The sequence below is a fragment of the Pedococcus bigeumensis genome (assembly GCF_006438965.1).
Taxonomy (GTDB): Bacteria; Actinomycetota; Actinomycetes; order Actinomycetales; family Dermatophilaceae; genus Pedococcus; species Pedococcus bigeumensis_A.
Window position 1 is genome coordinate 115,179 of the sequence record NZ_RCZM01000002.1, and the last position, 450,994, is coordinate 566,172.

The 450,994-nt window shown below is 70.1% G+C and carries 444 protein-coding genes, 6 tRNA genes, 1 pseudogene and 2 riboswitches (2 of these 453 only partly in view); of the genes and pseudogenes, 222 read left to right on the forward strand and 229 right to left on the reverse strand.

Annotated elements, in window-relative coordinates:
• Positions 1-81: the 3' portion of an excinuclease ABC subunit UvrA gene (uvrA, locus tag EAH86_RS05425; RefSeq protein WP_140737638.1), read on the forward strand. Its footprint begins 3,027 nt before the window's first position; the window shows 81 of its 3,108 coding nt (coding positions 3,028-3,108); its start codon lies off the left edge, out of view; its stop codon occupies positions 79-81.
• Between the two features lie 84 nt (positions 82-165).
• Here uvrA and EAH86_RS05430 read toward each other — a convergent pair whose 3' ends face one another.
• The 5 genes from EAH86_RS05430 to EAH86_RS05450 all read right to left on the reverse strand — a co-directional run bounded on the left by EAH86_RS05430 (position 166) and on the right by EAH86_RS05450 (position 5,174).
• The gene (locus tag EAH86_RS05430; RefSeq protein ID WP_140738856.1) at positions 166-885 is read right to left on the reverse strand and encodes an ABC transporter ATP-binding protein; all 720 of its coding nucleotides are present in this window, start codon (positions 883-885) and stop codon (positions 166-168) included.
• Positions 875-1,822, reverse strand: coding sequence for an ABC transporter ATP-binding protein (locus tag EAH86_RS05435; protein ID WP_425325215.1), 948 nt, complete (start codon positions 1,820-1,822; stop codon positions 875-877). The genes EAH86_RS05430 and EAH86_RS05435 overlap by 11 nt, the downstream gene beginning before the upstream one ends.
• Positions 1,815-2,945: a branched-chain amino acid ABC transporter permease gene (locus tag EAH86_RS05440; protein WP_140737639.1), complete on the reverse strand. Its 1,131-nt coding sequence runs from the start codon at positions 2,943-2,945 to the stop codon at positions 1,815-1,817. Before EAH86_RS05440 ends, EAH86_RS05435 begins: the two co-directional genes overlap by 8 nt.
• Positions 2,942-3,934: a branched-chain amino acid ABC transporter permease gene (locus EAH86_RS05445; RefSeq protein WP_140737640.1), complete on the reverse strand. Its 993-nt coding sequence runs from the start codon at positions 3,932-3,934 to the stop codon at positions 2,942-2,944. The genes EAH86_RS05440 and EAH86_RS05445 overlap by 4 nt, the downstream gene beginning before the upstream one ends.
• Positions 3,935-4,046: 112 nt before the next feature.
• Positions 4,047-5,174, reverse strand: a complete 1,128-nt coding sequence (locus tag EAH86_RS05450; RefSeq protein WP_241668217.1) for a branched-chain amino acid ABC transporter substrate-binding protein — start codon at positions 5,172-5,174, stop codon at positions 4,047-4,049.
• A gap of 271 nt (positions 5,175-5,445) precedes the next feature.
• On the opposite strand from EAH86_RS05450, the gene EAH86_RS05455 reads away from it, so the two are divergent.
• The 11 genes from EAH86_RS05455 to EAH86_RS05505 all read left to right on the forward strand — a co-directional run bounded on the left by EAH86_RS05455 (position 5,446) and on the right by EAH86_RS05505 (position 16,307).
• Positions 5,446-5,898, forward strand: a complete 453-nt coding sequence (locus EAH86_RS05455) for a Rieske (2Fe-2S) protein (protein ID WP_140737642.1) — start codon at positions 5,446-5,448, stop codon at positions 5,896-5,898.
• Positions 5,899-6,020: 122 nt separating this feature from the next.
• Positions 6,021-7,991, forward strand: a complete 1,971-nt coding sequence (gene uvrC, locus EAH86_RS05460; protein ID WP_140737643.1) for an excinuclease ABC subunit UvrC — start codon at positions 6,021-6,023, stop codon at positions 7,989-7,991.
• Positions 7,992-8,019: 28 nt separating this feature from the next.
• Positions 8,020-8,964: an RNase adapter RapZ gene (gene rapZ, locus EAH86_RS05465; RefSeq protein WP_140737644.1), complete on the forward strand. Its 945-nt coding sequence runs from the start codon at positions 8,020-8,022 to the stop codon at positions 8,962-8,964.
• Between the two features lie 14 nt (positions 8,965-8,978).
• The gene (locus EAH86_RS05470; protein ID WP_140737645.1) at positions 8,979-9,914 is read left to right on the forward strand and encodes a gluconeogenesis factor YvcK family protein; all 936 of its coding nucleotides are present in this window, start codon (positions 8,979-8,981) and stop codon (positions 9,912-9,914) included.
• A 145-nt stretch (positions 9,915-10,059) separates the two neighbouring features.
• Positions 10,060-11,040: a DNA-binding protein WhiA gene (gene whiA / locus EAH86_RS05475; RefSeq protein WP_140737646.1), complete on the forward strand. Its 981-nt coding sequence runs from the start codon at positions 10,060-10,062 to the stop codon at positions 11,038-11,040.
• On the forward strand, positions 11,037-12,209 hold the full coding sequence (locus EAH86_RS05480) for a nucleotide sugar dehydrogenase (protein ID WP_140737647.1): 1,173 nt from the start codon (positions 11,037-11,039) through the stop codon (positions 12,207-12,209). Before whiA ends, EAH86_RS05480 begins: the two co-directional genes overlap by 4 nt.
• Before the next feature lie 211 nt (positions 12,210-12,420).
• Positions 12,421-13,425, forward strand: coding sequence for a type I glyceraldehyde-3-phosphate dehydrogenase (gene gap / locus EAH86_RS05485; RefSeq protein WP_140737648.1), 1,005 nt, complete (start codon positions 12,421-12,423; stop codon positions 13,423-13,425).
• 4 nt (positions 13,426-13,429) lie between these two features.
• Positions 13,430-14,638, forward strand: a complete 1,209-nt coding sequence (locus tag EAH86_RS05490; protein WP_140737649.1) for a phosphoglycerate kinase — start codon at positions 13,430-13,432, stop codon at positions 14,636-14,638.
• Between the two features lie 108 nt (positions 14,639-14,746).
• On the forward strand, positions 14,747-15,553 hold the full coding sequence (tpiA, locus tag EAH86_RS05495) for a triose-phosphate isomerase (RefSeq protein WP_140737650.1): 807 nt from the start codon (positions 14,747-14,749) through the stop codon (positions 15,551-15,553).
• A 73-nt stretch (positions 15,554-15,626) separates the two neighbouring features.
• On the forward strand, positions 15,627-15,872 hold the full coding sequence (gene secG / locus EAH86_RS05500; protein ID WP_140737651.1) for a preprotein translocase subunit SecG: 246 nt from the start codon (positions 15,627-15,629) through the stop codon (positions 15,870-15,872).
• 84 nt (positions 15,873-15,956) lie between these two features.
• Positions 15,957-16,307, forward strand: a complete 351-nt coding sequence (locus EAH86_RS05505) for an RNA polymerase-binding protein RbpA (RefSeq protein WP_140737652.1) — start codon at positions 15,957-15,959, stop codon at positions 16,305-16,307.
• A gap of 153 nt (positions 16,308-16,460) precedes the next feature.
• Here the strand turns inward: EAH86_RS05505 and pgl are convergent, their stop codons facing one another.
• From pgl to tkt, 6 genes are read right to left on the reverse strand one after another with little or no spacing between them, the layout of a single operon-like run.
• Positions 16,461-17,195, reverse strand: a complete 735-nt coding sequence (gene pgl, locus EAH86_RS05510; RefSeq protein WP_140737653.1) for a 6-phosphogluconolactonase — start codon at positions 17,193-17,195, stop codon at positions 16,461-16,463.
• The gene (gene opcA / locus EAH86_RS05515) at positions 17,192-18,343 is read right to left on the reverse strand and encodes a glucose-6-phosphate dehydrogenase assembly protein OpcA (RefSeq protein WP_140737654.1); all 1,152 of its coding nucleotides are present in this window, start codon (positions 18,341-18,343) and stop codon (positions 17,192-17,194) included. The genes pgl and opcA overlap by 4 nt, the downstream gene beginning before the upstream one ends.
• Before the next feature lie 55 nt (positions 18,344-18,398).
• Entirely contained in the window at positions 18,399-19,943 is a 1,545-nt protein-coding gene (gene zwf / locus EAH86_RS05520) for a glucose-6-phosphate dehydrogenase (RefSeq protein ID WP_140737655.1), read from the reverse strand.
• Positions 19,940-21,604, reverse strand: coding sequence for a glucose-6-phosphate isomerase (locus tag EAH86_RS05525; RefSeq protein ID WP_140737656.1), 1,665 nt, complete (start codon positions 21,602-21,604; stop codon positions 19,940-19,942). The genes zwf and EAH86_RS05525 overlap by 4 nt, the downstream gene beginning before the upstream one ends.
• On the reverse strand, positions 21,601-22,749 hold the full coding sequence (tal, locus tag EAH86_RS05530) for a transaldolase (RefSeq protein WP_140737657.1): 1,149 nt from the start codon (positions 22,747-22,749) through the stop codon (positions 21,601-21,603). The genes EAH86_RS05525 and tal overlap by 4 nt, the downstream gene beginning before the upstream one ends.
• A 5-nt stretch (positions 22,750-22,754) precedes the next feature.
• On the reverse strand, positions 22,755-25,055 hold the full coding sequence (gene tkt / locus EAH86_RS05535) for a transketolase (RefSeq protein WP_140737658.1): 2,301 nt from the start codon (positions 25,053-25,055) through the stop codon (positions 22,755-22,757).
• A gap of 162 nt (positions 25,056-25,217) precedes the next feature.
• On the opposite strand from tkt, the gene EAH86_RS05540 reads away from it, so the two are divergent.
• Positions 25,218-26,168: a heme o synthase gene (locus EAH86_RS05540; protein WP_140737659.1), complete on the forward strand. Its 951-nt coding sequence runs from the start codon at positions 25,218-25,220 to the stop codon at positions 26,166-26,168.
• Here EAH86_RS05540 and EAH86_RS05545 read toward each other — a convergent pair.
• From EAH86_RS05545 to EAH86_RS05565, 5 genes are all read right to left on the reverse strand, one after another.
• On the reverse strand, positions 26,158-27,525 hold the full coding sequence (locus EAH86_RS05545; protein WP_140737660.1) for an MFS transporter: 1,368 nt from the start codon (positions 27,523-27,525) through the stop codon (positions 26,158-26,160). The two genes, EAH86_RS05540 and EAH86_RS05545, sit on opposite strands and share 11 nt — an antisense overlap.
• Positions 27,522-28,103, reverse strand: a complete 582-nt coding sequence (locus tag EAH86_RS05550) for an ArsR/SmtB family transcription factor (protein ID WP_140737661.1) — start codon at positions 28,101-28,103, stop codon at positions 27,522-27,524. The genes EAH86_RS05545 and EAH86_RS05550 overlap by 4 nt, the downstream gene beginning before the upstream one ends.
• Before the next feature lie 65 nt (positions 28,104-28,168).
• Positions 28,169-29,104 (reverse strand): COX15/CtaA family protein, encoded by a 936-nt coding sequence (locus tag EAH86_RS05555; RefSeq protein ID WP_241668218.1) that lies wholly within the window; start codon positions 29,102-29,104, stop codon positions 28,169-28,171.
• A 236-nt stretch (positions 29,105-29,340) separates the two neighbouring features.
• The gene (locus EAH86_RS05560; protein WP_140737662.1) at positions 29,341-30,144 is read right to left on the reverse strand and encodes an ABC transporter permease; all 804 of its coding nucleotides are present in this window, start codon (positions 30,142-30,144) and stop codon (positions 29,341-29,343) included.
• Positions 30,141-30,851, reverse strand: coding sequence for an ABC transporter ATP-binding protein (locus EAH86_RS05565; RefSeq protein WP_140737663.1), 711 nt, complete (start codon positions 30,849-30,851; stop codon positions 30,141-30,143). The genes EAH86_RS05560 and EAH86_RS05565 overlap by 4 nt, the downstream gene beginning before the upstream one ends.
• A 169-nt stretch (positions 30,852-31,020) precedes the next feature.
• On the opposite strand from EAH86_RS05565, the gene EAH86_RS20170 reads away from it, so the two are divergent.
• The 13 genes from EAH86_RS20170 to EAH86_RS05625 all read left to right on the forward strand — a co-directional run bounded on the left by EAH86_RS20170 (position 31,021) and on the right by EAH86_RS05625 (position 42,333).
• On the forward strand, positions 31,021-31,194 hold the full coding sequence (locus EAH86_RS20170) for a hypothetical protein (protein ID WP_161988573.1): 174 nt from the start codon (positions 31,021-31,023) through the stop codon (positions 31,192-31,194).
• Positions 31,195-31,296: 102 nt separating this feature from the next.
• Positions 31,297-31,491, forward strand: coding sequence for a hypothetical protein (locus EAH86_RS05570; protein ID WP_140737664.1), 195 nt, complete (start codon positions 31,297-31,299; stop codon positions 31,489-31,491).
• A gap of 146 nt (positions 31,492-31,637) precedes the next feature.
• Entirely contained in the window at positions 31,638-34,565 is a 2,928-nt protein-coding gene (locus tag EAH86_RS05575) for a helix-turn-helix transcriptional regulator (protein ID WP_161988574.1), read from the forward strand.
• Between the two features lie 76 nt (positions 34,566-34,641).
• Positions 34,642-35,463 carry a helix-turn-helix transcriptional regulator gene (locus tag EAH86_RS05580; RefSeq protein WP_241668219.1) on the forward strand — a complete coding sequence of 274 codons (822 nt, stop codon included), beginning with the start codon at positions 34,642-34,644 and terminating at the stop codon, positions 35,461-35,463.
• On the forward strand, positions 35,460-36,881 hold the full coding sequence (sufB, locus tag EAH86_RS05585; protein ID WP_140737666.1) for a Fe-S cluster assembly protein SufB: 1,422 nt from the start codon (positions 35,460-35,462) through the stop codon (positions 36,879-36,881). The genes EAH86_RS05580 and sufB overlap by 4 nt, the downstream gene beginning before the upstream one ends.
• Positions 36,878-38,080, forward strand: a complete 1,203-nt coding sequence (gene sufD, locus EAH86_RS05590) for a Fe-S cluster assembly protein SufD (RefSeq protein ID WP_140737667.1) — start codon at positions 36,878-36,880, stop codon at positions 38,078-38,080. The genes sufB and sufD overlap by 4 nt, the downstream gene beginning before the upstream one ends.
• Positions 38,077-38,433, forward strand: coding sequence for a non-heme iron oxygenase ferredoxin subunit (locus EAH86_RS05595; protein ID WP_241668220.1), 357 nt, complete (start codon positions 38,077-38,079; stop codon positions 38,431-38,433). The genes sufD and EAH86_RS05595 overlap by 4 nt, the downstream gene beginning before the upstream one ends.
• A 62-nt stretch (positions 38,434-38,495) precedes the next feature.
• Positions 38,496-39,254 (forward strand): Fe-S cluster assembly ATPase SufC, encoded by a 759-nt coding sequence (sufC, locus tag EAH86_RS05600; protein ID WP_140737668.1) that lies wholly within the window; start codon positions 38,496-38,498, stop codon positions 39,252-39,254.
• Positions 39,255-39,283: 29 nt separating this feature from the next.
• Positions 39,284-40,582, forward strand: a complete 1,299-nt coding sequence (locus tag EAH86_RS05605; protein WP_140737669.1) for a SufS family cysteine desulfurase — start codon at positions 39,284-39,286, stop codon at positions 40,580-40,582.
• Positions 40,582-41,043 carry a Fe-S cluster assembly sulfur transfer protein SufU gene (sufU, locus tag EAH86_RS05610; protein WP_140737670.1) on the forward strand — a complete coding sequence of 154 codons (462 nt, stop codon included), beginning with the start codon at positions 40,582-40,584 and terminating at the stop codon, positions 41,041-41,043. Before EAH86_RS05605 ends, sufU begins: the two co-directional genes overlap by 1 nt.
• The gene (locus tag EAH86_RS05615) at positions 41,040-41,369 is read left to right on the forward strand and encodes a metal-sulfur cluster assembly factor (RefSeq protein ID WP_140737671.1); all 330 of its coding nucleotides are present in this window, start codon (positions 41,040-41,042) and stop codon (positions 41,367-41,369) included. Before sufU ends, EAH86_RS05615 begins: the two co-directional genes overlap by 4 nt.
• Before the next feature lie 179 nt (positions 41,370-41,548).
• Positions 41,549-41,947: an acVLRF1 family peptidyl-tRNA hydrolase gene (locus EAH86_RS05620; protein ID WP_277752320.1), complete on the forward strand. Its 399-nt coding sequence runs from the start codon at positions 41,549-41,551 to the stop codon at positions 41,945-41,947.
• 20 nt (positions 41,948-41,967) lie between these two features.
• Positions 41,968-42,333, forward strand: a complete 366-nt coding sequence (locus EAH86_RS05625; RefSeq protein WP_140737673.1) for a hypothetical protein — start codon at positions 41,968-41,970, stop codon at positions 42,331-42,333.
• A 5-nt stretch (positions 42,334-42,338) separates the two neighbouring features.
• On the opposite strand, the gene ypfJ is transcribed toward EAH86_RS05625, so the two are convergent.
• Positions 42,339-43,265: a KPN_02809 family neutral zinc metallopeptidase gene (gene ypfJ, locus EAH86_RS05630; protein WP_140737674.1), complete on the reverse strand. Its 927-nt coding sequence runs from the start codon at positions 43,263-43,265 to the stop codon at positions 42,339-42,341.
• Positions 43,266-43,419: 154 nt separating this feature from the next.
• On the opposite strand from ypfJ, the gene EAH86_RS05635 reads away from it, so the two are divergent.
• The 11 genes from EAH86_RS05635 (at position 43,420) to EAH86_RS05685 (ending at position 55,691) form a co-directional block, all read left to right on the forward strand.
• The gene (locus EAH86_RS05635; protein WP_140737675.1) at positions 43,420-45,021 is read left to right on the forward strand and encodes an ABC-F family ATP-binding cassette domain-containing protein; all 1,602 of its coding nucleotides are present in this window, start codon (positions 43,420-43,422) and stop codon (positions 45,019-45,021) included.
• A gap of 173 nt (positions 45,022-45,194) precedes the next feature.
• Positions 45,195-46,871, forward strand: a complete 1,677-nt coding sequence (locus EAH86_RS05640; protein ID WP_140737676.1) for a nitrite/sulfite reductase — start codon at positions 45,195-45,197, stop codon at positions 46,869-46,871.
• A complete protein-coding gene (locus tag EAH86_RS05645) occupies positions 46,868-47,074 on the forward strand; it encodes a hypothetical protein (RefSeq protein WP_140737677.1) in 207 nt (68 codons plus the stop codon). The genes EAH86_RS05640 and EAH86_RS05645 overlap by 4 nt, the downstream gene beginning before the upstream one ends.
• Entirely contained in the window at positions 47,071-47,838 is a 768-nt protein-coding gene (locus EAH86_RS05650; RefSeq protein ID WP_140737678.1) for a phosphoadenylyl-sulfate reductase, read from the forward strand. The genes EAH86_RS05645 and EAH86_RS05650 overlap by 4 nt, the downstream gene beginning before the upstream one ends.
• The gene (cysD, locus tag EAH86_RS05655) at positions 47,835-48,764 is read left to right on the forward strand and encodes a sulfate adenylyltransferase subunit CysD (RefSeq protein ID WP_140737679.1); all 930 of its coding nucleotides are present in this window, start codon (positions 47,835-47,837) and stop codon (positions 48,762-48,764) included. The genes EAH86_RS05650 and cysD overlap by 4 nt, the downstream gene beginning before the upstream one ends.
• A 19-nt stretch (positions 48,765-48,783) precedes the next feature.
• Positions 48,784-50,184, forward strand: a complete 1,401-nt coding sequence (locus EAH86_RS05660) for a sulfate adenylyltransferase subunit 1 (RefSeq protein WP_140737680.1) — start codon at positions 48,784-48,786, stop codon at positions 50,182-50,184.
• The gene (cobA, locus tag EAH86_RS05665; protein WP_140737681.1) at positions 50,184-51,527 is read left to right on the forward strand and encodes a uroporphyrinogen-III C-methyltransferase; all 1,344 of its coding nucleotides are present in this window, start codon (positions 50,184-50,186) and stop codon (positions 51,525-51,527) included. Before EAH86_RS05660 ends, cobA begins: the two co-directional genes overlap by 1 nt.
• Positions 51,524-52,228 (forward strand): sirohydrochlorin chelatase, encoded by a 705-nt coding sequence (locus tag EAH86_RS05670; RefSeq protein ID WP_161988575.1) that lies wholly within the window; start codon positions 51,524-51,526, stop codon positions 52,226-52,228. The genes cobA and EAH86_RS05670 overlap by 4 nt, the downstream gene beginning before the upstream one ends.
• Entirely contained in the window at positions 52,225-53,013 is a 789-nt protein-coding gene (locus tag EAH86_RS05675; protein WP_140737683.1) for an enoyl-CoA hydratase/isomerase family protein, read from the forward strand. The genes EAH86_RS05670 and EAH86_RS05675 overlap by 4 nt, the downstream gene beginning before the upstream one ends.
• 151 nt (positions 53,014-53,164) lie before the next feature.
• Positions 53,165-55,033 carry an ABC transporter ATP-binding protein gene (locus EAH86_RS05680; RefSeq protein WP_140738871.1) on the forward strand — a complete coding sequence of 623 codons (1,869 nt, stop codon included), beginning with the start codon at positions 53,165-53,167 and terminating at the stop codon, positions 55,031-55,033.
• A gap of 79 nt (positions 55,034-55,112) precedes the next feature.
• Positions 55,113-55,691, forward strand: coding sequence for a GNAT family N-acetyltransferase (locus EAH86_RS05685; RefSeq protein WP_140737684.1), 579 nt, complete (start codon positions 55,113-55,115; stop codon positions 55,689-55,691).
• Positions 55,692-55,727: 36 nt separating this feature from the next.
• On the opposite strand, the gene EAH86_RS05690 is transcribed toward EAH86_RS05685, so the two are convergent.
• On the reverse strand, positions 55,728-56,522 hold the full coding sequence (locus tag EAH86_RS05690) for an SURF1 family protein (RefSeq protein WP_140737685.1): 795 nt from the start codon (positions 56,520-56,522) through the stop codon (positions 55,728-55,730).
• Between the two features lie 32 nt (positions 56,523-56,554).
• Here EAH86_RS05690 and moaA point away from each other — a divergent pair, with 32 nt between their 5' ends.
• A complete protein-coding gene (gene moaA / locus EAH86_RS05695; protein ID WP_140737686.1) occupies positions 56,555-57,601 on the forward strand; it encodes a GTP 3',8-cyclase MoaA in 1,047 nt (348 codons plus the stop codon).
• A 136-nt stretch (positions 57,602-57,737) separates the two neighbouring features.
• Here the strand turns inward: moaA and EAH86_RS05700 are convergent, their stop codons facing one another.
• Together EAH86_RS05700 and EAH86_RS05705 are read right to left on the reverse strand one after the other, a co-directional pair.
• Positions 57,738-57,947, reverse strand: a complete 210-nt coding sequence (locus EAH86_RS05700) for a hypothetical protein (RefSeq protein WP_140737687.1) — start codon at positions 57,945-57,947, stop codon at positions 57,738-57,740.
• Positions 57,947-58,267, reverse strand: coding sequence for a DUF3099 domain-containing protein (locus EAH86_RS05705; RefSeq protein ID WP_140737688.1), 321 nt, complete (start codon positions 58,265-58,267; stop codon positions 57,947-57,949). The genes EAH86_RS05700 and EAH86_RS05705 overlap by 1 nt, the downstream gene beginning before the upstream one ends.
• Positions 58,268-58,387: 120 nt before the next feature.
• Here EAH86_RS05705 and fabG point away from each other — a divergent pair, with 120 nt between their 5' ends.
• The 3 genes from fabG to EAH86_RS05720 all read left to right on the forward strand — a co-directional run bounded on the left by fabG (position 58,388) and on the right by EAH86_RS05720 (position 62,188).
• The gene (gene fabG / locus EAH86_RS05710) at positions 58,388-59,098 is read left to right on the forward strand and encodes a 3-oxoacyl-[acyl-carrier-protein] reductase (RefSeq protein ID WP_140737689.1); all 711 of its coding nucleotides are present in this window, start codon (positions 58,388-58,390) and stop codon (positions 59,096-59,098) included.
• Between the two features lie 76 nt (positions 59,099-59,174).
• Positions 59,175-59,933 carry an enoyl-ACP reductase FabI gene (gene fabI / locus EAH86_RS05715; RefSeq protein WP_140737690.1) on the forward strand — a complete coding sequence of 253 codons (759 nt, stop codon included), beginning with the start codon at positions 59,175-59,177 and terminating at the stop codon, positions 59,931-59,933.
• 44 nt (positions 59,934-59,977) lie between these two features.
• The gene (locus EAH86_RS05720; RefSeq protein ID WP_140737691.1) at positions 59,978-62,188 is read left to right on the forward strand and encodes a tetratricopeptide repeat protein; all 2,211 of its coding nucleotides are present in this window, start codon (positions 59,978-59,980) and stop codon (positions 62,186-62,188) included.
• A gap of 29 nt (positions 62,189-62,217) precedes the next feature.
• Here the strand turns inward: EAH86_RS05720 and cphA are convergent, their stop codons facing one another.
• The 5 genes from cphA to glgC are packed head-to-tail and all read right to left on the reverse strand — an operon-like array spanning position 62,218 to position 69,312.
• Entirely contained in the window at positions 62,218-65,073 is a 2,856-nt protein-coding gene (gene cphA, locus EAH86_RS05725) for a cyanophycin synthetase (RefSeq protein WP_140737692.1), read from the reverse strand.
• 38 nt (positions 65,074-65,111) lie between these two features.
• A complete protein-coding gene (locus tag EAH86_RS05730; protein ID WP_140737693.1) occupies positions 65,112-65,981 on the reverse strand; it encodes a cyanophycinase in 870 nt (289 codons plus the stop codon).
• Between the two features lie 16 nt (positions 65,982-65,997).
• On the reverse strand, positions 65,998-67,221 hold the full coding sequence (serB, locus tag EAH86_RS05735) for a phosphoserine phosphatase SerB (RefSeq protein WP_140737694.1): 1,224 nt from the start codon (positions 67,219-67,221) through the stop codon (positions 65,998-66,000).
• A 22-nt stretch (positions 67,222-67,243) separates the two neighbouring features.
• Positions 67,244-68,062: an LLM class F420-dependent oxidoreductase gene (locus EAH86_RS05740; protein WP_140737695.1), complete on the reverse strand. Its 819-nt coding sequence runs from the start codon at positions 68,060-68,062 to the stop codon at positions 67,244-67,246.
• The gene (gene glgC, locus EAH86_RS05745; RefSeq protein ID WP_140737696.1) at positions 68,059-69,312 is read right to left on the reverse strand and encodes a glucose-1-phosphate adenylyltransferase; all 1,254 of its coding nucleotides are present in this window, start codon (positions 69,310-69,312) and stop codon (positions 68,059-68,061) included. The genes EAH86_RS05740 and glgC overlap by 4 nt, the downstream gene beginning before the upstream one ends.
• Before the next feature lie 76 nt (positions 69,313-69,388).
• Between glgC and glgA the strand changes: the two genes are divergently transcribed.
• Positions 69,389-70,597: a glycogen synthase gene (gene glgA, locus EAH86_RS05750; RefSeq protein WP_140737697.1), complete on the forward strand. Its 1,209-nt coding sequence runs from the start codon at positions 69,389-69,391 to the stop codon at positions 70,595-70,597.
• Positions 70,598-70,631: 34 nt separating this feature from the next.
• Here glgA and EAH86_RS05755 read toward each other — a convergent pair whose 3' ends face one another.
• Positions 70,632-72,341, reverse strand: a complete 1,710-nt coding sequence (locus tag EAH86_RS05755) for an FAD-dependent oxidoreductase (protein ID WP_140737698.1) — start codon at positions 72,339-72,341, stop codon at positions 70,632-70,634.
• Positions 72,342-72,382: 41 nt separating this feature from the next.
• Positions 72,383-73,150, reverse strand: a complete 768-nt coding sequence (locus tag EAH86_RS05760; RefSeq protein WP_140737699.1) for a hypothetical protein — start codon at positions 73,148-73,150, stop codon at positions 72,383-72,385.
• 65 nt (positions 73,151-73,215) lie between these two features.
• On the opposite strand from EAH86_RS05760, the gene EAH86_RS05765 reads away from it, so the two are divergent.
• The 6 genes from EAH86_RS05765 to EAH86_RS05790 all read left to right on the forward strand — a co-directional run bounded on the left by EAH86_RS05765 (position 73,216) and on the right by EAH86_RS05790 (position 78,166).
• Complete coding sequence (locus tag EAH86_RS05765) at positions 73,216-74,034, forward strand: ABC transporter ATP-binding protein (protein WP_140737700.1); 819 nt, start codon at positions 73,216-73,218, stop codon at positions 74,032-74,034.
• A gap of 31 nt (positions 74,035-74,065) precedes the next feature.
• Positions 74,066-74,533, forward strand: coding sequence for an NfeD family protein (locus EAH86_RS05770; protein ID WP_140737701.1), 468 nt, complete (start codon positions 74,066-74,068; stop codon positions 74,531-74,533).
• An 11-nt stretch (positions 74,534-74,544) separates the two neighbouring features.
• On the forward strand, positions 74,545-75,723 hold the full coding sequence (locus EAH86_RS05775) for an SPFH domain-containing protein (RefSeq protein WP_241668275.1): 1,179 nt from the start codon (positions 74,545-74,547) through the stop codon (positions 75,721-75,723).
• 92 nt (positions 75,724-75,815) lie between these two features.
• A complete protein-coding gene (locus EAH86_RS05780; protein ID WP_140737703.1) occupies positions 75,816-76,601 on the forward strand; it encodes a sulfite exporter TauE/SafE family protein in 786 nt (261 codons plus the stop codon).
• A gap of 13 nt (positions 76,602-76,614) precedes the next feature.
• Positions 76,615-77,334 carry a TSUP family transporter gene (locus EAH86_RS05785; protein ID WP_161988576.1) on the forward strand — a complete coding sequence of 240 codons (720 nt, stop codon included), beginning with the start codon at positions 76,615-76,617 and terminating at the stop codon, positions 77,332-77,334.
• A gap of 10 nt (positions 77,335-77,344) precedes the next feature.
• On the forward strand, positions 77,345-78,166 hold the full coding sequence (locus EAH86_RS05790; RefSeq protein ID WP_140737705.1) for a TrmH family RNA methyltransferase: 822 nt from the start codon (positions 77,345-77,347) through the stop codon (positions 78,164-78,166).
• A gap of 3 nt (positions 78,167-78,169) precedes the next feature.
• Here the strand turns inward: EAH86_RS05790 and EAH86_RS05795 are convergent, their stop codons facing one another.
• From EAH86_RS05795 to ald, 10 genes are all read right to left on the reverse strand, one after another.
• Entirely contained in the window at positions 78,170-79,582 is a 1,413-nt protein-coding gene (locus EAH86_RS05795; RefSeq protein ID WP_241668222.1) for an ABC transporter substrate-binding protein, read from the reverse strand.
• Between the two features lie 23 nt (positions 79,583-79,605).
• Positions 79,606-80,493, reverse strand: a complete 888-nt coding sequence (locus EAH86_RS05800) for a carbohydrate ABC transporter permease (RefSeq protein WP_241668223.1) — start codon at positions 80,491-80,493, stop codon at positions 79,606-79,608.
• On the reverse strand, positions 80,490-81,398 hold the full coding sequence (locus EAH86_RS05805) for a carbohydrate ABC transporter permease (protein WP_140737706.1): 909 nt from the start codon (positions 81,396-81,398) through the stop codon (positions 80,490-80,492). The genes EAH86_RS05800 and EAH86_RS05805 overlap by 4 nt, the downstream gene beginning before the upstream one ends.
• Before the next feature lie 125 nt (positions 81,399-81,523).
• Positions 81,524-81,904, reverse strand: a complete 381-nt coding sequence (locus EAH86_RS05810) for a DUF3037 domain-containing protein (RefSeq protein WP_140737707.1) — start codon at positions 81,902-81,904, stop codon at positions 81,524-81,526.
• Positions 81,901-82,668: a HipA family kinase gene (locus EAH86_RS05815; RefSeq protein WP_140737708.1), complete on the reverse strand. Its 768-nt coding sequence runs from the start codon at positions 82,666-82,668 to the stop codon at positions 81,901-81,903. Before EAH86_RS05815 ends, EAH86_RS05810 begins: the two co-directional genes overlap by 4 nt.
• Before the next feature lie 57 nt (positions 82,669-82,725).
• On the reverse strand, positions 82,726-83,940 hold the full coding sequence (locus tag EAH86_RS05820; protein WP_140737709.1) for an MFS transporter: 1,215 nt from the start codon (positions 83,938-83,940) through the stop codon (positions 82,726-82,728).
• A 54-nt stretch (positions 83,941-83,994) separates the two neighbouring features.
• A complete protein-coding gene (locus tag EAH86_RS05825; RefSeq protein WP_140737710.1) occupies positions 83,995-84,465 on the reverse strand; it encodes a MarR family winged helix-turn-helix transcriptional regulator in 471 nt (156 codons plus the stop codon).
• Between the two features lie 57 nt (positions 84,466-84,522).
• Entirely contained in the window at positions 84,523-84,711 is a 189-nt protein-coding gene (locus EAH86_RS20615; protein ID WP_140737711.1) for a hypothetical protein, read from the reverse strand.
• Positions 84,712-84,830: 119 nt separating this feature from the next.
• On the reverse strand, positions 84,831-86,363 hold the full coding sequence (locus tag EAH86_RS05835; protein ID WP_140737712.1) for an ATP-dependent DNA ligase: 1,533 nt from the start codon (positions 86,361-86,363) through the stop codon (positions 84,831-84,833).
• Positions 86,364-86,443: 80 nt separating this feature from the next.
• The gene (gene ald / locus EAH86_RS05840; RefSeq protein ID WP_140737713.1) at positions 86,444-87,565 is read right to left on the reverse strand and encodes an alanine dehydrogenase; all 1,122 of its coding nucleotides are present in this window, start codon (positions 87,563-87,565) and stop codon (positions 86,444-86,446) included.
• A 199-nt stretch (positions 87,566-87,764) separates the two neighbouring features.
• Here ald and EAH86_RS05845 point away from each other — a divergent pair, with 199 nt between their 5' ends.
• Positions 87,765-88,727, forward strand: a complete 963-nt coding sequence (locus EAH86_RS05845; RefSeq protein WP_140737714.1) for a sensor histidine kinase — start codon at positions 87,765-87,767, stop codon at positions 88,725-88,727.
• Between the two features lie 48 nt (positions 88,728-88,775).
• Here the strand turns inward: EAH86_RS05845 and EAH86_RS05850 are convergent, their stop codons facing one another.
• Positions 88,776-88,958 (reverse strand): hypothetical protein, encoded by a 183-nt coding sequence (locus EAH86_RS05850; RefSeq protein ID WP_140737715.1) that lies wholly within the window; start codon positions 88,956-88,958, stop codon positions 88,776-88,778.
• Between the two features lie 117 nt (positions 88,959-89,075).
• Positions 89,076-90,167, reverse strand: coding sequence for a hypothetical protein (locus EAH86_RS05855; RefSeq protein WP_140737716.1), 1,092 nt, complete (start codon positions 90,165-90,167; stop codon positions 89,076-89,078).
• Positions 90,168-90,531: 364 nt separating this feature from the next.
• Between EAH86_RS05855 and EAH86_RS05860 the strand changes: the two genes are divergently transcribed.
• Positions 90,532-90,933, forward strand: coding sequence for a hypothetical protein (locus EAH86_RS05860; RefSeq protein WP_140737717.1), 402 nt, complete (start codon positions 90,532-90,534; stop codon positions 90,931-90,933).
• A gap of 135 nt (positions 90,934-91,068) precedes the next feature.
• Here the strand turns inward: EAH86_RS05860 and EAH86_RS05865 are convergent, their stop codons facing one another.
• Together EAH86_RS05865 and EAH86_RS05870 are read right to left on the reverse strand one after the other, a co-directional pair.
• Entirely contained in the window at positions 91,069-91,866 is a 798-nt protein-coding gene (locus EAH86_RS05865; protein WP_140737718.1) for a universal stress protein, read from the reverse strand.
• Positions 91,863-92,486, reverse strand: a complete 624-nt coding sequence (locus tag EAH86_RS05870) for a CBS domain-containing protein (RefSeq protein WP_140737719.1) — start codon at positions 92,484-92,486, stop codon at positions 91,863-91,865. Before EAH86_RS05870 ends, EAH86_RS05865 begins: the two co-directional genes overlap by 4 nt.
• A gap of 196 nt (positions 92,487-92,682) precedes the next feature.
• Between EAH86_RS05870 and EAH86_RS05875 the strand changes: the two genes are divergently transcribed.
• From EAH86_RS05875 to cydC, 4 genes are read left to right on the forward strand one after another with little or no spacing between them, the layout of a single operon-like run.
• Positions 92,683-94,116 carry a cytochrome ubiquinol oxidase subunit I gene (locus EAH86_RS05875; RefSeq protein WP_140737720.1) on the forward strand — a complete coding sequence of 478 codons (1,434 nt, stop codon included), beginning with the start codon at positions 92,683-92,685 and terminating at the stop codon, positions 94,114-94,116.
• Positions 94,117-94,137: 21 nt separating this feature from the next.
• Positions 94,138-95,163, forward strand: a complete 1,026-nt coding sequence (gene cydB, locus EAH86_RS05880) for a cytochrome d ubiquinol oxidase subunit II (protein ID WP_140737721.1) — start codon at positions 94,138-94,140, stop codon at positions 95,161-95,163.
• Positions 95,163-96,758: a thiol reductant ABC exporter subunit CydD gene (cydD, locus tag EAH86_RS05885; protein WP_140737722.1), complete on the forward strand. Its 1,596-nt coding sequence runs from the start codon at positions 95,163-95,165 to the stop codon at positions 96,756-96,758. Before cydB ends, cydD begins: the two co-directional genes overlap by 1 nt.
• Positions 96,755-98,392 carry a thiol reductant ABC exporter subunit CydC gene (gene cydC / locus EAH86_RS05890; RefSeq protein ID WP_140737723.1) on the forward strand — a complete coding sequence of 546 codons (1,638 nt, stop codon included), beginning with the start codon at positions 96,755-96,757 and terminating at the stop codon, positions 98,390-98,392. The genes cydD and cydC overlap by 4 nt, the downstream gene beginning before the upstream one ends.
• A 6-nt stretch (positions 98,393-98,398) precedes the next feature.
• On the opposite strand, the gene EAH86_RS05895 is transcribed toward cydC, so the two are convergent.
• Positions 98,399-98,731 carry a hypothetical protein gene (locus EAH86_RS05895; protein WP_140737724.1) on the reverse strand — a complete coding sequence of 111 codons (333 nt, stop codon included), beginning with the start codon at positions 98,729-98,731 and terminating at the stop codon, positions 98,399-98,401.
• 331 nt (positions 98,732-99,062) lie between these two features.
• On the opposite strand from EAH86_RS05895, the gene EAH86_RS05900 reads away from it, so the two are divergent.
• Positions 99,063-99,770: a hypothetical protein gene (locus EAH86_RS05900; protein ID WP_206665749.1), complete on the forward strand. Its 708-nt coding sequence runs from the start codon at positions 99,063-99,065 to the stop codon at positions 99,768-99,770.
• Positions 99,771-99,853: 83 nt separating this feature from the next.
• Here EAH86_RS05900 and EAH86_RS05905 read toward each other — a convergent pair whose 3' ends face one another.
• Complete coding sequence (locus EAH86_RS05905; protein ID WP_140737725.1) at positions 99,854-100,369, reverse strand: FMN-binding protein; 516 nt, start codon at positions 100,367-100,369, stop codon at positions 99,854-99,856.
• 10 nt (positions 100,370-100,379) lie between these two features.
• Entirely contained in the window at positions 100,380-101,804 is a 1,425-nt protein-coding gene (locus tag EAH86_RS05910; RefSeq protein WP_241668224.1) for a ferredoxin reductase family protein, read from the reverse strand.
• A gap of 61 nt (positions 101,805-101,865) precedes the next feature.
• Here EAH86_RS05910 and EAH86_RS05915 point away from each other — a divergent pair, with 61 nt between their 5' ends.
• From EAH86_RS05915 to EAH86_RS05925, 3 genes are read left to right on the forward strand one after another with little or no spacing between them, the layout of a single operon-like run.
• Positions 101,866-102,543: a response regulator transcription factor gene (locus tag EAH86_RS05915; protein ID WP_140737726.1), complete on the forward strand. Its 678-nt coding sequence runs from the start codon at positions 101,866-101,868 to the stop codon at positions 102,541-102,543.
• Positions 102,540-103,754 (forward strand): sensor histidine kinase, encoded by a 1,215-nt coding sequence (locus EAH86_RS05920; RefSeq protein WP_241668225.1) that lies wholly within the window; start codon positions 102,540-102,542, stop codon positions 103,752-103,754. The genes EAH86_RS05915 and EAH86_RS05920 overlap by 4 nt, the downstream gene beginning before the upstream one ends.
• A 49-nt stretch (positions 103,755-103,803) precedes the next feature.
• Positions 103,804-104,484, forward strand: coding sequence for a hypothetical protein (locus EAH86_RS05925; RefSeq protein WP_140737727.1), 681 nt, complete (start codon positions 103,804-103,806; stop codon positions 104,482-104,484).
• A 75-nt stretch (positions 104,485-104,559) separates the two neighbouring features.
• On the opposite strand, the gene EAH86_RS05930 is transcribed toward EAH86_RS05925, so the two are convergent.
• A tRNA-Leu gene (locus tag EAH86_RS05930) sits at positions 104,560-104,643 on the reverse strand.
• 150 nt (positions 104,644-104,793) lie between these two features.
• On the opposite strand from EAH86_RS05930, the gene EAH86_RS05935 reads away from it, so the two are divergent.
• Together EAH86_RS05935 and EAH86_RS05940 are read left to right on the forward strand one after the other, a co-directional pair.
• The gene (locus tag EAH86_RS05935) at positions 104,794-106,134 is read left to right on the forward strand and encodes a M20/M25/M40 family metallo-hydrolase (protein ID WP_140737728.1); all 1,341 of its coding nucleotides are present in this window, start codon (positions 104,794-104,796) and stop codon (positions 106,132-106,134) included.
• 129 nt (positions 106,135-106,263) lie between these two features.
• Positions 106,264-107,007, forward strand: a complete 744-nt coding sequence (locus tag EAH86_RS05940) for a hypothetical protein (RefSeq protein ID WP_140737729.1) — start codon at positions 106,264-106,266, stop codon at positions 107,005-107,007.
• A gap of 60 nt (positions 107,008-107,067) precedes the next feature.
• Here EAH86_RS05940 and EAH86_RS05945 read toward each other — a convergent pair whose 3' ends face one another.
• Positions 107,068-107,253, reverse strand: a complete 186-nt coding sequence (locus EAH86_RS05945; protein WP_140737730.1) for a DUF5703 family protein — start codon at positions 107,251-107,253, stop codon at positions 107,068-107,070.
• 39 nt (positions 107,254-107,292) lie between these two features.
• Here EAH86_RS05945 and EAH86_RS20525 point away from each other — a divergent pair, with 39 nt between their 5' ends.
• Positions 107,293-107,646 carry a hypothetical protein gene (locus tag EAH86_RS20525; protein WP_161988577.1) on the forward strand — a complete coding sequence of 118 codons (354 nt, stop codon included), beginning with the start codon at positions 107,293-107,295 and terminating at the stop codon, positions 107,644-107,646.
• 48 nt (positions 107,647-107,694) lie between these two features.
• Here the strand turns inward: EAH86_RS20525 and EAH86_RS05955 are convergent, their stop codons facing one another.
• Positions 107,695-108,633 (reverse strand): aldo/keto reductase, encoded by a 939-nt coding sequence (locus EAH86_RS05955; RefSeq protein ID WP_140737731.1) that lies wholly within the window; start codon positions 108,631-108,633, stop codon positions 107,695-107,697.
• Positions 108,634-108,697: 64 nt separating this feature from the next.
• On the opposite strand from EAH86_RS05955, the gene EAH86_RS05960 reads away from it, so the two are divergent.
• Positions 108,698-109,756 carry an LLM class F420-dependent oxidoreductase gene (locus EAH86_RS05960; RefSeq protein ID WP_140737732.1) on the forward strand — a complete coding sequence of 353 codons (1,059 nt, stop codon included), beginning with the start codon at positions 108,698-108,700 and terminating at the stop codon, positions 109,754-109,756.
• A gap of 58 nt (positions 109,757-109,814) precedes the next feature.
• Positions 109,815-110,672, forward strand: coding sequence for an undecaprenyl-diphosphate phosphatase (locus tag EAH86_RS05965; RefSeq protein WP_241668226.1), 858 nt, complete (start codon positions 109,815-109,817; stop codon positions 110,670-110,672).
• Positions 110,673-110,683: 11 nt separating this feature from the next.
• Here the strand turns inward: EAH86_RS05965 and corA are convergent, their stop codons facing one another.
• Positions 110,684-111,664 (reverse strand): magnesium/cobalt transporter CorA, encoded by a 981-nt coding sequence (gene corA, locus EAH86_RS05970; protein ID WP_140737734.1) that lies wholly within the window; start codon positions 111,662-111,664, stop codon positions 110,684-110,686.
• 58 nt (positions 111,665-111,722) lie between these two features.
• Between corA and EAH86_RS05975 the strand changes: the two genes are divergently transcribed.
• Genes EAH86_RS05975 through mshC form a run of 4 tightly spaced genes read left to right on the forward strand, consistent with a single transcriptional unit; the run spans position 111,723 to position 115,049 of the window.
• Positions 111,723-112,421, forward strand: a complete 699-nt coding sequence (locus EAH86_RS05975; protein WP_140737735.1) for an MSMEG_4193 family putative phosphomutase — start codon at positions 111,723-111,725, stop codon at positions 112,419-112,421.
• Between the two features lie 9 nt (positions 112,422-112,430).
• Positions 112,431-112,970 (forward strand): DUF3090 domain-containing protein, encoded by a 540-nt coding sequence (locus tag EAH86_RS05980; protein WP_140737736.1) that lies wholly within the window; start codon positions 112,431-112,433, stop codon positions 112,968-112,970.
• A 38-nt stretch (positions 112,971-113,008) separates the two neighbouring features.
• Positions 113,009-113,779, forward strand: a complete 771-nt coding sequence (locus EAH86_RS05985) for an SCO1664 family protein (protein ID WP_338325236.1) — start codon at positions 113,009-113,011, stop codon at positions 113,777-113,779.
• 22 nt (positions 113,780-113,801) lie between these two features.
• Positions 113,802-115,049, forward strand: a complete 1,248-nt coding sequence (gene mshC / locus EAH86_RS05990; RefSeq protein ID WP_140737738.1) for a cysteine--1-D-myo-inosityl 2-amino-2-deoxy-alpha-D-glucopyranoside ligase — start codon at positions 113,802-113,804, stop codon at positions 115,047-115,049.
• Positions 115,050-115,110: 61 nt separating this feature from the next.
• Here the strand turns inward: mshC and EAH86_RS05995 are convergent, their stop codons facing one another.
• Together EAH86_RS05995 and EAH86_RS06000 are read right to left on the reverse strand one after the other, a co-directional pair.
• A complete protein-coding gene (locus EAH86_RS05995; protein WP_140737739.1) occupies positions 115,111-115,794 on the reverse strand; it encodes an alpha/beta fold hydrolase in 684 nt (227 codons plus the stop codon).
• A gap of 140 nt (positions 115,795-115,934) precedes the next feature.
• The gene (locus tag EAH86_RS06000) at positions 115,935-116,786 is read right to left on the reverse strand and encodes a PAC2 family protein (protein ID WP_140738889.1); all 852 of its coding nucleotides are present in this window, start codon (positions 116,784-116,786) and stop codon (positions 115,935-115,937) included.
• A 126-nt stretch (positions 116,787-116,912) separates the two neighbouring features.
• On the opposite strand from EAH86_RS06000, the gene EAH86_RS06005 reads away from it, so the two are divergent.
• A complete protein-coding gene (locus EAH86_RS06005; protein WP_140737740.1) occupies positions 116,913-117,623 on the forward strand; it encodes an HAD family hydrolase in 711 nt (236 codons plus the stop codon).
• 19 nt (positions 117,624-117,642) lie between these two features.
• On the opposite strand, the gene EAH86_RS06010 is transcribed toward EAH86_RS06005, so the two are convergent.
• Entirely contained in the window at positions 117,643-118,488 is an 846-nt protein-coding gene (locus EAH86_RS06010; protein WP_140737741.1) for a RecB family exonuclease, read from the reverse strand.
• A gap of 77 nt (positions 118,489-118,565) precedes the next feature.
• Positions 118,566-122,363, reverse strand: a complete 3,798-nt coding sequence (gene metH, locus EAH86_RS06015; RefSeq protein WP_140737742.1) for a methionine synthase — start codon at positions 122,361-122,363, stop codon at positions 118,566-118,568.
• A 58-nt stretch (positions 122,364-122,421) separates the two neighbouring features.
• On the opposite strand from metH, the gene EAH86_RS06020 reads away from it, so the two are divergent.
• The 4 genes from EAH86_RS06020 to EAH86_RS06035 all read left to right on the forward strand — a co-directional run bounded on the left by EAH86_RS06020 (position 122,422) and on the right by EAH86_RS06035 (position 127,473).
• Complete coding sequence (locus EAH86_RS06020; RefSeq protein ID WP_140737743.1) at positions 122,422-123,522, forward strand: site-2 protease family protein; 1,101 nt, start codon at positions 122,422-122,424, stop codon at positions 123,520-123,522.
• A gap of 43 nt (positions 123,523-123,565) precedes the next feature.
• Positions 123,566-124,639 carry a tRNA (adenine-N1)-methyltransferase gene (locus EAH86_RS06025; protein WP_140737744.1) on the forward strand — a complete coding sequence of 358 codons (1,074 nt, stop codon included), beginning with the start codon at positions 123,566-123,568 and terminating at the stop codon, positions 124,637-124,639.
• Positions 124,640-124,774: 135 nt separating this feature from the next.
• Entirely contained in the window at positions 124,775-126,514 is a 1,740-nt protein-coding gene (gene arc, locus EAH86_RS06030; protein WP_140737745.1) for a proteasome ATPase, read from the forward strand.
• A 98-nt stretch (positions 126,515-126,612) separates the two neighbouring features.
• Positions 126,613-127,473 carry a sterol desaturase family protein gene (locus tag EAH86_RS06035; RefSeq protein ID WP_194150745.1) on the forward strand — a complete coding sequence of 287 codons (861 nt, stop codon included), beginning with the start codon at positions 126,613-126,615 and terminating at the stop codon, positions 127,471-127,473.
• On the opposite strand, the gene EAH86_RS06040 is transcribed toward EAH86_RS06035, so the two are convergent.
• The 4 genes from EAH86_RS06040 to EAH86_RS06055 all read right to left on the reverse strand — a co-directional run bounded on the left by EAH86_RS06040 (position 127,400) and on the right by EAH86_RS06055 (position 132,617).
• On the reverse strand, positions 127,400-130,069 hold the full coding sequence (locus EAH86_RS06040; protein WP_206665750.1) for an AMP-binding protein: 2,670 nt from the start codon (positions 130,067-130,069) through the stop codon (positions 127,400-127,402). The two genes, EAH86_RS06035 and EAH86_RS06040, sit on opposite strands and share 74 nt — an antisense overlap.
• 65 nt (positions 130,070-130,134) lie before the next feature.
• Entirely contained in the window at positions 130,135-130,542 is a 408-nt protein-coding gene (locus tag EAH86_RS06045) for a DUF3054 domain-containing protein (RefSeq protein ID WP_140737746.1), read from the reverse strand.
• 7 nt (positions 130,543-130,549) lie between these two features.
• A complete protein-coding gene (locus EAH86_RS06050; RefSeq protein ID WP_140737747.1) occupies positions 130,550-131,539 on the reverse strand; it encodes a ribose-phosphate diphosphokinase in 990 nt (329 codons plus the stop codon).
• Between the two features lie 46 nt (positions 131,540-131,585).
• On the reverse strand, positions 131,586-132,617 hold the full coding sequence (locus EAH86_RS06055) for an alpha/beta hydrolase (protein ID WP_241668228.1): 1,032 nt from the start codon (positions 132,615-132,617) through the stop codon (positions 131,586-131,588).
• Between the two features lie 40 nt (positions 132,618-132,657).
• Between EAH86_RS06055 and dop the strand changes: the two genes are divergently transcribed.
• The 4 genes from dop to prcA are packed head-to-tail and all read left to right on the forward strand — an operon-like array spanning position 132,658 to position 136,080.
• Positions 132,658-134,175, forward strand: a complete 1,518-nt coding sequence (gene dop / locus EAH86_RS06060; protein WP_140737748.1) for a depupylase/deamidase Dop — start codon at positions 132,658-132,660, stop codon at positions 134,173-134,175.
• Positions 134,176-134,210: 35 nt separating this feature from the next.
• Positions 134,211-134,417, forward strand: a complete 207-nt coding sequence (locus tag EAH86_RS06065) for a ubiquitin-like protein Pup (RefSeq protein ID WP_056914404.1) — start codon at positions 134,211-134,213, stop codon at positions 134,415-134,417.
• The gene (gene prcB, locus EAH86_RS06070) at positions 134,414-135,241 is read left to right on the forward strand and encodes a proteasome subunit beta (RefSeq protein WP_140737749.1); all 828 of its coding nucleotides are present in this window, start codon (positions 134,414-134,416) and stop codon (positions 135,239-135,241) included. The genes EAH86_RS06065 and prcB overlap by 4 nt, the downstream gene beginning before the upstream one ends.
• Positions 135,238-136,080 carry a proteasome subunit alpha gene (gene prcA / locus EAH86_RS06075; RefSeq protein ID WP_140737750.1) on the forward strand — a complete coding sequence of 281 codons (843 nt, stop codon included), beginning with the start codon at positions 135,238-135,240 and terminating at the stop codon, positions 136,078-136,080. Before prcB ends, prcA begins: the two co-directional genes overlap by 4 nt.
• Before the next feature lie 6 nt (positions 136,081-136,086).
• On the opposite strand, the gene EAH86_RS06080 is transcribed toward prcA, so the two are convergent.
• The 6 genes from EAH86_RS06080 to EAH86_RS06100 all read right to left on the reverse strand — a co-directional run bounded on the left by EAH86_RS06080 (position 136,087) and on the right by EAH86_RS06100 (position 142,391).
• Positions 136,087-136,812: a dienelactone hydrolase family protein gene (locus EAH86_RS06080; RefSeq protein ID WP_140737751.1), complete on the reverse strand. Its 726-nt coding sequence runs from the start codon at positions 136,810-136,812 to the stop codon at positions 136,087-136,089.
• 69 nt (positions 136,813-136,881) lie between these two features.
• Complete coding sequence (locus EAH86_RS06085) at positions 136,882-137,517, reverse strand: peroxiredoxin (RefSeq protein ID WP_140737752.1); 636 nt, start codon at positions 137,515-137,517, stop codon at positions 136,882-136,884.
• A 49-nt stretch (positions 137,518-137,566) separates the two neighbouring features.
• On the reverse strand, positions 137,567-138,520 hold the full coding sequence (locus tag EAH86_RS06090; protein ID WP_140737753.1) for an alpha/beta hydrolase: 954 nt from the start codon (positions 138,518-138,520) through the stop codon (positions 137,567-137,569).
• Between the two features lie 107 nt (positions 138,521-138,627).
• Complete coding sequence (locus EAH86_RS06095; RefSeq protein ID WP_140737754.1) at positions 138,628-139,620, reverse strand: NAD-dependent epimerase/dehydratase family protein; 993 nt, start codon at positions 139,618-139,620, stop codon at positions 138,628-138,630.
• Between the two features lie 10 nt (positions 139,621-139,630).
• Entirely contained in the window at positions 139,631-140,839 is a 1,209-nt protein-coding gene (locus EAH86_RS20420) for a hypothetical protein (protein ID WP_170212773.1), read from the reverse strand.
• Complete coding sequence (locus EAH86_RS06100) at positions 140,832-142,391, reverse strand: hypothetical protein (RefSeq protein ID WP_140737755.1); 1,560 nt, start codon at positions 142,389-142,391, stop codon at positions 140,832-140,834. Before EAH86_RS06100 ends, EAH86_RS20420 begins: the two co-directional genes overlap by 8 nt.
• 64 nt (positions 142,392-142,455) lie before the next feature.
• Here EAH86_RS06100 and pafA point away from each other — a divergent pair, with 64 nt between their 5' ends.
• The 3 genes from pafA to EAH86_RS06115 all read left to right on the forward strand — a co-directional run bounded on the left by pafA (position 142,456) and on the right by EAH86_RS06115 (position 145,322).
• Positions 142,456-143,823, forward strand: a complete 1,368-nt coding sequence (gene pafA / locus EAH86_RS06105; RefSeq protein ID WP_140737756.1) for a Pup--protein ligase — start codon at positions 142,456-142,458, stop codon at positions 143,821-143,823.
• A gap of 105 nt (positions 143,824-143,928) precedes the next feature.
• The gene (locus EAH86_RS06110; RefSeq protein WP_161988578.1) at positions 143,929-144,879 is read left to right on the forward strand and encodes an FKBP-type peptidyl-prolyl cis-trans isomerase; all 951 of its coding nucleotides are present in this window, start codon (positions 143,929-143,931) and stop codon (positions 144,877-144,879) included.
• 56 nt (positions 144,880-144,935) lie between these two features.
• Entirely contained in the window at positions 144,936-145,322 is a 387-nt protein-coding gene (locus EAH86_RS06115) for an FKBP-type peptidyl-prolyl cis-trans isomerase (protein WP_140737758.1), read from the forward strand.
• Between the two features lie 25 nt (positions 145,323-145,347).
• Here EAH86_RS06115 and EAH86_RS06120 read toward each other — a convergent pair whose 3' ends face one another.
• Positions 145,348-146,460 carry a DUF3866 family protein gene (locus EAH86_RS06120; protein WP_140737759.1) on the reverse strand — a complete coding sequence of 371 codons (1,113 nt, stop codon included), beginning with the start codon at positions 146,458-146,460 and terminating at the stop codon, positions 145,348-145,350.
• A gap of 53 nt (positions 146,461-146,513) precedes the next feature.
• Here EAH86_RS06120 and EAH86_RS06125 point away from each other — a divergent pair, with 53 nt between their 5' ends.
• The 9 genes from EAH86_RS06125 (at position 146,514) to EAH86_RS06165 (ending at position 157,053) form a co-directional block, all read left to right on the forward strand.
• Positions 146,514-147,503 (forward strand): helix-turn-helix transcriptional regulator, encoded by a 990-nt coding sequence (locus EAH86_RS06125; RefSeq protein WP_140737760.1) that lies wholly within the window; start codon positions 146,514-146,516, stop codon positions 147,501-147,503.
• 26 nt (positions 147,504-147,529) lie between these two features.
• A complete protein-coding gene (locus tag EAH86_RS06130) occupies positions 147,530-148,513 on the forward strand; it encodes a helix-turn-helix transcriptional regulator (RefSeq protein ID WP_241668229.1) in 984 nt (327 codons plus the stop codon).
• Positions 148,514-148,523: 10 nt separating this feature from the next.
• Positions 148,524-148,838 (forward strand): hypothetical protein, encoded by a 315-nt coding sequence (locus EAH86_RS06135; protein WP_140737761.1) that lies wholly within the window; start codon positions 148,524-148,526, stop codon positions 148,836-148,838.
• Between the two features lie 71 nt (positions 148,839-148,909).
• Entirely contained in the window at positions 148,910-149,206 is a 297-nt protein-coding gene (gene tatA, locus EAH86_RS06140) for a Sec-independent protein translocase subunit TatA (protein ID WP_140737762.1), read from the forward strand.
• A gap of 65 nt (positions 149,207-149,271) precedes the next feature.
• Positions 149,272-150,042: a twin-arginine translocase subunit TatC gene (gene tatC / locus EAH86_RS06145; protein WP_140737763.1), complete on the forward strand. Its 771-nt coding sequence runs from the start codon at positions 149,272-149,274 to the stop codon at positions 150,040-150,042.
• Between the two features lie 9 nt (positions 150,043-150,051).
• Positions 150,052-150,972, forward strand: coding sequence for a diacylglycerol/lipid kinase family protein (locus EAH86_RS06150; RefSeq protein WP_140737764.1), 921 nt, complete (start codon positions 150,052-150,054; stop codon positions 150,970-150,972).
• Between the two features lie 10 nt (positions 150,973-150,982).
• Complete coding sequence (locus EAH86_RS06155) at positions 150,983-153,832, forward strand: DEAD/DEAH box helicase (protein ID WP_140737765.1); 2,850 nt, start codon at positions 150,983-150,985, stop codon at positions 153,830-153,832.
• 122 nt (positions 153,833-153,954) lie between these two features.
• Positions 153,955-155,571, forward strand: coding sequence for a glycosyl hydrolase family 28-related protein (locus EAH86_RS06160; protein WP_140737766.1), 1,617 nt, complete (start codon positions 153,955-153,957; stop codon positions 155,569-155,571).
• A gap of 120 nt (positions 155,572-155,691) precedes the next feature.
• Positions 155,692-157,053: an HNH endonuclease gene (locus EAH86_RS06165; RefSeq protein ID WP_140737767.1), complete on the forward strand. Its 1,362-nt coding sequence runs from the start codon at positions 155,692-155,694 to the stop codon at positions 157,051-157,053.
• A 46-nt stretch (positions 157,054-157,099) separates the two neighbouring features.
• Here the strand turns inward: EAH86_RS06165 and EAH86_RS06170 are convergent, their stop codons facing one another.
• Positions 157,100-158,095 (reverse strand): 5'-3' exonuclease, encoded by a 996-nt coding sequence (locus EAH86_RS06170; protein ID WP_140737768.1) that lies wholly within the window; start codon positions 158,093-158,095, stop codon positions 157,100-157,102.
• Positions 158,096-158,143: 48 nt separating this feature from the next.
• On the opposite strand from EAH86_RS06170, the gene EAH86_RS06175 reads away from it, so the two are divergent.
• Complete coding sequence (locus tag EAH86_RS06175; protein WP_140737769.1) at positions 158,144-158,566, forward strand: Lrp/AsnC family transcriptional regulator; 423 nt, start codon at positions 158,144-158,146, stop codon at positions 158,564-158,566.
• Between the two features lie 31 nt (positions 158,567-158,597).
• Here the strand turns inward: EAH86_RS06175 and EAH86_RS06180 are convergent, their stop codons facing one another.
• From EAH86_RS06180 to EAH86_RS06195, 4 genes are all read right to left on the reverse strand, one after another.
• Complete coding sequence (locus EAH86_RS06180; protein ID WP_140737770.1) at positions 158,598-159,815, reverse strand: glycoside hydrolase family 15; 1,218 nt, start codon at positions 159,813-159,815, stop codon at positions 158,598-158,600.
• An 89-nt stretch (positions 159,816-159,904) separates the two neighbouring features.
• Complete coding sequence (gene ybaK / locus EAH86_RS06185) at positions 159,905-160,396, reverse strand: Cys-tRNA(Pro) deacylase (RefSeq protein WP_140737771.1); 492 nt, start codon at positions 160,394-160,396, stop codon at positions 159,905-159,907.
• A 37-nt stretch (positions 160,397-160,433) separates the two neighbouring features.
• The gene (locus tag EAH86_RS06190) at positions 160,434-161,045 is read right to left on the reverse strand and encodes a biotin transporter BioY (RefSeq protein WP_140737772.1); all 612 of its coding nucleotides are present in this window, start codon (positions 161,043-161,045) and stop codon (positions 160,434-160,436) included.
• A gap of 123 nt (positions 161,046-161,168) precedes the next feature.
• Positions 161,169-162,614 (reverse strand): KamA family radical SAM protein, encoded by a 1,446-nt coding sequence (locus EAH86_RS06195; RefSeq protein WP_140737773.1) that lies wholly within the window; start codon positions 162,612-162,614, stop codon positions 161,169-161,171.
• 86 nt (positions 162,615-162,700) lie between these two features.
• Here EAH86_RS06195 and EAH86_RS06200 point away from each other — a divergent pair, with 86 nt between their 5' ends.
• The 12 genes from EAH86_RS06200 to EAH86_RS06255 all read left to right on the forward strand — a co-directional run bounded on the left by EAH86_RS06200 (position 162,701) and on the right by EAH86_RS06255 (position 178,415).
• Positions 162,701-163,753: an L-erythro-3,5-diaminohexanoate dehydrogenase gene (locus EAH86_RS06200; RefSeq protein ID WP_140737774.1), complete on the forward strand. Its 1,053-nt coding sequence runs from the start codon at positions 162,701-162,703 to the stop codon at positions 163,751-163,753.
• Positions 163,754-163,803: 50 nt separating this feature from the next.
• Positions 163,804-166,251, forward strand: coding sequence for a phosphoketolase family protein (locus tag EAH86_RS06205; RefSeq protein ID WP_140737775.1), 2,448 nt, complete (start codon positions 163,804-163,806; stop codon positions 166,249-166,251).
• A gap of 10 nt (positions 166,252-166,261) precedes the next feature.
• Positions 166,262-168,319: a phosphate acetyltransferase gene (gene pta / locus EAH86_RS06210; RefSeq protein WP_140737776.1), complete on the forward strand. Its 2,058-nt coding sequence runs from the start codon at positions 166,262-166,264 to the stop codon at positions 168,317-168,319.
• A complete protein-coding gene (locus EAH86_RS06215) occupies positions 168,319-169,524 on the forward strand; it encodes an acetate/propionate family kinase (RefSeq protein WP_140737777.1) in 1,206 nt (401 codons plus the stop codon). The genes pta and EAH86_RS06215 overlap by 1 nt, the downstream gene beginning before the upstream one ends.
• A gap of 10 nt (positions 169,525-169,534) precedes the next feature.
• Positions 169,535-171,178: an amidohydrolase gene (locus EAH86_RS06220; RefSeq protein ID WP_338325229.1), complete on the forward strand. Its 1,644-nt coding sequence runs from the start codon at positions 169,535-169,537 to the stop codon at positions 171,176-171,178.
• A complete protein-coding gene (locus EAH86_RS06225; RefSeq protein ID WP_161988579.1) occupies positions 171,168-172,097 on the forward strand; it encodes a Gfo/Idh/MocA family protein in 930 nt (309 codons plus the stop codon). The genes EAH86_RS06220 and EAH86_RS06225 overlap by 11 nt, the downstream gene beginning before the upstream one ends.
• 66 nt (positions 172,098-172,163) lie before the next feature.
• A complete protein-coding gene (locus tag EAH86_RS06230; RefSeq protein ID WP_241668230.1) occupies positions 172,164-173,753 on the forward strand; it encodes a lysine 5,6-aminomutase subunit alpha in 1,590 nt (529 codons plus the stop codon).
• Positions 173,750-174,658: an OAM dimerization domain-containing protein gene (locus EAH86_RS06235; RefSeq protein ID WP_241668231.1), complete on the forward strand. Its 909-nt coding sequence runs from the start codon at positions 173,750-173,752 to the stop codon at positions 174,656-174,658. The genes EAH86_RS06230 and EAH86_RS06235 overlap by 4 nt, the downstream gene beginning before the upstream one ends.
• The gene (locus tag EAH86_RS06240) at positions 174,655-175,065 is read left to right on the forward strand and encodes a hotdog domain-containing protein (protein WP_206665751.1); all 411 of its coding nucleotides are present in this window, start codon (positions 174,655-174,657) and stop codon (positions 175,063-175,065) included. The genes EAH86_RS06235 and EAH86_RS06240 overlap by 4 nt, the downstream gene beginning before the upstream one ends.
• A gap of 449 nt (positions 175,066-175,514) precedes the next feature.
• Positions 175,515-177,155 carry an apolipoprotein N-acyltransferase gene (gene lnt, locus EAH86_RS06245; protein ID WP_241668232.1) on the forward strand — a complete coding sequence of 547 codons (1,641 nt, stop codon included), beginning with the start codon at positions 175,515-175,517 and terminating at the stop codon, positions 177,153-177,155.
• Positions 177,148-177,915 (forward strand): polyprenol monophosphomannose synthase, encoded by a 768-nt coding sequence (locus tag EAH86_RS06250; RefSeq protein ID WP_170212774.1) that lies wholly within the window; start codon positions 177,148-177,150, stop codon positions 177,913-177,915. The genes lnt and EAH86_RS06250 overlap by 8 nt, the downstream gene beginning before the upstream one ends.
• On the forward strand, positions 177,900-178,415 hold the full coding sequence (locus EAH86_RS06255) for an FxsA family protein (protein ID WP_140737781.1): 516 nt from the start codon (positions 177,900-177,902) through the stop codon (positions 178,413-178,415). Before EAH86_RS06250 ends, EAH86_RS06255 begins: the two co-directional genes overlap by 16 nt.
• An 80-nt stretch (positions 178,416-178,495) precedes the next feature.
• Here EAH86_RS06255 and EAH86_RS06260 read toward each other — a convergent pair whose 3' ends face one another.
• The 4 genes from EAH86_RS06260 to EAH86_RS06275 form a co-directional block, all read right to left on the reverse strand.
• Positions 178,496-178,855, reverse strand: coding sequence for an RNA polymerase-binding protein RbpA (locus EAH86_RS06260; protein ID WP_140737783.1), 360 nt, complete (start codon positions 178,853-178,855; stop codon positions 178,496-178,498).
• Between the two features lie 141 nt (positions 178,856-178,996).
• Positions 178,997-180,559 (reverse strand): MFS transporter, encoded by a 1,563-nt coding sequence (locus EAH86_RS06265; protein WP_140737785.1) that lies wholly within the window; start codon positions 180,557-180,559, stop codon positions 178,997-178,999.
• Between the two features lie 90 nt (positions 180,560-180,649).
• Positions 180,650-181,843: a M15 family metallopeptidase gene (locus EAH86_RS06270; RefSeq protein WP_241668233.1), complete on the reverse strand. Its 1,194-nt coding sequence runs from the start codon at positions 181,841-181,843 to the stop codon at positions 180,650-180,652.
• Positions 181,844-182,119: 276 nt separating this feature from the next.
• Positions 182,120-182,638: a GNAT family N-acetyltransferase gene (locus EAH86_RS06275; RefSeq protein ID WP_140737787.1), complete on the reverse strand. Its 519-nt coding sequence runs from the start codon at positions 182,636-182,638 to the stop codon at positions 182,120-182,122.
• A 154-nt stretch (positions 182,639-182,792) separates the two neighbouring features.
• Between EAH86_RS06275 and EAH86_RS06280 the strand changes: the two genes are divergently transcribed.
• The 6 genes from EAH86_RS06280 to EAH86_RS06305 all read left to right on the forward strand — a co-directional run bounded on the left by EAH86_RS06280 (position 182,793) and on the right by EAH86_RS06305 (position 189,569).
• Positions 182,793-184,451, forward strand: a complete 1,659-nt coding sequence (locus tag EAH86_RS06280; RefSeq protein WP_140737789.1) for an HAD family acid phosphatase — start codon at positions 182,793-182,795, stop codon at positions 184,449-184,451.
• Between the two features lie 91 nt (positions 184,452-184,542).
• A complete protein-coding gene (cax, locus tag EAH86_RS06285; protein ID WP_140737791.1) occupies positions 184,543-185,670 on the forward strand; it encodes a calcium/proton exchanger in 1,128 nt (375 codons plus the stop codon).
• Between the two features lie 147 nt (positions 185,671-185,817).
• Positions 185,818-186,159, forward strand: a complete 342-nt coding sequence (locus EAH86_RS06290) for a single-stranded DNA-binding protein (protein ID WP_140737793.1) — start codon at positions 185,818-185,820, stop codon at positions 186,157-186,159.
• A gap of 96 nt (positions 186,160-186,255) precedes the next feature.
• Positions 186,256-186,705, forward strand: a complete 450-nt coding sequence (locus EAH86_RS06295; protein WP_140737795.1) for a helix-turn-helix transcriptional regulator — start codon at positions 186,256-186,258, stop codon at positions 186,703-186,705.
• A 5-nt stretch (positions 186,706-186,710) separates the two neighbouring features.
• A complete protein-coding gene (locus EAH86_RS06300) occupies positions 186,711-187,118 on the forward strand; it encodes a VOC family protein (protein WP_140737798.1) in 408 nt (135 codons plus the stop codon).
• A 63-nt stretch (positions 187,119-187,181) separates the two neighbouring features.
• Complete coding sequence (locus tag EAH86_RS06305) at positions 187,182-189,569, forward strand: ATP-binding cassette domain-containing protein (RefSeq protein ID WP_140737801.1); 2,388 nt, start codon at positions 187,182-187,184, stop codon at positions 189,567-189,569.
• Positions 189,570-189,580: 11 nt separating this feature from the next.
• Here the strand turns inward: EAH86_RS06305 and helR are convergent, their stop codons facing one another.
• The 3 genes from helR to EAH86_RS06320 form a co-directional block, all read right to left on the reverse strand.
• Positions 189,581-191,770 carry an RNA polymerase recycling motor ATPase HelR gene (gene helR / locus EAH86_RS06310; protein WP_140737804.1) on the reverse strand — a complete coding sequence of 730 codons (2,190 nt, stop codon included), beginning with the start codon at positions 191,768-191,770 and terminating at the stop codon, positions 189,581-189,583.
• A 245-nt stretch (positions 191,771-192,015) separates the two neighbouring features.
• On the reverse strand, positions 192,016-192,915 hold the full coding sequence (locus EAH86_RS06315; RefSeq protein WP_140737807.1) for a patatin-like phospholipase family protein: 900 nt from the start codon (positions 192,913-192,915) through the stop codon (positions 192,016-192,018).
• The gene (locus tag EAH86_RS06320) at positions 192,916-193,323 is read right to left on the reverse strand and encodes a DUF3224 domain-containing protein (protein WP_140737810.1); all 408 of its coding nucleotides are present in this window, start codon (positions 193,321-193,323) and stop codon (positions 192,916-192,918) included. It abuts the gene before it with no gap.
• 63 nt (positions 193,324-193,386) lie between these two features.
• On the opposite strand from EAH86_RS06320, the gene EAH86_RS06325 reads away from it, so the two are divergent.
• A complete protein-coding gene (locus EAH86_RS06325) occupies positions 193,387-194,244 on the forward strand; it encodes an aldo/keto reductase (RefSeq protein ID WP_140737813.1) in 858 nt (285 codons plus the stop codon).
• Positions 194,245-194,246: 2 nt separating this feature from the next.
• Here the strand turns inward: EAH86_RS06325 and EAH86_RS06330 are convergent, their stop codons facing one another.
• Positions 194,247-194,867: an L-threonylcarbamoyladenylate synthase gene (locus EAH86_RS06330; protein WP_140737816.1), complete on the reverse strand. Its 621-nt coding sequence runs from the start codon at positions 194,865-194,867 to the stop codon at positions 194,247-194,249.
• Between the two features lie 9 nt (positions 194,868-194,876).
• A complete protein-coding gene (locus EAH86_RS06335) occupies positions 194,877-196,505 on the reverse strand; it encodes a cyclic nucleotide-binding domain-containing protein (protein WP_161988580.1) in 1,629 nt (542 codons plus the stop codon).
• Between the two features lie 121 nt (positions 196,506-196,626).
• Between EAH86_RS06335 and tdh the strand changes: the two genes are divergently transcribed.
• From tdh to EAH86_RS06350, 3 genes are read left to right on the forward strand one after another with little or no spacing between them, the layout of a single operon-like run.
• Positions 196,627-197,664: an L-threonine 3-dehydrogenase gene (gene tdh / locus EAH86_RS06340; RefSeq protein ID WP_140737822.1), complete on the forward strand. Its 1,038-nt coding sequence runs from the start codon at positions 196,627-196,629 to the stop codon at positions 197,662-197,664.
• Between the two features lie 4 nt (positions 197,665-197,668).
• Positions 197,669-198,862, forward strand: a complete 1,194-nt coding sequence (locus EAH86_RS06345; protein ID WP_140737825.1) for a glycine C-acetyltransferase — start codon at positions 197,669-197,671, stop codon at positions 198,860-198,862.
• Positions 198,863-198,872: 10 nt separating this feature from the next.
• Positions 198,873-199,463, forward strand: coding sequence for a dihydrofolate reductase family protein (locus EAH86_RS06350; protein WP_140737828.1), 591 nt, complete (start codon positions 198,873-198,875; stop codon positions 199,461-199,463).
• Here the strand turns inward: EAH86_RS06350 and EAH86_RS06355 are convergent.
• Genes EAH86_RS06355 through EAH86_RS06365 form a run of 3 tightly spaced genes read right to left on the reverse strand, consistent with a single transcriptional unit; the run spans position 199,460 to position 201,290 of the window.
• On the reverse strand, positions 199,460-199,906 hold the full coding sequence (locus EAH86_RS06355; protein ID WP_140737831.1) for an OsmC family protein: 447 nt from the start codon (positions 199,904-199,906) through the stop codon (positions 199,460-199,462). The two genes, EAH86_RS06350 and EAH86_RS06355, sit on opposite strands and share 4 nt — an antisense overlap.
• Complete coding sequence (locus EAH86_RS06360) at positions 199,906-200,445, reverse strand: DUF1697 domain-containing protein (RefSeq protein WP_140737833.1); 540 nt, start codon at positions 200,443-200,445, stop codon at positions 199,906-199,908. Before EAH86_RS06360 ends, EAH86_RS06355 begins: the two co-directional genes overlap by 1 nt.
• On the reverse strand, positions 200,445-201,290 hold the full coding sequence (locus EAH86_RS06365) for a PhzF family phenazine biosynthesis protein (protein ID WP_140737836.1): 846 nt from the start codon (positions 201,288-201,290) through the stop codon (positions 200,445-200,447). The genes EAH86_RS06360 and EAH86_RS06365 overlap by 1 nt, the downstream gene beginning before the upstream one ends.
• A 25-nt stretch (positions 201,291-201,315) precedes the next feature.
• Between EAH86_RS06365 and EAH86_RS06370 the strand changes: the two genes are divergently transcribed.
• Positions 201,316-201,936 carry a histidine phosphatase family protein gene (locus EAH86_RS06370; RefSeq protein ID WP_338325230.1) on the forward strand — a complete coding sequence of 207 codons (621 nt, stop codon included), beginning with the start codon at positions 201,316-201,318 and terminating at the stop codon, positions 201,934-201,936.
• Positions 201,937-201,942: 6 nt separating this feature from the next.
• Here EAH86_RS06370 and EAH86_RS06375 read toward each other — a convergent pair whose 3' ends face one another.
• Both EAH86_RS06375 and EAH86_RS06380 read right to left on the reverse strand, forming a co-directional pair.
• Complete coding sequence (locus EAH86_RS06375; protein ID WP_140737843.1) at positions 201,943-202,578, reverse strand: RES family NAD+ phosphorylase; 636 nt, start codon at positions 202,576-202,578, stop codon at positions 201,943-201,945.
• Positions 202,575-203,120: a hypothetical protein gene (locus EAH86_RS06380; RefSeq protein ID WP_140737846.1), complete on the reverse strand. Its 546-nt coding sequence runs from the start codon at positions 203,118-203,120 to the stop codon at positions 202,575-202,577. The genes EAH86_RS06375 and EAH86_RS06380 overlap by 4 nt, the downstream gene beginning before the upstream one ends.
• A 95-nt stretch (positions 203,121-203,215) precedes the next feature.
• Between EAH86_RS06380 and EAH86_RS06385 the strand changes: the two genes are divergently transcribed.
• From EAH86_RS06385 to EAH86_RS06395, 3 genes are read left to right on the forward strand one after another with little or no spacing between them, the layout of a single operon-like run.
• Entirely contained in the window at positions 203,216-203,902 is a 687-nt protein-coding gene (locus EAH86_RS06385; protein ID WP_140737849.1) for a hypothetical protein, read from the forward strand.
• Entirely contained in the window at positions 203,899-204,480 is a 582-nt protein-coding gene (locus tag EAH86_RS06390) for a hypothetical protein (protein ID WP_140737852.1), read from the forward strand. The genes EAH86_RS06385 and EAH86_RS06390 overlap by 4 nt, the downstream gene beginning before the upstream one ends.
• Positions 204,477-205,106: a hypothetical protein gene (locus EAH86_RS06395; protein WP_140737855.1), complete on the forward strand. Its 630-nt coding sequence runs from the start codon at positions 204,477-204,479 to the stop codon at positions 205,104-205,106. Before EAH86_RS06390 ends, EAH86_RS06395 begins: the two co-directional genes overlap by 4 nt.
• Here EAH86_RS06395 and EAH86_RS06400 read toward each other — a convergent pair.
• Together EAH86_RS06400 and EAH86_RS06405 are read right to left on the reverse strand one after the other, a co-directional pair.
• The gene (locus EAH86_RS06400) at positions 205,093-206,382 is read right to left on the reverse strand and encodes a hypothetical protein (RefSeq protein WP_140737858.1); all 1,290 of its coding nucleotides are present in this window, start codon (positions 206,380-206,382) and stop codon (positions 205,093-205,095) included. The two genes, EAH86_RS06395 and EAH86_RS06400, sit on opposite strands and share 14 nt — an antisense overlap.
• Positions 206,383-206,463: 81 nt before the next feature.
• Entirely contained in the window at positions 206,464-207,945 is a 1,482-nt protein-coding gene (locus EAH86_RS06405) for a glutamate--cysteine ligase (protein WP_140737861.1), read from the reverse strand.
• 141 nt (positions 207,946-208,086) lie between these two features.
• Between EAH86_RS06405 and EAH86_RS06410 the strand changes: the two genes are divergently transcribed.
• Together EAH86_RS06410 and EAH86_RS06415 are read left to right on the forward strand one after the other, a co-directional pair.
• Positions 208,087-209,271 (forward strand): exonuclease SbcCD subunit D, encoded by a 1,185-nt coding sequence (locus EAH86_RS06410; protein WP_140737865.1) that lies wholly within the window; start codon positions 208,087-208,089, stop codon positions 209,269-209,271.
• A complete protein-coding gene (locus tag EAH86_RS06415) occupies positions 209,268-212,345 on the forward strand; it encodes an AAA family ATPase (RefSeq protein WP_140737868.1) in 3,078 nt (1,025 codons plus the stop codon). The genes EAH86_RS06410 and EAH86_RS06415 overlap by 4 nt, the downstream gene beginning before the upstream one ends.
• Positions 212,346-212,556: 211 nt before the next feature.
• On the opposite strand, the gene gcvP is transcribed toward EAH86_RS06415, so the two are convergent.
• The 10 genes from gcvP to EAH86_RS06465 form a co-directional block, all read right to left on the reverse strand.
• A complete protein-coding gene (gcvP, locus tag EAH86_RS06420; protein ID WP_140737871.1) occupies positions 212,557-215,439 on the reverse strand; it encodes an aminomethyl-transferring glycine dehydrogenase in 2,883 nt (960 codons plus the stop codon).
• Positions 215,440-215,510: 71 nt separating this feature from the next.
• Positions 215,511-215,618, reverse strand: a riboswitch (glycine riboswitch).
• Between the two features lie 84 nt (positions 215,619-215,702).
• Entirely contained in the window at positions 215,703-216,293 is a 591-nt protein-coding gene (locus EAH86_RS06425; protein WP_140737874.1) for a MerR family transcriptional regulator, read from the reverse strand.
• 212 nt (positions 216,294-216,505) lie between these two features.
• A complete protein-coding gene (locus EAH86_RS06430; RefSeq protein ID WP_140737877.1) occupies positions 216,506-217,003 on the reverse strand; it encodes a bifunctional nuclease family protein in 498 nt (165 codons plus the stop codon).
• A 19-nt stretch (positions 217,004-217,022) separates the two neighbouring features.
• The gene (locus tag EAH86_RS06435; RefSeq protein ID WP_140737880.1) at positions 217,023-217,724 is read right to left on the reverse strand and encodes a MerR family transcriptional regulator; all 702 of its coding nucleotides are present in this window, start codon (positions 217,722-217,724) and stop codon (positions 217,023-217,025) included.
• A 58-nt stretch (positions 217,725-217,782) separates the two neighbouring features.
• The gene (locus tag EAH86_RS06440) at positions 217,783-218,283 is read right to left on the reverse strand and encodes an FHA domain-containing protein (RefSeq protein ID WP_140737883.1); all 501 of its coding nucleotides are present in this window, start codon (positions 218,281-218,283) and stop codon (positions 217,783-217,785) included.
• A 108-nt stretch (positions 218,284-218,391) separates the two neighbouring features.
• Positions 218,392-218,781, reverse strand: coding sequence for a glycine cleavage system protein GcvH (gcvH, locus tag EAH86_RS06445; protein WP_140737886.1), 390 nt, complete (start codon positions 218,779-218,781; stop codon positions 218,392-218,394).
• Between the two features lie 73 nt (positions 218,782-218,854).
• Entirely contained in the window at positions 218,855-219,550 is a 696-nt protein-coding gene (locus EAH86_RS06450; RefSeq protein ID WP_241668234.1) for a DUF881 domain-containing protein, read from the reverse strand.
• A 50-nt stretch (positions 219,551-219,600) separates the two neighbouring features.
• Positions 219,601-219,933: a small basic family protein gene (locus EAH86_RS06455; RefSeq protein ID WP_056920954.1), complete on the reverse strand. Its 333-nt coding sequence runs from the start codon at positions 219,931-219,933 to the stop codon at positions 219,601-219,603.
• Positions 219,930-220,913: a DUF881 domain-containing protein gene (locus EAH86_RS06460; protein WP_140737892.1), complete on the reverse strand. Its 984-nt coding sequence runs from the start codon at positions 220,911-220,913 to the stop codon at positions 219,930-219,932. Before EAH86_RS06460 ends, EAH86_RS06455 begins: the two co-directional genes overlap by 4 nt.
• On the reverse strand, positions 220,910-221,524 hold the full coding sequence (locus tag EAH86_RS06465; protein WP_241668235.1) for a CDP-alcohol phosphatidyltransferase family protein: 615 nt from the start codon (positions 221,522-221,524) through the stop codon (positions 220,910-220,912). The genes EAH86_RS06460 and EAH86_RS06465 overlap by 4 nt, the downstream gene beginning before the upstream one ends.
• Before the next feature lie 41 nt (positions 221,525-221,565).
• Between EAH86_RS06465 and EAH86_RS06470 the strand changes: the two genes are divergently transcribed.
• Positions 221,566-222,723: a MalY/PatB family protein gene (locus tag EAH86_RS06470; protein WP_140737895.1), complete on the forward strand. Its 1,158-nt coding sequence runs from the start codon at positions 221,566-221,568 to the stop codon at positions 222,721-222,723.
• Here EAH86_RS06470 and EAH86_RS06475 read toward each other — a convergent pair.
• Positions 222,720-223,199: a YdeI/OmpD-associated family protein gene (locus EAH86_RS06475; protein WP_338325231.1), complete on the reverse strand. Its 480-nt coding sequence runs from the start codon at positions 223,197-223,199 to the stop codon at positions 222,720-222,722. The genes EAH86_RS06470 and EAH86_RS06475 overlap by 4 nt on opposite strands.
• Here EAH86_RS06475 and EAH86_RS06480 point away from each other — a divergent pair.
• From EAH86_RS06480 to EAH86_RS06490, 3 genes are read left to right on the forward strand one after another with little or no spacing between them, the layout of a single operon-like run.
• Positions 223,198-223,845, forward strand: coding sequence for a DUF2461 domain-containing protein (locus tag EAH86_RS06480; RefSeq protein WP_140737898.1), 648 nt, complete (start codon positions 223,198-223,200; stop codon positions 223,843-223,845). The two genes, EAH86_RS06475 and EAH86_RS06480, sit on opposite strands and share 2 nt — an antisense overlap.
• Positions 223,842-224,204 carry a hypothetical protein gene (locus EAH86_RS06485; protein ID WP_140737901.1) on the forward strand — a complete coding sequence of 121 codons (363 nt, stop codon included), beginning with the start codon at positions 223,842-223,844 and terminating at the stop codon, positions 224,202-224,204. The genes EAH86_RS06480 and EAH86_RS06485 overlap by 4 nt, the downstream gene beginning before the upstream one ends.
• Positions 224,205-224,245: 41 nt before the next feature.
• Positions 224,246-225,013, forward strand: a complete 768-nt coding sequence (locus tag EAH86_RS06490) for a class I SAM-dependent methyltransferase (RefSeq protein ID WP_140737904.1) — start codon at positions 224,246-224,248, stop codon at positions 225,011-225,013.
• Here the strand turns inward: EAH86_RS06490 and EAH86_RS20915 are convergent.
• The 13 genes from EAH86_RS20915 to xerD all read right to left on the reverse strand — a co-directional run bounded on the left by EAH86_RS20915 (position 224,975) and on the right by xerD (position 235,690).
• A complete protein-coding gene (locus tag EAH86_RS20915; RefSeq protein WP_277752321.1) occupies positions 224,975-225,169 on the reverse strand; it encodes a zinc-binding dehydrogenase in 195 nt (64 codons plus the stop codon). The two genes, EAH86_RS06490 and EAH86_RS20915, sit on opposite strands and share 39 nt — an antisense overlap.
• Positions 225,145-225,987 carry an NAD(P)-dependent alcohol dehydrogenase gene (locus EAH86_RS06495; protein WP_206665754.1) on the reverse strand — a complete coding sequence of 281 codons (843 nt, stop codon included), beginning with the start codon at positions 225,985-225,987 and terminating at the stop codon, positions 225,145-225,147. Before EAH86_RS06495 ends, EAH86_RS20915 begins: the two co-directional genes overlap by 25 nt.
• A gap of 193 nt (positions 225,988-226,180) precedes the next feature.
• Complete coding sequence (locus EAH86_RS20180; protein WP_161988581.1) at positions 226,181-226,462, reverse strand: YcxB family protein; 282 nt, start codon at positions 226,460-226,462, stop codon at positions 226,181-226,183.
• A 222-nt stretch (positions 226,463-226,684) separates the two neighbouring features.
• A tRNA-Pro gene (locus EAH86_RS06505) sits at positions 226,685-226,758 on the reverse strand.
• 102 nt (positions 226,759-226,860) lie between these two features.
• Positions 226,861-228,318, reverse strand: coding sequence for a ribosome biogenesis GTPase Der (gene der / locus EAH86_RS06510; protein ID WP_140737910.1), 1,458 nt, complete (start codon positions 228,316-228,318; stop codon positions 226,861-226,863).
• Between the two features lie 105 nt (positions 228,319-228,423).
• Positions 228,424-229,179 carry a lysophospholipid acyltransferase family protein gene (locus EAH86_RS06515; protein ID WP_241668236.1) on the reverse strand — a complete coding sequence of 252 codons (756 nt, stop codon included), beginning with the start codon at positions 229,177-229,179 and terminating at the stop codon, positions 228,424-228,426.
• Positions 229,176-229,880 carry a (d)CMP kinase gene (gene cmk, locus EAH86_RS06520; RefSeq protein WP_140737913.1) on the reverse strand — a complete coding sequence of 235 codons (705 nt, stop codon included), beginning with the start codon at positions 229,878-229,880 and terminating at the stop codon, positions 229,176-229,178. Before cmk ends, EAH86_RS06515 begins: the two co-directional genes overlap by 4 nt.
• 27 nt (positions 229,881-229,907) lie before the next feature.
• A complete protein-coding gene (locus EAH86_RS06525; protein WP_140737916.1) occupies positions 229,908-230,990 on the reverse strand; it encodes a prephenate dehydrogenase in 1,083 nt (360 codons plus the stop codon).
• Positions 230,991-231,026: 36 nt separating this feature from the next.
• The gene (locus EAH86_RS06530) at positions 231,027-232,010 is read right to left on the reverse strand and encodes a pseudouridine synthase (RefSeq protein WP_140737919.1); all 984 of its coding nucleotides are present in this window, start codon (positions 232,008-232,010) and stop codon (positions 231,027-231,029) included.
• On the reverse strand, positions 232,007-232,690 hold the full coding sequence (gene scpB / locus EAH86_RS06535) for an SMC-Scp complex subunit ScpB (protein ID WP_140737922.1): 684 nt from the start codon (positions 232,688-232,690) through the stop codon (positions 232,007-232,009). The genes EAH86_RS06530 and scpB overlap by 4 nt, the downstream gene beginning before the upstream one ends.
• Complete coding sequence (locus EAH86_RS06540) at positions 232,683-233,588, reverse strand: segregation and condensation protein A (protein WP_241668280.1); 906 nt, start codon at positions 233,586-233,588, stop codon at positions 232,683-232,685. Before EAH86_RS06540 ends, scpB begins: the two co-directional genes overlap by 8 nt.
• A 118-nt stretch (positions 233,589-233,706) precedes the next feature.
• On the reverse strand, positions 233,707-234,663 hold the full coding sequence (locus EAH86_RS06545) for a ParA family protein (RefSeq protein WP_425325216.1): 957 nt from the start codon (positions 234,661-234,663) through the stop codon (positions 233,707-233,709).
• Between the two features lie 76 nt (positions 234,664-234,739).
• Positions 234,740-235,690, reverse strand: a complete 951-nt coding sequence (gene xerD, locus EAH86_RS06550; RefSeq protein WP_140737925.1) for a site-specific tyrosine recombinase XerD — start codon at positions 235,688-235,690, stop codon at positions 234,740-234,742.
• Here xerD and EAH86_RS06555 point away from each other — a divergent pair.
• Positions 235,689-236,312 (forward strand): hypothetical protein, encoded by a 624-nt coding sequence (locus tag EAH86_RS06555; RefSeq protein WP_140737929.1) that lies wholly within the window; start codon positions 235,689-235,691, stop codon positions 236,310-236,312. The genes xerD and EAH86_RS06555 overlap by 2 nt on opposite strands.
• Here the strand turns inward: EAH86_RS06555 and EAH86_RS06560 are convergent.
• Genes EAH86_RS06560 through EAH86_RS06570 form a run of 3 tightly spaced genes read right to left on the reverse strand, consistent with a single transcriptional unit; the run spans position 236,292 to position 239,584 of the window.
• Positions 236,292-237,539, reverse strand: coding sequence for a 4-alpha-glucanotransferase (locus EAH86_RS06560; protein WP_206665755.1), 1,248 nt, complete (start codon positions 237,537-237,539; stop codon positions 236,292-236,294). The two genes, EAH86_RS06555 and EAH86_RS06560, sit on opposite strands and share 21 nt — an antisense overlap.
• 6 nt (positions 237,540-237,545) lie before the next feature.
• Positions 237,546-238,886 (reverse strand): histidine--tRNA ligase, encoded by a 1,341-nt coding sequence (gene hisS / locus EAH86_RS06565; protein ID WP_140737932.1) that lies wholly within the window; start codon positions 238,884-238,886, stop codon positions 237,546-237,548.
• Complete coding sequence (locus EAH86_RS06570) at positions 238,883-239,584, reverse strand: MBL fold metallo-hydrolase (protein WP_140737935.1); 702 nt, start codon at positions 239,582-239,584, stop codon at positions 238,883-238,885. Before EAH86_RS06570 ends, hisS begins: the two co-directional genes overlap by 4 nt.
• 44 nt (positions 239,585-239,628) lie before the next feature.
• On the opposite strand from EAH86_RS06570, the gene EAH86_RS06575 reads away from it, so the two are divergent.
• The gene (locus EAH86_RS06575) at positions 239,629-240,435 is read left to right on the forward strand and encodes a peptidylprolyl isomerase (RefSeq protein WP_140737938.1); all 807 of its coding nucleotides are present in this window, start codon (positions 239,629-239,631) and stop codon (positions 240,433-240,435) included.
• Positions 240,436-240,438: 3 nt separating this feature from the next.
• Entirely contained in the window at positions 240,439-242,172 is a 1,734-nt protein-coding gene (locus EAH86_RS06580; RefSeq protein WP_241668237.1) for a DUF349 domain-containing protein, read from the forward strand.
• A gap of 160 nt (positions 242,173-242,332) precedes the next feature.
• Here EAH86_RS06580 and EAH86_RS06585 read toward each other — a convergent pair whose 3' ends face one another.
• From EAH86_RS06585 to pdxT, 10 genes are all read right to left on the reverse strand, one after another.
• Complete coding sequence (locus EAH86_RS06585; protein ID WP_140737941.1) at positions 242,333-244,642, reverse strand: RelA/SpoT family protein; 2,310 nt, start codon at positions 244,640-244,642, stop codon at positions 242,333-242,335.
• Positions 244,643-244,651: 9 nt separating this feature from the next.
• The gene (locus EAH86_RS06590; RefSeq protein ID WP_140737944.1) at positions 244,652-245,182 is read right to left on the reverse strand and encodes an adenine phosphoribosyltransferase; all 531 of its coding nucleotides are present in this window, start codon (positions 245,180-245,182) and stop codon (positions 244,652-244,654) included.
• 28 nt (positions 245,183-245,210) lie between these two features.
• Positions 245,211-246,386 carry a protein translocase subunit SecF gene (secF, locus tag EAH86_RS06595; RefSeq protein WP_140737947.1) on the reverse strand — a complete coding sequence of 392 codons (1,176 nt, stop codon included), beginning with the start codon at positions 246,384-246,386 and terminating at the stop codon, positions 245,211-245,213.
• Positions 246,383-248,182, reverse strand: coding sequence for a protein translocase subunit SecD (gene secD / locus EAH86_RS06600; protein ID WP_140737950.1), 1,800 nt, complete (start codon positions 248,180-248,182; stop codon positions 246,383-246,385). The genes secF and secD overlap by 4 nt, the downstream gene beginning before the upstream one ends.
• A gap of 12 nt (positions 248,183-248,194) precedes the next feature.
• A complete protein-coding gene (gene yajC, locus EAH86_RS06605; RefSeq protein WP_241668238.1) occupies positions 248,195-248,533 on the reverse strand; it encodes a preprotein translocase subunit YajC in 339 nt (112 codons plus the stop codon).
• 202 nt (positions 248,534-248,735) lie between these two features.
• Complete coding sequence (gene ruvB / locus EAH86_RS06610; protein ID WP_140737953.1) at positions 248,736-249,839, reverse strand: Holliday junction branch migration DNA helicase RuvB; 1,104 nt, start codon at positions 249,837-249,839, stop codon at positions 248,736-248,738.
• Positions 249,840-249,842: 3 nt separating this feature from the next.
• Positions 249,843-250,445 (reverse strand): Holliday junction branch migration protein RuvA, encoded by a 603-nt coding sequence (ruvA, locus tag EAH86_RS06615; RefSeq protein ID WP_140737956.1) that lies wholly within the window; start codon positions 250,443-250,445, stop codon positions 249,843-249,845.
• On the reverse strand, positions 250,442-250,981 hold the full coding sequence (gene ruvC, locus EAH86_RS06620; protein WP_140737959.1) for a crossover junction endodeoxyribonuclease RuvC: 540 nt from the start codon (positions 250,979-250,981) through the stop codon (positions 250,442-250,444). Before ruvC ends, ruvA begins: the two co-directional genes overlap by 4 nt.
• Before the next feature lie 99 nt (positions 250,982-251,080).
• On the reverse strand, positions 251,081-251,842 hold the full coding sequence (locus tag EAH86_RS06625) for a YebC/PmpR family DNA-binding transcriptional regulator (RefSeq protein WP_140737962.1): 762 nt from the start codon (positions 251,840-251,842) through the stop codon (positions 251,081-251,083).
• Positions 251,839-252,447 carry a pyridoxal 5'-phosphate synthase glutaminase subunit PdxT gene (gene pdxT, locus EAH86_RS06630; protein ID WP_140737964.1) on the reverse strand — a complete coding sequence of 203 codons (609 nt, stop codon included), beginning with the start codon at positions 252,445-252,447 and terminating at the stop codon, positions 251,839-251,841. Before pdxT ends, EAH86_RS06625 begins: the two co-directional genes overlap by 4 nt.
• A gap of 67 nt (positions 252,448-252,514) precedes the next feature.
• Here pdxT and EAH86_RS06635 point away from each other — a divergent pair, with 67 nt between their 5' ends.
• Positions 252,515-253,030, forward strand: coding sequence for a GNAT family N-acetyltransferase (locus EAH86_RS06635; protein ID WP_140737967.1), 516 nt, complete (start codon positions 252,515-252,517; stop codon positions 253,028-253,030).
• Positions 253,031-253,089: 59 nt separating this feature from the next.
• Positions 253,090-254,325, forward strand: a complete 1,236-nt coding sequence (gene kynU, locus EAH86_RS06640) for a kynureninase (RefSeq protein ID WP_140737970.1) — start codon at positions 253,090-253,092, stop codon at positions 254,323-254,325.
• 75 nt (positions 254,326-254,400) lie between these two features.
• Here kynU and pdxS read toward each other — a convergent pair whose 3' ends face one another.
• The 6 genes from pdxS to EAH86_RS06670 form a co-directional block, all read right to left on the reverse strand.
• Positions 254,401-255,315: a pyridoxal 5'-phosphate synthase lyase subunit PdxS gene (gene pdxS / locus EAH86_RS06645; protein WP_140737973.1), complete on the reverse strand. Its 915-nt coding sequence runs from the start codon at positions 255,313-255,315 to the stop codon at positions 254,401-254,403.
• A 299-nt stretch (positions 255,316-255,614) separates the two neighbouring features.
• On the reverse strand, positions 255,615-256,202 hold the full coding sequence (locus tag EAH86_RS06650) for a hypothetical protein (protein ID WP_194150746.1): 588 nt from the start codon (positions 256,200-256,202) through the stop codon (positions 255,615-255,617).
• Positions 256,202-257,389: a glycosyltransferase family 4 protein gene (locus EAH86_RS06655; protein WP_140737978.1), complete on the reverse strand. Its 1,188-nt coding sequence runs from the start codon at positions 257,387-257,389 to the stop codon at positions 256,202-256,204. Before EAH86_RS06655 ends, EAH86_RS06650 begins: the two co-directional genes overlap by 1 nt.
• Positions 257,386-258,366 carry a phosphatidylinositol mannoside acyltransferase gene (locus tag EAH86_RS06660; RefSeq protein WP_140737981.1) on the reverse strand — a complete coding sequence of 327 codons (981 nt, stop codon included), beginning with the start codon at positions 258,364-258,366 and terminating at the stop codon, positions 257,386-257,388. Before EAH86_RS06660 ends, EAH86_RS06655 begins: the two co-directional genes overlap by 4 nt.
• 13 nt (positions 258,367-258,379) lie before the next feature.
• Positions 258,380-258,994 carry a phosphatidylinositol phosphate synthase gene (pgsA, locus tag EAH86_RS06665; protein WP_140737984.1) on the reverse strand — a complete coding sequence of 205 codons (615 nt, stop codon included), beginning with the start codon at positions 258,992-258,994 and terminating at the stop codon, positions 258,380-258,382.
• A gap of 8 nt (positions 258,995-259,002) precedes the next feature.
• The gene (locus tag EAH86_RS06670) at positions 259,003-259,443 is read right to left on the reverse strand and encodes a thiol-disulfide oxidoreductase DCC family protein (RefSeq protein ID WP_140737987.1); all 441 of its coding nucleotides are present in this window, start codon (positions 259,441-259,443) and stop codon (positions 259,003-259,005) included.
• A gap of 47 nt (positions 259,444-259,490) precedes the next feature.
• Here EAH86_RS06670 and EAH86_RS06675 point away from each other — a divergent pair, with 47 nt between their 5' ends.
• Positions 259,491-259,979 (forward strand): hypothetical protein, encoded by a 489-nt coding sequence (locus EAH86_RS06675; protein ID WP_140737990.1) that lies wholly within the window; start codon positions 259,491-259,493, stop codon positions 259,977-259,979.
• The gene (locus EAH86_RS06680; RefSeq protein ID WP_194150747.1) at positions 259,976-260,863 is read left to right on the forward strand and encodes a hypothetical protein; all 888 of its coding nucleotides are present in this window, start codon (positions 259,976-259,978) and stop codon (positions 260,861-260,863) included. Before EAH86_RS06675 ends, EAH86_RS06680 begins: the two co-directional genes overlap by 4 nt.
• Here EAH86_RS06680 and EAH86_RS06685 read toward each other — a convergent pair.
• Together EAH86_RS06685 and thrS are read right to left on the reverse strand one after the other, a co-directional pair.
• A complete protein-coding gene (locus tag EAH86_RS06685) occupies positions 260,760-261,329 on the reverse strand; it encodes an HIT family protein (RefSeq protein ID WP_140737993.1) in 570 nt (189 codons plus the stop codon). The two genes, EAH86_RS06680 and EAH86_RS06685, sit on opposite strands and share 104 nt — an antisense overlap.
• Before the next feature lie 6 nt (positions 261,330-261,335).
• Positions 261,336-263,312: a threonine--tRNA ligase gene (thrS, locus tag EAH86_RS06690; RefSeq protein ID WP_140737996.1), complete on the reverse strand. Its 1,977-nt coding sequence runs from the start codon at positions 263,310-263,312 to the stop codon at positions 261,336-261,338.
• Between the two features lie 170 nt (positions 263,313-263,482).
• On the opposite strand from thrS, the gene EAH86_RS06695 reads away from it, so the two are divergent.
• Positions 263,483-263,953, forward strand: a complete 471-nt coding sequence (locus EAH86_RS06695; protein WP_277752322.1) for a Fur family transcriptional regulator — start codon at positions 263,483-263,485, stop codon at positions 263,951-263,953.
• 86 nt (positions 263,954-264,039) lie between these two features.
• Entirely contained in the window at positions 264,040-266,295 is a 2,256-nt protein-coding gene (katG, locus tag EAH86_RS06700; RefSeq protein ID WP_206665756.1) for a catalase/peroxidase HPI, read from the forward strand.
• 88 nt (positions 266,296-266,383) lie between these two features.
• Here the strand turns inward: katG and EAH86_RS06705 are convergent, their stop codons facing one another.
• Positions 266,384-267,088, reverse strand: a complete 705-nt coding sequence (locus tag EAH86_RS06705; RefSeq protein WP_140737999.1) for a GOLPH3/VPS74 family protein — start codon at positions 267,086-267,088, stop codon at positions 266,384-266,386.
• 93 nt (positions 267,089-267,181) lie between these two features.
• Between EAH86_RS06705 and EAH86_RS06710 the strand changes: the two genes are divergently transcribed.
• Positions 267,182-267,937 (forward strand): N-acetyltransferase, encoded by a 756-nt coding sequence (locus EAH86_RS06710; protein WP_140738002.1) that lies wholly within the window; start codon positions 267,182-267,184, stop codon positions 267,935-267,937.
• Between the two features lie 26 nt (positions 267,938-267,963).
• Complete coding sequence (locus EAH86_RS06715) at positions 267,964-268,545, forward strand: GNAT family N-acetyltransferase (protein WP_140738005.1); 582 nt, start codon at positions 267,964-267,966, stop codon at positions 268,543-268,545.
• Here EAH86_RS06715 and EAH86_RS06720 read toward each other — a convergent pair.
• The 4 genes from EAH86_RS06720 to EAH86_RS06735 form a co-directional block, all read right to left on the reverse strand.
• Positions 268,484-269,707: an FUSC family protein gene (locus EAH86_RS06720; RefSeq protein WP_140738008.1), complete on the reverse strand. Its 1,224-nt coding sequence runs from the start codon at positions 269,705-269,707 to the stop codon at positions 268,484-268,486. The genes EAH86_RS06715 and EAH86_RS06720 overlap by 62 nt on opposite strands.
• Before the next feature lie 108 nt (positions 269,708-269,815).
• Positions 269,816-270,667 carry a MaoC/PaaZ C-terminal domain-containing protein gene (locus tag EAH86_RS06725; RefSeq protein WP_140738011.1) on the reverse strand — a complete coding sequence of 284 codons (852 nt, stop codon included), beginning with the start codon at positions 270,665-270,667 and terminating at the stop codon, positions 269,816-269,818.
• Position 270,668: 1 nt separating this feature from the next.
• The gene (locus EAH86_RS06730; RefSeq protein WP_140738014.1) at positions 270,669-272,012 is read right to left on the reverse strand and encodes a 3-oxoacyl-ACP reductase; all 1,344 of its coding nucleotides are present in this window, start codon (positions 272,010-272,012) and stop codon (positions 270,669-270,671) included.
• On the reverse strand, positions 272,012-273,325 hold the full coding sequence (locus EAH86_RS06735) for an acetyl-CoA C-acetyltransferase (RefSeq protein WP_140738017.1): 1,314 nt from the start codon (positions 273,323-273,325) through the stop codon (positions 272,012-272,014). Before EAH86_RS06735 ends, EAH86_RS06730 begins: the two co-directional genes overlap by 1 nt.
• An 88-nt stretch (positions 273,326-273,413) precedes the next feature.
• Between EAH86_RS06735 and EAH86_RS06740 the strand changes: the two genes are divergently transcribed.
• On the forward strand, positions 273,414-274,094 hold the full coding sequence (locus EAH86_RS06740) for a TetR family transcriptional regulator (RefSeq protein ID WP_241668239.1): 681 nt from the start codon (positions 273,414-273,416) through the stop codon (positions 274,092-274,094).
• A complete protein-coding gene (locus EAH86_RS06745) occupies positions 274,091-276,007 on the forward strand; it encodes an acyl-CoA dehydrogenase (RefSeq protein WP_140738023.1) in 1,917 nt (638 codons plus the stop codon). The genes EAH86_RS06740 and EAH86_RS06745 overlap by 4 nt, the downstream gene beginning before the upstream one ends.
• A gap of 48 nt (positions 276,008-276,055) precedes the next feature.
• Here the strand turns inward: EAH86_RS06745 and EAH86_RS06750 are convergent, their stop codons facing one another.
• The 10 genes from EAH86_RS06750 to EAH86_RS06795 form a co-directional block, all read right to left on the reverse strand.
• A complete protein-coding gene (locus EAH86_RS06750; protein WP_338325232.1) occupies positions 276,056-276,490 on the reverse strand; it encodes a VOC family protein in 435 nt (144 codons plus the stop codon).
• Entirely contained in the window at positions 276,475-277,794 is a 1,320-nt protein-coding gene (locus tag EAH86_RS06755; RefSeq protein WP_241668241.1) for a class I SAM-dependent methyltransferase, read from the reverse strand. Before EAH86_RS06755 ends, EAH86_RS06750 begins: the two co-directional genes overlap by 16 nt.
• Positions 277,791-279,209 (reverse strand): FAD-binding oxidoreductase, encoded by a 1,419-nt coding sequence (locus EAH86_RS06760; protein ID WP_241668242.1) that lies wholly within the window; start codon positions 279,207-279,209, stop codon positions 277,791-277,793. Before EAH86_RS06760 ends, EAH86_RS06755 begins: the two co-directional genes overlap by 4 nt.
• A gap of 70 nt (positions 279,210-279,279) precedes the next feature.
• Positions 279,280-279,630 carry an MOSC domain-containing protein gene (locus EAH86_RS06765; protein ID WP_140738026.1) on the reverse strand — a complete coding sequence of 117 codons (351 nt, stop codon included), beginning with the start codon at positions 279,628-279,630 and terminating at the stop codon, positions 279,280-279,282.
• A gap of 3 nt (positions 279,631-279,633) precedes the next feature.
• Complete coding sequence (locus EAH86_RS06770) at positions 279,634-279,894, reverse strand: DUF6295 family protein (RefSeq protein ID WP_140738029.1); 261 nt, start codon at positions 279,892-279,894, stop codon at positions 279,634-279,636.
• Position 279,895: 1 nt separating this feature from the next.
• Complete coding sequence (locus EAH86_RS06775) at positions 279,896-280,657, reverse strand: dienelactone hydrolase family protein (RefSeq protein WP_140738032.1); 762 nt, start codon at positions 280,655-280,657, stop codon at positions 279,896-279,898.
• Positions 280,658-280,786: 129 nt separating this feature from the next.
• Positions 280,787-280,863, reverse strand: a tRNA-Val gene (locus EAH86_RS06780).
• 157 nt (positions 280,864-281,020) lie between these two features.
• The gene (locus EAH86_RS06785) at positions 281,021-281,470 is read right to left on the reverse strand and encodes a TIGR02611 family protein (protein ID WP_206665757.1); all 450 of its coding nucleotides are present in this window, start codon (positions 281,468-281,470) and stop codon (positions 281,021-281,023) included.
• Positions 281,467-282,315 carry an aminotransferase class IV gene (locus EAH86_RS06790; protein ID WP_140738035.1) on the reverse strand — a complete coding sequence of 283 codons (849 nt, stop codon included), beginning with the start codon at positions 282,313-282,315 and terminating at the stop codon, positions 281,467-281,469. The genes EAH86_RS06785 and EAH86_RS06790 overlap by 4 nt, the downstream gene beginning before the upstream one ends.
• Positions 282,312-283,337 carry a chorismate-binding protein gene (locus EAH86_RS06795; RefSeq protein ID WP_140738037.1) on the reverse strand — a complete coding sequence of 342 codons (1,026 nt, stop codon included), beginning with the start codon at positions 283,335-283,337 and terminating at the stop codon, positions 282,312-282,314. Before EAH86_RS06795 ends, EAH86_RS06790 begins: the two co-directional genes overlap by 4 nt.
• Positions 283,338-283,372: 35 nt before the next feature.
• On the opposite strand from EAH86_RS06795, the gene EAH86_RS06800 reads away from it, so the two are divergent.
• The 10 genes from EAH86_RS06800 (at position 283,373) to EAH86_RS06845 (ending at position 293,164) form a co-directional block, all read left to right on the forward strand.
• Positions 283,373-284,515 (forward strand): CapA family protein, encoded by a 1,143-nt coding sequence (locus EAH86_RS06800; protein ID WP_140738040.1) that lies wholly within the window; start codon positions 283,373-283,375, stop codon positions 284,513-284,515.
• 87 nt (positions 284,516-284,602) lie between these two features.
• Entirely contained in the window at positions 284,603-285,724 is a 1,122-nt protein-coding gene (locus EAH86_RS06805; RefSeq protein ID WP_140738043.1) for an LLM class flavin-dependent oxidoreductase, read from the forward strand.
• A complete protein-coding gene (locus tag EAH86_RS06810) occupies positions 285,721-286,356 on the forward strand; it encodes an FMN reductase (protein WP_140738046.1) in 636 nt (211 codons plus the stop codon). The genes EAH86_RS06805 and EAH86_RS06810 overlap by 4 nt, the downstream gene beginning before the upstream one ends.
• 111 nt (positions 286,357-286,467) lie before the next feature.
• Complete coding sequence (locus tag EAH86_RS06815) at positions 286,468-287,424, forward strand: DUF222 domain-containing protein (protein WP_140738049.1); 957 nt, start codon at positions 286,468-286,470, stop codon at positions 287,422-287,424.
• A gap of 173 nt (positions 287,425-287,597) precedes the next feature.
• Positions 287,598-288,632, forward strand: a complete 1,035-nt coding sequence (locus tag EAH86_RS06820) for a trypsin-like serine peptidase (RefSeq protein ID WP_161988582.1) — start codon at positions 287,598-287,600, stop codon at positions 288,630-288,632.
• The gene (locus EAH86_RS06825; protein ID WP_140738055.1) at positions 288,629-289,639 is read left to right on the forward strand and encodes an alpha/beta fold hydrolase; all 1,011 of its coding nucleotides are present in this window, start codon (positions 288,629-288,631) and stop codon (positions 289,637-289,639) included. The genes EAH86_RS06820 and EAH86_RS06825 overlap by 4 nt, the downstream gene beginning before the upstream one ends.
• Positions 289,640-289,655: 16 nt before the next feature.
• A complete protein-coding gene (locus EAH86_RS06830; protein WP_140738058.1) occupies positions 289,656-290,546 on the forward strand; it encodes a peptidoglycan-binding protein in 891 nt (296 codons plus the stop codon).
• Positions 290,525-291,577 carry a hypothetical protein gene (locus EAH86_RS06835; RefSeq protein ID WP_140738061.1) on the forward strand — a complete coding sequence of 351 codons (1,053 nt, stop codon included), beginning with the start codon at positions 290,525-290,527 and terminating at the stop codon, positions 291,575-291,577. The genes EAH86_RS06830 and EAH86_RS06835 overlap by 22 nt, the downstream gene beginning before the upstream one ends.
• A 1-nt stretch (position 291,578) precedes the next feature.
• Entirely contained in the window at positions 291,579-292,220 is a 642-nt protein-coding gene (locus EAH86_RS06840) for a hypothetical protein (RefSeq protein ID WP_140738064.1), read from the forward strand.
• A gap of 2 nt (positions 292,221-292,222) precedes the next feature.
• Complete coding sequence (locus EAH86_RS06845; RefSeq protein WP_206665758.1) at positions 292,223-293,164, forward strand: hypothetical protein; 942 nt, start codon at positions 292,223-292,225, stop codon at positions 293,162-293,164.
• A gap of 41 nt (positions 293,165-293,205) precedes the next feature.
• Here EAH86_RS06845 and EAH86_RS06850 read toward each other — a convergent pair whose 3' ends face one another.
• The gene (locus EAH86_RS06850; protein WP_140738067.1) at positions 293,206-293,427 is read right to left on the reverse strand and encodes a hypothetical protein; all 222 of its coding nucleotides are present in this window, start codon (positions 293,425-293,427) and stop codon (positions 293,206-293,208) included.
• Positions 293,428-293,491: 64 nt separating this feature from the next.
• Here EAH86_RS06850 and EAH86_RS06855 point away from each other — a divergent pair, with 64 nt between their 5' ends.
• Entirely contained in the window at positions 293,492-294,259 is a 768-nt protein-coding gene (locus EAH86_RS06855; RefSeq protein WP_140738070.1) for an SDR family NAD(P)-dependent oxidoreductase, read from the forward strand.
• Between the two features lie 55 nt (positions 294,260-294,314).
• On the opposite strand, the gene EAH86_RS06860 is transcribed toward EAH86_RS06855, so the two are convergent.
• The gene (locus EAH86_RS06860) at positions 294,315-294,905 is read right to left on the reverse strand and encodes a hypothetical protein (protein WP_140738073.1); all 591 of its coding nucleotides are present in this window, start codon (positions 294,903-294,905) and stop codon (positions 294,315-294,317) included.
• 127 nt (positions 294,906-295,032) lie between these two features.
• The gene (locus EAH86_RS06865) at positions 295,033-295,476 is read right to left on the reverse strand and encodes a pyridoxamine 5'-phosphate oxidase family protein (protein WP_140738076.1); all 444 of its coding nucleotides are present in this window, start codon (positions 295,474-295,476) and stop codon (positions 295,033-295,035) included.
• A gap of 144 nt (positions 295,477-295,620) precedes the next feature.
• Between EAH86_RS06865 and EAH86_RS06870 the strand changes: the two genes are divergently transcribed.
• Both EAH86_RS06870 and EAH86_RS06875 read left to right on the forward strand, forming a co-directional pair.
• Positions 295,621-296,049, forward strand: a complete 429-nt coding sequence (locus EAH86_RS06870; protein WP_140738079.1) for an OsmC family protein — start codon at positions 295,621-295,623, stop codon at positions 296,047-296,049.
• 38 nt (positions 296,050-296,087) lie between these two features.
• Complete coding sequence (locus EAH86_RS06875) at positions 296,088-297,074, forward strand: CorA family divalent cation transporter (RefSeq protein WP_140738082.1); 987 nt, start codon at positions 296,088-296,090, stop codon at positions 297,072-297,074.
• Between the two features lie 52 nt (positions 297,075-297,126).
• Here the strand turns inward: EAH86_RS06875 and EAH86_RS06880 are convergent, their stop codons facing one another.
• Both EAH86_RS06880 and EAH86_RS06885 read right to left on the reverse strand, forming a co-directional pair.
• Entirely contained in the window at positions 297,127-298,170 is a 1,044-nt protein-coding gene (locus EAH86_RS06880; protein WP_194150748.1) for a ribonucleotide-diphosphate reductase subunit beta, read from the reverse strand.
• Complete coding sequence (locus EAH86_RS06885; protein WP_140738085.1) at positions 298,167-300,587, reverse strand: ribonucleoside-diphosphate reductase subunit alpha; 2,421 nt, start codon at positions 300,585-300,587, stop codon at positions 298,167-298,169. The genes EAH86_RS06880 and EAH86_RS06885 overlap by 4 nt, the downstream gene beginning before the upstream one ends.
• Before the next feature lie 136 nt (positions 300,588-300,723).
• A riboswitch (cobalamin riboswitch) is annotated at positions 300,724-300,964 on the reverse strand.
• Positions 300,965-301,031: 67 nt separating this feature from the next.
• Between EAH86_RS06885 and EAH86_RS06890 the strand changes: the two genes are divergently transcribed.
• The 3 genes from EAH86_RS06890 to EAH86_RS06900 all read left to right on the forward strand — a co-directional run bounded on the left by EAH86_RS06890 (position 301,032) and on the right by EAH86_RS06900 (position 303,746).
• Complete coding sequence (locus EAH86_RS06890; RefSeq protein WP_140738088.1) at positions 301,032-302,195, forward strand: DUF4185 domain-containing protein; 1,164 nt, start codon at positions 301,032-301,034, stop codon at positions 302,193-302,195.
• 131 nt (positions 302,196-302,326) lie between these two features.
• On the forward strand, positions 302,327-303,259 hold the full coding sequence (locus tag EAH86_RS06895; RefSeq protein ID WP_140738091.1) for a universal stress protein: 933 nt from the start codon (positions 302,327-302,329) through the stop codon (positions 303,257-303,259).
• Between the two features lie 79 nt (positions 303,260-303,338).
• Positions 303,339-303,746 carry an HNH endonuclease gene (locus EAH86_RS06900; protein ID WP_140738094.1) on the forward strand — a complete coding sequence of 136 codons (408 nt, stop codon included), beginning with the start codon at positions 303,339-303,341 and terminating at the stop codon, positions 303,744-303,746.
• Positions 303,747-303,768: 22 nt separating this feature from the next.
• Here the strand turns inward: EAH86_RS06900 and EAH86_RS06905 are convergent, their stop codons facing one another.
• The 3 genes from EAH86_RS06905 to EAH86_RS06915 are packed head-to-tail and all read right to left on the reverse strand — an operon-like array spanning position 303,769 to position 307,564.
• Positions 303,769-306,036 carry a xanthine dehydrogenase family protein molybdopterin-binding subunit gene (locus EAH86_RS06905; protein ID WP_140738097.1) on the reverse strand — a complete coding sequence of 756 codons (2,268 nt, stop codon included), beginning with the start codon at positions 306,034-306,036 and terminating at the stop codon, positions 303,769-303,771.
• Positions 306,033-307,028, reverse strand: coding sequence for an FAD binding domain-containing protein (locus EAH86_RS06910; protein WP_140738100.1), 996 nt, complete (start codon positions 307,026-307,028; stop codon positions 306,033-306,035). Before EAH86_RS06910 ends, EAH86_RS06905 begins: the two co-directional genes overlap by 4 nt.
• Positions 307,025-307,564, reverse strand: a complete 540-nt coding sequence (locus EAH86_RS06915) for a 2Fe-2S iron-sulfur cluster-binding protein (RefSeq protein WP_140738103.1) — start codon at positions 307,562-307,564, stop codon at positions 307,025-307,027. The genes EAH86_RS06910 and EAH86_RS06915 overlap by 4 nt, the downstream gene beginning before the upstream one ends.
• A gap of 215 nt (positions 307,565-307,779) precedes the next feature.
• On the opposite strand from EAH86_RS06915, the gene EAH86_RS06920 reads away from it, so the two are divergent.
• The 7 genes from EAH86_RS06920 (at position 307,780) to EAH86_RS06950 (ending at position 314,495) form a co-directional block, all read left to right on the forward strand.
• A complete protein-coding gene (locus EAH86_RS06920) occupies positions 307,780-309,873 on the forward strand; it encodes an ATP-binding protein (protein WP_161988583.1) in 2,094 nt (697 codons plus the stop codon).
• 71 nt (positions 309,874-309,944) lie between these two features.
• Entirely contained in the window at positions 309,945-310,160 is a 216-nt protein-coding gene (locus EAH86_RS06925; RefSeq protein ID WP_140738109.1) for a hypothetical protein, read from the forward strand.
• A gap of 9 nt (positions 310,161-310,169) precedes the next feature.
• Positions 310,170-310,586, forward strand: coding sequence for a DUF1801 domain-containing protein (locus tag EAH86_RS06930; protein WP_140738113.1), 417 nt, complete (start codon positions 310,170-310,172; stop codon positions 310,584-310,586).
• 136 nt (positions 310,587-310,722) lie between these two features.
• Positions 310,723-311,295, forward strand: a complete 573-nt coding sequence (locus EAH86_RS06935) for a DoxX family protein (RefSeq protein WP_140738116.1) — start codon at positions 310,723-310,725, stop codon at positions 311,293-311,295.
• A 129-nt stretch (positions 311,296-311,424) separates the two neighbouring features.
• A complete protein-coding gene (locus tag EAH86_RS06940) occupies positions 311,425-311,862 on the forward strand; it encodes a universal stress protein (protein ID WP_140738119.1) in 438 nt (145 codons plus the stop codon).
• A gap of 30 nt (positions 311,863-311,892) precedes the next feature.
• A complete protein-coding gene (locus tag EAH86_RS06945; protein WP_161988584.1) occupies positions 311,893-313,680 on the forward strand; it encodes a GAF domain-containing sensor histidine kinase in 1,788 nt (595 codons plus the stop codon).
• 131 nt (positions 313,681-313,811) lie between these two features.
• Positions 313,812-314,495: a response regulator gene (locus EAH86_RS06950; protein ID WP_140738125.1), complete on the forward strand. Its 684-nt coding sequence runs from the start codon at positions 313,812-313,814 to the stop codon at positions 314,493-314,495.
• 70 nt (positions 314,496-314,565) lie between these two features.
• On the opposite strand, the gene EAH86_RS06955 is transcribed toward EAH86_RS06950, so the two are convergent.
• Genes EAH86_RS06955 through EAH86_RS06980 form a run of 6 tightly spaced genes read right to left on the reverse strand, consistent with a single transcriptional unit; the run spans position 314,566 to position 318,503 of the window.
• Entirely contained in the window at positions 314,566-315,342 is a 777-nt protein-coding gene (locus EAH86_RS06955) for an isocitrate lyase/PEP mutase family protein (protein WP_140738128.1), read from the reverse strand.
• Positions 315,339-315,734, reverse strand: coding sequence for a DUF2237 family protein (locus EAH86_RS06960; protein WP_140738131.1), 396 nt, complete (start codon positions 315,732-315,734; stop codon positions 315,339-315,341). Before EAH86_RS06960 ends, EAH86_RS06955 begins: the two co-directional genes overlap by 4 nt.
• Before the next feature lie 11 nt (positions 315,735-315,745).
• Complete coding sequence (locus tag EAH86_RS06965; protein WP_140738134.1) at positions 315,746-316,351, reverse strand: TIGR03086 family metal-binding protein; 606 nt, start codon at positions 316,349-316,351, stop codon at positions 315,746-315,748.
• Between the two features lie 47 nt (positions 316,352-316,398).
• Complete coding sequence (locus tag EAH86_RS06970; RefSeq protein WP_140738137.1) at positions 316,399-317,145, reverse strand: GAF and ANTAR domain-containing protein; 747 nt, start codon at positions 317,143-317,145, stop codon at positions 316,399-316,401.
• Between the two features lie 54 nt (positions 317,146-317,199).
• A complete protein-coding gene (locus EAH86_RS06975) occupies positions 317,200-317,937 on the reverse strand; it encodes a GAF and ANTAR domain-containing protein (RefSeq protein WP_140738140.1) in 738 nt (245 codons plus the stop codon).
• Positions 317,934-318,503: a 1-acyl-sn-glycerol-3-phosphate acyltransferase gene (locus tag EAH86_RS06980; protein ID WP_140738143.1), complete on the reverse strand. Its 570-nt coding sequence runs from the start codon at positions 318,501-318,503 to the stop codon at positions 317,934-317,936. Before EAH86_RS06980 ends, EAH86_RS06975 begins: the two co-directional genes overlap by 4 nt.
• Before the next feature lie 155 nt (positions 318,504-318,658).
• Here EAH86_RS06980 and EAH86_RS06985 point away from each other — a divergent pair, with 155 nt between their 5' ends.
• From EAH86_RS06985 to EAH86_RS06995, 3 genes are all read left to right on the forward strand, one after another.
• Positions 318,659-319,306, forward strand: coding sequence for a hemerythrin domain-containing protein (locus EAH86_RS06985; protein WP_161988585.1), 648 nt, complete (start codon positions 318,659-318,661; stop codon positions 319,304-319,306).
• Between the two features lie 208 nt (positions 319,307-319,514).
• The gene (locus EAH86_RS06990) at positions 319,515-320,810 is read left to right on the forward strand and encodes an FAD-binding oxidoreductase (protein ID WP_241668244.1); all 1,296 of its coding nucleotides are present in this window, start codon (positions 319,515-319,517) and stop codon (positions 320,808-320,810) included.
• 109 nt (positions 320,811-320,919) lie between these two features.
• Positions 320,920-321,795 carry a class I SAM-dependent methyltransferase gene (locus EAH86_RS06995; protein WP_140738149.1) on the forward strand — a complete coding sequence of 292 codons (876 nt, stop codon included), beginning with the start codon at positions 320,920-320,922 and terminating at the stop codon, positions 321,793-321,795.
• A 54-nt stretch (positions 321,796-321,849) separates the two neighbouring features.
• Here EAH86_RS06995 and EAH86_RS07000 read toward each other — a convergent pair whose 3' ends face one another.
• Genes EAH86_RS07000 through EAH86_RS07010 form a run of 3 tightly spaced genes read right to left on the reverse strand, consistent with a single transcriptional unit; the run spans position 321,850 to position 324,056 of the window.
• Positions 321,850-322,206: a thioesterase family protein gene (locus EAH86_RS07000; RefSeq protein ID WP_140738152.1), complete on the reverse strand. Its 357-nt coding sequence runs from the start codon at positions 322,204-322,206 to the stop codon at positions 321,850-321,852.
• A 57-nt stretch (positions 322,207-322,263) separates the two neighbouring features.
• The gene (locus EAH86_RS07005) at positions 322,264-322,902 is read right to left on the reverse strand and encodes a response regulator (protein WP_140738155.1); all 639 of its coding nucleotides are present in this window, start codon (positions 322,900-322,902) and stop codon (positions 322,264-322,266) included.
• Positions 322,899-324,056 carry a sensor histidine kinase gene (locus EAH86_RS07010; RefSeq protein ID WP_140738158.1) on the reverse strand — a complete coding sequence of 386 codons (1,158 nt, stop codon included), beginning with the start codon at positions 324,054-324,056 and terminating at the stop codon, positions 322,899-322,901. Before EAH86_RS07010 ends, EAH86_RS07005 begins: the two co-directional genes overlap by 4 nt.
• 164 nt (positions 324,057-324,220) lie before the next feature.
• On the opposite strand from EAH86_RS07010, the gene EAH86_RS07015 reads away from it, so the two are divergent.
• Positions 324,221-325,306, forward strand: coding sequence for a hypothetical protein (locus EAH86_RS07015; protein ID WP_140738161.1), 1,086 nt, complete (start codon positions 324,221-324,223; stop codon positions 325,304-325,306).
• Positions 325,293-325,934 (forward strand): CDP-alcohol phosphatidyltransferase family protein, encoded by a 642-nt coding sequence (locus EAH86_RS07020; protein ID WP_206665759.1) that lies wholly within the window; start codon positions 325,293-325,295, stop codon positions 325,932-325,934. The genes EAH86_RS07015 and EAH86_RS07020 overlap by 14 nt, the downstream gene beginning before the upstream one ends.
• Before the next feature lie 6 nt (positions 325,935-325,940).
• Here the strand turns inward: EAH86_RS07020 and EAH86_RS07025 are convergent, their stop codons facing one another.
• From EAH86_RS07025 to EAH86_RS07060, 8 genes are all read right to left on the reverse strand, one after another.
• A complete protein-coding gene (locus EAH86_RS07025) occupies positions 325,941-326,714 on the reverse strand; it encodes a methyltransferase domain-containing protein (RefSeq protein WP_140738164.1) in 774 nt (257 codons plus the stop codon).
• Positions 326,715-326,750: 36 nt separating this feature from the next.
• Positions 326,751-327,224 (reverse strand): hypothetical protein, encoded by a 474-nt coding sequence (locus EAH86_RS07030; RefSeq protein ID WP_140738169.1) that lies wholly within the window; start codon positions 327,222-327,224, stop codon positions 326,751-326,753.
• Between the two features lie 94 nt (positions 327,225-327,318).
• Positions 327,319-327,561, reverse strand: coding sequence for a hypothetical protein (locus tag EAH86_RS07035; protein WP_140738172.1), 243 nt, complete (start codon positions 327,559-327,561; stop codon positions 327,319-327,321).
• Positions 327,558-328,235 carry a DUF2306 domain-containing protein gene (locus EAH86_RS07040; RefSeq protein WP_140738175.1) on the reverse strand — a complete coding sequence of 226 codons (678 nt, stop codon included), beginning with the start codon at positions 328,233-328,235 and terminating at the stop codon, positions 327,558-327,560. The genes EAH86_RS07035 and EAH86_RS07040 overlap by 4 nt, the downstream gene beginning before the upstream one ends.
• Entirely contained in the window at positions 328,232-328,936 is a 705-nt protein-coding gene (locus EAH86_RS07045; RefSeq protein WP_194150749.1) for a hypothetical protein, read from the reverse strand. The genes EAH86_RS07040 and EAH86_RS07045 overlap by 4 nt, the downstream gene beginning before the upstream one ends.
• 129 nt (positions 328,937-329,065) lie before the next feature.
• Entirely contained in the window at positions 329,066-331,753 is a 2,688-nt protein-coding gene (locus tag EAH86_RS07050) for a LuxR C-terminal-related transcriptional regulator (RefSeq protein WP_140738178.1), read from the reverse strand.
• A gap of 93 nt (positions 331,754-331,846) precedes the next feature.
• Positions 331,847-332,119 carry a hypothetical protein gene (locus EAH86_RS07055; protein WP_140738181.1) on the reverse strand — a complete coding sequence of 91 codons (273 nt, stop codon included), beginning with the start codon at positions 332,117-332,119 and terminating at the stop codon, positions 331,847-331,849.
• Between the two features lie 119 nt (positions 332,120-332,238).
• Positions 332,239-333,198: an NAD(P)/FAD-dependent oxidoreductase gene (locus tag EAH86_RS07060; protein ID WP_241668245.1), complete on the reverse strand. Its 960-nt coding sequence runs from the start codon at positions 333,196-333,198 to the stop codon at positions 332,239-332,241.
• Between the two features lie 55 nt (positions 333,199-333,253).
• Here EAH86_RS07060 and EAH86_RS07065 point away from each other — a divergent pair, with 55 nt between their 5' ends.
• Complete coding sequence (locus tag EAH86_RS07065; RefSeq protein ID WP_206665760.1) at positions 333,254-333,841, forward strand: helix-turn-helix domain-containing protein; 588 nt, start codon at positions 333,254-333,256, stop codon at positions 333,839-333,841.
• Between the two features lie 42 nt (positions 333,842-333,883).
• On the opposite strand, the gene EAH86_RS07070 is transcribed toward EAH86_RS07065, so the two are convergent.
• Together EAH86_RS07070 and EAH86_RS07075 are read right to left on the reverse strand one after the other, a co-directional pair.
• A complete protein-coding gene (locus EAH86_RS07070) occupies positions 333,884-334,225 on the reverse strand; it encodes a DUF2200 domain-containing protein (RefSeq protein ID WP_140738190.1) in 342 nt (113 codons plus the stop codon).
• A gap of 75 nt (positions 334,226-334,300) precedes the next feature.
• Positions 334,301-334,732 (reverse strand): Lrp/AsnC family transcriptional regulator, encoded by a 432-nt coding sequence (locus EAH86_RS07075; RefSeq protein ID WP_140738192.1) that lies wholly within the window; start codon positions 334,730-334,732, stop codon positions 334,301-334,303.
• Positions 334,733-334,858: 126 nt separating this feature from the next.
• Here EAH86_RS07075 and EAH86_RS07080 point away from each other — a divergent pair, with 126 nt between their 5' ends.
• The 3 genes from EAH86_RS07080 to EAH86_RS07090 all read left to right on the forward strand — a co-directional run bounded on the left by EAH86_RS07080 (position 334,859) and on the right by EAH86_RS07090 (position 337,603).
• On the forward strand, positions 334,859-335,911 hold the full coding sequence (locus EAH86_RS07080) for an ornithine cyclodeaminase (RefSeq protein WP_140738195.1): 1,053 nt from the start codon (positions 334,859-334,861) through the stop codon (positions 335,909-335,911).
• A 2-nt stretch (positions 335,912-335,913) separates the two neighbouring features.
• Positions 335,914-336,900: a citrulline utilization hydrolase CtlX gene (gene ctlX, locus EAH86_RS07085; protein ID WP_140738198.1), complete on the forward strand. Its 987-nt coding sequence runs from the start codon at positions 335,914-335,916 to the stop codon at positions 336,898-336,900.
• Between the two features lie 127 nt (positions 336,901-337,027).
• Complete coding sequence (locus tag EAH86_RS07090) at positions 337,028-337,603, forward strand: dihydrofolate reductase family protein (RefSeq protein WP_140738201.1); 576 nt, start codon at positions 337,028-337,030, stop codon at positions 337,601-337,603.
• A 37-nt stretch (positions 337,604-337,640) separates the two neighbouring features.
• Here EAH86_RS07090 and EAH86_RS07095 read toward each other — a convergent pair whose 3' ends face one another.
• Genes EAH86_RS07095 through EAH86_RS07105 form a run of 3 tightly spaced genes read right to left on the reverse strand, consistent with a single transcriptional unit; the run spans position 337,641 to position 339,882 of the window.
• Positions 337,641-338,039, reverse strand: a complete 399-nt coding sequence (locus EAH86_RS07095) for an MAPEG family protein (RefSeq protein WP_140738204.1) — start codon at positions 338,037-338,039, stop codon at positions 337,641-337,643.
• A complete protein-coding gene (gene gshB, locus EAH86_RS07100) occupies positions 338,036-339,007 on the reverse strand; it encodes a glutathione synthase (protein ID WP_140738207.1) in 972 nt (323 codons plus the stop codon). Before gshB ends, EAH86_RS07095 begins: the two co-directional genes overlap by 4 nt.
• Positions 339,004-339,882, reverse strand: coding sequence for a glutamate-cysteine ligase family protein (locus EAH86_RS07105; protein WP_140738210.1), 879 nt, complete (start codon positions 339,880-339,882; stop codon positions 339,004-339,006). The genes gshB and EAH86_RS07105 overlap by 4 nt, the downstream gene beginning before the upstream one ends.
• Positions 339,883-339,941: 59 nt before the next feature.
• Here EAH86_RS07105 and EAH86_RS07110 point away from each other — a divergent pair, with 59 nt between their 5' ends.
• Together EAH86_RS07110 and EAH86_RS07115 are read left to right on the forward strand one after the other, a co-directional pair.
• Positions 339,942-340,595: a TetR/AcrR family transcriptional regulator gene (locus tag EAH86_RS07110; RefSeq protein WP_161988586.1), complete on the forward strand. Its 654-nt coding sequence runs from the start codon at positions 339,942-339,944 to the stop codon at positions 340,593-340,595.
• A gap of 36 nt (positions 340,596-340,631) precedes the next feature.
• Positions 340,632-341,147 (forward strand): putative immunity protein, encoded by a 516-nt coding sequence (locus EAH86_RS07115; protein ID WP_140738217.1) that lies wholly within the window; start codon positions 340,632-340,634, stop codon positions 341,145-341,147.
• A 2-nt stretch (positions 341,148-341,149) separates the two neighbouring features.
• Here the strand turns inward: EAH86_RS07115 and EAH86_RS07120 are convergent, their stop codons facing one another.
• On the reverse strand, positions 341,150-342,640 hold the full coding sequence (locus EAH86_RS07120; protein ID WP_140738220.1) for a vWA domain-containing protein: 1,491 nt from the start codon (positions 342,638-342,640) through the stop codon (positions 341,150-341,152).
• A 261-nt stretch (positions 342,641-342,901) separates the two neighbouring features.
• Here EAH86_RS07120 and EAH86_RS07125 point away from each other — a divergent pair, with 261 nt between their 5' ends.
• Positions 342,902-343,411, forward strand: coding sequence for a phosphotransferase (locus EAH86_RS07125; protein ID WP_140738223.1), 510 nt, complete (start codon positions 342,902-342,904; stop codon positions 343,409-343,411).
• 273 nt (positions 343,412-343,684) lie between these two features.
• Here the strand turns inward: EAH86_RS07125 and EAH86_RS20185 are convergent, their stop codons facing one another.
• Both EAH86_RS20185 and EAH86_RS07130 read right to left on the reverse strand, forming a co-directional pair.
• Positions 343,685-343,846 carry a hypothetical protein gene (locus EAH86_RS20185; RefSeq protein WP_161988587.1) on the reverse strand — a complete coding sequence of 54 codons (162 nt, stop codon included), beginning with the start codon at positions 343,844-343,846 and terminating at the stop codon, positions 343,685-343,687.
• Between the two features lie 140 nt (positions 343,847-343,986).
• Positions 343,987-345,471 carry an MFS transporter gene (locus tag EAH86_RS07130; protein ID WP_140738226.1) on the reverse strand — a complete coding sequence of 495 codons (1,485 nt, stop codon included), beginning with the start codon at positions 345,469-345,471 and terminating at the stop codon, positions 343,987-343,989.
• 97 nt (positions 345,472-345,568) lie between these two features.
• On the opposite strand from EAH86_RS07130, the gene EAH86_RS07135 reads away from it, so the two are divergent.
• A complete protein-coding gene (locus tag EAH86_RS07135; protein ID WP_194150750.1) occupies positions 345,569-346,282 on the forward strand; it encodes a TetR/AcrR family transcriptional regulator in 714 nt (237 codons plus the stop codon).
• 43 nt (positions 346,283-346,325) lie between these two features.
• On the opposite strand, the gene EAH86_RS07140 is transcribed toward EAH86_RS07135, so the two are convergent.
• The 4 genes from EAH86_RS07140 to EAH86_RS07155 form a co-directional block, all read right to left on the reverse strand.
• Complete coding sequence (locus EAH86_RS07140; protein WP_140738229.1) at positions 346,326-346,508, reverse strand: hypothetical protein; 183 nt, start codon at positions 346,506-346,508, stop codon at positions 346,326-346,328.
• 171 nt (positions 346,509-346,679) lie between these two features.
• Entirely contained in the window at positions 346,680-347,102 is a 423-nt protein-coding gene (locus EAH86_RS07145; protein ID WP_140738232.1) for a hypothetical protein, read from the reverse strand.
• A gap of 24 nt (positions 347,103-347,126) precedes the next feature.
• Positions 347,127-347,951, reverse strand: coding sequence for a hypothetical protein (locus EAH86_RS07150; RefSeq protein ID WP_241668246.1), 825 nt, complete (start codon positions 347,949-347,951; stop codon positions 347,127-347,129).
• Positions 347,948-349,165: a hypothetical protein gene (locus EAH86_RS07155; RefSeq protein ID WP_140738235.1), complete on the reverse strand. Its 1,218-nt coding sequence runs from the start codon at positions 349,163-349,165 to the stop codon at positions 347,948-347,950. The genes EAH86_RS07150 and EAH86_RS07155 overlap by 4 nt, the downstream gene beginning before the upstream one ends.
• 81 nt (positions 349,166-349,246) lie before the next feature.
• Here EAH86_RS07155 and EAH86_RS07160 point away from each other — a divergent pair, with 81 nt between their 5' ends.
• From EAH86_RS07160 to EAH86_RS07180, 5 genes are all read left to right on the forward strand, one after another.
• A complete protein-coding gene (locus tag EAH86_RS07160) occupies positions 349,247-350,134 on the forward strand; it encodes a polysaccharide deacetylase family protein (protein ID WP_241668247.1) in 888 nt (295 codons plus the stop codon).
• A gap of 56 nt (positions 350,135-350,190) precedes the next feature.
• The gene (locus EAH86_RS07165; protein WP_206665761.1) at positions 350,191-351,456 is read left to right on the forward strand and encodes a YncE family protein; all 1,266 of its coding nucleotides are present in this window, start codon (positions 350,191-350,193) and stop codon (positions 351,454-351,456) included.
• Between the two features lie 124 nt (positions 351,457-351,580).
• The gene (locus tag EAH86_RS07170; protein WP_140738238.1) at positions 351,581-352,387 is read left to right on the forward strand and encodes a PIG-L deacetylase family protein; all 807 of its coding nucleotides are present in this window, start codon (positions 351,581-351,583) and stop codon (positions 352,385-352,387) included.
• Positions 352,388-352,713: 326 nt separating this feature from the next.
• The gene (locus EAH86_RS07175; RefSeq protein ID WP_140738241.1) at positions 352,714-353,277 is read left to right on the forward strand and encodes a dihydrofolate reductase family protein; all 564 of its coding nucleotides are present in this window, start codon (positions 352,714-352,716) and stop codon (positions 353,275-353,277) included.
• A gap of 242 nt (positions 353,278-353,519) precedes the next feature.
• Complete coding sequence (locus tag EAH86_RS07180) at positions 353,520-355,361, forward strand: hypothetical protein (protein ID WP_140738244.1); 1,842 nt, start codon at positions 353,520-353,522, stop codon at positions 355,359-355,361.
• A gap of 11 nt (positions 355,362-355,372) precedes the next feature.
• On the opposite strand, the gene EAH86_RS07185 is transcribed toward EAH86_RS07180, so the two are convergent.
• Genes EAH86_RS07185 through EAH86_RS07200 form a run of 4 tightly spaced genes read right to left on the reverse strand, consistent with a single transcriptional unit; the run spans position 355,373 to position 358,043 of the window.
• Entirely contained in the window at positions 355,373-355,798 is a 426-nt protein-coding gene (locus EAH86_RS07185) for a hypothetical protein (protein ID WP_140738247.1), read from the reverse strand.
• Between the two features lie 13 nt (positions 355,799-355,811).
• Positions 355,812-356,558 carry an SDR family NAD(P)-dependent oxidoreductase gene (locus EAH86_RS07190; protein ID WP_140738249.1) on the reverse strand — a complete coding sequence of 249 codons (747 nt, stop codon included), beginning with the start codon at positions 356,556-356,558 and terminating at the stop codon, positions 355,812-355,814.
• Entirely contained in the window at positions 356,551-357,795 is a 1,245-nt protein-coding gene (locus EAH86_RS07195) for an AMP-binding protein (protein WP_241668248.1), read from the reverse strand. Before EAH86_RS07195 ends, EAH86_RS07190 begins: the two co-directional genes overlap by 8 nt.
• Positions 357,792-358,043, reverse strand: coding sequence for an acyl carrier protein (locus EAH86_RS07200; protein WP_140738252.1), 252 nt, complete (start codon positions 358,041-358,043; stop codon positions 357,792-357,794). The genes EAH86_RS07195 and EAH86_RS07200 overlap by 4 nt, the downstream gene beginning before the upstream one ends.
• 92 nt (positions 358,044-358,135) lie before the next feature.
• Here EAH86_RS07200 and EAH86_RS07205 point away from each other — a divergent pair, with 92 nt between their 5' ends.
• Both EAH86_RS07205 and pseI read left to right on the forward strand, forming a co-directional pair.
• Positions 358,136-358,669, forward strand: a complete 534-nt coding sequence (locus tag EAH86_RS07205) for a GNAT family N-acetyltransferase (protein ID WP_140738255.1) — start codon at positions 358,136-358,138, stop codon at positions 358,667-358,669.
• A gap of 6 nt (positions 358,670-358,675) precedes the next feature.
• Complete coding sequence (pseI, locus tag EAH86_RS07210) at positions 358,676-359,737, forward strand: pseudaminic acid synthase (protein ID WP_140738258.1); 1,062 nt, start codon at positions 358,676-358,678, stop codon at positions 359,735-359,737.
• Between the two features lie 125 nt (positions 359,738-359,862).
• Here pseI and EAH86_RS07215 read toward each other — a convergent pair whose 3' ends face one another.
• The 3 genes from EAH86_RS07215 to pseB are packed head-to-tail and all read right to left on the reverse strand — an operon-like array spanning position 359,863 to position 362,986.
• On the reverse strand, positions 359,863-360,825 hold the full coding sequence (locus EAH86_RS07215; RefSeq protein ID WP_206665762.1) for a hypothetical protein: 963 nt from the start codon (positions 360,823-360,825) through the stop codon (positions 359,863-359,865).
• Between the two features lie 2 nt (positions 360,826-360,827).
• Positions 360,828-361,964, reverse strand: a complete 1,137-nt coding sequence (locus EAH86_RS07220) for a DegT/DnrJ/EryC1/StrS family aminotransferase (protein WP_140738261.1) — start codon at positions 361,962-361,964, stop codon at positions 360,828-360,830.
• Complete coding sequence (gene pseB / locus EAH86_RS07225; protein ID WP_140738264.1) at positions 361,961-362,986, reverse strand: UDP-N-acetylglucosamine 4,6-dehydratase (inverting); 1,026 nt, start codon at positions 362,984-362,986, stop codon at positions 361,961-361,963. Before pseB ends, EAH86_RS07220 begins: the two co-directional genes overlap by 4 nt.
• Positions 362,987-363,068: 82 nt before the next feature.
• On the opposite strand from pseB, the gene EAH86_RS07230 reads away from it, so the two are divergent.
• The 5 genes from EAH86_RS07230 to EAH86_RS21010 all read left to right on the forward strand — a co-directional run bounded on the left by EAH86_RS07230 (position 363,069) and on the right by EAH86_RS21010 (position 370,424).
• Complete coding sequence (locus EAH86_RS07230; protein WP_140738267.1) at positions 363,069-364,145, forward strand: PseG/SpsG family protein; 1,077 nt, start codon at positions 363,069-363,071, stop codon at positions 364,143-364,145.
• A complete protein-coding gene (locus EAH86_RS07235) occupies positions 364,142-366,610 on the forward strand; it encodes a hypothetical protein (protein ID WP_140738269.1) in 2,469 nt (822 codons plus the stop codon). Before EAH86_RS07230 ends, EAH86_RS07235 begins: the two co-directional genes overlap by 4 nt.
• Positions 366,607-368,001 (forward strand): cytidylyltransferase domain-containing protein, encoded by a 1,395-nt coding sequence (locus EAH86_RS07240; protein ID WP_140738272.1) that lies wholly within the window; start codon positions 366,607-366,609, stop codon positions 367,999-368,001. Before EAH86_RS07235 ends, EAH86_RS07240 begins: the two co-directional genes overlap by 4 nt.
• Positions 368,002-369,340: 1,339 nt before the next feature.
• A complete protein-coding gene (locus EAH86_RS07245) occupies positions 369,341-370,096 on the forward strand; it encodes a hypothetical protein (RefSeq protein WP_140738275.1) in 756 nt (251 codons plus the stop codon).
• A 76-nt stretch (positions 370,097-370,172) separates the two neighbouring features.
• Complete coding sequence (locus EAH86_RS21010) at positions 370,173-370,424, forward strand: three-helix bundle dimerization domain-containing protein (protein WP_425325217.1); 252 nt, start codon at positions 370,173-370,175, stop codon at positions 370,422-370,424.
• On the opposite strand, the gene EAH86_RS07250 is transcribed toward EAH86_RS21010, so the two are convergent.
• Both EAH86_RS07250 and EAH86_RS07255 read right to left on the reverse strand, forming a co-directional pair.
• Positions 370,416-371,735: a M1 family metallopeptidase gene (locus EAH86_RS07250; RefSeq protein ID WP_140738278.1), complete on the reverse strand. Its 1,320-nt coding sequence runs from the start codon at positions 371,733-371,735 to the stop codon at positions 370,416-370,418. The two genes, EAH86_RS21010 and EAH86_RS07250, sit on opposite strands and share 9 nt — an antisense overlap.
• The gene (locus EAH86_RS07255; protein WP_140738281.1) at positions 371,732-375,607 is read right to left on the reverse strand and encodes a Pls/PosA family non-ribosomal peptide synthetase; all 3,876 of its coding nucleotides are present in this window, start codon (positions 375,605-375,607) and stop codon (positions 371,732-371,734) included. The genes EAH86_RS07250 and EAH86_RS07255 overlap by 4 nt, the downstream gene beginning before the upstream one ends.
• 223 nt (positions 375,608-375,830) lie before the next feature.
• Here EAH86_RS07255 and EAH86_RS07260 point away from each other — a divergent pair, with 223 nt between their 5' ends.
• Entirely contained in the window at positions 375,831-376,901 is a 1,071-nt protein-coding gene (locus tag EAH86_RS07260) for a glycerophosphodiester phosphodiesterase family protein (protein WP_140738284.1), read from the forward strand.
• A gap of 185 nt (positions 376,902-377,086) precedes the next feature.
• Positions 377,087-377,257: a hypothetical protein gene (locus EAH86_RS20190; protein ID WP_161988589.1), complete on the forward strand. Its 171-nt coding sequence runs from the start codon at positions 377,087-377,089 to the stop codon at positions 377,255-377,257.
• Positions 377,258-377,537: 280 nt separating this feature from the next.
• On the opposite strand, the gene EAH86_RS07265 is transcribed toward EAH86_RS20190, so the two are convergent.
• Positions 377,538-377,888, reverse strand: a complete 351-nt coding sequence (locus tag EAH86_RS07265) for a VOC family protein (protein WP_140738287.1) — start codon at positions 377,886-377,888, stop codon at positions 377,538-377,540.
• Between the two features lie 287 nt (positions 377,889-378,175).
• Between EAH86_RS07265 and EAH86_RS07270 the strand changes: the two genes are divergently transcribed.
• The gene (locus EAH86_RS07270; RefSeq protein WP_140738290.1) at positions 378,176-378,649 is read left to right on the forward strand and encodes a carboxymuconolactone decarboxylase family protein; all 474 of its coding nucleotides are present in this window, start codon (positions 378,176-378,178) and stop codon (positions 378,647-378,649) included.
• 187 nt (positions 378,650-378,836) lie between these two features.
• On the opposite strand, the gene EAH86_RS07275 is transcribed toward EAH86_RS07270, so the two are convergent.
• The gene (locus tag EAH86_RS07275; RefSeq protein WP_140738293.1) at positions 378,837-379,931 is read right to left on the reverse strand and encodes a lactonase family protein; all 1,095 of its coding nucleotides are present in this window, start codon (positions 379,929-379,931) and stop codon (positions 378,837-378,839) included.
• Positions 379,932-380,121: 190 nt separating this feature from the next.
• On the opposite strand from EAH86_RS07275, the gene EAH86_RS07280 reads away from it, so the two are divergent.
• On the forward strand, positions 380,122-381,168 hold the full coding sequence (locus tag EAH86_RS07280; protein WP_140738295.1) for an NAD-dependent epimerase/dehydratase family protein: 1,047 nt from the start codon (positions 380,122-380,124) through the stop codon (positions 381,166-381,168).
• A 3-nt stretch (positions 381,169-381,171) separates the two neighbouring features.
• Here EAH86_RS07280 and EAH86_RS07285 read toward each other — a convergent pair whose 3' ends face one another.
• Positions 381,172-382,488 (reverse strand): hypothetical protein, encoded by a 1,317-nt coding sequence (locus EAH86_RS07285; protein WP_206665763.1) that lies wholly within the window; start codon positions 382,486-382,488, stop codon positions 381,172-381,174.
• 174 nt (positions 382,489-382,662) lie between these two features.
• On the opposite strand from EAH86_RS07285, the gene EAH86_RS07290 reads away from it, so the two are divergent.
• The 16 genes from EAH86_RS07290 (at position 382,663) to EAH86_RS20425 (ending at position 395,234) form a co-directional block, all read left to right on the forward strand.
• Positions 382,663-383,322 (forward strand): glycosyltransferase family 2 protein, encoded by a 660-nt coding sequence (locus EAH86_RS07290; protein WP_140738297.1) that lies wholly within the window; start codon positions 382,663-382,665, stop codon positions 383,320-383,322.
• Positions 383,319-384,014, forward strand: coding sequence for a TIGR04282 family arsenosugar biosynthesis glycosyltransferase (locus EAH86_RS07295; protein ID WP_140738299.1), 696 nt, complete (start codon positions 383,319-383,321; stop codon positions 384,012-384,014). Before EAH86_RS07290 ends, EAH86_RS07295 begins: the two co-directional genes overlap by 4 nt.
• Entirely contained in the window at positions 384,011-384,697 is a 687-nt protein-coding gene (locus tag EAH86_RS07300; protein WP_140738302.1) for a class I SAM-dependent methyltransferase, read from the forward strand. Before EAH86_RS07295 ends, EAH86_RS07300 begins: the two co-directional genes overlap by 4 nt.
• Positions 384,694-385,863, forward strand: a complete 1,170-nt coding sequence (locus EAH86_RS07305; RefSeq protein WP_140738305.1) for a molybdopterin-dependent oxidoreductase — start codon at positions 384,694-384,696, stop codon at positions 385,861-385,863. Before EAH86_RS07300 ends, EAH86_RS07305 begins: the two co-directional genes overlap by 4 nt.
• Positions 385,860-386,285, forward strand: a complete 426-nt coding sequence (locus EAH86_RS07310; RefSeq protein ID WP_140738308.1) for a hypothetical protein — start codon at positions 385,860-385,862, stop codon at positions 386,283-386,285. Before EAH86_RS07305 ends, EAH86_RS07310 begins: the two co-directional genes overlap by 4 nt.
• Complete coding sequence (locus EAH86_RS07315; RefSeq protein ID WP_140738311.1) at positions 386,278-386,955, forward strand: response regulator transcription factor; 678 nt, start codon at positions 386,278-386,280, stop codon at positions 386,953-386,955. The genes EAH86_RS07310 and EAH86_RS07315 overlap by 8 nt, the downstream gene beginning before the upstream one ends.
• Positions 386,952-388,061 (forward strand): HAMP domain-containing sensor histidine kinase, encoded by a 1,110-nt coding sequence (locus tag EAH86_RS07320; protein ID WP_140738314.1) that lies wholly within the window; start codon positions 386,952-386,954, stop codon positions 388,059-388,061. The genes EAH86_RS07315 and EAH86_RS07320 overlap by 4 nt, the downstream gene beginning before the upstream one ends.
• A 225-nt stretch (positions 388,062-388,286) precedes the next feature.
• Complete coding sequence (locus EAH86_RS07325) at positions 388,287-388,718, forward strand: cupredoxin domain-containing protein (RefSeq protein ID WP_140738317.1); 432 nt, start codon at positions 388,287-388,289, stop codon at positions 388,716-388,718.
• Positions 388,719-388,720: 2 nt separating this feature from the next.
• Positions 388,721-389,197, forward strand: coding sequence for a hypothetical protein (locus tag EAH86_RS07330; protein ID WP_140738320.1), 477 nt, complete (start codon positions 388,721-388,723; stop codon positions 389,195-389,197).
• Positions 389,198-389,299: 102 nt separating this feature from the next.
• Positions 389,300-390,064 (forward strand): CHRD domain-containing protein, encoded by a 765-nt coding sequence (locus EAH86_RS07335; protein ID WP_140738323.1) that lies wholly within the window; start codon positions 389,300-389,302, stop codon positions 390,062-390,064.
• Entirely contained in the window at positions 390,064-390,765 is a 702-nt protein-coding gene (locus EAH86_RS07340; RefSeq protein WP_170212775.1) for a class F sortase, read from the forward strand. The genes EAH86_RS07335 and EAH86_RS07340 overlap by 1 nt, the downstream gene beginning before the upstream one ends.
• A gap of 691 nt (positions 390,766-391,456) precedes the next feature.
• Positions 391,457-392,194 carry a GAF and ANTAR domain-containing protein gene (locus EAH86_RS07345; RefSeq protein WP_140738326.1) on the forward strand — a complete coding sequence of 246 codons (738 nt, stop codon included), beginning with the start codon at positions 391,457-391,459 and terminating at the stop codon, positions 392,192-392,194.
• Between the two features lie 54 nt (positions 392,195-392,248).
• A complete protein-coding gene (locus EAH86_RS07350) occupies positions 392,249-393,019 on the forward strand; it encodes a GAF and ANTAR domain-containing protein (RefSeq protein WP_206665764.1) in 771 nt (256 codons plus the stop codon).
• 950 nt (positions 393,020-393,969) lie between these two features.
• Entirely contained in the window at positions 393,970-394,173 is a 204-nt protein-coding gene (locus EAH86_RS07355; protein WP_140738329.1) for a hypothetical protein, read from the forward strand.
• 59 nt (positions 394,174-394,232) lie between these two features.
• Positions 394,233-394,511: a hypothetical protein gene (locus EAH86_RS07360; protein ID WP_140738332.1), complete on the forward strand. Its 279-nt coding sequence runs from the start codon at positions 394,233-394,235 to the stop codon at positions 394,509-394,511.
• A gap of 555 nt (positions 394,512-395,066) precedes the next feature.
• Positions 395,067-395,234: a hypothetical protein gene (locus EAH86_RS20425; protein ID WP_170212776.1), complete on the forward strand. Its 168-nt coding sequence runs from the start codon at positions 395,067-395,069 to the stop codon at positions 395,232-395,234.
• A 296-nt stretch (positions 395,235-395,530) separates the two neighbouring features.
• On the opposite strand, the gene EAH86_RS07365 is transcribed toward EAH86_RS20425, so the two are convergent.
• The 5 genes from EAH86_RS07365 to EAH86_RS07385 all read right to left on the reverse strand — a co-directional run bounded on the left by EAH86_RS07365 (position 395,531) and on the right by EAH86_RS07385 (position 397,936).
• Entirely contained in the window at positions 395,531-396,289 is a 759-nt protein-coding gene (locus EAH86_RS07365) for a class I SAM-dependent methyltransferase (RefSeq protein WP_140738336.1), read from the reverse strand.
• A gap of 168 nt (positions 396,290-396,457) precedes the next feature.
• Positions 396,458-396,529 (reverse strand) — tRNA-Val (locus EAH86_RS07370).
• Between the two features lie 48 nt (positions 396,530-396,577).
• Positions 396,578-396,648: transfer RNA gene (locus tag EAH86_RS07375), tRNA-Cys, on the reverse strand.
• Between the two features lie 22 nt (positions 396,649-396,670).
• A tRNA-Gly gene (locus EAH86_RS07380) sits at positions 396,671-396,743 on the reverse strand.
• 32 nt (positions 396,744-396,775) lie between these two features.
• A complete protein-coding gene (locus EAH86_RS07385; protein WP_241668249.1) occupies positions 396,776-397,936 on the reverse strand; it encodes a YihY/virulence factor BrkB family protein in 1,161 nt (386 codons plus the stop codon).
• Positions 397,937-397,968: 32 nt separating this feature from the next.
• On the opposite strand from EAH86_RS07385, the gene EAH86_RS07390 reads away from it, so the two are divergent.
• On the forward strand, positions 397,969-399,615 hold the full coding sequence (locus EAH86_RS07390) for an acyl-CoA dehydrogenase family protein (RefSeq protein WP_140738341.1): 1,647 nt from the start codon (positions 397,969-397,971) through the stop codon (positions 399,613-399,615).
• A 6-nt stretch (positions 399,616-399,621) separates the two neighbouring features.
• On the opposite strand, the gene EAH86_RS07395 is transcribed toward EAH86_RS07390, so the two are convergent.
• From EAH86_RS07395 to zapE, 3 genes are all read right to left on the reverse strand, one after another.
• Entirely contained in the window at positions 399,622-400,002 is a 381-nt protein-coding gene (locus EAH86_RS07395) for a VOC family protein (RefSeq protein ID WP_140738344.1), read from the reverse strand.
• Positions 400,003-400,098: 96 nt separating this feature from the next.
• Positions 400,099-401,049, reverse strand: coding sequence for a polyphosphate kinase 2 family protein (locus EAH86_RS07400; RefSeq protein ID WP_140738347.1), 951 nt, complete (start codon positions 401,047-401,049; stop codon positions 400,099-400,101).
• 12 nt (positions 401,050-401,061) lie between these two features.
• Positions 401,062-402,072: a cell division protein ZapE gene (zapE, locus tag EAH86_RS07405; protein WP_425325221.1), complete on the reverse strand. Its 1,011-nt coding sequence runs from the start codon at positions 402,070-402,072 to the stop codon at positions 401,062-401,064.
• A gap of 40 nt (positions 402,073-402,112) precedes the next feature.
• Between zapE and EAH86_RS07410 the strand changes: the two genes are divergently transcribed.
• The gene (locus EAH86_RS07410; RefSeq protein WP_140738353.1) at positions 402,113-402,829 is read left to right on the forward strand and encodes a dihydrofolate reductase family protein; all 717 of its coding nucleotides are present in this window, start codon (positions 402,113-402,115) and stop codon (positions 402,827-402,829) included.
• Positions 402,830-402,838: 9 nt separating this feature from the next.
• Here the strand turns inward: EAH86_RS07410 and EAH86_RS07415 are convergent, their stop codons facing one another.
• Positions 402,839-404,014 carry an alpha/beta hydrolase family protein gene (locus tag EAH86_RS07415; protein ID WP_241668251.1) on the reverse strand — a complete coding sequence of 392 codons (1,176 nt, stop codon included), beginning with the start codon at positions 404,012-404,014 and terminating at the stop codon, positions 402,839-402,841.
• Positions 404,014-406,164, reverse strand: a complete 2,151-nt coding sequence (locus tag EAH86_RS07420) for an ATP-dependent DNA ligase (protein ID WP_140738356.1) — start codon at positions 406,162-406,164, stop codon at positions 404,014-404,016. Before EAH86_RS07420 ends, EAH86_RS07415 begins: the two co-directional genes overlap by 1 nt.
• Before the next feature lie 151 nt (positions 406,165-406,315).
• Here EAH86_RS07420 and msrB point away from each other — a divergent pair, with 151 nt between their 5' ends.
• Complete coding sequence (gene msrB, locus EAH86_RS07425) at positions 406,316-406,741, forward strand: peptide-methionine (R)-S-oxide reductase MsrB (RefSeq protein ID WP_140738999.1); 426 nt, start codon at positions 406,316-406,318, stop codon at positions 406,739-406,741.
• A gap of 14 nt (positions 406,742-406,755) precedes the next feature.
• Here the strand turns inward: msrB and EAH86_RS07430 are convergent, their stop codons facing one another.
• The 6 genes and pseudogenes from EAH86_RS07430 to hemG all read right to left on the reverse strand — a co-directional run bounded on the left by EAH86_RS07430 (position 406,756) and on the right by hemG (position 411,824).
• Positions 406,756-407,688 carry a cytochrome c oxidase assembly protein gene (locus EAH86_RS07430; RefSeq protein WP_161988590.1) on the reverse strand — a complete coding sequence of 311 codons (933 nt, stop codon included), beginning with the start codon at positions 407,686-407,688 and terminating at the stop codon, positions 406,756-406,758.
• Between the two features lie 68 nt (positions 407,689-407,756).
• On the reverse strand, positions 407,757-408,074 hold the full coding sequence (locus EAH86_RS07435; RefSeq protein WP_140738363.1) for an ArsR/SmtB family transcription factor: 318 nt from the start codon (positions 408,072-408,074) through the stop codon (positions 407,757-407,759).
• Positions 408,071-408,553 (reverse strand): SRPBCC family protein, encoded by a 483-nt coding sequence (locus EAH86_RS07440; RefSeq protein WP_140738366.1) that lies wholly within the window; start codon positions 408,551-408,553, stop codon positions 408,071-408,073. The genes EAH86_RS07435 and EAH86_RS07440 overlap by 4 nt, the downstream gene beginning before the upstream one ends.
• A pseudogene (locus EAH86_RS21015) lies at positions 408,550-409,544 on the reverse strand (MFS transporter). The gene EAH86_RS07440 and the pseudogene EAH86_RS21015 overlap by 4 nt, the downstream one beginning before the upstream one ends.
• A 104-nt stretch (positions 409,545-409,648) precedes the next feature.
• Positions 409,649-410,362, reverse strand: coding sequence for a hydrogen peroxide-dependent heme synthase (gene hemQ / locus EAH86_RS07450; RefSeq protein ID WP_140738369.1), 714 nt, complete (start codon positions 410,360-410,362; stop codon positions 409,649-409,651).
• Between the two features lie 4 nt (positions 410,363-410,366).
• Positions 410,367-411,824 (reverse strand): protoporphyrinogen oxidase, encoded by a 1,458-nt coding sequence (gene hemG / locus EAH86_RS07455; protein ID WP_194150751.1) that lies wholly within the window; start codon positions 411,822-411,824, stop codon positions 410,367-410,369.
• Between the two features lie 177 nt (positions 411,825-412,001).
• Here hemG and EAH86_RS07460 point away from each other — a divergent pair, with 177 nt between their 5' ends.
• Positions 412,002-412,988: a DUF4349 domain-containing protein gene (locus EAH86_RS07460; protein WP_140738372.1), complete on the forward strand. Its 987-nt coding sequence runs from the start codon at positions 412,002-412,004 to the stop codon at positions 412,986-412,988.
• A 22-nt stretch (positions 412,989-413,010) separates the two neighbouring features.
• On the opposite strand, the gene hemE is transcribed toward EAH86_RS07460, so the two are convergent.
• Positions 413,011-414,045, reverse strand: coding sequence for a uroporphyrinogen decarboxylase (hemE, locus tag EAH86_RS07465; RefSeq protein ID WP_140738376.1), 1,035 nt, complete (start codon positions 414,043-414,045; stop codon positions 413,011-413,013).
• Between the two features lie 41 nt (positions 414,046-414,086).
• Complete coding sequence (locus tag EAH86_RS07470) at positions 414,087-414,911, reverse strand: DMT family transporter (protein WP_140738379.1); 825 nt, start codon at positions 414,909-414,911, stop codon at positions 414,087-414,089.
• 79 nt (positions 414,912-414,990) lie between these two features.
• Between EAH86_RS07470 and EAH86_RS07475 the strand changes: the two genes are divergently transcribed.
• The 4 genes from EAH86_RS07475 to EAH86_RS07490 all read left to right on the forward strand — a co-directional run bounded on the left by EAH86_RS07475 (position 414,991) and on the right by EAH86_RS07490 (position 420,402).
• A complete protein-coding gene (locus EAH86_RS07475) occupies positions 414,991-415,578 on the forward strand; it encodes a DUF3000 domain-containing protein (protein WP_170212777.1) in 588 nt (195 codons plus the stop codon).
• 59 nt (positions 415,579-415,637) lie between these two features.
• On the forward strand, positions 415,638-416,903 hold the full coding sequence (locus tag EAH86_RS07480; RefSeq protein ID WP_425325218.1) for an HRDC domain-containing protein: 1,266 nt from the start codon (positions 415,638-415,640) through the stop codon (positions 416,901-416,903).
• Positions 416,904-417,037: 134 nt separating this feature from the next.
• Positions 417,038-418,255, forward strand: coding sequence for a thiolase family protein (locus tag EAH86_RS07485; protein ID WP_140738382.1), 1,218 nt, complete (start codon positions 417,038-417,040; stop codon positions 418,253-418,255).
• Complete coding sequence (locus EAH86_RS07490; protein ID WP_140738385.1) at positions 418,252-420,402, forward strand: 3-hydroxyacyl-CoA dehydrogenase NAD-binding domain-containing protein; 2,151 nt, start codon at positions 418,252-418,254, stop codon at positions 420,400-420,402. Before EAH86_RS07485 ends, EAH86_RS07490 begins: the two co-directional genes overlap by 4 nt.
• Before the next feature lie 48 nt (positions 420,403-420,450).
• Here the strand turns inward: EAH86_RS07490 and EAH86_RS07495 are convergent, their stop codons facing one another.
• Together EAH86_RS07495 and EAH86_RS07500 are read right to left on the reverse strand one after the other, a co-directional pair.
• Positions 420,451-421,203: an SDR family NAD(P)-dependent oxidoreductase gene (locus EAH86_RS07495; RefSeq protein ID WP_140738388.1), complete on the reverse strand. Its 753-nt coding sequence runs from the start codon at positions 421,201-421,203 to the stop codon at positions 420,451-420,453.
• Between the two features lie 60 nt (positions 421,204-421,263).
• Complete coding sequence (locus EAH86_RS07500; RefSeq protein WP_161988591.1) at positions 421,264-421,905, reverse strand: TetR family transcriptional regulator; 642 nt, start codon at positions 421,903-421,905, stop codon at positions 421,264-421,266.
• A 57-nt stretch (positions 421,906-421,962) separates the two neighbouring features.
• Between EAH86_RS07500 and EAH86_RS07505 the strand changes: the two genes are divergently transcribed.
• The 4 genes from EAH86_RS07505 (at position 421,963) to EAH86_RS07520 (ending at position 425,996) form a co-directional block, all read left to right on the forward strand.
• Entirely contained in the window at positions 421,963-422,388 is a 426-nt protein-coding gene (locus tag EAH86_RS07505) for a nuclear transport factor 2 family protein (RefSeq protein WP_140738394.1), read from the forward strand.
• A complete protein-coding gene (locus EAH86_RS07510; protein ID WP_140738397.1) occupies positions 422,388-423,242 on the forward strand; it encodes an SDR family oxidoreductase in 855 nt (284 codons plus the stop codon). Before EAH86_RS07505 ends, EAH86_RS07510 begins: the two co-directional genes overlap by 1 nt.
• Positions 423,243-423,321: 79 nt before the next feature.
• Positions 423,322-424,086 (forward strand): 3-hydroxybutyrate dehydrogenase, encoded by a 765-nt coding sequence (locus EAH86_RS07515; protein ID WP_140738400.1) that lies wholly within the window; start codon positions 423,322-423,324, stop codon positions 424,084-424,086.
• A 29-nt stretch (positions 424,087-424,115) separates the two neighbouring features.
• Positions 424,116-425,996, forward strand: coding sequence for a helix-turn-helix domain-containing protein (locus tag EAH86_RS07520; protein ID WP_140738403.1), 1,881 nt, complete (start codon positions 424,116-424,118; stop codon positions 425,994-425,996).
• Here EAH86_RS07520 and dxs read toward each other — a convergent pair.
• Both dxs and EAH86_RS07530 read right to left on the reverse strand, forming a co-directional pair.
• The gene (dxs, locus tag EAH86_RS07525) at positions 425,968-427,836 is read right to left on the reverse strand and encodes a 1-deoxy-D-xylulose-5-phosphate synthase (RefSeq protein WP_140738406.1); all 1,869 of its coding nucleotides are present in this window, start codon (positions 427,834-427,836) and stop codon (positions 425,968-425,970) included. The genes EAH86_RS07520 and dxs overlap by 29 nt on opposite strands.
• Positions 427,837-427,900: 64 nt before the next feature.
• Positions 427,901-430,042, reverse strand: a complete 2,142-nt coding sequence (locus EAH86_RS07530; RefSeq protein ID WP_161988592.1) for a glycogen debranching N-terminal domain-containing protein — start codon at positions 430,040-430,042, stop codon at positions 427,901-427,903.
• Positions 430,043-430,208: 166 nt separating this feature from the next.
• Here EAH86_RS07530 and EAH86_RS07535 point away from each other — a divergent pair, with 166 nt between their 5' ends.
• The 4 genes from EAH86_RS07535 to EAH86_RS07550 all read left to right on the forward strand — a co-directional run bounded on the left by EAH86_RS07535 (position 430,209) and on the right by EAH86_RS07550 (position 434,680).
• Positions 430,209-431,342: a LacI family DNA-binding transcriptional regulator gene (locus EAH86_RS07535; protein WP_140738412.1), complete on the forward strand. Its 1,134-nt coding sequence runs from the start codon at positions 430,209-430,211 to the stop codon at positions 431,340-431,342.
• Entirely contained in the window at positions 431,339-432,580 is a 1,242-nt protein-coding gene (locus EAH86_RS07540; RefSeq protein WP_140738415.1) for a sugar ABC transporter substrate-binding protein, read from the forward strand. The genes EAH86_RS07535 and EAH86_RS07540 overlap by 4 nt, the downstream gene beginning before the upstream one ends.
• Before the next feature lie 109 nt (positions 432,581-432,689).
• Positions 432,690-433,829 carry a carbohydrate ABC transporter permease gene (locus EAH86_RS07545; RefSeq protein ID WP_241668254.1) on the forward strand — a complete coding sequence of 380 codons (1,140 nt, stop codon included), beginning with the start codon at positions 432,690-432,692 and terminating at the stop codon, positions 433,827-433,829.
• Positions 433,826-434,680 (forward strand): carbohydrate ABC transporter permease, encoded by an 855-nt coding sequence (locus EAH86_RS07550; RefSeq protein ID WP_140738418.1) that lies wholly within the window; start codon positions 433,826-433,828, stop codon positions 434,678-434,680. The genes EAH86_RS07545 and EAH86_RS07550 overlap by 4 nt, the downstream gene beginning before the upstream one ends.
• 98 nt (positions 434,681-434,778) lie before the next feature.
• On the opposite strand, the gene EAH86_RS07555 is transcribed toward EAH86_RS07550, so the two are convergent.
• From EAH86_RS07555 to EAH86_RS07570, 4 genes are all read right to left on the reverse strand, one after another.
• The gene (locus EAH86_RS07555; RefSeq protein WP_241668255.1) at positions 434,779-435,150 is read right to left on the reverse strand and encodes a hypothetical protein; all 372 of its coding nucleotides are present in this window, start codon (positions 435,148-435,150) and stop codon (positions 434,779-434,781) included.
• Positions 435,151-435,351: 201 nt separating this feature from the next.
• On the reverse strand, positions 435,352-435,642 hold the full coding sequence (locus EAH86_RS07560) for a TfoX/Sxy family protein (protein WP_140738421.1): 291 nt from the start codon (positions 435,640-435,642) through the stop codon (positions 435,352-435,354).
• A 76-nt stretch (positions 435,643-435,718) separates the two neighbouring features.
• Positions 435,719-437,122 carry a hypothetical protein gene (locus EAH86_RS07565; RefSeq protein ID WP_140738424.1) on the reverse strand — a complete coding sequence of 468 codons (1,404 nt, stop codon included), beginning with the start codon at positions 437,120-437,122 and terminating at the stop codon, positions 435,719-435,721.
• 112 nt (positions 437,123-437,234) lie between these two features.
• Positions 437,235-438,161: a hypothetical protein gene (locus tag EAH86_RS07570; RefSeq protein ID WP_140738427.1), complete on the reverse strand. Its 927-nt coding sequence runs from the start codon at positions 438,159-438,161 to the stop codon at positions 437,235-437,237.
• A gap of 223 nt (positions 438,162-438,384) precedes the next feature.
• On the opposite strand from EAH86_RS07570, the gene EAH86_RS07575 reads away from it, so the two are divergent.
• Positions 438,385-438,975: a DinB family protein gene (locus EAH86_RS07575; protein ID WP_140738430.1), complete on the forward strand. Its 591-nt coding sequence runs from the start codon at positions 438,385-438,387 to the stop codon at positions 438,973-438,975.
• Between the two features lie 217 nt (positions 438,976-439,192).
• Here EAH86_RS07575 and EAH86_RS07580 read toward each other — a convergent pair whose 3' ends face one another.
• The 4 genes from EAH86_RS07580 to EAH86_RS07595 form a co-directional block, all read right to left on the reverse strand.
• Entirely contained in the window at positions 439,193-442,000 is a 2,808-nt protein-coding gene (locus tag EAH86_RS07580; protein WP_140738433.1) for an aconitate hydratase, read from the reverse strand.
• Positions 442,001-442,099: 99 nt separating this feature from the next.
• The gene (locus EAH86_RS07585) at positions 442,100-442,531 is read right to left on the reverse strand and encodes an acyl-CoA thioesterase (protein ID WP_241668283.1); all 432 of its coding nucleotides are present in this window, start codon (positions 442,529-442,531) and stop codon (positions 442,100-442,102) included.
• A complete protein-coding gene (locus EAH86_RS07590) occupies positions 442,531-443,829 on the reverse strand; it encodes a class I SAM-dependent RNA methyltransferase (protein WP_140738439.1) in 1,299 nt (432 codons plus the stop codon). Before EAH86_RS07590 ends, EAH86_RS07585 begins: the two co-directional genes overlap by 1 nt.
• Positions 443,826-445,856 carry an APC family permease gene (locus tag EAH86_RS07595; protein ID WP_140739017.1) on the reverse strand — a complete coding sequence of 677 codons (2,031 nt, stop codon included), beginning with the start codon at positions 445,854-445,856 and terminating at the stop codon, positions 443,826-443,828. The genes EAH86_RS07590 and EAH86_RS07595 overlap by 4 nt, the downstream gene beginning before the upstream one ends.
• A 55-nt stretch (positions 445,857-445,911) precedes the next feature.
• Between EAH86_RS07595 and EAH86_RS07600 the strand changes: the two genes are divergently transcribed.
• Together EAH86_RS07600 and EAH86_RS07605 are read left to right on the forward strand one after the other, a co-directional pair.
• Complete coding sequence (locus EAH86_RS07600; RefSeq protein WP_140738442.1) at positions 445,912-446,580, forward strand: potassium channel family protein; 669 nt, start codon at positions 445,912-445,914, stop codon at positions 446,578-446,580.
• 46 nt (positions 446,581-446,626) lie between these two features.
• Positions 446,627-447,310, forward strand: coding sequence for a potassium channel family protein (locus tag EAH86_RS07605; protein WP_140738445.1), 684 nt, complete (start codon positions 446,627-446,629; stop codon positions 447,308-447,310).
• A gap of 27 nt (positions 447,311-447,337) precedes the next feature.
• On the opposite strand, the gene EAH86_RS07610 is transcribed toward EAH86_RS07605, so the two are convergent.
• From EAH86_RS07610 to EAH86_RS07630, 5 genes are all read right to left on the reverse strand, one after another.
• Complete coding sequence (locus EAH86_RS07610) at positions 447,338-448,069, reverse strand: DUF3159 domain-containing protein (protein ID WP_140738448.1); 732 nt, start codon at positions 448,067-448,069, stop codon at positions 447,338-447,340.
• Positions 448,059-448,478, reverse strand: a complete 420-nt coding sequence (locus EAH86_RS07615) for an OB-fold nucleic acid binding domain-containing protein (protein ID WP_241668256.1) — start codon at positions 448,476-448,478, stop codon at positions 448,059-448,061. The genes EAH86_RS07610 and EAH86_RS07615 overlap by 11 nt, the downstream gene beginning before the upstream one ends.
• A gap of 9 nt (positions 448,479-448,487) precedes the next feature.
• Positions 448,488-449,345 (reverse strand): DUF3710 domain-containing protein, encoded by an 858-nt coding sequence (locus tag EAH86_RS07620; RefSeq protein ID WP_241668257.1) that lies wholly within the window; start codon positions 449,343-449,345, stop codon positions 448,488-448,490.
• 7 nt (positions 449,346-449,352) lie between these two features.
• Positions 449,353-449,847: a dUTP diphosphatase gene (gene dut / locus EAH86_RS07625; RefSeq protein WP_241668258.1), complete on the reverse strand. Its 495-nt coding sequence runs from the start codon at positions 449,845-449,847 to the stop codon at positions 449,353-449,355.
• A gap of 96 nt (positions 449,848-449,943) precedes the next feature.
• On the reverse strand, positions 449,944-450,243 hold the full coding sequence (locus EAH86_RS07630; protein ID WP_140738453.1) for a DUF4193 domain-containing protein: 300 nt from the start codon (positions 450,241-450,243) through the stop codon (positions 449,944-449,946).
• A 340-nt stretch (positions 450,244-450,583) separates the two neighbouring features.
• On the opposite strand from EAH86_RS07630, the gene EAH86_RS07635 reads away from it, so the two are divergent.
• The gene (locus EAH86_RS07635) at positions 450,584-450,769 is read left to right on the forward strand and encodes a hypothetical protein (RefSeq protein ID WP_140738456.1); all 186 of its coding nucleotides are present in this window, start codon (positions 450,584-450,586) and stop codon (positions 450,767-450,769) included.
• Between the two features lie 27 nt (positions 450,770-450,796).
• Here the strand turns inward: EAH86_RS07635 and EAH86_RS07640 are convergent, their stop codons facing one another.
• Positions 450,797-450,994 carry the 3' portion of an inositol monophosphatase family protein gene (locus EAH86_RS07640; RefSeq protein ID WP_140738459.1) on the reverse strand. It continues 672 nt past the right edge of the window, so only the last 198 of its 870 coding nucleotides appear in the window; its start codon lies beyond the right edge, outside the window; its stop codon occupies positions 450,797-450,799.

The window sequence follows — 450,994 nt, forward strand, 5'->3', positions numbered from 1 at the left end:
ACCGCGACGAAGGCCACCGCGAAACGGGCCTCCGCGAAGAAGGCGGCGCCCAAGGCGAAGCGGGCGACCCCCAGGAAGTAGCCACCCGAATGTGCGAACGGCCCCTCGGTGAGACCGAGGGGCCGTTCGCGGTATGCCGGCCGGCCGGCATACGGGGTAGCTGGGCTAGACGTCGCCGCCGAGGTAGGACGCCTTGACCGCGGGGTCGTTGGCCAGCTCCTGGCCGGTGCCCTCGCGCACGATCTCGCCGGTCTCGAGGATGTACGCCCGGTGGGCCCGCTTGAGCGCCTGCGCGGCGTTCTGCTCCACGAGCAGCACGGTCGTGCCCTGCTTGTTGATCTCGGTGATGATGTCGAAGATCTGCTGGATCAGCTTGGGCGCCAACCCCATCGACGGCTCGTCGAGCAGCAGCAGCTTGGGGCTGGCCATCAGCGCCCGCCCGATGGCGAGCATCTGCTGCTCGCCGCCCGACATGGTGCCGGCGACCTGGCTGCGCCGCTCCGCAAGTCGCGGAAACAGCCCGAAGACCCGGTCGCGGTCCTCCTTGATCTTCGGCGTCTTGCGGTCCTTGCGGGCGTAGGCACCCATGTCGAGGTTCTCGAGCACGGTCATGCCGATGAAGCATCCGCGCCCCTCCGGGGACTGCGCGATGCCGAGCACCGGGCGCTCATGGGCCGGCATCGCCGTGATGTCCTCGCCATTGAACCTGATGGCCCCTGCGCGAACGGGGCGCAGTCCGGAGACCGTCTTCATCGTGGTGGTCTTGCCCGCGCCGTTCGCTCCGATCAGCGTGACCACCTCGCCCTCGTCGACCTTGAACGAGATGTTGCGGATCGCCTCGATGCGCCCGTAGTTGACACAGAGGTCGTCGACCTCAAGAAGCATCTTCATCAACTCCCAGGTAAGCGGCGATGACCGCGGGGTTGTCCTGGATCTCGGCGGGCAGTCCCTCGGCGATCTTCTTGCCGAACTCGAGCACCACGATCCGGTCGGTGACACCCATGACCAGCTTCATGTCGTGCTCGATGAGCAGCACGGTGTAGCCCTGGTCGCGGATGGTCTGGATGAGCTCCATCAGCCGGGCCTTTTCCGCCGGGTTGAACCCGGCGGCCGGCTCGTCGAGGCACAGGAGCTTGGGGTTGGTTGCCAGGGCCCGGGCGATCTCGAGACGACGCTGGTCGCCATAGGGGAGGTTGCGCGCCAGCTCGTTGGCCCGCTTGTCCAGGCCCATGAACTTGAGCAGCTCGTAGGCGCGGTCCTCGCCTTCCGACTCCTCCGCGTGGTGCTTGGGCAGGCGGAGCAGCGCCGAGCCCATCCCGGTGGAGTGGTGCGCGTCGGCCCCGACCAGGACGTTCTCCAACGCGGTCATGTTGTGGAACAACCGGATGTTCTGGAAGGTCCGGGCGATACCGAGCTTCGTGATCTGGAACTTCTTGCGCTTGCCCAGCGGCTCGCCCATGAATTTCACACCACCGGAGGTGGGCTGGTAGACGCCCGTCATCACGTTGAAGCAGGTCGTCTTGCCGGCACCGTTCGGTCCGATGAGACCGAGGATCTCGCCGGTGTTGATGTGGAACGAGACACCGTCGAGCGCCGTGACACCGCCGAACCGCAGCGTCACGTCGTCGACCTCGAGCAGCTTGCCCTTCGGCAGGGCGGCGACCTCCGGGACGCTGATGTCCACCGAGGTGTCGGGCGTGGTGTCGACAGCCTCGGCGCGCTCGGTGGCCTCGTCGTCGACCCGTGGCCCGGCCGTGGGTGTGGAGTCCTCGACCTTCCCCTTAGCCGGTTCGGGCGTCTTGTCTGGCGTCGTGTCAGGCACGAGCCACTCCTTCCTCGAGGACCTCTGTCTCGGCATCGGCCTTCGAGGCACGCACCGACCTTCGAGGTGGTAGCAGTCCCTGCGGCCGGAAGATGGCCAGGGCCATCAGCGCCAGGCCGAAGAGCAGGAACCGGGCGTCGGACAGGAACCGGAACTTCTCCGGCGCCCAGGTGAGCAGGGCGGCCGCGAGGATGACTCCCCAGCGGTTGCCCTGACCGCCGACAACGACCATGGCGACGAACAGCACCGAGTAGAGGATGGTGAAGTTGTCCGGGTTGATGAACTGCTGCTTGGTGGCGAAGAGGGCACCGGACAGGCCACCGATGGCCGCGCCGGTGGCGAAGGCCAGCAGCTTGAACCGGAACGTTGGGACACCCATCAGCTCGGCGGCGTCCTCGTCCTCACGGGTGGCCTCCCAGGCCCGGCCGACGCGCGAGTTCTGCATCCGCCAGTCGAGGAACAGCACGACACCGACAAGCGTGAGGGCGAGCCAGTAGTACGGCACCGAGTCAGTGACGCCGAACTTGAGGAAGGTCGTCGTGTTGTCGAGGTCGACGAACGCCGTGAGGCCTTCCCATCGGATCTTGGGGATCTCGAACAGGTCGACGCCCGGGGGAGTCGGGATGTTCGAGATACCCCTGTTGCCGTTCGTCAGCCCACCCGCGTTGATGAGGATCAGCCGGACGATCTCACCGAAGCCGAGGGTGACGATGGCGAGGTAGTCGCCGCGGACGCGAAGCGTCGGAGCGCCGAGGATCACGCCCGAGATGAGCGTGACCACCATCGCCGCCGGGATGCACAGCAGGAGCGGCAGCTTGGCGTGCTGGGAGCCGAGCACACCGACGGTGTAGGCGCCAATCGCGAAGAAGCCGATGTAGCCGAGGTCGAGGAGCCCGGCATACCCGATGACGATGTTGAGCCCGATAGCCACGAGGGCGTACATGGCGCAGGTGAACAGCACCGCGCCGAAGTCCGAGTCGGTCGTCGTGATCAGCGGCGGGTTGAGGATCGGCAGGAAGTAGACGAACACCACCGCAGCGACCATCAACACGATCCTGGCCCAGCGCGGCAGCCCGCGGAAGCGATCGCCTATGCCATGGAAGAAGCTCGAGACGGCGTTCATGCGCGTGCCTTTCCGAGGGACTCGCCGAGCAGCCCAGTGGGCCGGAACAGCAGGATGACGACGAGGAGGGTGAAGGCGACCACGTCCTTCCACTGGCCTCCGAAGATGGCCTGACCGTAGTTCTCGGCCACGCCGAGGATGAAGCCACCGAGCAGCGCGCCACGCAGGTTGCCGATGCCGCCGAGGACAGCGGCGGTGAAGGCCTTCACGCCGAGCAGGAAGCCCGAGTTGTAGCGGATCTGCTCCACCTTCAGCAGGTACATCACCGCTGCTGCGCCGGCCATGGCACCGCCGATGACGAAGGTGAGTCGGATGACCCGGTCCCTGTTCACGCCCATCATGGCCGCGGACTCGGGGTCCTGGGCCACCGCACGAATGCCCCGCCCCAGCCGGGACCGCTGCATGAACTGGTCCAGCAGGATCATCATGACGATGGCCGAGCCCAGGACGATGAGGTCCTTGTTGGAGACCTGGTAGTCGAAGACGTGGAACAGCCGCTTGGTCTCGATGTTCAGCCCGAATGGCGAGGCCTCGCGGGGACGCCCGACGTAGTCGACCATCTTGTTGTCGATCCCGAGGAGCTTGAACGGCTTGTCGCGCAGGCCCATCGTCTCGGAGAGGGTGTACGACGCTCCGATCGCCGAGATCAGCGCGATCAGGGGTGGGGAGTTGCGCTTGCGCAGCGGGCGGTAGGCGACGAACTCCAGACCGAGGGCCACCAGCGCTGACGCTGCCATGGCGGTGGCGAAGGCCACGACCAGGAGGCCCACGATCCCGAGGCCGCTGGCCTGGCTGGCGCCGAACGCAAGAAGCACCCAAACCGCCGCGAAGCCTCCCCACATGAAGACTTCGGAGTGGGCGAAGTTGATCAGGCGCAGCACGCCGTAGACCAGCGTGTACCCGAGAGCGATCAGCGCGTAGATGGCCCCGAAGGCCAACCCAGTGATCGTGAACTCCCAGAAATGGTTGAACAGAAGGCTAAAGTCCATCAGACCTCCGTGGTGGGGGACCGTTCCTCAGGGAGGGGTGGCCGCGACCGGACGGGAACACGGTAGCGGCCAGGACCTCCTGAGTGGAGAGTCCTGGCCGCAGCCGGTCGAACTACTTGATTTCCTGATCCGCGACGATCTTGCCGCCGGTGACCTTGTAGGCCCACACGGAGACCTCTGCGGGCTCGCCCTTGGCGTCGAACTTGACGTTCTTGGTGACGCCCTTGGCGCTATAGGAGGTGATGAAGGCCGTCATGTCCGCTGAGGACGTCTTGCCGGCCTTGATTGCGGCCAGGAAGACGTTCGCGGCGTCATACGCCTCGGCCGAGTAGGTGGCCGGGTCCGAGTTGTAGGCCTTCTTGTACGCGGCACCGAACTCGGGAGCCTTGTCCGGGGGGAGGCACGGGCAGGTGACGATGGCGCCCTCTGCAGCCGCGCCGGCGCCCTTGATGAACCCGTCGTCCTTGACACCGTCAGCAGCCACGAAGGTGCCCGTGAAGCCACCGTCCTTCAGCTGCTTGACCAGCTTGCTGGCGTTCGAGTAGTAGCCACCGTAGAAGAACGCGGTGGCACCCGAGGCCTTGGCCTTGGTCACGGTGGCGGAGAAGTCGTCCTGCTTGCCGTCGGCCGCAGTCTCGTCGTTTCCGACCACGGCGGAGCCGAGGTCCTTCTTGACGAAGTCCGACAGGCCCTTGCCGTACTCGGAGGTGTCGTCGGAGACGAACACCTTGGTGGCCTTGAGGACGTCCTTGATGTACTTCGCCGCCGCAGGCCCCTGGGTGGCGTCGTTGCCGAGGATGCGGTGGAAGGTCTTCCAGCCGTTCTCGGACAGCAACGAGTTGGTGGCCGAGGCGGTGATGGTGTTGAGGCCGGCCTTCTCGAAGATGGGGTCGGCAGCCTTGGACTCACCGGAGAACGCCGGGCCGACGATGCCGACCAGCTTCTTGTCGGTGACGGCCTTCTGGGCCAGCCCGGGAGCGATGGACGGGTCACCCTGGCTGTCGAACGAGGTGAGCGTCACCTTGCAGCTCGGGTTCTTCTCGTTGTACTGCGTGACGGCGAGCTCGGCACCGTTCTTGATGTTGATGCCGAGGTTTGCGGCGTCACCAGTGAGGGCGCCGAAGAAGCCGATCTTGAGGTCACACGCCTTGGAACCGGCGTCGGTGCTGTTGCCGGTGGTTCCACCACAGGCAGCCAGCGCGAGGGCAGCGGCCACAAGTGGCGCGCCAATCTTGAACACGGAACGCAAGACTCCTCCTGAAGTCATTGGGTGCTCGCGGGCCGTACTGCGCCCGCGGGTCACCCCGGTTGGGGTGTGTGCAGACTATGCCGCCGTTCCCCCCGTGTGTGGGCACATCCGACCCATGCGTGACCGTGTCGTTACCACCCCGGTGGACAGATGCACATGAACCCCATGGCAGCGTCACACGTAGTACCCATGTCGGGCCCGCATGCTCGGCCACCCTTGGTCAGACCCCTCGGCAGGGGCACCTCCACCGAAAGGCGCGCGCATGACCAGCCCTGAAGACCACTCCACCACCGGTCCCTCTCGCCGCACCGTGCTGACGTCCGTCGGTCTCGCCGGTGTCGGCGTCACGGCCCTCGCCGGGTGCGGCTCCGCCGAGGACGCGGCGGGCACCGCCGCCAGCTCGGCCAAGGACGCCGCGACGGACGCCGTGAAGGACGCGATCTCCAAGGCCACCATCCCGGTGGGCGGGGGCAAGATCTTCGCCGACCAGAAGGTCGTGGTCACCCAGCCCACCTCCGGTGACTTCAAGGCGTTCAGCGCGATCTGCACCCACCAGGCGTGCGTCGTGAGCGACATCGCCAACGGGACCATCAACTGCGCCTGCCACGGCAGCGAGTACGACATCACCACCGGCGCGGTGAAGAAGGGACCGGCCACCAAGGCGCTCCCCGAGAAGTCGGTCACGGTCAGCGGCGACGGGATCACGGTCACCTGACCGTCCCCGCCACAGCGCAGGGGGAGGTATGCCGCGTGGTCACGACGCGGCATACCTCGACTCCCGCGGGAAGCGGGCCTCCCGCGCAGCGCACCGTCGGTGACCCTCCATAGAGTGGAGCCGTGGCTAACCCGTCGACCTACCGTCCGGCGCCGGGGGAGATCCCCGTCGACCCGGGTGTCTACCGGTTCCGGGACTCGGCCAGGCGGGTCATCTACGTCGGCAAGGCCAAGTCGCTGCGGCCGCGGCTGTCGTCCTACTTCCAGGACATCGCCGCCCTGCACCCCCGGACGGCCACGATGGTCACGACGGCCGCGAGCGTCGAGTGGACCGTGGTCTCGACCGAGGTCGAGGCGCTCCAGCTCGAGTACTCCTGGATCAAGGAGTACGACCCGCGGTTCAACGTCAAGTACCGCGACGACAAGTCCTACCCATACCTCGCGGTGACCCTCGGTGAGGAGTTCCCGAGAGCCCAGGTGATGCGGGGGGCCAAGCGCAAGGGCACCCGCTACTTCGGGCCGTACGCCCACGCCTGGGCGATCCGCGAGACCCTCGACCTGCTGTTGCGCGTGTTCCCCGTCCGCACCTGCTCCTCCGGCGTGTTCAAGCGAGCCGGACAGGTGGGGCGCCCCTGCCTGCTGGGCTACATCGACAAGTGCTCGGCGCCGTGCGTCGGCCGGGTCACGCCCGAGGAGCACCGCGCCATCGCCGAGGACTTCTGCGACTTCATGGCCGGGAACACCGCCCGGTTCGTCAAGCGGCTCGAGCGCGACATGGCCGCCGCGTCGAAGTCGCTGGAGTTCGAGCAGGCCGCCCGGATGCGCGACGACCTGGTGGCGCTCGGCAAGGCGCTGGAGAAGTCCGCGATCGTCCTCGGGGACGGCACCGACGCCGACGTGTTCGCCCTCGAGGACGACGGGCTCGAGATCGCCGTCCAGGTGTTCCACGTCCGAGGCGGGCGGGTGCGCGGGCAACGCGGCTGGGTCGCCGAGATGGATGACGAGAGCGTGCCCGAGATCGTCGGTCACCTCCTCCAGCAGGTCTACGGCGGGGAGTCCGGTGACAGCGTGCCGCGCGAGGTGCTGGTGCCCGTGCTGCCGGAGGACCCTGACGCCGTGTCCATCTGGCTGGGGTCACTGCGCGGCTCCGGCGTCGACCTGCGGGTGCCTCAGCGGGGCGACAAGAGGACCCTGCTCGAGACGGTGCACCGCAACGCCAAGCAGTCCCTCGCCCGGCACAAGCTCGCCCGGGCCGGCGACCTGACCGCCCGCAGCCAGGCCTTGCAGGAGCTGCAGACCAGCCTCGACCTGGCCGACGCGCCACTGCGGGTCGAGTGCTACGACATCAGCCACATCCAGGGCTCGCAGGTCGTCGGGTCGATGGTGGTGTTCGAGGACGGCCTGGCCCGCAAGTCCGAGTACCGCCGGTTCGTCATCCGTGGCGAGCAGGTCGACGACACCGCGGCGATGGACGAGGTGCTGACGCGACGGTTCCAGCGCTACCTCGAGGAACGTGACCAGGCCACCGATGTCGAGCTCGGTCCCGACCCCGAGGCCGGACCCGAGCGGATCGACCCCGACACCGGGCGGCCCAAGAAGTTCGCCTACCCGCCCAACCTCGTCGTCGTCGACGGTGGACTGCCCCAGGTCAACGCCGCACAGGCCGCCCTGACGGCCCTGGGCATCGACGACGTGGCGGTCGTCGGGCTGGCCAAGCGGCTCGAGGAGGTCTGGGTGCCGGGCCAGGACTACCCCGTCATCCTGCCGCGCACGAGCGAGGGCCTCTACCTCCTGCAACGGGTCCGCGACGAGGCGCACCGCTTCGCGATCACATTCCACCGGCAACGCCGGTCCAAGGCGATGACGACCAGCGCCCTGGACGGCATACCCGGTCTGGGGGAGACCCGGCGCAAGGCACTGCTGCGCCATTTCGGCTCGGTGAAGAAGGTTCGTGCCGCCACGGTCGAGGAGCTGCAGGAGGTTTCCGGCCTCGGACCTGCGCTGGCGGCCACGATTGCGGCAGAGTTGGCCACCGCAGACACTGCCGCTCCCGCCGTCAACCTGATGACCGGAGAGATCCTCGACGGTGACTGAGCGCGATGATCGAGGAGACGGAGCAAGGATGACCGACGAGGACGGCCCCGCCCCCGGGGATGGTGCTCCGGACGCGGCCGACTCCGCCGACCTTGCCGGCGGACGGGACCCGGCCGAGCTCGTGATCGTGACGGGCATGAGCGGCGCCGGGCGGTCGACGACGGCCAACGTGCTCGAGGACTCCGGGTGGTACGTCATCGACAACCTGCCTCCGCAGCTGCTGGTCTCGCTGGCGGACCTCGCGACCGAGGCTCCCAGGCGGCCCAGCCTGCCGCGGCTGGCTGCTGTCGTGGACGTCCGTGCCCGCGGCTTCTTCGACCACCTGCAGACAGCCCTCGACGAGCTGCGCGAGCGCGGCTGGCGGCCGAACCTCGTCTTCCTCGACGCCACCGACGAGGCGATCGTGCGGCGGTTCGAGTCGGTCCGGCGACCGCACCCGCTCCAGGGCGACGGCCGTCTGCTGGACGGGATCACCCGCGAGCGCGTCATGCTGGCCGACCTGAGGGCCAGGGCCGACGTCGTCATCGACACCTCCGGCCTGAACGTCCACCAGCTGGCCAAGAAGGTCCACCCCGTTTTCTCCGGCGACATCGGCCACAAGGTGCGGATCGCCGTCATGTCCTTCGGCTTCAAGTACGGCGTGCCGCTGGACGCCGACTTCGTCTTCGACATGCGGTTCCTGCCCAACCCGTTCTGGATCCCAGAGCTGCGCAACTTCACCGGGCAGGACGCGCCGGTGGCCGAGTTCGTCATGGCCCAGGAGGGAGCGCCGGAGTTCGTCGACCGGGTCGTCGCCCTGATGGACCCGGTGACGGCCGGCTACATCCGCGAGGGACGCCGCTATGTCACCGTCGCGGTGGGCTGCACCGGGGGGAAGCACCGCTCGGTCGCCGTCGCCGAGGCACTGCGCAGCAGGCTCAGCAGCGAGGACATCGCGACCTTCGTCGTGCACCGTGACCTGGGGCAGGAGTGAGGAGTGAGCGGGCTGTGACCGGCCCCGCAGTGGTCGCCCTCGGTGGCGGGCACGGTCTGGCAGCGTCGCTCGAGGCCCTCAAGCTGGTCTGCGACGACATCACAGCGGTCGTCACCGTCGCCGACAACGGCGGGTCCTCGGGGCGGCTCCGCGACGAGTTCGACGTGCTGCCGCCTGGTGACCTCCGGATGGCGCTGACCGCCCTCTGCGACGACACCGAGTGGGGCCACACCTGGCGGGACGTGCTGCAGCACCGGTTCCGCGGCGACGGCCAGCTCGGCGGCCACGCCCTCGGCAACCTGCTCATCACCGCCCTCTGGGACCTGCACCAAGACCCGGTCATCGGGCTCGACCTGGTCGGCCGACTGCTCAACGCCCGCGGCCGGGTGCTGCCGATGGCCGCGGTGCCGCTGGAGATCACGGCAAGGGTGCAGGGCCTGGACCCCGACGACCCACAGGCCCTGTCGACCCTGCGCGGCCAGGTGGCGGTCGCCACCACCAAGGGGACCGTCGTCAGCATCACCCTCGAACCGTCGGACCCGCCGTCGGCCCCAGATACCGTCGCCGCCGTGCGCGAGGCCGACTGGGTGATCCTCGGGCCCGGGTCCTGGTTCACCTCGGTGATGCCGCACCTCATGGTGCCGGCCCTGCGCGACGCCCTGCACGACACCTCGGCGAAGCGGCTGCTGACCCTCAACCTCGAACACTCGGGCGAGACGGCCGGCTTCACCGCGGCCCGCCAGGTGGAGGCGCTGGTCGACCACGCGCCCCGGATGAGGCTCGACGCGGTGCTGGCCGACCCCAGCGCCGTGGATGATGAGGCAGGATTGCGAGCGGCCGCTGCGCGGCTGGGTGCAGAGCTCGTCCTTGCCCCGGTGGCGCAACGCGGCGCACCGGGGCACCATGACTCGCTGCGGCTGGCCGCGGCATACCGTGACCTGTTCGGCTGACGTCGCGGCGGGCGACATGCTTGACGGACGTGGTTGAGTCGGACGAGCAGGTGCCAGTGCCCTCCGGGCGCGGCGGACGGGGAGACGGCAGAGCAGTGCGACGACAGCGGACCGGTGTGGGACAGCGAGATGGCAGGATGAACCAATGGCTATGACGGCGCGGGTCAAGGACGAGCTCAGCAGACTCGACGTCACGAAGCCGTGCTGCCGCAAGTCGGAGGTGGCGGCCACGCTGCGGTTCGCGGGTGGCCTGCACATCGTCGGCGGGCGGATCGTCGTCGAGGCCGAGCTCGACACGGCCAATGCAGCCCGACGGCTCCGCAAGAGCATCAGCGACCTCTACGGCCACCCCTCGGAGGTCCTCGTCCTCGCGGCCGGTGGCTTGCGCAAGGGCAGCCGCTACGTCGTCCGGGTGGTCCAGGACGGCGAGGCCCTCGCCCGCCAGACCGGGCTCATCGACGCTCGCGGTCGCCCGGTGCGGGGTCTGCCGCCCAAGGTGGTCAGCGCCTCGGCCTGCGACGCCGAGGCCGCGTGGCGCGGTGCCTTCATCGCCCACGGTTCACTGACCGAACCCGGCCGGTCCTCGGCGCTCGAGGTCACCTGCCCGGGGCCCGAGGCCGCACTGGCCCTCGTGGGAGCCGCCCGCCGGCTCGGCATCCAGGCCAAGGCCCGCGAGGTCCGTGGCGTCGACCGGGTCGTCATCCGCGACGGCGACGCCATCGGCGCGATGCTCACCCGGCTCGGGGCGCACGACGCGGTGATGGCGTGGGAGGAGCGGCGGATGCGCCGTGAGGTCCGCGCCACGGCCAACCGGCTGGCCAACTTCGACGACGCCAACCTGCGCCGGTCCGCGCGCGCCGCGGTCGCCGCGGGTGCCCGGGTGCACCGTGCCATGGAGATCCTCGGCGACGAGATCCCCGACCACCTCAAGGAGGCCGGGGCGCTTCGGCTGGAGCACAAGCAGGCGTCGCTCGAGGAGCTCGGCCAGCTCGCCCAGCCGCCGATGACCAAGGACGCCGTCGCCGGCCGGATCCGCCGCCTGCTGGCGATGGCCGACAAGCGTGCCCAGGACCTCGGGATCCCTGGCACCGAGGCAAACCTGACGCCCGACATGCTCGACGCATGACGAGGATCGCCGTCGTCGGCACCGGTTATGTCGGGTTGTCCATGGCGGTGCTGCTCGCCCAGCACCACGAGGTCGTGGCGCTCGACATCGACGCTGCCCGGGTGGACCTGCTCACCTCCGGCCGCAGCCCGATCGCGGACCCCGAGATCGAGACCTTCCTCGCCCACCACGAGCTCAACCTGACCTTCACCACCGACCCGGCGACCGCCTACGACGGCGCCGAGTTCGTCATCATCGCTACCCCCACCGACTACAACCCGGTGACCAACTACTTCGACACCTCCACGGTCGAGAAGGTTGCCGCCGACGTGGTGGCTGCCAACCCGACGGCCGTGATGGTCGTGAAGTCGACCGTCCCGGTGGGCTTCACCCAGGCGCTGGCCGAGCGGCTGGGCACCGACAACCTGCTGTTCAGCCCCGAGTTCCTGCGCGAGGGCAAGGCCCTCTGGGACAGCCTGCACCCGTCGCGGATCGTCGTAGGGGAGCGCAGCGACCGGGGCCGCGCCTTCGCCGACCTGCTGCGGGAGGGGTCGGAGCAGCCCGACGTGTCAGTGCTGCTGACCGACAGCACCGAGGCAGAGGCCGTCAAGCTCTTCGCCAACACCTACCTCGCGATGCGCGTGGCCTTCTTCAACGAGCTCGACACGTTCGCCGTGACCCACGGGCTCGACACGCGCCAGATCATCGAGGGAGTGGGCCTCGACCCGCGGATCGGCCCGGGCTACAACAACCCGTCGTTCGGCTACGGCGGCTACTGCCTGCCCAAGGACACCAAGCAGCTGCTCGCCAACTACCAGAACGTCCCGCAGTCGCTCATCGAGGCGATCGTCAGCGCCAACACCACCCGCAAGGACTTCGTGGCGACCGACATCCTGCGTCGCTCCCCGCGCATCGTCGGCATCCACCGGCTGATCATGAAGTCGGGTTCCGACAACTTCCGGTCCAGCAGCGTGCAGGGGATCATGAAGCGGATCAAGGCCAAGGGCGTCGAGGTCGTCGTCTACGAGCCCGCTCTGGCTGACGACCACTTCTTCGGGTCCCGGGTGGTCCGCGACCTCGACGAGTTCACCGAGATCTCCGACGTGATCGTCGCCAACCGGATGGTCGCCGAGCTCGAACCGGTGGCCGACAAGGTCTACACGCGCGACCTCTTCGGCGGCGACTCCTGACCCTGGTCCGCCGGGTCTGCTGACCGCTGGGTCAGCGCAGGCGTGTGCGGGGATCGGGGTATGCGGCCGTGCCCGACCGGGCGCGCGACGTTACCCGCCCGTACGCCGGACCGCCGTGACTCAACACCGGCCCGCTCGATAGGCTCGGTCACGAGCAATTCCGCGCCGCCCCACGCGGCATACCGTCCCCATCTGAGAAGGACTTGGCATCGTGACTGTTCGCGTAGGTATCAACGGCTTCGGCCGCATCGGCCGCAACTTCTTCCGCGCCATCGAGGCGTCGGGAGCCGACATCGAGGTCGTGGCCACCAACGACCTGATGGACAACAAGACGCTGGCCCACCTGCTCAAGTACGACTCGATCCTCGGCCGTTTCCCCGGGGAGGTGACCTACGACGACACCTCGATCACCGCTGGTGGCAAGACCTTCAAGGTCTTCGAGGAGCGCGACCCGGCCAAGATCGACTGGGCCTCCGTCGGCGCCGACATCGTCGTGGAGTCGACCGGCTTCTTCACCGACGCGACCAAGGCCAAGGCCCACATCGACGGTGGCGCCAAGAAGGTCATCATCTCCGCGCCAGCCTCCAACGAGGACATCACGATCGTGATGGGCGTCAACGACGAACAGTACGACGCGGCGAAGCACACGATCATCTCCAACGCGTCCTGCACGACGAACTGCCTCGGCCCGATGGCCAAGGTCCTCAACGACGAGTTCGGCATCGTCAAGGGCCTGATGACGACCATCCACGCCTACACCCAGGACCAGAACCTCCAGGACGCGCCGCACAAGGACCTGCGCCGCGCCCGCGCCGCCGCCCTCAACATCGTGCCGACCTCGACCGGTGCCGCCAAGGCCATCGGCCTGGTGCTGCCGGAGCTCAAGGGCAAGCTCGACGGGTTCGCCCTGCGCGTCCCGATCGCCACCGGCTCGGCCACCGACCTGACCTTCGAGGCCGGTCGCGACACCACGGCCGAAGAGGTCAATGCCGCGATCAAGAAGGCCGCCGAGGGCCCGCTCAAGGGCGTCCTCGTCTACACCGAGGACCCGATCGTCTCCAAGGACATCGAGACCGACCCGGCCTCCTGCATCTTCGACGCCGGCCTCACCAAGGTGATCGGCAACCAGGTCAAGGTCATCGGCTGGTACGACAACGAGTGGGGCTACTCCAACCGCCTCGTCGACCTGGTCGCTCTCGTCGGCTCGTCCCTCTGAGCGCGTGAGGTCCATCGCCGAGCTGGGCGACCTGCGCGGCAAGCGCGCCCTCGTCCGGTCTGACCTCAACGTGCCCCTCGACGGGCAGACCATCACCGACGACGGCCGGATCCGTGCGTCCGCGCCGACGATCAAGGCACTGTCCGAGGCGGGCGCGCGCGTCATCGTGTGCGCCCACCTCGGGCGGCCCAAGGGCGCCCCCGAGGACAAGTACTCTCTCGCGCCCGTCGCGGCTCGCCTCGGCGAGCTGCTCGAGCAGGAGGTCACCTTCGCCACGGACACGGTGGGGGACAGCGCCCGCGCCGCGGTCGACACGGCGCAGGACGGTGATGTCGTGGTGCTCGAGAACCTGCGCTTCAACGCGGGGGAGACGGCCAAGACCGACGAGGAGCGGGCCGAGTTCGCTGGCCAGCTCGCCGCGTTGGCAGACGTGTTCGTCTCCGACGGGTTCGGTGTCGTCCACCGCAAGCAGGCGTCCGTCTACGACGTGGCGCGGCTGCTGCCGTCCGCGGTGGGTGGGCTCGTCGAGACCGAGGTCGGCGTCCTCAAGCGCCTGACCGAGGACCCGGAGCGTCCCTATGCCGTGGTGCTCGGTGGCGCGAAGGTCTCCGACAAGCTCGGGGTCATCGACAACCTCCTGCAGACCGCCGACCGCCTCCTCATCGGTGGCGGCATGGTCTTCACGTTCCTCGCTGCGCAGGACTACGAGGTGGGCAAGTCCCTCCTCGAGGCGGACCAGCTCGACGTCGTCCGCGGCTACATCGAGCAGGCCAAGGAGCGCGGTGTAGAGATCGTGCTGCCCGTCGACATCGTCGCGGCCACCGCGTTCTCGGCCGACGCCGACTTCGAGGTGGTGCCGGCCGGTGCGATCCCGGCCGACCGGATGGGCCTGGACATCGGCCCCGAGTCCGGCGTGCTGTTCGCCGAGAAGCTCAAGGACTGCAAGACGGTCTTCTGGAACGGCCCGATGGGCGCGTTCGAGATGGCGCCCTATGCCGACGGCACGGCTGCAGTCGCAGCCGCCCTCGTCGAGGTGACCGAGAAGGGTGCGCTCACCGTCGTCGGTGGGGGCGACTCCGCGGCGGCCGTGCGCCAGCTCGGCTTCGAGGACTCCCAGTTCGGCCACATCTCCACCGGTGGCGGTGCCAGCCTGGAGTACCTCGAGGGCAAGCAGCTCCCGGGCCTGACGGTGCTCGACGAGCCCAGCGCCTGACGCGGCGCCGACCAACGTCGACCAGACCAACGCGGACCAGACCAACTACCGTTCGGTGGGCCGGGCGCACCGCCCGGCCCACCGGCATACCCCCAAGGACGACACCTGATGGCAGCCAAGACCTCCGGTCGCACGCCCCTCATGGCGGGCAACTGGAAGATGAACCTCGACCACCTGCAGGCCACCCACCTCGTGCAGAAGCTCGACTGGACTCTGCGCGACGGCCGGCACGACTTCGGTGCGGTCGAGGTGGCGGTGCTGCCACCGTTCACCGACCTGCGCTCGGTGCAGACCTTGATCGACGGTGACCGGCTCCAACTCAAGTTCGGCGCGCAGGACCTGTCCACGCACGACAGCGGCGCGTACACCGGTGAGATTTCGGGCGCCTTCCTGGCCAAGCTGGGATGTGACTACGTCGTGGTCGGGCACAGCGAGCGACGCGAGTTCCACGGTGAGCGTGACAGCGAGGTCAACGCCAAGCTCCAGGCGGCGGGACGGCACGGCCTGATCCCGATCCTGTGTGTCGGGGAGCCCTTGCACATCCGGGAGCCGCGCCAGCACGTCGAATACGTCCTGGCCCAGGTCGAAGCCTGCCTCGAGGGCATCCCCGCGGAGCAGGCCAGAACCATCGTGGTCGCCTACGAACCGGTGTGGGCCATCGGGACCGGTGAAGTGGCCACACCGCAGGACGCGCAGGAGGTGTGCGCCGCGATCCGCACCAAGCTGGCCGAGCTGTACTCCGGCGACCTGGCCGACGGCGTGCGCGTCCTCTACGGCGGATCGGTCAAGGCCAACAACGTCGCGGCGATCATGGCGCAGGAGGATGTCGACGGTGCGCTCGTCGGCGGGGCGTCGATCGACCCGGCCGAGTTCGCCTCGATCTGCCGTTACCGCGACCACCTGGCGACCGCCTGAGCGGCGAACAGGTATCCTGACCCCTGCTGCGTTTTCAGCAGCAACAACTGACGTCGAACGAGATGGGTGTTCCGTGGAAGCCGTACGCATTGGCCTGCAGGTTCTGCTGGTCATCGGTGGTCTGTTCCTGACGCTGCTGGTCCTGCTCCACAAGGGCAAGGGCGGCGGACTGTCCGACATGTTCGGTGGCGGCATGTCCACCTCACTGGGGTCCTCCTCGGTGGCCGAGCGCAACCTCGACCGGTTCACCGTGGCCGTGGGCGTCGTCTGGTTCGCGTGCATCGTGGGGATCGGCCTGATCGACCGGTTCACCGCCTGAGCTCCTGCACGACCCTGGGTCCCGACCCAGCACTGACCGCACGTCCACGACCTACCCTCCCTGACCAGATAGGACCCTCCGCACATGGCAGGTGGCAACGCAATCCGAGGCAGCCGAGTCGGCGCCGGCCCGATGGGCGAGGCCGAACGCGGTGACGCCGCCCCCCGCGTCTTCGTGACCTACTGGTGCGCCAACGGCCACCAGACCCGGCCGAGCTTCGCGGAGGAGCCCGGCCTGGCCGTCCCCGAGACCTGGGACTGCCCGCGCTGCGGGTTCCCGGCCGGACAGGACGAGGCCAACCCGCCCGCACCGCCGAAGGTCGAGCCCTACAAGACGCACCTCGCCTACGTGAAGGAGCGTCGCTCTGACGCAGACGGCAAGGCCATCCTCGACGAGGCCCTGGCCACGCTGCGGGAGCGCAAGCTCATCCAGTAGCAGCCGTCGCACAGACACCAGAAGCGCCGCCCCGGTCACCGGGGCGGCGTTTTGTGTGTGCGACCGGGACTGGTTGCTCGCAGGTCGTCACGGCGTCCGGATCTCGCGGCCCGGTGACGCTCTCCCGGCAACAAGTCAGGAGGGGTTGGGCGGTCAGTCGGGGAGATCGGACGCGGAGTCCGCGTCAACGAGCCAGAGCGTCTCGCGTATGCCGTGCACCTGGGCTGCGGACGACAGCTCAGGACCAGCGCCGGCGACTCCGTTGCGGACGGCCTCAGCCTTGTCGGCGCCGGCGACGAGGAACCAGACGCGGTCCGAGCGGCTGAGGCACTCGAACGTCAGGGAGACCCGGTCCGGCGGCGGCTTGGGGGAGTCGTGCACCGCGACGGCGATGGCGTCCGTCGTGAGCTGGGCGGGGTGACCGGGGAACAACGATGCGACGTGGCCGTCCGGGCCGACGCCGAGGATCATCACGTCGAACTCGCCACCGCCGCTGCCGCGCACCGTCGAGGAGTACCTGGCCGCGCTCTCTTCTGCAGACTCGCTGGCGTCGGGTCCCGGGACGCGGTGCACGTTGGCCTGGTCGAGGCCGAGCCGGTCCAGACCCGCGGCGTCGTTCTGGGTGTCGTTGCGGTCGGGGTCGCCGGCAGGCAGGTAGCGCTCATCACCCCACCAGATCGACACGGTCGACCAGTCGACAGCCGTGTGGGCGGGCAGCTCGAGCAGGGAGGCGATGATCGCCGACCCGAGCGAACCGCCGGTCAGCGACACGTGCGGCGCGCGCCCCTGCGCTTGGGCATCGAGGAGCGCGGTCACGAGTCGGGCTGCCCCCGCGTCGGCGACGGCCTGCTTGTCGGGATGGACCACGACGAGGGCGGGGGCAGTCATGCCTTGGCCGCCTTGGCCGCCTTCGCGGGGGTCGTCGTGGTCTTGGCGAGCTTGCGCGCCGCAGCCTTCTTGACCTTCGACGTGTGCGGGGCGGAGGGCGGCTCGGGAGCCTGCGCCATCGCGGCGCTGCTGGCCTTGGCGTGCTCGCGGGTGATCTTGCGCGCCTCCCGCTCGGCGTCCTTGACCGACGGTGCCTCGCCCTCTCGGACGGCCTCACTGGCGGTCATCGACTTGGTACCGACTCTGGCCAGTCCCTTGCGGATGGTCTCCTCGTAGATCTCGTCGGGGTCCAGCCGGCGGAGCTCATCGGCCAGGCACTCGGCGGTGGCCCTGCGGGCCAATGAGATCCGCCGGACCGGCTGACCCGGTTGGCTGAGCGTGGCGATCGAACCGTCAGGGCGGACCAGGTCGATGGCGCCGCTGCGACGCTCCAGGCGGACGCTGACCATCCCGGTACCGGTGCGCGAGCGGGCCCGGCGGACCGGGCAGCGCAGGGTCTGGGCCAGCCACGCGGCCAGCAGGTCGGTCGAGGGGGAGTCCGAGCCGCCCGTCACTGTTGCCTCGGTCACCGTCTCGAACGGCGGCTGGTCGAGGGCAGCAGCGAGCAGCCCGCGCCAGAGGGTGACCCGCGTCCAGGCGAGGTCGGTGTCGCCCCGCGTGTAGGTGCCGGCCCGAGCCTTCAGCGCGGCGCGGGGACTCTTGGCCTCGGCCGCGTCGGTGATGCGACGCTGCGCCATCGAACCGATCGGGTCGTCGGCCAGGTGGGCCGGGGCATCGGTGGGCCACCACGCGACGACGGGGGAGTCGGGCAGCAGCAACGGGATGACGACGCTGCGGCCGTGTTCGGTCAGGGCACCGTAGAGCCGGAGCACCACGACCTCGCTCGCCCCAGCGTCACCGCCCACCCGGATCTGGGCGTCGATGCGTGACTGACCCCGCTTGTTGCCGATGACGACGGCGATGATCCGGCACGGGTGCTGACGGCTGGCGTCGTTGGCGGCCTCGATGGCCCCTTCGGCGTCCTTCTCGTCGACGACGATGAGCAGGGTGAGGACGCGTCCCAAGGCCATCGCCCCGGTGTCCTGGCGCAGCGCAACGAGCTTCTTGCTGATCGCCACGGTGCTCGTGCTGGGCAGGTCGACGATCACCGGGGTCCCCGATCAGTATCGGAGCGACGAAGGAGCGCAGAACTGAGTGGGGTGGTCAAGGCATCCTCCAGACGCGGCCGTCGCGGCGCATCATCTCGTCGGCATCGGCGGGACCCCAGCCACCCGCCACGTAGGGCTCGACCTTGGCCCGCTGCTTGGCCCAGTAGGCCTCCACCGGGTCGAGGATCTGCCAGGAGAGCTCGACCTCCTCGTGCCGGGGGAACAACGGCGGGTCCCCGAGCAGGACGTCGAGGATGAGGCGTTCGTAGGCCTCGGGGCTGGACTCGGTGAAGGCGCGGCCGTAGCCGAAGTCCATGGTCACGTCGCGCACCTCCATCTGGGCGCCGGGCACCTTGGCGCCGAAGCGCATCGTGATGCCCTCGTCGGGCTGCACCCGGATGACGATGGCGTTCTGGCCGAGCTCCTCGGTCGCGGTGTCGTTGAAGGGCAGGTGCGGCGCCTTCTTGAAGACGACGGCGATCTCGGTGACCCGCTTGCCGAGCCGCTTGCCGGTGCGTAGGTAGAACGGGACCCCCGCCCAGCGGCGCGAGTCGATCTCGACCTTCATCGCGGCATACGTCTCGGTGCGCGAGTCGGTGGCGACGCCGTCCTCGTCGAGGTAGCCGATGACCTGCTCACCGCCCTGCCACCCGGCGGCGTACTGCCCGCGGGCGGTGGACTTGCCGAGGTCCTTGGGGTGGTGCACGGCGGAGAGGACCTTCTCCTTCTCAGCGCGAAGGTGTTCTGCGGCGAAGGAAACCGGCTCCTCCATGGCGGTCAGCGCGAGGAGCTGGAGGAGGTGGTTCTGGATGACGTCGCGAGCCGCGCCGATGCCGTCGTAGTAGCCGGCCCGACCACCGATGCCGATGTCCTCAGCCATGGTGATCTGCACGTGGTCGACGTAGTTGGCGTTCCAGACCGGCTCGAACATCTGGTTCGCGAAGCGCAGCGCCAGCAGGTTCTGGACGGTCTCCTTGCCGAGGTAGTGGTCGATCCGGAAGACCGCGTCAGGTGGGAACACGCCCTCGACGATGTCGTTGAGCTCACGAGCGCTCTTGAGGTCGTGGCCGAACGGCTTCTCGATCACGACGCGTCGCCAGGCGTCGGCGTCCGGCTTGCTCAGCCCGGACCGCTCGAGCTGCTCGCACACGACGGAGAACGACGACGGCGGGATCGACAGGTAGAAGGCGATGTTGCCGCCGGTGCCCCGCTCGTGCTCGAGGTTCTTGACCGTCTCTGACAGCAGGTCGAAGGACGTGGGATCGTCGAATGTGCCTGGCACGAAACGGAATCCCTCGGCCAGGTTGCGCCAGACGCTCTCCCGGAACGGCGTGCGCGCATACTGCTTGACCGCGTCGTAGACGATCTTGCCGAAGTCCTGGTCCGCCCAGTCGCGCCGCGCGAACCCGACCAGCGAGAAGCCCGGTGGCAGCAGCCCGCGGTTGGCCAGGTCGTAGATCGCCGGCATGAGCTTCTTGCGAGCGAGATCCCCGGTGACACCGAAGAGCACCAGACCGCACGGGCCGGCGATCCGGGGGAGCCGCTTGTCGCGAGGATCGCGAAGGGGGTTGCTGTCCTGCGTCACCCTCGTGGGGCTCATACGGTGCCTTCTGTGGAGGACAACCCGGACAGTGCCTCGCTGACCTGGCGCAGGCCCGCGTCGTGGTCGGTGAGGTGCAGCTGCAGCACCGGCCGACCGTGCTCGGCGAGGACCTGGGCATCACCAGCGGCCTGCGAGGTGATGAAGTCACCGAAGGAGAACTCGCGTCCGGGGATCGCGAGGTCCTCGTGGGGTGCCGTGGTGATCTGCAGGTACACCCCGGTGGCCGGTCCGCCCTTGTGGAACTGGCCGGTGGAGTGCAGGAACCGGGGTCCCCAGCCGAACGTGGTGGGACGTTCGGTATGCCGTGCGAGCACCGGCCGCACGTCGGCGAGGGCCGCGTCGGTGATCCGGTCGAGGTAGGCCATCACCGCGACGTAGCCGCGCTCGGCGTCGAGCTGGTCGAACAGCGCGGTGAGGGCGGCGGTGACCGTGCTGGCGTCGCCCAGCCACTCCCCGCCCAGGGAGCGGATCTCGACCGCGCCATCAGTGGCCGCGGGTGCCTCGGCCGCACCGATTCCCTTGTCCAGCAACGCGCGCGCTGCCTTCTTGGCGCTCTCGACGTCGGGCTGGTCGAACGGGTTGATGCCGAGCAACCGTCCGGCTGCCGCGGTCGCGACCTCCCACAGCAGGAGCTGGGCGCCGAGCGGACCGCTCACGGCGACCTCGCAGCGGCTGGCGTCGACCTCGTGGTCGGCAGCCTCGGCGTCGAAGCCATCATCCGAGTCGCTGACCAGCCGGGCCACGGTGACGTCGGGGGCGGGCCAGGCGACCTCGGGGTCGGAGTCGCCACCGACGACCACCGGCAGCACGCCGGTGCCCTGCTTGCCGGTGCTCTCGGCGATCAGCTGCTCGGCCCAGTCGGCGAACCCGACGATGCCGGACCCGTTGTCCACGATGACGAACTTGTCGCGCAGGGGGTCGGTGCCTGCCATCGCCGCAGCGAGGCGCAGACCCGGGTTGGCGTCGTCGTCGGCGCTGAGCACGTCGGCCACGGCCTCGGCGTCGTCGAGGAGCGCCTCGATGTCGGCCCCGGCGAGTCCGGAGGGGACCAGCCCGAAGGCTGTCAGCGCCGAGTAGCGGCCACCGACGTTGGGGTCGGCGTTGATGACCCGGTAGCCACCGGCGCGCGACTCCTCGTCGAGCGGGCTGCCCGGGTCGGTGACGATGACGATGCGACCGGTGGGGTCGATCCCCAGCTCCGCGAACGCCGCCTGGAACGCTCGGCGCTGCGAGTCGGTCTCGACCGTCGACCCCGACTTGCTGGAGACCACCACGACGGTGCGCTCCAGGTCGGTGATCGCGGATCGGACCATGTCGGGCTGGGAGGAGTCGAGCACGACGAGGTCCACCCCGGCGGTCGCGCAGATGACCTCAGGGGCCAGCGACGAACCGCCCATCCCGCACAGGACGACCCGGTCGACGCCTTCGCCGCGCAGCTGCTCGCGCAGGGCGGCAACCTCACCCACCAGCGGTCGCGAGGAGCGGGGCAGGTTGACCCAGGAGAGCCGGATGGCCGACTCGGCCTCGGCGTCCGGTCCCCACAGCGTGGCGTCCTGGGCGAAGAGCTTGCTCGCGAACCGCGCCTCGACGAGGCCTGCGACCTTGGTGACGATGGCATCGGCCGCCGCGCCGGACGCCACCACGCCGAGTGAGCTCACTTGTCGTCCTGCTTGCCCGACTGCTCCACGTCCGCACGCGCGAGGTCGAGGTCGGACTGCGCCTCGTCGAGCAGCTCGCCCCAGGCCGCCTCGAACTTCTCGACACCCTCGGTCTCGAGCTGGTCGGTGACCTGGGCGTAGGAGATGCCGAGGCCCTCGAGGGCGTCGAGCACCCCGCCCGCGTCCTCGTAGGTGCCTTCGATGGTGTTGCCGGTGACTGCACCGTGGTCGGCGACGGCGTCGAGCGTCTTCTCCGGCATCGTGTTGACGGTGTTGGGGGCGACCAGCTCGGTGACGTAGAGCGTGTCGGAGTAGGCCGGGTCCTTCACGCCGGTGGAGGCCCACAGCGGGCGCTGGGCGTTCGCACCGTCATCGGCGAGGTTCTTCCACCGCGGGGTGGCAAAGACCTCCTCGAAGGCCTGGTAGGCCAGCCGCGCATTGGCGACGGCGGCCTTGCCCTTGAGCGCTTTGGCTTCGTCGGTGCCGATGGCGTCGAGGCGCTTGTCGATCTCGGTGTCCACGCGAGACACGAAGAACGAGGCGACCGAGTGGATCTTCGACAGGTCCTTGCCGCGCTCACGCGCCTGCTCCAGGCCGGTGAGGAAGGCGTTCATCACCCCGCGGTAGCGGTCGAGGGAGAAGATCAGCGTGACGTTGACGCTGATGCCCTCGGCCAGCACCTGCGAGATGGCGGGGAGGCCTTCGACGGTGGCAGGGATCTTGATGAGGACGTTGTCTCGGGCGACCGCGGCCGCGAGCTCCTTGGCCTGGTCGACCGTCTTCGCGGTCTCGTGGGCGAGGCGGGGGTCAACCTCGATCGAGACCCGGCCGTCGACGCCGTTCGTGCTGTCGTAGACCGGCTTGAGGATGTCGCACGCGTTGCGGACGTCCTGGGTCGTCAGGCCGAACACGGTCTCGTCCACCGTCTTGCCGTCGGCCGCGAACTGACGCAGGTCGGCGTCGTACCGGTCACCCTTGGCCAGGGCGGCCTGGAAGATCGACGGGTTGGTGGTCACACCGACCACGCCCAAGGTGTCGATCAGGTCCTGCAGGTTGTTGGTCTCGATGCGCTCACGCGACAGGTCGTCGAGCCAGACGGAGACGCCGGCGTCGGCGAGGGACTTGATGTTGGAGTTCTGGGCCACGAGGGTCACTTCCTCTTCGCATTGGCCGCGGCCTTGGTCGCGGCACTCTTCTTGGTCGTGGTGTCGGTTGCCTTGCTGGGGGATGCCTGGGCACGGGGACGCGTCTGCGTCACTGCGGCCGCCACGGGCTTGCGAGCCGTGGCGCGGACCTCCTTGAGCGAGTCCTTGGCGGCCTTGACGACCGCCTCCGGCGTGAGGCCGAACTCGCGGTACAACGTCTTGTAGTCAGCCGACGCACCGAAGTGCTCGATGCTGATGCTGCGGCCGGCGTCGCCGACCAGGTCGTGCCAGCCGAGCGAGACCGCTGCCTCGACACTGACCCGAGCCCGGACCTCGGGTGGCAGCACCCGGTTCTGGTAGGCCTTGCCCTGCTGCTCGAACCACTCGCGACACGGCATGGACACCACGCGGGTGGGCACGCCCTGGCTCTCCAGGGCGTCACGGGCATCGAGGGCGATCGAGACCTCGGAGCCGGTGGCGATGAGGATGACCTCGGGTGCCGCCTTGCCGGTCTTGCCGCCGTCGATGAGGACGTAGGCGCCCTTGGCGACGTTGCTCGCCTTGGCGTGGGTCTTCCGGTCGATGACCGGAAGGTTCTGCCGGGTCAGCGCGAGGGCGGCCGGGCGCTTGTTGCGCAGGATGGCCTCCCAGGCAGCCGACGTCTCGTTCGCGTCACCGGGACGCACGACGTCCAGGCCGGGGATCGCGCGCAGGGCCGCGAGGTGCTCGATCGGCTGGTGCGTCGGTCCGTCCTCGCCCAAGCCGATCGAGTCGTGGGTCCACACGTAGGTGACGGGCAGCTGCTGGATCGCGGCCAGCCGGACCGCAGGCCGCATGTAGTCGGAGAACACGAGGAAGGTGCCGCCGTACGGACGGTTCAGTCCTTCGAGGGCCATCCCGTTGAGGATCATGCCCATGCCGTTCTCGCGGATGCCGAAGTGCAGCGTGCGGCCGTAGGGGCCGCCCTTCCAGTCGCGGGTCTGCTTGCTGCGCGGGATGAAGGACGGCTCGCCCTCCATGGTCGTGTTGTTGGACTCCGCGAGGTCGGCCGAGCCACCCCACAGCTCGGGCATGACGCCGGCGAGGGCCGTCAGCACCTTGCCCGAGGCGGCGCGGGTCGCCATGCCCTTCTCGGTGTCGGTGGCGAACTCGGGAAGGGCGTCGGAGAGGCCGTCCGGCAGGTCGCCGGCGACGAGGCGGTCGAGCAGCGCGGCGCGGTCGCCGTGCGCCTTGCGCCACGCGGCATACCCCTTGTCCCACTGCTTGTGCGCGGCCTTGCCGCGGGTTTTCACCTTGCGCGCGTGGGCGAGGACGGCACGGTCGACCTCGAAGGACTTCTTCGGGTCGAAGCCGAGAAGCTCCTTGGTCGCTGCGATCTCGGCGTCCCCGAGCGCGGAGCCGTGCGCCTTGCCGGTGTCCTGCTTGGTCGGAGCGGGCCAGGCGATGATGGTGTGCAGGACCACGAGGGTCGGCTTGGTGGCCTTCTTGGACTTCTCCAGGGCCGCGTGCAGCGCGTCGACGTCCTCGACGTAGGCCGCGCCGTCGCCGTCGCCACGCCAGTCCACGTCCACGACGTTCCAGCCGTAGGCGCGGTAGCGGGCGCCGACGTCCTCGGAGAACGAGATGTTGGTCTGGTCCTCGATCGAGATCTGGTTGGCGTCGTAGACGATCGTGAGGTTGCCGAGCTCCTGGTGCCCTGCCAGCGAGCAGGCCTCGGACGACACGCCTTCCATCAGGTCGCCGTCGGAGGCGATGACCCACACGTGGTGGTCGAACGGGCTGGTGCCGGGCTTGGCCTCCGGGTCGAACATGCCGCGCTGACGCCGCTGGGCCATGGCCATGCCCACCGCGGACGCGAGTCCGGAACCCAGGGGACCGGTCGTGATCTCGACGCCGGTCGTGTGGTGCACCTCGGGGTGGCCCGGAGTCAGCGAACCCCATGTGCGCAGGGCTTTGAGGTCGGTCAGCTCGAGGCCGTAGCCGCTCAGGTAGAGCTGGACATACTGGGTGAGGCTGGAGTGCCCGGCCGACAGGACGAACCGGTCGCGGCCCAGCCAGGCGGGGTCGTTCGGGTCGTGGTTCATGACGTTCTGGAAGAGGACGTAGGCGGCGGGGGCGAGGCTCATCGCCGTGCCCGGGTGGCCGTTGCCGACCTTCTGCACCGCGTCCGCGGCGAGCAGTCGCGCGGTGTCGACAGCGCGGACGTCGAGGTCGGTCCAGCCGGCCTTGCGGGCCACGGGGCTGCGCAACGCGGTGCTGCGCTTCCGGGTGGCGGTGGCCTTGGTGGAACGAGTGGTGGTGGGCACGAAAAGTTCTCCTCACACTGAGCTGCGCAGGCGGCGCACGACAACGATCCGAGACTAGTCCCGGAGGGGAGCCCCGTCGCATCCAGTCCCGCCCGTGGACCCTCCGGCTCCGGGGATAGACTGACCCGGCCCGCCAACCCTGCACCACCCGCGAAGGATGCCGTGACCGCACTCGATCCGTCAGCCCGGATCTCCGCGTCCCCGGCGCCGGGGCGTCGAAGCAAGGCGGCGGCATACCTCGCCCTCACCAAGCCCCGCATCATCGAGCTGCTGCTCGTGACGACGGTGCCGGTGATGTTCTTGGCGCACAAGGGAATCCCGTCGCTGTGGCTCATCGTCGCCACACTCGTCGGCGGCTCGCTCAGCGCCGGTGCGGCCAACACGTTCAACTGCGTCTACGACCGCGACATCGACGCGGAGATGCACCGCACGAGCAACCGCCCGATGGTCACCGGCGAGATCACCCCTCGCCAAGGTCTCGTCTTCGGCGTGGCCCTCACCATCGCCTCGACGGTGTGGTTCGCCCTGGTCGTCAACTGGCTCTCCGCGGCACTCTCGCTCGGGGCAATCGTCATGTATGCCGTGGGCTACACGATGATCCTCAAGCGCCGCACCGCGCAGAACATCGTCTGGGGTGGGGCAGCCGGCTGCATGCCCGTCCTCATCGGCTGGTCGGCCGTCGCGAACTCGGTCTCGTGGTCGGCCGTGATGCTGTTCCTCGTCATCTTCTTCTGGACGCCGCCGCACTACTGGCCGCTGTCGATGAAGTTCAAGGACGACTACGCCGCTGCCCGCGTGCCGATGCTCCCCGTCGTCGAGAAGTTCGTCGTCGTCGCCCGGCAGATCGTGGCCTACTCGTGGGCGATGGTCGCGGTGTCCCTGGCGCTCGTGTGGGTCAACCCGATGGGCTGGATCTACCTCGGCACCGCCGTCGTCACCGGTGCGCTCTTCCTCCTCGAGGCGCACCGACTGCTGCGCGTTGCCAAGACCGGAGCGGGCCCGCAGGTGCTCAAGCCGATGCGGCTGTTCCACTTCTCGATCACCTACGTCGGCATCCTCTTCCTGGGTGTGGCGATCGACCCGCTGGTCTACCTGCCGATCTTCACGCGCTGAGGTTCGCCTCGGTCGCCCCGGTCACCGGGTTGGATTCGTCCGTGGCAGGACCGGGCATCTCACGCAACCCGCGCAGCGGGCTCCAGAACATCGACACGCACGCGAGCACGTGGATGGCCGCCATCACCGCGATCGTGGGGCGCAGGCCGAGCTGGGTCCCCATCACCCCGGCCACGACACCCGCCAGCGGCATCGTCCCGAAGTTGACCACCTGGGCCGTGGTGACCTGTCGGGCGACCATGTGCTCTGGGACGTACCGGTTGCGCCAGGCACCGCGCACGATGTTGCCCGCGACCACGCCGATGCCGACCAGCAGCATCCCGGCGACCATCGCCACCAGGCCTGGCCCCGGCGCACCCAGCGGCACGAGCAGAGCGGGCGGGCCGGCCAGCAGCTGCAGGGCAAGGAGTGCTCGTGCGGAACCGAGGCGACGCGACACCCAGGTGGCGATGCTGGCACCGACGACACCTCCGACCGAGCCGACCGCCAGGGCGAGTCCGACCCCGCCCGAGGACAGGTGGACCTCGCGGACGAGGAACAGGACGAGCAGCGCGCTGTAACCCGTGAGCCCGAAGTTGCTGACACCGCCCATGAGCGTGAAGAACCGCAAGAGCCGGTCGTGGCGGATGTAGTCGATGCCCTCACGGATTCGCTGGTGCAGCGGTGCCACCGTCGCGACGGTCCCCACCTCCACGTCCGGGTCCGGCATTGCCGACGCCGGCGGCGCTGCCGACGCCGGCAGCGCTGCCGACGCCGGCAGCCTGAGCCGCCACAGGCAGAGGGCCGAGACGAGGAAGGTGACGGCATCCACGAGCAGGCCCCCGGCGGCCGAGGCGAGCTGCGCCATCAGGCCACCGACACCGGGCCCGGCCACTTGCATCGCCGACTCGGTGCCGAACAGCCGGGCGAACGCTGACTCCTGCTGCTCACGCGGCGCGACCTGGCGGACCAGCCCGGGATAGGCGGCCCGGAAGAAGACGGTGCACACGCCGTTGCAGAACGCAGCCACAGCCAGGTGCGGCAGCGTCAGGAGGTCGAGGGCCCAGGCGACGGGGACGCTCGCGAGCGTGACGGCAGCGGCCAGGTCGCTGAGGATCATGACCCGTCTCGCGGGGAGGCGGTCGACCCATGCCCCGGCGGGGAGGCCGATCAGGAGCCACGGCACCCACGCCGCCGCCGTGAGTGCACCCATCCACCCCGGGCCGGCGTCGAAGCCGACGACCGCCAGGAGGGGGAGCAGGACCGAGGTGGTGGCGTTGCCGAGGACGCTGACGCCTTCGCCGAACCAGAGCAGGCTGAAGTTCCGGTTGCGGGCCAGTGGGGGAGGCGGGGCAACCGGTGTGGTGGGGGTCGTCATGGCTGGGCCGGGAACCCTCGGGCGAAGACGAACACGGGCTCGCGCTCGACGCCGTCATCGGGCACCTCGCGCCGGGACCACCGCATCAGGACATCGACCATCTCGTCGGCGACCTGCTGGAGCTCGTCGGGGGAGAGGTGCATCCAGTTCTGCGTGGCGAACGACACGGCGTCCCACTCGGGGGCCGAGGCCGCGTTCGCGTTCCAGTCGCGGGTCCGCTCGAACTGTCGCTGCACGGTCAGCGCCTCTGCGGCATAGGCCGCAGTGACGGCGGCGGTGTCGTCGGCGAAGTCGGCACGTGACCATCGGGTGCCGGGGTCGACCAGGCGCCACCAGCGTTCGCGGCGGTCCTTGGCCAGCTCGGGAGCCTCTTCGACCAGACCGGCCTCGTGCAGGACCTTGAGGTGGTGGCTGGCGCTGCCGACGGCCTGCCCCGTTCGGGTGGCGAGGGCGGAGGCGGTGGACGGACCGTCGACCTTGAGGGCGTCCATCATCCGCGAGCGGAACGGGTTGGCCATCGCGGAGAGGGCCTTCGCGTCGGTGACGGTGCGGACGCCGGGGCGTGGTGTGGCGGGCATGTGCACAAGACTAATTGCACAATGAGCATTGCACAAGAGCGCTTGTGCAATGCCGCAAACGCCCGTCAGTGGTCGTCAGTGCCGGCGCGGAGCCGGACCATGGCCCGGGTGAGCGCGACGACGAGCAGCGTTGCCAGGAACATGTGGACCAGCACGACTGCCCACGGCAGTCCGGTGAAGTACTGCGTGTAGCCCACCAGCCCCTGGGCGATCGTGACCGCGAAAACCGCTGCCCAGGCCCGGCCCGCAGCAGGAGAGCTACCGGTCAGCCGGCTCGCGATCCAGACGGCGACGACCAGCCCCACGAAGAGCATCACCGCGTCGGCGTGCAGCCAGGAGATGGTCCGGGGGTCGAAGCCGAACCTCGCCGGCTCGTCCGCGTCGCCCGAGTGCGGACCGGATCCGGTCACGACGGTGCCGAGCGCGAGCACCACGGCGGCGGCGGCGCAGGTGACCCACCCGAGCCGCTCGACGAGCGGGTGGACCGTCAGGTCGCGCGCGCCCTCGCCCTCCTGGGCGCGGAACACGAGGTATGCCGCGGCGGTCACCAGGCACATCGACACCAGGAAGTGGGCCGAGACGGTGTAGGGGTTCAGACCCGTCCGGACCGTGATCCCACCCAGGACGGCCTGCACCGCGACGCCGCCGAGGACGACCAGGGCGGGGACCAGCAGGTCGCGCCGTCGGGCTGCCCAGCGCCACACGGCATACACGGTGGCGATCGCGGCGATGCTCACCACGCTGGTGAGGGTGCGGTTGCCGAACTCGATGTAGCGGTGCCACCCCTCGGCCTGGTGGGGCACCGGGGTGTAGGAGCCGGGGACGCACTGCGGCCAGGTCGGGCAGCCCAGGCCACTGCCGGTCAGCCGGACCAACCCGCCGGTCACGACGATGAGCACCTCGACGACGAGGTTGGCCAGCAGGATCCGGGGCAGCCACACCCGTCCGGCGGGGGCCACTGGCGCGGCCGTCGGGGTGGTCGAGTCGGGTGCTGCGGTCACGGCAACGAGGGTACGACTCAGGGTGGACCCTGACGCGGTTGGGGGAGTCCCCTCATGGTGTCCCGAGTCGTGGGCTGGCTGACTGGACCCATGGAGAGCAACACGTGGCGGGCGGGGGTCGCGGCGGGCTACGCGGCGCTGCTGGTGGTGGCTGTCGTGACTTCGCGGCCGTGGTGGCTGGTGGGCCTGCTCGCCGTCGTGACGGTCGTGTGCTGGACCAAGGCGGGCGCGAGGGGTCAGTCGCTCCAGCGGAAGAACCGTCGGGCCAGCACCGTCGCGACGAGTGCCCACACCGTCATGACCAGCCAGGCTCCGGGCAGGACACGGCCTTCGACCAGTGCGGCGCGCAGGCTGTCACCGAGGGCGGCCGATGGCAGCAGGCCCACCACGGCGGCGAACCGGTCAGGCAGCTCGGTGCCCGCGATGACGACCCCGCCGAGGGCCAGCAGCGCGACCCACAGGAGGTTGGCCACGGCCAGCACCCCTTCGGCGCGCAGGGTGCCCCCGAGCAGCAGGGCCAGGGCCGCGAAGGCCCACGTGCCCAGCACCAGGGCGACCAGCGCAGCGGGTATGCCGCGCAGTGCCGGCTCCCAGCCGAGCGCCGCGCCCAGCGCACCGATGACCACCAGCTGCACCGCGATGACCGAGAGCACCGCGACCGCCTTGGCCAGCACCAGCCCGGTGCGACCGAGGGGAGTGACCCCGAGCAGCCGCAGCACGCCGTAGCGGCGGTCGAAGCCGGTCGAGATGGCCTGACCGGTGAACGCCGAGGAGATGACGCACAGGGCGAGGACGCCCGGGACCGCGAGGTCCACCCGACGTCCGTCGCCCAGCGAGATGGCCTCGGCGTGCACCAGTCCGACGAGGACGGCGGCGGGAAGCAGCACGGCCACGAGCAGCTGCTCACCGTTGCGCAACAGGGTCGCCGCCTCGAACCTGGCCTGGGCCAGCACCCGCGCAGATGGGGACGCCGGACCGGAACGGGCACTGTGCGACGGGTTGGTGGGCGTCGCGTTGGCGGGGGTGGCGTCGGCGGTCATGCGACCGACTTCCGGGTGAGGGCGAAGTAGCGGTCCTCGAGCCGGTCACCACCGGTGACGTCGGCCAGCGAACCCTGGGCGACCACGGCGCCGGCGGCGACCACGACGAGGTGGTCGGCCAGCCGTTCCGCCTCCTCGAAGGAGTGGGTGGTGAGGACCACCGCGGCGCCGTCGTCGGCGAGCGACCGCACCAGCTCCCAGACGTCGAGGCGGGCATGCGGGTCGAGGCCCGCGCTCGGCTCGTCGAGGAAGGCGACCTCGGGACGACCCACGAGGGCGGCTGCCAGGGCGACACGCTGGCGCTGGCCACCCGACAGCCTGCGCACGGAGGTGCCTGCGAACTCGTCGATCCCCAGCCGCTCGACCAGCGGCAGGAGCGGCGCCGGCGCGGCATACATCGAGGAGAGGTGGCGCAGCAGCCGCACGGGACGGGCGGAGGCGGGCAGCCCCCCGTCCTGGAGCATCACGCCGACGCGGGCGCGGTGGGCCGGGCCGGCGTTCCACGGGTCGGTGCCCAGGACGCGCACCTGACCACCGTCGGGGCGACGAAGCCCCTCGCAGCACTCGACCATCGTCGTCTTGCCCGCGCCGTTGGGCCCGAGGACGGCAGTGACGGAGCCGAGCTCGGCCTGCCAGGAGGCGCCGTCGAGGGCCACCACACCGCCGTAGCGCTTGGCGAGACCGGAGACGAGGACGGCTGGTGGCACGCGCTGAGTCTAGGTCCGGGGTGACTCCCGCCCTGAGGCGGGCCGGGGCACCTCAGACCGGGTCGCGAGGGTGCAGGAGTGGGCGACTTCCCCATGTCCGGGGGTGCCTCAGAGGCGAACTGTGAAGGCATCCGCACAACAGGACACCACCGCACGAAGGAGCAAGGCCATGAGCATCACCGCCCACCCGTACATCGTCCTCGCCGAGCAGCAGTGGAAGCAGGAGAGCCTGTCCGGCGCCAACCTCGCCAGCCACCGCACCCGTCGTCCGCGCAGGCGCCTCGGCTGGCACCTGCCGCGGCCGCTCGGACGCCCGGCCCGGCACACCCCGCGACCTGTCTAAGGCCCCCTGAGGGGGCAGCCGGCGCAGATAGGGCAGACGCCCCATGTCACCGCCTGCCTTAGGCGGTCAGGTTTAAGTCACCACCACCAGAAGGAGCACATCATGAGCATCAACGCAGACCCGCTGTTCGTCGCCGCAGAGGTTGCCTGGCGCACCGAGAACCTGTCGCACGGCCTGGCCACCGCCGGCCCGGCACGTCACCACGGCCACGCCATCCGCACCGCGCTCGGTCGGGTCATCCACCCGCACCGGCACGGTCGGGGCACCGCTCGCACCGGCGCAGCACGCGTCGCCTGACCGCGGCCGCCACCATGGCGACCACGACAGCAACCAGAACCGCGACCACGTCGGCGACAACGACCAGGACGGCGATCGCACCGGCGACCGCGCCGGACGTCGAAACCCACGACACCGTGTCGGACCACTCCGACATAATCGGTGCCGTGGGTTTCGAGCGTTCGGCAGCCGGGTTGTTCGTCGGGCGTGACGACGAGGCAGCTCGCCTCGCCGACCTCCTGGGCATCGACGGGGCGGCAGGCACCGGCATGGTGCTGCTCTCTGGCGACGCGGGCATCGGCAAGACCCGCATCCTGTCCGAGGTCGCGGCCCGGGCCCGGGCGCAGGACTGGACCGTCCTGGTCGGGCACTGCCTGGGTGAGGCTGGTCAGTCGCTGCCCTACCTCCCGTTCATCGAGGTCCTCGGACGTCTCGAGAGCACCTCGCCAGAGGTCCTCGACCGCGTCCTGAAGGCCCACCCAGGGCTGTCGCGCCTCGTGCCGTCGCGTCGCGCCGAACCCAACCCCGACGACCCCGCCGACGCGGTGGTCGACCGCGGTGACCTCGTCGAGGCCGTCCATGCAGCGCTGGACGACTTGGCCTCCGAGTCGCCGATCCTGCTCGTGGTCGAGGACGTCCACTGGGCCGACCAGTCCTCCCGCGACCTGCTGACCCTCCTGTTCACCCGCGGCTTCTCGCGCCGGGTGAGCATCCTCGCGTCCTACCGCAGCGACGACCTGCACCGCCGCCACCCGCTGCGGACCACCCTCGCCCACTGGTCCCGGCTGGCCGAGGTCGAGCGCCTCGACCTCACCCCCCTCGCCGACGGCGCCGTGCGCCAGCTGGTCCGCGGGCTGCAGACCCAGCCGCTCCCCGAGGCGCAGGTCCGCCAGGTGGTCGAGCGGGCCGAGGGCAACGCGTTCTTCGCCGAGGAGCTGGTGGCCGCGACCGCCCTCGGCGGTTCCGGCCTGGCCGAGGACCTGTCCCGCCTCCTGCTGGTGCGCTTCGACCAGCTCGACACGTCGGGGCAGCACGTCGTCAGGGTCGCCTCCGCGGCCGGTCGCCACGTGTCGCACCGCCTGCTGGCGGCGGTGGCCGGTCTCGGCGAGGCCGAGCTCGACGCCGGCCTGCGTGACGCCGTCGAGCACCACGTGCTGGTCCCCACCGACAGCGGCGGCTACGCCTTCCGACACGCGCTGCTGGGCGAGACGGTCTACGACGACCTGCTGCCGGGGGAGCGGGTGCGCGCCCACGAGAGGTATGCCGCGGCGCTGGCTGACGACCGCTCGCTCGGCACCTGGGCCGAGCTGGCCCGCCACGCGACGTCTGCGGGGCAGCGCGAGCAGGCCCGTGAGGCCAGCGTGAAGGCCGGTGACTCCGCCATGCGGATGGCCGGTCCCGAAGAGGCCTTCCGGCACTTCAAGAATGCCCTGGCCCTGATGCCCGAGACCGACCCCGACGTCGACGCGGTCACCCTCCGCGCCGCCACGGCCGCCACTGCCGTCGGTCGCGTCCTCAAGGCCCTCGAGCTGCTCGAGGACCGCCTGGCCCGGCGTGCGGCAGGCGCCGCCCCTGCTGGTCGGGCCGAGCTGTTGGCCGCCCTGGCGACGACCGCCCGGATCACCGAGAGCACCCTCGACACGCTCGCGGCGACCAAGGAGGGTCTCGGGCTGCTGGACGGCGCCGAGGGCGACCACCCCCAGATCCGGGCCCGGTTGCTCGCGGCCAAGGTGCAGGCACTCGCCGACCGGGGCCGCGACGGCGAGGCCATCGCTGCTGTCGACGAGTCGGTCGCGGCGGCCGAGGCCGCCGGACTCCACGACGTGGCTGACGAGGTCCGGGTGGTCGAGGCGCGCATCCTCGAACGCGCCGGCGATCCGGAGACCTCTCGAGCGACCCTGGAGCGGATCATCGCCGCATCCCGTAACCCGGGTGACCCGGCCGAGGTCCGGGCCTACCACCACCTCGGCTGGCTGCACCACCGTGCCGGCCGGCTCGACGAGGCGGTCGACGTCTATCGGCGCGGTGTCGAGCGCGCCCGTGGCGCAGGTCGACCGTGGGCTCCCTACGCCTTCGACGGGAGGCTGCTCGCCGGGATCGCCGCCTACGAGCGTGGCCGATGGCCAGAGGCCCTGGAAATCCTCGACGTCACCCGAGAGGTTCCGCCCGAGCCGGCCCGGTCCCTGCTGATGGGCGCCAGCATGTACGTCGCCGCAGCCCAGGGCGACTTCTCCGCGGTGGTGGGACTCGAGGTGTCGCGACCGTGGTGGGAGCAGGAGGGGCTCGTGCCGCTGCTGGTCGGCAGCGCGGCCATCGACCTCTACGGCCACGCCGACGACCTCGCGTCCGCGATCAAGGTGCACGACGAGGTCGTCGATGCGCTGAACCGGATCTGGTACCCCCTGTTCCAGGGGCAGCTGCGCCTCGATGCGCTGCTGCTCGGGCAGCTGGGCAGCCACATCCAGCGGGTCCCGACGTCCGAGCGAGCCGCGCTCCTGGCGCGCGGTCCCGAGCTCGTCGAGTCCGCGGGGCAGGTCTGGGACCGCGCCACCTCCCGGCCCGGCAACGACGGGCCCGAGTCGACCGCCTGGCGGGCGCGGGCCAAGGCCGAAGGCCTTCGCCTCGAGTGGCTCGGCGGAGCGGACGTCGACCCCGCGCCGCTCGTCGAGGCATGGCAGGCCGCAGTCGACGCGTTCGACGCCTACGGCCACCCCTACGAGACGGCCCGATCGCGGGCCCGCCTCGGCATGATCCTCAAGTCGACCGGCGACCCGCGGGGCTCGGACGAGCTCAAGGCCGCGCTCGAGGTCGCCCAGCGGCTCGGCGCCGAGCCGCTGCGGGCCGAGATCCGGCTCGGCGGGGGAGTCCGCTCCACCCCCAGGGCAGCGTCCCGGCAGGGGGAGTCGCTGACCACCCGCGAGGCGGAGATCCTCGCCCTGGTCGCCCTCGGCCGCAGCAACCGGCAGATCGGCACCCAGCTGTTCATCAGCGCCAAGACGGCCAGCGTGCACGTGTCCAACATCATCGCCAAGCTCGGGGTGACCGGTCGCGGCGAGGCGGTGGCCGTGGCCCGAGAGCGCGGCCTGCTCAGCTGACGCTCGACGGGCCGGTCATCGTGGTTAGGCTCACCTTGCTTTCCACGGTGCGGGGTATTTACGTAACATCGACGTTGTGAATATCCCGGCAGCGTCTGCGACGACTCAGGTGGCCCCCGCGGCCCTTGAGTCGCGCACCCGCGACCGGATCCTCCAGGTGATCAGCGAGCGGGGCCCGATCACGGCCGCGACGCTGGCCCTGGACCTCGGCCTTACTGCCCCCGCCGTGCGCCGTCACCTGGAGAACCTCGAGGACGCCGGCCTCATCGCCGCGCACGAGGTGGCCTCCAGTGTCCGCGGCCGCGGCCGTCCGGCACGCTCGTTCGTGCTCAGCGACGCTGGCCACCAGGGCCTCGAGTCCGACTACGACCACCTCGCCACCGAGGCCCTGCGGTTCATCTCGCAGGAGTCCGGCGAGGGCGCCGTGCGCCGGTTCGCCGAGTCCCGCGTCGCCGAGCTCGAGGGCCGGTATGCCGCGGAGCTGGCTGCCGCCGGCACCGGCACCGCCGCTCGTGTTGACGCCCTGGTCGGCGCCCTGACGCGGGACGGCTTCGCCGCCTCGGCCCGCCCGGTGGGTGAGCCGGGCTCCACGAGCCCGTTCACCGGCATACAGCTCTGTCAGGGGCACTGCCCCGTCCAGCACGCGGCTCGGGAATTTCCGCAGTTCTGTGACGCTGAGACAGATGCGTTCTCGCGCCTGCTCGGGGTGCACGTGCAGCGCCTGGCGACCCTCGCCCACGGCGACCACGTGTGCACGACCTTTGTTCCGACCAGCACTGGCATCCCCACCAGCACCGTTGCCGGTGCGAGCGCTGCACCCAGCACCACCCCCACCTCTGTCACCACCACCCCTGTCACCACCACTGCTGTTTCACCAACAGAAGGGTCCACGCGATGAGCACCAACATCGAGGAGCGCAACCCCGGTCTGAAGGACCTGGGCCGCTACGAGTACGGCTGGTCCGACAGCGACTCCGCTGGCGCGACCGCCAAGCGTGGCCTCAACGAGGACGTCGTGCGCGACATCTCCACGCGCAAGAACGAGCCGCAGTGGATGCTCGACCTGCGCCTGAAGTCGCTGCGCCTGTTCGGCAAGAAGCCGATGCCCAACTGGGGCTCCGACCTCACCGGCATCGACTTCCAGAACATCAAGTACTTCGTGAAGTCCACCGAGAAGCAGGCCACCACGTGGGACGAGCTCCCCGAGGACATCAAGAACACCTATGACCGGCTCGGCATCCCCGAGGCGGAGAAGCAGCGGCTGGTCTCCGGTGTGGCCGCCCAGTACGAGTCCGAGGTCGTCTACCACCAGATCCGCGAGGACCTGGAGGAGAAGGGTGTCATCTTCGTCGACACCGACACGGGCCTGCGCGAGCACGAGGACCTGTTCCGCGAGTACTTCGCGAGCGTCATCCCCGCCGGTGACAACAAGTTCGCCGCGCTCAACACGGCCGTCTGGTCGGGTGGCTCGTTCATCTACATCCCGCCGGGCGTCCACGTGGACATCCCGCTGCAGGCCTACTTCCGGATCAACACCGAGAACATGGGCCAGTTCGAGCGCACCCTGATCATCGCTGACGAGGGCTCCTACGTGCACTACGTCGAGGGCTGCACCGCGCCGATCTACAAGTCGGACTCGCTGCACTCCGCGGTCGTCGAGATCATCGTGAAGAAGAACGCCCGCGTTCGCTACACGACCATCCAGAACTGGTCCAACAACGTCTACAACCTCGTCACCAAGCGGGCGACCGCTGCCGAGGGCGCGACGATGGAGTGGATCGACGGCAACATCGGCTCCAAGGTCACCATGAAGTACCCGGCCGTCTTCCTCCTCGGCGAGCACGCCAGGGGCGAGACGCTGTCCATCGCCTTCGCTGGCGAGGGCCAGCACCAGGACGCCGGCGCCAAGATGGTGCACGCCGCTCCCAACACCTCCTCGACCATCGTCTCCAAGTCGGTGGCACGCGGCGGCGGGCGCACGTCCTACCGCGGACTCGTGCAGATCCTCGAGGGCGCCCACGGCTCCCGCTCGAGCGTGGTCTGCGACGCCCTGCTGGTCGACACGATCAGCCGCTCCGACACCTACCCCTACGTCGACATCCGCGAGGACGACGTGACGATGGGCCACGAGGCCACCGTCTCCAAGGTGTCCGAGGACCAGATGTTCTACCTCATGTCCCGCGGGATGACCGAGGAAGAGGCCATGGCCATGATCGTGCGCGGGTTCGTCGAGCCCATCGCGCGTGAGCTGCCCATGGAGTACGCCCTCGAGCTCAACCGCCTGATCGAGCTTCAGATGGAAGGAGCCGTAGGTTGAGCCTGCTGGCCCAGAAGAACCCCGAGGCGCCGGCAGGGTCCCATTCGGACTCCGCCGCCGCCTTCGTCCCCGACCAGTCGCGGGCCGAGCGCAAGACCTCGTATGCCGTGGACGACTTCGCCGTCCCCGGTGGCCGAGAGGAGGCGTGGCGGTTCACCCCGGTGGACCGGTTGTCCGCGCTCTTCCACGTCGCGCCGACCCAGACCGACAAGGTCACCGTCGACATCCAGGCCCCGGCCGAGGTGACCACCTCGCTGGTGGACCCCAAGGCTGCCGGCGTGCTGGTGCCCGCTGACCGCGTCGCCGCGGTCGCGTGGGCCGGCGAGGCCAAGGCCACGCTGGTGAGCATCCCGGCCGAGGCCGAGCTCGCCGAGCCGGTGCGGATCACCATCACCGCGACCGACCTGGCCCGGGTCAACGGCCACCTGGTCATCGACGCGGGGCACCACAGCAAAGCCACCGTCGTGCTCACGCACCGCGGCTCGGCCGAGTGTGCCGCCAACGTCGAGATCAAGGTCGGCGACGGCGCCGAGCTCACCTTCGTCACGGTGCAGGAGTGGGACGACGACGCCCACCACGTCACCCAGAACGACGCCCTCATCGGTCGCGACGCACGGTTGCGCCACATCGCCGTGACCCTCGGCGGCAAGGTCGTCCGGGTCTCGACGAACGCCCGCTACTCGGGTCCCGGCGGGTCCTTCGAGGGCCTCGGCGTCTACTTCGCCGACGCCGGTCAGCACCAGGAGCACCGGCTGTTCGTCGACCACGAGGCGCCGCACTGCCACTCCAACGTCGAGTACAAGGGCGCCCTCCAGGGCGACACCGCCCACACGGTCTGGGTGGGTGACGTGCTCATCCGCGCCAGCGCCGAGGGCACCGACACCTACGAGCTCAACCGCAACCTGGTGCTCACCGAGGGTGGCCGCGCCGACTCGATCCCGAACCTCGAGATCGAGACCGGCGAGATCGTCGGGGCCGGCCACGCGTCGGCGACGGGCCGCTTCGACGACGAGCAGCTGTTCTACCTGCAGGCCCGCGGCATCCCCGAGGACGTCGCCCGCCGGTTGGTGGTGCGCGGCTTCTTCGCCAGCATCGTCGCCCGGATCGGCGTGCCTGAGGTCTCGGACCACCTGATGGAGGTCATCGACGCCGAGCTCGGCGCGGTCCCCGGCATCGGGGCGATCGAGGACGTCGCGTGAGCGCCGTCCCCGAGACCGTGACCGACGACGTCGACTTCGTGCGCGTCTGCCGGGTCGACGAGCTGCCCGCTGTGGGCGCGGCGGCCGCCGACATCTTCGGACACGTCGTGGCCATCGTGCGCACCCGCGAGGGCGACCTCTACGCGGTCGACGACACCTGCAGCCACGCCAACGTCTCGCTCTCCGAAGGTGAGCTCGAAGGCACCACGCTCGAGTGCTGGCTGCACGGCTCGCGCTTCGACGTGCGCACCGGCGAGCCGTCCGGTCCGCCGGCCACGGCACCCATCGACGTCTACCCGGTCAAGGTCGAGGACGGCGACGTCTACGTCGGCACGACCCCACTGAACGCCTGACGTTCGAACGACAACATTCCGAACAGCTGAACTTCCGAACAGACATTGAGGAACGAGTAACCATGGCAACACTTGAGATTCGTGGCCTGACCGTCACCGTTGACGTCGAGGACGGCACCAAGGAGATCCTGCGCGGGGTCGACCTCACCGTGAAGTCCGGCGAGACGCACGCGATCATGGGCCCCAACGGTTCGGGCAAGTCCACACTGGCCTACTCGATCGCGGGTCACCCCAAGTACACCGTCACCGGCGGCACCGTCACCCTCGACGGTGAGGACGTACTGGCGATGAAGGTCGACGAGCGCGCCCGGGCGGGCCTCTTCCTCGCGATGCAGTACCCCGTCGAGGTCCCCGGTGTCACGGTCAGCAACTTCCTGCGCACCGCCAAGACCGCCATCGACGGCCAGGCTCCCAAGCTGCGCCACTGGGTCAAGGACATGAAGGGCGCCATGGAGGCGCTGCGGATGGACCCGACCTTCGCCGAGCGCAACGTCAACGAGGGCTTCTCCGGTGGCGAGAAGAAGCGCCACGAGATCCTCCAGATGGAGCTGCTCAAGCCGAAGATCGCGATCCTCGACGAGACCGACTCCGGCCTGGACGTCGACGCCCTGCGCGTCGTCTCCGAGGGCGTCAACCGCGCCAAGGACAGCAGCGAGGTCGGCGTCCTGCTGATCACGCACTACACGCGGATCCTGCGCTACATCAAGCCCGACTTCGTGCACGTCTTCGTCGACGGCAAGATCGTCGAGGAGGGTGGCCCGGAGCTGGCCGACCGCCTCGAGGCCGAGGGCTACGACCGCTACCTCGCCACCCAGGCCTGAGCGCCCGACCCAGCCACGCGGTATACCCGATGAGTGCAACGACCTTCAGCGACGGGGAGCTGGCCCGCATCCGGGCCGGTTTCCCGATCCTGTCGCGCACCGTCCGCGACGGGAAGCCGCTGGTCTACCTCGACTCCGGTGCCACTTCGCAGCGGTATGCCGGTGCGCTCGACGTCGAGCGTGCCTTCAGCGAGCAGGTCAACAGTGCCGTGCACCGCGGTGCGCACCAGCTGAGCGAGGAAGCCACCGACGCCTACGAAGGCGCGCGGGCGAAGGCTGCGCGGTTTGTCGGGGGAGCGGACGAGGAGGTGGTGTTCACCAAGAACGCCACCGAGTCGCTCAACCTGGTGGCCTATGCCTTTTCGAACTCCGTTGCAGGACAGCCGAAGGACCCGCGGCTCGACCTCGGTGAGGGTGACGAGATCCTCATCACCGAGATGGAGCACCACGCCAACCTCGTGCCGTGGCAGGAGCTCGCCCGGCGCACCGGGGCCACGCTCCGCTGGGTCGGCGTCACCGACGAGGGTCGCCTCGACGTCGACGGCGTGCACGGCCCGGCGCTCGGCGAGCTGCTCACCGAACGCACCAAGGTCTTCGCGTTCACCCACGTCTCCAACGTGCTCGGCACCGTCAACCCGGTCCGCGAGCTCGCCGCCGCCGCCCGGGCCGTCGGTGCCGTGACCGTGCTCGACGCCTGCCAGTCGGCGCCGCACCTCGCGCTCGACGTGACGGACCTGGGCGTCGACTTCGCCGCCTTCTCCGGCCACAAGATGTTCGGGCCGACCGGTGTCGGCGTGCTGTGGGGCCGCAACGAGCTGCTGCACGCCATGCCGCCGTTCATCACAGGCGGCTCGATGATCGAGACCGTGCGCATGGAGGCGACGACCTACGCGCCGCCGCCGCAGCGGTTCGAGGCCGGCTCGCCGAACTCGGCGCAGGCCGTCGGACTCGGTGCCGCCATCGACTACCTCGACGAGCTCGGTCTCGATCGCATCGCCGCCCACGAGCACGCGCTCACCGAGCGGCTGCTGGCCGGTCTGGCCCAGCGGCCGTGGGTCCGCATCGTCGGTCCTGCTGAAGCGGTCGACCGCGTCGGCGCGGTCGCCTTCGACGTGCAGGGCGTGCACGCCCACGACGTCGGGCAGGTGCTCGACGACCAGGGCGTCGCCGTCCGGGTGGGCCACCACTGCGCCTGGCCGCTGCACCGCCGGATGGGCGTGACCGCCACGACGCGGGCCACCCTCGCGGCCTACAACACGCCCGCCGAGGTCGACACCATGCTGGACGCCCTTGACCGCGTCCCCGAGATCTTCGGGGTGGCCAGCTGATGGACCTCTACCAGGAGCTCATCCTCGAGCACTCCAAGCGCCCCCTCCACGCCGGCCTGCGCGAGCCGTTCGGCGCCGAGGTGCACCACGTCAACCCCACCTGTGGCGACGAGGTGACGTTGCGCGTCCACGTGGAGGGCAGCGGCGCCGATGCTGTAGTCAAGGACATCTCCTACGACGCGCTCGGCTGTTCCATCTCCACCGCGTCCACGAGCGTGCTGGCCGACGAGGTCATCGGGCACACCGTCGCCGAGGCGATGACGACCCATGAGGCAATGCGCAGCATGCTGACCTCGAAGGGCGCCGACCCCGGTGACGAGGACGTCATCGGTGACGGCGTCGCCTTTGCAGGCGTGAGCAAGTACCCAGCGCGGGTGAAGTGTGCTCTGCTGGGATGGATGGCCTTCACCGACGCGTTGCACCAGGCAGGCATCGACACAACCAGCAAGGACAAGTCATGAGTGAGACGACCACAGCCACCCCCAACGTCGCGGACGTCGAAGAGGCCATGCGCGACGTCGTCGACCCCGAGCTCGGGATCAACGTCGTCGACCTCGGCCTGGTCTACGGCATCACCGTCGATGCGCAGAAGCACGCCGTCCTCGACATGACGCTCACCTCCGCGGCCTGCCCGCTGACCGACGTCATCGAGGACCAGACCCAGCAGGCCCTCGAGGGCCTCGTCGCGTCCTACCGCGTCAACTGGGTGTGGATGCCGCCGTGGGGCCCCGACAAGATCACCGATGACGGCCGCGAGCAGCTGCGCGCCCTCGGCTTCAACCTCTGAGTTCTCGCAAGCAGGGCCCCCACCAGCAGGGGACTCCCGGGCCGGACGGTCCGCGGCTGCGCGTCGTCGAGGTCTCACCCGAACGCCTGCCCGGGTGGCTGGAGCGGTTCGCCGCCAACAACGCCGACTCCCAGGCGCCGCAGCGGGTCACGGGGCGTGAGGAGTTTCCCCACGACCCGTTGGGTGTGCTGCTCATCCGCCGCGGCGGGTATGCCGTGGGGCTGGCCCGCGGGGCCGCGTTCACCGAGTCCAAGGTCGGCAAGCGGCACGTGCTGTCGCGCACGGCCGCCGGCGGCTGGTCCCAGCAGCGGTTCGCCCGGCGCCGCGGCAACCAGGCCGACGAGCTGGTGCGCGCAGTCGTGGAGCACACGCTGCGGATCCTGCCGCGCGGCATACCTCATGGTCTGGTCGCCGGTGGCGACAAGGCCCTGGTCCGCGCCGTCCTCGACGACCCGCGGCTGGCCCACCTCGACGCGCTGCCGCGTCGCGAGCTCTACGACCTGCCGGACCCGAGGCGTGCAGTCCTCGAGGAGGCCCTCAAGCGGGGTCGAGCAGTTCGGGTGACCATCGAGGACTGACCTGTCGCATGATGGGCGGCATGGCGAAGTACAAGGTCAACCGAGCAGCAGTGCGGCACTGTCGCGACCTGATCAGGGCCGGCAAGGTCGTGCTCGACAGCGAATGGGGCGCCGTGCAGCCCGACGCGGACAGCGAGAACGCGTTCCTCGAGGATCACGGGTGGGAGGAGTACCCCCAGTGGTTCCTCGGGCTCACCGAGGGCGCCAACGACGAGACCAAGGCGCGGCACGCCTTCGCCTACGGCGACTTCACCAAGGTCCACCGCAGCGGTCTCATCGCCTGCGTCTACCGCGCCGCGGAGTGGCGGCACAAGGACGTCGAGCTGGCGGCGCACCGGCTCCTGCAGGAGCTGGACAAGGCGCACCCGGGTGGATCCGACGACTGAGCGGCCTACTCGACGGTCGCGACGCTGAAGGTGTCGCACTGGTTGAGGTCGCCGGACTTGTAGCCGGTGGTGAACCACTTCTGCCGGGCCGCCGAGGACCCGTGCGTCCAGGTGTCCGGGTTGGCCCGGCCCTGGGTCTTCTCCTGGATGGAGTCGTCACCGACGGACGACGCCGCGGAGAGCGCGTCCTTGATGTCCTTGTCGGTCAGCGGTTTGAGGGCCGTCGTGGTGCCACCGTTGGTGCTCTGCACCTTGGTGGTCGAGGCGTGGTTGGCCCACACACCGGCCAGGCAGTCGGCCATCAGCTCCACCCGCACCCCACCGCTCTGCTCACCCTTCGGGTCCTGCTGCGCACGGTCGAGCAGGCCGAGGATGTCCTGGACGTGGTGGCCGTACTCGTGCGCGACGACGTACTCCTGGGCGAGCGCGCCGGTGCTCGACCCGAACTGGGACGACAGGATGTCGAAGAAGCTGACGTCGAGGTAGACCTGCTTGTCCAACGGGCAGTAGAACGGGCCGACCTGGTTGCTGGCCGTCCCGCAGGCCGACTGCGTGGAGCCGTCGTAGAGGATCGCCTTGGCCGGCGTGTACTCGCGCTTGTACTTCGTCAGCTCGGTGGTCCAGAAGGCGTTGACCGAGTTGACGGTGGCGATCGCCCGGCAGGTGTCGTTCTTGTTGGCGTCCGCCCCGGTCTTGCACTCGGAGAAGGACGAGCCGTCGACCGTGCCACCGGGCTGGACCTGGCCCTGGTCGCTCGTGCCACCGCCGGGGGTGGTAGGTAGGTCGCTCGGGTTGATGCCGAAGATCAGCGCGATGATGAGCAGGATGATGCCGCCGATGCCGCCGCCGACCACCGCGCCGCCGGGGCCTCCGCCGCTGCCGCCGGAGCCGACCTGCGAGGTGTCGATCTTGACATCGTCGTTGAAGCTCATCTGGCCTCCGCGGTGGTATGGGCGGGACCGCCCGGTGCAGGTGGTCTGGTTGGACAACTGTGCTGGTTAGACTAGTGATCTCAGCCCCTGAGCCGCGCATCCGCAACTCATCGGAGCGCCCCCACCCCTCGTCTGTGATGTCTGGAGTTCCGTCGTGATTGCCGCCAGTGGGATCGAGCTGCGCGCTGGGTCCAGGCTCCTGCTCGACGGTGCGACGTTCCGGATCGCCGCGGGCGACCGCGTCGGGCTCGTCGGCCGCAACGGCGCGGGAAAGACCACCCTGACCAAGGTGCTCGCCGGGCAGGGCCAGCCGGCCGCCGGTTCGGTGACGTCCACCGGCGAGGTGGGCTACCTGCCGCAGGACCCGCGCACCGGTGACCTGCACGTCCTGGCCCGCGACCGGATCCTCTCCGCCCGCGGCCTCGACCGGATCATCACCCAGATGCGCCAGGCCGAGGGCGCGATGGCCAGCGCCGACGACGAGACGCGGGACAAGGCGATGCGCCGCTACTCGCGCCTCGAGGGTGAGTTCACCGCCCAGGGCGGGTATGCCGCGGAGTCCGAGGCGGCCACCATCGCCAGTGCGCTGTCGCTCGAGGAGCGGGTGCTCGGCCAGCCGCTCGGCACCCTGTCCGGTGGCCAGCGGCGCCGCGTCGAGCTGTCGCGCATCCTGTTCTCCGGTGCCGCCACGCTGCTGCTCGACGAGCCCACCAACCACCTCGACGCCGACTCGATCGCCTGGCTGCGTGACTACCTCAAGGGGTACCAGGGCGGTCTGGTGGTGATCAGCCACGACGTCGGCCTGCTCAACGACGTCGTCAACCGGGTCTTCCACCTCGACCCCAACCGCTGCGAGCTCGACCTCTACAACGTCGGCTGGAAGCCCTACCTCCAGCAGCGCGAGACCGACGAGCGGGCCCGCAAGCGCGAGTACGCCAACGCCTCGAAGAAGGCCGCGGCCCTCATGGAGCAGGCCGAGAAGATGCGCGCCAAGGCCACCAAGGCCGTCGCCGCCCAGAACATGATCAAGCGCGCCGAGCGGCTGATGGCCGGTGTCGAGGGGGAGCGGACCTCCGACAAGGTGGCCAAACTGCGGTTCCCCGATCCCGCCCCGTGCGGGCGCACCCCGCTGCGGGCGTCCGGGCTGTCCCGGTCCTACGGCAGCCAGGAGGTCTTCACGGACGTCGACCTCGCCATCGACCGCGGGTCACGCGTCGTCGTGCTGGGCCTCAACGGTGCCGGCAAGACGACCCTGCTGCGGATGCTCGCGGGCGTCGACACCCCTGACACCGGGCAGGTCGAGCCCGGGCACGGCCTCAAGCTCGGCTACTACGCCCAGGAGCACGAGAACCTCGACGTCTCCCGCAGTGTGCTGTCCAACATGAAATCGGCGGCACCGGACTCGTTCGGCGAGACCGAGGTCCGCAAGGTCCTCGGGTCGTTCCTGTTCAGCGGTGACGACGTCGACAAGCCCGCCAACGTGCTGTCGGGTGGCGAGAAGACCCGGCTGTCGCTGGCGATGCTCGTGGTCTCCAGCGCCAACGTGCTGCTGCTCGACGAACCCACCAACAACCTCGACCCTGCGTCGCGCGAGGAGATCCTCGGCGCGCTGCGCACCTACAAGGGCGCCGTCGTTCTCGTGACCCACGACGAGGGAGCCGTCGAGGCGCTCGAGCCCGAGCGGATCCTGCTGCTGCCGGACGGTGTCGAGGACCACTGGGGCCAGGACTACCTCGACCTCATCTCGCTGGCATAGCGTTCGGGGCCACATCGAGATCCCAGCTCTCGGGCGAACTCAGCCCGCTGACGCCCGAGATCCCAGCTTTCGCGGCGATGGTGCGGGACCCGGCATACCCACACGTTTGGTGGGGATTGCGGTCGAATAATGGACGGTTATGCAATCCATAACACAGTTGGCACAATGGCTGGGTGACGCAGACCCCGACCAGGCCGCAGCGGCAGGCAGGCAAGGCCACCGGCGCCTGGGCCGACGGCGACCGCACCCCGCTGAACGCGAACGAGGAGTTCAAGCAGGCCGATGACGGCCTGAACGTCCGGGCTCGCATCGAGGAGGTCTACTCCAAGGAGGGCTTCGCCTCGATCTCGGGGGAGGACCTGCGCGGGCGGATGCGCTGGTGGGGTCTGTACACCCAGCGCAAGCCCGGCATCGACGGCGGCAAGACCGCCACCCTGGACCCGAGCGAGCTGGACGCCGAGTTCTTCATGCTGCGGGTCCGCAGCGACGGCGGAGCGCTCGACGGCGACCAGCTGCGCACGGTCGCCCAGATCAGCACCGAGTTCGCCCGCGACACCGCCGACATCACCGACCGCCAGAACATCCAGCTGCACTGGATCCGCGTCGAGGACGTCCCCGAGATCTGGTCGCGGCTCGAGGCGGTCGGCCTGACCACGGCCGAGGCCTGCGGCGACACCCCGCGCGTCATCCTGGGGTCACCGGTGGCCGGCATCGCCGCCGACGAGGTGCTCGACGGCACCCCGGCGGTCCGCGAGATCCTGGAGCGCTACATCGGCAGCCCCGAGTTCTCCAACCTGCCGCGCAAGTTCAAGACGGCCATCTCCGGCAGCCCGAGCCTCGACGTCGCCCACGAGGTCAACGACATCTCGTTCGTCGGTGTCGAGCACCCCGAGCACGGTCCCGGGTTCGACGTGTGGGTCGGTGGGGGACTGTCCACCAACCCGATGTTCGCCCAGCGCCTCGGCGTGTGGGTCGGTCTCGACGAGATCCCCGACGTCTGGAAGGGCGTCGTCTCGATCTTCCGCGACTACGGCTACCGGCGGCTGCGCAACCGCGCCCGGCTGAAGTTCCTGATGGCCGACTGGGGTCCGGAGAAGTTCCGCGAGGTGCTCGAGAAGGAGTACCTCGAGCGCGCCCTCACCGACGGGCCCGCGCCGCCACCGCCGTCTGCTCACCGCCGCGACCATGTCGGCGTGCACGCCCAGCAGGACGGCGACTTCTGGGTCGGCGTCGCCCCCATCGCCGGCCGCGTGAGCGGGAGCACCCTGTATGCCGTCGCGGAGCTGGCCTCGCGGCACGGCTCCGGTCGGGTGCGGCTCACCGCCCACCAGAAGCTGCTCGTGCTCGACGTGCCCCAGAAGGAGGTCGCAGCCCTGACCGAGGGGCTCACCGCCGCGGGTCTGCCGTCGGCGCCGAGCGAGTGGCGGCGCGGGCTGATGGCCTGCACCGGCATCGAGTTCTGCAAGCTCGCCCTCGTCGAGACCAAGGCCCGGGCCCACACGGTGATCGCCGAGATGGAGCGTCGGCTGCCCGACTTCGACGTGCCGTTCTCGATCCACATCAACGGCTGCCCCAACTCCTGCGCCCGCACCCAGGTGGCCGACGTCGGTCTCAAGGGCATGGTGCAGACCGACGACGACGGCAACCTCGTGGAGATCTTCCAGGTCCACCTCGGCGGCGGGCTGGGCACCGAGACCCAGCTGGCCCGCAAGACCCGGGCCCTCAAGGTGCGCGCCGAGGACCTGCCGGAGTACATCGAGCGACTGGCCGGACGTTTCCTCGAGCAGCGCGAGGGCACCGAGTCGTTCGCCCACTGGGCCCAGCGTGCAGAGGAGGACGACCTCCGATGAGCGAGAGCCCCCGCGCCAGCGTCATCTACTACTGCCCGTTCTGCGCCGAGGAGGACCTGCGCCCCGTCGAGGAGCCGCAGGGTGCCTGGCGCTGCAACGCCTGCGCCCGGGTCTTCACCGTGCAGATGGCGGCCCTGGACACGTCCCGGATCCCCGGCCGCGTCCGCGAGGAAGAAGAGCTGCAGAGCAGGAGGCAGTCATGACCACCACGACCGACACCCGCACCCCGGAGGCACTGCGCCGGCTGGCCGACGAGGGTGCTGCCCGGTTCGCGGCACTGGAGGCGGACGGCGGCGCTGGGACTGGCGCCGACGCGGCATACCTCGCTCGGGTGGAGCTGGCGCGGCAGGCGCTGGTCTGGGCGCACGAGACGTTCGGCGAGCGGCTCACGGTCGCGTCGTCGATGGGCGACGAGGTGCTGGTGCACCTCGTGGGCACCACCCTCAAGGACGCCGACGTGTTCTTCCTCGACACCGGCTACCACTTCGTCGAGACGCTCGGCACGCGCGACGCCTACGAGGCCATGCTGCCGATCAAGATCCGGACCATCCTGCCGTTGCTCACCGTGCCGCAGCAGGACGCCAAGTACGGCGAGAAGCTGCACGACCGCGACCCGAACTCGTGCTGCGCGATGCGCAAGGTCGAACCGCTGAACCGCGCGCTCTCCACCCACCAGGCCTGGGTGACCGGCTTGCGTCGGGTGGACGCCCCGACCCGCACCGACATCGGCATCGTCGGCTGGGACGACAAGCGCGCCATGGTCAAGCTCAACCCGATCGCGGGCTGGACCGACGACAACGTGGACCGCTACGTCGCCGAGCACGGGGTCTTCCTCAACCCGTTGCGGCAGGAGGGCTACGCCTCGATCGGCTGCGCACCCTGCACCCGCCCCGTCGCCGAGGGCGAGGACGCCAGAGCCGGCCGCTGGGCGGGCCAGGACAAGACCGAATGCGGGTTGCACACATGACCACCACCGCCGCGCGGGCGCTGCCCGACGAGTACACGCTCGACCACCTCGACCACCTGGAGTCCGAGGCGATCCACATCTTCCGAGAGGTCGCGGGGGAGTTCGAGCGCCCCGTCATCCTGTTCTCCGGTGGCAAGGACTCGGTCGTCATGGTGCACCTGGCGCTCAAGGCCTTCGCGCCGGCTGCGCTGCCGTTCACCCTGCTGCACGTCGACACCGGCCACAACTTCCCCGAGGTGCTCGACTACCGCGACGCGACCGTCGACCGGCTCGGGGTGCGCCTGGTCGTCGCGCACGTGCAGGACTACATCGATGACGGCCGGCTGCGCGAGCGCCCCGACGGCACCCGCAACCCGCTGCAGACCGTCCCCCTGCTCGACGCCATCGAGGCGGGCAAGTTCGACGCCGTGTTCGGCGGGGGCCGGCGCGACGAGGAGAAGGCCCGCGCCAAGGAACGGGTCTTCAGCCTGCGCGACTCGTTCGGCGCCTGGGACCCGCGCCGCCAACGGCCCGAGCTGTGGGACCTCTACAACGGCAAGCACGCCCCCGGCGAGCACGTGCGGGTCTTCCCGCTGTCCAACTGGACCGAGCTCGACGTGTGGCGCTACATCGAGCGCGAGGAGATCGCGCTGCCCGACCTCTACTACGCCCACGAGCGCGAGGTCTTCGGGCGGGATGGCATGTGGCTGGCTCCCGGCGAGTGGGGCGGTCCCAAGACGGGGGAGGAGGTGCAGACCCGCACCGTCCGCTACCGCACGGTCGGCGACATGAGCTGCACCGGCGCGGTCGACTCGGACGCCACCGACGTGGCCGGCGTGATCATCGAGCTGGCGGCGTCGCGGCTCACCGAGCGCGGTGCGACGCGGGCCGATGACCGGATGTCCGAGGCCGCCATGGAGGACCGCAAGAAGCAGGGGTACTTCTGATGGCGCGCGAGGCCACGGCATGACCACCACCCACGCCATCACGACTCCCGCCATCACGACTCCCGCCATCACCACCCACGACAGCGAGGCCCCAGTGACCGTTGCAGACGAGCTCCTGGCACCGCCCCGCCGCCATGAGCTGCTCCGGCTGGCCACGGCCGGCTCCGTCGACGACGGGAAGTCGACCCTGGTCGGTCGCCTGCTCTACGACACGAAGTCGGTCCTCGCCGACCAGCTCGACGCGGTCGAGCGGGTCAGCCGTGAGCGCGGCCTGGACGCTGCCGACCTCGCGCTGCTCACCGACGGTCTGCGGGCCGAGCGCGAGCAGGGCATCACCATCGACGTCGCCTACCGCTACTTCTCGACGGCCACCCGGTCCTACGTCCTCGCCGACACTCCGGGTCACGTCCAGTACACCCGCAACATGGTCACCGGCGCCTCCACGGCCGAGCTCGCCCTGATCCTCATCGACGCCCGTCACGGGGTCGTCGAGCAGACCCGGCGTCACCTCGCGGTCACCGGACTGCTGGGCGTCCGGCACGTGGCGGTCGCCGTCAACAAGATGGACCTGGTCGACTGGTCGCAGCAGCGGTTCGACGACATCGTGGCCGAGTTCGCCCGCCACGCAACGCGTTTCGGCATCGAGGACGTCGTGGCAGTGCCGGTCTCCGCGCTGTTCGGCGACAACGTCGTGGACCGGTCCGACCGGGCGGCCTGGTACACCGGACCCACCCTGCTCGAGCACCTCGAGGCCGTGCCGGTCGGCACCGACCCCTCGGCCCAGCCGTTGCGCATGCCGGTCCAGTTCGTCATCCGACCGCAGAGCGCCCAGCACCCCGACTACCGCGGGTATGCCGGTCGGCTGGCTTCCGGTGTCGTCCGCCCGGGCGACGAGGTCGTCGTCCTGCCGGGCGGTGGCCGCACCACCATCGCGGGTATCGACCGCGCGCGCGCCGACGGCTCCGTCGAGTCGCTCGACGTGGCCTTCGCGCCGCAGTCGGTCGTCCTGCGGCTGACCGACGACATCGACGTGTCGCGTGGCGACCTGATCGCTGCAGCGGACGAGCCGAGCCTGACGACCCGCGACCTGTCAGGCACCGTCGCCGTCCTGTCCGAACGGCCGCTGCGCCAGCGCGACCGCGTCCTGCTGCGCGTCGGCACGCGCACCGTGCGGGCCCTCGTGGACGACATCGTGGACCAGCTGGACATCGCCACGATGGAGCAGCGGACGGCCCCGGACGGGTTGGCGCTCAACGCCATCGGACGGGTCCGGATCCGCCTCGCCGACGACATCGCCGTCGACGACTACCGCGCACTGCGCCGCACCGGCGCGTTCCTGCTCATCGACGAGGCCGACGGATCCACGCTCGCCGCGGGGATGGCCGACGCGCCGGACCGCAACGCCGGAGAGGGCATCTGATGACGTCGCCGGCATACCCCCTCACCCTCGACCTGGCCGGGCGCCGGGTCGTGGTGGTGGGTGGTGGGCCGGTCGCCGCCCGCCGGGCCGCAGGTCTGGTCGACGCGGGAGCCCTCGTGGACCTCGTCGCACCGTTCGTCTGCGAGGACCTGGCGACGCTTGCCACGACCGGCATGATCTCCTGGGTGCGCCGTGACTACCTCCCCGGTGACCTGACTCTGAAGGATCGTGGGGGTCCTGACCCTGACGATCTCTCAAACTCGCAGGCTGAGGGCGTCCTTGACCCTGCCTGGCTGGTCCACACGGCGACCGGTGACCCGCTCGTTGACGCTCAGGTCGCGCGCGAGGCCGACGCCGCCCGCATCTGGTGCGTGCGCGCCGACGCCGCGGACGCCTCGTCCGCGTGGACACCGGCGGTGGCGCGCGGTGCCGACGGGACCGCCAGCGAAGGCCTCACCGTGGCCGTCACCGCGGGAGGCGACCCCCGTCGCGCCACCGCGGTGCGTGACGCGGTTCTCGCGGCCCTCGACAGCGGGACCCTCCCGGTCCGGCGCGTCCGGCGCGAGGCGACGCCGCAGGGCACAGCGACACCCGTCGGAGGGGTGGCCCTCGTCGGCGGTGGTCCTGGCGCCGATGACCTGATCACGGTGCGTGGCCGCGCCCTCCTGGCGGCTGCCGATGTCATCGTGACCGACCGCCTCGGCCCGCGAGGGCTGCTCCAGACCGTCGGGGCGGACGTCGAGGTGATCGACGTCGGCAAGACCCCCGGCAACCATCCCGTCAGCCAGGAGCGGATCAACGAGCTGCTCGTCCACCACGCGCTGCTGGGCAAGCGGGTGGTCCGGCTCAAGGGTGGCGACCCGTTCGTGCTCGGGCGTGGCGGCGAAGAGGCGCTGCACTGCCTCGAGCACGGCGTGCCGGTCGAGGTGGTACCGGGAGTGACCTCCGCCGTGTCGGTCCCCGCGGCCGCAGGCATCCCCGTGACCCATCGTGGGATCGCGGCCTCCTTCGTCGTGGCGTCGGCCCACGAGGGGGCCGAGCACGTGCTCGCCGCGGCCGCTGACGCCGCCCCGGACGCCACGCTCGTCCTGCTGATGGGTGTCACCCGCCTGGCCGAGACGGCGGCCGCCCTCATCGCCTCGGGGCGCCCGGCCGACACGCCGGTGGCGCTCGTCGAACGCGGCTGGACCCCCGAGCAGCGCACCACCACGACCACGCTGCTGCACGCCGCGCGGGACGCTGCGGCAACAGGGGTGCAATCCCCAGCCGTCGTGGTCGTGGGCCAGGTCGTCAACCTGCGGGAGCGCCTCGGCGACCTTTCGGGGGTAGCGTCACGCGAGTGACCACCGACACCGACATCGTCCTGCTGGCGCACGGTTCGCCGGACCCCCGGCACGCCCAGGGCGTCGAAGCCCTGGCCACCCACGTCCGCGAGCTGGCCCCGAATCGCCCGGTCCACACGGCATACCTCGACCACCACCCGCCGAGCCCCAAGGACGCCGCCGCGAACCTCGGTCCGCATGCCGTCGTGGTTCCGGTGCTGCTCACCCCGGCGTTCCACGCCAAGGTGGACGTGCCCGACGCGGTCAACGACCTGACCCGGTCGTCCGGGTCGCAGGTGTCGCTCGCGTCCCCGCTTGGTCCCCATGAGCTGCTGCTCGACGCGGCCGAGGAACTCCTTGCCGCGCAAGGAATCTCGCCCGACCCCACCACCGCAGTGCTCCTGTATGCCGCGGGCTCCAGTGACAGCGACGCCGTCGCCACCGTGGGGCGCACCATCGCAGACCACCCCCGCGAGGGATGGGGTCCATGGGGCGTCGCAGCGCTCGAGGGTGGGTCGACGATCGAGCAGCTGCTTCGACGGCTCCCGGACGAGGTGGACCGCACCGTGGTGGTGTCGTTCATGGTGGCGGAGGGCGTCCTGCGCGACCGGATGGCGCAGAACTGCGGCCGGGCCGGAGTGTCCATGGTGGCCGGCGCGCTGGCGCAGACCTCGGCAGTGGCGCACCTCGTCCTCGAACGGGCGGATAGCCTGCCCGCGTGACCGACGCAACCCAGCCCCACCCGCACCTGAGCGTCACGCGCGACGGCGCCGTCCTCACGGTGAGCCTCGACAACGCGGACCGGCGCAACGCCCAGACGCCCAGCCTGTGGGCCGCCCTCGCAGACGTGGCGACCGGGCTGGACCCGGCCGTCCGGGTGGTCGTGCTGCGCGGCGAGGGACCGTCGTTCTCGGCCGGCCTCGACCGGGGCATGCTCGCGCCCGGCGGGATCCCCGGCGAGGTCGACATGATCGCGATGGCGGCCGGTAGCGCCGAGGCCGCGGCAGAGGTCATCGAGGACTTCCAGCGGGGCTTCTCCGCCTGGGCGGCCGTGCCTGCGGTGGTCGTGGCCGCAGTCCAGGGCCACGCGATCGGTGCCGGCTTCCAGCTGGCCCTGGCCGCGGACCTGCGGGTGGTGGCCGACGACGTGCAGTTCGCGATGAGGGAGACCTCGCTCGGGCTGGTGCCCGACCTGGCCGGCACGACCCCGCTGGTGTCGCTGGTGGGGGTGGCGCGGGCGCTGGAGATCTGCGCGACCGGCCGCTTCGTGGGAGCGTCCGAGGCGGTCGCCATGGGGCTGGCCAACGTCGCCGTCCCGCTGGACGCCCTCGCAGCCACCACGGCCGACCTGGTGGCGGCCCTCCTCGCTGCGCCCGAGGCTGCACTGCGTGAGCTGAAGCCCCTGCTGCGCAGCGCCGCGTCGGCGGACCGGGAGACCCAGCTGCGCCTCGAACGCGAGGCCCAGGGGCGGCTGCTGCACGGCCTGGCCGGCCTGCTCTCACGCTGAGCGACCCTCCACCACGCCCACGGGGGCCTTCCACTGCGTTCCGCGCTCCGCGCAATGTCGGTGGCCGGGCCCATGATGGGAATGCGCCGTCAGCACGACGGTGTTCCACGGCCATGACCAGAGGAGACGTCCCGTGAGCCACTCGGGCTGGATGGCGATGCGTTCGCTGACCCGCGACGACTCCGTGAAGGACCGCAAGCTCGCACCGGGGACCGCCAAGCGGGTCGGGTCCTACGCGCGGCCGTTCCGACGCGAGATCGGGTTCTTCCTCGTCCTGGTGGTCATTGACTCGGCCCTGGTCGTGGCCACACCGCTGCTGCTCAAGGCGCTGATCGACAAGGGCATCACGCCGCGCGACCGCGGCGTGGTCATCGAGCTCGCGCTGATCGTGGCCGCGCTAGCCGTGGTCAGCGGAGGGCTCACCCTGGTTGAGCGCTGGTACTCCAGCCGGATCGGCGAGGGACTCATCTACGCCCTGCGGGTCCAGGTCTTCTCGCACGTGCTCCGCCAGCCCATCGCGTTCTTCACCCGGGCCCAGACGGGGGCGCTGGTCAGCAGGCTCAACAGCGACGTCATCGGCGCGCAGCAAGCCTTCACGTCGGTGCTGTCGAGTGTCGTGAGCAACGTCGTCTCGCTGGTGCTGATCATCGCGACGATGGCCACCCTCTCCTGGCAGCTGACCTTGGCGTCGCTCGCGCTGGTGCCCTTCTTCCTGCTGCCTGCCCGGGTCATGGGCAAGCGGCTCGCCGGCCTCGCCCACGCGCAGATGGGCCTCAACGCCGACCTCGGCTCGCGGATGACCGAGCGGTTCAACGTGGCCGGAGCGCTGCTGGTCAAGCTCTTCGGCGAACCACACCGCGAGGACCGCGAGTATGCCGCGCAGGCGGCTGGCGTGCGCGACATGGGCGTCCGGATCTCGCTCAACCGCAGCATCTTCTTCGTGGCCCTGACCCTGGTGGCTTCGCTGGCGACGGCGATGGTCTACGGGTTCGGCGGACTGATGGCGGTCAACGGCTCGCTCACGATCGGCACCCTGTTCGCCCTGACCGCCCTGCTCGCCCGGCTCTACGGCCCGCTGACCTCACTGTCCAACGTGCGGGTGGACGTCATGACGGCCCTGGTGTCGTTCGAGCGCGTCTTCGAGGTGCTCGACCTTCAGCCGCTGGTGACCGAGCGCCCCGACGCGCGACCGTTGCCGACCCGACCCGTGCGGGTCGAGGTGGACGGCGTGGCCTTCCGCTATCCCTCGGCCGACGAGGTGTCGCTGGCTTCGCTGGAGAGCGTCGCTGCGGGTGACCGCAAGGGCAGCGGGGTCGTGCTGCGGGACATCAGCTTCGAGGCAGAACCTGGTCAGCTGGTCGCCCTGGTCGGCCCGAGCGGAGCCGGCAAGTCGACCATCACGGCCCTCATCGCCCGGCTCTACGACCCCTCCACGGGCGCCGTGCGCATCAACGGTGTCGACCTTCGCGAGGCCACCCTCGAGTCGGTTGCCCGGACCGTGGGGATGGTCACCCAGGAGGCGCACCTGTTCCACGACACCATCCGTGCCAACCTCACGTACGCCGCCCCGGACGCCACCGACGACCAGCTCGTCGCGGCCCTCAAGGCCGCCCAGGTGTGGTCACTCGTCGGATCCCTCCCAGAGGGCCTCGACACCGTGGTCGGCGACCGCGGCCACCGGCTCTCCGGCGGCGAGAAGCAACGACTGGCACTGGCCCGCCTGCTGCTCAAGGGACCGGGTCTGATCGTCCTCGACGAGGCCACTGCCCACCTCGACAGCGAGTCGGAGGCGGCCGTCCAGCGGGCCCTCGACACCGCCCTGGAGGGCCGCACGGCCATCGTGATCGCCCACCGCCTGTCCACCGTCCGTGGCGCCGACCAGATCCTGGTCGTCGACGAGGGACGCATCGTCGAGCGGGGCACCCACCGCGAGCTCATCGCGCGTGGCGGCCTCTACAACGACCTCTACACCACCCAGTTCGCTGACCAGGAGAGCCGCAGCAGCGACGTCCCGGCCTGAAGCTCGGTCAGCGTGCGGGGGGGGGGGTGCGGGCGGAATCCGGTTGTCCCGGCGTGGCCAGCCCTGCTATCCAGTCCCGGTGACCTCTCCTGACGTGACCTGGCCGCGCCGCACCGAGCGGCTGACCCTGCGACCCGCCCGGCCGGACGACCTCGGCCGGATGCTCGAGTTCCGCAGCCTCGACGAGGTGGGCCGCTGGCTGATCCGGGCGACCGTCGACCCGGAGGCCTACCGGCGGGGCTGGCTGGCCTCCGTCGACGACCCGTACGACCACTCCGTCGTGGTCGAGCTCGAGGGGCGGGTGATCGGCACCGTGCTGCTCGAGGTGGTCGACGGGATGGGCCAGGACGACGGCACGCCGGCCCAGCGGTCCGAGGGTCTGCTGGGGTACATCTTCGACCCGGGCCATGCCGGTCAGGGATTTGCCACCGAGGCAGCGCGGGAGATGGTGGCGCTGGCCTTCGAGGATCTGGGGCTGCGACGCGTCACGGCCGGCTGCTTCGCCGACAACATGGCGTCCTGGACGATCCTCGAAAAGCTCGGAATGCGCCGCGAGCAGCACGGGATCCGCGACTCCTGGCATGCCGACCTCGGCTGGCTCGACGGCTTCACCTACGGCCTGCTCTCCGACGAGTGGCGACAGCTGTCGAACGCCTGAACGCGTGAGCTGGGAACCCGCCTGCGGGCCAACCGCTCAGGCGTCTTCCTCGTCCCAGATGCGGACCTTCTTCGGCCTGGCTGGCTCGGCTCGCTCGGGAGCAGCGTCACTCTCGAGGTACTCGCGACGGGCCCCGAGCCACACCAGCACGAACCCCGCCACCATGCCGAACCACCACTGGAACGCATAGGCCTGATGTGGTCCGAGGTCGGTGTCCGGGGGCTCCAGGGCGGTCGGCCGATCCGGTGCCGTGCCGTCGGGCAGTCGCTCGACGCCGAGCACCACGTATGCCCCTAGCAGCGGACTGCCCACCTGCCGGCTCGCCTCGCCCAGGTTGATGCTCGCCAGCTGCCCGGCCGGCAGGCTCTTGCCCAGGGACGGCTCCGAGCGTCGCAGCCAGCCCGTGACCGTGACCGTCCCCGCGGGAGACGGCACCAGGGCCGGCAGGGTCTCGGCGTTCTTGGCGTTCATCACCCAGCCACGGTCGACGAGCACGGTGGCTCCTGAGGAGTCGAGGAAGGGCACCAGCACCTCGTAGCCGTAGGTGCCGTCGAACGGACGGTTGCGGACCAGCAGCGTCTCGTCGGCGGCATACCTGCCCTGCATCGTGACCCGGGTCCACTCCTCGGAGAGCGGCATCGCGGTCGTGGTCAGCACGTCGGCCACCGGTCGCGGTTTGGCGTCGTAGTGCGCATGGATGCGGTCGGCGCGGGCCGCCTTCGCCTCGTAGCGGTGCCACTGCCACTGGCCGAGGAAGTATGCGGCGACGGCAAAGGCCAGGGCGACCCCAAAGGCACCCAGCCACCGACGCGATGTGAGCACCTTGACCACTGCTTCACGGTACCCGGCTTAGGCTAGGCACCATGACGGGCCTTCCTTTCCCCAGTGTTCGCGCTGCGACGCGTGCCCCCGAGGGCACCGTCGGGCTGCCGGACCAGCTCGGCCGGGTGGCTCGCGACCTGCGGGTGTCGGTCACCGACAGGTGCAACCTGCGCTGCCGCTACTGCATGCCGGCCGAGGGACTGCCGTGGCTGGCCAAGCCCGACATGCTCACCGACGACGAGCTCGTGCGCGTGATCGGGGTCTTCGTGGGTCTGGGCGTCCACCAGATCCGGCTGACCGGGGGAGAGCCGATGCTGCGACGTTCCCTCGTGGACGTCGTGCGCCGCGTGGCTGCCCTCGAGCCGCGGCCCAGGATCGCCATGACCACCAACGGGATCGGGCTCGACCGGCTGGCCCAGCCGCTGGCCGATGCCGGCCTCGACCGGGTCAACGTCAGCCTCGACACCATCGACCCGCAGGAGTTCGCCGACCTGACCCGGCGCGACCGCCTCCACGACGTCGAGCTCGGGCTCAAGGCAGCCTCGGCCGCCGGCCTGACACCGGTGAAGGTCAACGCCGTCGCCATGCGCGGGATCAACGACCACTCGGTCGCCGACCTGCTCCAGTGGTGCCTCGACCGCGGCTACGAGCTGAGGTTCATCGAGCAGATGCCGCTGGACGCCCAGCACGGCTGGGACGCCTCGACGATGATCAGCTCGGAGGAGATCCGCGACCGGCTCGCGGAGCGGTTCACCCTCACGCCGCTCCCTGCTGCCGACAGGGGTAGCGCCCCGGCCGAGCTCTTCCTCGTCGACGGGGGACCGGTGACCGTCGGCATCATCGCCAGCGTCACCGCACCGTTCTGCGCCGCGTGTGACCGCACCCGGCTGACGGCCGACGGCCAGGTCCGCAACTGCCTGTTCTCGCAGAAGGAGACCGACCTGCTCGGCCCGATGCGCGAGGGCGCCAGCGACGAGCAGCTCGCCGCCCTCATCCAGGGCGAGATGTGGCGCAAGGCCCCCGGTCACGGCATCGGCACCGCTGACTTCGTGCAGCCCGACCGGCCCATGTCCGCCATCGGCGGCTGACGCCCTCCCATGGACCCAGCGGGTCCACGACGGGACGCGGCGTGAGCGCCACGAATCGTCGTGCCTTCGGCCCGCAGGTCACCATTCGTGGCGCGGCAGCCAGCAATGGCCGTATGCCGCGTCCCCGCGCAACGCCTCAGCCGGCGGTCTCGGGGATTGCGTCGGCGGCCACAGTCTCGATGAGGAAGCCGCGGATCGAGAGGAACTCACCGAGCGAGGTCCGGTGGTCCTCGCAGGCGAGCCAGACCTTGCGCCGGTCGGGCGTGTGGACCTTGGGGTTGTTCCACAGGTGCGCCCAGGTCGCGGTGTTGCGGCAGGCCTTGGCGCTGCAGAGAAGCGAGTCCATCACGGTGTGATCTGGTCGGGTCCGTCACCACGCGGGGTCACGGGTGCGGACGACCCCTGCTGCCGCGGCCGGACGGCGTTGGCCAGCACCACGGCGACATAGGGCAGCAGGATCGCTGCGACGGCCAGGGTGCCCCACAACCACCACGGCGCCCCCTGCGTCGCCGTCACCGCGGCCCCGATGAAGCAGGCCGTGCGAATGGCCATCGTGACCAGGTAGCGGCGGATCCGGCCCTTCTGCTCCTCGGCCAGCGACTCCGGCACGGACGTCACCGACTGGACGAAGGGCTCGTCGGGGTGGTGGCGGTGAGCGTGCGGCACATGTCCACGATAGGCGTCGCCGGATGCGGTGTACCCATGGGTAGTCGATAAGGTCGCGACCGAGGCGCCGCGCGAGCGCGCGCCCGCCGGACGGACCGTCGAGACACCCGGAGGACATCCATGGCAGGCCGCAACGTGTTGGTCACCGGAGGCAACCGCGGGATCGGTCTGTCGATCGCCACGGCACTGGCTGAGGCCGGCGACAACGTCGTCATCACGCACCGCTCCGGCGAACCTCCAGAGGGGCTGCAGGCGGTGCGCTGCGAGGTGACCGACTCGGCCTCGGTCGACCAGGCCTTCGCCGACGCCGAGGCGATCTGGGGTGGCCCCGTGGAGGTGCTGGTCGCCAACGCCGGTGTCACCCGCGACGGCCTGCTCATGCGGATGAGCGACGAGGACTTCGACGCCGTCATCGACACCAACCTCGCCGGCGCCTTCCGGTGCGCCCGTCGTGCGGTCAAGGGAATGATCAAGCAGCGCAAGGGCCGGATCATCTTCATCTCCAGCGTGGTCGGTCTCTACGGCTCACCGGGCCAGACCAACTACTCGGCCAGCAAGGCCGGCCTGGTCGGTCTGGCCCGCTCCATCTCCCGTGAGCTCGGCGGTCGCGGCATCACCGCCAACGTCGTCGCTCCCGGCTTCATCGAGACCGACATGACAGCCGAGCTGCCGGAGGACCGCAAGAAGGCCTACCAGGCCACCATCCCCGCCGGCCGGTTCGCCCAGCCGGAGGAGGTAGCCGCAGCGGTGCGCTTCCTCGCCGGTGACGACGCGGCATACATCACCGGCGCGGTGATCCCCGTCGACGGCGGTCTGGGCATGGGCCACTGAGGCCCTCGCCCCGCCCGGAACCCGCACCACTCCCCGAACCACCCCCGAAACAACTCCCCAACGAAAGGCACCAGACATGCTGCTCGAGGGCAAGAAGCTCCTGATCACCGGCGTCCTGATGGACTCCTCGATCGCCTTCCACGTCGCGAAGATCGCGCAGGAGCAGGGTGCTGAGGTGGTGCTCACGTCGTTCGGACGCACCTTCAAGATCACCCAGACGATCGCCAAACGGCTGCCGACCACCCCGCCGGTGATCGAGCTCGACGTGACCAACCCCGAGGACCTCGGCAGCCTCGCCGAGCGACTGGGCGAGCACGTCGACCACCTCGACGGCGTCCTGCACTCCATCGGCTTCGCCCCCCAGGGTGCCTTCAACTTCATGGAGGGCACCTTCGAGGACGTCTCGGTCGCGATGCACGCCTCGGCCTACTCGCTGAAGTCCCTTGCCGTTGCTGCGCTTCCGCTCATGACGGCCGGCGGCAGCGTCGTCGGCCTGACCTTCGACGCCAAGTTCGCCTGGCCGGTCTACGACTGGATGGGCGTCGCCAAGGCGGCCTTCGAGTCCACCAACCGATACCTCGCCCGCGACCTCGGCCCCAAGGGCATCCGCTGCAACCTGGTGGCCGCGGGCCCGATCCGCACCACCGCCGCCAAGTCGATCCCCGGGTTCCAGACCTTCGAGGAGACCTGGAACACCCGCGCCCCCCTCGGCTGGGACGTCAACAACGCGGTCCCGGCCGCCCAGGCCTGCGCAGCGCTGCTCTCCGACTGGTTCCCGGCGACCACGGGCGAGATCGTCCACGTCGACGGCGGCGTCCACGCAATGGGGCAGTGACCGCCGGTTCGGCCGGTTGCGGCAGCCGCTACTAGGCTCGCCGCATGACGCCTGAGCCCGCCTCCGTGCCTGCCTCTGCGCCCCCCGTCGAGGTGACGGAGGTGCGGGTTCTCGAGGGTCCCAACCTCTACTTCGCCAAGCCCGCGATCAAGGTCAGCCTCGAGCTGCCGGGTTACCTCGCCGCCGACGAGCAGACCCTCGTCGCCCTCGCGTCGCGCATCGAGATGCGCAGCGTCCGGCCGGGTGCGCCCGGCACCGAGCAGCGACAGCGGTTCGTCATGCGACTCGTCGAGCGCGCCGTGCGCCTGCTCGCCACCGCCAGCGGGACGACCCGGTTGGGTGTCCGGGTCCGCCCGGGCAGTGCCCCCGCGAGTGTCGTGATGGCCTTCGTATGGCGCCGCCGCACCCGGGCGCGCGCCCTCGGCCACGGCGTGGGTCCCGTCCTGCAGGCCTGGCTCGACGGTGACGACGTGATCGAGCAGGAGGGACTCATCGTCGGACAGACCGAACCGGGTGATCGCCCCTCGATCCTCAAGCCCCGTATCCCGGTGGCGTCGATCACCGGCACCAACGGCAAGACCACCACCACCCGGCTGCTCGGCCACATCGGGATGACCGCCGGACTGCGGACCGCGTGGTCCTCCACGGACGGCATCGTCGTGCAGGGTGAGGTCGTCGAGGAGGGCGACTACTCGGGTCCTGCTGGTGCGCGCGGCGTCCTCACGGCCCCCGGTGTCGAGCTCGGCATCCTCGAGACGGCTCGGGGCGGCATGCTGCTGAAGGGGATGGGCGTGAGCGTCAACGACGTCAGCGTCGTCACCAACGTCTCCGCCGACCACCTCGGCCTCCAGGGCATCGACACCGTCGACCAGCTCGCGGAGGTCAAGGCGATCGTCACCAAGGCCACCCGGCCCCGTGGCTGGGTGGTGCTGAACGGCGAGGACCCCCGCGTGTGGGCGATGCGCAACGGCAGCAAGGCCAAGCCGTGGGTGTTCACCCTGCGCTCGGACGCTCCGGCCATCCGCGAGGCCCTCGACAGCGGGGGTCGCGCGATCACCGTGCTCGACGGGTCCATCACGGTCCTGGCGAACGGCCAGGACCCCGACCGGCTGATCAGCATCCTTGACGTGCCGGCCACCCTGTCCGGGCTCTCGGAGCACAACATCGCCAATGCCCTCGCCGGAGCGGCGGCAGCCCTGGGGCTGGGCCTGCCCCGTGAGGCCGTGGTTGCCGGGCTGCGCAGCTTTGCTCCCGACGACAAGCTCAACCCCGGCCGGATGAACACCTACACGCTGCGGCGTGGCGACGGGTCGGCCATCACCGTCATCGTCGACCTGGCCCACAACGAGGCCGGCCTGGAAGCCCTGATGGACGTCGCACACGGCCTCAAGGTGCCCGGCGGCCAGGTGCACCTCGGACTGGGCCTTGCGGGCGACCGCACCGACGACCTTTTGGAGTCGATCGGTGAGGTCGCCGGGCTGCGCGCCGACCGGATCGTCGCGGCGCACAAGGAGCACTACCTCCGCGGACGCACCATGGAGGAGCTCGAGTCGCACCTGCGCACCGGTCTGGCGCGCGCGGGAGTCTCCGACATCGAGTCCTACGAGACCGAGCTCAGCGGCCTCCAGGCACTGGTGCCGGGGGCCGCCGACGGCGATGTCGTGGCGCTGATGTGCCACGCCGAGCGCGCCCAGGTGGCGTCGTGGCTGGCCGAGCAGGGAGCCACGCCCGACACGGCCGAGGACATTCGCAGCAAGGTGGTCGCGGCGCGCGGCGAGCACGAGTTCGAGGGTCAGATCGCCACGCTGTGGGAGCTGGCCGACGACCAGGCGCGGATCGACGCCGTCGCCCGCCTGCGCAGCCAGCGCCCCTCCGACCCGCGGCTGGTCTTCGAGCACGCGAGTGCGCTCGACGCGGCCGGCAAGGAGCAGGACGCGATCCCGCTCTACCGCGAGTCGCTTGCCTCCGGGCTGCGTGAGCCGCAGCGCCACCGGGCCCGCATCCAGCTGGCGTCGAGCCTGCGGGTGGCCGGGCAGCCCGAGCTCGCCTACTCACTGCTCACCGAGCTCAGCGCTGAACGGCCCGGCAGCGTGGCCGTGGAGGCCTTCCGTGCCCTGGCCGGGGTCGACAGCGGGCACGCCGAGTCCTCCGTCGCCGACCTCATCGAGGTGTTGTTGCACCACGCCGGCGACGACGACGCCCTTGCCTACCAGCGGGTCCTCTCGGCGTATGCCGCGGAGCTGCGCGAGCGCTGAGGCGTCGCCGTGAGGCGGACCAGTCGCCGTCAGGTGGTGGCGGGCTCGACCTCCGACGCCTCGGCGGCGGCAGCGTCGTCCCCGGCCTGCTGGGCCTCGGACTGCATCTCGACCGGGTCGAGGTCCGGGTCGCCGATGCCCTCCTTGTTGTGGGCGCCGGCCTGGGCGTGCTTGGTCATCTGCTCGAGCTCGCCGAGCACCTCGGCGTGCTGGTCGACGCAGAGCACCACGACGTCGCCCGGGTTGGCCCGTGCCATGCAGTGCCGCACGGCATCGACCTCGTTGAGGACGATCTCCACCTGGCGGCAGCGCACGCCCTCCTTGCCGATCTCGGCCTTGGCGCCCTCGGCGATGAGGTCAGCAGTCTCGCCGGTCGGGCGACCGCGCTTGCGCTCGTCCTCACGGACCACGACGACGTCGAAGTGGCGCGCCGCGAGGGCGCCCAGCTCACGCATGTCGTCGTCGCGTCGGTCGCCGGCAGTCGACACCATGCCGATGCGCGACACCTTGCCGAGGTCGGACTGGCCGGCCTTCTGGGTGGCGTAGCTCTCGACGAACTCGCCGAGCACGCGCATGCCGGGAGCGTTGTGGCAGTAGTCGACGAACACGTCCACGTTGTGCACGTTGACGAGGTTCATCCGGCCGGGGGAGAGGTAGTAGCTCGTGGTGAAGGTGCGCAGACCCTGGCGGATCTCGTGCAGCCCGGCGCCTGCAGCGAACGCGGCACCGGCCGCTGCCATGGCGTTGGCGACGTTGAACTTGGCCGTGCCGCCGAAGGTCGACGGCAGCAGGTGGGTCCAGGCGAGCTGCATCGAGCGACGACCGTGCTTGATGACGATCATGTCGCCACGCTCGGTGTGGTCGAGCACGACGGCCCGACCTCCGCGACGGCAGGAGTCCTCGATGAACTCGCGGACCTTGCTGCCGGGGGGCTGCAACGAGAACCACACGATCCCGCCGGAGCACTTGCGACGCATCTTGCGGACCAGCTCGTCGTCGGCGTTCAGCACCGCAAAACCGTTACGGGGCACCGCTTCCACGACCACGGCCTTGACGTCGGCCAGCTGGGCGAGGGTGTCGATGCCCTTCATGCCCAAGTGGTCCGGCGCGACGTTGGTCACCACCGCGACGTCGTTGCGGTCGTAGCCGAGGCCCTCGCGCAGGATGCCGCCACGGGCGACCTCCATCACCGCGAAGTCGACACGCGGGTTCTGCAGCACCATCCGCGCGGAGCGGGGTCCGGAGGCGTCCGCCTTGTAGACGAGCCGCTCGTCGATGACGATGCCGTCGGTCGATGTCATGCCGACCTTGTGCCCGATGCCCTTGAAGATGTGGGCGATCATCCGCGAGGTGGTGGTCTTGCCGTTGGTGCCGGTGACGGCCACGATCGGGACCCGCGAGGGGGTGCCGGGCGGGAAGAGCAGGTCGACGACCGGCTTGGCGATGAACTGCGGCTCGCCGACGGTCGGGTGGGTGTGCATCCGGAAACCGGGGGCTGCGTTGACCTCGCAGATGGCGCCGCCGGTCTCGCGGACGGGGGAGGCGATATCGGGACAGATGAAGTCGATCCCCGCCACGTCCAGCCCGATCATCCGGGCGGCCTCCTCGGCGATCTCGACGTTGTCGGGGTGTGCGTCGAAGGTGCGGTCGACGGAGATGCCACCGGTCGACATGTTGCCGGTGAGGGCGAGCTTGACCATCTGGTCCTTGGGCGGCACGTCGTCCAGCTCCAGGCCCTGGTTCCGCACCAGCCCGATCGCTGCATCGTCGACCTTGATCCGGGTGAGCACCTTCTCGTGACCGACGCCTCGACGCGGGTCGGCGTTGGTGATCTCCACGAGCTCGGCCACCGTGTGGCTGCCGTCACCGATGACGTGGGCAGGGACGCGCTCGGCGATCGCCTGCATCTTCCCGCCGACGATGAGGCAGCGGTAGTCGCGCCCCGTGACGAGCGACTCGACGATGACGTAGCCGCGCTTGGACTCACCCTCGGCGATGTCGAAGCTGGCGCGCACCTCAGCCTCGGAGGTCAGGTCCAGGCAGACCCCACGGCCGTGGTTGCCGTCCAGCGGCTTGACGACGACGGGGTAGCCGATCCGCTTGGCGGCCGCCACCGCACCGTCCGCCGTGCGGACCATCTCCTGCTTGGGCACAGGGAGCCCCGCGGACCCGAGCAGTCGCGTGGTCATGTCCTTGTCACCGGCGATGTCGACGGCCAGGGCCCCGGTCTTGGAGGTCATCGTGGCGCGGATCCGCTGGGCGTGGACGCCCTGGCCCAGCTGGACGAACGAGGCCGAGTTGAGCCGGATGTAGGGGATGTCCCGGGAGATGGCTTCCTCGAGGATCGCCCCGGTGGACGGACCGAAAGCCGTCCGCTGGGCGCGACGCAGGAAGACGTCGAGCTCCTCGGCGAAGTCGAAGCCCTCCTCGGTCTGCACGAGGTGGTTGACCAGCCGGACGGCCAAGCTCCCGGCGGCCAGACCGACGGCCTCGTCGTTGTAGTCGTAGATCACGTTGTAGAGACCGGTCTGCCCCTTGACCGCCCGGGTCTTGCCACGGCGCAGGTCGTGCCCGGCCTCCTGCTGGAGCTGCAGGGAGACGTGCTCGGCGACGTGACCGAGCCAGGTGCCCTCGCGCATCCGCTCGATGAAGCCACCCTTCACCCCGCGCGAGCAGGTGTGGTTCTCGAGGTTGGGAAGCAGCTCGACGAGTCGGTCGGTAAAACCCTCGAGGGTGTCCGTGGGATAGGCCTCGAGCACTCCCAGGTCCACGACGAGGTGGATCGCCGGGTTGTAGGACCAGATGTTCCCGCCGCGGTAGACCCTTGACTCGACGATCGAAAGCTCGGGTGCAGCGGGACCGGTGGGGGTGGGGCGATCTGCCATGGGATCTCCTTGCGGGTCGGGCAGTGCGAGGCGGTGGGTCAGGCCTTGGCCGTCGCGAGAGCCACCGCGACATCGGGGTGCTTCTCGACGAAGTCGACGAGGCGAACCTCGGAGAGGTCGAAGGTAGCGCCTGCGGGGAGTGAGTGCACCACCGCGCCGGACACCATCAGGGGGGCACCGCGCCGGGCGTCCGGGGCGTCGGTCTCCGCGGCCCGGCAGTCCAGGACGAACGCCACTCCGCTGCCGTGCACGGTGAAGAAGCGCCGGTCACGCACCTCGATGGCGGTGTCCTCGTCGATGCCCACGCCGATCAGGTTGGGCGAGGCGGCCACCATGGCCATCAGCCGCCCGTAGCGGGACCGCTGGGCGAAGTGCTGGTCGATGATGACGCCGTCGATCAGGCCCAGCCCCGCGGTCAGCTGGCCGTAGCGCTGGCGGGGAGTGACGCCCTCCTCGCCCATCGAGATCATGAACTGGCTCATGATCGAGGCGCCTGCCGAGGTGCCGCCGATGACGGTGCCACGGTCGTGGGCCCGGGCAAGGGCGTCGCCGAGCGGGGTGCCGGGGAACCGCTGGCTCAGCTTGAGCTGGCTGCCGCCGCTCATGAAGATGCCGGTCGCCTGGTCGAGCAGGGCGACCAGCTCCTCGTCGTGGGCGGACACCCGGTTGGGCGGGCTCACGACCTCGATGTCCGGCGCACCCAGACGGGTGAACACGTCGCGGTAGGACGCGACCACCTCGTCCTCGAAGGACGACGCCGTGGGGATCAGCACGATCCGAGACCGCCGGCCCCCAGCGAGGCGAACGAACCGGCGCAGCACCGTCGCCTTGCCCACCCGGTCCTCTGCTCCGCCGATGATGAACAGCGTGGGAACTTTGCGAACCTTGCGGCCCTGCGTACTTGCCATTGGGTCAGCCTAGGAGTCAGGGGGTGGGGATCGGCGGAGCGGGGGTCGGCGTGCCGTCCGCCTCGTCCGCCTCCTCGATCTCCTCACGGGTGATCCCGAGCAGGTAGAGCACCGCATCGAGGTAGGGCACGTTCACGGCGGTGTCGGCCTGCTCGCGCACCACCGGCTTGGCGTTGAAGGCCACCCCCAGCCCGGCCGTCTGCAGCATGTCGAGGTCGTTGGCACCGTCGCCGATGGCGACAGTGCGCGAGAGGGGGAGTCCGGCCTCGGCGGCAAAGCGGCGCAGCGCCTCCGCCTTGCCGGCCCGGTCCACGATGTCCCCGACCAGGCGCCCGGTGAGTATGCCGTCGCGCACCTCGAGCCGGTTGGCGTGGGCGTGGTCGATCCCCAGCTCGCGGGCGAGGTCCTCGACGATCTCGATGAATCCGCCCGACACGATGGCCACCGTGAACCCGAGTCGCTTGAGGGTGCGGACCAGGGTGCGGGCACCGGGGGTGAACTGCACGGCGGCCCGGACGTCGTCCAGCACGCTGACCGGCAGTCCCTCCAGGGCGGCCACCCGTTCGCGCAGGCTGTCGGCGAAGTCGAGCTCGCCACGCATGGCAGCGGCCGTGACCGCCGCGACCTCGGCCTCGCGACCGGCATGACTGGCAAGCAGCTCGATGACCTCGTCCTGGATCAGTGTGGAGTCGACATCCATGACGACGAGCCGGCGGCCACGCCGGGCCAGCCCACCGGCCGCGACGGCGATGTCGAGGCCGTGCACGCTTGACTCGAGGGCCAGCTCCCGTCGGAGCCGGTCGATGTCCGCACCGGACACGTCGAACTCGACGGTCGTCACCGGGTAGCGCGACAGCCGGCGGATGCGGTCGATGTTGGCGCCGTGCGAGGCGATCCGCGCGGTGATGGCCGCGACCCCGCTCGCGCGCAGAGGTGCACCCAGCACCACCACGGCGGCACGGCCACTTCGTCGGTGGGCGCTGTCACCGGTGCCGACCTTGATCTTGACCTTGAGGTCGAGGTCGCGACCGACCGAGCTCAGGACCCCGCGCAGCCGTTGGTCGGCGTCCCCGGCAGAGAGCAGCATGGCGAGCGTGAGGTGGCCGCGGACCACCACCTGCTCGAGGTCGAGGACCTCCGCCCCGACATCGGCGATGGCGTTGAAGAAGGTGCTGGTGACGCCGGGCCGGTCCTCACCTGAGATGGTCACCAGCAGGGTCTGCGCGGTCACGTCGGGCACCGCGCCAGACTATCGACGGCGATCAGCCGTCCCCGCGCGAGTCTCGCCATGCGACCAGGTCGCGGATCGGGCCGAGGTCGTACCTGGGGCCACCGATCCCGACGGTGAACAGCCGCGTGCCCACGGCATACAGGGCCTCGGCACCCGCCGCGTAGTCGGCGACGTCCTCGGGCAGCCGTCCCGGCTTGGGTGAGACGCCCGACGAGCGCTCGATCTCCGCGGGGTCACGCCCGACCTTGGCGCACCACTCGTCGAGGACGGCGTGCTTGTGGGCGATCGTCTCGGCCCGGCCGAAGCCGTGCCAGATGGTCGCGTGCTCGGCCACGATCTTGAGCGTCTTGCGTTCGCCACCACCGCCGATGAGGACGGGGATGTCGCGGGTCGGAGCCGGGTTGAGCTCGGCCCACCGTTCCTTGATGAGCGGCAGGTCACGGGCGAGGTTGTTGAGCCGACCGCCGGCCGACCCGAACTCGTACCCGTACTCGTCGTAGTCCTTCTCGAACCAGCCCGAGCCGATGCCGAGGATGAGCCGGCCGCCGCTGATGTGGTCCACGGTGCGGGCCATGTCGGCGAGCAGCTGGGGGTTGCGATAGCTGTTGCAGGTGACCAGCGCACCGATCTCGACCCGCTCGGTGGCCTCGGCCCAGGCGCCGAGCATCGTCCAGCACTCGAAGTGCGCGCCCTGGGGCTCGCCGTACAAGGGGTAGAAGTGGTCCCAGTTGAAGACGACGTCGACGCCGATCTCCTCGGCCTCCGCAGCGGCGCGACGGATCGCGGCATACCCCGCGTGCTGCGGCTGGAGCTGGACACCTATCCGGATGGGGCGGCTGGCGTCCGTCATGCGGTGACTTCCTGGAACTTGGCGATGACGGTGAGCCCGGACTCGGTGACCATGAACCCGCGTGCCCGGTCCTTGGCGGGGTCGACCCCGATGGTGGTGTTCTCGGGCACGACGACGCCCTTGTCGATGATGGCCCGCTTGATGACGCAGCCACGGCCGACCTCGACACCGTCGAGCAGCACGCTGTCGTCGATCGTGGTGCCGCTGTGGATGTGGCAGCGCGGGGACAGCACCGAGTTGGTCACCGTGGCGCCGGAGATGACGACACCGGGGGAGACCGCGGAGTTGTGCGCCTCACCGAACTTGCCGGCCGCGCCCTGGACCAGCTTCGCGGGCGCAAGCGGGCCGTAGTCGGTGTAGATGGGCCAGTCGTAGTTGTAGAGGTTGAAGACCGGGTGGATCGACACCAGGTCCATGTGGGCCTCCCAGTAGGAGTCCATCGAGCCGACGTCCCGCCAGTAGGCCTGGTCGCGCTCGGTGGCTCCCGGGATGACGTTGTCCTTGAAGTCGTAGACGTAGCCCTCACCGTTGGTGACGAAGTCGGGCACGATGTCGCCACCCATGTCGTGCTTGCTGCCCTCGCGGTCGTTGTCGCGGGTCACGGCGTCGACGAGGACGTCGGCGTTGAAGACGTAGTTGCCCATCGATGCCAGCACCTCGTCGGGAGAGTCCGGCAGGCCCTTGGCGTCCGTCGGCTTCTCCTTGAACGCCGAGATCTTGCGGCGGTCGTCGTCGTCGACCTCGATCACGCCGAACTGGTCGGCCAGCGAGATGGGCTGGCGGATGGCGGCCACCGTCACGCCGGCGCCGGTCTCGATGTGCTGGGCGACCATCTGCGAGAAGTCCATGCGGTAGACGTGGTCGGCACCGACGACCACGACGATGTCGGGCTTCTCGTCGGTGATCAGGTTGAGGCTCTGGAAGATCGCGTTGGCCGACCCGAGGTACCAGTTCTTGTCCACACGCTGCTGCGCCGGCACCGGGGCGACGTAGTTGCCGAGCATCGTGGACATCCGCCAGGTCTTGGTCACGTGGCGGTCGAGGCTGTGGGACTTGTACTGCGTCAGCACGACGACCTTGAGGTAGCCAGAGTTGACGACGTTGCTCAGCGCGAAGTCGATCAACCGGTAGATGCCTCCGAAGGGCACCGCGGGTTTGGCCCGGTCTGCGGTGAGGGGCATGAGTCGCTTGCCCTCTCCGCCGGCGAGGACGATGGCAAGGACCTTGGTGAGCCCACGTCGATACGGCATGGTCCGACCCTAGGCACTCCGCGCCCTCGCGGCGACCCCTGTCCGCGAACGAGCCGACGCGGCTACGCTCGCCAAGGTGAGAGTCGACATCCTGACCAAGGAGTACCCGCCCAACATCTACGGTGGCGCGGGGGTGCACGTGGCCGAGCTGGTTCGCGCGCTGCGCGATCGTGGCGACATCGACGCGCGGGTGCGTGCGTTCGGCGAGCCGGTGGCCGAAGAGGGCACGACCGGGTATGCCGACCTTCCGGACCTGGGTGCGGCGAACGCGGCCGTCCGGACGATGGGGGTCGACCTGGCGATGGCCGGTGACTGCGTCGGGGCCGACCTAGTCCACTCGCACACCTGGTACGCGAACTTCGGCGGTCACGTCGCCTCGCTGCTCGGGGGGATGCCGCACGTCGTGAGCGCGCACAGCCTGGAGCCGATGCGCCCGTGGAAGGCCGAGCAGCTCGGCGGCGGCTACCGCGTCTCGTCGTTCATGGAGCGGACTGCCTATGAGGCGGCCGACGCCGTCATCGCCGTCAGTGAGGGCATGCGCCAGGACGTGCTGCGCAGCTATCCCTCGATCGACCCCGAGCGGGTCAAGGTGGTCCACAACGGCATCGACTCCCAGCTCTGGGCGCGCCACCGTGACGACGAGACCGTGCGCCGTCACGGCGTCGACCCCGAGGGGAAGTCGGTCATCTTCGTCGGTCGGATCACGCGGCAGAAGGGCCTGCCCTACCTGCTCAAGGCGGCTGCCCTGCTGCCGCCGGACGTCCAGCTGGTGCTGTGCGCCGGTGCCCCGGACACCCCGGAGATCATGGCCGAGGTGACCGCCCTGATGGACGACCTCAAGGCCACCCGCAAGGGCGTCGTGTGGATCCCCGAGATGCTCCCGCGTGGGGAGGTCGTCGCACTCCTCTCTGCGGCAACGGTTTTCGCGTGCCCCTCGATCTACGAACCGCTTGGCATCGTCAACCTCGAGGCGATGGCGTGCGATCTGCCTGTCGTGGCCACCGCGACCGGCGGCATCCCGGAGGTCGTCGTCGACGGCGAGACCGGCTGGCTGGTGCCGATCGACCAGAAACAGGACGGCAGCGGCATACCCCTGGACGCGGACACGTTCATCTCGGACCTCGCTGGCGCTTTGACCGAGGCGGTCAGCGACCCCGCCCGGGCGGACCGGATGGGACTGGCGGGTCGCAAACGGGCCGTCGACTCGTTCTCGTGGGCGACCATCGGGGAGCGGACCAACCAGGTCTATCTCGAAGTGCTGCGCCAGCGGATGCTGAAGGGCTGAGCCGTCGGCGAGACCGTGGGCGGGTGACCCGCTCCTACGAGACGGGGGCCGGGACCAGCTCGTCCTCGGTCGCCGGGGCGAGGTACGCGTGCACGAGCGGGACGACGGACGCTCCTTCGCCGCTGGCTGAGGCAACCCGCTTCATCGATCCTGCGCGGATGTCACCGGCGGCGAAGATCCCGGGCACCGTCGTGGCCAGGTTCGCCGGTGGCACGTCGTCCACCCACTGGTCGCGCGGCACGTCCCGCCCGGTGAGGACGAACTGGTGCTTGTCGCGAGCCAGCTCGGGTGGCAGCCAGTCGCACCGCGGCTCGGCCCCGAGCAGGAGGAACAGCCCTCGGGCCGGGGTGGTCCTGCGCGCTCCGGTGAGGGTGTCCTCGAGCGAGAGCCATTCGAGCTGGCCCTCACCTCCGCCGTCGACCACCTGCGTGCAGGCCAGCACCTCGATCCGTTCGTTGTAGCTGATCTCGTCGATGAGGTACTTCGACATCGTCTCCTCGAGACCCGGCCGCCGGACGACGATCGTCACCGACCGGGCGAACCGCGCGAGGTACAGCGCTGCCTGGCCGGCTGAGTTGCCACCACCGACGACGACGACGTCGTAGCCCTCCATCTCCCGGGCGGCGGTCATGGCTGCGCCGTAGTTGACACCGGCGCCGACCAGGGCCTCGATCGAGGGGACCCCGAGCTTGCGGTAGGCCACGCCGCTGGAGATGAGGACTGACCTGGCCCGGACCTCGCCGCCGTCGGTGCGCAGCACGTGAGGGGTCTGGTCCGTGCCGACTTCCAGGGCGGTCACCTCCCACCCCGTGAAGAACTCGGTCCCGAAGCGGAGCGCCTGGTTGCGGGCGCGCTGCGCCAGCCGCATCCCGGAGATCCCGCGGGGGAAGCCGAGGTAGTTGCGGATCATCGAGCTGGTGCCGGCCTGGCCGCCGATCGCCTCGGCCTCCAGCACGACCACCGACAGCCCTTCGGACGCGCCGTACACGGCAGCGGCGAGACCCGCCGGGCCACCGCCCACGACCGCGAGGTCGACGACGTCCGGGATCTCAAAGCTGGCCGGCCGGCCGTTGATCGCGATCGCCACGTCGCGGACGCTGGTCGCCTGGATCGGTGTCCGGTTCGCGGCGACCACCACGGGCCAGCGCAGGGCCTCCACCCCCAGCTGCTCGCGGATCCCCGCCAGGTAGTCCTGGAGCGCGGGCTCGTCGGGGTGCCAGAACCGGTTCTGCATCCCCATCCGGTCGAGGAAGTCGCGGATCGCCATCGTGAGCGCGTCCTGGGTCGGCGAGATCACCTTGGCGACGACGATCTCGGGCTGCGGGACGGTCGACGTCCACTCAGAGAGAAGGTCGGTGATCGCGTTGTGGAACTCCTCGTCGCGCTTGCCACGCGGCATGAGCAGGTAGGCGTCGTACTTGCCCTTGGCCATGCCGGCCCGCAGGGCAGGGGCATCAGTGAGGAAGTATTCCCAGTGGGCCGCCACGACCCGACGGGCGTTGGCGACCACCAGGCGCCAGCGGTGGAACGCCACGTGGACGCTCTCCACGTCCGGCAGCCGCGAGTCCGTGACGAAGAGCGCCACGTGGTCGCCACGTTCGCGGATCTCGCGGGCGATGGCCTCGGCCTCCGCGCAGGACCCGGCGGTGCGCAGGTCGTAGTCGCGTTGGTACCTGCTCTGGAACTCCTCGAGCAGCATGTCGGCGTGGTTCTCGGACACCAGGATGATTGCGGGCTCCGCCATGTCGTCCGAGTTTAGTTGCCCGCGGCGCCCTCACCCAGTGGTCAGGCCGGTCGCCAGCCCGCGAGGACAGCGCAGGCCGCGTTGGTCGCGTCGGCCAGCGCGCGCTCGGATGCCCGCTGCAGCCGCAACAAGTGCCGGTGCCGCGAGGCTGCTTCGGCCGCGGTCAGCGCTCCGTCGCCGGCGCCCAGCGCGACGTCGACCACCGAGTCGATGGTGCCGGCCAGCGCGATGACGCGGGCCGCTCGGGCGGGCAGCCCGGGTGGCAGACCCCACCGGCCGCCGAGCGCTGCATCGGCCAGCTCGCGGGCCGCGCCGGCACCGAACGGCTGGCCGCCGATCTCGTCGATCGCCTCGGTGGCCGCGCGGATCTCCTCGCGCAGGTGCCGCTCGAGCTGGGAGGCCTCGAGCGCCTCGACCCGGTGGCGCGGCACCGGATCGGCGTCGTATGCCGTCCAGTCCACCCGGGTGCCGACGTCCAGCCCTCCGTCGGTGCCGGAGCCGTAGCTCGAAATGGTGGGGACGAGCAGCCCTCCGAGGGCGGGCACGAAGACACACTCGCCACCTTCGGCGGCGGCGCCCTGGGCATCGACCGAGGCGCCCGGCATACCGACGAGGTCACCGGGAGCCGGGAGGGCAACCAGCAGGGCCTGCTCGCCGAGGTCGTGCCACAGCGTGAGGCGGTCGAGGTCGCCGGCGACGTGGTCGATGTCGGGGAGCGCGCGGGCGATCGCGCTCTCCAGGGGCGACCCGGTTGCCCAGGCATGCGTCGCCCACAGCGAAAGCCGCACGGACGCAGGCAGTTCGGGCATCCCGTCATGCTAAGCCGTCGCGTCGGGGCCCAAGGGCGAGGTCGCGGCAGATAGGGTCCAGTGCCATGAGTGACGTCCTTGAGTTCGCAGGAGTGAGCGTCGTCCGGGGGCAGGCGACCCTGCTCGACGACGTCTCCTGGGAGGTCGAGGAAGGCCAGCGCTGGGTGATCCTCGGACCCAACGGCGCGGGCAAGACCACGCTGCTCCAGCTGGCCGCCGGACGGATGCACCCGACCCGCGGCGTGGCCGGGGTGCTGGGTGAGGTGCTCGGTGCGGTCGACGTGTTCGAGCTGCGGCCGCGCATCGGGCTGGCCTCCGCGGCCCTGGCCGAGCGGATCCCCTCCGACGAGATCGTCCACAACGTCGTCGTCACCGCCTCCTACGGCGTGGTCGGCCGCTGGCGGGAGAGCTACGAGACGTTCGACCACGCACGCGCGTCCGAGCTCCTCGTGGCGCTGGGCGCCGACCACCTGGCCGACCGCACCTACGGGACGTTGTCCGAGGGAGAGCGCAAGCGGGTCCAGATCGCCCGGGCCCTGATGACCGACCCCGAGCTGATGCTGCTCGACGAACCCGCCGCCGGGCTCGACCTGGGTGGCCGCGAGGACCTCGTCCGCCGCCTGGGCGTCCTGGCCGGTGACGTCGAGGCGCCGGCGCTGATCCTCGTCACCCACCACGTCGAGGAGATCCCACCCAACTTCACCGACGTGCTCCTGCTGCGCGAGGGTCGCATCGTCGCCCAGGGGCCGGTGGAGATCACGCTCACCGAGGCCAACCTGTCGGCGACGTTCGGCATGCCGCTCGAGCTGGAGCGTCGAGGGGACCGCTGGACCGCCCGGCTGCGGGTCGGCGGGGGAACGCCAGAGCCTGCTCCTTCGTCCTAGAGTTGCCTGACCACTGAGAGGGAGGGGCGTCATGGACTGGTTCGCTGAGAACCCGTGGCTCGCGTGGCTGGGGTTGGCTCTGATCCTGGCGGCGATCGAGGCCGCCACCGTGGACTTCGTGTTCCTGATGCTGGCCGGCGGCGCTGCCGTCGGAGCCGGGGCCTCCGCGATCGGCGTGGCCTTCCCCGGTCAGGTCATCATCGCGGTCGTCGTCGCCGGACTGCTCTTGCTCCTGGTGCGCCCGATCATCACCAAGAAGCTGATGGTGGCCGAGGCCAGCCACGGCATCGGCGCATCCGGTCTCGTCGGCCGGAGCGGCCGCGTGCTCCAGGCGGTCACCGCGACGGATGGTCGCGTCAAGGTGGGCGGCGAGACCTGGTCCGCGCGCACGCCGCAGGGGAGCGACACATGCCAGCCCGGCCAAGAGGTACGGGTTGTAGCAATCGAGGGGGCCACCGTGATCGTCACAGGCGTCACGGCGGGTCAGAAAACGGAGTAGACGTGGACGGCATTGGAGCAGGCTTCATCGTCCTGCTGATCCTGGTTGGCTTTGCGCTGATCGTGCTCTTCCGCACGGTGCGCATCGTGCCCCAGCAGACAGCACTGATCATCGAACGGCTGGGCCGCTACGCGCGCACCCTCGAGGGCGGCATCCACTTCCTGGTGCCGTTCGTCGACAAGGTGCGGGCCAACGTCGACCTCCGCGAGCAGGTCGTCTCGTTCCCGCCGCAGCCGGTGATCACCTCGGACAACCTGGTCGTCAACATCGACACGGTCATCTACTACTCGGTGATCGACGCGAAGTCGGCCGTCTACGAGATCGCCAACTTCATCCAGGGCATCGAGCAGCTCACGGTGACCACCTTGCGCAACGTCATCGGCTCGCTCGACCTCGAGCAGACGCTGACCAGCCGCGACCAGATCAACGCCCAGCTCCGTGGTGTCCTCGACGAGGCCACCGGCAAGTGGGGCATCCGCGTCAACCGTGTCGAGCTCAAGGCGATCGACCCGCCGCACTCCGTCCAGGAGTCGATGGAGAAGCAGATGAAGGCCGAGCGCGAGCGCCGTGCCCAGATCCTCTACGCCGAGGGCACCAAGCAGTCCGCGATCCTCACTGCCGAGGGTGAGAAGCAGAGCCAGATCCTGCGCGCCGAGGGTTCGGCGCAGGCTCGCATCCTCGAGGCCCAGGGCCAGGCCCGCGCCATCCAGCAGGTCTTCGACGCGATCCACCGTGGCAAGCCCACCCAGAAGCTGCTGGCCTACCAGTACCTCCAGGTGCTCCCGCAGATCGCCCGTGGCGACGCCAACAAGATGTGGATCATCCCGAGCGAGCTCACCGACGCCCTCAAGGGCATCGGCGGGATGCTCGGGCGCGGCGAGGGCGGTGGCCCGTTCAGCGGCGGGACCGACGACGACGAGGGCTGGGTCGACCCCGGCCCGCTCAAGGACGCCTTCGACGAGACCCAGCTCGAGGACCCGATGCAGGCCCTCGCCGAAGCCCGCGGGATGGCCGGCAGGGCGAGCCAGGAGGCTACCGAGCACGCTGCTCCGGTCAAGCGGGTCCAGCCGCAGATGCCCCCGCCGGCTGACGCGGTGCCCGAGTTCGAACCGCCGGTGGCGCCGACGCCTCCCGCGGTCGAGCCGATCCCGCCGGTGGAGACCGACGAGCCCAGGCCTCCGTCCGCCTGACCTGCACCGCACCACCCGGTATGCCGCCCGCTCGCCTGAGCGGGCGGCATACCTGTGTCTGGGGTGGCGTCCGGCGTCGCTAGGGTGACGTGGTGTCCGTCATCGAAGCCCTGGGAATCTTCCTCGCAGGGCTGGCGGCCGGGACTATCAACACGGTCGTCGGGTCGGGCACCCTGATCACCTTCCCGATGCTGCTGTTCTTCGGCTACTCACCGCTCACCGCCAACATGTCGAACAACATCGGGCTGGTCGGTGGCGGAGTGACCGGCTCCTGGGGCTACCGTCACGAGCTCGTCGGCGCCGGGCCGGCGATCCGGCGGCTGATCCCGATGTCCCTGGCCGGCGGCATCACGGGTGCGGTGCTGCTCCGGGTGCTGCCGGCGTCGGCGTTCACGGCCATCGTCCCGGTGCTCATCGCGGTGGGGGTGCTGCTGGTGGTGTTCGGCCCCACCCTGCAGCGCCGAGCCGCGGCCCGACGCGGGGATGACGACGTGCACCCGGTGCACCGCTTCGGGCGGACGACCATCCTGCGGCTCGTCGCCGTGTATGTCGCGGGGATCTACGGCGGCTACTTCGGCGCCGCACAGGGGGTCATCCTCATGGGTGTGCTCAGCGTGCTGAGCTCCGAACCCCTGCAACGACTCAACGGCTACAAGAACGTCCTGGCCCTGGTCGTCAACACGGTGGCTGCGGTCGTCTTCGTGGTCTTCGGTCACCAGCTGATCGACTGGGCGGTCGTCGGCCTCATCGCTGTCGGCTCGCTGCTCGGCGGCGTGGTGGGTTCCACGGTCGGGCGCCGCCTGCCGCCTGCGGTGCTCCGCGGTCTGATCGTGGTCATCGGCGTGGTGGGCATCGTCAAGATCGTCTGGTTCAGCTGATGGCCCGATGCTGATGGACTGGACCACCGTCCTGCTGCTCGGGTTTGCCCTCTTCGCCGGCGCCTTCGTGCAGTCGTCCATCGGCTTCGGGATGGCCGTCGTCGCGGCGCCGTTCCTCGTGCTCTTCGCACCCGAGCTCATGCCGGGCGCGCTGCTGGTCACGAGCTTCTCGCTTCCCGTCGTCCAGCTCGTGCACGGTCCTCGCGACATCGCCTGGCGGTCGCTGTCGTGGGCGTTGGTCGCCCGCCTGCTGGTGACGCCGCTGGGCGTTGTCGCGGTCGCCGTCCTGTCGGTGCGCGCCATCTCCGTCGTGACGGGGCTGCTGATCCTGCTCACGGTTGTGGCGTCGGTGTCCGCGCTCGAGGTGCGGGCCACGCCGGCGAACTCGGTCGTGGCCGGGGCGATCGCCGGCTTCTCGGGCACCGCGGCCTCGATCGGCGGGCCCTTCTTCGCGCTGGTGCTGCAGCACGAGCGCCCCACCCGGCTGCGAGCCACGCTGTCCGCCTTCTTCCTCGTCGGCGCGGCGATGGCCGTGACCGGCCTGTCGGTGGTGGGCGAGTTCACCCACGAGCACCTGGTGGCCGGGATCGTGTGGATCCCCTTCATGGCCCTCGGGTATGCCGCCGCGGCACCGGCCCGTGCCCGGCTGGACCGTGACCGGTTGCGTCGGGCCGTGCTCGCCTTCTGCGTCGTGGCCAGCGTGAGCGTCATCGTGCGCGCGGTGTGGTTCTAGGCTGCTCGGCGTGCCCATCGCCATCACCAGTGCCGACGACGACCGCCTGACCGACTACGTCTCGCTGACCGACGTCGCGCTGCGACGGCGGACCGAGCCGGAGCGAGGGCTCTACATCGCCGAGTCGGAGAAGGTCATCCGGCGGGCGCTGCAGGCCGGGCACCGACCCCGCAGCTACCTCATGGCCCAGCGGTGGGTCACCGACCTCGCGGACCTCGTCGCCGCGGCCGAGGACGACGGGATCCCTGTCTTCGTCGGCGAGCACGACGTCATCGAGCAGCTCACCGGGTTCCATCTGCACCGGGGTGCGCTGGCCTCGATGCAGCGACCAGTGCTGCCCACCGTGGATGCCCTCGTCGCCGATGCGCGACGGGTCCTGGTCCTCGAGGACATCGTCGACCACACCAACGTCGGGGCGGTCTTCCGGTCGGCCGCGGCGCTCGGCGTCGACGCGGTGCTGGTCACCCCACGCTGCGCGGATCCGTTGTACCGCAGGTCGATCCGCGTCTCCATGGGCACGGTCTTCCAGGTGCCGTGGACCCGCATCGCCCCGTGGCCGGGCGGCATCGCCGACCTCCAGCGCATCGGGTTCACGGTGGCGACGCTCGCACTGGCCGACGACGCGGTGAGCCTCGACGAGCTGGCCGCCAACCCGCCCGGGCGGCTGGCCCTCGTCCTCGGAACGGAGGGGGATGGCCTGTCGCACCACACCCTGGACGCCGCAGACCTCACGGTGACGATCCCGATGGCCGGGGGAGTGGACTCCCTCAACGTGGCTGCGGCGGGCGCAGTGGCCGCGTGGGCCCTGCGCCCGCCGCAGCGGGACCGCTAGGTACTACTTGACGGAGGCGTTGTAGGTCTTGATCTGGGCAGCCACCGCATCGGCTGCCTTGGTCATCGCCGCCTTGGGGTCGGCGCCGTTGAGCGCCGCCTCGAGACCGTCCTCCGAGGCCTTGCGGGCCTGGGGCATGACACCGAGCAGGCAGCCCTGGGTCGCGGTGTTGAGCTCGGTGCCCTCGAGCTGCTTTACCGCGACGTCGAACAACGGGTTTGCCTTGCGGTAGGCCACGTCCACGGGCTGGTTGAGCGCACCCTTGGAGTTGGGGAAGTAGCCGGTGCCGGTGTGCCACTTGGCCTGGGTGGCGGGCTCGGCGAGGTACTTCACGAACTGCCAGGACGCTTCCTTGTTGGCGTCCTTGTGCCCGACGCCGTTCACCCAGAGCGAGGCGCCGCCGATGATCGGGCCGCCCGTCTGGCCGGCAGCCACGTGCGGGTAGTTCACCGCGCCGACCTCCCAGCCGCCCTGCTTGGCCGCGTCGCTGTAGCCGCTCAGCTGGCCGGTGGACTCAAGGTTCATCGCGAGCTGGCCGGACTTGAAGGCGGCCTGGGCGGCCTTGGTGTCACGCCCGGTGTTGGCTGCGAGACCGTCCTTGACCATCTTCTGCCACCACTGCACGACCTCCAGGTTCACGCCCTCGGCGAAGTTGACGCCCGCGGCGCGCCCCGTGCGGCCGTTTGCCTGGTCGCAGTACTCGGCTCCGCTGGTAGCCATGAACTGCTCGAGGAGCCAGCCGTAGATCGCGGCGCCGAAGCCGTAGTCCGCCGGGCCCCCGTTCTTCTTCGAGAGCTTCTCCGCGGCGGTGCGCACCTCGGCGAGCGTGGTCGGGGGCTTGTCCGGGTCGAGACCGGCCTTCTTGAACATCGTCTTGTTGATGTACAGCAACGGCATCGAGGTGTTGAACGGCATCGAGTTGAGCTTCTTGTCGATGCTGTAGTAGCCCGCGATGTTGGGCTGGAGGTCCGACACGTCGACCTTGTCGCGGTCGATGAACGACTGCATGGGGACGGTCTGCTTGGCGTCGATCATGAACTGGGTGCCGATGTCGTAGACCTGGATCACGTCGGGCGTCGACTTGCTCTGGATCGCGGCCTTGTACTTGGTGATCGCGTCGTCGTACTTGCCGGCGTAGGTCGACTTCACCTCGATCTTGCCCTTGTGCGCGGCGTTGAAGTCACTCACCAGCTGGTTGAGCACCTCGGCGTTCTTGCCGTCCATGGCGTGCCAGAACGACACGGTGGTGACCCCCTTGGCGCTCTTGAGCGCGTCCGCCGAGGGGGCTGCCGCGCCGTCGGAGGACGAGGCGCCCCCGCCGCCGCCACAGGCGGCGAGCACGAGGGAGCCCGCCACGATGCCCGCGGGCACGGCATACCTCATCCTGCTCCGGCGGGTGGTGCTGGTAGATCTCATCACGTCGTGCACTCCTTTGCGCATTACTTGACGGCACCCGCGGTGAGCCCGCGGACGATGAATCGCTGCCCGAAGATGACGAGCAGGAGGGTGGGGAAGAGGGCGAGCATCACGCCGGCGAGGACCATGCCGGGGGAGTCCCCGTCGGAGGACTGCAGCTGGCTGATCCCGATCTGGATCGTCTGGTGCTTCGGGTCCTCCGTGGCGAGCAGCGGCCAGAAGTACATGTTCCAGGCGGACAAGGCCGACCAGATCCCCAGAGCAGCCAGGCTCGGACGGCTGAGCGGCACGAGGATCGAGAAGAGGAAGCGGAAGTGGCCCGCCCCGTCGACGCGGGCGGCGTCGCGCAGCTCGGTCGGGAAGGACAGGAAGGACTGGCGCAGCAGGAACGTGCCGAAGCCGGTCGCGAGGAACGGCAGGGTGAGCCCGGCGATGGTGTCCTTGAGCCCCCAGGTCGAGATGAGCAGGTAGTTCGGGATGATGATGGACTCGAACGGGATCATCATCGTCGACAGGAACACTGCGAACCAGAACCCGCGCCAGCGCAACGGCAGGAAGACGAACGCGTAGGCGGCGAGCACGCTGGTGACGAGCTGGCCGACCATGATCCCCAGGGTCTGCAGCACGCTGGTGAGGTACTGGTTGCCCAGCGGGATGATGTCGAGCGCGTCCCCGTAGTTCTCCGGGTGCAGCCCGTGGACCGGCCACAGCGCCGGCGGAAAGCTGTTGGTGTCGCGCTCGCCCATGAGCGAGCCGACCAGCCCGTAGTAGACCGGGAACAGCACGATGACGAACAGCACGCCGAGGATCAGGTAGCTGCCCAGGTTGCGACGGGACCGCCTGGGTCGCTTGGGTGGCGGCGAGGCCTCTTGCGGCTCGGTCGACGTGGACGTGTCGAGGGTGGAGGTCACCGGTAGAACACCCGCCGTTCCAGGACCCCGAACTGCAGGGCCGTGATGATCAGGACGATGAGGAGCAGGACCATGGCCTGTGCCGAGGCGTACCCGTAGTTGGAGTTGTTGTTGGCGAAGGCCTGCTCGTAGATCGAGTAGACGAGGGTCGTGGTGCGCCCCTCGGGGCCGCCGACGGTGAGGATCTTGATCTGGCCGAAGCTCTGCAGCGAGTGGATGGTGCCCACGACGACCAGGAAGAAGAGCTGCGGCGTGATCAGCGGCATGATGATCGACCGTTGCAGCCGGAAGCCGGACGCCCCGTCGAGCCGAGCGGCCTCGAGGACGTCGTCGGGCAGTGCCCCGAGACCGGCCGAGATGACCAGCAGGTTGTAGCCGATCTGCATCCAGACGGTCGCGCCGGACACCGACCACAGTGCGAGGTCGGGGTTGGTCAGCCAGGCCACCTTGCCGACCCCGAAGTGCGACAGGATGCCGTTGAGGACGCCGGACGCTGGGTTGAACAGCACCCCGAAGATGACCGAGGCCGTAGCAACCGAGAAGGCGAACGGCAGGGCGAACGCGGTGCGGAAGAACCGCACCCCGCGGATCCGCCCGTGCAGGATCAGCGCGATGAACAGTGCGATCGCGATGCTCGGCAGCACCGTGAGGATCGTGAACGCGAAGGTCACCCACAGGACGGTGAGGAACTCCGGGTCGGTGAAGAGCGTGCCGTAGTTGACGAAACCGACGTAGCCACTGGGGTTGCCCAGGATGTCGGTGCCCTGGACTGACAGGAGCATCGACTTCACCAGCGGCCAGAAGATGAAGACGCCGAACACGACCAGGGCCGGCAGGAGATAGACCAGCGCGGCCCATGCCCCCTTGCGCCTGGCCGTCCCAGCAACAGCGGTGGGGACGGTCATTCCGTGACCCTATAACCCGTTATGCCTGATCAGGCACCTATGTCGGCCGTGTCGGCTTTGTGTGGAGGCGGGTCGAGAGGGGCCAACAGGCTGCGACCAGCCCCTTCCGCCGCCTGTCCCAGGGGTCAGTCGACCAGGCGCTGCAGGAGGTCGCGCAGCTCGGCTGCCGGGTCGGTCGTGAGGCCCCCGTGCACGGGCCCGGGCTGGACCACGGTGCTGCGCGGCGCGCTCAGCCAGCCGAACCTGCGCCCGAGCCCGCCCAGGGTGGGCAGGCCGTCGCCGGTGACCCCGCGGCATACCTGGCAGATGGTCTCGAGCGCCGCGTCGACGTCGTCGACGTCCACCTGGGGGGCGAACGAGCGCAGCCGCTCGGCATCGACTCGGTAGGCCGCCTCGAGGAAGTCGGCACCCTGGCTGTAGAGCACCAGCCCGACGTTGAGGAACTCCTCCCGGTCCACGCGGGGGACGCACCGGAGCACGACGTACTGGTAGCCGTGGCGCGTCATGACGGGTTCCCGGGGAGCCAGGCCGACGGGTTCGCCACGCGCGCGAGGAGGTGCTCGACGTATGCCGTGCGGACGGCGTCGGGGGTCTCCAGACCCGGTGCCTGCTCGAGCCAGCCGTCGGGCACGGCCGCGACCACGGGGGCGAGCAGCTCGGCGGTGATCGCGGGGGAGAGGCGGTCGTGGGCTGCGGCCGGGCTGGAGGCGACGTCACGCAGGACGTGGGTGCTGGCGTCGAAGGGCTGGGTCGCGAACCGGTGGGCGTCGGCGCCTCGCCCCGGCCAACCATGGTGGAAGTAGAGCGCTGCGCCGTGGTCGATGAGCCACGGGTTACGGTGCCAGACAAGAAGATTGGGGTTGCTCCACGTGCGGTCGACGTTGGCGGTGAACGCGTCGAGCCAGAGGATCTCGGCTGCCGTGGTCGACGTCGGCGGCCGTGACCCGTCGTAGCCGAACGAGCCGGGGAGGAAGTCGACCCCGAGGTTGAGGCCCAGGCTCGCGGTGAGCAGGTCCTGCACCTCCTCGTCGGCCTCGTACTTGGCGATGGGTGCCTGCAGGTCGACGACCGTCATCCGCGGCACGTCGAGGCCGAGCGCTCGGGCCAGCTCGCCCACGATGACCTCGGCGACGAGGACCTTGAGGCCCTGGCCGGCTCCGCGGAACTTCACGACGTAGGTGCCGAGGTCGTCCGCCTCGACGATGCCGGGCAGCGACCCCCCCTCCTTGAGGGGGGTGACGTAGCGCGTCGCGGTGACCTGGTCGAGCACGACGCCCAGCCTAGGGTGCTGGACGTCGTGCCCGAGTCAGGTGGCGGTCAGGCACCGTCAGGCGTCGCCGACCGTGAGCGCCGCAGCCTCGAGAGGACGGTCCTGCTCGACCGTGTCGGCGGCGTGCTCCACGTCGACGGCGTTGATCTCGCGCCGTGCCGTGAGCAGGACCAGGACGCCGAGGACGACCGCACCGGAGCCAACCCAGAAGGGCACATGGATCGAACGCTCGCCGAGCTTGCCGGCCAGCCACGGGGCGACGGCGCCACCGCCGAACCGGACGAAGCTGTAGGCCGCCGAGGCCACCCCGCGCTCGACCGGCGAGACCTTCATGACGGTCTCGGTGATGAGGGTGTTGTTGATGCCGAGGAGCGCGCCCGCGAGGATCACACCGACCACCAGGACCGGCTTGTGCTCGGTGCCGATCGCCATCGCCGCGAGGATGGCGGCGAAGCCGAGCAGGGCGCCGACCACTCCCGGAAGGGTGCCGAACCGCCGCTGCAGGCGCGGGGCCACCACCACCGAGGTGAAGGCGAGCAGCAGGCCCCAGCCGAAGAAGATCAGACCCACCTGGTGAGCGCCCATCCCGAGTGGGAACGGGGTGAAGGCCAGCAACGTGAAGAAGCCGAAGTTGTAGAGCAGTGCCGTGAGTCCGACGGTGAGCAGGCCGCGGTGCGACAGGGCGCGCAGCGGCGCGCTGATGCTGCTCCGCTGTCCGGTCGGTGGGGTGGCGGGCAGCGTCGTGATGATCGCGACGAGGGCCACGGCCATGAGGGCCGAGACGCCCCAGAAGGGCCAGCGCCACGAGTGGCCGCCGAGCCAGCCACCGAGCAGCGGACCGGTCGCGATGCCGACACCCAGCGCGGCCTCGTAGAGGATGATCGCCTGGCCGACCGAGCCGCGCGCCGCGCTCACGATGGTTGCGAGCGCGGTGGCGATGAACAGCGCGTTGCCGAGGCCCCAGACCGCCCGGAACGCGACGATCCCGCCGATCGAGTCCTGCGCGCCGGCCAGCCCGGCACCGATGATGATGACGACCAGCCCGAGCAGCAAGGTGCGCTTGGCGCCCGCACGGCTGGACACCCAGCCCGTCACGAGCATCGCCACTCCCATCACGGCCATGTAGCTCGTGAACAGCAGCGACACCTGCGAGGCGCTGGCCCCGAGGTCGTCGGCGATGGGCTTGAGGATCGGGTCGACCAGACCGATGCCCATGAAGGCGATGACACAGGCGAAGGCGACGGACCAGACGGTTTTGGGTTGGCGCCACATGGTGGGACTCAGGCTTCTCTCTGCTGGGGTTTCGGGGTCGGGTGTTCGCAGGTGCTAGCGGGTATGCCGCGCGCCCGCGTCGGCGACGGTGTCGGCGGCGGCGGCGGCGCGGACAAGCAGGTCGTCGAGGGCGTCGACGGCGTCCTGCAGCCGTGCGACGGCGGCTGCATCGAGCTGGTCGAAGGCGGGGGAGAGGGCCTGGAGGCGGGCCCGCCGAACGCGGCCGAGTGCGGCCCGGCCCGCCGTCGTGAGCGAGATGAGGCTGGCGCGGGCGTCGGCAGGGTCGACGATGCGTTCGGCCCAGCCCTCGGCCTCCAAGCGCTGGAGCTGGGTGCTCATCGTCGGCTGGCTGCAGTGGTCGGCGGCGGCGAGCGAGCTGATGCGCGAAGGTCCGAGCTCTTCGATGAGGGCCAGCAGCCGCGCCTGGGCCATCGGCACGTCGAACGAGGCATTGCGCGATGCCCACCGGGTGAGGCGGGCGGCCGACCGCAGCACGCTGTTGCCGAGCTCGTCGCGGTTGGTCATGTCCCTAGATTACATAGGCAGCCTATGTAATGCCAACCCGACGCGACCGTGCCCCGGTCAGGGAGCCAGGCAGGTGGCGTGGTTCAGGGCCGCAATGACGGCCTGACGCCAGCTCAGCGCCGAGGCGGCGGTCCGGCAGGACGCACCGCCGCAGTCGCACTGCCAGCGCCACGTGCCCGCGTCGGCGCGGCGCACGTGTGGGTGGTGGTGAGCGGTGTCGCCCCGTCCGGTGTGTCGCGTCCCCATGATGCTGCCCCCTCGGCCGCGCCGCCCCCGTGGCACGTCCTGACCTACAAGAGGACGCAGCCGGCACGGTGATACCTGCCCGGCCGGCGAGGTGTGGCGGGTGGGCGTGGGACGGTTGCTCAGCGCAGGGAGCGCACGGTCTCCACGGTGTCGGCTTCGTCCCCCGTCTTGTCGTCGCGGTAACGCAGCACCCGCGCGAACCGCAGCGCCATCCCACCGGGGTAGCGGGACGAGGTCTGGATGCCGTCGAAGGCGATCTCCACGACCTGCTCGGGACGGACCGTCACGACGTAGCCCTCCGTGCCGTCCACCGCCAGCTCGGTGAACCGCTCGGTCTGCCACGCCAGCATCTCGTCGGTCATCCCCTTGAACGTCTTGCCGAGCATCACGAACCCGCCAGTGTCCGGGTCGCGGGCGCCGAGGTGGATGTTGGAGAGCCACCCCTGACGGCGACCACTGCCCCACTCGATCGCCAGCACCACGAGGTCGAGGGTGTGCCTTGGCTTCACCTTCACCCATCCCGCGCCGCGACGGCCGGCGGCATACGGCGCCGAAGGTGCCTTGACCACGACCCCCTCGTGTCCGTCGCGGACGAGCTGGTCGAAGAAGCCGGTCGCCTCACCCGCGCTCGCGGCAGTGATCCGGGGAACCAGGCTCGCCTCCGGGACGAGGGCAGCCAACCGGTCGAAGCGCTCGGAGGCGGGCAGCCCGAGCAGGTCGTCGCCGTCGACGTGCAGCAGGTCGAAGAAGTACGGCGTGACCGGCACAGCGGCCCTCAGCTTCTCGACCCCGGTGCTGCTCATCGTGCGGGACGCAGTCTGCTGGAAGGGCAGCGGCCGCCCGGCGTCGTCGAGGGCGATGGCCTCGCCGTCGATGACGAGCCTGGTGGCTGGCAGCGCCAGCACCGCCGCCACCACCTCGGGCAGCCGGTCGGTGATGTCGTCGAGCGACCGGGTGAACAGGCGCACGTCGTCACCGTCGCGGTGGGCCTGGAGCCGGATCCCGTCGAGCTTGCCGTCGACGACGACCCCTTGGCTGGCGTCGCCCACCTGTTCCCACGCGGCGTCGATGTCGGGGGCCGACGCAGCCAGCATCGGCCGCACTGGTCGACCCACCTCGAGGCTGATCTCGGCGAGTGCCTCAGTGCCACCGCTGAGCGCCGCGGCGGCCACCGGACCGGCATAGCCGGCCAGCATCACGGCTCGCCGCACCTCGGCCTCGGGGACCTCGGCCGCTGCCGCGATCGCCGCGAGCATCACGCCGTCGAGGGCGCCCTGCCGGACCTGACCGGTCACGAGGGCACGCAGGTAGTCCTGTTCCGGTGCGGTCAGCCGAGCGAAAAGGTCGGACACGGCCGCCGTCCGTGCCGCTGCCGAACCGCTTCCCGCGATCAGCGCGATCTCACCGAGCGCTGCGTGGACCTCGCCGACGGTGGCCGTGGCCTCGGTCGCGGGCGTCGGGAGGGTGGACAGCCCGCGCCAGCTCACCCCGATGCGACGCTGCGGTAGCACCCCCGAGAGGTATGCCGCGACTGTCGCCGCATCGTCGGGTCCGGCCGCGCGCAGCGCGCCGGCCACTGCTGCCGTCTTGGCCAGCCGTGACCGTGTCGCGGTGGCGGCCGTCGAGGCGGCGACGACGTCAGCGAGGAGCACGGTCAGAGGCTAGCCGCGACCGCCGACAACTCGCCGGGGCATTCGGGCGAGTTGTCGGCGACCGGGACGAACGGGTCCGCTCAGGCCTTGCCGAGGATCGTCTGGAGGTCGACGGACTCGAAGCCGTGGGCCTCCGCGACGGGCGCGTAGGTCACCGCCCCGTCGTGGGTGTTGAGGCCCAGCGCGAGCGGCTGGTTGGCGCCGAGGGCGTCCCGCCACCCACGGTTGGCGAGCTGCACGGCATACGGGAGGGTGACGTTGGTGAGGGCGTAGGTGCTGGTGTGGGGCACCGCGCCGGGCATGTTGGCGACGCAGTAGAACACCGAGTTGTGGACCTGGTAGGTCGGGTCGGCGTGGGTGGTGGGCCGGGAGTCCTCGAAGCAGCCGCCCTGGTCGATCGAGATGTCGACGAGCACCGAGCCCGGCTTCATCCGGGAGACCTGCTCGTTCGTCACGAGCTTGGGCGCCTTGGCCCCTGGGACGAGCACCGCGCCGATGACGAGGTCGGCATCGATGACGGCGCGCTCCACCTCGTAGGCGTTGGACGCGACGGTCTGGCAGTGACCCTGGTAGATGGCGTCGGCATGACGCAGCTTGGCGATGTCACGGTCGAGCAGCAGCACCTCGGCCTGCATGCCGAGCGCGATGGCCGCGGCGTTCATGCCGGAGACACCGGCGCCGATGACGACCACCTTCGCGGCATACACACCGCTGACCCCGCCCATGAGAACACCACGGCCGCCCTGGGCGCGCATCAAGGTCTGCGCGCCGACCTGGGGGGCCAGCCGTCCCGCGACCTCGGACATGGGGGCGAGCAACGGCAGCGACCGGTCCGGGAGCTCCACCGTCTCGTAGGCGATGCCGGTCACCTTGCGCTTGACGAGCTCCTCGGTGAGCGGCCGGTCGGCGGCGAGGTGGAGGTAGGTGAACAGGGTCTGGCCCGCACGCATCCGGTGGTACTCCGGCTCGATCGGCTCCTTGACCTTGAGGATGAGGTCGCCGGTGCCCCAGACGTCGTCCGCGGTGTCGAGGATCGTCGCACCCGCGGCCGTGTAGTCCTCGTCGAGGATGGAGGAGCCCACACCGGCGTCCTTCTCCACGAAGACCTCGTGGCCGTGGACGACGAGCTCGTGCACGCCGGACGGGGTGATGGCGACGCGGTACTCGTTGTTCTTGACCTCGCGCGGGATGCCGACCTTCATCAAATCCTCCTGGGTTGCAGTGGTCCTCGAACCATGGCGCAGCCACGCCAGCCTGCCACCCTCCACCCTCGCAGATGGGCGCTGGTGTTGACCCGGTTTCGCGGCTCACCCCGTTTCCCGGACGGGCAGCCATGGGAGGCGTACCCTTTGCACAGGTCCGGGGTGCTACGCCTCGGCCTGCCGCGCGCTCGGAGCTGCCATGGGCATCACCACCTCCTCCCTCCCTGTGGGCCGAGCGCGGGCCGACGACGGTTACGTCCACGACGTCATGCTCTGGACACGTGCGGATGCGTTCGTTCGCGACACGGTCGACTTCGTGCGCGCGGGACTGCTCGCCGACGAGCGGGTCCTGGTCGCCCTGCCTGCTCCGCGGCTGCGTGCGGTGCGCGTGGCGCTCGGCGAAGGGGCCAGGCACGTGTCCTTCGCCGACATGGAGGAGCTCGGCTCCAACCCCGCGCGCATCATCGCGGCGTGGGTGCAGTTCGTGACCGAGTCAGGCGACCGACCCTCCCGCGGGGTCGGGGAACCCCTGTGGGCAGGCCGCACCAGGGTCGAGGTCAAGGAGTGCCAGCTCCACGAGGCCCTGCTCAACGACGCGATCCCCGCGACCGTGCCCCTGTGGCTGCGCTGCCCCTACGAAGTGGGTGCGCTCTCCACCGAGGTGGTCGACGAAGCCCTGAGCTCGCACCCGTGGGTGGCCGAGACCGACGGCACGGCCCGCGCCAACGAGTCCTACGGCGGAGGGGCGCTCGGGGCGGTGGGCTTCGCCACGCCCCTCCCGGAGCCGCCGGCAGCGAGCATCCTGCGGACCATCACGCCCCAGACCTTGCGCACGGTGCGGGACCTGGCGTTGCACGTCGCCCGGGTCTGCGGAGTCGCCGAGGAACGCGCGGCGGACCTGGGACTCGCCCTGCACGAGCTGGGCGTCAACTCCGTCGTGCACGGCCACGGTGGCACCCTCCGGCTGTGGCGCACCCCCGAAGCGCTGGTCTGCGAGGTCACCGACGCGGGCATCGTGGCGGACCCACTCACCGGACGGCTGGCCCCGGACACCGACGAGCCCGACGGTCGTGGGCTGTGGATGGTCAACCAGCTGTGCGACCTGGTCCAGCTGCGTTCCTCGGAGTCGGGAACGACCGTGCGGGTGCACACCTGGCTCTGAGACTGGCTTTGGGGGCTCGCGGGGTGCCCGGGCGCCAGGGGCGCAGGCTCAGGGAGTGACGGTGGACGAGTGCAGCAGGGCCGCGATGAGTGCCGTCCGCCAAGCCAGGGGAGCCTGGGCCGGGGTCCGGCACGACGCGCCGCCGCACTCGCACACCCAGATCCAGCCCCGCGCTCCGCGCAGGACGCGCGGGTGGTGGCTGGTGGTGCGGTGGATGGTGTGCGTGCTCACGTCTACGAAGGTAGGAGCGATGGGGGTATGCCGCGGGCGTACGCGCCGGAGATCAGCCGAGTTCACCGCCGACTAGGGCCGAACGGACGAGGTGGCCGGTCAGGAGGACGTCGCCGGTCACACCGTGAGCTTGTTGATCTTCACGATGGTCGAGTTGTTCATCCCGAGGTAGACGGTGCCGTTCACCACGGCGACCGACTGCGCGCCGGCGGGGGCGGTGCTCAGGGCCGTCCACTTGAGGCCGTCGAGGCTGCGGTGGACGCCGGTGCTGGTCAGGGCGTAGATGTACCCGTCGCCCGGTACGGCCAGGTCGGTCAGGGCTCCGATCGGCGCCGTCACTGCAGAGACCCCATCGAAGGTGGTGACCCCGAAGGCCGTGCCTCCCGCGCAGACGATCCGGTTCTTGAAGACCTCGACCCGGTTCGCCGCAACGGTTCCGCACGGACGGCCGACTGAGGCCTCGGGCACGGTGGACCAGGTGGTGCCGTTGAAGGCGCGCAACGGGGCGCCCTCGGTGACGTCCTCGGCCTGGAGGTACATCGTGCCGTTGATCGCGGCCGCCCAGTAGTACCGCTCGTAGCCGTTCTCGACGACGGAGGTGTCCCTCGCGACGATCTGCCAGGTCTGGCCACCGTCCGTGGACCGGTATGCCGCCGCGCCACCACCCGGGGTCGCAGCGTCGTACCGCGAGACCGAGCCAACCATCCACAGGTCGCTGCCGTTCATGGTGGCGACGTCGTAGATGTGCACGGCCGGAGCCTTCATCTGGTTGGTCCAGGCACCGGTGGCATTCGTGGCGTAGCCGACGTTGGACGTCGAGGGGTCGCGCGGGTCGGTCATCGGCGCGTACAGCTTGCCGTTGAGCTTCCGGTAGACACTGATCTCCTCGGTCGGGACCTGGAGCAGGCTCGCGGAGAACTGACCGGAGACCGGGTCGAACGTGTGCACCTGCTGTGGCCCGGTGTTCGCGTCGTAGTCGCCGTACGCGACGTACAGCCTTCCGCCGTCGTGACCGAGGTCGCGCAGGAGGTGACCGGCCGCAGTGGGCTGGGCCGCAGCGAACGGGTCGGTACCCACCAGCGTCGTGGTGTGCGACGGAACCGGCCCGGGCTTGACGGGTTTGGCTGCCTGGGCCGGGCTCGCGGCGAGAGCCAGCGCGGCAGCCACGGCAGTGATGAGAACGACGGGTGCGGTGTGCCTCGTGTGCATGCGGACCTTCCGGGCTGGGGTGCTGGAGTCCACTGACCGCCGGACGGCGTCGGACGCAGCGTGATGGGCCCGTTTGGGGGCCGCGGTACCGTCAGCCTTCCAATGGACCGTCTTGTGCGCCAGTTGTACCCGTGGGCGCTCGGTTGCCAGCGGTTGGCATTGGCGGAAATCCGTCGAGTGTTCGGTCAGCAACTCGCACTTGGTGGTCGGCACCGAGGTCAAACGCTCTCAAACGGCTTTGCCAAACCTTTAACAACTTTTTCTGGTGTTTACCGAACGATGGACAGGCCAAAACGCTTTAATCGGCTCATCCGGTAAGAAGGCGGCAGATTTCCTTCTCCATCACCACCAGCAGGGAGTAAGCATGACGAACGAGCTCGGCACCGTCATCGAGGGCCGCCTCGGCGAGAAGGGGTGGTCGATCTCCCGGTTCATGCTCGAGAGCGGGGTCAGCCCGGACGTCATCGCGGGTCTGATCGGCCCGGACCAGCTGAGCGACATGCCGGACGAGTCGACGCTCGTCCGCTTCTCGGAGGTTCTCGACCTGCCGTACCGTCAGCTCGTCGTCGCGGCCGGAGTGGCGTGCGGTCTCCCCAAGAACCAGGAGGGCGAGCCCACGTTCGTCCTTCGTTTCGTCACGAACGAGGAGCTGCTGACCGAGCTGCGGCGCCGGCTCGTCCGCGGTCGGAGCCACGGCGATGCCCAGCGACGACGACTGACCCACTTCGCCCTCATGCAGCACGCCCTGGCCGTCGAGGCGAGCTGAAGCACCGGCAGGATGGCTGGTGCTCAACCCGGCACCTTCGCGCTCCAGATCGGCAGGTCGGTCCAGGATCTCGCGCGCACCCTGGAGATCGAGCTCGCTTCCCAGTCGGGGTAGGGGCCAAGAGTGCTGCCGCCACTAGACAGCCAGGTTCAGTCCGAGCGGCGAGGGCGCCGTGTCGCCGGCGGGATGCTCCGCGGCTCGGGTCAGCAGGAGGTCGCACGGAGGTGCCTCCAACAGGGACGCATCCAGGTTGCCGGTAAGCACGCCGCAGGGCGAGTGCACGCCCACGACGAGGACGTCCCCGGCCTCCACGTGGTCACGCAGTGCGTCGGTCACGGGTCGATCGGTGACGACCACTCGTGACGAGGGATGGGGAGCGCCGGAGTTGTCGGAGGGCAGGGCGGTCAACCAGCGACGCTCCAGCACATGCCTTGGCACATCGACTGCGCGCGACTGGGCATGCAGGACGATGAGGTCCCGGTGCCGCAGAACGGCCTCGCGCCCGGCTGCAGAGACAAGGTGCGTGGAGTCCGGGCTGTCTGGAACACCGACCACGACGGCCGGCTCTCGCAACCAGGTCAGCACCTGGACCTGTGGTTTCGCCACGACGTACACATCGACGAGCTGCGCGAGCTGCGAACGGGCGGCTACCCCGAGGCTGCCCGTGTCGGTGACGACCAGGGCGGCCCGCGCCGCCTCGGCGAGCAAGGCGTCCGGCACACCATCACACGAGCCGTCCGCGACAACCTGCCAGCTCGCCGTCACTCCGAGACTTGCCGCAGCGGACCGCCACGACGACCACTGCGGTGGGGGCGGTGCAGGGGACAGGAGGCACAGCTCAGCACGGCGCACTGCGGACTCGGCGGTGGCCCGTGCCATCACGCGGACCGACGGGCCGGCCCGGAGCCAGGCCACGACGCGGGGGTACTTCATCTCTCCGGCCCGGCCTCGTGGTCCGGGTCCTCCGCTGGTGACCCGAGCTGCACGCTCCGGACACCGGGCACGGTCGAGGCCGTTGCCAATGCAGCCTCCCCAAGGTCGGTGACGGGGGGATCGACCGTCACGTGTCCGGAGCGCACGACCGCAACCCACTCCGGGTGACCAGCTGCTGCAAAGGCGCCGAGCACCGCCTGGGTGGTGATCTCGTCGGGTACGGCCAGCGAACGCAGGATGTCGCTGCGGCTCACCATTCCAACGAGATGGCCGTCCTCCACGACAGGCATGCTCTTCCAGCCGGTGTCCGCCAACGCCAGCGCCACGTCTGAGCAGTCGGTGTGCGCCGTGACGCAGACCGTGTCATCCGTCATCACGTCGTCGACGGTGAGGTCTCGGCGCACGATGGCCTCCGGAGGCCACAGGTGCGCACGAGGGTCACGGGGAAGGGGCTCTCGGAGGATGTCTGCCTCAGAGACGATCCCCACCACTCGCAACTCGGCATCCACCACGGGGAGGGCACTGATCCGCGCTGCCCCGAGTAGCTGGATGGCCTCCTCGAGCGGCGCGCCTCGGCGGATGCTCACCGCAGGCGAGGTCATCACATCGGCGACCAACATGACCCACCGTGCCTTTCATCGTCCGATGACTCCAGCGTTCGCCATCCAGCCCCTCGTGCACAGGGCACTTGGTCCCGTCGGGGACCACGTGCCCGCAGCCGACGAGCGAGGACGGGACCTTCGGCCCTGTCCCGAGATCCAGGACCTGTTTCGATGGACACCGGCCTGCTGTACAGACCCGACCCACGGAGCCTCGATGGACAACCTGGACCTCGCGCGATGGCAGTTCGCCATCACCACCGTCTACCACTTCCTGTTCGTTCCCGTCACGATCGGGATGTCGGCCCTGGTCGCGTACTACCACACCGCCTGGGTTCGCAGACGTCGTGATGACGACCTCCGACTGGCCAAGTTCTTCGGCAAGCTGTTCACGATCAACTTCGCCCTCGGCCTGGTCACCGGCATCGTCCAGGAGTTCCAGTTCGGCATGAACTGGTCGGACTACAGCCGATTCGTCGGCGACATCTTCGGTGCGCCGCTCGCCATCGAGGCCCTGCTGGCCTTCTTCCTCGAGTCGACCTTCCTCGGCCTGTGGATCTTCGGCTGGGGCCGCATCCCGGACAAGCTCCACGCCGGCTGCATGTGGGTCGTCCACGTGGGCACGCTCTTGTCCGCCTACTTCATCCTCGCTGCGAACTCCTTCATGCAGAACCCGGTCGGATACCGCTACAACCCCACCACTCACCGGGCCGAGCTCACCGACTTCGTCGCCGTGCTGACCAACAAGGTGCAGCTGGTGACGTTCCCGCACGTCGTCGCCGCGGCATACATGGTCGGAGGCGCGATGGTGATGGCGGTCGCGCTGTGGCACCTTCGCCGCGCGGACGTCGGCGTGGATGGCGGGATGTACCGCAGGGCAACGCGACTCGGCGCGGTGGTCACCCTCGTCGCCGGCCTGGCCGTCGCGGTCAGTGGCGACGTCCAGGGCAAGATCATGACTGAGGTGCAGCCGATGAAGATGGCAGCCGCCGAGGCGCTCTACACCAGCTCGGACGGCAGCGCACCCTTCTCCCTGTTGACGGTGGGCTCGCTCGACGGCTCCGAGGAGAAGTTCGCCATCACGGTGCCGGGATTGCTCAGCTTCCTCGCCACCGGGCACTTCGACGGCAGCGTCCAGGGCATCAACGAGCTCAAGGCGGAGTACGCGCAGAAGTACGGCACGGGCAACCCGCTCACCGTGGATGCGACCTACACGCCGAACATCCCGTTGTCCTACTGGAGCTTCCGGCTGATGATCGGGGTGGGCGTTCTGGCGGCCGGTCTGGCGCTGCTGACCCTGTGGACCACTCGTCGCGACCGCGTCCCACGGGCCCGGTGGTGGCACTGGGCGATCATCGCGACACCACTGCTGCCCATCTTCGGCAACAGCTTCGGCTGGATCTTCACCGAGGTCGGGCGGCAGCCGTGGCTGGTCTTCGGCGTGATGGCGACGAAGTCGGGTGTCTCACCCTCGGTCGCAGCGGGGGAGGTCGTCACCTCCATGGTCGTCTACACCCTGCTCTACGGACTGCTCGCCGTCGTGGAGGTGAAGCTCTTCCTCACCTACCTCAGGGCTGGAGCGGAACCCTTCGCCGAGCCGCCCCCCGTCGCGTCACAGGACGACGACGCGCCCCTTGCCTTCGCCTACTGATCCCGAAAGGACAGTCACGCAATGGAACTCAGCACCGTCTGGTTCATCATCATCGGCATCCTGTGGACCGGTTACTTCGTCCTGGAGGGCTTCGACTTCGGTGTCGGCATGCTCCTGCCCGTCCTCGGGCGAGGCACCGACGCGGCCGACACCGAGGCTCGCAAGCGGGTCATGGTCAACACCATCGGTCCCGTCTGGGACGGCAACGAGGTGTGGGTCCTGACCGCCGGGGGAGCCACCTTCGCAGCCTTTCCCCATTGGTACGCAACGATGTTCAGCACCTTCTACCTGCCCCTGCTGCTCATCCTCGTGGCCCTGATCATCCGCAACCTCGGCTTCGACTACCGGGGGAAGCGGGATGACCCCCAGTGGCGGGCGCGGTGGGACCAGGCGATCGTCATCGGCTCCTTCGTGCCGGCCCTGCTCTGGGGCGTCGCCCTCACCAACCTCGTGCGTGGCCTGCCCATCGACGCCGACAAGGAGTTCACCGGCAACCTCTTCACCCTCCTGAACCCGGTGTCCCTCCTCGGAGGTTTCGTGACCCTCGGCCTGTTCCTCACCCACGGCGCCCTGTTCGTCGCCCTCAAGACGACCGGCCCGATCCGGGCGGACGCCCGGGCCCTGGCCACGCGTACCGGCGTCGTGACGGCGGTGCTGGCCGTGGTTCTCCTGGGCGTCCTCGGGGTGGCCAGCGGCACGGTCGCATCCTGGCTCACGACGGTGGTCGCGGCCGGTGCCCTCGTCGGGGCGCTCATCGCCAACCTGCGCGGCCGTGAGGGCTGGGCCTTCATCGGCACCTTCGTCACCATCGCGATGGCGGTGGCGACCTACTTCCTGCTGCTCTTCCCCGATGTCATGCCCAGCAGCACCAACGCGGCATGGTCGCTCACGACCGCCAACGCCTCCAGCACCTCCTACACGTTGACGATCATGACGTGGGTGGCTGTGGTCTTCACTCCCGTCGTCCTCCTCTACCAGTCGTGGACCTACTGGATCTTCCGCAAGCGGATCGGAACCCAGCACATCCCTGCCCCGGCGATGCACTGATGCGTCCGTTCGACCCTGCGATCCTGCGCACCCTTCCCCAAGCCCGTCGGCCGCTGGCCACGCTGGCGGCCATCGGGGTGGCGCAGGGTGCGGCCACCATCGGGACGGCCTTCGCGTTGTCCTCCGTGGTGGTTGCGGTGGTGAAGGGTATGCCGCTGGGTCACCCCGCGGCATACCTTGCCCTCCTCTTCGTGTTCAGGGGCACGCTGGCCCTTGCGGGCGAGCGGGTGGCCGCGGCAGCTGGCACCTCGGTGAGCGGCGCACTGCGCGAGCAGCTGCTCAGCCGTTGGCTGGCTCAGACGGCGGACGAGCGCCCTGACCCGGCGACGGGGGTGACGCTGGCGTCGCAGGGTGCTGCGAGCGTGGAGCCCTACGTCGCGCGCTATCTTCCAGCCCTGGTTTCGGCAGCCGTCGTGCCGGTGCTCGCGGTCCTGGTGCTGGTCTTCGTCGACTGGCTCAGTGCCCTCGTCGTGGTGCTGACGCTCCCGCTGCTGCCGTTGTTCGCCGCACTCATCGGGGCAACCACCCGCGACGCCACCGAACGCCGTTGGGGTGCGCTGGCCGACTTGTCCGGACACTTCCTCGACGTCGTGCGCGGCCTGCCCACCCTCGTGGCCTACGGACGGGGTGACCGTCAGGTCAAGACGATCGGGGAGGTCAGCCAGGCGCATCGTCGGACGACGATGGTGACCTTGCGGCTGGCCTTCCTGAGCTCGGCTGCGCTCGAGCTGCTCGCCACCATCTGCGTGGCGATCGTGGCGGTGACCGTCGGGCTGCGGCTCACGCACGGTTCGATCGACCTGGGCACGGGACTTGTCGCGATCCTGCTCGCTCCCGAGGCGTACTGGCCGATACGCAGGGTCGGAGCCGAGTTCCACAGCGCGGCCGACGGTGCCGAGGCCCTGGCAGCGGCGATCCCGATGCTGGACGTGGTGTCCACCATGCCGACCACGGCCGGACCGGGAACACTGTCGGCGCGCGATCTGGGCTACACCTATCCCGGGTCCACCGAGCCCGTCATCGAGGGACTCGACCTCACCATCGCGCCGGGACTCACCGTCCTGACCGGGCCGTCCGGCTGCGGCAAGTCAACCCTCCTCGAGCTGCTCGCCGGTCTGCGCCGTCCGTCCGCCGGCTCGGTCACCGCACCTCCTACCCACCTGGTCACCCAGCGCCCGTTCCTCACCACTGCGAGCATCCGGGACAACCTCGTCATGGGTGCCGGCCGCGCCGTGCCGGACGACGAGATCTGGGCGACACTGCGCGAGCTGGAGCTCGACGGCGTGGTTGCGGCCCAGCGCCAGGGCCTGGACACGCCCCTCGGTGATGACGGACGTGGCCTCTCCGCCGGTCAGCGGGCCCGGCTGGTCCTCGCGCGGGCAGGTCTGGGCAGCGCCGACGTGGTGCTCCTGGACGAACCCACCGCCCACCTCGACGACGACTCAGCGGCCTTGGTGCACAGCGTGATCCGGCGGATGGCTCGGGATCGGCGCGTGGTTGCGGTGACCCACCGTCCGGAGCTCCTGGCCTTGGCAGACCAGCACGTTCCGTTGCTCACCCGCTCCATCCCGGCTGGGCGCGAGGTACGCGCGTGAACCTCCCCTCGGCACGGGTCCTGACCGCAGGTGGGCTCGGGGCCACCGCCCTGGGGTCGGGCGTGGCCCTGACCGCCACATCGGGGTGGCTCGTGGTCCGGGCCAGTGAGCAACCAGTGATCCTCACCCTCCTGACCGCCATCGTGGCAGTCCGCACGTTCGGGATGGCCAGACCGGTGTTCCGCTACTGGGAGCGGCTGCGTTCGCACGACGCGGCCCTTGACGAGCTGGCCACCGCCCGCACCCGGCTGTATGCCGCCCTCGTGCCACTCACGCCGGGCCGGCTGGCTCGGCGCGGACGTGCCGCCATGCTGACCGGCGTCGTCGACGACCTCACCGAACGGGTCGAGGCGCAGGTGCGGGTGACGGTTCCGATCCTGACGACGGCGCTCACGGGTGCGGCCACCGCCGTGCTGTGCGCGGTGGTCGAGCCGGCAGCGGGAGCCGCCGTGGCGGCGCTGCTCGTCGTGGCCGGCGCGACGACCACGATTGCCTGGCGTGTGGAGTCGCGCGGGATGGCAGACCTGACCGCAGCCCGCGGGGACGTGACACGCACCACCGAGCTCGTCGCGAGCCAGGCCCTCGACCTGCAGGCGGTGGGTGCGCAGTCCGTGGCCATCAACCTGGTGCGGACCGCCCAGCGCCGGGCCGACGCGCTCATCCGCCGCCAGAGCTGGGGGCGAGCGGCGACTGCGGCCACCATCCCCTTCGCCACCGCGTTGGCCACCGTGGTCTGCGCAGCAGTCGCCGTCGGCTCGGACCACACGGCGCCTGTGGCGGCTCTGCTGGTGCTGGCCCCGTTCTCGCTCGCCGAGGTGTTCGGCGCACTGCCCGAGGCTGCTCGTGCCCTGGCGCGGGCGCAGGAGGCGGGGGTACGGCTCACCCAGCTCCTGGACGAGCGGCCGGCCGTCGCAGCCTCGCCCGCGACATCGACGTCGTCGGCCCCGGATGACCCCGCTAGGGCGGGGACGCCGCACCTGCGCCTGAGCGGCGTATGCGCCTCGTGGGACGGCATCGGGAACGCCCTCGACGAGCGTGACCTCGAGGTCGAGCCCGGCCAGGTCGTCGCCGTCACCGGCCCGAGCGGATGCGGCAAGTCGACGATGCTGGCTGTCCTGGCCAGGCAGCTCGACCACAACGCCGGCAGCTACACGGTCGACGGGGTCGAGGCCACCGACCTTGACCTCGAATCCGTCCGAAGCCTGTTTGCCGTCGTCGACGACGAGCCCCACGTCTTCGCCACGAGCGTGCGCGAGAACCTGCGACTGGCCAGCGCGGAGGCGGACGACTCCGAGGTCAGCGAGGCGCTGCACGCCGCCGGACTCGGCGACTGGGTGCGATCACTGCCTGACGGTCTGGACACCAAGCTCGGAACAGGCGCCCGCGGTCTCAGCGGCGGTGAACGGGCCCGCCTGTCCATCGCCCGCGCCCTGCTGTCACGTCGGCCGGTGATCCTGCTCGACGAACCGGTGGCCCACCTCGACCACCCCACCGCGGTCGCCGTCCTGCGCGACCTCGTGCGGTCGCGAGCCGGCCGAAGTGTGGTGGTGGTCAGCCACCGCCCCGAGGGACTGGAAGGCGCCCAGCAGACACTGCCCTGGGACGACGCCACCATGGAGCTCGCGCACGGGTGAGTGGCGCTAGCTGCCGAGGCGCTGCCAGTCAGTCCTGGCCCCGCGGATCAGGACGAACACGGCAGGGATCGACCATGCCCAGAAGCCCCACCCGAACAGCATCAGCAGCACCTGGAAGGCCACTGTGCACACCCAGCCGACGCGGGCGGGGCGTCCGCCGCGCAGGAGCATGGAGCCAATCAGGATCTCTCCAGCGGCCAAGAGCAGCCCCCACACGACCGGGGCCGCCATGAACACCTCGGACCACCCCGTCCGGACGAACCCGAAGAGGGCGCCGTCGGCGAAGTGACGGTACGTCTCGGTGTCGGCCGCGACGATCCCGATGTGGACACCGCCCATGGCGAGGAAGAAGCCACCCGTGGCTCGAGTTCTCCCAGGGATGGCTCGCGCCCCGCTGGTCGGGCCGGGTGACGTACCTCTGCCAGCCGGCTTTCCGGTTGATTCAGTCTCGTGGTCATCTTCTCCACCTCCACCTTCAGACTCTCCCTCGCTGGCCACAGGTGCTCAGGGTCGAAGGTCCTTCGGTCCACGGCTTCTCGCCGCGGCCAGTACGCCGCCCACGGCGCCGGGACCTTTGCCTCTCGTCGCGCACCACGGTGGGGCGAAACGCTTGACCTGTGAACACAGCAGGAGACCGGTCCATGACTCACGTGACACACCGGTCGTCGCCATGACGGCCCCACACGGACGGTTGCTCGTGGGGGAGTCTCGGCGCCCAGACCACCCGACGATGTCCGGCGCCGATCCGGACCGCCCGCACGGACTGCTCGGGCGGTGGGTGAGGTGGACCGTCGCGGGCGAGGTGCTTGGCTTCGTCGCACCCGCCGTACTCGGCATGGTCAGCGCAGCCTGGTCGCCCGCGGAAGCCATCCCCACCATGATGGCGGCGGGTGCAGTGGAAGGGCTCCTGGTCGGTGGGGCGCAGGCTCACGCCCTGGCGCCCTTCGTCCCCGCACTGCGCTCGACCAGGTTTGCCGTCGGGACGTCACTCGCCGCCGCGCTGGCCTATCTGCTCGGCATGCTGCCGTCCGCCCTCGGGCCCCGGCTGGTGGAGGCGCCGCGCGCCCTCGTCGTGCTCGCCGGATTACTGGGCGGAATCGTCCTGCTCGGCTGCATCGGAGCCGCCCAGTGGCTCGAGCTGCGACGACACGTAGACAGGGCCTGGACCTGGATCGCGACGACAGCGGCTGCCTGGCTCCTGGGCCTGGCTGCCTTCCTGCTGATCGCCATGCCCCTGTGGCACCCCGGTCAGGGATCAGCTGCGATCGTGGCGATCGGGCTGGTGGCCGCGGGCGCGATGGCGACGACAGTTGCCATCGTCACTGGGTGGGCACTGCGCCGGCTCCTCGCTCCCAGGGGCGGCAAGTCGCGGCCCTAGCGCCCAACGTCCTGGTCCCGCCCTTCGGACGACGGGGGCAGTTGCGTGTGTGGCGAGCTTGCCACCACGAGTCTGACTGCCGCTCAGAGGTGGGCCTTGTCGATCGCGGACTGGAGGGACTGGATGTAGCCGTCGGACGTGAAGGTCGCGCCACTCACCATGTCGATCGTGCCGCTCTGGGCCTTCACGACCTCCTTGTTGAGGATGGGCACCGCATACCCGTTGATCTCCTGGTCACGTCCGTCGTTCCAGGGAACCTGGGTGACCTTCGCCTTGGTGACCTTGCCGTCGACGACGGTGATCTGCACCTGCACCGGCCCGTAGTTGGTGTCGATGCTCGCCCCGGTATAGGTCTTGGTCGCGCCGGCGGCCTTCGTGGCGGGTGGCTTCGGCGTGCCACTGCCGGAGGACGCCGTGCTCGTCCCGCTCGGTGTGCTGCCGGAGTCAGTGGGTGTGCTCGGGCCGTTGGCCGACACGTCCCCGCCGTTGCGACCGGCTGCGACCGACGACCCGGGCAGGCTCGAGGTGGAGGTGCGGTAGCTGAGCAGGAGCACGAGGATGGTGATCGTCGACAAGGACCAGACGGTGATGCGGCGCACGGGGTCTCCTTCAGTACGCGAAGCGTTCGAGGTGGATGTGGGCAGAGGAGACACCGGCTTCGCGGGCGGCATTGCGGGCTGCGTCCATCCAGGCCGGCGCACCGCAGAGATAGACGTCGCGCTCGGCGACATCGGGACACAGGTGGCGCAGGGCCTCGCTGTCGGTCAGGTGCGCCGCGCTGGCCGGCAGCCAGGAGTCCCGCCCGGGAGCGCGGTGCCCCTCGACGACGACGTAGTGAGCCCCGCGCTCCTTCGCCAGCGCGTCGATCTCGCGGTCGAGGACGAGGTCGGCCTTCGTGCTCACCCGGTGCACGATGGTCACGTCCCCGCGCCCTTGCGGCAGGCCCTCCAGCAGCGCCCTCATCGGCGTGATGCCGATCCCGGCGCCCATGAGCAGCACCTTTCGACGAGTGCGGGTCCCCGCGTGCATGCGGCCGTAGGGTCCCTCGACGAGAACCTTGGTGCCGGGCCGTAGCGCGGCGAGCCGTGAGCTCCCGTCCCCGGCATGGGCCGCGGTGAAACGCAAGGTGCGGCCGTCCGGAGCGGCTGAGAGGGAGTAGGGGTTGGCCCTGGTCCAGCCGGGCCCGTCGAGGAAGCGCCAGTGGAAGAACTGACCGCCGTGGGCCGCCAGCGAGGCCAGGCGCGAGCCGGCGACCGTCACGGTGGTGACCCCGGGCGCTTCGTGTCGGACGTCGATGACGCGCAGCCGGTGTCGGCCCATCCTGGCCAGCGGGACGCCGACCCGGAAGACGAGGACGGCGGCCAGGCAGACGGCATACAGGCTCCACCAGAAGACGGTCGACGCGGTCGAGGCGAGGAACTCCTGGCCGGTCCACAGCTGGTGCGGCAGGGCGAGACCGGCACCGAGGTAGCCGTAGAGGTGGATCAGGTGCCAGGACTCGTACCGCAGCCGGCGCCGGGCCCGCTTGACCGAGGTGACCACGACCATGCACAGCGCGACGGTGCCGGCGATGGCCAGCAGCATCCCGGGGTAGTTGAGGGTGAAGTCGACGATGGTGCCCCACAGGCCCAGCGGTGAGGCGGCGGCATACCCGAGGGTGATGAGCACGATGTGCGCCCACAGCAGGTTGAACGACGTGAAGCCGACCAGCCGGTGGGTGCGGGCGAGCTGGTCCTGGCCCCAGGCCTGCTCGAACCAGGGGATCCGCGCCATCAGGAAGACCTGGACGAGCAGCAGGGCCGAGGCGATGAGGCCGCTCAGCCGACCCGTGGAGGTGAGGGCGCCGGTGACTGTGGTCAGAGCCTGGACACCGCCACCGGCCACCCACAGCGCGCTGACGAAGAGGAGCACCGCCCAGAAGACGGCAACGGACGTGTCCCGCCACCAGCTGGGGACCCGGCGTACGCGTGTTGCCCTCACCGTGGCGCCGAGGTGGCGGCCGGTCCGGCGGGTGGGCATCTCAGTGCGGGTCACCCCACCCATGGTTCTGAGCGCATCTCAGAAAGTTATGAGTCGGGGCTGGCAGGGTGGCACCATGACCATCCCTCCGAGCGGTGCCCGCGTCCTGCTCGTCGAGGACGACCGGGACCTGTCCACGATGCTCGCGGAGCTGCTGGGGGAGGAGGGGTATGCCGTGACGGTCGCCCCCGACGGACAGGCAGGACTGCACCTGGGCCTGGTTCGCCCCTGGGACCTGCTCGTCGTGGACCGCGGGCTGCCAGGTGTCGAGGGAGTCGACCTGGTGCGGCGGCTGCGCCAGCGGGGCGTCGCGACCCCGGCGCTCGTCCTCACCGCGCGCGGCACCGTGGCGGATCGAGTGGAGGGACTCGACGCAGGCGCCCAGGACTACCTCGTGAAGCCGTTCGAGGTGGACGAGCTGTTGGCGCGGCTGCGCGCGCTCCTGGGCAGGGCGACCCTGGGTGAGGGCGCCGCCGAGCTGCCGATCGGCAGTCGTCGGCTGATCGTGGGCGAGGGCCGGGTGGTCGGTGGCGAGTCGGAGGTCATCCTGTCGCGTCGGGAGGCCCTGCTGCTGGAGACCCTGGCCCGCCGGCCACGCCAGGTGTTCACCCGGGAGAAGCTCCTCGACCACGCCTTCGACAACGCGGAGACGGAGGGGGCGGTCGACACCTACGTCTACTACCTGCGCAAGAAGCTCGGCAAGAACACCATCGAGACCGTGCACGGCGTCGGCTACCGCCTGGGTTCCTCGTGACCACCCCCACAGTCGTCGGCAGCCAGGGGGACCCGGTACGCAAGGCTGCCCGGTCAGTCGCCCTGACCGTCGGGCTGGCGTCGCTGGTCCTCGTCGTCCTCGTCACTGCGGCAGCGGTATGGCTGTTCGACCGGGAGCAGTGGGCCGAGATCGGCGACCGGGTGCAGGCCGCAGCCAGCACGGCCGATGACACGACCGACTCGCCGCCCGGCATCTGGCTCATCGAGATCGAGTCCACGGGCCGCGCCGCCACCCCCGGCACGCCGCGGTACGTCCTCGACTCACCAGACCTGCGTGCACCGAACGTGGACGCCACGAGGGTGGGCACGTCGGCGGGCAGCTACCCCGCCTCGGTGTCGGTCCACTCGGGGCGCACCTTCGTCGCGGTGTACGACGTGACCCTGCACCGTGACGAGGAGTCCCGGCTGATTCGCTCCGCCCTGCTTGCCGGCGGTGGCGGGATCCTGCTCGCCGGTGGTGTCGGTCTCATCGCGGGACGGCGGGCGGTCCGCCCGCTGGCGGCAGCCCTGGACCTCCAACGGCAGTTCGTCGCCGACGCGAGCCACGAGCTGCGGACCCCATTGGCCGTGGTGAGCACTCGAGCGCAGATGATCCAGAGACACCTGACGCCAGAGGTCAGCTCTGCGCACCGGCTCGAGGTCGAGCAGCTCGTCGAGGACACCCGCGCGATGGGTGAGGTGGTCTCCGACCTGCTCCTGTCTGCCCAGCTGGAACACAGCCGCACCGCGGCCGAGACGGTCGACCTGAGCGCCCTTGCCGCCGAGGTGGTCAGGAGCCTTTCCGCGTATGCCGCGGACCACTCGGTCTCGCTCGTCACCGAAGAGGCAACGGACCCAGCGGTCCGGGTTGTCGGTGTTCCCACCAGCCTGCGCCGAGCCATCCTCGCGCTCGTGGACAACGCGATCGCGCACTCTCCGGCAGGTGGCGAGGTCCGAGTCACCGTCGAGGCGACGGCCGAGAGCACCCGCCTCACCGTCGCCGACCACGGCCAGGGAGTGGAAGCCGAGGACCTGGTCCGGATCACGCGTCGCTTCGCGCGGTCGCGACCAGGAGAGAGTGGTGGTCGCAGGGTCGGCCTGGGGCTCGCGCTGGTCACCCAGATCGTCCGATCGCACCACGGTCGCCTGCTCGTGGAGGACACTCCCGGTGGGGGCGCCACGTTCACGATCAGCCTCCCCGCGGTCAGCTGATCGGCTCAGCCTGACCTTTCTCTGAGAATTGGTCGAGAGGGTGACGCCCATGGACCTCAGCCACCACCCGGAACCCGACCGCTGGGAGATCGGTAGCCTCGTCGCCGAGGCGACCGGGCGGGCCGCCAGACCCGATCCACACCTGGACCGGACCGGAGGCCCGGCGGGCAACGCACGCCTCACTGCCTGGACCGGGATGGTCCTGCTCGTCCTGCTGGCAGTCGAAGGCATCACCCTCATCGACGTCCGCGGACTCATCACCTGGCACATCGTCGTGGGTTCGCTCCTCGTGCCCCCCGCCCTGCTCAAGACGGCAACCACCGGGTGGCGGATGGTCCGCTACTACGCAGGCAGCCGTGACTACCGCACGGCCGGACCACCGCCGCTTCTCCTTCGCCTCCTCGCACCACTCGTGGTCGTTTCGACCCTGGCCCTGCTGACCACCGGGATCGTGGTGGGGGTGGTCGGGCCCGACTCGGCGCGCGCGTCGTTCTGGGGGACACCGGCCAGCCTGTTGTTCCTCCACCAGGCGTCCTTTGCCGTGTGGGTCGGCGCCACGTCCTTGCATGTCCTGGGGCGGCTGGTCCCGGCTGTCCGCATCATCGGGGGTCGAGCGGCCTCGGCTGTCGACGGACGGGCCCTTCGCGGTCTCGCGGTCCTCGTGGCCCTGGCTCTCGCGGTCTGGGTCGCCACCATCGTCCTGGCCGGATCGGCCGGCTGGGTGGGCTGACCCGCCAGACCCTGCCTCCCCGACAACGTTGAAGGACCCTCCGAACAGCCCGGAGGGTCCTTCGTCGTCGTTGTGTGTCCGGAGGGGGACTTGAACCCCCACGCCCGTTAAGGGCACTAGCACCTCAAGCTAGCGCGTCTGCCATTCCGCCACCCGGACAAGGTGCTCAGCAGGCCCCTTGGGGAGTGCCTGCTGCGACCCGGAACGATAGCACGCAGGCCACCCCTTCTCCCAAACGGCCCAGCCCACAACGAAACCCGCAGAACTGCCGGCCGCGCGGCATACCCCAGGGCGCTTAGTCTGGAACGCATGAGCGAGGTCACCGAGCCCACGAGCGCACCCACCAGCCCTGTCGACGAGGTGGTGCGCTTGTGCCGCGACCTGATCCGGATCGACAGCACGAACTACGGCGACGGCAGCGGGCCGGGGGAGCGGGAAGCCGCCGAGTACGTCGTCGCCCAGCTGCGCGAGGTCGGTCTCGAGCCCACCGTGATCGAGAGCGACCCGGGTCGTACCAGCGTGGTCGTCCGGATCGAGGGGGCGGACCGGGACCGGTCGGCCCTCTGCATTCACGGCCACCTCGACGTCGTCCCGGCCAATGCCGCCGACTGGCAGGTCGACCCGCTCGCCGCTGAGCTCAAGGACGGCTGCATCTGGGGTCGCGGCGCCGTCGACATGAAGGACATGGACGCCATGATCCTGGCCAACATCCGCGACCTCGCCCGCCGCGGGGCCAAGCCGCCGCGCGACATCGTGTTCGCCTTCTTCGCGGACGAGGAGGCCGGCGGCGTCAAGGGCAGCCACTACGTCGTCGACCACCACCCGGAGCTGTTCGACGGGGTCAGCGAGGCGGTGTCCGAGGTCGGTGGCTACAGCGTCACCGTGCCCACGGCGGGCGGCGACACCCGCGCCTACCTCGTCCAGACCGCGGAGAAAGGCATCCTCTGGCTGCGCCTCACCGCACACGGTCGGGCCGGCCACGGCTCGGTGCCCAACGACGAGAACGCCCTCGTCCGTCTCGCCGAGGCCATCACCCGCATCAACGAGCACAAGTGGCCCCGCGAGTACATCGCCTCCGTCCGCGAGCTGCTCGACGGGCTGTCCGCCCTCACCGGCACGTCCTACTCGGACGAGGACCTCGACGAGCTCCTCGACCACCTCGGCGGGGCACAGGGATTCGTGCGAGGGACGTTGCAGGACACCGCGAACTTCACCATGGCCGAGGCCGGCTACAAGCACAACGTCATCCCGCAGAGTGCCTGCGCCTCGCTCGACTGCCGCTTCCTCCCGGGCCATGACGACGAGCTGCTGGAAACCATCCGCGAGCTCGCCGGAGAGCACGTCGAGGTCGAGATCGTGCACCGGGACATCGCCCTCGACGCGCCCTTCGAGGGCCCCCTCGTCGAGGCGATGAAGGCGGCCCTCCTCGCCGAGGACCCGGGCGCCGAGGTGCTGCCCTACTGCCTCTCCGGAGGCACCGACAACAAGGCGTTGAGCACCCTCGGCATCACCGGCTACGGGTTCGCCCCGCTGCAGCTCCCGGCCGACCTCGACTTCGCACCCATGTTCCACGGGATCGACGAACGGGTGCCGGTGTCCGCCCTCGAGTTCGGGACCAAGGTGCTGCAGCGGTTCATCGCCACCTGCTGACGCGGTGCGGAGGTATGCCGCGTGGCTGGCGCCGCGGCATACCAAGTCTTTGCCTCGCGGCGCGTAGCCCCGGGGCTCGCCCCGTCGTTTGACCGGATGAGAGGTCCGATCGCGATGGAGGAGCACCACATGATGAACCGGTCACAGGCACGGCTGGCCGCACGGCTCGTCATGGCGGGGGTCGCGACCGGTCTCGCGTGCCTGTCCTCCACCGGCACAGCAGGGGCAGCGACGCTGCCCGACCCACTGGGCGCCGCGCACAGTGCACCAGCCAGCGGGAGCGACCCACTCGGCGGCGCGCTGACCGGCACCACCGCCACCGTGGGCCATTTGCTCGGGGCGACGGCCACCCCGCCGCCGGGTCTGCCCAGCGGTCAGCCGAGCGGGCTCCCCGCGCTGCCGGCCGCGCCCGGGCAGACGCCTGCGGGCGGATCGCAGGGGGACTCGGGAGCCAGCGCCGACGCGCAGGCGCCGTCGGGCGACAACCTCGCCGCCGTCGACGCCGCCGTCGCGAACTTCCTGGGAGTCTGCGTGCGGGTGCCTCACGACGTCGTGCCGATCCAGGCGGACATCGTCGTCCTCGACCGGAACCTGATCACCGAGCTGGTCGATGCCGGGGTGCCCTTGCAGAAACTCGTGGTGCCCTGCCCGAAGGGTGCCGCGGTCGCGCCGCCGACCGGCGGCGTCCCGGCCGGGCCGGCGGCCTGTGTGCGTCCGACGAGGTCAGGCCTGTCCGCGTCCGCGCTGCCCGCCTCGCTGGCCTTCACCGGCACCGACGTGGCGCCCACCCTGCTGTTGGCCGGCGGGTTGCTCGCCCTCGGGCTCGCCTTCCTGCGCAAGGCCCGGATGCTCGTCGAGGTCCGGGAAGACTGACCACAGGACGCCTGACGGGACATCCGGGGAGTCCGGCGCCGAGCGGGCGGGGCAGTCGCGTCAGCCCTGGCGAGGAGCCCGGATGATCTTGCGCCGCAACCAGGTCCGCTGCTGACCGCCGAGGTAGATACGGGTCCGGTGCAGCTCCCAATGGCCATACTCGGCATGATCGGTCAACGTCCGGCGGATGTCGGATCGGGAATCTTTTCGCGTGAAGCTCACCACGCGGTACTCGTACTCAACCATCGTGCGCCATTTTGCCCCAGAACCCGCTACCGTCGGCACATGACCGCAGACCCGCGTGGCGCGCTGGCCAACCTCATGACTGCTTTCGAGCGTCACCTCGAGGCATCGGCCTCCAAGCGGGGCGAGGAAGACCCGACGGTGATCGCGGCCTACGACGACCTGGCCGACGCGTTTGCGGCCTACGACGACGAGCTGCTGCAGGCCTACGGCGAGATGACGCCGCTCGACATCTACGACGGTGACGACGACGAAGATGACGACGACGACGATGACGACGATGACGACGACCAGCAGGACGACGGTGACGACCAAGAGCTCGACGACCATCCCGACGAGGACGGCGACGGCAGCGTCTACTCAGGGCTGGCCGACTCGGACTACGACGAGTCCTGACTCCTCAGGCCGGAACTGATCCGGCCAGAGCTGCTGAGACCAGAGCGGTCAGGCTGAGATCTCGTCCAACGCGGCGACGAGCTCGTCGGGCAGCTCGAGGGACTCGCTGGCCAGCGATGTACGCAGCTGGGCAGTGGTGCGGGCGCCGACGACCGGGCTGACCACGCCGGGTCGGTCCCGCACCCACGCGAGCGCGACCTCGGTGGGGCTCACCTCGAGGCCCTTGGCAGCAATGGCCAGGGCCTCGACGATGCCGGTGCTGCGGTCGTCGAGGTAGCGCGCCGTGAACCGGGGGAAGTCGCGCGACGCAGCCCGGGAGTCCGTCGGGATCCCGTTGCGGTACTTGCCCGTCAGCACGCCTCGGCCGAGCGGGGACCAGGGGAGCAGGCCGAACCCCAGGGCCTGGGCAGCGGCAAGCAGGTCGGGCTCCGCGCTCCGGTTGGTCAACGAGTACTCAACTTCGTTGGCCACCAATGGAACTCGCGCCTGCTCGAGCAGCGACATCGCCCGGGCAACCTGCCATCCGCTGAAGTTCGAGACCCCGACGTAGCGCGCCCGCCCGGTGTTGACGGCCCACTCCAGCGCCGACAGCGTCTCGGTCAGTGGTGCCTCGTCGGACCAGGTGTGGACCAGCCAGAGGTCGACGTGGTCGGTCCCGAGGCGTTCGAGGGAGGTGTCGAGCTGGCTGAGCAGGCTGTGCCGTGAGGTGTCGACGACACGGTTGCCCGAGCGGCGCGAGATGCCTGACTTGGTGCAGATGACGAGGTCCTCGCGCTGGACGTCGTCCTCGATGAGGCGGCCGATGATCTCCTCGGAGGCGCCGTCGGAGTACCCGTGAGCCGTGTCGACCAGGTTGCCCCCGGCGTCCAGGAAGGTGCGCAGCTGTTCGCGGGCGCTTTCCTCGTCGGTGGTCCGGCCCCACGTCATGGTCCCGAGGGCAAGGCGGGACACCGAGAGTCCGGAGGTCCCCATTCGTCGCTGGCGCATGGTTCCGTACGGTAGTCGGCCGTCGCCGCGCTGACGCGTCGCACTCGCCGCTAGCCTCGCTTCCATGGAACTCGGAGTGAACCTCGGCTACTTCGGCATGGGCGTGGACCAGGACAACGTGGCGGTCGCGCAGGAGGCCGACCGCCTCGGGTATGCCGTGGCGTGGGCTGCGGAGGCGTACGGGTCGGACGTGCCCACGGTGCTGTCGTGGATCGGTGCCCTCACCGAGCGCATCGACCTCGGTGCGGCCGTCATGCAGATCCCCGCGAGGACGCCGGCGATGACCGCGATGACCGCAGCCACGCTGGACACCCTGTCCAAGGGCCGGTTCCGGCTGGGTCTGGGCGTCAGCGGCCCGCAGGTCAGCGAGGGGTGGCACGGGGTCCCGTTCGCGGCTCCACTCGGGCGCACCCGCGAGTACGTCGAGATCGTCCGGATGGCGTTGCGGCGCGAGAGCCTGGCCTATGCCGGGAAGCACTTCACGCTCCCCGTGCCCGACGGTCCCGGCAAGGCGCTCAAGCTGACCATCCACCCGCCCCGCCCCGACCTGCCGATCTACCTGGCTGCGGTCGGTCCGAAGAACCTCGAGCTCGCCGGTGAGGTCGCCGACGGGTGGCACGCGATCTTCTTCAGCCCGGAGCACTCGGGCGACCTCGTGCAGTCCGTGGTGACCGGTCGCCGGCGAGCCGGTCGCGGCACCGAGGACGACCCGCTCGACGGTTTCGACATCGCACCCTCGGTCCCCGTGGTCATCGCAGACGATGTCGAAGCCGCCGCTGACGCGATCCGCCCCTACGCCGCTCTGTACATCGGCGGGATGGGTTCGCGGGAGAAGAACTTCTACAACCAGCTCGCCGTGCGGATGGGGTTCGGGGACGCCGCAGCCAAGGTGCAAGACCTCTTCCTCGCCAGGCAGCACCGCGACGCCGCTGCAGCGGTGCCGTTCGAGTTCATCGACGCCACCGCGCTGATCGGCCCCCGCGACCGGATCCGGGACCGGCTGGCCCGCTACTCCGAGGTCGGGGTCGGCACGCTGTCGGTCGCGCCCTTCGCCGGCGGCCTCGAGGACCGGTTGCATGTCGTGCGGACCATGGCCGAGCTCATGGGGGAGACTGGCCTCTGATCTCGGCCATCGCAGTTGTGCCGACGCCCCCATCGTTTCCTACTCTGAAAGCGGACCGTTGACCCTGAGCTATCTCGACGCCCTCATCCTCGGCATCGTGGAAGGGCTGACCGAGTTCCTCCCGGTTTCCTCCACCGGGCACCTGACGATCACCGAGAAGCTGCTCGGCCTGACGGTCGACGACCCCGGTGTCACGGCCTACACCGCGGTGATCCAGCTCGGGGCGATCTTCGCCACGCTCCTCTACTTCGGCAAGGACATCATCCGACTGCTGATGGCCTGGGTGTCCGGACTGACGAGCGCAGAGGCCCGGACCCACCACGACTACCAGCTGGCCTGGGCCGTCATCGTGGGGTCGATCCCGGTGGGCATCGTCGGCTTCGCGGCCAAGGACCTCATCAGCGGAGGTCTGCGCAGCCTGTGGGTCGTCGCCGTCGCCCTGATCGCGTGGAGTGCCGTGATGTGGCTGGCAGAGAGCCGCCACGCGATGCTCACCGACAAGGGGCAGGAACGCGGCGAGGGCCAGGTCACGCTCAAGGACGGACTGGTCATCGGGCTGGTCCAGTGCGCGTCACTGGTCCCCGGTGTGTCCCGGTCGGGCGCCACCATCTCGGCAGGGTTGTTCCGCGGTCTCGACCGGCTGACGGCGACCCGGTTGTCCTTCTTCATGGCCATCCCCGCGCTGACCGCAGCCGGCGTCTTCGAGCTGCTCAGCGAGACCGACCACCTCAAGCTCCTGGGTGTCGGTCCGATCATCGTCGGCATCATCGTCTCGTTCGTCGTGGCCTACGCCTCGATCGCCTGGCTGCTGAAGTTCGTGAGCAGCAACAAGATCACGGCGTTCGTCTGGTACCGCGTCGCCCTCGGTGTCGTGCTGCTCGTCGTCCTCGCCGCGGGATGGATGACCGCCACCTAGGCCCTGCAGCGCTACAGCCAGCCGGACTTCCGGAACGCGCGGTACAGCCCGAGACACGCGGTCGCCATCACACCCACGACGATGAAGTAGCCGTAGTGCCACTTCAGCTCGGGCATGTTGTCGAAGTTCATCCCGTAGATCCCCGCGATCATCGTGGGCACGGCGGCGATCGCGACCCACGCGGAGATCTTCCGCATGTCGCTGTTCTGCTGCACGGTGATCTGGGCGAGGTGGGCGTTGAGGATGTCGGTGAGCAGGCGGTCGTACGACTCCACGTGGTCGATCACCCGCAGCAGGTGGTCGGCCACGTCACGGAAGAGCAGCCGCACCTCCTTCTGCGGGAGGGGCGAGCGGGACCCGTCGTGGAGCATCTTCAGCGGCGCTGCCAAGGGGACGGCCGCGCGGCGGAACTCCAGAACCTCGCGCTTGAGCCGGTAGATCGTCGCCGAGCTGACCCTGTTCGCACCCGTGAAGACCGACGCCTCGATCTCCTCGAGGTCCTTCTGCAGCTCGGCGTCGATGGAGACGTAGTTGTCGACGAGACTGTCCATCACCGCGTGCACGACCGCGATGGCCCCGAAGCGCAGGGCGTCGGCATTGCCCTCGAGCGCGTGGCGCACCCCCGCGAGCGGGTTGGCCTCGCCGCGTCGCACGGTGACGACGAAGCGGTCGCCGACGAAGAGCATCACCTCGCCGGTCTCGACGTCCGAGGTCTCCTCGATGTACCGCAAGGTCTTCATGACGACGAAGATCGTGTTGTCGTAGAGCTCCACCTTGGGCCGTTGGTTGCCCTTGACCGCATCCTCGACGGCCAGCGGGTGCAGCTTGAGCTCGTCGTTGACGAGGTCGAACTCGGCGTCGGTGGGGTTCTTGAGGCCGATCCAGAGGAACGCGTGCGGGTCGTCGCCGCCGCGCAGCTCTTCGAGGGCGTCACTGAGGTCACCGCACGGCAGCCGTTGGCCCTGGCGGTAGATGGCTTGGTCGACGATCACGGCCCTACTTCACCACGTCCGCGACGGCCCGGCGAGCAGCGCGCCGTAGAGTGCGCTCGTGCCCACCGTCCTGCTGGTCCGTCATGGCCACTCCAGCGCCAACGGCGAGGGCATCCTCGCCGGCCGGCTGCCCGGCATACACCTCACCGACCGGGGTCGGGAGCAGGCTGACCACCTGGCCGACCGGTTCCGTGGCCTCCCCGTCGTGCGGGTGGTGAGCAGCCCGCTCGAACGATGCCTCGAGACGGCGGCCCCGCTCGTTGCGGCGCTCGGCGTGGAGGTCACCGTCGACGACGACCTCCAGGAGTGCGCCTACGGCGCGTGGACCGGGCGCCCGCTCGGTGAGCTCGCGAAGGAGCCGTTGTGGGCCACCGTCCAGGACGACCCCGAGACCGCGCGCTTCCCCGACGACGACAGGTATGCCGCGGAGAGCCTTCGCGCGATGAGTGACCGCGTCGTGGCAGCAGTGCGACGCCACGACGCCGAGGTCAAGGAGTCCTCCGGCGACTCGGCCCTGTGGGTGGCGGTGACCCACGGGGACCTGCTCAAGGCGGTCCTGGCCGACGCGACGGGTTCGGGCCTCGGTCGGTTCCAGCGCTACACCGCCGACCCCGCGTCGGTCTCGGTGGTCCGGTTCGGTGGGCGGCACACGTTCCTGCTGACGGCCAACGACGTGACCCCCGACCTGACCCGGTTCCAGCCGAAGCCAGAGGCCCACGTCGCGGGCGACGCAACCGTCGGCGGGGGAGCCGGTTAGAGTTTTGCCATGGGGCTCGTCGAGTTTGATCCACCTGACCGGTTCGTCGCCGGCACCGTCGGTCCTCCGGGACAGCGGACCTTCTTCCTGCAGGCCAGCGAGGGACGCCGGCTCACCAGCGTCTCGCTCGAGAAGCAGCAGGTGTCAGTCCTGGCCGACCGCATCAACGACCTGCTCGACAGCTACGCCGCGGGGGAGGGCGCCGACCACGCCGCCGCGGAGGTGGTCGACAACGCCCCGCTGGACACCCCGATCGAGGACGAGTTCCGGGTCACCGCGCTGAGCCTGGCCTGGGACGACAGTCGCCGGGTCGTCGTCATCGAGTGCCTCGACCGTGACCCCGACGACCCCGAGGCCGGCGTCGACCCCGAGATCCTGACCGAGGAGCCGCGTCAGGTGCGGGTCGTCCTCTCGCCGTCGCGGGCACGCGCATTCGCGCGACGCGCTCAGTCGGTCGTCTCCGCAGGCCGCCCGCCCTGCCCGTTCTGTGGTGGACCGCTCGAACCAGAGGGGCACATCTGCCCCCGCGCGAACGGCTACAAGCGCTGACCCAGCCAGCAGGTGGCCCGTCGGTCAGCCTCGACCTCCTGACGCGCGCAGACCTGGTGGTGCTCGGGGCACTGGCCGACGCCTCCAACCTGGCGCTCCTCGTCCGGCTCGGCGACGACGAGGGACCCCTGGCCATCTACAAGCCGATCGGTGGCGAGCGCCCCCTCTGGGACTTCCCGGATGGATCGCTCGCGGCCCGTGAGGTCGCGGCGCACCTCATCAGCGCGACGGGCGGCTGGGACGTCGTTCCCGAGACGGTGCTGCGCGACGGCCCGCAAGGGCCCGGATCGGTGCAGCGCTGGGTGGGCGACCCGCAGACCCTGCCGGAGTACGTCGTCGACCTCGTCATGCCCGACTCCATCCCCGCAGGGTGGTTGGCGGTGCTCCGGGGTGAGGACGAACGTGGGAACCCGGTGGTGGTGGTGCACGAGGACACACCACTGGTCCGTGGCGTCGCGGCCTTCGACGCCGTCATCAACAACTCCGACCGCAAGGGGAGCCACCTCATCCGCGAGGGCGACCGGCTCCGCGGGTTCGACCACGGCGTGAGCCTGCACCAGGACGACAAGCTCCGCACCGTGCTGTGGGGCTTCGCCGGGCAGCCACTGTCCGCGCCGGACCTCACGCGGATCACCGCGGTCCGGGACGCCTTGAACAACCCCGCGTCCGCCCTCCGACACGATCTGGCACCCCTCCTGACCGCCGACGAGGTCACCGCGCTGGAAGCCCGCTGCGCCGCCTTGCTCGAGCAGGCGGCATACCCGATGCCGTCGGGGGAGTGGCCGGCCATCCCGTGGCCGCCCCTGTGAGCCGCACCCGTAGGCTTCCGCTGTGATCTCCTGGCCCACCCCTTTCCTCCCCGCCGTGCCCGGCACCGGCCACCCCGTGCAGGTCTTCGACTCCGCTACCGGTGCGGTCCGTGCGATCACCCCGGGACCCACGGCACGCATGTACGTCTGTGGCATCACCCCCTATGACGCCACCCACATGGGGCACGCAGCCACCTACGTCACCTTCGACATCCTGGGCCGGGCACTGCGCGACTCAGGGCACGACGTCGAGTACGTCCAGAACATCACGGACGTCGACGACCCCCTCCTCGAGCGGGCGACGCGCGACGGGATCAACTGGGAAGACCTTGCGGCACAAGAGATCTCACTGTTCCGTGAGGACATGACCGCGCTGGCTGTCATCCCGCCCGACCACTACATCGGCGTCGTCGAGAGCATCGAGCCAGTGGGTGCGGCAGTGCGCACGCTGCTCAAGCGCGGTGCTGCCTACGCGGTCGACACCCCCGAGTCCGAGGGCGACGACCTGTACCTCGACATCTCGACCGACGACGGCTTCGGTGCGGTGTCGAACTGGGCCCGCGACGAGATGCTGGCCGTCTTCGCCGACCGAGGCGGGGACCCGTCGCGGGCGGGCAAGCGCGACCAGCTCGACCCCCTGCTGTGGCGCGCCGCCCGGGAGGGAGAGCCGTCCTGGCCCGTCGAGGGCCTGCCCGACGGCCGGCCCGGCTGGCACATCGAGTGCACGGCCATCGCCCTGGACCACCTCGGGATGTCCTTCGACGTCCAGGGCGGCGGGACCGACCTGGTCTTCCCGCACCACGAGATGAGCGCGACCCAGGCCGTGGTGCTCACCGAGCAGCGACCCTTCGCGCGGACCTACGCCCACCAGGCGATGGTGGGCCTGGACGGCGAGAAGATGAGCAAGTCCAAGGGCAACCTCGTCCTCGTCTCGAAGCTGCGCGCCGACGGAGTCGACCCGATGGCAATCCGGCTCGCACTGCTGGCACAGCACTACCGCACCGAGTGGTCCTGGACCTCCGACCTCCTGGAGCGGGCGCAGCAGCGCCTGGAGACCTGGCGCGCGGCCCTCTCGGTCAACACCGCGCCCGACTCCGACGACGCCGTCGAGACCATCCGCACCCGTGTCGCCGACGACCTTGACACGCCCGGAGCCCTGGCCGCCGTCGATGCCTGGGCCTCCCAGACCCTGAACCGTGGCGGGAGCAACGGCACGTCCGCCGGGGTCCTCGCGCGCGCCCTGGACGCGATCCTCGGCGTCCGGGTCTGAGTCCGCCCGACGACCGCTGCGTCGGGAGGCCTGGCTGGGCGGCCGCGTCAGGCGGTCACGGTCACGCCGTCGCTGCGGCCGCGAGCAGCTGGGCGAGCTCCTTGGGCCTGGTGACCATCGGCCAGTGCCCTGAGTCGATGTCGACCAGGTCGACGTGCCTGGCCTTGGCGAGCTCGGGCAGCTCACCCTCGTCGATCCAGGCCTGGGCCTGGACCGGGTCGAACTCGGGGCACACCAGCACGACAGGAACGTCATAACGGCGGTCGTCGCCGAGATGCACCACACCCTTGGACACCCCCTCGGGGACCGGGATCGCCGCAGCCTCGAAGGTGCGCTTGGCCTCCTCGTCGAGGTCGGCAGAGTCTGCTCCCTCGAACGGCCCCCAGCCGGGAAACGCCATCAAGCCGTCCTTGGCCTCGAAGAAGTCGGCGTAGGCCTCTCCGTCGGCGGACGGGAACCCGCCGATGAGGGCAACCTTGGCCACCTTCTCGGGTCGGGCGTCGGCGGCCAGCCACGCGAGGGTGCAGGCGGCGGAGTGCCCGACGACCATGGCCGGCTGGTCGGCCCGGTCCACCGCGCTGAGCACCGCTGCCACCTGGTCCTCGAGGGTGGCTGTGGTTGCTCCGTCGCCCTGACCGGGGAGGGTGAGCGGCACCGGGTGGTGGCCCAGTGCCTCGAGCTCGGGCACGACGTCGTCCCACGCGGACCCGTCGAGCCACAGTCCGGCGATGAGCAGGATGTCCATTGGTCAAGCCCCTTCTCCAGCCGGCGCGGTCGGTGCCCGTCGCCGAGGTCCCTGCAGGCTAGGGGGAGTTCAGGACGATACGCTTCCGGTTCGGCGTGTCACCAACGCAGCAACCGGCCCCGGTTGCGGAGCCGGCTGCCTCAGCCGGGGCCTTCCTGACCGCGGCGGCGCAGGTAGCGCTCGAACTCGCGGGCGATCGCGTCGCCGCTCGCCTCGGGGAGGTCCGCGGTGTCCTGGGCCTCTTCGAGGGACTGGACGTACTCGGCGACCTCCTCGTCGGTGTCGGCGAGCTCGTTGATGCCGCGTTCCCACGCCTTGGCGCCGTCGGTCAGGTCGCCGTGGGGGATCGTGGCGTCGAGCAGCTCCTCGAGCCGAGAGATCAGGGCGAGGGTGGCCTTGGGTGACGGGGAGTGGCCGGCGTAGTGCGGAACCGCCGCCCAGCAGGAAAGGGACTGCATCCCCGACTGGGTGGCCGCGTCGGCGAGCACCCCGACGATGCCGGTCGGGCCCTCGTAGCGGCTCGGTTCGAGGTCGAAGCGGTGGATGACGTCGTCGTCGTCCGAGGTCGCGGTGACCGGGATCGGCCGCGTGTGGGCCACGTCCGCCATCAGGGCGCCGAGGGTGAACACGGTGCTCGCGCCGACCTCCTGGGCGAACTCCATCAGCTCGATCGTGAAAGCCCGCCAGCGGAACGACGGCTCGATGCCCTGGATGAGGATGACGTCCCGGTCCAGTCCTGCTGAGCGCGCCACGAGGATCCGGGTGGTCCGCCAGTGGATCCGGCGACGGCCGTCCTCGAGCACGACCCGCGGGCGGTTGACCTGGAAGTCGTAGTACTCCTCCGGGTCCAGCGCTGCGATGGCGTCGGCATCCCACACGTCGACGAGGTGGTCGATGGCCGCGGTCGCTGCCTCGCCGGCGTCGTTCCAGCCCTCGAAGGCAGCAATCACGACGGGGTTGTTGAGCTCAGGGACGTCTTCGAGTTCGATCACCATCGCTCCTTCCTGTGCAGCCGAAACACCGTGTCCGCCCAGCCTACGGTCCGTGGTGTGGAGCCATCCGCACGGCTGCGTATAGTCGGGCGCGCCGCCATCCCCGCACCACGAAGGCCGTCCGCCATGTCGCCCCACCAGTCCACCTCGAGCGAGCACCTGTCGCCAGCCGTGGACGCCCTCCCGGCCGCGGTGTTCTGGGACATGGACGGCACCCTCGTCGACACCGAGCCCTACTGGATCAACGCCGAGCACACGATCGTCGAGGAGGCCGGTGGGGTCTGGAACGACGAGTACGCCCACCAGCTGGTCGGCAACGACCTCATGGTGTCCGCCGAGTTCATCCGCGACAACAGCCCCGTCTCGCTGGACCCTCTCGAAATCGTCGAAGAGCTCCTGAAGCGCGTCATCGTGCAGGTCCGCGAGCACGTGCCGTGGCGACCCGGTGCTGTCGAGCTGCTCACGGCGCTGCGGGACGCAGGGGTGCCGAACGCGCTGGTGACCATGTCCTGGCGATCCCTCGCCGACAGCGTCGTCATCGCCCTGCCCGAGGGCACCTTCACTGCCGTGATCACGGGTGACGAGGTCGAGCACGGCAAGCCACACCCAGAGCCCTACCTGGCCGCGGCCCGCGCGCTCGGGGTCGAGGTGGCCGACTGCGTGGCGATCGAGGACTCACCCACGGGGGTGCGCTCGGCCGTTGCGGCGGGGGTGCCCACCCTCGCGGTACCGCACGTCGTGCCGGTGCCGTCGATGGTCGGCGCCGTGCAGGTGCCGAGCCTGCGCGGACTGACCCCACGGGACCTGCGGACCTTGTTCGACGGGTCCCGTCAGTGACTCCGCCGAGACGGTCTGCTCACTCGTCGGTCGGAGCGACCTGACCGGAGATGGCGGGGTTGAGGGCGATCAGGGCGGCGTTCTCGGGCAGCGGTGGGGGAGTGCCGCCCCAGGCCGGGCAGAACTCGCGGTAGTCACACCAGTCGCACAGCCGTGAGGTCTTGGGCCGCCAGTCACCGGTGGTCGCCGCGTGCTCGATGGCCGTCCACACGGCCTTGAGGTTGCGCTCGAGACTGAGCAGGTCGTGCTCGTCGGGGGCGTAGCGGACCACCTCGCCGTTGCCGAGGTAGACCAGCTGGAGCAGGCGCGGGATCTCGCCGCGCAGCCGCCAGAGGACCAGGGCGTAGAACTTCATCTGGAACAGCGCCTTGCCCTCGAACAGCTCGCTCGGGGACCGACCGGTCTTGTAGTCGACCACCCGCATGGCGCCGTCGGCAGCCACGTCGAGGCGGTCGACGTAGCCGCGCAGCACGAGGCCGTCGACATCGGCCTCGACGTAGAGCTCGCGCTCTGCGGGTTCGAGCCGGGTCGGGTCCTCGAGGGTGAACCAGGTCTCGATGAGCGCTTGGGCGTCGCCGAACCAGCCGGCCTCGGTCAGCTTGTCGTCGCCCGCGATCATCTCGGCGAGCTCGGGCTCCTGCTCGACGAGGGCGTCCCACTGGGGGCTCAGCAGCGCCTGCGCGGCCTCCGGCGTGCGCTCGTCGGCGGGCAGGTCGAACAACCGCTCCAGGACCGCGTGCACCAGGGTGCCGCGCGCTGCCGCCGGGCTGGGCGCGGACGGCAGCTTGTCGATCGTGCGGAACCGGTAGAGCAACGGACACTGCTTGAAGTCCGAAGCTCGGCTCGGTGAGAGGGCGGGAACCATGGACCACACGGTATGCCGCGCCGCCGACAGCGGTGCCGTGGCGCACCGACGGTGCGCCACGGCATACGACTGCCTGCTCAGTCCTCGGGCAGGTAGCCCAGGTTCGGCGAGAGCCAGCGCTCGGCCTCGGCCATCGTCCAACCCTTGCGCTTGGCGTAGTCCTCGACCTGGTCGCGGCCGAGGCGACCGACGACGAAGTACTGCGACTGCGGGTGCGAGAAGTACCAGCCCGACACCGAGGCCCCCGGCCACATGGCCATCGACTCGGTGAGCTCCATGCCGGTGTTCTCCTCGACCTGGAGCAGGTCCCAGAGCAGGGCCTTCTCGGTGTGGTCGGGGCAGGCGGGGTAGCCCGGGGCGGGCCGGATCCCGACGTACTTCTCGGCGATGAGGTCGGGGTTCTTCAGGTGCTCGTCCGGCGCGTAGCCCCAGAAGTCGTGCCGGACCCGCTCGTGCATCCGCTCGGCGAAGGCCTCGGCGAGGCGGTCGGCCAGCGCCTCCAGCAGGATCGCGTTGTAGTCGTCCATCGCGGCCTTGAACTCGTTGACCTTGTCGTGCGAGCCCAGCCCGGCCGTCACGGCGAAGCCGCCGATGTGGTCGGACTTGCCGGTGTCGCGCGGCGCCACGAAGTCGGACATGGCCCGGTTGGGGATGCCCTCACGGTGCTGGCCCTGCTGACGCAACGTGTGCAGGGTCATCGCCACGGTCTCGCGCGACTCGTCGGTGTAGACCTCGATGTCGTCACCCACCGCGTTGGCAGGGAACAGCCCGATCACGCCGTTGGCCTTCAGCCACTTCTTCTCGATGATGTCGTCCAGCATCTTCTGCGCGTCCTGGTAGAGCTTCGTCGCGGCCTCCCCGGTCGTGGGGTTGTTGAGGATGTCGGGGAAGCGGCCCTTCATCTCCCAGGCCAGGAAGAACGGCTGCCAGTCGATGTAGTCGCGGAGCTCGGCGATGGGGTAGTCGCGGAAGGTCCGCACGAACTGGGTGACGGTGCGGTTCGTGTTGCCCGACTGCCGACGCAGCAGCTCCTTCTCCTGGGCCGCCACGAGGTGCGGGACCGGCGGGCGGTAGCTGCTCCAGTCGATCGGGGTGGCCATCTCGCGGGCCTTCTCGATCGACACCAGCGGGCGCTCGGTCGTCTTGGCTGCGTGCCGGGCACGCAGCGAGTCGAAGTCCGCCTTCACCTCGGCCATCAGCTTGGGGCGCAACTCGTCGGACAGCAGCTGGGCCACCACCGGGACCGAGCGCGAGGCGTCCTTCACCCAGACGACCGGCCCGTGGTACTTCTGGTCGACCTTGACGGCGGTGTGTGCCCGGGACGTCGTCGCGCCGCCGATGAGCAGTGGCAGGTCGAACCCCTGGCGCTCCATCTCGGTGGCGAAGTTGACCATCTCGTCCAGGCTCGGCGTGATCAGCCCGGACAGCCCGATGACGTCGGCCTTCTCGGCCTTGGCGGCATCGAGGATCTTCTGGGCCGGCACCATGACCCCGAGGTCGACGACGTCGTAGTTGTTGCACTGCAGCACGACGCCGACGATGTTCTTGCCGATGTCGTGCACGTCGCCCTTGACGGTGGCCATGATGACCTTGCCCTTGGCGCGATTCTCCGCGACCTCGGCCTCGGTCTTCTCGGCCTCGATGAACGGGATGAGGTAGGCCACCGCCTTCTTCATGACCCGGGCCGACTTCACCACCTGCGGCAGGAACATCTTGCCGGCACCGAACAGGTCGCCGACGACGTTCATGCCGTCCATCAGCGGACCCTCGATGACCTCGATCGGGCGGCCGCCCCGAGCCGAGATCTCCTGACGCAGCTCCTCGGTGTCGGTCTCGGCGTGCTCGTCCAGACCCTTGACCAGCGCGTAGGTGATGCGTTCGCCGACGGGCAGCGAGCGCCACTCCTCGGCGATGGCCTCCTGCTTGGTGTCGCCGGTGTTGAACTTGTCGGCGATCTCGAGCAGCCGCTCGGTGGAGTCCGACCGACGGTTGAGGACGACGTCCTCGATCCGCTCGCGCAGCTCGGCGTCGACCTGGTCGTAGACGACGAGGGCGCCGGCATTGACGATTCCCATGTCCATGCCCGCCTGGATGGCGTGGTAGAGGAACACGGCGTGGATCGCCTCGCGGACTGCGTTGTTGCCGCGGAACGAGAAGGACACGTTGGAGACACCGCCGGAGATCAGGGCGCCCGGCAGGTTCTCCTTGATCCAGCGGGTTGCGTCGATGAAGTCCGTGCCGTAGGCCGCGTGCTCCTCGATGCCCGTCGCCACGGCGAAGATGTTGGGGTCGAAGATGATGTCCTCCGCGGGGAACCCGACCTCCTGCGTGAGGATGTCGTAGGCCCGCTGGCAGATCACCTTGCGGCGTTCGAGGGAGTCAGCCTGGCCGTCCTCGTCGAAGGCCATCACCACGATCGCCGCGCCGTACTTGCGGCAGAGGCGCGCGTGGTGGATGAACGGCTCGATTCCCTCTTTCATCGAGATCGAGTTGACGATCGACTTGCCCTGCACGCACTTCAGGCCGGCCTCGATGACGTCCCACTTGGAGGAGTCGATCATCAGCGGCACGCGCGAGATGTCGGGCTCGGTCGCGACCAGCTTGACGAAGCGGTCCATCGCCGCGACGCCGTCGATCATGCCCTCGTCCATGTTGATGTCGATGACCTGCGCGCCGGACTCGACCTGCTGGCGCGCGACGTTGAGCGCCGTGCCGTAGTCCTCGGCCTGGATCAGCTTGCGGAACCGCGCCGACCCGGTGATGTTGGTGCGCTCACCGACGTTGACGAACAACGACTCCTCGGTGACCGTCAACGGCTCGAGCCCGGACAGCCGAAGGGCCGGGGCGATCTCGCTCGGCACGCGGGGCCTCTCGGCAGCCGCGGCCTTGGCGATGGCCGCGATGTGGTCGGGCGTGGTGCCGCAGCAGCCACCGAGCAGGTTGACCAGGCCGGACTGAGCGAACTCACCGACGACTGCCGCCATGTCCTCGGCCGTCTCGTCGTACTCGCCGAAGGCGTTGGGCAGCCCTGCGTTGGGGTAGCAGGAGACGAAGGTGTCGGCCACGCGAGCCAGCTCCGCGGCATACGGACGCATCTCGGCGGCGCCGAGCGCGCAGTTGAGGCCCACCGCGAGCGGACGCGCGTGCCGCACAGAGTTCCAGAACGCCTCGGTGACCTGCCCGGAGAGTGTCCGGCCGGACGCGTCGGTGATGGTGCCGGAGATGATGACCGGCCACCGACGGTCGTAGTCCTCGAAGAGCGTCTCGAGGGCGAAGATCGCGGCCTTGGCGTTGAGCGTGTCGAAGATCGTCTCGACGATCAGCAGGTCGGAACCGCCGTCGACGAGGCCACGCGCCTGCTCCAGGTAGGCCTCGACCAGCTGGTCGAAGGTGACGTTGCGCTTGCCGGGGTCGTTGACGTCGGGGGAGATGGAGGCGGTGCGGTTGGTGGGGCCGAGCGCACCGAGGACCCAGCGCGGCTGGTCCGGCGTCTGCGCGGTCATCTCGTCGCAGGCCTGCCGCGCGAGGCGCGCGGCGGCGAGGTTCATCTCGTACCCGAGGTCCTCCATGCCGTAGTCGGCGAGGGAGATCCGCTGCGCGTTGAAGGTGTTGGTCTCGATGAGGTCCGCGCCGGCTTCGAGGTATGCCGTGTGGATGCCCTTGATGATGTCGGGCTGGGTCAGGCTCAGCAGGTCGTTGTTGCCCTTGAGGTCGCTCTCCCAGTCGGCGAACCGCTCGCCGCGGTAGTCCGCCTCGCCGAGTCCTTCGCGCTGGATCATCGTGCCCATGGCGCCGTCCATCACGAGGATGCGCTCGGTCAGCGCGGTCGTGAGCTGGTCGGTGGCATCGGGCTGCAGGGCGGGGGAGTCAGGCACCGCACAAGTATGGCGCAGTGCGGGAAATGGCGTCGGGGCGGTCACGTAGGGTCAGCCCATGACGACCCGGGCTCCCGAGAAGGAACCGGAGGAGTCCGGCCACGGTGTGCGGATCGCGCGGGTCGGCGGCGTGCCCGTCTACCTCACCCCGAGCTGGTTCATCATCGCGGCGATCATCGTCGCGATCGTGGCGACGCCCTACTTCCCGGACCGCGTCGGCGTGGGTGTTGCCCTCGGCGTGACCCAGGCACTTCTGCTCCTGGTCAGCGTGCTGGTGCACGAGGCTGCCCACGCCGTCAGCGCGCGCGCCTTCGGTATGCCGGTCATCCGGATCGTCGCGAACCTCTGGGGCGGGCACACCTCGTTCGAGGCGACCCGCAGCGCGCCCGGGAGGATGGCCGCCATCGCCGCGGCCGGGCCCGGCGCGAACGCGGTCCTGGCGCTGGCCGGATGGCTCCTCCTGCTGAACACGTCAGGGGACCGCACGAGTGCCCTGCTCAGCGGGCTGGTCATCATCAACGGCTCGCTGGCCGTCCTGAACGTCCTCCCCGGGATGCCGCTCGATGGCGGACAGGTGGTGGAGAGCCTGGTCTGGAAGGCCACGGGGGACCGCAACAAGGGGGCGGTCGTCGCGGGGTGGTGCGGCCGGGTGCTGACCGTCCTGCTGGTGCTCGGCTTCTTCGTCCGACCCCTGGCTCAGGGCCAGGCCATCGGTTTCGACTCCATCTGGGTCTTGGTCATCGGGTCGGTCCTGTGGACCGGTGCCACCGAGTCGATCCGTCGCGGGCGCGCGCTGTCGAGCCTGTCCCGCATCCGCGTGGGCTCGGTGATGCAGGCGCTGACGGTGCTTCCCGGCTCCGCGACCGTCCAGGCCGCCATCGACCTGCCCACCATCGTGCTGACGCTCGACGAGCGTGGCGTCCCTTGCCTGGTGTTCCTGGACACCGGACACGAGATCGCGCCGTCGGCGCCGCTGATCTCGGCGGTCACCCGGCTGCCGGACGAGAACGTCGTCGAGGCATCCCCTGACGACGACGTGACGGCAGTCGTGACTGCGATGCACGCCACCGGCGTCGGCAGCGTGGTCCTCACGGCGGCAGGCCGTGCCTACGGGTTCGTCAACGGCGCCGACATCAGCCAGGCCCTGGCCCGCCCCTAGGCCGGGTCCGGGTGGCTGCCATCCGCAACTAGACTTCCCGCCCATGAGCACCACCCCCCAACCGACCGGTCCCGCCCACACCCCGCCCATCGGTGCGGACCTGCGACGCGGACCGTTCACCGAGGGGGAGCGCGTCCAGCTGACCGACCCGAAGGGGCGGCTGCACACCATCACCCTCGAGGCCGGGCGCGAGTTCCACACGCACCGTGGCCGGCTGGCCCACGACGACCTCATCGGCTCACCGGACGGCTCCGTGGTGCGCAACACCGCCGGCGTCGAGTACCTCGCGCTGCGCCCGCTGCTGTCCGACTACGTCATGTCGATGCCGCGAGGGGCTGCGGTCGTCTACCCCAAGGACGCCGGCCAGATCGTGACGATGGCCGACATCTTCCCCGGGGCCCGGGTCGTCGAGGCCGGAGTGGGGTCGGGTGCGCTGTCCATGTCGCTGCTGCGCGCAGTGGGCGAGCAGGGTCACGTGCACTCGTTCGAGCGGCGCGAGGACTTCGCCGACATCGCCAAGGGCAACGCCCGGGCCTTCTTCGGGCTCGACCACCCTGCGTGGCAGGTCACCGTCGGCGACCTCGTCGAGACGCTGCCCACGGTCGAGGAGCCCGGGTCGGTCGACCGCGTGGTCCTGGACATGCTGGCTCCATGGGAGTGCCTCGACGTCGTCTCCGACGCCCTCGCGCCCGGTGGCGTCATCATCTGCTACGTCGCGACCGCGACCCAGCTGTCCCGGGTCGCCGAGGCGCTGCGCGACCACGGCGGCTACACCGAACCCGAGGCGTGGGAGTCGCTGGTTCGTGGCTGGCACCTCGAGGGCTTGGCCGTGCGCCCCCAGCACCGGATGCACGGCCACACCGGCTTCCTCATCACCAGCCGTCGCCTCGCCCCGGGCGTCACGCCACCGCTGCGCAAGCGCCGGCCCGCCAAGGGCTCGACCGACGAGGAAGGGGCCCTCCAGAGCGGTCTCGCGTTCGGCGCCGAGAGCGACTTCACTGCCGAGGACGTCGGCGAGCGCATCCCGTCGGACAAGAAGATCCGTCGTCTCCGTCGCTCGGTCGCCGGGCCCACGCCTCCCACGGACGAGACGACGGGCTCCGTCACCGATCTGTGACCCGAATCTCTCACCCAAACCTCCCCGACACCTGAGGGGTTCGGGGTTAGGTTTGAGTCATCGGCCGCGCCCAGGCTCGCGCAGGGCTCGGTCGGTACCGCTCGATCGCCACCGCGTTGTCCTGAGGGAGCCGACATGACCGATCACAGCACCCCCGCAGACCACTCCGAGGACCGCCGCCAGGTGGAGCTGCTCGCCGAGGAGGTCGCCGCGCTGCGCCAGCGCCTGGCCGACAGCCCGGTGCGGTCGCGTGAGCTCGAGACCAAGGTGCTGCAGCTGCAGTCCAACCTCGCCACGGTGTCCTCGCAGAACGAGCGCCTCGTGCGCACCCTCAAGGAGGCGCGCGAGCAGATCATCACCCTCAAGTCCGAGGTGGACCGGCTGGCCCAGCCACCCGCGGCCTATGGCGTGATCCTCGAGTCCTACGACGACGCCACCGTCGACATCCTCACCGGCGGTCGCAAGATGCACGTCGCCGTGAGCCCGGCGGTCGACCCGGCCGAGCTGTCCAGCGGGCGCGAGGTCCGGCTCAACGAGGCGATGAACGTGGTCGCCACGTGCGGCTACGAGCGCATCGGCGAAGTCGTCATGATCAAGGAGCTGCTGGGCGAGGGCCGGGTGCTGGTGGTGGCGCACGCCGACGAGGAGCGGGTCTGCCGGATGGCCGACTCCCTCGAGGGGGAGCCGATCCGGGTCGGCGATGCGCTGCTGCTCGAACCGCGGTCGGGGTTCGTCTACGAGCGGATCCCCAAGGCCGAGGTCTCCGAGCTGGTCCTCGAAGAGGTCCCCGACATCGCCTACGAGGACATCGGCGGCCTGGCCGGCCAGATCGAGGCGATCCGCGACGCGGTCGAGCTGCCCTACCTGCACCCCGACCTGTTCACCGAGCACAAGCTCAAGCCCCCGAAGGGCGTCCTGCTCTACGGCCCTCCCGGGTGTGGCAAGACGCTGATCGCGAAGGCGGTCGCCGCCTCGCTGGCCCGGAAGGTCGCGGAGAAGGAGGGCAAGCCGGTCGGCAAGTCGTTCTTCCTCAACATCAAAGGCCCCGAGCTGCTCAACAAGTACGTCGGCGAGACCGAGCGGCACATCCGGCTGATCTTCCAGCGGGCCCGCGAGAAGGCGTCCGACGGCACGCCCGTGGTCGTGTTCTTCGACGAGATGGACAGCCTGTTCCGCACCCGCGGGTCGGGCGTCTCCTCCGACGTCGAGACCACGATCGTCCCGCAGCTCCTCTCGGAGATCGACGGTGTCGAGCGCCTCGAGAACGTCATCGTCATCGGCGCCTCCAACCGTGAGGACATGATCGACCCGGCGATCCTGCGACCCGGCCGCCTCGACGTGAAGATCAAGATCGAGCGCCCCGATGCCGAGAGCGCCCGCGACATCTTCACCAAGTACCTCGTGGCCGACCTGCCCCTGCACGAGCACGACCTGGCCGAGCACGGCGGGTCTCCGCAGGCCACCGTGGACGCGATGATCACCGCGACGGTGGAGCGGATGTACTCCGAGATCGAGGAGAACCGGTTCCTCGAGGTGACCTACGCCAACGGCGACAAGGAGGTCCTCTACTTCAAGGACTTCAACTCGGGCGCGATGATCCAGAACATCGTCGACCGGGCCAAGAAGATGGCGATCAAGGACTTCCTCACGGTTGGGGCAAAGGGCATCCGGGTCGACCACCTGCTCGCCAGCTGTGTCGACGAGTTCAAGGAGAACGAGGACCTGCCCAACACCACCAACCCGGACGACTGGGCCCGCATCTCCGGCAAGAAGGGCGAGCGGATCGTCTACATCCGCACGCTGGTCACCGGCAAGAGCGGCACCGAACCGGGTCGGTCGATCGACAACGTCGCCAACACCGGCCAGTACCTCTGACCGGTACGTCCCGTTCTTCCGCACCCGGGTGGTGCCGGACGGGTGACGCGCGACGCAAAGGCTGGACGAGGCTAACTTACTCTCGGTAACTTAGCCTCGTGGATCACCTGCTGCGGGACCCCTCACTGCTCGCCGTGCCGTTCTTCGTGCTCTTCATCGTCCTCGAGCTCGTCGCCCTCAAGGTCCTCGACGACGGTGAGCGGGACGGGCCCAACGCTCCGCTGATGGGCTACGCCGGGAAGGACTCCCGCGCCAGCCTGTCGATGGGCCTGGGGTCCGTCGTCATCAACGGAGGAGCCCGCGCCGCCGCCCTGCTCGGCTACACCGTGTTGTATGCCGTGACGCCGCTGCGGCTCGACCCGCACGGCTGGTGGACCTGGGTCGTCGCGCTGCTCCTCGTCGACCTGCTGTGGTACTCCTACCACCGCAGCAGCCACCGGATCCGGGTGCTGTGGGCGATGCACCAGGCGCACCACAGCAGCGTGCACTTCAACTACACGACCGCATTGCGGCAGAAGTGGAACCCGTGGGGTGAGCTGCTGTTCTGGGTCCCGCTGCCGCTCCTGGGGATCCCGCCGTGGATGATCTTCTTCGTCTTCTCGCTCAACCTCGTCTACCAGTTCTGGGTGCACACCGAGACGATCCCCAAGCTGTGGCGGCCGATCGAGCTGGTCTTCAACACCCCGTCGCACCACCGCGTCCACCACGCCAGCGACGCCGAGTACCTCGACCGCAACTACGGCGGGATCCTCATCGTCTGGGACCGGCTGTTCGGCACCTTCCGCGAGGAGCAGCAGCGCCCGAGGTACGGCCTGACCCACCCGGTCACCACGTTCAACCCGTTCCGGCTGCAGTACGCCGAGTTCGCCCAGATGGTCCGCGAGGTCAGAGCGGCGCGTCGGTGGCGGGACCGGCTGGGGTACGTGTTCGCACCACCCGGCTGGTCACCTGAGTCCTGAGGTCCCGGCGGGCCACCAGAGCCCTGAACACCCGTCGCACGGTCGCTTCGAGCCCGGTCCACAACCGGCAGTAGGCGATTCCGACGACGAGGCAGCAGGCCATCGCCAGCAGCGAGCTGTAGCCCATGATCCGCGGGTAGACCACGAAGTGGGTCAGGTAGACGAACAGCGACGCCGTGGCGATCTGCGAGGCTGCCCGGCCGACCCAGCCGGGGACCCTGGCGGTCGGGAACCAGATGAGCGCGAGCAGCCCCACGACGATGGTCACCTCACGGCCGGGCATGCTGGGCCAGAACCCCGGCACGGTGAGCACCGGGATTGCCGACACGAGCAGCCGCTGCCGCGTCGTGGTCGCCCGCGCCGCCGCCCAGCCGGTCGCGAACAGCCAGATCAGCACGTAGGCGTTGGCGCCCCGGTACGGCCCCGCGTCGGGGACGAGCACGCCATACCTCGTCAGCAGGCCCACGCCCACGAGGGCGAGGGGGAAGGCGAACGGCCACCGCCGCTCCCAGCGGTCCACGGCCGGAATCGCCATCAGCAGCGCGGTCCCGAGCAGCAGTGACGTGATCGCCTCGATGAACCAGTAGTGCCAGTGGGGCGACCACTGGGCCCAGTCGCCGAGCACCTGGTTGACCATCAGCACGTTGCGCCAGTCGTAGGTGCCGGCCACGAGGGCCACTGCCCCGATCCACGCCGCGCTGGGCAGCACGACGCGAGCCACGCTGCGCCCGATCCCGCGGACCCGCTCCCGCCGGGGGCGTGAGGTGAGCTGGAACCGCGCCACGTTGTAGCCGACAAGGGCCAACAGGGTGTGGGCTCCTCCCGGCACGAAAGACAGGTGGGTGTGGTTGGCCAGGATGAGCAGGATGGCCATTGCGCGGACCAGCACCGTCGTGTCGACGGTGTGCAGCCGCCGTCGGGTGCGCACGGCACCGGGAGCCGAAGCAGCCGCACCCAGCTCGCTGGGCGCGAGGAGGTGCCAGCCGTGGGGCAGCGCGTCGAGCAGGCCTTCCAGGCGCAGCGACACCTCGACATAGGACAGCGAGTCGCCGCCGAGGTCAACGAAGCTCGTTGTCTGGTCGGCCTGTGGTGCCGACAGCAGGGACCGGTAGAGCGTCACCACGTCCTCGGTCAGGTCCCCTGTCTGGCGCTGCAAAGCGCCCGCAGCGGCAGACTGTGCGGCCTGTGCGGCCTGTGCGCGGTGCGCACCGATCAGCTCCGCCATGCCGGGGTAGTCGGGCTTGCCGGTCGCCAGCCGCGGCGCCTCCGAGCCGTCGAGCACCACCACCCCCGACGCAGGTATGCCGTGCCGCCGGGTCACGGTCTGCGTCACGTCGGCGCCGCTGCCGGGTGCCGCGACCAGGACGCCGATGGCGTCACCGAGGTCGACGCAGTGCGTCTCGTGGCCGGTGGCCGCCAGGTCTCGTTCGACCTGGTCGAGGTCGATGCGCAGCCCCACGACCTTGGCGAACCGGCTGCGGCGCCCGACGATCTCGACGAGGCCGTCGGGGCCGAGGCGGGCGAGGTCACCTGTCCGCAGCTCGTGCACCTCGCGGCCTCGCGCGAGGTCGAGTCCGGACTCGGCATAGCCGAGCATGACGTTGGGACCGGAGTAGACGAGCTCGCCCAGGCCACAGTCGATCTCGCTCAACAGGTCCAGCCGGAACGAGCCGCCGGGTACCGGCCGACCGACCGACTCCGGGCGGGCCGAGAGGAGGTCAGGAGGTAGGACGGCCATCCGGGCGGTCGCCTCGGTCTGCCCGTACATGACGAACAGGTCCCAGCCGTGCCCGCGGCCGAGCGCCGCATAGCGCTGCACCGTGTCTGGAGCCAGCCGGCCGCCGGCCTGGGTGACTACGCGCAGGGACGGGTGCGTCCGCTGGGTGAAGCCACTGCGGTCGAGCAGGTCGAAGCTGTGGGGGACGCCGGCCAGGGTGGTCGCCCCGACCTCGTCGAACAGGGTCCAGAAGCAGGGGTCGACGACCGAGAGGTCGGTCAGCACCACTGCCGCACCGGCGCTGAGGTGGCTGTGCACCACGGACAGGCCGTAGCAGTAGTGCAGCGGCAGGCTCGTGATGGCCCGGTCGGTCCGACGCACGCCGAGCGACTCGGCGATGGCAGCGGCGTTGCTGTCGAGGTTGTCGTGCGAGAGGCGGACCACCTTGGGCGACCCTGTCGACCCGCTGGTGGTGAGCAGCAGGGCCAGGTCGACGTGCAGGTCGTGGGCGGCGACGGTTCGGCGCGCGGTCACCTGCCAGCCCGAGTCCCCGCGGCCGGCGACGACATCCGGGTCGTAGGCGTCGATCAGGCCGTCGAGGTGCTGCAGCCGGTCCCCGGGAGCCAGCAGCGGGACGTGGCCGGCGTGCAGCGCGCCGAGGTAGGTGACCAGGGCGTCCAGCGAGTTCTCGGCGGCGATGAGGACCAGGCGTCGTCCGGTGCCCAGGGCGATGCCGGCGGCAACCACCCGGTCGGCGAGCGCGGCATACGTGAGGCACGTGTCGCCGGTGTGGACGGCGATGTCCTGGCCCCGGTCGGCGAGGGTGGCGACGAAGCCGACGCGGCGGCGGGTGGGGGAGGACAGCGGTCGAACGGGCACTCCGGGATCGTATTAGGTAAGGCTTACCAAACTCAAATGGTCCGCACAGCCGCGAGACAGGTGGCTCAGCGTCGCGCTGCGGCCCTGTCGGCCCAGCGACCCAGACCCCCGACGGCGAACCGGAGGACCTCGGCCGCGCACCGCCAGCCGAGGAGGAACAGGCCCAGGGCGAGCAGGGTGACCACGCCGAAGCTCCAGGCGAAGCCGCCGCCGGTTGCCACCCGGAGGAGCAGGCCAAGGACGACGGTCACCAGCCAGACGGTGCTGGACCCGGGCATCCGCACCGGCCATCCGGTGCGCAGTCGAGCGACCTCCCACCCGACCAGCAGCGCCACGACGAACGGCCAGGCCACGCCGAGGACACCACCGAGGGTGACTCCCTCCGTGTGGCTGATCCGCCCGATGGTGGCGAAGAGCACGACGAAGGCCAGGTCGGCGACGAGGGCGAGCCCCGCTGCGCGCAGGGGTCTCACCCAGGCCTCAAGCGTGGACCTTGTCGAACAGCGAGGCCTGCGGCGGCGCGTGGGTCGGGTCGACACCGTCGAACAGGCTGCTCACCGACTCGCCCGCGTGGATCCGCTTGATGGCCTCGGCGAAGAGCTGCGACACGGAGCGGACCTTCAGCTCGGGCCAGCGACCCGGGGCGGGGACCGTGTCCGTGGTGATGACCTCGCCGATCATGGGGTGGTCGCGGAGGCGCTCCACCGCCTTGCCGGCGAACAGGCCGTGGGTGCAGGCGACGTCGGCCCGTGGGCACCCGAGGTCGGCCAACCGGTCCAGCAGCTCGACGATGGACCCACCGGTCGCGATCTCGTCGTCGAGGATGATCGCCCGCTTGCCGGTGACGTCACCCACGATGGAGTCGATGATGACCCGGTCGTCGGCGAGGCGTTGTTTCGACCCGGCGGCAACAGGCAGCCCCAGCAACCGCGCGAACTGGGTGGCCGTCTTGGCGTTGCCCAGGTCGGGGGAGACGACGACTGAGTTCTCGAGGTCGGTCCCACGGAAGTGGTCGGCCAGCACGCCGATGGCGGTGAGGTGGTCCACCGGGACCGAGAAGAACCCATGGACCTGCGGCGCGTGCAGGGTCATCGTGAGGACCCGGTCCACGCCGGCCGCCACGAGCATGTCGGCGACCAGCCGACCGCCGAGCGAGATCCGGGACGCGTCCTTCTTGTCGGAGCGGGCGTAGGCGTAGTGGGGGATGACTGCGGTGATCTGGGCTGCCGACGCGCCCCGGGCGGCGTCGATCATGAGGAGCAGCTCCATCAGGTGCTCCTGCGTCGGGGGCACGAGCGGCTGCACGATGTAGACGTCGCGCTGACGGCAGTTGGCGAGCAGCTGGGCCTGCAGGCAGTCGTTGCTGAACCGCTTGATCTCGGCGGGCGACAGGTCCACGCCGAGTGCGTCGCAGATGCGTTGGGCCAGCGCGCGGTGCGCGCTCCCGCTGAAGACCACGATGTCCCGCAATGGCACTCCTGGTGGATGGGTGTCCGGCAGACGGTCTGCAACGAGCCTAACCCGCCGGACCGCCCTGTGGCGCGCCGGCGGCATACAGGTGGGACCGAAGCTCGGACACGAGCTCGGCGCGGTGCTGGGCCGCGACCGGAACGGCGCCCGGTATCGACGCAAAGCCGTGGGGGACCCGGACGTAGTTGGTGGCCCTGACCTCGACACCGGCAGCCCGAAGCGCCGCGGCGTAGCGAAGGCCGTCGTCGCGCAGTGGATCCAGGTCGGCGGTCTGGACCAATGCCGGCGGCAGGCCCTCCAGGTTGCCGAACAGCGGCGAGACGACGGGGTCTCGCCAGTCCGAGCCGGTCGGGGCGTAGTGCTCGCGGAAGACCACGATGCTCTTACGGGTCAGCATCGGGGCGTCGGCATGCAGGTCGATGGACGCCGAGGCCAGGGTCATGTCCGTGGCGGGGTACAGCAGCGCCTGGTGACGGATGGGGGAGTCGCCCCGGTCGCGCAGCTGCTGCGCCGTGACCGCGGCGAGGGTGCCTCCGGCGCTGTCGCCGCAGACGGCGATCCGGCTGGTGTCCGCCCGGAGGACGCTGCCCCGCCCCGCGACCCACGCCGTGGCGTCGACGCAGTCCTGAGCCGCGGTGGGGGCTCGGTGCTCGGGAGCCAGCCGGTAGTCGACCGACACGACCACGGCGCGTACCTGCGCGGCCACGTGGGAGCAGAGCGGGTCGAACATGACGACGTTGCCCTGGACGAAGCCGCCGCCGTGGAGGAAGACGATGACGGGCACGTCGGTGTCGGTGTCGCGCACCGACCGGGGCCGGTAGATCCGCAACGGGATCTCGTAGCCGTCCCTGGCCCGAGCCGTGCCGTAGGTGATCCCCACCGACCGGTCCACGGGGCCGGCGACCCACGAGAACGGCGGTCGGTCCGGGTAGGTCATCCCGCGGCCGGCCTGGATCTGCTCGACCGTGCGGCTCTCGACGGCCGGGCGCAGCCAGTTGTCGAGCACGGCGGTCACCAGGGCTGTCTGGGGGTACATCGCGAAGGGGGAGTGCCGCATGGTGCGCCACTCTTCCACCATGGGCACCGCCTAGGGTGAGTCCCATGAGCGTGAGTCACGCATGACGGTCCGCAGGGTGATGGGGATCGAGACGGAGTACGGCATCTCGGTGCCCGGGGACCCGGCCGCCAACCCGATGATCCTGTCCGGACAGGTGGTCAACGCCTACGCGTCCGCGCAGGGGATCAGGGCCGCCCACGCGTCGTGGGACTACGCCGACGAGGCGCCGCTGCGGGACGCCCGTGGCTTTGAGATGGGCCGCGGCGCTGCCGATGCGAGCCAGCTCACCGACGAGGAGGACCCCACCCTCGCCAACGTGGTGCTGACCAACGGCGCCCGGCTCTATGTCGACCACGCGCACCCGGAGTACTCCTCACCCGAGGTGACCTCACCCCGTGCAGCCGTGGCCTTCGACCGGGCCGGCGAGGCGATCATGGCCGAGTCGGTGCGGAGGCTCTCGCAGGTCCCGCCCGGCGTGAACCTCTACAAGAACAACACCGACGGCAAGGGCCAGTCCTACGGCACCCACGAGAACTACCTGATGCGCCGCGAGACACCGTTCACCGACATCGTGCGCCACCTCGTGCCGTTCTTCGTCGCGCGCCAGGTCGTCACCGGGTCCGGCCGGGTGGGGATCGGCATGGACTCGCGGACCGCCGGGTACCAGCTCAGCCAGCGCAGCGACTTCTTCGAGGTCGAGGTCGGGTTGGAGACGACCCTGAAGCGGCCGATCATCAACACCCGTGACGAGCCGCACGCCGTGGCCGACCTCTACCGGCGGCTGCACGTCATCATCGGCGACGCCAACCACTGCGACGTCGCCAACCTGCTCAAGCTGGGCACCACCTCGCTCGTGCTGGCCATGATCGAGGACCGCGCGATCGACGTCGACCTCACCGTGGCCCGGCCCGTGGCGACCCTCCAGGCGGTCAGCCACGACCCGACCTGCACCTCGCTCATCGAGCTGCGCGACGGCACCAAGCTCACGGCGGTGCAGCTGCTCTGGCGCTACCACGCCCTCGCGGAGCGCTACCTCAAGAGCAGGTATGCCGGCGAGCTCGACAGCGACACCGACGAGGTGATGCGGTGGTGGGCGATCGTCCTCGACCGGCTCGAGCGTGACCCACGCGAGGCGTCGCGGGAGCTCGACTGGGTGGCCAAGCAACAGGTGCTGCAGGGCTACATCGACCGCGACGGCCTCGACTGGACCGACTCCCGGTTGCGGGCCATCGACATCCAGTGGTCCGACGTGCGTCCCGACAAGGGGATCTTCCACAAGCTGCGGGCGGCCGGACGGTTCGAGGAGCTGGTGACGGAGAGCGCCGTCATGGAGGCCGTGCACGAACCGCCGCACGACACGAGGGCCTACTTCCGGGGCAAGTGCCTGGAGAAGTACCCCGACCAGATCGCGGCCGCGTCCTGGGACTCGGTCATCTTCGACATCCCCGGCCAGACGTCCCTGCAGCGAGTCCCGATGCTCGAGCCGCTCCGGGGCACCAAGGCCGCCGTCGGGGCCTTGTTCGACCGCAGTCCGGACGCCGCCACCCTGTTGCGTGAGTTGGCCTCCGCATCGGGATAGGTTGATCACAAGCACCGCGAGCGAGAGGTCACACCATGCCCAGCCAAGAGCAGAGCCGGCCACAGCGGCGCGACGACGCCCCCGACGAGGCGCCCGAGCCCACCCCCGCAGCGCCGGAAGCCACGGCCCGCAAGGAGAACCTCGACTCGGACATCGACAGCGTCCTCGACGAGATCGACGGCGTCCTCGAGTCCAACGCGGAGGAGTTCGTCCGCGGCTTCGTCCAGAAGGGCGGCCAGTGACCACTGGCGCCGACGCGGGGAAGCTCCCCGCGGCATACCTCTCGGCAGGGTCGTCGTCGTTCACCGAGTTCGTCGGCGTCCACGCCCCCCAGCTGCTGCCCTCGCGACGGGTGCTGCCCCCGGGCAACATGCTCGAGGCGCCGCACGGCACCACCATCGTCACGGCGACCTTCGCCGGGGGCGTGGTGATGGCAGGCGACCGCCGGGCGACGATGGGCAACCTCATCGCCAACCGCGACATGGAGAAGGTCTTCGCCGGTGACGAGTACTCCGCCGTCGGCATCGCCGGCACGGCGGGGATCGCCATCGAGCTGGTCAAGCTCTTCCAGGTCGAGCTCGAGCACTACGAGAAGATCGAGGGCACGCTGCTCTCGTTGGAGGGCAAGGCAAACCGGCTCGCCTCGATGATCCGGTCCAACCTCGGCATGGCGATGCAGGGCCTGTCGGTCGTGCCGTTGTTCGCCGGCTACGACCTCGACCGCCAGCTCGGCCGGATCTTCTCCTACGACGTGACCGGCGGCTGCTACGAGGAGCACGACCACCACAGTGTCGGCTCGGGTTCGCTGTTCGCGCGCGGTGCGCTGAAGAAGGTCTGGCACCCCGGCCTGTCGGCCGAGGAGGTCGTGAGTGTCGTCGTCGAGGCGCTCTACGACGCAGCCGACGACGACTCCGCCACCGGTGGACCCGATGTCGGCCGCCGGATCTGGCCGACCGTCGCCGTCGTCGGACCCGAGGGCGTGCGCTTCGTCGGTGACGACGAGCTGCGCATGGTGGTCGAGGCCGTCATCGCCGCCCGCCAGGGCAACCCGGGAGGTGCCCGATGAGCAGCATGCCGTTCTACGTCTCGCCCGAACAGCTCATGAAGGACCGGGCTGACTACGCCCGCAAGGGAATTGCGCGTGGTCGGTCGGTGGTCGTGCTGGGCTACGACAAGGGGATCGTGTTCGTCGCGGAGAACCCGTCACGGGCCTTGCACAAGGTGTCCGAGATCTACGACCGGATCGCCTTCGCGGCCGTCGGCAAGTACAACGAGTTCGAGAACCTCCGCGTCGCCGGTGTCCGGTATGCCGACCTGCGCGGCTACTCCTACGACCGCACCGACGTCACTGCTCGCGGTCTGGCCAACGCGTACGCGCAGACCCTGGGGACGGTGTTCACCCAGGAGTCCAAGCCCTACGAGGTGGAGATCGTCGTCGCCGAGGTGGGCGCCACCGCGGAGGACGACCAGATCTACCGGCTGACCTACGACGGCTCGGTGGCCGACGAGCTCGGTTTCGTCGCCATGGGTGGCGCAGCCGAACCCATCGAGACCGCCCTGAAGGACCGCTGGAGCCCGGGACTGTCGCTCGGGGACGCCCTGAGCCTGGCGGTCGAGCTGCTCGGTCAGGACCCGGCCCCGGGACCGGCTGGTGGCACGACACGGACCCTCACGGCGGCCCAGCTGGAGGTGGCGGTCCTCGACCGGGAGCGGCCACGCCGGACCTTCCGCCGGATCGGTGGGGGACTGCTCGACGCGCTGCTCAGCACCGAGGACCCGACGAGTGACGCCCCCGCCGAGGACGACCCCACCCCGGGGCGCCACGACACCCTGACGGGCGAGGGGTCGCCGCGCGACGAGTCCAGCAACCCGCAGACCCAGCGTCCGGAACAGGGACCGGAGTAACCCTCCTCAGACGGGAAGCTTCTCGCCGAGCCAGGCGGTGGTGGTGGCCCACGCCTCCTGTGATGCGCCCTGGTGGTGGAAGAGCGGGGAGGGGTTGTCGAAGGCGTGCCCTGCTCCGGCGTAGGTCACGAAGGTCACGTCGTCGTTGTCCGCGGTGACAGCGGCTTCGATCTCGCGCACCGTGTCGGCCGGGATGTAGTCGTCCGAGAGCCCGAAGTGGTGCAGGCTCGGCGCACTGACCTGCGGGGCGAGGGCCAGCAGGTTCGGCAGCGCGGACCCGTAGTAGCTCACCAACGCGTCGGGGCCCGCGCCCGCGGCTCCCGTCACGGCGGCGACGTTGAACGCCAGGCCACCCCCGAAGCAGAAGCCCAGCATGCCCACGGGTCCATCCACTGCCGCGTGGTCCTGCAGCGCGTCCAGGGTGGCGGCACCGTCACTGACGGCGGCCTCCCAGTCGAGCTTGCCAAGCAGCTCCATCGCCCTGGGGAGACCATCGGCCGCCTCGCTGACGACCTCGTCGCCGATCCGCCAGTACAGGTGGGGGACGAGGACGACGTAGCCGAGCTCGGCGAGGTCGCTGGCGCGGCTGCGGATGTAGTCGGTGACGCCGAAGATCTCCTGGAACAGCACGACCCCCGGACCTGATCCGGACTCGGGCTGGTAGAGGTCGGCGGGCACCTCGCCGTCAAGGACGGAGACGGGGTGGCTGGTGTGGTCGCTCGCGGTGGTCATCCCCCCAACGTAGGCGGCGTCGGCCCCAGAGTGGGGACCGAAGCCGCATACCGGGTCGTGGGGGCGCCGTCAGGCGCTGGGTGCCTCGGCGTAACGCAGGTAGGGCTTGACGACCTCGACACCCTTGAACCGCGCCTGCGCGTCCTCGGTGCTGACGGTCGGGGCGACGATGATGCGCTCACCGGCCTTCCAGTCGGCGGGCGTCGAGAACGGGCCGGAGTCGTTGACCTGCAAGGCGTCCAGCGCGCGCAGGATCTCGTCGAAGTTGCGGCCGGCGCTCTTCGGGTAGGTCAGCGACAGGCGCACCTTGCCCACTGGGTCGATGAGGAAGACCGAGCGGACGGTGGAGGCGTCGCCGGCGCCCGGGTGGATCATGTCGTACAGCTCGGCCACCTGGCGGTCCTTGTCGGCGATGATCGGGTAGTCGACGGCAGCACCCGACAGCTCCTCGATGTCGGCCTTCCAGGCGGTGTGGTCCTCGAGGGCGTCGACGGACACGGCGAGCACCTTGGTGTTGCGGGCGGCCCACTCGTCCTTGAGCTGGGCGACGCGGCCGAGCTCGGTGGTGCACACGGGGGTGAAGTCGGCCGGGTGGCTGAACAGCACTGCCCAGCCGTCACCCTTCCAGTCGTGGAAGGTCAGCTCGCCCTCGGTGGTGTCGGCGGTGAAGTCGGGGGCGTCGTCGCCCAGTCGCAGGGTGGCCATGACGGTCCTCTCAAAGGTAACGCGAAGTTTGTCGAGACCAAACATGCCGTTACTTGACCGAGGAGTGGATGCCCTGTCCGGATGTTGGTATGCCGGCGAGGCCGGCGAAAGCGTCAGCGACGGCTGCGACGGCGGCCGGTTCGAGCAGGACGCCGTAGTGGTCGCCGGCGAGCCTGGTGACCTCGATGTCGTCGGGAAGCCGGGCCTCGGCGATGTGCTCGGGGGAGTACAGGCCCCGCGGTTGGCCGAGTGGTCCCCGCGACGCCCAGAACAGGTGGGCCCGGCACTGGAGGGTGTGGATCGCGCTCAGGGTCGCCGGATCGCTCATCAGGTCGGCCCAGTCGGCCCGAACGCACTCCAGCGAGCTGGTCGAGCGCATCTGCCCGGCCACCCCAGCCAGGTCGTGCAGCAGGTATGCCGCGAGGTCACCACCGGCAGGCGACTCCAGGAGCGGTCCCATGGCCGGGTGGGCAGCCCAGTGACGCAGGTAGGCCGCCTGGTCGTCGAAGGTCATCGAGAGCCGATCCATCGCCGGCCCGATGATGCTGTGCAGGACCTCGTCGACGTCGAAGGTCCCGGGGGAGGGGAAGGCGAGACCGCCGTCGACGAGGACCACCGAGCCGACCCGCTCGGGGTGGGTGGCGGCGGTCAGTACGGCGGCGAAGCCGCCCATCGCGTGACCGGCCAGGACAGCGGACTCGAGACCGAAGTGGTCGAGCACCCGCACGGTGTCTGCGACGTGGTCGGCCAGTCCCGTCGAGCGCAGCGAGGCGCTCTCGGCCCGGCCGCGCATGTCGGGGGCGAGCAGGGTGACCCGCCCGGCCAGCGCGCGGCCCACCGGCACCCAGACCAGACCGTTCGAGGAGATGCTGTGCAGCGCGACCACGGTGGGCGCGTCAGCAGGAGCCTGGGCGAGGACGTGCACCGCGAGGTCGCCCCCGGCGACGGGAACCCGTTCGGTGAGCTGCTGCGGCACGGTGCCCCCTGTCTCGTGGCTCGTCACGCGTGCTTGGTCAGGACAGGACGCTACGCAGGGCTTGGGGCGTCTGACATGGCCGCCGTCCCCACATCGCCCAGCGGGAAATGTGCCGACGGGCCACTGCGAGGCGGCTACTGGCGCGCGTCGGCCAGGAGGTCGACCTCGTCCGACGGCGAGAGGCCCGCCTTGCGGGCGCGGCCGGGCCCGGCCGCCACTTCCCAGGCCAAGGTGTCCCTGAGGGTCTCGCCGATCGGTCTGCTGGTGAGTCCCAGGGCAGCGGCAGCAGCGGTGCTGCGCGCCATGAACCCGGCATACTCGGGCAGGGGCAACCACAGCGGCAGGCTCCGGTTCCCGGACCAGGGCTGCACCTCGTGAGCCGCAAGCCAGTCCTGGTCGACCTGCACGACCTCGCCGTCGTGGCCCGCGACCTCGCGTGCGGCGGCAAGGTGGTCGCCGAGCGGCAGCACCGGGCCACTCGCGTTGACCACCCCGGTCGCCCGCCCGAGTCCGGCCCGCACCAGCCAGTCGGCCAGGTCGCGGACGTCGAGGACCTGCGTGGCCACGGGGCTGTCGGGCACCAGGACCGCCCCGTCGGGGTCTGCCGGGTGGGCAAACCTCAGGGGCCAGTACCCCGTGCGATCCGTGTGGTCGCCCGGGCCGGCGATCAGTCCCGACCGCGCCACCAGGGCCTTGTCACCCACGTGGTCGAGGATGCTCTGCTCACTGGCCACCTTGCGCCCGCCATAGGTCTCCCACCCCTCGTCGTCCGCCTCGTGGGCGGGCAGCAGCTCGGCGGACTCGTCGGCCCCCTCGATGTCGCCCGTCGCATAGACCGACGCGGAGGACACGAAGACCCACGAAGCCGCACGCGCACCCAACGCCTCGACCGCGCTGGTGACGTGGCTGGGTTGGCGCGCGACGTCCACGACGACGTCCCAGTCACGACCGCGGACGTCGTCGTATGCCGCGGGGTCACCACGGTCGGCCAGCACCACCTCCACGTCCCGCGGGGGCGCGCCGGACTCCCCTCGGGCAAGGACTGTGACGTCCTGCCCGAGGGCGCGGGCAGCGGCCACGACTTGACGCCCGAGCCAGGCGGTACCACCGAGGACGAGCAGCGACATGGAGTTCGACTCAGGCGCGAGTGGCTGCGCGCTCGCCGAGCTCGGCCTTCGCGTCGTCCTCGTCCGTCTCGTCGTCCGTCTCGCCGTCCGTCTCGCCGTCCGTCTCGCCGTCCGTCTCGCCGTCGGTGTCGTCGTCGCTGTCGTCCACCTCGGACTCAGCGACGACGCCCACCTCGTCGGTGGCCGCTGCGGACTGGTCGAGGGTGGCCTCGTCGGTCGCTTCGGCGTCGTCCGTCGACTGGTCGGCAGCCTGGTCCGCCGCAGCGGCAACCGGCTGGGGAGCCGGTGCGTCGTGGTCGCCGAAGGCCTCAGCGATGGCGCCGCCGCCGAGGGTCTGCAGCATCTGGCGGACGTTGCTCAGCTGCGCGGTGATGCTGTCGCGTCGTGCGGTCGCCGCGGAGAGCTCGCGCTCGGAGTCCCGACGGATGCGCTCGGCCTGCTCCCTCGCTGCGCTGACCAGCTGCTCGGCCTCGGCCTTGGCTGCCTCGAGCGCACGCTGGCTCTCGGAGTGGGAGTCGGCGTGGGCCCGCTCGCTCTCCGCGGAGAGGGTCGCGGCGCGTTCCTGCGCCTGGGTGAGCGCATTCTCGTGGGCTGCCATCTGCGCGGAGAACTCGGCCGCAGCCTTGTCGCGGCGCTGGCCGAGGGTCGCCTCGAAGTCCGCGGCGGCGGAGGCGGCCCGGGCCCGCTGGTGCTCGTAGAACGCCTCGGCCTCCTCGCGGCGGGCAGAGGCCTCGCGGTCGGCGTCGTCGAGGATGGCGTCGGCCTGCTGCTTGGCCTTCTCCACGACCTGGGTGGCCTGGGCATCGGCCTTGGTCCGGATGTCCTCCGCATAGCGGTCTGCCTCGGCGCGGACCCGGTCCGCCTCCAGGGTGGTGGTGCCCTTGAGGGTGTCGGCATCGGCCTGCGCATTGCTGCGGATCTCGGCGGCCTCCTCGTCGGCGAGCCCGAGGATGTTCCCGATCCGCTCGCCGAGGTTGGCGTACGTGGGGGCGGCGGCCTTGCTGTGCTCGTCCTTGAGGCTGGCCAGGGTCTTCGCGGTTCCGGCCTGCTCCTCCTGGGTGCGGGCGAGGGCTGCCCGGAGCTCGCTGACCTCGACGGTGCGTTCGGCGGCCTCCTGCCGGGCCTGGTCCAGGGCGCCGGCGTGCTCGGCGCGCCACTGGTCGACCTGGGCGGGGTCGTAGCCGCGCAGGACGCTGCGGAAGGAGCTGGTGTCACTCATGGTCGGTCCGTTCTTGGTGGGGGGACGGGTCAGGATCAGTGCTGGTGGCGGACTCAGTGGTCGGGGAGTCCGCTGAGGGGTCTGTGGTGGGCGGGTCGGTGGACCCGTCGACGGGGGTGGGCGAGTCCTGCGCAGCGGCCCGGTAGGGCACCGAAAGGGCGTCGATCACCCCGGAGAGGTGGCCGAGCTGGGTGGTGATGTCCTGCCGACGCGAGGCGAGAGCCGCCACCTCGGACCGAGCCCGCTCGAGCATCGACCGGGCTTCCTCACGCACCCGGTCGGCATCGGCGCGTGCGGTGGCGGTCGTGGTCACGAGCTCCTCGCGGGCCAGGCGGTGCGACTCGTGGGTCTCCCGCTGGAGTCGTTCGATCTCCTGGGCGGTGCGTTCCCGGACGAGGCGGGCCGCCTTGTCGGCCTCCTCGAGCCGTCGCGCCGCCCGCTCGTCGGCCGCCCGTTCGGTCTCGGCAGCGCTCGACCGGATCCGCTCCGACTCCTCGGCTGCGGCCGCGAGGGTGCGCTCGGCCTGGGACTGTGCCGCCGCCATCACGGCCTCGGCCTGGGCGCGCAGGCTCTCGGACTCCAGTCGAGCCGACTCGCGTTCGGACCGGGCTCGGTGGGCGGTCTGGGCCAGGGCGGTCTGGATCAGCTGACGGCGGGAGCGCATCCGCGCCGCGAGCTCGCGGTGGGTCTCCTTGCGCATCCGGCTCACCTCGGCATCACCCTCGTCGAGGATCCGGCGGACGGTGTCCTGACCCCACTTGAGGTGGTCCTCTGCCTGGGTCATGATCTCGCCGGCCTCGGTGTGGGCGCGGTCCACCCGCTCCTGGGCGTCCGCCCTCGCCTGCTCCACCAAGGCGGTGGCCTGGGCAGTCGTCTCCTGCTGGTGCAGGGCGGCGGCGCCCATGGTGCGCTCGGCCTCGACCTGCGCGTCCTCGCGGAGCTTCGCCGCAGTCGCGGTGGCCTCCTCGAGCAGGGCCGCGCGAGCGGCCTTCTCCTGCTCGTCGCGGTCGGCGAAGTGGGCATCCATCTTCTCGACACCCGCAGCGAAGGCGGCGTCGCGCTCGCCCTCGTGCGCGGCATACCGCTGCATGGCCGTGTCGTAGTCGGTCTGGGCGCTGGCCTGCAGGGCCTCGGCGCGGGCGTGCGCACCGTCGAGCAGGGCCTCTGCCTCTGCCCGTGCGGAGGTAACCGCCTCCTCGCTGGTACGGCTCGCCGACTGCGTGAGCATGGACGCCTGCTCGGTGGCATCCTCGACCAGCGACTCCGCCTCGCGGGTGGCGTCGGCCAGCGCGCGACCGGCCTGGTCGCGGTCGCGGACGGCATCTGCGTGCTGGCGCTCGGCATCGTGGAGCAGCCCCTGCACCTCCTCGCGGATGCGAGCCGCCTCCGCGCGCGCAGTGGCCAGGACCTGGTCGGTCTCGGCTCGCATGGCGTCGGCATAGGCCTGGGCACGTTCGAGGATGGACTGGGTGTGCCGCGTCAGGTCGCCCACCTGGGTGGTGGAGCTACCGGCGACACGGGTCCCCGCGTCCGCTGCTTGGGCGTCGGGCATGTGCCCATCTTCCCACGCGTGGCGTGAGCCGCAGCCCGAGACCCCGGAAGCCTAGAGTGTGGGCATGGACCGGCGGATCTTCGGGATCGAGAACGAGTACGGCATCACGTGCACGTTCGAGGGTCAGCGCCGCCTCACTCCCGACGAGGTGGCGCGCTACCTGTTCCGCAAGGTCGTGTCGTGGGGGCGCTCGTCCAACGTCTTCCTCTCCAACGGCAGCCGGCTCTACCTCGACGTGGGCTCGCACCCCGAGTACGCCACCCCCGAGTGCGACCACGTCCGACAGCTCGTGGTCCACGACAAGGCGGGGGAGCGGATCATCGAGGGCCTGGTCGCCGACGCCCAGGAGCGGCTGGCCGAAGAGGGCATCGAGGGCGAGATCTACGTCTTCAAGAACAACACCGACTCGGCGGGCAACTCCTACGGCTGCCACGAGAACTACTGCGTGGGGCGGGCAGGGGAGTTCCAGCAGCTCTCCGACGTGCTCATCCCGTTCCTCGTGAGCCGCCAGATCACCTGCGGAGCAGGCAAGGTGGTCACGACCTCCAAGGGCGCGACCTACTGCGTGAGCCAGCGGGCCGACCACATCTGGGAGGGCGTGTCCTCGGCGACCACCCGCAGCCGACCCATCATCAACACCCGGGACGAGCCGCACGCCGACGCCGAGCGCTACCGCCGCCTGCACGTCATCGTCGGCGACTCCAACATGAGCGAGACGACCACGATGCTCAAGGTCGGGTCCGCCGACCTCGTGCTGCGGATGATCGAGGCCGGGATGGTGGTGCGCGACCTCACCCTCGAGAACCCGATCCGGGCGATTCGCGAGATGAGCCACGACATGACCGGTCGCAAGACGGTCCGGCTCTCCAACGGGCGCGAGCTGTCCGCGCTGCAGATCCAGAGCGAGTACCTCGAGCGGGCCCAGACCTTCGCCGACCGCGAGGGTCTCGAGGACCCGATCCACAAGCAGGTCCTCGACCTGTGGGAGCGGACCATCCGGGCCGTCGACACCGACAACCTCGCCCTGGTCGACACCGAGATCGACTGGGTCATCAAGCACAAGCTCATTGCCGGCTACATGGCCAAGCACGACCTGCCCATGGAGCACCCCCGGATCGCCCAGCTCGACCTCGCCTACCACGACGTCAACCGCGAACGCGGCGTCTTCTACGTGCTCCAGAAGCACGGTCGCGCGGCCCGGATCACCACGGATCCCGAGGTGTTCGAGGCCAAGACCGTGCCGCCACAGACCACGCGGGCCAAGCTGCGGGGCGACTTCATCAAGGCCGCCCAGGAGCACCGTCGCGACTTCACCGTGGACTGGGTGCACCTCAAGCTCAACGACCAGGCCCAGCGGACCGTCCTGTGCAAGGACCCGTTTGCGGCCGTCGACGCGCGCGTGGACCGGCTGATCGAGGGCATGCGCGGGTGAGCCACCCGGTATGCCGCGTGGGCGGCATACCAGGCGAATCGGGCTTTGCCAGCCTTGCCAGTTATGGTGGTCGCTGGTTCCGCCCCCCAGCGAAAGTCCTCCATCGTGCATCTGCGTCGTTTTCCTGCCCTCACTGCAGCCGCTCTGGCTGCCGCCTTGGTCCTCACCGGTTGTGGTGGCACCAAGGACGCCAAGGGCTCCGCGCTCGACAAGATCACGGTGACGGGCGGCAGCGACACCACGGCCCCCACCGTGACCGTGCTCCCGAAGCCGTTGTCCGTGACCGAGACGACCACCAAGGTGGTCAAGGCAGGCAGCGGCGCCCAGGTCAAGGGCGACGAGATCGTCAGCCTCAAGTACGTCCTGCTCAACGGCAAGGACTCCTCCGTCCTGGACACCAACTACGGCAAGCAGGACCTCGGCCTCAACCTCGGTGCGGCCAACCTGCTGCCAGGCCTCAAGAAGGGCCTGCTGAACCAGAAGATCGGTTCACGCGTCCTCGTGGCGATGCCGCCCAAGGACGCCTTCGGCACCCAGGGCAACGCCGACATCAAGGTCGGCGCGACCGACACCGTCGTCTTCCTGATGGACGTGCTGTCGGCGCAGAAGCCGCTGGCCTCCGCCGAGGGCAAGGAGGTCAAGCCCGCTGCCGGGCTGCCCACCGTCAAGGTCGAGGGCGCCGACAAGCCCGCCACGATCACGATCCCCAAGGGCGTCAAGCCGCCGACCAAGACCGTCGGCCAGCTGCTCATCGAAGGCGCCGGCGCCAAGGTCGCTGCCGGCCAGACCGTCCGGGTCTCCTACACCGGTGTCCTCTACAAGGACGGCTCGGTCTTCGACAGCTCCTCCAAGACTCCCGAGAGGTACTTCGAGACCGTGATCGGCAAGCAGCAGGTCATCAAGGCATGGGACGACCAGATCGTCGGCAAGACCGTCGGCAGCCGCATCCTGCTCGTGGTCCCGCCGGCCGACGGCTACGGCGCCGGCGGCAGCCCGCCGAAGATCAGCGGCACCGACACCCTCGTCTTCGTCGTCGACATCCTCGCCGCCTTCTGACCCACGCCCTCAGGCGGCACCACCCACCCCGAATCCCTCTGCGAAGGAGCAGCCCCATGGGTTTTGACCCGAACACCACCAAGCCCGAGATCGACTTCCCCGGCGACGCGGCCCCCACCGAGCTCGTCATCGAGGACCTCACCGAGGGTGACGGCCAGGAGGCCGGCGCCGGTGACACCATCTCGGCCCACTACGTCGGCGTGGCCCACTCCACCGGCGAGGAGTTCGACGCCTCGTGGAACCGCGGCGCGCCGCTGGACTTCCGCCTCGGCGTCGGCCAGGTCATCCGTGGCTGGGACGAGGGCATCGTCGGCATGAAGGTCGGCGGCCGTCGTCGGCTCGTCATCCCCGCGCACCTCGCCTACGGCGACCGCGGTGCGGGCGGCGCGATCAAGCCCGGTGAGACCCTGATCTTCGTGGTCGACCTGGTCGACGTGCGCTGAGCGGTCCTTCACACCAGCTGAGCAGTCAGCTTTCCAGCAGCCGGGCGGCATACCGCCCGGCTGCTGCGCTGTAGAGGAAGGCCGCGTGGTCCTCGTCGAGGCCGCGGCCCATCGTCGACAGCTTCACCGGCACGGCTCGCAGCGCGGCGTCGAGCCCGTCCGGGTCGACGTCCCGCACCGTGAGGGCACCCTGGGCGGTTCGCGCCAAGGTGTGCGCCTGGTCGGTGACCAGGGCGCCGAACGCGTCGCCGGTCGTGGGCAGCGGCAGGTCAGCCGCCACCAGGCAGATGCGTCCGTATGCCGTGGTGCTGTGGTGCGAGATCCCGCGGTGCCGCTCGCGCGCGTCGGCGTCCGAGACCCGCAGCGCGGCCACCCCCCGGCCGCCGAGGGTCGCGACCGCGTTGAGGGCCTCACCAGCGGCCACGCCCGTGTAGCCCCAGGGGGTGCCGGTGCCGACATTGCCCGGGCCCTGGATGACGACAGCGATGTCGGCGTGCAGCACGTGCTTGGCGGCGAGCAGACCGGAGTGCAGGGTGACCGCCTCGTGCTCCCCGCCGTAGGCCTGGCCGACCGTCACCGTGCCGGCCAACCAGCCCTGCTCGGTGAGGGTCGCGACATTGCGGGAGAACGCGATCGGCAGGGCACCGCCGTCGGTCATGAGGTAGACGACCCGTGCGTGGGGCCGGTCGACCCTGATGCCGGCCAGGATCGCCGGCAGGGCCGAGTGCAGGTCGGCCACGACCACGGGCATGCCCAGCAGGTCACCAGCGGCGGCCCAGCCGCCCGTCATCACCGCGTGGTGCGGGCTGTCCTGCTCGTCGACCGCCATGAACATCTGCTGCTGGGGGGTGTAGCGCGCCTTGACGATGTGGCCCTCCGGGGCCTGGGGGTCCGCGGGCAACCGGTTTGGAGCGGCGACGATGAAGGCCAGGCCGCCCGTGCCCAGCCCCCGCAGCAGGGCCGAGGCGTTGAGCAGCACCCGGTCGCCGACCTCCGGTTCGCCCACCAGGGCGGTGTAGGCGAGCGCGCGGACCAGCTCGTCGTCAGCTGCCTCGCCAGCCAGCCGCACGGCATACTCCACCGCGCCCGGCCACCGGTCACGCACCTGCTCGACCGTTCCCTCGCGCCACTGCATCACGACACGCAGACTAGCGACGGGGGCGTGGCCACCACTCGGGTAGCGTCGGGCGGGTGAGTTCACCCACCGGTCCGGCGGCCAAGACCGAGCGCCTGCTCAACCTCGTGCTCTGCCTGCTCTACACCCGCCGCCCCCTGCCCAAGTCGCGGATCCGCGCGGTCGTGCCGCAGTACGGCGACGCCGTCAGCGACGAGGCCTTCGACCGGATGTTCGAGCGCGACAAGGACGAGCTGCGCGAGCTCGGGATCCCGCTCGTCACCGAGGACATCGGCGGGGCGTGGGACGACGAGGTCGGCTACCGGATCGACCAGCGCGAGTACGCCCTGCCCGACATCTCGTTCGAGCCCGACGAGCTCGCCGTGCTCGGTCTGGCCAGCCGCACCTGGGCGCATGCCTCCCTGGCCGGTCCCGCCGCCCAGGCGCTGCGCAAGCTCAAGGCAGCGGGGATCGAGAGGGACGGGGACTCCCTCATCGGGATCGAGCCGCGCCTCGGCACCAGCGAACCCGCCTTCGAACCGGTCAAGAACGCCGTCGTCGGCCAGCGCACCATCACCTTCGGCTACCGCACCGGCGGGCAGGGTGGAGTCAACAGCCGCACCGTGCAGCCCTGGGGGCTCGCCTCGTGGCACGGCCGCTGGTACCTCACCGGCTTCGACCTCGACCGTCAGGCACCGCGCGTCTTCCGGCTGTCCCGGATCGACGGAGATGTCACCGAGGTCAAGAAGGCACCCGCGTATGCCGTGCCCGCCGACCACCGCGCGCAGGAGATGATCTCCACCACCGTGGGCGAACAGCCGACCCGGACCGCGACCGTGAAGGTCCGTGCCGACCGGGGCAACTCGCTGCGTCGTCGCGCCACCGGCAGCAACGAGTCGGGGGAGTGGACCGAGCTCGAGGTGCCGTTCTCCGACGACGACGGCCTCGCCGACGAGGTCAGCGGCTACGGCGCGGACGTGGTCGTGCTGTCCCCACCTGAGGTGCGCGACCTCGTCGTGGCACGGCTGCGCGGCGCGCTGTCCGCCCACACCGGTGGTGCCGCGTGACCCCACCAGCGAAGAAGGCCAGGACCGTGCCCGAGACCGCCACCGACCGCCTTGCGCGACTCCTGACGATGGTGCCCTGGCTGGTCGCCCGTCAGGGGATCGACCTCGACCAGGCTGCCGCCGAGCTGGGGATCACGGTCGAGCAGCTGGAGACCGACCTGCGCCTGCTCTACCTGTGCGGCTACGGCCAGATGCCCGACGAGCTGATCGACGCGCAGTGGGAGAACGGCCGGGTGTTCATCACCAACGCCGACACCATCGCCCGGCCGCTGCGGCTCGGACGCGACGAGGCACTGACCCTGATGGTGGGACTGCGTGCGCTGGCGGCCGTTCCCGGTCTGGGGGAGCGGGACGCGATCGAGCGGGCGATGGCCAAGCTCGAGCAGGCCACCGGGGCCAGCGCTGAGGCGGCAGCACGGGTCGAAGTGGCCATCAGCGAGGGCGTCGAGGCAGACCTGCTCGCGGACGCCCGCCGCGCGGTCGAGGGTCACCGCAGGGTCCACCTGCGCTACCTCGTGCCCAGCCGGGACGAGGCCACCGAGCGCGACGTCGACCCGATGCGCGTGGTCAACCTCGACTCCCGGTGGTACCTCGAGGGCTGGTGCCACCTGGCCCAGGACACCCGCACCTTCCGGATGGACCGCATCGCCCGGCTGGACGTGCTCGACGTGGACGGCACGCCGCCTGACGACGCGCAGCTGCGGGACCTCGACGCGGGGGCCTTCACCCCACGCCCCGACGACACGCTCGTCACCCTGCTGCTGCAGCCCGGAGCGGCGTGGGTCAGTGACTACTACCCGACCGAGTCCGTCCAGACGGCGGCCGACGGGTCGCAGACGGTCACCTTGCGGACCGCTGACACCCTCTGGCTGCGTCGCCTCCTGTGGCGTCTCGGCGGACGTGGCACCGTCGTGTCCCCGCCCGAGGTCGCGCAGGTGGTGAGCGAGGGCGCCCAGGCCGCCCTCGCGGCATACGGAGCGGACGCGGACCCGCCCGGCACTGGCGGGTAGGGTCGACGCCGTGTGGTGGTGGGTCCTGATCTGGGTGCTGCTCGTGATCATCGCGGCGGCCTACTTGGCGACCCGTGCGTGGGGCGTCTGGGGCCAGTTCAAGGAGCTGACCGCAGAGGTGAGCCGGTCGTCGCAGACCGTGGCAGCCCTCCAGGCCCAGGGTGACCGCCTCGGCGAGCGCCCACCCGCACCCCAACCCGACGTGTTCGGCGACCCCCGTCAGCTGCGTCGGGAACGCGATGCCACGCGCGCTTCGTTGAAGCAGCAGCGGCGCGCCCGTCAGGCCGCTCGCCGTCCCAGCTGGGCCAGACACCTAGACTCTTAGCAAAGGCCCGGCACGATCAGGGCAGCATTGTCATCACAGGACCACGGGCGTGGTCGAGAGGAATGAGTCACATGCGCGGACTGTTCGAGGGCTGGCACATCATCATCCTGCTGGTTCTCCTGGTGGTGCTGTTCGGTTTCAAGCGACTGCCCGATGCTGCGCGGTCGATTGGGCGCTCCATGCGCATCTTCAAGTCCGAGGTACAGGAGATGAAGACCGACGGGAAGTCCGCGGCGAGTAGCGACACCGTCAAGGGCGAGGCCATCAAGGACCCCGACGCACCTGTCGCGCCGCCCGCCCCCGAGCCCGCCAGCCCGATCCGTGAGGACAACTCCCCACGCACGGACAACACGTCCGGCGCCTCCTAGGCGCACTGAGCATCTGACCCGTCACCACCATGGCCTTCCGGCGTGCCCGCAACCCTGACGGGCGCATGTCCCTCGGTGATCACCTGCGTGAGCTGCGACGTCGGTTCCTGATCTCGGCGGTCACCATCCTGCTCGGCGGGGTGCTGGGCTGGATCGTCTACCCGCAGGTCTACCGCGAGCTCGCTGCGCCGTTCAACAACTACAAGGCGGCCAACCCGACGAGCATCATCGACCTGAACTTCGGGACCGCCACTGCGGCGTTCTCGCAGCGGGTGAGCCTGTCGATCTTCGTCGGTGTCCTCGTGTCCAGCCCCGTGTGGCTGTTCCAGCTGTGGGCGTTCATCGTGCCTGGCCTGACCAAGAAGGAGCGACGGATCTCGCTGGCCTTCATCGGTGCCACGGTCCCGCTGTTCCTCGCCGGGTGTGCCATGGCCTACTACGTCCTGCCCAAGGTGCTCGAGGTCCTCTACGGGTTCACGCCGCCGGGGGCCTCGAACATCCAACAGGTCAGCGAGTACTTCTCCTTCGTCACCCGGTTCATCCTCGTGTTCGGACTCGCGTTCCTGCTGCCCGTGTTCCTCGTCGCCCTCAATGCGATCGGCATCCTCCCTTCGTCGGCGATGATCAAGGCTTGGCGCCCAGCGATCTTCGGGATCTTCGTCCTCTCCGCCGTCGCGACGCCCACACCTGACGCCTTCACGATGTTCCTGCTCGCCATCCCGTTGTGTGTCCTCTACTTCGCCGCGATCGGGGTCAGCAAGCTCATCGAGCGTGGACGCAAGAAGAACAAGCCGGAGTGGGTAGACGTGCCTGACGACGAGGCGTCCGCCCTGTAGCCTCCGGCCGTGAGTCCGAATACCTCGACGGTCAAGAAGCGCATCGGCCTGGTCGTCAACCCGACGTCGGGCAAGAACCGCGGGATGGCCCTCGGCATCGAGGTGGCCCAGCGGATGCGCGCGGCCGGTCACGAGGTGCTCGACCTGTCCGACGAGTCGTATGCCGCCGCCCGGGACCGCGCGCTCGGCGCCATCGCGCAGGGCCTGGACGTGCTCGCCGTGGTGGGCGGTGACGGGATGGTGCACCTGGGAGTCGACCTCGCCGCCGAGACCAAGACCACGTTGGCCATCATCGCCGCCGGGACTGGCAACGACGTCGCCCGCGGACTGGGGCTGCCCGTGCACGACCCGGTACGGGCTGCTGACCTCGTCAGCACCGGGACGCCCCGCACCATCGACGCGATCCGCCACGTCGATGCGCACGGCGACCGGCACTGGTTCGTCGGGGTGCTGGGCGCAGGGTTCGACTCCGTCGTCAACGAGCGCGCCAACACCTGGCCGTGGCCCAAGGGCAACATGCGCTACAACCTGGCCATCCTGCGCGAGCTCCCGCTGTTCAAGGCGATTCCCTATGTCGTCACCATCGACGGGGTCCGGCACGAGACCAGGGCGATGCTCGTCGCGGTCGGCAACGGACCGAGCTACGGCGGTGGGATGCAGGTCCTGCCGGACGCCAAGTTCGACGACGGGCTGCTCGACGTGCTGATCCTGCACGAGATCAGCACGCTGGAGTTCCTCAAGGTCTTCCCCAAGGTGTTCAAGGGTGCCCACGTCACCCATCCCGCCGTCGAGATCATCCGAGGTGTCTCGGTGACTCTCGAGGCAGCGGGCATCGTGTCCTACGCCGACGGTGAGCGGTTCGCCCCCCTGCCGATCACGGTCGAGGTGGTCCCCGGCGCGGTGACGGTGCTGGCGCCTGCCGCCACGTAGGCTCGGGAGCATGTCGACGCCCGCTGAGCGATTCGCCGCAAGCGCCAGCCGCGCGGCATACGAGAAGTCGCAGCTGGCCGCCTTCGCGGCGACCGTCGACTTCCCCCTCGACGACTTCCAGGTGCAAGCCTGCGAGGCGGTCGAAGCCGGCCGCGGGGTGCTGGTCGCGGCACCAACGGGCGCCGGCAAGACCATCGTCGGCGAGTTCGCGGTCTTCCTCGCCCTCGCCGCGGGGCGCAAGGCGTTCTACACGACGCCGATCAAGGCGCTGTCCAACCAGAAGTACAACGACCTGGTGAAGCGACACGGCGCCAAGAACGTCGGCCTGCTCACCGGCGACTCCTCGATCAACGGTGAGGCACCCGTCGTCGTCATGACGACCGAGGTGCTGCGCAACATGATGTATGCCGGGTCCTCCACCCTGCACGGGCTCGGCTTCGTGGTCATGGACGAGGTCCACTACCTCGCCGACCGGTTCCGCGGAGCTGTGTGGGAGGAGGTCATCATCCACCTGCCGCAGGACGTCCAGGTGGTGTCGCTGTCGGCCACCGTGAGCAACGCCGAGGAGTTCGGGGCGTGGCTGTCCGAGGTGCGCAGCGGGGTGGACATCATCGTGTCCGAGGTCCGGCCGGTCCCGCTTTGGCAGCACATGATGGTGAGCCAGTCGATGTACGACCTGTTCGTGGACGAGGCCTCCGCACCAGTGACCGGGATCGATGCCACCCGAGTGAATCCCGAGCTGCTGCAGGCGATTCGGACGTTCGAGCAACGAGGGCGCTGGGACGACGGTGCCCGTCACGGGTCGCAGTCGGAGCGGCACAGCAGGGGCGGACGCGGCCGCGGGCCGCGCGGCCCCGGTGGTGGGTACGGCGGACACGGGATGGCGCGCAGCTCAGGAGGCGGCGGGGGCGGTCGTCCCGGTGGGGGAGCTACGCGGTCGGAGGTCGTCCAGCGGCTCGAGCGCGAAGGGCTGCTGCCGGCGATCACCTTCATCTTCAGCCGGGTCGGGTGCGAGGCCGCCGTCGGTCAGCTGCTGCGCGACGGCGTTCGGCTGATCACCGAGGCCGAGGGCGACCGGATCCGGCGCACCGTCGAGGAGCGCGTCTCGTCTTTGGCCGACGAGGACCTCGGGGTGCTCGGCTACTGGGACTTCGCGGACGGACTGGCCCGCGGGTTCGCGGCGCACCACGCCGGGATGCTGCCGACCTTCCGCGAGATCGTCGAGGAGCTCTTCACCGCGGGGCGGATCAAGGCCGTCTTCGCCACCGAGACCCTGGCCCTCGGCATCAACATGCCGGCGCGCACCGTCGTCATCGAGAAGCTGGTCAAGTTCAACGGCGAGACGCACGCCGATATCACCCCGGCCGAATACACCCAGCTCACGGGTCGGGCCGGGCGTCGGGGGATCGACGTCGAGGGACACGCCCTGGTCCAGTGGAACCGCGGCATGGACCCGCTCGCCGTCGCCGGGCTCGCGTCCACCCGCACCTACCCGTTGAAGTCCTCGTTCCGACCCACCTACAACATGGCGGTCAACCTCGTGGCCCAGGTGGGTCGCGAGACGTCGCGCGAGATCCTCGAGACGTCGTTCGCCCAGTTCCAGGCCGACCGCGCCGTCGTGGGGATGGCGCGAGCGGTGCGCAAGAACGAGGAGGGGCTGGAGGGCTACAGCGAGGGGATGGAGTGCCATCTCGGCGACTTCAAGGAGTATGCCGCGCTGCGCCACGAGATCGCGCGCCTCGAGAAGGACGGCGCCCGGGTCCGGTCGGCCAGCAAGCGGGCCGAGGCGGCGGTCTCGTTGGAGACGTTGAAGATCGGCGACGTCATCAAGATCCCGTCGGGCCGCCGCGCCGGCTACGCCGTCGTCGTGCACCCGTCCAAGTCCTACCGCGGCGAGACGCCCGCGCCGACGGTCGTCACCGAGGACAAGCAGCTCCTCAAGCTGACCCTCGTCGACGTCCCGACCCCGGTCGAGCCGATCGCGCACGTCAAGGTGCCCCCGCACTTCAACGCCAAGAGCCCCAAGGCGCGACGGGACCTCGCGACCTCGTTGCGCATCGCCGTCCCGTACGACCCGCCGCCCGGCCGCTCGCGCGGCAACGCGGCATACGCGGGCAGCGCCGAGGACGAACGCATCAGCGAGCTGCGCCGCCAGCTGAAGGCGCACCCCTGTCACCAGTGCCCGGACCGTGAGGACCACGCACGATGGGCGGAGCGGTGGTGGCGGCTCAAGCGCGAGACGGTTGGCCTGCAACGCAAGGTGGAGGGACGCACCAACTCGGTGGCCCGCACGTTCGACCGGATCTGCACGCTGCTCGGCGAGATGGGCTACCTGTCGGACGGCGGTGACCAGGTGACGCCGCAGGGAGAGAACCTGCGCCGGCTCTACACCGAGAAGGACCTCCTCGCGGCCGAGTGCCTGCGGCTGGGTGTCTGGAAGCGGCTGGACCCGGCCGGCCTGGCCTCGGTCGTGTCGGCCCTGATCCACGAACCGCGTCGCGACGAGACCGACCCCTCGCCGCGGATGCCCAACGAGGACGTCGCCGAGGCGGTCCGGGAGATGAACCGGCTCTGGTCGGTGCTCGAGGACCGCGAGCGAGAGCTGGGACTGCCGCTCACCGGGGACCCGGATGCCGGCATGGCCTGGATGATGCACCGGTGGGCGAGCGGTCGTCAGCTGGAGGAGGTGCTTCGTGGGTCCGACATGGCCGCTGGGGACTTCGTGCGCCGCTGCAAGCAGGTGGTCGACCTCCTGGGCCAGATCGGTGACGCGGCGCCCGAGCCGACACTGCGCAGCACCGCCCGCAAGGCGATCGACGCCGTGATGCGCGGCGTGGTCGCTGCCGACCGCCTCGACTAGGGCGAGTTCGTTCGTTCGGTTGTGATTTGGCCAACTTGGGCCAACTGGACCCCGATGTGGGCGACAGTGGTGCACTCACGCACCGTCCCCCCGGCTCGTGCACCGTGCAGAACAGGAAGACCATGTCCGTTTCCCCCTCGGTGGAGCCGTCCCGGCGGTTCAGCCAGCAGCGCGTCGGCCGGCGGGGAGCCATGATCCTCGGCGCCGGACTGGTGCCGGTCGCCGCCGCGCTCATGAACGCCCCCACGGCGCAAGCAGCGACGAACACGACGCCCATCTCGGTGACCGACATGGGTGCGGTGGGCAACGGAACCACCGACGACACCACTGCCGTGCGCGCGGCCGTGGCCGCAGCGGTGGCGCAGTCGCGACCGCTCCTGTTCCCACCCGGGACCTACCTCGTCGATGCGCCGATCCTCGTCAAGGACGCACCGAACTTCGTCATCGAGATGCAGGGCCGGCTCAAGCGCAAGGACACGAGCAACGCTGCGTCCCTGCTGCAGTTCTACAACTGCGACGACCTCGTGGCCACGACCCTGCGGACCGACGGCAACGCCACCAAGAACGGCAAGGTCCAGGGCGACGGCGTCTGGTACCCGGTCGACGAGGTAAAGCACGACATCCGGCTCGACGCCTGCAAGAACGTCTGGATCGGGCTCATCGACTCGGTGAACCCGGCCGCTGACGCCCTGTACCTGGCGGGTGGTGGGGCCCCCAACTCCGACGTCAAGGTCGAACACCTCAGCGCGCGCGCCGACACGGCCACCGGCCGCAGCGCGGTCAGCGTGATCGCAGGGGCGAACCTTCAGTTCGGGTCCGTGCGCTCCAGCAACATCGGAAGCGCCAAGGGCTTTCCCATGCCCGGGGGTTTCCAGGTGGAGCCCAATGCCGGCGACTCCGTCACCAACCTGTTCGTCGACAACATCGACGTCGACACGGCGGGTGCCACTGGCTTCGGCCTCTATGCGCCTGGGGCGAAGGCGATCACCAACGTCCAGGTCGGATCGATCCGCCTCCACAAGCTGGCTGGCGTGAATGTCAACGCCTGCGACATCAACCTCAACGGGGCCACCAACGTCCGGATCGGGTCGATCCTGCACAGCTCGGACGCGGCGAACACCAATGCGACGCTGTCCATCGACGGCTGCGACAACGTCGAGCTCTCTGTGGACATCCCCAAGATGGGCTCCCGACCGGTCAACATCGGCTCCACCCGCATGGTGACCAACCTGACCCTCCGTGGCCGGCTCCAGGGAAGCACCAGCCACCTCCTGCAGGTCTTCAACCTCAATGACTCCCTCATCGACGTGCGGCTGCGTGACGCCGGTGCGTCGTCGATGTACCTCGTCAAGCACGCCTCCGGCACCTCCGCCCGGGTCACCTTCAGCGGGGACTGGCGCAAAACCACTGGTGGCCTGTGTGTGAGCGGCAGTGGCCAGCTCACCGAGTGGGTGCTCCAGGATGTCGACATGACGGGCTGGGCCCGCGACACCCGGATCAAGGGCGGCGCGACGAGCTACCTCGGGAACATCCGCAAGTCGCGGGTGACCAACCTGACGGCCTCGACTACCGCGCCCTTGTGGGACTTCTGGGCGCGTGGGGACTTCGTCGAGAACCTAGCGCCTGCCGAGCTCGGCACGACCGGCGGCAAGTACGTCGTCACGGGCTGGATGGCTACGGCCACCGGCTACCACACGGCAGCCGGATGGGTTGAGTGCCGCACGCCGACCGGTCGCTGACGCCGCTCCGGCGGACGACCGGGCGCCACGAGCGCTCCTCGTCGAGGCCTGGTCCCTGAGCCTGGCTGTCCGAGGGGCGCATCGACCTGCCCTGTCAGACCCTGTAACTACTCTGGACACATGTTCGAAGTCGGGGCTCGGTGGCAGGTGGGGGACGTCCGTGCCCTCGTCGCGGGGTTGGCCGGCCTCGAGGGCGACGACGACGCCGAGCGCATCGACCTGATCAGCGAGCTCGAGTCGCTCAAGGGTGCGGCGTCCGCTGCGCAGGCCCGGTTGACCGTTGCCTTCGCGGACTCACAGGAGGCAGGCCAGGAAGCCAGCGGAGTGCGTGCCGGCGATCGGGGCAGGGGAGTAGCAGCTCAGATCGCGTTGGCGCGACGTGAGTCGCCACATCGCGGGTCGCGTCACCTGGGCTTCGCAAGGGCGATGGTCCACGAGATGCCGGCGACGATGGCTCACCTGACGGCGGGACGCGTCAGCGAGTGGCGGGCAACGATCCTGTGTCGTGAGACCGCCACCCTGTCCGTCGAGGACCGCCGGGAGGTTGACCGGCGGCTGGCCGACGACCTGCCGTCGATGGGTGACGCGCAGGTCGAGCGGGCGGCGCGAGGTCTGGCCGCGGCGCTCGATCCCTCGTCGGTCGCGCGCCGAGCGAGCAAGGCTGCTGCCGAACGGTGCGTCTCGCTCCGACCTGCTCCGGACACGATGACCTACCTGAGTGGCCTGCTCCCGGTTGCCCAGGGTGTTGCGACCTATGCCGCCTTGGACCGCCGGGCGCGCGAGCTGATGGCCGCTGGGGACAGGCGGGGCCGCGGGCAGATCATGGCTGACACCCTGGTCGAGCGGGTCACCGGCCAGTCATCCGCAGCTGCCGTGCCGATCGAGGTCAACCTCGTCATGCCCGCGGGCACACTGCTCGGCGCGAGCGACGAACCAGCCGAGGTGGCGGGCCAGGGACCAATCTCTGCCGAGACCGCGCGAGCGTTGCTCGCCGCGAGTGCGCACACTGAGGCGTTGGTCTGGTTCCGCCGGATGCTGACCTCAGTGGACGGCGCCCAGCTCGTCGGACTCGAGAGTCGCCGGAGGCTCTTTCCCGAAGGCATCAAACGGTTCCTCGCCCTCCGGGACAAGACCTGCCGGACGCCGTGGTGCGACGCCCCGATCCGTCACCATGACCACGTTGTCGCTGCGGGACGCGACGGGCCGACTACTGCGGCGAATGGGCAGGGGCTCTGTGTCGCCTGCAACCAGGCCAAGGAAGCCCTTGGGTGGTCGGCCGCCGTCGTCGCCGAAGGCGGCGTGGACCCAGCCGGAGCTGTGGGACCACATCGGGTTCGACTTCGAACGCCCACCGGACACGCCTACGACGCGACCGGCGCTCCTGTGCTCGAAGCCAGGCGAGGGCAACCAGCGATCGGCCTGCCACGGGCCGACTTCAGCTGGGTCGAGGAGATGTTGGAAGTCAAGCTCGCGGCAGCTTGACGCCGGCCAGCGCCCCAGTGACACCCAGCGCCCGGCTCGGAACCGGCTACTCGATGCGCAGCGCGGACAGCACCCGGTTGAGCGAGCTCGTCACCCCGAACTCGCTGGCGACCTTGCTCATCAGCACGGGATCGGCCACTTCGGTCGGCAGGGTCAGATCCATCTCGGCGACCGGCGCATCGCGAGTCACCCGGACCACCGTGGGGGCCACATCCAGGTATGCCGTGGCCGCCTCGAGGTTGACCCGCCGGGCTCCCTTGATGGCTGGAGCCCCGGAGTCCACCGCCGCGCGAAGACCCGCGAGCGAGCCGTACTCGCTGATGAGCTGAGCCGCCGTCTTGTCGCCAATGCCCTTGACGCCAGGCAGGCCGTCGCTGGTGTCGCCGCGCAGCACCGACATGTCCAGGTAGGCGTCACCGTTCTCCACGGCATACCGCTCCCGCAGGTAGTCCTGGGTCGCGAGGTCGGGGTCACGCACGCCGCCCTTGCCGGTGTAGAGGACACGGACGCCTCGGGCGTCGTCGACGAGCTGCAGGAGGTCACGATCTCCGGTCACAATGTCGACCTTCATGGTGCCGCCCCACCTGGTGGCCAGCGTCCCGATCACGTCGTCGGCTTCGAAGCCGTCGGCCCCCAGCCGGGCGATGCCCAGCGCCGCGAGTGCGTCGACGATGACCGGCACTTGAGGGGCCAGGTCGTCCGGGACCTCTTCGGCGATGGTGTCGTCCGAGGCCGGGTGGGCCTGGTCCGGCACGCTGCTGGGCACCGGCGCGGACGGCGCCTCGGTCACCCGGTGGGCCTTGTAGCTGGGTAGCAGGTCTACGCGCCACTGGGGTCGCCAGTCGTTGTCCCAGCACGCTGCGAGGTGAGTGGGCTGATGGGTCGTGACGAGCGAGGCGATCATGTCGAGGAATCCCCGGATCGCGTTGGTCGGTGGCTGCGAGGGGTCGCTGCGCTGGTCCGGCACCCCGAAGAACGCGCGGAAGTACAGCGAGGCGCTGTCGAGCAGCATGAGACGGCCGGAGCTGTCGGGCGAGGTCATGGCGGACATGCTGCCACTCCCGGGGCCGGTCCTCAGTAAGGTGTGGCCGTGGAAGACCTCGATCGACGCATTGTCGACCTGCTGCGCGCCGACGGCCGGATGAGCTACACCGACCTCGGCAAGGCCATGGGCCTGTCCACCTCGGCGGTGCACCAGCGCGTGCGCCGACTGGAGGAGCGCGGGGTGCTCAAGGGGTATGCCGCGATCGTGGACTACACCGCCCTCGACCTCCCGCTCACGGCCTTCATCTCGATCTCACCGCTCGATCCCGCCGCCCCCGACGACATCCCCGACCGGATCCGGCACATCACCGAGCTCGATGCCTGTCACTCGGTTGCGGGCGAGGAGAACTACATCCTGAAAGCGCGGGTGCGTACCCCCGGCGACCTGGAGACCTTGCTGGCCCGGATCAGGGCCGCGGCCAACGTCGCGACCCGTACCACCGTGGTCCTCTCGACCCCCTGGGAGTAGCCGGACCTCCGGCCTCAATGCTGGTCCGGCCTCAGTGCTGGTCCAGCTCGTGGAGGGTCAGCAGGGTCAGCGCGGCCGTCCACACGAGGGGAGCAGGGCCAGCAGGCCGCCCGGTTCGCGTCACCTTCTCCGGCAGGGACCCGTATGCCGTGCGGTGGGCGTCGAGCCAGTCCAGCCAGCGCTGCGCGGTCTTGTCGTCGTGCGTCGCGGCGGCAGTGAGCGCCACCAATGCGGTCTCGGGCGTCCACGAGGCACCGTCTCGGGCCGTCCAGTCGGCACCGGGCGCCAGTCCTCCAGCGGGCTGCAGGGCCTTGTGCTGGTACCGGAGCCACGCACCACGGACGGCCCGGTCGGTCTGCGCTCCGCCCTGGTTCCGGAAGGGAGGCAGCAGCATCGCCACTGCGGCGTCGACGCCACCCTTCGAGCCGAACCGCTCGTAGTCCGGCCCGAAGCTGCGCGCGACGACCCGGCCAAGGCGGGCGCCGACCGCTCCCACGGCGGCTGCCTCAGTGGCCTGCCCCGTCGCGCGGTAGTCATCGGCCGCGGCTGTCAGTCCTGCGACCATCGGTGCCACCGTGCCCAGGCAGGTGCGGTCGACCGGCAGCTCCCAGTAGTCCGGCGACGGCGGAGGGAGCCGGCTTCCTGCGCCTACCAGCGTGGTGAGGGTCCGCACGCAGCGGTCCCGGAGGCCGGCCGCGGAGGCGGGGACACCCGCGGGATCCTCGGCGCGGACTTCCTTGATCGCCCACAGCACCCAGCCGCACCCGTCCGACTGTCGCGGGCGGTCGGACAGGGGTGACCCGTCGAGCCGGTACCGAGCCTGGAACCCGACCACTGGGTCGAACTCGAGCCGCGCGAGCCGGTCGAGGATCTGCGCTGCCTCCTCGTGGTGACCGCTGCGGCTCAGGGCGACCGCCGCGAACGACCCGTCTCTGGGCCAGAACTTCTTCCAGGGTCCACCGGGCCCGGCCGCCACGGTGCCGTTCGGGGACAGGAACGAGCGGAGGTCGACCAGCGCCCACCGAGCCATGTCCGCCCAGCGGGTTCCGCTGCCGGGCACGGTTCCGGTCTCCAACCAGAGCTGGTCGGCCCGGGCCTGCCCGCTCGCGACATAGGTGGCGGCAGCCCGGTATCCAGGCTCGGTGATGAGGCCATCCTCCGGGAGGTGGGCCCGCTGACCCGCCGTCGCGCCGAGCATGACGAGCGCGAGCAGCAGCACGAGCAACGACCGCGGTCGCCCTGTCCTCATCTGACACCCCCGCCCTGGTGGTCCAGTGGCCTCCACCGTAGTTCGGCCGGGGGATCGATGCAGGCCTTTGGCCTAACCATCGCCCGCTTTCAGCGGGCGATCGAGGCCACCCGGGCGTTGGTAGCCGTGACCAGGTCGGCCGGGCTCAGCGAGACGTCGATTCCGCGGCGTCCTCCCGAGACGTAGACGGTGTCGAAGCCCAGCGCGGACGCGTCCACCACGGTCGACAGCGCCCTTTTCTGCCCGATCGGGGAGATCCCACCGACGACCATCCCTGACGAGCGCTCTGCGTCGGCAGGCTGGGCCATGGCGACCTTCTTGACGCCGAGGGCGGCGGCGACGGCCTTGAGGTCGAGCTGCCGGTCCACGGGGACGACACCCACGGCCAGCCCCCGGTCACCCTCGACGAGCAACGTCTTGAAGACCTGGGCCGGCGGCACCGACAACGCGGCAGCGGCCTCCAGTCCGTAGGAGGCCGCTGCCGGGTCGTGGTCGTAGGGGTGCACCTGGAACGCCAGTCCCAGCCGGGTCAGCGCGCTGGTGGCGGGGGTGCCGGCAGCGGCGTCACGGCGCTTGCCCATGCGAGTGTCCGTATGCCGTGGTGCTGAGGCGGGTGGGTCAGTGCTTGTCGACGCGCTTGACCAGGGACCAGGCAGCCGGCAGGAGGCCTGCAGCCGCCGCGATCTTGATGGCGTCGCCGATCAGGAAGGGGGTCATGCCCGCGGCCAGGCCGGCACGCAGGTCCATGCCGGTGGAGTTCATCAGCCAGGACACACCCACGGAGTAGATGACCAGGTTGCCGAGCACCATGGTGATTGCCGTCCTGAGGACGGTGCGGTCGCCGCCGCGCTGGGCGAGCCAGCCGACGAGCGCGCCGGCGAGGACGAAGCCGATGACATAGCCGAACGTCGCACCACCCCAGCCGTCCTTGTGGTTGGCGAACCAGTTCACGCCCAGGCCACCCGCCACCAGGTAGGTGCCCACGCTGAGCAGGCCGCGCACACCGCCGAGCGAGGCGCCGGTGAGCAGGACGGCGAAGGTGCCGAGCGTCAGGGGGACGGGGGTGCCCGGGAGCGGGATGCTCCACTGGGCCAGCAGGCCGATGAAACCGGCACCGGCTGCGATGAGGAGGACGTCACGGACGCGCGTGCCGACCCATGCGGGGACGCCCACCACAGCTGGGACGTAGTCGGCCAGTACGCGCTTGCGGGGGATGGCGATAGCAGTCACGGGAGCAACCTAGCGAAAGCCGGCCGCGCGGCATACGCACGTCTCACGTCGGCCACATCACATTCAGCCGACGGACGGCGGCAGAACCCTTGTTCGACCGCCGCCCGACGAGCGCTGGAGACCTCAGACGAGCGACGCCTCGCGGCTTGCCGCGGCGCGCGCGATGGCGACCTCGTGGGCAGCCTCGTGGTCGCCCTCCTCGCGCCACCACTGCTGGCCGGCTTCGGGGAGGGTGTAGATCGGGTCGTAGTAGACGTAGTCCCGCGACAGGGCGTCGGTGTCGGCGCTCTCGATGGAGGTGCGGTAGTTCTTGCGCCAGAACGACATTCCGCGCTCGGTGTCATAGCTGTCGACCTGGTGCACCCAGCGCTTGCCGACGAACGGGACGTCGCAGACGATGCGCGGCGTGGCGAAGCCAGGCAGGTAGCCCATCATCGAGTGCTGCAGGTGCTGGGCCTCTGCCAGCGAGAGCCGCCAGTGCTCGGAGAACGGGATCATGTCGCACATGTAGAAGTAGTAGGGCGTGATCATCGCGTCGTCCTGCAGGGCGAAGCAGAGGTCGAGCAGCTGCTCGGTGGAGTCGTTGATGCCGCGCATCAGGACACCCTGGTTGCGCACGTCCCGCACGCCTGCCTCGAGCATCGCCTTGGACGCGTCGGCCACCAGCGGGGTCACCGACTGGGCGTTGTTGACGTGGGTGTGGATGGCCAGCGAGACGCCACGTGAGCGGGCCTTGGCGGACACCCGCGCGACGCCCTCGACCACGTCCGGCTGCAGCCAGTGCTGGGGCAGACCCATCAGGGCCTTGGTGGCCAGTCGGATGTCGCGGATGTTCTCGACGTCGAGCAGCTTGTCGATGAAGCCTTCGAGGTTCTTCCACGGCATGTTGGCGACGTCGCCGCCGGAGACGACGACGTCGCGCACCTGGGGAGTCTGCTGCAGGTAGGCCAGCATCGCGGCGTAGCGGTCGACCGGCTTGCCGGTGAGCTTGAGCTTGTCGATGACGGCCGTCGAGTTGCCGACGAGGTCCATCCGGGTGCAGTGGCCGCAGTACTGCGGGCAGGTCGGGAGCAGCTCGGCCAGCACCTTGGTGGGGTAGCGGTGGGTCAGGCCCTCGGCGACCCACATGTCGTGCTCGTGCAGGCTGTCACGGGTCGCGTGGGGGTGGCTCGGCCAGTCGGTGCGTCGGTCGGAGAACACCGGGAGCATGTAGCGACGGACCGGGTCGGCGTAGAACGCCCGGGTGAACTCGGTCCCGGCGGCCGGCATCGTGCCGTCGGTCCAGGTCATCTCGCTGACCATGGTGTTCATCATCTGCGGGGGGACGAGCATCGACATCGTGGCTCGCTCGGCCTGGTCGCGCTCGAGGTCGGCGTAGAACGCGTCGGTGAGCAGGTCACCCATCAGCTCGCGGAGCTGCTTGATGTTCTTGACGCAGTGCGCCCGCTGCCACTGGGCGCTGGCCCAGTCCTCGGCGGTGACGTCACGCCACCCGGCGAAACGGGTCCAGTCGGGCTCTACCAGCTCGCGGTGGCGGTAGACATAGGGCTGCTCGATCGTGGTGCTCATACGTGGCAGGATACGGGACAGACTCCGGTGATCAGGACGTCTGACAGCAAGATTTCCGTAACGTGTCGTCGAATTTGGGAGATTCTGTGTCTCGCACCCCCTCCTCGCCGGTGGGCTTGCACCGCGTCCTCGAGCCCGCAGAGGCCTCGCTGCCCCAGGCCGCGCAGCGGCTGGACGCCACACCGGAGCTGTGGCCCGACGAGGTGCGGATCAGCATCGAGACCCTGAACCTCGACGCCGCGTCGTTCCGTCAGCTGTCCGAGAAGCACGCCGGCGACGGCGCGGCGGTCCGCGCCGAGGTGCTCGACATCGTCGCCACCCGCGGCAAGATGCAGAACCCCGTCACCGGTTCCGGGGGGATGCTCATCGGCACCGTCGAGGAGGTCGGCCCGGAGTCGTCACTGGGTCTGGCCGTAGGCGACCACGTCGCCACCCTGGTGTCGCTGTCCCTCACCCCCCTCGTCATCACCGACGACCTCGCCAAGTGGGACGGGCGTTCCGAGCGGGTCCCGGCCCAGGGTCACGCGATCCTGTTCGGCCGGTCCATCGCGGCCCAGCTCCCCGACGACCTGAGCCCCGACCTGGCCCTCATGGTCATGGACGTGTGTGGCGCGCCTGCTCTCGTGGCCCGCGTGGTGGGGGAGTATGCCGCGCGCGGCATCAGTCCCACCGTGTGCGTCCTCGGCGGGGCCGGCAAGTCCGGCTCGCTGTCGCTCGCGGCCGCGGCGGATGCCGGAGCCGGGCGACGGATCGCCGTGGTGCCGTTCGGGCGTGAGGCAGACCTGCTCGCCGGCACCGGGCTGGCCGACGAGGTCGTCATCGCCGACGCCCGGAGCCCGCTGGGGCTGTCCGAGGCGGTCGCTGCCGCCGGTGGTCCGGCCGACATCACCGTGGTCTGCGTCGACGTCCCCGGCTGCGAGCAGCCGGCCATCCTGTCGACGGCCCAGGGCGGCACGATCATCTTCTTCTCGATGGCGACCAACTTCGCCGCGGCCGCGCTGGGAGCCGAGGGTGCCGCCGCCGACGTGCGGATGCTGGTGGGCAACGGCTACGTCCCCGGCCACGCGGCATACGCCCTCGACCTGATCCGGGGCAACGCCGCGGTGCGGGGCCTGTTCGAGGGGCGCCTGGAGCACTAGCGGGACCTTTGGCCTGTCGCGGAGGTGGCGGTCCGTGGTGTCGTGGGGGCATGCGGCAGACCACAGCTGTGCCCTCGACCGATACCTACGCCCCCGAAGACCTGCAGCTGGACCTTCGGTGGTGGGCCGCGGCCAACTACCTCACGGTCGGTCAGATCTACCTGCGGGACAACGCGCTGCTCCGTGACCCACTGACCCTGGCCCACATCAAGCCGCGCCTGCTCGGCCACTGGGGGACCAGCCCCGGTCTCTCGATGGTCTACGCCCTGGTCAACCGCCGGATCCGCGAGACCGACACCGACTGGCTCTACGTCACCGGCCCGGGCCACGGTGGGCCTGCCCTCGTCGCTGCTGCGTGGCTCGAAGGCACCTACAGCGAGGTCTACCCGCACATCGGCGACGACGCGGAAGGCGTGCTGCGGCTGTTCCGGCAGTTCTCCTCGCCAGGGGGCATCCCCAGCCACGTGAGCGTGCAGACCCCCGGCTCTATCCACGAAGGTGGCGAGCTCGGCTACGCGTTGGTCCATGCCGCGGGTGCGGCCTTCGACCACCCCGACCTCGTGGTGGCCTGCGTCGTCGGCGACGGTGAGGCCGAGACCGGGCCGCTCGCTGCATCGTGGCGGCTGCCCAACTTCCTCAACCCGCGCCGGGACGGCGCCGTGCTGCCGATCCTGCACGTCAACGGCTACAAGATCGCCGGACCAACCGTTCTCGGGCGCACCTCCGACGAGGACGTCGAGGCCTACCTGCGCAGCCAGGGCTGGGACCCGGTGACTGTGAGCGGTGACGACCCGGGGCTGGTCTTCCCGGCGTTCCGTGCGGCCCTCGCGGAGGCTCATGACCGGATCCGTGAGATCCAGGCCACCGCCCGCATGGCCGACGGCCGAGCCGAGCCGGTGCGGCACCCGTGGCCCGCCATCGTGATGCGGACCCCCAAGGGGTGGACCGGCCCCGACGTCGTGGACGGCAAGCAGGTGCAGGGCACCAACCTGTCCCACCAGGTCCCGCTGGCCGGCCTGGCCGGCGACCCCGAGCACCTGCGGATGCTCGAGGAGTGGATGCACACCTATCGCCCCGATGAGCTCTTCGACGCCGCGGGCAGGCTCGTGCCCGAGCTGCGCGAGCTCGCTCCCTCCGGCGACAAGCGGATGTCGGCAACGCCGTATGCCAACGGCGGTCGGCTCCGGACCGAGCTGCCACTGCCGGACCTCGTGTCCTACGAGGTGCCGATGGACCCGAGCTCCCGTGGGCGCGCGATGGTGGAGAACACCATCACCGCGGGCCGGCTGATGCGCGACGTGTATGCCGCGACGACCACCCCCGACGGTGGCGGCACCTTCCGGCTCTTCTCACCCGACGAGACGGCGAGCAACCGGCTCCAGCCGGTCTTCGACGTCACCGACCGCTGCTTCATGGGACCGCTCCGGGAGACCGACGAACACCTCGGGCCGGACGGCCGCGTGATGGAGATCCTCAGCGAGCACCTCTGCCAGGGCTGGCTGGAGGGCTACCTGCTCAGCGGCAGACACGGTGTGTTCGCCACCTACGAGGCCTTTGCGATGGTGTCGGCATCGATGGCGGTGCAGCACGTGAAGTGGCTCCAGCACGCCCGGGAGCTCCCATGGCGAGCCGATGTCTCGTCGCTCAACGTGCTGCTCACCTCGACCTGCTGGCGCAACGACCACAACGGGTTCTCCCACCAGGGACCGGGGCTGATCGACTGCCTCATCCCGCTGTCGCCCGAGGTCGTCCGGGTGTGGCTGCCGCCGGACGCCAACACGACCCTGTCCATCACCGACCACTGCCTGCGCAGCACCAACCACGTCAACCTCATCGTCGTCGACAAGCAGAAGCACCTGCAGTACCTCTCGCTCGAAGAGGCGAACGCCCACTGCGCTGCCGGTGCGGGGGTCTGGGAGTGGGCCAGCACCTGCGGGCCCGACGAGGAGCCCGACATCGTGCTGGCCTGCGCCGGCGACGTCCCGACCCAGGAGGCCCTCGCCGCGGCGGAGCTGCTGGCCGAGCACGTGCCCGACCTGAAGGTGCGGTTCGTCAACGTCGTCGACCTGATGGCCCTGCTGCCGGAGAACGACCACCCGCACGGCTTTGCCGACAGCCAGTTCGACGACCTCTTCACGGCCGACAAGCACGTGGTGTTCGCCTTCCACGGCTACCCGAGGGCGGTGCACCAGCTGATCCACGGGCGCAGCAACCCGGGGCGCTTCCACGTTCGCGGGTTCGCTGAGCAGGGCACGACGACGACGCCGTTCGACATGGTCGTGCTCAACCGGATGAGCCGGTTCCACCTCGCCCAGGAGGTGCTGCGCCGGGCCGACCGACGGGTTCCCGGGTGGGACCAGCTGACAGCCCTCTGTGAGCGGCGGCTCGCCGAGCACCGGCCCTACATCGAGGAGCACCTCGAGGACCTGCCCGACATCGCGGACTGGACGTGGCGAGGGGAGCTGGGCAGGGGGGCACCGACTGGACCGGGCCGGTAGTTTCGACCCCGTGGCCACCAGCATCTACATCGCCGGCACCGAAGCCCAGTCCGGCAAGTCGGCGGTGGCGGTCGGGCTGCTCGACCAGCTGAGCCGACGCGCCGGCCGGGTGGGGGTGTTCCGACCCATCGTGCGCGCCGGCGAGCCGGACGAGCTGGTCCGGACCCTGCTGTCGCAGCTGCCGGGCTCCCTGTCCGTCGAGCGGGCGTGCGGCGTGACCTACGACGACCTCCATACGGCGCCCGAGCGCGCCATGGGCGTCATCGTCGACCGGTTCCACGACGTCGCACGCGACCACGACGTGGTCCTCGTGGTGGGGTCCGACTTCACCGACGTCGCGGCGCCGACCGAGTTCTCGGTCAACGCCGCTGTCGCCGCCAACCTCGGGTCCCGGCTGCTCCTGGTCGTGCCGGCCCAGGGCCGCGATCCGGTGGAGGTGGGCACCACGGCCGAGATGGCGGTCGCGGCGGCCCGGGAGGTCCACGCGCACGTGACGGGAGTGGTGGCCAACCAGGTGGCACCGGACCTCCTCGACGCGACGGCGCGGGTGGTGCGGGAGCACGTGCGGGTCCCGGTGCAGGCCCTTCCCGAGACGCCGCTGCTGCGCGCGCCCACGGTCAAGGACCTCATGGAGGCGTGCGCGGGTCGGCTGGTGCACGGGGATGTCGCCTGGCTGGACCGCGAGTGCATGGGCCTGGTGGTCGCGGCGATGACCATGCCGCACGTCCTCGACCGGCTGATCGAGGGTGGGGTCGTGATCGTGCCCGGTGACCGTGAGGACGTCGTGCTCGGCGTCCTCCTCGCGCACCGTTCCAAGACCTTCCCGACGCTGTCCGGGATCGTCCTCAACGGCGGCTTCCCCCTCCCACCGCAGGTGCACCGCCTCATTGAGGGCCTGGACGTGGTGCTGCCGATCATCGCCACGGACGGGGGCACGATGACGACCGCGACGAGGCTGGGTGCCGCTCGCGGTCGCATCACGCCGGAGTCCACCCGCAAGCTCGAGGCCGCCGTCGCGATGGTGGAGCGCGGCCTGGACGCCGAGGAGCTGCTCGGTCAGGTCGGGGCCGCTGGCGGAGGGGCCGTCACCCCACTGATGTTCGAGCACCGGTTGGTCGACGACGCCCGGGCCGCAGCGGCGCACGTCGTCCTGCCCGAGGGTGCCGAGGACCGCATCCTGCTCGCGGCCGACACCGTCCTCGCCCGGCAGATCGCCCGGCTCACGCTGCTGGGTGACGAGGACACGATCCGGACGAACGCCGCCCGGTTGGGCGTCGACATCTCGGTGGCCACCATCGTCGACCCGCACACCAGCACCCTGCGCGAGGGCTTCGCCACCGACTACGCCGCGCTGCGGGTGCACAAGGGCGTCACCCTGGACGAGGCTCGCGACAGGGTGCTCGACCCCTCGTACTTCGGCACCATGATGGTGCACCGGGGACTGGCCGACGGCATGGTCTCCGGCTGCATCACGACGACCGCCCACACGATCCGTCCCGCGCTCGAGATCGTCCGGACCGCCCCCGACGTGTCGGTGGTCTCGAGCGTCTTCCTGATGTGCCTGGCCGACCGGGTGCTGGTCTACGGCGACTGTGCGGTCAACCCCGACCCGACGGCCGAGCAGCTGGCCGACATCGCGATCTCCTCGGCACGGACCGCCCAGCAGTTCGGGATCGAGCCGCGCGTCGCGATGCTGTCGTACTCGACGGGGGAGTCGGGGACCGGTGCAGATGTCGACAAGGTGCGTGCCGCGACCGCCCTGGTCCACCAGCGCGCTCCCGAGCTGCTCGTCGAGGGTCCGATCCAGTACGACGCCGCGGTGGACCCCCAGGTCGCCGCCACCAAGCTCAAGGACAGCCTGGTGGCGGGCCGCGCAACGGTGCTGATCTTCCCGGACCTCAACACCGGCAACAACACCTACAAGGCCGTCCAGCGCAGTGCGTCCGCGGTCGCGATCGGCCCGGTCCTGCAGGGCCTCAACCGCCCGGTCAACGACCTGTCCCGTGGGGCGCTCGTGCGGGACATCGTCAACACGATCGCCATCACCGCGATCCAGGCCGGCGCCTGATGCCGAGGTCGCGAACGGTCCTGGTCGTCAACGCCGGGTCGTCCTCCCTGAAGTACCAGGTGCTCGACGGCGACACCGGTGAGTGCGCGGCGTCAGGGATGGTCGAGAAGATCGGCGGCCCGGGACGACTCACCCACTCCACCGGCGACCTGACCCACGAGCGCGACGTGACCTGCCGCGACCACAAGGACGCCCTCGACGCAGCCCGTGCGGCGCTGCGCGAGCACGGACCCGATCTCGACGAGCTGGGACTCTTCGCGGTCGGGCACCGCGTGGTCCACGGCGGCCCCCGGTTCACCGAGCCGGTCGTGGTCGACGACGACGTGGTCACCGCGATCCACGAGCTCGTCCCGCTCGCGCCGCTGCACAACCCGGCGAACCTCGAGGGCATCCTCAGCGCCCGGGAGTCCTTCCCCGACGTGCCTCAGGTTGCAGTGTTCGACACCGCTTTCCACCAGACGCTGCCGCCCGAGGCCTTCACGTACGCCGTTCCGGCCGAGTGGCGTGAGCGTCACCAGGTGAGGCGCTACGGCTTCCACGGCACGTCGCACCGCTACGTCTCCCGTCGCACCGCCGAGCTCCTCGGCCATGACCCGCTCGACTGCAACGTCATCGTGCTGCACCTCGGCAACGGCGCCAGCGCCTGCGCCGTGCAGGGCGGGCGCAGCATCGACACGTCCATGGGTCTGTCGCCCCTCGAGGGCCTGGTCATGGGCACCCGGTCCGGCGACGTCGACCCGGCCATCGGCGCCTACCTGGCGCGCGTCGCGGACCTCGACTCCACGGCATACGACGAGGCCCTCAACAAGCGCAGCGGGCTGCTCGGCCTGGCCGGCATCTCGGACCTGCGCGAGCTCGAGCAGCGGCGCGCCGCCGGCGATGCCAACGCTGCATTGGCCTTCGACGTGATGGTCTACCGGCTGCGCAAGTACGTCGGGGCGTATGCCGTGGCCCTCGGCCGCGTCGACGCCATCGCCTTCACCGGCGGCATCGGTGAGAACAGCGCCGCCGTCCGCGGCGCGGTGCTCGACGGGCTCGGCGCCGTGGGCGTGGTCCCGGATGCCGCCGCCAACGCCCACGGGGACCCCGAACGACTGCTCACCAGTCCCGAGAGCCGCATCGCCGCATACGTGGTCCCGACCAACGAGGAGCTCGAGATCGCCCGGGCCTGCCTCGCGGTCCTGGGGGACGAGCCGTCCGTCTAGGGTGCTGGACGTGACCACCCTCTACCGCGGCGGCTTCGTGTACACCCCCATCGACCCGTTCGCCAACGCGATGGTGGTCGACGACGCGACCGGCACCATCGCCTGGATCGGTGGCGACGACGCGGCGGCGGTGCATGTGGACGCTGTCGACGAGGTCGTCGAGCTCGGCGGAGCCCTGGTGACGCCGGCCTTCGTGGACGCGCACGCCCACACGTCACAGACCGGGGCGGGCCTGCGGGGCGTCGACCTCGGCGCCACCCAGTCGGTGGTCCAGGCACTCAGCCGCATCGAGGACGCAGCCCGCAAGAACCAGGGTCGCCCCGTCTACGCCCCCAACTGGGACCAGGGTGGCTGGGCCGAGCGCAGGGCGCACACGGGCTCCGAGCTGGACCGCGCGACCTATGGCGGCGTGGTCTACTCGCCCCGCGTCGACGGCCACTCAGCCGTGATCTCGTCGGCCCTCGCCGCAGCCAGCGGAGCCCGTGACCTGCCCGGCTGGGAGGGCGACGGCCTGGTCACCAAGGACGCGCACCACGCGGCGCGCGAGGCCTTCAACGGCGCGGTGACGCCGGCACAGCGGCAGGCCGACATCGACCTCGCGCTGCGGTCCGCCGCCGCCGCCGGGATAGGGCTGGTCCAGGAGAACGGCGGGCGCACCCTGTCAGGGACCGACGACTTCGCCGAGGTGCTGGCTGCGGGGGAGCGCGGCGACGGTCCGCAGACGATCGGCTACTGGGCCCAGCTCGTGGCCGACGAGGCCGAGGCTCGCGACGTCGCCACCCTGCGTGGCGCGCGCGGCCTGGCCGGCGACCTCAACATCGACGGCTCGATCGGCTCCCGCACCGCCCATCTGCGCGCCGACTACGCAGATGCGTCCGGTCACACTGGCAACGCGTACCTCACCGTCGAGCAGGTGCGCGACCACGTCGCTGCCTGCTCGCTGGCCGGAGTCCAGGCGGGGTTCCACGTGATCGGCGACGCGGGCGTGGACACAGCCATTGCAGGGTTCGAGGCGGCGGCTGGCCTTGTCGGAGCCCCCGTCGTGACCCGGACCCGGCACCGGCTCGAACACCTCGAGATGATCTCCGCTGAAGGCATCGAGCGCCTCGTCAAGCTCGGTGTGAGTGCCAGCGTCCAGCCCGCCTTCGACGCCTTCTGGGGCGGCGACCAGGGCATGTATGCCGCACGGCTGGGTGCCGACCGCGTGCACGGTCGGGCTGGTGGCGACTCCGGTCCGATGAACCCGTTCGCGTCGATGATGGCGGCGGGGATGATCGTGGCGCTCGGGTCGGACTCGCCGGTGACACCGTTCGCCCCGTGGGAGTCGGTGCGTGCTTGCGTCAACCACCACGACGCCGACCAGCGCGTCTCGGCGAGGTCCGCGTTCCTCGCCCACACCCGGGGCGGGTGGCGCGCGGCCGGGTTCGACGACCGCGGCTACCTCGACTTCGGGCTGCCCGCGACGTTCGCCGTGTGGGAGGTGGGCGACCTCGTGGTGCAGGCGCCCGACGACCGGATCCAGACCTGGTCCACCGATCCGCGCTCGGGCACGCCCGGCCTGCCGGACCTGTCGCCGGGTACGCCCACGCCCACCTGCCAGCGAACCGTCGTCCGCGGGCGGACCGTCTTCGACTCTGGTGCCCTTGACTCCTGACCCGCACCACGACCGGGCAGACACCCTGCGCATTGGTCTCGTGGGCGCAGGGGCCATTGCCGAGCCGCACGTGCGGGCCTGGCAGATCCTGGGGGCCGACGTCACCGTCCACTCCCGTCGCCCACCGACCGAGTTCGCCGAACGGCACGGGATCCGGGTGGCTCGTTCGCTGCGGGCCCTCGTGGCCGAGTGCGACATCGTCGACGTGTGCTCACCGACGCCGACCCACGCCGAGGTCGTCCGGGTGGCCCTGGCGAGCCGCCGTCAGGTCGTCTGCGAGAAGCCCCTGGCCCGGACCGCCGTGGCAGCGCAGGCCCTCGTCGACGAAGCGGCTGCAGCCGGCGTGCTGCTCTTCGCCGCCCACGTCGTCCGCTACTTCCCGGCATACGAGGAACTGCATCGGCGACTGAAGGCCGGAGAGGTGGGGGAGGTCAGCTCCGCTGCGTTCACCCGTCGGGTGGCGGCACCGCCGGACGACAGCTGGTTCCACGACCTCGGCCAGTCCGGCGGCGTGGTGCTCGACCTGATGTTGCACGACCTCGACCAGGCGCTGTGGCAGTTCGGCCCGGTTCGCACGCTGACCGCTGAGCGGATCGGCCCGGGGGATCGGAGGGTCCGGGCCACCTTGTCCCACGAGGCTGGGGTCACCACCACCGTCGAGGCGCAGTGGGGGCCACCCGACACGGCCTTCGCCACGAGCTACGCCGTGCATGGTTCGAGGGGTGCCGTGACGTGGGACTCCCGCGCGGTGGACGCCGACGGTCCGGTCAGCCGCGATGTCGAGAGTCCCTACCTGGTCCAGCTGCGGAACGTCCTCGACCACCTGCGGACCGGTCGCCCGACCCGGGTAAGTCCGGACGACGGCGTCGCGGCCGTCGCGCTGGCCGAGCGCGTCCTCGCCGCCCTGGGCACACCGTGACGGCAGGATTTGCGGTGAAGAGCCAGGCTGGCGGGAAATCCTCTCTCGCGCTGCTAGATTTGCCGCGTGTCTTCGCGTGTGAAACCTCTCCTCGACCTCGACCCGGCTGACGTTCGCCGGGCCCGCACCCTGGCTCGCAAGGCCGGCCGACCCGTGGTCAAGCTGGCCCAGAGCCACACGACCGTCAGCGTCGAGCGCGCCACCCTGCGCCTCGCCGGCCTGGGGGGCGCCGACCACGACCGGGTCCCGTGGGTGAACCACCTCGTGGACGCGGTCCGCGCCGAGGTCGGGTTGGAGCACGGCATCACCAGCCCTGTCTACGACGCGCTGCGCAGGGGAGAGGCGCCCGACCTGCTGACCCTGGCGCAGAAGGCCGCCAGCGGGTCGGTCCAGTTCCGGCTGCCCGAGGGCAAGGACGCCACCGCGGCAGCCAAGGACGCGCGCCGAGAGGTGAGCCGCGGCATACGGACGATCGACAAGCAGCGCGCCAACCGCGACCGCCTGATCAAGCGGCACGGCGACCCCAAGCAGCGCCCCTGGATCTACCTCATCGTCGCCACCGGCGACATCTACGAGGACATCCCGCAGGCCCAGAACGCCGCCCGCGAGGGCGCCGACATCATCGCCGTGATCCGCTCCACCGGGCAGTCGCTGCTCGACTACGTGCCCGAGGGTGCCACCCGTGAGGGGTATGCCGGCACGTACGCCACCCAGGAGAACTTCCGCCTCATGCGTGCGGCCCTGGACGAGACGTCCAAGGAGCTCGGTCGCTACATCCGACTGACCAACTACGCGTCCGGGCTCTGCATGCCGGAGATCGCGACGCTGGCCGGGCTCGAGCGGCTCGACATGATGCTCAACGACTCGATGTACGGGATCCTGTTCCGCGACATCAACCCGATCCGCACCTTCGTCGACCAGCGGTTCAGCCGCCAGATCCACGCCCGCGCCGGGATCATCATCAACACCGGCGAGGACAACTACCTCACCACCGCCGACGCCGTCGAAGCCGCCCACACGGTCACCGTGAGCCAGCTGCTCAACGAGTACTTCGCCAAGGAGGCCGGGCTCGAGGACTGGCAGCTCGGACTGGGGCACGCCTTCGAGATCGTCCCGGAGATCCCCGACTCGTTCCGGATGGAGCTGGCCCACGCCCTGCTGGCCCGGCAGCTGTTCCCCGAGGCGCCGCTCAAGTGGATGCCGCCGACCAAGCACATGACCGGCGACGTGTTCCGCGGCTACCTGCTCGACGGGTTCTTCAACCTGGTCGGTGCCATGACGGGCCAGGGGATCCTGCTCGTCGGCATGATGACCGAGGCGGTCGTCACGCCGTTCCTGTCCGACCGCGACCTGGCCCTGCAGAACGTCCGCTACGTGCTCAACGCGGCCGGTGGCCTGACCGAGGACTTCCACCCGCCGCGTGACGGGTTCATCCAGACGCGGGCCAGGCACGTCCTCGGCGAGGCGATCGACCTGCTCACCAAGATCACCGAGGAGCCCGGTAAGGCGCCCCTGCTCGAAGCCATCGGTGACGGCACCTTCGGGCTGATGAAGCGTCCCGCCAACGCCGGCAAGGGCCTGGACGGGGTGGTCGTCCGGGCCGACGGCTACGACAACCCCGCCACCACGCTGCTCGAGACGGGGGAGACCCGATGACCCAGTCACGCGCAGGACAGGACCCCCGCACCACCGACCGGGCGATGCCGCTCGACCCGATGCCCGCCAAGCGCACGGCAAAGAGCGCGACCAAGAATGCGGCGAGAGGTGCCAAGGGCGGCACCAAGGGTGCCGCACCCTCGAAGAAGATCCCGGACATCGTCCGGCCCTACGGCGACACCACCGGCGACGGCATGGTGCAGGTCTCGTTCACCCTGCCCATCCCGCACGACAAACGGGCCGAAGGGGCTGCCCTCCAGCTGGCCAAGAAGATGGGGCTCGAGCCGGCACTCCTGGTCCACGCCAAGCCGATGGGTCCCGACTTCACCTTCTTCGTCGTCTACGGCAGCGCCACCCACCTCGTCGACCTACGTGACGTCGTCGTCGTCGAGCGCGAGTTCCCGCTGCTCAGCCCGACCGAGGTCAACAAGGCGGTCAAGTCCCGGATGCGCCGCAAGCTCGTCGTCGTCGGGGCCTGCATCGGCACCGACGCCCACACGGTCGGCATCGACGCGATCCTCAACATCAAGGGGTTCGCGGGGGAGAAGGGGCTGGAGTACTACCGCGAGATCAAGGTGGTGAACCTCGGCGCCCAGGTCCTCGTGCCCGAGCTCGTCGCCCGCGCTCGGGCCGAGAAGGCCGACGCCGTCATGGTCAGCCAGGTCGTCACCCAGCGTGACGCCCACATCCACAACACCACGACGATGAGCGCCGCCTTCCGCGAGGCCTACCCAGCCGGTCAGGTGCCGCTGCTCGTCGTCGGCGGTCCGCGGTTCGAGGAGGGCTCGGCCCCCAAGCTGGGGGTCGACCGGATCTTCGGCCGCGGCACCACCCCGGGCGAGGTCGCCAGCTACCTCGTCCACGCCCTCGCCACCGCGCCTGCCCGCACGAAGGAGAAGTCATGACCGACAGCACCGAGGCCATGGTGGGGCTCACCGTCACGCACCGTCGGTACGTCCCCTACAGCCACGCCCACTACGCCGGGAACCTCGTCGACGGCGCCTACTCGCTGGCGGCGTTCGGGGACGTGGCCACCGAGATGTGCATCCGCACCGATGGCGACGAGGGGCTGTTCGCGTCGTACTCCGACGTCCAGTTCAAGGCGCCGGTGCGAGCCGGCGACATCATCGAGATCGAGGCTCGGCTGGTCCGGGCCGGCACCCGCAGCCGCGAGATGGAGTTCGAGGTGAGGGTGGTCGGCCGGGGCGCTCCCGCACGAGGCGAGTCCGCGGCCGACCTGCTCGACCCGCCTGTCGTGGCTACGACAGCCCGCGGAGTCGTCGTGGTTCCGCCACCGGCGCCCACCGCCTGAGCGGCGCCGTGCCCGGCGACGCACCAGCACGTGCGTCGCTCCACCGGCGTGTCGCGCGCGACACGCCGACCGTTCGGCGATTGGCTGCACTTTCCTTGCAGCACAACGGTTTTGGCTCACGCACGGAACCTGCGCAAACGCTGTCTCATGCCCATGAACCCCGGGTTGACAGCCGCCGTCTCGGGGGTAAGTTTGCCCACGGTTGTTCATCGAGGAACCGTCGACCAGGGGGAAGCCAGACCGGAGAAGTACGCATTGCCCGGTGGCTAGCGCGCGCAGCCACCGCCCGCCAGCAGTGACGTATGACCCGAACTGGTGCCCCGCTCAAGGCGGTGGTGGACGCGGCTCGGCCCGCGTGCTTAGTAGACAACAGCTGGAGGTCGGCACCCAGTCGGCCCCTTGCTGGTCCCAACGGCAGCGCGGGCCGTTCCGTGTCCTACCGTGGTCCCGTGCCGAAGCCGACTCTCACCCTGCGCGCAGGGGTGCGCCTCCTCGCCGCGGTGGCCTCCGGCCTCCTCACCGCCTACGCCTTCCCTGAGCACGACATCTGGTGGCTGGCCCCGGTCGGAGTGGGGCTGCTGTCCGCGGCGGCGCTCGGCGTCCGGTGGCGGCTGGCCCTCCTGCTCGGCCTCGGACACGGCCTCGGCTTCTTCCTCCCGACCCTGTCGTGGACCGGTGTCTATGTCGGCAACCTCCCGTGGGTGGCCCTGTGCACCCTCGAGGCGCTCTACATCGCGGCCATGTGCGCGGTCCTGTCGGTGGTTCAGCGCCCGTTGCTCGCTTCACGCCTTCGACCCCTCGCGTATGCCGCCGTCCCCCTGGCCTGGGTGCTGCAGGAGTGGGCGCGGGGCAGCACCCCGTTCGGCGGCTTCCCGTGGGCCCGCCTGGCCTTCAGCCAGGCCGACGGCCCGCTGGCGCCGTTCGCCCGGTACGGGGGAGCGCCCGGTGTCACCTTCGCGGTGGCCTGCCTCGGTGTCTTGCTGCACCTGGCGGCTCGCGAGCTCACCCACCGGGTCGGGCGGCCGCGCCGAGCCCAGGCCGCGGCATACCGGCCCTTGGCTGTCGCACTTGCCGTCCTCGCCGTGGCGCCCCTCGGGCTCGCCCTGGCCACGACGCCACCCACGGACGGACGGAAGGTGTCGGTGCTGTTCGTCCAGGGCAACGTGCCCAAGCCAGGGCTGGACTTCAACGCCGAGCGGCGCAAGGTACTGGACAACCACGTCCAGGGCACCCTCGGCGCGGTGGCCACCGGACACCCCGCCCCGAGCCTGGTCGTGTGGCCGGAGAACTCCTCGGACATCGACCCGTTCGAGAACCCCGACGCCGCCGCCGACATCCGCCTCGCCCTGGAGACCGTCAAGGCGCCCATCCTGGTCGGCGCGGTCCTCAACGGGCCGGCCCCCTACATCTCGAACGCGAGCCTGTTCTACCGCCCGGGCGAGCCGGATCCGCAGCGGTACATCAAGCAGCACCCGGTGCCGTTCGCCGAGTACATCCCCTACCGCAGCTTCTTCCGCAACTTCTCCGACAAGGTCGACCTGGTCACCCGCGACTTCACCAAGGGCGACAAGCCGGGCGGCTTCGAGGTGCCGGTGGCGGGGGAGCGGCCCTACTGGATCATCCCGACGATCTGCTTCGAGGTGGCCTACGACGGGCTGATGCGCGACTCCACCCTGCAGCCCGGCCGGGATGCGAGCATCCTCGCCGTGCAGACCAACAACGCGACGTTCGGGTACACCGCCGAGTCCGAGCAGCAGTTCGCGATCAGCCGGCTCCGCGCCATCGAGCACGGCCGCTCGGTCGTGCACGTCTCCACGGTGGGCGTGAGCGGCTTCATCAACCCCGACGGAACGTACGTCGACAAGACCACGTTGTTCACCGCAGCGGCCCGCTACGGGTCGCCGGTGGTGCGCACCGAGGTCACCGTGTCCGACCGCCTGGGTCCGCTGCCGGAGTATGCCGCGGGGCTGGCGTTCGTGGCACTCCTGGCACTTGGTCTGTGGCTTCGGCGTCGGACCGCTAGGGTCGAGCGCGCCACGGACGGACCCACCGCACCGGCTCAACCACGAAGGGATCGCGTCGTTGTCTGACCAGATCGAACGGGTGCTCGTGTGCATCCCGACCTACAACGAGCGCGAGAACCTGCCCCGCATCGTCGAGCGAGTGCGGGCTGCGGTGCCCTCCGCCGACGTCCTCGTGCTCGACGACAACTCACCCGACGGCACCGGCCAGATCGCCGACGAGCTGGTCGCGGCCGACCCCCAGGTGCACGTGCTGCACCGGCCAGGAAAACAGGGTCTCGGCAACGCCTACCTCGCGGGCTTCGCCTGGGCGCTGGAAGAGGGCTACGGCGCCATCGTCGAGATGGATGCCGACGGCTCGCACCAGCCGGAGCAGCTGCCTGCGCTGCTGGACGCCCTGCACGACGCGGACCTGGTCATCGGCGCACGGTGGGTGCGTGGTGGCAGCGTGGTCAACTGGCCGCTGCACCGCAAGGCGCTCAGCGTCGGCGCCAACATCTACACCCGGGCCCTGCTCGGTATGCCGGTGCACGACGCCACCGCGGGCTACCGCGTCTACCGGGCCAGTGCCCTGCGGACCATCGGGCTCGACCACGTCGCGTCACAGGGCTACTGCTTCCAGGTGGATCTCACCCAGCGGGCCGTCCGGCTCGGGCTGCGCGTCGTCGAGGTCCCGATCACGTTCGTCGAGCGGGAGATCGGCGACTCCAAGATGAGCGGCGACATCATGCGCGAGTCGCTCCAGAAGATCACTGCCTGGGGCCTGTCGCACCGCGCCGACCAGGTGCGACGGCTGGGCAGCAGGGAGCCCACGTGGCACCGACTGTAGGACGCACGCCCTTTGCCCGGCGACGCAGGCCCCGCTGGCTGGCCGTCGTCTTCGTGCTGCTGCTCGTCGTCCCGGTCCTGGAGATCGCCACGATCATCGCGGTCGGCAAGGTCATCGGCGGCTGGCAGACCCTCGCCCTGCTGCTGGTCGAGTCGGCCCTCGGCGCGTGGCTGGTCCGGCGCGAAGGGGCTCGCGCCTGGAAGGCGCTCACGAAGGCCCTCAACACCGGCCAGATGCCCAGCCATCAGCTCGCGGACGCGGCCCTGGTGCTCGTGGGTGGCACCCTGCTGCTGGCCCCCGGGTTCCTCACCGACATCGTGGGTTTCTTCTTCATCCTGCCCTTCACGCGCCCGATCGCCCGGACCGTGCTGGAGGCCGTGGTGGCCAAGCGGCTGCTCGGTGGGGTCTTCGGCGGTAGTCGTGGGCAGGGGCCGGACGGTTCAGGCCGTGGCGGACCTCCGCCCTCTGGACCAGACGTCATCGAGGGCGAGGTCCTCTAGCCGCGACCACCCGGCATACCGGCATGACGAAGGCCGCGTCCCGATCGGGACGCGGCCTTCGTGGTGTCTGGTGCTACGGCTCAGGCGGTGCGCTTGCGCCGCGGCTTCTCGCCGCGGGACTCGCGCAGGAGCACGAGACGCTCCTCGAGGAGCTCCTCGAGCTCGGGGATGGAACGACGCTCGAGCAGCATGTCCCAGTGGGTGCGGACGTGCTTCACCTGCTTGACCTCGGGCTCGGGGCCGTCGACGAGACGGGCCTCCTCGCCGCAACGGCATTCCCAGGTCGACGGGATCTCGGCTTCGATCGAAAAGGGCAGCTCGGTCCGGTGGCCCAGGGGGCACACGTAGGACGTGATCTGTCGCTCGCTCGGGATGACGTGGTCGTCGGTCTCGAGACTGTGCGACACCATTCGGCTGCCCCGGAGGGTGCGCTCTGCCATGACGGGGTTCTCCCAACGTTCTTGGTACCCTGCCCGCTCGGGTGGGGGCTCGGGGATTCATACGGCACAACGCCGTGGACCCGTGCAATGTTCCGACGTTCCGGCCGTCCGTTTCGTTGGCAGTTGTGATGCAACTCACAGTCACACGACGGCGGGCACCTCGTTGCCGGCATCGATGATCCCTTGACGGACGTCGACCTTGCGCAGCAGCACGTAGCCCAGGACGAAGAAGATGATCAGCGCGACGATGGCGGGGCGGTAGGAGTCGGTCAGCTGGTGGACCAGGCCGAACAGCAGCGTGCCGAACCACGACGTCCCGCGCTCCATGGCCTGGTAGAACGCGAAGAACTCGGCTTCGCGGCTCTTGGGGACGAGCTGGCTGAACAGCGACCGGCTCAGCGCCTGGCTGCCGCCCAGCACGATGCCGATCAGCACGCCGAGGGCGATGAACGGGATGAACGCCTTCTCCGGGACGAAGAACGCCGCGATGACGATGGCCGACCAGGCGACGAGGGAGCCGAGGATCGTGCGCCACGCGCCGAAGCTGCGGGCGAGCCGGCCGAACAGCAACGCGCCGCCGAAGGCCACGAACTGGACGAGCAGGATCAGCGCGATGAGCTGCTCCTGCGCGAACTTGAGCTCCTCGGCGCCGTAGAGGCTGCTCGAAGAGATGACCGTCTGGATGCCGTCGTTGAAGAACAGGTAGGCGAGCAGGAACATCAGGGTGTGCGGGTAGGTCCGCAGGTCGCGGAAGGTGTGCCCGAGCTGCGCGTAGCTGCCGCGGACGACCCCGGCGGACGGCTGGTCGGAACGGGCGATCTCGCCGCCGCGGAGGTTCCAGAGGCCACGGACGGGGATGAGCGTGAACAGCCCCCACCACACGCCCGCCGACAGCATGCTGATCCGCACCGCCATGCCCTTGTCGACCCCGATGAGGTCGGGCTTGGACACGATCACCAGGTTGATCGCCAGCAGCAGCCCACCGCCGAGGTAGCCCAGCGCCCAGCCGCGCGACGAGACCGCGTCGCGGTCGTCGGGGGAGGCGATCCGGCACAGGATGGCGTCGTAGACGACGAGAGAGGACCCGAGCGCGATCGTCGCAAGGATCATCATCAGCGAGCCGAAACGCCAGTTGCTCCCGTGCAGGAAGAACAGGAGCGACGCCGCGACCGCGCCGGCCCAGGCGAAGCCGCCGAGCAGCCTGGCCGGGCGCGGGGTGCGGTCGGCGATGGCGCCGACGAACACCAGCAGGACTGCCGAGATGATGGTCGCCAGGGTGACGGTGTAGGACGCGACCGACCCCGGGTCGAGCGGAGCCGTCAGGACGAGCGCGAGGCCGCCCACGGCCGCGACGCCGAGCGGGATGACCGTCGGTAGCAGGGCCGGCTTGTTGCGGACCATCTGGACCACGGTGAACACCAGTGCGGCCAGACCGAGGAGCGTCAGCACCAGGGCGAGCTGCCAGACCCCGCTCGGCAGGTCGGCTGCAGCCGGGACGACGTGCAGGTCGACGTGACAGCTCGCGTCATCGTCGAGTCCGGGGCAGGCCGCCTCCTTCGCGACCGTGGTGAGGTAGGGCGCGAACAGCACCGTGCCGACCGTCGTGACGAAGGCGGAGTTGGCCCAGTCGTACCAGTACCAGGGCCGCTTGTACCGCTCGTGCTCGGCCCACGTCGACTGTGACGCAGCCGCCTCAGTTGTCATGCGTGAAGGGTGGCACAACGCGTCGCGTCACAGATGGGTATTCCTACCCAAACCGCGTGGCGAGTCGGCACGCCGTTGAAGGGCCGGTGACTAGCCGGCGAACTCCCAGTGCCACGGCTCGGGCAGTGAACCGGTGGGCTCGGCCCAGTCCGGGTGGAACCACCCGTAGAGCGGCGCGTTCTGCTTCATCCACAGGTGCGCGGGGGTGCCGAAGCTGTTGATGCCGCCGCAGAGGTCGACGGCGCGGCCCATGCCGTGCTCGCTGCGGCCGGGAGTGGCCGCCCACTTGCCCTTGACGGCCTTGACCGCGATCTGCTCGGCGTAGGACCGGTAGGAGTCGGTGACGCAGATGGGGGAGCCGGTGTCCTTCTGGTAGGCGATGCTCATCGCGTTGAACGCGGCGGCGGCCCCGGGGCGCAGGCTCTGCCCAGCCGCACCGAACAGCGGGCACAGCCCGGCCACCGGGATCTTGCCGTTGGCGTACTCGGTCTCGTTGGTGCTGCAGGGCTTGACCGACCCGTCGGCGAGGACGCCGGGCACGACGAGTGCGGCGCGCAGTCGCTTGGACGCCTCCATCGCGGCCGCGTCGCCGCTGCCCAGGAGCAGCCCGGCGACCGGACCGGCTTTGGCGACCTGAGTGGCGTGCAGCCGGCGGGTGGCGTCGAGCTGGGCCTTCTGCTCCTGGACGACGACGTCGAGCTTCTTCTTGGCCTCGGCAGCCTGGGTCGCTGCCTCGGTGGCCCTGGTGCTGGCCTCCACGGCCTTGATCGCGATGGTCCGTTGGAGCTGGGTCTGGTTCTGCACCCGCTCGATCTGACCGGTCCGCTGGTCGGTCAGGTAGGACAGCTGCGCCGCGGTGTCACTGGCTTCGCTGGCGGACTTGGCGAGGGTGTCCAGGAGGGTTCCCATGTCGCTGATGGCGCCGCCGGTGCCGGCATAGGCGAGGTAGGCCCATTGACCGAGGGCGCGCCGGTCCTCTCCGAGCCGGGTGCTCAGCTGCTGGTAGAGCTGGACGTTGCGGTTGGCCTCCTCGCGGGCCGTCCGCTCGGCGTCGCGGGCCGCGGCGTACTCCTGGAGCAGCGCATTGGCCTGCAGCGCGAGACGGTCAAGCTTGGTCGCCGCAGCGGCGATGCCGGCGTTCGACGCGGTGAGGTCGCGGGTGAGGGCGTCGGCCTGGGCGATCTGGGCTGAAAGCTCAGCCGGGCTGAGTGTCTCCTCGCCGCCGGCTCCGGGCGTCGCGGTCGCACCAGCCGTGATCGTGCCGCTGCCGGCGCCGGTCGTCACGGAACCCGGTGTCGACGGGCCCGTGGTCGACCCACCCGCTGGGCTGGTGGGTGGCGCGGAGGCCCTGACGGACGTGGACGGTGTGACGGAAGTGGACGCAGTGGTGGATGGGGTCGTGGTGGCGGCGTGTGCCGGTGCCCACCCTGCCAGCATCGCGACGGTCACAGCTCCCGCGGCCACGCCGGCTCGTCCCGCGAGCCCAAGCACGATCAGCCAACTCCCTCTTCTGCCGCCCCCCTCGGGCAGCTATGCACTCCTCAACGCACCATAGCCGCGTCAGGTCACGTTTTCGCTCGTCCTTTCGTCGGAGATGTCCTTGGTCATCAGGCTGACCCGATGGCCTGGCTCGCCGAGCTGGGCGACCTCGAGATAGCCCCTGCCGCGGTGGAAGTCCAGCGAGGGCTGGTTCGGAGGGTCGATGTTGACCTCGAGGGTGAGTCGCCCCTGACTCCGGGCGGCTTCCTCGACCACCTCGTACACCGCAGAGGCCAGGCCACGTCGGCGGAACCGGTCGCTGATGACGATGCGGTCGAGGTAGTGGAACCGGGTCCCGTAGCGCTCCCCGAACCAGCGGTAGTTCGCCGAGCCGTAGTCCGTGCCAGGACCGAAGACGAGGACGAAGCCAGCCGTCTGTCCGTCGCTCACGATCACGTCTGCACGGGTGGCCCAGCGGCGCAGGTCGGCGAGCTCCGACGCTTCGAGGGGTGACAACAGCTCGACATGGTCGGCGTTCAGCTTCAGGACATCGGGGATGTCGCTGTCGACCATCGGACGCAGCACTTGGATAGCCTCCATGGGCCGAGTCTGCCACCCATGACATTTGTCACTTCCGCCGAGCTCAGGGCCTACGTAGCCTCCGGCAGTCACCACAAGTGGCGGTCACCCGACGATGGCTCGCTGGGACACCAGCAGGTCGCCCTCACCACCCCAACTCCAGGAGCGTGCGTCCATGGCCCACCCCGTCCACAGCAGAAGGGGTGGCCCCTCGGCCGCCCACATCCGGCGGACGGCGGTGACGGCAGGCGCGGCAGTGCTGGCCCTCGCGGCCGCCGCCCTGACCGGCGCCGGCCCGGCCACCGCGCACGGCACCGACGGCCGGCTCGCGCCACGCACCCACTTCACGATGCAGGCCGACGGATCGAGCGGACTGACCGCCGGGGGAGAGGGCATCCCCAACATCGACTCGGTCAAGAAGACCATCTACTCGTACTACGGAGACCCCACCGGGACCGGCGCAGCCAACCCGACCAGCTCGCCCTACATCTCCGAGATGAGCTCCATCCTGGCTGCCCAGCGCCGCGCCCTGCCACGCCTGCTGGCCGACGCGAAGCGGCACCACCAGAAGCCGGCCATCGTCTTCGACGCGGACGACACGACGCTGTGGACCTACCAGATGGAGGTGGGGGACATGAAGTTCGTGTTCACCCCCGCCGCCCAGACTCCGTGGGTCGACGGCGAGCGCTTTCCGGCCACCCCGGGCATGGTCGACTTCGTCAACGACGCGCAGGCCATGGGCTTCACCGTCTTCGGCCTGACCGGGCGCAGCGACAGCCAGAAGGCGCACACCGTCAGCAACCTGGCCAAGGTCGGCTACACGGCGTTCCCCGCAGACCGGTTCTTCACCAAGTACAACTCCGGCACGACGCCGCCGAGCTACCTCACCTGCGTGGCCGCACCGTCCTGCAACACGGTCGAGTACAAGGCGGGCACGCGCAAGCACATCGAGCAGGACCTGGGCTACGACATCGTCCTCAACGTGGGCGACCAGTGGTCCGACCTCCAGGGCGGGTATGCCGACCGGTCGCTGAAGCTGCCGAACCCCACCTACTACCTCCCGTCGCCCAACCTGCCGGGTGTCAAGGAGCCGCGGCTCGCGCCGCGGACCCGTTTCACCATGAAGCCGGACGGGTCGAGCGGGCTGACCCAGAGCGGTGAGGGCATCCCCAACATCGACGTGGTGAAGAAGACCATCGCGGTCTACTACGGCGACACCGGCACGGGCACCTCCAACAAGGTGTCCTCGCCCTACATCTCCGAGATCACCAAGCTCATCGACCGGCGCAGCGGGCAGCTGCTGCAGCAGTGCCGCTCGGAGGCGAAGCACGGTGGCAACCCGGCCATCGTCCTCGACGCGGACGACACGACCTTGTGGACCTACGACATGGAGGTCGCGGCGATGCACTTCGTCTTCGACCCCACGGTCCAGGACCAGCAGTGGGTCCAGCCACAGCGCTTCCCGGCCACTCCGGGCATGGTGTCCTTCGCCAACGCCGCTGCCGACGCGGGCTGCACCCTGGTCGGGCTGACCGGTCGCAACACGACCCAGCGCAACGCCACCCTCGGCAACCTCGCCAAGGTCGGCTACACCGGGTTCAGCCCGGACAACTACTACACCAAGTGGACGTCCACCGAGCCCATCCCGTCCTACGCGACCTGTGTCCTGGCACCCCGGTGCACGACGATCGAGTACAAGTCGCAGACGCGGGCGCACGTCGAGGCCCAGGGTTTCGACATCATCGCCAACTTCGGCGACCAGTACAGCGACCTGATCGGCGGCTCTGCGGACCGCGCGATCAAGCTGCCCAACCCGACGTACTACCTGCCCTAGCCCCACCCCACCCCACCCCGAAGCGGCGCGGAGCTGACCTCCGCGCCGCTTCGGCGTGCCCCCGGCATACCTCGACGCAAGGATGTCCCACATGACCCCCGCGCCCCCGACCACGTCGGCCCAGCCCACGGCCCTGTTTGTGCGGTCCGACTACCTGATCCTGGGCGGTGGCGGGCTGGCCGTGGCGCTCGCCGCGCTGACCCACTTCGTCGGTGGGGGAGCGGTGCTGCCGTTCCTCTGCTCAGCGGTCGCGGTGACGCTGCTCGCCTCGCTCGTGGGGCGGTCCGTGGAGCAGCTCGGTGACCGGTTCGGACCGGGCGCCACGGGCGTGCTCCAGTCGGCGCTGGGCAACCTGCCCGAGCTGTTCATCGCGCTGTTCGCCCTGAAGGCCGGGCTGGTGGCGGTGGTGCAGGCCGCGCTGATCGGCTCGATCCTGGCCAACCTGCTGCTGGTGCTTGGGCTGGCCTTCCTCGTCGGCGGCCTGAAGCACGGCACCCAGCAGCTCAACTCCGAGCGCGCCCGCGGCATCATCGTCCTGATGGTGCTGTCGGTGGCGGCCATGGTCGTCCCGTCGCTGGCGCACTACGTGCACACGCCGGCGGCGGCGCACGAGAAGACGTTGTCGCTGATCGTGTCGGTGGTGCTGCTGGTGCTCTTCGCGCTGACCCTGCCGGCGTCGCTGCGCAAGGAGGCGCCTGCGGAGGGTGCGGGCGCGGAGGGTGCGGGCGCGGCGGACAAGATGGAGCACGAGGCTCCGCGGTGGCCGGTCTGGCTCGCCGTCGGCCTCCTGGCGCTGGCGGCGTTGCTGGCGGCGTTCGTGTCGGACTGGTTCGTCACGGCCCTGGAGCCGGCGATGAAGGCCCTGAGCATCTCCGACGCGTTCGCCGGGCTGGTGATCGTCGCCATCGCCGGCAACGCGATCGAGAACATCGTGGGCGTCCAGCTGGCAGCGCGGAACCAGTCCGAGTACGCGTTCTCGGTTGTCATCAACTCGCCCATCCAGATCGCCCTGGTGCTGGCTCCATTGCTCGTGGTCCTGTCCTCGGTGTTCGGGTTCGCGACGCTGACGCTGGTGTTCCCACCGATGCTCGTCGTGTCGGTCGTGATCGCGGTGATCCTCACGGCGTTCATCACCTTCGACGGTGAGTCCACCTGGATCGAGGGCGCGGCCCTCATCGCGGTGTATGCCGTGATCGCCACGTCGTTCTGGTGGGGCTGAGCTCCTCGTGGGGCCGAGCCCCTGGTGGAGCTGAGCGACACCGTTGCGGTTTGCCCCGGTCCACAGGGCGGATTGGCGGCTCCAGCCTGTCCACAGCGTCGGGGCAACCTCTGGAACAGCCCCGACGCGTCGGACACGGTTGAGGGCATGCAGACCGATGAGTGGGTGAACGAGGTGCGCCTCGTGGGCAAGGTCAGTGGGTCCGTGGACGAACGCGAGCTGCCGAGTGGTGACTTCGTCGCAGCCCTGCGGCTGGTGGTTCCCCGACAGCCTGGTGAGAGCCGAGGGTCGGCCACCGTGGACACCATCGACGTGGCGTGCTGGAGCGGACGCACCCGGCAGAGCGCGCGGCGACTGGCGGCCGGCGACCAGGTCGAGGTGGTGGGCGCGCTGCGGCGCCGGTTCTTCCGGGCCGGCGCGGCCACGGCGAGCCGCTACGAGGTGGAGGCAAGCAGACTGACCCGGGTTCGCCGCGCGCTCCAGCCGTAGGTGAGCGGGGGAGTAGGGAGGGGAGCGGGGAGACCGACACCCTCGATGCTGTCCGATGGCTGGGCAAGCCAGCCGGCCGCGTGACACGATCGTGGGGTGACCAGCAGTCCCGCCGCCGAGCAGCGCCTTCGCGATCTGGCGATCCTGCGCCGCGTCCGCGACCGGATCGACCGCGAGTACGCGCAGCCCCTGGACGTCGAGGCGCTGGCCCGCGGAGCCCACATGTCGGCAGGACACCTCAGCCGCGAGTTCAAGCTCGCCTACGGCGAGTCGCCGTACGGCTACGTCATGACGCGTCGGATCGAGCGCGCCATGGCGCTGCTGCGTCGCGGCGACCTGAGCGTCACCGAGGTCTGCTTCGAGGTGGGCTGCTCGTCGCTTGGCACCTTCAGCACGCGCTTCACCGAGCTGGTCGGTATGCCGCCCAGCGCCTACCGCCGGGAAATGCAGGAGCCCAAGCCGGAGATCCCTTCCTGCGTCTCCAAGCAGGTCACCAGACCGATCAGGAATCGAGAAGCACGCGCCAGTGCGGCGCAACTAGCCTGAGCCCCATGGACATCACCATTCACGCGAGCTTCCTGCCGCAGAACGACCCGGACGCCGCCCTGTCCTTCTACCGCGACACCCTGGGCTTCGAGGTACGGGGCGACGTCGGCTACAACGGGCTCCGCTGGATCACGGTCGGCCCCGCCGACCAGCCCGGCACCTCCATCGTCCTGCACCCGCCGGCCGTCGACCCCGGCATCACCGATGAGGAGCGTCGCACCATCGTCGAGATGATGGCCAAGGGCACCTATGCCACGATGCTCCTGGCCACAGCCAACTTGGACGAGACGTTCGAGCGGGTCGAGGCCAGCGGGGCCGAGGTCGTCCAGGAGCCGACCGACCAGCCCTACGGAGTTCGCGACTGCGCCGTCCGCGACCCCGCCGGCAACCTGCTTCGGATCCAACAGGGCTGAGCCCGAGCCGGCCCACCAGACCGCCGCTTGACTCTCGCCTCACGGATGGAGACCCGATCCAGCATGGCCACCCCGATGGACGCCCAGCCAACAGCGGCGCATGCAGCCGACAGCCACGACACGATCAGCGTGGTCGGTGCGCGCGAGAACAACCTCAAGGACATCAACGTCGAGATCCCCAAGCGTCGACTCACGGTGTTCACCGGGGTGTCCGGCTCGGGGAAGAGCTCGCTCGTGTTCGCCACGATCGCCGCGGAGTCGCAGCGGATGATCAACGAGACCTACAGCGCGTTCGTGCAGGGGTTCATGCCGAACCTCGCTCGGCCGGACGTCGACGTCCTCGAGGGGCTGACCACGGCGATCATCGTCGACCAGGAGCGGATGGGCGCCAACCCCCGGTCCACGGTCGGCACCGCCACCGACGCCAACGCCATGCTCCGGATCCTGTTCAGCCGCCTGGGCGCGCCCTACGTCGGGCCGCCGACGGCGTTCTCGTTCAATGTGCCGACACGCAAGGCGAGCGGGGTGATGAGCACCGAGAAGGCAGGCGGGCGGGTCGAGAAGGCCGTCGTCCGGGACGTGGTCTACCTCGGTGGCATGTGCGCCCGCTGCGAGGGCATGGGCGCGGTCAGCGACTTCGACCTCACCGCGTTGTACGACGAGACCAAGTCGCTGGCCGAGGGCGCCCTGACCGTGCCCGGCTACTCGATGGACGGCTGGTACGGCCGGCTGTTCGAGGGCATGGGCCTGCCGATGGACAAGCCGATCGCCTCGTTCACCAAGAAGCAGCTCGAGACGATGCTGTATGCCGAGCCGACCAAGATCAAGGTCGAGGGCATCAACCTGACCTTCGAGGGCGTCATCCCGAAGATCCAGAAGTCGATGCTGTCCAAGGACGTCGAGGCGATGCAGCCGCACGTGCGGCGCTTCGTCGAGCGCGCCATCACGTTCCAGGCCTGCCCGGAGTGTGACGGCACCCGGCTGAGCAAGGAAGCCCGCTCCTCGAAGATCCAGGGCAAGAACATCGCCGACCTGTGCGAGATGCAGATCAGCGACCTGGCCGAGTGGGTCCGCGGGCTCGACGAGCCGTCGGTGGCCCCGCTGCTGAAGGGTTTGCAGCACCTGCTCGACTCGTTCGCCGAGATCGGGTTGGGCTACCTGTCCCTGGACCGGCCGGCGGGCACGCTGTCCGGGGGAGAGGCCCAGCGCACCAAGATGATTCGTCACCTCGGGTCGTCACTGACCGACGTCACCTACGTCTTCGACGAGCCCACGATCGGACTGCACCCCCACGACATCGAACGGATGAACGAGCTGCTCCTGCAGCTGCGCGACAAGGGCAACACCGTGCTCGTCGTCGAGCACAAGCCTGAGACCATCGCGATCGGCGACCACGTCGTCGACCTCGGTCCGGGAGCCGGCACCGACGGCGGACGCGTCTGCTTCGAGGGCAGCGTCGAGGGGCTACGGGCGAGCGACACCATCACCGGCCACCACCTCGACTACCGAGCCACCGTCAAGGACTCGGTGCGGACCTCCACCGGAACGCTCGAGGTCAGGGGCGCGTCGACGCACAACCTCCGGGGCGTGGACGTGGACGTCCCGCTCGGCGTCCTCTGCGTCGTCACGGGCGTCGCGGGTTCGGGCAAGAGCTCACTGATCCACGGTTCCGTCGCCGGTCGGGACGGCGTCGTGGTCGTGGACCAGGCCGCGATCAAGGGTTCGCGGCGCAGCAACCCGGCGACCTACACGGGTCTCCTGGAGCCGATCCGCAAGGCCTTCGCGAAGGCCAACGACGTGAAGCCAGCTCTGTTCAGCTCGAACTCCGAAGGTGCCTGTCCCACCTGCAACGGCGCGGGTGTCATCTTCACCGAGCTGGGCGTCATGGCCACCGTCGAGTCCACCTGCGAGGAGTGCGAGGGCAGGCGGTTCCAGGCCTCCGTGCTCGAGTACACCCTGGGTGGTCGCAACATCGCGGAGGTGCTGGCGATGTCGATGACCGAGGCCGAGGCATTCTTCGGCGACGGTGCGGCGAAGACGCCGGCCGCGCACAAGATCCTGGAGCGGATCGTCGATGTGGGGCTGGGATACCTCACGCTCGGCCAGCCCCTGACCACCCTGTCCGGCGGCGAGCGTCAGCGGGTCAAGCTGGCCACCCAGATGGCCGAGAAGGGCGACGTCTATGTTCTCGACGAGCCGACGACCGGCCTGCACCTCGCCGACGTCGCGAACCTGCTCGGGCTGCTCGACCGGCTGGTCGACTCCGGCAAGTCCGTCATCGTGATCGAGCACCACCAGGCGGTCATGGCGCATGCCGACTGGATCATCGACCTGGGCCCGGGAGCCGGACACGACGGCGGCACGATCGTCTTCGAGGGCACCGCCGCTGACCTCGTCGCAGACCGGTCCACCCTCACCGGCGAGCACCTCGCGGCCTACGTCGGCGCCTGACCGAGACCGGGTCAGGGGCTCGTGAGGATGACGAGCTGCTGGGTCGCTCGCGTCATCGCCACATAACGGTCGACCGCCCCCTCGATGCCGTCACCGAAGCCCTCCGGATCGACCAGCACGACCAGGTCGAACTCCAGCCCCTTCGACAGCTCGGGGGTAAGGGACCGGACCCGGTTCGGGTCCCCGAACCGACTCACGTCGATGTCGGCCGTGCTGATGACGCAGCCGACCCCCTCGAGGTGGTCGGCGAGCCAGGTCTGGAGGACCGAGCCGAGCTCCGCCACGGAGCCGTGCAGGACGGGGACGTCGGTGCGGCGGATGGAGGTGGGCACGTTGGCGTCCGGCAGGACGGCGCGGATGACCGGCTCGGCCTCGGCCATCACCGCTTCGGGCGTCCGGTAGTTGATGGTCAGGGAGGCCAGCTCGATACGGTCGAACCCGACTCGTTCCAGACGGTCCTGCCACGACTCCGGGAACCCGTGCCGGGCCTGGGCACGGTCCCCGACGATGGTGAAGCTCCGGGACGGGCAGCGGATCAGGAGCATCTGCCACTGCGCGTCAGTCAGCTCCTGCGCCTCGTCCACGACGATGTGCGCGAACGGCCCCGCGAGCAGGTCCGGGTCGGTGCGGGGGAGTGCGGCATCGTCGACCAGTGCACCCTGGAGGTCCTCGCCGCGCAGCATGGACATCACGTGCATCTCGGAGTCGTCCGTGGCGATCAGGTCGTCGACGACCTGGGCCATCCGCTCGCGTGCGGCTGCGACCGAGGCGTCCTGCCGACGCTGGCGTCGCGAGGCCTCCGGGTCGCCGAGCCGCTGGCGTGCTGCGTCCAGGAACGGCAGGTCGGACTCGGTCCAGTCCTGTGGGTCAGTGCGCTGGAGCAGCCTGACCTGGTCCGGGCTCAGCGACGGTGCGCACATCCGCAGGTAGGCAGGTACCGACCACAGGTCGCCCACCAGGTCCGTGGGCTCGATCAGCGGCCACGCGCTGTTGAGGGTTGTGAGCAGTTCTCTGTTCTGCTGCAACGACTTCCGGAGCAGGGCGGCCGAGACGTCACCCTCCTCGTCACCGTCTTCGTCGTGTCGGTCGACCAGGATCGTGAGCAGCTCGTCCCAGACCTGGTCGCGCGCCTCGTTGTGTGGTGTGCCGGGTTCCGCCGCGTCGAAGGCGGTGGCCCAGTCGTCGGCGCCGACCCAGACGTCGGAACCGTCTGCCGTCACGGTCATGCCCTTCGTGGGTGGCTCTTCGTAGAACCTGACGGCCCTCTCGATCGACCTCACGAGGTCGGCGGACGACTTCAGCTGGGCCACCCTGGGGTCCGTCTCGGGCCGGGCCGTCGCCCCTTCGGGGATGAGGTCGCGCACCGTGCAGGTCTGCACGCCCTCCTCACCGAGGCTGGGCAGCACGTCCGCGACATAGGCCAGATAGGGCTGGTGCGGACCGACGAACAGGACGCCGCCCCGCCGGTGCCCCAGGCGCGGGTCCGCATAGAGCAGGTATGCCGTGCGGTGCAGCGCGACGACGGTCTTGCCCGTGCCGGGGCCACCGTCGACGACGAGGGCACCGCGCGAACCCGCGCGGACGATCGCGTCCTGGTCGGACGCGATCGTGCCGAGCACGTCCCGCATCCGCGCTGACCGGTTGCTGCCGAGGCTGGCGATGAACGCGGACTGGTCGTCGAGGCTCGTGGCGTGGCCGGCATACCCGTCCGGGGTGAAGACCTCGTCCCAGTAGTCGCTGATCCGACCGCGCGTCCAGCGGTACCGTCGACGGCTGGACAGACCCATGGGGTTGGCATGGGTTGCACCGAAGAAGGGCTCGGCGGCGGGGGAGCGCCAGTCGAGGAGCAGCCTGCGCCCGGTGGTGTCGGTGAGGCCCAGGCGTCCGGTGTACACGGGGTCGGAACCGTCCGCGGTGACGATGTGGCCGAGGCACAGGTCCAGACCGAACCGTCGCAAGGCACGCAGGCGGCCGGTCAGCCTGCGGACCTCGACGTCGCGCTCGAGCGCCTCCTGACCCAGGCGACCCGGCGCCTTGCGTGCCACCTCAAGGCGGACGGACAGATCGGCGATCGCCTCTGCGAGGCTCTGGGCGATGGCCGCGAAGTGCTGGTCGTCGGCAGCGATCAGTGTCTGGTCCGCCTTGGCACTGAGACGGTCTGGCAGGTCGAAGGCGCTGGCGATCAGCGGATTCTTGGGCACGTCGGCGAACCCCCGGGAAATCGTGATTCTGGCTTCGGCCGACGATTCTGCGGCACCACCGGGGCCTTGCCGCAAGCCCCCCTGTGCGCTATAAGTTGAGAACGGATGGGAGCAGCAGCTCTCTTCCGTTTGTCGTGTCCAGGGCTTCGCTCCCAGGCTGCCTCAGTTCACGGGAATTACGCCGATAATCGACATTATGTCAATCTAGCGATCTGACTAGCCTCCCCCGACGGCCAGCCGCGGGGTCAGAGCCAGAACTCGGTGAGCTGTTCGGCCAGCGCTGTTCCCTGCTCACGGGCAGCTCTGGCGGCGGGTGCTCGGGTCGACGGATCCATCAGGTTGGTGCCGAAGGCGGCCAGTGAGTCGTCGTCCGGCAGGATCGTCTCGACCCGGCTGCCGCCCGCTCGGAGCTCGTCGACCTGTGCGTCGAGCTGCATGCCCCAGGCCAACGGGTGCCGGGTTCGACCTCCCAGTGGCGACAGCACGAGGACTCGACCGTAGCCGGCCGCGAGGTCGGCGTTCTCGTTCCGGCGATAGCCGCCGTCGATGTATCGGTTGTCCCCGATGCTGTAGGCGGCCCCGCTCGAAGTGCTGGCGGCGACGGCATCGACCAGGGGCACTCCACTGTGTCGGTCGAAGGTCACGGGTTCACCGGTCTGCGCATCGACAGCAGTGATGACCATTGCGCGTTCCGGCCAGCGCTGACTGGGCAGCCGAGCGCCGACGATGGCGCGCCACCGCGACTGCCCGGAGCCGTCCGACGTCGCCTGCATCTCCAGCGCCGCAGTGCCCATCCGGCGGCGCATGTCGGCGGCATCCGCAGCGGCGGCGATGATTCGGTTCGTCCTGTCCAGGTGGTCCACCACAGGCCCAGGGCGAGTTCGCCCACCATCGGATCCCACCGCGGCCGATCCCCCCGGCCCGGGTCGTACCACCGGTGCGGCAACAAGGATGTCGGACAGCAGCTGGGACGGACTCGCGCCGCCTATCTGTACCGCCGTGGTCGCACCCGCTGACGTGCCGATGACCAGATCCGCCGACGTCACATCCACCCCGGCCTCACCCAGGCCGGCGATGACGCCGATCAACCACGCGTTGCCCGCGGATCCCCCGCCCCCGAGCACCAACGCCGTGCGCGAGTCCATTCAGATCTCGTGGTCGAACCAGATGCGGTGGGTGCCGTCGTCATCGATGGCCATCCCACCCGCGCCGCTGATCCCAGCCAGTCCCCCGGTGCCGCTGCCGGGCACGACGACGAAGTGCTCGGCGACGCGGTCGGTGCCGTTGGTCGTCGCGCTGTGACTGAAGTTGAAGGTGCCGGCCAATCCCCCGAGCGACCCCTCGAAGGACTCCATGGCCACGTAGGTGCCCACCCCGGTCCCCTGGTCGAACGCGGCGGTGAAGATCGTGGCGGAACGCCCCTCGACCTCTCCGGAGAACCGTTTCTCCATCACCGCTACACCCACCGGGACGGCCGTGGTGACCTCGACCGGTGCCGGCTCCAAGGCCACCGGCGTGAACGACTCGACAGTGAACGTGCCCTCAGTCCTCATGGTCGCAACGTACCGGTCACCCGCGACAGGGCGACTCCGCCGGCCCGTGGCTACGGTGGGTCCATGGGCACTGACACGGCAGCAGCCGACGACACCACCTACCGGCTGAACGACGGCACCTCACTGCCGGCGATCGGCTTCGGCACGTACCCGCTCAAGGGTGACGATGGAGTCAGGGCGATGGTCAGCGCACTGCAGGCCGGTTACCGACTGCTCGACTCGGCCGTGAACTACGGCAACGAGGAGGAGGTCGGCGAGGCGCTCCGCCGGTCGGGGGTCCCCCGCGACGAGGTGGCTGTCGCCACGAAGATCCCAGGGCGCTTCCACGCGAAAACCCTTGCCCTGCAGTCACTTCGGGACTCAGCGTCCCGCCTGAGGGTGGAGCAGGTGGATGTCGCCCTCATCCACTGGCCCAATCCCAGTCAGGACCTCTACCCGCAGGCGTGGCAGGCACTGGTCGAGGCCCAACGCGACGGGCTGGTCCGCTCCATCGGTGTCAGCAACTTCACCGAGGCGCACCTGCACCGGATCATCGACGAGACCGACGTGACACCTGCCGTGAACCAGATCGAGCTGCACCCCTACTTCCCGCAGGCGCAGATGCGGGGTATCAACGAGGGCTTGGGGATTCGCACCCAGGCGTGGAGCCCGATGGGCAAGCGGCAGGCACCGTTCGAGGAGCCTCCCGTGGCTGACGCGGCGGCAGCTCACGGCGTCACGCCGGGCCAGGTCATCCTGCGCTGGCACGTGCAGCTCGGCTCGCTCCCCCTGCCCAAGAGCGCCACCCCCGAGCGGCAGCGCCAGAACCTCGACGTCTTCGGGTTCGAGCTCAGCGAAACCGAGATGGGTGCCATCGCCGGACTCGCCCGCGAGGACGGCCGCCTGTTCGGCGGCGATCCGGACACCCACGAGGAGATGTAGGACTACTCGAACGGTCTGGGGTCACCAGCGCCCACGCGGGTGACCTCCGGCGTGCCGTCCGAGAAGTCGATCACCGTCGTCGGGTCGGTGCCGCACTCCCCCGCGTCGATGACGGCATCCACCTGGTTGTCGAGCTCCTCCTTGACCAGCCAGCCCTCGGTCATCGGGGACTCCTCGCCCGGCAGGATCAGGGTGCTCGACAGGATCGGCTCGCCCAGCTCGGCCAGCAGGGCCTGGACGACCCGGTTGTCGGGGATCCGCACGCCGACCGTCTTCTTCTTCGGGTGCAGCAGCCGACGCGGCACCTCCTTGGTGGCCGGGAGGATGAACGTGTAGGGCCCGGGTGTGGCGGCCTTGATGGCACGAAAGACCCGGTTGTCGATGTGCACCAGCTGGCCGAGCTGGGCGAAGTCGGCACAGACCAGGGTGAAGTGGTGCTTGTCGTCGAGCTGACGGATCCGCAGGATCCGCTCCTTGCCATCCTGGTTTCCCAGGGCGCACCCGAGCGCGTAGCCCGAGTCAGTCGGATAGGCCAGCATGCCCCCATCACGGAGCAGCTGGACCGCCTGGGCGATGGCCCGGGGCTGCGGGTCCACCGGGTGCACATCGAGATACCTGGCCATGGGTCGACCCTATGGCCCGCCGCTGGAGGGCGGGACGCCGCGCGTCCGGTCCGACTCAAGGCGATCGCCGGCCACCACCATGGCGGCGCTCGAGGCGTGCCGGTGCCCCGTGACCGCGGCGATGAACGTCTCCGCGTCCAGCCACAGGATCGTCGCCGCCCCGGCGGCCACCACCGATGCGGTTCGCGGCCGTGACATCAGCAGGCCGATCTCCCCGAAGGCGTCCCCGGGGCCCAGCTGTCGCACCGTCTCGCCGCCCTGGACCACATCGAGCGGCCCGGTCTCGACGATGCCAAAGCCGTCGGGCTCATCCCCTTCGCGCACCACCACCTCGCCAGCCAGCAGGCTGCGTGGAGTCAAGGCACTGGCGAGTCGTTCCAACGCCATGGCGGGCAGCGGTGCGAACTCCGGCGTGGCCTGGACGAGGGCGAGGTGCGCGGGCGGCACCGCGACCCGGGCGTCGGCCCGCGCCAGGGGCCGGAGCATCAGCAGCGCGAACGCTGCGAGGGCCGCACCGGTGACGGCCATCGTCGGACCCAGCCCCATGAGGGTGACGAGCGGCGGCCCCGCCAGCGAGCCCAGGGTGACCAGGCCGGCCGCAAGGGACCAGAAGGCCGCGTAGGCACGGGCCGCCACGTGGTTGGGCAGCAGGCGGTCCAGCGCAGTGAAGCCGTAGACGTCCTCGACGGCATTCCCGACACCGACGACCGCGAGCGCGGCCCACGCCACCCAGCCCTCCGGCCACAGCCCGAGCAGCGCGATGGGCAGCCCCCACAGCACGACGCCGACAGTGGCCCGGCGAGCGGCACCGCCCTGTCGCGGGAGTCGGGCCGCCACGGCTGCGCCGACCAGGCCACCGGCCCCCATCGTGGCGAAGAGGGCAGCTACCCGCTCCTCTCCGCCACCTCCCGAGGTGAGGCACAGAGCCGCCACGAAGACGGTCAGCAGCCCACGCATCAGGCTCTGGGCCATGAAGACGGCGAACATCCCGCGCAGCTGTGGCTTCAGCAGCTCGGCAAAGCCACGCCCGGCATCCGCCAGGCCAAGCCGGGCCGTGCGTCTCGGGACCTGGTACGCCGTCCGCACCGACGCCGACGCCACTGCCCCCACAGCGAAGATCACCGACAACGACCCGAGAGCGGCAGCAGGGCTGAGCGCGGACAGGAGGAGGCCGGCCAGCACCGGGCCCACCAGGGTGCCCACGCCCTCGAGCGCGGCAAAGGCCGCGTTGGCGGTGACGAGCTCGGCGGGTGTCCGCACGACCTGCGACATGAGCGCTCTCAGGCCGGCCTTGAAGAGGGATCCGCCCACCGAGCCGACCGCCGCCACCACGACGACGCCCCACAGCGAGGCGGCCGCGGCCGCCCAGGCGAGGGCGAGCGAGGCGGCCGCCCAGAAGAGGTGCACCCCGGCGAGCAGCAACGGCCGTGGCAGCCGGTCTGCCGCCGTGGCGAGCAGGGGGCCGAGCACGGCGCCGGGCAGCACGCGGGCTGCGGCCACCAGACCCACGGCGCCAACCCCGTCGAGGGAGAAGGCGACCACGGCCAGCGTCACCAGCAGGGCGAGGTCGGTGGCCACCCAGCAGGCCCAGCTCGTCTGCACGAGCCACAGGTTCCGGTTGCGCTGGCTGGCCGCCACTCGACCAGTTTGTCCTGCGTCGCCTGGCTTTGCGGGCCAATCGTCAAACCCGCGGAGGTATGCCGCGGACGCAACCAGGCGGCATACCGTCCCTCTCCCCGGGCCCACTATGTTGTTCGGCGTGCGCGCACTCGTGAAGACCCATGCCGGACCCGGACTCGAGCTCAAGGACGTGCCGGAGCCACAGCCCGGTCCCACCGACGTCAAGATCCGCGTCCTGCGGGCCGGACTCTGCGGCACCGACCTGCACCTCGAGCAGTGGGACGACTGGGCGGCCTCCACCGTCAAGGCTCCGATGACCATCGGGCACGAGTTCTACGGCGAGGTGGTCGAGGTCGGTGAGGACGTCGACTCCGTGCGCGTCGGTCAGCGCGCCTCGGGTGAGGGCCACATCGTCTGCGGGACCTGTCGCAACTGTCGGGCCGGCCGGCGCCACATGTGCATCCACACCAAGGGAATCGGTGTGAACCGCGACGGTGCCTTCGCCGACTACGTCGTCATCCCGGCCTCGAACGTGTGGGTGCAGCCCGACGACCTCGACCCCGACCTCGGGGCGGTGTTCGACCCACTCGGCAACGCCACCCACACGGCGCTGTCCTTCCCCATGGCGGGCGAGGACGTCGTGATCACCGGTGCCGGGCCGATCGGCGTGATGGCCGCCGCGCTGGCCCGCCACGTCGGTGCGCGGCACATCGTCGTCACCGACCTGAGCGACTACCGGTTGGGGCTGGCCAAGGACGCGGGTGCCGACCTCGTGGTCAACGTACGGACCTCCGACCTGGGCGAGGCGATGAAGTCCCTCGGCATGAAGGAGGGCTTCGACGTCGGCCTCGAGATGTCAGGGGTGCCGAGCGCGGTCGAGGACATGCTGGCGTACATGAACCACGGCGGCCGGGTCGCCATGCTCGGCCTGCCGAAGGACCCCTTCCCGATCGACTGGGGCCGGGTCATCACCCACATGATCACCATCAAGGGGATCTACGGCCGCGAGATGTACGACACCTGGTACGCCATGAGCTCGATGCTCGGCAACTCCCAGGTGCTGCGCGACCGGATCGCCTCGGTCATCACCCACCGCCTCCCTGCCGAGCAGTGGCAGGACGCCTTCGCCGCGGCCCGATCGGGTCAGTGCGGCAAGGTCATCATGGATTGGAGCTGACGCGATGTACGGCACCGTCAAGGACGAGCTGGCCACGACCCTGCGCGAGATCGAGGACGCCGGGCTGTTCAAGCACGAGCGCGAGCTGACCTCACCTCAGTCGGCCCACGTCACGACGTCAAAGGTGTCGGCGCTCAACTTCTGTGCCAACAACTACCTCGGTCTGGCCGACCACCCCGACGTCGAGGCGGCCGCCGCAAAGGCGTTGCAGGACTGGGGATTCGGCATGGCCAGCGTGCGGTTCATCTGTGGCACGCAGGAGCTCCACAAGCGGCTCGAGCGGGCGATCTCCGACTTCCTGGAGATGCAGGACACGATCCTGTACTCATCCTGCTTCGACGCCAACGGCGGCGTCTTCGAGGTGCTGTTCGGAGCCGAGGACGCGATCATCTCGGACGAGCTCAACCACGCCTCGATCATCGACGGCATCCGCCTGTGCAAGGCGAAGCGGTTCCGCTACAAGAACGCCGACATGACCGACCTGCGCACCCAGCTGGAAGCCGCCACGGCGGCCGGCGCCCGCCGCACCGTGATCGTGACCGACGGCGTCTTCTCGATGGACGGGTTCCTCGCCCCGCTCGACCAGATCTGCGACCTGGCCGACGAGTTCGGCGCGATGGTCCTGGTCGACGACAGCCACGCCGTCGGGTTCGTCGGCGACGGCGGCCGCGGCACGCCGGAGCGGTTCGGTGTGATGGACCGGGTCGACATCATCACCGGGACGCTTGGCAAGGCGCTCGGCGGTGCGTCCGGCGGCTACGTCAGCGCCCACCAGGAGATCGTCGACCTGCTGCGCCAGCGGTCCCGCCCTTACCTGTTCTCCAACGCGGTCGCACCGAGCGTCGCTGCGGGTTCGCTCAAGGCGCTCGAGATCGCGGCCGGGTCCCAGGAGGCGCGGGCCCGGCTGCAGTCCAACACGGCATTGTTCCGTGAGCTGATGACCGAGGCCGGGTTCACCCTGCTCCCGGGCGAGCACCCCATCACCCCGGTGATGTTCCCGGGCGAGGACGGTGCCCGACTGGCCGCCCAGATGGCCGAGGCGATGCTCGAGCAGGGCGTCTACGTCATCGCCTTCTCCTACCCCGTGGTGCCCCAGGGCAAGGCGCGCATCCGCGTGCAGCTCTCGGCTGGGCACTCCGAGGAAGACGTCCGGGCCTGCGTCGCTGCCTTCATCGCGGCCCGCGACAGCCTCGCCTGAGGGATTCGTCATGGCCAGGCTGCACTACACGACCATCGCCTCGCTCGACGGCTATGTCGTCGATGCGGCCGGCAGCTTCGACTGGGCGGCACCCTCCGAGGAGGTGCATGCGTTCGTCAACGACCGCGAACGCACGATCGGCACCTACCTCTACGGCCGCCGGATGTACGAAGTGATGCGATACTGGGCGACCGACGACGCCGACTCGGACGCGCAGTCCAAGGCCGCCACCGACTACCGCCGGATCTGGCAGGCAGCCGACAAGGTCGTCGTCTCCACGACGCTCGACTCGGTCGACACCCCACGCACCGAGCTGGTGGCGACGTTCGACGCCGACGCGATCCGGCATCGCAAGGCAACGGCCGCCGCTGACCTCAGCATCGGCGGCCCGACCCTGGCGGCCGAGGCGCTGCGTGCCGGCCTGGTTGACGAGGTGGGGCTGTTCCTGCACCCGGTCGCCGTCGGTGGCGGAACTCCTGCGTTGCCCCGCGACACGCGAGTGGACCTCAGGTTGCTGGAGCAGCACACCTTTGCCGACGGGGTGGTGTTCCTGAGGTACGCCGTGGAGTCGGCCGACGCCCCCGGGCCGCCGGCCTCCTAGTCGGCCGCGACGCCACTGTCGATCGGCGTCCCCAGCACAACCGTCCGACTCACCGTGCACAGCCGGTCGTGTGACATGGCGATCGCCTTGGGCAGCATCTCGCGAGCCTTGTCGCCAGCCTCGCCCTCGGGGAAGGCCACCGAGAACCGCACGGTGATGTCGCCCAGGTGGTTGCCGTCCTCGTCCCGGAGCTTCTCCCCCGCCGCCGTCACGTTGAAGGACAGCGGCTCGGCGCGCTTGACGGTGATGAAGTCGACGTCCACGGCACTGCACCCGGCGATCGCCGTCAGCAGCAGCTCGACGGGGGTGAAGTCGGCGTTGTCACCGCCCCCGATCCGCATCGTCCCGCCCCGCACGTTGGTGACCTCGAAGACACCCTTGGACACGCGCTCCATGCTGACCGAGCGGTGTCCCAGCCCGGTGCCACCAGTCTCTTCGGCCATCAGGCTCCCCATTTCTGCGCCAGTGCGCGGACGACGGTCATGTTGCGGGCGGTGCCCGGGATGCCGAGGATCTTCTCGATGCGAGCCCCGGTGAGCTTCGCCTCGTGGAACGGCACCGCGAACTCCATGAGGACATCCTTGCCCATCACGGTCGCTCGTTCGCCGGCACCATCCCAGTCCTCCAGGTCCTTGGTTGCCGCGGCCTTCGGAGCCGTGGCGCAGAAGCTCACATAGCGGCTCGACTCGCCCTTCAGGTGCGTGGGTATGCCGTCCACAGCCTTCACGAGCGGCGGCAGCTCTGCGGGCTTCCGGGCGATCGCGACGATCTCGAACCCGGCGTGCTTGCCCAGCACGCGCCCCACCTCTGCCTCCACCTTCGTGACGCTGCGCAACGGAGTCGACACGAACAGGTTGCCGGTCTGGATGTGCGACTCGACGTCATCGAAACCGTTGTCGGACAACACCTTCCGTGCCTCGGCCATCTTGAGCTGGCGCTTGCCCACGTTGACCGCGCGCAGGAACACGACGTAGCTCGGCATCAGAGCTCCACCTCTCCGGTCCCCACGGGGCGCACCAGGCCGCCGACCTGGACCGTGCCGTCGGGGTCGACACTCAGCTCGAGCACCGACGGACGCCCGACGTGGGCGCCCTGGCTCACCGCCCAACGCCCCGAGCGGCCCTGAGCGACGAACCAGGCGCCGAGGTTGGAGCAGGCAGAGCCGGTGGCCGGGTCCTCGGAGACCGAGCTGCCGTCGCTGATGAGCGCCCTGGCCTCGATCCGTCCCTCGCCCGAGGGCGACCACACGTAGATGAGGGTCTCGCCACCCCTGGCGCCCATGCCGGCATACCTGCCGAGCAGCTCGGGGTTCACCCGGGCGCGGCGGACTGCCTCGACCGACGCTGCCTGGGCGATCACCTGGGAGGTGCCGACGCTCACCTGCTGCACAGGGCCGACGAGGTCGTCCGGCGACAGCCCCAGGGCCTGCGCCACGTCGTCGACATCGAGGTCGGCCTCGACCCGGCCGGCGTTGGCGGTCAGGGTCCACCGGTCACCGTCGGCTTCGACCGGGATCACCCCGGCCGGCATCGACAGACCGAGCCGGTCGCCGAGCCCGTGCAGGTCGCGCGCGACGTGGGCGGTGCCCAGCGTCGGGTGGCCTGCGAACGGCATCTCGAAGCTGGTGGTGAAGATCCGCACTCCGGCGTCTGCCCCGTCGCCGGGTGGGACGAGGAAAGTCGTCTCGGACAGGTTGAACTGCCGGGCCAGCCCTTGCTGCTGGTCATCGGACAGCCCGGAGCCGTCCTCGAAGACGCAGAGGGGGTTGCCCGAGAAGGGGTCGGCATCGAGGGCGAAGACGTTGAGCAGCCGGTACCGCAAGCGCATGCGACCACTCTGTCATGCTGGCGTCGTGACCTCCCCGCCAGCGCCACCGGCCGGTCGACTTGTCTTGTTGCGCCACGGCGAGACGCAGTGGTCGAAGTCCGGACAGCACACCGGTCGGACCGACGTCCCGCTCACCGAGCACGGTGAGGAGCTGGCCCGTCAGTCGGGACGGCTCGTCGCCGACTACCACTTCGTCCTCGCCCTGACCTCCCCCCTGCAGCGCGCCCGGCGCACTGCAGAGCTGGCGGGCCTGACACCCGAGGTCGACGAGGACCTGCTCGAGTGGGACTACGGCGGCTACGAGGGCCTGACGACAGCCACGATCCGTGCCGACCTCGGCTACGACTGGACGGTGTTCCAGAACGGCGTCCCGGCGGGGGACACACCCGGCGAGACGGTCGAGGAGGTCGCGGCCCGGGCATCGCGCGTGGTCAAGCGGGCCGTCGCGGCGATGGCCGAGGGGGACGTCGCACTGGTCGGGCACGGGCACTGCCTGCGCGTGCTCACCAGTGTCTTCCTGCGGCAGGAGCCGCGCCTCGGAGCCCAGCTGCTGCTCGATGCGGGCTCGGTGAGCGTCCTGCAGTTCGACCGGGAGCAGCCGGCCATCCGGGTGTGGAACCAGGGCCCGGCCGTCACCGGCCACTGACCCGCGTCAGTCGCGGGGCACCCGGGTCCTCGGCGGTCGGACCACCGTGAGGTCAGCGCGACGCGGTGTCGGCAGCGCGGCGGGAGCGCCCGGAACCTGTTGTGCAGGAACAGGATCCGCGTCGGCCGGCCAGTCCGCCACACCTTCGTTGCCGAACACCGCGACGGCGCTGCACTCCCCCGGAGTAAACCGTGGTCCGTACTTCACTCCCCCATGGCCCGCCTCGTCGAACGCGCGCGCCCACGCCTGCGGCACCGCATAGGGGACCATCGACTCGATCTCGCGGGTGACGCCGAAGCCAGCAGCGCCACCGTCCTGGACGTCGGCCACCTTACGGGAGGTGGGCAACCGCAGGCGGGACACCACCGCGGACTCGAGCAGGCTCTCGGGCACCGCCTGCGATGGGCCCAGCACCGGACCCAGTCGCTCCCGCAGGGCGCTGAGCGGGTCGAGGGCGGTGTAGCAGGTGCCGCGCGGCGCGCGGAGGTCGAACCGTCCCGTCGTGTCACTGCTGAACCACCACGGCCCCAGGTCCTCGCTATGTGCGCGGAACAGGTCCACGTCGGTGTCCACCAGGTATGCCGGGAAGCCGGCCAGCGACGGCGGCGGCGGTCCCAGGGCCGTGCGCTCGCGTGGCGTCACGCGGCCCACTGCGACGCATCGGCGACGGCAGCCGAGGCCACGCGCGACACGGCAGTCGGGGACGACCGGTGGACGACGAGGTAGTCGACGGCACTGTGCCCGTCGAACACCTCGGACGGCGTCGTGAGCCAGGCGCCGATCGACCAGCCGTCCACTGCCCTGCGGCTGAAGGCCCCCACGGCCTCCTGGACGCCGGGACGGACGGCGCCGTTGCGGCCGAACTGGAGCGAGGGATAGACGAGGTGGCCGTCGGAGGTCCGGCAGGCGAGCACCGTGCCACGCCGGACCCGGTCGAACAGCGCCTGCCGCGAGATGCCGAGCCAGGCCACGAGTCCGCTGGTGTCGTAGAACGGCCCGAGCGGCTGGTCGAGCGGGTGGACCGAGGGCAGGGCGGCAAGCATCCGGTCGGCGAGGTCTTCGACGTCTCCCAGGTCGAGCCGACGTCCTTGCGCGGCCAGCTCGGCTACCCGCGCCTCGATCCGGGCCTGCACGGCCTGGGTGAGGGCGTCGACGTCGGTCGTGGTGCGGGTCCGCGGTGTCATCTGATCCTCCCGGGGCGTCAGGTTCCTGCGTCAAGGGCGTCAAGGTCAACAACCAGATCATAACCGACAGGCCGGACATCGCTAACATGGCGCCCGTGGGGATGGATGGGGGGACGGATTCGCTGCGCGCGACCGGCCGGTGGGGCCGGGCACGCCAGTGGCTGGCAACCCTGACCGTGCGGCAGTGGCTGCTTGCGGCGTTCCTGCTCGTCCTCGTCGGCTCCTCCCCGTTCGGCGGACTCCGCGCACAACGGGCCGAGGCGACGCCGACCCTGTCCGTCGGTGTCGAACAGACCGTCGCGCCGGTCCGCCTCACCGTCACGAAGGTCCGGTTCGGCAGCGACCTCGGCGTCCCCCAGGCCGCCAAGATCGACGGTCGCTACGTCGTGGTCTTCGCGAAGGTCACCGGCACCGACGAGAAGCGCTCCGTCCCGATGTACGACGCGCTGCGCGACCTGCTCCGGATCGAGCAGGTCCCGGGGGTGACGAAGCCGTTCAGCACCGACCCCGAGCCCTCGAGTGACGACCTGCGCCCGGACACGATCCTGGTTGCAGACGACGCCGAGCGGATGGGCGACCTGGCACCGGGGCTGACCTACACGCTCGCGTTCGTCTGGCGCCAGGCTCCGGGCCAACCCGTTCCCACCTCGGTGCGGGTGGCGGCCTACAGCCACACCTTCCGTCAGGCCAGCATCGACGACACCTACGACTGGCGTGACGCGACGCGGGCCGCCGTCGGGACGTTCCCGGCCACCGCGTACGAGAAGCCGGCCGCCTCGTGAGGGTCCCCCGCCCCAACCGGGCACAGCTCGGTGCCGGCGCCTTGGTCCTAGCCGCCTTGTCCGTCGGTCGGGTCGTGACCGAGTGGCTCCCTGAGGACCCCTCGCCGGTGCGCGCGTTCGAGCGGACGACGACGCTCGACCGCGAGGTACACCTCCGCTACGGCAACCTGCGGGTCACCGAGGTCGACGGCGGCAAGCAGCTGGCCACCAGCACCTCCGCGATGCTGTCCCCAGGTCTCTGGGTCACCGCGCACGTCGACTTCACCCCGACCGTGGACAAGGTGGGACCTGCCTACGCCGAGCTGCGGGACGGCGAGGGGCGTGTGCTCACCCGAGGGTCACGCAACGTGCTGGAGTGCAAGGTCATCAACCCCGGCATTTCCGGTCACTGCCTGGTGGCGTTCGAGGTGGACCCGACGGCGCTGGCCGGATCGCACCTCGCGCTCACCGTGAACGTCAACGACCAGCGCGGCGACGACATGGCCGTTGTCGACCTGGGCATCACCCCCGCGCAGGTCGCGACCTGGAAGGCGCGCACCACTCCTGTCGAGCTGCTGATGCCGAAGGACGCGACGTGAGGCGCCCCACCCGCCGGACCGTGCTGACCATCGCGGCACTGCCCGTGGCCCTGGCGCTCGCGCTGGGAGCCTCGAGCCAGCGGCTCGTCGACCGCTGGTGGCCGACCTTCCCGAACGAACAGCTCGCGGCCGCCGCGGACGGATCGGTGCGTCTCAGTGACACCCTCGACGACGCCAAAGGGACGCACCCACGGGTGGTGACGATGCGGTTCACCTCTCTGGAGCGGGTCTCGGACTACCAGGAGGCGGCGGGTGCCAAGACACTGCCCGCCACCGTGCCTGCGGACCAGACGCTCTGGCGCCTCACCCTGCACTTCGCCGCCGACCCGCGGACCGTCCTCGGCGCGTGCGAAGTGCAGGTGCGGGACGCCGACGGGCGTCAGTACTCCCCCGGTGTGGGCGATGCCGTCGAGGACGTCTCCGAGTTCACCAGCTGCACGCCGCCCGGCGCAGCAGGACCCATGGCAGCGCTCTCGACGGACGGGCCCGACCAGTCCTTCGACCCGCGCCCGGCCGAGTACGACCGGCGCTACCACCTGCTCATGCCGTCGGGCGTCCGCCCCGACAACGTGCGGGTCTGGTTCGACACCCCGCTCTACGCGGAGTTCGACGTCACTGAGCCCTGAGCCGTGCCGCCGGATCGGCAACAGTGTCGGTGACAGGGCCGGTGTCCTCCGATTCGTCCAGGTGGCCGAGGATCCGGTCGATCGCCGCACCCAGCAGCGCGACGAGGACGACCGTGTAGGCACCCCTGCTGATCACCGACAGGTAGGGCGACAGGGTCAGCGCGTCACGGAAGTCGCGCGGCCCCACGATCCAGCGCAGCAGCTCCCCGACCCCGACCTCGACCTGGCGGCTGAGCAGGAAGACCAGGCAGAAGAGCAGCATCGGGGCCAGACCGGCGACGGCGAGCAGCCGGATGCCGTTGCCCAGCGCGGAGAACCGCCCGCGGAAGTTCGCGGTCGCCTCGTGCCCCACTCGGCGCAGCGGCGTCGGGACGCGGCGCACCCCTCGCTGCCAAGGCGTGGCCTGCCGCTGCTCTGCTGCGGCCACGGCAGTGGCTTGGCGGGCCTCGAGCTTGCGGCCGTACACGACGGCGCCGACGGTGAGCCACGCGATCGGGACCACGATGATGGCGTCGGCCTGGCCGATCGCACCCCAGAACCACTGCCCCACCGCCTCGACAGGGTGTCCGACCGGGCCGAGTGCGTCGATGAGGTCGCCCCAGCGGTCGAGCAGCCACTGCGACAGCCGCCGGGTGCGCACCCAGGCCTCGACCTCACCGGTGAAGTTGGACAGCCGCTTGGCCAGGATCCAGACCCAGAGGACCTCGACGTAGGCCGCGAACAGACCCCACCCGACCGCCTTCTCCGGCAGGTCCAGCCGGTCGAGCAGCCAGCGCACCAGCAGCGCGCCCGCGACGATCCCCACGAGGGCGGCCCCGCTGGCGATGTTGGTGCGGTCGACGTTGAAGGTGCTCGGGCCGAGTCCGCCGCTCCGCTCGAGGAGCTCGTCCGCGGTAGCGGCATTGAGGAACGCCCTGGTGTCCTCCCTCAGGTATTGCTGTGACACGTAGACCGTGAGGAACGGGATGAGCGTGCTCGCGAGCAGCGTCAGCCGGCTCATGGCGGGCGGGCGGATGTTGGCGAGGCTGGGGGTCAGCTCACGGAGCGCGAGGATCAGCGCGGTCAGCGTGGCCATCGGCACCAGCGGCAGGACCAGCGCGGCGGCCGTCGAGTGGTCCTCACTCAGCCAGACGCAGAACCACAGCAGCCCGTTGTGCGCAGCCGCGCCCAGCAGGTAGATGAGGGTCAGGATCGGCCAGTGCCGCCACAGCAGCTGCCCCGCGCGCACGAGCACGACGCCCGCGTCACCGACAGCTCTCCCCAGAGTCCCCCTCACGGGGCCACAGCATAGGGGCAGGTATGCCGCGGGGCGGGCCCCGCGGCATACCTCACCTCACGGGCAGCGGCGCGGCTCGCCTCAAGGCAGCGGCCAGGTGTGCACCGGCTCGTTGCTGTGCATGTGCTTGGCGTAGAGGCGCAGCATCTCGGCCAGGGCCTTGTGGCGGTCCATCCCGGCGCTCTCGAAACGCTCCACGGCGTCGGTCTGCCAGGTGGCGCCGTTCGTGCTGGTCTTGCAGCGCCCCTCGATGACGGACAGGTAGCGGTCGCGGACGGCCTGGGAGACACCCCAGTCAGCGAGCCCCTCGTGCGCCATGGGCAGCAGGTGGCGCAGCACCAGCTCCTCTGCGCGCACCTCGCCGAACCCCGGCCAGTAGAGCCGTGAGTCGATGCCGTCGCGGGCGGCGTTGTGGAAGTTCTGCTCGGCCGCGGCGAAGCTCATCTTGCTCCAGATCGGACGTTCGTCGGACGCCAGCTTGCGGATGACGCCGTAGTAGAACGCCGCGTTGGCGAGCACGTCGATGAGCGTCGGGCCGGCTGGCAGGACGCGGTTCTCGACTCGCAGGTGCGGGGTGCCGTTGACCACGTCGTAGATCGGGCGGTTCCAGCGGTAGACGGTGCCGTTGTGCAGCCGCAGCTCGGCGAGGTTCGGGGCCTCACCGGCCTCCAGCTTGGCGACCGGGTCCTCGTCGCTGACCTCGGCGAGCAGGGCCGGGAAGTAGCGGACGTTCTCCTCGAACAGGTCGAAGATCGAGGTGATCCACCGCTCGCCGAAGAAGACCCGGGGGCGGACGGCCTGGTTCTTCAGCTCGATGCTGCGGGTGTCGGTGGCCTGGCTGAAGAGCTCGATCCGGGTCTCGGCGTGCAGCCGCTTGCCGAAGAAGTAGGGCGAGTTGGCGGCCAGCGCGATCTGCGGAGCCACGAGGGCCTGGGCGGCGTTCCAGTGCCCGGCGAAGTCCTGGGGGGCGACCTGGAGGTGCAGCTGCACGCTCGTGCAGGCCGACTCGGGGGCGATCGAGTCGCAGTAGGTGGCGATCCGCTCCCCCGTCGGGCCCTCGATGTCGAGGTAGATGTCCTCGCCGCGGGCGTAGAAGATCGAGTCGTTGAGGGCCGTGTAGCGGTTGTTGGCGCTGATCCAGTCGCCCTCGAAGTGCTCCGGCATGATCGTCGGCAGGATCCCCACCGCGACGATGTGGGCCCCCCGCTTCTCCGCGGCGGCGCTGGCCGCGTTGAGGGAGGCGCGCATCTCGTCCTCGAGCTCGATCGCCGAGTCACCCGGCAGCGGGCGCGGCGGGACGTTGAGCTCGATGTTGTAGCGCGCGAGCTCGGTCTGGTAGCCGGGGTCGGCGATCTCCTCCAGCACCTCGGCGTTGGCGAACTTCGGCTGGTAGCCGTCGTCGACGAGGTTGAGCTCGATCTCCATCCCGGTCATCGGCCGGTCGAACTCGAACTGGCTCTGGGCGAGCATCCGCTCGAACACGTCAAGGTTCTGGCGCACCTTCTCGCGGTACCGCTGGCGCTGCTCGCGCGTGTAGCTCTGTGCGTTGACCTCTTCGCCCACGGAACCTCCTCCATCTGACGGCGCGGATGGTGCGTATGCTGGTGTGTCGCCTTTCGTGCAATGACCTGACGCTGTGATGACCTAACCATGCGCAGGGCGCGCCTGCCAACGCCTGTCGGTGCGCTCTCCTAGCCTGCGAGTGTGCGGTTCCTCCACACCTCCGACTGGCACCTGGGGCGTTCGTTCCACCAGGTGGGACTGCTCGGCGCCCAGGCGCGGTTCGTCGACCACCTCGTGGAGACGGTCCACGCCGAGCACGTGGACGCCGTGCTCGTGTCCGGAGACGTCTACGACCGCGCCCTGCCCTCCCCCGACACGGTCGACCTGCTCTCGCACGCCGTGACCCGGCTGATCGACGCAGGTGCTGCGGTGGTCCTCTCGAGCGGCAACCACGACTCGGCGATCCGGCTCGGCTTCGCCAGCGACCTGCTGGCGCGATCCGGGCTGCACATCCGCACCGCTGCGCACTCGATCGGGGTGCCGGTGCTGGTCGGCGACGTCGCCGTCTATCCCCTGCCCTACCTCGAGCCGGCCGTGGCTGCCGAGCCCTTGCAGGCGACCGAGCGGTCGCACGCCGGTGTCCTGCGGGCTGCGATGTCGAGGGTGGACGCGGACCGAGCCCTGCGGGGCGGGCGCTCGGTCGTCATGGCCCACGCGTTCGTGACCGGTGGGGCGACCAGTGACTCCGAACGTGACATCTCGGTCGGCGGCGTGTCCGCAGTCCACCCCAGAGTGTTCGCCGGCACCGACTACGTCGCTCTGGGCCACCTGCACGGCCGACAGCGGGTCAGCGAGACCGTTCGCTACAGCGGTTCGCCGCTGGCCCTGTCCTTCAGCGAAGCGACCCAGACCAAGGGCTCCTGGCTGGTCGAGGTCGGCGAGTCGGGGGTCCAGGTCGAGGCGGTGGATGCACCCGTCGAGCGGCCGCTGGCCGTCCTGCGTGGAGACCTCGACGCCCTCCTCGTCGATCCCGCGCACACGGCCGCAGAGCGGGCCTGGTGCCAGGTCACGCTGACCGACGCGGTGCGTCCGCTGGGCGCGATGGAGCAGCTCCGGCGACGGTTCCCCCACACGCTCGTCCTGCAGTTCGACCCGCAGGGCGCACCTGTCTCGGTGCGCAGCTACGCCCAGCGGACCACCGCCGAGTCGGACCTCGACGTGTGCTGCTCCTTCCTGTCCCACGTCCGCGGTGGTCACGGCCCCACCCAGGACGAGCAGGCCGTGCTCGCGTCGGCTGTCGAGGCCGTCCGCGTCGATCGGGCCGGTCACGAGGACGAGGGGCAGCTGCCGCTGAGCCTGCCGTCGGCGCGAGAGGGTGCGGCGTGAGGCTGCACCGCCTCGAGGTCACGGCCTTCGGCCCGTTCGCCGGCACGGTGGAGGTGGACCTCGACGCCGTCTCCGCTGGGGGCCTGTTCCTCATCCGGGGTGCGACCGGGGCTGGCAAGACCAGCCTGCTCGACGCCGTCGCATTCGCGCTCTACGCCGACGTCCCCGGGGCCCGTTCGAAGAAGCAGCTCCACAGCGACCACGCCGAGCGCGGCACGGTCCCATCGGTCACCCTCGAGTTCACCGCCTCCGGGCGGCGCCTGAAGATCGAGCGCTCGCCGGAGTTCCACCGGCCCAAGTCGCGCGGTGGCGGCGAGACCAAGGTGCAGGCCAAGGCCGTGCTCTGGGAGCACCGCGGTGGTCAGTGGGTGGCTCTCAGCACCCGGCACGACGAGGTCGCCGACGTGGTCAAGGACGTGCTCGGCATGGGCCTCGAACAGTTCAGCAAGGTCGTCCTGCTGCCCCAGGGCGACTTCGCCGCGTTCCTGCGAGCCACCCCTGAGGAACGCCGCGAGCTGCTCCAGCGGCTCTTCGACGTGTCGGCGTTCGCCGGCATCGAGGACTGGTTTGCCGCGCAGCGCAAGGACTCCGCCGCGCTCGTGGCCGAGCACCGCGCTGCACTCAACTCCGACCTCGCCGTCCTGGCAGACGTGCTTGCCGATGCTCCGGCGGTCGATGGCGGCTCGCGGAACTGGTCCGAGCTGGCCATCACCGAGCTCCCGTCGGCACTCGCGGCCGCCAGGCAGTCCCTGGATGCCGGGTCGACAGCGCGGCTGGCGGCCGTCGACGCCACCCGGCTCTCCGACGCTGCCGCGACGACAGCACACGCCACCGCCACCGAGACTGCAGCGCGGCGGCTGCGCGGGTTGGCCGCCCGGTCCGCCATTGCGGCCCTGGAGGCCGAGCGCGATGCCCAGGAGGCGAGAGTCGCTCGCCTCGAGCTCGGCGAGCGAGCGGCCTCCGTCGAGGGCGACCTCAAGGCGCTGGGCCGTGTCACGGCGGCCCTGCAGTCGGGACAGGACCGCGCGGCCAACACGGAACCGGACGTCGCTCGCTGGGCACTGGCAGGGCGCGGGCAGACAGCCATCGACCTCGTCGTCGACCGCCTCGACACCGGTGGCGAGGCGCTCGCCACCGCGGCGCGGGTGCAGACCTCGCTGGACGGGCGCGAGGTGACCCGCGCGCGGCTCGTGCAGGTCCTGGCCACCGCCCGCCATGAGGTCGAGCGGTCCACCACGACGCTGTCAACCCACCAGGAGCAGGCAGCTCGAGCGACCGAGGCACTGGGGGCGGCCCAGCAGAGCGCGGCCAAGGTCGAGGCAGCCACGGCGCGGGTGGCCCAGGCGTCCACCCTGCTCAAGGCCCGCAGGGCGCTGGACTCGACGGCCCAGCAGCAGGTCCAGGCCGAGTCCGCGATCGGCGCACAGCGAACCCTCACCCAGGACCTGCGCGACGTCTACCAGGACCGCCGCCAGGCCAGGCTCGATGCGATGGCGGGCGAGCTGGCCAGCCGGCTCGAGCAGGCCCAGCCGTGCCCGGTCTGCGGATCACCCGACCACCCCTCTCCCGCGCCCTCGGGCGATCTCGTCAGCGCCGAGGACGTAGCGGCGGCGGAGAGCACCTGGCAGACGGCAGCTGCGCAGCTGGGCGCCGCAGAGCGCGCAGCCGCCGGCCTCGCTGGCACCGCCGCCCAGCTACGCGAACAGCTCGGCGACGAAGAGCGTGACGAGGACGCCCTGGCCGCTGCCCTCGTCGACGCCAGACACGTGCTCACCGCTCTGACCAGCTCGGCCGCGACGCTCGACCACACCCGGATGACCGTGGAGTCGGTCAACGCGGCGGTGGAGTCGGTGACGGCTCAGCTGGCGGGTCTGCGAGCAGAGGCGACCGCGGCAGTCTCGCGCATCGAGGCGCTCGACACCGAGCTGGCGACCGAGCGCGCGGCGCTCGTGGCTGCCGTTGCCGCCCACTACGAATCCTGCCCCTGCGCCGAGCCGGGTCCGGCAGACCACGACCTCGCCGCGACCCTGGCTGACCCAGACCGGTTGGACACGACCACCACGCACCACGAGGCTGCGGTCGTCGCCGCGACAGCCCACGCAGCCAGCCTTCGCGAGCTGTCCCGAGCGACTCGCGACCACGACGAAGTCGTTGCGGCCACGGGCGACTCGTTTCGCGCGGCGGGCTTCTCCGATGCGGCCCAGGCACGAGCCGGACTGCTCCCGACCGCCGAGGTGGCGCATCTGAGAACGGAGGTGGCGGCCCACGTCGAGGCTGCCCTGGTAGCGCGCACCACGCTCGACGAGCCGGGCGTCCTCAGCGCACTGGAGGCACCGGCTCCCGAGGTGGCCACTCTGGCGGCGGCCCGCGACGCGGCGCACGCGGCATACACCGCTGCGGTGGCGGCCGACACGTTGGTGCGGCGCACGCTGACCGGTCTGGACCGCGTCCTCGGCAGCCTCACCCGTCGCTGCGCCGAGATCACCGAGGCCGAGGCACGCCACCACGTGCTTCGTGAGCTCGCCGACACCGTGGCAGGCACCAGTCCCACCAACGCCCTCCGGATGCGGCTGTCGGCCTTCGTCCTGGCGGCTCGCCTCGAAAAGGTCGCCACGCTGGCCAACGAACGGCTGTCCGGCATGGGCGAGGGTCGCTACCAGCTGCGGCACAGCGACCACCTGGCGGCCCGCGGCGCCCGCAGCGGCCTCGGGCTCGAGGTGCTCGACCAGTGGACCGGGCAGACCCGCGACACCTCGTCCCTGTCCGGTGGTGAGTCGTTCATGGCCTCGCTGGCCCTCGCGCTGGGTCTGGCCGACGCCGTCCGCGAGGAGTCCGGCGGGTTCGACCTGCAGACCCTCTTCGTCGACGAGGGGTTCGGCACCCTGGACGACGAGAGCCTGGAGCAGGTGATGGCGGTGCTCGACGACCTGCGCGAGGGCGGGCGTGCGGTGGGTGTTGTGAGCCACGTCGCCGAGCTGCGCACCCGCATCCCGAACCAGGTCGTGGTCCGCAAGACCGAGCGCGGCTCGTCGGTGCAGGTCACCACCACCGACGAAGCCGCGCCCGCAGCCTGACAGGCACGCTCGATGGTGCTGCCGCGCGCGGCCATCACGCACCTGTTGCCGTCTGGTAGTCACGTCAGACCCGCATCGGTGCAGGGTGACCACCCCAGAGCAACAAGTCGGGGTCCGCCGCCACCTGTTGCTGTCTGGTGGTCACGCCAGTCCCGCATCGGTGCAGGGTGACCACCCCAGAGCAACAAGTCGCGGCGCAGACCTCCCCGCGTCAGCTCTCGAACGCCTCCGGCGGCGGGCAGCTGCAGACCAGGTTGCGGTCGCCGTAGGCACCGTCGATCCGGGCCACCGGTGGCCAGTACTTGTCAGCCGCCTCGACGCCGACCGGGAAGGCAGCCGCCGAGCGCTCGTAGGGGTACTCCCACTTGCCGGCCAGGGCCTTGGCGGTGTGAGGGGCGTTGCGCAGCATGCTGTCGACGACGGCAACCTCACCTGACTCGACTTCAGCGATCTCGTGCCGGATCGCGATCATCGCGTCGCAGAACCGGTCGATCTCGTAGCGGTCCTCGCTCTCGGTCGGCTCGACCATCAGCGTCCCCGCGACGGGGAAGGACATCGTCGGCGCGTGGAAGCCGTAGTCGATGAGCCGCTTGGCGACGTCGTCGACTGACACGCCGCTGCGCTTGGTCAGGTCGCGCAGGTCGAGGATGCACTCGTGAGCGACGACACCGTCGTGACCGGAGTAGAGCACCGGGTAGTGCTCACGCAGCCGGGCCGCGATGTAGTTGGCGTTGAGCACCGCCACCTGGGTGGCCCGGGTCAGGCCGGCGCCGCCCATCAGCCGCACGTACGCCCAGGAGATCGGCAGGATGCTGGCCGAGCCGTAAGGGGCGGCCGAGATCGGGCCGACACCCGTCTCGGGTCCGGCCTCGGGCGCCAGCGGGTGGTTGGGCAGGTGCGGGGCCAGGTGTGCACGGACCGCGACCGGTCCGACACCGGGGCCACCGCCACCGTGCGGGATGCAGAACGTCTTGTGCAGGTTCAGGTGCGAGACGTCGGCACCGAACTTGCCCGGCCGCGCCAGGCCCACGAGCGCGTTGAGGTTGGCACCGTCGACATAGACCTGACCGCCGGCGTCGTGCACGAGGGCGCACAGGTCGGTGATGGTGTCCTCGAAGACACCGTGGGTCGACGGGTAGGTCACCATGATGGCGGCGAGGTTGTCGCGGTGCTGGTCGATCTTGGCGCGCAGGTCGTCCATGTCGACGTCTCCGCCGGCCGCGGTCTTCACGACGACGACCTTCATGCCGGCCATCACCGCGCTGGCGGCGTTGGTGCCGTGTGCGCTGGCCGGGATCAGGCAGATGTTGCGCTGCGACTGGCCGTTCGCCGCGTGGTAGGCGTGGATCGCCAGCAGCCCGGCGAACTCGCCCTGCGATCCCGCATTGGGCTGCAACGACACCGCGTCGTAGCCGGTGATCTCGCAGAGCCAGTCGGAGAGCTCACCGATGAGGTCGCGGATGCCCTCGGTCTGGTGGGCCGGGGCGAACGGGTGCAGGTCGGCGAACTCGGGCCAGGTGACCGCCACCATCTCGGTGGTCGCGTTGAGCTTCATCGTGCACGACCCCAGCGGGATCATGCCGCGGTCCAGCGCGAAGTCACGGTCGGACAGCCGGCGCAGGTAGCGCAGCATCGACGTCTCGCTGTGGTGGCTGCTGAACACCGGGTGGGTGAGGTAGTCGCTCGTCCGGACCAGGGCCTCGGACCAGGTGAGGTCGGCAATCGTGACCTCGGACGGTCCCGCGACACCGAAGGCACTCCACACGGCCTCCAGGTCGCGCAGGTCGGTGGTCTCGTCGACGCTGACCGACACCCGGTCGGCATCCACGCGCCACACGTTGACGCCGCGTTGGGCCGCCTCGCTGAGCACCTCGTCGGCGCGTCCCGGCACAGAGACCGTGACGGTGTCGAAGAAGTCCTTGGTCACCACGTCGATGCCTCCGGCGGTGAGTCCCGAGACCAGCGTGCCGGCGTGCCCGTGGACGCGCCGCGCGATCGCGGCGAGGCCGGCGGGGCCGTGGTAGACGGCATACATCGACGCCATCACCGCGAGGAGCACCTGGGCGGTGCAGATGTTGGACGTCGCCTTCTCGCGACGGATGTGCTGCTCACGTGTCTGCAGGGCGAGCCGGTATGCCGGGGCCCCCTCGGTGTCGACGCTCACGCCGACGAGGCGGCCGGGCAGGGACCGCTCGAGGCCGGCACGCACGCTCATGTAGCCCGCGTGGGGTCCACCGAAGCCCATCGGCACCCCGAAGCGCTGGCTGGTTCCGACGGCGACATCGGCGCCCCACTCCCCCGGCGCCGTGGCCAGGGTGAGTGCGAGCAGGTCGGCGGCGGCCGTGACGAGCGCACCGGCGTCGTGCGCGGCCGAGGCCAGCGCGCGCCAGTCGCGGAGCTCGCCATCGGCACCGGGGTACTGCACGAGGACACCGAAGACAGCGCGGTCGCCGGCTGCGGCGCGCAGGGCGTCAGCAGAGTCGACCGTGTCGAGGTCCGCCACGACGACCTCGAGTCCGAGCGGCTTGGCGCGGGTCTGCATCACGGCGAGGGTCTGGGGGAAGACGTGCCGGTCGACGACGAGCACCGCGTCGGCGGCGGCCTTGCTGGAGCGACGCATCAGGGTCATCGCCTCGGCGGCCGCGGTTCCCTCGTCGAGCAGCGAGGCTCCCGAGGTGGTCAGGCCGGTGAGGTCACTGACGACGGTCTGGAAGTTGAGCAGCGCCTCGAGCCGGCCCTGGGAGATCTCGGGCTGGTAGGGCGTGTAGGCGGTGTACCAGGCCGGGTTCTCCAGGACGTTGCGCTGGATCACCGCCGGGGTGATCGTGCCGTAGTAGCCCAGGCCGATCATCGACGTCATCACCTGGTTGCGCCGAGCCACTGCGCGCAGCTCCTCGACGACCGCCGCCTCGGACGCGGCTGGGTCCACCCGCAGCGGCCCGTCGGTGCGGATCGCCCCCGGGAGGGCGTGGTCCACGAGGGCGTCGAGCGAGTCGTGCCGGACCGCCGCGAGCATCGCTTCGACGTCGTCGGCAGACGGGCCGATGTGGCGCCCGGCGAACTCGGGCAGGTCGGGGGTGAACTGGGCGGACATGAGGCTCCTGAAGCTCGGTGTGCTCGGATCGCCTCCCCTTCTGTCACGCCGCGTGGCCGCTCCAGAGGTGCCTGTCCCACGCAGTCCTGGCGCCTGAGAGGTTCCGGGGAGTTTGCCCCTTCGGCGCCCCGCCGTGCGACCCGTGAGGGTGCACGCGGGGACTCTCCCGCGCGGGATGTTCAGCGGGGCCAATCTACAACACAACCCGCCGTCCTCGAGGGGCGGCGGGTTGTGTCGACGACAACAGTGGGCGGGCGAAGGCCTCAGGCCAGTCGGGCGGCCCGACGCTCACGGAGCTCGTCACCGGGGTGGTCGGCGGGGACCTCTTCGTCGGTGCGCTCGCTGGGCAGCGCGGCGAGCTCGCCCTCGACCTCGCGCCAGACCCGGCCGACGGCGATGCCGAAGACTCCCTGTCCGCCCTGGACGAGGTCGATGACCTCGTCGGCGGAGGTGCACTCGTAGACGGACGCGCCGTCACTCATCAGGGTGATCTGGGCCAGGTCCTCGACGCCGCGCTCACGAAGGTGGGTGATGGCGACGCGGATCTGCTGGAGGGACACCCCAGTGTCGAGCAGCCGCTTGACGACCTTGAGCACGAGGATGTCCCGGAACCCGTAGAGGCGCTGGGTGCCGGAACCGGTGGCCCCGCGCACGGACGGCTCGACCAGGCCGGTGCGGGCCCAGTAGTCGAGCTGGCGGTAGGTGATGCCGGCCGCCTTGCACGCGGTCGGTCCGCGGTAGCCGATGTCGTCGCTCAGCTCCGGAAGGTCGTCCGTGAACAACAGCCCCTGTGCCGACGCCGGCACACTCGTGTGGCCGTGCTGAGCCTCGTTGCTCGGGTTCACAGCGCTCACCTCCTGAAAACTTCTACTGGATACCGCTTGGGCAATGTCGACGCGGTGTAACTACACCGGTCGCATTACGGGTCTGTGCCGAAGGTACGGCCGCACGGAACCAAAGGTCAACAACCACTGGACCTTCGCCCTTCGGCGTGTCGCGGCCGGACGGCATACTCTCGATGTTCAGTTGAGGTTCAGTGTTGGCAACACGAACGGGTCGCTCGGGCTCAGCCGGTTGCCCCGGTTTCATCCGGTTTGGTCTCGAAGTCCTCGGCCGAGACCTGGTCCAAGAACTCCCGGAACCGCTCCACCTCGTCGTCCTTGTCCTCCTCGCCGGACATGGCGACACCGGCTTCCTCGAGCAGCGACTCCCCCGCCACGATCGTGGTGCCGGTGCGCAGGGCCAGTGCGATGGCGTCCGAGGAGCGCGACGAGATCTCGGTCGTGCCGTCGAGGATCAGGGCCGCGTGGAACACCCCGTCGCGGAGCTCGACGATGCGCACCTCGGTCAGCCGGTGCCCCAGGCCCTCGATGACGTTCTTCATCAGGTCGTGGGTGAGCGGCCGGGGAGGTTCGATGCCCTGCTGGGCGTAGGCGATGGCCGTCGCCTCCGCCGCGCCGATCCAGATCGGCAGGTAGCGGTCGCCGTCGCGCTCGCGCAACAGGACGATGGGGTGGTTGGTGGGCATCTCTACCCGGACGCCGAGGACCTCGAGGACCTTCACCGTCCCACCTTAACCCCGTTCAGCCGCGCTGCAGTCCGTCCCTCACGAGCGCGGTGTGCAGGGCGATGCACAGGCGCAGCACGTCGCCGGTCGGATCGGTCTTCGCGCCACCGCGGGACGCCTTCGCAGACGCGGACTGGTGCGGTGTCACGACCTGCTGGACCAGCCCGATCTCGCGCTCGGCGGCGGTGCGGAACGGTCGCAGGTGGCGGGGCTCGAGTCCGTATGCCGCGAGCTCGGCAGCCGTGTGCGCCACCGTCAGCGCCGCGTCACCGAAGTGTCCGGTGCCGTCCGGATGCAGCAGGCCGAAGTTCTCCAGGGCGTCGATGGTGTCGGCGTCCAGCCCGGACGAGGTCGCCAGCTCGGCGCGGGTGAGGCGCAGCGAGCCCACCGCCGTGAGGGCCGCAGCGCTGGGCACGTCGGGGTCAGCGACTGGCGTGGGGACGGACGGCCGCAGCATCCCGGAGTCGGTGCGCTCAGGCGTGAGGCCACGGTCCATGGCATCCAGTGCGGCAGCGATCACCTTGAGCGGCCAGAAGTGGTCGCGCTGCGCGGTGAGGATGTAGCGCAGCCGGTCGAGTTCCTGGGCCGCGTAGGTGCGGTAGCCGGACTCGGTGCGCGCCGGGGTCACCAGCCCTTCGGCCTCGAGGAACCTGATCTTGGAGATCGTGACGTCGGGGAAGTCCTGCTGGAGGGCAGCCAGGACTGTCCCGATCGTCATGGACTGTCGTGTCGAGCGAGCACTCACCAGGGGCCTGTATTGATCGTGGTGGAGCTCGTCATGCCTTGCCGGCGTAGAAGACGAGTCGGAACTTGCCGATCTGGACCTCGTCGCCAGTCTGCAGCGTCGCCTCGTCGATCCGCTCGCGGTTGACGTAGGTGCCGTTGAGCGAGCCGACATCGCGGACCACGAAGGTGTCGCCCTCGCGCCGGAAGTTCGCGTGCTTGCGCGACACCGTGACGTCGTCGAGGAAGATGTCGCTGTCCGGGTGCCGACCCGAGTTGACCTCGTCGTCGTCGAGCAGGAACCGCGCACCGGTGTTGGGGCCGCGCAGGACCACCAGCAGCGCCGTGCCGGGGCGCAGGGCGTCCACGGTCGCCTGGTCGGCCTTGCTGAGGGCGACCTCGATCTCAGCGCTGGTGTCAACCTGCTCGAGGTCGTTGATGCCGGGTAGGCGCATCGTCGTCGGCTCGTGCGGGCGCGACGTCGGGTCGCTGTGGCCGCTCGGGGCCGACGGTTGAGGGCGCGACACCTGGTCGTCGTTCTCGTTGCCGTTCATAGGGTCCGCACTCCTCGTGATGGTTCTGTCCGCCCCCTCTAGCAAAGCACAAACCCTAGGGGACGCCGGTGTCGCCCGCAGCGTAATGTGCGAACGCGCGCCGCACGGTCAGCCGAGCAGGGCCTGGTATGCCGCCGGGTCGAGCAGCGCGCCGACGGCTGCGTCGTCGGACGGGCGCAGCTCGTACATCCAGCCCTCACCATAGGGGTCGCTGTTGACCAGCTCGGGAGTGGCGTCGAGTGAGCCGTTGACGGCGGTCACCTCACCGGCCAGCGGGGCGTAGAGGTCGCTGACGGACTTGGTCGACTCGACCTCCCCGCACGCGTCGCCCGCGGCGACCGTGTCGCCCACCGTCGGGAGGCTGACGTAGACCACGTCACCGAGGGAGTCCTGGGCGAACGAGGTGATCCCGATCCGCACCGTGCCGTCGTCGCCAGACCGCACCCACTCGTGCTCGGCCGTGTAACGCAGCTCCTGGGGGTACTCCAGCTCGCTCATGATGCTCCTCGGTGGATGGTGGTGGGACGGACCGGTCGACGACTGCGGTGCCGACGCGTCAGCCTGGCGCTGCTCACGGTGACGGCGCCGGGACGGGCCGAGCGTAACGAGGCTCGCTCAGACTGTGCAATGCGGTGATGGCGACCTCGTTGGTCTGTCGCACGGAGGCCTGCGCGCCGTCTCCCCGAACGGTCTCCGAGACCCCTCCCGGGATCTCCATCGCCGAGGCCATCGTCGCGCTGTCCCCGATCGCCTTGATGACGTAGGGCTCGGAGACCCGCTCCCCGCCGATCTGGATCGCACCGTCCACATCGGCGAACCAGGTGTCGGCGACCACGCGCACGTCACCGATCTGGACTGCCTCGGCCCCGGCATCACGCAGCTCCTGCAGTGCGTCGAGGAGCCTGGCGGCGGTGATCTTGTGGTCCCGGTCGTTGATGGTGATGACGATGCCGGGACCGGTGGCCGGCGACGTGCCGGTGAGGATGCCCAGGGTGTCGAGGCGCTCCTGCGCGGACTTCAGCGCCTCGGAGCTGGAGTCGACTCCGGAGATCAGCTTGTCGCGACTCGTCTCGAGCTCTCGTGTGTCCGACGCCAGTCGGTCCTGCTCCTGGCTGACGTCGTCGAGGATGCGGACCAGCTCGTCCTCACGCAGCTGCTCCAGACCGCTCTGGTTGGTCTGCTGCACCTGGGTGGCGATGGCGAACCCGAGCACGATCGCGAGCAGCGCGGCGAACGCGTTGGCCCGCGTCGCGCGTGGCCGGGCCATGCGGAGCAGGGTCCCCCACGATGAGCCGGTCGGGTCCGGGCGGTCGGTGTTCATGCCTTGAACAGGTGCCTTCGGATCGACGCGACGTTGGAGAAGATCCGCACCCCGAGGACGACGACGACACCGGTGCTCAGCTGCGAGCCCACACCCAGCTGGTCCCCCAGGAAGACGATGAACGCAGCCACCACCACGTTGGCGAGGAACGACACGACGAACACCTTGTCGTTGAAGATCCCGTCGAGGACGGCGCGTACCGCCCCGAAGACCGCGTCGAGGGCCGCGATCACGGCGATCGGCAGGTAGGGCTGCAGCGCCACCGGAACATCAGGACCCCAGAGGAGTCCCACCAGCACGCCGCCGATCAGGCCGAGCAGGGGTATCACGGTGAACTCTCCGACGTGGACGAGGTGGACGAGGTGGACGAGGTGGGTGTGGAAGTGCTGGTCGCCGCCGGCGCACCGCTCTTGGGCTTGGGCACGGTCGCCTCGCGCACGGTGAGCGAGGTGGCCGCCGGCAGGGTCAGGCTGTCGGCCGCGTCTATGGAAACACGGATGCCGTAGTTGTCCTTGAGGGCGCGCGCGTAGGCGCCACCGTCATTGCCCGCGAACTCCACCTGGAGGTCCTCAGGGTCGCCGAGGACGCTGATCGTGTAGGGCCGGGCCAGCGGGCGGTAGTTGACCAGGATCGCTTCCCCCGCGAACCGGATGGCCGAGGTGGAGGTCAGCCGTTGGCCGTTGACCGAGATCGCTTCGGCCCCCGCCTCCCAGAGGCCGTTGACGACGACCTGCAGGTCCTTGGAGAAGACCGTGCCGTCATCCTTCTGCGCGTCGGTGCGCGGGTTCCCGTCCGCGCTGGTGCCGTCACTCCCGGGGGCGTTGTCGAGCACGACCTTGATCCCGGGGCCCCTGACCGGCTCGGCGCCCGACGCGAGGGTCAGGGCGGCGAGGCGGGTCTGGAGGGAGGTCTCGTCCTGTCCGAGGGCCAGGGCCTGCAGCTTGTCCACCTCGCTCTGCATGGCCCGCAGTTGGGTGCTCTGCTTCTCGACGGCGGAACGGCGGGTCTCGATCTGGCTGACCAGGTTGGCCTTGGCCTTGATGGCCGACGAGGAGGGCGTGCGCAGCGCCACGGCACCCAATGTGAGTAGCAGCCCGATCACGACTGCCGCGACGAGGACGGTCGGGGTGCTGGTCCCCGTGCTCGGTGGCAGCCCGGCGGCTTCGCGCTCGGCCGCCGCCGCGGCATACCCGGGGTCGAGCGGGCGCTCCATCATGGAGGTGAGCAGCGTCATCGACTCGTCGGGGCGTCGTCCCGGGGTCGTGACGGGTGGTGTCTCGTCGCGGTGCGACGTGGGTCCGGTGGTCATTGCGCCGGCACCGTGTGGGCGGCCACCACCTGCCGGGCCTGCACGATGTACATGACCCCGGCGATCCAGTAGAGAACGGTGCCCCACCACGCGAAGGCCCAGCCGATCGGCAGCGCCCACTCCGCGAAGGTGCTGGTGCCGTCGCCCAGGAGCAGCAACGGGAACGCGTAGAGCAGGTTGAAGGTGGCCGCCTTGCCGACGAAGTGGACCGGCAGGCCGACCTGGCCGTAGCGCCTGATCCACCACAGCACCGCGGCCAACAGCACCTCGCGGCCCACCAGGAGGACCACCAGCCACCACGGGATGATGTCTCGCAGGGCCAGGCCGAGCAGCGTGGTCGCGATGTAGAGCCGGTCGGCGAAGGGGTCGAGCAGCTGACCCAGACGGGACTCCAGCCCGAACCGGCGCGCGATCTTGCCGTCGAGGTAGTCACTGAGGCCGGACAGCATGAGGGTGACGAGGGCGATGACGTCGTGCTCGGCCAGGATCGCCCAGAGGAAGATGGGCACCCCGACCAGTCGCAGCATCGACAGCGCATTGGGCAGGGTGAGCACACGGTCGGAGACGGCGGGCTCGCTGACGAGCCTCCCCCGATCTCCTTGTGCTGGCACGCAGGCAGCCTAACGGCCAGCCCGTCGTAGAGTTCGCAGGCATGGGCAACCCGTTGGTGGACAACCCGCTCCTCGGTCCTGGCCTGGACCGCCTGCGTGAGCGGCGCAGCGTCAAGTGGCGGCTCTACGACCCCGACATCCTCCCGCTCTGGGTCGCCGAGATGGACGTCGTTCCTGCCGAACCGATCCAGCGCGCGGTGGCTGACGCGATGACACGCGGCGACACCGGTTACCCGTGGGCCGCCGACTACGCGGAGGCCCTCTCAGCGTTCGCCGACGAGCGCTGGTCGTGGAAGCCGGACCCGACCACGATGGCGATCGTCCCCGACGTGATGCTCGGCGTCGTCGAGGTGCTCAAGCTGCTGACCGACCCGGGCGACGCCGTCGTGGTCAACTCCCCCGTCTACCCGCCGTTCTTCGACTTCGTGACCCACCTCGACCGTCGGGTCGTCGAGGCCCCACTGGACGTCCTGGGCCGGATCGACCTGGCGTCACTCGAGCAGGGCCTCGCGGAGGCCACGCGCGGTGGAGGCCGCGCGGCATACCTGATGTGCAACCCGCAGAACCCGACCGGCACCGTGCACACACCGGACGAGCTGACGGCCGCGCTGGAGCTGGCCGCCTCCTTCGACGTGCGGGTCGTGGCCGACGAGATCCACGCGCCGGTCGTCCCTGCCGGCGCGAGGTTCACGTCGGTGGCCTCGCTGCCGGCCGGGTCGAGGGCCATCTCGCTGATGTCGGCGTCGAAGGCGTTCAACCTCGCCGGGCTGAAGGCCGCCATGGCGGTGCCGGGACCTGACGCGGTCGCCGACCTCGCAAGGATGCCCGAGGAGGTCTCCCACGGTGCGAGCCACGTCGGTGTGATCGCCCACCGCGCGGCCTACCTCGAGGGCGGGTACTGGCTGGATGCCCTGCTCGCCGGGCTCGACGAGAACCGTCGCCTGCTCGGCACCCTCCTGGCCGACCAGCTGCCCGGGGTGGGCTATCGCGTGCCGGCGGGAACCTTCTTGGCGTGGCTCGACTTCAGCGGGCTCGGGCTCGGGCCGGATCCCGCCGCGGTGCTGCGCGAGCGAGCCCACGTGGCGTTGCACCCGGGACCGGGTTTCGGCCAGGGCGGCAAGGAGCACGCGCGGCTGAACTTCGGGACGTCCCCCGAGATCTTGCGGGAGGCAGTCAGGCGGATCGCCGCGGCGGTCTAGGCCTGTCCCTGCAGCATCTCGACGGCCTTGTCGATGCGTCGCCGTCGCGTCTCGGGAGCCTTGGCCGCGTTGATGGCGTCCACGTGGGCCCGCTGGTGGCTGTAGGACTGCCGCGCGAATACCGCCTTGGCATCCGGGGCGACCTCCAGTGCGGCGGCGAAGTCGTCCGGCACCTCGACCTCGCGCGGGGCGGTGTCGAGCTCCAGGGTCACCTCGACGACGTCGCCAGCGGCGACACCGGTGAGAGCGCGGTTCTCGGCGCTGACGCCGACCATGAACTTGCCACCCATGACGGCCACGCTGTTGCGGTAGGTCTTGCCGTTGATCGTCACGCTCACCTTGGGACGCTTGCCGCCCGCGAGTCCTTCGACGACCTCTGGAGGGACCTCGATGCCGGTGGCCGTCCTGCCTGCCTGCTGGACCTGCGCCGTGAACTTCATGCGCCCGAGTATGCCGCGTGCGAGAGTGTCGGTCATGGCGAACAGTGGGGCGTTCGGGGGCTTCCCGGCGTGGGGCGTGAGCTTCTACCAGGAGCTGGAGGACAACAACACCAAGGAGCTGTGGGCGGCCAACAAGGCGCGGTGGGAGCGCGAGGTGCGTGAGCCGATGCTCGCCCTCGTCGAGGAGCTCGAGGACGAGTTCGGCCCGGCCAAGCTGTTCCGGCCCAACCGCGACATCCGCTTCAGCGCGGACAAGTCGCCGTACAAGACCCACCAGGGTGCGATCGTCGGTCAGACCGCCGGGGTGGGCTACTACGTCCAGATCAGTGGCGACGGGCTCGCGGTCGGTGGCGGTTTCCGCACGCACTCCCCCGTCCAGACGGAGTCGTTCCGCCGGGCCATCGCCGCGGCGGGCTCCGGCGTCGAGTTCGAGCGCATCGTGGCCGCGCTGGGGAGGGCTGGTTTCGACCTCGAAGGTGCCGCCCTGAAGACGCGTCCCAAGGGGTTCGACATCGACCACCCGCGGCTGGATCTGTTGCGGCGCAAGGAGATCATGGCGATCAACAGAGTTGGTACTCCGGCCTGGCTGTCGAAACCAGCTGCGCTGCAACACGTTCGGAGCTACTGGCGGGGCATCCGGCCGCTGGTGGACTGGGTGACCGAGCACGTGGCCCCGGAGTGACCGCCGCGGCCACGGAAGTCGGACGCGGTCGACGAAGGCTGATCGGTGGGGCGTTGCTCGCCGCCATCGTCGTGCTGTGCGCAGCGATCTTCCTGGTGACGACCCCGCGCGGCGAGCCCTACCGGCTGATGACCCACTGTGGGATCACTGGTCTTGTCCACGAAGGTCGGTGGTACGAGCGTGTGGGCGGTTCGCTCACCGACGAGGACGGGGTCAACCCGCCCAGGGGCTGGGACAACCCCTGGCAGGACGGCCGACTGCGAATCAGCGACGACTCCGTGGTGTTCACGGACTGGGCAGGTCACGGGGAGAGCTTCACGCTCAGGGCCGACCCGAGTCCTGCACCACCCTGTCGCTAGAACGCCGGGCCGAAAGCCGCTCGGCGGCATACAGTCGAGGCATGAGTTTCCAGGTGCCGGCTCAGGCTTATGGCAGCTTCATGGGGCGGTTCTCCGAACCCTTGGCCGACCAGTTCGTCGAGGTCGCTGGCCTCGTGCCCGGCCGGCGGGCGTTGGATGTCGGGTGCGGGCCCGGCGCGCTCACGGCCCGACTCGTGGCACTGCTCGGCGAGGATGGCGTCAGTGCGATCGACCCGTCCGAGCCGTTCGTGGCCGCGGCGCAGGAGCGCTTCCCCGGCGTGGACGTCAGCACAGGCACCGCCGAGTCGCTCGGCTTCGACGACGACTCCTTCGACGCGGCGCTGGCCCAGCTGGTCGTGCACTTCATGCGGGACCCCGTACAAGGGCTGCGGGAGATGACCCGGGTGACCCGGCCCGGGGGTGTCGTCGCGGCGGCCGTGTGGCACCACGCGTCGAGTGCCGGCCCGCTGTCGTTGTTCTGGGGCGTGGTGCGCGACGTCGATCCCCAGGCAGAGGGCGAAGGCGACTTCGCGGGAGTCAAGGAAGGCGACCTGGCCAGGCTGTTCGTCGCCGCTGGGCTGGGCTCGCTCGAGGAGACGACCCTCACGGTCCACGTCCCGTTCGACTCGTTCGAGCAGTGGTGGGAGCCCTACACGATGGGGGTGGGGCCCGCCGGGCAGTACGTCGCCGGACTCGATGAGACCCGGCTGAAGATGCTCAAGGAGGCCTGCCGCCGGAGAGTTCCGGAGGGCGCCTTCACCATTGACGCGTCATCCTGGTGCGTGTCCGCCACTGTCCCCGGCGCCTGACGGCGAGCCGGTCGTCACGCTGACGACGACATTGCCGACCTTCTGGCCACTACCGGCATACCGATGGGCTTCGGCGATCTCGGCCAAGGGATAGGTCCGGTCGACGAGGGGCCGGAAGGCGCCGGACTCCATCAGCGCCGCCAGCTCCTCGACCATGGCTTGGTTGTGGGTGGGGATGGGGAAGAGCACCCGTTGGCCGCGGCTGGACGGGGCGATGAGAGCACGGCGGGGGGGTTCTGCAGCCGCGGACCGAGCTCGGAGGAGATGTAGATGCCGTGCGGCGACAGGACTCGCCTCGCCGCCGTGAAGGTGCTCTTGCCGACAGCGTCGAAGACGACGTCGTAGCGGGCTGTGTCGCGCGTGAAATCCGCTGCGGTGCAGTCGATGACGCGGTCCGCGCCCAGCCCCCGCACGAGGTCGACGTGCTCCCCGAAGCAGACGGCGGTCACGACCGCACCCATCGCGTGCAACAGCTGCACCCCGGCGGAGCCGATCGCTCCCGTCGCACCGTTCACCAGCACCGCGTCGCCGGCCTGCACCCGGGCTGCCCTGATCATGCCCAGTGCGTAGTGCGAACCCTCGGTGCCGACGGCGGCCTGCTCGAACGTGAGGTTCGGCGGGATCCGCGCGACCGAACCACTCTCCGGCAGCGCCAACAGCTCCGCACGGGCGCCGAACGGACCCTCGACGTAGCCGAACACCGTGTCTCCCACGGCAAACGCCGTGACCGATGCACCCGTCCCCACGACGGTCCCGGCGAACTCGCACCCGAGGACCTTCGCCTTCGGGCCGCGGATCCCGTAGAAGATCCGTGCGAACGTCGGTGCTCCGGCGCGGAAGGCGCAGTCGGTGCGGTTCACGGTCGTTGCGTGGATCCGGACCAGCAGGTCGTGCGGTCCGGGTCGGGGTGCCTCGACGTCGATCACGTGGACGACGTCCGGTCCTCCGTACTCGGTGTAGACGGCCGCCCTCATGGGCCTGACCGTAGCCGCCTCGTCATCCCCCTCGCCTCGTGCGCCGGTCAGCCGAAGCTGAAGTGCCGCCCGTACCCGTAGGCCGGAACCCGACCAGGTTGACCAGGCCGAGGCCCAGCATCACGAGCGAGATCCGGCGCCAGCGCCACTGGTTGAGGGGCGCGCCCGCCGGTACTGGACCGCGTCACCTTGTTCAGGCGCTGGCCTTGTGGTGCAGCTGCTGCGACCTGACCTGGCCACGCGTGACCAAGGCTGGCCCGAGGTGTTCGATCAGGAGGGCGCGCAGGCGTTGGTGAACGTCAGCACCGGTGATCGCCCGCGTGGGCAGGGTGAGGAAGGCCCCCTTGAAGTTGCTGAGGCACAACACGATCACGCTCTCGGACTCGATCCAGCCCGAGAAGGCAGACCAGTCGTGGCGGGTCTCGCTCGACGCGTTCTGGAAACGCAGCCCGTCTGCGCTCAGCGAGGACTCCACCGGCAGGGCCAAAGACGGGTTGGCCTTCCAGAGGGACCTGGCCCCTCGCCGGGTGAGGAACCGGCCAGTGCCCTGCGGGAGGACGGCAAGGCCCAGGAGTCCGAGTGTGAGCGCGGTTGGTAGGAGCGCCTCCGACGGGTTGCGATCCCCAGGAGGCAGAGGTGGTGTTCTGCGGGCATGAAAACGGGGTCCGAAGTGTGTGGACAAGTCGGACCCCGTTAGTCGGGCTGACAGGATTTGAACCTGCGACCCCTTGACCCCCAGTCAAGTGCGCTACCAAGCTGCGCCACAGCCCGTGGCTTGCCCACGCAAAATCCAGCCGAAGCAGGACCGCGGGAGCGAACGAAACCTTAGCGCACGGCATACCTCCGCTTGAAATCGGTATGCCGTGCCGCCGGCTACTTGCGCTTGCGCTTCTCGCGCACGCGGACGGACACCTCGATCGGGGTTCCTTCGAAGCCGAACTCCTCGCGCAGGCGACGCTCGAGGAAGCGGCGGTAGCCGGCCTCGATGAAGCCGGACGCGAAGATCACGAACCGCGGCGGGCGGGTCGAGGCCTGGGTCGCGAAGAGGATGCGGGGCTGCTTGCCGCCACGCACCGGGTGCGGGTGGGCGGCCACGATCTCGCCGAAGAAGGCGTTGAGCCGACCCGTCGGCACGCGGAAGTCCCACGACTCGAGGGCCCGCTCCAGCGCCGGCACGAGCTTCTCGACCGAGCGACCGGTCTTGGCCGAGATGTTGACGCGCGGCGCCCACGGCACCTGGACGAGCTCACGCTCGATCTCGCGCTCGAGGTAGTGGCGACGCTCCTCGTCGAGCAGGTCCCACTTGTTGTACGCCACGACGAGCGCGCGGCCGGCGTCGATCACGTGCTGCACGACGCGGACGTCCTGCTCGGCGATGGACTGCTCGGCGTCGATGAGGACGACGGCGACCTCAGCCTTCTCGAGGGCCGTCTGGGTGCGCAGCGAGGCGTAGAAGTCGGCCCCACGCGCCTGGTGCACCCGACGGCGGATGCCGGCCGTGTCGACGAAGCGCCAGGTCTTGCCGCCGAGCTCGATGAACTCGTCGACGGGGTCACGCGTGGTGCCGGCGACCTGGTCCACGACGACGCGGTCCTCACCGGCCAGCTTGTTGAGCAGCGAGGACTTGCCGACGTTGGGGCGCCCGACCAGGGCAACCCGACGCGGGCCGCCTCGCTGGTAGGCGTCGGCGTTGGCCGAGATGGTCGGCAGCACGTCGAGGACGGCATCGAGGACGTCGCCACTCCCCCGACCATGCAGGGCAGAGACGGGCCAGGGCTGGCCGAGGCCGAGGTTCCAGAGGGCCGCGGCGTCGGCCTCGGTGCGCTGGTCGTCCACCTTGTTGGCGACCAGGATGACCGGCTTGCCGGAGCGGCGAAGCAATTTGACGACGGCCTCGTCGTCGTCGGTGGCGCCGACCGTGGCGTCCACGACGAACATGACGACGTCGGCGAGGTCCACGGCCACCTCGGCCTGCTCGGCGACGCGCAGGTGGATGCCGGTGGCGTCGATCTCCCAGCCGCCGGTGTCGACGAGGGTGAACCGGCGACCGGTCCACTCGCCGTCGTAGGCCACGCGGTCGCGGGTCACTCCGGGAACGTCCTCGACGACAGCCTCGCGGCGGCCGAGGATGCGGTTGACGAGGGTGGACTTGCCGACGTTCGGGCGGCCCACCACAGCGACGACGGGCAGGGGGCCGTCGACGATGGCATAGCCGTCCTCGTCGTACTCGCCGTCGACGAGGGAGCGGTCCTCCTCGCTGAGGTCGAACTCCTCCAGTCCGACGCGCAGGGCGCGCTCGACGGCGGAGTCGTCGGTCAGGTTCTCGCTCACTTCGTGGTTTCCTTGCGTTGTTCGTGGGGGCCGGACCGCGAGCAGGTATGCCGCGTGGCCGCCCTACATTGTCGCGCACTTTTGCGACCGGTCAGGACAGCGGCCTCATGCCTCGGCGTCTGCACCCTGGCGGCCATCGTCCGCAGGGAGGAACACCTGGTGGCGCTGCTCGGATTCCCGGACGTGCGTGGCGAGGGCCTCGCGCAGCGTCCCACTGGCTGCCGCCAGGCGCTGGCGACCGGTCAGGTGGGGGTCCAGCGGCAGCTCGATCGGCTCCCCGAACTCGACGACCATCCGGGCGCCCGGTCGCGGGAGCGAGCCCTTGGTGGCGCCGGTGGCCCGAGTGCCGAGGAAGGCCACCGGCACGACCTGGGCCTGACCCTGCTGCGCCAGCCAGGCGGCGCCCTGCTGGACGGTTGCGACGTCCCCGCGCCCACGGGTCCCCTCGGGGAAGATGCCGACCGCTCCTCCGGCCTGCAGGATGGCCACGGCGGCCGTCCGTGCCTGGCGGTCACTGGAGTTCCGGGTGACGGGGATGTGGCCGATGAAGGTCAGGAACGCACCCAACGGTCCCTTGAACATCTCCCGTTTGACGAGGACGGACGTTGGTCGCGGCGCCAGGGCGGGCAGCATCGGACCATCGAGGAAGCCTGCGTGGTTGGCCACGAACACGACCGGGCCGACCTTGGGCACCCTGCCGCGCCCGACGACGGTGACGCGGTAGAGCACACCGAACAGCGCCCGCCCGACGACCATGTTGATCCGCACCCGCCACGACGGCGGCGGACCAACCGCTGCCAACGCCCGTCGACCCGAGCCGGCCTGGGCCCGTGGCCCGGAGCGGTGCCCGGCATCGCTCACGCAGGGACCTTGTCCGGCGCCTCGCTCCGCACCACGTCGAGCAGGGCGTCGACGCTCTGCTCGAAGTCGAGGTCGGAGGTGTCGACCAACGTCACGCCCTCGGCAGCCTCCATGAAGTCCGAGACCGTCGAGTCGTCGGCGTCACGACGCACGATCTGGTCGCGGGTCGCCTCGACCGCGTGCTCGGCGGCGTGCCCGTGCAGCTCCTTCGAGCGTCGTCGCAACCGCGCCTCGACGCTGGCCGTCAGCAGGATGCGCACGTCGGCGTCAGGGGCGACCACGGTCGTGATGTCGCGCCCCTCGGCCACGACTCCCCCGGTCTCGGTGGCGACCTGGTCGATCAGGTCACGCTGGAGCTGCTGCAGCAGTGGACGCACCAAGGTGTTGGTGGCGACCTTCGACACGGCCTCGCTCACGCGGGTCGTGCGGATGTCGTCCTCGATCTCCCGACCGCCCACGTGCACGCTCGGGCTGGCCGGGTCGGTGCCCATCTCCAGCGGGATGTCGCGGGTCGCCTGGGCGACGGCCTCCTGGTCGGTGAGGTCGATGCCCTCCTCCAGGCACCACCAGGTGACCGCGCGGTACATCGCCCCGGTGTCGAGGTAGCCGACACCCAGGGCCTTGGCGGCAGCGCGCGAGACGCTGGACTTGCCCGAGCCTGAGGGGCCGTCGACTGCTACGACGAGGTGCTTGCTGCTCATGGCCGATGAGCCTATTCGCTGGTGGCGTCAGCCGTGCAGTCGCCAACCACGCGTGGACAGCTCCTCGCCGAGCCGCTCCGCGACCGCGGGCAGCACCGAGATCTCGGCCAGCCCGAACGGCTGCCCCATGCCGTGCTCGAGGTGCAGGTCCTCGAGGTTGACGCCGGCGTCGCCGACGTCGTGCAGGAGCCGGGCGAGCTCGCCGGGCTGGTCGGGCACGAGCACCACGACGACGCTGTATGCCGTGGGCGCAGCACCGTGCTTGCCCGGGATCCGCGCGTGGCCGGCGTTGCCCTGGGCAACGATCCGGGCGAGCACCTCACGGGCACCGACGCCGTCGCCGTCCGCCAGGACGTCGAGCGCACCGATGACCTCGGTCAGCTCGGTGTGCACGTGGGCGAGGACCTCGCGTACAGCCGCGGCGTTACCGGCCAGGATCTGGGTCCACAGCTGAGGGTCGCTGGCGGCCACCCTCGTGACGTCGCGAATCCCTTGCCCAGACAGGGCCACTGCGGGATCGGTGAGGTCACGCAGCCGTCCAGCGACGAGCGACGACGCCAGCTGGGGCACGTGGGAGACGACAGCGACGGCGGCGTCGTGCTCGGCCGGGCTCATCGTCGAGACGGTGCCCCCTGCGGCGATTGCGATGTCCTTGACTGCTGCGATGGCAGCGTCGGACGACTGGTCGTTCGGGACGACCACCCAGGCGCGCCCGTCGAACAGGTCACCTCGGGCGGCCACCGCACCGGAACGTTCGCGGCCCGCCATCGGGTGCGACCCGGCATACCGGGTCAGGTCTGCGCCGCGGCGGCGCACGTCCTCGAGCACCGCGACCTTGACCGATGCCACGTCCGTGACGACGGCGTCGGGCCACGCGGTGAGCTCGTCGGCGACCACGGCACCGGCTACGTCCGGCGGAGCAGCCACCACGACGACATCCGGTGCCGGATCCGCTTGGTCCGCAACCGAACCCGCGCCCAGGTCACGGGCCAGGGCGACCGCGGTGGGTGAAGGGTCGGCGAGCACGACGGCATACCCGGCACGGGTCAGGGCGATGCCCAGGCTGGTGCCGATGAGGCCGGTGCCGACGATGCGGACGCTGGTGGTCACGTCGGGAAGGCTACCGACGCCCGCGCTTGGCTGCGCTCACATTCCAGCTGCGGAGTACAGCTGGCCGACCTCGGCCTTGTTGAGCTTGCGCATCTTGCCCGGCTTGGTGTCGCCGAGGTAGATCGGTCCGACCTGCACCCGCACGAGGCTGAGCACGGGGTGACCGACCGCGTCGAGCAGCCGACGCACGATGTGCTTGCGACCTTCGTGCAGGATCACCTCGACCAGGGCCTTGCCCGGCTGGGAGTCGACCACCTTGAACGAGTCGACCGACGCCGGTCCGTCCTCGAGCTGGACGCCCTCGCGGAGCTGCTTGCCGATGTCGCGCGGCACCGGGCCGCGGATCTGGGCGAGGTAGGTCTTGAGCACGCCGTACTGCGGATGCTGCAGGCGGTGGGCGAGCTCGCCGTCGTTGGTGAGGATCAGCAGGCCCTCGGTGTCGGCGTCGAGCCGCCCGACGTGGAACAGCCGCTCGTTGCGGTCACCGACGTAGTCGCCGATGCTGATCCGCCCGAGCTCGTCGTTCATCGTGGTGACGACGCCCAGCGGCTTGTTGAAGGCGAAGTAGACGCGGCTCTCGTCGAGCTGCACCTTGACCCCGTCCACGTGGACCGTCTGGTCAGGACGGATGCGGACCCCGAGCTCGTTGACGATGACTCCGTCCACCTCGACCCGGCCGGCCGTGATGAGGTTCTCGCAGACCCGTCGCGACCCGACGCCGGCGGCGGCGAGGAGCTTCTGCAGCCGGATCCCGTCGGGGTCGTGCATGTCGATGTCGGGAGTGGCGCGTTCCTGGGGAACCCGGGTCGGCTGGCTCTTCTTGGTCGTGCCGGAGCTGCCGCGCTGCGGTCGCTCGGGACGGCCGCCCTCGGAGGCGTTCGGGCCCCCTCCTCGGGGGGCGCCGGTCCGACCGCCGCCCTGCCCGCCACGGGAGCCGCCCTGACCACCGGAGCGCGGGCGACCACCTCCGGGTCGGTCTGAGCCGGATCCTGCTGGGCCTCTGCTGCGTGGGGGTGTCATCCGCGTCCTTGTTCTGCGATCTCGTCGAGCACGTCGACTTCGGGGAGGTAGGGCGCCAGGGCAGGCAGCTCGTCGATGCTGCCGAGGCCGAGGCGTTGGAGGAAGTAGTCGGTCGTGCCGTAGAGGAAGGCGCCGCCGTCGCCGTCGGCGCCGAGCTCCTCGATGAGCCCACGGTTCAGCAGGGTGCGGACCACGCCGTCGACGTTGACGCCGCGGACCGCGCTCACCCGCGACCGCGAGATGGGCTGGCGGTAGGCGATGACCGCCAACGTCTCCAATGATGCCTGCGTCAGCTTGGCCTGCTGCCCGTCGAGCAGGAACTTCTCGACGACCGGCGCGTAGTCGGACCGACTGTAGATCCGCCAGCCGCCCGCCACGGACCGCAGGGTGAAGCCACGCTGCTGCGCGGCATACTCCGCCTCGAGCTCGGTGAGGTGCCCACGGACGTCGTCCACGGGCAGCTCGAGCGCCGAGGCCAGCGAGATCTCGGTGATCGGCTCGTCGACGACCATCAGCACGGCCTCGATGGCGCTTCGGGCGCCCCCGGGGAAGTCGTTGACGTCGAAGGCGAACTGCTCGTCGGCCGCACCGTCTGCAGGGGCCTCGATGCCGTCGTCACGCTCGAGCTCGGACTCGTTGCTGTTGGGCTCGCGGTCGGGCACGACCTCCAGCTCACTCATCGTCGGCCTTCCCATCGGTTGCGTCCTCGTCAGTCATGTCGGTGTCGTGGTCGAACTCGTCGAACTCGTCACTGACCTCGATCTCGCCCTCGTCGTCGCCGGTCCAGCGGACGGTCAGCTCACCCAGTGCCTCGGCCTGCTCGAAGGCGATCGCCGCCTCGCGGAACAGCTCGAGCAGGGCGAGGAACCGGGCCACGATGACCAGCGTCGAGTCGGCGTCGGCGACCAGCGCCCGGAACGAGCAGACCCGTTCGGCGCGCAGCCTGGCCCCGAGGATGCCGGCCTGCTCGCGCACGCTGACCTGGGGGGCGTGCAGGTGGTCCATGCCGACGCTCGGCGCGATCTTGGGCACCATCGCGCGGGCGGCGATCATGGCCAGCTGCTCGGGCGTGATGCCCATGATCAGCTCGGGCAGGAGCCTGGCGAACTGGGGCTCGAGCCCGGCCTGCCGCGGCGTCATCCGGCCGGCTGTGGCCATCCGCTCCCCGAACGTGAAGGCGATGTCCTTGAACGCGCGGTACTGCAGCAACCGAGCAAAGAGCAGGTCGCGCGCCTCGATGAGGGCGAGGTCCTCCTCGTCCTGCGGGCCGGTCTGCGGGAGCAGCCGGGCGGACTTGATGTCGAGCAGGGTCGCGGCGATCAGCAGGAACTCGGAGGCCTGGCCCAGGTCCCACTCCGTGTCGGAGGACTGGGCCGCCTTGATGTGGGCGATGAACTCGTCGGTGACCTTGGCGAGGGCGATCTCGGTGATGTCGAGCTTGTGCTTGCTGATCAGGCCGAGGAGCAGGTCGAAAGGCCCGGAGAAGTTGTCCAGGTGCACCTCGAACGGCGTCGAACCCCCGCGGCGCGTGATCACCCCACCGGGCGTCAGGGCCGACTGGTCCGACTCACGCGTCACTGGCGCGTCGGCCGGCACCGAGACATCGGCGGGCCTCGAGACGTCGGCCCGGTCGAGGGCGTCGTCGGGTTGCACCGCGCCTCCCGGGGCAGTGGCGATGACCTCCTGACTCACCTGGTCAGGCCGCCCCACCACGGGCGATCAGCTCTCGGGCGAGTTGCCGGTATGCCGCCGCGGAGGCGTGCGTCGACGCGTAGGTCGTGATCGGCTCGGCAGCCAGGGTCGCGTCGGGGAACTTCACCGTGCGGCTGATCACCGTGTGGAAGACCTGGTCGCCGAAGTGGTCGACGACGCTGCGCACGACCTCCTTGCTGTGCAGGGTGCGCGAGTCGTACATCGTCGCGAGGATGCCGTCGACCTGCAGGCGCGGGTTGAGCCGGTCGGTGATCTTGTCGATCGTCTCGACGAGCAGGGCGACACCACGCATGGCGAAGAACTCGCACTCGAGCGGGATCACCACGCCGTGCGCCGCAGTCAGGGCGTTGACGGTGAGCAGCCCGAGCGAGGGCTGGCAGTCGATCATGATGACGTCGTAGTCGTCCATCACCGGTCGCAGCACACGCGCGAGGATCTGTTCGCGGGCGACCTCACCGACCAGCTGGACCTCAGCGGCGGACAGGTCGATGTTGGCCGGGATGACGTCGAGGTTCTCGGTCGCCGTGGGCTGGATGACGTCGCGGACGTCGTGACCGCGCTCGACCAGCAGGTTGTAGATGGTCACGTCGAGCTCGTTGGCGCGGACGCCGAGGCCCACGGAGAGCGCACCCTGTGGGTCGAAGTCGACGAGCAGCACGCGACGGCCGACCTCGGCCAGGGCGGCACCGAGGTTGATGGTCGTCGTCGTCTTGCCGACGCCACCCTTCTGGTTGCACATGGCGATGATCCGGGCCGGGCCGTGGGCGGCCAGCGGCGGCGGGTCGGGGAAGACCGGCATCGGGCGTCCCGTCGGACCGAGCTGCCCAGCACCGGCGGACTCGGTGCCGGGAAGGTGGGCGTGGTCACGACCATCGCCGTTGGGGGCCGACTCGGAGGTGGCGCCCAACTGGGTGGGCGGCGACTGCTCCTGGGTGGTCACCTCAGATTCCACAGGCGTTTCACTCCCGGTGAGTTTGCGTTCGTCGGTCAGCCTCGCGCTGATCGGCACGACCCTATCAGCGGGCACGGGGGTGACTCTGTGCGTACACCTCACGCAGTCGCTGCACCGTGACCAGGGTGTAGATCTGCGTCGTGGTCACCGAGGCGTGTCCCAGCAGCTCCTGGACAACCCGGACATCGGCGCCACCGTCGAGCAGGTGGGTGGCGAACGAGTGCCGCAGGGTGTGCGGGGACAGGTGCCCGCCCAGGTCAGCCCGCTCGGCCGCGGCCCGCATGACCGACCAGGCCGACTGTCGCGACAGCCGACTCCCCCGCTGGTTGAGGAACACCGCGGGCGTCCCCTTGCCCTTCACCGCAAAGGTGGGGCGTCCCCGGACGAGGTACGCGCCGATGGCCTGCGCGGCATACGAGCCGAGGGGGACGATGCGCTCCTTGCTGCCCTTGCCGAACAGCCGGACCACCCCCTCCTCGGTGTCGATGTCGTCGACGTCGAGGCCCACCGCCTCGGAGATGCGCGCGCCGGTGCCGTAGAGCACCTCGAGCAGGGCCCGGTCGCGCAGCGCCGCAGGCGTGTCTCCCAGGCTGGCAGCCTCCAGCAGGCGTTCGACGTCCTCGATGCTGATCGCCTTGGGCAGGCGCGCGGGTGGCTGGGGCGGGCTGACTGCCGAGGCCGGGTCGGTCGGCAGGTCGCCCTCGAGGACCAGGAACCGGTGGAAGCCGCGGACCGCTACGAGCGTCCGCGCCGCCGACGAAGCGGCCAGCGGCGGGTGGTCGGTGGTCCCTTCGCGCAGCGTGGCGAGGAAGTCGCTCACGTGCGCCTCGGTGATCGATGCGGGGTCGTTGACCCCTTTCGCAGCAAGGTATGCCGCATAGCGGGCCAGGTCGCGCCGGTAGGACTTGAGCGTGTTGGCGGCGACGCCGCGCTCCACGTCGAGGTGGTTCAGCCAGCCGCGGGCCGCGCGCTCGACCGCGCTCGAGGGTGGCACGGATGGGAGTCTAGGCGGCATGAAGCTCTATGCAGACCTGCCGGGCCGCCGCACCGTCCAGATCCTCGCCGACGTGGGAATCCTCGTCTGGGTCTCCCTGTGGGCCTGGGTGGGACGACTGGTCCACGACACGACGATGGAGCTCGCCGCCCCGGGTCGCCAGCTCCAGACGGCGGGTTCGGGGTTCCGTGACCAGATGACCAGTGCCGGCGACTCGGTGCGTGACGTCCCGCTGGTCGGCGACAAGATCGCTGCGCCGTTCCGGCAGGTCAGCGGGGCGGGGACGACGATCGAGCAGGCCGGCACCGACCTCGTCGACGCGGTGACGAAGCTGGCCAACATCTTGGGCTGGGTCACCGCCCTCGTCCCGATCATCATCGTCGGGCTGGTCTGGCTGGTGCTGCGCGGACGGTTCGTGCGCCGCGCCAGTGCCGCACAACGGTTCATCGACAACGCGGCCGATCTCGACCTGTTCGCCCTGCGGGCGATGGCAGGGCAGCCGATGCGCAAGCTCGCCGCCATCTCCTCGGACCCCACTGGCGCCTGGCGGCGTGGCGACGAGGCGACGATCCGGTCGCTGGCGCTGCTCGAGCTGAAGGACACCGGGCTGCGTCCGCCGGTGTCAGCGAAGAGCGCGGCCTGAGGCCTCGGTCAGGGCGCGCAGCCGCGCGGCGTGGTCGGCCGTCAGCGCGCCCGGCTCCATCTGCCACGACCAGCCACCCTCGACGCCCGGTGCATTCATGCGGGCCTGCGACCCGAGGGCGAGCACGTCCTGGGCCTGCATCATCGACAGCCCGCACGGTCCTCGCAGGGCCAGCTCGATGAAGCCCCACGACGGTTCTGCATCGACGTCGGTGCCGACCCCGGTCTGCCGACAGGCCTCCCGGGCCAGCTGCCTGCGGTGGTCGGGCAGGTCCCACCACCAGCCGCAGACCGTGTCGTTGTCGTGGGTGCCGGTGTAGACGACCTGGTTGGCTTCGTGGTTCTCCGGGTCGTGGGCGTTGTACTCGTAGGCCGGCTCGAAGGCGAACTGCAGGACCGCCATGCCGGGGAACCCGAGTGCCTTGCGCAGGTCGATGACGGGCTGGTCGATGTCACCGAGGTCCTCCGCGAGGACGGGCAGCGGGCCGAGGGCGGCCAGGGCGGCGTCGAAGACCTCCCGGCCCGGACCCTGCTCCCACTTGCCGTTGAGGGCGGTCTGGTCACCGGCCGGGATGGCCCAGTAGGCCGCGAACCCGCGGAAGTGGTCGACCCGGACGAGGTCGAACAGCGCGAACGTCCGCCGCAGCCGCTCGATCCACCAGGTGTAGCCGTCGTCGCGCAGCACGTCCCAGCGGTAGAGCGGGTTGCCCCAGAGCTGGCCGGTGGCGGCATACGCGTCGGGCGGGCAGCCAGAGACGCCGTCGGTACGGAAGAACTGCGGCCACGCGCGCTCGTCGGCGGCATCGGGGGCGACGTAGATGGGGACGTCACCGAGGATCTTGATGCCCCGGTCGTGGGCGTAGGCGCGCAGCGCCGACCACTCACGGTCGAACCGGACCTGGTCGGCGAGGTCTCCCCCGAACGAGGTCCACGACTCGACCCAGTAGGCCTCTCGTGCGGCAAAGTCGTCGATCTCCTGCTTGGTGACCGGCGCGTCGGGCTCCTCCAGCAGCGCAGGCGACGCGGCGAAGGCTGACGGTGACTTGTAGGGCGACCGGTGCTTGTCGGGGATCGAGACCGGCAGCACCTGCCACACGGACTGTCCCGCCTCGACGAGCCAGTCCACGAAGTCGCGCGCCGGCTGCCCGAGCCGCCCGCCGGGCAGCGAGGTGATGTGCAGCTGCACGCCGCTCGCGCGGGTGTCGGTCAGCGGTCGGGTGGCGTCCATGGGTGCTCAGCTCTCCGCGCGGATGATCTGCGGGCGCAGGTCCTGGGTCGGAGGTTCCCACGCCGTCGGGTCCGCGTCGACCTGGTCGCCGGAACGGATGTCCTTGACCTGATCGCCCTGCTCGCCCGCCCCCGGGAACCAGACGTACGGGATCCCCCGCCGCTCGGCATACCTGATCTGCTTGCCGAACTTGGCGGGCTTGGGCGCCACCTCGCACGGTATGCCGCGTGCCCTCAGCTCGGTCGCGACCCGGGTGGAGCCGGCGCGCGTCTCCTCGTCGTTGACGGCGACGAGGACGCAGGCGGGAGTCGACCGGCTGGACCGGAGCAGGCCGTTGCCGATGAGCAAGCCGAGCAGGCGCGAGACGCCGATCGAGATGCCCACACCGGGGTACGTGGTCTTGCCGTCGGAGGCGAGCGAGTCGTAGCGCCCCCCCGAGCAGAACGAGCCCCAGGACTCGAACCCGACGAGCTGGGTCTCGTAGACGGTGCCTGTGTAGTAGTCGAGTCCGCGCGCGATCTTGAGGTCGGCGACGAGCGCGCCGGGCGCGTTGTCGATCCCGGCCTGGATGACGGCGGCCAACGCGTCGAGGCCTTCGTCGAGCGTCGGGTGCTCGACACCGAGCGCCCGCACCTGGTCGACGAAGGACAGGTCCTCAGAGCGGATCGCGGCCAGGGCGAGGCACTGGTCGGCCTGCTCGGGGCTGCGGCCCGCCTCGACGAGGAGGTCCTTGACCTTGGCCGGGCCGATCTTGTCGAGCTTGTCGACGATCCGCAGGGTCCCGGCGACGTCCTCGATGCCGATGCCGAGGTAGAACCCCTCGGGGATCTTGCGGTTGTTGACCTGGATGACCATCTGGCCGACCGGCAGCTTGCGGAACACCTCGGCGATGACCAGGGGCATCTCGGCCTCGAAGTGCGGCGCGAGCTCGCCGACGTCGACCACGTCGATGTCGGCCTGGGTGAACTCGCGGTAGCGACCTTCCTGCGGCCGCTCGCCGCGCCAGACCTTCTGGATCTGGTGGCGGCGGAACGGGAAGGCGAGGTGGCCGGCGTTCTCCAGGACGTAGCGAGCGAACGGCACGGTGAGGTCGAAGTGCAGTCCGAGCTCGGCGTCGGAGTCGCTGCGCCCCTCGGACCGGTCAGCCAGCCTGGTGACGCCGTAGATCTCCTTGTCGGCATCCCCGCCCTTGCCGACCAGCCGGTCCACGGGTTCGACCGCGCGGGTCTCGATCGACGGGAACCCGTGCAGCTCGAAGGTCTGGCGGATGACGTCGAGGAAGTGCTGCTCGATGATCCGCTGGGCCGGGAGGTACTCGGGGAAACCGCTGATCGGGGTGATCTTCACGGGGCCAATCCTTGCAAATGGGGGTTGGTCGCCCGTTCCCGGTCCATCGTGGTGGCCTCGTAGTGCCCCGGGAGCACGAGGGTGGTGTCCGGGAGGGGCAGGACGACGTCGCGCAGCGAGCGGGTCATCGCCGCCGAGCTGCCGCCGGGCAGGTCCGTGCGGCCGATCGACCCGGCGAACAGCACGTCGCCACTGAGCAGGGTGCGGTCGACGTCGACCTGGTCGGCAATCCCGTCCGGCACCGCGTCCACCGCGAACATGACCGAGCCCTCCGTGTGACCCGGCGCGTGCAGCACCTCGAAGCTGAGCCCGGCCAGCTCGAGGGTGGTCCGGTCACCGATCTCGACGACGGTGCTGGGTTCGGTCCAGGTCGCCTTGGTGCCGAACTGCTGCTCGAGCATGCCGAGCAGGGCGGGGTTGACGTTGCCGAGCAGGTCCATCAACCGATAGCGGTCGTCCGCATGGATGTATGCCGCGGTGTCGGCGCCGCAGACCGGCGTCACCGAGTAGACGTGGTCGACATGTCCGTGGGTGAGCAGTACCGCGGCAGGGCGCAGCCGGTGCTCGGCGAGCACGGCACGCAGCGTCTCCACCACGCCCACACCGGGGTCGACCACCACGCACTCTTCGCCCGCAGCAGGGGCAAGGACGTAACAGTTGGTGTCGAAGGCAAGGGCCGGAAATGCGACGGTGAGCACGGGCGGCAGCCTAGCCACAGCGGGTCCTGCCTAGACTGGCGCGCGTGACGAGGGAACAAGAACGCGCTGCTGCGCGCCGCCGCGCTGTCAAGGTCGATGCCAAGCGCGCCCAGAAGGAACGTGAGGCACAACGCAACCGCCAGGTGGCGGTGGTGGTGATCGCGGTGCTCGCCGTGGTCGCCGGCTTCGTCTTCCTGACCGCCAAGTTGAACAACGACACGACACCCGCAGCCGCACCAAAGGCGACCACGCCCTCCGCCACTACCCCCGCGGTCGCAGGGTGCAGCGCGCCCCCGGCTCCCCCGTCCGCGGCAGCGAAGGTCGCGAAGCCCGACAAGGCCACCGCGGCCGGCAAGACCTTCACCGCCGTCGTGACGACCAACTGTGGCGACATCACGCTGCAGCTCGACGGCGCCAAGGCCCCTCAGACCGTTGCGTCGTTCGTCGGGCTGGCCAAGGCCAACTACTTCGCCGACTCCCCCTGCCACCGCATCACCACGGAGGGCATCTTCGTGCTCCAGTGCGGCGACCCGCTCGGTGGCACCGGCACCGGCCCCGGGTACACCTACGGGATCGAGAACGCCCCCAAGGACGGCACCTACCCCAAGGGCACCTTGGCGATGGCTCGCACCACCGACCCGAACAGCAACGCGGACCAGTTCTTCGTGGTCTACAAGGACAGCAAGCTCCCGACCGACGGTGGCGGCTACTCCATCTTCGGCACGGTGACCGGTGGAATGGATATTGTCGAGAAGATTGCCGCAGCAGGTGTGAGCGGTGGCGCCACCGATGGCGCCCCGGCTGCACCCATCAGCATCCTCAAGGTTGCTGTGACCGAGAAGAAGGCCTGACCCGTGACCGAGCAGATGCCCCCGGCCGACACCGAGCCCGACTCCGAGCCCAGTACCGACGCCGACGCACCCACTCCTCCGCCCGAAACCCCCGCAGCTGCCGAAACTGAGGTTGCGGCCGCTGCTGAAGCGGAGACCGCGCCGGAACCCGAGGCCACGCCCGAGCCAGCCGCAGAGGCTGCACCGGAGCCTGAGGCAGCTCCCGAGCCAGCCGCAGAGGCTGGACCGGAGCCTGAGGCAGCTCCCGAGCCCGCCGCTGAGGCTGCACCCTCCGCGTCTGAGCCCGAGGCAGCTCCCGAGCCCGTTGCCGAGACGGCACCTGAGGCGCCCGCTGAGGCGCCCGCTGAGGCGCCCGCTGCGGCACCAGCGCCCAAGCCGGTCCCCCGACCGGTCCCGAAGCCGAGCCCGATGCCGACGCCGGCCGCGGTGCGCAAGGTCGCGCATGCGCAGCCGGCCGCCCTGACCGTCGCTGCGCCGCCCGGGCCTCCGTCGGAGACCTTCGGTCGAGTGGGTGAGGACGGCTCGGTGTTCGTCCGGACCGCCGAGGGTGAGCGTGAGGTCGGCGCCTACCCCGGGGCCACCGCCGACGAGGCACTGCACTACTTCGCCCGCAAGTTCGACGAGCTGTACGCCTCGGCCGACCTCCTGCACCAGCGGCTGGTCAACACCGACCTGTCCGCCAAGGATGCCACCGAGGGCCTGGCCAAGCTGCGCGAACACTGTGCCGAGGCGAACGTCGTCGGCGACCTGGCCGGCCTGGACGCCAAGGTCACCGAGATCGAGGGCCTGGTCGCAGCGCGCAAGGCCACCGAGACGGCCGAACGCAACGCAGCGCGGGTCGCCGCCGCCGTCGAGCGTGAGGCGATCGTGGCCGAGGCCGAGAAGATCGCCGGCCAGCCAGAGAGCAAGGTCCAGTGGAAGAGCAGCGGCGCCCGGATGCGCGAGCTGCTGGACGACTGGAAGAAGCACCAGCGCGAGGGTGCCCGTCTCGACCGTGAGACCGAGGGCGCCCTCTGGCAGCGGTTCAGCCAGGCTCGCAACGCCTTCGACAAGGCACGCCGTGTCCACTTCGCCCAGCTCGAAGGCACCCAGGCCGAGGCCAAGGCTGCCAAGCAGGAGCTCGTCAAGGAGGCCGAGACGCTGTCGGCCAGCACCGACTGGGGTCAGACGGCCGGCGCGTTCAAGCGGCTGATGGACCGGTGGCGCCAGGCCGGACGGGCCTCACGGTCCGACGACGACGCGCTGTGGGAACGCTTCAAGGCCGCCCAGGACGCCTTCTTCGCGGCCAAGGACGAGATCGCGGCCAAGGAAGACGAGGAGTTCCGCGGCAACCTTGCTGTCAAGGAGGAGCTGCTCAAGGGCGCCCAGAACATCCTGCCCGTCAAGGACCTCGAGACGGCCAAGGCTGCGCTGCGAGCACTCCAGGACAAGTGGGATGCGGCTGGCAAGGTGCCCCGCGGCGACGTGGACCGCATGGAGAAGGCGATGCGGCGCCTCGAGCAGGGCGTCCGCGACGCCGATGACCAGCGGTGGAAGCAGTCCAACCCTGAGGTCGCAGCCCGTGCCCAGAGCATGGTCGACCAGCTCGAGGCGTCGGTCTCCTCGCTCAAGGACGACCTCGCCAAGGCGCAGGCGTCCGGCAACGAGAAGAAGGTCAAGGACGCGCAGGCCAAGCTCGAGGCGCAGGAGCAGTGGCTGGCGCAGGCTCGCGGCAACGTCGACGAGTTCGGCGGCTGACGGACACACGGGCGACATCCGCGCAGGCCGGTTCGTGGCTGGGTTCGCCCGGAGGGACGTGGAGGGCATGGCGGGAGCCCGGAGCGAAGCGGAGGGCGGATGGTAGGCCCGAGGGCGAACCCAGCCGCGGAGCGGCTGGTGACCACGGCCCGGACTTCGGTTACGCCTTCGCGGCCGTGGCCTTGGTGCCGGTGATCCGGTAGACGTCGAAGACGCCGTCGATCTTGCGGACCGCCTTCATGACGTGTTCCAGGTGGCTGGGGTCACCCATCTCGAAGGTGAACTTGCTGATCGCCACCCGGTCGCGTGAGGTCTGCACCGACGCGGACAGGATGTTCACGTGCTGGTCCGACAGCACCCGTGTCACGTCGGAAAGCAGCCGATTGCGGTCCAGCGCCTCGACCTGCAGCTGCACCAGGAAGACCGACGCGGACGACGGTGCCCACTCGACCTCGATCATCCGATCAGGTTGGGAGAGAAGGGATTCCGCATTGGTGCAGTCGGTGCGGTGCACGGAAACACCATTGCCACGGGTGATGAACCCCATGATCGGGTCCCCCGGCACCGGGGTGCAGCAGCGAGCGAGCTTGACCCAGACGTCGGCCGTGCCGACCACGACGACACCGGGGTCGCCGGAGCGTCGCCGCATCGAGCGGGTCGGTGTGGTCGCCTCCGCGAGGTCCTCGGACGCGCCCTCCTCGCCACCCAGCGAGACCACGAGCCGGCCCACGACGTGCTGGGCGGACACGTGCCCCTCGCCCACCGCGGCATACAGGGCATCGATGTCCTGGTAGCGCAGCTCGGACGCGAGGCCGGTCAGGGTGTCGACCGTGAGCAGGCGCTGGAGCGGGAGGCCCTCCTTGCGCATGGCGCGGGCGATCGCGTCCTTGCCGGTCTCGATGGCCTCCTCGCGGCGCTCCTTGGAGAACCACTGCTTGATCTTGTTGCGGGCCCGGGGCGACTTGACGAAGGTCAGCCAGTCGCGCGAGGGGCCGGCCCCATCGGCCTTGGAGGTGAGCACCTCGACGACGTCGCCGTTCTCGAGCGTCGACTCCAATGGCACGAGGCGTCCGTTGACGCGGCCACCGATGCAGTGGTGGCCGACCTCGGTGTGCACGGCGTAGGCGAAGTCCACCGGCGTCGCGCCGGCAGGCAGCGCCACCACTTCGCCCTTGGGCGTGAAGACGTAGACCTCACGGGCGTTGATCTCGAAGCGCAGCGAGTCGAGGAACTCCCCCGGGTCGGCAGTCTCCTTCTGCCAGTCGAGCAGCTGTCGCAGCCACGCCATGTCGTTGATGGGGCCGGTCTCGCCGTCCTTGGCACCGGGAGTCGGAGCGGTGCCGTCCTCCTTGTACTTCCAGTGGGCCGCGACGCCGTACTCCGCGCGGCGGTGCATCGTGTGGGTGCGGATCTGGATCTCTACGGCCTTGCCCTCAGGACCGATCACCGTGGTGTGCAGCGACTGGTACATGTTGAACTTCGGCATCGCGATGTAGTCCTTGAACCGCCCCGGCAGGGGGTTCCAGCGCGCATGCAGGGCACCGAGCGCGGCGTAGCAGTCTCGGACCGAGTCGACCAGTACCCGCACGGCGACGAGGTCGTAGATGTCCTCGAAGTCGCGGCCCCGCACGATCATCTTCTGGTAGACGGAGTAGTAGTGCTTCGGCCGGCCCGTCACCGTTGCCTTGATCTTGGCGCCCTTGAGGTCCTCGCTGACCTGCTCCCGGACCCCGGAGAGGAACTCCTCGCGCGCCGGTGCCCGCTCGGCCACGAGTCGCACGATCTCGTCGTAGACCTTGGGGTAGAGCGTCGCGAAGGACAGGTCCTCCAGCTCCCACTTGATGGTGTTCATGCCGAGCCGGTGGGCCAGCGGGGCATAGATCTCGAGCGTCTCGCGGGCCTTGCGCTGGGCGGACTCGACCGAGACGTAACGCCAGGTGCGGGCGTTGTGCAGGCGGTCGGCGAGCTTGATGACCAGCACCCTGATGTCGCGCGCCATCGCCACGACCATCTTGCGAACCGTCTCGGCCTGTGCTGCGTCGCCGTAGGTCACCTTGTCGAGCTTGGTTACGCCGTCGACGAGCACCGCTACCTCGCGCCCGAAGTCCTTCTCCAGCTGCGTGAGGCTGTATGCCGTGTCCTCGACCGTGTCGTGCAGCAGCGCGGCCGCCAGCGTGGCCGGGGTCATGCCCAGCTCCGCGAGGATCGTGGTCACCGCGAGGGGGTGCGTGATGTAGGCATCACCGGACTTGCGCTGCTGGCCCCGGTGCGCCTCTTCGGCGACGACGTAGGCCCGCTCGATGACGGTCAGGTCAGCCTTGGGATGGGTGGCTCGGACGGTCTGGAGCAGCGGCTCGAGGACCGGGTTGGTCGGGCCGCCCTTGCTGCCGAACCTGGCCAGCCGGGCGCGCACACGGTTCGCCGAGGACGCACCGGTGGGCACCGGTCCGGTGACGACGTCCTCAGTCATGTCGGAAGCCTACGTGACCACCACGGTCGCGTGGATCTCGCGCCCGACCAAGCGGTCTCGACCCGGGAGGAAGGCCAGCTCGACCAGGGTTTCGAAGGCGACTACGGTTGCGCCGGCCTCGTCCAACAGCCGGCAGGCGGCCTCCGCGGTGCCACCGGTCGCGAGCACGTCGTCCACGACGAGAACCCTCTCCCCGCCGACGAACGCGTCCTGGTGGATCTCGATGGTGGCCGTGCCGTACTCGAGGTCGTAGGTCAGGCCCCTCACCTCGCCGGGGAGCTTGCCTGCCTTGCGGATCGGCACGAAGCCGATTCCGAGCTCGTGGGCCAGGGCCGCCCCGAAGATGAAGCCCCGAGCCTCGATGCCGACGATGACGTCGACGGTCCCCCGGCGCCGGTCCGCCATGTCGCGGATGACGTCGCCGAAGACCGCCGGGTCAGCCAGGACGGGCGTGACGTCCTTGAACAGGATCCCCGGGCTCGGGAAGTCCTGGATGTCCCGGAGCCGCGAGCTGACCCGGTCGGCGAGCGTGGCGCTCACCGGCCGGCCTCACTGCACCGGGAAGGACTCATCGACGTGACTTCGGGGGACGCTTGGGCTGGTTGCGCGGGCCACTCGTCGCGTACTTGTGCGTCTCGCGGACGACGCCACCAGAGCGTGCGGTCGCGGAGACGGACTCACGGTCGGAGCCGGCAGCTGCAAGCTCCTCGGCGTCCGGCTCGTGCGGGACCGGGGCGGCGTCGGAGGACGACACGACCCCGCCGTGGCGGGACTGGTAGCGGGTGGCCTTCTTCTCCAGGTCGGCGACCGCGGGCTCCTTCAGGCGCAGGTGCACCAGCAGGGGCGTCGCGATGAAGATCGAGGAGTAGGCGCCGACGGCGATTCCGACGAACAGGGCCAGAGCCAGGTCGAGCAGCGTTCCCGGGCCGAGGTAGAGGAAGCCGATGACGAGAATCGAGGCGATCGGCAGGAGAGCGACGATCGTCGTGTTGATCGACCGCACCAGGGTCTGGTTCACCGCAAGGTTTGCCGCCTGGGAGTAGGTCATCCGGCCGTTGCCCAGGGCCTCGTTCGTGTTCTCGCGCACCTTGTCGAAGACGACGACGGTGTCATAGAGCGAGTATCCGAGGATCGTCAGGAAGCCGATCATGGTCGCCGGCGAGACCTCGAACCCGGCAAGGGCATAGACACCCACGGTGATGAAGAGGTCGTGCAGCAGCGCGACGAGGCCGGCGACGGCCATCTTCCAGGTGCGGAAGTAGATGGCCATGACCAACGACACGAGGGCAAGGAAGACCGCAAGGGCCTTGAGCGCCTGCTGGCTGACCGACGCACCCCACGAGGGACCGACGAACGACGCGGACACGTCGTTCGTACTGGTCTTGAACTCGCCGGCGAGGGCGGACTGCACCGAGCGGATCTCGTCCTCGTTCAGCTTCTCGGTCTGCACCCGGATGGTGCTCGTGCCGACCTTGGTCACCTCAGCCGCGCCCGCGGTGGGGATGGTCCCCACCGCGTCCTTGGCTCGGGACTCGTAGTTGGTCGAGTTGGTGACTGACGACACCCGGAACTCCGAGCCCCCGCGGAACTCGAGGCTGAGGTTGAGCCCGTGCCAGACCAGACCGATGATCGCGATGGCGCAGAACACGCCGGAAAGGGCGTACCAGCGCTTGTAGCGACCGACGAAGTCGATCGACCGCTTGCCGGTGTAGAGGTCGTTGCCCAGTGCGGCGAAGTTGATCACAGTGCGCTCCCATCGCTCACGGCTGAGGCAGTTTTCGGCATCGCGACCCGTCCACGCCCGGCATACCTGGCCTTGTGGGCCTTGGCCCCGAGTCGCTCCGGGTCGAGACCGGACCACTTGTGCCCGCCGCCGAAGAACTTGGTACCGGACAGGATCGCCACGAGCGGGTGGGTGAACAGCACCACGACGAGCAGGTCGATCAGGGTCGTGAGCCCGAGGGTGAAGGCGAAGCCGCGCACGTTCGAGGACGCCAGCAGGTAGAGCACGAAGGCGGCGAGGAAGTTCACGCCGTCAGCGGCGAAGATGGTCCGTCGAGCCCGTCGCCAACCCGTGTCGACGGCGGCGCGCAGCGGCCGTCCCTCACGGACCTCGTCGCGGATGCGTTCGAAGTAGACGATGAACGAGTCGGCGGTGACACCGATGGCCACGATCAGACCGGTCACGCCGGCCATGTCGAGCCGGAAGTTGTGCGACCACCCGAGGAGCGCGATCGCGACGTACGTCAGCCCGGCGGCGATGACGATGGACAGCACCGTCACGAGGCCGAGCGCCCGGTACTGCGCGAGCGAGTAGAGGAAGACGAGTGCGAAGCCGATGATGCCGGCGATCAGGCCCATCCTGAGCTGCTCGCTGCCCAGGGTCGGGCTGATCTGGTCACGGGTCTGCAGCGTGAAGGACAGCGGCAGCGCTCCGAACTTGAGCTGGTTGGCCAGGTCGCGCGCCGAGTCGATGGTGAACTGGCCGGTGATGCTGGCCTGCCCGTCGAGGATGGCAGCCTGCGCGACGGGCGCAGTCAGCACCTTCGAGTCGAGCGTGACGGCGAACCGGTTGCGCGGGTCCGGCAGGTTGACCAGGCGCTTGGTGACGGTGCCGAAGTCCTTGGTGCCGCTGCTGTTGAAGGACAGCCGGATCTCGACCTGCGAGGACGGCTGGCCGTTCGACAGCGGGACGTAGCCCGCCACGGCGTCCTTGATCTGGTCGCCGCGGACCTCGACCGGGCCGAGGATGAACTTCTCGGCGCCGTCGTCGGTGCAGGTGACCAGCGGCTGGTCCTGGATGTCCTCGAGGCCGTCGAGGACGCCCGGCTTGGAGCAGTCGAGCTCCTGAAACTGCTTGGCGAGGGCGTCGGTGACGTAGGCGAGGTCGCTCCCGTCAACCGGCTTGGTCGCCGGTGTCGTGGGCGTTACGGCTCCGGTGGTCGCCGTCGCGCCGGGGGTTGCCGTCGCGCCGGGGGTCGGTTCGGTGGTGCCCTTGACGAACGCTCCGGGCAGACCGGACTTGGCCGTCGTGGCAGTGCCGGTGGCGGTCGGGATCTCGCTGCCGGGCGTGGCCGTGCCGGTGGCGGTTCCCGTTCCGGTCGCGGTCCCGCTGGGGGTGGTCGTCGGTGCGGGCTGGTTCGTCCCCGGCGCCGCAGCGAGCACCGGGCGGAACCGCATCTGCGACGACTTGCGGATGGCGTCCTCGGTGGCCTTGTCGGGCGTGCCCGGCATGCTCACGACGATGTCCTGGCTGTTGCGCGTGGTCACCTCGGCGCCGGCGACACCGTTGGCGTCGACGCGCTGCACGATGATGTCGCGCGCCTGGGTCAGCTGCTCGTTGGTGACCTTCGCGTTGCCGATGAGGACCGGCTTCAGCACGATCTGGGTGCCGCCCTCGAGGTCCAGACCGAGCTTGGGCTGCCACTGCGCGTCACCCCAGGTGCTGACTGCGAAGAGGAGGCCGTAGAGGCCGAGGGTGACGGCCGCCAGCGCTGACAGGATCTTCAGCGGCTTGCGGTTGTGCGGGTTGATTGCCACGTGCGGGGACCTCTACTCGGTGGTGCTGGGTGCGGCCGGGCCGGTGGACACCGTCTTGGTGCCAATGGCTCGCCGGTCGAAGCGGACGGTGACCCCGGGGCTGATCTCCAGGGTGGCGGTGCTGTCGTCGAGCGACTTGATCGTGCCGTAGAGGCCCGACGTGGTGGTGACCTCGTCACCGACAGACAGGGTGGCCTGCAGAGACTGGACCTCGCGCTGACGACGACGCTGGCTGAACACCATGAACAGGATGAGCAGCACGGGCAGCGCGAAGATCAGCAGGCTGGCCACGGGCGAGCCGCCGCCAGAAGCCGTGACCGCCGTCAGCGTGGCCGGCATGCCTAACGTCATGGAGCAGTCCCTTCGGGTTGGGGCAGACTTTGTGCGGCGCCACGCAGTCGGGCACGCGCAAGTCCCCGACTCCAGCCGGGGGACCGCCCGAGTGTAGGTGACGCACGGCATACCGACCAACGTGCCCCACCGTGGCTGCGTTCCAATTATGACCTTTGCGGTCACCAGCCTTGGGTATGCCGGTGGCCCACCTTCGAGCGGGTCAGGCGCCGAAGCGGCCCTCGCCGGTGTCGAGCGGGAGGCTGGGCTGGGCCGTGTAGCCCTGCGGGGGCGTCAGGCCGAGGTGCTGCCACGCCAGAGGAGTTGCGGCTCGACCGCGGGGCGTGCGGGTGATGAACCCCTCGCGGACGAGGAACGGCTCGGCGACGGTCTCGACGGTGTCGGCCTCCTCCCCCACGGCGACGGCCAGCGTCGACAGGCCCACGGGTCCCCCGCCGAAGCGCCGGCAGAGCGAGTCGAGGACGGCCCGGTCGAGGCGGTCGAGACCTCGGTCGTCGACGTCGAAGAGCGCCAGCGCGGCATGCGCGGCCTCTTCGTCGACGACCTGCCGACCGTGCACCTGGGCCCAGTCGCGGACCCGACGCAGCAGCCGGTTGGCGACCCGGGGTGTGCCACGGGACCGCCGGGCGATCTCGGTGATGCCGTCGGTGTCGGCCGAGACCTCCAGCAGCCGCGCGGACCGCTCGAGGATGGTGACCAGCTCGTCGGGGGCATAGAAGTCGAGGTGTCCGGTGAAGCCGAACCGGTCACGCAGCGGTGCGGGCAGCAGCCCCGCCCGGGTGGTGGCACCCACCACGGTGAAGGCCGGCAGCTCGAGCGGGATGGCGGTGGCACCCGGGCCCTTGCCGACGATGACGTCGACCCGGAAGTCCTCCATCGCGAGGTAGAGCATCTCCTCGGCCGAGCGAGACATCCGGTGGATCTCGTCGAGGAACAGGACCTCGCCCTCCATCAGGGAGGAGAGCACCGCGGCCAGGTCACCCGCGTGCTGGATGGCGGGTCCGCTGGTGATCCGGATCGGGCGTTCCAGCTCGGTGCCGATGAGCATGGCCAGGGTGGTCTTGCCCAGCCCGGGGGGCCCGGAGAGCAGCACGTGGTCGGGCGGCGTGCCGCGTCGCTTGGCCGCCTCGAGCACCAACGACAGCTGGTCGCACACTCGGGTCTGGCCGGTGAACTCGCTGAGCCGACGGGGGCGCAGGGCCGCCTCGACCGTGCGCTCGTCCGCGTCGCTCCCGGTGTCGACCACCCGTGCCGTCGCGTCGATCGAGGAGTCCTCGAACATCTCCGAGGAGAAGCCGTCAGCCATGGCCTAGCGCCCCAGCTCGCGCAGGGCCGCGCGGAGCATCGCCGAGACGTCGGCACCCGCGGGCGCGGCGTCGGCCGCCTTCGAGACCGCATCGTCGGCCTGCTTGGCGGAGTAGCCGAGCCCGACGAGCGCCTCGGCCACCTGGTCGCGCCAGGCGGTGGCACCCACAGGGGGAACCGCGGTCGTCGCACCCGCGGCACCGAACGGCATACCGAGCTTGTCGCGCAGCTCGAGGACGATGCGCTCGGCGCCCTTCTTGCCGATGCCGGGCACCTTGGTCAGGGTGGCGAGGTCGGCGCTCGTCACGGCGGCGCGCAGCCGGTCGGGAGCCAGCACCGAGAGCATCGCGAGGGCGATGCGGGGACCCACGCCGGAGACGGTCTGCACCTGTTCGAAGATGTCACGCTCGTCGTCGGTCGTGAAGGCATAGAGCGTCAGCGAGTCCTCGCGGACGACCAGGGTGGTCGCGAGCAGGGCTTCCTGTCCGAGGTGCAGGGCGGACGCGGTGGCCGGTGTGGTGTGCAGCAGCATGCCGACTCCCCCGACCTCGATGACCACCCGGTCGAGGCCGAGGTGACGCACCGGACCGCGCACCGAGGCGATCATCGGGCCACCGCAGCCCGCAGACGGGCCTGTTCGGCGCGGGCGGCGTCCTGGAGCCGGTTGGTCGCGGCGCCCTGCCACAGGTGGCAGATCGCAATGGCCAGGGCGTCGGCGGCATCGGCGGGCTTGGGCGCGGACTCCATCCGCAGGATCCGGGTGACCATGGCGGTCACCTGGGCCTTGTCGGCGCGACCGGAGCCCGTGACGGCTGCCTTGACCGAGGTCGGCGTGTGCAGCTCGACGGGCAGCCCCCTGCGGGCAGCGGCCAACAGCGGGATCGCCGAGGCCTGCATGGTGTGCATGACGCTGGCGACGTTGACGTCCGCGAACACCTGCTCCACGGCGATGGCGTCCGGCTGGAAACGGTCGAGCCAGGTGTCGAGCTCGGTCTGGAGGTAGAGCAGCCGCTCGGCCGTGGGCTCGGTGGCCGGTGACCGCACCACGCCGACGGCGATCAGGCGGACCTGGCGACCACGACCGCCCTCGACCACCCCGATGCCACACCGGGTCAGGCCGGGATCGACCCCGAGTACGCGCACGACAGAAGCTCCCTCATATCCGACCAAGGCGTGTCCGAACAGGTGTTCGGTTCAAACGCTACACACCGGTCCGCACCTGCCAGCGCAGCAACACGCCCTCTACTCGTCGTCATCCTCGAGCTCGGCGAGCACGTCGTCGCTGATGTCGCCGTTCGCGAACACGTCCTGCACGTCGTCGGAGTCCTCGAGCGCCTCGATGACGCGGATCATCTTGCGGGCACCGTCGGCGTCGAGCGGCACACGCAGGTTGGGCACCCACGAGGCCTCGGCCGAGTCGTAGTCGATGCCGGCGTCCTGGATCGCCTTGCGGACGGCGACGAAGTCGCTCGCCTCGGAGATGATCTCGAAGGCGTCCCCCAGGTCGTTGACCTCGTCGGCGCCAGCCTCGAGCACGACCTCGAGGATGTCGTCCTCGGTCTTGTCCCCCTTGGGAATCACGACGACGCCCTTGCGGTCGAAGACGTAGGAGACCGAACCAGGGTCGGCCAGCTGTCCACCGTTACGGGTCAGGGCGGTGCGGACCTCGGCAGCCGCGCGGTTGCGGTTGTCGGTCAGGCACTCGATGAGGACCGCGACACCGCCGGGCGCGTAGCCCTCGTAGGTGATGGTCTCCCAGTCGGCGCCGCCGGCGGTCGCACCGGACCCGCGCTTGACCGCGTTGTCGATGTTGTTGTTGGGGACCGAGGTCTTCTTGGCCTTCTGGATGGCGTCATAGAGCGTCGGGTTGCCGGTGACGTCACCGCCGCCGGTGCGCGCCGCGACCTCGATGTTCTTGATGAGCTTGGCGAAGAGCTTGCCCCGCTTCGCGTCGATGGCAGCCTTCTTGTGCTTCGTGGTTGCCCATTTGCTGTGGCCGCTCATGCGTTGCCTCTCACGATCTCGACGAACAACTGGTGGAACCGGTGGTCACCGGTCACTTCCGGGTGGAAGGAGGTGGCCATCACCGACCCCTGACGAACGGCGACGATCCTACCTGCGGCCGGACCGTCCTCGACGCGGGCCAGCACCTCGACGCCCTCGCCCACCTCCTCGACCCAGGGTGCACGGATGAACACGGCTCGCATCGGTGCCCCGCCGATGGCGCGGATGTGCAGGTCCTCCTCGAAGGAGTCGACCTGCCGACCGAAGGCGTTGCGGCGCACCGTGATGTCCAGGCCGCCAAGGGTCTGCTGGTCTGGTCGGGCGTCGGCGATGCGGTCCGCGAGCATGATCATGCCCGCACAGGACCCGTATGCCGGCATGCCGGCACCCAGCCTCGCGCGCAGCGGGTCGCGCAGCTCGAAGGCGCGGACCAGCTTGTCCATCGTCGTGGACTCCCCGCCCGGGATGATCAACGCGTCGACCGCGTCCAGCTCGGAGGTGCGGCGCACGGTGGTGGCCCGCGCGCCCGCCTGCTCCACGGCATACAGGTGCTCTCGCACGTCGCCCTGGACGGCGAGGACTCCAATGGTCGGCTGGGCGGTCACGCCGGGAATGCTACGACCGGCCGGACAGCCACGACGCCCCGCCCCGCGCCCGACCTACAGTGGCGGCATGAGTCAGGTCGTCGTCCGCGCGCGGAGCCCGCAGGACATCCCCGTGCTGGCGGACGTGCTCGCGGCGCAGCGGCTGCACTCGGGCTACCCGCAGAACTGGCCGCTGCCGTTTCCCGTCGAGGACTTCATCGCCCGCGCCGACGAGGACGCTGCGTGGACCGCGGAGCTCGACGGACGCGTGGTCGGGCACGTCGCGGTCTCGCGGGTGGAGCCGGGGTTGGAGGCCGACCTCTGGGTCGCCGGCAGCGGCAGGCCCCGCGAGGAGCTGGCCGCCGTAGCGGTGCTGTTCGTCGACCACACGGTGGCGGGTCGCGGCGTGGGCAAGGCGCTGCTCGGTACCGCTGTGGGCGCGATCCGCGCGTCGGGACGCACGCCCGTGCTCGACGTCGTGCAGGAGACCGCGTCAGCCGTCGAGCTCTACCGTCGCACCGGGTGGCAGGTGGTCGGCGCGGGCCGCCCCTGGTGGTTGCCGGCAGACCACCTCCCCGTGCTGTTCATGGTGCTACCCGACTGATCCAGATCGGTGGCCCGGGGCCCTGACGACGGCCGGCTCCGCCCCGATAGGTTGCGGACATGACCGACCTCGCCGCCCGCGCCAAGGACCTCGACGCGCAGCACGCCCACACCGACCGTCGCAGCGCCTTCCGCATACCCGAGGGCGTGATCTACCTCGATGGCAACTCGCTCGGGGCGCTGTCGATCGCGGCCGCCGAGACGGCCGCCGACGTGGTGTCGCGGCAGTGGGGCGAGCAGCTCATCCGCGCCTGGAACGAGTCCGACTGGTGGGGAGCCCCGGAGCGGGTGGGTGACCGGATCGGCGAGCTGGTCGGGGCCGGTCCGGGCCAGGTCGTGGTGACCGACTCGACGTCGGTCAACCTGTTCAAGACGATCGTCGCCGCCTCGCGGATGCGCCCGGGTCGCAGCACCGTGCTGACCGACCCCGACTCCTTCCCCACCGATGTCTACATCGCGCGGTCGGCCTGCGACCTGCTCGGTCTGACCCTCGAGCTGGTGCCCACGCCCGAGGCACCGGCGCGCATCGCCGAGCTCGGCGAGTCCCTCGCTCTCGCGGCCTACTCGCAGGTGGACTACCGCACCGGCGAGCAGTGGGACCTGCCCGCGCTCACCCGGGCCGCCCACGACGTCGGCGCCCTCATCTGCTGGGACCTGTGCCACTCGGCCGGTGCCATGCCTGTCGGGCTCGACGAAGGAGGTGCCGATCTGGCCGTCGGCTGTGGCTACAAGTACCTGAGCGGGGGTCCCGGTGCGCCGGCCTTCATCTACGTCCGCGCCGAGCACCTCGCGGCCTTCGACAACCCCTTGGCCGGCTGGCAGGGCCACGCCAACCCGTTCGGGATGTCCACCGACTACGACCCCGCGGCCACGATCACCCGGGCCCGGGTCGGCACCGCTCCCCTGCTGAGCCTGCTCACGCTGGAAGGGGCGCTCACGGCATACGACGGGCTCTCGATCGAGGACGTGCGGGCCCGGTCGCTGTCGCTGACCGGTCTGTTCATCGAGGCGCTCGACGCCCTCGGCGTCGACCTGCCGATCGCGACCCCGCGCGAGGACGCCCGGCGCGGCTCGCAGGTGAGCCTGCGGCACCCCGAGGCGTATGCCGTGGTGCAGGCCCTCATCGCCCGCGGCGTCATCGGCGACTTCCGTGAGGTCGACATCGTGCGGCTCGGGTTCAGCCCGCTCTACCTGTCACACGCCGACGTCGTCGCGGCGGCCGAGCACGTGGCGGCGGTCCTCGAGGGGCGCGAGTTCGAGCGGGAGGAGTTCCGCACCCGCGGCCAGGTCACCTGACGGGTGGTGTGACAGAACGGCGCCGGGTGGTCGACCACCCGGCGCCGTTCTCTAGTCAGCTGTGAGCTGGGGTGGTCACCAGCCGCGCTCGGAGAGCCGGTGCGGCTCCGGGATCTCGTCGACGTTGAGGCCGACCATCGCCTCACCGAGACCACGCGAGACCTTGGCGATCACGTCGGGGTCGTCGAAGAATGTGGTCGCCTTGACGATCGCCTCGGCGCGCTGGGCCGGGTTGCCGGACTTGAAGATGCCCGAACCGACGAACACGCCCTCGGCACCGAGCTGCATCATCATCGCGGCGTCGGCCGGGGTGGCGATGCCACCGGCGGTGAACAGCACGACCGGGAGCTTGCCGAGCTCGGCGACCTCCTTGACGAGGTCGTACGGGGCCTGGAGCTCCTTGGCCGCGACGTAGAGCTCGTCCTCGGGCAGACCCTGGAGCTTGCGGATCTGCTGGCGGATCTGGCGCATGTGGGTGGTGGCGTTGGAGACGTCACCGGTGCCCGCCTCGCCCTTGGAGCGGATCATCGCCGCACCCTCGGTGATGCGGCGCAGGGCCTCGCCGAGGTTGGTCGCGCCACAGACGAAGGGAACCGTGAAGTTCCACTTGTCGATGTGGTTGGCGTAGTCGGCCGGGGTGAGCACCTCGGACTCGTCGATGTAGTCGACACCGAGGGACTGGAGCACCTGGGCCTCGACGAAGTGGCCGATGCGCGCCTTGGCCATCACCGGGATCGACACGGCCGCGATGATGCCGTCGATCATGTCGGGGTCGGACATGCGGGACACGCCACCCTGGGCGCGGATGTCGGCGGGGACCCGCTCGAGGGCCATCACGGCGACGGCGCCGGCGTCCTCGGCGATCTTGGCCTGCTCGACGTTGACGACGTCCATGATGACGCCGCCCTTGAGCATCTCGGCCATGCCGCGCTTGACGCGGGACGTGCCGGTGGTGGGCTGCGAGTCGGGGGTGGTGCTCTCGGCGGACATGGCGGACCTACTCCAGATCTGTTCAGGGCGCAGCGCAGGGGACGCGCTTCAGGCCCAATCTTAGTTGGTATGCCGCGTGCCCCCGACTGCGGCCAAGTCCAGCCCCGCTGTGGCCCGGATTGGCGGCGACTTGTTGCGGCCTGCCCGTCACCAGGCCTCTAATTCGGCCGCGTCGTGACCACCACGCGGCAACAAGTCGGAAGGCAGGGCGACTTGTTGCGTTCCGCCCGTCACCAGGCCCCGATTCCGCCACGCCGTGACCAGCAGACGGCAACAAGTCGGGAGGGAGGGGGCCGAGGTCAGTCGCGGACGGCGGGGGGCAGCTCGTCGTCGAACTCGACGGTGCGAGGCAGGTCGGCGTGCCCGGCGAGGCGGAACCAGCGGACCACCCACTTGCGCCGGACCCGTTGCACGTCGGTGACGGCGTCGTTGAGGAAACGCCGGGCCAGCTGCACCCGGACACCGGCCGCCTCGACCCGCTGCAGGCTGCTGGACCCGAGCGCGTCGGCCTCGCCGCCGCGCAGGTCTGCGACGACGTCTGCCGTGAGGGCCGCCTGCAGGGACTCGGTCAGGTCGCTCTCGAGCACCTCACGGGCACCGAAGCTCTGGCCGTCGAGGAGGTCGTCCTCGAGGGCACGTTCGTTGTGGGCTTCGAGGGACTCGGACGCCGCAGCAGCGAGCATCAGCGCACTCGCGGGATCGAGAGCGCCCGAGTTGGCCAGCTCGAGGGTCGCCTCGGCACGGCGGACCAGCTGGGCGTCGAGTGCGGACAGGGCCCCCTCGGCGCGGGTGTGCAGTCGGTCCAGCCGGGCCGCGCTGTAGGACAGGTACCACGCGACACCGAGCAGCAGGGCAACGACCACGACGCCCCAGGTCAGTGAGTCCATCAGTCATCACCTCCTCGGCGGCCGCGCAGCAACCGCGTCCACCTGGTGTCGGCGGCCGGATCCGACCGCGCGTCCTCAGAGCCGTGGGTGACCGTGTCGTAGACCGCCATGACGTCCTCGGCGACCACCGACCAGTCGAACACCCAGGCCCGACGGTGTCCAGCCTCGCCGAGCCGCTCGCGCTCCCCCCGGTCGGCGAGCAGGCGGAGCAGCTGTCGAGCCAGGTCGGCCCCGTCCTCGTTGGCGAAGGTCGCACCGGCCTGACCCCCGTCGAGGACACGGACGAAGGCCGGCAGGTTGCTCGCCACGACCGGTGCGCCTGCACTCATCGCCTCGACCAGCACGATGCCGAAGCTCTCTCCCCCGGTGTGCGGCGCGACGTAGAGGTCGACCGATGACAACAGCACTGCCTTGTCCTCGTCGCTGACCATCCCGAGGAACTCGGTGGCGGCAGCGACAGCCGGGTCGAGCCGTTCGCGTGCAGCCTCGACGTCGCCGGGCCCAGCGACGAGTACGCGCGCGCCCGGGTGCTTGGCGAGCACCGCGGGCATGGCGGCCGCGAGCACCGGCAGACCCTTGCGTGGTTCGTCGATCCGCCCGAGGAACGCGATGGTGGGTGCCGACTCGGTGCCCGTCCACTTCTCCGCGGGGACGGCGTCGGCGAACCGGGAGACGTTGACGCCGTTGGGGATGACGACGGCGTCGCCGCCGAGGTGGGTCGTGACGGTGCGTCGCGCGTCCTCCGACACGGCGATCCGCCCGTTGATCTTCTCCAGGCTCGGCCGCAGCAGCGGGTAGGCCGCCTGCATCGCTCGCGACCGCAGGTTCGAGGTGTGGAAGGTCGCGACGACCGGCCCCTCAGCCGACCAGAGGGCGAGCAGCGCGATGCTGGGGGTGACCGGCTCGTGGATGTGGACGACGTCGAAGTCGCCGGCCTCCAGCCAGCGGCCAACCCGCGCGGCGGTCAGCGGGCCGAAGTTCAGCCGGGCCACCGAGCCGTTGTAGCGCACCGGAACCGCTCGGCCGACGGACTCGACGTAGGACGGCAGCGGGGTGTCCTCGTCGGCGGGAGCAAGGACGGACGCGTGGTGCCCCTGCCCCAGGAAGTGCTCGGCCAGGTCACGGACGTGGAACTGCACTCCCCCGGGGACGTCGAAGGAGTAGGGACAGACGATGCCGATCCTCACGGCCAGCTCCCCTTTGCCCGGTCAGGGCGCGAGGTCCGCTCGGCCCCCTGCGACTGTTCAGCCCGCGGTTCGAGGTCGTCGAGGAAGACCCGCTGCAGCATGTGCCAGTCGGCGGTGTGCGCCCCGATCGTGGAGCCGAGAGCGTCCGCGCACTGCTGGGTCATCGCCACGGCCTTGGTCCGGGTCGTGCCCGACGACGGCACCTCGACCCGGTCGTGCCAGGTGATGACGATGCGGTGCTTCCAGCTCGACCCCTCGACGCGCTCGTAGTGGATCGATACCGGGTGCAGTGCGGCACCGGTGGCCAGCGACAGCGCAGCCGGACCGGCGGCCATCTTCGTGCGATGGCCGCACAGGTCCACCTCGACGCCCCGGTCGGTCAGGTCGCGGTCGGCCAGCAGCGGCATCAGCACCGGCTTGGTGAGGTGCCCGCGCAGCTGCGCGAAGACGTCCCCACCGCCGGTCAACGGCAGGATCGTCATGCCGAGCGACTCCCGGAAGGCGAGGAACTCGGCATACACCTCCTCAGGCTTGAGGCGCTCGGCGACGGTGACGACGGGGCCGATCGCCTTGGTGCCCCAGGCGCCGGCGAGGTCCCAGTTGCCGAGGTGACCGAGGAAGCACACCACGGGCCGCCCGGCGGCGAGCTCGGCGCGGACCGGTCCGTCGCCCACCACCCGGACCGACGCGGCGATCTGCTCCTGGGACCGGTCCGGGAGCCGGAAGGCTTCGCAGTAGTACCGCAGGTACGAACGCATCCCCTCACGCACCAGGGCGTCCAGGTCCCGGGATGACAGTTCGGGACGCACCTTGGCGTAGTTGCTGCGCAGCCGCTGCACCCCCTTGCCACCGCGGGCCACCGTGAGGTCGGCGATCTGCTCGAAGACGGTGTATGCCGTGCGCTCGGGCAGCCGTCGAACGGTGCCCCACCCGAGGCGGTAGCCGCTGACGGCGATGTGGTCGCCGAAGCCGGTCACGACGCGAGCCCGCTCAGGAGGCTTCGACCAGGGCCTGCCGACGCACGAGCAGCATGCGCTGGAACACCGTGACGAGGCTGGCGACGGCGAGCAGGGCGAGAACGATGGTGAGGACGACCTCGGGCAGGCCCAGGCCCACCAGCCCGGTGATCACCAGGACGGCCACGAGGCGGTCGGCACGCTCGGCGATCCCGACGTTGGCGGTGAAGCCCAGTCCCTCGGCGCGGGCCTTGGCGTAGGACACGACGCTGCCGAGGATCAGGCAGGCCAGGGCCAGCCCGGCCATCAGGAAGTCGTCGCCGCGCCCGGCATACCAGAGCACGAGGCCCCCGAAGATGGCCGAGTCGCCGACCCGGTCGAGGGTCGAGTCGAGGTAGGCGCCCCACTTGCCGGACCGACCGGACATCCGCGCCATGACGCCGTCCACCGTGTCCGAGAAGACGAACAGGGTGATGACGACGGTCCCCCAGAAGAACTCGTGCCGCGGGTAGAAGGCCAGTGCGCCGAAGCACACGCCGAGCGTGCCGACGATCGTCACGACGTCCGGGCTGATCCCCAGCTTGAGGAAGAGCCGGGCGACCGGGGTGAAGATCTTCGTGAAGAGGGCGCGTGCGTACTTGTTGAGCATGGTGGTGGTCAGCCTACTGAGACTGAGCCGCTGTCCCCTGCAACGCCGCTGTCGGACAGGTGAGTGGGTGCACACGCCGGAGTGCCGCCCGGGAGGGCGTAGCGGTGGTCTGCCACCCACGTGTAGACCCGACCCGCCAGCCAGCTGATCCCCGGCAACGTAACCAGGTGGCCGAGTGGACGCCACAGCGGGGCGCCGTGCTTGAGGCCCTCGGCGATGGCGAGGTGGGCGGCCACGACGGTGCCGTCACGGCGGACGAACTGGGCCGCCTCGATGCAGTCCGCCTCGGTGAGGTCGAACCGCTCGAGGTCGACCTGCTGCCACGGCTCGACGTCGTACCGGCGACGCCGGTCGACCCAGCGCGTGGCGAACCGGGCACTGGTCGTGCAGAACCCGCAGTCGCCGTCGAAGATGAGCAGGCCCCGCTCGTTCCCTGTCAGCTGGTCCATGTCCTCAGTCTGTCACCCGCGTGGGAGCATGACCGCGTGAGGGGAGCATGAGGGGGCCGACGCGCTCACTGGGCCCGTATGCCGCGCTGTGGCGGCTGGCTGTGGCGGCGGCCGTGGTGACCACGGTGTGCCTCGGCACCTGGGTCGGCAACGATGACTGGTGGCCGTTCGCGCCGATGTCGCAGTACGCCTTCTCGGTGCAGAACAACGGCATCATCAACTCGCTGACCATGGACGCCCTCACCGTCGACGGCGAGGTGGTGCGGGTGCCGTTGTCCAAGGAGAAGATCGGTATCGAGCGCGCGGAGATCGAGGGGCAGGCCCCCCGGATCATCGCGCACCCGGAGCTGCTCCAGGACATCGCCGTGCTCCACAGCCGGCTGCTCCCGCACGAGCCTGCGTACCAGGTCATCTACCTGCGCAACACCTCCACCCAGATCGGCACCGGTGCCGCCACGATCCACACCTTGGCCACGTGGCAGGTCCGCGATCCGCTGCGACCGCAGCCGAGCGGCATACCCGGCGGTGCGCCGTGAACGCCGTTGAACGGTCTGTCGAGAACTTCCTGGCTCCCGAACTGCCGCTGGCCCGGGTCGCCTGGCTGCGCCGCTTCGTCTACGCCTTCGTCTGGCTCGACGTGCTGTGGATCGTGACCGACCCGATCCCGCACGGCGACGTGCCTCCGAGCCTGTACCGCGGGCTCGAGGTCCGCACCCTGCTGCACCTGCCTGCGCCGTCGCACGACTACGTGCGGGTGCTGCTGGCGGTGATCCTCGTGAGCTCCGCGGTGGCGTTCACCGGCCGGGTGCCGCGGCTGGCAGGGTGGGTCTGCGCCGTGGGGATGCTCGACTGGGTGAGCAACGCCTTCGCCTACTCCAAGGTCGACCACGACCACTTCGCGCTGATGGTGGCCCTGTTCGTGCTGCCGACCGCCGGACGGGCCCGGCTCAGCGACGTCGACGTGACGTCCCGCGCCGCCGGCTGGGCGATCCGGATGGTCCAGATCGGTGCCGTCTCGATCTACTTCCTGTCGGCCAACGCGAAGATGCGGTTCGGTGGCTGGGGCTGGGCAAACGGCGCCACCCTCACCTGGGCCCTGAGCCGGCGCCCGAACAGCATCGGCCCGTGGGTGGCGTCGCACCCTGCGCTGGTGCACGCACTGCAGTGGGTGGCGCTCGTGGCCGAGTTCAGCTCACCGGTCGTGCTGTGGCTGAGGGGCAAGGCGTTGTATGCCGCGCTCCTCTTCTGGGCGGGCTTCCACCTGACGACCTACGTCATGCTGAAGATCCACTTCCTGCCGCTCGTGGTCTGCCTGCTCAGCTTTCTGCCGCTGGAGCGGCTGCCCCACCCGGCCACGCTGCGACGAGTCGTGACCGCACGTCCTCGAGCAGCATCGGAAGCGCCTTCGTCTGCCCGATGACGGGCAGGAAGTTCGAGTCGCCGCCCCACCTCGGCACGATGTGCTGGTGCAGGTGGGCCTGCACGCCGGCTCCGGCGACCGCTCCCTGGTTCATGCCGATGTTGTAACCGTGCGGGCCGGAGGCGGTGTCGATCGCGGCGATGACCTGCTTGGTCAGCAGGGCGAACTCGGCCGTCTCCTCGTCGGTCAGGTCGACGTAGAGCGAGACGTGGCGATAGGGACAGACCAGCACGTGACCGGGGTTGTAGGGGAACAGGTTCATCACGACGTAGCAGCTGGTGCCGCGGTGCACGATGAGCCCGGCTTCGTCGTCCTTAGCTGGCGCTGCGCAGAACGGGCACCCGTCACCCGCGTTCTCGCTCGGGCGCTCTCCTGTCACGTAGGCCATCCGGTGCGGGGTCCACAGCCGCTCGAAGCCGTCCCGCGTCCCGGCGAACTCCGTGTCGGGCTGCATCGCGTCGGTCATCTGCCGTCAGACCTGGACGCGTGCCTCGACAGCGGCCACGATCTCGGCGATCGCGTCGTCGATGGGCACGCCGTTCTTCTGCTCGCCGTCGCGGTAGCGGAACGACACAGCCCTGGCGCTGCGGTCCTCATCACCGGCGATGAGGACGAACGGCACCTTGGACTTCGAGGCGTTGCGGATCTTCTTGGGGAAGCGGTCGTCGCTGTCATCGACCTCGACGCGAATCCCCTTGCGGCGCAGCTGGTCTGCCACCTCGTGCAGGTAGGGCGAGAACTCGTCGGCAACGGGCACGCCGAGCACCTGCACCGGCGACAGCCAGGGCGGGAACGCGCCGGCGTAGTGCTCGACGAGGACGCCGAGGAACCGCTCGATCGAGCCGAACTTCGCGGAGTGGATCATGACGGGCTGCTGGCGCGAACCGTCGGCCGCCTGGTACTCGAGCTCGAAGCCCCGCGGCTGGTTGAAGTCGTACTGGATGGTCGACATCTGCCAGGTACGACCGATGGCGTCCCGCGTCTGGACCGAGATCTTGGGGCCGTAGAAGGCCGCTCCACCCGGGTCCGCCACGAGCTCGAGTCCCGACTCGGTCGCGACGTCCTCAAGGACCTTGGTCGCCACCTCCCACTCCTCGTCCGACCCGATGAACTTGTCGTTGTCGGCGTCGCGGGTGGACAGCTCGAGGTAGAAGTCGTCGAGCCCAAAGGCCTTGAGCAACCCGAGCACGAAGTCCAGCAGGTGCTTGATCTCGGCCGGCGCCTGCTCGGGGGTGACGTAGGAGTGCGAGTCGTCCTGGGTCATGCCGCGAACCCGGGTCAGCCCGTGGACGACGCCCGACTTCTCGAAGCGGTAGACCGAACCGAACTCGAACAGGCGAAGCGGCAGCTCACGGTAGGACCGCCCGCGCGACCTGAAGATCAGGTTGTGCATCGGGCAGTTCATCGCCTTGAGGTAGTAGTTCGAGCCCTCGAACTCCATCGGCGGGAACATGGTGTCCGCGTAGTAGGGCAGGTGCCCCGAGGTGTGGAAGAGCCCCTCCTTCGAGATGTGCGGGGTGCCGACGTACTCGAAGCCCTCTTCGACGTGCCGCTGTCGGACGTAGTCCTCCATGACCCGCTTGATCACCCCACCCTTGGGGTGGAAGACGGGCAGTCCGGAGCCCAGCTCGTCGGGGAAGCTGAAGAGGTCCTGCTCCTGCCCGATCTTGCGGTGGTCGCGGCGCTCTGCCTCAGCCAGTCGCTCGAGGTAGGCCTTGAGGTCGTCCTTGGTGGCCCACGCGGTGCCGTAGACGCGCTGCAGCTGCGGGTTCTTCTCGCTCCCCCGCCAGTAGGCACCGCCGCTGCGCATCAGCTTGAACGCGTTCCCGAGGACCTTGGTGGTGGGCACGTGCGGGCCGCGGCACAGGTCGCCCCAGGCACGGGACCCGTCGCGCTTGACGTTGTCGTAGATGGTCAGCTGAGCGCCACCCACCTCGACATCGGCGCCGTCGGCGGCGTCACCGGCAGCACCGCCCTTGAGGCCGATCAGCTCCACCTTGTAGGGCTCGTCGGCGAGCTCGACCGCCGCCTCGGCGTCGCTGATCTCGCGGCGCACGAAGGTCTGGCCCTCGTTCACGATCCGCTGCATGACCTTCTCGAGTGCCTTGAGGTCGTCCGGCTGGAACGGCTCGGCCACGTCGAAGTCGTAGTAGAAGCCGTCCCGCACCGGCGGCCCGATCCCGAGCCGAGCCTTGGGGTTGACCTCCTGGACCGCCTGAGCGAGGACGTGGGCAGCGCTGTGCCGCAACACATCCAGCCCGTCCTGCTCCTGGGCGGTCACGGGCTCGACGGCGTCGCCGTCGGCCAGCACGTGGGCCAGGTCGCGCAGCTCGCCGTTGACGCGGGCCACGAGGACGGCGCGGTCACCTTCGAAGAGGTCGGCGGCAGTCGTCTGCTCCGGCACCGATCGCTCGCTTCCGGCGACGGTGACAGTGATCTGGGCAGACACGGTGCTCACTCCTGGTGATGGATGACTGGGTATGCCGCGTGCGGATGTCAGCACGCGGCATACCGATGCTATCGGCCGGGCGTGGGCCCCCGCGCGGGAGATATCCGTCCACTGGGACACCCTCGCACGAATTCTTGACTCGTTCCAGAAGACGGGCCAGACTGCCGGACGTGACCTCCCCCACCGCCGTACAGCTGGGCGACTACCCGCAGATACTGCGGGACGCCGGGCTGCGTGTGACGCGGCCCCGGGTCGCGGTCCTCGGCGCGGTCCATGCGCACCCGCACTCCGACACCGACTCGCTCATCGCCGCGACGCGACGCCAGGTGCCGGACGTGTCACACCAGGCGGTCTACGACTGCCTGCACGCCCTCACTCGGTCCGGGCTCGTGCGCCGCATCCAGCCGCCCGGCTCGGTCGCTCGGTACGAGTCGCGAGTCGGGGACAACCACCACCACGTCGTCTGTCGGTCGTGCGGCGTCATCGCCGACGTCGACTGCGCCGTCGGTGCCGCACCGTGCCTCGACCCCTCCGACGCCCACGGCTTCACCATCGACGAGGCCGAGGTCGTCTTCCGGGGCCTGTGCCCCACGTGCGCCGCGCAGGGCGACGCAGCCACCACCAGCCACCCGACCAGCTGAACAACTGCATCCACGCCCCACTCAGCTCCACGACTCACAGACCGACCACGCAACAGACCGTCACCACCCACGTCCGGAAGGAAGCCATGTCCGAGCACGAAACCCGCCCTGCCACCTCAGGGGACCACGAGACCCAGCTCGCGGAGATGAACGAGAGCGACCAGAAGTGCCCCGTCGCGCACGGACGGGCACCCGAGCCCGTCCAGGGCGGCGGCAGCCGCGGCTGGTGGCCCGAGCGCCTCAACCTGAAGATCCTCGCCAAGAACCCCGCCGTGGCGAACCCCTACGGCGATGACTTCGACTACGCCGAGGCCTTCGAGTCCCTCGACCTGGCCGAGGTCAAGCGCGACATCGCGCAGGTCCTCACCACCTCGCAGGACTGGTGGCCGGCGGACTACGGCCACTACGGCCCGCTCATGATCCGGATGGCCTGGCACAGCGCAGGCACCTACCGCGTGCAGGACGGCCGTGGTGGCGCCGGGGCCGGGCAGCAGCGGTTCGCGCCGCTCAACAGCTGGCCGGACAACGCCAACCTGGACAAGGCCCGTCGCCTGCTGTGGCCGGTCAAGAAGAAGTACGGCCGCAACCTGTCGTGGGCCGACCTGATGGTGCTCACCGGCAACGTCAGCCTCGAGTCGATGGGCTTCCAGACCTTCGGGTTCGCCGGCGGCCGTGCCGACGTGTGGGAACCGGACGAGGACGTCTACTGGGGCCCGGAGACCGAGTGGCTCGGCGACGAGCGCTACACCGGTGACCGCGAGCTGGAGAGCCCGCTGGCCGCCGTCCAGATGGGCCTGATCTACGTCAATCCCGAAGGCCCCAACGCGCAGCCCGACCCGCTCGCCTCCGCCCGCGACATCCGTGAGACGTTCAAGCGGATGGCGATGAACGACGAGGAGACGGTCGCCCTCATCGCGGGTGGCCACACCTTCGGCAAGACCCACGGTGCCGCCGACCCCGACGAGAACGTCTCCGACGAGCCGGAGGGTGCAGGGCTCGAGCAGATGGGCCTGGGCTGGAAGAACAGCTTCGGCACCGGTGCGGGCGCCGACGCGATCACCAGCGGCATCGAGGTCACCTGGACGATGACCCCGACGCAGTGGGACAGCAACTTCTTCGAGAACCTGTTCGGCTTCGAGTGGGAGCTCACGAAGAGCCCGGCCGGCGCCAACCAGTGGAAGCCCAAGGACGGGGCCGGCGAGGGCACGACGCCCCACGCCCACGACCCGTCCAAGCGCATCGCGCCCAACATGCTCACCACCGACCTCGCCCTTCGCGTGGACCCGGTCTACGCGAAGATCTCGCGCCGCTTCCTGGAGAACCCGCAGGAGTTCGCCGACGCGTTCGCCCGCGCCTGGTTCAAGCTGACGCACCGCGACATGGGTCCGCTGGCCCGCTACCTCGGGCCCGAGGTGCCGAGTGAGGTGCTCCTCTGGCAGGACCCGCTCCCGGCAGCGACGGGCGAGACCATCACGGGTGACGACGTCGCGGAGCTCAAGGGCCTCGTCACCGAAGCCGGTCTCTCGGTGGCCCAGCTGGTATCCACGGCATGGGCCTCCGCCTCGTCGTTCCGCGGCAGCGACAAGCGGGGTGGCGCCAACGGCGCCCGCATCCGTCTCGCACCGCAGAACGGCTGGGAGGTCAACAACCCGGCCGAGCTGGCCAGCGTCCTGCGCACCCTCGAGGGGCTCCAGGAGGCCTTCAACGCACGCGGCGGTCGCCAGGTATCGCTGGCCGACCTCATCGTCCTCGCGGGCGGTGTCGGCGTCGAGCAGGCGGCCAAGGCCGCCGGCCAGGACGTCGAGGTGCCGTTCACGCCGGGTCGGGTGGACGCGTCGCAGGATCAGACCGACGTCGAGTCCTTCGCCTACCTCGAGCCGCGGGCCGATGGCTTCCGGAACTACGCGGGCAAGGGATCCCGGCTCGGTGCCGAGTACCTCCTGCTGGACCGGGCCAACCTGCTGAACCTCAGCGCCCCGGAGATGACCGTGCTCGTCGGCGGCCTGCGTGTCCTCGGCGCGAACTACGACGGGTCAGCCCTCGGCGTGCTGACCGACGCACCCGGCACGCTGACGAACGACTTCTTCGTCAACCTGCTGGACCTCGGGACGCAGTGGAGCTCCACGTCCGAGGACTCCTCGACGTTCGAGGCGCGGGACGCGTCGGGCCAGGTCCGCTGGACCGGCACCAGGGCGGACCTCGTCTTCGGTTCCAACTCCGAGCTGCGTGCCCTCGCCGAGGTCTACGCCAGCGACGACGCGAAGGACCGTTTCGTCGGCGAGTTCGTGGCGGCGTGGGCCAAGGTGATGGACCTCGACCGGTACGACGTTGCCCGAGGCTGACGACGGCGCGCCGACCGAGGCGCTCGGCTGAGGAGGGCCGCCGGACGCGCACCGCGTCCGGCGGCCCTCGTCGTTGTCGTCTCGCCGCTCAGCCGGTCGCGCTGGTGGCGGCCACGCTGGATGCCACGATCGCCGCCGTGATGGCGGTCTGGACGTCCTGGACCGCCTTGCGCACCGCCTCGGCGCCCCACTCGGCATCGGCGACCGCCTTGCCCCGAGCCCGCAGCGCACGCTTGGGCTGGTCGGGGAAGAGCTTGGGCAGCAGGTCGACGGCGTGCAGGAGGGCCACCAGGGCGGAGGTCCGCGCATCCGGTTCCGTGCCGGTCACGACGGCGGCCCGCACCCTGTCGAGGATCTCGCGCTCGACCTCGGGCCGGGCGAGCGGCCACGCGTTGGTGGGGAACAGCCCGAGGACCTTGCCCTGCTTGTGCGTGAGGACTCCCTCGGCGACCAGGTCGTCGAGCACGGCGTCCTTGAGACCTCCGGCCCTGTCCTTCCACGCGCTCATCCCACCGATCCGTCCGACCGCGTCCTTGGGCTTGCGGTTGTGCGACAGCTCGGCCACCTCGGCCAGGCGTGGGTCTTCGACCGTCTGGGTGGTGCGGACCAGCCGTCCAGCCTTGAACTGCGGGTCGCCCGGCTCGGTCAGCCGCAGCGCCCCGTCGAAGGTCAGGTCGACGATTGCGGCGCCGGCCACGGCTGCCTTGAGCTTGGTGCTGTCGACAAGGGGTCTGCCCGAGTCGTCTCCGAGGGCCAGCAGGAGGAACTCGACGGTCAACGGACGTGGCGTCATGTGGCCACTGTACGAACCGGGTCTCGTCGCGTCTGTGCTCGCGGACACAAAAACCACGCGCGTGCGACCGGCCCCGGCTTCTACCGTCAGACCATGGACCTCCTGATCGTCAACCTTGCCGACCGCCCGGACCTCGTCGACACGATGTGGGACTTCGAGGGCCTCTGGCCGGTCTTCATGCAGCAGGACCCCGTGTCCGACCTGTTCTACTCGCGCGCCACCTCGACGTACGCGGCATACACCTTGGTGGCCTTTGCCGCGGACGACATGGACCACCCGGTGGCACGGTCCTGCTCGATCCCGTTCGCCATGGGTGCGGCGCTCGGTCGGGACGCGCTGCCGGACGACGGCTGGGACGGGGTGATCCGGTGGGCCTGGCTGGACGAGCAGATCGGCCGCGCACCCACCCACCTGTCCGCCATCGAGGTCGCCATCCGGCCCGACCTGCGTGGGACCGGGCTCGCATCGGTGATGCTGGAAGCCAAGCGGCAGAACGCGATCCGACTCGGGTTCAAGGACCTGTACGCCCCGGTGCGTCCGAGTCTCAAGACCGCCGAGCCGCACACGCCGATGCGGGAGTATGCCGCGCGGACGCGTGACGACGGGCTGCCCGAAGATCCCTGGTTGCGGCTGCACGTCAGGGCCGGTGGGACGATCGTCAAGGTCTGCCCGCGCGCCATGACCATGTCCGGGACCTTGTCCGAGTGGCGCTCCTGGACCGGCCAGCCGTTCGACGCAACCGGCGACGTGGTGGTCCCGTTCGCCCTCAACCCCGTGCACTGCAGCGTCGAGCACGACCACGCCGTCTACGTCGAGCCCGGGGTCTGGGTGCACCACCGGCTCGGCTGACCACCGTGATGCGGTTCGATGGAGGCATGTCAGCGCTGCAGCCACCCGGGTCCGGTTCGCTGTCGGTCGGGGCGGTCTCGTTCGCGGATCCGCGAGTGCAGCGACTGGTCGACGAGGTGCAGGCCCACTATGTCGTGATCTACGGCGGCCCGGACGACTCCCCCGTGGACCCGACCGAGTTCGAGCCGCCCCGCGGCCTGTTCGCGCTCGGCGCCGTGGACGGCCGGGAGGTCGCCATGGGCGGCTGGCGTCATCGGCCCGACCTGGCGGGGATGTTCGACGGGGCGCGCGTGGCCGAGATCAAGCGGATGTATGTCGCGCCGCCGGGTAGGCGGCAGGGTCATGCCCACCGGGTGCTCACCTTCCTGGAGGACACCGCCCGCGAGGCGGGTGCCGATGTCCTCGTCCTCGAGACCGGCACGATGCAGCCCGACGCCATCGCCCTGTACGAGGCCAGCGGCTACGAGCCGACGGTGCGGTTCGGGCACTACGCCGACTCGGACCTGTCGCGGTACTTCGCCAAACCGCTGGCGCCTGGCGCCTGCGTCAGGCGCGGCCGACGATGCGGCGCGCAGGCTTGCGGATGGGGCCGCTGTCGGTCGGCATGACCGCCTTGTGGCTGTGCACCTCGAGCTCGCGGATGAGTCGCTGAGCGTCCAGGAGCATCGCGCCGTAGGCCGGCCAGGCCTGTGGGTCCTCGAGGTCGGCGGTGCGGACCTCGTTGCCCAGCCGGTCGATGATCTCGTCCGCCGTCCGCAGGTAGGTCGCCACGACCTCGCGCTCAGCGTCGGCCGGCAGCCCGAAGTGGCTGATCGCCCCGGCGATCTCGTCCAGGACCTGCGCGTAGCTCTCCAGGAACCGCTGGGTCGGAGCGGGCTGGGCGTCGTTCTCGTCCGCGGCATCCACGAGCGTGCGGGCGATCCCGGAGACCTGCCACTGGCTGCGCCGGACCGCTTCGACTGTCTGGGTGTAGCCCGCCCAGTCGACCTCGACCCGCCGCAGGTTGTCCCGGGGGTTGAACTTGGTGCTCTCCCGGCCCTCGTCGATCGCGGTCTGGATTGCCGGCGCCAGCTGGATGATCTCGGTGCTCGTGTCGTACCACTGGTGCGCCATGTCGCTGTCCCAGCCGTCGCGCAGTCCGGCGGCCATGTCGTTGAGCAGCAGGCACACCTTCCGCGTCAGGGCCCTAATCTGGTCGCGGGGCTGGTGGATGTGCAAGGGCGCCAGCACGATGGCGTTGGTGAGCACGCCGATGACTCCACCGACCACGGTCTCCACGATCGTGAGGTAGGTGAACTCCGTGTCCGTTCCGCCGACGGTCAGCAGGGACAGCAGCACCATCGACGGGACCTGGATCCCGTGGTCACCGAGGCGACGCCACCGAGCAATGAGCAGGGCCAGGTAGATGACCGGCAGCATGCTCCACCAGTGCACGCCGACCCACGAGCCCACGAGCCACGCGGCACTGATTCCCACGACGACCGCGAGCACTCGCTGACCGCTGGCACCCAGCGAGCGCACCATGGTGCGGTCGACGACCAGCAACGCCGCCATCGGCGCGTAGAAGGGCGCTGGGCTGTGCAGGACCCGCACGGCGAACTGCCAGGCGATCACCGTCGCGAGTGCCGCCTTGCCCATCAGGAGGGCGGCATCGCGCTCAGGTCCGGCGTGTCGAACAGCCTCGTTGGCGGCGCGGATCGAGCCAACCCCGCCCTGACGGACCGAGTGCAGCCATGACGCCGGAGACGGCCGCTCGGGAGTGGGTTCCATTTCGCCGACATTAGGCGCCACCTCATGACGCACCAAGACGCCGTCCGCCGATGTGGGTGATTCGGACGCCTTGCGATGGTTTCGACAGGCAGGGGCCAGTGGTCGAGGTCAGGGACGCGCGAGGGTCAAGGTCAGGTGCGGCTTGGCCGGGTCCTTGACAGAGCGCAGCCCGGCTACGATCACCGGGCTCTCGTCGTCGACCACGAGCTCCACCGTGCTCGGCAGGAAGACCGGCTTGGCAAACCACAGGTGCGAGCTCGATGCGTCGTTTCCGCGCGGCTCGAGCGCGGCCAGCGTGCGAGCGGCGGTCCACATGCCGTGGGCGATGGCTCGCGGAAACCCCATCGCCTTGGCGCTCAACGCGTGCAGGTGGATCGGGTTCACGTCACCCGACAGCGCGGCATACGCCCGACCCTGTCCCTCGGGGACTCGGATGACCCCAGCTGGCGGTCCCTCAGGCAACGGCGGGGCCTGGTCACCCGGTGACGCGTCGACGTCGCCGGGTCCGCGTCGCAGGTAGGTGCTGCGCCCGTCCCAGACGCGCACGCCGTCGACCTCCACCTCGGTGACGAGGTCCACGAGACGGCCCTTGACGTGCGGTCGCAGTCCCTCGGCCCGCACCGTGACGTCCAGCCGGTCGTCGGCCGTGAGGCGGCGGTGGACGGTGATCTGGTTCTCCAGGTGCACCAGTCCGGGCAGCGGCAGCGGGAAGGACCGGTCGGCCATCAGTGCCACCTGGAGCGGGAAGCCGAGGACGTGGGGGTAGGTGTGCGGCAGGATGTCGCCGCCCGTGAACCCACAGACCCGCTGGTAGGCGAGGAGGTGCCCGCGGTCCACGACCACTCCTTCGCGGCGCCAGGCGGTGGCTGGCAGGTCACCGCGCCGACCGCGCTGGGTGAGCGCCGCCTTGACGAACAGCGGTGCCAGCGAAGGCGACTCGCTCAGCGTCTGGGTCGCCATCTCAGGCACCGAGCAGGCTCTGGCCGCAGACCCGGAGGACGTTGCCCGTGACACCGGCGTTGGCGTCCTGGCTGAACCAGGCGATCGTCTCCGCCACGTCCACGGGCAGCCCTCCCTGGCTGAGCGAGTTGAGCAGGCGGCCGACCTCGCGGGTCGCGAACGGCACCTTGGCCGTCATCTCGGTCTCGATGAAGCCGGGTGCCACCGCGTTGACGGTGATGCCGCGGGCGACGAGAGCCGCGTCGGCTGACAGGGCGTCGACCAGCCCGATCACCCCGGCCTTGGAGGCGCCGTAGTTGGTCTGGCCCCGGTTGCCGGCGATGCCGGCGATCGAGGAGACCAGAACCACGTGTCCACCGTCCCGCACACCGCCGTCTGCGAGGAGGACCTCGTTCATCCGCAGGATCGACCCGAGGTTGACGTCGAGCACGGATGCCCACCGCCCCTCGTCCATGTTGGCGAGCAGCTTGTCGCGGGTGATGCCCGCGTTGTGCACGACGATGTCGAGACCACCGTGCCGGCTGGTCGCGTGGTCGAGGATCCGCTGCCCGGCGTCGGCCGCCGTGACGTCGAGCTGGAAGGCAGTCCCACCGACCCGGTTGGCGGTCCTGGCCAGCGAGTCGCCCGCCGCCGGGATGTCGACGCACACCACCGTCGCGCCGTCGCGCGCCAGGACGTCGGCGATCGACGCACCGATCCCGCGCGCGGCACCGGTGACCACGGCCACCTTCCCGGCCAGTGGCTTCGCCCAGTCGGCTGGTTCCGCGGGCGTCCCTGCGCCCACACGGATGACCTGCCCGTCCACGTATGCCGCGCGGCCGGACAGCAGGAACCGCACCGCGGCGTCGACGTTGGCGTCCGCTCCGTCGTCGACGAGCACGAGGTTGGCGGTGGCCCCGGCCCGCAGCTCCTTGCCGATCGACCGCGTGATGCCCTCCAAGGCGCGACGAGTGGCTGCCTGCGCAAATCCGTTGGCGCCCTTGGGGTTACGGCCCACGATGATGATCCTGCCGCTGGACCGTAGCCCCTTGAGGGCAGGAGCCACGAGGGCACGCAGGGCATCGAGCTCTCCGAGTACGGCGGCCTCGGTCAGGTCGGCCACGACCGCGGCCACCCGTTCGCCTGCGGCCACCTCAGTCACCGTGTCGACGCCCTCGAGCTTGAGCAGGTCGCCGACCCGCTCCGCCACGGGAGCTTCACCAAGGCCGCCGACGAGGACTGGGCCCTCGATGAGTGGTGCGCCCACGGCATACCTGCGCAGCCTTGCCGGGCGAGGCAGGCCGAGCTGCGCGGCGAGCTTGGCGCCCACTGCGCTGTTGACGATGCCCGCGTAGGTGCCGGCCATCAGGCGGCCTCGAGGATCGCCATGACACCCTGGCCACCGGCGGCGCAGATGGAGATGAGGCCGCGTGAGCCGGATCCCTTCTCGTGCAACATCTTCGCGAGCGAGGCGACGATGCGTCCTCCGGTCGCGGCAAATGGGTGCCCGGCGGCCAGCGAGGACCCGTTGACGTTGAGCTTGCTCCGGTCGAGCACGCCGATCGGGGCGTCGAGTCCGAGCCGGTCGCGGCAGAACTCCTCGCTCTCCCAGGCAGCCAGCGTGGTCAGCACGGTCGCAGCGAAGGCCTCGTGGATCTCGACGAGGTCGAAGTCCTGCAGCTTCATCCCCTGGCGCTCGAGCAGGTGGGGCAACGCATAGGCCGGGGCCATCAGCAGACCCTCGTTGCCGGTCACGTAGTCGACAGCCGCGGTCTGGGCGTCGACGAGGTGCGCGAGGACGGGAAGGCCGTGCTCTGCCGCCCACTCGTCGGAGCCGAGCAGCACCGCCGACGCACCGTCGGTCAGTGGCGTCGAGTTCCCCGCGGTCATGGTGGCGCCCTCGCCCCTGCCGAAGACGGGCGTCAGCTTGGCGAGCTTCTCGACGGTGGAGTCGGCCCGCAGGTTCTGGTCGCGGGTCTGGCCGAGGAACGGCGTCACCAGGTCGTCGAAGAAGCCACGCTCGTAGGCCGCCGCGAGGTTCTGGTGCGACGCGGCGGCGATCTCGTCCTGCGCCTCGCGGGTGATCCCCCACTGCTTGGCCGTCTGAGCCATGTGCTCGCCCATCGACAGGCCGGTGCGCGGCTCGACGTTGCGCGGGATCTCGGGGACCAGCTGGCCCGGGCGCAGGTGGGTCAGCGCCTTGGCGCGCTGGCCCGGGGTCTTGGCGCGGTTGAGGGTGAGCAGCGTCTCGCGCAGGCCCTCGTTGACGGCGATGGGAGCGTCGGACGCGGTGTCGGTGCCGCCGGCGATTCCCGAGTCGATCTGCCCGAGCGCGATCTTGTTGCCGACCAGGATGGCCGCCTCGAGCCCGGTGCCACAGGCCTGCTGGACGTCGTAGGCGGGCGTCCGCGCCGACAGGCTCGACCCGAGGACCGACTCACGGGTCAGGTTGAAGTCACGCGAGTGCTTGAGGACGGCGCCGGCAGCGACCTCGCCGACCTGCTCCCCCGCGAGACCATGTCGGGCCACGAGTCCCTCGATGGCCGCGGTCAGCATGTCCTGGTTGGTGGCCCTGGCGTAGGCGCCGTTCTGCCGCGCGAACGGGATGCGGTTGCCGCCGATGACGGCAGCGCGGCGTGGCTGGCTGGACGGACGGGCGGGCTTGGGCGAGGTGGCCACGAGCACTCCTGGGATCGGTACGGCTGTGCGACAAGTAACTGATACGGACAGTAGCAGGTACACCCAGTACCTGCTACTGTCCGGACCCGTGAGCACCACCACGAACGGCACCACCGATGGCCGGAGCACCCGCTGGGACCAGCACCGGGCCACCCGTCGTCGCGAGCTCGTCGAGGCCACCCTGCGGGCCATCCGCCGCCACGGCGCCGGAGTGGGCATGGACGACATCGCCGCCGTGGCGGGCACGTCCAAGACGGTGATCTACCGCCACTTCACCGACCGCCAGGGCCTGTATGCCGCGGTGTGCGAGAGCGTGGACGCGCTGATCCTGCGCAACCTGGGCGAGGCCACCGCCGCCTCGGGCGAGGACTCCTCCACCACCGGCGTCTCCCCTCGCGACCTCATCGCCGGCGCCGTCGACGCCTACCTCACGCTGGTGGAGAAGGACCCCGAGGTCTACCGGTTCGTGGTCACCGCACCGCTGCTCGACCAGACCTCGGGCGACCCCGCCGCCACCGTGACCGACCACATCGCGGCCCAGATGGCTGCAGTCATCGCCGAGGCGCTGAGCAGCGCCGGTCGCAGCACCACCCCCGCGCCCGTCTGGGGTGCCGGCTTGGTCGGCATGGTGCGCGCCGCCGCGGACCAGTGGCTCGCTGACTCCGCCGCCATGAGCCGCAGCGAGCTCACCCAGCACCTCACCGACCTGGCCTGGGGCGGCCTCTGCGCCGCCTGGCCCGCAGACACCCCCACCCAGGAGGACACATGACCACCCTCGCCACGGCCATCCAGAAGAGTCTCGACGGTCGTTGGGCCGCGCTTCGCGACGAAGCCCGCACCGACCTCGACCCCGGGCGCTTCGCCCCGCCGTCCGAGCCCCTGGACCTCGAGGGCTACCGCGCCCGGATCGCCGACCAGGTGCAGGCTCTCGCCGCGACCGGTCACCCGAAGCGGGGGTTCCCGAAGTCGATGGGCGGCAACGGCGACCTCGGCGGGTCGGTCACGGCCTTCGAGCTGCTGGGCCATGCCGACCTGTCGCTCATGGTGAAGGCGGGCGTGCACTGGGGCCTGTTCGGCGGCGCGGTGGCCAACCTCGGCACCGAACGGCACCACACGGCATACCTGCCGTCGATCATCGACGCCTCCCTCCCGGGCTGCTTCGCGATGTCCGAGACCGGGCACGGCTCCGACGTGCAGTCCCTCGGGACCACGGCGACCTACGACCCCGACACCGACGAGCTGGTCGTCCACACCCCGGACCTGCGTTCCCGCAAGGACTACATCGGCGGCGCGGCGCGGGACGGGCGGATGGCTGCCGTCTTCGCGCAGCTCGTGACCGGCGGGGAGAGCCACGGCGTCCACTGCGTGCTCGTCCCGATCCGCGACGACTCCGGCGCCACGATGCCGGGCGTGACCATCGGCGACTGTGGAGCCAAGGAAGGCCTCCCCGGAGTCGACAACGGGCGACTCACCTTCGACCAGGTGCGCGTGCCGCGGACCAACCTGCTCAACCGGTACGGCGACATCGACGAGCACGGCACCTACACCTCCCCCATCGAGAACCAGACGCGACGGTTCTTCACGATGCTCGGCACCCTGGTGCGCGGGCGGATCAGCGTGGCCGGCGGCGCCGGCGCGGCGACCCGCAGCGCGCTCACGCTGGCGATCACGTATGCCGGGCACCGGCGCCAGTTCGCGCCTCCCGGTGGCGACGACGAGGTCATCCTGCTCGACTACCGGGTGCACCAGCGCAAGCTGCTCCCGGCGCTGGCCAGGTCCTATGCGCTGCAGTTCGCCCAGAACGAGCTGGTGTCCCTCATGCACGACGTGCAGTCCGCGGGGGATGCTGCCGACGAGCACCAGCAGCGTGAGCTGGAGGCGCGGGCAGCAGGCATCAAGGCGGTCGCGACGACCCACGCGACGACCACGATCCAGACCTGTCGCGAGGCCTGCGGCGGCGCGGGCTACCTCGCGGTCAACCGCCTCCCGGCGCTCAAGGCCGACACCGATGTCTTCACCACGTTCGAGGGCGACAACACGGTGCTGCTCCAGCTGGTCGCCAAGGGCCTGCTCACCGACTACCGCGACGCGTTCGGCGACCTGGACACCTTCGGCATGGCCAAGTTCGGCGCACGCCAGTTCGCCGGAGCAGTCATCGAGCGGACCTCCGCGCGCGGACTGATCCAGCGGCTCATCGACTCCGCTCCGGGCCGTGACAGCGAGAAGGGCCCGACCGACCGCGGCTGGCAGCTCGACCTGTTCGAGGACCGTGAGAAGCACCTCCTCGAGACGCTGGCGCTGCGCCTGCGCAAGGCGGGCAAGCCCGGCGCCGACCTGTTCGCGGTGTTCAACGAGTCGCAGGACCACGTCATCGAGGCGGCCCGCGCTCATGTCGACCGGGTGATCCTTGAGTCGTTCGTCGCGGGGATCGACGCCTGCGAGGATCCCGCTGCCGCGCAGACCCTGGCGCGGGTCTGCGACCTCTACGCACTGAGCAGCATCGAGGCGGACAAGGGCTGGTTCCTCGAGCACGGTCGGATCACCCCGGCGCGCAGCAAGCAGGTGACCGCGGCGGTCAACGACCTGTGCGCGTCCCTGCGCCCGCACGCCCAGGAGCTGGTCGATGCCTTCGGCATCCCGCGTGAGTGGCTGGGCACCGAGCTGCTGGCACCGCTGGCCTGACCGGCGCCAGCGGCTCAGGTAGGCCGGGTCGCGCAGCTGATCAGTCGCTCAGCTGCGCAGCAGCGTCCGGCCGTCGTCGGTGACCGTCCAGAACGGGTTGTGCGCGACTTCCCACGGGTGACCGTCGGGGTCGACGAAGATGCCCGAGTAGCCGCCCCAGACGGTCTCGGCACCCTGCCTGCCGATCACCGCCCCGGCACCCGCGGCCTGCTCGAGCACCTCATCGACCTCGTCCGGGCTGCGTACGTTGAGGGCCAGCGTCACCCCGCCCCAGCCGCCGTTGTCCTCGACTGCGGAGTCCTCGGCCAGCGAGCCGCGGTCCCACAGGGCGACCACCAGGCCGCCACACTGGAAGAAGGCCACCTCGTCCTCGTTGTTGCCCCGCTCCCAACCCAGGGCGGTGTAGAACGCCTCAGCCCGTGCGAGATCTGCCACTCCGAGGGTGACCAGCGAAAGTCGTTGCTCCACTAGGCGTTCCACCACGGTCGCAGTGGGAGTCCTGCGTTGCCCCGGTCGTCGAGCTTGACGGCCAGGACCTGGTGCAGCTGGACGACGTTGCGCTCGAAGCCGACCCGCGAACCCGCCATGTAGAGGCCCCAGACCCGTGCAGTGGCCTCACCGACCTCCTCGACGCAAGCGTCCCAGTTCGCCTGCAGGTTGGCGCACCAGCCGGCCAGGGTCCGCGCGTAGTGCTCACGCAGGTTCTCCTCGTGGCGCACCTCGAGCCCGGCGTCCTGCGCCGAGGCGATGATGGTCCCGGAGCCGATCAGCTCCCCATCGGGGAAGACGTAGCGGTCGATGAACGGACCGGTCGACGTCCGACGGTTGTCGGGGCGGGTGATGGAGTGGTTGAGCAGCATGCCGCCGGTGCGCAGGTGGTCCTTGATGAAGGCGAAGTAGGCCGCGTAGTTGCGCACCCCGATGTGCTCGGTCAGCCCGATCGACGAGACAGCGTCGAACCCGGTCTCGGTCACGTCCCGGTAGTCGGAATGCCGCACCTCGGCGAAGTCCTGCAGACCCTCCTGCCGGATCGCCTCCTGGGCCCAGGCCGCCTGCTCGGCCGAGAGGGTGGCGCCGATGACGTGCACTCCCCGCCGCGCGGCATACCGGACCATGCCTCCCCAGCCGCAGCCGATGTCGAGGAGATGGTCACCCTCCTTGAGGCGCAGCTTGTCGAAGACAAGGCGGTACTTGTTCTCCTGCGCCTCCTCGAGGGTGGCGCCGTCGTGCGGGTAGCAGGCGCAGGTGTAGGTCATCGACGGGCCGAGGACGTACTCGTAGAAGGTGTTGGAGACGTCGTAGTGGTGGTGGATCGCCTCGGCGTCACGGACCTTGCTGTGGCGCAGCCCCTCGGCCACGCGACGCCACCGCGGCAGCACCTCCTGGGGCGGCGGGGGTGGCGGCTTCAGCAGCTCGACACCGAGTGAGCGCGCAATGGCCGCCGCGGTCTTGGGCGGCGGCATCCTGAAGTGCAGGTCACCCATCGCGTTGAGGAGCTCGTAGGGGTCGCCCGGGTGGACGCCCACCAGGTCGAGGTCACCCGCAACGTAGGCGCGGGCCATCCCCAGGTCACCGGGAGCCGTCGCGAGATAGCTGGCGCCCCGCGGCGACTTGAGGTCGAGTCCATAGGCGGCGTCGGCAGGTCCGGTGGCCGAGCCGTCGAAGGCGGTGAACCGCAACGGCACACCATCGGCTGACAGGGCGTCGAGGATCTGGGCCATCGACAGTCGTTGGGGAGCCTGGGAACCGTGGTTGGAGTCAGACCTGTTGGTCCTGAGGATCGTCACTTGCGTTGCACCGCCTTGGAGTAGAGGTCGAGCAGTCGGGATTCCGGGTCGTAGCGCCGCTTCAGTGCGGCGTAGGTGTCTCCGCCGTAGAGCCGCCAGAACTGGCTCTGGTCGTAGTAGCTGTCGGAGTAGAGGGACTTGTGGCCGTCGAGGGCGGTGACCTGCTCCTCGATGAGGCGGTTGGCGGCACCCTCGGGCCCGGAGGGGTCGCGCGGAACGCTGGACCAGAACCCCACGTTGACGTAGGTCTCCCCCGGTCGCAACGGGTAGAGGGACCAGGACCCGTGGCTGAGCACGGGGCACAGCCAGATCGGCTCGATCGGGATCTCGCGCAGGAACCAGTGGACGAACTCAGCCGTGCGCCCCAGTGGCACCTCGATGTCCTGCACCACGCGCTCTCGCGGAGGCTGGCCCTTGCGCGCCTCGAGCCGGTCGGCGATGGCGTAGCGGTGGTCGAGCCCTATCAGCTTCCAGTAGAACGAGCTCCGGCGGTAGCGGCGGGGCCAGAGCCGGCGGATGCGGGGGTTCTGGGCACCAAAGGCCCGGCTGCACCAGAACCAGTCGGTGTCCCAGCGCCAGAGGTAGTCGTGGATGGTGAGCCGGTCGACCTTGGGCACAGGAGAGTCGTGCTGGATCGAGCGGTAGTAGACCTGCTGACCGGTGTAGTCGCTCACCGGACCCGGTGCAGCGGTCTTGGTGCCCAGGGTGAGGTAGGACTCCGTCGCGGAGAACACCACGCCGTCGAGGTAGTCCACCCGGACCCCGTCGTGCTCCGACGTGTCGGCGATCGCGCCCATCGTGGCGACCAGGGACTCCACGTCGTGGAAGCGCAGGTGTCGCAGCGCCACGAACGGCTCGACCGGCTCGAGGGCGATGCGCAGACGCGTGGCGTAGCCGAGGGTGCCGTAGGAGTTGGGGAACCCGTGGAACAGGTCCGCGTGCTCGCCCTCGGGCCGAGCCGTGACGATCTCGCCGGCGCCGGTGAGGATGTCCATCTCGACGACCGACTCGTGCGGCAGACCGCTGCGGAAGGACGTCGACTCGATGCCGAGTCCCGTCACCGCCCCGCCCAGGGTGATGGTCTTGAGCTGCGGCACCACCAGCGGCGCCAGCCCGTGGGGCAACGTCGCCTCGACGAGGTGTTCGTAGGTGCACATGCCCTGGACGTCTGCGGTGCGTGCCTGCGCGTCGACCACGATGACGCCCCCAAGGCCCGAGACGTCCAGACCGGGTGCGTCGGAGGCCGCCCTGGCTCGGAACAGGTTGGAGGTCTTCTTGGCGAGCCGGACCGGCGCGTCGGAGGGGATGGCGCGGTAGCTCGCGGCGAGCCTGCCCACCGCAAGGTCGTGGCGGGCCTGGGCATCGGTGTTGACCCTCACCGGCTGCCCCTGCCCGGTGTCGACGATGTCCGTCACGCTTCGACCCTATGCCGCTGTGCCGACAGCCGTCACGTGGGTTCCCGGAAAGTGGTCCCCCGACGCGCGCTCAGTCGACACGGTCCACCACCTCGACCTGGTCGCCGACCTGCAGGTCCCCCGGGCGCCGCACCGCGGCATACACGCCCGGGCAGTTGCTCGGAGCTCCGGTGACCTCGAGCTCGACGGCACCCACGCGGAGCACCTTGCCGATGCTCGCAGCGAGGTCCGCCGAGTCCAGGGAGACGACCAGGTTGGCGCGGGTGTCGGGTCGGACGTCCTCGGCAGCGACCACCTGGACCGCCGCCTTCTTGCGCCGGTCGCCCGCCAGACCCTCGGGCTCGACCACGGTGTTGCGCAGGTCCTGACCTGCTTCGCCGTGGACCGGGAAGATGTGGATCTCGTTGACCTGAGAGGACATTCGTCACACGCCTTCGGGTGCTGAGGCCAATGCGACCTCGATCGCGCGAACCAGCCGGGTGGCCGAGTCGCGGGTGAGCTCGACGGCGAGCCTCGCGCCCGGCCCGCGCGATGGGTCGGCCAGGTCGATGTTGAGGGTGTGGTCCGCCATGGCGTGGACCGGGTGGTCGTAGTAGACGGTCGCGTCGGTCACGTGGAACCACTGGCCGCCGGGCCCCTTCGCGCTGCCGTCGACCTGCTCGGAAACCGTTGCGTACGTGCACATGTCAGGACTCCTGCGAGTTGTCGGCAGACAGGTTTGCGCCGAAGAAGGCGCTGATCCGTTCCCAGCCGTCGTTGGCGGCTGCCACCCGGTAGCTCGGCCGGTCGACGGCGAAGAACGCGTGCCCGGCCTCGTCGTAGGAGTGGAGGTCGTGCGGCTTGCCGAGCTCGTCGAGCCGCCGCCCCAGCTCCGCGACGTGGTCCGGGCTCGGGGTCTTGTCCTCGACCCCGAACAGCCCGAGAAGGGGCGCCCGCAGCGACGGGAGCTGGTCCACGAGATTGGTCACCTTGAGCGGGAACCCCGCCGGCGGCTCTCCGGTCACGAACGCGCCGTAACAGTCGACTGCCGCGTCCAGGTCGAGGTGACACGCCGCGAGCACGGCCTGCCGGCCACCCGAGCAGTGCCCGACGACGCCGACCTTCCCGTTGCTGGTGGAGAGCCCACGCAGGTAGGCCGCTGCGGCGCCGACGTCGCCCACGAGCCGCTCGTCGGGGATGCCACCCTGCGCCCGAACCATGGCGGCCGCGTCGGCAGGGTCGGCTCCCGGCGCCTCACGCGAGTAGAGGTTCGGGCAGATGGCGTCGTAGCCGAGCTCGGCGAACCGGCGCACCATCTCCTTGGTCGCCCGGTCGTAGCCGGGGAGGTGGTGGATGACCACCACGCCACCACGTGTGTGCTGGCCGTCCGGTCGGGCGAGGTAGGCCTCGACCGCCGCCCCGTCGGCTCCGGTCAGGGAGACAGTGGTTGCACTGAGGGAGTCGCTCACCTTGCGGATGCTATGCCCGGCGGTCCTCGGCGCCACTGACACCCGTCATGCACCCGTCCTTCACCCGTCCCGGCATGCACGACGAAGCCGCACCCGGATCCCGGGGGCGGCGTGGTCGAGTTGCACGCGTGGTGGACGTGAAGGGACTCGAACCCATGGCCTCTCGCGTGTGAAGCGAACGCTCTAACCAACTGAGCTACACGTCCAGTGCCCTGGTCACCAGGTGACGGTCGGGCCTGCCGAAGAATAGCCGGATCGGGCGGATCAGGTGAAATCCGGGGGTATGCCGTGTGGTCACCACCCCGGCACCTGGACCAGCCACCAGGGTGGCTCGCGTCGTCACCGGCGGCCTGACGCAGGTCCTCAGAGCCCTGGCAGCTCCTTGATCCGGTCCTCGGCGAAGTCGGGGATGAAACCGGGGACGCCGGACAGCAAGAACAGCCCGTAGAAGATCGCCAGGACTAGGGCGAGCGTGACCAGCCCGACCAGGCCCTTGAACCAGAGCGGCTTGGGTGACAGCCAGTCGTTCCAGTCCTTGAGTCGCGCCTTGCCCCAGGTCAGCAGCTGCTGGGCCTTCTCGAACTCGGAGGCCAGGATCGCGATGCCGACGAAGACGATGACCCAGCCGGGTCCGGGTGCGGGGACGAGGATCAGCCCGCCGATGGTGATGACCGCGCCGACGATCCCGACGACCCATTTGTAGATCCGGTGCGTGTGCGGGTTGGAGCGGATCTTGCGCCGCCACGCCCAGTCGTCGTCCTCCTGCTCGGCGACAGACTCCCCCGACGCGACCTGCCCGTCGCGATCGATCACGGGTCCAACCGTTCGCCGCAGAGCCGGGCGAACACCGCCGCGGCCCTCGCCGTCACCGGTCCCGGCTCGACGGCCCGGTCGTCGACACCGTGCACGGCCAGCACGTCCTTGGTGCTGCTGGTGATGAACACCTCGTCCGCCTCACGGAGCACGTCCAGCGGCAGGGTCTCCTCCCGCACCTCCATGCCGTCCTCGAGGCACCACTCGATGGTGACCTCGCGGGTGATCCCCGCGAGGCAGCCGGAGTCGAGGGGCGGCGTCAGGATCGCACCGTCCACGACGACGAAGATGTTGGAGCCAGTGCACTCGCACAGCTCGCCACGTGTGTTGGCGAACACCGCTTCGATCGCCCCGCGCTCCTTGGCGTAGGCGAGGGCGACCACGTTCTCGGCGTACGACGTGGTCTTCAGACCCGCCACGGCGGAGCGCTCGTTGCGGGTCCACGGCACCACCGCCACCGACGCACTGCCGGGCGGTCGCGGTTGCGAGCCGGCCGTCACGATGTAGGTCAGCGGGCTGTCGTCCCGGTCCGAACCGAGCGGCCCTGCTCCCCCGGTCACCGAGTAACGCAACCGGCCGAACTCGATCTCGTGGCCGGCCTCGAGGACCGCCTTGGCGCCCTCCGCGATGTAGTCGTGGTCGGCCGCCGGCAGGCCGAGCCCGGCCAGCGTCCGGTCCAGCCTGCGGGCGTGGCGGGTCGCGGCGAAGACTCGGCCCCGGTCGACCTTGGCCGTCTCGAACGCTCCGTCGCCGACGGTCACCCCGTGGTCGAGCGCCGTGATCGACGGCTCGTCCACCCCCGTCAGCCTGCCGTTGACCCAGACCCTGGGCTCGTTGCTGCTCATGCCTCCACCTTTCCAGACGCCAGCCCCACCAGGCGTCGGGATTTCACCTGAGTCTCCACCCATTCCTGCTCAGGGTCGGACCCCCACGTGATCCCCGCACCCGTCCCGAACCGCAGCCATCGCCGACCGGCGTCGTCCCGTTCTGCCCAGAACGACCGGATGCCCACCGCGAGTTCCGCCGTGCCCTCGTCGGCATCGATCCAGCCGACGGCACCGCAGTACGGACCGCGATCGGCAGTCTCGAGGTCCGCGATCGCTTGCAACGCAGTGTGTTTTGGCGCCCCCGACACAGACCCCGGCGGGAACGTCGCCGCCATCAGCTCCGACCACCCCACTCCCGGGCGCAGCTCACCGGACACAGCGGACACGAGGTGGACCAGCCCCGGATGCTCCTCGGGGCGGCAGAGGTGGTCGACCCGCACCGTCCCCTCCCGGCAGACGTGCGACAGGTCGTTGCGCACCAGGTCCACGATCATGACGTTCTCGGCGTAGTCCTTGGGCAGCATCGCCTCGATGCTGGTCGCCGTCCCCTTGATCGGGCGGGACTCCAACCGGTCGCCGTCGCGCAGCAGGAACGCCTCTGGGCTCGCGCACACCACATCGAGCCCGGCGGACGGCACCCAGATCCGCCCGGCGTGCGGGGCGGGGTTACCCCGCTCGAGCAGGCGGGCCAGGCCCTCGAGGTCCGCGTCGTCCGGGAGCTCGTGCGACATCACGCGGCAGAGGTTCACCTGGTAGACGGTGCCGGCGGCGATCCGTTCGCGGATCTCGGCAACCCCGTCGAGGTATGCCGCGTGGTCCAGACTGCTGTCCCACTCACCTTCCAGCGGTGACCAGGGCGTGGGTGGCGGGGCCGCGGCATACCTGTCCACGGTCTCGAAGCGGACTGCGGTGACGTCGCCCTCGAACTCTGCGACGACGGCCCAGAACCCCGACTCGATGGCGTCCACGTCGTGACGGACCTCCACCGGGTGGGTGGCGAGAAGGCCACCGAACCGTGCGTGCCCTGTCGCCGCCTCCACGGTGGCGATCCTAGGGCGACCTACACTCACCGATCATGCGCCCTCTCGCCCACGCAGTGGCAGCCGCCGTGCTGGCGCTGGCTGTCGCGGGATGCGAAGGCGTACCGCAGGCTGCGCCGGCCGGCACGCAGCCGCCTGCTCAGGCGTCGACGACCGCAGTGCCAGCACCGTCGCAGACCCCTGCCTCCCCCACGACCAGCACCACGACTCCCCCGGATCCGGGGACCCTGACGATGGCTTTCGCCGGGGACGTCCACTTCGAGGACTACGTGGCACCGCTCGCGCGGGACCCGCACGGCCTGGACGAGCTGCAGTCCTCGCTCGGCGCGGCCGACCTCGCGATGGTCAACCTCGAGACCGCCATCACCGAGCGGGGGACCAAGATCGGCAAGGAGTTCCACTTCCGCGCCCCCGCGTCGGCCCTCGACACGATCAAGAGCGCCGGGATCGACGCGGTGAGCATGGCCAACAACCACGGGGTCGACTTCGGGCCGGTCGGGCTCAAGGACACCCTGGCCGCCAAGAAAGCGAGCCCCATCCCGATCGTGGGGATTGGGGCTGACGAGGACGAGGCCTTCGCGCCGGCGATCCTGCAGGCGAAGGGACTCAAGGTCGCGGTATTCGGGGCGTCCGAGGTGTTCGAGATGACCCTCGCGCGCTACGCCGCAGGTCCGGACAAGGGCGGCATCGCCAGCGCCAGTCCCGTCAACAGGATCCGGTCGGCCGTGTCCGCGGCGGCCGCGAAGTACGACCTCGTCGTGGTGTTCCTGCACTGGGGCCTGGACTACCAGGCGTGCCCTGACCAGCTGTCGGTCCAGACGGCCAAGGCACTCGAGGACGCCGGCGCCGACATCGTCGTGGGCGGCCACTCGCACCGGGTGAACGGGGCCGGCTGGCTGGGCCGTGCCTATGTGGACTACGGGTTCGGCAACTTCGTGTGGTGGCGCAGCAACGAGCCAGACGCGCGATCCGGTGTGCTCACGCTGTCGATCGACGTCGACGCCGCCCGCGGCACCAAGCGGGGCACGTCCAGCGCGGTCCGCAAGGCGGTCTGGACGCCGATGCTGATCGGCACGGACGGCATCCCCCGCGAGCCCGATGCCGTGAACAGCGCCCGACTGCTCAAGCTCTGGAAGCAGGCCAGCACCTGTTCCGGTCTGGCCACCGCACCGAAGTGACCGGCAGCGTCCCGCTCGGAATGAAACCCACCTGGACCTCGTTCAGGTAGTTGAATTCGCAACTAACTACCAAGGAGCGCGAGCCAGATGCAGTTCGGGATCTTCACCGTCGGGGACCTGACCCAGGACCCCACCACCGGCACGACCATCAGCGAGAACCAGCGGATCAAGAACACGGTCGAGCTGGCCCGCCACGTCGAACAGGTCGGGCTCGATGTCTTCGCCACCGGCGAGCACCACAACCCGCCCTTCGTGCCATCCTCCCCCACCACGACCCTCGGGTTCATCGCCGCGCAGACCGACAAGCTCCTGCTGTCGACCTCGACGACCCTGATCACCACGAACGACCCGGTGAAGATCGCCGAGGACTACGCGACCCTGCAGCACCTCGCCGACGGCCGCGTCGACCTGATGATGGGCCGCGGCAACACCGGACCGGTCTACCCGTGGTTCGGCAAGGACATCCGCGACGGCATCCCGCTCGCGATCGAGAACTACGCCCTGCTGCGCAGGCTCTGGACGGAGGACGTCGTCACCTGGGAGGGCAAGTACCGCACCCCGCTGCAGTCCTTCACCGCCACGCCTCGTCCGCTGGACGGCATACCTCCCTTTGTCTGGCACGGCTCGATCCGCAGCACCGAGATCGCCGAACAGGCGGCCTACTACGGTGACGGCTTCTTCCACAACAACATCTTCTGGCCGATGAGCCACACCCGGCAGATGGTGGCGCTCTACCGCCGTCGGTTCGAGCACTACGGCCACGGGTCCGCGGACCAGGCCATCGTCGGGCTCGGCGGCCAGGTGTTCATGCGGGCCAACAGCCAGGACGCGGTGCGCGAGTTCCGCCCCTACTTCGACAACGCGCCGGTCTACGGCCACGGACCGTCGTTGGAGGAGTTCAGCCGCGAGACACCGCTCACCGTGGGTTCGCCCGAGCAGGTCATCGAGCGGTATGCCGCGATGGCCGACTCCGTCGGCGACTACCAGCGCCAGCTGTTCCTCCTCGACCACGCCGGACTCCCCCACCAGGCGGTGATGGAGCAGGTCGAGATCCTCGGCACCCAGGTCGTCCCCGAGCTGCGCAAGATCGCGGCAGCCCGCAAGCCGGCCCACGTGCCCGACGCCCCCACCCACGCCAGCCGGCTCGCCGCGGCGGCCGCGAACGCGGAGACGCACAGCACCCAGGACCTGGAGGAGGTCTCCCGATGACCACTCGCCGGATCGTCGTGGTGCAAGCCGGCCTCGGCCAGCCCAGCACCACGCGCCTGCTCGCCGAGCGCTTGGCCAACGCGTTCGAGGACGCCCTCCTCGAGCGCGGCGAGGAGACCGAGGTGACCTTCGTCGACCTGCGCGAGCACGCCCACGACCTGGCCAACACGCTGCTGACCGGTTTCGCGACCGGTCGGCTGCGCGAGGCCCTCGATGCGGTGCGGGATGCCGACGCGGTGATCGCGGTGACGCCGGTGTTCCAGGCGTCCTACAGCGGGCTGTTCAAGACCTTCGTCGACGTGCTCGACGACGGAGCGTTGCGCGGGACCCCGGTGCTGATGGCTGCAACGGCTGGCACGGCTCGACACTCGCTCGTCCTCGAGCACGCGATGCGGCCGATGTTCGCCTACCTCAAGGCGATCACGGTGCCGACCGGTGTCTTTGCCGCCTCCGAGGACTGGGGCACGGGCGGCACGGTGGATACCGGGCTCTCGAACCGCATCACCGTCGCCGCTGCGGAGCTTGCCGACCTCGTCACCGGCGGCGGGGGTCGGGCGGCCAAGGCGTCAAACGCCCCACAGGTCGACGAGTTCGCCGACCCGGTGCCCTTCGAGGACCTGCTCGCCCGCTGACGGCCCACCACGGCCAGATCGGTTCTCGCGTCGACCCAATTCGCTTTCGTCGCAATAGAATTCGATGCCCGGGGTCTTGGTTCGTGATTCGAACAAGTGTACGATTGCGGTATGTCGATCAGCCCGGTGGCAGTGCAGCGTGACGAGGTCCAACGCGACCTGTGGACGCGCACCGCTGCCGTGGCCGGCCGGCTGAACCGGGCCCACGCGGACCTGGTCGACGTCGCCGTCGAGCTGATCGAGGGCGGGCACTGGGGTGGTGGCGGGTTCACCTCGGCCGAGCACTACTTCGTCGTCCGGGCCGGACTGTCACCCGCCCACGCCCGTGACGTGGTCGCGGTAGCGAGACGGCGCACCGAGCTACCGGTGGTGGCCGCGTCCGTCACGGCCGGGCGGCTCTCGTTGGACCAGGCCGCGGTCGTGGCGCATCACGTGCCGGCCTCCTACCAGCGCTCCGTCGGCGAGCTCGCCCAGCACATGACCGTGCCGCAGCTGCGTCGCGCCGTGTCCCGTCACGCGTTCAACGTCGAACCCGAACCCGCCTCCGACGTCACGACCGAGAAAAGCCCTTCGGAGCAGCGGGCCTGCGCCCGACCGGACCTGTCGATGCACTACGACCGCGACGACCGGTTCCAGCTGCGCTACAGCGCACCCGCCACCATCGGCGCCCTGGTCGAACAAGCCCTCAAGGAAGCGAAGGACGCCCTCTTCACCGCCCAGTCGGGCGGCGCCGATGCCACCGATGGGCTGGCGGACCATGGGTTGTCGGACGTGACCGGCGACCGCCCGACCTACGCCGACGCGCTGGCCGAGATCGCCCACCGGTCCCTGTCCACCGTGACCTCGACCAGCCGGTCCAGCCACTACCGGGTCTACCTGCACCTGTCGACCGACGGCGCCTGGCGCGGCGGCGCCGGCCCCATCCCCGCCCGGCTGCTCGAGCGGTTCCTGACCGACGAGGCCATCCAGCCCGTCTGGGAGACCGACGGCCGACCCGTCAGCGTCGGCCGGAGCATGCGCATCCTGCTGCCACCACGAACCCGTCTGCGCGTCATCCCTGGCGGCTGATCAGCTCAGGCGCCAAGCCCACCCAGGGCGCCAAGCGTCGTCGTGCCTGATCGTATGTACGTCATCTTGCTGATGCCGTCCGGGCGGCATCGTGGTCATACTGAGGCATCTGCAGGGAAGCCCCTCCGACCAGCAGCAAGGACGACCACGGAGGCGTTACGCGGATGGCGATCATGAGTGCACTTCCCGACCCCCCAGCCGGGCCGGGTCCCAATGCGGTGCTGCCCGAGTCCACCTTCACCCCCGAGCCTGCGTCAGTCGAGCAGATTGAGCAGGTGCGCTCGGCGAAGCAGGATGCCTGGCGCACCGAACCCTTGGCCCGCAAGGTGGCCTACGCCAGGCGTCAGGGCGCGCCGGTGCCCAACAACGCTCCCCCGACGGTGGTCGACGAGACGCTGGAGCGGATCTTCAAGAACGCCGACTTCCTTCCCGGATGGTGGTTGACCACGGGCGCCAAGCGCGCCGACGCGGTCGCCAAGCTCACTACAGCCGTCGAGATGGGCACCGGTTTCCTCGTCTCACCGTGGCTGCTGATGACCAACCACCACGTGCTCGACTCGGTCGAGACAGCCGCCGACACGATCGCGTGGTTCCGCTACGTCGAGGACGAGGACGGCGCGAGCCAGCCCACCAAGGTCGCGTTGCAACCCGAGAAGTGCTTCGTCACGAGCCCGGCGGACGACCTCGACTTCACCTTGGTGGCCGTAGCGCCGGTGGACGACAAGCCCCCGAGTGAGACGTTCGGCTACATCGCCCTGCACGGCGGCGTCGGGAAGATCGTCAAGGGTCAGTCGGTCAACGTGATCCAGCACCCCCAAGGGCGGCATCGCGAGGTCACCCTGCGCAACAACACGTTCAGCGGCCCGCTCGTCGACGCCCAGGGCGTGGAGAACCCCAAGTACCTGCTCTACGACGCCGACACCGAGCCGGGCTCGTCCGGGGCTCCCCTGCTCAGCGACACCTGGGAGCTCATCGGCCTCCACCACGCGAGCGAGCAGAAGCGCAACGCCCAGGGGCAGTTCGTCGACCTCGACGGCAATCTCGCCGACGCGAACACCCCTGAGAGCAAACGGATCTGGATCGCCAACAGCGGCATCCGGATCTCCGCGATCGTCAAGGACCTGACATCACGAACCATCGACGCGAGCAACGGCACGGAAGCACCAGACATGGTGAGCCACCTGCTCGGACTGGGAGGAAACTTATGAGCACCGCACTGCTGCTGGTCCACGGACGAAGCCAACAGATGCCGGCTGGGCTGGTTCGCACGGACTCCTCCGTCGCGGACTTCGTCGCGGCCAAGCGGCGGGAGTGGCTCGCGGGCCTCGCCAAGGGGATGACCCTCGCCGGTCGCCCCGGCGTGACTCCCGACGCGGTCTACTTTCCCTACTACGGCAACGTGCTGGCCGACGCGATCGCCAAGCACGTCAAGGCGGGTGGCCGCACTCCGGAGCTCGAGGGAACGTCGATCGAGGCGCTGGCCGCCACGACATCCGACGACATGGTGCTCGACGCAGCCGCCGAGCTCGGGTTCGTCGCCTCGCGCCGGCTCGAGCAGAGCGAGCCCGAGCTCGCGGCCGCAGCACGCGACGTCGAGAAGTCCCGCGCCGCCGGCGAAGAAGCCTCGTGGGGCGACCTGCTCAAGCCCAAGGTGGTCCGGGAGGCACTGCGGTTCCTCAGCGACAAGACGGGAGCACCGCAGCTCATCATCACCCAGTTCCTCAGCGACGTGGCCTACTACCTCGAGGACGACGCCATGCGCGACGAGGTGCAGGCCGTCGTCACCACCTCACTCGCCAAGATCACCGACGACGGCCACAGCGACGTGGTCGTCGTCGGGCACAGCCTCGGCAGCTGCGTCGCCTACGACGCGCTGCAGCGCTACGCCGGCTCCGCCCGGGTACGCCTGTTCGTGACGGCAGGCTGCCCCGACGGGTATCCCGCCGTGAAGCGCAACCTCTGGGGCGGCCCGGAAGGGGCGGCCGAACGCGGCATACCGTCCGTCATCAACCCGGTGAGCGGCACCCTCCGCTGGCTCAACGTCTACGACGAGCACGACGTCGTCGCACTGGTCCACCCACTCACCCCTCTGTTCGCGGCGGGCAGTGACGCGATGCGCGACGAGCGCACCCAGAACCCGTCGGACCCCCACTCGATCCAGGACTACCTGTCCGATCCGGACGTCGCCGGCCCCATCGCCGACGCCCTGGCCTGAGGCAAAGGACGATGAGATGACCATCACCGACCCGGAGAGCACCAACTCGCTCGGCGAGGTCGAAGCCGAACCGCAGCAGACCGACAACGGCCCCAAGGAGGGTGACGCCGACGTCGACCAGGAGTCGGTGGAGCTGCCGTCGGGCGGCGAACACGAGGGCGCGGGACTCGCGTCCGCCGTCCTCGCTGCCGCCTTGAAGCACCGCGGCACCATCGAGTCCCCACCCGGCAGCAACCGCACCCCGTTCGGCGCGGACTACGGCTGGAACGGCGTCGCCTGGTGCAACATCTTCGTCTCCCGCATGGGCTTCGAGGTGGCTGGGGACTACGACCTGCTCGGCAAGTTCGCCGGCACCATCGCCTGCGCGCAGTGGTGGCAGAAGCAGGGGCGGTTCGGCGCCGAGCCCCGTCCCGGTGCCACCGTGTTCTTCGACTGGAAGGGCGGCCGGAGCATCGCGGCGATCGACCACATCGGCCTGGTGATCGACGACCTCGGCAACGGCCGGGTGCGCACGATCGAGGGGAACGCCGCGATCAAGGGCAAGACCGACGGCGTGTGGGTGCACGACCGGTCGACCGCTTTCATCGTCGGCTACGGCTACCCGAGCTACGCCGGCAGCGTGGCCAAGGCCGCAGCCCATACCGCGGCCCAGCCTGTCGCCCTCGCCGCGAAAGGTGTTGCGGTGCCGGCGTTCCCGGGCCTGATGGTGAAGGGAAAGACCGGCGCCGGGGTGCGCGCCGTGCAGCAGCGGCTCAAGGCGCGGGGCTGGAAGATCACGGTCGACGGGGAGTTCGGGCCCAAGACCGACCACATCGTGCGCGCCTTCCAGAAGGACAAGGGGTTGACCGTCGACGGCGAGGTGGGTCCGCGCACGTGGAGCGCCCTGTGGACCACGGCTATCACCTGAGCCTCCCGGACGAGCCAGGGAGACGTCGACCGGACGGGTCGCCCAGCGCGGCATGGCCCGCTCCCCTGCTCGGGCTCGGCTTCCTCGGGGTCATCGCAGCGGGGATCGCGCTGCTCAGCATCGGGGAGCGCTCGTCTGCGGACGGCAGCGGGGAGTTCGTCACGACGGTGACCTGGGTCGCGTGGAAGTTCGTGGCCTCCTTGTCGATCGCGATGTTCGGCTTGCTGTTCGTCCAGGGCGTGCGGCTGCTGCGCAACCCCACCCAGTGGGGCCTGCCGGCGACATCCCCGCGCACCCATCCATATGTCGTGGTGGCTGCGGTGTCGGCGTCGCTGCTCGCGATAGTGCAGTGGAAGTTCGGCCAAGCTGTTCCAGTGCCCGTCGGCGAGATGGGCTGGCGCTCCCGCGCCGTCCTGTATGCCGGCCTGCTGGGGTCCGTCCCGTGGCTCACCATCGTGTGGCTCGCCTACGACACGTGCAGGGCGTTGGACCGGGTCGAGGCCGGTCAGATCGGGGCCCACGCACACGCGCAGGCGCTGGCCCACCACCTGGATCGGCTGGTCGACCTGTGGCGCCTCCTGCTGGCCACTGCCGGAGCCTTCGCCACCGGCGTCGTCGCGGCCATCGTGACCGCGGGAGCCCTGCGGTCTGCTGCCGTCGTCGCCCACGACCAGTGCCTCGCCCGTCAGCCCGCACCCGCGTCGGGCGCGGCTGGGGTGGCCTGCGCCGAGGCCTTCCCCGCGTCGAACGTGCTGCTCTACGGTGCGGTGTTCGCCTTCCTGCTCAGCGTGATGGCGGCGCCGCTCGGGGCGGCGTGGCGCGCCCGGGCCATGGAGTTCGTCGACGACTGCCATCCGTTGCCGGAGAACGGACGCCCGACCGCGGAGTGGATCGAGGGCCGGGACCGGCTCTCATCAGTGCTGCACCTCGACCAGTCGATCGTCCGTAACCCGTTGACTGCGCTGAGCGTGTTCGTCCCGCTGCTGGCAAGCCTGCTGGCGCAGTTCGTGCCTCAGCTCGGAGGTGACTGAGATGGAAACCCGCTGGCACCGACCACTACGGACGTTCCTCGCCGTGCTCCTGGCTCTCTCCCTGGCCGCCTGCGCCGGACCCGGCGGCGGTGGCGGGTCCGGCAGCTCGACCTCGGACCAGTCGTCGTCCGAGCCGGCCCCCGAGCCGGAACCCACCGCCGAGGGCACCGACCCCACCACTGCGGCCTCGTCCAGCAGCAACGGCAACCCTTCGATCTCGGTCGCCCGGCTGCCTGTCGGCGGGGGGTCCGAGCTGCGTGAGGACGATCCCACGCTGCAGTGCGCCGAGGTGTCCTGGATCGTCGACAACAACGGGGAGATCCCGCGCGGCCTGGCGGTCGAGATCACGGCGCCGCTGTTCACCCCGAAGGTCTTCCAGGTGGTGCGTGGTGGCTGCGGTACCTCGCAGCCGAACTGTGTCGGGTACATCTTCCGGTCGGCTGCCCAGCGCTGCGACCTGCTCGTCCGGCTCGTCGGCACCATTCCCGAGAACACCAGCCCGTCGGTGGGCTTCGCCGGCCTCGTCTACTGCCCGCACAACGACTCGACCACCTGCCGACGATTCGTGGCGGCGATGGGCCACCAGCAGCAGATCTCCGTCCAGCTCACGGTGCCGCCCCTGCCCGAGCCCGGAACGACCTGACGATGAGCCCTGACCCCAGCTCGGACACCGGCGCCGAGCCGAGCCCAGACCCGAGCACAGGGCCGAGCACGGGGCCGAGCACGGGGCCGAGCACGGGGCCGAACCCCGAGCCGAGCCAACCTTCCAGCGGCCTGTCGTGGGACCGGGTCTACAGCTTCGCCGGCAACATCGTCGCCCCGGCCACCGCACTCAGCACCCTGCTGTTCTACTTCGGCTACGTCTCGACCCGGGCGCAGTACCTGTACTTCGGGCTCGACGTGGACACCATCGGGCTGTCCACCCAGGCGTTCGTCATGCGTAGCCCGCAGCCCTTGCTCGTGCCCCTTCTCGTCCTCTTCCTCCTGGTGGCGGGTGGCATCGCGGTCAGCCGCTGGCTGGGACCACGACTGACCGGACACACGGGTGCGGCTCTCGTGCTGGGAACGACGATCGTCGGAGTAGGTCTCCTGGTGCTGTTCGCCTACCCGGCCATCGGACGGTGGACCTACTACCCGCTCGTCACGCCCGTCCTGCTCGCGCTGGGAGCCGGCATCACGGCATACGTGATGGGGGTGCGGCGCGGACCGGTCCGGTTGCGAGTCGCGCTGTGGCTCACGGTCGCCGCCGCGGTCTTCTGGACCAACGCGACCCTCGCGCAGTGGTCAGGAGCGGGGCTGGGCCAGGAGCAGGCCAGCCGGCTCAACGAGCTGCCCCGCGTCGTACTCGACACCCGCGAACGGCTCTACCTGCGCAACGCCGACGTGTCCGAAGCAGTCCTGCAGCCGGAGGAGGGACAGACGTTCCGCTACCGGTACCGCGGCCTGCGGCTGCTGGTCCAGAACGGCGACAAGATGTTCCTCGTGCCATGCACCGAGAGGGTGGACCCCTGTCCCTACCACCCGGGAAGCGCGACCCTCGTCGTGCGCTTCTCGGACAGCACCCGCGTCCAGTTCCTCTCCCCGTAGCCCGCAGCCGAACAGCTGGACGGACGTCGGAGGGCCAGCCGTCAGCCCCGGTTGCGTGGGTGCTCGCGCGCCTGGCGTTCGTTGCCCCGCCGGTAGTTGCCCGTCACCCGGGCCATCAGCTCCTGCGGGTCGCCGCGTTCGACGTCCTCGAGGAACTCCCGGGCGCGCGCACCTCGAAGGACCGTGGCGCGGCGACCGTGGTGCAGCACCACGACCTCCCTGCCACGCTCCCCGAACTCGAAGCCTTCCGGTCGCCCTGGCACCGCCCGAGCGTATGCCGTGCCGCTACCGGTGTGCCGCGGGATTTCCGCGCCTAGATTGGGCCCCATGAACGCACTGGACCGATTCTCCCTGGTTGACCGGGTCGCCGTCGTCACCGGCGGGACCCGCGGGCTCGGCGCCGGGTTCGCCCGAGCCCTGGGTGACGCCGGAGCTGCTGTGGTGCTGGTCGGACGGGACTCCGAGGCGGCCGACGGCGTCCTGGACTCGTTGCGGAGCAACGACATCCGGGCCGACTTCGTCAGAGCCGACGTCACGGTCGCAGCGGACGTGGAGCAGGTGCTCGAGGCCACCCTGTCGCTGCACGGGCGGGTCGACGTGCTCATCAACAACGCCGGCGCCTGCGTGCACGCCCCCGCACTCGACGTGACCCCAGAGGACTGGCGTGCCGTCATGGACGTCAACCTGGACGCGGTCTGGACCTGCTCGCAGACCTTCGGCCGGCAGTTCGTGTCGCAAGGTTCGGGCTCGATCGTCAACATCGGGTCGATGTCGGGGTTCATCGTCAACCGGCCGCAGTGGCAGCCGGCCTACAACGCCTCCAAAGCGGCGGTGCACCACCTGACCAGGAGCCTGGCCGCCGAGTGGGCCCCGCACGGCGTCCGCGTCAACGCGCTGGCACCCGGCTACATCAAGACGGACATGTCCCCCGTCGACGACCCGCAGTTCCGCCAGCACTGGATCGAGGACGCCCCCATGCAGCGCTACGGCGCCGTCGAGGAGCTCGCACCGGCGGTCGTCTTCCTGGCCAGCGACGCGTCCTCGTTCGTCACCGGATCCGTGCTGGTGGCGGACGGCGGCTACACCGCGTTCTGACGCAGTCCCCGCCGGCAGGGGCCGGCGGGGACTGCGTCAGGGTTACTGCGGGTGGTCAGGCGATGGCCGGACTGGGGACGGCGCGGCGCTGGCCCACGATGACCTCTTCCTCGGCCGGCACCCGGCGGAGGTGCAGGAAGCCGAGCAGTGCGAGCCCGAGCATCGCGGCGGCTCCGGCGAAGGCGGCCCAGGCGGCATACATCGCGATCGTGCCCATGGTGCCGAAGGCGTAGGCGTTCAGCAGGAGGCCGCGGAGGGTCTCACCCTTGAAGGCGAGCTCGACCAGGCCCTGGGCCTTGGCGTCGTTCGGGTTCGCCCGGGCTGCCGCACTGAGCTCCGAGTACGTCTTGCCCCCGGTCGACTCGTCCAGGTGAACCTTGATGTAGTGGTCCGCCCAGGCCTTGGCCTGCGCGCCGGTGGTCAGCTGCTGGCCTGCGTACTGCTCGAGGTAGGGCTTGACCAGGGGGTCGTTCAGCTGCTCGGACCCCGCCTTCGGGAAGTAGATCCGCTGGGCGACCAGCTGGGTGTGGACGTTGTCGGCCACGAAGCTGCTGGCCCAGGTCATGAGTCCGCCTGCGACCAACAGGACGGTGGCGACGATAAGACCACCGGTGGTGAGCAGGGCGTCGAGTGTGCGTCGTCGCATAGCGGGTGATGCCTCCTTCGGGTGACAAGCACCCGTTCGTAAGTCGTTCTGACACAATCAGTTTCGCGTGGCTGAGGCCGTGCGATCAGGGCCGAAGGTCCCGACTTCGGGAGCAGTTGTGCACCGCTCAGGTCGAGGGCGCCACACGGTGGCCACCGTGCACGGCGAACCGCCGTCCGGAGACCGAGTCGGGGTGCACCCTCATGACACGGGGCTTGGGTCCCTCGTGCCACGGGAAGAGGGGCAGCCGCAGCGCCGCGATGGCGTCGTCGAGCTCGTAGACCTCGTGGGCCACCCCACGCACCACGACGCTCCATGCGGTCGCATCAGCCGTGTCGTAGCCGTCCACCTCGACAGCGACGAAGGCGCCGTCCGCGGACCTGAACAGGGTGCCGGAGCCGGTCCGGAACACCAGGGTGCCGTGGTCGACGGCGAAGTTGACCGGGAAGACGTCCGGTCGGCGGTCGTGGACCACGGCCACCCGCGCGACTGCCGTCGAGCGGAGCATGGTCCAGCACTGTGCGGCGCTCAGTTCCTGGGTCGTTGCCTGGTCTTTCGCGTGGGTGTCCATGAGGCCACCATCGCCCCTCGTCGACCCCGCGTTCAGGGTCCAAGGTCCCGACATCCGCGCCCGTCCCGGTCCCGCCGATTGCGATGCCGCGTGTTGGCTCTAGATTGGCGAGTAGCCCGTTACACCCCCTGCGAAGGAGAAGACATGGCCACCACCCGCACCGCCGCTGCCCACTGGGAGGGTTCCCTCATGGAGGGATCCGGACAGGTCGAGCTCCAGTCGTCCGGGATAGGGACGTACCCCGTGTCGTGGCCGTCCCGCGCTGAGGCCGCGAACGGCAAGACGAGCCCCGAGGAGCTCATCGCCGCCGCGCACTCGACCTGCTTCTCGATGGCCCTCTCGCACGGGCTGGCCCAGGCCGGCACGCCGCCCACGACCATCGACACCACCGCGAACGTCACCTTCCAGCCCGGCACCGGCATCACCGGCATCGTCCTGTCGGTCGTCGGCAACGTCCCCGGCATCACCGCCGAGCAGTTCGAGGAGGCGGCGCAGGCTGCCAAGGCGGGTTGCCCCGTGAGCCAGGCGCTGGCCGCGGTCCCGATCACGCTGGAGACGAGCTTCACCGGCTGAGGCCGGACGCTCGACCAGCACACGGTCGGACCACAGCGATGATGGGCACCTGGTGGGTGTCCGACGCCGGGCTCGAGGAGCACGACGTCGCGCAGCTCGACGCCCTGCTGCAGCGGGACAGCGGCTTCGTGTGGGTGGACATCCCCGAGTTCGACGAGGCCGCCGAGGCGGTCCTTCGGGACCGGTTCCATGCACACCCGATGGTCGTGAAGGCCTGTCGGGAAAGGAACTTCGTCCCCTCCGTGCACGGCTACGAGGACCACACCTTCGTGATCGTGCACACCCCGCTGGCCGGTGAGGGTGGGCACGTCCACATGCTCGAGCTCGACCAGCTCGTCGGCACCCGCTACCTCGTGACGGTGCACGGCCCGCGCAACCCCGCCGTGTCCTTGGTGGATGCCACCGAGGAGACCCGGACCGTCCGCGAACGGATCGAGGCAGGACGGTTCCACCCGCGCAGCCCCAGCGAGCTCTCCTACGCCATCGGATCGGCGGTCGCCCGCCGGCAGAGCGCCGCGGTGAAGTCCGTGGCCAGCCGGCTCCCGGCTCTGGAGATGCGGGTGATGGGCTCGGACTTCCACCAGCCCGAGGAGCTGCTCGAAGAGCTCTTCCTGCTGCGCCACGAGCTACTCATCTCCCGCACCCAGGCCGGTCAGGCGCACGAGATCTACGGCCGCCTCGCGTCATTGGAGCGGTTCGCCAGCGAGGAGTCGCAACGGCATGCGCGCGACCTGTCCGAGCAGTTCGACCGGGTCCGCAGCCTGGCCGACGGCGAGAGCCATTTTCTTTTCGGCGTGATCGAGCTCTACCAGACCCGGGTCACCACGAAGATGACGGTGGCCATGGAGCGGCTGGCCGTCATCGCCGCCATCACCCTGCCCGTCACCGCAATCGCGTCGATCTACGGCATGAACGTCATCGTGAACACCCAGACCCACTGGGTGCAGCTGACCGTCGTGCTCGTCGTGATGGCCTCGATCAGCCTGTGGCTGCTGCGCTGGGCCCGCCGCCAGGGCTGGTGGTGAGCCAGCCCCGGCGGCGCACCCTGGAACCGGCCGCCCCTAGAACTTCTCGTCCCTAGAACTCCTCGTTGAAGGCCACCGAGCCGGTCACGCCGACCTGGTAGGCGGAGACGCGACGCTCGAAGAAGTTCGACAGCTCCTGGACGTCCTGCAGCTCCATGAACGCCAGTGGGTTCTTCGAGCCGTACTCCGGTTCGAGCCCAAGCTGCTCGAGTCGACGGTCCGCAACCGACTCTAGGTAGGTGCGCATGTCGGTGGTGGACAAGCCGGCCACCCCTCCTCCGAGCAGGTCCTCGGCGAACTGGGCCTCGGCGTCCACGGCGTCGCGCATCATGGCGCGCACCTGGGCAGCCAGGTCGTCGTCGAACAGGTCGGGCTCCTCGCGGCGCACGGTCTCGACGACCTCGAAGGCGAAGGCCATGTGCATCGACTCGTCACGGAACACCCAGTTGGTGCCGCTCGCGAGCCCGTTGAGCAGACCGCGCGACCGCAGGAAGTAGACGTAGGCGAAGGCACCGTAGAAGAAGAGGCCCTCGATGCACGCCGCGAAACAGATGACGTTGAGCAGGAACGCCCTCCGATGCTCCCTGGTCTCGAGCTTGTCGAGGTCGAAGACCGAGTCGATCCACCTGAAGCAGAAGTCGGCCTTGGTCTTGATCGACGGGATGTTGTCGACTGCCGCGAAGGCCTCGTGGCGCTGCTGCTCGTCGGGGACGTAGGTGTCGAGCAGGGTGAGGTAGAACTGCACGTGCACGGCCTCCTCGAACAGCTGACGACTCAGGTACAGCCGCCCCTCAGGGGAGTTGATGTGCTGGTAGAGGTTGAGCACCAGGTTGTTGGCCACGATCGTGTCGCCGGTGGCGAAGAAGGCGACCAGCCGGCCCACGAGGTGCCGCTCGGCGTCGGTCAGCCGCTGCAGGTCCTTGAGGTCGGTGTGCAGGTCGACCTCCTCGACGGTCCAGGTGTTCTTGATGGCGTCGCGGTAGCGCTCGTAGAAGTGCGGGTAGCGCATCGGCCGCAGCGTCAGGTTCATGCCCGGGTCGAGGAGCATCTTGGTGTCCGCGGGGGCTGTGGTGGTGGTGGTCGCAGTGGTGGTCATTCGCAGGCCTCGCAGGTCTCGGGGTTCTCGAGGGAGCAGGCGATGGCTGCCTCGTCGGTCACGATGATGGGTGTCGTCGGTGCAGTCACCGCGGTGGTGGCCTGCTGGATCCGGGTCGCCGGGCGGGACCGCAGGTAGTAGGTCGTCTTGAGCCCGGCCTTCCACGCATAGAGGTACATCGAGCTGAGCTTCCCGATCGTCGGCGAGGCGAGGAAGAGGTTGAGCGACTGGCTCTGGTCGATGAAGGGCTGACGAGCAGCGGCGATGTCGATGAGCGCCTTCTGCGGCAGCTCCCACGCCGTGCGGAACAGCAGCCGGACGTCATCAGGGATCGACGTGATCCCTTGCACCGAGCCGTCGCTGCGCTTGATCGCCTCGCGCACCTCCGGGGTCCACAGGCCACGCGCCTTGAGCTCGCGCACGAGCGCGGTGTTGACCTGGAGGAACTCCCCCGAGAGGGTCTCGCGCTTGAACAGGTTGGAGACCTGCGGCTCGATGCACTCGTAGGCGCCGGCAATCGAGGCGATCGTCGCGGTCGGCGCGATCGCGATGAGCAGCGAGTTGCGGAGCCCGTTCTCCTTGATCGCCTTCCGCACCGCATCCCACCGCTCGGTCTGGGTCGGGGTGACGCCCCAGAGGTCGGGCTGGAGGTCTCCTCGCGCTGCGCGCGTCTGCTCGTATGCCGGGTGCGCACCGTGGTCGGCGGCGAGCTGGGTCGAGCGCTCGAGCGCGGAGAGGTAGACCTCCTCGGCGATCCGGGTCGACAGCTCCTGGGCCTCCACCGAGTCGAACGGCAGGCGCAACGCGAACATCACGTCCTGCAGGCCCATCACGCCGAGGCCGACCGGACGCCACTTCGGGTTGCTGGCCGCCGACTCCGCGCTCGGGTAGTAGTTGATGTCGATGACGCGGTCCAGGTAGGTGACCGCCGTCCGCACGGTCGCCCGCACCTTGTCCCAGTCCATCGCGTCGCGACCCGGGGTCAGGTGCTGCGCGAGGTTGACCGAGCCCAGGTTGCACACGGCCGTCTCGTCGTTGCTCGAGACCTCGATGATCTCGGTGCACAGGTTGGACAGGTGGACGACCGGGGCGCCGGGCGCCTGCTCGTCGTTGGTCTGGTTGCAGGTCCGGTTGCTGGCGTCCTTGAACGTCATCCAGCCGTTGCCGGTCTGGGCCAGCGTGCGCATCATCTTGCCGTAGAGCTCACGGGCGCTGACCTGGCGCACGTACCGCCCGTCCCGCTCCGCCGCGGCATACACGGCCTCGAAGGCCGGCCCCCACAGGTCGGGGAGCTCGGGCACCTCGTTCGGGTCGATCAGGCTCCACTGCTCATCCGCCTCGACGCGCCGCATGAACTCGTCCGGGATCCAGTTGGCGAGGTTGAGGTTGTGGGCGCGACGGGCGTCCTCCCCCGTGTTGTCGCGCAGCTCGAGGAACTCCTCGATGTCGGGGTGCCACGGCTCGAGGTAGACACAGGCGGCGCCCTTGCGACGGCCCCCCTGGTTGACGGCCGAGACCGAGCTGTCGAGGGTGCGCAGCCACGGGACGATGCCGTTCGAGTGGCCGTTGGTGCCGCGGATGAGCGCACCACGGGACCGCACCCGCGACCACGAGATCCCAATGCCACCAGCGAACTTCGAGAGCTTGGCGACCTGGCTGTAGCGGTCGTAGATCGACTCCAGGTCGTCCTGGGGAGAGTCGACGAGGTAGCACGACGACATCTGCGTGTGTCGGGTGCCCGAGTTGAACAGTGTCGGTGAGCTGGGCAGGTAGGCCAGTGAGGCCATCAGCTGGTAGAACGCGATCGCCTCCTGCGGCGTGTGCGAGAGGCCGCAGGCGACCCGGAGCAGGAAGTACTGCGGCGACTCGATGACCTGCCGGGTGTCGGGGTGGCGCAACAGGTAGCGGTCATACACGGTCCGTAGGCCGAAGTACTCGAACCTGCGGTCGTTCGCGAGGTCGACGGCGTGGTCGAGCTTGCGGGCGTTCGCCTCCACGAACGCGGCCGTCTCGTCGCCGATCAGTCCTTCGAGGTGTCCGAGCCGGACGGCCTGGCTGAACGAGGCGATCTGCTGCCCGCGCACCTCCTTGTCGATGTAGTTCGAGAGCAGGCGCGCCGCGAGCCGGGAGTACTCCGGCTCGGCCGAGGTCATGTCGGCGGCGGTCTGGATGGACAGGCGGTCGAGCTCGGCGGTGGTGGCTCCGTCGTACAGGCCGCTGATGGTGCGGGTGGCGATCGCCATCGGGTCGACCTCGGCGAGATCGTCGCACCACCGCTCGACGGCGCGGACGATCTTCATGACGTCGACGGGTTCGGCGTCCCCGTTGCGCTTGCGCACGGCCATGGAGGTGCGGCGCGCTGCTGGTGGGCCCACGGCGTCCTGGGGCTCGACGACGTCGATGCTGGTGTCGGTCATTGCTCTCTCCTCGCGAGCGATTCGGTGCCGTGGGCGCGAGGAGGAGACGACGACGCAGCCATGCCACCGCCGAGACGGTGCGCCTGGTGCTGCGTATGCCGTGTGACCCACCCGCGAGGCCACGACTCACCGCACACGGTGTGCACGGTCGCTGGCAGGTCTTCGGACTCGCGGACGTGTCGCTCCGGCCCCCGGTTCTGGTCGGGCGCCGACTCGGTTCCTACTGGCCGTCGCTTCCCACCCGCGCGTGCGAGCAGTGCTTGATGACGGCGGTCGTTTCCGCTTACCGCTGCGGGGCAGTCCCGGAATCGCACCGGGTTCCCTCTTGCCCCGAAGACCGATTGCGCGGCCTTCGGACCAGCAAGAGACACCATATGCGGGTGGTGGGTGCAAAGTCCGGCACCACATGTTGGGTCCGCGTGTCGCGTCCCTAGGATTGCCTCCATGCGCCGCATCGCCTCGTTCGTCGCAGGCGCAGCCCTAGTCTCCCTGACCCTGGTGGGATGCTCGGAGGCCGCCTCCCCCGCAGGTGACGCGACCCGCTCGGGTGACACCGCGGCCTACCCGAGGCTCACCCCGGCGTGCCCCCAGGTGACGTCCACGGGCAAGCCGCCGGTCGTCACGGTCGCCCAGCTCAACCGCATCGTGGCGGGGCTCGACCTGCCCCTGTGGCAGGCCGGTGACATCGGCGCCAGCGCCCGCCTGCCCGACGACCGGATCGTCTGGGTCTTCGGCGACACCGTTCGGCGGGACGGCATCACGCCACGGATCGTCGCGAACTCGATGCTCGTCACCAGTGGCCTGTGCACCTCCCAGGTCGAGGCTTCCACCCAGGGTCCGGTGATCCCCGACCGCGCCGACGGCGTCGTCCACTGGCCGATGTCGGTCGCCTCCCTGACGCGGCCCGAGGGCAACTTCCTGGTCGTCATCTCGGCGCGCATCCGGCGGGGAACAGCCGGCAGCTTCGACTTCACCTACCTCGGCAGCAGCGCAACGGTCTTCGAGATGCCGGCCGGCGGCGCTCCGCAGCTGCGGCACCAGCTCGACATCACGCCGGACACCACCGCGTCCGACCAGGTCAACTGGGGGTCGGCGATGACGGTGAGCGGTGACCGGCTCTACGTCTACGGCACCCGCCTGCCGAGTCCCGGCTCGTTCGGACGTGCCTTGTATGCCGCCCGGGCGCCCGTGGCGGACGCACGCGACCGCTCCACGTGGCAGTTCTGGGACGGCACGGCCTGGGTGTCGGAACCGGAGCGAGCCGCCGCGATCCTGGCCGCCCAGGGCGGGGTGTCCCAGACCTTGTCGGTCGACGCGGTCGACGGCCACTTCGTCATCGTCTCCAAGCGCGACGGCGACCTCGGCAACACCGTCTACGCGTGGTCGTCCGACTCGCCCGTCGGTCCGTGGACGGCGCAGCGCGGGACCAAGGCCGAGTTCCAGGACCCATCGGGACAGCTCAAGTACGCGCCGCTCGCCCACCCCGGTATCGAGCTGGCGGACGGACGGCTGCTGATCTCGATCTCGCGCAACACCACCGACTTCGGCCGCCTGCTTCGTGATCCGACGTTGGGGCGCCCCGTGTTCGCCGAGATCGACCGCCCCTGAGGACCTCCTGACCAGCCGACCGGGCAGGCAGAGCTGGACTGCCGGGCCTTGTCTGGGACCAATGGCCCTGTGCTGATGGATGCTGCCGGTGGAAGGTCGAGCTGAACCAGTCCTCACCACGGGAGTACCCAATGGACAGCACAGCCCGCGCCATCGTCGTCGGAATCGACCTGTCTGGAACCAGTGACCAGGCCCTCGACTGGGCTGCCACGGAGGCGGCCCGAGTCGGTCGACCGTTGACGGTCCTGCACGCCTACGAGCCGGCTGCCTATCCGGCTGTGCGCGCCGGCGTTCCGGGCGGCACCGTCGTCACCGACCTTGACGAGACCCTGAAGGACCTCGCCGTCCAGACCGTCTCCCATTGCGCAGACCGGTTGCGCCAGTCACACCCTGGTCTCGAGGTCCGTACCCTCACCACCCTCGGACCGGCCGGTGCCACCTTGGTCGACGCCTCCCGCGAGGCCGAGCTGGTCGTCGTTGGCGCCCACGGTCGAGGCGCGCTGAAAGGCCTGCTCTTCGGCTCCGTGTCGACCCATGTCTGCGCCCACTCCCACACACCCGTCATCGTGGTCCGCGAGGCCGCCTCCCGCTCGCTCACCGATGCCCGGGTAGTCGTCGGCGTGGACGGTTCCGAGACCTCGCAGGCGGCCCTCGCCTTCGCCTACGCCCAGGCTTCCTCCCGCGGACTGGGGCTGACGATCGTGCACACCTGGCAGCTCGACGGGGACGAGGTGTCCGTGGCCTGGGGTGTCGACTGGGAAGAGCTCGGCGAACAGGAGCGCTCGGTCGTGGCCGAGGCGGTTGCCGGGTTCGGTGAGCGTTACCCCGACGTCGACGTACGTCGGCACGTCACCCAGGCGGACGCTGTCGAGGAGCTGCGTCGACTGAGCGAGAACGCGTGCCTGCTGGTGGTCGGGACTCATGGTCGCGGCACGGTCTCCGGGTGGTTCAAGGGGTCGGTGTCGCAGCCGCTGCTTCGCGCGGCGCACTGTCCCGTGGCTGTGGTCCATCCGTCGGGTGTCAACCAGACTCGGGCCTCCGGGGGCCGCGCAGTCCACGCCTGAAGGCGGACGCCCCCGACACGCTGCTCGGGCCTTCGTGCAGCAGCGTCCTGCGGGGGGCACGGTCACCTACGCTGCGGGAATGGCGGTCAACCGAAGTCGCCGGGCCGTCGCCGCCCGCCGCCGCAAGCGACGGATGGACCGTGTCGAGCACGACCTCAGCGACGAGCAGTGGTCGGCGCTGAAGAAGGCGTGGGGCGGGTGCGCTTACTGCGGCGCGACCGACAAGCCGCTGCAACGGGACTGCGTGCTGGCCCTTTCTCGCGGCGGGCGCTACACACTCGACAACATCGCGCCCGCCTGCCCAGCGTGCAACGCCAGCAAGTGCAACGACGAGGTCACCGGCTGGCTGCGGCGCAAACGGCTGGACGAGCGTGCCTTCCTCGAGCGGCACGTCGAGATCAAGACAGCGCTCGCGGCGAGATTCGCTTCGGAAGCCGACCTCGAGCCGGCCCCGACCGAGGCCGTCGCTGTTCTCCCCCGACCCTGACCACGCGTGGTTGGCGAACCGGTCAGCCGACGATGCGGTCGAGGGTCAGCGGCAGGTCGGTGACCCGTCTTCCGGTGGCGTGCCTGATCGCGTTGGCGACAGCGGCACCGACTCCGACGATGCCCACCTCCCCCGCACCGAGGATGCCAAGCGGCATCTGGGGGTCGGGGTCGTCGAGCGTGTGCACGTCCAGGTGGGGCACGTCCGCGTGCACGGGCACGTGGTACTCGGCAAGGCTCGGGTTCATGATCCGGGCGGTGCGGGTGTCGATCAGGGTCTCCTCCCCCATCGCCATCCCCAGGCCCATCACGATGCCGCCGCGCAGCTGGCTGTGCGTCGTCTTCGGATTGACCACCCGACCCACGTCAAAGACGCTGAGCCACCGACGAATTCGCAGCTCTCCGGTGTCGGCGTCGACCCGGACCTCGCAGTAGTGGGCACCGGTTGCTGCCTTCATCCACCGCCTGCTGTCCATCACCATCTTGGACAGGAACCGCACCTGCCCCCACATGGCCTTCGGGCCGGTGTCGGCACCTACCTCGACCGTGAGCGACTGCTCCCCCGCGCGGGTCAGGACCTCGGCTGGGTCTGAGCCGTCCGGCATACCTGACTTGGACGCCAGCGCGTCCAGCCGCTTCCGCATCGCCTGGCAGGCCTTCTCGATCGAGGCGGCCAGGCTCGCGGTCTGGCCGGAGCCACCCGCGCCCGGGCCCATGGGCAGGTCGGAGTCGCCGTAGAGCGCGCTGACCCGCTCCAGCGGCACGCCCAGGCAGTCGGCGACCATCTGGCCCACGACCGTGGCCGTCCCCATGCCCATCTCGTGGAAGGCGCACGCCAGGGTGGCACTCCCCGTGGCGTCGACGGTGAGCTGGACGTTGGCGACGAACTCCCACGCCGGGTGGATCGCTGCCGCCACGCCCCAGCCCACGAGGTCCTTGCCGTCTCGGGTGCCGGGCGCGGGACGGTCGGCCCAGCCGAAGAGGTCGCGCCCCTGTTCGAGTGCCTGGGCCAGCCTGCGGTGGGAGTACCGCGTGCCGTGGACGGGGCTCTTGTCGACCGGCTGGTTGAGCAGTCGCAGCTCGACCGGGTCGAGACCCAGCTCGATGGCGAGCTCGTCCACGGCCGACTCCACGGCGAAGCTGCCCTGTGCTTCGCCGGGTGCCCGCATCGCGGTGTTGGTCATCAGGTCGAGCTCGACGATCTTCTGTTCGGCCAGGATCGTCGCGGCGTCGTAGAGGTCGAGGCTGCAGGAGATGATCTGGTCCGCCTCGCCCCCGACCCTGCCCTTGCGTGACGTGGCCTGGTGGATCAGGGCCTCCATCTGCCCTGTGCGGGAGGCGCCGATCGCCACCCGCTGCCTGGTCGGGGTGCGGCCACCCACCGTCCGGTAGACGCCCTCGCGGGTCAGCGCGAGCCGCACCGGCCGCTGCGCCACCTGGGCAGCCATGCAGGTGATCAGCGTGGCGGCCCACACCTTTGACTTGCCGCCGAACCCCCCACCGACGTACTTCGAGACGACGTGCACGTCACTGGCCGGCACGTCGAACCGTTTCGCAAGGAACTTCTGGGTCCAGTCGATGTTCTGGCAGCCCTCGTAGACCGTCAGCTTCTTGCCGTCCCAGACGGCGGTCGTGGCATGTGGTTCGAGGGCGTTGTGGTTGTGCTGCGGGGTGGTGAAGCTGAGATCCACCTGCACCGGCGCCTTCGTGTATGCCGCGCGGGCATCACCGCGCTTACCTCCCGTCGGGGGTAGCACCGGCATCGACCTCACCGCCTTGGCGGTGGGCAGCTCTGCCTCGAAATCGGCTGTGGGCGTGATGGTTTCGTAGTCGACCCGGACGAGGGAGGCGGCGTACTGGGCCGACTCGAGGGTCTCGGCCACGACCGCGGCCACCGGCTGGCCGTCGACGTGGACCTCGTCGGTGTTGAGGAACGCGATCGAGCTCCCTGCCGCCATCGTCGACAGGTCCATCGGGTTCATCCGGGTCGGCGGTGGCGTGAGACGCGGCGCATTGAGGTGGGTGAGCACGAGCACCACGCCGGGGTGCGCCTCAGCCTGGGCGACGTCGATGGACCTGATCCGGCCGCGGGCGATCGGGGCGTGGACGAGGACGGCGTGGGTCAGCCCCGGGATGGGGTACTCCGCCGAGAACCGTGCGGTGCCAGTCGTCTTCGCAAGCCCGTCAACCCGGTCGACCGCTCTGCCGATGGCGGGGCCGGTCCGGCCCGGGCCCGCGTCAGCCTCTGGCGGAGCAGATGGCCGCGCGGTCCGTTCGGGTGCCAGCGTCATGCCGCGCCTCCTTCGTCGCGCAGTCGCCTGAGCGTGGCCGTGATCGTGCGGACTGCCAGCTCGATCTTGAACTCGGTGCTCGGTGTACCGACCGCCTGGGCCAGCTCGGCACGAGCAGCGGCAGCGAACTCTTCGTCGGTGGCCGGCCGTCCCGCCAGGTACTGCTCGAGAGTCGTTGCCCGCCAGGGCTTGTGGGCCACTCCCCCGAGCGCCACGCGCGCCTGCGAGACGGTGCCGTTGGTGACCTCCAGGGCGGCTGCCACGGAGACCAGCGCAAAGGCGTAGGAGGCGCGGTCGCGCACCTTGCGGTAGCGAGAGCTGGCGGCCAACGGTTCGGCGGGGAGGGTGACCGCCGTGACGAGCTCGTCCGCGGCAAGGGTGGTGTCAAGGTGTGGCGACTCCCCCGGGAGCCGGTGGAAGTCCTGGATGGGGATCCTCCGCGTGCCTGTTCGGCTGGCCACCTCGACCTCGGCGTCCAGCATGACCAGGGCGACGGCCAGGTCGGAAGGATGGACCGCGACGCAGTGCTCGCTGGCTCCGAGGATGGCGCCCATCCGGTTGTGACCCGCGACGGCACCGCAGCCCGACCCCAGGTCACGCTTGTTGCAGGCCGCGGCGGCGTCGTAGAAATAGAGACACCGGGTGCGCTGCAGGAGGTTTCCGCCGACCGTCGCCATGTTGCGGATCTGGCCAGAGGCGCCCATCAGGACCGCCTGCGCGAGCACCGGATAGCGTTGGCGCACAGCCAGGTTGGCTGCCAGGTCGGTGTTCCGGACAGCGGCGCCGATCCGCAGGCCACCCGCCGGTGTCTCGGTGATCTCGGCCAGCGGGAGGCGGGTGACGTCGACCAGGACCTCCGGCGTCTCGATCCCCTCACGCATCAGGTCCACCAGGTTCGTCCCGCCACCGAGGAACTTCGCACCCGGCAGGTCCACGATCGCAGCGAGGGCCTCGTCGATGCTGGCCGGCACGGCATACGAGATCGGCTTCATCGGTGACTTCCCGTGGTGTCGGCGTACGACTCGATCGCGTCCGCGATGCCGTTGTAGGCGCCGCACCGGCACAGGTTCCCGCTCATGCGCTCGCGCACCTCGACGTTGGAGCGGCCGGGTGCCGCCCCCATGCTCTCCGAGACCGCGCTGGGCACCCCCTCGTCAAGCTCGCGGAGCATGCCCAGGGCCGAGCAGATCTGACCGGACGTGCAGTAGCCGCACTGGAAGCCGTCGGCGCCGATGAACGCCCGCTGCAGGTCGTGCGGCTCGTCGGGCGTGCCCACCCCCTCGATGGTGGTGACGTCCCGGCCTTCCACCTGGACCGCCAGGGTGAGGCAGGCCAGCACGCGCCGCCCGTCGACCAGGACGGTGCAGACACCGCAGGCGCCCTGGTTGCACCCCTTCTTGGTCCCCGACAGGTCGAGGTGCTCACGCAGGAGATCCAGCAGGCTGACCCCAGCGTCCACCTCGACCGCGGTCGGTGCTCCGTTGAGGCTGAAGCGGAGCTCTGGAGTGGTGCGGGGCTGCACGGGCACGGGCGTCTCCCTTCCTTTTCCGGAGACTAGTCCAGCGAGGACCCGCCTGCCGGTCGCGTGGCCGTCCGGAGGATTGACGGACGTTCACCGGCAGAGGTCCCCCACCTGGACGGCTCTGCTGCGCAAGAATGAGCCATGTCCTCACGGCCGGACGACCGGCGCCACGAGCCGATGCCGCCTCGCCGGCTCGCCGCGTCCGAGCCCAGCGAGGCCAGGTGACCACCACTTTCGGCTTCCTCCACCGGTGGTCGGTCGCCGCCACCCTGGTGCTCATCGGCGTCTTCGTGCTCGGGGCAACCGCCGTGCGCTTCGCTCCGCCCGGGTCGTCGGTGGCTGTCTGGTGGCCGGCGGCAGGCCTCGGAGTGGCGTTCCTGCTCGCGACCGGCCCCGACCGGCGGCGCGCCCTGATCGTGGTCGCCGGCGTGGTGGTGTTCAGCGGCGCAGCGAACCTGTACGGCGGCAGGCCGCCGTTCACGGCCGCGTGCTTCGGCGTGGCCAACGCCACCGAGGCCCTGGTCGTCTGGTGGCTGATGACCCGCGGAGGGCGTCGCCCGCGCCTTGCGTCGCTGGAGGACCTCGGAAGGCTGCTGGTCGCCACCCTCGCGGGAGCCGTCGTCTTCGGGGTGCTCGCCGGTCTCACGGTGGCGTTCACCCTCCACGGGACCTTCGTGCCCACGGCATACACCGTGGCGGCCTCCCACGCCGCCGCTGTCCTCACCATCGCGCCGCTGGGTGTGGCCGTCTCCACACGCAGGTCCGAACGCCGCCGCCTGGAGGACCTGTTCCAGTGGCTGGGACTCCTGGCTGTCGCCGTCTGGGTGTTCTGGTCCACCAACGGGCTGCCGCTCGCGTTCCTGCCCCTGCCCCTGCTCGTGTGGGGCGCGACCCGGCAGAGCCTGCGCACGCTCGCGGTACAGCTGTCCGGCCTGGGTGTGCTGGTCGTGGTCCTCACCAGCGACGGTGGCGGACCCTTCGCCGCCGCGGGGCGATCAGGGGCCGTCGAGCCAGAGACCGTCGGGGCACTGACCCAGGCCTTCCTGGTCACAGCTGCGGTCACCGGCCTCGCGCTCGCAGTCGCGTCCACGCAGCGTCGGGACGCCCTCGCGGAGCTGTTCAGAGAGGCCGCCTTCACCCAGACAGTGCTGAACTCGGCCCCCGCGACGGCGATCATCGGCACCGACTCCTCCGGCACGATCACCTTGTTCAACCGGGGGGCGACGAACCTCCTGGGCTTCCCGCCCGAGGACGTGGTGGGCTCGATGAACTGGGTCGAGCTGCACGATCCCGCCGAGGTGGCTTGCCGGGCCGAGGAGCTGGGCCTGGATCCCGGCCCCGCAGTCCTCGTCCACGTGCTCGAGGACGCGGAGCGTACCGAGACCCGGGACTGGACCTGGGTCACCCGGGACGGACGCCACATGGTGGTCGACCTGACGACCAGCGCGATCGTCGACGAGGCAGGTGCGGTCACTGGTTACATCGGGGTCGCCGAGGACGTCACGGAGCGGCGCGTTGCCGCCGACGCCGTGCAGGCAGCCCTCGACCGCGAACGTCGGGCGGTCGAGGAGCTCACCGCGCTCGACCGGGCCAAGACCGACTTCCTGTCCTCCGTCAGCCATGAGCTGCGGACACCCTTGGCCAGCGTCCTCGGCTACACCGAGATGCTGGAGGACGGCGCTGCCGGCGAGCTCTCGCAGAAGCAGCTCGACCTCGTGTCGCGCATCGATCGCAACGGGCGGCGCCTGCTCGCCCTGATCGAGGACCTGTTGCTCAACTCACGCATCGAGTCCGGGCAGCTCCACCTGGCGCGCCGCCCGTGCGACCTCGCGGAGATCGTCGACCACGCCTGGGAGTCCACGGGCGCCCTCGTCCAGAAGCGCGAGCTCCACCTGCGTCGTGAGGTGTCGGGTGAACCCGTCCCGTTGGACGGTGACGCCACCGCCCTCGAGCGCGTCGTCACGAACCTGTTGTCCAACGCGGTGAAGTTCACCCCCGACGGGGGCGTCGTGACGCTGGCCCTCGGCAGGACCGAGGACGGCAACGGAGCAGGAATGGCTCGACTGGTGGTGAGCGACAGCGGCTACGGGATCTCCGAGGAGGACCAACACCAGGTGTTCCGCCGCTTCTTCCGGTCCTCCGATGCCACCGACCGCGCCGTCCAGGGCACGGGACTGGGCCTGTCCATCGTCCAGGCGATCGTCGAGGGGCACGACGGCACCATCGACGTGGAGTCCACCCTGGGCGAGGGATCGACCTTCACCGTCCTCCTGCCACTGGCCACAGTCGCCGCACCGAGGTCGGGAACCGGCTGAGCGGAAGCCAGCTCCGTCCCGGGCGGTCAGGTGGGCGATGAGTCAGCGGCTCGGCGACGGTCTGATCCGGTATGAACACATCGTTTCTCGCCGTGGTGGTGGCCGTCATCGGGGCCTTCGTGATCAGTGCAGTCTGGTATGCCGCGTGGGGACGTTCGCTGCCCCGGTTGCACCCGGCATACGCCGAGGGGGCGGCACGGCCGCCAGCGGCCCTGGCAGCGATCCACCTGGGCGACTGGCTGCTCAAGCTGCTCGCGATCTGCTCAGTCCTGTCAGTCTGGCCCTAGGAGGCGGCCATGTCCCGCGTGAAGTCCGGCGGAAAGAGCTACGAGGTCGAGCCGTTGGTGGACACCTACATCGACGCGCTCCCACAGTGGCAACGCGAGCTGTGCCAACGGCTGCGCGACGTCGTGCACGCGGCCGACCCCGAGGTGCGGGAGACCATCAAGCGGCGGGTCCAGCCGTACTTCGTGCTCAACGGCAACATCTGTGCGCTGCTGGCCACGAAGGACCACGTCAACCTGTTCGTGTACGACGGTGCCGTCGTCGACGACCCGCACGGCCTGGTGACCGCCGGCCACGACAACGCCACCGCGCGCACCATCGCGTTCTGGGAGGGCGATCCCGTCAACGAGCCCGCGCTGCTGGAGTTCCTGCGCCAGATCATCGCCAACAACCGGGCCGGCGGGTGGCGCAAGCTCAAGGAGCGCTGAGACCGTCGCGACGCTGGGCACTGTGCGTCCTCGATGTCGGGACCTTGGACCCTGATACGAGGTGACGGGGCGGCTGCAGAGTGGCGTTGTCAGCGCACCGCAGTCAGCGGCGAGCGACCCAGCTGGGAGAGTCACCATGAGCACCATCGTCCGATCGCACACCGATCAGGAGAGCGGCACCACGAGTCAACCGCAGGTGGCCACCTCTGGCGCGACTGGCGCCTCGAGAGCCCTCCCCTACGTCCTGGGCGCCATCCGCCTCAGCCTCGGCTGGGTCTTCCTCTGGGCCTTCCTGGACAAGGTCTTCGGACTGGGTCACGGGACCCCCAGCAAGGGTGCCTGGATCAACGGCGGACACCCGACCATGGGCTTTCTCAAGAATGCAGCGGCCGGCCCGTTCGCCGACTTCTACCACGGCATCGCTGGCGCGGCGTGGGCTGACTCCTTGTTCATGCTCGGCCTGCTCGGCATCGGCGTCGCCCTCATCGCCGGCGTCGCCATGCGGTTCGCAGCCTTCGCCGGTGCCCTGCTGCTCGTCCTGATGTGGACCGCGGTGCTGCCCCCCGAGAGCAACCTCTTCATGGATGACCACCTCATCTACGCCATGACCCTCGTGGCGCTCATGCTGCTCGGCGCCGGCAAGTACCTCGGCTTCGGCCAGCGGTGGGAGCGGCTCTCGATCGTGCGCCGCTACGCCTTCCTGCGCTGAACCCAGCTCCCCGCGCACCTCCTGAGCCCCTGCTCCAGGAGGTGCGCGTTCGTGTGCCCCCGCACCTGCCGCCGAGGTCGGGACGTTCGGCACTGGGAGCAGAGGGGCAGCGAGCCGCATCATTGGCCCATGCCCCTCTATCCCGACCACGCGCGGTCCCGCATCCTGCACAAGGTGCACGTCCCTGACGTGGTCGCGGGACTGGTCCATGACGGGTTGGCGCCCCTCGTGGCACTGGCCGCAGTCCGGGAAGCGGTTCGCAGGGGTAGTCGCGTCCGCTTCCTCCAGGTGCTCCCCGCCGGCCTGAGCGACGAGGACCACGCAGGGGTAGAGGCGGCCCTGTTCAGCATCGCCATCAAGGCCCTCCACGCGCAGCCGCGGGTGCCCTGCACGTTCGAGTCAGTCGTGGGAACACCAGGCACCACCTTGGTCGAGGAGACACGTCACGCGGCGCTCCTCGTGGTGGGTCACAACGCCCCGGAGTCGCACGCGAAGTCCCAGGTCGCCGTCGCGGAGTACTGCCAGGAGCACTGCTCGTGCGAGGTCCTGGTCGTCACCACCCCATAGGATCGAGCTGTGGAAGGCCCGCCACGGTCAGTGGCTCGAGAACAGAGCTGGCCCAGCACCGCCGCACTCGACCTGGACGACCTGCTGGATGAGCTCCGCGGGCGCGCCCAGGCCTCGACCCAAGCCCAGCAGCGTCTCAGCGCCCTCCTGGATGCCGTCATGGCCGTCAACGCGGGACTCGACCTGGCAGAGGTGCTGACGCGGATCGTGCGCTCGGCCTGTGAGCTGGTCGACGCGAAGTACGGCGCCCTGGGGGTGCTCGGCCCCGACGGCGAGCACCTCGTGGAGTTCGTGACCCGCGGCCTGACCCCGGAGGAGCACGAGGCGATCGGGGACCTGCCCCGCGGCCACGGCGTGCTGGGACTGCTGATCCGCGACCCCCGTCCACTGCGGCTGGGCAACCTCGCAGACCACGCGGACTCCTACGGGTTCCCGCCGAACCACCCGCCGATGGGCAGCTTCATGGGCACCCCGGTCCTGATCCGCGACCAGGTCTTCGGCAACCTCTACCTCACCGAGAAGATCGGTGCCACGGGCTTCACCGCCGAGGACGAGGCCATCCTGGTCGCCCTGGCTGCGGCTGCGGGCATCGCCATCGACAACGCCCGGCTGTTCGAGCGCACCCGCCGCCAGCGTCAGTGGATGGCGACCACCGGTGAAGTCAGCCAGATGCTCCTCGAGGGGCGCGACGAAGCCACCGCGATGGCCTACCTCGCCCATCAGGCCCGCACCCTGTCCCGTGCCGAGCTGGCGGTCGTGGCCCTCTACGACGACAACGCCGAGCTGGTCGTCTGCGCCACGGACACGGAGGGAACCGCCTCGGACACGGAGACAACACCTGACGAGCACGACACCGCGGGCGCCACCACGTCCCGGGCAACCGAAGGCCTCGTCCTCGACGACGTCAGGTGGCGGCACCTGGTTGCCGGTCGGAGTCCCGTCCTGGTGGTGACCCGGGAAGGCGAGCAGGCCGACGCCTCCTTGGCCGGTGCCGTTCGTCAGCTGGACACGACGGACCCGCACGGTCCGACGGCCTTGTTGCCCATCGCCATCGGGACCGACGAGGTCGGGGTCCTCGCCGTCGCCTGGACGCCGGACGCGGAGCCGATCGTGAGCGACCTGTTGGAGCTCCTCGTGCCCCTGACCCACCAGCTGGCCCTGGCCCTCGTGGCGGCACGCAACCAGCACGCGCGGTCCCAGGTCGCGCTCCTCGAGGACCGGGACCGCATCGCCCGCGACATGCACGACCACGTCATCCAGCGTCTGTTCGCCACGGGCCTGTCGCTGCAGGCCACCTCTCGCGTCGCCCTCGCCGCCCCGGTGCGCGCGCGCCTCGACGACGCGGTGGAAGCCCTCGACGAGGCCATCAAGGACATCAGGCACACGATCTTCGAGCTGCACCGCGAGAAAGCCCCCACCGTCCTGCGCACGGAGGTCGAGGACCTCTTGCGGGCTGCCGAGGACGGCTTGGGCTTCGCCCCGGAGCTGACCATCGACGGGCCACTCACCTCGCTCACCGTCGAGCTCGAGGCGGACCTCGTCGCCGTGATCCGGGAGGCCGTCTCCAACGTCGCGCGGCACGCCCAGGGCACCAGCGTCGACGTCTCGGTGGTCGTGTCCGTGGGCGGTCGGCCGACGTTGACCATCACGGTGTCGGACAACGGCATCGGCCTCGACCCGTCAGCCCCGCGCAGCGGCCTGTCGAACCTGCGGGCCCGCGCCGACAAGCACGGCGGGTCGTTCCGCGTGGAGCCGAACTCCCCTCACGGCACGGTGTTGACCTGGGCCGCGGAGATCCCGGCGGAGCCGTCCGGCTGACGCACCGTCGCTTCGGCCGATCCGACGCGACAGGGACCATCGGCACTGGTCGTCCGTCGCCAGGTGCGGCATCGTCAGACCCAGGACGACCCCATCGCCCACCATCGCACGCGAGCAGGAGAACGATTCGTATGGAGCACGGCCCCGCGGCAACGGTCCGCGTCTTCCTCGTCGACGACCACGAGATCGTCCGGCGAGGTCTGCGCGAGCTCCTCGAGACGGTGGCCGAGTTCGAGGTCGTGGGTGAGGCCGGGACCGCAGCCGAGGCGATGGCCCGGATCCCAGCGGCCCGTCCCGACGTGGCCATCTTCGACGCCCGCCTCCCCGATGGGTCGGGGATCGACGTATGCCGCGAAATCCGCTCCCAGCAGCCGGCCACCAGGGCGCTCATCCTCACCTCGTTCGACGACGAGCGGGCCCTGTCCAGCGCCATCCTCGCGGGAGCGGCCGGCTACCTGCTCAAGGACATCAAGGGCAACGGACTGATCGAGGCGATCAAGGCCGTGGCTGCCGGCCAGCAGCTGATCGGACCGGCCGACGTCGAGCGGGCTCGGCGCAGCTGGGCGCGGGAGACCCAGGCCGACCCTCGGCTGCAGCGGCTCTCACCGCAGGAGCAGCGTGTCCTCGACCATGTCGCCCAGGGACTGACGAACCGCGAGATCGGCGTGGCCCTGTCGCTGGCCGAGAAGACGGTCAAGAACTATGTGACCGCCGTGCTGGGCAAGCTCGGCATGGAGAGCCGGACCCAGGCAGCGGTGTTCGCCGTCACCCACTCGGTGACGGCCAAGCCGGCGCGGCCCGCACCCTCGTCGTGAGGCACGTGCCCCCAAGGGGCTGACCGGTCAGGACGGGCTGAGCGGCGGGATCGCCGTGCTCCGGCGCCGGTCAGTTCAGCTTGCGGGTGCCCTCGGGCAGTGCGCCACCGGCATACACGTCCTCGGCGAGCGAGGCCAAGGCGGTGAGGGCGACGTTCTGGCTCCACGGGCCGTAGGAGACCCGGGCGACACCCAGCCGCTGGGCGTCCGCGAGGCTCAATGACCCGGGTATGCCGATCAGGTTCACCTTCTGCGGACCGAGTGCCTCGACGAGTGCGGTCACGGTGGGCTCGTCCAGCATGCCGGGGCAGAAGAAGGTCGCGGCTCCAGCGCCGAGATAGGCGCTGCCCCGCTCGATCGCGTCAGCCAGGACGGCGGCCGGGTCCTTGTCACCGGCCTTGAGGAACGCGTCGGTACGGGCGTTGAGGACGAACGGCACGCCGGCCTTCTCCCCTGCCGCGATGGCCGCCTCGACGGCTCGCACCGCGTCCGGCAACGGCTTGAGCTGGTCCTCGAGGTTTGCGCCGACGATGCCGACGTCGATGGCCCTGCTGATCGTCTCCCCCGCGTTGCCGTAGCCGGCTTCGAGGTCGGCACTCACCGGCAGGTCCACCGCCGCGGCGATCCGGCCGACGGCCTCGATCATCAGGTCCCGCGGGATCTGCTCACCGTCGGGGTAGCCGTATGCCGCGGCGATCGAGTGGCTGGCCGTGGCCAGTGCCTTCGTCCCCGGGGTGTCCGCCACGACCTTGGCCGTGATGACGTCCCAGACGTTGACGACGAGGAGCAGCTCCGGGTCCTGGTGGAGGCGGAGCAGCTCGTGGGCCTTGTTGACAGTGGTGGTCATGACTTCTCCATCGAGCTGAGGTCGGGTGGGACATCGACGGCGTGCTCCCGCAGGGCACGCAGCGGCACGACCCGCAGCACGGCCTCGTTGGTCGCCGCCAGCACCACGTGGGCGGCTGCCCCGTCGCGATGTGCGCGGGCCCAGTTGAGGGCCGTCACGCACCAGCGGTCTCCCGGGACGAGCCCCGGAAAGCGGTACTCCGGCATCGGCGTCGACAGGTCGTTGCCGATGCCCCGCTGGTGCTCGAGGAACTCGGCCGTCACCACCGCGCAGATGGTGTGGCTGCCGAGGTCCTGCGGCCCGGTGCTGCAGCAGCCGTCCCGGAAGAACCCCGTCATCGGCTCTGTACCGCACACCTCGAGGTCGCCCCCGAGGACGTTGCGTTCCGCCATGGTCCCAGCCCCTAGTCGCTGGTCCGTGGCTGCCACCACGGCTCGCGACCGGATCGAGCCAGCACCCGGTCGAACGGCGGCGCATCACCGGCGATCTCGACGGCCGGTCCGAACAGGCCCGGCGTCCCGGCGGCATCGAAACCTGACACGAACTCGAGCAGGGCGTGCGCCGAGGCGTCGTCACAGCTGTACTCCTGACCCGTGGCCCGCGCGAGGTCCCAGCCGTGCAGCATCACCTCGTCAAGGGCGACCAAGCCGGCGACCCGCCCTGGCAGGTCCTGCCCGCCAGCACGCGTCATGCCCTGCCACGCCTCCGGCGCTGCCCACGACTCGACCAGGGCTGGGCCGCGCCTGGCCAGCTCATCGCGCCATCCGTCCTCTGCCTCGGGCCACCCGCCGTCGTCGGGATTGCGGTCGGTCCAGGGGCCGAGGTCCTTGTCGGCCGCCGCGCGGAAGGCGCCCAGCAGGCCGGACACGTGGGCGAGGAGCTGGCTGATGGTCCTGCCCTCACACGGAGTCGGGTCGACGAGCTGCTCGTCCTCGACGGTCGAGGCCAGGTGCAGGAGCTGGGCTGTGGGGAGCTGGAAGTCGAACGGCACTGGCGAGGTGGTCGTCATCCCAGCAGTCTGCCCCAGCACCCATCACCACACACCTCGGCGACAGGTCAGGGAGACGGAACCTGCGGGGTCCCCTGGGTGGTGAGGTCTGGGTGGCTGGTGGGGTCGGTGACGATCGCCTGCGCGATGTCGGTCAACCGGTAGTGGTGGCGGCGCGCATAGTGGCGCATCAGCTCGAAGGCGGCGTTGACGTCGACCCCGTGGGTCCGGGCGAGGACGCCCTTGGCCTGCTCGATGGTGATCCGGCTGTTGAGCGCGCCCTGGAGCTGCTCGGTGAGGACCTCGCCGCTACGGATGCTCCGCTCCTGCAGCAGGCCGATGGTGGCGATGTCGGCCAGGGACTGGAGGATGCGGACGTCGCCGGGCTCGAGCAGGCCGGTGTTGGTGCTGAACATGTTCAGAGCCCCGATGACCCTCTGGCGGTGCCGCAGTGGAAACGCGTGGACGGACTGGAATCCGGCCTCGACCGCGCGGGGGGCGAACAGCGGCCACCGTCCAGCCGCCTCGTGGAGGTCCGTGTTGATCACAGCCGTGCCCGTCCGGAAACAGTCGAGGCAGGGCCCTTCCTGGTACTGCAGCTGGAAGAGCTCGAGCAGCTTGACCGACTCGGCTGAGGCGGCCATGTACTGCAGCTGGCCGTGTGCGTCAGCCAGTAGCAGTCCAGCGGAGGCGGTACTGCTGACATCGGCGGTGTGCTTGGTCAACGTCTCGAGGAACTCGATGACGTCGAAGTCGTCGACCAGGGTGTCCGCCACCTCGACGAAGACCTCGGCGAGCTGGTCAGCGGCAATCATGGTGTGCGCCCTTCCCCGATGTGTCCCTCGCGGGAAGGTCTATGTCTTGGTAGCTCATGGCGCATCCCGCTTCAGTCTCAGTCTACCGGCGACGATGTCCCTGGCGACATCGCTGACGGGACGGCCTTCGGCGTAGGCATGACCCCGGAAGCGGGCCATGGCCTCGTCGATGGTCACACCCAGGTCGACCATCACCATGCCCTGTGCCTGGTAGACCTCGAGTCGATAGGCCAGTGCGTCGTCGAGGTCGGTGATCGTCCGGCCGTCCGGAGCGCCGTCCTGCCCGTCCACCAGCAGTCCCATCGCCACCTCGGCGAAGGTGACCGCCTGGGTGAGGCCATCGGCGGTGAGCGACCCGGGCTCGACGCGGTAGACATCCAGCGCCCCGACCCGAGCAGCCCCGACCTGCAGGGGGAACGCGAAGACGGCCTGCACGCCATGGTCACAGGCGGCGCGGGCATAGCCGGGCCAGCGACGCATGCCGTGGGTTGTCAGGTCCGGCTCCAGCACGGGGCGCCGGGAGGTGTAGGCGTCGATGCATGGACCCTCGCCGAGGGAGAACTGCAGCTCCTCGAGCCTCCTGCTGGCTGCGCTCGACGCTGCGACCGTGCCGCCTCCCTGGTGGTCCTCGGTCAGCAGGCTGACTCCGACACCCGTCGCGGGCAGTGAGCGGGTCAGTGCCGTGCAGAGCCGTTCCAGACGACCGATGGTTCCGGGCGCGCCGTGCGGGTCCGTCGGCTCGTCGTCGATGAGCTGGTTGGCATGGGCGAGCCGTCCCTGCGAGGCGGTCATCGCGACGCCCGCTCCTCTTCGCGCAGGCGGGGCTCGGTCCGCCGCTCTGGGTGTATGCCGTGCTTGTCGCGGTAGAACTCACGCACCTGGTCCATGTCCGCGACGACATCTGGTGTGGCCGAGATCGTGGGACCGAATCCCGCTGTGCGAGTAGGGCCGTCGATGAAGGCAAGCGCAATGGGAAGCTTCGCTGACCGCGCGATGCGCCAGAAGCCGGACTTCCAGTACTCACCCTTCGTGCGGGTGCCCTCCGCGGCGAGAATGAGCAGGAACGGCTCACCGCTGCGCGCCTCACGCACGAGCTCTCGCACCACGGCACTGGGATTGTCACGATCGAGCGGCAGTCCGCCGAGCCGGTGCAGGAGCCACCCGAGCGGCCCGCGGAACAGCTCCTTCTTGATGAGGACCCGCGGGGTCACCCCTCCGCGCCACATGATGAGGAGCATCATGACGAAGTCCCAGTTGGAGGTGTGCGGCGCCCCGACAAGCACGCCGGTCCTGGGCACCTGACCGACAGCGGTCCAGCGACTGGCCCGCAACGCCAGACTGGCGAGCCGACTCCTCATGGTGTGCCTCTCGGGTGGGGCGAAACATGTCGCCTACCAGGAGCGACGCGGACCGTGCATTGCACGTCCTCCGATGCACGAGAGGTCGCTGCTCAAAGGCTACTCGCACGGTGGAGTGGTTCACGCAGAACACCCCCGCCCCTACAGTCGCTTTCATGGGACAGATGAGCATGAACAAGGTGATCCACGGCGCATTCCGGCGGGACCTCGACCGGTTCATCGCCGCACTGGCGGCATTCCAGCCCGGTGACCGCGCGAGGGCGACAGCCCTTGGCACGGCGTGGGCCAACTTCGACGACCAGCTCACCTACCACCACGAGGGAGAGCACGAGATCGCCTGGCCGGCGCTCGCGGCCGTGGGGGTCAGCCCTGAGCTGCTCGCTGCGATGGACGCGGAGCACGAGACCATGGCAGCGGCACTGAGCGAGACCCGGACCGCCATGGCCGCGCTTCTCCGCGATCCCGGCGTAGGGCCGGCCTCGTCCGCACAGGCGGCCTTCCAGAAGCTCCGAGCGGTCACCGTGCAGCACCTCGACCACGAGGAGTCCGAGCTCGAGCCCGTCTACCAGGCCAAGCGGGACACCCCTGAGATCAAGGCGATGGGCAGGGCCTTCGGGAAGTCGGGCCTGGCTCGAGGTGGCAGGTTCTTCACCTGGGTGCTCGACGGCGCGTCGGGTGAGGAGGAGGCCGCGGTGAGGGCAGAGGTGCCCGGTCCGGTGATCGCGGTCATCGGTGGGATCTTCGGTCGTGGCTACCGCCGCGACATCGCGCCGGTCTGGTCGGGGAACGACGCGCAGCGCTAGGTGAAAGTCCGGGCGCGCTGTCGGTCAGACGGCTTCCGAGACAGCGTGCGACGACACGAGGGCATTCAGGGCACCGATGAGTCGCGGCCACTCGGCGAGTCCATTCCCGTGACGGCACACTCTGACCGAGCGCCACAGGAGGTACTCCCATGTTCGTCGCAGCGCCCATCGTGTATCTGGACGAGTGCTTCGCAGCGCGGGTCCACCGGTGATCGCCGGTCTGCGCCCGGGCGACTCCGGGTATGACCGGGCCCGCGCCGTGTGGAACGCGATGGTGGACCGCAGGCCGGCCCTGATCCTCCCCTGCAGGTCTGCCGCGGGCGTGGTCGCGGCCGTCCGGCACGGTCGCGAGGAGGGCCTGGAGATCGGGGTGCGCTGCGGCGGACACAGCGTCCTCGGTCTCCCGCTGACCGACGGCGGTCTGCTCATCGACCTGGCCCCGATGGGCGCCGTGCAGGTGGACCCGGCCAGTCGACGGGCCCGGGTCGGTGGTGGGGCGCTGCTGGGTGCCCTCGACATCGCGTCCCAACGACACGGCCTGGCGACGACGGCCGGCAACGTGTCCCACACGGGTGTGGGTGGACTGACCCTCGGTGGCGGGGTCGGGTGGCTGTCTCGCCTCTGTGGGCTGAGCTCCGACAACGTCACCTCGTTCGAAGTGGTCACCGCCGCCGGGGACGTGGTCACGGCCAGTGCGACCGAGCGGCCGGACCTGTACTGGGGGCTGCGCGGTGGTGGTGGGAACTTCGGCGTGGTCACCGAGTTCGAGTTCCGCCTGCACCAGGTCGGAACCCGAGCGCTCGAGGTGGAGTTCGTGCACGAGCTCGAGGACGCCCACGAGGCGTTGCGAGGGTGGCGGGAGCTCCTGGCCGAGGCGCCTCGACGTGCGACGCCAGTTGCACGAGTGGGCGATCTCGACGGTCGTCCGGTCGCGCGGATCGGCTTCGTCTGGGTGGGTGACCCCGCCGAGGGGCGCCGCCTGGTCCCGTCGTACCGGTCGATCGGCCGACCGATTGCTGAACGCGTCGAGGAGCTGAGCTACCTCGACCTGCAGACCGCCGGTGACGACGTGGAGGGCCACGCGATCCGTCGGTACTGGAAGGGCCACTACCTCCGCCAGCTGAGCGACGACGCCATCGAGGCGTTCCTCGACCGCGGCGACGGCAGCTTTCCGGCAGCGCGCCTCACCCTGAACGCCGGCGCCATCTCGGACCTGCCCGACGAGGACTCCGCCTACAGCCACCGGGACGCCTTGGTCGAGTTCACCACCTCGGCGGGCTGGCTTGACCCGGCGGAGGACCAGGCACGGATGACCGCGGCGCGGGTGTACGCCGCCGGCATCGAGCCGTTCGCCAGCGGCGCCTACGTGAACGCCCTGGCGGACGAAGGAGACCAGGGCGTTCGACGCGCGTACCGCCCGGAGAAGCTGGCTCGGTTGACCGAGCTGAAGCGCGCGTACGACCCGGACAACGTGTTCCACCTCAACCCCAACATCCGCCCATGACCCGCCTCCCCCGTCTGACGCGGCGCGCCTCGGGCGCAGCCGAGGACACCGCGCAACCCCGGCCACACGGCATACCGGGGCTCGTCGACGTGGCTGGCACACTGGAACTGTGACCGAACGGGGGGCCAGCAGCACCGCCGTCCTCGTGTGCCAGGGCCGGGCAACGGCCGACGGCCGGTATGCCGTGGGTCGCTTCTCCGACCCGGTCGCCCGCGAGCTGCTCGACGCCGCGGACCGCGAGTTGGTGGACCAGGTGCGCGCGGGCGACGTACCGACCCGCGCCGCCGACCGGATGGCCTACGAGATGGTCCGGCGCACCGGCCTCACGATGGTGCCGCGAACGATCGCGATCGACGATGCCATCCGCGACCACGTCGCGGGGCAGCTCGTCCTCCTGGGCGCGGGTCTCGACTCCCGCGCCTATCGGATGCCGGAGCTGGCGGCGACCACCGTGTTCGAGGTCGACCATCCCGCGTCGCAACGGGACAAGCTGCGCCGGGTTCGCGCCCTCGCACCGGTCGCAGAGCGACTCGTCCCGGTCGCTGTCGACCTCACCAGCGAGCGGCTGGCTGGACCACTGGACGCTGCCGGGTTCGACACGGCGGCCGTGTCCACATGGGTCTGGGAGGGCGTCGTGCCCTACCTGTCCGCCGCCGACGTGCGGGCGACCGTGGCCCAGCTGGCGGAGCTGACCGCGCCCGGTAGCCGACTGGTCATCAACTACCAGGCCCGCTCCCTGCCGACAAGCGTCATGCGCAAGGTGATGAGGCTCGTGCTGCGCCTGTCGGGACAGCCCGACCCGCTCGCGCACGAGCCGTGGCGTTCCCTGTGGCGTCCCGAGGTCCTGCGAAAGCTGTTGGCCGACAACGGTTTCAGCGTGGTCTCGGACGTGGACCTGCTCACCGGAGCCGAGGGGCTGGCCCTCCCTGCCGAGAACATCGGCTCGCGGCGCAACGGCCGGGTCGCCGTCGCGGTACGCAACTGACGCGCTGCGCCGTGGAGGGCAACAACTCCACGGCAGCCCCGAGGTTGGCCACTCCTAGGCAGGTGGGGACTGGTTGAACCGGGCCCGGTCGACCACGACGCGGGTGATCTCTCCGCCCGCCACGGCCTCCCCCGCGTCGTCGGTCGCGGCGACCTCGAACGTGAGCCGTCGCGACCCGGCGGGACCGACCAGCCGAGCGCTCACCTCGACGGACCGGCCCACGGGTGTGGCCTTGACGTGGTCGATGCGGACCGCCGTGCCGACGCTCGTCTGACCCTCCGCGAGCAGGGGTGCGGCGACCAGGACCGTCGCTGCCTCCAGCCACGCGATCAGCCGCGGCGTGGCAAGCACCGCCACGTCGCCGCTGCCCAGGCTGATCGCCGTGTCCTCGTCCGTCACCACGTGCCGCATGACGCGACGCTAGCGAGGCCCGGCGCGGCAGCGTTGCCGCCGGAGGTCCCAGCTGCCTCACGCGAGGCCGGCGCGGTGGGCGAGCACGACCAGCTGCACCCGGTCTCGTGCGTCCAGCTTGGTCTGGATGCGCGAGACGTGGGTCTTCACCGTGGTCTCCCCGATGAACAGGCTCTGCGCTATCTCGGGATTCGTGGCCCCCTGTGCGACCAGGTGCAGCACCTCCGACTCCCGGGGCGACAGTCGACCCAGCGCCGCCACCACCTCGGGGTGCTCGCGCGTGGGCTGCCCACGGACCAGCTGCGCAAGTATCCCCTTCTCCACCGCGACGTCACCCGCGGCCACGGCTCGGATCCCCGCGACCAGCGACTCGCGGGGCGCGTCCTTGAGGAGGTACCCACTGGCGCCAGCGCGAAGCGCCGCGAGGACGTAGTCGTCAGCGCCAAACGTCGTGAGGATGAGAATCCTTGTGGCACAGCCCGACTCGATGATCCGGCGAGTTGCCTCGATGCCGTCGACGTCGGGCATGCGGATGTCCATCAGGGCGACGTCGGGCGCGAGGCTCGTGATCAAGCCGACCGCCTCGGCGCCGTCCGCGGCCGTGCCGAGCACGGTGAAATCCTCCTCGGCAGCGAGTATCGCCGCCACCCCGTCGCGGACCAGGAACTGGTCGTCGACCACGACCAGCGTGGTCACCGGGCATCCCCCAACGGCAGGACGGCCCGTACCCGGTAGCCGCCGCCGGGCCGTGGACCCGCAGTCAGCATGCCGCCGCACGCCGCAACCCGCTCGTGCATTCCGGACAGGCCGTACCCGGACACTGCCGCACTGCCGCTGCGGCTGCCGTTCGCCTCGACCGTCGGCTGGCCCGCGTTCTGCACGTCGATCACGAGCAGGTCCGCCTGTTGCCTGACGGCCACTGACGTGGGCGACGTGCGCGCGTGCCGCAAGGTGTTCGTCAGTGCCTCCTGCACCACCCGGTATGCCGTGGCCGAGGCTTCGGGGGTCAGCGTCGGTTCGTCACCTGGCGCCTCGAGGGTGACCTGCAGGCCCGACTCGCGCATCCGCCGGACGAGCTCCGGGACATCGGACCAGGTCGGCGGATGGGCGGCGCTGTTCGCCTGGGCCGGGTCTCGCAGCGCCTCGAGCAGCCGACGTGTCTCCCCCAGCGCCGCACGCCCGGTGTCCTGCACCTGGCGCATCGCCTCGTCGGCCCGAGCCGGGTCGGACGTCATGAACAGCCGGGCCAGCTCGGACTGGACGACGATGACGCTGAGGCTGTGCGACACCACGTCGTGGACCTCACGGGCGAGCCCCACCCGCTGGCCGGCAGCCTCCGCCTCGGCCTGCGCGGCGACCGCCTCGGCCACCCGGTCGCGGAGTGCGCGCTCGTGACGGAAGGCAGCCCCCAGGGCGAAGATCCACCACGCGTTCAGCCCCCACGCCCACGCGTTGTCGACGTGGATCTCGGGGATGACACTGGTCCAGAGCAGGACCGGCAGCTCGGGCAGGACCAGCGCGAGGTACTTCACCGGCCCGCTGCCGTAGCGTCCGCACGCGAAGACGGCGACCACGAGCAGGTACAGCCCGGTCAGCAGGAATGCGTGGACCTGCCCGGTCGTGGTCACGGCGAGCGAGGCGACCACCACGGCCAGGGCGGGTGCAGGGTGGGTCCTGCGCAGGCAGAGCGCCATGGCGGACAGGGTCAGCGCCACCGCCAACGGCCACCTCGGACCATGCACCGGGACGGTCTGGGGACCGGTGACCCACAGCTCCACCTGCCCCGCGGCCCACAGTGCCGCGGGGACCGCCCAGTCCCGCCACGTCAGGCGGCGCAGCAGCCCCTGCATGGCCCAAGGTTACGCGGGTCGGTGACTCGGGAGCGTCGTCCTCAGGTCCACACGACAGTCGCCGTGACGGACGACCCAGACGGGCCGCACGGTCGACGCGAGACGGCCGCCCCAGAGGTGACGATGCACGGATCCGCGAGGGAGCCAACGCGAAGGAGATCCTCATGCGACCGAACCAGCTGCTGCCAACGGCGATCGGTGCCGTGCTGCTCACGCTGCCGCTCGCGGCCTGTGGAACAGACCTCGGTGCCCAAGGAATCCCATTGTCCACCAACGCGTTCGATGCTGCGGTGGGCGAAGTGAAAGCAGCGGGCAAACCGGCCTACTACCTCGGTTCCAAGGCCGACGATCTACCCCTGACATCGCTCGACCTCGTCGAGGAGAACGCCCCGGCGTTCCAGGTCGAGGCCGACTACGGGACGTGCGAGTCGGCGGGCGATGGTGGGTGCTCTGCTCCGGTCGTGGTCTCGACCAACGACTGGCACCCGGATGTCCAGGGCCTGACCTGCCGACGCCTCGAACCCCAGCTCGGCGTCCCGGCGGGGGTCCTCATGGGGGAGCTCACTCTCACCACGGGTCGCCTGGTCGTCACCGTCTCCGACTTCCGCGGTCGCGGCGCCAGCGACGACGTCCAGCCGGCCGTGAGCCTGCTCTCGCAGCTGAGGTCGGTGGTGGCGTCGCAACCACTGGGGACGCTCCCGCCGCCCGACCCCGACGTGGCTGCCTGGATGGACGACGTGTGCGGCAGTACTCCCGGGCGCGAGGTCTCCCATCCACTCGAGGCCGCGCAGCATCCACTCGACAACTCGCACGTCCCGGACTTCACGGTCGAGCGGCTCGGTGGAGGCCAGCTGACGTGGGCGGACTACCGCCGCAAGCCAGTCGTCATCGTCGTGGGCCCGGTCCCGCAGGTGTCGACGACGGTGCGGCGGCTGCAGCCGCTGCTCGCTACCTCGCCCTCGCACCCCACCCTGCTCGGACTGGTCACCGACCCCACCGGTGACAAGTTCAACCCGCGTCCAGTGGCCGATATCGAGCGAGCGGCAGGAGCCCTGCCCGTGCCCGTCGGGTATGCCGCCGTGCCCCTGTCCGCAGTGTGGTTCCTCGACGCTGCGAGCAACACGGGGGTCGACGTGGGGATGGACGGGTGCGTCGTCGCGTTCGTCGACGCGGCCGGTGCGGTGGTGCACTTCGCCACCCCCTCGACACCGGACGGGCAGCTGACGGAGTGGGCTCGTGCGCTGGGCTGAGGTGTGGACGCCCGCCCCACCCGCACACTGCACCCGGGAGGTCATCCACGAGCCGGTCCTGACGGCGCCCAACACCATCACGCTCGTGCGGACCGTTGTCTCGATCGCCCTCGCGATGACCGCACTGGCGCAGTCGAGCGCGGGACTCCTCGTCGCGGCATACCTCGTGTACTGGGTGGGTGACCTGGCCGATGGCGAGGTGGCTCGCCGGCTGGGACTGGAGACGCGGATCGGGGCGGTATTCGACATCGTCGCGGACCGCGCGAACAGCCTGACCTGTGCGTCGTGCTTCGTCGCGCTCGACCCCCGCCTCGGTGTCCCCCTGACCATCTACGCCATCGAGTTCGCGGTGGTCGACACGATGCTGTCGCTCGGCTTCCTTGCGTTCGAGGTCAGGGGCCCCAACGACTTCCACGGGGTCGATCTCGTGCTGTGGCGGTGGAACTGGTCGCGACCGGCGAAGGCAGTGAACACCTCGTGCATCGTGCTGGCCTGCCTGGCTGGTCGGGCGGGCTGGGCCACCGTGTTCGCCAGCGCGGTCTTGGTCGGCAAGGTCTGGTCGTGCGTGCGGTTGCGCGCCCTCATCACCGCCCCGGCCCTCCAGGTGGGAAACGACTGCGGCTGCTGACCTCGCTCACGAGCGAGCCCTCCCGACGAGGTGGAACACGCGGCTGAGCTGTCTGTAGGGGTCGCGGAGACTGGCCCGGAGCTCGACTTCCGCCACGGCCTCGACGTCGGTGCTCGCGAGAGGGAGGTCGATCCAGTCAGAGAAGAGCCAGACCCCGTACCAGTCCTCGGCCTCGACCCCACCTCGTCGCAACAGCTCGGAAAGGTGCTCCACGGTGTCGCCACGGGTCGACGCGCCCAGGACACCGATCTCGCTGTCGGCGTCGAATCCGGCCAGGGCGTCGGCCCACCTGCCCTCGAGGGCCGGCCGCACCGCCATCGTCGCGGCGTTGAGCGCCATGACCGAGACCACTCCCCCGGGTTCCACGCATCGGCAGAGGACCTCCACCAAGGGGTCGGGCGTGGGGAGGTACATCAGCACGCCGTGGCAGAGGACTGCCGAGAACTGCCGGCCATCGGTGACCTCGACGGCGGACTCCCCTGCCGCCTGCACCAGGCCGATCCGCGAGCGGACGGCGTGGGGCTCCTGGGCCACCCGGTCCTCGGCCTTGGCCAGCATCGCCGCCGACGGGTCGAGGATCGTGACGTCGTACCCGAGCCGGGCCAACGGCAGCGACTGGTGTCCCGCGCCCCCTCCGACGTCCAGGACCGAAGCCGGCGCGGGTGGCAGGTGTCGCAGCAGCTGCTGGTGCAGGACGTGCGTCCGCACCTGTCCCTTCACGGTCGCGTAGGCGCCCTCGACGAAGGGATCGGCCAGCGGCTGCCACGCATCATCGACCACGGGCCCATGCTGCCAGCCCCCGCAACCGACCGCTGGTCAGCGCCACCTGTCGCCGGCGGCCCGCACGTAGTGGCGCCACACGAACCGCCATGGGGTGACGGCCAGGATGACGACCACCAAGGAGCAGTTCACCGCCAAGTCCGACGTGGCCGCATCGAGCTCCCCCGAGATGGCCTTGGGCAGGACCACCAGCGAGAGCCAGAGCAGCTTCCACGCCGACTCGAACAACAGGACGGGCAGCATCGTGACGGGGTAGCGCAACCCGACGAGGGCCAGCAGGGACATCGCGGTCAGCAAGCAGAGCGTCACGCCCTCGTACAGCGGCAACGTGTGGGCGCTGGAAAGCAGCGGCCACTTCACGATGGCCAGGCCCACCCCCATCAGGAGGAACCCAGCGCGCATCAGGTGCAGGCGGGTCAGGGACAGGTCGGCTGCGGGAGTCGTGGATCTCGCGGTTGTCGGGGGCGCAGGCGTGGGAGGCGTGTGAGGTGCGGGCGTCGTGACGGTCATGACCTTCTCCGATGTCGAGCGGGACTGCATGCGGTCGTGTGGTTGGACAGCTGCGTGGCGTAGGACGCAGGTTCCTCGCCGTCACCTCGAACACCTAGGAATGTTGCTGTTCCAGGGAATCGCCCTCGCTCGCCGGGTGGACCGGCGTGAGCGAGATCAGGGTGACCCCGAGGTCCCGGACCGCGGCGAGGAGGCCGTGCAGCTCCGACTGGTCCGCGACGTCGCGGCGCAGGATCGTCGTGCCGTCGTCCTCATGGCTCATCGACAGCCCGCCGAGGAACCCCGACCAGTGGCGGTCCAGATGGCCCTCGAACCGGAGCTCGTACGTCGTGGTCATGACCGCTCCCCCACCATCAACATCGGGGTCAGCCTCGGGCGTCGAGCCCCGCCGCCGACCGGGTCGCGACGAATCGCCCACTCCGCGACCGCCAGGTTGATCGCCCAGGCGGCTCCCCGCGAGGCGTCCAGGGCGACGGCGCTGTGCCCGAAGAAGGCCTCGCCCAGGCCCTGCGTGAACACCTGCGTCCCGGCCGCGAGGGCGATGGCGTAGGCGCGCGTCATCCAGGCCCGATGGGCGGGGACGTCACCCTGCCAGATCGACCGGACCCCCAGCACCAGGCTCGCCACCAGCGCCGACCCGAAGACGAGCCGCAGCACGAACAACAGCACCCCTGAGTCCTCCTGTGGCGCGAAGAACACCGTCAGCCAGAGGGCGGACAACGCCACCCCGAGGCCTGCGCCGACGAGCACCCGTCCGGTCGTCCGGTGCCAGCGTGGCCAGCGTCGCCGGATCCCCGCCGAGAACTGGAGTGCCCCCAGGAGTGCGTAGGTGGCGGCGCAGACGATGTGGACCACGACGGGCAGCGGGGAGGACGTGAACCGGGCGTCGGCCGGGATGATCGCCGGACCACCACCGAGCTCGACGAGCCGCGCGGTCCCGGCGAGGACCGGGACGAGGCTCAACGCCACCAGTGCGGCCGGAACGCGCCAGCCCCGCTGCCGGGTGGTCATCGGGCTGCGGCGTGGGTGCGGGCCGCAACGACTGGTGCGGCAGCGGGTGCGGTGGCCGGTGCGACGTCCCCCTGGTTGCGCTGGTCGCGCCACAGTGAGACGCCGAGCCCCATGAGGGCAAGACCGGTGGGGACGGCAAGGGGGCGGTTGAACGAGTCCGGGAGCACCGCCAGGGCCAGCGTCGACACATTACCGACCGCAAGGAGGAGCGCTGCCGGGCGCGCGAGGATGCCGGCGCGGAAGGTGGCGATCCCGAACAGCAGGCCACCCAGGGCATACCCCACGCCCATGATCGCAAAGACGGTCAGGAGCGGCCCGATGTCACCCTTCGCGTGGCCACCGAACGCGGTCACGATGACATCGTTGACGTACCCGGGCGAGGACTTTGCCACGGTAGGCAACACGAACGCGGCTACGTACTCGGTCCCCAGCATGAGGAGGTACCCGAGGCTGAGCAGCAGGTACCCCGCCAGGCCGACGAGGCCGACCTTGGCGCGCTGGCGCAGGTACATGCCGGTGATTCCTGCCAGCGCCAGGGCGGCCATGACGGTCTTGGCCGTGCTGCGGACAATCCAGTCGGTCGTGACGGCGGAGGCGCCCACGGTGGCGGGGTGGTTGATCTGGACGAGGACGAAGATCGTCCCGGCGACGGCGGTTGCGATGCCCGCCGCCTGGCCGAGCCGACTGGTGGTAACGGTCATGGCTGGTTCCTTTGCTGACTGGCCCGGTCGGTGTGCCGGGGACAGTCCGAAGGTAGGAACAGCCGTGGTGACCGCGAATCACCACCTGATGTGACCGAGGTGGTGATCCCGGTTTTCCAGGTAGTCCAGTCAGAGCAGGCCGAGCTCGGCGGCCCGGGTCACGGCGGCGCGACGGGTGTTGACGTCGAGCTTGGTGAAGATGTGCTTGGTGTGCGTCCGGAGCGTGTTGACCGACACGAAAAGGGTGGCTGCGATCTCGGGGCCGCTGAGGCTGGTGTCGAGCAGCCGCAGCACCTCCAGCTCTCGGTCGCTGAGCCCCTCGGCGTCCGGAACCGGTGCAGGTGCCGCCGGGATTCGGTATGCCGCGCGCAGGAGCGTGCGGGCGTGGTCACCGGCCGCTGGCCGCGCCTCCGCGACCTGCAGCAGGTCGTGCATCGGCTCGCCCTCGTCGAGGAAGAGCCGGACGTAGCCGGCGGGGACAGCCATCTCCAGAGCCGCCTCGAGCTCGGACAGGGCGGCGACGCGGTGACCACGGGCTTCGTGGAGCAGGGACCGGAGCATCCTGACCTCCACGGCGCTGCCGTCCCGGCCACCGCTTCCGGCGCGAGGATTCTGGCGGTCGAGCCGTTGCGCTGCGTCGTCCAGGTGGCTGGCCTCGCGGTCGGCTCGGTGCTGGGCGAGCAGCAGCCGCACGAGCGTGAGCTGGTCGAACTCGCCGAGGTAGGACGCGTCCTCGACCTGCTGCACACCTAGGTCGCGGGCCCATTCCCACGCGTCGGTCAACCGACCCTGCCGGATCCGCAGTCTTGCTCGCTGGGCGGGGATCGGGCGTACGTCGGGGAAGAAGCCTCGCAGGTAGCGCGACTCCGCCCGGTCCAGCATCCCCACCGCAGCCTCGGTGTCACCCCGGCTGGCCCGCAGCCGGGCCATCACCACGTACCAGCGGTAGCGGTTCTCCATCAGCGACGCCGACTCCCCCAGCTCCTGGGCAGCCTGCAGGTGCTGCTGCGCAGCGTCGAGCTGACCCTGTTCGATGAGCGTGTCGGCGAGGGCGACATGCAGGTCCCCCAATGTGGCGAGCGCGTCCCCGGGGTGCTGGCTGGCGGTCACGAGCGCTCGCTCGCAGAGAGCCCGGGCCTCGCCGGGTCGACCGCGGGCCACCGACATGCTTGCGAGGACCACGGTGCCGCCGAGCTGGTCTGCGACGTCCCCGGCGGCGGACATGCTGTCCACCGCCTCGGAGAACGCGTCGACTGCTTCGTCGAGGTCGCCCTTCGCCCAGGCGGCCAGGGCGAGGAAGCCGAGGGACCCGGCCCGCGCCATGTGGTCCTGCGGTCCTGCCAGGTCCAACGCGGTGCGCGCGTGTCGCCTGGTGGCCTCGGTGTCGCCGCGCGCCTGGGCCGCCGAGGCTCGGAAGATGGCCATGGTCGACGGCAGCGTCCGCATCTCCTCCAGCGCAGCGGCCGAGGCACCGGGCCGGGCTGGAGGCGTTCCGGCCGCCAGGGAACGTTCGGCATCGTGCAGGGCGGTCTCCACCCCGTCGAGGTCCCCCAGCACCAGTCGGGTCCAGGCGAGGTAGGTGCCCAGGAGCGGGCGACTGCGCACCACGTCCACGGGCAGGGCGGTCAGCCACTCACGCAGCAGGCGGTCCCGCCGCTCGCGACGCAGGTCCGGCAGAGCGGCCTCCACGAGGTCGGCGGCGTACGCCGGATCGGCCGCGGCGAGCGCATGGCGCACGGCGTCCTCGGGGAGGCTGTGCGCGGCATACCACTCGCTGGCCGCCCGGTGCAGCCCCGGCACGCGGTCGGGCTGCTCGGCGAGGAGGCGCGCACGGAGGGTGTCGGCGAAGAGGTGGTGGTACCGGAACCACTCCCGGCGCTCGTCGAGCGGGATGACGAACAGGTTGGCCCGTTCCAGGGCCTCGAGCGTCACGCTTCCGCCCGAGCCGCCGGTGAGGGCGTCACAGAGCGGACCGGTGAGCTTGCGGAGCACTGCGGTGTCGAGCAGGAACGTGCGCACCGCATCGGGCTCGTGGCGCAGCACCTCCTCGACGAGGTAGTCGAGGACGAACCGGTGACTGCCGGTGAAGGCGTCGACGAAGCCGGCGGTGTCGTCCACTCCCCGCAGGGACAGGCCGGCCAGCTGGAGCCCGGCGGCCCAGCCCTCGGTCCTGGTCTCGAGCGCGGTCACCTGGCTCGGGTCCAGGTCGAGCCCCATCGCGTCGGTGAGGAACGCGGTGGCCTCCTCGGCGGTGAACCGCAGGTCTGCGGCCCGGAGCTCGACCAGCTCCCCTCGAGCGCGCAACCGCGCCAGCGGGAGTGGTGGGTCGGACCGGGTCGCGACCGCGAGGGTCACCCGGGGCGGGAGGTGGTCGAGGAGGAAGGTCACCGCACGGTGCACGTCAGGCGTCTCGATCACGTGGTAGTCGTCGAGGGCGAGCACGGTCCGGCCCGGTTGCAGGTCGAGGTCGTTGACCAGGCTGGTGAGCACCGTGTCAGTCGGCAAGTGGGATCCCGCTGCCACGAGCTGGGTCGCCTCGGCGACGTCGGCCACGAGGTGCACCGCCGCGACGAGGTGCTCGATGAACCGGTGGGGGTCGTTGTCCGCCTCGTCGAGCGAGAGCCACGCGACCCTTCGGTCACTGTCGCCTGTCGCGAGCCACTGGCTGAGGAGCGTGGTCTTGCCGAACCCGGCCGGCGCCGACACGAGCACGAGACGCGGGCTGTCCGGGGTGCCCAGCTCCTGCGCCAGCCGCGTCCGCGGGACCAGGTCGCGTCGTGGGACCGGGACGTGGATCTTGGTTCCCAGTACCGCCATCTTGCGAGCATAGGAGCGCGGCGGGCCGGCCACGCCGTTATGGCGAGCGGCCCGACGGCAATGGCCACCTGGCGGGCAGGAGTTGGCCGGGGACTACCCGCGCGCCGCCGCTGACTTCAGCCGGGCGCGAACCTTGTGCAGCTGTGGCATCAGTCCGTAGATGACGATCGGGACGGCCACGGTCGCCAGGACGAAGGTGCGCAGGACGGCCGGCATCGGGCGCAGCCAGTCGCCGAACGCCAGGTTGATGAGGGTCAGCGTGGGGAAGACGCACAGCCAGATCATCACTGCGAGCTCATGCTTGATCGGCGGTGCCGGACGGGCGGGCAAGGCAGCAGGTCCCTGGGTGGGGTCGGACGCGGACATGGGTGCTCCTTGGTGGGGACGAAAGCGGGAGGGCGTGCTCGAGGGGCGGGTGTGAGAGGTGAGAGTGTTGGCGTTCTCGGTCGGCGCGCACCGCACGAGAGGGCATGGACTGTCTGGGCTCAGGGCACGAAGCCCTGGTTGAAGTCGTGGACGGCGTCGCGCACGTCCTCCTCGACCAGGTCCGCGTTGATCGCGATCGCGGCGGCGGATCCCTCACCCGCAGCGGTGATCACCTGGGCGCGGGGGTTGGCGACGTTGCCGGCCACCCAGACGCCCGGGACGCTGGTCGCGCCAAACGGGCCGACGACCATCCAGCCCTGCTCGTCCACCTGGCACCCGAGCCGGGTGAGCAGCCCGTGGTGCGGCACGAATCTCGGCGGGACGAAAAGGGCAGCCCGCGGCACGATGTGCCCGTCGGTGAGCTCCACACCGGTCAGCTGGTCGTCCTCGACGACGAGCCCGGCGACCGGGACCTCGACAATGCCGATCGCCCGGGCGACGAGATGTCCCCGGTCGGCGTTGGTGAGGACTCCCGGGGGTACGAACAGGACCACGTCGTCGGCCCACTGCCGGACGGTCTGCGCGTAGCGGACCGAGTCCGGGCCGTTCCAGAGCACTCCGAGCTGCCGGGTGCGCACCTCCCAGCCGTGACAGTACGGGCAGTGAAGGACGTCGCGTGCCCAGCGCTCCAGCAATCCGGGGACGTCTGGCAGCTCGTCGCGCAACCCTGTAGCGACGAGTACCCGGCGGCCCGAGACCCGGTCCCCGTCGGCGAGCAGGACCTGGAAGCTTGCGGACCTGAAGGCGACCACGTCGGTCGCCGTGACCTGCCTGATGACTCCCCCGTAGCCCTCCACCTCCCGGCGACCGGCGTCGAGGAGGTCAGCGGGCGGCATACCGTCCCGCGACAGGAAGCCCTGCAGGTGTGCCGCTGGGGCGTTGCGGGGCGTCCCCGAGTCCACCACCAGCACCCGCCGCCGGGCCCGGGTCAGGACCAGGGCCGCGGACAGCCCGGCGGCGCCACCGCCGACGACCACCACGTCGTAGTTGTTCATGTCGCCCACGATGGACCGGTCCACGCGGTTCGACAACCTTCGTTGCCGTTTCTGGGAAGAACGCGGTGGAATGGGGTCTATGACCACCGACATCGCCAGCACGCTCGACCAGGTCGGCCCGCGGCTGAGGGCGATCCGGGCCCAGCGTGGCGTGACCCTCACTGCCTTGTCGGAGTCGACTGGCATCTCCAAGAGCACCCTGTCGCGACTGGAGACCGGGCAGCGCAAGGCGAGTCTCGAGCTGCTGCTCCCACTCGCGCAGGCCTACCGGGTGCCGCTGGACGACCTCGTCGGCGCGCCGGAGGTGGGCGACCCGCGGGTGCGGCTCAAGGCGAGCAAGGTCCACGGCCGGACAGTCCTGCCACTCACGCGGAGCCCGGGCGGCGTGCAGGCGTGGAAGATCGTCGTGCCCACCAGCAACAACCGTCCACAGCCGAAGAGCCACGAGGGCTACGAATGGCTCTTCGTGCTGTCGGGCAAGATGCGCCTCGTCCTCGGCGACCACGACCTGGTCCTCGGACCGGGCGAGGTTGCCGAGTTCGACACCCACGTGCCGCACTGGTTCGGCAGCACGGGCAACGAACCCGCCGAGATCCTCAGCCTCTTCGGGCCGCAGGGCGAACGACTTCACGCGCGGGCGAAGTCGGCCACCCGACGCGACGGGTGACGCAGACCGGCCCTCAGTCCGCCCCGCGCCCTACGTCCTCCGCTACGTCCTCAGGACCTTGTCCATCGGCCTACCTTTGGCGATCTCGTCAACCAGCTTGTCCAGGAAGCGAATCTTCTGCATCAACGGATCGTCGATGTTCTCGACGCGGACCCCGCACACCACGCCCGTGATCGACGACGCCCGCGGATTCAGCCGCGCGTCGGCGAAGAAGTCCTCGAACGTCGTCCCGGCTGCCAGGTGGTCACTCAACGTCGGCCCGTCGAACCCGGTCAGCCACTCGATGACCTGGTCCAGCTCGGCCTTGGTGCGGCCCTTCTTCTCCACCTTGTTCACGTAGTGCGGATACACCGACGCGAAGCTCACCGTGAAGATCCGGTTCATCCTCGGAGAATACGCTCCAGCGCACAGCACCTGAGGGGTGCGAACGCTGCTCCGCTCGTGCCTGGTGTCAGGTGCCTACATCTGCACGGAGCGGAGCAGCAGGCTGGTCTCGCTGTTGACGACACCCTCCACCGACCGGATCTGGCCCATCAGCCGGTCGAAGTCGGACAGCGAGCTCGTGCGCAGCTCGGCGACGAGGTCCCACCCACCGTTGGTGGTGTGCAGGGCGTGGACCTCCGGCAAGCCCCGCAGCTGGGCGATGGCCTGGCTGGTCGAGCGGCCACGTACCTCGATGAGGGCGATCGCCCGGATGGTGTCCGGGTCCCGCTCTGCCTGGACGCGCACCGAGAAGCCCAGGATGGTCCCGCTGTCGAGCAGGCGCTTGAGCCGGCTGTTGACCGTCGCCCGGGTCACGCCGAGGCGCCGCGCGAGTGAACTGACGGGTTCGCGCCCATCAGCGCGCAGGGCAGAGATGAGGCGCCGGTCGAGCTCGTCCACGTCAGGCATGCGCACAGTGTCCAGCACAGCTGCTCATTACGTCAGGCCGGGTGCACAAAATCGCGCCTCTTGGTCATTGTGGCTTCAGACTGAACATTCCTACCGTGGTGCCATCAACCACGAAGGGAGGCGTCCATGGTGCGCTTCGTCGATGTCAGCCACCTCGCCCGGTGGGTCGCCGAGGGCAACCTCGACTCGATCCTGGCCGGCCTCGTCGCCTACCAGGAGCAGGACTTCCGCCGGCGGACCACCTTCGAGCTGTCTCCTCGAGTGGCGAGCCACTCAGCCGAGGGCGTGATCGAGCTGATGCCCACCAGCGACGGCACCACCTACGCGTTCAAGTACGTCAACGGGCACCCCGCCAACCCGGCGCGAGGCTTTCAGACCGTGACCGCCTTCGGCATGTTGGCCGACGTGCGCACTGGCTACCCCACCTTCGTCTCGGAGATGACCCTGTTGACGGCCCTGCGGACCGCGGCCGTGTCTGCCATGGCGGCCCGCGCCCTGGCCCGGCCGGGCGCACGGACCATGGCCATGATCGGCACCGGCAGCCAGTCGGAGTTCCAGGCTCTGGCCTTCCGCGCTGTCCTCGGCATCCGCCGGCTGCGGATCTGGGACACCGACCCGGCTGCGTTGGCCAAGTTCGTCCGGAACGCCGAACCCCTCGGCTTCGATGTCGTGGTCGCCTCCAGCGCTGCTGACGCGGTCAGGGGCGCCGACATCATCACCACCTGCACTGCGGACAAGACTAACGCCACGGTCCTCACCGACGCCATGGTGGGGGCGGGCGTCCACGTCAACGCCATCGGCGGCGATTGTCCCGGCAAGACCGAGCTCGACCCCGCGATACTGCACCGGAGCGAGGTCTTCGTCGAGTTCACCGAGCAGACCAGGACCGAGGGCGAGATCCAGCAGGTCGGCCCCGACTTCCCCGTCACGGAGCTCTGGCGGGTCCTGACCGGTGCGCAAGCAGGTCGGACGAGCGCCGAGCAGATCACCGTCTTCGACTCGGTTGGCGTCGCCGTGGAGGACTTCTCCGCCCTGCGCTTCCTGCGCGACGCCGTCGACGGCACCGACTACGTCACCGAGATCGAGCTCATCGCGGACCCCGCCGACCCCAAAGACCTGTTCTCCCTCGTGCGGGCCGTTGCTCCGCTGGCCGCTGCTCCGCTGGCCGTAAGGCGCTGAAGATGTCGGTCCAGGCGCCCTCGTCGGTGGTGCTCATCCGTCCCCGCCACTTCACCCCGAACCCGGCCACCGCGGCAGACAACGCGTTCCAGACCGTCGACCGGACGCGCAGCCCCGCGGAGGTGGCGGTCGCGGCATACGAGGAGGTGACGGCAGCGGCGAACGGCCTCGCGGCGGCCGGAGTCACCGTGCACCTGTTCGACGACGACGACTCGACCCGTTGCGACAGCGTCTTCCCCAACAACTGGTTCTCCACGCATGCCGGGGGCCGCGTCGCGGTCTACCCGATGTGCTCGCCGAGCCGGCGCACCGAACGCCGCGCCGACGTCATCGAGATGCTCAAGACCCGGTACCGCGTCCAGGACGTCGTCGACTACTCCGGCCTCGAGCTCGACGGTGCATACCTGGAGGGCACCGGTGCCATGGTGCTCGACCACCTCAGTCGGGTGGCTTTCGTGGCGCGCTCACATCGGGCGAATCCCATTGTGCTGGAGAGATTCTGCACGCAGTTCGGCTACGAGGCGATGGCCTTCGACGCGAGTGATGAGGCGGGCGTCCCGATCTACCACACCAACGTCATGATGGGCCTCGCCAGTCGATTCGCGCTGGTCGGCCTCGACCTGATCCGCGATCTGCGACGTCGAGCAGAGGTCGCCCGGGCGATCGCTGGACCGGGCCGCGAGATCATCGAGCTCACCACCGCCCAGGTGGCCGACTTCGCCGGCAACGCCATCGAGCTGCAGACGCCGACCGGTCGGGTCCTGGCCATGTCGGCTCGGGCGGCCGGGATCCTGGACGCCGGTCAGCGCGCCACGATCGAACGGTCCTGTCGCATCCTGCCTCTCGACGTGCCGACCATCGAGCTCGCGGGTGGTTCGGTCAGGTGCATGCTCGCCGGCATACACCTGACCCCGCGACCGACGGTGATCCCGGTCCCGGAGCACCCGGCACTGGCCCCGGAGCACACGGCGCTGGTCGCGTCGCGCTGAGCTGAGCCCGGCCTCCCCTCAGCCGCTGGGACGGGTGCCGCGGCACGGGCGGTGATGAGAGGTGATGAGTTTCGCCGCGGTCCCCGGTCTGTACCAGGACAGACGAACCCAACGCGAGGAGATCGACATGACGGCCACCTACACCTTCGACGTCTTTTGCAGCCTCGACGGCTTCGGCGGGGCGGGCGGCGACTGGACCGGCTACTGGGGCAAGCAGGGCCCGGAGCTGCTCGACCACCGCCTCGCACAGTACGAGCCGGAGCAGCGGATCGTCCTCGGCGCCAACACGTACCGGGCCTTCGCGGAGATGCTGGCCTCCAGCACCGAGGACTCCGATGTCCGCGACCCTTGGGTCACCAGGATGAGGAACCTGCCGGCAACCGTCGTGTCGACGACCCTCGAAGGCCCGCTCGACTGGCCCGACGCCACCCTCGTCAGCGGGGACGCGGTCGACGTCGTTGCGCGGCTCAAGGAGGAGTCGGACGTGCCGCTGCGCTCACACGGCAGCCTGTCGATGAACCGGGCGCTGATGGCTGCCGGTCTGGTCGACCGAGTCCAGGTGACCGTCTTCCCCGTCATCACGGGTCAGACCGGGCTGGACCCGATCTTCCAGGGTGCCGCCGACTTCGACCTCGAGCTGCTCGAGCACCGCACCCTCGACGGCCACACCCAGGAGCTCGTCTACCGGCCCACCCTCCACTGAGCGTCCGAGCTCCGGTGAAAGTGGTCCCTGCGCCCGGCTAGAACGCAGCGACTCCAGCCGTGACGGCGAGGGCCAACCCGAACGCGTACGTGCCCATGGCGCCGGTTATCCGCGGCGCCGAATCCGCCGCGAGCGTCGCGGACCTCAACATCGAGAAGGCGTGCAGGAGCCGGGACGCGGTGGCGGCGATGATCAGCCCGAGGGCCCACGGCTGTGGCGACAACCATCCCACGAGGAGGAACAACGCGATGAGCGTCGGGACGTACTCGCTGGCGTTGCCGTGCGCCCGCTGCGCGATGAGCAGCGGGTCGGCGGGGTCGGTCGGCAGCTGGCTGCCGCCGCGCTTGGCTGCGTAGCCACGGTTGAGCGAGACGTTGAAGCCGAGGACGAAGATGGTGCCGGCCAGGATTGCCGAGCAGACGATGGCGGTGGTCATGACGGTGCCTTCCATTGGGTGTGGGCGAGGACGTGGGAGACGAGGTCGGCGCAGTACGTCGTGCCGAGCAGGGCGTCGGCTTTACGCAGCGCGCCGGGTGAGGTCACGTTGACCTCGATGAGGTGGTCGCCGATGACGTCGAGGCCGACGCACCGCAGTCCGTGCTCGCGCAGGGTCGGAGCGAGGCGGGCGACGATCTCGAGGTCGCGGGGCGTGAGGTCGGCCGACCCGTCGGGGCTGACGATGCGGAAGTCACCGGTGACGGGGTGCCGGATGCTGGCCCCGACGGCAACACCGTCGAGCAGATAGATCCGCTTGTTGCCGGCCTCGACCTGGGCCAGGTAGGGCTGGGCAACCACCGCGCGAGCTCCACCGCGTGTGGAGGCCTCGATGATCGACGCGAGGTTCGGGTCGTGCTGCGACAGCAGGAAGACTCCTCGTCCGCTGAACCCGTCGACCGGCTTCACGACGAGGCGCTCGTGGGTGGCCAGGAAGTCACGGATCGTGTCGGCGCGAGCCGTGACGACGGTCGGCGGCACGAGGTCGGGGAAGGCGAGTCCGATCAGGTGCTCGCTGCAGGCGCGCAGCCCACCGGGCGCATTGACCATCGCCGTGACGCCGGGATCCACGTGGTCGAGGACGTACGTCGCCGCGAGGAAGTCCAGGTCGACCGGGGGCTCGATCCGCATGAACACCGCGTCCACGTCGTCGAGACGGACCGCCTCCTCAGGCCCCCCGTCGTACCAAGGGTCGGGAACCGTCCAGCGGCATCCCGCCTCCGGCGTGGACGGCGCCAGCTTGAGCGCCCGGGCGTGTGCGACAGCGCGCCCGTCGATGACCTCCAGGTGCCGTGCCTCGGTGGCCCACACCTCGGCGCCGAGGTCCTGGGCCGCGTGCATCAGGCCGATGCTGGTGTCCAGCGACGCGTCGAGCCCGTCCAGCGGGTCGACGACGAACATGGTCCTCATGCCGCCACCTCGCTCGCGCCGACCACGGCCAGGAGGGCGGACGGGTCGGCCGACTGCCACTGGTCCCAGTACGTCGGGAGGGTGGGCAGCAGCAGGTCGAGCGCCTCGCGGCGCGCCCGCGCGTCATACATCAGCGTCTCGATGGTGCCGAGCAGCTCGGCGGTCGGTCGCTGGGAGTCGAGGAAGCGGAGCTCGAGGTACCCACCGCGCGGCCGGACCGGCGGGAAGAGCGTGTTGAGGTGGTACCCGTCGTCGTCGGCCTGCGGGATCGGGAGCCGCGGGGCGGCGTGGGCGAAAGCCCCGTAGGCGCCGACCGGGTCGCGCACATCGAGGTGCCGGCCGTCGTACCCCGTCCTGGCCGGGTCGATCCCCTGCCAGATCCGGGTGCGTTCGAGCGAGCCCCCGAACGCCGCGACCAGTGCAGGTCCGGCGAGGTTCGCGACCAGCCACTGCTCGCGACCGGCGTTGCCGGGCAACAGGTCCACGCAGACCTGAAGGGACGCGGTGAGCCGCATCATCCGCCGGCCGGCGTCGCCGTTGCGGTCGAAGAGCTGTTGCATCGCGAGGTAGCGAGGCGTCTGGAGGTCTAGCGGCACCTCCGCCAATGAGCGCCACGGGTCGACGCCGGTCAGGGCGACCTCGCTGGTCGCAGCGATGGCGGCGAGGCACCAGTCCACCTCCCGAAGCAGGGCCGGGATGGACGCCTGCGGCGGCAGGCTCAGCTCCAGCTGGCCACCGGGCTCGTATGACGGGTGGCCGCGTTCGGCGAGCTCGGCACCGAGGTGCGGGGTGCCGAGGACGTGCATCTCCAGCTCGAGGCCGATCCGGCGAGGGCCTGCCGCGGGGGTGAATGCCTGGGTGACTGCTTCCCTCATGGGTCCATCTCCATTTCGTCGCAGTTGCACTGCGGTCAATTACCGATAGAGTGACCCTCGTGGAGGAACGTGTCAAGAGGCATTACCGCTCGCCCGCTCGAACGGCGGCGGCCGAGGAGACCCGGGCCCGCATCCGTGCGGCGGCGCTCGAGCTCTTCGTCTCCCGCGGGTTCCAGGGCACGACGCTCAAGGACGTGGCGGACAGGGCGGACGTCGGCGAGCGGACTCTCTACGACACCTACGGCAACAAGCTCGGCCTGCTCCGGCACACGATGGCCATGTTGACGATGGGCGACGAGTCCCGGGTGCGGGCCGCAGACCGACCCGAAGCGATAGCAGCTCGCGAGCTGGACGATCCGAGGGAGGCGTTGGCCGCCCATCTCAAGGGCGCGACGGACCTGATGAACCGGGCCGGCGACCTGCTCCTGGTGGCCGACGCCCTCCCCGGTGCCGACCCGGGCCTGGCCCGCACTGTCACCCACGGCAACCAGGCGGCATACGAGCTGAATCTCAAGCTGGCACAACGGCTCGAGGCGCGCGGCGAGCTGCGCCCGGGGCTGAGCGCAGCCGACGCGGCGGACATCCTGTTCACCCTCGGCTCCCCCGGGGTGTTCCGCACCCTGCGCCGCATGCGGCGATGGAGCCAGCGCCGGTACCAGGACTGGGTCATCGTCAGCGCGACTGCGCAGCTGCTGGACGACGGTCGTGCCTGACGTCCGTCCGGTAGACCCTGGAGACAGGGGCAGTTCGTGATCCTCCCGAAGGTTCGCGACCCTCGCTTCGTCACGATCCGACGCGGCGGGACGCTCACCGATCCGGACCACCGCCTCCTCGCGTTGTGGGCCGCCGCGTGCGCGGAGCACGTCCTCGACCTCTTCGAGTCGGCCCAGCCCGGCGACCTTCGACCGCGCGAAGCCATGGAGCAGGCCCGCGGCTGGACGCGTGGCGAGGTGAGGATGATGGAGGCTCGCGCCGCCGGCGGCCATGCGATGGGGGCGGCCAGGGACCTGCGTGGGGCTGCCCGCTTCGCCGCGTACGCCGCCGGTCAGGCGGGGGCCGTCGCGCACGTGGCCGCCCACGAGCTCGGGGCCGCCGCCTACGCGATCAAGGCAGCCCGTGCTGCGGCGCCGGATCACGCTGGCGAGGCCGCGGGACGGCTCGAGTGCCGGTGGCAACGCGACCAGCTGCCGGACGCCATCCGCGAGCTGGTCCTCGACGACCAGTGGCTGCGGAACGACCTCTGCTGGTCGGTGTTCGCCGACTGAAGTCAGGTGGTGGCCCGGTCGATCAGGCCGACCAGCTCCGACACGTCGCGATCACCGTCGAGCGAAGCCGGAAGGGTCGCGGCCTGCTCACGCAGGTCCTTGGCGGAGACCCACTGGGACCACGGACCGCCGGTGAGCCGGTCGGTCAGCATGGCAAGGACCAGGTCCTGGCGCAGCCGGGGTGAGGCCTGCTCGACGGTGCGCGCGCACTCGACGTCGCGAAGCTGCTTGGTGCGCTCGACCGGCTTGCCTGCGGAGTCGAGGTAGCGGACCGTGGCTTTCACGAACGACGCATCGCGCGCGCCCTCGCGCAGCTCGACGTCATAGAGCGCGGTCGTGGTGTGGCCGGCGAAGACCTCACCACCGTCGACCGCGTCGTTGCGGAAGTCACGGTCTGCCACATCGCGGTTCTCGTAGCCGAGCAACCGGTAGCCCTTCACCCGGTCGGGGTCGAACTCGACCTGAGCCTTCGCCTCGCGAGCAGCCAGCACCAACGAGCCGGACAGCCCTGTGGCAAACACCCGCTCAGCTTCGGCCGACGTGTCGACGTAGACGTGCCAGCCGTCACCTCGGTCGGCGAGCTGCTCGAGCAGGTGGTCGTTGTAGTTCTCGATCCCGACGCCGACCGAGATCAGGTTCGTTCCCGCCCGCGCCTGGGTGCTGATCCGGTCGAGGATCCCACCGGGGGTGGTGTCCCCGACGTTGGCGACGCCGTCGCTGACCAGGACGACGCGCGACATGCGACCCTCCCCGTGCATCGACCGCGCCAAGTCGTAGCCGAGGGTCAGACCAGCCTCGGCATTCGTGGACTGCTGCGGGTACAAGGAGTCGATCGCCTTGCTGATGGCCCGACGGTCGGAGGCGCTGGTGGGCTCGAGGGCCACCTTGGCCTCGGTCGAATAGCACACCATGGCAACGCGATCCGACTGTCGCAGCGATGCGGCGATGGTCCGCAGGACGACCTTCGTCGTCTCCATCTTGCCGGCCTCCCCCATCGACCCCGAGCAGTCCACCACGACGACGAGGTCCGCATCAGCGCGCGACTCGTCATTGGCTTCAGGGCTGCTGATGCCGACCCGGACCAGACGGTGGCTGTCGCGGAAGGGCAGGACGGCCGCGTCGATGCTGACGTCGAGTCCCTCGCGTGGGGCCTCGTAGCCCTGCTTGAAGTAGTTGACGAACTCCTCGGTGCGGACCTCACTCGGGACGACCCGGCTGCCCTGGTTCACCGCGTCGCGGAAGCGGGTGTAGGAACCCGTGTCGATGTCGAGGGCGAAGGTGGAGAGGGAGTCCTCGTCCGGGTCAGTCATGTCCACGCCGCGGGTCGGCTGCAGATCGCCGGGGAGCCGTTGCTGGTCGGGGCCCGGATGAACGGACCGGGCACCGCTGCCGTCGCTCGACTCGGCACCACTGCTGCAGGCGGTCACGGCCAACGCGATCACGAACCCGATGGCCAGGTGCGAGATGGACCTACGGTGCTTCAGTGCTTCCATGGTGATGCCCCCTTGCGTCGTCCCCGGATCTGCGTAGGACTGAACGTAGGGGCGAGTGGTTGCAGGGAATGGGGCCGGTTACCGGGACGTGACCGGACCGATGACCGTTCGTGTCCGCTGAGATCCGGGCGTGACCGACGGGAGACCGCGGCGTGACAATCAGGTCTCCCTTCGCTTCCCTCCGCTTCCCTCTTTGGCAGTCGCTCGTGGGGTGGTCCAGCCGATCAGCGCCCATCGACAAACGTCGGTAGCCTCCCGGCGATGACCACTTCACTTTTCGCACGGGGCCGTTTCGCACAACCCCAACGAGACGGTGACGAGGTCCGCCGCCGGCCGCATCAGGACAACAGCGCCGTCCACGCACTCCTGCAGCACCTCGACGGCTCGAGCGAATGGCCCCCTTACGGTGAGACGTTCCGACGGGACCAGACCCTGGTCAGCGTTGCCCGCGCCGTCCGCGCCCTGCACGATGCGACGGCAGGCTTCACCCCTCCGGACGGCGCGGTCTGGCACCTCCAGGAGCTGGGTCGACCAGCCACCATCGACTGCTTCGGTCACCACGACCTCACACCGTGGAACATCCTCTTCAAGGGCTCGCAGGTCACCGGGGTCATCGACTGGGACACGGCGGCACCGTCCAACCGCGTGTGGGACCTCTCCTGGGCCGCCTACCAGTTCGTACCGCTCCACCCTGAAGCGGATCTACCCGCATGGGGATGGGATTCCGTGCCCCACCGACGGGAGCGGCTCGAGCTGTTCGCCGCTGCGTAGGGCAGGTCAGCCCGGCCGACCTCGTTGATGCAGCGATCGACCGAGTTCGGGGCATGGGTGCCTTCATCGCCCGGGAGGTCGCGAACCACAACCCACGCTTCGACCAACACGCCCTTGAGGGACATGCGGAGGATACTTCCGCGGAGCCTCGCTGCTGGCTGATGAACGCCACCACGTGCTGTAGGAACGCGTTGGCCTGCGTCCACACAGAGCCGCTCGGGAACCTGAGGGGCGTCGCGCGGGGGGCCTCGTCTGCGTCATGCTGCTGAGCGGTTACGCGGACTCCCGGTCTGCCAACCCGAGTGCGTGGTCGAGCTGCGCGTCAGTCAGGCGACCGTCGACCTCGGCGGCCCCCGCGATGACGTCCGCCAGCAGCTCGATCTCAGCGCGAAGCGTCGCGTCCATGACCTCGTGCTCGTAGTCACCGCCGACCATGCTGCGACCGTAGGGCCAGACCTGACCGTGTCCCTACGACGAATGCACCGGTCCACATGAGCATTTGTGCCTGCTCACGTCGAGCCACTGTCACGTAGTCAGCGAGCGCTCGAACCATCAGCACCTTCCGGTGACAGGCCTCAGACAGGCTCCTCGATGGGGTGTTCCTCGACGGCACGCGAGTCGGTGAGAGTCAGCGCACCTGCTGCGGCGACCATTCCGACGACGACCGCGAGCACGGCATACGTGATGCGTTCTCCGTGGAAGAAGGAGGTGACAAGGGCGCTGCTCCAGGTTCCTGCAGGCAGCCGGGTGGTGACGAGCGCAGCGATCATGGTGCCGACGACGGCGGTGCCCAGGCTCGTACCCACCTCCTGCGCGGTGTCGTTGAGTGCGGTGCCGATCGAGGTCCGGTTGCCCGGCATCGCATCGACCAGGGCGATGGCGCAGATGGTCATCACCGTACGCAGTCCCACTGTCATGACGACCATGCTGGCCGAAATGGCGTGGTAACCATGCTCCACTCCCCAGGACAGTCCCGCGAGGGAGCCGGCCATGAGGGCGGCGCCGACCAGGCAGGCGATGCGGTGGCCGAACCGCTTCGCCAGCCACTCGGACAGCGGCGTCGCCACGACCATGGTGATGATGATGGGCAGGTTCGCCAGGCCGGCACGGACCGGGCTCCACCCGTAGGCGTACTGGAAGTGCAGGATCAGGCCGAACATGACGCTGGCCATCGCGATGGAGGTCCCGATCTGCGCGATCGCCGCGCCACGAACCGTGCCGTTGGAGAACAGTCCGAGGTCCAGCATCGGTGCGGCACTGAGACGTTCGTGACGCACGAACCAGGTGCCGGCGGCGAGGGCACCCACGATCGAGCCGATCGTGGCCACGGCTGACCAACCGTGCTCGACGCCGCTCGTCAGGGAGTAGCAGGCCAGACCGATCGCAGCGAGGCTGAGGAAGGCGCCGGGCAGGTCGAGCGCGTCGTGGGTCAGACCCTCCGGCTGATCCGCAGGGACGCCGAGCCGCACGCCGACGAAGGCCAGCAACGCGATCGGTGCGTTGACCAGGAGCAGCCACTCCCAGCGAACATGGGCCAGGGCGGTGCCACCGAGCAGCGGTCCGAGGACGAAACCGGACATGCCGACGACGATCATCACGGTCATCGCCCGCATCTGCAGGGCCTTGTCGTCGAACAGGCGGAAGACCAGCGAGTTCGTGATGGGAGCCATCGCCGCGGCGGCGATGCCGAGGGCGGCCCGGAGGGAGATGAGCTCGGCCGCCGTGGACACCGCGACGACGGTCAGGCTGAGCAGGCCGAAGACCGCCAGCCCGACGAGCAGAACCCGGCGGCGACCGAGGCGGTCGGCCATCGAACCCGCCGTGAGCAGTAGGCCGCCGAACGTCAGTGAGTAGGCGCCGGTGACCCACTGCAGGGCCGTCGTGCCGCTTCCGAGGTCGCGACCGATGGTCGGGAGTGCGATGGACAGCAGGGTGTTGTCAACCATCTCGACGAAGAAGGCCAAGCAGAGCGCAGCCAGCGGAATCCAGGCGGCTCGCAGGGACGGATAGGTGTGCGCCGCGGTGGGCGCGGTCGTGGGGGTGGTGGCGCTGGTGGTCATCGTGGCTCTCCTCTCGAGGTGTCGTGCGACTATCGAACGACGTTCCATAACATAGAACATAGTTCGATAAATGCGCAAACTGTGGTTGGATGGAGGCATGGCCGGCACCCGCACGCGACCCACTGAGGACCGCCCCCGCGGCCGTCAACGCGCCTCCCACTCGCTGGAGGCCGTGCTCACGGCGGCCGTCGAGCTGCTCGACGAGGCGGGCGAGTCGGCCCTGACGTTCCGGGCGCTCGCGGCGCGGCTCGGCACCGGCGTGGGCAGCATCTACTGGTACGTGACGAGCAAGGACGACCTGCTCGACCGCGCGACCGACCACGTGCTCGCGGGGGTCCTGACCGCCGTCGAGGGACAGACCGGCAGTGACGACCCGATCGCCGACCTGCGAATGATGGCGGTGACTCTGTTCGACGCGATCGTGGACCGGCCGTGGCTCGCGGCCTACTTCATGCGCAACACCGACGTCCAGGGCAACTCGTTGCTGCTCTACGAGAAGCTCGGGCGGGAGACGCTCCGCCTCGACCTGACGCCCAAGCAGCGGTTCCACGCCGTCTCGGCGGTCGTGGGGGTGGTGGTCGGCACCGCAGCCGACCTCGGCCAGGAGCCCCCGGAGGAAGTCCTCAGCGGCGCCGTCGACCGCGACGAGTTCCTCGATCGGTATGCCGCGACGTGGCGGGCCGCGGACCCCGTCCAGTTCCCGTTCGTGCGCGCCATCGCCGACGAGTTCGCCGGGCACGACGACCGAGAGCAGTTCCTGGCGGCCTTGGACCTGACCTTGGCTGGCCTTCGCCTCCAAGCCGGAGGCTGAGTTCGCCTGGCGGGTCCTCGACACGACTAGGGCCGAGCGTTCGCTAGCCCCACGGAGGCGCTGGGTAGTTGCCGGGCGTCAACCTGGGTCCGTCCCCCGGCTTTGGCCCGTCGCGCCAGTCGTCCTTGTCTCGACCTCGTATCCGGTTCACGATGCCGATACCCACGACGGCCACGATCGCCAACACCCCGAGCCCGAAGATGCTCATCATGACGATTTCGATCATGAGCCGCGCCTCCCCCGAGCGACAGCGCGCGCTCCTGTCATCCCAAGCTACGCCCCGGACTCGGAGCTTGGCGGGCCGCAGTACGGGTCAGTCCATGTTCGTTCGCCCGACGACCAGAGCAACGACGGGATATGCCGCAGCGAGTGCGTCCTGGCGCCGCGCTGAGGCTTGTCACGAAAGGCGCGTCACGGGAACGCCGAAGCGCTGCAGACGATGTGGCAGGTCAGGGCGCAACCGCCAGGTCGAGCCCGCCGTCGGCAGCGCCAGCATGATCTCGTCGACTGGTTCGCTGAGGATGGTTTCCTCGATCGCGTCGACGGGGTCGTGCCGGACGGACACGGAGCCGATCACCCGGCCTCCTGCCGCGGCCTCGAGGTGCGGCAACGTCTCGAGGAGGACGCACTCGGCTTCGAAGGCCTTGTCGTGGCGCTCCGGGTGCAGCAGGTGGACCTCTGCGCGCGCCGGGTTCAGCACCACCAGGCGGAACTGGACGTCACCGGTGGCGGCACGTGAGGCGATGGCCCGGAGCAGGGCTGGCGAAGGGTTGGCACGGTCGGTGACCACCAACACCCTCGCCCGCCGCTCCACCGTCATCGCCGACGGCTCATCCCTACTCGCTCAGACCTGCCGGTCGCCCACCGGGTCCGGTGCGAGCTCGGCGCGCGCGGCGGAGCGCTCGATCCGGTCCTTGTGGGTCACGCTGAGATAGACCACGACGGCCAAGATGGTGCCGAGGAACAGAATGCTGGTGCCCAGGGTGCCCAGCCCGGCTCCACCCTCGTCGCGCGCCGAGGCCAGGAAGTCACCGATGTTGGCACCCAGGGGGCGGGTGAGGATGTAGGCCAACCAGAAGCACAGCACCGGTCCGGCGCCCAGCTTCCAGGCAGCGAACACGGCCGCGATCAGCCCCAACGGGAGCAGGATGGAGGCGCCGGCCGACCAGCCGGTGAGCTCGAGCGTCCAGTCGCCGGCAGCAGTTCCGAGCGCGAACGTCACGAGGACGGTCAGCCAGTAGAAGGCCTCACGCGGCGTCGTGATGATGGAGTGGATGGACAGGGTTCGTTCGCGGGCATACCAGACTGCGAAGACGACGGCGAGCGCAACGGCGAAGGCGGCGGTGCTGACCCACAGCGGCACTCCGATCCCGTCGGTGAGGTTGTCGGTCAGGAGTGTGCCGACCACGCTGATCAGGACGACAGCCAGCCAGTAGACCGACGGCACGTACTGGCGCAGCCGGAACTGCGCGACGAGCACCGCGACCAATGCGACCGAGAAGACGACCGTGGTCTTGCCCAAGCCGAAACCGAGGGTCTCGTTGACGTAGTCCGCGAAGCTCTCCCCGACAGTGGTGCACAGGATCTTGATGATCCAGAAGTACACCGTCACCTCGGGGACCTTGTTGAGCATGGCGCGGCGTTGGTCTGTTGCGAGCATCGTCGTCATGGGGGAACCGTGTCAGCCGCCCCCTGAGCACACCCTGAAGGCGCAGGCCGCTGCCCGGCCCGGGGCCACCCCCAACCGCCCCACAGCACCGATACGGATGCGACGACGGCGAACGAGATGAGCGCGAACCCGTGGACCGGGTCGAGGGCAGGCACCCAGCGGGCGGCATGCAGGACGAGGAGCACGGTGAGGCTCCACCAGGGCCAGCGTCGACGGGACCCGGCGAGGTCCCACAGGAGGGCACCGACGGCTAGTCCGGCGGTGTAGTAGCGGTTCGTGCTGGGGTCGAGGGCGAGCCGGCTGGCCATCACCACCAGGAGCACGCCGGTGGCACGGCCTCGCCAAAGGGCGACGCCACCAAGCGCTGCCCCTAGCAACGTCTGGAGGGGGCGGTCCCACGGTGGCGTGCGGGCCGACATCACATCGAGCAGGCGCAGACCTGACAGGGGCCGGTTGGCAATCGTGTAGTGGAGGGCGCGAGCGGTCTGCGGGTCGGCGACGAAGAACGGGAGCCATGCCGCAGCCACGCCAAGAGCTGCGACACCCACCGCGATCGTCCTTGTCCGCACGGACGGAAGGGCGAGGAGCAGCACGGCGAATGGCAGCGCCCACGGCTTGGAGTCCACGGCGATGGCGACCGCGAGCCCCGCCCAGACCGGCCGTCGTGACATGACCAGAGCCATTGCCGTGACGCCGAAGGTCAGGGCCAGGACGTCGTCGAGGTGGGTCGAGCTGACCGCGGCGTACAACCAGATCGGGGCGAAGCAGGCAACGGCGACGAGGAGCTTGGTGTCGAGGCTGTGTGGCATGACCTCGCCGCGCAGTGCAAGCACCTGCTGGGCGACTCGACGGACCAGGACCACGACCACGACGCCGAGACCGGTACCGACGACCTGGGCGGCCACCAGACCATGCCCGTCCGAGAGTCTCCCGAGCACCCAGGCGGCGCCGAGTGCGAACGGTCCGATCTGAAGCACAGGATGCTCGGCGTACACGTGCAGCCCGGCGCGCCTCCCGTCATCGAGATCGGAGAACACCTGTGCCCCGGTGGCGAAGAAGTGCCACGCGGCTCCCCCGTGAGCCGCCTCTGCGACGAACCAGCCCACCGACCACAGCAGGACCGCGACGACTCCGACCCATGGCATCGCGACCAGAGACTGGAGGCGCCCGAGGCGAGGGGTGCCGACGCCGGAGCGCAGGTCAGGGTGGATCACGCCCTCAGTGTCGGGCGACCCGGCTGAGAGGGGGCTGTGTCCTCAGCAACCTCTTAGGCCACGGACGTAGCCTGCGGCACTGTGGAACCCCGCCCCGACCCCGCCCCGCGTGACCGGACACCCGCATTGACCCGGCGGACCGTCCTCGCCGCTGGGTTGACGGGGATCTCCGGGGTCGCCCTGGCGGGCTGCAGCAGTCCGGCTGACGACCGTCCGCCCACCACGGTGCCGCCCGGGACGACCTCGGGCGGTTCGACCCAGGCCCCCTCGTCGAGCCGGTCGCCCACGAGTGCGGCCGAGGCCGGCTCCCCCACTGCCACAACGGGTCCAGCCCCGGACGGACCGCCCCCCGTGGCACTGAGCTCGGGCCCGGACCTCACCCACGGGCCCACCACCGGCCACCAGCTGGCCCTCACCTTTCACGGCCAGGGTCCGGTGGCCATGGCGCACGAGATCCTCGACGCCTGTGCCGCGGCCCACGCCGCCGTGACGGTGTTCGCCGTCGGCACCTGGCTGGAGCAGAACCCGCACATCGGCCCGCAGATCGTGGCCGCCGGGCACGAGCTCGGCAACCACACCTGGAGCCACCAGCAGATGAAACAGCTGACCCGGGCGCAGGCCGTCGACGAGGCGGTGCGCGGAGCCCGGGCCCTCGAGACGGCCGTGGGGACCGCAGGATGGTGGTTCCGCCCGTCGGGCACGCAGCACAGCACCACCACCATCCGCGCAGCCGCTGCTGCCGCCGGGTACCACCGCTGCGTGTCGTATGACGTGGACCCTGAGGACTTCCGCGACCCCGGTGCGACAGCGGTCCGTGACCGCACGCTCGCGTCGGTGCGACCGGGCTCCATCGTGAGCCTGCACTTCGGCCATCGCGGCACCGTGGACGCACTCCCCTCGATCCTTGCCGGGCTGCGAAGCAAGGGCCTGCAAGCCGTCACCCTGTCGACCCTGCTGCGGGACGTGTGATGCGACCCGCGCGCGCGAACCACCTCCGACGAACCACCGCCCACCGCGTCATCCTCGTGACCAGCACCCTCACCCTGGCCCTGATCGCGAGTACCGCGGTCGCGGGCTACCTGGCCGCCCAGGGCACGCGGCATACCTCGTCCTCGCTGGTGAACGCCACAGCCTCGTCGACCACCGCCACCGGTTCGTCCACCGCCAAACCTGGCGGGCCGGGTCCCAGCGCCGCAAAACCACCAGCCGCAACGTCATTCAGCGTGTATGCCGCGGCCGGCGCCAATGCGCTCAGCCCCGTCGCGCGCACCGCGCGGCCGATGGTCTACGTGCCGAACACCCTCAACGACAGCGTGCAGCTCATCGACCCGCGCACGTACCGGGTCGTGGGCCGGTTTCGCACTCCCCGGGAGCCGCAACACGTGGTTCCGTCCTGGGACCTGAAGACGTTGTGGGTCAACGAGGACAAGGGCAACGCCCTGACCCCCATCAACCCGGTCACGGGTGCACCGGGACGACCGGTGCACGTCGACGACCCGTACAACCTGTACTTCACCCCGGACGGGAAGCACGCGCTCGTCATGGCAGAGCGCTTGCATCGCATCGACGTCCGCGACGCCCACACGATGAAGCTGCTTCGCTCGCTTCCGGTCCCGTGCGCCGGGATCAACCACGCCGACTTCTCGGCGGACCTGACGCTCCTCGTGGCGAGCTGCGAGTTCAGCGGCAAGCTCGTCGTCCTGGATGCAGCGGCCACCAAGGTCAGGAAGGTCATCGACCTCAATACCGCGAAGACCCCCGGAGCCACGTCACCCCACGATGCGATGGCGATGCCGGGGAGCCCCAAGAACGGGTTGCGCCCTGGTGCGAGCTCGATGCCCCAGGACGTCCGGCTCTCCCCCGACGGGCGGGACTTCCTGGTGGCCGACATGCTGCGCAACGGCGTCTGGGTGGTCGATGCCCACACCTTGGTCGTTGCCCGGTTCATCCACACCGGGCTGGGCGCACACGGTCTGTACCCGTCACGCGATGGTCGGCAGGTCTACGTCGCCAACCGCGACGCAGGCACGATCACGGTGCTCGATGCGACCACGCTCGCGGCTGCCGCACTGTGGAGGATTCCCGGCGGTGGTTCGCCGGACATGGGTGGGGTGACGGCCGACGGGTCGCAGCTGTGGCTCGCAGGACGTTACGACGCAGTGGTCTACGTCTTCGACACCGCAACCGGTCGGCTGGTGCACAAGATCGCGGTCGACTCCGGCCCGCACGGCCTGTGCGTGTGGCCACAACCAGGGCTGTTCAGCCTGGGGCACACCGGAAACATGCGCTGACAACTCCGTCGCGTTCCCGCGGCGCCGCGGCAAAAGCTGTTGCCGTCGTGATGCTCCCAAGAGGATGCTCCAAGGGGCGCCACCGCGTCGGGACACCGGCGGCTGGCGACAGAGGGGACCCGCCATGTCGGCCAACGCAGCGTCCGGCTCCTTGGGGCTGTGCTTCGCCCACCCCGATGACGAGAGCTACTCCACCTATGGGACCGTGGCGCTGCACTCGCGCCACGAGAACTTCCGCCTGGCGGTGCTGCACGCCACGGACGGGGGTGCCGGCGGGGTGGCCCCGGGCGTCCTGGTGTCGCCCTCCTCTCTCGGAGCGCATCGACGGTCCGAGGCCGACGCCGCCTGGCGCGCCGTCGGCCGGATCCCGGACCGAGACGTCTGGCTGGGGCACGACGACGGACAGGTGGCACAGGTGGGGCACCACCGACTCGTCGAGCAGGTGTGCGCCTTTCTCGACCAGGAGCGGCCCGACGTCGTGGTCACCTTCGGGCCTGACGGGATCACCGGCCACCCCGACCACCTCGCCATCGGGCAGGCGACCGACGAGGCTTTCCACACCGTTCGCCGGAGCAACGGGCCAGGTCTGCGCAGGCTGCTCCACACGGCCATCGCCGCCACCCCGTTCGCACGTCACCAGGACGCCCGGGTCGCTCGCGGACTTCCCCGCTGGGACCCGCAAACCACCTACCACCTGCGTGCCGTTCCGGACGACGACATCGGGGTCCTCGTCGACACCCGGCCCGTTGCCGATGCCGTGGTCGCCGGTCTCAAGGCGCACTCCACCCAACGCACGGCCCTGTTCGACCCCGAAGGCGACGACCGCGACTGGCGGCGCTATGCCACACGCGAGTTCCACGTCGTGGCCTGGCCACCTCAGCAGGCCGGGGGGCCTGTGCTGGCCGACGTCTTCGAGGGGCTTGGCGCGTGACCGCCTGGACCACGACGGGCAGATGAGCCCGGCGTCGATCCACCAGACAGACGTCGGACGCACTCTGCCCATTGGCTCAGCTCCAGGAACTTCAGCACCCCGAGCACGCTGACAACATCGTCGGCGAGAGTGGCCGTCATTGACAGGTCGTCACCTCGAGGCCGGGCCCGTGTGCCGCGCAACTTGATGGCTTCCCTGCACCCGTGCGTTCGCGGCCTGGACGAAGGATGTCCGGTCCTGCCTGCGCGTCGAGGCACTGCCCAGCGATGAGTTTCGCGCGCGCCCCCGGTCTGCTACCCGACGAGGCAAACCATCCAGGAGGTCATATGCGCAAGGTCGTGCTCTACACCCTGCTGTCGCTCGACGGGGCGGTCGACGATCCCGACCGGTTCTTTGCCCAAGGCCTGGAGCGGGCCGAGGTCCCCGAGTTCGACCCCGCGATGGTCGACAACGAAGAGGAGATCATCGCGGCACAGGACGCGGTGCTGCTCGGTCGCAACATGTACGACCAATGGTCGCGGTTCTGGCCAACAGCGGACCACCAACCGTTCGCCGCGTTCATCAACAACGTGAAGAAGTACGTCGTGACCTCCTCACCCCTGTCGAACACGTGGCACAACGCAGAGGCGGTTCACGGACCCGTTGAACGAGTGGTGCGCGACCTCAAGGCCGGACCCGGGGGTGACATCGGCGTTCACGGGAGCATCCAACTGGCGCAGTCCATGCTCGCAGACGGACTCATCGACGAGCTGCAGCTGGTGGTCGGCCCGACGACTGGATTCACCGGAAGACGGCTGTTCACCAGCTCCGACCAGATCCGCCGACTCGACCTCGTCAGCGCACGGCCGACACCCAGCGGAGCCCTGCTGCTGACCTATCGCGTGCCCTGAGCGGGCGAGTGAGTGACCGGACCCGGCCCCGCGACGTGCAGATGACGCTGGACCTTGGTGGAGCCGTGAGCCCCACCCGACCTGGAGCGGCTGGCACGTGGCGCAACGCATCCTCCTCGACCAAAGCACCTGCGGCTTCAGCCGCGCGTAACCGTGTGTTCACTCGCAGGGCGCCGGGATGCGATGGAGTGGGGGTGCGTCCGGCGACCGGTCGGCCGCGCCAGCCACCCCGAGAGGACCCCATGCAGCGTCACCACCTGGACACGGCCTCGGGAGCCCGGCTGGTCGGTGGGGAGATGCTCGAGTGGTCCGACCTCGCCACGGGCGTGGTTGCGGGTGCGGCGGGACCACTCGTCGACGCCGTCCTGCGAGGCGAGCGCGCAGCCGAGCGGGTGCTGCTCGTGGGTGCCCGTGCGGCGACGCTGCTCGACCGGGTCCCTGAACTGCTGGCCACCGATGTGCTCGTGCGAGGGCTGTCCGACGCGCGGGACCTTGCTGGCACCAGCCGACTGCGGTCCGGCATCCGAGTCTTCACGGGCTCGGTGGAACGGCTCGATCCAGAGGACCGCTACGACGTGCTCGTCTGCCTCGACGGGCCGGACGGCGTCGTCTCGCCGGACAGCGATGGCATCACACCGGGTGGGTTGCTCAACCTGTTGGGGTCATGGCTGGCGCCCGGCGGCCTTCTGGTCGCGGCCGTCCAGAACGAGCTCGGCCTCGACCGCCTCCTGCGCCTCGACCCGGGCGCGGTTCGCCAGGACGACGCGTGGCACGCCGCGTCCCCCGGCACCTCGACCCGACTGCCCTACGAGCGCGAGGTCGTCGGTCTCCTGGAGGCCGCGGGCCTGTCGCTCGAGGCCTCCTGGAGCGGGTTCCCTGCCGCCGACCGGCTCGACCTGCTGGTCGATCCCACCCGGGTCGGCAGCGCGGGCAGCGTGGTCGGTGCCCTGGCAGCCCGTCTCCAAGCGGGCTACTTCCGTGACCGGCCGGCCCTGGCCGACCCGCACGATCTCGCCCTGCGCACCTTTGAGGGTGGGCTGACTCCAGCCCTCGCGTCGGTCTGGGTCGTCCTTGCCCGAGCCGGGCGTCCCGGGGGCGGGGACGCCGATCTGCCGCCCTTGCTCGCGGCGGGAGAGCCGGGAACCCAGGCCTGGCGCGCCGTGACCACCCTCGTCGCAGACCCCGCCGGATGGCAGCTCGCCCTGGCGCCCGAGGCGGGCCGGCACGTGGTGCACGAACGCCACGTGCTGCGCGACCTCACCGTCCGCCCCGACCCACTTGCGGAGGGGACCACCCTCGACGAGGCGCTGCGGGCGGCCTGCCGTTCCGGCAGCCTCCCCCAGGTGCGTGAGCTGGTGCGCAGGTATGCCGCGTGGCTCACGTCGCAGCCTGTGGGAGAGGTTGGCGACCAGCGGTTCTTCCTCACCCCCGCACAGGTGGTGCTGGCCGACGACGGTCTCTACGCGCTGGACCGCAGCTGGCATTGGACCGGGCCGATGGATCCCGAGGTGGCGGTCCTGCGAGGGCTGCGCGACTTTGCCCGGGCTCTGGTGCGGTCCGGCTCGGACCAGCCGTGGCGGCCCGACATCAGCCCCGACGACCTGGCGCAGACCCTCGCAGCGATGGCGGGGCTGCCCTGGACCCCCGCCCTGCTCGATCGCATCGCGGCGGCGGAGGCTGAGGTCGAGACGGTCCTCGCCGGGGGCGACGCGCTGGCCGAGGCGCGCGCACACCGCGCGAACCTCGAGAGCGGCCAGTCGCAGGCCGGTGCCGTGCAGGGTCCCTCCCGTGGCTACCGAGAGGCGGTCGCCTCCGAAGGGCGTCTCGCGGTGGCCCTCGAGGAGCGGACCGGCCAGGTCGAGTGGCTCGAGGCGTCGCTGCGCTCGCGGGACACGAAGGTCTCCGAGCTGGAGCGGACCGTCTCACACCTGCGGGGTTCGCTGTCCTTCCGCATCGGTCGGGTCCTGACCTCGCCGATGCGATCGGTGACCGGGTACCTGCGGCGGTTCGTGATGTCGCTCGTGCCACCCGAGTACCTCCGGCAGGCCCGTCGCCTGGCGCAGCGGCTGGCCAAACCGGAGTAGCGCTCCCCCGTCTAGACGGGCCGGGCGCCCACGGTGACGACCAGCCCGTCGGCGGTGACGACAGTGTGCAGCCGCACCGCCGCCGGCTCCGAGTGCAGGCCGTGCCGGGTCAACCAGACCAGCACCGGCACGTCGAGCAGCTTGCAGACGACCTCGGTGCGCGTCCACGCCGGCCAGAATTCGGACGGGCTCGTCGTCGCCACCCGGATCCCCAGGCTCGGGGGCACGGGCTGGCTGGTGAGCTCGGCGTCGATGGCGAGACGCCAGCCGTCGGGCGCGCGGCGGTGCCAGCAGATCCGTCGTCCGTCCGCCAGGTAGGTGCGCGGGCTCGGACAGCCTGAGCCCCGACCGCAGGTCCCTACGGCGAGCTCCCCCGCGACGCCCTCGAAGGAGGGGGGCGGAGTGTGCGGAATGCGCCGAGTGCTCACCGCGCTCATGGCCGCACCGTCCTCAGATGCTCGAGCCGCCATCCACGGTCAGCACCTGACCGTGGATGTTGGTGTCCTCGAACAACAACATGCCCACGATGGGAGTCAGGTCGTCCGCCTCGACCAGCCGACCGGTCGGGGTGCGGCGGGTGATGGTCTCCAGCTGCTCCCCGCCCAGCACCGAGGACATCTCGGAGGCGAAGAAGCCCGGGGCGACGCTGTTGACCAGCACCCGGCCGTGCATCTCGCGGGCCAGCGCCCTCATGGCACTGTCCAGGCCGCCCTTGGTGGCGGAGTAGGCGACCAGTCCGGCATACCCCCGCTGGGCGCAGACGCTCGTCACCATGACGACGCGACCCCGGCCCCCGCGCGCGGTCAGCCGACGCAGGAAGGCACGGGTGAGGAGCAGCGGTGCAGTCAGGTTGGTCTGGACGATCTCGCCGATCCGCTCGGGCGACGTGTGCACGTGCAGGCTGTCCTGACCGACTGCAGCGTTGTTGACGAGCGCATCGAGAGGTCCGAGCCGGTCGGCGGCGTCGCGCAGGAACCCGGCCACGGCACCGCTGTCATTGGCGTCGACTGCAGCCACGTGGACGTCGTCGGGGTGGGCGTCGGCCAGCGCCTGCAGCTCGGGCGTGACGGTGCGGGCGAAGCCGGCGACCCGGGCACCGCGCTTGAGGGCGTCGGTGGCCAGGGCGAGCCCGAGGCCACGTGAGGCGCCGCTGACGACGACGCACGAGGCTGGCGGGATGGGGGTGTACTCAGGCATCGGACTTCAGGCTTTCTCTGAGGGGGATCGCGTCGAGGACACGAAGACGGCGCGGTACGGCGTGCTCGGGCAGTCGGGCGGCCGACCAGGCGGTCAGCTCCGCGATCTCGGCAGGCCTGGTGAGGACCACGTCGGCGGAGACGAGCTGACCCACGACAGGTGCGCGGCGTCCCCGCACCTGCGCCCAGGCGACTGCCGGGTGGGCGAGGAGCACGGCCCGCACCGACGCCGCTGAGACCTTGGACCCGCCGACGTTGATCTCGTCGGTTCCGACCCGGCCTGTCACGTGGACACGGTCACCGTGGATCTCGGCGCGGTCACCGGTGGGTCGCAGACCGTCGAAGCCAGCAGCTCCGACCGGTGAGGCGACGTGCAGCTCGCCGTCGCGTACCTCAAGCCGCGCGCGGTCCGGGACCTCGCGACCCAGCCAGACGGCAGGGAAGCCGGCCAAGCCGTCGTGGACAGCGATCGCCGCACCGGCCTCGCTGGAGGCGTAGATCCACGAGATGCGGGCCGCCGGGTAGAGGGCCGCCAGCCGGTCGAGGACCGCCTGGTCCACGGGTTCGCCGCCGAGGGTCACCTGGCGCAGTGGCAGGCGGGCCATTCGTTCCGGGTCGCGAAGCAGTGCCTGGCGCCAGAAGGTGGGTGTGCCAGACACGGCGTCGACGTCGTGGTCCAGGGCGAGTGTCGGCCACTCTGCGTCTCGTTCCGGCTCTGCGAAGACGACGTCCTGGCCGGGGTGGGCGAGCGAGAGGGTGACCACCTGCCACCACGCGTAGGCGCCGGGTGTGTAGGGGCACAGCCAGCGGCGGGGTGGCTGCTCGCCGGCGACCGTGGTCAGGCCGGCGAGCGTGTGCGGGACCCGTTTGGGCCGGCCGGTCGTCCCACTCGTGAGGAGCCAGACCCGACCGGGATCGGGCTCACGCGCCGCGATGGGTGGCCTCGTGACGCCGTCGTCGACGAGGGCGAACCCGTCCCGGCGCAGCTGCTCACGGTCCTCGACCGGCACTCGCCCGGGTGAGGCCAGCAGCAGCTCGGTGCGCGCGTCGTGCGTGCTGACGTAGGCGGCAACGGTGGCTGCTGCCGCCTGTTGTGAGCCGGCCAACACTGCGGCCACGGAGGGCAGGTCGCCGCCGTGCCCGAGCTGCGCCCAGGTGCCGTCGAACGTTCCGGCCACGACGCGGTTGTCCAGACCGGGTGGGGTGGCCGCCCTGGTCGGGCTTGGCGTGGGCGTCACGCGCTCTGCAGCTGCTCGAGGAAGTCGAGCACGTCGCCGACCGTCTCGATCCGTCGAAGGCCGGGGGCGTCGAAGTTCAGCTCGTCACCCGTCTCGTCCTCGACACGGAGTGCGAGCTCGGAGAAGTCGAGCGAGCGGAAACCTATGTCCACCAACGGTGTCAGCTCGTCCGCAGGAAGCGGTTTGCCCTGGGCGGCGAGGACGTCGCCCATCATCGAGCGCACCTCATCTCGACTCACGGTGTTCATCTGTTGCCTTCTTCCTGTCCGTCTTGACTCTGTTGACTGGGTGGACAATCCCGACCCGGGTCGCCCACGGGCACACCCGAGATGGAGGTCCTGTGCTCCGCCCCGCCACCGACTCCGACCGCGACGCGCTCCTCGCGTGGCGCAACCATCCGCACGTGCGGGCCGTGAGCCTCACCGGCCACGTCATCACCCCGGAGGAGCACGCGGCCTGGTGGGCGACCACCGCCTCTGACCCGGCCCGGCACCTGTACATCTACGAGCGCGGCGGAGTGGCCGCTGGCGTGGTGATGTTCGCTGGGCCGGACCACGCCCGCGCCGCGATGTGGAGCTTCTACCTCGACGTGGCCGGTCTGGAGGCCCGCGGGGAGCTGCTGCCGGCCTGGATCGAGGCGCCGAGACAAGCGGTTCGTCACGCGTTCGACGAGCTCGGTCTCACGGTGCTGACGGGCGAGGTGCTCGGTCACAACGCCGTCGTGCGGCAGATGAACCGCCGGCTCGGTTTCCGGGAGACGGCGATGGACCTGCGCGATGTCGACGGCGTGCCCACCGAGGTGGTCACCGTCGAGCTGCGCAACGAGGAACGACGCGACCGGCAGCGTGCCGGCGCCACGACGAGGAAGGGCTGAACTGCCATGACCACAGCCAGGACCAGCGTCACGATCGGCGGACGAGAGGTCGGGCCGGGAGCGGCCCCCTTCGTCATCGCCGAGATGTCCGGCAACCACGACGGCAGCCTGGAGCGGGCCGAGGACATCGTCCGGATGGCGGCGAAGGCCGGCGCCCACGCGATCAAGCTGCAGACCTACACGGCCGACACCATCACGATCGACGCCGACACCGCGCCGTTCCACATCTCCGACGCCCACGGACTGTGGGGCGGGCGGCGCCTCTATGACCTGTACGAGGAGGCGCACACGCCGTGGGAGTGGCACGAGCCGCTCTTCGACCTCGCTCGTGGACTGGGCATGCAGGCGTTCTCGAGCCCGTTCGACGCGAGTGCAGTGGAGTTCCTCGACAAGCTGGACGTGCCCTGCTTCAAGATCGCCTCGTCGGAGATCGTCGACCTCCCGCTGATCCGCGCGGCGGCCGAACGCGGCAAACCGGTGATCATCTCGACCGGGATGGCGTCCGTGGGTGAGATCGACGCGGCGGTCAGCGCGGCCCGCAGCACCGGCAACGAGGACGTGCTGCTGCTCTCGTGCACGGCCAACTACCCAGCCGACCCACGCGAGTCGCACCTGCGCGGCATACCGGTGCTGGGCGACGCCTTCGACGTTCCGGTGGGTCTCTCCGACCACACGCTCGGTATCGGTGCGGCGGTCGCGGCAGTCGCACTCGGCGCAGTCCTCATCGAGAAGCACGTGACGCTGAGCCGCGCCGACGGCGGTGTCGACTCCGCCTTCTCGCTGGAGCCGGACGAGCTCGCCGCGCTGGTGCGTGAGTCGGAAACGGCGTGGCGTGCGCTGGGTCAGCCCCGCATCGGCGCGACGGCCGGTGAGGCCGAGGGGCTGCGGTTCCGCCGGTCGCTGTTCGTCGTCGAGGACGTCGCCGCGGGTGAGGTCGTGACAGCGGCGAACGTCCGCTCGATCCGGCCAGCCGGTGGCCTGGCCCCGGACCTGCTCGACGTGGTGCGCGGACGCACCTTCCGGTGCGCCGTCGAACGGGGTACGCCGCTCAGCTGGGACCTGCTGTAGGACTCCAGCGACGGGCGGCGCTGGCGCGCCCGTAGCTGGCGGCGCCGGCGCGCCCGTAGCTGGCGCGCACGGAACGGGCCGCGCCGGCTGACCCGAAGCGGGCGGTGCCGGGGTGCGCCCCGCGGTCATCGTGGCACCCCGTCGTGCGCCAGGAGGTCGCCCCGGTCGTCAGGGGTGATGGTGAGGTCGTGATTGCCGGAATCCGAGCTGTCGTCCCCGAGGTGCGCCTCCGTGAGCGGGCCGCGCGAGTCCAGCCGGCCCAGGGGCGCGTGGCTCCAGCCGAGGACGTCGATCAGCTCGGCCCGGCCGAGGACGTGGTCCAGCCCCAGCTCCACCCGGGCGAGCTCGCGCCCCTCCGACAGGGGGACGCTGACCTGGTGCATCTGCGGCCACAGCCGCCGCTGGCGCTCCATCCCACCCAGGACTGCACGCTCCGCCTCGAGGATCATCGGGTCGCCATAGACGCCCATCTCGCAGCCGACCGACGCACCGTAGAAGAGGGCGCTGCCCATCCGGTTCGAGACCACGCGCCGGTGTCGGCGCAGCTCGGTGAGCTGGCGGTCCAGGAAGTCCGGCGTCGTGCCCTGCCACATGTGCCCGCGGTATCCGTGCGAGATGACCCGGAAGCCGGCGCGCTCGTAGGTCCGGCGCACGGCGGCGTCCTGGAACTCGTTCCAGTACAAGCAGATCGTGATGGGACCGGTCTCCGTGGCCTTGAGCTCCTCGACGTAGCCGTGGTGGCTGCCCAGGATGGCCTGCTGCTCCCACCCGTGGAAGGGATAGACGATCGTGCCCTGGCGGTCCGGGTTACCGGCCTCCCACTGCTCCTGCTGCTCCAGCTGCAACAGGTAGGCCCACGGTGAGCCGACGATGACGTAGTCGCGCATGCCTACCGCCCAGCCGCGTCGTCGGGGGGCGTCGGACCAGATGAACTTCGGGAAGCCGGGCGCGAACTGGGTGCCCACGGCGAACCCGTCGTGCACGTTCCAGCCGTGCTGGAGGTAGCCCCAGATCCGCGGCACGTCGGCGAGCCCGGCGTAGCGGGCCAGGATGTGGGCATGGCCGTAGAAGTGGTTGGCGTGGTGCACGGTCAACCCTCCAGCACGCGGCGGAGCTCCTCCACCACGCGGTCCTGCTCGGAGTTCGTCAGGTCCGGGTACAGCGGCAGGGAGAGCTGCTCGGCATAGAAGGCTTCGGCCACCGGGCACTGGCCGCGGCGGTAGCCCAGGTCCTCGAACAGCGGGTGCCAGTAGACCGGAAGGTAGTTGACCTGTACGCCGATCCCGGCGCTGCGCAGCCCGTCGTAGACCTCGCGACGGCGCCCTTCCAGGACGCGCACGGCATACAGGTGCCAGGTCGGGTCCACGTGGGGTCGGGCGACCGGCAGTCGCAGGCCGGGCACCTCTCCGAGCAGCTGCTGGTAGCGCGCGACGAGCTCCGCGCGCCGAGACCGGAACGTCGCCAGGCGCGAGAGCTGGGAGTTGCCGAGCGCACAGAGGACGTCCGCGAGACGGTAGTTGAGACCGAGCTCGTGAACCTCTTGGTGCCACGGGCCCAGCTCGGGGTGCCGCTGCAGCGCGGGGTCGCGGACGAGCCCCACGGTGCGAAACTGCCGGGCTTGCCGGGCCAGGTCGGGGTGGTTGGTGAGGACGGCGCCACCCTCCGCGCTCGTCAGGTTCTTCGTGGGGAAGAACGAGAACGTCGTGAGGTCCGCGAGGCCGCCAACCGGCCGGCCCCGGTAGGTCGAACCCACCGAGTGGGCGGCATCCTCGAGGAGGAGAGCGCCACCCGCGTGGGCGACCTCGCGCAGTGCGTCCAGCTCTGCCGGGTGGCCGGCGTAGTCGACGGCGGCCACGGCCCGGGTGCTACTGGTCATGGCCGCCTCCGCTGCCCGCGGATCGAGGTTAGCGGTGTCCTCCTCGACGTCGGCAAACACGACGCGCGCACCTAGCGCCACCGCGGTGGACGCAGTGGCGACGAACGTCATCGGGGTCGTGACCACCTCGTCGCCGGAGCCCAACCGCATGGCTGCGTATGCCGTGTGGAGGGCGGCGGTTCCGCTGCTGACGCTGATGCAGGAGGCGACCTCGGCCTGGGTGGCCAGGGCCGACTCGAACGCGTCGACTGCGGGCCCGGTCGTGAGCCAGCCGCCCTCGAGGACCGAGATGACCGCCTTGATGTCGTCCTCGTTGATGCTGTGGCGTCCGTAGGGAAGCAGCGGTCTCACTCCTCGGGCTTGAACATGAGCGCGATGTCCTCGAGCGAGTGCCACTGCGTGTTCTGGTCGGAGCGGTAGAAGAAGCCCTCGGGGACTGGCACGGCACCCTCGGGCGACTGGTAGCCCCACGAGGCGAGGTCGGGCTGGATCACGTAGCGATCGCCCAGGCTGACCGCCCGACGGCCCTCCTCCGGCGAGATCATCTCCTCGTGCAGCTTCTCGCCGGGGCGCAGCCCGCAGCTGTGCATCGCTGCGCCGGGGGCGACGGCCTGCGCGAGGTCCACGATTCGCATCGACGGGATGCGCGGGACGAACAGCTCACCGCCCTGCATGATCTCGAACGAGCCCAGGACGAAGTCGACGGCTTCGGGCAGGGTGATGAAGAAGCGGGTCATCGTCAGGTCCGTGATCGGCAGCGACAGGCCCTGCTCGTGCAGCGCGCGGAACTTGGGGATCACCGAGCCGCGGCTGCCCATGACGTTGCCGTAGCGGACCACGCTGAAGCGGGTCGGGTAGCTAGCGGCGTAGTGGTTGCCGGTGATGAAGAGCTTGTCGGCCGTCAGCTTGGTCGCGCCGTAGAGGTTGATCGGGCTCGAGGCCTTGTCCGTCGACAGGGCCACGACCTTCTTGACGCCGGTGTCGATGCTGGCCTCGACCACGTTCTGGGAACCGATGATGTTGGTGTGCACGAACTCCCACGGGTTGTACTCGGCCGTGTCGACCTGCTTGAGGGCTGCAGCGTGGACCACGTAGTCGACACCGTGCATCGCACGCTTCAGCCGGTCACGGTCGCGGATGTCGCCGATGAACCAGCGCAGCCGAGGGTCGTCGCCGAACAGGTTCCGACACTCGTACTGCTTGAGCTCGTCCCGCGAGAAGACCACGATCCGCGATGGGTTGACCTCGTCGAGGAGTCGCTGGATGAACTCCTTGCCGAAGGACCCCGTCCCTCCTGTCACGAGAACGGACGCGCCCGTGAGGACGCTGGTCGTGGTGCGCGACTGGGCTACAGTCTGGCTCGCTGCCGTCATGCTTACGACAGTAGGGCCGATTCTGGATTCCTCTGACACACAAAGGCTTTCGTCACCATGAGTTCACCTGATGATCAGCGCGATGTCGGCTGAGGGCGCCCTGCGGGTGGCGATCCGCTGCGATGCTCGTCCACAGACCGGGGTCGGGCACCTCATGCGCTGCCTCGCGCTCTCCGAGGAGCTGCGCGCCCGCGGTCACGACGTCGTGTTCCTCGGAGAGGTGGTCGCAGTGCCCTGGGCTCAGCAGCTGGTCGCACAGACCGGCATGCCCTGGCGCCCTGCACCGACCGAGCCGGAGACGCTGGCGGCTGTCGTCATGGGGGCGGGCTGCACGGCAGCCGTCCTCGACGGATACGACCTCCCGGTGAACACTGGGCAAACGTTGCGAGACAAGGGGATCCGCGTGCTCTCGCTCCTCGACGGTGGCTTCGGCGCCGGTCAGGACGCGGACGTCTACCTTGACCAGAACCTCCTCGCCGACGCCTCCAGGGCCGCGGTGGCGCAGGGCCGGGTGTTCCTCGCGGGACTCGAACACACCCTGCTGAGGAACCAGGTGCGCTTGCACCGGCCAGTCGAACACCGGGACCAGCCATTGCCAAGGACATCCGGATCACGCTCAGTACCAAGGGTTCTCGCTGTCTTCGGTGGCACCGACCCGGCGGGAGCTGCCCCGCTCGTGGCTCCCCTCATCCTCGCCACGGGCAGACCAGTCAACCTTGAGGTCGTCGCCGCGGACAACCGGTCGGCCATCGCACTCGAGGCAGTCGCGGGCACCGCACGACCCGGGCAGTCACTGACAGTTCTGCCGCCGACCTCTGACCTGGCCTCGCTGGCCCTCGGCGCCGACCTCGTCGTCAGCGCAGCAGGGTCCGCGACCTGGGAGCTGCTCGCGGTCGGCCTCCCCACGGCCCTGGCCTGCGTCGCGGACAACCAGGCGCCGGCCTATCGACGCGCCGTCGCGGAGGGACTCGTCGTAGGGCTCGGGACAGTGGCCGAGCTGAGCGAGGACGCTGCGGCGCGTGACCTCGCCGTGCGGGTGCTACGCGACGACCTCGCCGACCACGCGGGACGCTGGACGCGTCGACAGCGAGGGCTCGACCGGATCGACGGACGCGGCCGCGAACGGGTCGTGGATGCGTTCCTGGGAGCGCGCAGGTGACCAGTCCGCCGAGCGTCGACGCCGGACGGACGCCCCGAGCTGGCCGGGGCCCCGACAACCGCGAGGCTCCTGACTCCCGCGAGGGTCGCGACTCCGGCCACGCCGAGGCAGGGCACGGTGTCAACCACCCGGCATACCCTGCCGCCAGCGGATCGGACACCACCAAGACGCAGGCCCCAGGCGGCGGGCGGCTGGTTGCCTCGGCAACGCCGTGGCTGCTGGCCGCTGGTGTGGTGGTCTGGGCCCTGCTGTCGGTGGGAACGGCGCCCGGTGACATCGCCCGGTACGCGCTGTACCTGGCCCTCGGGCTCGCCCTGCCCGGCACCCTGCTGCTGCGTGCGCTGGTCCCCGCGGGTGCCAGCCCGCGCACCCTCGCGGAGGAGGTGGGCCTCGGCGCGCTGCTGGGCCTCGCCGTCGAGCTGGGGCTGTTCGTGGCGGCCGTACAGCTCTCGCTCCAGCACTGGGTGCGACTGTGGCCGGTGGTCGTCGTCATCGCCTTCCTGTCCCCACCACTGCGAGGGCACTGGGTCGGCGTGCGGCGACCGCGCGAGCCCTTGGCCGGCTCGTGGTTGCTCGCCGGCTTCCTGGGCGCCGGGGCGACGACGATGCTCCGGCTGGGGTTGGGCGGCTACCGACTGCCGCCGGTGGGAAGCGCGTACTACCAGGACCTGACGTGGCACCTCTCGATCGTGCACGCGGCGGAGCGGGCCATTCCCCCGGCCGTGCCGCAGGTGGCGGGCGAGACCTTGCACTACCACTGGTTCGCTCACGCCCAGATGGCCGCGGCGTCGCTGGCCGGCGGGGTGCCGGAGGCGACCCTCCTCCTTCGGCTGTGGCCGGTCGGGATGCTCGTCCTGGCCGGGCTGGCCGCCGCGGGGCTGGCCCGACGACTCGGTGGTCCCTGGTGGGTGCCGCCGACCGCGGCGGGGCTGCTCGTGCTGGGCCATGGACTGGAGCTGCTGCCCGTCGGTCGCACTGCCGCCGCACTGAACGTCCTGAGCCCCTCACAGGAGCTCGTTGTGCCCCTCGCGCTGGCCGCGGCGAGCGTCGGCCTGGCCGCGATCGACCGCAGGAAGCTGCCTGCGTGGATTGCGGTGGCGCTGCTCGTGTCAGCCGCCAGTGGCGCCAAGCCGACGGCCGTGCCCGTGCTCGCGTGTGGGGCGGCTCTCACCGCAGTGGCGCTGGCCCTCGGCCGGGACCGCAGATGGCGACCTGGCGCCCTGCTGGTGCTGCTCCTCGGTCTGAGCCTTCCCCTGTCCCGCGCCGTCTCGGGAAGCGACGGCGGGGTGACCCTGCGGTTCGGCGACCTCGTGGAGTGGATGCCGCTCTACCACCTCCTCACGGGTGAGGGCTTCCACCCGGTCAACGGACCCTTCCTGCCCGAGGGCGTCGCCGCCCTGTCGCCACACAGCCTTGCGGTCATGGGTCTGCTTGCAGTCGCTGTCCTGGTGCCCGCCGCCGGCCAGATCGTGCCCCTGATGGTGGTCTCCCGCCGGCCTCGTGGGCTGCCCGCCGGAGTCTGGTTCTGCGCCGGCTGTCTGGTCGCGGCCTGGGGCGCCTACCTGCTGTTGTCGCACCCCGCGCTGAGCCAGGCCTACTTCTTCTACCTCGGCGTGGCCTTCGCCGCGGTGCTCGCGCCGTGGGTGGTCGGGTATGCCGCGACGCGAGCCGGTCTCGCCGGCGCCGGATGGACCGGCACCAGGTGGGTCGGTGCGGGCGTCCTGCTGGGGATCGTCGCCGGCGTCGTCGTGCACCGCCTCGCAGGACCCCCGGCGGGGGCGGCCGTTCGGACCGTCACGGGCTGGACGGCAGCGTTCGGCCGGCCGTTGCTCATGCTGGGCGGCGTGTGGCTCGTCGTGGTGGTGGTCGGGCGGGCGGCGCGACGAGGTGTTGGACAGCACGTCGACCGACGCGGCGTGCCTCGCGGAGCGGTGGCCGTGGTCCTGCTCGCCGCTCTCCTGCTGGGTGCTCCGGCGGCGGCCAGCGCGGGTGAGCTGTGGCGAGCGGCCCGGGGCCTGGCCACGGCGACGCCTGTTCCTGCCTCCAACGGCGTACCGGTCACCCCGGGCGGGGCCGACGCGCTGGCCTGGCTGGACAGCCACGCCCCGCAGGACGCCGTGGTGGCGACCAACAGGCATTGCGCAACGGGGCCTGCCCGACCAGGTTGTCGAGCCCTCGCGTTCAACGTGAGCGCCCTCGGCGGCCGGCAGGTCGTGCTGGAAGGTTGGGGATATACCAGCCCGGTGGGAGGGCTGCAGGTCGAGAGCCCGTGGCCCCAGCGACTACGCGACAACGACGCGGTCTTCACGGATGCCGATGCGGCCGCACTGGCGCGGCTGGTGGCCCAGTTCGACGTCAGCTGGCTGGTCGCCGACGCCACCGCCGGACCGGTCAGTCCCGCTCTGCGCCGGCTCGCCGTGCCGCGGTTCCACGCAGGTGCCGTCACGGTCTACGAGGTCCGATGACCGTGCGCGTGGTGATCCAGTCCCGCCTCGACTCCTCGCGACTGCCGGGCAAGGCCATGCTGTCCGTCGCCGGGCGGCCGCTGGTGCGCCTCGTGGCGGAGCGAGCGGCCCACGAGGGAGCCGACGTCGTCGTGGCGACGAGCGAGGAGGCCTACGACGATGTCATAGAGCGCGACCTCCGGCGGCACGGCCTGCGGGTCGTGAGGGGCCCGCTCGACGACGTGCTCGGCAGGTTCGTGCTCGCGACCCAGGACCTGGCCGACGACGACTGGGTGGTCCGGCTCACCGCTGACAACCCGGTGGCGAACGGTGCCCTGGTCAACGAGCTCGTGGCCGACGTGCAGGCCGCAGGGCGGGCCTACGGCCGGATCGACATAGCCCAGGTCCCGGAGGGCCTCGGCGCCGAGGCCTTCACCGCTGGAGCACTGCGGCTGGCGAACGCCCGGGCTCACGACGTCTACGACCGCGAGCACGTCACGCCGTGGTTGCGACGACACCACGAGGAGCTGCTCGTCGCCCCTGGCGAGGCTCGACTAGACCGGCGCCGGTTCCGCTGCACCGTCGACGCGCTCAGTGACTACGACCTGGTGGCCCGGCTGTTCCAGGACGAGCCGGACCCGATCGGGGTCTCGTGGCAGGCACTGCTGGCCCGGGTCGGAGAGCTCGTGCCTGCGACCGCCGTGCCATCGACCCCTCTGGGGGGCAGCGCAGCCGCGCCAGCCGGCCGGCTCGTCCCGACCATGGACGGGGTGGCGCGGTGGGACCGCGGACAGCTGCGCGAGGCCCTTCGGTCGGCGGTGGCCCAGGGCGTCACCCACGTGGCGGTCGAGGTGCAGGACGCGGCATGCCTGCACCGGTCTGCCGTCCCGGCCCTCGCCGGTCGCCTCACCGCGGTGCTCCTGGTCCCAGCCACCATCGACCTGCGTAACCAGGTGGAGCGCGCGCTGGGCGCGCTCGGGCACCACCTACCGGCCGAGGTCGTCGTCGTGCCAGACCTGGCACGTGCGGTTCGGCCTGCGTCTAGCGCGCCAACGGCGGGTCGCCCGGTCACCGAGGTGTGGGATCAGGCCGTGTGGGATCAGGTCCATGGCCTCCTGGCGAGCGGGGCGGTGCGTCGGGCCGGGGCCCGCGCGGCGGACCTCGAGGGGCTTGCGCGGGCGACCGCCCTGCCGGGACTAAGCGTGCTGCAAGCCCCGGCGGCCGCGTTCGCCGCCGGACTAGGCAGGTCGCCCGCCTGGGGAGATGCGGTCGACGCGCGGGCCGAGGTCGTGTCCGAGGACGTCGGGTCCTTGCTGTCGGCGCCGGGTACCGGCACCGTCGCGGCGCGCGTCGGAAGCCCCGCGGACCTGCGCCGGGCGCTCGGTCAGCTGTCCGAGCCCGACGGGGTCTGACGGTCGCAGTCGCTGGCCACCGCTCGGTGACAGGGCTTCGGTCGGCGGTCGCACCGACGGAAGGTGCATCGCCAGGGCGAGCCCCAGCTGGCCGATCGCGATCGGCGGGGAGAGGTACTGGTCGAGGAGCTCGCGCTGCCGGGTGGACAGGTCCGCATCAAGCAGCGAGACCTGCGGGAGGGAGACCCGGATCGCCGGCATCCCGTGCACCGCTGCGAGGTTGAGCAGGGCGGTGCTCGAGGCCCCGAGGACGACTGCCGCGTCGGACACGACGGCGTCGAGCTCGGCCGGACTGTGGTGCACGAGCGCGTCGAGCCCGGCAAACCTGGAGGCGTCCTCTGCGGGGTGCGGGAGCACCCGCAGCCGCACCCCGACCTCGGCCGCTGCCCGGGTGAGGTCTGCGAGGTGACCCAGGTAAGTGGCGTCGTCGAGGACCCCCAGCTCGACCCAGGGCTGCGAGAGGAAGACGCCCAGCGGACGGTGGTCAGCACTGAACAGGGCGCCGCGGCCGCCGGGCGCGTTGCGCGTTCCCCCGAGGAACTCGCGGGACACGTCGGGGTTCACCACGAACCGGCCGTTCTCGCGCTCGTAGAGGGACCACCGACAGGTCGTCATGACGGCGCGGGTCGTGGCGCTGATGAGGGCCCGTACGGTCGACCGACCGCGTCGGCCGCCTTCGCGGAGCATCGCCTCGCGTCGGGTCCGCCAGGTGCCGTGGCTCCCGAGGCCCTCGTCGACGACGACCACCGGCAGTCGCCGCAGCGGGTTGCAGGCTCGAAGCCTCACCAGGGCCTTCGAGCCGGGTGCGCCGATGGCGACGTAGATGGCGTCGGCGTCGCGGTCCACGCGCCAGCCGACCTCGGACAATGTCGTCAGGCTCATCCGGGGGTTGTCGGGCAGCAGCTCCTCGAGGTCGCGCTGGCTGACTCGGCGCTCACCGAGGAACCACCGGAGCCCCATGTCGACCACGACCACGCGTCCCGGACTGCTCGCGAGGAGCGAGCGGATGTAGGACGCGGCGTAGACGACGTGCGTCTGACTGGCCACCCCTGACAGGTAGACCCATGTCTCGCGTCCGAAGTCGGGCTTCCCGCTCTGCGCAACCATGACACTGACGCTGCCGCCTGCAGTGGCAGGGGTCAAGGCGAAGTCGCTCGGATCCCGTTGTTGTCCAACGACATTCACCAGATGTCGCGTCGCGTTCACCTCCCGGACACGTAGGGCCCGCCCAGGTCCGGCTGTCTCGCCCCTACTCCCCCGGACCGACTCCTCAGCTGCCCGGTGACCCACCGGGTCCCTGCTCGCGAGGAGCGCCCCGACCAGCCATGCTGGTCGAGCCATGCGAACGCTGACCCCCACGAACCCACCGCGACCGCCGCTCTTCGCCTGCCTGCCGTCCCGGGAGGTCCTCGATCACGTGGCATCCGTGCTGGACCCCGACTCGATGCTGTCCGGACGGGAGCTGGCGCGTGCCGAGGCCCTGATCAGCCCGAACTCGCGCCGTGACTTTGTTGCTGCTCGGGTGCTGACCCGCCTCCTGCTCAGGCGGTGGCACGATCCCGGTGCGGCGCTCACCTCGATTGCCGACATCGTCCTGGCGCAGACCTGCACAGAGTGTGGCGGTCCGCATGGACGTCCGGCTGACGTCTTCGGCCTCGGGGTCTCCTGGGCCCACGCGGGCGGCTTCGTCGCCGCCGCGGTTGGTCGGGGGCCGGTCGGCGTCGACGTCGAACCGGCCGCGCCTGACGGAGCCGCGGCCCGGGCCGGCAGACGAGCGGACGGACGCACTGACGGGCGCGCCGTCGTGCTCGGGAGGCCCACTTCCGTGCGCGCCTGGGTACGAGGTGAGGCGATCCTCAAGTGGGGGCACGGCACCCTCGACGATGCGCTGGGGTGGCTGCCGGAGCTGGACGGGCGTCTCGCCACCCGCGGCCAGCAGTACGTGATGGATGACGAAGGGCGGCCACGCCGCACGCGACGACGAGTCCCCGCACCCTCTGGTCTCGTGCTCACCGATGCCCCCACCGCCCTCGACGGGGCGGTGTGCAGCGTTGCTGCAGGTCAGGCCGCCGGCTGGGTCAATCCAGCCCGGTGAGGGCGTCCGAAGGGCCCGCCGCGCCCCCGTGAACACGGTCTTGCGCGGGTGCGGGGTCCGGAGGAACCTTCAGGTCATGACCGGAGTAGACGAGGCGCTAGCCCTCGAGCACGTACGTGAAGGGCTCGCCTCCCGATTTCCGACTCTCGATCCGACGACCGTGCAGTCTGTCGTCGTCGAGGTCCACGAGTCGTTGAATGGTCCGGTGCGCGACTACGTGCCGCTCCTCGTCGAACGCGCGAGCCGGGATCGGCTGCGGGCAATGGCGTCCGCCGTCTCCACGCGTGCGGCAACACGCAATGCCCGGGGCTCTCTCACCTCAGCCTGAGGTGGGTGGAAGCCTCGGCAGCTCTGGCCGCAGGAGCCAGCTGCCCAGTAGTTGACGCACGGCAGCGCCCTTCGTGCCGGCGGCCTCGGCCGCGTGGTCGACGAACACCTGTGTCGTGACCGTGCCGTGCCGATGCGTCTCGACCCAGTCACGAAGGACCGTGAAGAACAGTGCGTCGCCGAGGGTCAGGCGCAAGGCGTGCAGCAGCAGGGCGCCGCGCTTGTAGACCCGGTCGTCGAACATCTTCGCCCGCGTCGGGTCGGCGAGGATGAGGTCCTCCGGCGCGGCCGACAGTCGCTTCCAGCTCTCCGCGGCCAGGCGTTGCGCCGTGCGGCCACCGGAGGCCTCGGACCAGAGCCATTCGCTGTAGCAGGCAAACCCCTCGTGCAACCAGATGTCGCGCCACTGCGCCACCGTCAAGGAGTTGCCGAACCACTGGTGGGCGAGCTCGTGCGCGATCAGGCGCTGACCCTGCCAGTCCATCCGCAGGTGGTTGGGCCCGAAGGTGGACAGGGTCTGGGACTCCAGCGGGATCTCGAGGACGTCGTCGGTGACCACGACCGTGTAGGCCGTGAAGGGGTACGGCCCGAAGAGGTTGATGAAGGTCCGCATCATCTCGCCCTGGCGACTCAGCGCCTTCTGGGCGTCGTCGGTCAGCCCGACTGGTGCCTCGACGGTCATGGGGACGGGTGAGCCGGGCAGGAGGGTGGTGCGGTAGCGGCCGATCTGCAAGGTCGCGAGGTAGGTCGCCATGGGCTCGCGTTGTTCGTACACCCACACGACTCGGCTCGACGCGGCCCGCCGACTGACCGGTTCGCCGTTGGCGATCGTGCGGTAGCCGGGCGGTGTGGCGACCTCGAACCGATAGGCCGCCTTGTTGGACGGCCTGTCGTTGCACGGGAACCAGGACGGCGCCCCATCGGGCTGCGCGGCGACGATGACGCCGTCGGTGAGCTCCTCCCACCCGGCGCCCCCGTCGTGACCCGGCACGGTCGTCGGGTGTCCCGAGTAGGCGACGACGACGGTGAACTCCTGCCCGGCCTTCAGCGGTACCTGCGGCTGCAGGACGATCCGCCCGGCCCGGTGCTGGTACCTGCGCGGCGGGTGCCCATCGAGGGTCACCTTGGACACGCGCAGTCCGTGCAGGTCGAGGTGGACCCGTTCGGTGTCCTGCACCGCTCGGCACTGCAGGGTCGCCCGGCCCGCGAGGTGGTTGGTGTGCACCTTGTAGTCGAGGGCGAGGTCATAGTGCTCGACATCGAAGGTGAGGTCGCCATGACCGGCGAGGTAGGGGTCCGCTCCGTCGATCACCGAGTCGCGACCTCGACGTCTTCAGCCGGCCACGGCCCGATGGGGTTGCCGATCCAGCGGGTGCCGTCGGGCACCGACTCGCCTCTCATCACCAAGGACACGGGTCCGACCGTAGCGTGCCGCCCTATTACCGCGGCCGGCAGGATCACCCCGTTCGACCCCAACGTGGACCCGGTCCGCATGGTGACGGCGGCCATGCTGAGGAGTCGGTCGTGGAACAGGTGGGTCTGGACGACGCATCCTCGATTGACGGTGACGCCGTCCTGCAGGTCCACCAGGTCCGCCTCCGGCAGCCAGTAGGTCTCGCACCACACCCCGCGCCCGATCCGGGCACCCATGCTTCGCAGCCACCAGTTGAGGACGACCGTCCCGGTGGCTCCCCTGGCGAACCACGGCGCCGCCACGACCTCGACGAACGTGTCGGCCAGCTCGTTGCGCCAGACGAACGAGCTCCAGAGCGGGAACTCCCGCGCGGCGATCCGCCCGACGAGCAGCCACTTGGCCGCAGTCGCCACGAACGCTGCGACGGCACCAGCAGCAAGAAGCGCCAGCCCCGTCGTGGCCGCAGCCACCCACCATCCCAGCTCCGAGGCCGCCCACTCCGTGTAGGCGATGACCCCGACACAGATGGCGACGTGGGCGATCACCGCCACCAGCCGGCATACCTCCACCAGCGCCCGGGCGATCCGCAGCCGGCGCGGCGGGTCGTAGGTCCGGCTCTTGTCGCCCGACTCCGTTGGCCGACGCAGCTCGGTGGGCGGGCTCCCGAGCCACGAGGTTCCCGGCTTTGCCTTGGTGCGACGGGGGGCTGCCGAGAGCACCGCCACCAGGCCGCGCTTGGGCACTCGGCGCCCCGGCGCGGTCATGCCCGAGTTGCCAACGAAGGCGTGCTTGCCGACCTTGACGTGCTCGATCCGCAGCCAGCCACCCCCGAGCTCGTAGCCTCCGAGCAGCGTGTCGTCGGCCAGGAAGGCTCCGTCGTTGACCGTGGTCAGCTTCGGGATGAGCAGGACGGTGGACGCTTCCACATCGCGCCCGATCCGCGCGCCCAGCAGCCGCAACCACGTGGGGGTCAGGCTGCTGGAGTAGAGCGGGAACAGCCAGGTGCGGGCTTCGTCCATGACGCGGATGGTGGACCAGGCCTGCCACGCCTGCCGTCCGTGGATCGGGTGGTGCCCGCTGGTGAGCCCCAGACCGAGCAGACGGACCAGGGCCAGAACCAGGACAGCCAGGACCAAGAGACCCACGACCGTCGCCACCGGCAGCCAGATGAGGGCTGCGGTCACGGCGGAGGCCAGGCCCGTGGTGTCGCGCAGCTGGCCGGCGACGCTGGCGATCCCCACCACTACGGCGACGGCTGGCAGCAGCGCGATCAGAACCGCCACTCCCCCGTATGCCGCGAGCCACAGCGAGCGGTTCCGCGGCCGTTGGTCGTCCCACGGGCCGCGGGCCCGCCCCGTCCGGCGCGCTGGCGCGCCAGCCCAGGACTGGTCAGCCGGAATGATGCCGAAGACCGCCGAGCCGGGCGCGACCTCGGCTCGGGCTCCCACTGCACTCCCGGGGGCGAGGGTGCTCCTGGCGCCGATGCGCGCGGCGGCACCGACGTCGACGCGCCCGATGTGGAGCAGGTCACCGTCGAGCCAGTGCCCGGCAAGATCGACCTCGGGCTCGACCGAGCACTCGTCGCCGAAGCTGGCGAGGCCAGTGACCGGAGGGATGGCGTGCAGGTCCACGTGCCTGCCCATGGTCGCCCCGAGGGCGCGCGCGTAGAGGCGCATCCATGGTGCGCCGGCGAGGTTCGCTGCGCCGAGCTCGTCGGTGAGCCGTTCGGCTGCCCACAGGCGGAGGTGGACCCGTCCCCCTCGGCGGTACTGGCCGGGCCCCACCCCACGCAGCAGCAGCCGAGCTCCGAGCGCGCTGAGCACGAGCCGACCCGCGGGCGTCACGAGAACCAGCCAGCCGACCGCGACCACCCACCAGGGAACCGACGGTAGCCAGGTGAGTCCCCACAGCTGGCCTGCGACGTTGTTGGCAGCCCCCACCCACACCGACCAGCGCAGGCCGGTGAGGGTGCGCAGGGGGATGGTGAACGCCACCTGGCCGAGCTGGGTGTCCAGTGGAACGGGTCGGACGTTCCGGTTCTGGGCGGCGGCAGGCACCGCCAGGTCGTCGAGCAACCGCGCCAGATCTTCGAGTCGCGGAGCGTCGTAGACGTCGGCCACGGTCACCTCAGGGAAGCGCTCCCTCAGCCGCGAGACCAGGTGTGCGGCCGCCAGGCTGCCACCCCCGATGTCAAAGAAGTCCTCGCGTGGCCCCGACACCACCGCGCCGAGGATCTCGAGCCAGAGCTCCTGCAGCCATGCGGCCGTGCCCTCGAGCCGGACCGGCTCGCCTGCCTTCGGCTTGCCACCGAGAGTGGCGACCGGCCACGGGAGAGCGTCGCGATCGATCTTTCCGGAGGTCCGCGTGGGCAGTGAGTCCACCTCGGCCAGGCGCGGCACCAAGGGACCCGGCATCGTCGCGCGAAGGGAGGCCAAGGCGGTCTCGAGGTGAAAGTCGTCGGTGATGACGAGGTAGCCGACGAGCATGGCATGGCCGGCACCCGTGTGACGGACTGCGGTGGCGGCTCCGGTCACGCCGGGCAGGGACAGCAGGGCACTGTCCACCTCGCCGAGCTCGATCCGTCGTCCGCCCACCTTGACCTGGTCGTCGGCGCGTCCCGCGAACACCAGACCTTCGAGGTCGTTGCGGACCAGGTCACCGCTGCGGTAGGCCCGTTCCCAGCCCAGGGACGGCATGGGGGCGAACTTCTCCGCGTCCTTGTCCACGTCGAGGTACCGAGCCAGGCCGACGCCTCCGATGATGAGCTCCCCGGTCTCCCCCGCCTGCACGGGAGTCCCCGTCGAGTCGACGACAGCGAGGTCCCAACCCGCCAGTGGCAGGCCGATCCGCACGGGGCCGTGACCCATCAGGCGCGCACCGCAGGCCACCACGGTCGCCTCGGTCGGTCCATAGGTGTTCCAGACCTCCCGCTCCCCGGTGGCCAGCCGGATGCCGATCTCGGGCGGGCAGGCCTCGCCCCCGAGGATGAGGAGACGCACCCCAGCCAGGGCCTCGGTGGGCCACAGCGCAGCCAGCGTCGGCACCGTCGAGACGACGGTGATGCGGTTGGCGACCAGCCAGGGCCCGAGCTCCATCCCGCTTCGCACGAGGGAACGTGGCGCTGGAACGAGGCACGCGGCATACCTCCAGGCGAGCCACATCTCCTCACACGACGCGTCGAACGCCACGGACAGGCCCGCCATCACCCGATCACCGGCGGCCAGCGGACGCTCCTGCAGGAAGAGCTCGGACTCGGCGTCGACGAACGCAGCGGCCGACCGGTGGGACACCGCCACGCCCTTCGGGACGCCGGTCGACCCGGACGTGAAGATGATCCAAGCGTCGTCGCCCAGCTCGGGCACCTCGGCCCCCACCGCAGGACTCGCACCCGAGGCCGCGAGGTCGATCACCAGGTCGTCGCGGATCACGGCGGCGACGTCCGCCTCCGTGAACACCGTCCTGGCCCGCTCGTCCGGGTCGTCGGCGTCCACCGGTACATAGGCGGCCCCGGCCATGAGGGCTCCCATGATCGCGACGTACAGGTCCACGGTTCCCGACCTGAGCCGAATCCCCACGCGGTCCCCGCGACCGATGCCCAGGCCGTTCAGCTCGCGGGCGACCAGCTCGCTCGCCTCGTGGAACTCCCCGTAGGTCAGGACACTGGCACCGTTGTCGAGGGCCGGCTCGTCGGGCGCGAGCAGGACGGTCTCCTCGAAGATGCCGACCAGGGTCCGCGCGGCCGGAGCCTGGTGTCCGCGAAGGAGCGTCACCGCGCGTCAACCGGTGTCCGGGTACAGCTGGTGGCGCCCATGGCAACGAGTGTCCCGCACCCAGGTGAACGAGACATGTACAGCAACAGCTTCGCTCGGCCCTCGGTCGGCGACGCCGCACGTCCACCGCCACTTCACGCGAGGGCCACACCCACGACTCCCCCGCGCTGTCACCGATGCCTAGCGTTCGCGGCGTCCCAGTCCTTCTCCCACAGGAGTTTTCATGCGCCTGCGCTCAGGTTCGTTGCTCGCTGCCTTGCTCACCCTCACCGCCGGAACAGTCGGTATGGCGCCTGCCCACGCCGCCGCCCCCGGTCCAGTTCTCCCGCAGAAGACCCACTTCGACCTGCAGGCCCACCGTGGCGGCATCGGGATGACCACGGAAGAGTCGTTGCAGGCCTTCGCCAAGGCCCTGCGCCTCGGCGTCAGCACGCTCGAGCTCGACACTCACGTGACCAAGGACGACAAGGTCGTGGTCAACCACGACCGGCAGATCAGCGCCCAGAAGTGTCAGGACACTGCCCCGGCCTTCCCGGGCGACTCCCTGTATCCCTACGTGGGCAAGTACATCAAGGACCTCACCCTGGCCGAGATCAAGACCCTGGACTGCGGCTACCAGCAGCTGCCCGGCTTCCCTGACCAGGAGCAGGTCAAGGGCTTCCGGATGGTCGAGCTCAAGGACGTGCTGGACCTCGTCAAGAGCTACCACGCCAACCAGGTCACGCTGAACATCGAGACCAAGGTCGAGGCCGGCGCGCCCGAGCAGACCGCTCCGCGCGAGCGGTTCGTCCGGCGGGTCTACGAAGAGATCCACGCCTCGGGCATCGAGCGGCAGGTCACCGTCCAGTCCTTCGACTGGGGTGCGCTGGAGCAGATGCACGTCCTCGCCCCGACCTGGCCGTTGGTCGCCTTGACCAACTACGACTTCCTGGAGGTCGGCAAGCCGGGCGCTTCACCGTGGCTGGGCGGCCTGGACGCCGACGACTTCGGCGGTGACTTCGTCAAGACCGCCGCGGCGATCCCTGGCGTCACGGCGCTGTCGCCGAACTACGGGTTCCCGCAGAACGGCAAGGTGGGCGACCCCGGCTTCCGCTTCTACCCGGACAAGCAGATGGTCACCGAGGCACACGCCCGCGGTCTGACCGTCATTCCGTGGACCTGTGACGACCCCGCGACCGTGCGAGCCCTGATGGATCTCGGCGTCGACGGCATCATCACCAACTACCCCAACCACGTTCGCGACATCATGGCCGAGCGCGGCATGCGCCTGCCCAAGGCGTACGCAGCTCCCTGACGACCGCTGCCGTGAGCAACTGACAACACCCCTCAGGTATCTGGGGGGCGCTGTCAGTTGCTCGGCGAGGCACGAGCCCTGGCCGTGAGGGTCGCTGACGTGTCAGCGGTTGAACACGTCGAGCCCAGTGTGCTCACCGCGAAACGGGTCTGGACGGTGCCGCGGCGGAGGCCCACTCTTGACCCATGACGTGGTGGGTGATGCTGGGTTGGCTGGCGCTCGTGGTCGGCGTCGCTGGTTACGTCATCGGGCTGCGGCGAAGTCGGCGCAATGACGAGCTGGCGCGTGGGCTGATCCTCTGGATGGCTCTGGCATGGCTGGGCGTAGCCGTGCTGGTTGGCGCAGAGGTCGCCTGAAACCGCGTAGCGCGCAGTGGCAGCGGTGACCGAGGGTCAGTCTGACGAGACGGGAGACTCCTCGGTGGACGCCGAGACCTGAAGGTCGCGGGCGTTGACGAGGTCGATCATGAAGTCGGAGCACAAGAGGACCATGTGAACAGTTTACGGTCCCTTTACCTCCTGCGGTACAAAGTCATACGAACGGTCGAGGGCTCTCTAGTCCGCCCGGCCACCGCGTTGGTCGACGGGTGCTCGTGAGTGACGGGGTGCAGGGACGTGCGGCTCGCGGAGGTGCCGGTCACCCTTGCTGGGCCAAACCGACGACATGCCCCTGAGGGTCGGCGATGAGCGCGAATGACACTCCGGGAACGCTGACCGGCTCCTGGACGACACGTCCGCCGAGACGAGTCGTGTCGGCGATGGCGCCGGCCATGTCGTCGACACCGACGAAGAAGGTCACCAGGTCACCGTCGCCCTGGAGCGGGCTGATCGCCGTGTACAACGCGTCGGGCACCCCTGTCTCGACAAAGGTGTAGCCGGGAAAGGCGCCTTCGGTGGGGTAGGTCCAGCCGAACAGCTCACCAAAGAATGCCCTTGTTGCATCGGGGTCGCTCGAACGGATCTCGGCGTGCACGATGGGATGGCTCATGATGACCTCCGGTTCTGCGGGGCCACCGGGCGTGGCCTCCAACCAGATGACGTTCGAGCCCGTCTCCAATCGACAGGGGTCAGCGACCAGTTCGGCCTGGCCCCGGTCGCGTCGCCCCGGGCTGTCGCGGGCTCGACGCTCGAACGACCTCTCCCGCGGACCGGAATGTGAGGTTGGGGCACCCATCGACGCCAACGCCGTGAAGTCCCTCATGGTCCGGAATGGCCCATTCATTGGGCCATGGATTGGTCCTTCTGGCTGAGCCAATCCGTTCCTAGCCTTGATGCATGCCGTCAACCCAGATCCCCGTTCGCCCTGATGTCGACGCCCACATGGGCAGCTTCGGCAAGGCCATGAACCACCTCGACAACGCCGCGACGCGTGAGCTGGACCGCGTGGACTTCGACGCCCGTCTGCGTGAGCTCGTCAGGATCCGCACATCCCAGCTCAACGGGTGCTCGTACTGCGTCGACGTCCACACCCGAGATGCCCTTGACGCGGGCGAGAGCGCGCAGCGCATCTTCGCCCTTCCGGTCTGGGCCGAGTCTGCGTTCTTCACCGAGCGTGAGCGAGCAGCCCTGTCGTTCACCGAGAGCGTGACCCGACTCGCGAACACCCACGTGCCGGATGCGGACTACGCCCTCGTCGCCGCCTATTTCGACCCCGACGAGGTGGGCGCCCTCCTCGCCCTGATCGTGACGATCAACGCCTGGAACGCCATGGGCGTCGCCACTCGAGCCTGGACCCCCAACGATGACTAAGTCGCGCGCCCGAGCCTGCAGGCATTCCTGGCGTCTCCATCGGGAACGGCCCGCTCGCCGTACGCATCACCAGGCGAAGGCCCGGCACCGGCAGCGATCGCGTCTCCCACCGTCGCCTCGTGGAGGCGGCCGAGGAGGGTGTCCGCTCTCTGGGAGAGCGGACACCCCTTGCGCCGTCGGCAGCTTTTCAGTCGGCGACGAGGCCGGACGTGCCGTATGCCGTGCCGGCGGCGGTACCGGCGGACGAGAGTCCCCCGTCAGCGCCGATCTGGAAGGAGGACAGCGAACCGTCGCCGAGGCGCACGGACAACGTCCGGCCGTCGGAGGACACGGCTGCGTCGGTCGGACCGGCTCCGGTTGTCGCGGCGACTGCCGCTTCGAGCACGAGCGAGCCGTCGTGGGCTAGGCGGTACGAGGAGATCGAGGTGCTCGCAGCATTGACGACGTACGCCCAGTCACCCGCGACGACGAGCCAGCAGGCGGCCTTCTGGGTGTCGCTGAGGGCGCTGGTCACGGCGTCGAACGGCTGGACGCGGTAGGAGGACGCGGACCCGGTAGCCGCCTCCGACACGATGAGGTGGCCTCGACGGTCGAAGTCGAACCCGTACGGCGTCGTTCCAGCCGAAGCGTGCGGGCGGGCGTCTCCGGCATATCCCCGGACGACCCCGAACGTCTCGATGCGGTTGGTTGCCTTCTCGGTCACCACGAGAGAACGCCCATCCGGGGTGAAGGAGATCTGCGCCGCATCAGTCGTGCCCCCTGCAGCGTTGGGGGTGAGGGCCCGCGTGGAGCCGGGCAGGCGGTGGAGCCGTCCGTCCGCGTCGTAGCGGAACCCACGAATGGTGTCGTTGCCCTGGTTCAGGACGTAGCCGACCCCGTTCCGGACGGTGACGCTGACCGGGAAGTCGCCGCCGGTGCTGATCCGGTCGCGCAGGACGAGTCCGTGCCGTGTTGACGCCAGAGCCGACACCGAGTCGTCGCCGGCGTTGACCACGAAGATGATCCGGCCGTCGCGGGCAATGCCTCCCTGGGAGTGCAGTGACGCGCCGGCGCCGAGGCCCCCCGTGGCGACGGTCACCGTCGGGTGCAACGTGCCGTCCGGGTCACGGTCGAAAACGGTGACCCCGTTTCCTCCCGCCGCGTTGGTGGCTTCGTAGACGTGGCCGACGGGACGGCCGGCCGACCCCTCGTGAGCGGACGCGGTTCCTGTGCTGGCGACCAGCATCACGGCAGCTGTCGTGGCGGTGACTGCGGCGAGGACGGAGGTGCGAGTGGTTTTCATCAGGGCTTCCCTTTCGATGGGTGGTGGTTGACGACTGGTCCAACGGCCGCCTCAGCCGTTGCGCTTCCCGGTTTTGCCGTCTGTAAGACCCCCGTAAGAATGTGATTGCGCAACAAGGGATTCCGTCAGACAACAGGCCCAAAACGCGTTACCTTCAGCGCGATGACGGGCGGTTGGGCAGACTCGGCACATGAAGGTGCTGCTGACGGGATCAGCCGGGTTCATCGGAACGGCCACGCTGGCGGCCCTCGAGGGCGCCGGTCATGAGGTTGTCGGAGTGGACGCGCTGGTCCCCCAGGCCCACGCGCGGCCGGTCACCTGGCCCGAGGGGCTCCATGTCCTGGACGTGAAGGATGCAGGCGACTGGGTTGACCTGCTGCGCGACATCGACGTTGTGTGTCACCTCGCCGCCATGGTCGGGGCCGGGGTCACCGTCGCGGATCTGCCGCTGTACGCCGGCAACAACGACCTGGGCACCGCAAACCTGCTGGCGGCGATGGCCCGTGCCGGGGTGTCCCGGCTCGTCCAGGCCTCGTCGATGGTGGTGTACGGCGAAGGTCGCTACGTCTGCCCCGCACACGGCGTTCAGGCGCCGGCGCCCCGACGCGTCGAGGCCCTGGACGCCGGCCACTTCGACAACCACTGCCTGCACTGCGGTCAGGTCCTGGGCTGGGAGACGGTGCCCGAGGAGGCCCACCTCGACCCCCGCAGCAGCTACGCCGCGAGCAAGGTCGCGCAGGAGCACTATGCGTCCGCGTGGGCCCGCCAGGCGGCTGGCTCCGCGATCTCCCTCCGCTACCACAACGTCTACGGGCCGGGGATGCCGAAGGACACCCCCTACGCAGGGGTGGCCTCGATCTTCCGCTCGGCCATGGAGGCCGGCCGTCCGCCGGTCGTCTTCGAGGACGGTGGTCAGCTGCGTGACTTCGTGCACGTGCACGACGTCGCCCGAGCAAACGTGGCTGCGGTCGAGGCCGTCGCGAGCCGCGATCCGGGAAGTCACACGGCATACAACGTCTGTTCCGGGCGGCCGGTGACCATCCTCGACGTGGCCCGGATGGTGACGGCGGGCGCTCCCGGCAGCCCCGCCCCGATCGTGTCCGGGCAGTACCGACTCGGCGACGTGCGGCACATCGTCGCATCTCCCTCCCGGGCAGCTGCCCAGCTCGGGTTCACCGCGGAGATCTCCCCCGAGGTCGGGCTGGCCCGCTTCGCCCACGACCCTCTCCGTGGATAGGGGCTACCAGGGCGTCACGAGCAGCGACTGCACCAGCAACGCCAACCCTGCCTGGACGAACAGGGCAGTGCGTCGCCACCGGACGGGCAGCACCACAGCACTCAGCAGGAGCCAGGGCACGAACGGCAGCCAGATCCGTTCCACCTCAGCCTTGCTCATCAACGACAGGTCAGCCACGAGCACGGCAAGGAACGCCCCCGCGACCAACGTCAGCGCCGGGTCGTCCTGCGGCCTACGCACCGACAGCACCAGACGACGGCCTGCCACCGCGAGGGACCCGAACAGCAAAGGTCCGGCGCACACGGCGAGCAGTGCCAGATTCGCCCACACCCAGTAGGCGGCAGGCCGAGCCGACGCCAGTCCGTCCCAATAGCGTTGGTGCAGAACGGGGTAGGCGTCCCAGTACGCGAACCCGGCGAGGGCGAAGCCGAGCACCACACACGTGACGGCAGCGGCGATGGCAGCTGCCAGGCGGAGGAGGTCGGCACGCCATCCGCCCACAGCGGCCAGTACTGCCACGGCAACCGCACCAACAAGGGGCAGGCCGTACGAGAGCATGACGCAGCCGCCCAGCGCCAGACCCGCGGCGGCGGCCAGTCCGAACGCAACCGACCGGCGGCTGGCGGTGGCCGCCAGTGCGACGAGGGCGATGGACCACGCCGCCACGGCAGCGAAGACCGCATCAGCGGACACGGCCTGCCACAGCGCGAACGGGCCGATGGCGAGCAGCGGCAGCACCGACCTGACCCTGGCCTCGGCCCCCAGGGCCCGGCAGGTCACCGCCACGGCGACCGGCGTCGTCGCAGCGACGATGCAGACGACCAATCCGGCGGACAACCCGGAACCCAACCCCAGCCTGACCAGGCCGACGAAGAACAGCAGCGCGCCCGGCGGGTGCCCGGCAACGTGTACCGGCCAGTGGTCGTTCGGGGACAACGGAATCCGGCTGACGAACGAGCGGAGCAGCTCACCGACATCGTCGACCCCACGGGCCGTGACGAGGTACTCGCTGTCGTGCGTCAACACCCCACCCACCCCGGCCACACCGTCGATCAGCGCCAGCGACAGCATCCAGGTCAACGACAGCGCCCACACCGAGGTCAGCAGACGACCCCAGCCCATCGTCGACGTCGCCCGCCAGGGATGCTGCGTCGTCGACCACCAAACCAGGGCCAGCGCCGGCGCAGTGCCGACCCCGACCCGGGGCCCCCACGCGGCCAGTAGAGGGGCAGCCGAGCCGGCGTGCACGTCAATGCCCGGCAGGTGCGCCACGAGGGCAGCCAGGGCGAACAACGCAACCGCCACCAGAACGCCCGACACGAGCGCACGCTCCGTTCGGGACCCCGCACGTGGGCGGACGGGGATGGGGTGCAGCTGGGTCACCCACCGACCCTCGCACGCGGGGAAGAGACCTAGCGGCCCAGGCGGCGAGTGGTCACACTCTCGTAAGGATTGGCCTCGGATCGAGATCCGTTGCGGCCCTAGCGTCGAGCCATGGACCTGGACTGCGAGCTCATCCTCCCGTGCCGCAACGAGGCACGAGCGCTGCCAGCGTTGCTGGCCCGGGTCCCCGTGGGGATGCGGGTGGTGGTGGTCGACAACGGTTCGACCGACGGGACGGCTGATGTGGCCCGGTCGCTGGGGGCATCCGTCACCGTCGAAGACCGTCCCGGGTACGGGGGCGCCGTACGGGCTGGGGTCCGCGCAGCGACATCAGAGTACGTCGCCGTCATGGATGGCGACGGATCCCTCGACCCGGCCGAGCTACCCGCGCTTCTCGCGGACGTCGCGACGGGGCGGGCCACCTTGTCGGTGGGTCGCAGGCGACCGGTCGCCCGGGGGGTGTTCCCGTGGCACGCGCGCCTGTTCAACCACGTGGCGACCCGGTGGATCGGGCGGCGAACCGGCCTGCACCTGGGCGACATCCCCTCCGTCCGAGTCTGCCGACGCAAGGACCTGCTTCACCTCGACGTCCAGGACCTGCACTTCGGCTACCCGGTGGAGGTGCTTGTCCGCGCGCACCGAGCGGGCTGGCGGATCGTCGAGCACGAGGTGAGCTACCACCCGCGCGCGGAAGGCACCACCTCGAAGGTTTCCGGGTCCTTCGTCGGCTCCGCCAGGGCGGCCCGTGACCTCGTCAAGGCCCTGCCGTGAGCCCGTCCACGAACACAGCCACGGTGCTCGTCATGGCCAAGGCGCCGGTCGCGGGACAGGTCAAGACCCGGCTGGGCGCCACCATCGGCGCCGACCAGGCCGCCGAGGTGGCCCATGCCGCCCTGCTGGACACCCTTACCGTCTGCGAAGCCGTCTTCCCGCCCGGGCGCCGGGTGGTGGCCATGGCTGGGAACATTGAACATTCGGCTCATCCCGTCGCCCTGGGACAGGCATTCCAGGGCTGGTGCGTGGTCGCCCAGGACGGTGCCAGCTTCGGCCAAAGGCTCGCCGCGGCACACCGGCAGACCCACGCCGCCCTCGGCGGCCCGGTCGTGCAGATCGGCATGGACACCCCGCACGTCACCGCTCGACACCTCGAGCACGTGGTGGCCGCCAGCAGTAGCGGACGACCGGTACTGGGCCGCGCCCACGACGGCGGGTGGTGGGTGCTGGCCACCACTTCGCCGGACGATGTCGACGGCCTGCAGGAGGTGCCGATGTCCCGATCAGACACCTGGGCCCACACCCTCGCGAGCCTGCAGAAAGCTGCCGGGACCGTGCTGCCCGCCGCCGAGCTGGGGGACGTCGACACGGCCCGTGACGCCGAAGCCGCCGCCACTGCCGCCCCCCACACGGCCTTCGCCCGCGCCTGGCATGCGCTCCTGCCAACCCATGACGGCGGCACGAGATGAGCGCGCTGGTCGACGCCGGCCCGCAGAGCCCCGCAGGTCATGCCTCGCCGGCAAGGGTCTTCGCTGCCGCCCTCGCCCTGGGCAGTCTCACTGCGGTCATCGACGGCCTTGGCGCCCATCACGAGCTTCCCGTCCGGAGCTGGACCGGTCAGGCATCGCGCGGCGACCACTTCCTGGTCGACCACTGCCACGGCTCGACCGTGGACCTGGGCTGCGGCCCGGGCAGGATCGCCGCCGAGCTGCAGGCTCGCGGACACGAGGTGCTCGGCGTCGACGTGTCACCCTCAGCGCTGATCGCGGCAAGACGCCGGGGCGTTCCCGTTGCGTGCTGCAGCATCTTCGAAGCATTGCCTGGCGAGGGCACCTGGGACACCGCGCTGCTGGCCGACGGCAACATCGGGATCGGCGGCGACCCCGTGTCCCTGCTTCGCCGCGCCCGCCAGCTGGTCCGGGCCGGGGGACGCGTCGTCGTCGACCTCGCCAAGCCCGGGACGGGGTTGCGCGTCCATCAGCTCCATCTGCGTGCCGGTGACCTCGCGTCCACCTCCTTCCCCTGGGCTGTCCTCGGACCCGACGCCCTCGCCGACATCGCCGCGGCGGCTGGGCTCGGCGTGCTGCAGGTCAGCCGTGGACGGGGACGCACGGTAGGCGTCCTCAGCGGCGTGGCGGACGTGCCGTCATGAGCGGGACCAGAGTCACCGACGTGCTCACCCGGCTCATCGATGCGGTGCCGACGGAGAAGGACTTCGGGAGTACCGCCCGTAGTCGTGAGCTCAGCGCACGCGTCGGCACCTGGCTCGGTGTCTGCTTCCTGGTCGCGTTCCTCACCGGCGTCTGGAGCCACCTGGCCCAGCTGCCCGATCCTCTCCTGCCGCTGCCAACCCGCCCGATCTGGCTCTACCGCCTCACCCAGGGCCTGCACATCGCCGCAGGTACGGCCGCCGTGCCGCTGCTGCTGGTCAAGCTGTGGTCGGTGTTCCCGCAGCTGTTCCGCCGCCCCCCGGCGCAGACCCGGGCCAGGCTGCTCGACGGCGCGGAGCGTCTCTCGATCGCGGTCCTGGTCTCGAGTGCCTTGTTCCAGCTGGTCACCGGACTCGCGAACTCCGCCCAGTGGTACCCGTGGTCGTTCTCGTTCCGCTCCACCCACTTTGCCCTCGGCTGGGTCGCGATGGGGTCGCTGCTGGTGCACATCGCGGTGAAGCTGCCGGTAATCCGGCAGGCGTGGCTGCGACCACAGGATGTCCCCGGGCCGGGCGTCGTCTCACGGCGAACCCTCCTTCGCGCCACGTGGGCGGCTGCCGGTGTCGCCGTCGTGACCAGCGCCGTCTCCGGGGTCCCGGGAGTCCGACGCCTGTCGGTACTGGCGACCCGCTCGGGAACCGGCCCGGGCGGCATACCCATCAACAAGACCGCTGCCGCGGCAGGGGTGACCCACCAAGCCACCGACCCCGCCTTCGCACTCGCTGTCACGTGGAACGGCACGGAACGCCACCTGTCGCTGGCGGACCTCCGGGCCATGCCACAGACCACCGCCACGCTGCCCATCGCCTGCGTGGAGGGGTGGAGCGCCTCCGGGACGTGGAGCGGCGTACGCATCGCGGACCTCCTGAAGCTGGTGGGTGCGCCCACCGGAGCGGCCGTCCTCGTCGAGTCGCTCCAGCGGGGAGGTGCGTCCAGTCACAGCCGACTGCCCGGCAACGTGGCAGCCGACTCCCGCGCCATCCTCGCCCTGGCCCTGGCCAGTGAACCCTTGTCCCTCGACCACGGCTTCCCTTGCCGTGTCATCGCCCCCAACCGGCCAGGTGCGTTGCAAACCAAGTGGGTCAACCGACTGGAGGCGCAGGCGTGAGCAGCAACCTGACCGTCGCCCGAACGCTGCTGGCCGTCGCCGGCGCGCTGGTGGGGTTGTATGGCGCCGTGCGGCTCATCGGCCTCGGGTGGGGCAACCTCGTCGCCACCCTGCCTTGGCTCGCCGGGGTCGTCGTCGCCCACGACGCCCTCCTGGCCCCGCTCGTCGTGCTGGTTGGGGCGGCAGCCGCAGGCAGATTGCCGCGGTGGTCACGCCGGGCCGCCGTCGTGGTCCTGGTGGTGCTCGGCCCTGTCACCCTGCTGGCCGTGCCGACGTTGGGCAAGTTCGGGGCCAAGGCCGACAACCCCACCCTCCTCGACCGCCAGTACGTCGCCGGTTGGGTGGCCGTCACCGGCCTAGTCTTGCTCGCAGCGGCGCTGCTCGCCGTCCACGACCGAGGCAAAGGGGCACCACGTGGCTGAGGTACTCGTCGTCGACGACGACCTCACCGTCCGCGAGGTCGTCGTCTCCTACCTGCGCGCGGGCGGGCACGACGTGCAGGAAGCCGGTGACGGCGAGGCAGCCATCAGGGCGATGCGCGCCAAACGCGCAGACCTCGTCGTCCTCGACCTCATGCTGCCGGGGCTCGACGGTCTCGAGGTATGCCGCCAGCTGCGCGAAAGCAGCGACGTCCCGATCATCATGCTGACCGCGCTCGGGGCGGAGACCGATCGCCTGGTCGGTCTGCGACTGGGGGCTGATGACTACGTCACCAAGCCGTTCAGCCCTCGTGAGCTGGCCCTGCGAGTCGACTCCGTCCTGAGACGGGTCGGTCAGCGCACGCCGAAGGGCTCCACGGTGACCGACGGCGATCTCGTGGTCGAGCCGGGGGAGCACACAGCCACCCTCGCCGGAACGCCCCTCGTGCTCACGGTGCGCGAGTTCGACCTCCTCCGCTTCCTCGTCGCCAACCCACGTGAGGTCTGGTCACGAGAAGCGCTGCTCCGCGAGGTCTGGGGGTGGTCGTTCGGTGACCAGTCCACCGTGACGGTCCACGTCAGGCGACTCCGGGAGAAGGTCGAGGCCGACCCCCGCCGCCCCGCGCGCCTGGTCACCGTCTGGGGCGTCGGCTACCGGTGGGAGCCGCGATGACAGGCGACCAGGTCACCGTCACCCTCATCGCCGCAGGGTGGTCCCTGGCGGTGGGCGTGGTGGGTGCCCTCGTCGGCTGGCGTATCCGGCGCGCCTCCATTCGTTGGTCTGCCGGCCTGATCGCCCTGGTCGCGGTCGGTGGGGTCGTGGCCGGCGTGGTGGGCACCGCACGGGCCATGTTCCTGTCGCCTCACGACCTCGGCGTTGTCGCGCTCGTCTGCGCAGTCTCCGGCGTTGTGTCGGCAGGTTTCGCGCTGCTCCTCGCCCGCACGCTGACCAGGTCGGCGCGACGGCTGCGGCTGATGGCTGCCACTGTGGGCGCCGGTGACCACGTCCGACCGCCGCGCAACGACTCTGCGGAGATACGCGCCGTGGCGGAGGAGCTCACCCGGAGCAGCGAGCGACTACGTACCTCGCAGGCCCGCGAACGCCAGCTCGAGCAGTCCCGCCGCGAGCTGGTGGCCTGGGTGTCGCACGACCTGCGGACACCACTGGCGGGGCTGCGCGCCATGGCCGAGGCACTCGACGACGGAATGGCAACCGACCCCCAGCGCTACCACCGGCAGATGCTCAAGGAGACCGACAGGATGGCCGCCATGGTCGATGACCTGTTCGAGCTGTCCCGGATTCACGCCGGAGCACTCAACCTCACCCTGCAACCGATGGCACTGCGGGACGTCGTCAGCGAAACCATCGCAGGCGCCACACCCGTCGCCAGGTCGCACGGCGTCGAGGTTGGCGGCCGAGTCCTCCCCGACGTCGAAGTCACCGCGGATGCCGCCGCGCTGTCACGAGTCGTCGGCAACCTCGTGATGAATGCCATCCGCCACACGCCAGCCGATGGTGTCGTCCTTGTCGAGGGGCGCACCACCGGTGACGCGGTAGAGCTGACGGTGACCGACGGCTGCGGCGGGATCAACCCTGACGACCTTGCCTCGGTCTTCGAGGTCGGCTGGCGAGGCACACCAGCCAGGACACCCGGACCCGACACCGGAGCCGGGCTCGGTCTCGCCATCGTCCGAGGCCTGGTCGAAGCCCACCAAGGCACCGTGGCCGTCACCAACCACGGCAACGGCTGCCGATTCGTCGTGCGCCTGCCGGCCTGAGGCGAGCACCCCGGACTCCTACCTCGTGGCCGAGAACGACAAGACCACGGACGCCACCATCACGCTCTCCTACAGCAAGGCCTACGCGCCAACACCTTTGCCTACCGGTGATCCCACCAGCACTGGCTCCGTTCAGTCGGCTCAGCCTGACCAAGCCGGTTGGCCCTTCGTAGCGAACTCCGTGCTGTGGCCGTCGTCTCGGCCGCCTGATCTGGAGGCATCACCATGACCCGCAAGATCACACTGCTCGCACTCGTCCCCGTACTGGCCCTCGGCCTCGCAGCCTGTGGCTCGTCCAACGCGGACACCGGAGCCTCGGCCGCGACCTCGTCGATGTCGTCCATGCCGATGCCGTCGGGGGCAAGTACCACCACCCAGCCTGGGCAGCCGTCGTCGACGACTGAGGATGGCGCGGCCGCAGTCATCTCGATCACGGACTTCGCGTACAAGGTTCCTGCTTCCGTGGCGCCCGGCAGCACCATCACCATCAAGAACAGCGACTCTCAGGCCCACACGGTCACGTCCAAGACCGGAGGGTTCGACGTCAAGGTCGACCCCAATGGCACGTCGACGTTGACAGCGCCCAGCAAGCCCGGGAGCTACCCGTTCGTCTGCACCTTCCACGCCAACATGACCAGCACCCTGGTCGTGAAGTGAAGATGACCACCACCCAGAATGACGTCCGGCCGCGCACCGCGAGGCATCCTGGCCGACTGGGTCTGCGCGGGGTGATCGCGGTGTCCTTGGTCGTCGACGCGGTCGTCCACCTCAGGCTCGCGGGCGGCTACCAACAGTCCGCGCCGGGTGGCATCGGCGCCGGCAACCTGTTCCGCCTCGAGGCAATCTTCGCGATCGTGGTGTCGGGATGGGTGCTCTGGCGTGGTAGCCGCGCTTCTCTGGTCGCTGCCTTCGCGGTCGGCTTCAGCGCTGCTCTTGCCGTCGTCCTCTACCGCTACGTCGACGTCCCCGCCCTCGGGCCCATCCCGGCCATGTATGAGCCGGTGTGGTTCTTCGAGAAGTCCCTGAGCGCCGTTTTTGAAGTCATGGCGGCCGCCTCTGCTGTGGCGGCGTTGGCGCTGGTTCCTGGCCGTCGCCGTGCCCGAACGCATCGCGGGAACGGGCACACCCAGAACTAGTTGGGTTCTGCACCAACCCGTGAGGGCCGTGACATCGAAGTACCCACACAAGCGTTCGATCCGACTGCGACCGCAGGGCCGCATCACCAAGGAGACACCTGAATGCGTACTACCACCAAGATCGCCACCGTTGCACTGGGCTCCGCGGCGCTCCTCCCGTTCCTCGGGGCAGGCATCGCACAGGCCGCCGACGGCAACACCATGGCGACGCTTCGCCCGGTCGTCCTCAACGGTGTCAAGGCCAATGGCACCGCCATGGTGACCGTCAAGGGCAACCGCATCGACGTCACCATGGCCGCCACCGGCCTGCTCGCCGACAGCCCGCACGCCGCGCACATCCACTTCGGGGCCGACGCCCGCCACGAGTGCCCAAAGGCGTCCGATGACGCCAAGGGTGATGGCACCATCAACACGACCGACGGCGGACCGGCATACGGTCCGATCGTGGTCTCGCTGACCAAGACCGGCGACACCTCCCCCAAGAGCGGCCTGGCCGTTGACCGGTTCGACACCGCCCCCGGCGGCAAGCTCAGCTACGAGCGCGGCAGCATCAACGTCTCCTCTGACGTGGCCCAGGCCATCACCGAAGGCAAGGCCGTCGTCGTCGTCCACGGCGTTGACCACAACGACAACGGCAAGTACGACGGCGCCACCAAGAGCGACCTCGACCCGAGCCTGCCCACCGAGGCCACCGACCCGGCCATCTGTGGCGCCCTGAGCGCGGCCCCGGCCGGCGGCATGGACACCGGCGCGGGTGGCACGTCCACCCCGGACAACGAGGGCCTGCTCCTGCTCGGTGGAGGCTTGCTGCTGGCCGCTGCCGGCACCGGCGCCTTCACTGCCCGCAAGGCGCGCAACCGCGCCTGATGTCCCTTTCCACGAAGTTCGGTGATCGCCGCGGCCAACTGGCCGCGGCGGTCACCGTCGTGCTCCTCCTCGTCGGCGGCGGACTGATGGTCCGTGCCCTCACCTCGCCTAGCTCGCCGCCCCAACCGCCGAGCGAGCAGGCAATCCCCGTGGCACAGCAGACCTCCGGGTCTGCAGCGGACGCCACGGGTTCCTCCACGCCGCCAGCTGCGACGAGTCAGGGTGGTCCCACGTTCGGGACGATCTTGGAACCCAGCGCTCCAGTGGCTCTCGCGATCCCCTCGATCGGGGTCCGCACCAAGGGCGTCGTGAAACTCGGTCTGGACAAGAACGGCAAGCTCAAGGCACCCACCGACTTCGCCAAAGCAGGCTGGTACGCAGCCGGCCCCACCCCCGGCGAGTTCGGCCCGGCGGTGATCGGCGCCCACGTTGACAGCAAGTCCGGACCGGCAGTCTTCTACCGGCTGGGAGCACTCAAGAAGGGCGCCGAGGTGTCAGTCACCCGCGAGGACGGGTCCACGGCCCACTTCACGGTGGACCGCGTGGCGCGGTACTCCAAGGACAACTTCCCCACCGCGACCGTCTACGGCGACACCAAAGGGCGCGCCGAACTTCGCCTCATCACCTGCGGTGGAGCCTTCGACCACTCCACCGGGCACTACGTCGACAACATCGTCGCCTTCGCCCACCTCACCGGCTGACGGGCAACCAGCCTCCTAAATCCCCCACCTGGTCACGCACACGCACCGATCTTCAACGTTTGAGCCACCCCACGACAAAGCCCCTGACTTGGGTCTTCGCAGTTCACGGGCCGTTTCGTACTGCCGGGCGCCACTGGGTTTGAACCAGTGACCTCTTCCATGTCAACGATAACCGGCCTGTGCTTGGACGTCCGTCGACGTCCCCATGAGCACGAACCACTCCCCCAAACGTCCGTCAGCGTCCGTCCAGATCCAGGGTGGTTGTCACTCACTTGGTCACTCACAGCTGGGCGGGAGCAGCGCGTCGGGATTTACCAACGAACCCGCGTCACAGCTGTCGACGACGGCTGGAGACTGATCACTTATCGACGGTGGAAATCTGACCAAACCTGCCCCATCGCGTCGGAGTGGGGCGGCGACATCCACATTAGGGGGGCGACTCAATTCCGTGTTGCCTGAGCGAACTACCGCAGGGGTTCGGGCGGCGGTATCGTCTTACTTGTCAAGCATGGTCGCCCCAGACCCGGTGACTCCCGAGCCTCTTCTTCAGGCAACAGGAGACGGATGAGTATCGACGACCAACCACGCACCGGCATGGCCCAGTCTGGGGCGTGGTGACCGGGCAAGCCGTTGAGGCGGTTCCCTTAGGTCTGGCCGCCAGCTGCGCCGTCCTCGGTCCGGGGAGGGTCGGATGAAGGACTCCCTGGGGCGGCTCGCCCACGCCAACCAGCTCATCGACGACGAGCCACCAATCCTGCACGGCGCTCCGGGCACGATCGGTCGGCTGGAACGGCTCTGCTCCGCGCTGACCCGCTCGCTCCCCGCAACGGGGGTCGGGCTCAGCCTGCTCACCATGGACAACTATGGGGGCGGGACAATCGCGGCTTCGAACGCGGAGAGTCGAGTTCTCGAAGAGCTGCAGTTCAGCCTCGGTGAGGGACCGTGCATCGAGGCCTATACCTCGCGCCGCCCGGTGCTTGAACCCCAGCTCTCCACGCACGGCATGCGTCGATGGCCCGGATATGCCGCTGCCGCGCAGGAGCAGGGTGTCAAAGCCGTTTTCGCGTTCCCCCTGCAGATCGGGGCCGCCCGGGCCGGTGCGCTCGACGTCTACCGCAACGAAACCGGTTCGCTGACCGACGACGCCCTCGCCCAGGCGGTCACGTTCGCCGAGGTGGCTATGGGGCTGCTCGTGGACGGACAGGACGGCGCCCAGGACGGCCAGACAAGCAGCGATCTCGACGACGCCCTGGCCTACCGGCTGGAGGTCTACCAGGCGCAGGGCATGGTGATGGTCGACCTCGGTGTGGGCATCGACGAAGCGATGGCCCGCCTACGCGGCCACGCCTACGCCCAAGACCGTTACATCAGCGACGTCGCCCGAGACATCGTCGGCGGTAAACTCAGACTAAACCGGGACGCGACATGACCGAACAACAGATTGGCCTGCCCGTGCTGGACACGACTGGAAGGGGGCAGACAAGTGATCGCCGCTGACCAGCTTGCGGAGGTCTTCGTCGAGGTGGCGGACACCCTGGTGGACGACTTCGACGTCATCGAGTTCCTCGAGACGTTGACCAAGCGCACGGCAGAGGTCAGCAGTGCCGCCTCCGCGGGACTGCTGCTCGCCGACGCACACGGGCAGCTGCAATACATGGCCGCCTCGGCCGAGTCGGTCAAGCTGCTCGAGCTCTTCCAGCTCCAGTACCAGGAGGGGCCCTGCCTGGACTGCTTCCGAACCGGAACCGCGGTCGTCAACACGGACCTGCACGATGCGACTATGCGGTGGCCGCTGTTCGCTCCCCGCGCGGTCGAGGCCGGATTCCTCTCCGTCCACGCCTTTCCGCTGCGCCACCGCCAGAAGGTGATCGGGGCGCTGAACATGTTCAGCACCCATACCGGCCGCCTTGAGCCGACTGACGTCCGCATCGTCCAGGCACTGGCCGACATCGCGACGATCGGACTCCTGCAGGAGCGCAGCGTCCGCAGTGCCGAGGTGCTCACCGAGCAGCTCCAGGGCGCGCTCAACAGCCGGATCACGATCGAGCAGGCCAAGGGCGTCCTCGCCAGAACCCACGGCATCGACGTCAATGCCGCCTTCGAGCGCATGCGCGAGTACGCCCGCCGCGACCACCACCGGCTCACCGACATAGCTCTAGCCATCGTCACCGACCCCACCAGCCACCCAGACCTCACCACCGCCGGTACGCACCAGGCACATCCCACCTCCGCGGGATCGAGCGACTACCCCTGATCACTCACGACGAACGGACGTCCGGCCGCCGGTGACCGCTGCGCCAACTACCCTACGAACCGCCCGACACGGGCGGAGCAATGGAACGCCGCCACGATCCTCACAGTCATTCCGCGAGGCGGGCGGTCCTCCTGGGGGTCTCCCCCTTGGTCGTCACTGCGATACTCCAGCCCCGGCGCTGCGTGCCCCGCCTCCGCGGCGCCGTCTGCCTCCCCGCCGTACTCGACGCTGTCGACGCCCCTGAAGGGCCATCGCCGCGCCCGCGGCCTGACCAGGACCTGAGCTGAGAGCTGATGGCGCTTATATACGTCTACCGGGCCACGCGGATTGGTGCGAGAAGCGGCCATAAACTACTGAGTCTCGTCTGGGGAGGTAAGGGCAAATTCGGTGATCAGCCCCGACGCCGTCGAGGCGATCCAGCCCTGAGGGGCCGGATCCTGCAAGAGAGGCGCGACGCGGTCGAGAAATCGCTCCCATATGGTCCGTCCTTCTCGTGAGGGCGCCGCGTTCCGCGGCTACTAGGACTAACGACGAGGTGGGACTCAGGTCACGTTCGACGGCGGGGCTCGCCGAGGTGGAGGTCAAGCGCAGCCGCCTGCACCACTTGAGCCGGGTATGTCCGGAGGAGGTGCACCTCGTGACTTCCCCTTCATGCGGCGGACGCCCGGGTGAAGCGCGTCGGCCACGTCCCAACCTCTGACCGACACCGACCTCCCACTGGAGCCAAGCGTCGCGGTCACGCCAATCTGTCAGACAACTCCACCGCATCGTCCTCGCTGCCACCTTCCTTCTACTGCTCGCTCTACTGCTCGAGCCGGGCGATGCAAGATCTGGGCGGGCGGGGCGGGCGATGCTCCTCCCGTTGGGCTTGAACCGGACTATCCTGCACCCGAAGGCACAAGCGCCCGGCGGTGCCTCGAGAGACGCGGTTCGCGACAGGGAGGTCAGCCATGGTTCGACGGCTCATCGGGCTCCTCGCGGTTCTCTGGCTCCTCGTGGGGGTGGGCGCGGCCTACCAGCGCGGGTACTTCGGCACTGACCCGTCGAATTGCGCCAAGGCCGGCACCATCGCCGCGACCGTGGTCGCTGGGCCGCTGAACTACCTCGGCGTCAACCCGAAGGTCACGTGTGTCATCCCCCAGCCGTCCAGGTAGGGGGCCTGGACGACGAGCCGACGCCTCGGTGCGTAGACCTTCGACCGGGAGGAGGACCCATGGGCGAGGAGGACCCCCAGCTGCGCGCAGCCCGCAGGTTTCTCGATGAGATCGATGCGCGGGCACTAACCGAGGAGGCGGCCGAACCGCACAGCGTCATCACCTTCGACCCGATGACCGAGTCGTACCTGGTCAAAGGCCCCTACCCGGACGCGCACATCGCGACCCTGGAAGCTGAGCGACTCAAGGACGAACTCAACGCCGCCGCCGGGCATCCCGACTACCCGCCCATCACGACGTGGATAGGGCGGCAGCTCTTAGACGACCACCCGGACTGACCCACCTTCGGCGCACCCGCGCTGCGCACCCAGACGCCGCCGACGGCGGCCGTGTAGGGAACGTTCAGCTGAGACGCAGGGATTGATGGGTCGCCATGGAAGGCAGGCTGTGTCCTCGTAAGTCGGTGAGTCGGTGACTTCAGTTCCCGAGGGGAGGCGCAGGACGCCGCTCCACCACGTGGCGCCGGCAGCCACGCCCCCTGGGGCCACGACCACCGGCGATACCCGCTGGCAACGGGCGCAGCTGTCGTCCCGGCCGCGCCGCCGGCCTTACCCCATCGCCGAAACCCATCAAACTTTGCCGGCGGAGGCGGCCGCCAGCTTCACACCATGCCGCCCCTGGCCTGACGGGCCATAGCCCCGATGGGCTATGGCCCTTGGGACCGCGCTGCCGGACCATGGTTGATGGAGGCACGCACCCAACCCCCACGCCATGGCCAACCCCAGACCCGGTCTGGCCCACCGGCCGCCCAGCGGCCGAACCCAATGGACGTAGCGCAGGGACGCGTTGGCAGGGACACCGGTCCCGGTTCCCATCACGAAAGCGGCGCGCCCATGCTCACCGACCCCAACGAACGCCTCACCGACGCCACCCTCGCCGACGAGATTGCCCTACTCGGCGACGTGCTGGCAGCCGCCACGGACGCCGACGGCAGACTGACCCCAGCCGAGGTCGACCAGGCGCTCGGGCTGGCGCGGGCGGCTCCCCAGACCGCAGGCTGAATGCACTCATCCGCCCCGACCCGCTTGTTCAAACCATGGTCGGACCCGCGTCTTCCGGCGCGCCAGCGCGCCCAGAAGGAAGCGGCATCAAGCCTGGGGCGCTTCAGAGTGCTTCGCGCGGTTGGTCGAGTTTGCGGCCCGTGCCGCCTTGCATGCATCGCCGACCAACAGTCGGCATGGGGCAGTCACGCGAAAGCGGCGATCACATGAGCGTGCATGGGGAGGACCAAGGTGCCGTCTTCGACGAACGGGGCAAGCCGCGCTGAGAGTTCCGCTAGGAGGTCATCCAGCACTCGCTACTGATCCCTGCGGTCGAGGTGCCTCAGCGTCGGGGCCACTGCGGGGTCGACGCCCAGCTCGAACGCGAGGAATTCCTGCGCGTTCGCGAACCGCGCGGTTATGGATCGCGCCTCGATCCGTACGTCGGAGAAGCCGGCGCTGTGAACGAGGGTGCCCAGCTCGTCGGCGTCGCCCAGGGCGAAGACCGACGCCACCGTCGAGATGCCCAGGCGCGCCAGAGTGGCCTCGTGAATCGCCTGGTGGAACGGGTGGCGATCGAGGCCCTGCCATGTGCTCGCCACCAGCCGCCCACCCTTGCTCATGACGCGGTGCATCTCCCTCACCGCCGCTGGCCTGTCCGAGAAGAACATCAGTCCGAACTGGCACACAACCAGGTCGATGGCCGCATCCCGGAGCGGCAGTCGCTCGGCGCGTCGGACGTGCCACCCGACGAACCGGCTCTCCCGGTCGCCGACCGCACGCGCGACCGCGACGTTGGCTGGGTCCAGATCCAGGCCGGTGACCCAGCCCGACGGTGACACCATCGGCACTGCCGCACGCGCGAAAACGCCAATGCCGCACGCCAAGTCGAGCACCCGCTCGCCGGGTCGCGGCCGGGCAAGCCCGAGGAGCACCGACGCCCAGGGTGCGAACAGGCCCGGGTGCCGCCTCTGGCTGCCCGAATGGTGCCCCCTGAGAGGGGGGCACCATGCCTTGGGGGGTGAACTGACTTCTTCCGTGCATGGGAAGAGGTCAGGTGGTGCGCCGACGTCCATGCACGTCAACGAACGTCCACGGACTCCCGATGAGCGGCGGCCGGCGCCAAACGCGACTTCTTAGTCAAGCAGTTAGTCACTCAGAGGCCAGATTTGCGCCCGCCGAGCCGCTCTACGACGAAGCCCCTGAACCTGCGTTTCCGCAGGTCAGGGGCTGTTTCGTACTCGTGGGCGATACTGGGTTTGAACCAGTGACCTCTTCCGTGTCAAGGAAGCGCGCTACCACTGCGCCAATCGCCCGGGGTCGTGCTGGGTGCTGCGTCATGCGACTCAGGGTTCAAGTCTCTGAGGTGGAGACGGGATTTGAACCCGTGTACGCGGCTTTGCAGGCCGCTGCCTCGCCTCTCGGCCACTCCACCGTGAAGGCGGTCAAACCCTCCGAGCGGATGACCGGGCTCGAACCGGCGACCTCAACCTTGGCAAGGTTGCGCTCTACCAACTGAGCTACATCCGCATACACGCGCTATTGGTGTTGAACGGGGTTTTTCACCCGCTGCGCGTGCGTGCAGACATTATCGGATCATCGGTGTCGTCTCCAAATTGGGTGTCGTCCGTGTCGCTTCCGGGCCCACGGGGCATGGGGGTCAGCGGCTTTCGCGCCTCGTCTCGCAGCGCCTTCACCGAGGTCGACAGGTCGTCCACCGTCCCCGCCGGGGCCGGGCCATCGCTGGCCGTGGGCGCATTGATCGGCTGCGCGGCGGCTTTGCGCCTCGCAACCCGACCCTTGACCCACTCGACGACCTTCGCCCGCAGGGACAACCGGTCCTCGACCGGCCACATGTCCCGGATGGCCGCGTTGAGCGCCGCGCCGATCAGGACGGCGATGGCCAGCGCGTAGAGGAAGATGAGCAGCACGATCGGGGCGGACAGCGGTCCGTAGATCGACGTGCCACCGCTCACCGACGCCGTGATCGTGCCGCGCAGCACGAACGAGGCCAGGACCCAGATCACCAGGGTGAGCACCGCCCCTGGCACGTCGCGCAGCCAAGGAGACCGCCGCGGCGTCGAGATGTGGAACAGCGTCGCGATGCTCGCGACCGCCGCGACCGTGACGATGGGCCAGTACAGGAGCGCCAGGAACTCAACACTGGGCGGCAACAGGTCCTGAAGCCACGTCGGGCCGATCACCACGAGCGGGACGACCACGATCCCGACGATGAGCGACAGGAAGTAGAGCGTCAGCGACAGGGCACGCGTTCGCACGATCCCCCGCACCCCGGACTGGCCGTACATGATCGAGATGGTGTCGACGAAGACGTTGAGGGCGCGCGACCCGGACCAGATCGAAAGCACGAAGCCGAGCGAGATGAGGTCGCCACGGCCCTTCTGGAGCACGTCCTTGGCGGTCGGCAGGATGGTCTGGTCGACCACGTTCGCGACGAGGAACCTCGACGCGAAGTCCCGGATACCCTTGATGAGCTCCGCAACGATGTCGTTGCCAAGCCACCCGCCGATGTAACCGACGCCACCGAAAAGACCCAGCACCAAAGGGGGCAGCGACAGCAGCATGAAGAAGCCTGCCTCGGATGCCAGACCCGTCACGCGGTAGCGCAGGCAGACCCGGATCGTCTCCACCGTCAGGCGGGCCGCAGGCATGGCGCCGGGCACGCGCAGCAGCGCGCGACGCAACCGGGCCTTGGGAGTCACCCCGTCACGGTATCCCGGCATAGTGTGCCCTCGTGCCCACCCACGCCGTGACCAACCAGGTGCCCCCACTCCCCGACTACAACACGGTTACGTCCCAACCGCCCCTCGACGAGGGCCTGCGACGCTGGGCCGGCCCCGCGGCATACGACGAGGTCAGTGCACTGGGTGTGCGCGCGGGAAGCGCTGAGGCGCGCGAATGGGCCAGGCAGGCCAACGAGAACGAGCCCGTCCTCCGCACCCACTCCCCCACCGGAGAACGCATCGACGAGGTGGCCTTCCACCCCACCTGGCACTCCCTCATGGAGGTCGCCGTCGGGGCCGGGCTCACGGCCGAGCCGTGGGCCGAGCCGCCTGGCAGCGGCGCGCACGTGCGGCGCGCGGCCGGTTTCATCGCGTGGTCCGAGAACGAGCAAGGTCACCTCTGCCCCATCTCGATGACGTATGCCGCGGCGCCGGCCCTCGCTGCCAACGCATCGCTCGCGGCCCGCTGGCTGCCCCCGCTCGCCTCCCGCGCCTACGACTTCGGCCTCCGGCCGCTGGCCGACAAGCGCGGCGCCCTGGTGGGGATGGGCATGACAGAGAAGCAGGGCGGCTCCGACGTGCGCGCCAACACGACCCGGGCGGTCGCGCAGGCCGACGGACCGATCGAGGGTGGCCAGACCTACCGGCTCACCGGCCACAAGTGGTTCTGCTCGGCGCCGATGAGCGACGCCTTCCTCGTCCTCGCCCAGACCGACGCCGGCGTGGGGTGCTTCCTCGTGCCTCGCGTCCTCGACGACGGTGGACGCAACTCCTTTGCGCTGCAACGGCTCAAGGACAAGCTGGGCAACCGGTCCAACGCATCGTCCGAGGTCGAGCTCGACGGGACGTGGGGCGTTCGCGTCGGTGACGACGGCCGCGGCATCCGGACGATCCTCGACATGGTCGCGGCGACGAGGCTCGACTGCATCCTGGGCTCGGCCTCGACGATGCGTGCCGCGCTGGTGCGGGCGATCCACCACGCCCGCCACCGGTCGGCGTTCGGTGCCCTGCTCGTCGACCAGCCGCTGATGCAGAACGTGCTCGCCGACCTCGCCCTCGAGGTCGAGGCAGCCACCACGCTCGCGCTGCGGCTCGCCCACGCCGTCGACGAGGGCGACACCGCCCTCTCACGGCTGGGGGTCGCTGTCGGCAAGTACTGGGTCTGCAAGCGCACCTCCCCCATGGTCGCCGAGGCGCTGGAGTGCCTGGGCGGCAACGGGTACGTCGAGGAGAACGGCCTGGCGCGGCTCTACCGCGAGGCCCCGCTGAACTCGATCTGGGAGGGCTCCGGCAACGTCAACGCGCTCGATGTGCTGCGCGCGATCACCCGCGAACCGCTGTCCGGCGAGGCGTTCCGCAACGAGCTCGCGCTCTCGCGCGGCCACAGCACCGTCCTCGACGCCGCCATCACCCGCGTCGACGACGTGGTCAGGTATGCCGCGGAGCCCGAGGCGCAGGGCGGCGCGCGTCAGGTCGTGGAGCACCTCGCGGTGACCCTGCAGGCCGCGCTGCTGGCCCGCTACGCGCCGACCGAGGTGGCCGACGCGTTCGTCGCCAGCCGGCTCGGAGGCCAGCACGGCGTCACCTTCGGGACCCTCGATGCCAAGCTTTCGGCCGGTCACGCCCGCACGATCATCGACCGCGCCTTCAGCGGCTAGCCGCGGTCAGCCCTGGTCCTCGATCACGGCGAAGACGTTGCCGGCGGGGTCGGTGAACCAGGCGATGAGCGGACCACCCTTGCGGAAGATGCCCTTCTCGTCGGTCTCCGTCGGCGTGCCCGCGTACCTCTCGAAGGACACTCCGCGCGCCGTCAGCTCGTCAACGGTGGCCTCGATGTCGGACACCGGGAAGTTGAGGACCGTGAAGGACGCAGGCACATGGTCGCGCTTCGGGTAGGCGATGGCACGGTGCCCACCACCGAGGTGCAGGGTGAGGATGCCGTTCGCCTCGCTCACCTCAAGTCCGAGGGTGTCTGCGTAGAAGGCTCGAGCGGCTGCGGTGTCCAGCACCGAGAAACCACTGAAGGCCTTGGACTCCTTGAGCATGGGTGATCCTTTCCTCGACTTCCCGACTTACCGACTTGGGGCTATGACCTGAACGGCGTCCAGAACTCATCGACACACGGGGTCAGGCCGTGGAGTTCACGACTTGGCGAGGCGCTGCTTCTCTGCCTCGACGTCGAAGTCGGCCGCCGGCCACTGCGGGTCCATCGCCTCCAGGTGCTCGAGGACGAGGTTCTGCACGGCCAGCCGGGCGTACCACTTGCGGTCGGCGGGCACCACGAACCACGGGGCTGCGTCGGTCGAGGTCTTCTCCAGCACGGCCTGGTAGGCCTCCTGGTACTGCGGCCACAGCAGCCGCTCGTCCACGTCCCCCGTCCGGTACTTCCAGTGCTTGTCCTCGCGCTCCAGCCGCTCGGTCAGCCGGGCCTTCTGCTCGTCCACCGAGACGTTGAGCATCACCTTGACGATCGTCGTCCCGTCGGCGACGGCCTTCGCCTCGAAGTCGTTGATCTGGGAATAGCGCCGCGACCACGTCGCCCGCGGCACCAGGCCGTGCACCCGGACGATGAGGACGTCCTCGTACTGCGACCGGTCGAACACCCCGACCTGGCCGGGGCTCGGCAGGGCGTTGCGGATGCGCCAGAGGAAGGGGTGCGTGCGCTCTTCGGCCGTAGGAGCCTTGAAGGCGGTGTACTTCACGCCTTGAGGGTCCATCTGTCCCACGACGTGGCGCATGATGCCGCCCTTGCCGGAGGTGTCCATGCCCTGCACGACCAGCAGCAGTGATCTCTTCACGTCGCCCTTGGACTCGGCGTACAGCCGCTCCTGGTACTGGCTGATCTCGCCGGCGCGCGCTGCCAGGGCTTCTTCACCGTCTGCCTTGTCACCGTCGAACCCCGGAGTCGAGCGCGGGTCGCAGTCGGCGAGGATGAAGCCTTCGCCGACCCTCAGCGCGTCGGCGAAGGCGATCGGTTCAGGAACCCCCTTGTCCGAGGCGGCCGTTGCGTCCAGCCCCGCCACCTTGGACTTCTTGTCGCGGTCGGACTTCTTGCCGCGCTTGCTCTTTGAGTCGTGCTTGCCCTTGCCCATTGACGCATCCTGTCATCGCAGGTCATGGCGCGCGAGGGCTGTGAGTCGCGAGATCGCTCGGAAGTACTTCTTGCGGTAGCCGCCGGCCAGCATCTCCGCGGAGAACAGGTCGCCCAGGGGCAGTCCGCTGGCGAAGACGGGGATGTCCGCGTCATAGAGCCGGTCGGCAAGGACGACCAGGCGCAGGGCGACGGCCTGGTCCGTCACCGGCCGGACGTGCGTCCACCCGACGGCCGTGACGCCGTCGAGCATCGAGCGGTAGCGGCTCGGGTGGACCGTCGCCAGGTGACGCGTGACGTCGATGAAGTGGTCGAGCACACCACCCTCGCGCTCCACGCCGGCGCGCACCTCGTCCTCGGACGACGGTGGCGGGCTGTCGACGGTGTCGCGGTGCCGGTAGTCGGGGCCGTCGACGGTCAGCACCTCGAACTTCGCGGACAGTGCCTGGATCTCGCGCAGGAAGTCCTCCGCGGCGAACCGGCCAGCCCCGAGTGCATCGGGCAGCGTGTTGGACGTGGCCGCCAGGGAGACGCCCGCGGTGGCCAGGCGTCCGAGCAGCGTCGCCATCAGCACCGTGTCGCCGGGGTCGTCGAGCTCGAACTCGTCGATGCAGACGAGCTGGTGGCCGCTGAGCGCCTCGACGGTGGGCTGGAACCCGAGCGCGCCGACGAGGTTGGTGTACTCCACGAACGTGCCAAAGGCCTTGGTACCACTGGCTTCGTGCCACAGCGATGCCAGCAGGTGGGTCTTGCCGACACCGAAGCCGCCGTCGAGGTAGACGCCCCGCCCGTCGTCCACTGCTTTTCGCCGCGCGAACCATCGGCCACCCCCGCGCTGGCCCAGCCTCGCGGCATACCGCTCGAGGCGCTCGACCGCTGCGGCCTGCGACGGCTCGGTCGGATCGGGCCGGTAGGTGCTGAACCGCTCGGCGTCGAAGCGAGGTGGCGGCACCAGGTCACGCACCAACCGCCCGCGGTCCAGCTGCGGGGAACGGTCGAGGAGCGAGCCGGGCACGATGGGCAGCCTAGTGAAGCCAGATCGGGGTAAATGCAACACTGTGGACATGCGCCTCCTGCTCGACTCGTCCGGTACCCATGCCCCCGGTGACCTCGTCGACGCCGCAGCCCTCGCGGATCTGTATGCCCCGCCGGCTCGCCGGTGGTTGCGGGCCAACTTCGTCGCGACGCTCGACGGCGCGGCCAACGGCCCCGACCAGCGTTCGGGGAGCATCAACACCAAGGCCGACCAGGTGGTCTTCGACCTGCTCCGCCGGATGACCGACGTGGTCGTCGTCGGTGCGGGCACGGTGCGTGCCGAGGGTTACCCGTCGCTGCGCGCCGAGGACCCGGCAGCGCCACCTCTCCTGGTGGTCAGCCACTCCGGACAGCTGCCCGTCAGCGTGGCCGGCGGGCCCCCCGGTTCGGTCATGCTCGTCACCCGTTCGGGCGCCGACCGCCACGCGTTGGACGCCTCGCGCGAGCTGATCGGCGAGGAGTTCGTGTGGACTTCGGGTGGCGATTCCGTGGATTTTGTGCAGATGCGGAACATGTTGGAGGACAAGGGATTTCGTCAGATCCTCTGTGAGGGTGGCCCCAGCTTGCTCGGGAGCCTGCTGAGTGCGGGAGTCGTCGACGAGCTCGACCTCACCTGGTCACCGATCATCGTCGGTGGCGAGCACCCCGCCATCGTCAACGGGCCCGCGGTCAACCTCCCCGCCTCCCCCAGCCTGTTGCTCGAGGAGAACGGCACCATCCTCGGGCGCTGGTTCGTCAACCGTTGACCCGAGCCGTCACGACACGAAGTCGGCGACGGATCGCTCCCACCGGTCGGGGTCGACGTTCCACTCCTTGGTATGCCGCGCGGTGTCCCAAGGCTCCATCGTCACCAGGTCGGGCCGTGCCGCGGCCAGCGCCTGGGACGGGCCCACGGGGACGAACTCGTCGTCGACCGAGTGGATCAGCAGGATCCGGTGCTCCAGCTCGCCTGCGCGTGCCACCCAGTTGGTCTTGGCCACGTCGACAGGGTCGTGCACGCCGACCAGCCGTCGCGCCGAGCGACGGCCCATCAGGGCTCGGCCGAGCCCAGCGATCGGGGCCGGGATCCCGTTGACGTTGGCGTGGTGGGCGATCACGTCGCCCCAGTCGATGACCGGCGCGTCGAGCACCACGTGGGTGACGTGGTCGGCCAGCCAGGAACGGCTCAGGGTCTGCAGCACGATGGCTCCGCCCATCGACCAGCCGACGAGGAGCAGCTCCCGCGCCCCCCGTTGCACCGCATGGAGACCCGCGTCCTCGATGTCGCGCCACTCGGAGAGGCCGAGGTTGTAGCGGCCGTCCGGCCCGCTGCGGGCACCGATGTCGTTGCGGTAGCTGGGGATGATGACGTTGATCCCGCTGTCGTGCAGCGGCTTCACTGCGCGCAGGCCCTCGTGGCGGCGCGCACCCCGGCCGTGGACGAGGATCGCCCAGCGGTGGGACGGGGTGGCCGCTGGCACCACCCAGGCCGGCATGGTGCCGAGCTCGGTGAGCACGTCGACGTACTCAGTCGGCAGCCCCAGCGAGCGGTCAGGCGGGCTCGCGAAGTAGTACTGGTTCCACCGCCCGAAACCGCCCGCCAAGTGGCCGAAGTCGACGCCCAGCAGCTCTCGACGCACGCGGCCCGACCCCTCGTCGAGCTCCAGGACCTCGCCGAGCCGGGCGTGACCGCTGTCGCCGTCCAACCACAGGCCGTAGCGTCCCGGCGAGACGGTCTCGGGACTCACGCCCAGGGTGACCGAGTCGTCGGTGACGGCAAGGATCTGGGTGTCGTCGGGACGCTGTCGGTCGGGCGTGAGCACCCGCCGGGCGAAGTAGGTCGCCGCACCCACCGTGGTCAGGGCCCCGGCGGCGAGCACCGAACCAACGCTCACCGCTCCTGCGACGGCCGCCTTGCGTCCGGGCGACATCGGGGTCGACGTGGAGGCCACTACTTCTCCCCCAGCACGTCGGCGAGGTCGAAGCTGACGGGCTCCTCCAGCTGGTCGTAGGTGCAGGACTCGGGGGTCCGGTCCTCGCGCCAGCGGACGAACTGGGCGGTGTGGCGGAACCGGGCACCCTCCATGTGGTCGTACTTGACCTCGACCACGCGCTCGGGCCGCAGTGGCGTGAACGACAGGTCCTTGCCGGAGTTCCAGCGGCTGCCGGCACCACTGGTCGGGGTCCTGCTGCCCATCTCCTCCTTGGCCCACGCCCACGGGTGGTCGTCGAAGTCGGTGACCAGCGGCTGGAGCTCCTCGAAGAGCTCCTTGCGGCGGGCCATCGGGAACGCCCCGATCACACCGACGCTCATCAGCGATCCCTCGTCGGTGTAGAGGCCGAGCAGGACCGAGCCGATGAGGTCGTCCCCGGTCTTGTGGGTGCGGTAGCCCGCGACGACGCAGTCCGCGGTGCGCTCGTGCTTGATCTTGAGCATCAGCCGCTTGTCGGGGACGTAGCCGATGTCCAGCGGCTTGGCGATGACGCCGTCCAGCCCGGCCCCTTCGAACTGCTCGAACCACTCCTGGGCGACCGCTGGGTCCCGGGTCGCCCTGGTCAGGTGGATGGGCGGCTGCACGTCGGCCAGCGCCCGCTCGAGCAGCTCCCGCCGCTCTGCGAACGGCCGCTCGGTCAGGTCGTCCTCCCCCAGGGCCAGCAGGTCGAACGCCACAAAGCTCGCCGGCGTCTCGGCCGCAAGCTTCTTGACGCGGCTCGCGGCCGGGTGGATCCGTTGCTGGAGCGCGTCGAAGTCGAGCCGGTCGCCAGAGCCGCCGATGAGGACGATCTCGCCGTCCACGACGCACTTCTCGGGGAAGTTCGCGAGGACTGCCTCCACGACCTCAGGGAAGTAGCGGGTCATCGGCTTCTCGTTCCGGCTGCCGATCTCGACCTGGTCACCCGAGCGGAAGATGATCGAGCGGAACCCGTCCCACTTGGGCTCGAAGAGGAAGTCACCGGTCGGGATGCCCTTCACCGGCTTGGCCAGCATCGGGGCGACCGGAGGCATGACCGGCCCCCACACCGAGCGCAGGTCTGCGTCGCGCTCCGCCTTGGGCGGCATGTAGTCCTCGTCGGACTTGTCCTTGCGACGCTTGCTCGGCTGCACCCGCGGCGGCTCGCCCGGCATCTTGGGGTAGTCCGGCGGGAAGTTGAGCTCGCCGAGCCCGCGCTCGTTGATGTCCTTGTCCCACAGCGCGATCGCGGCAGCCACGTCGCCCACAGCGTCGTCGATCCCAGCCCAGGCATCACCGTCCGCCGCAAGGATCGCCGGCACCGTCTTGACGGTGAAGTCACCGGGACTGACACCCGACAAGGCGTCCCAGCTGACCGGCATACTCACCGGCGCTCCGGGGAGCGGGCGGGGGCTGTAGGCGGACGCGATGGTGCGGTCACGGCAGGCCTGGTTGAAGTCCACGAAGACCTTTTCGCCCCGCTCCTCCTTCCACCAGGAGGTGGTGACGAGGTCGGGCAGCCGGCGCTCGAGCTCGCGGGCGATGCCGATGACGCCGTGCCGCACGTCCAGGAACTCGTGGGTCGGGGCGACGCGGACGAAGACGTGCACGCCGCGGTTGCCGGAGGTCTTGGCCCAACCCGTGAGACCCAGCTCGGTGAGCAGCTCACGCAGCACGAGGGCCGCCTCGACCGAGTCCTTGAAGTCCCGGCCCGGCTGCGGGTCGAGGTCGATGCGCAGCTCGTCGGGGTTGTCGACGTTGCTCGTGCGGACCGGCCAGGGGTGGAAGGTCACCGTGTTCATCTGCATCGCCCACACGACGGCGGCCGGCTCCTCCACGACGACCTGGAGGTGCTTGCGCCCCGAGGGGTAGGTGCACATGACGGGGTTGATGAAGTCGGGCATGCCCTTCGGCGGGTTCTTGGTCCAGAACTCCTCGCCGCTGATGCCCTCGGGGAACCGTTGCAGCGTCACGGGACGGTCGCCGAGGGCCCGCATGAAGCCGTCCGAGACGTCGACCGCGTACTGCGCCAGGTCGAGCTTGGTGATGCCGTCGTCCGGCCAGATCAGCCGCTCCGGGCTCGAAATCCGCACCAGTCGTGATCCGTCAGGTCCCCCGGGGACTTCCAGCTCTGTTGCTTTGGCCGCCATGGCGCGAGCCTATCCGCAGGCCCGTCAGGGATACGTAAGGATCTGCGGGACCAGAATCGAGACCGATTGCGTTGTGATGGACGTGAAGGTATTTGGACACGAAGTCAGACGAAGGCAAATCACTGGCGCGCGAAGGAGCCGAACCGTGAGCATGGACAAGACCGACCGCAGCTATGCCGTCACCAAGACCGACGAGCAGTGGCGCGAGGAGCTGAGCCCGGCCGAGTACCAGGTGCTGCGCCAGGCGGGCACCGAGCGGCCGTTCGTCGGGGAGTACACCGACACCAAGGCCGAGGGCGTCTACGCCTGTCGGGCCTGCGGCGCCGAGCTGTTCACCTCCGACACCAAGTTCGACAGCCACTGCGGGTGGCCGTCGTTCTACTCCCCCCTCGCCGGCGACACGGTCGAGTACCTCGAGGACTACGACATGGGGATGAAGCGGGTCGAGGTGCGGTGCGCCAACTGCGGCAGCCACCTCGGGCACGTCTTCGAGGGTGAGGGCTACGGCACCCCCACCGACCAGCGCTACTGCATCAACAGCATCAGCCTCACGATGCGCCCGAAGTCGGACAGCTGACTGACGCGGCAGACCTAGGGGGACCGGCGGGTGAACCGCGGGTCCGTCTCCCACCAGGGACGGTCCCGCACCCCGTCGGGCGCCCCGTCGTCGCCCTGACGCTCGCGCGCCTCGCGATCCAGCCGGGCGTCGACGATGGCGGCCTCACGCGCGTCGGACCGGACCCACGCCAGGACGGTGGCGGCGAGCAGTGGTAGCCCGACCACCTCGGCAACGCCGAACATCGCACCACCACCGAGCCGCTGCTGCCAGAGCGCGTCCTGGGCGGCGAGGAAGGTCGCGACCGGCGCACCGAGCAGTGCCGGCGAAGCCATCACCACGACGCCAGGCACCGCGTCGAGGAGCCCGTCGACGAACGCGATCAGGACCAGCACCCCAGCCGTGCACCACGCCGGGACCAGCTCCTCGGTCAGCAGCGGCAGGACGAAGACCAGCCCGCTGACGAGCAGCACGGCATACGTGGCCTCACGCAGCCAGCCGTGCGAGACCGACCCCGCGAGCCACGGGGTGGTGAAGAGCAACAGGTGCAGGGCCGTCGCGACGACGGAGGCGAGCAGCGGAAACATCACCACCCTCGCGCCCCGACTGCCCAGGAGCCGGTCCAGGCCGCGCGTCCGCCCAGCGCCCAGCGCGCGGCGCGCCAGCCCGACCGGGTCACCGAGCGCGATGCCGACCGGAGTGACTGCGGCAAGGACCGCCGACTGCGCCGCGGCGGCCACGAACGACGTGCCTCGGGATGCCGCCAGACCACCATCGGTGGCCAGCACCAGGGAGCCGACGCCCACCACGTAGTAGGCGAGCGAACGCAGCACGGGGACCGCCTCGCCCGAGCGTCGCAGCGCGACCAGGCCCGCGGCATACGACACGGTGAGGAACAGGGCAAGGCCCGTCCCGAACGGAGACACCACCCAGCTGGTGACCAGGTCGGCCGGGGCGAACGCAGTCACGGCCCGAGCCTGCTCCTCCGCCCTGAGAGAGTCCTGTGAGGGCCGACGCGGTGCGAACTCGGGGAGAGCTACAGCCCTTCGGCGATCTCCTTGATCGCCGCGAGGCGACGGTCCCACTCGGCACCGATCGCGTCGAGCCGGTGCGCCACGTCGCTCAGGTGTGAGCCGAGCACGCGGTACTGCACCTCGCGGCCGACCCGCACCGGCTCGACCAGGCCGACCTCCTGGAGGACGGCAAGGTGCTTGGCGATCGCCTGGCGGGACACCGGGAGGCGCCCGGCGAGGGCGGACGCCGAAGCGTCGCCCTCGCCGAGTGCCGACAGGATGGTCCACCGGGTCTCGTCCCCCAGCGCGGCACACACCGGAGCCAGCGTCCCTATCGTCACGAGTGACCCTCGAACAGGGCGACGAGCTTGTCGAGCTCGCTGTCCCAGCCACCGCGGTGGCTCTCGAGGTTCGCGGCGGGGTCGGAGGTGATCTCGAAACCGGTTTCGACGACGGTGAGCTGGGTCCCGTCCGGCAGCGGCTCGAGGGTGAAGGTGAAGACCGTCGAGTGGTCGTCGTCCACCTCGTCGGTGGTCACGGGGCTGGCGTCGTCGTTTCCCCAGCGGTACGACACCATCCGGGGCGCGTCGAGCGCCTCGACGCGGATCGGCACCGGAGGGTAGTCCGGGAAGTTCAGGGTGCCGTGCGCCCCGATGCCCGAACCCTCGAAGCGCGCCTGCCCGAACCAGGTGGAGATGTGCTCCGGCTCGGTGACTGCTGCCCACACCTTCTCGATGGGTGCGGCGATGCGGATGGTGCGACGGACGGTGAACGCGTCCGCGTCGACGACTGCTGCCTGGTTGTTCGTCATGCTGATCATGATCTTTCCTCTCGTTGGTTGTGCGTTGGTCTTGGGACGGGTGTCATCCCGAACAGCCCGATGCCGACGACGGCGAGCGCCGTCAACCACGCGCTGCCGTCGAACAGCTCCACGGCGAGCAGCTCCACGGCGAGCAGGGATGCGGTGACGCCGATCGTCCCGATGACCAGGGTCCGCGAGGCGTTCGAGTCGGCGAACCGACCTCCGGCGTAGGACCCCAGCGCCGTGGACACGCCGTAGGCCAGCAGGAACGCGCTGACCGTTGCGCCGGAGACTCCCGTGACCTGGTTGAGGAAGGGCACGAGGTAGGTCAGCGCGGACTGGATCGCCATGAAGACCAGGGCGCAGAGCCCGAGGACCGCGAGCACGCGTGGGGCGAAGGCATGACGGGCCTGGCCGGCCGCCCCACTGTCGTCCGCGCCCGGCACCGAGGGTAGGACGACCATCGCGGTCACCAGCACCACACCGGCGACGACAACCACGGCGGCGAACGACCCGCGCCACCCGACGGCCTGTCCGAGCAGGGTGCCCAGGGCAGACCGACGGCACTGGCCATCGCAAAGCCGGAGATGACCAGGGCCATCGCGCGGCCGGACCGCTCTGGGGGCACGATCGAGGTCGCCGCCATCATCGCAGCGGCGATGAAGAGCCCTTGGACCGCGCCGATGACGACGCGGGCCACCAGGAAGAGCTGGTAGTCCGCGAACAACGCGGGCAGCAGGTTGGCCAGCACGAAGACCGCGGTCGTGCCGATGAGCACCGCACGGCGGTCGAACCGGGTGGTCGCCAGGGTCAGCAGCGGGCCACCGATCGCGAGCCCCAGCGCGTTGGCGGTCACCAGCGCACCTGCAGCCGGCACCGACACACCCAGGTCCGTGCTGATCAGGTCGAGCATCCCCACGACGAGCATCTCGGCGCACCCCATGGTGAACGCGCCCGTGAACAGGACCGCGAGCACCAGCGTCGCGTGCGGTTGCACCTTGTGTGTCATCGCCCTACCTCCTCGATTGACTGCAACTTGATGGTTGCATGTCAATTCAAGAAGTGCAACCCCTAGATTGCAGTTGTCGGGGATTGCTCGACGGGCGAGTCAGGTCAGCGCAGCGAGGCGAGCAGCTCGCCGACCTCCACGCGCCGCCCGGTGTGGAACGGCAGCTCCTCGCGGACGTGCATGCGCGCCCTCGAGGCCCGCAGCTCACGCATCAGGTCGACGATCCGGTGCAGCTCGTCCGCTTCGAAGGCCAGGATCCACTCGTAGTCGTTGAGCGCGAACGACGCGATCGTGTTGGCCCGCACGTCAGGGAAGTCCCGGGCCTGCTGGCCGTGCTCGCGCAGCATGTCGCGGCGCTCGGCGTCCGGGAGCAGGTACCACTCGTAGGAGCGCACGAACGGGTAGACGCAGATGAAGTCCTTGGGCGGCTCGTCACCGAGGAACGCCGGGATGTGGCTCTTGTTGAACTCCGCGGGGCGGTGCAACGCGGCCGCCGACCAAGTGGGTTCGAGCAGCATCCCGAGCTCAGTACGCAGCAGCGAGCGGTAAGCGCGCTGCACGTCCTCGATCCGCTCGGCGTGCCACCAGACCATGAAGTCGGCGTCGGCGCGCAGGCCACCGATGTCGTAGACGCCGCGCGTCACCACACCCTCCGCCTCGAGCTGGGCGAAGAGGTCCTCGACCTCCTTGGCCAGCACGTCCCGGTTGTCACCGAGCGGCGCGGTGACGGAGAACACCGACCACATGGCATAGCGGATCGAGTCGTTGATCTCGCGGATCCGGGCGGCGTTCGGGTTGGACGGGTGCAGCTCACTCATGCCCCTATCCTCCCGTGCCGGCCGCGAGCGTCCGCAGGTGGGTCACCACCGTCTGCGCCGCCGAACGACCACTCGCGATGCAGGCCGGGATCCCCACTCCCTGGTATGCCGCGCCGGCCAGTTCCAGCCCGGGCGCGGCCGCCGTCGCGGCCCGGATCCGGTCCACCCGGTCCACGTGCCCGACGGTGTACTGCGGCAGGGCACCGCCCCAGCGCTGGACGTGGGTGTCGGCGATGCGCGGCAGCTGGTGGCCCAGGGCCTCGCTCACCTCGGCGACGGCGATGGCCACGAGCTCCTCGTCGGGGCGCTGGAGGTCGAACGTCTCACCGAACCTGCCGACCGAGGCGCGCAGGAAGGACAGGTCTCCGGCCGCCTCGGCGGTCCAGCGCCACTTGGTCGACGAGAACGTGCTGGCCTTGATGGTGCGCCCCTCGACCGCCGGCACGAGGAACCCGGAGCCCCGAAGTGGCACCGTTCCAGGACCGTCGGCACCGACCGCGAGGGTGACGATGGCCATCGAGGCGTACTCGATCTCGCGCAGCGCTCGGGCTGCGTCGGGCAGGTTGGCAGCCAACAGGCGGCTGGCAGGCGCGGCCGGGACGGCGACGACGACGGCGTCGGCCGGCAACCGTTCGGGTCGCGGCTGGGGACCGACGACGACCGACCACCCGCCTCCGGCGGTGTCCGGTTCACGGTGCAGCTCGCGGACGATGGTGCTGCTGCGGATCGTCACTCCCCGGGAGCGGAGCTCGTCGGTGAGCACCTCGGCCAGTCGACCGACCCCACCCTCGAGCCCCGCGAAGACCGGCCTGACCCGGGCCTGGTCGACGGGAGCCAGCGAGTCGGTCGCCACCATCGCCGCAGCCGCCGCGGCGTTCGTGAGGGACTCGCCTCGCCGGGCACCGGCGAACACCTGCGGCAGGCAGGCGCGCAAGGACAGGGAACGGGCCCTGCCGGCATACACCCCGCCGAGGAGCGGCTCGACGAGACGGTCGACGACCGCGTCCCCCATCCGTGCGGCGACATAGTCGCCGACCGACACATCATCGAAATCGCCATTGTCCCAAGGCGTTTCGGCCTCCGCACGCGCCACCTCGTCCGCAGAGAGGATGCCGAGCGCCGAGGACGCAGGCGACGGGATCCCCATCAGGGTGCCCTTGGGCATCGGGTGGAGGTCGCCGCGCGACCAGATGGATGCGGACGTGGTGGCCGGGTGGACGACCTGGTCATCCAGGCCGAGCTCACTCATCAGGTCGAGCGCCTCAGACCGCCTTGCCAGCATCGACTCCGCACCAACGTCCAGCGCAACCCCGGCCAGCGGCTCGCGTCGCAGCTTGCCACCGGGGCGGTCGCCGGCGTCGAGGAGCGTGATGGTCGCGTCGGGAAGCGCATGCGACAGCTCCCAAGCGCAGGCAAGCCCAGCAATGCCTCCCCCGACGATGAGGATTCGTGATCCGACCATGGCCACACCCTTTCAAGATCGTGACTGTTTCGACACCACCGGGTGGGAACGTCAGGCCCACGACGCGAGTCGCACCGGTATTCCGCACCGCCGAAGCCAGCACCGCAGCCCACGACCTGGGCCTCGCGCCGGGATCGGCAGCCCGCCACGACAGCCCGACACGACCAGGGGGTCGCCATGTTCCGTGTTCGTCAGCCCCGCAGCACCGCCGCCATCGGCGCAGCCCTTCTCGCAGCGTTCGCGCTCGCCGCCTGCGGCGGCGGCGGTTCGAGCGACAGCAGCGCCGGTAGTGCCGCCTCGGTCGCGGACGGCGGGTCCAACGAGTCGTCACGCGGCGACACCCCCGCTTCCGGCGGGAACGGCGCCGTCGCCGGCGACTCGGCGAAGCCTTCGTCCGGCAGCGCCGCCAACCCGGTCACGACGGCCAACCTCGCGGCGAACCAGGAGTCGCTGGCACGCCGGGCCGCGGTGGCGTTGCAGGTCAAGAACATCGGGCAGGCCGTCGCCAAGGTGCGAGCCACCACGGCCACCGCCCAGGGCATCGTCCTCTCGGAGAACATCGGCACAGCTGACGGCAACACCCCCCTGGCCGACTCCGCGAGGGTGACGGCCACGACCTACGGCGAGATCACCATCTCGGTGCCCTCCACCGAGCTCGACCGGGTCCTCGCCGAGCTCGGTTCGGTCGGCACGGTGATCCGTTCGACCAGCTCCAGCGAGAACGTCGGCGGCCAGATCGTCGACACCGCGTCGCGGCTCGAGACGATGCGGGTCAGCGTCGAGCGCGTCCGCGCCTTCCTTCAGCAGGCCAAGGACCTCAACCAGATCGTCGCCATGGAGGCCGAGCTGACCCGACGCCAGTCCGACCTCGAGGCCCTCGAGGCGCAGCTCGCCTCGCTCAAGGGCAGCGTCGCCCGCTCCCCCATCCAGATCAGCCTCACCACCGAGCCGAACGCCATCGTCAAGCAGACCGACGACGCCGGCTTCCTGGCCGGGCTCAAGGGTGGCTGGGACGCGTTCACCGGGTCGGCGACGGTGCTGCTGACCATCCTCGGTGCGATGCTGCCGTTCCTGGTCCTGTTCGCCCTGCTCGGGCTGCCTGTGCTGGTGTTCCTGCGTCGCCGTCGGGCCCTGGCTCCGCCGCCCGCCGTCCTGCCCCAGTAGTCGTGAGGAGTCGGTCAGCGCGTCAGCGCTGGCCGACCTCGTGCACCAGTTCGACGACGCGGGTCAGCACGTCGGGGTCGGTGTCGGGCAGCACGCCGTGGCCGAGGTTGAAGATGTGCCCCGGTGCCGCCCGGCCCTCATCGACGATCGAACGGACCTTGGCCTCCAACGCCTCCCACGGCGCGAAGAGGAGGGCGGGGTCGAGGTTGCCCTGCACGGCATACGAGCCATCGAGGCGGGCGAGCGCGTCGGTGAGGGACACGCGGTAGTCGACGCCCACGACGTCGGCCCCGACGGCGCCCATGGCCGGCAGCAGCTCGCCGGTGCCGACCCCGAAGTGGATGGTGGGTATGCCGCGTGCGGACACCGCGGCGAGCGCGACAGTCGAGTGCGGGGCCACGAAGCGCTCGTAGTCGGCGCGGGGCAGGGCACCGACCCAGGAGTCGAACAGCTGGACGGCTGAGGCACCCGCAGCGGCCTGGACGTCGAGGAAGGTGCCGGAGATCTGGGCCAGCCTGGCGCACAGGTCGTGCCAAAGCTCGGGATCGCCGTACATCAGCGCCTTGGTGTGCTCGTGGTTCTTGCTGGGGCCGCCCTCGACGAGGTAGCTGGCCAACGTGAAGGGCGCCCCGGCGAAGCCGATGAGGGGCGTGTCGCCCAGCTCGGCGGTGAGCAGGCCGACGGCTTCGGTGATGTAGGGGACGTGCTCGGGCGTGAGCTCAGGCAGTCGGTCGAGGTCGCCACGCGTGCGGACCGGTTTCGCGACGACCGGCCCGACCCCGGGGACGATGTCGAGGTCGACCCCGACCGCGGCCAGCGGCACGACGATGTCCGAGAAGAAGATCGCGGCGTCCACCCCGTGGCGGCGCACCGGCTGGAGGGTGATCTCGGTGACCAGGTCGGGGCGACGGCAGGACTCGAGCATGCCGACGCCCTCACGCACCTTGCGGTACTCCGGCAGCGAGCGCCCGGCCTGGCGCATGAACCAGACCGGCGTGTGGGTCACCGGTTGGCAGCGGGCAGCACGGACCAGGGCGGAGTCGGAGGGGGAGGTCACCCGGCAATTCTAGGTGGCTGCGACAGCCGCTCGGACCAGCCTCAGAGGGCGATGATCGCCGCTCCGGTGAGCGACAGCACGGCCCCCACCTGCTGGATCCTGCGCAGCCGTTCCTTGAGCAGGAGGCGGGCCAGCACGATGGTGACGACCGGGTAGAGCGAGGCGAGCACGCTGGCCACGCTGACCTGGCCCCGCGAGGACGCGATCCCGAACAGCAGGTTGGCGACCATGTCGCCGCACCCGATGAGGGCGAGCACAGGCACCTCGCGCGCCACCACCCCGCCTCGCGAGCGCAGCACCAGCGCCAACGTCACGAACACGACGAAGGACACCCCACGCATGCCCCACAGGGTCATCAGGATCGAGGACCGGGCGCCCCGGTCGATGCAGAACAGCGCGAAGCCGAACCCCACCGCGGCCACTCCCGCCAGCACCACCGGCCGCGGCGACACCCCGCCGCTCAGCTCGGGGCCGGATGCGAGGGTCACGCCGACGACGGCGACGACGATGCCCACCCAGGTCCATGAGGACGGCTCGTCGCCGGTGGCCACCCCCAGCAGCACGGGGACGGCCACACCCAGGGCCGCGATCGGCGCGACGACGCCGATCGTGCCGGTGGCGAGCGCGGTGTAGAAGCACAGCAGCCCGGCGACCCCGGCGACGGCGGCCCCGACGGACCACAGCGGCCACCCGGTCCAGGTGACGTGGTCCCAGCGCACTGCGACCACGACGCACAGCACGAGGAACGCCAGCGACTGGGTCCAGCCGACGACCGCGATGGCCGGGCGGCGCCGGGAGAACAGCCCGGCGAAGAAGTCCGAGGCGCCCCAGCAGGCACTGGACGCGAGCGCGAGCAGGGAGAGCATGGGCGCACGGTACCGGTCACCGCGACACGACGCGGACGGCAACCTCCCTGTGATATCCGACGCCGCGGCATACCCTCTGATGGTGGGCAGCCGAACGGTCCCTGGCGACCAATCACCCGAGTTCACGCAGGCGCTCAGCGACCTGCGCGGGGCGCGTCTGCGCCCCGAGGTGCGCCTCACCGAGGTGCCCGCTCCGCAACGCATCGCGCCGTATGCCGTGGCCCTCACCGCCGAGGTGGTGGGCGCCGCCGACGACGAGGACGAGCTCGCGTCGGGACGGTTCGTGCTCCTGCACGATCCCTCCATCCCCGACCCGTGGGACGGGGCCTGGCGTGCGGTGACGTTCGCGCGGGCCGAGCTCGAGCCAGAGCTCGCCAACGACCCGATGCTCGGGGCGGTCGGCTGGTCCTGGCTGACCGACGCCCTGGCCAGTCATCACCTGGGCTACACCGCCGAGGCCGGCACCGTCACGAGGGTGGTCTCCGAGAGCTTCGCCGGACTGTCCGACCGGCCAGCAAGCGTCGAGATGGAGGTCCGCGCCTCGTGGACCCCGGTGGCCGGCAACGTCGGCGCCCACCTCGTCGCCTGGTCCGACCTGCTGTGCACCATCGCGGGACTGCCGCCCCTGCCGGAGGGTGTCATCGCCCTGCCGGGACCACGCCGTTAACTGTGGAGTGCTGACGTCTTCCTTCGTGCTGGCGGGTGCTGGCCCGATAGGTTGAGCCGGTGACCGACACCGACGCCACCGCCGACCAGGCGGTGGACCCCGAGCAGGCCGAGCTCGAGCAGGAACCAGCCATCGAGCTGACTCCGCTCGACATGCCTGTCGACGGCGTGCCGCCGGTCGTCGAGGACGAGCGGGCCCTGATGGATGCGGCGCGCGCGATCGCCGACGGCGAGGGTCCGGTGGCCCTCGACGCCGAGCGAGCCAGCGGCTACCGCTACGGCCAGCGCGCCTACCTCGTGCAGGTGCGGCGCGAAGGCTCCGGCACCTGGTTGATCGACCCGATCGCCTGTCCTGACCTGTCCCCCGTCAACGACGCCATCGGCAGTGCCGAGTGGATCCTGCACGCGGCCACCCAGGACCTCGCCTGCCTCGCGGAGGTGGGACTGCGACCGCAGCAGCTGTTCGACACCGAGCTCGCCGGGCGGTTGCTCGGGCTGCCGCGTGTCGGGCTGGCCGCCGTCGTCGAGCACTACCTCGGCCTGTCGCTGGCCAAGGAGCACTCCGCCGTCGACTGGTCCACCCGACCGCTGCCCGAGCCGTGGCTGCGCTACGCCGCGCTCGACGTCGAGGTGCTCGTCGACGTGCGCAACCTGATGGGCGTCGACCTCGCCAAGCAGGGCAAGGACAGCTGGGCACGCGAGGAGTTCGAGGCGCTGCTGGACTTCACCGGACCGGCCCAGCGGGTCGACCCATGGCGGCGCACGAGCGGCATGCACCGCGTCCGGCACCGCCGGATCGCGGCCGTCGTCCGCGAGCTGTGGGAGACCCGCGACCAGATCGCCCAGGACCGTGACGTCTCCCCGGGCCGAGTGCTCCCCGACGCCGTGCTCGTCGAGGTGGCCATGGAGTCACCAGCCAACCCCGGTGCGCTGCCCGGTGGCCACCGGTCGCTCCGGCGCTACCAGCGACAGTGGCTCGATGCCGTCACCCGGGCGAACGCGATCCCCGAGGGCGACCTGCCGCCGATGACGCTGCGCTCGGACGGCCCACCGCCCCAGCGCGCCTGGGCCGAGCGCAACCCGGTGGCCGCCGCCCGGCTCACCGCCACCCGCGAAGCATTGACGGCGTTCGCCGCCGAGCACGTCATCCCGGTCGAGAACGTCCTGTCCCCCGAACCCCTGCGCCGGGTCATCTGGACCCCGCCCGCTGACCAGACCGCCGCAGGGTTCGCCGAGGCCCTCTCCGCACTCGGGGCCCGGCACTGGCAGACCGCTGTGGTCGCGCCGATGATCCAGACAGCCTTCGAGGCCAACCCCGACGCCTGACCGACCGCTGGCGACCGTCGCGGGTGACGGCTCTCACGCGCGGGTTCTGGTGACCACGTTGTTACTGAGAAGTAGCATCGGAGGCGTACCCACCGGCATACCGGTGATCCCACCACTGCTCAGGGAGGCCACCCGTGCCCCGCACCCTTCATGAGGTCGTGTTCGTCGATGGTGTTCGCACGCCGTTCGGCAAGGCCGGCGACAAGGGCATGTACGCCCAGACGCGCGCCGACGACCTCGTCATCCGCTGCATCCGCGAGCTGATGCGCCGCCACCCCGAGCTCCCCCCGGAGCGCGTGGAGGAGGTCGCCATCGCCGCCACCACCCAGATCGGCGACCAGGGCCTGACCCTCGGCCGGATGGCCGCGCTCCTGTCCGGCCTGCCCAAGACCACGCCCGGCTACTCGATCGACCGCATGTGCGCCGGCGCCATGACCGCGGTGACCACGACGGCAAGCTCGATCGCGTTCGGCTCCATCGACATCGCCATCGCCGGCGGCGTCGAGCACATGGGTCGCCACCCGATGGGTGAGGGCGTCGACCCCAACCCGCGGATCGTGGCCGAGAAGCTCGTCGACCCCTCCGCCCTCGTCATGGGTTCCACCGCCGAGAACCTGCACGACCGGTTCCCGTCGATCACCAAGGACCGCAGCGACGCGTATGCCGTGGGGTCCCAGGACAAGCTCGCCAAGGCCTACGCGAACGACCAGATCCAGCCCGACCTGGTGCCGGTCGCCACGCGCCACCAGGAGCTGGGCTATGGCCTCGCCACCCAGGACGAGCCGCCCCGCCCCGGCACCACGGTCGAGGACCTCGCGTCGCTCAAGACGCCGTTCCGCCCGCACGGCAACGTCAGCGCGGGCAACTCCGCCGGGCTCAACGACGGCGCCACCGCCTGCATCCTCGCCTCGGAGACCGCGGCGCGAGAGCTGGGCCTGCCCGTGAAGATGCGGCTGGTCGACTTCTCCTTCGTGGGCGTCGAACCCGAGGTCATGGGCATCGGCCCGGTCCCCGCCACCGAGAAGGCACTGGCCAAGGCCGGCCTGACGATCGAGGACATCGGGCTGTTCGAGCTCAACGAGGCCTTCGCCGTGCAGGTGCTGGCCTTCCTGGAGCACTTCGACATCGCCGACGACGACCCCCGCGTCAACCAGTACGGCGGCGCCATCGCCGTCGGCCACCCCCTTGCGTCGTCGGGCGTGCGCCTGATGACGCAGCTGGCCCGCCAGTTCGAGGAGCACCCGGAGGTGCGCTACGGCCTGACCGCCATGTGCATCGGCATCGGCATGGGTGCCTCCGTCATCTGGGAGAACCCCCACCACGCTGACTACGGCAAGGAGGTCGCGGCATGAGCGAGGCAACCACCCACGACACGACCGCAACGCAGAAGCCTGGCTTCGACGAGATAGTGACGCACACCCCCGTGCGCGACGTCGTCCTCCCCGGCAATGCCGGCACCCTGGCGCTGATCACGCTGGACAACGGGTTCGACCACACCAAGCCCAACACCTTCGGGCCGCAGACGATCGTCGGGCTCAAGGCCACCGTCGACGCCCTGCGCACCCGCGCGGACGCCGGTGAGATCCAGGCCGTCGGCATCACCGGGAAGCCGTTCATCTTCGCCGTCGGTGCAGACCTCAAGGCCGTGTCGCAGGCCGGCGACCGCGAGCAGGCGATCGAGGTCGCCCGCGCCGGTCACGCGGCCTTCGCGGCGATCATGGACCTGCCGGTCCCGACGTTCGCGTTCGTCAACGGTGCGGCGATGGGCGGCGGCGTCGAGATCGCGCTGTCCGTCGACTACCGCACCATCTCCGCAGGAGTCCCGGCTCTGGCGCTCCCGGAGACCTTCCTCGGGCTCGTCCCCGGCTGGGGCGGCTGCTACCTGCTGCCCAACCTGGTCGGCCCGGTGAACGCGCTCAAGGTCATCATCGAGAACCCGATGAACATGAACCGGATGCTCAAGGGGCCGCAGGCCTTCGAGCTCGGCATCGCCGATGTGCTGCTCGCGCCGGCCGACTTCCTCGAGGAGTCGCTGCTCTGGGCGGCGTCCGTCCTCAACGGCGAGACCACCGTCGAACGCAGCACCCAGGACGGCAACGGCGTCTCCCGCGACGAGGCCGAGTGGACCGCAGCACTCAAGGCTGCCAAGGGCCTGGTCGACCTCAAGACGGGCGGCAAGGCGCCCGCGCCATACCGCGCCCTCGCGCTCGTCGAGGCCGCCCGCACCGCCACCCGGGACGAGGCCTTCGCTGCCGAGGACGAAGCCCTGGCCGACCTGGTCATGGGTGACGAGCTGCGCGCAGGGCTCTACTCCTTCGACCTCGTCCAGCGTCGGGCCAAGCGCCCCGCCGGTGCACCCGACAAGGCCCTGGCCCGCAAGGTCACCAAGGTCGGCATCGTCGGCGCCGGGCTGATGGCCAGCCAGCTCGCCCTGCTGTTCGCGCAGCGCCTCGAGGTGCCGGTCGTGATGACCGATCTCGACGAGGAGCGCGTCGCCAAGGGCGTCGGCTACGTCCACGCCGAGGTCGACAAGCTGCTCGGCAAGCGCCGCGTGAGCCCCGACAAGGCCAACCGGCTCAAGGGCCTGGTCACCGGCGCCACGTCCAAGGACGGCTTCGTCGATGCCGACTTCGTCATCGAGGCGGTGTTCGAGGAGATGTCCGTCAAGAAGACCGTCTGGGCCGAGGTCGAGGCCATCGTCACGCCTGAGTGCGTGCTGGCGACCAACACGTCGTCGCTGTCGATCACCGAGATGGCGGCGGACCTGCAGCACCCCGAGCGGGTCGTCGGCTTCCACTTCTTCAACCCGGTCGCCGTCATGCCGCTGCTCGAGATCATCAAGGGCGAGCAGACGGACGACGCGACGCTCGCCACGGCCTTCGCGACCGGCAAGACGCTGAAGAAGACCACCATCCTGGTCAAGGACAGCCCGTCGTTCATCGTCAACCGGCTGCTCGGCCGGTTCATGGGCGAGGTCGCCAAGGTCGTCGACGAGGGGACCCCGATCGAGGTCGCCGACCGCGCCTTCGCCGGGCTCGCCCCCATGCCGCCGTTCATCCTGCTCGGCCTGGTCGGTCCGGCCATCGCCCTGCACAACAACGAGACCCTCGCCAAGGCCTTTCCCGACCGCTTCTACGTCTCGGAGAACCTGCGCAAGGTCGTCGGGGCCAAGAAGTCGGCCATCTACATCTGGCCCGAGGGCAAGCCGGTCGTCGACCCCGAGGTCGAGGCGCTCTTCGAGAAGCCGGCCGACCCGGTCGTGCTGTCCAGCGACGAGGTGCGTGAGCGGGTGCTCGGAGTCCTCGCCGACGAGGCTCGCCGGATGCTCGACGAGGGTGTCGTCGCGGCTCCGATGGACCTCGACCTGGCCATGATCACCGGTGCCGGGTTCCAGTTCTGGAACGGTGGCCTCACCCCGCTGCTCGACCGCGAGGGTGTCTCGGAGAAGGTGACCGGCCAGCGATTCCTCCCGCCGGGCGCCGCAAGCGTCCCCGCCTAGGGACGTCAGGACCACGAGGGGCGGTATCCGCAGGTCGGGTGCCGCCCCTCACCTGTCCGGCTGGACCACGCGACGGTGGGACCCGTCGAGGAGCTCCACCACCGTGCCCGCGGCGGTGTCCTCACGGACGAGCCGCACGACCTCGTCGGCGACGAGCTCCGGAGGGACGAGGTCGGGGCCGCGCTCCCGCTCGTCGGGCGCCATGGCTGCCCACTCGGCGTAGGCCCGCGGCAGCCCGATCCAGCCGGGGACGACACAGCTCACCCGGATGCCCTCGTCTGTCAGGCCCGCCAGAGACGTGGTGAGGCGTACGAGTCCGGCCTTCGCCACGGCATACGGTGGGCTGCCGTAGGCAGAGCTCTCGATGCCCGCGCTGGATGCGACGTTCACGACGGCGCCCTCACCCCGTGCGCGCATCCCGGCGAGGGCGAGCTGGAGCAGGCGCATCGGCGCACGCAGGTTGAGGTCGAGGACGGCGGACCAGTCCTCTGCTGGGGCATCGGGATACTGCTCAGGGCTCCCGCCCCAGCCGCCGGCGTTGTTGACCAGCACGTGGACACCGCCCAGCCCGTCCGCCACCGACACGAGGCGGCTCAGGTCGTCCTCGTCGGTGACGTCGCAGCGGCACTTGGTCGCGGCGCGCCCCTGCTCGCGGAGCTCCGTCACGAGATCGAGAGCCGCAGCAGCGTCCCTGTCGGCGACGACGACGTGCGACCCCACGTCCGCGAACGCCCGGGTGAGGGACGCACCCAACCCCGACGCTCCCCCGGTGACGACGACGACTCGACCCTGCAGCTGCATGACGGCGACGCTAGCCGCACGCCCCGACAGCGACTCGCCCCTGAGCCGGGTGGCCGTGGTTCAGTCCGCGAGGAGCTCGGCGACGATCCCCCGCCGCACGAAGTCGGCGTAGGCCGCCACCGACCATCCCTGATGCATGACGAGGATCTCGTAGAGCTCCGGCGAGGAGAGGGCGAAGAGCACGTCCCGCGCCTCGTCGACGCTCATGCCCGGACGCAGGTGATGGTGGATCGCTGCGACGTTGTGCGCCATCCGCTCGAGCCGTTGCTGGTCGAGCTCCTCGCGCAGCCGCACCGCGGCGCCGTCGCTCGCCGCAGCCTCCCTGACGAGCAGCGCCACCGGTGCGGCGCGCGGTGCGACCTCCATGCTGAGCCGCGCCCACCCCGCCACGACGTCCCGTGGTTCGTCGTGGGCAGCCGGAAGCGCGTCGCTGCGCTCCTCTGCGGGCACCGGCCCGTCGCCGACCAGCGCCCTGGACCACAGAGCGCGCACCAGGCCCGGCTTGCCCCCGAATGCCTTGTAGACCATCTCCGCCGACACCCCCGCATCGGCCGCCACGGCGGCAACGGAGGTCGCGGCATACCCGTCGGCGGTGAAGCGCACGGAGGCCGCGTCAAGCACCCGAGCCCGTCGCTGCTCCGCTGCGATGCGTCGGGCCGTCGAGTCGTAGGGCCGGGTCCTCTTGACGGTTGGGCGTGGCACGCGCATCATCTCCTTATTGGATACAGAACACTGTACTCAATAGGGATCGAGGCCACCGTGGACACGCGCAACGCAGCACCCTCCGACGTCGTCCAGCGACTGGTGGACGCCACCAACGCGCACCACCTGGGCGCGCTCGTCGAGTGCTTCGCGCCCGGCTACGTCAACCAGACCCCAGCCCACCCCAGTCGTGGCTTCGTGGGACGCGAGCAGGTGCGCCGCAACTGGGCACAGCTGTTCGCAGCCATGCCCGACCTGCACTGCGAGGTGCTCGCCTCGGCTGTCGACGGCACGCACGTCTGGTCGGAGTGGGAGATGCGCGGGACCCGGCCCGACGGCTCGGCGCACCTGATGCGCGGGGTGATGGTGTTCGAGGTGACTGATGACCTGGTCCAGTCCGTGCGCTTCTACCTGGAGCCGGTCGACGAGGATCCCGGCACGGTGGACGATGCCGTAGCCGGCGCGCTCCGGGGAGCGCCGTGATGATCGCCGTGGTGGGCGGCACAGGACGGCTCGGGCGCCTCGTCGTCCAACAACTGCGCAGGCAGGGCGAGCAGGTGCTGGTCGTGGCGCGGCGACGGCCCGCTCCGGTCGACTCGACGGCCGACTGCACGGACCAGGGCATCCGCCACGTGGCTGCGGACGTTCGTGATGTCGCTTCCCTGCACGCCGCGATGGACGGTGTGAGCGTCTGCGTCAGCGCCGTCCACGGCATGGCCCCGTCGGGCGACGGCAGCCCCACGTCCGTCGACTGGCTGGGCAACCGCAACCTCGTCGATGCCGCAGCCGTGGCCGGGGCGGCCGTGGTCATGCTGTCGGTCGTGGGCGCCGGACCCGACAGCCCCATGGAGCTGTTCCGCATGAAATGGCGAGCCGAGGAGCACCTGCGGGCGAGCGGTGTTCCGTGGACGGTGGTGCGCGCGACAGCCTTCGCCGAGCTGTGGGCCGAGATCCTGAGATCCACGGCCTCGCGGTCAGGGCGGGTCCAGGTGTTCGGACGAGGCGAGAATCCGATCAACTTCGTGTGCGTGTCGGACGTCGCCACTGGGGTTGTCCATGCGGTCACCGACCCAGCCCTCCGCGGACAGGTCCTGACCGTCACCGGCCCCGAGAACCTCACCTTCAACGAGTTCGCGGCACGCCTCGGCGAGGGACCACCACCGCGCCACGTACCGCGCGCGGCGCTGCGTGCGATGGCTGTCGTGGCCAGGCCAGTGAGGCCCGGCTTGGCGCGCTCGGCACGCACCGCTCTGGTCATGGACACGACCGACATGGTCGTGGACACCGCGCCCGGCCACACGCCATACCCATGGCTCCCCTCCACGAAGATCGGGTGACCCAACGCACACTGGTTGACCGCGAACTGTGGCCTGCCACCACATGCTCGCGTGCTCGCGCCCCACCTAGTCTCGCCGAATGCCGACGACGCCAACGCTGCTCGACCTGTCCGGACGCACTGCGTTGGTGACCGGTGCCGCCAGCGGCATCGGTGCGGCGTGCGTCGAGCGGCTGGTCGCCGCCAAGGCGAGCGTGTATGCCGTCGACCGCGACGAGGAGGGCCTGTCCCGGTTCGCGGGTGTCGGCGCCGTGGAGACGCTCCCGGTCGACCTGTCCGACCTCGATGCGGTCGACGCCCTCCCCGGGACCGTCGACGTGCTGGTCAACAACGCCGGCATCCAGCACGTCAGCCCGATCCACGAGTTCCCCGTCGACACGTGGGACCTGATCATCCGGCTGATGCTGACCTCGCCGTTCCGGCTCACCCGCCGGGTCCTCCCGCACATGTACGCGCAGGGTTGGGGCCGGATCGTCAACGTGTCGAGCGTCCACGGGTTGCGGGCCAGCCCCTACAAAGCGGCCTACGTGTCGGCCAAGCACGGGCTGGAGGGCCTGTCCAAGGTGACGGCTCTCGAGGGCGCCGAGCACGGCGTCACGAGCAACTGCGTCAACCCGGCCTATGTGCGAACCCCCTTGGTGGAGAAGCAGATCCTCGACCAGGCCCGGTCGCACGGCATCACCGAGGACGAGGTGGTCAGCCGGGTGATGCTCGAGCCTGTGGCCGTGAAGCGCCTCGTCGAGGCGGAGGAGGTCGCCGAGCTCGTCGCGTTCCTCTGCGGAGGCGCCGCGGACTCGGTGTCCGGTTCGTCGTTCTCGATGGACGGAGGCTGGACCGCCCACTGAGGGGGTTCCGGCGCCTAGGATCCGACTCGATGGACGCCCACGACGACTCTCCCGCGATGACGCTGCTGCGCCTGCTCGCGGAGGGGGCGCCCGCCTCAGAGCTCGAAGCGATCAGCCATCCGTCCGCCGATTCCGACGATCCCGGGGAGGCCGGAGAGGCCGGCGAGGCCGGCGAGGCGCGTGAGCTGGCCCTGCGGGTGCGCGCCGCGTTCGACTCGCGCCGGCGCCGGGAGGCCGAGCTGACCGGTCTGGTCGAGACCGCCCGCGACCTCGCGGCCCTGCGCGACCCCAGCGGCATCCTCGAGGCGATCGTCCGCCGCGCCCGCACGCTGCTCGGCACCGACGTCGCCTACCTCACCCTCTTCGACCCCGAGGCCGGTGACACCTACATGCGGGCCACCGACGGGTCCGTGAGCGCCGAGTTCCAGGTGGTGCGCCTCTCGCTCGGCGACGGCCTGGGCGGTCTCGTCGCGTCGACCCGCAAGCCCTACTGGAGCGCCGACTACCTGCACGACCACCGGTTCCAGCACACCGGCACCATCGACAGCGCCGTCGGCGACGAGGGCCTGGTCTCGATCTGCGGTACGCCGCTGGTGGTCGAGGACGACTTCGTCGGCGTGCTGTTCGCCGCCAACCGGTCACCTCGACCGTTCTCCCCCGACCAGGTCGCCCTGCTCGGCTCGCTGGCTGCCCTCGCCGCCGTATCGATCGTGCAGACCCGCAGTGCCGAGGAGGTCCGCCGCCACACCGCCGGGGTCGAGCGGGCGGCCGCGGCCCACGACCGGTTCGCCGAGCTGGTGCTCGCCGGCGGTGGCGTCGACGACATCACGAAGGCACTCGGCGACCTGCTCGGCGGTTGGGTGGTGCTGCTCAACTCCGAAGGCGAGATCCTCAGCAGCCACGGACCGGCACCCCTGCCCGACGACGGCTCCGGGACCGCGCTGACCCGTTCGTCCGCTGTGCGGGCCACCGAGGCCTCGGGGCGACTCGCGCACGACGCCCGCACTGACCAGTGGGCGATCGCGGTCAAGGCCCCACAGACCCCGCTCGGCATCCTCGTCCTCGGTGCGGTCGGGGTGCTCGACGACGCCGACCGGCGGACGGTCGAGCGCGCTTCGGTCGTCAGCGCGCTCGTCCTGCTGTTCGAGCGCACCGCCGCGGAGGCCGAGCAGCGCGTCCGCACCGACCTCGTCGCCGACCTCGTCAGCGGTCGCGGCGACCCCACCTCGCTGGCGACCAGGGCCCGGGCCCAGGGCATCGACCCGGCCGCTGCGCACGCCGTGCTGGTCGCCCACGCGGACACCGACACGCCTCGCCGCACCCTGCTGCTCGCCGCCCACGCAGCGGCCGGCCACGGGTCGGTCGTGGGCGAGCACGACGGCCACGTCGTCGCCCTGCTCCCGTCCGACGACCCCCACCAGGCGGCTACCGAGCTGGCCCGCCGGCTCAGCCGCCTGGCGACCGTGACCGTCGGTGGGGCGGGGCCGACGACCCTCACCGACGGTGTCCCTGCGGTCTGGCGCGAGGCGGTCCGCACCGTCTCGGCGCTGGTCTCCCTCGGACTCGGGGGCACCGGCGCCAGCGCAGACCACCTCGGCTTCGCCGGTCTCGTGGTCGGCTCCGCGCCGGACGTCGACGGCTATGTGCGCCAGCACCTCGGCCCGTTGCTCGACTACGACACCCGACGCGGGTCCGAGCTGGTCAAGACCCTGCAGGCCTACTTCGACGCCGGCGGCAGCCCTCGCCACGCGGCCACCGACCTGCACGTCCACGTCAACACGGTGAGCCAGCGGCTCGAACGCATCTCGGCGCTGCTCGGCCCCCACTGGCAGCGCCCGGACGAAGCCCTGGAGCTCCAGCTGGCGCTACGCCTCAAGCGGCTCAGCGCAGGCGCGTCGCCAACGACGTAGCCACCGCATCGGCGGTGAGCCCCACCTCTTCGAGCAGCTGACCGCGCGACGCGTGGTCGAGGAACCGCTTGGGTATGCCGTGCACGTGCACCGGGACGTCGACATCGGCCTCGCGGAGCGCCAACGTCACTGCGGCACCCACTCCGCCGCTGACGAGGTTGTCCTCGACCACGGCGACAGCACCGGCCTTGCGGGCCATCGCGACGAGGTCGTCACTGACCGGTAGCACCCAGCGCGGGTCCACGGCCGTGACCGAATGTCCTTGTGCCTCAAGCTTGCCCGCGATGTCCACGGCCATTGCGGCGAACGCGCCGACGCCCACGAGCAGTAGCTCGCACGTCTGCGTCGAGGTCTCGTGCAGCACATCGACGACCCCCTCTTGGCGCACCGCCGCGAGGGGCGGACCCACGTCGCCCTTGGGGAACCGGATCACCGTGGGGCCGTCTGTCACGTCGATCGCCTCGCGGAGCTGGCGCTTGACCTGGTCGCCGTCACGAGGCGCAGCCAGCCGCAGGCCGGGGACGACCGAGGCGATCGTCATGTCCCACATGCCGTTGTGCGAGGCACCGTCGCTGCCGGTGATGCCTGCGCGGTCGAGGACGAACGTGACCCCAGCCTTGTGCAGCGCACAGTCCATGAGGAGCTGGTCGAAGGCGCGGTTGAGGAAGGTGGCGTAGACCGCCACGACCGGATGCAGGCCGGCATACGCGAGGCCGCTGGCCATGGTGACGGCGTGCTGCTCGGCGATGCCGACGTCGAAGACGCGGTCGGGGTAGGCGGCGGCGAAGCCGTCGAGGCCCACGGGGATGAGCATCGCGGCGGTGAGCGCGACGACGTCCTTGCGTTCCGCCCCGATGGCGACCATCTCGTCGTTGAACTCGTCGGTCCAGATCCGGCCGCTCACCTCGAACGGCAGGCCGGTCTCGGGGTTGAACTTGCCGATGGCGTGCCACTGGTCGCCCTCGTGCTGGCGGGCCGGGTCGTAGCCGCGCCCCTTCTCGGTGATCACGTGGACGAGCACCGGGCCGCCGAACGCCCGAGCCCTGCGCAGCGCCGACTCGACGGCCTGCTCGTCGTGGCCGTCGACGGGGCCGAGGTACTTGAGGCCGAGGTCCTCGAACATCCCCTGCGGGGCGACGATGTCCTTGATCCCCTTCTTCATGCCGTGCAACGTCTCGTACATCGCGCCACCGACGACGGGCGTGCGGCTCAGGGTGTTCTTGCCCCAGTCGAGGAACCGTTCGTAGCCGCGCGTCGTGCGCAGGGTCGCGAGGTGGTCGGCCAGCCCGCCGATGGTCGGGGCGTAGGACCGCTCGTTGTCGTTGACGACGATGGTCAGCGGCAGGTCCTTGTCGGCGGCGATGTTGTTGATCGCCTCCCACGCCATCCCGCCCGTCAGTGCCCCGTCACCGATGACCGCGACGGTATGCCGGCCGCGCTCGCCACGCAGCCGCCTCGCCTTGGCGATGCCGTCGGCCCAGGACAGGGCGGTGGAGGCGTGCGAGTTCTGGACGATGTCGTGGTCGGACTCGGCCCGGCTCGGGTACCCCGACAGGCCGCCCTGCTTCTTGAGCTTGCTGAAGTCGTGGCGGCCGGTGAGCAGCTTGTGGACGTAGGACTGGTGCCCCGTGTCGAAGACGATGGCGTCGTGGGGGCTGTCGAAGACCCGGTGCAGCGCGATCGTCAGCTCGACGACGCCGAGGTTGGGGCCGAGGTGGCCGCCGGTCTTGGACACCGACTCGACGAGGAAGTCCCGGATCTCCTGGGCCAGGCCCGGGAGCTGGGCAGGCGTCAGCGCCTTGAGGTCGGCTGGGCCGTTGATCGTCTCGAGCAGTCCCACGCACGCCGTCCTTTCTGTTCGCGGTCGACACAGGGGCCTGTCACCGCGGGGGAACCGCCCGAGTCTATGCGCCCCGCCTGATCTCGACCTCTTGCGGCACCCCTGTGACCTGGACCTCTCCGTCGCGCGTCACCGTCACCGCGAACGGGATCCCCCCGAGTCGCAGGCCCTCGACGTGCAGGGCACCGAACGGGGTGGGTCGGATCGGGTCGACATGGAGCACGCCGGCCGGCAGGTCGGCGCGCAGCCCGAGAGCTACCGTCAGCAGGGCGCCCGCAGAGGCTGCCGACCACGCCTGAGGCCGGCAGGACGCCGGGTAGGGCGACGGGCGGCCCAGCATCGGCAGCCCGGAGTAGAGCTCCGGCCAGCGGTAGTCGAACGCCTCGCCCGACGCCACCAGCGCGTGCACGACGTGGGCTGCCTGGTCGGTGAGGCCTTCACGAGCCAGGCCGAGCGCGACGATCGCCGAGTCGTGGGTCCACACGGAGCCCGTGTGGTAGCCGATCGGGTTGAACCCGCCGTTGCCGGTGCCCAGGGTCCGCACGCCGAAGGTGTCGAGCAGCTCCTCCCCCGTCACGGTGGCGCCCACGGCGCTGGCCTCGGCCGGGTCGAGCGCGCCGGTTCCCAGCGCGTGACCCATGTTGGACCCGAGCCCGTCGACCGGCTTGCCCGAACCGTCAAGCGCCATGGCCAGGTAGCGACCATGGTCGCCGTCCACCCAGAACGCGGCGCGGAGCCGGTCGCGTAGTGCGGCGGCCTCGGCGCGAGCCTGATCGGCCCCGCCCTCCCCCAGCGCGGCGAGGAGGTCACCCGCGACCGTGAGCGCCTCGACGGCATACGCCTGGGCTTCGACGAGGGCGATCGGGGCGTCGGCCACGCGGCCGTCACGCATCCGCATCGAGTCGCCGGAGTCCTTCCAGCCCTGGTTGGCCAGGCCGTGGCCCGTGGTGTCGAGGTACTTGAGGAAGCCGTCGTCGTCGGGCTGACCGTCCCCGGTCAGCCAGTTCAGCGCGGCCCGGAGGTTCGGCAGGAGGGCGCGCACCTCGGCCTCGGGGAGTCCCCAGCGCCACGCCTCGACGAGGAGCGTCACCCAGAGCGCGGTGGCGTCGACCGTGCCGTAGTAGAGCGGCGGGAGCGACAGGTCACCCATGCGAGGTGACCCCGTGTATGCCGTGCGTCGCACCTCGTGCGGAATCTTGCCGGGCTGCTCGGCCGACTCGGCATCGTGCCGGGTGCCCTGACGACGGGCCAGAGCACGCAGGGTGCCAGCGGCGAGCTCGGTGCCGAACGGGAGCATCATCCGCGCGGCCCACAGTGAGTCACGTCCGAAAAGCGTGAGATACCAAGGCGATCCGGCCGCGGGGAAGACGTCTGACGGGTTGAGGGGATCGCGCAGCAGCAGGTGCCTGAGGTCGTCGAGCGACTGGGCGACGAGCGGGGCCAGCCGGGCCTCGTCGGCACTCACGCGGATGGCATCCCACTGGACGGCGTCGCTGCCCGGGTCCGCGTCGAACTCCGACGGCGCGGTCCGGCTGGGCGTGATCATGACCCGGAACGTCTGGCTCTCACCGGGCTCCACGACGACGTCGTGGGAGACGACGGCCCGGTCCGGGGCCAGGTCCACCGAGGTGGGCGCGGGGTCGAAGGAGACGGTCGTGAGGTGCCGTTGGGTGCGGAAGGAGAACGCCCCGTTGCCGGCTTCGTTGCCGGCTTCGCTGCCGGCTCCCTTGCCCGCTCCCTTGCCCGCTGGCTCGACGGCGACGGGCGGGATCGCCGGGGCGTCGAGGGCGCCGTACTTCACCCTGGCGATGGCGAGACCGTCGGACCCGAGGTCGAGCCGCAGGGCCGCCCGGACCGTCTGGGCGGCCCGCGAGGTCACCGTGATGTCCTCGTGCAGCACGCCGTCGACGAGCGTCCGCAACCTGCGGATCTCGACCGTGGGGTCGGCACCCACGTCGCCGAGTCCGCGGGCCGCGGCGAAGAACTCTGCGGTCGCCCCACCGGCCTGCGACGCGACCAGGCTCGGGACCTCCCCCGAGACGGTCAGCTCGAGCCGCGACAGCAGTCGTTCGTCGTCGACGAACAGGCCGTGGCCGGCGTCGGGACGCAGGTCACCGTCGGCCGCGGACAGCGCCGTCGCGTTGCCGTGGACGATGATCGTGAGGTCGTGCAGCCAGGGTTGACGTGGTGCCTGCTCGGTGGTCACGCGGCCTCGCTTTCCAGTCGAGCGGTGAATGGGTGCGCCATGCCCTGGAGACATCATCTCTTGACGGGCCGCCTGTGGTTGGTCCATTCTCAGGCTAGTTGGAACGTTCAAATCATGCCATTCATCAGGAATTCGTGCAGCACGAGCACATCGCAAAGGAGCGGGTGTGGCAAGTGGCCCCGGGCAGTCCCGCGATCGCGCGACCATCATCGATGTCGCTGCCGCCGCCGGGGTATCGCGCCAGACCGTCAGCAACGCCCTGAACAACCCTGACCGGGTCGCGCCGGGCACCCTGATGCGCGTCCACCGCGAGATCGAGCGACTCGGCTTCAGCCCCAACGCGGCCGCGCAACAGCTGCGTCGGCGCAAGGCGTCGGCCTACGGGTTCGAGGTCAACCCGTCAGGGGCCGGAAAGATGGGCCACATCCTCGACGGCTTCCTCGTCGAGCTCACCGTCGCCGCTCCCGACCACAGCTGCCACCTCGTCACCTTCGCCCCGAACCTGTCCAGGCTGCTCGACGGCTACGACCGGATCTTGTCCACCGGGCTCGTCGACGGGTTCGTCCTCGGAGACACCCGGCACGACGACCCCCGGCCCGCCTGGCTGCTCGCGAACGAGGTTCCGTTCGTGACCTTCGGCCGGATCTGGGACAACCCGGAGATGGGTCGGTGGGTCGATGTCGACGGCCGGGCCGGCATGGAGGTGGCTGTCGAGCACCTCGTCGCGCAGGGCTACACCGCCATCGCCTACCTCGGGTGGCCCGACGGGTCGCCGGTCGGCGACGACCGCCGGCGCGGCTGGCTGTCCGGGCTGGCCGACGCCGGGCTCGCGGACACCGCCATCGCCGAGGAGGCCGTCCAGGACCTCACCGTCGCGACCGCCGCAGCGGAACGTCTGCTCGACCGCCTGCCCTCCGGTGGTGCCATCCTCTGCGCTTCCGACCTCCTGGCACTCGGCGCCCTGCGCGCCGTCCGCAACCACGGGCTCGAGCCCGGTCGTGACGTCGGCGTGGTCGGCTTCGACGACAGCGATGTGGCCGAGGCCCTCCAGCTGACCAGCCTCCGGCAGCCGCTGCAGGACGCGGCAGCGGAGGCGTGGCGGATCGTCCACGCCAAGGGCACCGACCTGTCCCTGACCGCTCTGCTGGCCCCGACCCTCACCGTGCGGGCGAGCACCACCCCGACCCCCCAGTCCCCCAACGAGTCACCCACCCAGTCCCCCAACCAGTCACCAGTCCACCCCCCGCGTCGTCCGCCACTCGGCCGGACGGCATACCCATCCCTTGAGGAGCAGCAATGAGGCGCATCCCAACCCTTGCCGTCGCCGTGACGGCCACCACCATGCTGGCGCTGAGCGCCTGCGGCGGAGGTGGCGGCTTCAGCAGCGGCTCGGCCACGCAGAACACCAAGACCGGCCCGGTCAAGCTGACTGTCATGATCGGCAGCTCCGGCGACGCCGAGACGACCGCGGTCAAGGCGGCGACCGCAGCCTGGGCGGCCAAGTCCGGCAACACCGTCGAGGTCATCGCGGCCTCCGACCTGGGCCAGCAGCTCGGCCAGGCGTTCGCCAGCTCCAGCCCGCCCGACGTCTTCTACACCGACGCGTCCAAGATCGGCACCTACGCCAAGGCCGGCAACCTCTTCGCCTACGGCGACCAGGTCAAGGATGCCGGTTTCGTCGACTCGCTCGTGCAGTCGTTCACCTACGACGGCAAGTTCTACTGCGCCCCCAAGGACTCCTCGACACTGGCGCTGCAGATCAACACCGACATGTGGAAGGCCGCCGGGCTCACCGAGGCCGACTACCCCAAGGACTGGGCGGGCCTCGAGTCGGTCGCCACGAAGCTCACCAAGGGCAACGTCACCGGTCTGGTCATCGGCAACGACATCAACCGCTCCGGTGCCTTCATGAAGCAGGCCGGGGGCTGGGTCGTGACGGACGGCAAGATGAGCGCCGACGCGGCCGGCAACCTCCAGGGCCTGCAGGAGGTGCAGAAGCTGATGAAGGCGGGGGTCCTCAAGTTCAACACCCAGACCAAGCCCGCCGCCGGCTGGGGCGGTGAGGCCTTCGGCAAGGGTCTTGCTGCGATGACGATGGAGGGCAACTGGATCGCCGGTGGCATGAAGGACTTCCCGAAGATCAAGTACACGACCGTCGAGCTGCCGGCCGGCCCGGCCGGCAAGGGCACCCTGACGTTCACCAACTGCTGGGGCATCGCTGCCAAGTCCCCCAACCAGACCCAGTCCGTCGACCTGGTCAAGAGCCTCATCACGCCCGAGCAGCAGATGAAGTTCGCGGACGCCTTCGGCGTCATGCCCTCGACGACCCAGGGGCTGCAGCAGTTCGCCGAGAAGTACCCGGACAGCAAGGCGTTCGTCGACGGCGCGGCCTATGGCCAGGGCCCGGTCAACCTCGCCGGTCTGGATGACGTCATCTCGAAGTTCAACAGCCAGCTCGGGACCATGACCGGCACGTCCGGCGACCCGAAGGCCTGGCTGGGCGACCTCCAGAAGAACGGCACCGCAGCCCTCGGCTGAGCCGCTGGTCCACGGGTGGCGTGCGAGCCCTGCGCTCGCACGCCCCCCGCTGGCCGCCCTTCCCGCGCCCCGCGCCCCTCGCCCCTCGCCCCTCGGACCAGGAGAACGCATGTCCAGCAACGCTGATGGCGATTCCATGCCCCGGGCCGCCACCGCAGCGGTGACGGCGACCCAGACACGGCCCCCGCGTCGCGGCGGTGGTGGGCTGCGAGGGCGCGAGGGTATCGCCGGGTGGTTGTTCGTGAGCCCGATGATCGTCATCCTCGGGCTGTTCCTCGTGATCCCCATCGTGATGGCGCTGTGGGTCAGCCTCACCGACTGGAACGGCTCGGTGAACCCGTTCCACACCGGCCCCGGAGCCGAGTTCGTCGGCGCCAAGAACTACACGGACCTGTTCGCCAAGGACGGCCTGACCCGTGCCAACTTCATGCAGTCGATCGGCAACACGTTCTGGTACGTCCTGTTCGTGGTTCCTATCCAGACGGCGCTGGCCCTGAGCCTGGCCCTGCTCGTCAACAACCGGCTGCTCAAGGCGAAGAGCTTCTTCCGCACCGCCTTCTACTTCCCGTCGGTCACCAGCTCGATCGCGATCTCGACGGTCTTCCTCTTCCTGTTCTCCAGCACTGGTGCCGTCAACGCACTGCTCAAGGCGCTCGGGCTCGGCCAGCCGAACTGGTTCATCGACGACCGGGGGCTGATCCGCCTGCTCTTCAACGCAATCGGGGTGGACAACCCCGGTTGGGGGCAGCACGACATCCTCGGCCGGTCCCTCTGGGACTGGGTGTCCGGGCCGTCGGTCGCCCTCACGGTGATCATCATCCTGGTCGTGTGGACGACCTCGGGGACGTTCATGCTGATGTTCATCGCAGCGCTTCAGGACCTGCCGGTCGAGGTCGACGAGGCGGCGGCACTCGACGGCGCCACCGGCTGGAAGAAGCTGCGGCACGTCACCATCCCCATGATCAAGCCCGCTCTGTTCCTCGTGCTCACGCTGGGTCTGATCGGCACCTGGCAGGTGTTCGACCAGATCTACGTCATGGGCGCGGGCGCGCCCAACGGCACGACCCTGACGCCGGCCTTCCTCAGCTACCAGCAGAGCTTCAAGAACTTCAAGTACGGGTCAGGTGCAGCGATGGCGTTCGTGGTGTTTGTCATCATCCTCGTCCTCACCTTCCTGCAGCGCCGGGCACTGACCGACAAGGACGAGCGCAGACCCCTGTTCGGCCGACGGAAGCAGGTCGGTCGATGAACACCCGCACCAGCCCCCTCAAGCAGGTACTGCTGTATGCCGCTCTCGTGCTGTTCGCGGTGTTCTTCATCTACCCGTTCTTCATCCAGATCGCGACCTCGTTCAAGACCGACCCCGACGCCGCAGCTCACCCGTTGTCGCTCATCCCCAACCCGTTCGACGCGCACGCCTGGAAGGACATCTTCGGGCAGGGGGCGGCACACGTCCCCGCGCCCACGTGGATCAAGAACTCGGTCCTCGTGGCGGTCGTCGTGACCTGTGGCCGGGTCTTCCTCGACAGCCTGGCCGGCTATGCCCTGTCGCGGGTGAAGTTCCGCGGCCGCGGCTTCATCTTCGGGGCGCTGCTCGCGGTCATGAGCGTCCCGGGCGTGGCCCTGCTCATCCCCAAGTTCCTCATGGTGAACTACCTGGGGATCTACGACACGTACACCGCGATGATCCTGCCCCTCATCGTGGATGCCGCCGGCGTCTTCATCATGAAGCAGTTCTTCGACTCGGTCCCGATCTCGATCGAGGAGGCCGCGCGGATGGACGGTGCGAGCATCTTCCGGACGTTCTGGTCGGTGGTGCTCCCGATGGCACGCCCCGCCCTCATCACCCTGACGATCCTGTCGTTCCAGGGCTCGTGGAACGAGTTCTCGCACTTCCTCGTGGTGACCAAGGGGACGCCGGACCACCAGACGCTGGTCACGGGTCTGGCCAGCCTCACCAGCGGCCAGCTCGGGGCTGGGACGCAGTACCCACTCAAGCTGGCGGCAGCGCTGCTCACGACCATCCCGGTTGCCATCCTGTTCTTCTCCCTGCAGCGCTACTTTGTGTCTGGCGCCAACGAGGGCGGCGTCAAGGGCTGAGGCCCACCTCCCAGAACCCCGGCTGGGCGCGCGTGCACCCCCGTCCCGCGCGCCCAGTCGGCCTGGCCACCACGGCCCGGCGGCCCATGCGGCTGACCTCAGAGTCGCGGCACGTAGCGCTTGCCCTGCAGCGCGTCGTAGACCAGCCCCGCGCTGCGTCGAGCGGCAAGCAGGCGGACGCCTTCGGCCTCCAGGTCGGCCAGCACCTGCGCGAGTCCGTCGGTCGTGAGGTGGTCGCCGAGCTCGACCCGCACTTCCCGGTAGGCCTGCCGCATCGCCACGAGCTGGGCGTCGATGTGCCGCGTCGTCACCCAGGCCAGCGCGACGGGCTGGCGGCGCCACCCGGCATACAGGCGGTACTCGGACGGACAGAAGTCGAGCAGCCACGACACCGCCGGCACCTGCCACCCGTGCGACTCGGGCGGCGGCACCAGCTGCGGCCAGCCCGGCGGCACCGCTGGGCTGGGCATCCTCTGGGCCTGCGGACGGGGGCTGCGGCTGCCCGGGTCAGGGGCGCGTCGGGCTGACGTGGGCATCCACAGCCGCGCATGGTTCGAACATGTGTTCGAGTATAGGTCACGTCCGAGCGTGCCGAACACGTCCCGCGAAACTCCCCTGCGCAACGCCCCCACCTAGCCGCGGGCGCGGTATGCCGCGTTGCGCGCGGCCGCTCAGCCGCCTTCGGTCCGATGCGGCTCGGCAAGTGCGCGCTCGGCTTGGGCACTGACGGCACGGCGCCGCTCGAGCGGGACGTCCCGCCAGTCGACACCCAGCAGGGCGGCGTCCAGCGACCAGAGCAGCATGGTGTGCCGCGGTGCGCCCGACCGGATCGCCCTGCGGTAGGCCTCGACCGCGCCGAGGCGATCGAGGTCGTCCGGAGTCGCGATCCCGGCAGCTGTCAGCATCGCTTCGCTCGCCGGACCCAGGTTGGGCAGGTCGCGCAGTCGCGGTGCGTGGCTCACCTCTCCAGTGTGCCTGCGGGCACCGGGAAGAGACGGACCGCGTGCTGCTTCACGGTCCGTCCCTTCCCGGCCGACGTCACGCCGCGGCGACGAACCGCCGAGACGTGACTCGCGTTCCTGCCCCAAGGAGGAGCAGGAACCCGGCCAGCAACAGCAACCCCCAGGGGTCGCTGCCAGTCATGGCCAACGAGGCCGCAGCCAACGACGGTGCCGCCAACGACGGTGCGGCCAGGGCGGGCAGCGCTGACGCGACCAGCGAGTCAGGGGCGTCACCAGCGCTCGAGCCGCCGGAGTTGGCTCCGGCGCCTCCCGGTTCACCCGGGTCGGTGGTGCCCGGGTCGGTGGTGCCCGGGTCGGTGGTGCCCGGGTCGGTGGTGCCCGGGTCTGTCGTGCCCGGGTCTGTCGTGCCCGGGTCTGTCGTGCCCGGGTCGGTGGTGCCCGGGGTACCTGGGTTGGTCGTGGTACTCCCCGTCGTACTGGAGTCTCCGAGCACCGAGACGGCGTTGCCACCGGCAGTCACCGGAACGGCAACCGGAGCCGTGACCTGGTTGCCACCAGCCGCCGAGTCCTCACCCGACGTGGCGTCACCCGAGCCGGAACCACCCGAACCCGCAGGTGCCGTCGCGGTAGCGCCCGAGGACGACGAGTCCCCCAGCACCGACACCGCATTGCCACCGGCAGTCACCGGAGCAGCAACCGGAGCCGTGACCTGGTTGCCACCAGCCGCCGAGTCCTCACCGGACGTGGCGTCACCCGAGCCGGAACCACCCGAACCCGCAGGTGCCGTCGCGGTAGCGCCCGAGGACGACGAGTCCCCCAGCACCGACACCGCATTGCCACCGGCAGTCACCGGAGCAGCAACCGGAGCCGTGACCTGGTTGCCACCAGCCGCCGAGTCCTCCCCCGACGTGCTGTCACCAGCGGTGGAACCACCCGACGAACCCGCCGGTGCCGTCGCGGTAGCGCCCGAGGACGAGGAGTCCCCCAGCACCGACACCGCATTGCCACCAGCAGTCACCGGAACGGCAACCGGAGTGGTCACCTGGTTGCCACCAGCCGCCGAGTCATCGCCCGACGTGGTGTCACCCGAACCCGAACCACTCGACGAACCACCCGCACCGGCGGGTGCCTTTGTGGCGGAGCCTGAACTGCTCGAATCACCGAGGACGGCAACGCTGTTGCCGCTGGCCGTGATCGGCACAACGACGTTGACCGCCGCCTGGTTACCACCCGCCGCCGAGTCCTCACCCGACGTGGTGTGAGAGGCGGCGGCGGCCGGAGTTGCCGGAGCAGTGGTCTTCGACCCGGAGCTTCCGGAGTCGCCGACCACCGAGATGGAGCTGCCCGTCAGCGTGACGGGGGCGTGTACGGACACTGCCGCCTGGTTGCCACCAAGGGCGCTACCCGCGCCTGTGGTGCTGTCATCGGCCGAGGCTTGTCCTGCGAAGAACAGGATGCCGCCCCCGACCACGAGGGCCACTTCCAGCCCCCTACGCACATATGCATGCATGGTCATTCCTTCCTGATCGTGCTGTGGCGCCCGCTGCGCGGGCATGGCTCGTGAGCGCCTGCGTGGAGGCGCCAGAGCAGCATCAATCAGGTCGAGAACCGGGCCGTTCGGGCACTCCGCGAGGGACGCGCCAGTCGGAGGAACGCGAACCCCGCGTGGCGGAGCTCGGAAGGACGACGGCCGGGTCGATCGAGGCAACGTCCCCGGAAGAGGCTCCCCCACTCGGCGTGAGTGCGGACTGGGTCGGCGGCACCGGAGACTCCGGCGCAGGCAACGGCGTCGGAAGGCTGGGTTCGGGGACTCCCGAACCCAGTGGTGTCCCCGCGTTCGCGCGCACGGACGGCTTTCCCGTCCGTCGTCCGTTCACCTCGAACGCTGCCCGGTCGAGCCCCCGACTGGTTGTCACCTGCCCCGGCAACGACAGCGAATCCGATTGCGGTTCAAGGGAGTTCGCAGGGTGCTCGGAAGCGACCTCCGGCACAAGGACATCCGGGTCTGGCAACTCGACAGGGGTCGGGACTGAGGGTCGACCCGGCAGGGGCACGTCCACGAGAGGAGCGCGACCCACGACAGGGAGGGCATCGGCCACGGTGACCACGTCGTCGACAACGACGACGACGACAGGTGCCTCCAGCACCGGCACGGCCGCCGCGACGGCCTTGAGGCTGGCCGCGCCGGCGCCCACGCTCGCGGCCGTCGTGGCGCGGGCCTGCTTGACGACCGGTGCGACGAGAGGCTCAGTTGTCTGCGCCACCGCAGCGACGGGCTCCTTCAGGACGGCGGTAGCCAGGCGGCTCGTGGCTGCATCTCCTGATGCGGCGACCGGCACGGCTGCGGTCTGGGCGACGGGTGCGGTCACGGGCTCAGCCACAGACACGACGAGCTCGACGGGCGCGGGACCCTCGGCCGCATCGGCCTGGGTAGAGGACAGCAGGACCCATGCGAGACACAGGAAGGCAACGCTGAGGAACAGCCTCAGGAGGCTGCCGACGCGTTGCGTCCCCCGCATGTGCTCGTCCCCAAGCTCCCCGGCCCAAGGTCGTATGTCTCAACTCAGTGGAACACGCTGCAACCGGGTGCGCAACAGGTCACCTCGACGTAACCGCAGGTCAACCGGCCCATCGTCGGACATTTCGGGTGCCCGACGCCGCCCCGACGACCGAACGGCGGCGTCGGATGGTCGTTCGGAAATGCGGTCAGGAACTGACCTGATGGACTTCTAGCCTGAGTTCATGAGCCAGACACCAGACACCTTGTCCCCCATCGACTCGGCCGACACCAGCCAGGGCTCCGCGATCCTGAGTGGCGAACGAGCCGACCTGCTGGAGGCCTTGCGCAAGCACCGTGCCTTCCTCCGCTTCGCAGTCAAGGAGCTCACCGACGAGCAGGCCCGCACCCGGACGACCGTCAGCGAGCTCACCCTCGGGGGCCTCGTCAAGCACGTCGCGCAGGTCGAAGCGCAGTGGACGACGTTCATGGTCGAGGGTGCCGGCAGCGCACCGGAGATCGACTGGGAGTCGATCGACTGGGCGAACCCACCGGCCGAGGTGGCTGCCTTTGCCGACTCCCACCGCCTGCTGGACGGCGAGACCCTCGACGGCGCGCTCGCCCGCTACGAGGAGGTCGCGCGGCACACCGACGACCTCGTCGCGACACTCGACCTCGACACCGTCCACGAGCTGCCCACGGCTCCCTGGTTCGAGCCGGGCGCGACCTGGTCGGTCCGACGGGCCGTGCTGCACATCCTCGCTGAGTCCTCGCAGCACGCCGGTCACGCGGACATCATTCGCGAGTCGCTCGACGGCCAGAAGACCATGGGCTGACCGAGCGCGCCATGCCACCCCGCGCGGGGCGGACCTCTGTGCACAGGGGCTGGGCCAGGTGCGCACAGACCTGCTCTCTGCGCAGCTGGTCCCTCGTCTGTGCACAGACGTCCGGTCACCGACGCGCCAACGCGAAGGCCCCGGCCACCTCCGAGGGTGACCGGGGCCTCGATGCCGCTCACGCGGCATACCGGGATCGGTTGCGGCGCAGCCGGACTCAGCTGTTGACGAGCGACCGCAGGACGTATTGAAGGATGCCGCCGTTGCGGTAGTAGTCGGCCTCACCGGGGGTGTCGATGCGGACGACCGCGTCGAACTCCACCGGGTCGGCACCGTCGCGTACGGCGGACACCTTCACGGTCTTCGGGGTCGAGCCGTCGTTGAGTGCCGTGATGCCCGAGATCGAGATGGTCTCGGTGCCGTCGAGGCCCAGCGAGTCGGCCGACTGCCCGGCCGGGTACTGGAGCGGGATCACGCCCATGCCGATCAGGTTCGAGCGGTGGATGCGCTCGTAGCTCTCGGCGATGACGGCGCGGACGCCGAGCAGCCGGGTGCCCTTGGCGGCCCAGTCACGCGACGACCCGGAGCCGTACTCCTTGCCCGACAGGATCACCAGCGGGACGGCGGCGGCCTGGTAGGCGGCTGACGCGTCGTAGATCGTCGTCTGCTCGCCGGCCTTGGCGTCAGGGGTGTCGATGAAGGTCCTGGTGAAGCCGCCCTCGACGCCGTCCAGCAGCAGGTTCTTGAGCCGGATGTTGGCGAACGTCCCGCGGATCATCACCTCGTGGTTGCCGCGACGGGAGCCGTAGGAGTTGAAGTCCTTGCGCTCCACGCCGTGCTCGGCGAGGTAGCTGCCAGCGGGGCTGTCGGCCTTGATCGAACCCGCCGGGCTGATGTGGTCGGTCGTGACCGAGTCGCCCAGCTTGGCCAGCACCCGCGCGCCCTCGATGTCGGTGACCGGCGTGGTGTCCATCGACATGCCGTCGAAGTACGGGGGCTTGCGCACGTACGTCGAGTCCTCGGCCCAGTCGAAGGTCTTGCCCTCGGGGGTCGGCAGCGACTTCCAGCGCTCGTCGCCGGCGAACACGTCGGCGTAGTCGCTGGTGAACATCTCCTTGTTGATGCTCTCGGCGATGGTCCGCTCGACATCGGCCGGGGCGGGCCACAGGTCCTTGAGGAACACGTCGTTGCCGTCGGTGTCCTGGCCCAGCGGCTCGGCGTCGAAGTCGAAGTCCATCGTCCCGGCGAGGGCGTAGGCGATGACCAGCGGCGGCGACGCGAGGTAGTTCATCTTCACGTCGGGGTTGATCCGGCCCTCGAAGTTGCGGTTGCCCGACAGGACCGAGACGACAGCAAGGTCGTTCTCGTTGATGGCAGCGGAGATCTCGTCCGACAGCGGGCCGGAGTTGCCGATGCAGGTGGTGCAGCCGTAGCCCACGAGGTGGAAGCCGAGCTTCTCGAGGTAGGGCCACATGCCGGCCTTCTCGTAGTAGTCCGAGACCACCTTGGAGCCGGGCGCCATCGACGTCTTGACCCACGGCGCGACGGTCAGGCCGCGCTCCACCGCGTTCTTCGCGAGCATCGCGGCGGCCATCATCACCGACGGGTTGGACGTGTTGGTGCAGCTCGTGATCGAGGCGATCGAGACGATGCCGTGGTCGATCTCGAAGGTCGCGCCCTCTGCGGAGGTGACGCTCACCTTCTTCGTGGGTCGACCTGCGCCGTCGCCACCGTTGGCAGGCTTGTCGCCGCCGTTGGTGCCGTCCGGTGACCCCTGCGGGGTGGGGTCGCTGGCGGGGAACGACGAGGCGCTGCCGTCGTCGCCCTCCTGGTGCGAGACATAGGTCGGCAGCACCTTGCGGAACGCGTCCTTGGCGTCGGTGAGGGCGATGCGGTCCTGCGGGCGCTTCGGGCCGGCGATGGACGGCACGACCGTCGACAGGTCGAGCTCGAGCCGCTCGGAGTAGCGCGCCTCGGGCTGGTCGGGCCCGGCGTGCAGCCACATGCCCTGCTCCTTGGCGTAGGCCTCGACCAGGGCGACGGACTCGTCCGAGCGACCGGTGAGGCGCAGGTACTCCAGCGTCACGTCGTCGATCGGGAAGATCGCGCAGGTGGAGCCGAACTCCGGGCTCATGTTGCCGATGGTGGCGCGGTTGGCCAGCGGCACGGCCGAGACGCCTTCGCCGTAGAACTCGACGAACTTGCCGACGACGCCGTGGGCGCGCAGCTGCTCGGTGATGGTGAGCACCACGTCGGTCGCGGTCGCGCCGGCCGGGATGGAGCCGGACAGCTTGAAGCCGACGACGCGCGGGATGAGCATGGACACGGGCTGGCCGAGCATGGCCGCCTCGGCCTCGATGCCGCCCACACCCCAGCCCAGGACGCCGAGGCCGTTGACCATCGTGGTGTGCGAGTCGGTCCCGACGCAGGTGTCGGGGTAGGCGACGCCGTCGCGGACCATGATGGTGCGGGCAAGGTGCTCGATGTTGACCTGGTGGACGATGCCGGTGCCGGGCGGGACGACCTTGAAGTCCTCGAAGGCGGTCTGGCCCCAGCGCAGGAACTGGTAGCGCTCACCGTTGCGCTGGTACTCGATCTCGACGTTGCGCTCGAAGGCGTCGGCGCGGCCGAAGACGTCGATGATCACGGAGTGGTCGATGACCATCTCGGCCGGGCTCAGCGGGTTGATCTTGGCCGGGTCGCCACCGAGGTCGGCGACGGCCTCACGCATGGTGGCCAGGTCCACGATGCAGGGCACGCCGGTGAAGTCCTGCATGAGGACGCGGGCGGGGGTGAACTGGATCTCGGTGTCGGGATCTGCGTTCTCGTCCCACGCGCCGAGCGCGCGGATGTGGTCGGCGGTGATGTTGGCGCCGTCCTCGGTGCGCAGGAGGTTCTCCAGCAGCACCTTCAGGCTGTACGGGAGGGTCTCGCTGCCCTCGACCGCGCTCAGCCGGTACACCTCGTAGGAGTTGTCACCGACCTTCAGCTCACCGTGGGCGTTGAAGCTGTTCGTGCTGGCCACTGCCTGCTCCTTCGATGCTCTGGAATCCTGCTCTGAATGCACCGTGATGTCGTGCTCGATGCGTACTCGATTTATCTTGACGTCAAGATATCACGCCGGTCAGGCCTCTACCTGATCCTGCTCCAAGGCCGCCCGCAGCGAAAGTGGGAGCTCGCGCTTGGTCCGCTCGACCAGGCCTGCGGCCACGTACGTGATGGTGAGGACGGCGCACAGCTCGCCATCGCCGGCCCGGTGGATCTCGTGCCGCAGCGTGAACGACGTGGTCCCCACCCGGACCGGCCGCACCACGATCTCGGCGTGGTCACCGGCCGCGAGGCTGGCCAGCCACTCGATGTCGGCGTGCCGCACCAGGGGCACGGCGTCGGCGGCCTTGGCCTGCTCCAGCCCGTAGCCCCGTGCCGCGCAGTAGGCCATCCGGGCGTCGTCGCACCACGCGAGGTACCACGCGTTGAACACCACCCCGACCTGGTCGACCTCGTAGAAGTGCACCTCGACCGGGTGGACGAACGGCCGGCCGTCTCGGGGCGCCATCACGCGGATGTCCGCTCGAACAACGCGATGCACTCGACGTGGTGGGTCATCGGGAAGGCGTCGAAGGCCCGCAGCTCGGCCAGGTGGTAGCCGGCTTCCGCGAGGAAGGCCGTGTCCCGGGCCAGCGCCGCCGGGTCACAGGCGACGTAGGCGATCGCCCGGGGCCGCAGTGCTGCCACCTGGGCCGCGACGTCGCGCCCGGCGCCGGTACGCGGCGGGTCGAGCACGACCAGGTCGGCGCGCAGCGGTAGCAGCGGGTGGCGACGGAGCTTGCGGGAGCGCTGCGCGCGGTTGCGGGCCGGACCGGACCGGTGCGCTCGGGGCACGCCGAACGCGTCGTCGACGCGGGCGCGCACCATCGCCACCGACGGGTATGCCGCGAGGTTGCCTGCCGCCGACGCGACGGCTCCCGTGTCGGACTCCACCGCGACGACCTTGCCCGACTCCCCCACCCGCTGGGCCAGCGCCGCGGCGAACAGGCCGACGCCGGCATACAGGTCCAGCGCGGTCTCGCCCGGCTGCGGGGCGAGCATGCCGGTCACGGTGTCGACAAAGGTCGCTGCCGCGCCCGGGTGGACCTGCCAGAAGCCACGAGCCGACACCTCGAAGGCGCCCGAGAAGCTTTGTGCTGCAACGCGTTCGGTGAGGACAGGCACATCGGCCTCACCAGAGGGGACAGAGACCATGACGGCCTCGCCCTCGGAGGGTGCTGCGACGTCGACGGCCGACTCACCGGACCAGTCCTGGGTCAGGACGCCGGTCGCGAGCACGCGCGGGTCCGCGATGAGGCACGAGTCCACCGCGATGATCTCGTGCGACCGGCTTCCACGGAGCCCGGCCCGGCCGGTCTCGTCGACGGCGAACTCGACCCGGGTGCGCCAGCCCAACCCGTCTCGGTCGCCGGGCAGCGGCTCCACGCTCACCTCGACGTCGAGCTTGGCCAGGCGCGAGAACTGCTCGCGGACGACGGAGGCCTTGAGGTCGCGCTGGTAGCCGAGGTCAGCGTGCTGGAAGTCGCAGCCGCCACACAGTCCCGGCGCGGCATACGGGCACGGCGGGGTGACCCGCTGCGGGCTGGGCTCGAGCACCTCGATGCAGTCGGCGCGCACGAACCGGTGGCCCTCGCGCGCCTCGGTGATCTGCGCCCGGATGCGCTCACCCGGCAGCGCGTGGCGGACGAAGACGACGCGGCCCTCGTGCCGGGCCACGCAGAAACCACCGTGGGCGACCGGTCCCACCTCGACCTCCACCACGTCGCCGGTGGCGAGAGCGGCGGCTGCTGTCGGGGGCGTGCTCACTGGCCGAGGCGGACGGAGCCGGCCGTCGGGCCGTCGAACCGTTCCTCGGCGCCCTGCGACGACGCCAGCTGCCAGGGGACACTGGCCACCATGACACCGGGAGTGAAGAGCAGCCGGCCCTTGAGCCGGAGCGCGCTCTGGTTGTGCAGCACCTGCTCGTACCACTTGCCGAGGACGTACTCCGGGATGTAGACGACGACCACGTCGCGGGGGTGGCCGGAGCGCAGCGACTTGACGTACTCGACGACGGGTCGGGTGATCTCGCGGTAGGGCGAGTCGAGCGCCTTGAGCGGCACCGGGATGTCGCGTCGGTCCCACTCCTCCTGCAGCGCCTTGGTCTCGTCCGGCTCGACGTTGACGGTGATGGCCTCCAGCTTCGAGGGCCGGGTGGCTCTGGCGTAGGCGAGCGCGCGGAGGGTCGGCTTGTGGATCTTGGACACCAGGACGATCGCGTGCACCCGGCTCGGCAGCATCTGGGCGTCGAGGTCGTCGTCGCTGATGCGCAGCTCCGCGCGTACCCGCTCGTAGTGCTTGCGGATGCGCAGCATGATGAAGAAGATCACGACCATCGCGGCGATGGCGTAGCCCGCACCGAGCAGGAACTTGGTGAGCAGCACCACGACGAGCACCGTGCCCGACATCGTCGCGCCGACGGCGTTGATGACCCTGCTGCGCATCATCTTGCGTCGCTCGTTGCCGCCCCGCTCCAGGCGCAGGTGCCGGTTCCAGTGCCGGATCATGCCGATCTGGCTGAGCGTGAACGACACGAAGACGCCGACGATGTAGAGCTGGATGAGCTTGGTGACCTCGGCGTCGTAGATGACGATGAGGAGCGCGGCGGCGCCAGCCAGGATGAGGATGCCGTTGGAGAAGGCCAACCGGTCACCGCGGGTGTGCAGCTGGCGGGGCAGGTAGCCGTCCTTGGCCAGGATCGACCCGAGCACCGGGAAGCCGTTGAAGGCGGTGTTGGCAGCCAGGATGAGGATCAGTCCGGCAAAGATCGACACGAGGACGACACCGGGGTGGAAACCGGAGAAGACCGCCTTGGCGACCTGGCCCATCACCGTGTCCTGGACGTACGAGTTCCCTACGGGCTTCCCGTCGCGCAGCAGCTGGGTCGATGGGTCCTCGGCGTACTTGATGCCGGTCCACTTCGCCAAGGTCAGCATCGACATCAGCATCGTGACGGCGATGAGCCCCATGAGGAGCAGGGTGGTCGCGGCGTTGCGGCTCTTGGGCTTCTTGAACGCCGGGACGCCGTTCGAGATCGCCTCGACGCCGGTGAGCGCCGCACAGCCCGACGAGAAGGCGCGCAGCAGCAGGAACATCATGGCGAAGCTGCCGAGCGACTCGAAGCCCTTCTCCGGAGCGAGAGTGAGGCTGGCGCTCTCGGCCTGGGGCAGCGTGTTGGTCACCTCGCGGATGAGCCCGACGATGCCCATGCCGATGACGCTGGCCATGAACAGGTAGACGGGCAGGGCGAACGCCTGGCCCGACTCGCGGACCCCGCGCAGGTTCATGGCCGTCAGCAGGGCGACCAGCCCGACGGCGACGATCACCTCGTGACCGCGGATGAACGGCAACGCGGCCGCGGCGTTCTGCACACCCGACGAGATCGACACCGCGACGGTCAGGACGTAGTCGACCAGCAGTGCTGCGGCGACGGTCAGACCCGCCTTGGGCCCGAGGTTGGTGGTGGCCACCTCGTAGTCGCCACCGCCGGAGGGGTAGGCGTGCACGTTCTGCCGATAGGACGCGACGACGACGAGCATGACGCCGACGACGCACAGCCCGATCTCCCACGAGTGGGTCAGCGCGAGGAACCCGCCAGCCAGGCCGAGGGTCAGGAAGATCTCGTCCGGGGCGTAGGCCACCGAGGACAACGCGTCGCTGGCAAAGATCGGCAGGGCGAGCCGCTTGGGCAGGAGCGTCTCCCCCAGCCGGTCGCTGCGCATCGCGCGGCCGACGAGCACTCGCTTGACGACACGTCCTGAGGTGGGCACGGCCAACACTCTAGGGCGCGCCATCCACCGCTGCGCGGCGCCCTGCAGGTGCCGGACGTCGCGGTGTAGCGTCGGCGTCGTGCACTTCGTCATCATGGGCTGCGGCCGCGTGGGCTCGTCCCTCGCGCACAGCCTCGAGAGCCAGGGCCACGATGTCGCGATCATCGACCAGGAGGAGTCAGCGTTCCGCCGGCTGGGGTCCACCTTCGAGGGTCGCAGGGTCACCGGCGTGGGGTTCGACCGGGACACCTTGCACGAGGCGGGCATCGCCGACGCCTACGCCTTCGCTGCCGTCTCCAGCGGTGACAACTCCAACATCCTCGCCGCCCGCGTGGCCCGCGAGACGTTCGGTGTCGAGCACGTGGTCGCCCGCATCTACGACCCCGGTCGCGCCGAGGTCTACCAGCGGCTCGGCATACCCACCGTGGCGACCGTGAAGTGGACCGCAGACCAGATGATGCGCCGACTGCTTCCCCAGGGTCACGTCCCCGAGCTCGTCGACCCCTCTGGCAACGTCGTCATCGCCGAGGTGACGGTCAACCCCGCGTGGGTCGGCCACCGCATCAGCGCGCTCGAGGAAGCCACTGGCAGCCGCGCGGCATACCTGACGCGGCTGGGCGCCGCGATCCTGCCCAGCTCGGACAGCGTCTTCCAGGAAGGCGACCTGCTCCACCTGGCCAGCCTCGCGACCGAGCTTGCCGCCGTCGAGCGCACGCTGGACGCACCCCCCGTCGCGACCGAGCACTGACCCACCCGCCCTGAGCCACCAGACTGAGCCACCCGAAGGAACCAGCATGCGCGTCGTCATCGCCGGGGCAGGAAGCGTGGGCCGCTCGATCGCCCGCGAACTGCTGCACAACGGTCACCAGGTGCTCCTCATGGACCGCGAGCGCAAGGACGTCCAGGCCAGCAAGATCCCGGACGCCAACTGGCTGCTCGCCGACGCCTGCGAGATCACCGCGTTGCACGAGGCCGGCCTCGCCGAGTGCGACGTCGTCGTCGCCGCCACCGGTGACGACAAGGTGAACCTCGTGGTGTCCCTGCTGGCCAAGACCGAGTTCGGCGTGCCCCGCACCGTCGCGCGGGTCAACAACCCCAAGAACGAGTGGATGTTCGACGAGGCCTGGGGTGTCGACGTGGCCGTGTCCACGCCGCGGCTGATGACGGCCCTGGTCGAGGAGGCCGTGAGCGTCGGCGACCTGGTCCGGATCTTCCAGTTCCAGCAGGGCAAGGCCACCATGGTCGAGCTGACCCTGCCGCCCGAGAGCCCGTATGCCGGCAAGCGCGTCGGCGACGTGGACTTCCCCGGCGAGACCGTCCTGGTCGGGATCATCCGCGAGGACCACCCCATCGCCCCCAGCCGGGACGACTCGCTCGAGCCGCACGACGAGCTGCTGTTCATCTCGACGCCGGAGTTCGAGGACGAGCTCGAGGCGATGCTCAGCCCCGGTCAGCGAGTCCCGCGCAACGAGGAGTGAGCTCCCCGGAACGAGGAGTGACCTGGCTCAGGCTCGCAGCTCGGACTCGTCGGGCTCCACGACCCCGTCGGTCGCCGGCTCCGTCGTGACGTCGGAGACGTCGGAGGCGTCGAGCTCGGGTGGGGTGTGACCCTTGACCAGCATCAGGCCCATCACACCGACCCCGGCCAGCCACAGCGGCCACCCGAGGACGACCTTCGCGACGCCCAGCAGAGCCACCTGACCTGCGAGGTAGAGCGGCACCATGATGAGCAGCCGGATGACGAAGATGGCGGCGAGGACCAAGGTGAGCCGCTGGCAGACCCGGACCAGCCCGCGGTCCCGGTGCCAGCCCACGGGGTCGTCGGCCATCCTCGGGTCGCCGGCGCCGACCATGAAGCCCACGAGCGGCCAGCGAACTGCCACCGAGACGGTCGCGACCGCGAGCATCACGGCATTCCAGATGATGCCGGGCAGGAATGCGTCCTGCGCCCGGCCGCTGCGCAGCGCGAAGAAGGCCGCGATCGCAGTCGGGAACACCGCGGACAGGACGTACTGCAGGCTCTGCCGCTGCACGACCCGCAGCACCGCGAGGACCACGGTCACCGTCACGGACGCGACAATGGCTGCGGTCAGGTCCTGACGCCACACCCACAGGACGACGAACGCCACGGTGGGCAGGGCGGTCTCGGCCGAACCGCGCCAGCCGCCCAGGGCGGTGGACAGGCGATGGCGGATCAGCTCCTCGACGGTGGCGCCGGGGGCGGGTTCAGTGGGCACGCAGCGGGACGATCTCGTAGGAGGGGTTGAAGATCGTCGGTATGCCGCGGCTGTAGGTCACGCGGCCATGGGCGCGTAGGTAGGTGCCCGGCTGGATGCCGCCGATGGTCCGGCGCCCGAGCCAGATCAGGTTGATGGTGCGGCTGCCGTCATAGAGGTCGATGACCAGCGCCGGGACATTGACGCGGGGCCGCAGGGTCACCGCGCGGACGGTGCCCGACACGGTCGCCTCCTGGCGGTCCTGCAGGTCGCACATGGGGGTGCAGCCCAGGCGGGCGGCATCCTCCTTGAGCTCGTCGGCCTCGATCTGGGTGACCGACTTGGTGAGCCGGTCGCCGAGGCGGGACAACGGCGACTTGCGACCGTGCGCAGTCTGCGGGTCGATGGTGATCTGCTGTTTGGTGGCCATGACGGCGCCCTACCTGACCTCGGTGATCTCAGGACCACGCTCGAACGGCTTGAGGTCGTCGACGTTGCCGGCTGACCTGCGTGCGTCGGCAGCCTCGTCGTCGGCGGACGACCCGTTGGCCTCTGACCGGTTTGCCTCGGGCACCTCGACCTGGTCGGGGAGCTTGAGCACCAACATCTCCCGCGGTGCCATCGCGCCGTCGCCACGGACGACGACGGTGCTGCGCACCACCTCGAGGAGGGGTGCGGCGGCCTCGTCCTCGATGGCCGCACGCCCGGAGAAGACCGCACGCAGGAACCAGCGGGGACCGTCCACGCCGGCAAAACGCGCCGGGGCGAAGACGGTCCGTCCGTCGGGTCCGGCGGACGGCATGCGGGTGCGGAGCTCGATGCCGAACGGGCCGCGACCCTCGTCGGCGGTGCCGCCCTGCGCGAGGATCGACTCGGCGATCTCCGCGCGGATGTCGTCCCAGATGCCCATCGTCTTGGGTGCCGCGAAGGCCTGGATCTGCACCGCTGAGTCACCGATGACGGCGGTGGCGCCAACCACCTGGTTGGCGGCCTCGTCGACCTCCAGGCGCAGCTCCATGCCCGGGACCCCCTGGATGCGCAGGCCACCCAGGTCGAGCCGTCCGTCGGCCTCGAGGTCGACGTCCGAGGAGTCGAACGGCCCCTGACCCTCGACCCGCTCCGCGTAGGCCGGCGCCGTCCCGGCCGAGTCGGTGGAGTCGGTGGAGTCGCCGGAAGTGTCGTTCGGTCCGTCAACCAGGCCGTCGGAGGAGTCGGTCGAGTCCACCGCGTCGACGGTTTCGTCGAGGTCGACCGCGTCGGTCGTGTCGGTGTTCTTGCCGCGTCGGAAAATGCCCACTGGTGAGTCAGTCCTTCGTTGTCTGGGTGTGGTCGCCGAAGCCGCCACTGGCACCATGTCCAGTGTCACCCCGCGAGGTGTCTTCGAGCGAATCAACCTCGAGGAACTCCACCCGCGCCACCTGCTGGACCACCAGCTGGGCGATGCGGTCGCCGCGACGCACCGTGAAGGCGTCGCGCGGGTCGAGGTTGATCAGGTTGACGAGGATCTCGCCCCGGTAGCCCGCATCGACCGTGCCGGGGGCGTTGACGATGCTGATGCCGTGCTTGGCGGCCAGGCCGGAGCGCGGGTGCACGAGGCCGACCCAGCCGTCCGGGATCGCGAGCGCCACCCCGGTGGGGACCAGGCTGCGCTCCCCCGGAGCCAGCGTCACGTCGGTGGCGGCGCGCAGGTCCGCGCCCGCGTCGCCCGGGTGGGCGTAGGACGGAAGCGGCAGGTCGGCGTCGAGGCGACGCACGGAGACCGCAACCGTCGAGGGCGGAATGCGAGAAGGGCCAGTCACGTGGACTGACCCTATCTCTGCACCGAACGGCCCCGTGGCACTCACCCTGTCACTCAGCGTGGCAGTCACCGGGCCGTTCACCGTGTCACCGTCCACCTAGGCGGCGCACTCCCGGCACACCATCTTGCCGCCGGACTCGGAAGCCAGCTGGCTGCGGTGGTGCACGAGGAAGCAGCTTGAGCAGGTGAACTCGTCGTACTGGCGCGGAATGACCCGCACCGAAAGCTCTTCGCCGGACAGGTCCGCGCCGGGGAGCTCGAAGCCTTCGGCCTGCTCGGTCTCGTCGACGTCCACGCTGGATGCGCTCTTGTCGACGCGGCGGGACTTCAACTCCTCGATCGAGTCCTCGGACAGCTCGTCATCGGTCTTGCGCGGCGCGTCGTAGTCAGTCGCCATGGTCGCTGTCGCTCTCCCTGTTCTCTGTCGGTGATCCTGACGTCTCTCCGTGCCTCGGAAAGACGAGTCGCCGGTGTTAACGCTGGTGCTCGCGGTTTTGTGCCCACCGCCGGGCGGGATTGTGCCCTATCCACGTCCGGACGTCACCATCGCGTCCAGATCCGGCCAGCACGGGGTGCCAAGCGGCGGGCAAGGCATGGTCTGGGTTCACCCAAGATTCACCCAGATCGGGCAACCCCAACTCCCCCGAACCGCGTCGGTACCCGTAGAGTCCTCACCTCCGGCCCGGCCGACCCGACTCGTGACACGACCATCAGACACACGAAGAGAGGGGTGCACCATGACCGAGTTCCACTCCGAGATCACCCAGCGCGCGACCCGCGCCGCCCAGTCCCTGCGCAAGGCCCAGGAGTCTGGAGACGACTACCTCGCCTCCGTCCGCGAGGCTGAGCTCGAGAGCCTCGCCCGTCTCGCCGACGAGCACGGCCTGCGCATCCCCGAGCTCACCAACTACAGCGCCGCCTGACCCGAGCACTACCGGCCACCTCCCGGCTCAGCCGCCGGTGGTCTCCGTGCCGGATCGCTCCGCTGCGTGGAGCACCACCTCGTGCAGCGCGGTATGCAGCGTGGGCGCCGCCGCGACCACCATCTGGTCGTTCGGTGGTGCCGCACCGAGCCCGGTGAAGACTCCTCCAGCCTCGGTGAGCACGAGCCAGGCGGCGGCCATGTCCCACGGGTTGAGGCCGCGCTC

Coding starts and splice junctions, on each gene's coding strand:
- EAH86_RS05430 (WP_140738856.1), bottom strand. CDS start 885: ATGCTTCTTGAGGTCGACGACCTCTGTGTCAACTACGGGCGCATCGAG.
- EAH86_RS05440 (WP_140737639.1), bottom strand. CDS start 2,945: ATGAACGCCGTCTCGAGCTTCTTCCATGGCATAGGCGATCGCTTCCGC.
- EAH86_RS05445 (WP_140737640.1), bottom strand. CDS start 3,934: ATGGACTTTAGCCTTCTGTTCAACCATTTCTGGGAGTTCACGATCACT.
- EAH86_RS05455 (WP_140737642.1), top strand. CDS start 5,446: ATGACCAGCCCTGAAGACCACTCCACCACCGGTCCCTCTCGCCGCACC.
- rapZ (WP_140737644.1), top strand. CDS start 8,020: ATGACCGACGAGGACGGCCCCGCCCCCGGGGATGGTGCTCCGGACGCG.
- whiA (WP_140737646.1), top strand. CDS start 10,060: ATGGCTATGACGGCGCGGGTCAAGGACGAGCTCAGCAGACTCGACGTC.
- EAH86_RS05480 (WP_140737647.1), top strand. CDS start 11,037: ATGACGAGGATCGCCGTCGTCGGCACCGGTTATGTCGGGTTGTCCATG.
- tpiA (WP_140737650.1), top strand. CDS start 14,747: ATGGCAGCCAAGACCTCCGGTCGCACGCCCCTCATGGCGGGCAACTGG.
- EAH86_RS05505 (WP_140737652.1), top strand. CDS start 15,957: ATGGCAGGTGGCAACGCAATCCGAGGCAGCCGAGTCGGCGCCGGCCCG.
- pgl (WP_140737653.1), bottom strand. CDS start 17,195: ATGACTGCCCCCGCCCTCGTCGTGGTCCATCCCGACAAGCAGGCCGTC.
- zwf (WP_140737655.1), bottom strand. CDS start 19,943: ATGAGCCCCACGAGGGTGACGCAGGACAGCAACCCCCTTCGCGATCCT.
- EAH86_RS05545 (WP_140737660.1), bottom strand. CDS start 27,525: ATGACGACCCCCACCACACCGGTTGCCCCGCCTCCCCCACTGGCCCGC.
- EAH86_RS05550 (WP_140737661.1), bottom strand. CDS start 28,103: ATGCCCGCCACACCACGCCCCGGCGTCCGCACCGTCACCGACGCGAAG.
- EAH86_RS05560 (WP_140737662.1), bottom strand. CDS start 30,144: ATGACCGCCGACGCCACCCCCGCCAACGCGACGCCCACCAACCCGTCG.
- EAH86_RS20170 (WP_161988573.1), top strand. CDS start 31,021: ATGAGCATCACCGCCCACCCGTACATCGTCCTCGCCGAGCAGCAGTGG.
- EAH86_RS05570 (WP_140737664.1), top strand. CDS start 31,297: ATGAGCATCAACGCAGACCCGCTGTTCGTCGCCGCAGAGGTTGCCTGG.
- sufB (WP_140737666.1), top strand. CDS start 35,460: ATGAGCACCAACATCGAGGAGCGCAACCCCGGTCTGAAGGACCTGGGC.
- sufC (WP_140737668.1), top strand. CDS start 38,496: ATGGCAACACTTGAGATTCGTGGCCTGACCGTCACCGTTGACGTCGAG.
- EAH86_RS05605 (WP_140737669.1), top strand. CDS start 39,284: ATGAGTGCAACGACCTTCAGCGACGGGGAGCTGGCCCGCATCCGGGCC.
- sufU (WP_140737670.1), top strand. CDS start 40,582: ATGGACCTCTACCAGGAGCTCATCCTCGAGCACTCCAAGCGCCCCCTC.
- EAH86_RS05615 (WP_140737671.1), top strand. CDS start 41,040: ATGAGTGAGACGACCACAGCCACCCCCAACGTCGCGGACGTCGAAGAG.
- EAH86_RS05625 (WP_140737673.1), top strand. CDS start 41,968: ATGGCGAAGTACAAGGTCAACCGAGCAGCAGTGCGGCACTGTCGCGAC.
- ypfJ (WP_140737674.1), bottom strand. CDS start 43,265: ATGAGCTTCAACGACGATGTCAAGATCGACACCTCGCAGGTCGGCTCC.
- EAH86_RS05645 (WP_140737677.1), top strand. CDS start 46,868: ATGAGCGAGAGCCCCCGCGCCAGCGTCATCTACTACTGCCCGTTCTGC.
- EAH86_RS05650 (WP_140737678.1), top strand. CDS start 47,071: ATGACCACCACGACCGACACCCGCACCCCGGAGGCACTGCGCCGGCTG.
- cysD (WP_140737679.1), top strand. CDS start 47,835: ATGACCACCACCGCCGCGCGGGCGCTGCCCGACGAGTACACGCTCGAC.
- EAH86_RS05660 (WP_140737680.1), top strand. CDS start 48,784: ATGACCACCACCCACGCCATCACGACTCCCGCCATCACGACTCCCGCC.
- cobA (WP_140737681.1), top strand. CDS start 50,184: ATGACGTCGCCGGCATACCCCCTCACCCTCGACCTGGCCGGGCGCCGG.
- EAH86_RS05680 (WP_140738871.1), top strand. CDS start 53,165: ATGGCGATGCGTTCGCTGACCCGCGACGACTCCGTGAAGGACCGCAAG.
- moaA (WP_140737686.1), top strand. CDS start 56,555: ATGACGGGCCTTCCTTTCCCCAGTGTTCGCGCTGCGACGCGTGCCCCC.
- EAH86_RS05700 (WP_140737687.1), bottom strand. CDS start 57,947: ATGGACTCGCTTCTCTGCAGCGCCAAGGCCTGCCGCAACACCGCGACC.
- fabG (WP_140737689.1), top strand. CDS start 58,388: ATGGCAGGCCGCAACGTGTTGGTCACCGGAGGCAACCGCGGGATCGGT.
- fabI (WP_140737690.1), top strand. CDS start 59,175: ATGCTGCTCGAGGGCAAGAAGCTCCTGATCACCGGCGTCCTGATGGAC.
- EAH86_RS05720 (WP_140737691.1), top strand. CDS start 59,978: ATGACGCCTGAGCCCGCCTCCGTGCCTGCCTCTGCGCCCCCCGTCGAG.
- cphA (WP_140737692.1), bottom strand. CDS start 65,073: ATGGCAGATCGCCCCACCCCCACCGGTCCCGCTGCACCCGAGCTTTCG.
- EAH86_RS05730 (WP_140737693.1), bottom strand. CDS start 65,981: ATGGCAAGTACGCAGGGCCGCAAGGTTCGCAAAGTTCCCACGCTGTTC.
- EAH86_RS05740 (WP_140737695.1), bottom strand. CDS start 68,062: ATGACGGACGCCAGCCGCCCCATCCGGATAGGTGTCCAGCTCCAGCCG.
- glgC (WP_140737696.1), bottom strand. CDS start 69,312: ATGCCGTATCGACGTGGGCTCACCAAGGTCCTTGCCATCGTCCTCGCC.
- EAH86_RS05755 (WP_140737698.1), bottom strand. CDS start 72,341: ATGGCGGAGCCCGCAATCATCCTGGTGTCCGAGAACCACGCCGACATG.
- EAH86_RS05760 (WP_140737699.1), bottom strand. CDS start 73,150: ATGCCCGAACTGCCTGCGTCCGTGCGGCTTTCGCTGTGGGCGACGCAT.
- EAH86_RS05765 (WP_140737700.1), top strand. CDS start 73,216: ATGAGTGACGTCCTTGAGTTCGCAGGAGTGAGCGTCGTCCGGGGGCAG.
- EAH86_RS05770 (WP_140737701.1), top strand. CDS start 74,066: ATGGACTGGTTCGCTGAGAACCCGTGGCTCGCGTGGCTGGGGTTGGCT.
- EAH86_RS05785 (WP_161988576.1), top strand. CDS start 76,615: ATGGACTGGACCACCGTCCTGCTGCTCGGGTTTGCCCTCTTCGCCGGC.
- EAH86_RS05795 (WP_241668222.1), bottom strand. CDS start 79,582: ATGAGATCTACCAGCACCACCCGCCGGAGCAGGATGAGGTATGCCGTG.
- EAH86_RS05805 (WP_140737706.1), bottom strand. CDS start 81,398: ATGACCGTCCCCACCGCTGTTGCTGGGACGGCCAGGCGCAAGGGGGCA.
- EAH86_RS05810 (WP_140737707.1), bottom strand. CDS start 81,904: ATGACGCGCCACGGCTACCAGTACGTCGTGCTCCGGTGCGTCCCCCGC.
- EAH86_RS05820 (WP_140737709.1), bottom strand. CDS start 83,940: ATGTGGCGCCAACCCAAAACCGTCTGGTCCGTCGCCTTCGCCTGTGTC.
- EAH86_RS05825 (WP_140737710.1), bottom strand. CDS start 84,465: ATGACCAACCGCGACGAGCTCGGCAACAGCGTGCTGCGGTCGGCCGCC.
- EAH86_RS20615 (WP_140737711.1), bottom strand. CDS start 84,711: ATGGGGACGCGACACACCGGACGGGGCGACACCGCTCACCACCACCCA.
- ald (WP_140737713.1), bottom strand. CDS start 87,565: ATGAAGGTCGGCATCCCGCGCGAGGTCAAGAACAACGAGTACCGCGTC.
- EAH86_RS05845 (WP_140737714.1), top strand. CDS start 87,765: ATGGGCATCACCACCTCCTCCCTCCCTGTGGGCCGAGCGCGGGCCGAC.
- EAH86_RS05855 (WP_140737716.1), bottom strand. CDS start 90,167: ATGCACACGAGGCACACCGCACCCGTCGTTCTCATCACTGCCGTGGCT.
- EAH86_RS05860 (WP_140737717.1), top strand. CDS start 90,532: ATGACGAACGAGCTCGGCACCGTCATCGAGGGCCGCCTCGGCGAGAAG.
- EAH86_RS05865 (WP_140737718.1), bottom strand. CDS start 91,866: ATGAAGTACCCCCGCGTCGTGGCCTGGCTCCGGGCCGGCCCGTCGGTC.
- EAH86_RS05870 (WP_140737719.1), bottom strand. CDS start 92,486: ATGTTGGTCGCCGATGTGATGACCTCGCCTGCGGTGAGCATCCGCCGA.
- EAH86_RS05875 (WP_140737720.1), top strand. CDS start 92,683: ATGGACAACCTGGACCTCGCGCGATGGCAGTTCGCCATCACCACCGTC.
- cydB (WP_140737721.1), top strand. CDS start 94,138: ATGGAACTCAGCACCGTCTGGTTCATCATCATCGGCATCCTGTGGACC.
- cydD (WP_140737722.1), top strand. CDS start 95,163: ATGCGTCCGTTCGACCCTGCGATCCTGCGCACCCTTCCCCAAGCCCGT.
- EAH86_RS05895 (WP_140737724.1), bottom strand. CDS start 98,731: ATGGGCGGTGTCCACATCGGGATCGTCGCGGCCGACACCGAGACGTAC.
- EAH86_RS05900 (WP_206665749.1), top strand. CDS start 99,063: ATGACGGCCCCACACGGACGGTTGCTCGTGGGGGAGTCTCGGCGCCCA.
- EAH86_RS05915 (WP_140737726.1), top strand. CDS start 101,866: ATGACCATCCCTCCGAGCGGTGCCCGCGTCCTGCTCGTCGAGGACGAC.
- EAH86_RS05925 (WP_140737727.1), top strand. CDS start 103,804: ATGGACCTCAGCCACCACCCGGAACCCGACCGCTGGGAGATCGGTAGC.
- EAH86_RS05935 (WP_140737728.1), top strand. CDS start 104,794: ATGAGCGAGGTCACCGAGCCCACGAGCGCACCCACCAGCCCTGTCGAC.
- EAH86_RS05940 (WP_140737729.1), top strand. CDS start 106,264: ATGATGAACCGGTCACAGGCACGGCTGGCCGCACGGCTCGTCATGGCG.
- EAH86_RS05945 (WP_140737730.1), bottom strand. CDS start 107,253: ATGGTTGAGTACGAGTACCGCGTGGTGAGCTTCACGCGAAAAGATTCC.
- EAH86_RS20525 (WP_161988577.1), top strand. CDS start 107,293: ATGACCGCAGACCCGCGTGGCGCGCTGGCCAACCTCATGACTGCTTTC.
- EAH86_RS05955 (WP_140737731.1), bottom strand. CDS start 108,633: ATGCGCCAGCGACGAATGGGGACCTCCGGACTCTCGGTGTCCCGCCTT.
- EAH86_RS05960 (WP_140737732.1), top strand. CDS start 108,698: ATGGAACTCGGAGTGAACCTCGGCTACTTCGGCATGGGCGTGGACCAG.
- EAH86_RS05980 (WP_140737736.1), top strand. CDS start 112,431: ATGGGGCTCGTCGAGTTTGATCCACCTGACCGGTTCGTCGCCGGCACC.
- EAH86_RS05995 (WP_140737739.1), bottom strand. CDS start 115,794: ATGGACATCCTGCTCATCGCCGGACTGTGGCTCGACGGGTCCGCGTGG.
- EAH86_RS06005 (WP_140737740.1), top strand. CDS start 116,913: ATGTCGCCCCACCAGTCCACCTCGAGCGAGCACCTGTCGCCAGCCGTG.
- EAH86_RS06010 (WP_140737741.1), bottom strand. CDS start 118,488: ATGGTTCCCGCCCTCTCACCGAGCCGAGCTTCGGACTTCAAGCAGTGT.
- EAH86_RS06020 (WP_140737743.1), top strand. CDS start 122,422: ATGACGACCCGGGCTCCCGAGAAGGAACCGGAGGAGTCCGGCCACGGT.
- EAH86_RS06025 (WP_140737744.1), top strand. CDS start 123,566: ATGAGCACCACCCCCCAACCGACCGGTCCCGCCCACACCCCGCCCATC.
- arc (WP_140737745.1), top strand. CDS start 124,775: ATGACCGATCACAGCACCCCCGCAGACCACTCCGAGGACCGCCGCCAG.
- EAH86_RS06055 (WP_241668228.1), bottom strand. CDS start 132,617: ATGGTGGAAGAGTGGCGCACCATGCGGCACTCCCCCTTCGCGATGTAC.
- dop (WP_140737748.1), top strand. CDS start 132,658: ATGACGGTCCGCAGGGTGATGGGGATCGAGACGGAGTACGGCATCTCG.
- EAH86_RS06065 (WP_056914404.1), top strand. CDS start 134,211: ATGCCCAGCCAAGAGCAGAGCCGGCCACAGCGGCGCGACGACGCCCCC.
- prcA (WP_140737750.1), top strand. CDS start 135,238: ATGAGCAGCATGCCGTTCTACGTCTCGCCCGAACAGCTCATGAAGGAC.
- EAH86_RS06080 (WP_140737751.1), bottom strand. CDS start 136,812: ATGACCACCGCGAGCGACCACACCAGCCACCCCGTCTCCGTCCTTGAC.
- EAH86_RS06085 (WP_140737752.1), bottom strand. CDS start 137,517: ATGGCCACCCTGCGACTGGGCGACGACGCCCCCGACTTCACCGCCGAC.
- EAH86_RS06095 (WP_140737754.1), bottom strand. CDS start 139,620: ATGTCGCTGCTCGTCCTCGGTGGTACCGCCTGGCTCGGGCGTCAAGTC.
- EAH86_RS20420 (WP_170212773.1), bottom strand. CDS start 140,839: ATGAGTGACACCAGCTCCTTCCGCAGCGTCCTGCGCGGCTACGACCCC.
- EAH86_RS06100 (WP_140737755.1), bottom strand. CDS start 142,391: ATGCCCGACGCCCAAGCAGCGGACGCGGGGACCCGTGTCGCCGGTAGC.
- pafA (WP_140737756.1), top strand. CDS start 142,456: ATGGACCGGCGGATCTTCGGGATCGAGAACGAGTACGGCATCACGTGC.
- EAH86_RS06115 (WP_140737758.1), top strand. CDS start 144,936: ATGGGTTTTGACCCGAACACCACCAAGCCCGAGATCGACTTCCCCGGC.
- tatA (WP_140737762.1), top strand. CDS start 148,910: ATGCGCGGACTGTTCGAGGGCTGGCACATCATCATCCTGCTGGTTCTC.
- tatC (WP_140737763.1), top strand. CDS start 149,272: ATGTCCCTCGGTGATCACCTGCGTGAGCTGCGACGTCGGTTCCTGATC.
- EAH86_RS06155 (WP_140737765.1), top strand. CDS start 150,983: ATGTCGACGCCCGCTGAGCGATTCGCCGCAAGCGCCAGCCGCGCGGCA.
- EAH86_RS06160 (WP_140737766.1), top strand. CDS start 153,955: ATGTCCGTTTCCCCCTCGGTGGAGCCGTCCCGGCGGTTCAGCCAGCAG.
- EAH86_RS06165 (WP_140737767.1), top strand. CDS start 155,692: ATGTTCGAAGTCGGGGCTCGGTGGCAGGTGGGGGACGTCCGTGCCCTC.
- EAH86_RS06170 (WP_140737768.1), bottom strand. CDS start 158,095: ATGACCTCGCCCGACAGCTCCGGCCGTCTCATGCTGCTCGACAGCGCC.
- EAH86_RS06180 (WP_140737770.1), bottom strand. CDS start 159,815: ATGAGGACAGGGCGACCGCGGTCGTTGCTCGTGCTGCTGCTCGCGCTC.
- ybaK (WP_140737771.1), bottom strand. CDS start 160,396: ATGGGCAAGCGCCGTGACGCCGCTGCCGGCACCCCCGCCACCAGCGCG.
- EAH86_RS06195 (WP_140737773.1), bottom strand. CDS start 162,614: ATGAGCACCACGATCGAGCAGCCCTATGTCTACCGCCACCGCGAGCTG.
- EAH86_RS06205 (WP_140737775.1), top strand. CDS start 163,804: ATGCGGCAGACCACAGCTGTGCCCTCGACCGATACCTACGCCCCCGAA.
- EAH86_RS06215 (WP_140737777.1), top strand. CDS start 168,319: ATGCCGAGGTCGCGAACGGTCCTGGTCGTCAACGCCGGGTCGTCCTCC.
- EAH86_RS06235 (WP_241668231.1), top strand. CDS start 173,750: ATGACCCAGTCACGCGCAGGACAGGACCCCCGCACCACCGACCGGGCG.
- EAH86_RS06240 (WP_206665751.1), top strand. CDS start 174,655: ATGACCGACAGCACCGAGGCCATGGTGGGGCTCACCGTCACGCACCGT.
- EAH86_RS06260 (WP_140737783.1), bottom strand. CDS start 178,855: ATGGCAGAGCGCACCCTCCGGGGCAGCCGAATGGTGTCGCACAGTCTC.
- EAH86_RS06265 (WP_140737785.1), bottom strand. CDS start 180,559: ATGACAACTGAGGCGGCTGCGTCACAGTCGACGTGGGCCGAGCACGAG.
- EAH86_RS06275 (WP_140737787.1), bottom strand. CDS start 182,638: ATGGAGGCTATCCAAGTGCTGCGTCCGATGGTCGACAGCGACATCCCC.
- EAH86_RS06280 (WP_140737789.1), top strand. CDS start 182,793: ATGGCCCACCCCGTCCACAGCAGAAGGGGTGGCCCCTCGGCCGCCCAC.
- cax (WP_140737791.1), top strand. CDS start 184,543: ATGACCCCCGCGCCCCCGACCACGTCGGCCCAGCCCACGGCCCTGTTT.
- EAH86_RS06290 (WP_140737793.1), top strand. CDS start 185,818: ATGCAGACCGATGAGTGGGTGAACGAGGTGCGCCTCGTGGGCAAGGTC.
- EAH86_RS06300 (WP_140737798.1), top strand. CDS start 186,711: ATGGACATCACCATTCACGCGAGCTTCCTGCCGCAGAACGACCCGGAC.
- EAH86_RS06305 (WP_140737801.1), top strand. CDS start 187,182: ATGGCCACCCCGATGGACGCCCAGCCAACAGCGGCGCATGCAGCCGAC.
- EAH86_RS06315 (WP_140737807.1), bottom strand. CDS start 192,915: ATGGACTCGCGCACGGCGTTGGTGCTCGGGGGCGGGGGATCCGCGGGC.
- EAH86_RS06320 (WP_140737810.1), bottom strand. CDS start 193,323: ATGAGGACTGAGGGCACGTTCACTGTCGAGTCGTTCACGCCGGTGGCC.
- EAH86_RS06325 (WP_140737813.1), top strand. CDS start 193,387: ATGGGCACTGACACGGCAGCAGCCGACGACACCACCTACCGGCTGAAC.
- EAH86_RS06330 (WP_140737816.1), bottom strand. CDS start 194,867: ATGGCCAGGTATCTCGATGTGCACCCGGTGGACCCGCAGCCCCGGGCC.
- EAH86_RS06345 (WP_140737825.1), top strand. CDS start 197,669: ATGTACGGCACCGTCAAGGACGAGCTGGCCACGACCCTGCGCGAGATC.
- EAH86_RS06350 (WP_140737828.1), top strand. CDS start 198,873: ATGGCCAGGCTGCACTACACGACCATCGCCTCGCTCGACGGCTATGTC.
- EAH86_RS06355 (WP_140737831.1), bottom strand. CDS start 199,906: ATGGCCGAAGAGACTGGTGGCACCGGGCTGGGACACCGCTCGGTCAGC.
- EAH86_RS06360 (WP_140737833.1), bottom strand. CDS start 200,445: ATGCCGAGCTACGTCGTGTTCCTGCGCGCGGTCAACGTGGGCAAGCGC.
- EAH86_RS06365 (WP_140737836.1), bottom strand. CDS start 201,290: ATGCGCTTGCGGTACCGGCTGCTCAACGTCTTCGCCCTCGATGCCGAC.
- EAH86_RS06380 (WP_140737846.1), bottom strand. CDS start 203,120: ATGACACCGCGGACCCGCACCACGACCGACGTCGACGCCCTCACCCAG.
- gcvP (WP_140737871.1), bottom strand. CDS start 215,439: ATGTCCGCCCAGTTCACCCCCGACCTGCCCGAGTTCGCCGGGCGCCAC.
- EAH86_RS06435 (WP_140737880.1), bottom strand. CDS start 217,724: ATGACGATCGGGACAGTCCTGGCTGCCCTCCAGCAGGACTTCCCCGAC.
- EAH86_RS06440 (WP_140737883.1), bottom strand. CDS start 218,283: ATGAACGGCAACGAGAACGACGACCAGGTGTCGCGCCCTCAACCGTCG.
- gcvH (WP_140737886.1), bottom strand. CDS start 218,781: ATGAGCGAGCTGGAGTACCCCCAGGAGCTGCGTTACACGGCCGAGCAC.
- EAH86_RS06450 (WP_241668234.1), bottom strand. CDS start 219,550: ATGGCCCGGCCACGCGCGACGCGGGCCAACGCGTTCGCCGCGCTGCTC.
- EAH86_RS06460 (WP_140737892.1), bottom strand. CDS start 220,913: ATGACCACCGGACCCACGTCGCACCGCGACGAGACACCACCCGTCACG.
- EAH86_RS06470 (WP_140737895.1), top strand. CDS start 221,566: ATGGGCAACCCGTTGGTGGACAACCCGCTCCTCGGTCCTGGCCTGGAC.
- EAH86_RS06480 (WP_140737898.1), top strand. CDS start 223,198: ATGGCGAACAGTGGGGCGTTCGGGGGCTTCCCGGCGTGGGGCGTGAGC.
- EAH86_RS06475 (WP_338325231.1), bottom strand. CDS start 223,199: ATGACCGACACTCTCGCACGCGGCATACTCGGGCGCATGAAGTTCACG.
- EAH86_RS06490 (WP_140737904.1), top strand. CDS start 224,246: ATGAGTTTCCAGGTGCCGGCTCAGGCTTATGGCAGCTTCATGGGGCGG.
- EAH86_RS20915 (WP_277752321.1), bottom strand. CDS start 225,169: ATGGTCGAGGAGCTGGCGGCGCTGATGGAGTCCGGCGCCTTCCGGCCC.
- EAH86_RS06495 (WP_206665754.1), bottom strand. CDS start 225,987: ATGAGGGCGGCCGTCTACACCGAGTACGGAGGACCGGACGTCGTCCAC.
- cmk (WP_140737913.1), bottom strand. CDS start 229,880: ATGAGCAGCAAGCACCTCGTCGTAGCAGTCGACGGCCCCTCAGGCTCG.
- EAH86_RS06530 (WP_140737919.1), bottom strand. CDS start 232,010: ATGACACCCCCACGCAGCAGAGGCCCAGCAGGATCCGGCTCAGACCGA.
- scpB (WP_140737922.1), bottom strand. CDS start 232,690: ATGAGTGAGCTGGAGGTCGTGCCCGACCGCGAGCCCAACAGCAACGAG.
- EAH86_RS06555 (WP_140737929.1), top strand. CDS start 235,689: ATGAAGCTCTATGCAGACCTGCCGGGCCGCCGCACCGTCCAGATCCTC.
- xerD (WP_140737925.1), bottom strand. CDS start 235,690: ATGCCGCCTAGACTCCCATCCGTGCCACCCTCGAGCGCGGTCGAGCGC.
- EAH86_RS06560 (WP_206665755.1), bottom strand. CDS start 237,539: ATGGACGCCACCCGACCGCTGACCGACACCCGCGCGAGCGGCGTGCAG.
- EAH86_RS06585 (WP_140737941.1), bottom strand. CDS start 244,642: ATGACTGAGGACGTCGTCACCGGACCGGTGCCCACCGGTGCGTCCTCG.
- yajC (WP_241668238.1), bottom strand. CDS start 248,533: ATGACGTTAGGCATGCCGGCCACGCTGACGGCGGTCACGGCTTCTGGC.
- ruvB (WP_140737953.1), bottom strand. CDS start 249,839: ATGGCTGACGGCTTCTCCTCGGAGATGTTCGAGGACTCCTCGATCGAC.
- ruvA (WP_140737956.1), bottom strand. CDS start 250,445: ATGATCGCCTCGGTGCGCGGTCCGGTGCGTCACCTCGGCCTCGACCGG.
- EAH86_RS06625 (WP_140737962.1), bottom strand. CDS start 251,842: ATGAGCGGCCACAGCAAATGGGCAACCACGAAGCACAAGAAGGCTGCC.
- EAH86_RS06635 (WP_140737967.1), top strand. CDS start 252,515: ATGAGTCAGGTCGTCGTCCGCGCGCGGAGCCCGCAGGACATCCCCGTG.
- kynU (WP_140737970.1), top strand. CDS start 253,090: ATGACCGACCTCGCCGCCCGCGCCAAGGACCTCGACGCGCAGCACGCC.
- pdxS (WP_140737973.1), bottom strand. CDS start 255,315: ATGTCCGCCGAGAGCACCACCCCCGACTCGCAGCCCACCACCGGCACG.
- EAH86_RS06650 (WP_194150746.1), bottom strand. CDS start 256,202: ATGGACTCACTGACCTGGGGCGTCGTGGTCGTTGCCCTGCTGCTCGGT.
- pgsA (WP_140737984.1), bottom strand. CDS start 258,994: ATGCTCAACAAGTACGCACGCGCCCTCTTCACGAAGATCTTCACCCCG.
- EAH86_RS06670 (WP_140737987.1), bottom strand. CDS start 259,443: ATGGACCAGCTGACAGGGAACGAGCGGGGCCTGCTCATCTTCGACGGC.
- EAH86_RS06675 (WP_140737990.1), top strand. CDS start 259,491: ATGAGGGGGCCGACGCGCTCACTGGGCCCGTATGCCGCGCTGTGGCGG.
- EAH86_RS06685 (WP_140737993.1), bottom strand. CDS start 261,329: ATGACCGACGCGATGCAGCCCGACACGGAGTTCGCCGGGACGCGGGAC.
- katG (WP_206665756.1), top strand. CDS start 264,040: ATGTCCGAGCACGAAACCCGCCCTGCCACCTCAGGGGACCACGAGACC.
- EAH86_RS06705 (WP_140737999.1), bottom strand. CDS start 267,088: ATGACGCCACGTCCGTTGACCGTCGAGTTCCTCCTGCTGGCCCTCGGA.
- EAH86_RS06710 (WP_140738002.1), top strand. CDS start 267,182: ATGGACCTCCTGATCGTCAACCTTGCCGACCGCCCGGACCTCGTCGAC.
- EAH86_RS06715 (WP_140738005.1), top strand. CDS start 267,964: ATGTCAGCGCTGCAGCCACCCGGGTCCGGTTCGCTGTCGGTCGGGGCG.
- EAH86_RS06720 (WP_140738008.1), bottom strand. CDS start 269,707: ATGGAACCCACTCCCGAGCGGCCGTCTCCGGCGTCATGGCTGCACTCG.
- EAH86_RS06725 (WP_140738011.1), bottom strand. CDS start 270,667: ATGGCGACCCAGACGCTGAGCGAGTCGCCTTCGCTGGCACCGCTGTTC.
- EAH86_RS06730 (WP_140738014.1), bottom strand. CDS start 272,012: ATGGCCGGCACCTACGCGGGCATCGTCAACAGCGCAGTGGGCGCCAAG.
- EAH86_RS06745 (WP_140738023.1), top strand. CDS start 274,091: ATGACCACCCTCGCCACGGCCATCCAGAAGAGTCTCGACGGTCGTTGG.
- EAH86_RS06765 (WP_140738026.1), bottom strand. CDS start 279,630: ATGTCCTCTCAGGTCAACGAGATCCACATCTTCCCGGTCCACGGCGAA.
- EAH86_RS06770 (WP_140738029.1), bottom strand. CDS start 279,894: ATGTGCACGTACGCAACGGTTTCCGAGCAGGTCGACGGCAGCGCGAAG.
- EAH86_RS06790 (WP_140738035.1), bottom strand. CDS start 282,315: ATGAGCAGCAACGAGCCCAGGGTCTGGGTCAACGGCAGGCTGACGGGG.
- EAH86_RS06800 (WP_140738040.1), top strand. CDS start 283,373: ATGCGCCCTCTCGCCCACGCAGTGGCAGCCGCCGTGCTGGCGCTGGCT.
- EAH86_RS06805 (WP_140738043.1), top strand. CDS start 284,603: ATGCAGTTCGGGATCTTCACCGTCGGGGACCTGACCCAGGACCCCACC.
- EAH86_RS06810 (WP_140738046.1), top strand. CDS start 285,721: ATGACCACTCGCCGGATCGTCGTGGTGCAAGCCGGCCTCGGCCAGCCC.
- EAH86_RS06815 (WP_140738049.1), top strand. CDS start 286,468: ATGTCGATCAGCCCGGTGGCAGTGCAGCGTGACGAGGTCCAACGCGAC.
- EAH86_RS06820 (WP_161988582.1), top strand. CDS start 287,598: ATGAGTGCACTTCCCGACCCCCCAGCCGGGCCGGGTCCCAATGCGGTG.
- EAH86_RS06825 (WP_140738055.1), top strand. CDS start 288,629: ATGAGCACCGCACTGCTGCTGGTCCACGGACGAAGCCAACAGATGCCG.
- EAH86_RS06830 (WP_140738058.1), top strand. CDS start 289,656: ATGACCATCACCGACCCGGAGAGCACCAACTCGCTCGGCGAGGTCGAA.
- EAH86_RS06840 (WP_140738064.1), top strand. CDS start 291,579: ATGGAAACCCGCTGGCACCGACCACTACGGACGTTCCTCGCCGTGCTC.
- EAH86_RS06845 (WP_206665758.1), top strand. CDS start 292,223: ATGAGCCCTGACCCCAGCTCGGACACCGGCGCCGAGCCGAGCCCAGAC.
- EAH86_RS06855 (WP_140738070.1), top strand. CDS start 293,492: ATGAACGCACTGGACCGATTCTCCCTGGTTGACCGGGTCGCCGTCGTC.
- EAH86_RS06860 (WP_140738073.1), bottom strand. CDS start 294,905: ATGCGACGACGCACACTCGACGCCCTGCTCACCACCGGTGGTCTTATC.
- EAH86_RS06865 (WP_140738076.1), bottom strand. CDS start 295,476: ATGGACACCCACGCGAAAGACCAGGCAACGACCCAGGAACTGAGCGCC.
- EAH86_RS06870 (WP_140738079.1), top strand. CDS start 295,621: ATGGCCACCACCCGCACCGCCGCTGCCCACTGGGAGGGTTCCCTCATG.
- EAH86_RS06875 (WP_140738082.1), top strand. CDS start 296,088: ATGATGGGCACCTGGTGGGTGTCCGACGCCGGGCTCGAGGAGCACGAC.
- EAH86_RS06880 (WP_194150748.1), bottom strand. CDS start 298,170: ATGACCACCACTGCGACCACCACCACCACAGCCCCCGCGGACACCAAG.
- EAH86_RS06885 (WP_140738085.1), bottom strand. CDS start 300,587: ATGACCGACACCAGCATCGACGTCGTCGAGCCCCAGGACGCCGTGGGC.
- EAH86_RS06890 (WP_140738088.1), top strand. CDS start 301,032: ATGCGCCGCATCGCCTCGTTCGTCGCAGGCGCAGCCCTAGTCTCCCTG.
- EAH86_RS06895 (WP_140738091.1), top strand. CDS start 302,327: ATGGACAGCACAGCCCGCGCCATCGTCGTCGGAATCGACCTGTCTGGA.
- EAH86_RS06900 (WP_140738094.1), top strand. CDS start 303,339: ATGGCGGTCAACCGAAGTCGCCGGGCCGTCGCCGCCCGCCGCCGCAAG.
- EAH86_RS06905 (WP_140738097.1), bottom strand. CDS start 306,036: ATGACGCTGGCACCCGAACGGACCGCGCGGCCATCTGCTCCGCCAGAG.
- EAH86_RS06910 (WP_140738100.1), bottom strand. CDS start 307,028: ATGAAGCCGATCTCGTATGCCGTGCCGGCCAGCATCGACGAGGCCCTC.
- EAH86_RS06925 (WP_140738109.1), top strand. CDS start 309,945: ATGAACACATCGTTTCTCGCCGTGGTGGTGGCCGTCATCGGGGCCTTC.
- EAH86_RS06930 (WP_140738113.1), top strand. CDS start 310,170: ATGTCCCGCGTGAAGTCCGGCGGAAAGAGCTACGAGGTCGAGCCGTTG.
- EAH86_RS06935 (WP_140738116.1), top strand. CDS start 310,723: ATGAGCACCATCGTCCGATCGCACACCGATCAGGAGAGCGGCACCACG.
- EAH86_RS06940 (WP_140738119.1), top strand. CDS start 311,425: ATGCCCCTCTATCCCGACCACGCGCGGTCCCGCATCCTGCACAAGGTG.
- EAH86_RS06950 (WP_140738125.1), top strand. CDS start 313,812: ATGGAGCACGGCCCCGCGGCAACGGTCCGCGTCTTCCTCGTCGACGAC.
- EAH86_RS06955 (WP_140738128.1), bottom strand. CDS start 315,342: ATGACCACCACTGTCAACAAGGCCCACGAGCTGCTCCGCCTCCACCAG.
- EAH86_RS06960 (WP_140738131.1), bottom strand. CDS start 315,734: ATGGCGGAACGCAACGTCCTCGGGGGCGACCTCGAGGTGTGCGGTACA.
- EAH86_RS06965 (WP_140738134.1), bottom strand. CDS start 316,351: ATGACGACCACCTCGCCAGTGCCGTTCGACTTCCAGCTCCCCACAGCC.
- EAH86_RS06970 (WP_140738137.1), bottom strand. CDS start 317,145: ATGATTGCCGCTGACCAGCTCGCCGAGGTCTTCGTCGAGGTGGCGGAC.
- EAH86_RS06975 (WP_140738140.1), bottom strand. CDS start 317,937: ATGACCGCCTCGCAGGGACGGCTCGCCCATGCCAACCAGCTCATCGAC.
- EAH86_RS06980 (WP_140738143.1), bottom strand. CDS start 318,503: ATGAGGAGTCGGCTCGCCAGTCTGGCGTTGCGGGCCAGTCGCTGGACC.
- EAH86_RS06985 (WP_161988585.1), top strand. CDS start 318,659: ATGGGACAGATGAGCATGAACAAGGTGATCCACGGCGCATTCCGGCGG.
- EAH86_RS07000 (WP_140738152.1), bottom strand. CDS start 322,206: ATGCGGCACGTGGTGACGGACGAGGACACGGCGATCAGCCTGGGCAGC.
- EAH86_RS07010 (WP_140738158.1), bottom strand. CDS start 324,056: ATGCAGGGGCTGCTGCGCCGCCTGACGTGGCGGGACTGGGCGGTCCCC.
- EAH86_RS07015 (WP_140738161.1), top strand. CDS start 324,221: ATGCGACCGAACCAGCTGCTGCCAACGGCGATCGGTGCCGTGCTGCTC.
- EAH86_RS07030 (WP_140738169.1), bottom strand. CDS start 327,224: ATGACCGTCACGACGCCCGCACCTCACACGCCTCCCACGCCTGCGCCC.
- EAH86_RS07035 (WP_140738172.1), bottom strand. CDS start 327,561: ATGACCACGACGTACGAGCTCCGGTTCGAGGGCCATCTGGACCGCCAC.
- EAH86_RS07040 (WP_140738175.1), bottom strand. CDS start 328,235: ATGACCACCCGGCAGCGGGGCTGGCGCGTTCCGGCCGCACTGGTGGCG.
- EAH86_RS07045 (WP_194150749.1), bottom strand. CDS start 328,936: ATGACCGTTACCACCAGTCGGCTCGGCCAGGCGGCGGGCATCGCAACC.
- EAH86_RS07050 (WP_140738178.1), bottom strand. CDS start 331,753: ATGGCGGTACTGGGAACCAAGATCCACGTCCCGGTCCCACGACGCGAC.
- EAH86_RS07055 (WP_140738181.1), bottom strand. CDS start 332,119: ATGTCCGCGTCCGACCCCACCCAGGGACCTGCTGCCTTGCCCGCCCGT.
- EAH86_RS07065 (WP_206665760.1), top strand. CDS start 333,254: ATGACCACCGACATCGCCAGCACGCTCGACCAGGTCGGCCCGCGGCTG.
- EAH86_RS07070 (WP_140738190.1), bottom strand. CDS start 334,225: ATGAACCGGATCTTCACGGTGAGCTTCGCGTCGGTGTATCCGCACTAC.
- EAH86_RS07075 (WP_140738192.1), bottom strand. CDS start 334,732: ATGCCTGACGTGGACGAGCTCGACCGGCGCCTCATCTCTGCCCTGCGC.
- EAH86_RS07080 (WP_140738195.1), top strand. CDS start 334,859: ATGGTGCGCTTCGTCGATGTCAGCCACCTCGCCCGGTGGGTCGCCGAG.
- ctlX (WP_140738198.1), top strand. CDS start 335,914: ATGTCGGTCCAGGCGCCCTCGTCGGTGGTGCTCATCCGTCCCCGCCAC.
- EAH86_RS07090 (WP_140738201.1), top strand. CDS start 337,028: ATGACGGCCACCTACACCTTCGACGTCTTTTGCAGCCTCGACGGCTTC.
- EAH86_RS07095 (WP_140738204.1), bottom strand. CDS start 338,039: ATGACCACCGCCATCGTCTGCTCGGCAATCCTGGCCGGCACCATCTTC.
- gshB (WP_140738207.1), bottom strand. CDS start 339,007: ATGAGGACCATGTTCGTCGTCGACCCGCTGGACGGGCTCGACGCGTCG.
- EAH86_RS07105 (WP_140738210.1), bottom strand. CDS start 339,882: ATGAGGGAAGCAGTCACCCAGGCATTCACCCCCGCGGCAGGCCCTCGC.
- EAH86_RS07120 (WP_140738220.1), bottom strand. CDS start 342,640: ATGGAAGCACTGAAGCACCGTAGGTCCATCTCGCACCTGGCCATCGGG.
- EAH86_RS07125 (WP_140738223.1), top strand. CDS start 342,902: ATGACCACTTCACTTTTCGCACGGGGCCGTTTCGCACAACCCCAACGA.
- EAH86_RS20185 (WP_161988587.1), bottom strand. CDS start 343,846: ATGGTCGGCGGTGACTACGAGCACGAGGTCATGGACGCGACGCTTCGC.
- EAH86_RS07130 (WP_140738226.1), bottom strand. CDS start 345,471: ATGACCACCAGCGCCACCACCCCCACGACCGCGCCCACCGCGGCGCAC.
- EAH86_RS07135 (WP_194150750.1), top strand. CDS start 345,569: ATGGCCGGCACCCGCACGCGACCCACTGAGGACCGCCCCCGCGGCCGT.
- EAH86_RS07140 (WP_140738229.1), bottom strand. CDS start 346,508: ATGATCGAAATCGTCATGATGAGCATCTTCGGGCTCGGGGTGTTGGCG.
- EAH86_RS07145 (WP_140738232.1), bottom strand. CDS start 347,102: ATGACGGTGGAGCGGCGGGCGAGGGTGTTGGTGGTCACCGACCGTGCC.
- EAH86_RS07150 (WP_241668246.1), bottom strand. CDS start 347,951: ATGACGACGATGCTCGCAACAGACCAACGCCGCGCCATGCTCAACAAG.
- EAH86_RS07170 (WP_140738238.1), top strand. CDS start 351,581: ATGTCGGCCAACGCAGCGTCCGGCTCCTTGGGGCTGTGCTTCGCCCAC.
- EAH86_RS07175 (WP_140738241.1), top strand. CDS start 352,714: ATGCGCAAGGTCGTGCTCTACACCCTGCTGTCGCTCGACGGGGCGGTC.
- EAH86_RS07180 (WP_140738244.1), top strand. CDS start 353,520: ATGCAGCGTCACCACCTGGACACGGCCTCGGGAGCCCGGCTGGTCGGT.
- EAH86_RS07185 (WP_140738247.1), bottom strand. CDS start 355,798: ATGAGCGCGGTGAGCACTCGGCGCATTCCGCACACTCCGCCCCCCTCC.
- EAH86_RS07190 (WP_140738249.1), bottom strand. CDS start 356,558: ATGCCTGAGTACACCCCCATCCCGCCAGCCTCGTGCGTCGTCGTCAGC.
- EAH86_RS07200 (WP_140738252.1), bottom strand. CDS start 358,043: ATGAACACCGTGAGTCGAGATGAGGTGCGCTCGATGATGGGCGACGTC.
- pseI (WP_140738258.1), top strand. CDS start 358,676: ATGACCACAGCCAGGACCAGCGTCACGATCGGCGGACGAGAGGTCGGG.
- pseB (WP_140738264.1), bottom strand. CDS start 362,986: ATGACGGCAGCGAGCCAGACTGTAGCCCAGTCGCGCACCACGACCAGC.
- EAH86_RS07230 (WP_140738267.1), top strand. CDS start 363,069: ATGTCGGCTGAGGGCGCCCTGCGGGTGGCGATCCGCTGCGATGCTCGT.
- EAH86_RS07240 (WP_140738272.1), top strand. CDS start 366,607: ATGACCGTGCGCGTGGTGATCCAGTCCCGCCTCGACTCCTCGCGACTG.
- EAH86_RS07245 (WP_140738275.1), top strand. CDS start 369,341: ATGCGAACGCTGACCCCCACGAACCCACCGCGACCGCCGCTCTTCGCC.
- EAH86_RS21010 (WP_425325217.1), top strand. CDS start 370,173: ATGACCGGAGTAGACGAGGCGCTAGCCCTCGAGCACGTACGTGAAGGG.
- EAH86_RS07260 (WP_140738284.1), top strand. CDS start 375,831: ATGCGCCTGCGCTCAGGTTCGTTGCTCGCTGCCTTGCTCACCCTCACC.
- EAH86_RS20190 (WP_161988589.1), top strand. CDS start 377,087: ATGACGTGGTGGGTGATGCTGGGTTGGCTGGCGCTCGTGGTCGGCGTC.
- EAH86_RS07265 (WP_140738287.1), bottom strand. CDS start 377,888: ATGAGCCATCCCATCGTGCACGCCGAGATCCGTTCGAGCGACCCCGAT.
- EAH86_RS07270 (WP_140738290.1), top strand. CDS start 378,176: ATGCCGTCAACCCAGATCCCCGTTCGCCCTGATGTCGACGCCCACATG.
- EAH86_RS07275 (WP_140738293.1), bottom strand. CDS start 379,931: ATGAAAACCACTCGCACCTCCGTCCTCGCCGCAGTCACCGCCACGACA.
- EAH86_RS07280 (WP_140738295.1), top strand. CDS start 380,122: ATGAAGGTGCTGCTGACGGGATCAGCCGGGTTCATCGGAACGGCCACG.
- EAH86_RS07290 (WP_140738297.1), top strand. CDS start 382,663: ATGGACCTGGACTGCGAGCTCATCCTCCCGTGCCGCAACGAGGCACGA.
- EAH86_RS07300 (WP_140738302.1), top strand. CDS start 384,011: ATGAGCGCGCTGGTCGACGCCGGCCCGCAGAGCCCCGCAGGTCATGCC.
- EAH86_RS07305 (WP_140738305.1), top strand. CDS start 384,694: ATGAGCGGGACCAGAGTCACCGACGTGCTCACCCGGCTCATCGATGCG.
- EAH86_RS07320 (WP_140738314.1), top strand. CDS start 386,952: ATGACAGGCGACCAGGTCACCGTCACCCTCATCGCCGCAGGGTGGTCC.
- EAH86_RS07325 (WP_140738317.1), top strand. CDS start 388,287: ATGACCCGCAAGATCACACTGCTCGCACTCGTCCCCGTACTGGCCCTC.
- EAH86_RS07330 (WP_140738320.1), top strand. CDS start 388,721: ATGACCACCACCCAGAATGACGTCCGGCCGCGCACCGCGAGGCATCCT.
- EAH86_RS07335 (WP_140738323.1), top strand. CDS start 389,300: ATGCGTACTACCACCAAGATCGCCACCGTTGCACTGGGCTCCGCGGCG.
- EAH86_RS07340 (WP_170212775.1), top strand. CDS start 390,064: ATGTCCCTTTCCACGAAGTTCGGTGATCGCCGCGGCCAACTGGCCGCG.
- EAH86_RS07345 (WP_140738326.1), top strand. CDS start 391,457: ATGAAGGACTCCCTGGGGCGGCTCGCCCACGCCAACCAGCTCATCGAC.
- EAH86_RS07355 (WP_140738329.1), top strand. CDS start 393,970: ATGGTTCGACGGCTCATCGGGCTCCTCGCGGTTCTCTGGCTCCTCGTG.
- EAH86_RS07360 (WP_140738332.1), top strand. CDS start 394,233: ATGGGCGAGGAGGACCCCCAGCTGCGCGCAGCCCGCAGGTTTCTCGAT.
- EAH86_RS20425 (WP_170212776.1), top strand. CDS start 395,067: ATGCTCACCGACCCCAACGAACGCCTCACCGACGCCACCCTCGCCGAC.
- EAH86_RS07365 (WP_140738336.1), bottom strand. CDS start 396,289: ATGGACGTCGGCGCACCACCTGACCTCTTCCCATGCACGGAAGAAGTC.
- EAH86_RS07395 (WP_140738344.1), bottom strand. CDS start 400,002: ATGCTCAAGGAGTCCAAGGCCTTCAGTGGTTTCTCGGTGCTGGACACC.
- EAH86_RS07400 (WP_140738347.1), bottom strand. CDS start 401,049: ATGGGCAAGGGCAAGCACGACTCAAAGAGCAAGCGCGGCAAGAAGTCC.
- EAH86_RS07410 (WP_140738353.1), top strand. CDS start 402,113: ATGCGCCTCCTGCTCGACTCGTCCGGTACCCATGCCCCCGGTGACCTC.
- EAH86_RS07420 (WP_140738356.1), bottom strand. CDS start 406,164: ATGGCGGCCAAAGCAACAGAGCTGGAAGTCCCCGGGGGACCTGACGGA.
- msrB (WP_140738999.1), top strand. CDS start 406,316: ATGGACAAGACCGACCGCAGCTATGCCGTCACCAAGACCGACGAGCAG.
- EAH86_RS07440 (WP_140738366.1), bottom strand. CDS start 408,553: ATGATCAGCATGACGAACAACCAGGCAGCAGTCGTCGACGCGGACGCG.
- hemQ (WP_140738369.1), bottom strand. CDS start 410,362: ATGAGTGAGCTGCACCCGTCCAACCCGAACGCCGCCCGGATCCGCGAG.
- hemG (WP_194150751.1), bottom strand. CDS start 411,824: ATGGTCGGATCACGAATCCTCATCGTCGGGGGAGGCATTGCTGGGCTT.
- EAH86_RS07460 (WP_140738372.1), top strand. CDS start 412,002: ATGTTCCGTGTTCGTCAGCCCCGCAGCACCGCCGCCATCGGCGCAGCC.
- EAH86_RS07470 (WP_140738379.1), bottom strand. CDS start 414,911: ATGCTCTCCCTGCTCGCGCTCGCGTCCAGTGCCTGCTGGGGCGCCTCG.
- EAH86_RS07475 (WP_170212777.1), top strand. CDS start 414,991: ATGGTGGGCAGCCGAACGGTCCCTGGCGACCAATCACCCGAGTTCACG.
- EAH86_RS07490 (WP_140738385.1), top strand. CDS start 418,252: ATGAGCGAGGCAACCACCCACGACACGACCGCAACGCAGAAGCCTGGC.
- EAH86_RS07495 (WP_140738388.1), bottom strand. CDS start 421,203: ATGCAGCTGCAGGGTCGAGTCGTCGTCGTCACCGGGGGAGCGTCGGGG.
- EAH86_RS07510 (WP_140738397.1), top strand. CDS start 422,388: ATGATCGCCGTGGTGGGCGGCACAGGACGGCTCGGGCGCCTCGTCGTC.
- EAH86_RS07515 (WP_140738400.1), top strand. CDS start 423,322: ATGCCGACGACGCCAACGCTGCTCGACCTGTCCGGACGCACTGCGTTG.
- EAH86_RS07520 (WP_140738403.1), top strand. CDS start 424,116: ATGGACGCCCACGACGACTCTCCCGCGATGACGCTGCTGCGCCTGCTC.
- EAH86_RS07540 (WP_140738415.1), top strand. CDS start 431,339: ATGAGGCGCATCCCAACCCTTGCCGTCGCCGTGACGGCCACCACCATG.
- EAH86_RS07545 (WP_241668254.1), top strand. CDS start 432,690: ATGTCCAGCAACGCTGATGGCGATTCCATGCCCCGGGCCGCCACCGCA.
- EAH86_RS07550 (WP_140738418.1), top strand. CDS start 433,826: ATGAACACCCGCACCAGCCCCCTCAAGCAGGTACTGCTGTATGCCGCT.
- EAH86_RS07555 (WP_241668255.1), bottom strand. CDS start 435,150: ATGCCCAGCCCAGCGGTGCCGCCGGGCTGGCCGCAGCTGGTGCCGCCG.
- EAH86_RS07570 (WP_140738427.1), bottom strand. CDS start 438,161: ATGCGGGGGACGCAACGCGTCGGCAGCCTCCTGAGGCTGTTCCTCAGC.
- EAH86_RS07575 (WP_140738430.1), top strand. CDS start 438,385: ATGAGCCAGACACCAGACACCTTGTCCCCCATCGACTCGGCCGACACC.
- EAH86_RS07585 (WP_241668283.1), bottom strand. CDS start 442,531: ATGGCGCCCCGAGACGGCCGGCCGTTCGTCCACCCGGTCGAGGTGCAC.
- EAH86_RS07595 (WP_140739017.1), bottom strand. CDS start 445,856: ATGGCGCGCCCTAGAGTGTTGGCCGTGCCCACCTCAGGACGTGTCGTC.
- EAH86_RS07605 (WP_140738445.1), top strand. CDS start 446,627: ATGCGCGTCGTCATCGCCGGGGCAGGAAGCGTGGGCCGCTCGATCGCC.
- EAH86_RS07615 (WP_241668256.1), bottom strand. CDS start 448,478: ATGGCCACCAAACAGCAGATCACCATCGACCCGCAGACTGCGCACGGT.
- EAH86_RS07630 (WP_140738453.1), bottom strand. CDS start 450,243: ATGGCGACTGACTACGACGCGCCGCGCAAGACCGATGACGAGCTGTCC.
- EAH86_RS07635 (WP_140738456.1), top strand. CDS start 450,584: ATGACCGAGTTCCACTCCGAGATCACCCAGCGCGCGACCCGCGCCGCC.